This window comes from Bradyrhizobium sp. T-12, assembly GCF_058314695.1.
On the sequence record NZ_CM177756.1, the window covers coordinates 5060823 to 5514169 of the forward strand.

The 453347-nt window shown below is 63.4% G+C and carries 425 protein-coding genes and 5 pseudogenes (2 of these 430 cut by a window edge); 204 read left to right on the forward strand and 226 right to left on the reverse strand.

What is annotated here, in order from left to right:
• On the forward strand, positions 1 to 1109 hold the 3' portion of the coding sequence (locus AC0WRY_RS24190; protein WP_491121304.1) for a caspase family protein. 694 nt of this gene lie to the left of the window's left edge; only the last 1109 of its 1803 coding nucleotides appear in the window; the start codon falls outside the window, past its left edge; the stop codon is at positions 1107 to 1109.
• 110 nt (positions 1110 to 1219) lie between these two features.
• On the opposite strand, the gene AC0WRY_RS24195 is transcribed toward AC0WRY_RS24190, so the two are convergent.
• The 4 genes from AC0WRY_RS24195 to thiD all read right to left on the reverse strand — a co-directional run bounded on the left by AC0WRY_RS24195 (position 1220) and on the right by thiD (position 5282).
• Positions 1220 to 2203, reverse strand: a complete 984-nt coding sequence (locus AC0WRY_RS24195) for a threonine/serine dehydratase family protein (protein ID WP_259214336.1) — start codon at positions 2201 to 2203, stop codon at positions 1220 to 1222.
• Positions 2204 to 2266: 63 nt separating this feature from the next.
• On the reverse strand, positions 2267 to 3310 hold the full coding sequence (locus tag AC0WRY_RS24200; protein ID WP_313754660.1) for a glycosyltransferase family 4 protein: 1044 nt from the start codon (positions 3308 to 3310) through the stop codon (positions 2267 to 2269).
• A 13-nt stretch (positions 3311 to 3323) separates the two neighbouring features.
• Positions 3324 to 4136, reverse strand: a complete 813-nt coding sequence (locus AC0WRY_RS24205) for a UDP-2,3-diacylglucosamine diphosphatase (RefSeq protein WP_194403304.1) — start codon at positions 4134 to 4136, stop codon at positions 3324 to 3326.
• Between the two features lie 345 nt (positions 4137 to 4481).
• The gene (gene thiD, locus AC0WRY_RS24210; RefSeq protein ID WP_259214345.1) at positions 4482 to 5282 is read right to left on the reverse strand and encodes a bifunctional hydroxymethylpyrimidine kinase/phosphomethylpyrimidine kinase; all 801 of its coding nucleotides are present in this window, start codon (positions 5280 to 5282) and stop codon (positions 4482 to 4484) included.
• Positions 5283 to 5609: 327 nt separating this feature from the next.
• Between thiD and AC0WRY_RS24215 the strand changes: the two genes are divergently transcribed.
• Positions 5610 to 7553 (forward strand): PAS domain S-box protein, encoded by a 1944-nt coding sequence (locus AC0WRY_RS24215; RefSeq protein ID WP_491121308.1) that lies wholly within the window; start codon positions 5610 to 5612, stop codon positions 7551 to 7553.
• Between the two features lie 96 nt (positions 7554 to 7649).
• Entirely contained in the window at positions 7650 to 7895 is a 246-nt protein-coding gene (locus tag AC0WRY_RS24220) for an Lrp/AsnC ligand binding domain-containing protein (RefSeq protein WP_018317369.1), read from the forward strand.
• Positions 7896 to 7904: 9 nt separating this feature from the next.
• On the opposite strand, the gene AC0WRY_RS24225 is transcribed toward AC0WRY_RS24220, so the two are convergent.
• A complete protein-coding gene (locus AC0WRY_RS24225) occupies positions 7905 to 8843 on the reverse strand; it encodes a c-type cytochrome (RefSeq protein ID WP_491121311.1) in 939 nt (312 codons plus the stop codon).
• Between the two features lie 154 nt (positions 8844 to 8997).
• Between AC0WRY_RS24225 and AC0WRY_RS24230 the strand changes: the two genes are divergently transcribed.
• Positions 8998 to 9414, forward strand: coding sequence for a CHRD domain-containing protein (locus AC0WRY_RS24230; protein WP_259214353.1), 417 nt, complete (start codon positions 8998 to 9000; stop codon positions 9412 to 9414).
• Positions 9415 to 9487: 73 nt separating this feature from the next.
• On the opposite strand, the gene AC0WRY_RS24235 is transcribed toward AC0WRY_RS24230, so the two are convergent.
• The 11 genes from AC0WRY_RS24235 to AC0WRY_RS24285 form a co-directional block, all read right to left on the reverse strand.
• Complete coding sequence (locus tag AC0WRY_RS24235) at positions 9488 to 10771, reverse strand: cystathionine gamma-synthase family protein (RefSeq protein WP_211419786.1); 1284 nt, start codon at positions 10769 to 10771, stop codon at positions 9488 to 9490.
• Positions 10772 to 11070: 299 nt separating this feature from the next.
• Entirely contained in the window at positions 11071 to 11517 is a 447-nt protein-coding gene (locus tag AC0WRY_RS24240) for a c-type cytochrome (RefSeq protein WP_285807102.1), read from the reverse strand.
• A 148-nt stretch (positions 11518 to 11665) separates the two neighbouring features.
• Positions 11666 to 13975: a xanthine dehydrogenase family protein molybdopterin-binding subunit gene (locus AC0WRY_RS24245; protein ID WP_491121315.1), complete on the reverse strand. Its 2310-nt coding sequence runs from the start codon at positions 13973 to 13975 to the stop codon at positions 11666 to 11668.
• A 210-nt stretch (positions 13976 to 14185) separates the two neighbouring features.
• Positions 14186 to 14485 carry a putative quinol monooxygenase gene (locus AC0WRY_RS24250; RefSeq protein ID WP_313754654.1) on the reverse strand — a complete coding sequence of 100 codons (300 nt, stop codon included), beginning with the start codon at positions 14483 to 14485 and terminating at the stop codon, positions 14186 to 14188.
• Positions 14486 to 14648: 163 nt separating this feature from the next.
• Entirely contained in the window at positions 14649 to 15173 is a 525-nt protein-coding gene (locus AC0WRY_RS24255) for a GNAT family N-acetyltransferase (RefSeq protein WP_491121317.1), read from the reverse strand.
• A gap of 52 nt (positions 15174 to 15225) precedes the next feature.
• Positions 15226 to 15498, reverse strand: coding sequence for a YjiS-like domain-containing protein (locus tag AC0WRY_RS24260; RefSeq protein ID WP_491121319.1), 273 nt, complete (start codon positions 15496 to 15498; stop codon positions 15226 to 15228).
• A 257-nt stretch (positions 15499 to 15755) separates the two neighbouring features.
• On the reverse strand, positions 15756 to 17282 hold the full coding sequence (gene murJ, locus AC0WRY_RS24265; RefSeq protein WP_491121321.1) for a murein biosynthesis integral membrane protein MurJ: 1527 nt from the start codon (positions 17280 to 17282) through the stop codon (positions 15756 to 15758).
• Between the two features lie 185 nt (positions 17283 to 17467).
• Complete coding sequence (locus tag AC0WRY_RS24270) at positions 17468 to 18619, reverse strand: DegT/DnrJ/EryC1/StrS family aminotransferase (RefSeq protein WP_491121323.1); 1152 nt, start codon at positions 18617 to 18619, stop codon at positions 17468 to 17470.
• 51 nt (positions 18620 to 18670) lie between these two features.
• Positions 18671 to 19675, reverse strand: coding sequence for a Gfo/Idh/MocA family protein (locus tag AC0WRY_RS24275; RefSeq protein WP_194403316.1), 1005 nt, complete (start codon positions 19673 to 19675; stop codon positions 18671 to 18673).
• Positions 19676 to 19856: 181 nt separating this feature from the next.
• Positions 19857 to 21269, reverse strand: coding sequence for a mannose-1-phosphate guanylyltransferase/mannose-6-phosphate isomerase (locus AC0WRY_RS24280; protein WP_491121325.1), 1413 nt, complete (start codon positions 21267 to 21269; stop codon positions 19857 to 19859).
• A 7-nt stretch (positions 21270 to 21276) separates the two neighbouring features.
• Positions 21277 to 22266 carry an NAD-dependent epimerase gene (locus AC0WRY_RS24285; protein ID WP_194403318.1) on the reverse strand — a complete coding sequence of 330 codons (990 nt, stop codon included), beginning with the start codon at positions 22264 to 22266 and terminating at the stop codon, positions 21277 to 21279.
• Between the two features lie 226 nt (positions 22267 to 22492).
• Here AC0WRY_RS24285 and AC0WRY_RS24290 point away from each other — a divergent pair, with 226 nt between their 5' ends.
• A complete protein-coding gene (locus AC0WRY_RS24290) occupies positions 22493 to 23452 on the forward strand; it encodes a lysylphosphatidylglycerol synthase transmembrane domain-containing protein (RefSeq protein ID WP_194403319.1) in 960 nt (319 codons plus the stop codon).
• A gap of 23 nt (positions 23453 to 23475) precedes the next feature.
• Positions 23476 to 24474, forward strand: a complete 999-nt coding sequence (locus AC0WRY_RS24295) for an MraY family glycosyltransferase (protein ID WP_285807110.1) — start codon at positions 23476 to 23478, stop codon at positions 24472 to 24474.
• Here the strand turns inward: AC0WRY_RS24295 and AC0WRY_RS24300 are convergent.
• Genes AC0WRY_RS24300 through rfaD form a run of 6 tightly spaced genes read right to left on the reverse strand, consistent with a single transcriptional unit; the run spans position 24471 to position 32385 of the window.
• On the reverse strand, positions 24471 to 25409 hold the full coding sequence (locus AC0WRY_RS24300; protein WP_285807111.1) for an NAD-dependent epimerase/dehydratase family protein: 939 nt from the start codon (positions 25407 to 25409) through the stop codon (positions 24471 to 24473). The two genes, AC0WRY_RS24295 and AC0WRY_RS24300, sit on opposite strands and share 4 nt — an antisense overlap.
• A complete protein-coding gene (locus AC0WRY_RS24305; protein WP_285807112.1) occupies positions 25406 to 26626 on the reverse strand; it encodes a glycosyltransferase family 4 protein in 1221 nt (406 codons plus the stop codon). Before AC0WRY_RS24305 ends, AC0WRY_RS24300 begins: the two co-directional genes overlap by 4 nt.
• A gap of 2 nt (positions 26627 to 26628) precedes the next feature.
• Complete coding sequence (locus tag AC0WRY_RS24310) at positions 26629 to 28542, reverse strand: SDR family NAD(P)-dependent oxidoreductase (RefSeq protein WP_491121329.1); 1914 nt, start codon at positions 28540 to 28542, stop codon at positions 26629 to 26631.
• 59 nt (positions 28543 to 28601) lie between these two features.
• Entirely contained in the window at positions 28602 to 29912 is a 1311-nt protein-coding gene (locus tag AC0WRY_RS24315) for an O-antigen ligase family protein (protein ID WP_491121331.1), read from the reverse strand.
• On the reverse strand, positions 29909 to 31393 hold the full coding sequence (gene rfaE1 / locus AC0WRY_RS24320) for a D-glycero-beta-D-manno-heptose-7-phosphate kinase (protein WP_491121333.1): 1485 nt from the start codon (positions 31391 to 31393) through the stop codon (positions 29909 to 29911). The genes AC0WRY_RS24315 and rfaE1 overlap by 4 nt, the downstream gene beginning before the upstream one ends.
• Before the next feature lie 11 nt (positions 31394 to 31404).
• On the reverse strand, positions 31405 to 32385 hold the full coding sequence (rfaD, locus tag AC0WRY_RS24325; protein WP_285807115.1) for an ADP-glyceromanno-heptose 6-epimerase: 981 nt from the start codon (positions 32383 to 32385) through the stop codon (positions 31405 to 31407).
• 156 nt (positions 32386 to 32541) lie between these two features.
• Between rfaD and waaF the strand changes: the two genes are divergently transcribed.
• Positions 32542 to 33612 (forward strand): lipopolysaccharide heptosyltransferase II, encoded by a 1071-nt coding sequence (gene waaF / locus AC0WRY_RS24330; RefSeq protein WP_491121335.1) that lies wholly within the window; start codon positions 32542 to 32544, stop codon positions 33610 to 33612.
• A 45-nt stretch (positions 33613 to 33657) separates the two neighbouring features.
• Here waaF and AC0WRY_RS24335 read toward each other — a convergent pair whose 3' ends face one another.
• The 3 genes from AC0WRY_RS24335 to AC0WRY_RS24345 all read right to left on the reverse strand — a co-directional run bounded on the left by AC0WRY_RS24335 (position 33658) and on the right by AC0WRY_RS24345 (position 35554).
• Positions 33658 to 34041: a helix-turn-helix domain-containing protein gene (locus AC0WRY_RS24335; protein WP_310473294.1), complete on the reverse strand. Its 384-nt coding sequence runs from the start codon at positions 34039 to 34041 to the stop codon at positions 33658 to 33660.
• On the reverse strand, positions 34041 to 34337 hold the full coding sequence (locus AC0WRY_RS24340; protein ID WP_194408391.1) for a type II toxin-antitoxin system HigB family toxin: 297 nt from the start codon (positions 34335 to 34337) through the stop codon (positions 34041 to 34043). The genes AC0WRY_RS24335 and AC0WRY_RS24340 overlap by 1 nt, the downstream gene beginning before the upstream one ends.
• Before the next feature lie 179 nt (positions 34338 to 34516).
• Positions 34517 to 35554 (reverse strand): glycosyltransferase family 4 protein, encoded by a 1038-nt coding sequence (locus AC0WRY_RS24345; protein ID WP_491121337.1) that lies wholly within the window; start codon positions 35552 to 35554, stop codon positions 34517 to 34519.
• Positions 35555 to 35680: 126 nt separating this feature from the next.
• Here AC0WRY_RS24345 and galE point away from each other — a divergent pair, with 126 nt between their 5' ends.
• From galE to AC0WRY_RS24360, 3 genes are all read left to right on the forward strand, one after another.
• Positions 35681 to 36694, forward strand: coding sequence for a UDP-glucose 4-epimerase GalE (gene galE / locus AC0WRY_RS24350; protein ID WP_259214385.1), 1014 nt, complete (start codon positions 35681 to 35683; stop codon positions 36692 to 36694).
• A gap of 118 nt (positions 36695 to 36812) precedes the next feature.
• Positions 36813 to 38615, forward strand: coding sequence for an ABC transporter ATP-binding protein (locus AC0WRY_RS24355; RefSeq protein WP_491121340.1), 1803 nt, complete (start codon positions 36813 to 36815; stop codon positions 38613 to 38615).
• A gap of 36 nt (positions 38616 to 38651) precedes the next feature.
• Positions 38652 to 39353, forward strand: coding sequence for a fumarylacetoacetate hydrolase family protein (locus AC0WRY_RS24360; protein WP_028137558.1), 702 nt, complete (start codon positions 38652 to 38654; stop codon positions 39351 to 39353).
• A 116-nt stretch (positions 39354 to 39469) separates the two neighbouring features.
• Here the strand turns inward: AC0WRY_RS24360 and AC0WRY_RS24365 are convergent, their stop codons facing one another.
• Complete coding sequence (locus AC0WRY_RS24365; RefSeq protein WP_491123498.1) at positions 39470 to 39928, reverse strand: YybH family protein; 459 nt, start codon at positions 39926 to 39928, stop codon at positions 39470 to 39472.
• Positions 39929 to 40091: 163 nt separating this feature from the next.
• Here AC0WRY_RS24365 and AC0WRY_RS24370 point away from each other — a divergent pair, with 163 nt between their 5' ends.
• Positions 40092 to 40634 carry a Spy/CpxP family protein refolding chaperone gene (locus tag AC0WRY_RS24370; protein ID WP_491121342.1) on the forward strand — a complete coding sequence of 181 codons (543 nt, stop codon included), beginning with the start codon at positions 40092 to 40094 and terminating at the stop codon, positions 40632 to 40634.
• Positions 40635 to 40741: 107 nt separating this feature from the next.
• On the opposite strand, the gene AC0WRY_RS24375 is transcribed toward AC0WRY_RS24370, so the two are convergent.
• The 3 genes from AC0WRY_RS24375 to AC0WRY_RS24385 form a co-directional block, all read right to left on the reverse strand.
• Positions 40742 to 41671 (reverse strand): aspartyl/asparaginyl beta-hydroxylase domain-containing protein, encoded by a 930-nt coding sequence (locus tag AC0WRY_RS24375; RefSeq protein ID WP_491121344.1) that lies wholly within the window; start codon positions 41669 to 41671, stop codon positions 40742 to 40744.
• Between the two features lie 137 nt (positions 41672 to 41808).
• On the reverse strand, positions 41809 to 41964 hold the full coding sequence (locus tag AC0WRY_RS24380; protein ID WP_194403332.1) for a hypothetical protein: 156 nt from the start codon (positions 41962 to 41964) through the stop codon (positions 41809 to 41811).
• A gap of 89 nt (positions 41965 to 42053) precedes the next feature.
• Positions 42054 to 43511 (reverse strand): flavin-containing monooxygenase, encoded by a 1458-nt coding sequence (locus AC0WRY_RS24385; protein WP_491121346.1) that lies wholly within the window; start codon positions 43509 to 43511, stop codon positions 42054 to 42056.
• Positions 43512 to 43672: 161 nt separating this feature from the next.
• Between AC0WRY_RS24385 and AC0WRY_RS24390 the strand changes: the two genes are divergently transcribed.
• On the forward strand, positions 43673 to 44521 hold the full coding sequence (locus tag AC0WRY_RS24390) for a hypothetical protein (RefSeq protein WP_491121348.1): 849 nt from the start codon (positions 43673 to 43675) through the stop codon (positions 44519 to 44521).
• Between the two features lie 104 nt (positions 44522 to 44625).
• Here AC0WRY_RS24390 and ahcY read toward each other — a convergent pair whose 3' ends face one another.
• The 3 genes from ahcY to AC0WRY_RS24405 all read right to left on the reverse strand — a co-directional run bounded on the left by ahcY (position 44626) and on the right by AC0WRY_RS24405 (position 48735).
• Positions 44626 to 46047, reverse strand: coding sequence for an adenosylhomocysteinase (gene ahcY, locus AC0WRY_RS24395; protein WP_211419808.1), 1422 nt, complete (start codon positions 46045 to 46047; stop codon positions 44626 to 44628).
• A 74-nt stretch (positions 46048 to 46121) separates the two neighbouring features.
• The gene (gene metK / locus AC0WRY_RS24400) at positions 46122 to 47318 is read right to left on the reverse strand and encodes a methionine adenosyltransferase (protein ID WP_097664730.1); all 1197 of its coding nucleotides are present in this window, start codon (positions 47316 to 47318) and stop codon (positions 46122 to 46124) included.
• Between the two features lie 61 nt (positions 47319 to 47379).
• On the reverse strand, positions 47380 to 48735 hold the full coding sequence (locus tag AC0WRY_RS24405; RefSeq protein WP_194403337.1) for a hypothetical protein: 1356 nt from the start codon (positions 48733 to 48735) through the stop codon (positions 47380 to 47382).
• Between the two features lie 172 nt (positions 48736 to 48907).
• Between AC0WRY_RS24405 and AC0WRY_RS24410 the strand changes: the two genes are divergently transcribed.
• Positions 48908 to 50626 (forward strand): caspase family protein, encoded by a 1719-nt coding sequence (locus tag AC0WRY_RS24410; protein WP_491121351.1) that lies wholly within the window; start codon positions 48908 to 48910, stop codon positions 50624 to 50626.
• A gap of 208 nt (positions 50627 to 50834) precedes the next feature.
• On the opposite strand, the gene AC0WRY_RS24415 is transcribed toward AC0WRY_RS24410, so the two are convergent.
• The 6 genes from AC0WRY_RS24415 to AC0WRY_RS24440 all read right to left on the reverse strand — a co-directional run bounded on the left by AC0WRY_RS24415 (position 50835) and on the right by AC0WRY_RS24440 (position 56708).
• Complete coding sequence (locus AC0WRY_RS24415; RefSeq protein ID WP_211419811.1) at positions 50835 to 51953, reverse strand: cobalamin-independent methionine synthase II family protein; 1119 nt, start codon at positions 51951 to 51953, stop codon at positions 50835 to 50837.
• A gap of 24 nt (positions 51954 to 51977) precedes the next feature.
• Positions 51978 to 52694 (reverse strand): ABC transporter ATP-binding protein, encoded by a 717-nt coding sequence (locus AC0WRY_RS24420; RefSeq protein ID WP_194403340.1) that lies wholly within the window; start codon positions 52692 to 52694, stop codon positions 51978 to 51980.
• Complete coding sequence (locus AC0WRY_RS24425) at positions 52687 to 53442, reverse strand: ABC transporter ATP-binding protein (protein WP_128918270.1); 756 nt, start codon at positions 53440 to 53442, stop codon at positions 52687 to 52689. The genes AC0WRY_RS24420 and AC0WRY_RS24425 overlap by 8 nt, the downstream gene beginning before the upstream one ends.
• Entirely contained in the window at positions 53439 to 54467 is a 1029-nt protein-coding gene (locus tag AC0WRY_RS24430) for a branched-chain amino acid ABC transporter permease (RefSeq protein WP_211419812.1), read from the reverse strand. The genes AC0WRY_RS24425 and AC0WRY_RS24430 overlap by 4 nt, the downstream gene beginning before the upstream one ends.
• Before the next feature lie 8 nt (positions 54468 to 54475).
• Entirely contained in the window at positions 54476 to 55345 is an 870-nt protein-coding gene (locus AC0WRY_RS24435; RefSeq protein WP_028143352.1) for a branched-chain amino acid ABC transporter permease, read from the reverse strand.
• Between the two features lie 184 nt (positions 55346 to 55529).
• Positions 55530 to 56708, reverse strand: coding sequence for an ABC transporter substrate-binding protein (locus AC0WRY_RS24440; RefSeq protein ID WP_491121355.1), 1179 nt, complete (start codon positions 56706 to 56708; stop codon positions 55530 to 55532).
• A gap of 578 nt (positions 56709 to 57286) precedes the next feature.
• On the opposite strand from AC0WRY_RS24440, the gene AC0WRY_RS24445 reads away from it, so the two are divergent.
• Positions 57287 to 57577 (forward strand): hypothetical protein, encoded by a 291-nt coding sequence (locus AC0WRY_RS24445; protein ID WP_211419814.1) that lies wholly within the window; start codon positions 57287 to 57289, stop codon positions 57575 to 57577.
• Positions 57578 to 57640: 63 nt separating this feature from the next.
• Here AC0WRY_RS24445 and purU read toward each other — a convergent pair whose 3' ends face one another.
• Positions 57641 to 58504 (reverse strand): formyltetrahydrofolate deformylase, encoded by an 864-nt coding sequence (gene purU / locus AC0WRY_RS24450; protein ID WP_491121357.1) that lies wholly within the window; start codon positions 58502 to 58504, stop codon positions 57641 to 57643.
• A 152-nt stretch (positions 58505 to 58656) separates the two neighbouring features.
• On the opposite strand from purU, the gene AC0WRY_RS24455 reads away from it, so the two are divergent.
• Positions 58657 to 59496 (forward strand): uroporphyrinogen-III synthase, encoded by an 840-nt coding sequence (locus tag AC0WRY_RS24455; protein WP_491121359.1) that lies wholly within the window; start codon positions 58657 to 58659, stop codon positions 59494 to 59496.
• Between the two features lie 12 nt (positions 59497 to 59508).
• On the opposite strand, the gene AC0WRY_RS24460 is transcribed toward AC0WRY_RS24455, so the two are convergent.
• Positions 59509 to 62712 carry a CHAT domain-containing tetratricopeptide repeat protein gene (locus AC0WRY_RS24460; RefSeq protein WP_491121361.1) on the reverse strand — a complete coding sequence of 1068 codons (3204 nt, stop codon included), beginning with the start codon at positions 62710 to 62712 and terminating at the stop codon, positions 59509 to 59511.
• Between the two features lie 295 nt (positions 62713 to 63007).
• Between AC0WRY_RS24460 and AC0WRY_RS24465 the strand changes: the two genes are divergently transcribed.
• Positions 63008 to 64270 carry an MFS transporter gene (locus AC0WRY_RS24465; RefSeq protein WP_211419818.1) on the forward strand — a complete coding sequence of 421 codons (1263 nt, stop codon included), beginning with the start codon at positions 63008 to 63010 and terminating at the stop codon, positions 64268 to 64270.
• A 6-nt stretch (positions 64271 to 64276) separates the two neighbouring features.
• Here AC0WRY_RS24465 and AC0WRY_RS24470 read toward each other — a convergent pair whose 3' ends face one another.
• A complete protein-coding gene (locus AC0WRY_RS24470) occupies positions 64277 to 64951 on the reverse strand; it encodes a Crp/Fnr family transcriptional regulator (protein ID WP_194403349.1) in 675 nt (224 codons plus the stop codon).
• 335 nt (positions 64952 to 65286) lie between these two features.
• Between AC0WRY_RS24470 and AC0WRY_RS24475 the strand changes: the two genes are divergently transcribed.
• The 6 genes from AC0WRY_RS24475 (at position 65287) to AC0WRY_RS24500 (ending at position 72517) form a co-directional block, all read left to right on the forward strand.
• Entirely contained in the window at positions 65287 to 66108 is an 822-nt protein-coding gene (locus AC0WRY_RS24475) for an ABC transporter ATP-binding protein (protein ID WP_491121364.1), read from the forward strand.
• The gene (locus AC0WRY_RS24480; protein ID WP_491121366.1) at positions 66105 to 68036 is read left to right on the forward strand and encodes a long-chain fatty acid--CoA ligase; all 1932 of its coding nucleotides are present in this window, start codon (positions 66105 to 66107) and stop codon (positions 68034 to 68036) included. The genes AC0WRY_RS24475 and AC0WRY_RS24480 overlap by 4 nt, the downstream gene beginning before the upstream one ends.
• A gap of 220 nt (positions 68037 to 68256) precedes the next feature.
• Complete coding sequence (locus AC0WRY_RS24485; protein ID WP_194403352.1) at positions 68257 to 69150, forward strand: branched-chain amino acid ABC transporter permease; 894 nt, start codon at positions 68257 to 68259, stop codon at positions 69148 to 69150.
• Positions 69151 to 69153: 3 nt separating this feature from the next.
• On the forward strand, positions 69154 to 70227 hold the full coding sequence (locus tag AC0WRY_RS24490) for a branched-chain amino acid ABC transporter permease (RefSeq protein WP_491121368.1): 1074 nt from the start codon (positions 69154 to 69156) through the stop codon (positions 70225 to 70227).
• Positions 70228 to 70268: 41 nt separating this feature from the next.
• Entirely contained in the window at positions 70269 to 71552 is a 1284-nt protein-coding gene (locus tag AC0WRY_RS24495; protein WP_194403354.1) for an ABC transporter substrate-binding protein, read from the forward strand.
• Positions 71553 to 71677: 125 nt separating this feature from the next.
• Positions 71678 to 72517 carry an ABC transporter ATP-binding protein gene (locus AC0WRY_RS24500; protein ID WP_194403355.1) on the forward strand — a complete coding sequence of 280 codons (840 nt, stop codon included), beginning with the start codon at positions 71678 to 71680 and terminating at the stop codon, positions 72515 to 72517.
• Here AC0WRY_RS24500 and AC0WRY_RS24505 read toward each other — a convergent pair.
• Positions 72514 to 73668 (reverse strand): AGE family epimerase/isomerase, encoded by a 1155-nt coding sequence (locus tag AC0WRY_RS24505; RefSeq protein WP_285807132.1) that lies wholly within the window; start codon positions 73666 to 73668, stop codon positions 72514 to 72516. The genes AC0WRY_RS24500 and AC0WRY_RS24505 overlap by 4 nt on opposite strands.
• Before the next feature lie 86 nt (positions 73669 to 73754).
• Between AC0WRY_RS24505 and AC0WRY_RS24510 the strand changes: the two genes are divergently transcribed.
• Complete coding sequence (locus AC0WRY_RS24510) at positions 73755 to 74978, forward strand: phenylacetate--CoA ligase family protein (RefSeq protein ID WP_491121371.1); 1224 nt, start codon at positions 73755 to 73757, stop codon at positions 74976 to 74978.
• Positions 74979 to 75203: 225 nt separating this feature from the next.
• Here AC0WRY_RS24510 and AC0WRY_RS24515 read toward each other — a convergent pair whose 3' ends face one another.
• Positions 75204 to 75818 (reverse strand): hypothetical protein, encoded by a 615-nt coding sequence (locus AC0WRY_RS24515; protein WP_491121373.1) that lies wholly within the window; start codon positions 75816 to 75818, stop codon positions 75204 to 75206.
• Between the two features lie 2 nt (positions 75819 to 75820).
• The gene (locus AC0WRY_RS24520; protein WP_491121375.1) at positions 75821 to 76402 is read right to left on the reverse strand and encodes a hypothetical protein; all 582 of its coding nucleotides are present in this window, start codon (positions 76400 to 76402) and stop codon (positions 75821 to 75823) included.
• A 536-nt stretch (positions 76403 to 76938) separates the two neighbouring features.
• Between AC0WRY_RS24520 and AC0WRY_RS24525 the strand changes: the two genes are divergently transcribed.
• The 4 genes from AC0WRY_RS24525 to AC0WRY_RS24540 all read left to right on the forward strand — a co-directional run bounded on the left by AC0WRY_RS24525 (position 76939) and on the right by AC0WRY_RS24540 (position 80702).
• Complete coding sequence (locus tag AC0WRY_RS24525) at positions 76939 to 77253, forward strand: hypothetical protein (protein ID WP_194403360.1); 315 nt, start codon at positions 76939 to 76941, stop codon at positions 77251 to 77253.
• Positions 77254 to 77797: 544 nt separating this feature from the next.
• Positions 77798 to 78628 (forward strand): YqaJ viral recombinase family protein, encoded by an 831-nt coding sequence (locus tag AC0WRY_RS24530; RefSeq protein ID WP_194403361.1) that lies wholly within the window; start codon positions 77798 to 77800, stop codon positions 78626 to 78628.
• On the forward strand, positions 78612 to 79817 hold the full coding sequence (locus AC0WRY_RS24535) for an ERF family protein (RefSeq protein WP_491121378.1): 1206 nt from the start codon (positions 78612 to 78614) through the stop codon (positions 79815 to 79817). The genes AC0WRY_RS24530 and AC0WRY_RS24535 overlap by 17 nt, the downstream gene beginning before the upstream one ends.
• 678 nt (positions 79818 to 80495) lie before the next feature.
• Complete coding sequence (locus AC0WRY_RS24540; protein ID WP_194403363.1) at positions 80496 to 80702, forward strand: hypothetical protein; 207 nt, start codon at positions 80496 to 80498, stop codon at positions 80700 to 80702.
• Positions 80703 to 81947: 1245 nt separating this feature from the next.
• Here AC0WRY_RS24540 and AC0WRY_RS24545 read toward each other — a convergent pair.
• Both AC0WRY_RS24545 and AC0WRY_RS24550 read right to left on the reverse strand, forming a co-directional pair.
• Positions 81948 to 82514, reverse strand: a complete 567-nt coding sequence (locus AC0WRY_RS24545; protein ID WP_491121381.1) for a D-glycero-alpha-D-manno-heptose-1,7-bisphosphate 7-phosphatase — start codon at positions 82512 to 82514, stop codon at positions 81948 to 81950.
• A 464-nt stretch (positions 82515 to 82978) separates the two neighbouring features.
• Positions 82979 to 83355 (reverse strand): annotated as a pseudogene (locus AC0WRY_RS24550) (transposase); the annotation flags it as partial.
• Positions 83356 to 83556: 201 nt separating this feature from the next.
• Here AC0WRY_RS24550 and AC0WRY_RS24555 point away from each other — a divergent pair.
• Positions 83557 to 84743 (forward strand): IS3 family transposase gene (locus tag AC0WRY_RS24555; RefSeq protein ID WP_491121383.1). Its coding sequence is split into 2 segments (ribosomal slippage): positions 83557 to 83809 and positions 83809 to 84743, totalling 1188 coding nucleotides; the frame shifts between segments, so codons are not numbered across the junction.
• Positions 84744 to 86116: 1373 nt separating this feature from the next.
• Here AC0WRY_RS24555 and AC0WRY_RS24560 read toward each other — a convergent pair.
• Positions 86117 to 88048: an SDR family NAD(P)-dependent oxidoreductase gene (locus AC0WRY_RS24560; RefSeq protein WP_491123499.1), complete on the reverse strand. Its 1932-nt coding sequence runs from the start codon at positions 88046 to 88048 to the stop codon at positions 86117 to 86119.
• Between the two features lie 410 nt (positions 88049 to 88458).
• On the opposite strand from AC0WRY_RS24560, the gene AC0WRY_RS24565 reads away from it, so the two are divergent.
• A complete protein-coding gene (locus AC0WRY_RS24565) occupies positions 88459 to 88536 on the forward strand; it encodes a hypothetical protein (protein WP_491123500.1) in 78 nt (25 codons plus the stop codon).
• Positions 88537 to 89432: 896 nt separating this feature from the next.
• Here the strand turns inward: AC0WRY_RS24565 and AC0WRY_RS24570 are convergent.
• The 6 genes from AC0WRY_RS24570 to AC0WRY_RS24595 are packed head-to-tail and all read right to left on the reverse strand — an operon-like array spanning position 89433 to position 94745.
• Entirely contained in the window at positions 89433 to 90170 is a 738-nt protein-coding gene (locus AC0WRY_RS24570; RefSeq protein WP_491121385.1) for a sugar transferase, read from the reverse strand.
• Between the two features lie 29 nt (positions 90171 to 90199).
• The gene (locus AC0WRY_RS24575; protein ID WP_491121387.1) at positions 90200 to 91117 is read right to left on the reverse strand and encodes a transketolase family protein; all 918 of its coding nucleotides are present in this window, start codon (positions 91115 to 91117) and stop codon (positions 90200 to 90202) included.
• The gene (locus AC0WRY_RS24580; RefSeq protein ID WP_491121389.1) at positions 91114 to 91971 is read right to left on the reverse strand and encodes a transketolase; all 858 of its coding nucleotides are present in this window, start codon (positions 91969 to 91971) and stop codon (positions 91114 to 91116) included. The genes AC0WRY_RS24575 and AC0WRY_RS24580 overlap by 4 nt, the downstream gene beginning before the upstream one ends.
• A 46-nt stretch (positions 91972 to 92017) precedes the next feature.
• Positions 92018 to 92779, reverse strand: a complete 762-nt coding sequence (locus AC0WRY_RS24585; RefSeq protein ID WP_491121391.1) for a TylF/MycF/NovP-related O-methyltransferase — start codon at positions 92777 to 92779, stop codon at positions 92018 to 92020.
• 28 nt (positions 92780 to 92807) lie between these two features.
• The gene (locus AC0WRY_RS24590; RefSeq protein WP_491121393.1) at positions 92808 to 93932 is read right to left on the reverse strand and encodes a DegT/DnrJ/EryC1/StrS family aminotransferase; all 1125 of its coding nucleotides are present in this window, start codon (positions 93930 to 93932) and stop codon (positions 92808 to 92810) included.
• Positions 93933 to 93965: 33 nt separating this feature from the next.
• Complete coding sequence (locus AC0WRY_RS24595) at positions 93966 to 94745, reverse strand: class I SAM-dependent methyltransferase (RefSeq protein WP_491121395.1); 780 nt, start codon at positions 94743 to 94745, stop codon at positions 93966 to 93968.
• Positions 94746 to 94969: 224 nt separating this feature from the next.
• Here AC0WRY_RS24595 and AC0WRY_RS24600 point away from each other — a divergent pair, with 224 nt between their 5' ends.
• Together AC0WRY_RS24600 and AC0WRY_RS24605 are read left to right on the forward strand one after the other, a co-directional pair.
• Positions 94970 to 96157 carry a hypothetical protein gene (locus tag AC0WRY_RS24600; RefSeq protein ID WP_491121397.1) on the forward strand — a complete coding sequence of 396 codons (1188 nt, stop codon included), beginning with the start codon at positions 94970 to 94972 and terminating at the stop codon, positions 96155 to 96157.
• A gap of 347 nt (positions 96158 to 96504) precedes the next feature.
• Positions 96505 to 97956, forward strand: a complete 1452-nt coding sequence (locus tag AC0WRY_RS24605; RefSeq protein WP_491121399.1) for an O-antigen ligase family protein — start codon at positions 96505 to 96507, stop codon at positions 97954 to 97956.
• 54 nt (positions 97957 to 98010) lie between these two features.
• Here AC0WRY_RS24605 and AC0WRY_RS24610 read toward each other — a convergent pair whose 3' ends face one another.
• The 5 genes from AC0WRY_RS24610 to wecB all read right to left on the reverse strand — a co-directional run bounded on the left by AC0WRY_RS24610 (position 98011) and on the right by wecB (position 104089).
• Complete coding sequence (locus AC0WRY_RS24610; protein WP_491121401.1) at positions 98011 to 98580, reverse strand: acyltransferase; 570 nt, start codon at positions 98578 to 98580, stop codon at positions 98011 to 98013.
• A gap of 1 nt (position 98581) precedes the next feature.
• A complete protein-coding gene (locus AC0WRY_RS24615) occupies positions 98582 to 99643 on the reverse strand; it encodes a Gfo/Idh/MocA family protein (RefSeq protein ID WP_491121403.1) in 1062 nt (353 codons plus the stop codon).
• A gap of 2 nt (positions 99644 to 99645) precedes the next feature.
• The gene (locus AC0WRY_RS24620; RefSeq protein ID WP_491121405.1) at positions 99646 to 100950 is read right to left on the reverse strand and encodes a nucleotide sugar dehydrogenase; all 1305 of its coding nucleotides are present in this window, start codon (positions 100948 to 100950) and stop codon (positions 99646 to 99648) included.
• Positions 100951 to 101160: 210 nt separating this feature from the next.
• Positions 101161 to 102414: a glycosyltransferase family 4 protein gene (locus tag AC0WRY_RS24625; protein WP_491121407.1), complete on the reverse strand. Its 1254-nt coding sequence runs from the start codon at positions 102412 to 102414 to the stop codon at positions 101161 to 101163.
• Between the two features lie 616 nt (positions 102415 to 103030).
• Positions 103031 to 104089, reverse strand: coding sequence for a non-hydrolyzing UDP-N-acetylglucosamine 2-epimerase (gene wecB / locus AC0WRY_RS24630; RefSeq protein WP_491121409.1), 1059 nt, complete (start codon positions 104087 to 104089; stop codon positions 103031 to 103033).
• Positions 104090 to 104491: 402 nt separating this feature from the next.
• Here wecB and AC0WRY_RS24635 point away from each other — a divergent pair, with 402 nt between their 5' ends.
• On the forward strand, positions 104492 to 106090 hold the full coding sequence (locus tag AC0WRY_RS24635) for a hypothetical protein (protein ID WP_491121411.1): 1599 nt from the start codon (positions 104492 to 104494) through the stop codon (positions 106088 to 106090).
• Positions 106087 to 107313 (forward strand): DegT/DnrJ/EryC1/StrS family aminotransferase, encoded by a 1227-nt coding sequence (locus AC0WRY_RS24640; protein ID WP_491121413.1) that lies wholly within the window; start codon positions 106087 to 106089, stop codon positions 107311 to 107313. The genes AC0WRY_RS24635 and AC0WRY_RS24640 overlap by 4 nt, the downstream gene beginning before the upstream one ends.
• Here the strand turns inward: AC0WRY_RS24640 and AC0WRY_RS24645 are convergent.
• On the reverse strand, positions 107300 to 107998 hold the full coding sequence (locus AC0WRY_RS24645) for a lysylphosphatidylglycerol synthase domain-containing protein (RefSeq protein ID WP_491121415.1): 699 nt from the start codon (positions 107996 to 107998) through the stop codon (positions 107300 to 107302). The two genes, AC0WRY_RS24640 and AC0WRY_RS24645, sit on opposite strands and share 14 nt — an antisense overlap.
• A 1075-nt stretch (positions 107999 to 109073) precedes the next feature.
• Here AC0WRY_RS24645 and AC0WRY_RS24650 point away from each other — a divergent pair.
• From AC0WRY_RS24650 to AC0WRY_RS24675, 6 genes are all read left to right on the forward strand, one after another.
• Entirely contained in the window at positions 109074 to 109988 is a 915-nt protein-coding gene (locus AC0WRY_RS24650; protein ID WP_491121417.1) for a polysaccharide deacetylase family protein, read from the forward strand.
• Positions 109989 to 110177: 189 nt separating this feature from the next.
• Positions 110178 to 111263: a glycosyltransferase family 2 protein gene (locus AC0WRY_RS24655; protein WP_491121419.1), complete on the forward strand. Its 1086-nt coding sequence runs from the start codon at positions 110178 to 110180 to the stop codon at positions 111261 to 111263.
• A 56-nt stretch (positions 111264 to 111319) separates the two neighbouring features.
• A complete protein-coding gene (gene asnB / locus AC0WRY_RS24660; RefSeq protein ID WP_491121421.1) occupies positions 111320 to 113149 on the forward strand; it encodes an asparagine synthase (glutamine-hydrolyzing) in 1830 nt (609 codons plus the stop codon).
• Between the two features lie 425 nt (positions 113150 to 113574).
• Positions 113575 to 114761 (forward strand): IS3 family transposase gene (locus AC0WRY_RS24665; RefSeq protein ID WP_491121423.1). Its coding sequence is split into 2 segments (ribosomal slippage): positions 113575 to 113827 and positions 113827 to 114761, totalling 1188 coding nucleotides; the frame shifts between segments, so codons are not numbered across the junction.
• A gap of 197 nt (positions 114762 to 114958) precedes the next feature.
• Positions 114959 to 115744 carry a class I SAM-dependent methyltransferase gene (locus AC0WRY_RS24670; protein WP_491121425.1) on the forward strand — a complete coding sequence of 262 codons (786 nt, stop codon included), beginning with the start codon at positions 114959 to 114961 and terminating at the stop codon, positions 115742 to 115744.
• A gap of 180 nt (positions 115745 to 115924) precedes the next feature.
• Positions 115925 to 116974, forward strand: coding sequence for a GNAT family N-acetyltransferase (locus tag AC0WRY_RS24675; RefSeq protein WP_491121427.1), 1050 nt, complete (start codon positions 115925 to 115927; stop codon positions 116972 to 116974).
• Positions 116975 to 117021: 47 nt separating this feature from the next.
• Here AC0WRY_RS24675 and AC0WRY_RS24680 read toward each other — a convergent pair whose 3' ends face one another.
• The 3 genes from AC0WRY_RS24680 to AC0WRY_RS24690 form a co-directional block, all read right to left on the reverse strand.
• Entirely contained in the window at positions 117022 to 117819 is a 798-nt protein-coding gene (locus AC0WRY_RS24680) for a formyltransferase family protein (protein WP_491121429.1), read from the reverse strand.
• Positions 117816 to 119894 carry a hypothetical protein gene (locus AC0WRY_RS24685; RefSeq protein WP_491121431.1) on the reverse strand — a complete coding sequence of 693 codons (2079 nt, stop codon included), beginning with the start codon at positions 119892 to 119894 and terminating at the stop codon, positions 117816 to 117818. The genes AC0WRY_RS24680 and AC0WRY_RS24685 overlap by 4 nt, the downstream gene beginning before the upstream one ends.
• Positions 119895 to 120133: 239 nt before the next feature.
• A complete protein-coding gene (locus AC0WRY_RS24690; protein ID WP_491121433.1) occupies positions 120134 to 120370 on the reverse strand; it encodes a hypothetical protein in 237 nt (78 codons plus the stop codon).
• 253 nt (positions 120371 to 120623) lie between these two features.
• Between AC0WRY_RS24690 and AC0WRY_RS24695 the strand changes: the two genes are divergently transcribed.
• Positions 120624 to 121862 carry an O-antigen ligase family protein gene (locus AC0WRY_RS24695; RefSeq protein WP_491121435.1) on the forward strand — a complete coding sequence of 413 codons (1239 nt, stop codon included), beginning with the start codon at positions 120624 to 120626 and terminating at the stop codon, positions 121860 to 121862.
• A 104-nt stretch (positions 121863 to 121966) separates the two neighbouring features.
• Here the strand turns inward: AC0WRY_RS24695 and tnpC are convergent.
• The 3 genes and pseudogenes from tnpC to tnpA all read right to left on the reverse strand — a co-directional run bounded on the left by tnpC (position 121967) and on the right by tnpA (position 124343).
• Positions 121967 to 123436, reverse strand: a pseudogene (gene tnpC / locus AC0WRY_RS24700) (IS66 family transposase).
• A 122-nt stretch (positions 123437 to 123558) separates the two neighbouring features.
• Positions 123559 to 123915, reverse strand: coding sequence for an IS66 family insertion sequence element accessory protein TnpB (gene tnpB, locus AC0WRY_RS24705; RefSeq protein ID WP_028141379.1), 357 nt, complete (start codon positions 123913 to 123915; stop codon positions 123559 to 123561).
• The gene (gene tnpA / locus AC0WRY_RS24710) at positions 123912 to 124343 is read right to left on the reverse strand and encodes an IS66-like element accessory protein TnpA (RefSeq protein ID WP_049824163.1); all 432 of its coding nucleotides are present in this window, start codon (positions 124341 to 124343) and stop codon (positions 123912 to 123914) included. The genes tnpB and tnpA overlap by 4 nt, the downstream gene beginning before the upstream one ends.
• 571 nt (positions 124344 to 124914) lie before the next feature.
• On the opposite strand from tnpA, the gene AC0WRY_RS24715 reads away from it, so the two are divergent.
• Together AC0WRY_RS24715 and AC0WRY_RS24720 are read left to right on the forward strand one after the other, a co-directional pair.
• Positions 124915 to 126063, forward strand: coding sequence for a DegT/DnrJ/EryC1/StrS family aminotransferase (locus AC0WRY_RS24715; RefSeq protein WP_491121438.1), 1149 nt, complete (start codon positions 124915 to 124917; stop codon positions 126061 to 126063).
• A gap of 240 nt (positions 126064 to 126303) precedes the next feature.
• Positions 126304 to 126780 carry an arsenate reductase/protein-tyrosine-phosphatase family protein gene (locus tag AC0WRY_RS24720; RefSeq protein WP_491121440.1) on the forward strand — a complete coding sequence of 159 codons (477 nt, stop codon included), beginning with the start codon at positions 126304 to 126306 and terminating at the stop codon, positions 126778 to 126780.
• 318 nt (positions 126781 to 127098) lie between these two features.
• Here AC0WRY_RS24720 and AC0WRY_RS24725 read toward each other — a convergent pair whose 3' ends face one another.
• Positions 127099 to 129510: an FG-GAP-like repeat-containing protein gene (locus AC0WRY_RS24725; protein WP_491121442.1), complete on the reverse strand. Its 2412-nt coding sequence runs from the start codon at positions 129508 to 129510 to the stop codon at positions 127099 to 127101.
• Positions 129511 to 129706: 196 nt separating this feature from the next.
• Between AC0WRY_RS24725 and AC0WRY_RS24730 the strand changes: the two genes are divergently transcribed.
• The 3 genes from AC0WRY_RS24730 (at position 129707) to AC0WRY_RS24740 (ending at position 131973) form a co-directional block, all read left to right on the forward strand.
• Positions 129707 to 130009, forward strand: a complete 303-nt coding sequence (locus AC0WRY_RS24730) for a hypothetical protein (protein WP_491121444.1) — start codon at positions 129707 to 129709, stop codon at positions 130007 to 130009.
• A 119-nt stretch (positions 130010 to 130128) separates the two neighbouring features.
• Positions 130129 to 131322, forward strand: a complete 1194-nt coding sequence (locus AC0WRY_RS24735) for a CaiB/BaiF CoA transferase family protein (RefSeq protein ID WP_491121446.1) — start codon at positions 130129 to 130131, stop codon at positions 131320 to 131322.
• Positions 131323 to 131487: 165 nt separating this feature from the next.
• The gene (locus AC0WRY_RS24740; RefSeq protein WP_491121448.1) at positions 131488 to 131973 is read left to right on the forward strand and encodes a hypothetical protein; all 486 of its coding nucleotides are present in this window, start codon (positions 131488 to 131490) and stop codon (positions 131971 to 131973) included.
• 823 nt (positions 131974 to 132796) lie between these two features.
• Here AC0WRY_RS24740 and AC0WRY_RS24745 read toward each other — a convergent pair.
• From AC0WRY_RS24745 to AC0WRY_RS24760, 4 genes are all read right to left on the reverse strand, one after another.
• The gene (locus AC0WRY_RS24745; RefSeq protein WP_491121450.1) at positions 132797 to 133666 is read right to left on the reverse strand and encodes an outer membrane protein; all 870 of its coding nucleotides are present in this window, start codon (positions 133664 to 133666) and stop codon (positions 132797 to 132799) included.
• 151 nt (positions 133667 to 133817) lie between these two features.
• Positions 133818 to 135344: a tripartite tricarboxylate transporter permease gene (locus AC0WRY_RS24750; RefSeq protein WP_491121452.1), complete on the reverse strand. Its 1527-nt coding sequence runs from the start codon at positions 135342 to 135344 to the stop codon at positions 133818 to 133820.
• Positions 135345 to 135356: 12 nt separating this feature from the next.
• On the reverse strand, positions 135357 to 135899 hold the full coding sequence (locus AC0WRY_RS24755; protein ID WP_491121454.1) for a tripartite tricarboxylate transporter TctB family protein: 543 nt from the start codon (positions 135897 to 135899) through the stop codon (positions 135357 to 135359).
• Positions 135900 to 136067: 168 nt separating this feature from the next.
• Positions 136068 to 137042 carry a Bug family tripartite tricarboxylate transporter substrate binding protein gene (locus AC0WRY_RS24760; RefSeq protein ID WP_194403420.1) on the reverse strand — a complete coding sequence of 325 codons (975 nt, stop codon included), beginning with the start codon at positions 137040 to 137042 and terminating at the stop codon, positions 136068 to 136070.
• A gap of 317 nt (positions 137043 to 137359) precedes the next feature.
• Between AC0WRY_RS24760 and AC0WRY_RS24765 the strand changes: the two genes are divergently transcribed.
• Both AC0WRY_RS24765 and AC0WRY_RS24770 read left to right on the forward strand, forming a co-directional pair.
• Positions 137360 to 137713: a hypothetical protein gene (locus AC0WRY_RS24765; RefSeq protein WP_194403421.1), complete on the forward strand. Its 354-nt coding sequence runs from the start codon at positions 137360 to 137362 to the stop codon at positions 137711 to 137713.
• Positions 137714 to 137967: 254 nt separating this feature from the next.
• Positions 137968 to 138387, forward strand: a complete 420-nt coding sequence (locus tag AC0WRY_RS24770; RefSeq protein WP_194403422.1) for a hypothetical protein — start codon at positions 137968 to 137970, stop codon at positions 138385 to 138387.
• Positions 138388 to 138849: 462 nt separating this feature from the next.
• Here AC0WRY_RS24770 and AC0WRY_RS24775 read toward each other — a convergent pair whose 3' ends face one another.
• The 4 genes from AC0WRY_RS24775 to AC0WRY_RS24790 all read right to left on the reverse strand — a co-directional run bounded on the left by AC0WRY_RS24775 (position 138850) and on the right by AC0WRY_RS24790 (position 143651).
• Positions 138850 to 139647 carry an enoyl-CoA hydratase/isomerase family protein gene (locus tag AC0WRY_RS24775; RefSeq protein ID WP_491121457.1) on the reverse strand — a complete coding sequence of 266 codons (798 nt, stop codon included), beginning with the start codon at positions 139645 to 139647 and terminating at the stop codon, positions 138850 to 138852.
• A 24-nt stretch (positions 139648 to 139671) separates the two neighbouring features.
• A complete protein-coding gene (locus tag AC0WRY_RS24780) occupies positions 139672 to 140871 on the reverse strand; it encodes a pyridoxal-phosphate-dependent aminotransferase family protein (protein ID WP_194403424.1) in 1200 nt (399 codons plus the stop codon).
• Between the two features lie 240 nt (positions 140872 to 141111).
• The gene (locus tag AC0WRY_RS24785) at positions 141112 to 142395 is read right to left on the reverse strand and encodes an MFS transporter (protein WP_491121459.1); all 1284 of its coding nucleotides are present in this window, start codon (positions 142393 to 142395) and stop codon (positions 141112 to 141114) included.
• A 53-nt stretch (positions 142396 to 142448) separates the two neighbouring features.
• Entirely contained in the window at positions 142449 to 143651 is a 1203-nt protein-coding gene (locus tag AC0WRY_RS24790; protein WP_491121461.1) for a pyridoxal-phosphate-dependent aminotransferase family protein, read from the reverse strand.
• A gap of 133 nt (positions 143652 to 143784) precedes the next feature.
• Between AC0WRY_RS24790 and AC0WRY_RS24795 the strand changes: the two genes are divergently transcribed.
• From AC0WRY_RS24795 to AC0WRY_RS24805, 3 genes are all read left to right on the forward strand, one after another.
• A complete protein-coding gene (locus AC0WRY_RS24795) occupies positions 143785 to 144534 on the forward strand; it encodes a GntR family transcriptional regulator (protein ID WP_491121463.1) in 750 nt (249 codons plus the stop codon).
• Between the two features lie 103 nt (positions 144535 to 144637).
• Positions 144638 to 147613: an FAD-binding and (Fe-S)-binding domain-containing protein gene (locus tag AC0WRY_RS24800; RefSeq protein WP_491121465.1), complete on the forward strand. Its 2976-nt coding sequence runs from the start codon at positions 144638 to 144640 to the stop codon at positions 147611 to 147613.
• On the forward strand, positions 147606 to 148034 hold the full coding sequence (locus tag AC0WRY_RS24805) for a GlcG/HbpS family heme-binding protein (protein ID WP_491121467.1): 429 nt from the start codon (positions 147606 to 147608) through the stop codon (positions 148032 to 148034). Before AC0WRY_RS24800 ends, AC0WRY_RS24805 begins: the two co-directional genes overlap by 8 nt.
• Before the next feature lie 77 nt (positions 148035 to 148111).
• Here AC0WRY_RS24805 and AC0WRY_RS24810 read toward each other — a convergent pair whose 3' ends face one another.
• Complete coding sequence (locus AC0WRY_RS24810) at positions 148112 to 148894, reverse strand: enoyl-CoA hydratase/isomerase family protein (RefSeq protein ID WP_491121469.1); 783 nt, start codon at positions 148892 to 148894, stop codon at positions 148112 to 148114.
• Positions 148895 to 149062: 168 nt separating this feature from the next.
• On the opposite strand from AC0WRY_RS24810, the gene AC0WRY_RS24815 reads away from it, so the two are divergent.
• A complete protein-coding gene (locus tag AC0WRY_RS24815) occupies positions 149063 to 150457 on the forward strand; it encodes a caspase family protein (RefSeq protein WP_491121471.1) in 1395 nt (464 codons plus the stop codon).
• On the opposite strand, the gene AC0WRY_RS24820 is transcribed toward AC0WRY_RS24815, so the two are convergent.
• A complete protein-coding gene (locus tag AC0WRY_RS24820; protein ID WP_491121473.1) occupies positions 150454 to 152544 on the reverse strand; it encodes a molybdopterin oxidoreductase family protein in 2091 nt (696 codons plus the stop codon). The two genes, AC0WRY_RS24815 and AC0WRY_RS24820, sit on opposite strands and share 4 nt — an antisense overlap.
• 234 nt (positions 152545 to 152778) lie before the next feature.
• Here AC0WRY_RS24820 and AC0WRY_RS24825 point away from each other — a divergent pair, with 234 nt between their 5' ends.
• The 4 genes from AC0WRY_RS24825 to AC0WRY_RS24840 are packed head-to-tail and all read left to right on the forward strand — an operon-like array spanning position 152779 to position 157063.
• Positions 152779 to 153753, forward strand: coding sequence for a tripartite tricarboxylate transporter substrate binding protein (locus tag AC0WRY_RS24825; protein ID WP_194403432.1), 975 nt, complete (start codon positions 152779 to 152781; stop codon positions 153751 to 153753).
• A gap of 15 nt (positions 153754 to 153768) precedes the next feature.
• Complete coding sequence (locus AC0WRY_RS24830) at positions 153769 to 154239, forward strand: (2Fe-2S)-binding protein (protein ID WP_194403433.1); 471 nt, start codon at positions 153769 to 153771, stop codon at positions 154237 to 154239.
• Between the two features lie 2 nt (positions 154240 to 154241).
• Positions 154242 to 156368 carry a xanthine dehydrogenase family protein molybdopterin-binding subunit gene (locus AC0WRY_RS24835; RefSeq protein WP_491123501.1) on the forward strand — a complete coding sequence of 709 codons (2127 nt, stop codon included), beginning with the start codon at positions 154242 to 154244 and terminating at the stop codon, positions 156366 to 156368.
• Entirely contained in the window at positions 156365 to 157063 is a 699-nt protein-coding gene (locus tag AC0WRY_RS24840) for a molybdate ABC transporter substrate-binding protein (protein WP_194403434.1), read from the forward strand. Before AC0WRY_RS24835 ends, AC0WRY_RS24840 begins: the two co-directional genes overlap by 4 nt.
• 8 nt (positions 157064 to 157071) lie before the next feature.
• On the opposite strand, the gene AC0WRY_RS24845 is transcribed toward AC0WRY_RS24840, so the two are convergent.
• The 4 genes from AC0WRY_RS24845 to AC0WRY_RS24860 form a co-directional block, all read right to left on the reverse strand.
• Positions 157072 to 157878, reverse strand: a complete 807-nt coding sequence (locus AC0WRY_RS24845) for an SDR family NAD(P)-dependent oxidoreductase (RefSeq protein ID WP_194403435.1) — start codon at positions 157876 to 157878, stop codon at positions 157072 to 157074.
• A gap of 22 nt (positions 157879 to 157900) precedes the next feature.
• The gene (locus AC0WRY_RS24850; protein ID WP_194403436.1) at positions 157901 to 159193 is read right to left on the reverse strand and encodes a TRAP transporter large permease; all 1293 of its coding nucleotides are present in this window, start codon (positions 159191 to 159193) and stop codon (positions 157901 to 157903) included.
• Positions 159184 to 159735: a TRAP transporter small permease gene (locus tag AC0WRY_RS24855; protein ID WP_194403437.1), complete on the reverse strand. Its 552-nt coding sequence runs from the start codon at positions 159733 to 159735 to the stop codon at positions 159184 to 159186. The genes AC0WRY_RS24850 and AC0WRY_RS24855 overlap by 10 nt, the downstream gene beginning before the upstream one ends.
• A gap of 66 nt (positions 159736 to 159801) precedes the next feature.
• A complete protein-coding gene (locus AC0WRY_RS24860) occupies positions 159802 to 160773 on the reverse strand; it encodes a TRAP transporter substrate-binding protein (protein ID WP_194403438.1) in 972 nt (323 codons plus the stop codon).
• Positions 160774 to 161067: 294 nt separating this feature from the next.
• Between AC0WRY_RS24860 and AC0WRY_RS24865 the strand changes: the two genes are divergently transcribed.
• Entirely contained in the window at positions 161068 to 161850 is a 783-nt protein-coding gene (locus AC0WRY_RS24865; protein WP_194403439.1) for a cyclase family protein, read from the forward strand.
• Between the two features lie 4 nt (positions 161851 to 161854).
• Here AC0WRY_RS24865 and AC0WRY_RS24870 read toward each other — a convergent pair whose 3' ends face one another.
• The 3 genes from AC0WRY_RS24870 to AC0WRY_RS24880 all read right to left on the reverse strand — a co-directional run bounded on the left by AC0WRY_RS24870 (position 161855) and on the right by AC0WRY_RS24880 (position 163796).
• On the reverse strand, positions 161855 to 162583 hold the full coding sequence (locus AC0WRY_RS24870) for a Crp/Fnr family transcriptional regulator (protein ID WP_194403440.1): 729 nt from the start codon (positions 162581 to 162583) through the stop codon (positions 161855 to 161857).
• A 279-nt stretch (positions 162584 to 162862) separates the two neighbouring features.
• Positions 162863 to 162988: a hypothetical protein gene (locus AC0WRY_RS24875; RefSeq protein ID WP_256438852.1), complete on the reverse strand. Its 126-nt coding sequence runs from the start codon at positions 162986 to 162988 to the stop codon at positions 162863 to 162865.
• Between the two features lie 94 nt (positions 162989 to 163082).
• Positions 163083 to 163796, reverse strand: coding sequence for a helix-turn-helix domain-containing protein (locus AC0WRY_RS24880; RefSeq protein ID WP_194403441.1), 714 nt, complete (start codon positions 163794 to 163796; stop codon positions 163083 to 163085).
• 154 nt (positions 163797 to 163950) lie between these two features.
• On the opposite strand from AC0WRY_RS24880, the gene AC0WRY_RS24885 reads away from it, so the two are divergent.
• The gene (locus AC0WRY_RS24885; RefSeq protein WP_194403442.1) at positions 163951 to 164268 is read left to right on the forward strand and encodes a c-type cytochrome; all 318 of its coding nucleotides are present in this window, start codon (positions 163951 to 163953) and stop codon (positions 164266 to 164268) included.
• Between the two features lie 6 nt (positions 164269 to 164274).
• Here AC0WRY_RS24885 and AC0WRY_RS24890 read toward each other — a convergent pair whose 3' ends face one another.
• The 3 genes from AC0WRY_RS24890 to AC0WRY_RS24900 are packed head-to-tail and all read right to left on the reverse strand — an operon-like array spanning position 164275 to position 167288.
• A complete protein-coding gene (locus AC0WRY_RS24890) occupies positions 164275 to 165378 on the reverse strand; it encodes an ABC-type transport auxiliary lipoprotein family protein (protein WP_194403443.1) in 1104 nt (367 codons plus the stop codon).
• Between the two features lie 3 nt (positions 165379 to 165381).
• Entirely contained in the window at positions 165382 to 166149 is a 768-nt protein-coding gene (locus AC0WRY_RS24895; protein WP_194403444.1) for an ABC transporter ATP-binding protein, read from the reverse strand.
• A 2-nt stretch (positions 166150 to 166151) separates the two neighbouring features.
• The gene (locus AC0WRY_RS24900; RefSeq protein ID WP_194403445.1) at positions 166152 to 167288 is read right to left on the reverse strand and encodes an ABC transporter permease; all 1137 of its coding nucleotides are present in this window, start codon (positions 167286 to 167288) and stop codon (positions 166152 to 166154) included.
• A gap of 175 nt (positions 167289 to 167463) precedes the next feature.
• Between AC0WRY_RS24900 and AC0WRY_RS24905 the strand changes: the two genes are divergently transcribed.
• Positions 167464 to 167739 carry a hypothetical protein gene (locus AC0WRY_RS24905; protein ID WP_194403446.1) on the forward strand — a complete coding sequence of 92 codons (276 nt, stop codon included), beginning with the start codon at positions 167464 to 167466 and terminating at the stop codon, positions 167737 to 167739.
• Positions 167740 to 168240 (forward strand): phage holin family protein, encoded by a 501-nt coding sequence (locus AC0WRY_RS24910; protein WP_491121483.1) that lies wholly within the window; start codon positions 167740 to 167742, stop codon positions 168238 to 168240.
• 10 nt (positions 168241 to 168250) lie between these two features.
• On the opposite strand, the gene AC0WRY_RS24915 is transcribed toward AC0WRY_RS24910, so the two are convergent.
• Together AC0WRY_RS24915 and AC0WRY_RS24920 are read right to left on the reverse strand one after the other, a co-directional pair.
• Positions 168251 to 170944: a bifunctional acetate--CoA ligase family protein/GNAT family N-acetyltransferase gene (locus tag AC0WRY_RS24915; protein ID WP_491121485.1), complete on the reverse strand. Its 2694-nt coding sequence runs from the start codon at positions 170942 to 170944 to the stop codon at positions 168251 to 168253.
• A 61-nt stretch (positions 170945 to 171005) separates the two neighbouring features.
• Positions 171006 to 171845 (reverse strand): universal stress protein, encoded by an 840-nt coding sequence (locus tag AC0WRY_RS24920; RefSeq protein ID WP_491121488.1) that lies wholly within the window; start codon positions 171843 to 171845, stop codon positions 171006 to 171008.
• Between the two features lie 176 nt (positions 171846 to 172021).
• Between AC0WRY_RS24920 and AC0WRY_RS24925 the strand changes: the two genes are divergently transcribed.
• The 3 genes from AC0WRY_RS24925 to AC0WRY_RS24935 are packed head-to-tail and all read left to right on the forward strand — an operon-like array spanning position 172022 to position 175549.
• Positions 172022 to 173005: a zinc-dependent alcohol dehydrogenase family protein gene (locus AC0WRY_RS24925; protein WP_491123502.1), complete on the forward strand. Its 984-nt coding sequence runs from the start codon at positions 172022 to 172024 to the stop codon at positions 173003 to 173005.
• A 24-nt stretch (positions 173006 to 173029) separates the two neighbouring features.
• A complete protein-coding gene (locus AC0WRY_RS24930) occupies positions 173030 to 174562 on the forward strand; it encodes a bifunctional aminoglycoside phosphotransferase/ATP-binding protein (protein ID WP_491121490.1) in 1533 nt (510 codons plus the stop codon).
• Positions 174563 to 174577: 15 nt separating this feature from the next.
• The gene (locus tag AC0WRY_RS24935; protein ID WP_491121492.1) at positions 174578 to 175549 is read left to right on the forward strand and encodes a CHAD domain-containing protein; all 972 of its coding nucleotides are present in this window, start codon (positions 174578 to 174580) and stop codon (positions 175547 to 175549) included.
• Here the strand turns inward: AC0WRY_RS24935 and AC0WRY_RS24940 are convergent.
• Positions 175546 to 177399, reverse strand: coding sequence for a PHA/PHB synthase family protein (locus AC0WRY_RS24940; protein ID WP_491121494.1), 1854 nt, complete (start codon positions 177397 to 177399; stop codon positions 175546 to 175548). The genes AC0WRY_RS24935 and AC0WRY_RS24940 overlap by 4 nt on opposite strands.
• A gap of 209 nt (positions 177400 to 177608) precedes the next feature.
• Here AC0WRY_RS24940 and AC0WRY_RS24945 point away from each other — a divergent pair, with 209 nt between their 5' ends.
• Complete coding sequence (locus AC0WRY_RS24945) at positions 177609 to 178337, forward strand: CBS domain-containing protein (RefSeq protein ID WP_491121496.1); 729 nt, start codon at positions 177609 to 177611, stop codon at positions 178335 to 178337.
• A 37-nt stretch (positions 178338 to 178374) separates the two neighbouring features.
• Here AC0WRY_RS24945 and AC0WRY_RS24950 read toward each other — a convergent pair whose 3' ends face one another.
• From AC0WRY_RS24950 to AC0WRY_RS24960, 3 genes are all read right to left on the reverse strand, one after another.
• Positions 178375 to 178833 carry a RidA family protein gene (locus tag AC0WRY_RS24950; protein ID WP_376717306.1) on the reverse strand — a complete coding sequence of 153 codons (459 nt, stop codon included), beginning with the start codon at positions 178831 to 178833 and terminating at the stop codon, positions 178375 to 178377.
• A 19-nt stretch (positions 178834 to 178852) separates the two neighbouring features.
• Positions 178853 to 180544, reverse strand: a complete 1692-nt coding sequence (locus AC0WRY_RS24955; protein ID WP_491121498.1) for a benzoate-CoA ligase family protein — start codon at positions 180542 to 180544, stop codon at positions 178853 to 178855.
• 146 nt (positions 180545 to 180690) lie between these two features.
• Positions 180691 to 181209, reverse strand: a complete 519-nt coding sequence (locus AC0WRY_RS24960) for a MarR family winged helix-turn-helix transcriptional regulator (RefSeq protein ID WP_194403457.1) — start codon at positions 181207 to 181209, stop codon at positions 180691 to 180693.
• Positions 181210 to 181466: 257 nt separating this feature from the next.
• On the opposite strand from AC0WRY_RS24960, the gene AC0WRY_RS24965 reads away from it, so the two are divergent.
• Together AC0WRY_RS24965 and AC0WRY_RS24970 are read left to right on the forward strand one after the other, a co-directional pair.
• A complete protein-coding gene (locus tag AC0WRY_RS24965; RefSeq protein ID WP_194403458.1) occupies positions 181467 to 182636 on the forward strand; it encodes an ABC transporter substrate-binding protein in 1170 nt (389 codons plus the stop codon).
• A gap of 29 nt (positions 182637 to 182665) precedes the next feature.
• Complete coding sequence (locus AC0WRY_RS24970) at positions 182666 to 183124, forward strand: cupin domain-containing protein (RefSeq protein ID WP_194403459.1); 459 nt, start codon at positions 182666 to 182668, stop codon at positions 183122 to 183124.
• 11 nt (positions 183125 to 183135) lie between these two features.
• On the opposite strand, the gene AC0WRY_RS24975 is transcribed toward AC0WRY_RS24970, so the two are convergent.
• The 4 genes from AC0WRY_RS24975 to AC0WRY_RS24990 form a co-directional block, all read right to left on the reverse strand.
• Positions 183136 to 184386 (reverse strand): flavin-dependent oxidoreductase, encoded by a 1251-nt coding sequence (locus AC0WRY_RS24975; RefSeq protein WP_483070749.1) that lies wholly within the window; start codon positions 184384 to 184386, stop codon positions 183136 to 183138.
• 51 nt (positions 184387 to 184437) lie between these two features.
• Positions 184438 to 186789 carry a bifunctional salicylyl-CoA 5-hydroxylase/oxidoreductase gene (locus AC0WRY_RS24980; RefSeq protein ID WP_491121502.1) on the reverse strand — a complete coding sequence of 784 codons (2352 nt, stop codon included), beginning with the start codon at positions 186787 to 186789 and terminating at the stop codon, positions 184438 to 184440.
• Positions 186790 to 186887: 98 nt separating this feature from the next.
• Positions 186888 to 187724, reverse strand: a complete 837-nt coding sequence (locus AC0WRY_RS24985) for an enoyl-CoA hydratase family protein (protein WP_212069349.1) — start codon at positions 187722 to 187724, stop codon at positions 186888 to 186890.
• Positions 187725 to 187752: 28 nt separating this feature from the next.
• Entirely contained in the window at positions 187753 to 188514 is a 762-nt protein-coding gene (locus AC0WRY_RS24990; RefSeq protein ID WP_491121504.1) for an SDR family NAD(P)-dependent oxidoreductase, read from the reverse strand.
• A gap of 193 nt (positions 188515 to 188707) precedes the next feature.
• On the opposite strand from AC0WRY_RS24990, the gene AC0WRY_RS24995 reads away from it, so the two are divergent.
• From AC0WRY_RS24995 to AC0WRY_RS25015, 5 genes are read left to right on the forward strand one after another with little or no spacing between them, the layout of a single operon-like run.
• Complete coding sequence (locus tag AC0WRY_RS24995) at positions 188708 to 189523, forward strand: alpha/beta fold hydrolase (RefSeq protein ID WP_194403464.1); 816 nt, start codon at positions 188708 to 188710, stop codon at positions 189521 to 189523.
• Positions 189524 to 189535: 12 nt separating this feature from the next.
• Positions 189536 to 190825, forward strand: coding sequence for an acyl-CoA dehydrogenase family protein (locus AC0WRY_RS25000; RefSeq protein ID WP_491121507.1), 1290 nt, complete (start codon positions 189536 to 189538; stop codon positions 190823 to 190825).
• Positions 190826 to 190827: 2 nt separating this feature from the next.
• On the forward strand, positions 190828 to 192354 hold the full coding sequence (locus AC0WRY_RS25005; protein WP_194403466.1) for a class I adenylate-forming enzyme family protein: 1527 nt from the start codon (positions 190828 to 190830) through the stop codon (positions 192352 to 192354).
• On the forward strand, positions 192351 to 193439 hold the full coding sequence (locus AC0WRY_RS25010) for an NAD/NADP-dependent octopine/nopaline dehydrogenase family protein (protein ID WP_194403467.1): 1089 nt from the start codon (positions 192351 to 192353) through the stop codon (positions 193437 to 193439). Before AC0WRY_RS25005 ends, AC0WRY_RS25010 begins: the two co-directional genes overlap by 4 nt.
• Before the next feature lie 3 nt (positions 193440 to 193442).
• Positions 193443 to 194435 (forward strand): 3-hydroxybutyryl-CoA dehydrogenase, encoded by a 993-nt coding sequence (locus AC0WRY_RS25015; RefSeq protein WP_194403468.1) that lies wholly within the window; start codon positions 193443 to 193445, stop codon positions 194433 to 194435.
• Here AC0WRY_RS25015 and AC0WRY_RS25020 read toward each other — a convergent pair.
• The 6 genes from AC0WRY_RS25020 to AC0WRY_RS25045 all read right to left on the reverse strand — a co-directional run bounded on the left by AC0WRY_RS25020 (position 194432) and on the right by AC0WRY_RS25045 (position 200718).
• A complete protein-coding gene (locus AC0WRY_RS25020) occupies positions 194432 to 195478 on the reverse strand; it encodes a 2,5-dihydroxypyridine 5,6-dioxygenase NicX family protein (RefSeq protein ID WP_194403469.1) in 1047 nt (348 codons plus the stop codon). The genes AC0WRY_RS25015 and AC0WRY_RS25020 overlap by 4 nt on opposite strands.
• A gap of 35 nt (positions 195479 to 195513) precedes the next feature.
• Complete coding sequence (locus AC0WRY_RS25025) at positions 195514 to 196278, reverse strand: ABC transporter permease (protein ID WP_194403470.1); 765 nt, start codon at positions 196276 to 196278, stop codon at positions 195514 to 195516.
• Positions 196278 to 197063 (reverse strand): ABC transporter permease, encoded by a 786-nt coding sequence (locus AC0WRY_RS25030; protein ID WP_194403471.1) that lies wholly within the window; start codon positions 197061 to 197063, stop codon positions 196278 to 196280. The genes AC0WRY_RS25025 and AC0WRY_RS25030 overlap by 1 nt, the downstream gene beginning before the upstream one ends.
• The gene (locus AC0WRY_RS25035; RefSeq protein ID WP_194403472.1) at positions 197060 to 197905 is read right to left on the reverse strand and encodes an ABC transporter ATP-binding protein; all 846 of its coding nucleotides are present in this window, start codon (positions 197903 to 197905) and stop codon (positions 197060 to 197062) included. Before AC0WRY_RS25035 ends, AC0WRY_RS25030 begins: the two co-directional genes overlap by 4 nt.
• A gap of 82 nt (positions 197906 to 197987) precedes the next feature.
• Positions 197988 to 199682, reverse strand: a complete 1695-nt coding sequence (gene ilvD / locus AC0WRY_RS25040; RefSeq protein ID WP_194408398.1) for a dihydroxy-acid dehydratase — start codon at positions 199680 to 199682, stop codon at positions 197988 to 197990.
• A 52-nt stretch (positions 199683 to 199734) separates the two neighbouring features.
• Positions 199735 to 200718, reverse strand: a complete 984-nt coding sequence (locus AC0WRY_RS25045; protein ID WP_194403473.1) for an ABC transporter substrate-binding protein — start codon at positions 200716 to 200718, stop codon at positions 199735 to 199737.
• Between the two features lie 166 nt (positions 200719 to 200884).
• Between AC0WRY_RS25045 and AC0WRY_RS25050 the strand changes: the two genes are divergently transcribed.
• Complete coding sequence (locus tag AC0WRY_RS25050) at positions 200885 to 201793, forward strand: NAD(P)-dependent oxidoreductase (protein WP_194408399.1); 909 nt, start codon at positions 200885 to 200887, stop codon at positions 201791 to 201793.
• Between the two features lie 25 nt (positions 201794 to 201818).
• Here AC0WRY_RS25050 and AC0WRY_RS25055 read toward each other — a convergent pair whose 3' ends face one another.
• The 8 genes from AC0WRY_RS25055 to AC0WRY_RS25090 form a co-directional block, all read right to left on the reverse strand.
• Positions 201819 to 202382: a flavin reductase family protein gene (locus tag AC0WRY_RS25055; RefSeq protein ID WP_194403474.1), complete on the reverse strand. Its 564-nt coding sequence runs from the start codon at positions 202380 to 202382 to the stop codon at positions 201819 to 201821.
• Positions 202383 to 202391: 9 nt separating this feature from the next.
• On the reverse strand, positions 202392 to 203597 hold the full coding sequence (locus tag AC0WRY_RS25060) for an acyl-CoA dehydrogenase family protein (RefSeq protein ID WP_371746143.1): 1206 nt from the start codon (positions 203595 to 203597) through the stop codon (positions 202392 to 202394).
• 141 nt (positions 203598 to 203738) lie between these two features.
• Positions 203739 to 205004 (reverse strand): CaiB/BaiF CoA transferase family protein, encoded by a 1266-nt coding sequence (locus AC0WRY_RS25065; RefSeq protein WP_194403476.1) that lies wholly within the window; start codon positions 205002 to 205004, stop codon positions 203739 to 203741.
• A 240-nt stretch (positions 205005 to 205244) separates the two neighbouring features.
• Entirely contained in the window at positions 205245 to 205673 is a 429-nt protein-coding gene (locus tag AC0WRY_RS25070) for a GNAT family N-acetyltransferase (protein WP_194403477.1), read from the reverse strand.
• 64 nt (positions 205674 to 205737) lie between these two features.
• Positions 205738 to 206037: a hypothetical protein gene (locus AC0WRY_RS25075; RefSeq protein ID WP_194403478.1), complete on the reverse strand. Its 300-nt coding sequence runs from the start codon at positions 206035 to 206037 to the stop codon at positions 205738 to 205740.
• On the reverse strand, positions 206034 to 206417 hold the full coding sequence (locus AC0WRY_RS25080; protein WP_246776323.1) for a phage terminase large subunit: 384 nt from the start codon (positions 206415 to 206417) through the stop codon (positions 206034 to 206036). Before AC0WRY_RS25080 ends, AC0WRY_RS25075 begins: the two co-directional genes overlap by 4 nt.
• 18 nt (positions 206418 to 206435) lie before the next feature.
• Complete coding sequence (locus tag AC0WRY_RS25085; protein WP_194403479.1) at positions 206436 to 207062, reverse strand: M23 family metallopeptidase; 627 nt, start codon at positions 207060 to 207062, stop codon at positions 206436 to 206438.
• A gap of 468 nt (positions 207063 to 207530) precedes the next feature.
• Complete coding sequence (locus tag AC0WRY_RS25090; RefSeq protein ID WP_194403480.1) at positions 207531 to 207863, reverse strand: hypothetical protein; 333 nt, start codon at positions 207861 to 207863, stop codon at positions 207531 to 207533.
• Positions 207864 to 208323: 460 nt separating this feature from the next.
• Here AC0WRY_RS25090 and AC0WRY_RS25095 point away from each other — a divergent pair, with 460 nt between their 5' ends.
• The 3 genes from AC0WRY_RS25095 (at position 208324) to AC0WRY_RS25105 (ending at position 210722) form a co-directional block, all read left to right on the forward strand.
• Positions 208324 to 208542, forward strand: coding sequence for a hypothetical protein (locus AC0WRY_RS25095; protein WP_194403481.1), 219 nt, complete (start codon positions 208324 to 208326; stop codon positions 208540 to 208542).
• A 63-nt stretch (positions 208543 to 208605) separates the two neighbouring features.
• A complete protein-coding gene (locus tag AC0WRY_RS25100; protein WP_194403482.1) occupies positions 208606 to 208950 on the forward strand; it encodes a response regulator in 345 nt (114 codons plus the stop codon).
• A gap of 227 nt (positions 208951 to 209177) precedes the next feature.
• Positions 209178 to 210722: an FAD-dependent monooxygenase gene (locus AC0WRY_RS25105; RefSeq protein WP_194403483.1), complete on the forward strand. Its 1545-nt coding sequence runs from the start codon at positions 209178 to 209180 to the stop codon at positions 210720 to 210722.
• 135 nt (positions 210723 to 210857) lie between these two features.
• Here the strand turns inward: AC0WRY_RS25105 and AC0WRY_RS25110 are convergent, their stop codons facing one another.
• The 4 genes from AC0WRY_RS25110 to AC0WRY_RS25125 all read right to left on the reverse strand — a co-directional run bounded on the left by AC0WRY_RS25110 (position 210858) and on the right by AC0WRY_RS25125 (position 215333).
• Positions 210858 to 212483, reverse strand: a complete 1626-nt coding sequence (locus AC0WRY_RS25110) for a hypothetical protein (RefSeq protein ID WP_194403484.1) — start codon at positions 212481 to 212483, stop codon at positions 210858 to 210860.
• A gap of 382 nt (positions 212484 to 212865) precedes the next feature.
• Complete coding sequence (locus AC0WRY_RS25115; protein WP_194403485.1) at positions 212866 to 213510, reverse strand: imm11 family protein; 645 nt, start codon at positions 213508 to 213510, stop codon at positions 212866 to 212868.
• Positions 213511 to 213873: 363 nt separating this feature from the next.
• On the reverse strand, positions 213874 to 214500 hold the full coding sequence (locus AC0WRY_RS25120; RefSeq protein ID WP_194403486.1) for an imm11 family protein: 627 nt from the start codon (positions 214498 to 214500) through the stop codon (positions 213874 to 213876).
• A 59-nt stretch (positions 214501 to 214559) separates the two neighbouring features.
• On the reverse strand, positions 214560 to 215333 hold the full coding sequence (locus AC0WRY_RS25125; RefSeq protein ID WP_194403487.1) for a DUF4261 domain-containing protein: 774 nt from the start codon (positions 215331 to 215333) through the stop codon (positions 214560 to 214562).
• Positions 215334 to 215789: 456 nt separating this feature from the next.
• Here AC0WRY_RS25125 and AC0WRY_RS25130 point away from each other — a divergent pair, with 456 nt between their 5' ends.
• A complete protein-coding gene (locus AC0WRY_RS25130) occupies positions 215790 to 216035 on the forward strand; it encodes a hypothetical protein (protein ID WP_194403488.1) in 246 nt (81 codons plus the stop codon).
• Positions 216036 to 216149: 114 nt separating this feature from the next.
• Here AC0WRY_RS25130 and AC0WRY_RS25135 read toward each other — a convergent pair whose 3' ends face one another.
• Positions 216150 to 216398, reverse strand: coding sequence for a hypothetical protein (locus AC0WRY_RS25135; protein WP_194403489.1), 249 nt, complete (start codon positions 216396 to 216398; stop codon positions 216150 to 216152).
• A 411-nt stretch (positions 216399 to 216809) separates the two neighbouring features.
• On the opposite strand from AC0WRY_RS25135, the gene AC0WRY_RS25140 reads away from it, so the two are divergent.
• Together AC0WRY_RS25140 and AC0WRY_RS25145 are read left to right on the forward strand one after the other, a co-directional pair.
• Complete coding sequence (locus AC0WRY_RS25140) at positions 216810 to 217010, forward strand: hypothetical protein (RefSeq protein ID WP_194403490.1); 201 nt, start codon at positions 216810 to 216812, stop codon at positions 217008 to 217010.
• On the forward strand, positions 217007 to 217234 hold the full coding sequence (locus AC0WRY_RS25145) for a hypothetical protein (RefSeq protein WP_194403491.1): 228 nt from the start codon (positions 217007 to 217009) through the stop codon (positions 217232 to 217234). Before AC0WRY_RS25140 ends, AC0WRY_RS25145 begins: the two co-directional genes overlap by 4 nt.
• Here AC0WRY_RS25145 and AC0WRY_RS25150 read toward each other — a convergent pair.
• Both AC0WRY_RS25150 and AC0WRY_RS25155 read right to left on the reverse strand, forming a co-directional pair.
• On the reverse strand, positions 217228 to 217497 hold the full coding sequence (locus tag AC0WRY_RS25150; protein WP_194403492.1) for a DUF6894 family protein: 270 nt from the start codon (positions 217495 to 217497) through the stop codon (positions 217228 to 217230). The genes AC0WRY_RS25145 and AC0WRY_RS25150 overlap by 7 nt on opposite strands.
• Positions 217498 to 217611: 114 nt before the next feature.
• Positions 217612 to 217860 carry a hypothetical protein gene (locus tag AC0WRY_RS25155; protein WP_063202881.1) on the reverse strand — a complete coding sequence of 83 codons (249 nt, stop codon included), beginning with the start codon at positions 217858 to 217860 and terminating at the stop codon, positions 217612 to 217614.
• A gap of 357 nt (positions 217861 to 218217) precedes the next feature.
• Between AC0WRY_RS25155 and AC0WRY_RS25160 the strand changes: the two genes are divergently transcribed.
• On the forward strand, positions 218218 to 218988 hold the full coding sequence (locus AC0WRY_RS25160) for an EAL domain-containing protein (RefSeq protein ID WP_194403493.1): 771 nt from the start codon (positions 218218 to 218220) through the stop codon (positions 218986 to 218988).
• A gap of 202 nt (positions 218989 to 219190) precedes the next feature.
• Here the strand turns inward: AC0WRY_RS25160 and AC0WRY_RS25165 are convergent, their stop codons facing one another.
• Entirely contained in the window at positions 219191 to 219418 is a 228-nt protein-coding gene (locus AC0WRY_RS25165; RefSeq protein WP_194403494.1) for a hypothetical protein, read from the reverse strand.
• A 131-nt stretch (positions 219419 to 219549) separates the two neighbouring features.
• Here AC0WRY_RS25165 and AC0WRY_RS25170 point away from each other — a divergent pair, with 131 nt between their 5' ends.
• Positions 219550 to 219741, forward strand: a complete 192-nt coding sequence (locus AC0WRY_RS25170) for a hypothetical protein (protein ID WP_194403495.1) — start codon at positions 219550 to 219552, stop codon at positions 219739 to 219741.
• A 12-nt stretch (positions 219742 to 219753) separates the two neighbouring features.
• Here the strand turns inward: AC0WRY_RS25170 and AC0WRY_RS25175 are convergent, their stop codons facing one another.
• Positions 219754 to 219945 (reverse strand): SANT/Myb-like DNA-binding domain-containing protein, encoded by a 192-nt coding sequence (locus tag AC0WRY_RS25175; RefSeq protein WP_194403496.1) that lies wholly within the window; start codon positions 219943 to 219945, stop codon positions 219754 to 219756.
• 260 nt (positions 219946 to 220205) lie between these two features.
• On the opposite strand from AC0WRY_RS25175, the gene AC0WRY_RS25180 reads away from it, so the two are divergent.
• The 3 genes from AC0WRY_RS25180 to AC0WRY_RS25190 all read left to right on the forward strand — a co-directional run bounded on the left by AC0WRY_RS25180 (position 220206) and on the right by AC0WRY_RS25190 (position 221590).
• Positions 220206 to 220526, forward strand: a complete 321-nt coding sequence (locus tag AC0WRY_RS25180; protein WP_194403497.1) for a hypothetical protein — start codon at positions 220206 to 220208, stop codon at positions 220524 to 220526.
• A gap of 26 nt (positions 220527 to 220552) precedes the next feature.
• Positions 220553 to 221179 (forward strand): hypothetical protein, encoded by a 627-nt coding sequence (locus AC0WRY_RS25185; protein ID WP_194403498.1) that lies wholly within the window; start codon positions 220553 to 220555, stop codon positions 221177 to 221179.
• A gap of 225 nt (positions 221180 to 221404) precedes the next feature.
• Positions 221405 to 221590: a hypothetical protein gene (locus AC0WRY_RS25190; RefSeq protein ID WP_194403499.1), complete on the forward strand. Its 186-nt coding sequence runs from the start codon at positions 221405 to 221407 to the stop codon at positions 221588 to 221590.
• A 130-nt stretch (positions 221591 to 221720) separates the two neighbouring features.
• Here AC0WRY_RS25190 and AC0WRY_RS25195 read toward each other — a convergent pair whose 3' ends face one another.
• Positions 221721 to 223175 carry an HWE histidine kinase domain-containing protein gene (locus AC0WRY_RS25195; protein WP_194403500.1) on the reverse strand — a complete coding sequence of 485 codons (1455 nt, stop codon included), beginning with the start codon at positions 223173 to 223175 and terminating at the stop codon, positions 221721 to 221723.
• A 244-nt stretch (positions 223176 to 223419) separates the two neighbouring features.
• Here AC0WRY_RS25195 and AC0WRY_RS25200 point away from each other — a divergent pair, with 244 nt between their 5' ends.
• A complete protein-coding gene (locus AC0WRY_RS25200; RefSeq protein WP_194403501.1) occupies positions 223420 to 224706 on the forward strand; it encodes an NRAMP family divalent metal transporter in 1287 nt (428 codons plus the stop codon).
• Between the two features lie 177 nt (positions 224707 to 224883).
• A pseudogene (locus AC0WRY_RS25205) lies at positions 224884 to 225567 on the forward strand (enolase C-terminal domain-like protein); the annotation flags it as partial.
• Between the two features lie 28 nt (positions 225568 to 225595).
• On the opposite strand, the gene AC0WRY_RS25210 reads toward AC0WRY_RS25205, so the two are convergent.
• Positions 225596 to 225880, reverse strand: a complete 285-nt coding sequence (locus tag AC0WRY_RS25210) for a hypothetical protein (protein WP_194403502.1) — start codon at positions 225878 to 225880, stop codon at positions 225596 to 225598.
• 140 nt (positions 225881 to 226020) lie between these two features.
• A complete protein-coding gene (locus AC0WRY_RS25215; protein ID WP_194408400.1) occupies positions 226021 to 229278 on the reverse strand; it encodes a LuxR C-terminal-related transcriptional regulator in 3258 nt (1085 codons plus the stop codon).
• A gap of 104 nt (positions 229279 to 229382) precedes the next feature.
• Here AC0WRY_RS25215 and AC0WRY_RS25220 point away from each other — a divergent pair, with 104 nt between their 5' ends.
• Positions 229383 to 229727 carry a nuclear transport factor 2 family protein gene (locus AC0WRY_RS25220; protein WP_491121525.1) on the forward strand — a complete coding sequence of 115 codons (345 nt, stop codon included), beginning with the start codon at positions 229383 to 229385 and terminating at the stop codon, positions 229725 to 229727.
• Positions 229728 to 229766: 39 nt separating this feature from the next.
• Here the strand turns inward: AC0WRY_RS25220 and AC0WRY_RS25225 are convergent, their stop codons facing one another.
• From AC0WRY_RS25225 to rocF, 6 genes are all read right to left on the reverse strand, one after another.
• Positions 229767 to 229889, reverse strand: a complete 123-nt coding sequence (locus tag AC0WRY_RS25225; protein ID WP_256438853.1) for a hypothetical protein — start codon at positions 229887 to 229889, stop codon at positions 229767 to 229769.
• Between the two features lie 5 nt (positions 229890 to 229894).
• Positions 229895 to 230101: an FHA domain-containing protein gene (locus tag AC0WRY_RS25230; protein ID WP_246776326.1), complete on the reverse strand. Its 207-nt coding sequence runs from the start codon at positions 230099 to 230101 to the stop codon at positions 229895 to 229897.
• A 180-nt stretch (positions 230102 to 230281) separates the two neighbouring features.
• The gene (locus tag AC0WRY_RS25235) at positions 230282 to 230620 is read right to left on the reverse strand and encodes a hypothetical protein (protein WP_194403504.1); all 339 of its coding nucleotides are present in this window, start codon (positions 230618 to 230620) and stop codon (positions 230282 to 230284) included.
• A gap of 255 nt (positions 230621 to 230875) precedes the next feature.
• Complete coding sequence (locus tag AC0WRY_RS25240) at positions 230876 to 231193, reverse strand: PilZ domain-containing protein (protein WP_194403505.1); 318 nt, start codon at positions 231191 to 231193, stop codon at positions 230876 to 230878.
• 188 nt (positions 231194 to 231381) lie between these two features.
• Positions 231382 to 231774: a response regulator gene (locus tag AC0WRY_RS25245; RefSeq protein ID WP_194403506.1), complete on the reverse strand. Its 393-nt coding sequence runs from the start codon at positions 231772 to 231774 to the stop codon at positions 231382 to 231384.
• A 428-nt stretch (positions 231775 to 232202) separates the two neighbouring features.
• Positions 232203 to 233180, reverse strand: a complete 978-nt coding sequence (gene rocF / locus AC0WRY_RS25250; RefSeq protein WP_194403507.1) for an arginase — start codon at positions 233178 to 233180, stop codon at positions 232203 to 232205.
• 252 nt (positions 233181 to 233432) lie between these two features.
• Here rocF and AC0WRY_RS25255 point away from each other — a divergent pair, with 252 nt between their 5' ends.
• Positions 233433 to 233693 carry a hypothetical protein gene (locus AC0WRY_RS25255; protein ID WP_194403508.1) on the forward strand — a complete coding sequence of 87 codons (261 nt, stop codon included), beginning with the start codon at positions 233433 to 233435 and terminating at the stop codon, positions 233691 to 233693.
• Positions 233694 to 233777: 84 nt separating this feature from the next.
• Here AC0WRY_RS25255 and AC0WRY_RS25260 read toward each other — a convergent pair whose 3' ends face one another.
• From AC0WRY_RS25260 to AC0WRY_RS25285, 6 genes are all read right to left on the reverse strand, one after another.
• Positions 233778 to 233978 (reverse strand): hypothetical protein, encoded by a 201-nt coding sequence (locus tag AC0WRY_RS25260; RefSeq protein WP_194403509.1) that lies wholly within the window; start codon positions 233976 to 233978, stop codon positions 233778 to 233780.
• Positions 233975 to 234418 (reverse strand): hypothetical protein, encoded by a 444-nt coding sequence (locus tag AC0WRY_RS25265; protein ID WP_371746146.1) that lies wholly within the window; start codon positions 234416 to 234418, stop codon positions 233975 to 233977. The genes AC0WRY_RS25260 and AC0WRY_RS25265 overlap by 4 nt, the downstream gene beginning before the upstream one ends.
• Before the next feature lie 160 nt (positions 234419 to 234578).
• Positions 234579 to 234923 (reverse strand): response regulator, encoded by a 345-nt coding sequence (locus AC0WRY_RS25270; protein WP_491121530.1) that lies wholly within the window; start codon positions 234921 to 234923, stop codon positions 234579 to 234581.
• 552 nt (positions 234924 to 235475) lie between these two features.
• On the reverse strand, positions 235476 to 235835 hold the full coding sequence (locus AC0WRY_RS25275; RefSeq protein ID WP_194403511.1) for a hypothetical protein: 360 nt from the start codon (positions 235833 to 235835) through the stop codon (positions 235476 to 235478).
• 164 nt (positions 235836 to 235999) lie between these two features.
• Positions 236000 to 236224: a DUF6894 family protein gene (locus tag AC0WRY_RS25280; protein WP_194403512.1), complete on the reverse strand. Its 225-nt coding sequence runs from the start codon at positions 236222 to 236224 to the stop codon at positions 236000 to 236002.
• Positions 236225 to 236479: 255 nt separating this feature from the next.
• Complete coding sequence (locus AC0WRY_RS25285; RefSeq protein ID WP_194403513.1) at positions 236480 to 236668, reverse strand: DUF3606 domain-containing protein; 189 nt, start codon at positions 236666 to 236668, stop codon at positions 236480 to 236482.
• Positions 236669 to 236802: 134 nt separating this feature from the next.
• Between AC0WRY_RS25285 and ligD the strand changes: the two genes are divergently transcribed.
• The 4 genes from ligD (at position 236803) to AC0WRY_RS25305 (ending at position 240745) form a co-directional block, all read left to right on the forward strand.
• On the forward strand, positions 236803 to 237726 hold the full coding sequence (ligD, locus tag AC0WRY_RS25290; protein WP_194403514.1) for a non-homologous end-joining DNA ligase: 924 nt from the start codon (positions 236803 to 236805) through the stop codon (positions 237724 to 237726).
• Between the two features lie 528 nt (positions 237727 to 238254).
• Entirely contained in the window at positions 238255 to 238668 is a 414-nt protein-coding gene (locus tag AC0WRY_RS25295; protein ID WP_194403515.1) for a hypothetical protein, read from the forward strand.
• Positions 238669 to 238683: 15 nt separating this feature from the next.
• Positions 238684 to 239349 (forward strand): SOS response-associated peptidase, encoded by a 666-nt coding sequence (locus AC0WRY_RS25300; protein ID WP_194403516.1) that lies wholly within the window; start codon positions 238684 to 238686, stop codon positions 239347 to 239349.
• 313 nt (positions 239350 to 239662) lie between these two features.
• Entirely contained in the window at positions 239663 to 240745 is a 1083-nt protein-coding gene (locus AC0WRY_RS25305) for a hypothetical protein (RefSeq protein ID WP_194403517.1), read from the forward strand.
• A gap of 133 nt (positions 240746 to 240878) precedes the next feature.
• On the opposite strand, the gene AC0WRY_RS25310 is transcribed toward AC0WRY_RS25305, so the two are convergent.
• Together AC0WRY_RS25310 and AC0WRY_RS25315 are read right to left on the reverse strand one after the other, a co-directional pair.
• A complete protein-coding gene (locus AC0WRY_RS25310) occupies positions 240879 to 243623 on the reverse strand; it encodes an EAL domain-containing protein (protein ID WP_194403518.1) in 2745 nt (914 codons plus the stop codon).
• Positions 243624 to 243681: 58 nt separating this feature from the next.
• A complete protein-coding gene (locus AC0WRY_RS25315; RefSeq protein WP_491121535.1) occupies positions 243682 to 244998 on the reverse strand; it encodes a FecR domain-containing protein in 1317 nt (438 codons plus the stop codon).
• Between the two features lie 130 nt (positions 244999 to 245128).
• Between AC0WRY_RS25315 and AC0WRY_RS25320 the strand changes: the two genes are divergently transcribed.
• From AC0WRY_RS25320 to AC0WRY_RS25330, 3 genes are all read left to right on the forward strand, one after another.
• Entirely contained in the window at positions 245129 to 246925 is a 1797-nt protein-coding gene (locus tag AC0WRY_RS25320; protein WP_491121537.1) for a ShlB/FhaC/HecB family hemolysin secretion/activation protein, read from the forward strand.
• A gap of 153 nt (positions 246926 to 247078) precedes the next feature.
• A complete protein-coding gene (locus AC0WRY_RS25325) occupies positions 247079 to 247909 on the forward strand; it encodes an alpha/beta fold hydrolase (protein WP_194403521.1) in 831 nt (276 codons plus the stop codon).
• A 290-nt stretch (positions 247910 to 248199) separates the two neighbouring features.
• Positions 248200 to 248517, forward strand: a complete 318-nt coding sequence (locus tag AC0WRY_RS25330) for a c-type cytochrome (RefSeq protein ID WP_194403522.1) — start codon at positions 248200 to 248202, stop codon at positions 248515 to 248517.
• Between the two features lie 176 nt (positions 248518 to 248693).
• Here AC0WRY_RS25330 and AC0WRY_RS25335 read toward each other — a convergent pair whose 3' ends face one another.
• Both AC0WRY_RS25335 and AC0WRY_RS25340 read right to left on the reverse strand, forming a co-directional pair.
• The gene (locus AC0WRY_RS25335; protein ID WP_094972645.1) at positions 248694 to 249035 is read right to left on the reverse strand and encodes a phasin; all 342 of its coding nucleotides are present in this window, start codon (positions 249033 to 249035) and stop codon (positions 248694 to 248696) included.
• Between the two features lie 141 nt (positions 249036 to 249176).
• Entirely contained in the window at positions 249177 to 249362 is a 186-nt protein-coding gene (locus AC0WRY_RS25340; RefSeq protein WP_194403523.1) for a hypothetical protein, read from the reverse strand.
• Between the two features lie 641 nt (positions 249363 to 250003).
• Here AC0WRY_RS25340 and AC0WRY_RS25345 point away from each other — a divergent pair.
• The gene (locus AC0WRY_RS25345) at positions 250004 to 250360 is read left to right on the forward strand and encodes a hypothetical protein (RefSeq protein ID WP_194403524.1); all 357 of its coding nucleotides are present in this window, start codon (positions 250004 to 250006) and stop codon (positions 250358 to 250360) included.
• A gap of 46 nt (positions 250361 to 250406) precedes the next feature.
• On the opposite strand, the gene AC0WRY_RS25350 is transcribed toward AC0WRY_RS25345, so the two are convergent.
• Both AC0WRY_RS25350 and AC0WRY_RS25355 read right to left on the reverse strand, forming a co-directional pair.
• Positions 250407 to 250982 (reverse strand): hypothetical protein, encoded by a 576-nt coding sequence (locus tag AC0WRY_RS25350; RefSeq protein ID WP_194403525.1) that lies wholly within the window; start codon positions 250980 to 250982, stop codon positions 250407 to 250409.
• A gap of 48 nt (positions 250983 to 251030) precedes the next feature.
• The gene (locus AC0WRY_RS25355) at positions 251031 to 251561 is read right to left on the reverse strand and encodes a GcrA family cell cycle regulator (RefSeq protein WP_194403526.1); all 531 of its coding nucleotides are present in this window, start codon (positions 251559 to 251561) and stop codon (positions 251031 to 251033) included.
• Between the two features lie 166 nt (positions 251562 to 251727).
• Here AC0WRY_RS25355 and AC0WRY_RS25360 point away from each other — a divergent pair, with 166 nt between their 5' ends.
• Entirely contained in the window at positions 251728 to 252336 is a 609-nt protein-coding gene (locus AC0WRY_RS25360; RefSeq protein WP_194403527.1) for a S24 family peptidase, read from the forward strand.
• Positions 252337 to 252436: 100 nt separating this feature from the next.
• The gene (locus tag AC0WRY_RS25365; protein ID WP_194403528.1) at positions 252437 to 252712 is read left to right on the forward strand and encodes a hypothetical protein; all 276 of its coding nucleotides are present in this window, start codon (positions 252437 to 252439) and stop codon (positions 252710 to 252712) included.
• Between the two features lie 38 nt (positions 252713 to 252750).
• On the opposite strand, the gene AC0WRY_RS25370 is transcribed toward AC0WRY_RS25365, so the two are convergent.
• On the reverse strand, positions 252751 to 253725 hold the full coding sequence (locus AC0WRY_RS25370) for a quinone oxidoreductase family protein (RefSeq protein WP_491121543.1): 975 nt from the start codon (positions 253723 to 253725) through the stop codon (positions 252751 to 252753).
• Between the two features lie 226 nt (positions 253726 to 253951).
• On the opposite strand from AC0WRY_RS25370, the gene AC0WRY_RS25375 reads away from it, so the two are divergent.
• The 3 genes from AC0WRY_RS25375 to AC0WRY_RS25385 all read left to right on the forward strand — a co-directional run bounded on the left by AC0WRY_RS25375 (position 253952) and on the right by AC0WRY_RS25385 (position 256627).
• The gene (locus AC0WRY_RS25375; RefSeq protein ID WP_194403530.1) at positions 253952 to 254152 is read left to right on the forward strand and encodes a hypothetical protein; all 201 of its coding nucleotides are present in this window, start codon (positions 253952 to 253954) and stop codon (positions 254150 to 254152) included.
• A gap of 145 nt (positions 254153 to 254297) precedes the next feature.
• Positions 254298 to 255245 (forward strand): AAA family ATPase, encoded by a 948-nt coding sequence (locus tag AC0WRY_RS25380; protein ID WP_027562443.1) that lies wholly within the window; start codon positions 254298 to 254300, stop codon positions 255243 to 255245.
• A 5-nt stretch (positions 255246 to 255250) separates the two neighbouring features.
• Positions 255251 to 256627: a vWA domain-containing protein gene (locus AC0WRY_RS25385; protein WP_194403531.1), complete on the forward strand. Its 1377-nt coding sequence runs from the start codon at positions 255251 to 255253 to the stop codon at positions 256625 to 256627.
• 19 nt (positions 256628 to 256646) lie between these two features.
• On the opposite strand, the gene AC0WRY_RS25390 is transcribed toward AC0WRY_RS25385, so the two are convergent.
• Positions 256647 to 256829, reverse strand: a complete 183-nt coding sequence (locus tag AC0WRY_RS25390; protein WP_194403532.1) for a hypothetical protein — start codon at positions 256827 to 256829, stop codon at positions 256647 to 256649.
• A gap of 349 nt (positions 256830 to 257178) precedes the next feature.
• On the opposite strand from AC0WRY_RS25390, the gene AC0WRY_RS25395 reads away from it, so the two are divergent.
• Positions 257179 to 257400, forward strand: coding sequence for a hypothetical protein (locus tag AC0WRY_RS25395; RefSeq protein ID WP_194403533.1), 222 nt, complete (start codon positions 257179 to 257181; stop codon positions 257398 to 257400).
• Between the two features lie 53 nt (positions 257401 to 257453).
• On the opposite strand, the gene AC0WRY_RS25400 is transcribed toward AC0WRY_RS25395, so the two are convergent.
• Entirely contained in the window at positions 257454 to 258827 is a 1374-nt protein-coding gene (locus AC0WRY_RS25400; RefSeq protein WP_194408402.1) for a hypothetical protein, read from the reverse strand.
• Positions 258828 to 259004: 177 nt separating this feature from the next.
• Between AC0WRY_RS25400 and AC0WRY_RS25405 the strand changes: the two genes are divergently transcribed.
• Entirely contained in the window at positions 259005 to 259487 is a 483-nt protein-coding gene (locus AC0WRY_RS25405; protein ID WP_491121548.1) for a nucleoside deaminase, read from the forward strand.
• Between the two features lie 155 nt (positions 259488 to 259642).
• Here the strand turns inward: AC0WRY_RS25405 and AC0WRY_RS25410 are convergent, their stop codons facing one another.
• Positions 259643 to 260746 (reverse strand): hypothetical protein, encoded by a 1104-nt coding sequence (locus AC0WRY_RS25410; protein WP_194403535.1) that lies wholly within the window; start codon positions 260744 to 260746, stop codon positions 259643 to 259645.
• 529 nt (positions 260747 to 261275) lie between these two features.
• Here AC0WRY_RS25410 and AC0WRY_RS25415 point away from each other — a divergent pair.
• The 4 genes from AC0WRY_RS25415 (at position 261276) to AC0WRY_RS25430 (ending at position 265995) form a co-directional block, all read left to right on the forward strand.
• A complete protein-coding gene (locus tag AC0WRY_RS25415) occupies positions 261276 to 262862 on the forward strand; it encodes an ABC transporter ATP-binding protein (RefSeq protein WP_371746149.1) in 1587 nt (528 codons plus the stop codon).
• Positions 262849 to 263937 (forward strand): ABC transporter permease, encoded by a 1089-nt coding sequence (locus tag AC0WRY_RS25420; protein WP_194403537.1) that lies wholly within the window; start codon positions 262849 to 262851, stop codon positions 263935 to 263937. The genes AC0WRY_RS25415 and AC0WRY_RS25420 overlap by 14 nt, the downstream gene beginning before the upstream one ends.
• Entirely contained in the window at positions 263924 to 264841 is a 918-nt protein-coding gene (locus AC0WRY_RS25425) for an ABC transporter permease (protein ID WP_194403538.1), read from the forward strand. The genes AC0WRY_RS25420 and AC0WRY_RS25425 overlap by 14 nt, the downstream gene beginning before the upstream one ends.
• Positions 264842 to 264918: 77 nt before the next feature.
• The gene (locus tag AC0WRY_RS25430) at positions 264919 to 265995 is read left to right on the forward strand and encodes a BMP family ABC transporter substrate-binding protein (RefSeq protein WP_194408403.1); all 1077 of its coding nucleotides are present in this window, start codon (positions 264919 to 264921) and stop codon (positions 265993 to 265995) included.
• A gap of 106 nt (positions 265996 to 266101) precedes the next feature.
• On the opposite strand, the gene AC0WRY_RS25435 is transcribed toward AC0WRY_RS25430, so the two are convergent.
• On the reverse strand, positions 266102 to 267451 hold the full coding sequence (locus tag AC0WRY_RS25435; protein ID WP_491121552.1) for an 8-oxoguanine deaminase: 1350 nt from the start codon (positions 267449 to 267451) through the stop codon (positions 266102 to 266104).
• Positions 267452 to 267629: 178 nt separating this feature from the next.
• Between AC0WRY_RS25435 and AC0WRY_RS25440 the strand changes: the two genes are divergently transcribed.
• From AC0WRY_RS25440 to AC0WRY_RS25450, 3 genes and pseudogenes are all read left to right on the forward strand, one after another.
• Complete coding sequence (locus AC0WRY_RS25440) at positions 267630 to 268454, forward strand: FAD binding domain-containing protein (protein ID WP_194408404.1); 825 nt, start codon at positions 267630 to 267632, stop codon at positions 268452 to 268454.
• The gene (locus AC0WRY_RS25445; RefSeq protein ID WP_194403540.1) at positions 268451 to 271174 is read left to right on the forward strand and encodes a molybdopterin-dependent oxidoreductase; all 2724 of its coding nucleotides are present in this window, start codon (positions 268451 to 268453) and stop codon (positions 271172 to 271174) included. The genes AC0WRY_RS25440 and AC0WRY_RS25445 overlap by 4 nt, the downstream gene beginning before the upstream one ends.
• A 22-nt stretch (positions 271175 to 271196) precedes the next feature.
• A pseudogene (locus AC0WRY_RS25450) lies at positions 271197 to 272595 on the forward strand (nucleobase:cation symporter-2 family protein).
• Here the strand turns inward: AC0WRY_RS25450 and uraD are convergent.
• From uraD to AC0WRY_RS25475, 5 genes are all read right to left on the reverse strand, one after another.
• Complete coding sequence (uraD, locus tag AC0WRY_RS25455) at positions 272592 to 273479, reverse strand: 2-oxo-4-hydroxy-4-carboxy-5-ureidoimidazoline decarboxylase (protein ID WP_491121554.1); 888 nt, start codon at positions 273477 to 273479, stop codon at positions 272592 to 272594. The pseudogene AC0WRY_RS25450 and the gene uraD overlap by 4 nt on opposite strands.
• Before the next feature lie 2 nt (positions 273480 to 273481).
• Complete coding sequence (gene puuE, locus AC0WRY_RS25460; RefSeq protein ID WP_194403542.1) at positions 273482 to 274417, reverse strand: allantoinase PuuE; 936 nt, start codon at positions 274415 to 274417, stop codon at positions 273482 to 273484.
• 1 nt (position 274418) lies between these two features.
• Positions 274419 to 274832, reverse strand: a complete 414-nt coding sequence (locus AC0WRY_RS25465; protein WP_194403543.1) for a DUF3830 family protein — start codon at positions 274830 to 274832, stop codon at positions 274419 to 274421.
• A gap of 88 nt (positions 274833 to 274920) precedes the next feature.
• Positions 274921 to 275196 carry a hypothetical protein gene (locus tag AC0WRY_RS25470; RefSeq protein ID WP_194403544.1) on the reverse strand — a complete coding sequence of 92 codons (276 nt, stop codon included), beginning with the start codon at positions 275194 to 275196 and terminating at the stop codon, positions 274921 to 274923.
• 1262 nt (positions 275197 to 276458) lie between these two features.
• Positions 276459 to 276866, reverse strand: coding sequence for a hypothetical protein (locus tag AC0WRY_RS25475; RefSeq protein ID WP_194403545.1), 408 nt, complete (start codon positions 276864 to 276866; stop codon positions 276459 to 276461).
• A gap of 291 nt (positions 276867 to 277157) precedes the next feature.
• Between AC0WRY_RS25475 and AC0WRY_RS25480 the strand changes: the two genes are divergently transcribed.
• Positions 277158 to 277415: a DUF2798 domain-containing protein gene (locus AC0WRY_RS25480; protein WP_194403546.1), complete on the forward strand. Its 258-nt coding sequence runs from the start codon at positions 277158 to 277160 to the stop codon at positions 277413 to 277415.
• Between the two features lie 54 nt (positions 277416 to 277469).
• Here the strand turns inward: AC0WRY_RS25480 and AC0WRY_RS25485 are convergent, their stop codons facing one another.
• The 3 genes from AC0WRY_RS25485 to AC0WRY_RS25495 form a co-directional block, all read right to left on the reverse strand.
• Positions 277470 to 279257: a chloride channel protein gene (locus AC0WRY_RS25485; protein ID WP_194403547.1), complete on the reverse strand. Its 1788-nt coding sequence runs from the start codon at positions 279255 to 279257 to the stop codon at positions 277470 to 277472.
• Between the two features lie 12 nt (positions 279258 to 279269).
• Positions 279270 to 279923, reverse strand: a complete 654-nt coding sequence (locus AC0WRY_RS25490) for an L-fuculose-phosphate aldolase (RefSeq protein WP_194403548.1) — start codon at positions 279921 to 279923, stop codon at positions 279270 to 279272.
• A gap of 156 nt (positions 279924 to 280079) precedes the next feature.
• On the reverse strand, positions 280080 to 280706 hold the full coding sequence (locus AC0WRY_RS25495) for a MarC family protein (RefSeq protein WP_491121558.1): 627 nt from the start codon (positions 280704 to 280706) through the stop codon (positions 280080 to 280082).
• 87 nt (positions 280707 to 280793) lie between these two features.
• Between AC0WRY_RS25495 and AC0WRY_RS25500 the strand changes: the two genes are divergently transcribed.
• The 5 genes from AC0WRY_RS25500 to AC0WRY_RS25520 all read left to right on the forward strand — a co-directional run bounded on the left by AC0WRY_RS25500 (position 280794) and on the right by AC0WRY_RS25520 (position 284789).
• Positions 280794 to 281000, forward strand: a complete 207-nt coding sequence (locus AC0WRY_RS25500) for a hypothetical protein (protein WP_091966675.1) — start codon at positions 280794 to 280796, stop codon at positions 280998 to 281000.
• Positions 281001 to 281112: 112 nt separating this feature from the next.
• The gene (locus AC0WRY_RS25505) at positions 281113 to 281676 is read left to right on the forward strand and encodes a YciE/YciF ferroxidase family protein (RefSeq protein ID WP_194403550.1); all 564 of its coding nucleotides are present in this window, start codon (positions 281113 to 281115) and stop codon (positions 281674 to 281676) included.
• Between the two features lie 178 nt (positions 281677 to 281854).
• Entirely contained in the window at positions 281855 to 282238 is a 384-nt protein-coding gene (locus AC0WRY_RS25510) for an Hsp20/alpha crystallin family protein (RefSeq protein WP_194403551.1), read from the forward strand.
• 8 nt (positions 282239 to 282246) lie between these two features.
• The gene (gene lon, locus AC0WRY_RS25515) at positions 282247 to 284628 is read left to right on the forward strand and encodes an endopeptidase La (protein WP_194403552.1); all 2382 of its coding nucleotides are present in this window, start codon (positions 282247 to 282249) and stop codon (positions 284626 to 284628) included.
• A 5-nt stretch (positions 284629 to 284633) separates the two neighbouring features.
• Positions 284634 to 284789 carry a hypothetical protein gene (locus AC0WRY_RS25520; RefSeq protein WP_194403553.1) on the forward strand — a complete coding sequence of 52 codons (156 nt, stop codon included), beginning with the start codon at positions 284634 to 284636 and terminating at the stop codon, positions 284787 to 284789.
• Positions 284790 to 284861: 72 nt separating this feature from the next.
• On the opposite strand, the gene AC0WRY_RS25525 is transcribed toward AC0WRY_RS25520, so the two are convergent.
• The 8 genes from AC0WRY_RS25525 to AC0WRY_RS25560 form a co-directional block, all read right to left on the reverse strand.
• Positions 284862 to 285164, reverse strand: coding sequence for an HU family DNA-binding protein (locus AC0WRY_RS25525; protein ID WP_094891268.1), 303 nt, complete (start codon positions 285162 to 285164; stop codon positions 284862 to 284864).
• 280 nt (positions 285165 to 285444) lie between these two features.
• Entirely contained in the window at positions 285445 to 286677 is a 1233-nt protein-coding gene (locus AC0WRY_RS25530; RefSeq protein ID WP_194403554.1) for an acetyl-CoA C-acetyltransferase, read from the reverse strand.
• A 246-nt stretch (positions 286678 to 286923) separates the two neighbouring features.
• Complete coding sequence (locus AC0WRY_RS25535; protein WP_194403555.1) at positions 286924 to 288381, reverse strand: GH1 family beta-glucosidase; 1458 nt, start codon at positions 288379 to 288381, stop codon at positions 286924 to 286926.
• A 151-nt stretch (positions 288382 to 288532) separates the two neighbouring features.
• A complete protein-coding gene (locus AC0WRY_RS25540) occupies positions 288533 to 288943 on the reverse strand; it encodes a hypothetical protein (protein WP_194403556.1) in 411 nt (136 codons plus the stop codon).
• Positions 288944 to 289003: 60 nt separating this feature from the next.
• Positions 289004 to 289171, reverse strand: a complete 168-nt coding sequence (locus tag AC0WRY_RS25545; protein ID WP_164937874.1) for a hypothetical protein — start codon at positions 289169 to 289171, stop codon at positions 289004 to 289006.
• 149 nt (positions 289172 to 289320) lie between these two features.
• Positions 289321 to 289656: a hypothetical protein gene (locus AC0WRY_RS25550; protein WP_371746150.1), complete on the reverse strand. Its 336-nt coding sequence runs from the start codon at positions 289654 to 289656 to the stop codon at positions 289321 to 289323.
• 96 nt (positions 289657 to 289752) lie between these two features.
• A complete protein-coding gene (locus tag AC0WRY_RS25555) occupies positions 289753 to 292215 on the reverse strand; it encodes a TonB-dependent receptor (protein WP_194403557.1) in 2463 nt (820 codons plus the stop codon).
• 163 nt (positions 292216 to 292378) lie between these two features.
• On the reverse strand, positions 292379 to 293737 hold the full coding sequence (locus AC0WRY_RS25560) for a histidine kinase (RefSeq protein ID WP_194403558.1): 1359 nt from the start codon (positions 293735 to 293737) through the stop codon (positions 292379 to 292381).
• A gap of 216 nt (positions 293738 to 293953) precedes the next feature.
• Between AC0WRY_RS25560 and AC0WRY_RS25565 the strand changes: the two genes are divergently transcribed.
• Positions 293954 to 294574, forward strand: coding sequence for a response regulator (locus tag AC0WRY_RS25565; RefSeq protein WP_018320706.1), 621 nt, complete (start codon positions 293954 to 293956; stop codon positions 294572 to 294574).
• Positions 294575 to 294642: 68 nt separating this feature from the next.
• A complete protein-coding gene (fghA, locus tag AC0WRY_RS25570; protein WP_194403559.1) occupies positions 294643 to 295488 on the forward strand; it encodes an S-formylglutathione hydrolase in 846 nt (281 codons plus the stop codon).
• Between the two features lie 191 nt (positions 295489 to 295679).
• Here fghA and AC0WRY_RS25575 read toward each other — a convergent pair whose 3' ends face one another.
• Complete coding sequence (locus tag AC0WRY_RS25575) at positions 295680 to 296183, reverse strand: DUF3280 domain-containing protein (RefSeq protein WP_246776327.1); 504 nt, start codon at positions 296181 to 296183, stop codon at positions 295680 to 295682.
• Positions 296184 to 296312: 129 nt separating this feature from the next.
• Here AC0WRY_RS25575 and AC0WRY_RS25580 point away from each other — a divergent pair, with 129 nt between their 5' ends.
• The 6 genes from AC0WRY_RS25580 to AC0WRY_RS25605 all read left to right on the forward strand — a co-directional run bounded on the left by AC0WRY_RS25580 (position 296313) and on the right by AC0WRY_RS25605 (position 301153).
• Positions 296313 to 297494 carry an ABC transporter substrate-binding protein gene (locus AC0WRY_RS25580; protein ID WP_194403561.1) on the forward strand — a complete coding sequence of 394 codons (1182 nt, stop codon included), beginning with the start codon at positions 296313 to 296315 and terminating at the stop codon, positions 297492 to 297494.
• Positions 297495 to 297502: 8 nt separating this feature from the next.
• Entirely contained in the window at positions 297503 to 298471 is a 969-nt protein-coding gene (locus tag AC0WRY_RS25585; RefSeq protein ID WP_194408406.1) for a YVTN family beta-propeller repeat protein, read from the forward strand.
• Positions 298468 to 299274 (forward strand): ABC transporter ATP-binding protein, encoded by an 807-nt coding sequence (locus tag AC0WRY_RS25590; protein WP_194403562.1) that lies wholly within the window; start codon positions 298468 to 298470, stop codon positions 299272 to 299274. Before AC0WRY_RS25585 ends, AC0WRY_RS25590 begins: the two co-directional genes overlap by 4 nt.
• On the forward strand, positions 299271 to 300119 hold the full coding sequence (locus AC0WRY_RS25595) for an ABC transporter permease (protein ID WP_194403563.1): 849 nt from the start codon (positions 299271 to 299273) through the stop codon (positions 300117 to 300119). The genes AC0WRY_RS25590 and AC0WRY_RS25595 overlap by 4 nt, the downstream gene beginning before the upstream one ends.
• Complete coding sequence (locus AC0WRY_RS25600) at positions 300116 to 300724, forward strand: hypothetical protein (RefSeq protein WP_194403564.1); 609 nt, start codon at positions 300116 to 300118, stop codon at positions 300722 to 300724. Before AC0WRY_RS25595 ends, AC0WRY_RS25600 begins: the two co-directional genes overlap by 4 nt.
• A gap of 129 nt (positions 300725 to 300853) precedes the next feature.
• Entirely contained in the window at positions 300854 to 301153 is a 300-nt protein-coding gene (locus tag AC0WRY_RS25605; protein ID WP_194403565.1) for a copper-binding protein, read from the forward strand.
• Positions 301154 to 301366: 213 nt separating this feature from the next.
• Here the strand turns inward: AC0WRY_RS25605 and AC0WRY_RS25610 are convergent, their stop codons facing one another.
• Together AC0WRY_RS25610 and AC0WRY_RS25615 are read right to left on the reverse strand one after the other, a co-directional pair.
• Positions 301367 to 301924, reverse strand: coding sequence for a PQQ-dependent catabolism-associated CXXCW motif protein (locus AC0WRY_RS25610; RefSeq protein WP_194403566.1), 558 nt, complete (start codon positions 301922 to 301924; stop codon positions 301367 to 301369).
• Positions 301921 to 302802, reverse strand: a complete 882-nt coding sequence (locus AC0WRY_RS25615; RefSeq protein ID WP_194403567.1) for a substrate-binding domain-containing protein — start codon at positions 302800 to 302802, stop codon at positions 301921 to 301923. The genes AC0WRY_RS25610 and AC0WRY_RS25615 overlap by 4 nt, the downstream gene beginning before the upstream one ends.
• Before the next feature lie 142 nt (positions 302803 to 302944).
• Between AC0WRY_RS25615 and AC0WRY_RS25620 the strand changes: the two genes are divergently transcribed.
• Together AC0WRY_RS25620 and AC0WRY_RS25625 are read left to right on the forward strand one after the other, a co-directional pair.
• Complete coding sequence (locus AC0WRY_RS25620; RefSeq protein ID WP_194403568.1) at positions 302945 to 303871, forward strand: quinoprotein relay system zinc metallohydrolase 2; 927 nt, start codon at positions 302945 to 302947, stop codon at positions 303869 to 303871.
• A gap of 76 nt (positions 303872 to 303947) precedes the next feature.
• Positions 303948 to 304766: a quinoprotein dehydrogenase-associated SoxYZ-like carrier gene (locus AC0WRY_RS25625; protein ID WP_194403569.1), complete on the forward strand. Its 819-nt coding sequence runs from the start codon at positions 303948 to 303950 to the stop codon at positions 304764 to 304766.
• A gap of 166 nt (positions 304767 to 304932) precedes the next feature.
• Here AC0WRY_RS25625 and AC0WRY_RS25630 read toward each other — a convergent pair whose 3' ends face one another.
• Positions 304933 to 305292, reverse strand: a complete 360-nt coding sequence (locus tag AC0WRY_RS25630) for a hypothetical protein (RefSeq protein ID WP_194403570.1) — start codon at positions 305290 to 305292, stop codon at positions 304933 to 304935.
• An 87-nt stretch (positions 305293 to 305379) separates the two neighbouring features.
• Here AC0WRY_RS25630 and AC0WRY_RS25635 point away from each other — a divergent pair, with 87 nt between their 5' ends.
• The 4 genes from AC0WRY_RS25635 to AC0WRY_RS25650 are packed head-to-tail and all read left to right on the forward strand — an operon-like array spanning position 305380 to position 308216.
• Positions 305380 to 306378, forward strand: a complete 999-nt coding sequence (locus AC0WRY_RS25635) for an ABC transporter substrate-binding protein (RefSeq protein ID WP_194403571.1) — start codon at positions 305380 to 305382, stop codon at positions 306376 to 306378.
• A gap of 1 nt (position 306379) precedes the next feature.
• On the forward strand, positions 306380 to 307117 hold the full coding sequence (locus tag AC0WRY_RS25640; RefSeq protein ID WP_194403572.1) for an ABC transporter permease: 738 nt from the start codon (positions 306380 to 306382) through the stop codon (positions 307115 to 307117).
• On the forward strand, positions 307107 to 307817 hold the full coding sequence (locus AC0WRY_RS25645; protein ID WP_194403573.1) for an ABC transporter ATP-binding protein: 711 nt from the start codon (positions 307107 to 307109) through the stop codon (positions 307815 to 307817). The genes AC0WRY_RS25640 and AC0WRY_RS25645 overlap by 11 nt, the downstream gene beginning before the upstream one ends.
• 45 nt (positions 307818 to 307862) lie before the next feature.
• A complete protein-coding gene (locus tag AC0WRY_RS25650) occupies positions 307863 to 308216 on the forward strand; it encodes a hypothetical protein (protein ID WP_194403574.1) in 354 nt (117 codons plus the stop codon).
• 9 nt (positions 308217 to 308225) lie between these two features.
• Here AC0WRY_RS25650 and AC0WRY_RS25655 read toward each other — a convergent pair whose 3' ends face one another.
• The 5 genes from AC0WRY_RS25655 to lanM form a co-directional block, all read right to left on the reverse strand.
• Positions 308226 to 308435, reverse strand: a complete 210-nt coding sequence (locus AC0WRY_RS25655) for a hypothetical protein (RefSeq protein ID WP_194403575.1) — start codon at positions 308433 to 308435, stop codon at positions 308226 to 308228.
• A 146-nt stretch (positions 308436 to 308581) separates the two neighbouring features.
• A complete protein-coding gene (locus tag AC0WRY_RS25660) occupies positions 308582 to 309487 on the reverse strand; it encodes a DUF6662 family protein (protein WP_194403576.1) in 906 nt (301 codons plus the stop codon).
• Between the two features lie 24 nt (positions 309488 to 309511).
• Positions 309512 to 309592, reverse strand: a complete 81-nt coding sequence (gene pqqA, locus AC0WRY_RS25665) for a pyrroloquinoline quinone precursor peptide PqqA (RefSeq protein ID WP_008562446.1) — start codon at positions 309590 to 309592, stop codon at positions 309512 to 309514.
• A 227-nt stretch (positions 309593 to 309819) separates the two neighbouring features.
• Positions 309820 to 310158, reverse strand: coding sequence for a hypothetical protein (locus tag AC0WRY_RS25670; RefSeq protein WP_194403577.1), 339 nt, complete (start codon positions 310156 to 310158; stop codon positions 309820 to 309822).
• Between the two features lie 140 nt (positions 310159 to 310298).
• Positions 310299 to 310691: a lanmodulin LanM gene (gene lanM, locus AC0WRY_RS25675; RefSeq protein WP_194403578.1), complete on the reverse strand. Its 393-nt coding sequence runs from the start codon at positions 310689 to 310691 to the stop codon at positions 310299 to 310301.
• A 343-nt stretch (positions 310692 to 311034) separates the two neighbouring features.
• On the opposite strand from lanM, the gene AC0WRY_RS25680 reads away from it, so the two are divergent.
• The 5 genes from AC0WRY_RS25680 to AC0WRY_RS25700 all read left to right on the forward strand — a co-directional run bounded on the left by AC0WRY_RS25680 (position 311035) and on the right by AC0WRY_RS25700 (position 315739).
• Entirely contained in the window at positions 311035 to 312699 is a 1665-nt protein-coding gene (locus AC0WRY_RS25680) for a methanol/ethanol family PQQ-dependent dehydrogenase (RefSeq protein ID WP_194403579.1), read from the forward strand.
• A gap of 11 nt (positions 312700 to 312710) precedes the next feature.
• Entirely contained in the window at positions 312711 to 313067 is a 357-nt protein-coding gene (locus tag AC0WRY_RS25685; protein ID WP_194408407.1) for a c-type cytochrome, read from the forward strand.
• A complete protein-coding gene (locus tag AC0WRY_RS25690) occupies positions 313064 to 313996 on the forward strand; it encodes a substrate-binding periplasmic protein (protein ID WP_194403580.1) in 933 nt (310 codons plus the stop codon). The genes AC0WRY_RS25685 and AC0WRY_RS25690 overlap by 4 nt, the downstream gene beginning before the upstream one ends.
• A gap of 191 nt (positions 313997 to 314187) precedes the next feature.
• Positions 314188 to 315177, forward strand: a complete 990-nt coding sequence (locus AC0WRY_RS25695; RefSeq protein WP_194403581.1) for a Bug family tripartite tricarboxylate transporter substrate binding protein — start codon at positions 314188 to 314190, stop codon at positions 315175 to 315177.
• A gap of 136 nt (positions 315178 to 315313) precedes the next feature.
• Entirely contained in the window at positions 315314 to 315739 is a 426-nt protein-coding gene (locus AC0WRY_RS25700) for a hypothetical protein (RefSeq protein ID WP_194408408.1), read from the forward strand.
• Between the two features lie 53 nt (positions 315740 to 315792).
• Here the strand turns inward: AC0WRY_RS25700 and AC0WRY_RS25705 are convergent, their stop codons facing one another.
• Positions 315793 to 316761 carry a helix-turn-helix domain-containing protein gene (locus AC0WRY_RS25705; RefSeq protein WP_194403582.1) on the reverse strand — a complete coding sequence of 323 codons (969 nt, stop codon included), beginning with the start codon at positions 316759 to 316761 and terminating at the stop codon, positions 315793 to 315795.
• Between the two features lie 512 nt (positions 316762 to 317273).
• Between AC0WRY_RS25705 and xoxF5 the strand changes: the two genes are divergently transcribed.
• The 7 genes from xoxF5 (at position 317274) to AC0WRY_RS25740 (ending at position 325182) form a co-directional block, all read left to right on the forward strand.
• Complete coding sequence (gene xoxF5 / locus AC0WRY_RS25710) at positions 317274 to 319079, forward strand: lanthanide-dependent methanol dehydrogenase XoxF5 (protein WP_194408409.1); 1806 nt, start codon at positions 317274 to 317276, stop codon at positions 319077 to 319079.
• 80 nt (positions 319080 to 319159) lie between these two features.
• Positions 319160 to 319681 (forward strand): c-type cytochrome, methanol metabolism-related, encoded by a 522-nt coding sequence (locus AC0WRY_RS25715; RefSeq protein ID WP_371746153.1) that lies wholly within the window; start codon positions 319160 to 319162, stop codon positions 319679 to 319681.
• A gap of 60 nt (positions 319682 to 319741) precedes the next feature.
• Positions 319742 to 320851: an S-(hydroxymethyl)glutathione dehydrogenase/class III alcohol dehydrogenase gene (locus AC0WRY_RS25720; RefSeq protein WP_194403583.1), complete on the forward strand. Its 1110-nt coding sequence runs from the start codon at positions 319742 to 319744 to the stop codon at positions 320849 to 320851.
• A 32-nt stretch (positions 320852 to 320883) separates the two neighbouring features.
• A complete protein-coding gene (gfa, locus tag AC0WRY_RS25725; protein ID WP_194403584.1) occupies positions 320884 to 321447 on the forward strand; it encodes an S-(hydroxymethyl)glutathione synthase in 564 nt (187 codons plus the stop codon).
• Between the two features lie 638 nt (positions 321448 to 322085).
• Positions 322086 to 322538: a (2Fe-2S)-binding protein gene (locus tag AC0WRY_RS25730; RefSeq protein WP_194408411.1), complete on the forward strand. Its 453-nt coding sequence runs from the start codon at positions 322086 to 322088 to the stop codon at positions 322536 to 322538.
• 1 nt (position 322539) lies between these two features.
• Positions 322540 to 324852 (forward strand): xanthine dehydrogenase family protein molybdopterin-binding subunit, encoded by a 2313-nt coding sequence (locus AC0WRY_RS25735; protein WP_491121576.1) that lies wholly within the window; start codon positions 322540 to 322542, stop codon positions 324850 to 324852.
• 72 nt (positions 324853 to 324924) lie between these two features.
• Positions 324925 to 325182, forward strand: a complete 258-nt coding sequence (locus AC0WRY_RS25740) for a hypothetical protein (protein ID WP_194403586.1) — start codon at positions 324925 to 324927, stop codon at positions 325180 to 325182.
• Between the two features lie 186 nt (positions 325183 to 325368).
• Here the strand turns inward: AC0WRY_RS25740 and AC0WRY_RS25745 are convergent, their stop codons facing one another.
• The 4 genes from AC0WRY_RS25745 to AC0WRY_RS25760 all read right to left on the reverse strand — a co-directional run bounded on the left by AC0WRY_RS25745 (position 325369) and on the right by AC0WRY_RS25760 (position 329702).
• Positions 325369 to 327108, reverse strand: coding sequence for a methanol/ethanol family PQQ-dependent dehydrogenase (locus AC0WRY_RS25745; RefSeq protein ID WP_194403587.1), 1740 nt, complete (start codon positions 327106 to 327108; stop codon positions 325369 to 325371).
• A 118-nt stretch (positions 327109 to 327226) separates the two neighbouring features.
• Positions 327227 to 327880, reverse strand: a complete 654-nt coding sequence (locus tag AC0WRY_RS25750) for a QcrA and Rieske domain-containing protein (protein ID WP_194403588.1) — start codon at positions 327878 to 327880, stop codon at positions 327227 to 327229.
• Positions 327881 to 328143: 263 nt separating this feature from the next.
• Positions 328144 to 328608: a group III truncated hemoglobin gene (locus AC0WRY_RS25755; RefSeq protein WP_194403589.1), complete on the reverse strand. Its 465-nt coding sequence runs from the start codon at positions 328606 to 328608 to the stop codon at positions 328144 to 328146.
• Positions 328609 to 328850: 242 nt separating this feature from the next.
• A complete protein-coding gene (locus AC0WRY_RS25760) occupies positions 328851 to 329702 on the reverse strand; it encodes a 3-hydroxybutyryl-CoA dehydrogenase (RefSeq protein ID WP_194403590.1) in 852 nt (283 codons plus the stop codon).
• A 395-nt stretch (positions 329703 to 330097) separates the two neighbouring features.
• On the opposite strand from AC0WRY_RS25760, the gene pstS reads away from it, so the two are divergent.
• A complete protein-coding gene (gene pstS / locus AC0WRY_RS25765; protein ID WP_194403591.1) occupies positions 330098 to 331156 on the forward strand; it encodes a phosphate ABC transporter substrate-binding protein PstS in 1059 nt (352 codons plus the stop codon).
• Between the two features lie 212 nt (positions 331157 to 331368).
• On the forward strand, positions 331369 to 332067 hold the full coding sequence (locus AC0WRY_RS25770) for an ABC transporter permease (protein ID WP_194403592.1): 699 nt from the start codon (positions 331369 to 331371) through the stop codon (positions 332065 to 332067).
• Here the strand turns inward: AC0WRY_RS25770 and AC0WRY_RS25775 are convergent.
• On the reverse strand, positions 332041 to 332850 hold the full coding sequence (locus AC0WRY_RS25775; RefSeq protein WP_194403593.1) for an ABC transporter substrate-binding protein: 810 nt from the start codon (positions 332848 to 332850) through the stop codon (positions 332041 to 332043). The two genes, AC0WRY_RS25770 and AC0WRY_RS25775, sit on opposite strands and share 27 nt — an antisense overlap.
• Before the next feature lie 161 nt (positions 332851 to 333011).
• Between AC0WRY_RS25775 and AC0WRY_RS25780 the strand changes: the two genes are divergently transcribed.
• The 5 genes from AC0WRY_RS25780 (at position 333012) to AC0WRY_RS25800 (ending at position 338968) form a co-directional block, all read left to right on the forward strand.
• Positions 333012 to 333296, forward strand: a complete 285-nt coding sequence (locus AC0WRY_RS25780; protein WP_194403594.1) for a hypothetical protein — start codon at positions 333012 to 333014, stop codon at positions 333294 to 333296.
• Between the two features lie 693 nt (positions 333297 to 333989).
• Positions 333990 to 335258 (forward strand): ribonuclease E domain-containing protein, encoded by a 1269-nt coding sequence (locus AC0WRY_RS25785; protein ID WP_194403595.1) that lies wholly within the window; start codon positions 333990 to 333992, stop codon positions 335256 to 335258.
• A gap of 63 nt (positions 335259 to 335321) precedes the next feature.
• A complete protein-coding gene (locus AC0WRY_RS25790) occupies positions 335322 to 335606 on the forward strand; it encodes a TonB-dependent receptor plug domain-containing protein (RefSeq protein ID WP_194403596.1) in 285 nt (94 codons plus the stop codon).
• A 167-nt stretch (positions 335607 to 335773) separates the two neighbouring features.
• Complete coding sequence (blaBJP, locus tag AC0WRY_RS25795) at positions 335774 to 336658, forward strand: BJP family subclass B3 metallo-beta-lactamase (protein WP_194403597.1); 885 nt, start codon at positions 335774 to 335776, stop codon at positions 336656 to 336658.
• A gap of 300 nt (positions 336659 to 336958) precedes the next feature.
• On the forward strand, positions 336959 to 338968 hold the full coding sequence (locus AC0WRY_RS25800) for a putative bifunctional diguanylate cyclase/phosphodiesterase (RefSeq protein WP_491121582.1): 2010 nt from the start codon (positions 336959 to 336961) through the stop codon (positions 338966 to 338968).
• Between the two features lie 95 nt (positions 338969 to 339063).
• Here the strand turns inward: AC0WRY_RS25800 and AC0WRY_RS25805 are convergent, their stop codons facing one another.
• Genes AC0WRY_RS25805 through AC0WRY_RS25840 form a run of 8 tightly spaced genes read right to left on the reverse strand, consistent with a single transcriptional unit; the run spans position 339064 to position 347434 of the window.
• Positions 339064 to 339783 carry an ABC transporter ATP-binding protein gene (locus AC0WRY_RS25805; RefSeq protein WP_194403599.1) on the reverse strand — a complete coding sequence of 240 codons (720 nt, stop codon included), beginning with the start codon at positions 339781 to 339783 and terminating at the stop codon, positions 339064 to 339066.
• A complete protein-coding gene (locus tag AC0WRY_RS25810; RefSeq protein ID WP_194403600.1) occupies positions 339776 to 340531 on the reverse strand; it encodes an ABC transporter ATP-binding protein in 756 nt (251 codons plus the stop codon). The genes AC0WRY_RS25805 and AC0WRY_RS25810 overlap by 8 nt, the downstream gene beginning before the upstream one ends.
• Positions 340528 to 341526 (reverse strand): branched-chain amino acid ABC transporter permease, encoded by a 999-nt coding sequence (locus tag AC0WRY_RS25815; protein WP_194403601.1) that lies wholly within the window; start codon positions 341524 to 341526, stop codon positions 340528 to 340530. Before AC0WRY_RS25815 ends, AC0WRY_RS25810 begins: the two co-directional genes overlap by 4 nt.
• A complete protein-coding gene (locus AC0WRY_RS25820; RefSeq protein WP_194403602.1) occupies positions 341523 to 342398 on the reverse strand; it encodes a branched-chain amino acid ABC transporter permease in 876 nt (291 codons plus the stop codon). Before AC0WRY_RS25820 ends, AC0WRY_RS25815 begins: the two co-directional genes overlap by 4 nt.
• 10 nt (positions 342399 to 342408) lie before the next feature.
• The gene (locus tag AC0WRY_RS25825) at positions 342409 to 343650 is read right to left on the reverse strand and encodes an ABC transporter substrate-binding protein (RefSeq protein ID WP_194403603.1); all 1242 of its coding nucleotides are present in this window, start codon (positions 343648 to 343650) and stop codon (positions 342409 to 342411) included.
• Between the two features lie 33 nt (positions 343651 to 343683).
• Positions 343684 to 346056: a xanthine dehydrogenase family protein molybdopterin-binding subunit gene (locus AC0WRY_RS25830; protein WP_194403604.1), complete on the reverse strand. Its 2373-nt coding sequence runs from the start codon at positions 346054 to 346056 to the stop codon at positions 343684 to 343686.
• Positions 346053 to 346577 carry a (2Fe-2S)-binding protein gene (locus AC0WRY_RS25835; protein ID WP_194403605.1) on the reverse strand — a complete coding sequence of 175 codons (525 nt, stop codon included), beginning with the start codon at positions 346575 to 346577 and terminating at the stop codon, positions 346053 to 346055. Before AC0WRY_RS25835 ends, AC0WRY_RS25830 begins: the two co-directional genes overlap by 4 nt.
• The gene (locus AC0WRY_RS25840) at positions 346574 to 347434 is read right to left on the reverse strand and encodes an FAD binding domain-containing protein (RefSeq protein WP_194403606.1); all 861 of its coding nucleotides are present in this window, start codon (positions 347432 to 347434) and stop codon (positions 346574 to 346576) included. Before AC0WRY_RS25840 ends, AC0WRY_RS25835 begins: the two co-directional genes overlap by 4 nt.
• A gap of 254 nt (positions 347435 to 347688) precedes the next feature.
• On the opposite strand from AC0WRY_RS25840, the gene AC0WRY_RS25845 reads away from it, so the two are divergent.
• Positions 347689 to 348309 (forward strand): TetR/AcrR family transcriptional regulator, encoded by a 621-nt coding sequence (locus AC0WRY_RS25845; protein WP_194403607.1) that lies wholly within the window; start codon positions 347689 to 347691, stop codon positions 348307 to 348309.
• Here the strand turns inward: AC0WRY_RS25845 and hutU are convergent, their stop codons facing one another.
• The 3 genes from hutU to hutI are packed head-to-tail and all read right to left on the reverse strand — an operon-like array spanning position 348310 to position 352760.
• Positions 348310 to 349980, reverse strand: a complete 1671-nt coding sequence (gene hutU / locus AC0WRY_RS25850; protein ID WP_194403608.1) for a urocanate hydratase — start codon at positions 349978 to 349980, stop codon at positions 348310 to 348312. It abuts the gene before it with no gap.
• A 9-nt stretch (positions 349981 to 349989) separates the two neighbouring features.
• Positions 349990 to 351549: a histidine ammonia-lyase gene (hutH, locus tag AC0WRY_RS25855; RefSeq protein WP_194403609.1), complete on the reverse strand. Its 1560-nt coding sequence runs from the start codon at positions 351547 to 351549 to the stop codon at positions 349990 to 349992.
• Complete coding sequence (gene hutI, locus AC0WRY_RS25860; RefSeq protein WP_194403610.1) at positions 351546 to 352760, reverse strand: imidazolonepropionase; 1215 nt, start codon at positions 352758 to 352760, stop codon at positions 351546 to 351548. The genes hutH and hutI overlap by 4 nt, the downstream gene beginning before the upstream one ends.
• 103 nt (positions 352761 to 352863) lie before the next feature.
• On the opposite strand from hutI, the gene AC0WRY_RS25865 reads away from it, so the two are divergent.
• The 6 genes from AC0WRY_RS25865 to AC0WRY_RS25890 all read left to right on the forward strand — a co-directional run bounded on the left by AC0WRY_RS25865 (position 352864) and on the right by AC0WRY_RS25890 (position 358829).
• On the forward strand, positions 352864 to 354222 hold the full coding sequence (locus tag AC0WRY_RS25865) for a formimidoylglutamate deiminase (protein ID WP_194403611.1): 1359 nt from the start codon (positions 352864 to 352866) through the stop codon (positions 354220 to 354222).
• Entirely contained in the window at positions 354219 to 354947 is a 729-nt protein-coding gene (gene hutC / locus AC0WRY_RS25870) for a histidine utilization transcriptional repressor HutC (protein ID WP_194403612.1), read from the forward strand. The genes AC0WRY_RS25865 and hutC overlap by 4 nt, the downstream gene beginning before the upstream one ends.
• Positions 354948 to 355031: 84 nt before the next feature.
• On the forward strand, positions 355032 to 355976 hold the full coding sequence (locus AC0WRY_RS25875; protein WP_194403613.1) for an ABC transporter substrate-binding protein: 945 nt from the start codon (positions 355032 to 355034) through the stop codon (positions 355974 to 355976).
• A 72-nt stretch (positions 355977 to 356048) separates the two neighbouring features.
• On the forward strand, positions 356049 to 356822 hold the full coding sequence (locus AC0WRY_RS25880; RefSeq protein ID WP_063202669.1) for an ABC transporter permease: 774 nt from the start codon (positions 356049 to 356051) through the stop codon (positions 356820 to 356822).
• A complete protein-coding gene (locus tag AC0WRY_RS25885; RefSeq protein ID WP_194403614.1) occupies positions 356819 to 357604 on the forward strand; it encodes an ABC transporter ATP-binding protein in 786 nt (261 codons plus the stop codon). Before AC0WRY_RS25880 ends, AC0WRY_RS25885 begins: the two co-directional genes overlap by 4 nt.
• On the forward strand, positions 357597 to 358829 hold the full coding sequence (locus tag AC0WRY_RS25890) for a Zn-dependent hydrolase (protein WP_194403615.1): 1233 nt from the start codon (positions 357597 to 357599) through the stop codon (positions 358827 to 358829). Before AC0WRY_RS25885 ends, AC0WRY_RS25890 begins: the two co-directional genes overlap by 8 nt.
• Before the next feature lie 60 nt (positions 358830 to 358889).
• On the opposite strand, the gene bamA is transcribed toward AC0WRY_RS25890, so the two are convergent.
• Positions 358890 to 361367 (reverse strand): outer membrane protein assembly factor BamA, encoded by a 2478-nt coding sequence (gene bamA, locus AC0WRY_RS25895; protein ID WP_491123503.1) that lies wholly within the window; start codon positions 361365 to 361367, stop codon positions 358890 to 358892.
• A gap of 335 nt (positions 361368 to 361702) precedes the next feature.
• Between bamA and AC0WRY_RS25900 the strand changes: the two genes are divergently transcribed.
• The 8 genes from AC0WRY_RS25900 (at position 361703) to AC0WRY_RS25935 (ending at position 374206) form a co-directional block, all read left to right on the forward strand.
• On the forward strand, positions 361703 to 362068 hold the full coding sequence (locus AC0WRY_RS25900; RefSeq protein WP_194403617.1) for a hypothetical protein: 366 nt from the start codon (positions 361703 to 361705) through the stop codon (positions 362066 to 362068).
• Between the two features lie 1039 nt (positions 362069 to 363107).
• A complete protein-coding gene (locus AC0WRY_RS25905) occupies positions 363108 to 364667 on the forward strand; it encodes an efflux transporter outer membrane subunit (RefSeq protein WP_194403618.1) in 1560 nt (519 codons plus the stop codon).
• On the forward strand, positions 364664 to 365896 hold the full coding sequence (locus AC0WRY_RS25910; protein WP_194403619.1) for an efflux RND transporter periplasmic adaptor subunit: 1233 nt from the start codon (positions 364664 to 364666) through the stop codon (positions 365894 to 365896). The genes AC0WRY_RS25905 and AC0WRY_RS25910 overlap by 4 nt, the downstream gene beginning before the upstream one ends.
• Before the next feature lies 1 nt (position 365897).
• Complete coding sequence (locus AC0WRY_RS25915) at positions 365898 to 367859, forward strand: MacB family efflux pump subunit (protein ID WP_194403620.1); 1962 nt, start codon at positions 365898 to 365900, stop codon at positions 367857 to 367859.
• Between the two features lie 89 nt (positions 367860 to 367948).
• Complete coding sequence (locus AC0WRY_RS25920; protein WP_194403621.1) at positions 367949 to 368662, forward strand: response regulator; 714 nt, start codon at positions 367949 to 367951, stop codon at positions 368660 to 368662.
• Positions 368659 to 369990 carry an ATP-binding protein gene (locus AC0WRY_RS25925; RefSeq protein WP_491121594.1) on the forward strand — a complete coding sequence of 444 codons (1332 nt, stop codon included), beginning with the start codon at positions 368659 to 368661 and terminating at the stop codon, positions 369988 to 369990. Before AC0WRY_RS25920 ends, AC0WRY_RS25925 begins: the two co-directional genes overlap by 4 nt.
• 59 nt (positions 369991 to 370049) lie before the next feature.
• Positions 370050 to 371204: an MFS transporter gene (locus tag AC0WRY_RS25930; RefSeq protein ID WP_194403623.1), complete on the forward strand. Its 1155-nt coding sequence runs from the start codon at positions 370050 to 370052 to the stop codon at positions 371202 to 371204.
• 155 nt (positions 371205 to 371359) lie between these two features.
• Positions 371360 to 374206, forward strand: coding sequence for an ATP-binding protein (locus AC0WRY_RS25935; protein WP_194403624.1), 2847 nt, complete (start codon positions 371360 to 371362; stop codon positions 374204 to 374206).
• 77 nt (positions 374207 to 374283) lie between these two features.
• Here the strand turns inward: AC0WRY_RS25935 and msrA are convergent, their stop codons facing one another.
• Positions 374284 to 374799, reverse strand: coding sequence for a peptide-methionine (S)-S-oxide reductase MsrA (msrA, locus tag AC0WRY_RS25940; RefSeq protein WP_194403625.1), 516 nt, complete (start codon positions 374797 to 374799; stop codon positions 374284 to 374286).
• A 358-nt stretch (positions 374800 to 375157) separates the two neighbouring features.
• Between msrA and AC0WRY_RS25945 the strand changes: the two genes are divergently transcribed.
• Complete coding sequence (locus AC0WRY_RS25945; protein ID WP_194403626.1) at positions 375158 to 375865, forward strand: hypothetical protein; 708 nt, start codon at positions 375158 to 375160, stop codon at positions 375863 to 375865.
• Positions 375866 to 376104: 239 nt separating this feature from the next.
• A pseudogene (locus tag AC0WRY_RS25950) lies at positions 376105 to 376596 on the forward strand (helix-turn-helix domain-containing protein); the annotation flags it as partial.
• On the opposite strand, the gene AC0WRY_RS25955 reads toward AC0WRY_RS25950, so the two are convergent.
• Complete coding sequence (locus tag AC0WRY_RS25955; RefSeq protein WP_194403627.1) at positions 376524 to 378845, reverse strand: molybdopterin guanine dinucleotide-containing S/N-oxide reductase; 2322 nt, start codon at positions 378843 to 378845, stop codon at positions 376524 to 376526. The pseudogene AC0WRY_RS25950 and the gene AC0WRY_RS25955 sit on opposite strands and share 73 nt — an antisense overlap.
• 201 nt (positions 378846 to 379046) lie before the next feature.
• Between AC0WRY_RS25955 and AC0WRY_RS25960 the strand changes: the two genes are divergently transcribed.
• Positions 379047 to 379397: a RidA family protein gene (locus AC0WRY_RS25960; RefSeq protein WP_194403628.1), complete on the forward strand. Its 351-nt coding sequence runs from the start codon at positions 379047 to 379049 to the stop codon at positions 379395 to 379397.
• A gap of 49 nt (positions 379398 to 379446) precedes the next feature.
• On the opposite strand, the gene AC0WRY_RS25965 is transcribed toward AC0WRY_RS25960, so the two are convergent.
• Positions 379447 to 379629, reverse strand: coding sequence for a hypothetical protein (locus tag AC0WRY_RS25965; RefSeq protein WP_211416624.1), 183 nt, complete (start codon positions 379627 to 379629; stop codon positions 379447 to 379449).
• Positions 379630 to 379756: 127 nt separating this feature from the next.
• Positions 379757 to 379951, reverse strand: coding sequence for a hypothetical protein (locus AC0WRY_RS25970; protein ID WP_194403629.1), 195 nt, complete (start codon positions 379949 to 379951; stop codon positions 379757 to 379759).
• 87 nt (positions 379952 to 380038) lie between these two features.
• Here AC0WRY_RS25970 and AC0WRY_RS25975 point away from each other — a divergent pair, with 87 nt between their 5' ends.
• Positions 380039 to 380554: a YciE/YciF ferroxidase family protein gene (locus AC0WRY_RS25975; RefSeq protein ID WP_194403630.1), complete on the forward strand. Its 516-nt coding sequence runs from the start codon at positions 380039 to 380041 to the stop codon at positions 380552 to 380554.
• Between the two features lie 56 nt (positions 380555 to 380610).
• Here the strand turns inward: AC0WRY_RS25975 and AC0WRY_RS25980 are convergent, their stop codons facing one another.
• The gene (locus AC0WRY_RS25980) at positions 380611 to 381468 is read right to left on the reverse strand and encodes an SDR family oxidoreductase (RefSeq protein WP_491121598.1); all 858 of its coding nucleotides are present in this window, start codon (positions 381466 to 381468) and stop codon (positions 380611 to 380613) included.
• Between the two features lie 265 nt (positions 381469 to 381733).
• Between AC0WRY_RS25980 and AC0WRY_RS25985 the strand changes: the two genes are divergently transcribed.
• The 20 genes from AC0WRY_RS25985 to AC0WRY_RS26080 all read left to right on the forward strand — a co-directional run bounded on the left by AC0WRY_RS25985 (position 381734) and on the right by AC0WRY_RS26080 (position 403947).
• A complete protein-coding gene (locus AC0WRY_RS25985) occupies positions 381734 to 382984 on the forward strand; it encodes an ABC transporter substrate-binding protein (RefSeq protein ID WP_194403632.1) in 1251 nt (416 codons plus the stop codon).
• Between the two features lie 127 nt (positions 382985 to 383111).
• Complete coding sequence (locus AC0WRY_RS25990; protein ID WP_194403633.1) at positions 383112 to 383939, forward strand: helix-turn-helix transcriptional regulator; 828 nt, start codon at positions 383112 to 383114, stop codon at positions 383937 to 383939.
• A gap of 345 nt (positions 383940 to 384284) precedes the next feature.
• On the forward strand, positions 384285 to 385295 hold the full coding sequence (locus tag AC0WRY_RS25995; RefSeq protein ID WP_194403634.1) for a branched-chain amino acid ABC transporter permease: 1011 nt from the start codon (positions 384285 to 384287) through the stop codon (positions 385293 to 385295).
• A 1-nt stretch (position 385296) separates the two neighbouring features.
• Complete coding sequence (locus AC0WRY_RS26000; RefSeq protein WP_194403635.1) at positions 385297 to 386379, forward strand: branched-chain amino acid ABC transporter permease; 1083 nt, start codon at positions 385297 to 385299, stop codon at positions 386377 to 386379.
• Entirely contained in the window at positions 386372 to 387154 is a 783-nt protein-coding gene (locus AC0WRY_RS26005; protein WP_063202625.1) for an ABC transporter ATP-binding protein, read from the forward strand. Before AC0WRY_RS26000 ends, AC0WRY_RS26005 begins: the two co-directional genes overlap by 8 nt.
• Complete coding sequence (locus AC0WRY_RS26010; protein ID WP_194403636.1) at positions 387147 to 389357, forward strand: ABC transporter permease; 2211 nt, start codon at positions 387147 to 387149, stop codon at positions 389355 to 389357. Before AC0WRY_RS26005 ends, AC0WRY_RS26010 begins: the two co-directional genes overlap by 8 nt.
• Positions 389358 to 389360: 3 nt before the next feature.
• Complete coding sequence (locus AC0WRY_RS26015) at positions 389361 to 390194, forward strand: phosphoenolpyruvate hydrolase family protein (RefSeq protein ID WP_194403637.1); 834 nt, start codon at positions 389361 to 389363, stop codon at positions 390192 to 390194.
• Positions 390195 to 390221: 27 nt separating this feature from the next.
• Positions 390222 to 393131, forward strand: coding sequence for a flotillin family protein (locus AC0WRY_RS26020; protein WP_194403638.1), 2910 nt, complete (start codon positions 390222 to 390224; stop codon positions 393129 to 393131).
• Between the two features lie 9 nt (positions 393132 to 393140).
• Positions 393141 to 393578 carry an SRPBCC family protein gene (locus AC0WRY_RS26025; RefSeq protein WP_194403639.1) on the forward strand — a complete coding sequence of 146 codons (438 nt, stop codon included), beginning with the start codon at positions 393141 to 393143 and terminating at the stop codon, positions 393576 to 393578.
• Positions 393579 to 393580: 2 nt separating this feature from the next.
• Positions 393581 to 394024 carry an SRPBCC family protein gene (locus tag AC0WRY_RS26030; protein ID WP_194403640.1) on the forward strand — a complete coding sequence of 148 codons (444 nt, stop codon included), beginning with the start codon at positions 393581 to 393583 and terminating at the stop codon, positions 394022 to 394024.
• Entirely contained in the window at positions 394025 to 394843 is an 819-nt protein-coding gene (locus tag AC0WRY_RS26035) for an FAD binding domain-containing protein (protein WP_194403641.1), read from the forward strand.
• 3 nt (positions 394844 to 394846) lie between these two features.
• The gene (locus AC0WRY_RS26040; RefSeq protein ID WP_194403642.1) at positions 394847 to 395323 is read left to right on the forward strand and encodes a (2Fe-2S)-binding protein; all 477 of its coding nucleotides are present in this window, start codon (positions 394847 to 394849) and stop codon (positions 395321 to 395323) included.
• Positions 395324 to 395331: 8 nt separating this feature from the next.
• Complete coding sequence (locus AC0WRY_RS26045) at positions 395332 to 396927, forward strand: xanthine dehydrogenase family protein molybdopterin-binding subunit (protein WP_194403643.1); 1596 nt, start codon at positions 395332 to 395334, stop codon at positions 396925 to 396927.
• A 1-nt stretch (position 396928) separates the two neighbouring features.
• Positions 396929 to 397951: a xanthine dehydrogenase family protein molybdopterin-binding subunit gene (locus tag AC0WRY_RS26050; protein WP_011086158.1), complete on the forward strand. Its 1023-nt coding sequence runs from the start codon at positions 396929 to 396931 to the stop codon at positions 397949 to 397951.
• A 10-nt stretch (positions 397952 to 397961) separates the two neighbouring features.
• Positions 397962 to 398843: an AAA family ATPase gene (locus AC0WRY_RS26055; protein ID WP_194403644.1), complete on the forward strand. Its 882-nt coding sequence runs from the start codon at positions 397962 to 397964 to the stop codon at positions 398841 to 398843.
• Positions 398840 to 399961, forward strand: a complete 1122-nt coding sequence (locus AC0WRY_RS26060; protein WP_194403645.1) for a vWA domain-containing protein — start codon at positions 398840 to 398842, stop codon at positions 399959 to 399961. Before AC0WRY_RS26055 ends, AC0WRY_RS26060 begins: the two co-directional genes overlap by 4 nt.
• Positions 399958 to 400842, forward strand: coding sequence for an amidohydrolase family protein (locus tag AC0WRY_RS26065; RefSeq protein ID WP_491121609.1), 885 nt, complete (start codon positions 399958 to 399960; stop codon positions 400840 to 400842). The genes AC0WRY_RS26060 and AC0WRY_RS26065 overlap by 4 nt, the downstream gene beginning before the upstream one ends.
• A 31-nt stretch (positions 400843 to 400873) precedes the next feature.
• Complete coding sequence (locus AC0WRY_RS26070; RefSeq protein ID WP_018318076.1) at positions 400874 to 401722, forward strand: N-acyl homoserine lactonase family protein; 849 nt, start codon at positions 400874 to 400876, stop codon at positions 401720 to 401722.
• Positions 401723 to 401742: 20 nt separating this feature from the next.
• Positions 401743 to 403317: an isochorismatase family protein gene (locus AC0WRY_RS26075; protein ID WP_194403647.1), complete on the forward strand. Its 1575-nt coding sequence runs from the start codon at positions 401743 to 401745 to the stop codon at positions 403315 to 403317.
• A 3-nt stretch (positions 403318 to 403320) separates the two neighbouring features.
• Positions 403321 to 403947: an FMN-dependent NADH-azoreductase gene (locus tag AC0WRY_RS26080; RefSeq protein ID WP_194403648.1), complete on the forward strand. Its 627-nt coding sequence runs from the start codon at positions 403321 to 403323 to the stop codon at positions 403945 to 403947.
• Positions 403948 to 403970: 23 nt separating this feature from the next.
• Here AC0WRY_RS26080 and ubiV read toward each other — a convergent pair whose 3' ends face one another.
• The 3 genes from ubiV to ubiT are packed head-to-tail and all read right to left on the reverse strand — an operon-like array spanning position 403971 to position 406441.
• Positions 403971 to 404891 (reverse strand): ubiquinone anaerobic biosynthesis protein UbiV, encoded by a 921-nt coding sequence (gene ubiV, locus AC0WRY_RS26085; RefSeq protein ID WP_194403649.1) that lies wholly within the window; start codon positions 404889 to 404891, stop codon positions 403971 to 403973.
• A 27-nt stretch (positions 404892 to 404918) separates the two neighbouring features.
• Positions 404919 to 405896, reverse strand: coding sequence for a ubiquinone anaerobic biosynthesis protein UbiU (gene ubiU / locus AC0WRY_RS26090; RefSeq protein ID WP_194408412.1), 978 nt, complete (start codon positions 405894 to 405896; stop codon positions 404919 to 404921).
• On the reverse strand, positions 405896 to 406441 hold the full coding sequence (gene ubiT, locus AC0WRY_RS26095; RefSeq protein WP_194403650.1) for a ubiquinone anaerobic biosynthesis accessory factor UbiT: 546 nt from the start codon (positions 406439 to 406441) through the stop codon (positions 405896 to 405898). Before ubiT ends, ubiU begins: the two co-directional genes overlap by 1 nt.
• 100 nt (positions 406442 to 406541) lie before the next feature.
• Here ubiT and AC0WRY_RS26100 point away from each other — a divergent pair, with 100 nt between their 5' ends.
• A complete protein-coding gene (locus tag AC0WRY_RS26100; RefSeq protein ID WP_194403651.1) occupies positions 406542 to 408068 on the forward strand; it encodes a UbiD family decarboxylase in 1527 nt (508 codons plus the stop codon).
• Positions 408065 to 408661 carry a UbiX family flavin prenyltransferase gene (locus AC0WRY_RS26105; RefSeq protein ID WP_194403652.1) on the forward strand — a complete coding sequence of 199 codons (597 nt, stop codon included), beginning with the start codon at positions 408065 to 408067 and terminating at the stop codon, positions 408659 to 408661. Before AC0WRY_RS26100 ends, AC0WRY_RS26105 begins: the two co-directional genes overlap by 4 nt.
• A gap of 22 nt (positions 408662 to 408683) precedes the next feature.
• On the opposite strand, the gene AC0WRY_RS26110 is transcribed toward AC0WRY_RS26105, so the two are convergent.
• The 3 genes from AC0WRY_RS26110 to AC0WRY_RS26120 are packed head-to-tail and all read right to left on the reverse strand — an operon-like array spanning position 408684 to position 410872.
• Positions 408684 to 409007, reverse strand: a complete 324-nt coding sequence (locus tag AC0WRY_RS26110) for a metal-sulfur cluster assembly factor (protein WP_194403653.1) — start codon at positions 409005 to 409007, stop codon at positions 408684 to 408686.
• Positions 409004 to 409513, reverse strand: a complete 510-nt coding sequence (locus tag AC0WRY_RS26115; protein ID WP_194403654.1) for a DUF2249 domain-containing protein — start codon at positions 409511 to 409513, stop codon at positions 409004 to 409006. The genes AC0WRY_RS26110 and AC0WRY_RS26115 overlap by 4 nt, the downstream gene beginning before the upstream one ends.
• 12 nt (positions 409514 to 409525) lie before the next feature.
• A complete protein-coding gene (locus AC0WRY_RS26120; protein ID WP_194403655.1) occupies positions 409526 to 410872 on the reverse strand; it encodes a hypothetical protein in 1347 nt (448 codons plus the stop codon).
• 405 nt (positions 410873 to 411277) lie between these two features.
• Between AC0WRY_RS26120 and AC0WRY_RS26125 the strand changes: the two genes are divergently transcribed.
• Together AC0WRY_RS26125 and mgtA are read left to right on the forward strand one after the other, a co-directional pair.
• Positions 411278 to 411763: a hypothetical protein gene (locus AC0WRY_RS26125; protein WP_194403656.1), complete on the forward strand. Its 486-nt coding sequence runs from the start codon at positions 411278 to 411280 to the stop codon at positions 411761 to 411763.
• A gap of 157 nt (positions 411764 to 411920) precedes the next feature.
• Positions 411921 to 414473, forward strand: coding sequence for a magnesium-translocating P-type ATPase (gene mgtA / locus AC0WRY_RS26130; protein ID WP_194403657.1), 2553 nt, complete (start codon positions 411921 to 411923; stop codon positions 414471 to 414473).
• A gap of 3 nt (positions 414474 to 414476) precedes the next feature.
• Here the strand turns inward: mgtA and AC0WRY_RS26135 are convergent, their stop codons facing one another.
• The 7 genes from AC0WRY_RS26135 to AC0WRY_RS26165 all read right to left on the reverse strand — a co-directional run bounded on the left by AC0WRY_RS26135 (position 414477) and on the right by AC0WRY_RS26165 (position 420868).
• Positions 414477 to 414695, reverse strand: coding sequence for a DUF6894 family protein (locus AC0WRY_RS26135; protein ID WP_194403658.1), 219 nt, complete (start codon positions 414693 to 414695; stop codon positions 414477 to 414479).
• 306 nt (positions 414696 to 415001) lie between these two features.
• Positions 415002 to 416051: a LacI family DNA-binding transcriptional regulator gene (locus tag AC0WRY_RS26140; RefSeq protein WP_194403659.1), complete on the reverse strand. Its 1050-nt coding sequence runs from the start codon at positions 416049 to 416051 to the stop codon at positions 415002 to 415004.
• Positions 416048 to 416692 (reverse strand): ThuA domain-containing protein, encoded by a 645-nt coding sequence (locus AC0WRY_RS26145; RefSeq protein WP_194403660.1) that lies wholly within the window; start codon positions 416690 to 416692, stop codon positions 416048 to 416050. Before AC0WRY_RS26145 ends, AC0WRY_RS26140 begins: the two co-directional genes overlap by 4 nt.
• Positions 416693 to 416702: 10 nt before the next feature.
• Positions 416703 to 417800, reverse strand: a complete 1098-nt coding sequence (locus AC0WRY_RS26150) for a Gfo/Idh/MocA family protein (RefSeq protein WP_194403661.1) — start codon at positions 417798 to 417800, stop codon at positions 416703 to 416705.
• Positions 417801 to 417823: 23 nt separating this feature from the next.
• Positions 417824 to 418672, reverse strand: a complete 849-nt coding sequence (locus tag AC0WRY_RS26155) for a carbohydrate ABC transporter permease (RefSeq protein WP_194403662.1) — start codon at positions 418670 to 418672, stop codon at positions 417824 to 417826.
• A complete protein-coding gene (locus tag AC0WRY_RS26160; protein WP_194403663.1) occupies positions 418665 to 419606 on the reverse strand; it encodes a carbohydrate ABC transporter permease in 942 nt (313 codons plus the stop codon). Before AC0WRY_RS26160 ends, AC0WRY_RS26155 begins: the two co-directional genes overlap by 8 nt.
• A gap of 2 nt (positions 419607 to 419608) precedes the next feature.
• On the reverse strand, positions 419609 to 420868 hold the full coding sequence (locus AC0WRY_RS26165; RefSeq protein ID WP_194403664.1) for an extracellular solute-binding protein: 1260 nt from the start codon (positions 420866 to 420868) through the stop codon (positions 419609 to 419611).
• Between the two features lie 164 nt (positions 420869 to 421032).
• Here AC0WRY_RS26165 and AC0WRY_RS26170 point away from each other — a divergent pair, with 164 nt between their 5' ends.
• Entirely contained in the window at positions 421033 to 421791 is a 759-nt protein-coding gene (locus AC0WRY_RS26170) for an SDR family NAD(P)-dependent oxidoreductase (protein ID WP_194403665.1), read from the forward strand.
• A 79-nt stretch (positions 421792 to 421870) separates the two neighbouring features.
• Here the strand turns inward: AC0WRY_RS26170 and aroQ are convergent, their stop codons facing one another.
• Genes aroQ through AC0WRY_RS26225 form a run of 11 tightly spaced genes read right to left on the reverse strand, consistent with a single transcriptional unit; the run spans position 421871 to position 430162 of the window.
• Positions 421871 to 422320 (reverse strand): type II 3-dehydroquinate dehydratase, encoded by a 450-nt coding sequence (aroQ, locus tag AC0WRY_RS26175; protein ID WP_194403666.1) that lies wholly within the window; start codon positions 422318 to 422320, stop codon positions 421871 to 421873.
• A 13-nt stretch (positions 422321 to 422333) separates the two neighbouring features.
• Complete coding sequence (locus AC0WRY_RS26180; RefSeq protein ID WP_194403667.1) at positions 422334 to 423080, reverse strand: amino acid ABC transporter ATP-binding protein; 747 nt, start codon at positions 423078 to 423080, stop codon at positions 422334 to 422336.
• Between the two features lie 59 nt (positions 423081 to 423139).
• Complete coding sequence (locus AC0WRY_RS26185) at positions 423140 to 423967, reverse strand: transporter substrate-binding domain-containing protein (RefSeq protein ID WP_194403668.1); 828 nt, start codon at positions 423965 to 423967, stop codon at positions 423140 to 423142.
• A 48-nt stretch (positions 423968 to 424015) separates the two neighbouring features.
• Positions 424016 to 424672, reverse strand: coding sequence for an amino acid ABC transporter permease (locus AC0WRY_RS26190; protein WP_194403669.1), 657 nt, complete (start codon positions 424670 to 424672; stop codon positions 424016 to 424018).
• A 10-nt stretch (positions 424673 to 424682) separates the two neighbouring features.
• Positions 424683 to 425351, reverse strand: a complete 669-nt coding sequence (locus AC0WRY_RS26195) for an amino acid ABC transporter permease (RefSeq protein WP_194403670.1) — start codon at positions 425349 to 425351, stop codon at positions 424683 to 424685.
• A 52-nt stretch (positions 425352 to 425403) separates the two neighbouring features.
• Positions 425404 to 426258: a shikimate dehydrogenase gene (locus AC0WRY_RS26200; RefSeq protein ID WP_194403671.1), complete on the reverse strand. Its 855-nt coding sequence runs from the start codon at positions 426256 to 426258 to the stop codon at positions 425404 to 425406.
• A gap of 15 nt (positions 426259 to 426273) precedes the next feature.
• Positions 426274 to 427101 (reverse strand): shikimate dehydrogenase, encoded by an 828-nt coding sequence (aroE, locus tag AC0WRY_RS26205; protein WP_194403672.1) that lies wholly within the window; start codon positions 427099 to 427101, stop codon positions 426274 to 426276.
• A gap of 3 nt (positions 427102 to 427104) precedes the next feature.
• Complete coding sequence (locus AC0WRY_RS26210; protein ID WP_194403673.1) at positions 427105 to 428346, reverse strand: CaiB/BaiF CoA transferase family protein; 1242 nt, start codon at positions 428344 to 428346, stop codon at positions 427105 to 427107.
• Positions 428343 to 428813, reverse strand: coding sequence for a MaoC family dehydratase (locus AC0WRY_RS26215; protein ID WP_194403674.1), 471 nt, complete (start codon positions 428811 to 428813; stop codon positions 428343 to 428345). The genes AC0WRY_RS26210 and AC0WRY_RS26215 overlap by 4 nt, the downstream gene beginning before the upstream one ends.
• Before the next feature lie 13 nt (positions 428814 to 428826).
• Positions 428827 to 429213, reverse strand: a complete 387-nt coding sequence (locus tag AC0WRY_RS26220; protein WP_194403675.1) for a VOC family protein — start codon at positions 429211 to 429213, stop codon at positions 428827 to 428829.
• A 4-nt stretch (positions 429214 to 429217) separates the two neighbouring features.
• Positions 429218 to 430162 (reverse strand): ketopantoate reductase family protein, encoded by a 945-nt coding sequence (locus tag AC0WRY_RS26225; RefSeq protein ID WP_194403676.1) that lies wholly within the window; start codon positions 430160 to 430162, stop codon positions 429218 to 429220.
• 102 nt (positions 430163 to 430264) lie between these two features.
• Between AC0WRY_RS26225 and AC0WRY_RS26230 the strand changes: the two genes are divergently transcribed.
• Positions 430265 to 431245 (forward strand): LysR family transcriptional regulator, encoded by a 981-nt coding sequence (locus tag AC0WRY_RS26230; protein WP_194403677.1) that lies wholly within the window; start codon positions 430265 to 430267, stop codon positions 431243 to 431245.
• A gap of 79 nt (positions 431246 to 431324) precedes the next feature.
• On the opposite strand, the gene AC0WRY_RS26235 is transcribed toward AC0WRY_RS26230, so the two are convergent.
• On the reverse strand, positions 431325 to 432149 hold the full coding sequence (locus tag AC0WRY_RS26235) for a YiiX/YebB-like N1pC/P60 family cysteine hydrolase (RefSeq protein WP_491121623.1): 825 nt from the start codon (positions 432147 to 432149) through the stop codon (positions 431325 to 431327).
• A 407-nt stretch (positions 432150 to 432556) separates the two neighbouring features.
• Here AC0WRY_RS26235 and AC0WRY_RS26240 point away from each other — a divergent pair, with 407 nt between their 5' ends.
• Together AC0WRY_RS26240 and AC0WRY_RS26245 are read left to right on the forward strand one after the other, a co-directional pair.
• On the forward strand, positions 432557 to 432835 hold the full coding sequence (locus AC0WRY_RS26240) for a hypothetical protein (protein ID WP_194403679.1): 279 nt from the start codon (positions 432557 to 432559) through the stop codon (positions 432833 to 432835).
• A gap of 21 nt (positions 432836 to 432856) precedes the next feature.
• Positions 432857 to 433777, forward strand: a complete 921-nt coding sequence (locus AC0WRY_RS26245) for a catalase (protein WP_194403680.1) — start codon at positions 432857 to 432859, stop codon at positions 433775 to 433777.
• An 8-nt stretch (positions 433778 to 433785) separates the two neighbouring features.
• On the opposite strand, the gene AC0WRY_RS26250 is transcribed toward AC0WRY_RS26245, so the two are convergent.
• On the reverse strand, positions 433786 to 434718 hold the full coding sequence (locus tag AC0WRY_RS26250) for an AraC family transcriptional regulator (protein ID WP_194408413.1): 933 nt from the start codon (positions 434716 to 434718) through the stop codon (positions 433786 to 433788).
• 435 nt (positions 434719 to 435153) lie between these two features.
• Here AC0WRY_RS26250 and AC0WRY_RS26255 point away from each other — a divergent pair, with 435 nt between their 5' ends.
• The 9 genes from AC0WRY_RS26255 (at position 435154) to AC0WRY_RS26295 (ending at position 445645) form a co-directional block, all read left to right on the forward strand.
• A complete protein-coding gene (locus AC0WRY_RS26255) occupies positions 435154 to 436098 on the forward strand; it encodes a helix-turn-helix domain-containing protein (RefSeq protein WP_194403681.1) in 945 nt (314 codons plus the stop codon).
• 51 nt (positions 436099 to 436149) lie between these two features.
• Positions 436150 to 437094 carry a helix-turn-helix domain-containing protein gene (locus AC0WRY_RS26260; protein ID WP_194403682.1) on the forward strand — a complete coding sequence of 315 codons (945 nt, stop codon included), beginning with the start codon at positions 436150 to 436152 and terminating at the stop codon, positions 437092 to 437094.
• A 527-nt stretch (positions 437095 to 437621) separates the two neighbouring features.
• Positions 437622 to 438839, forward strand: a complete 1218-nt coding sequence (locus tag AC0WRY_RS26265) for an NAD(P)/FAD-dependent oxidoreductase (protein WP_194403683.1) — start codon at positions 437622 to 437624, stop codon at positions 438837 to 438839.
• A 90-nt stretch (positions 438840 to 438929) separates the two neighbouring features.
• Complete coding sequence (locus AC0WRY_RS26270; protein WP_194403684.1) at positions 438930 to 439841, forward strand: MBL fold metallo-hydrolase; 912 nt, start codon at positions 438930 to 438932, stop codon at positions 439839 to 439841.
• A 118-nt stretch (positions 439842 to 439959) separates the two neighbouring features.
• Positions 439960 to 440748 (forward strand): acetoacetate decarboxylase, encoded by a 789-nt coding sequence (locus AC0WRY_RS26275; RefSeq protein ID WP_194403685.1) that lies wholly within the window; start codon positions 439960 to 439962, stop codon positions 440746 to 440748.
• Between the two features lie 32 nt (positions 440749 to 440780).
• Positions 440781 to 441959 (forward strand): DUF3734 domain-containing protein, encoded by a 1179-nt coding sequence (locus tag AC0WRY_RS26280; protein ID WP_491121628.1) that lies wholly within the window; start codon positions 440781 to 440783, stop codon positions 441957 to 441959.
• Between the two features lie 34 nt (positions 441960 to 441993).
• Entirely contained in the window at positions 441994 to 443145 is a 1152-nt protein-coding gene (locus tag AC0WRY_RS26285) for an HlyD family secretion protein (protein ID WP_491121630.1), read from the forward strand.
• A gap of 21 nt (positions 443146 to 443166) precedes the next feature.
• Positions 443167 to 444783: an MDR family MFS transporter gene (locus AC0WRY_RS26290; protein WP_491121632.1), complete on the forward strand. Its 1617-nt coding sequence runs from the start codon at positions 443167 to 443169 to the stop codon at positions 444781 to 444783.
• A gap of 79 nt (positions 444784 to 444862) precedes the next feature.
• Positions 444863 to 445645, forward strand: coding sequence for a 3-hydroxybutyrate dehydrogenase (locus AC0WRY_RS26295; RefSeq protein ID WP_194408414.1), 783 nt, complete (start codon positions 444863 to 444865; stop codon positions 445643 to 445645).
• A 344-nt stretch (positions 445646 to 445989) separates the two neighbouring features.
• On the opposite strand, the gene AC0WRY_RS26300 is transcribed toward AC0WRY_RS26295, so the two are convergent.
• From AC0WRY_RS26300 to AC0WRY_RS26330, 7 genes are all read right to left on the reverse strand, one after another.
• Entirely contained in the window at positions 445990 to 446181 is a 192-nt protein-coding gene (locus tag AC0WRY_RS26300) for a hypothetical protein (RefSeq protein ID WP_194403689.1), read from the reverse strand.
• Positions 446182 to 446309: 128 nt separating this feature from the next.
• The gene (locus AC0WRY_RS26305) at positions 446310 to 448541 is read right to left on the reverse strand and encodes an alpha,alpha-trehalose-phosphate synthase (UDP-forming) (RefSeq protein WP_194403690.1); all 2232 of its coding nucleotides are present in this window, start codon (positions 448539 to 448541) and stop codon (positions 446310 to 446312) included.
• A 503-nt stretch (positions 448542 to 449044) separates the two neighbouring features.
• Positions 449045 to 449320 carry a DUF5985 family protein gene (locus AC0WRY_RS26310; protein WP_491121635.1) on the reverse strand — a complete coding sequence of 92 codons (276 nt, stop codon included), beginning with the start codon at positions 449318 to 449320 and terminating at the stop codon, positions 449045 to 449047.
• A complete protein-coding gene (locus AC0WRY_RS26315) occupies positions 449320 to 449577 on the reverse strand; it encodes a DUF5985 family protein (protein ID WP_194403692.1) in 258 nt (85 codons plus the stop codon). The genes AC0WRY_RS26310 and AC0WRY_RS26315 overlap by 1 nt, the downstream gene beginning before the upstream one ends.
• A 2-nt stretch (positions 449578 to 449579) precedes the next feature.
• Positions 449580 to 449954, reverse strand: coding sequence for an SMC-Scp complex subunit ScpB (locus AC0WRY_RS26320; RefSeq protein WP_194403693.1), 375 nt, complete (start codon positions 449952 to 449954; stop codon positions 449580 to 449582).
• A gap of 166 nt (positions 449955 to 450120) precedes the next feature.
• Entirely contained in the window at positions 450121 to 450627 is a 507-nt protein-coding gene (locus tag AC0WRY_RS26325) for a PRC-barrel domain-containing protein (protein ID WP_246776330.1), read from the reverse strand.
• A 384-nt stretch (positions 450628 to 451011) separates the two neighbouring features.
• The gene (locus AC0WRY_RS26330) at positions 451012 to 451809 is read right to left on the reverse strand and encodes a Crp/Fnr family transcriptional regulator (RefSeq protein WP_194403694.1); all 798 of its coding nucleotides are present in this window, start codon (positions 451807 to 451809) and stop codon (positions 451012 to 451014) included.
• A 136-nt stretch (positions 451810 to 451945) separates the two neighbouring features.
• On the opposite strand from AC0WRY_RS26330, the gene AC0WRY_RS26335 reads away from it, so the two are divergent.
• On the forward strand, positions 451946 to 453347 hold the 5' portion of the coding sequence (locus tag AC0WRY_RS26335; protein WP_194403695.1) for a sensor histidine kinase. The gene runs 692 nt beyond the window's last position; the window shows 1402 of its 2094 coding nt (coding positions 1-1402); its start codon is at positions 451946 to 451948; the stop codon falls past the right edge of the window.

Here is a 453347-nt window from a genome sequence, read left to right on the forward strand (position 1 = left end):
CGATCGAGCAGCTGTTCAAGCGCGTCCGCCTGCAGGTGAACCAGACCACGAGCGGCGCGCAGATCCCGTGGGAGAGCTCCTCGCTCACCTCGGACTTCACCTTCTTCGGTGACACCGTGGTTGCCGCCAACCGCGCGCCGGTCAAAGCGCCCGTCGTGCAGATGGCCGCCAACCTGCCGAGCCGCTCGACGCGCCAGGCCTATGACTACGTCGTGTCCGAGGGCCGGCCGGAATATTATCAGGAGTTCATCCAGATGTATCCGCACGACCCGCTGTGCGACCACGTCCGCTGGCTGCTCAACAACATCCTGCTCTCGCAGGCCTGGCATAAGGCGGTGCTCGTGAACTCGCCGCTCGGCTACAAGAGCTTCTACGACAGCTACGGCAACAGCCCCTATGCGCAGATGGCGCTGAAGCTGCAGGTGCAGCCGAAGCAGATCCCCCTGATGCAGGCGACCAAGTTCCTGGCTCCGCAGAACATTGCCCCGACCTTCAAGATCGGCAATCTCGGCCAGCCCAAATACATGCCGCTGCAGCAGGGTAATGGTGGTGGCCAGAGCAATGGCAACCTGCCCATCGTGCAGAAGCCGGTCGATGGAAATGTCATCGGCAAGCCCGGCAATGGCGGCCAGATCGTCAACCTGCCGGCGGGCAACAACAACCAGCCGAACCAGCAGAACGGCACGCCGACGCAGACCCCGGGCAAGATCGTCACCATGCCTGCGCCGACCAACACGCCCAACAATGGCGGTACCGGCAAAATCGTCACCTTGCCTGCGACCAACAACAAGCCGGACGTCGGCAACGTCAACGGCAACATCAACGGCAAGCCCGGCAAGATCGTGAGCATGCCGGTGAATGTCGGCAAGGGCGGCACGAATGTCGAGACCAAGCCGGTCGTTCAGACCCAGAACAACCCGATCCGCGTCAACAACGGTGTGAAGATCAACAACACTCCGGTGAACAAGGTGCAGGTGCAGAACAACAACCGCCCGCAGTTCAATGCGACCAACCGCATGGTCAACAACGGTGGCAACAATTTCCGCCAGTCAATGAACCAGGCCCCGAGCATGGGCGGCGGCAACAACCACCGCGGTTTCATGCGCTGATCGCCGCAGGCGAGACGACAAAGGGGCAGAGCGCAAGCTCTGCCCCTTCTTCGTGTCGGCTCTTGGAGGTCGTCATTCCGGGTTCGCGCTCACGCGCCCCGGAATGACGACTAAGCCACCAGCTCGGCAAACAGATCCGCGTCGACATTGCCGCCCGAGAGCACGATGACGACGTTCTTGCCGGCGACGTCGAGGCGGCCGGCGAGCAGTGCGGCAAGACCGACGGCGCCGCCGGGCTCGACCACCAGCTTCAGCTCGCGATAGGCGAACGCGACGGCAGCGCCGACTTCCTTGTCCGACGCCGTGACGCCACGCGCGAGCAGCTTGCTGTTGATCGCAAAGGTCATCTCGCCGGGGATCAGCGCCATCAGCGCATCGCAAATGGTGCGCCCTGCGGGGCCATGCGGCTCGCGATGGCCTGCGGTCAGCGAAATGCCGTGATCGTCGAACGCCTCGGGCTCGGCCACCACGATCTCGGCTTGGGGATAGCGCGCCTTCACGGCCGTCGCGACGCCCGCGATCAGGCCGCCGCCGGAGGCCGGCGCCACCACGATGTCAGGGCTGAGGCCGAGAGCCGCCATGTCCTCGGCGATCTCGCGGCCGGCAGTGCCCTGCCCTGCGATCACGAAGGGATCGTCATAAGGCCTGACCAGCGTCGCGCCGCGCTTCTCGGCGATGCCGCGCGAGATCGCCTCGCGGTCGTCCTTGTCGCGATCATAGAGCACGACTTCGGCGCCGTAGGACTTGGTGCGCTCGCGCTTGGACAGCGGCGCATCCGCGGGCATCACGATGGTCGCCTGCATGTCGAGGATTTTTGCCGCCGCCGCCACGCCCTGGGCGTGGTTGCCGGAGGAGAACGCGACGACACCGCCGGCGCGCTTGTCCTGCGGGATCGAGAACACCTTGTTGAAGGCGCCGCGGAACTTGAAGGAGCCGGTGCGCTGGAGCATCTCCGGCTTCAAAAACACTTTCGCACCAACGCGCTCGTTGAGCACCGGAAAGGACAGCAGCGGGGTGCGGATGGCGTAAGGCGCGATCACACGCGCGGCGGCATCGATGTCGGCAGGGCCGATCGGGAGAAGCTGTTCGGTCATGGCTGACCTTATCGCGGCCATCGAGCCGCGGGCAAGACACCTCCGCGCGAGGAAATCTTCCCCTTAGGCGACGAAACGCGGCTGTTCCGCACCGTTCCGGCCCGGCAGCACAGCCCCTACCGCCCGGATACTGTCGACAAAGGCCCTCGCCGAGGCTTCCCAGGTGTAATTGGCGGCGAATTCGACACAGTCCTGCCGGGAGACATCGAGCGCCGCGAAGCAGGCGCTGCGCAGGTCGTGATCGAGCGCGCCGACCGGAGCGTCGCCGATCACGTCGCGGGGTCCCTTCACCGGGAAGGCTGCGACCGGCAGGCCGCTCGCCAGCGCCTCCAGCAGGACCAGGCCGAACGTGTCGGTCTTGCTCGGGAAGACGAACACATCGGCGGCCGCATAGATCTCCGCCAGGGCCTCGCCGTGCTTCTCGCCGAGGAAGATCGCATCGGGATAGGCCTCTTCCAGCGCGGCGCGGGCCGGGCCGTCGCCGACGATCACCTTGGTGCCGGGCAGATCGAGCTCGAGGAACGCTTCGAGATTCTTCTCCACCGCGACGCGGCCGACCGACAGGAACACCGGTGCCGGCAGGCAGAGGTCGATGGCGCGCGGATGGAACACATGGGTGTCGACGCCGCGGGGCCACAGCACGACATTATCGAAGCCGCGCTCGGTCAGCTCGCGGGCGAGCGCCGGCGTTGCCGCCATCACGGCGCGGCTGGGGGCATGGAAACGGCGCAGCGCGCGCCAGATCAGCGAGCCCGGCACCGGCACGCGGGCGCGGACATATTCGGGAAAGCGGGTGTGGAAGCTGGTCGTGAACGGCAGCCTGCGCTGGCGGCAATAGCGGCGGACCATCAGGCCGATCGGCCCCTCCGTCGCAATGTGGATGCTGTCCGGCCGCGCCTCCTCGATCAGCTTTGCAATCCGTGCCGGGCGCGGCATGGCCAGCCGCACGTCGCGATAGCTCGGCATCGCAAAGGTGCGGAACGATTGCGGCGTCAGGAACGTGAACTGGACGCCGAGCGCCTCCGCGGCGTCAGCGAGTTTGGTCAGCGTCCGAACCACACCATTGACTTGCGGGTGCCAGGCGTCGGTCGCGACCAGGATGCGCATCAGGCGACCTCTGTCATGCAGCTCTGGCTGCAACCTGGGGGACGTCTGCCGGCTTCTGCAGATGATCCGCCCAAGTGATGATCTCGAAATGACCGTCGTCATGCTCGACGAGCGCCGTGCAGCTCTCGACCCAGTCGCCGCAATTCATGTAGCGAATGCCGCCCTCGTCGCGGATCACGGCGTAGTGGATGTGGCCGCAGATCACGCCGTCGGCATCGTGACGCCGCGCCTCGGCGGCGAGCGCCTGCTCGAACGCGCCGATATAATTCACCGCGTTCTTGACCTTCTGCTTGGCCCATTGCGACAGCGACCAATAGGGCACCTTGAACAGGCGGCGGAAGAAGTTGACGAAGCGATTCATCTGGATCGCGAAATCGTAGGCCTTGTCGCCGAGATGGGCGAGCCATCGCGCGTTCTGCACCACGAGATCGAAGATGTCGCCGTGGATGACGAGGTAGCGCTTGCCGTCGGCGCCGGTGTGGACGGTGTTCTCGACCACGTCGATGCCGCCGAAATGCGTGCCGTAATAATTGCGCAGGAACTCGTCGTGATTGCCGGGGATGTAGATGACCTTGGCGCCCTTGCGCGCCTTGCGCAAAAGCTTCTGGACGAGGTCGTTGTGGGATTGCGGCCAGTGCCAGCTCGATTTCAGCGCCCAGCCGTCGACGATGTCACCGACCAGATAGATCGTGTCGGCATCGTGGTAGCGCAGGAAGTCGAGCAGAAGATCGGCTTGAGAACCGCGGGCTCCGAGATGAACGTCGGAGATGAACAACGTGCGAAAGCGCCGCTCCGGGCTCTCGTCACTCACATCGTAACTTCCCATGCGCCAGCCTGTAACAATGTCCCGTGACAGGGGGATGACCGATTGAACTTTTGAGGCACCTTCAGATACGAATCACGCCTTGCCTCGCCCTCCCCGCGAATATCAGTCGCATGCGACAATCAGGCGACATGGCGCCGCAGGGGGACTCAGAGATCAGATTGCCGTTGGAAGCCCCTAGTTAAGTGCGCTCCCTCCCCGCTTGCGGGAGAGGGTGTTTCCCCTAGTGGGATTTACCAAGAGGAGGGAGCTCTCACCCGCGGCGGAGCCTGTCATCGGGGCGCGCCTTCGGCGCGACCCGTTGGGCGCGACCTCTCCCGCAACCGGGAGAGGTTCAGCAAGCCCACCTCAGTAGAATCCGTGGAAATGATGGACCGGCCCATGGCCGTGGCCGACGCTGAAGCGGTCGGCGGCGGCGATCGCGGCGCTGATCCAGGTCTTGGCGTTGCGGACGGCGGTTTCCAGATCCTCGCCCTTGGCAAGCCCCGCCGCGACCGCCGAGGATAGCGAGCAGCCGGTGCCATGGGTGTTGCGGGTGGCGACGCGCGGTGCGGCGAGCGCGATCGTTGCTTCGCCCCTGACGAGATAGTCGATGCTCTCGGCGCCCTCGCCGTGCCCGCCCTTGATCAGGACCGCACGGCAGCCGAGCGCCAGCAGGCGCCGTCCCTGGCTTTCGATCTCCGCTTCGCTTGCCGCGACCGGCTCGTCGAGCAGGGCCGCGGCTTCCGGCAGGTTTGGCGTGATCACCGACGCCAACGGCATCAGTTTCGTGCGCAGCGCATCGACGGCTTCCGCGGCGAGCAGCCGGTCCCCTGACGTCGCGACCATCACGGGATCGAGCACGACATGCCCCGGCGACCAGCGCGACAGCGCGGCCGCGATCGCATCGATGCTGGCGGCCTGGGCCACCATGCCGATCTTCACCGCGCCGACGTCGAGATCAGAGAACACCGCATCGATCTGCTCGGTGACGAACGCCGCCGGCACGGCGTGGATGCCGGTGACGCCGCGCGTGTTTTGCGCGGTCAAGGCCGTGATGACAGACGCGCCGTAGACGCCGAGCGCGGCAAAGGTCTTCAGGTCAGCCTGGATCCCGGCGCCGCCGCCCGAGTCGGAACCCGCGATGGTGAGTGCGACCGGGGTCGTCATCGCCGGACACATTTGCTGGATGGTGACACCGCCATGGCCTGTCCTAGCGCGACCGTGGAACACCGGCAAGCGCCGGCCGCGGCCGGCCGTGATTCGCGGCGCGCCGGCGGGTATGGGGGCCTCGGCGCCGCAATCGTGCGGCATGGAAATGCGCCCGCGGCGAACCCTTGGTATAGTCTCGAACTGCTTCGCCGATGCGTGAGACGTCAATGGTGGAACTGTCCGGCGACACCGATGTCGCGGGTCGCCCTGGCCCGCAAGCCGTCCGGAACGGAATCTTTGGGTGGAACGATGTGGGCCTTTTTTGAACGTCTCCTCGACTCGTCCATGCTTTCGCCGCACGGCATCTGCCTGTTGTGGGAACCCGAGCTGATCTGGCTTCACGTCGTGGCCGACGCCTGCATCGCCGCCGCCTATTTTTCGATTCCCTTTGCCCTGGCCATTCTGGTCACCAAGCGGCGCGACCTCAAATTCGGCTGGGTCTACTGGGCTTTTGCGATCTTCATCATGGCGTGCGGCCTGACCCATGTGCTGTCGATCTACACGCTGTGGGTCCCGATCTACGGCATCGAGGGCATCGTCAAGGCGGCGACCGCGGTGGCATCCGTGGTCACGGCGGGCGCGCTGTGGCCGCTGCTGCCGAAGATCCTGACGATCCCCTCGCCGTTCGAGCTGCGCCAGGTCCAGGCCGCGCTCGAGGAGGAGGAGATCAAGAGCCGCGACGCCACGCTGCTGCTCCAGCAGGTCAGCGACGCGCAGCGTGCGATGCGCGAGAGCGTGACGCGCCTCACCGCCATCGTCGAGACCGCGGTCGACGGCGTCATCCTGTTCGACGCGCAGGACCGTGTCCTGCTGTTCAATCCGGCCTGCGAGCGCTTGTTCGGGTACTCCGCCGACGAGGTGATGGGCCGGAACGTCACGATGCTGATGCCCGAGGCCGGCGCTGCGCCCGACGGCCAGGCGAGGCAATTCGCGACCGCCGGCGAAGCCACCGGCCTGCGCAAGGACGGATCGACCTTCCCGATGGACGTGTCGGTCGGCCAGGCGCGGCAGGACGGCGAATTGATCTTCGTCGGCATCGTCCACGATTTGACCGCGCGCAAACTGACCGAGCGGCAGCTGCAGCAGGCGCAGAAGATGGAGACGGTCGGCCAGCTCTCCGGCGGCATCGCTCACGACTTCAACAATCTCCTGACCGTCATCATCGGCAACGCCGAGCATCTGAGCGAGCAGCTCAAGGCGAGGCCCGACCTGCGGCGCTTTGCCGACGACATCTCCCAGTCGGGCGAGCGCGGTGCCGAGCTGACGCAGCGCCTGCTTGCGTTCAGCCGCCGCCAGCTGCTGCAGCCCCAGACGATCGACTGCCGTGGCCTGCTCGAATCCATGTTCAAGCTGCTCAAGCGCACCTTGCGCGAAGACATCGAGATCAAGACGGCCTCCCGGCCCGGCACGATCCTGGCCTTCGCAGATCGCGCCCAGCTCGAATCCGCCGTGCTGAACCTTGCGCTCAACGCGCAGGATGCGATGCCGGCCGGCGGTCACCTGACCCTGAGCACGGAGTTGACTGCGCTCGACGACGACTATCGCACCGCTCACCCCGAAGTCGCATCCGGGGCCTATGCGTTGATCTCGATCAGCGACGACGGCGAAGGCATGACGCCGGAGGTCACCCAGCGCGCCTTCGAGCCGTTCTTCACGACCAAGGAGGTCGGCAAGGGCTCCGGTCTCGGCCTCAGCATGGTCTATGGCTTCGCCAAGCAATCGGGCGGCCATGTCTCGATCTACAGCGAGAAAGGCCTTGGGACGACGGTCCGGATCTACCTGCCGCGCGCGGACACCGGTCAATCACAGACCGACCTGTCCGACGGCGAGGACGCGGCGCCGCGCGGATACGAGACCATCCTGATCGCAGAGGACGATCCGTTCGTCCGCTCCTCCGTCATTCGCAGGGTGGAGGCGCTCGGATATCGCGTCGTCGCCGCGGTCAACGGCAAGGAGGCGTTGCAGCAGCTGCGCACCGACCCCAGCATCGACATGCTGTTCACCGACATCGTGATGCCCGGCGGCATGAGCGGCTGGGAGCTCGCCGATCAGGCGCGGCGGATTCGCCCCTCGCTGCCGGTCCTGTTCACCTCGGGCTACGCGCTGGAGACCCTGGTCGAGCAAGGCCGCGCGCATGCGCAGGCCATCGTGCTGACCAAGCCCTATCGCAAGGTCGAGCTCGCCCAGCGGCTCAGGGACGCCTTCGCCGCGGCGGCCGTGGCCTCTTAAAGCTTCGGGCCGGCATCTGGCGGCCGGCAAGTCCGCTTGCTAAACCATGCCGGTTTTGGCCTATTAGCCGCCAGATACGCTTTCGGAGTGCCCGCGATGGTTCCTTTTTTCGTCCAGATCAAATGCAAGCTCGGCCAGTCCTACACGGTGGCCAATGCGCTTGCCGAAGCCGAGATCGCCTCCGAGATCTACTCCACGGCCGGCCAATACGACCTTCTCGTGAAGTTCTACGTCGACAAGGACACCGACATCGGCCATTTCGTCAACGAGAAGGTGCAGGTGCTGCCGGGCATCCAGGACACCCTCACCATCATCACCTTCAAGGCGTTTGGCGCCAGCTAGGGCGCGCAGTTAGCCGGCGTCCTTGCCGGCTTCCTTGCGCTTCGGCCGCGGCGGGCCCTCCACAGGCGGCAGCGATTTGAGATAGTCCGCCATCGCCGCAATGTCTTCCTCGGGCAATTGCGAGGTGTTCTTGATCACGCGCGTCATCGCGCCGCCGACGCTGTCGCCGTCGGGCAATTCGCCGTTCTTGAGGAAATAGGCGATATCTTTCACGCTCCACTCGCCGAGGCGCTTCTGGGTGATGTTGGGCACCCAGCCCTCGCCTTCCGGATTGGGCCCGCCGGCAAAGCGCTGGCCCGCGATGATGCCGCCCAGCGCGTTGCGCGGGCTGTGGCATTCGGCGCAATGGCCAAAGCTGTTGACGAGATAGGCGCCGCGATTGAATTGCGGTGACTTGCCGGCGTCGGCGATGAGCGGCTTGTCGTCCAGGAACAGGAATTTCCAGATGCCGACATTGCGCCGGATGTTGAACGGAAAACGCATGTCATGATCGCGCACCTTGCCGGTCACGGGCGGCAGCGTCTTCAGATAGGCAAAGAGATCGAGCACGTCCTCGCGCCTGGCGTGTTGGTAGGAGGTGTAGGGAAAGGCGGGAAAATAGTGCTGCCCGCCCGGCGAGACGCCGTGCATCACCGCGTTGACGAAGTCGGTGTCCGTCCATTTGCCGATGCCGTCGTTCAGATCGGGCGAGATGTTCGGCGCGTAGAACGTTCCGAACGGCGACTTGATCGCGACGCCGCCGCCGAGCCTGCCACGATCGGGCTGGTCCGGCGTCGCATGGCAGGACGCGCAGCCCCCGGCGTTGAACATCACCTCGCCATTGGCAAGGTTTGCCGCATGGGCCGGCGCATGGCCCGCGGCCGCCACCTTTGGCGCGCTGAGCCACCAATAGACCCCCGCGGCAATGACCGCGGCGAGCAGGCCTGCGAGAATTGTTCGTTGCAACATGCCCATCCATTCACTCGTCGCGGCAACTTATGACCGATGTCGTCGCGGCTCCAACCACGAAGAATTTAGCCCGCCCTGGCCGGAAACGGGAATAAACTGAAATGCCGGCTGTTGGAAGTTTGGCAGCCCGAATGGGTTCAGCAGGGAGAGTGTCATGAACAAGACCGTCATTGCCGCCTTAGCGCTCGGTGCCATCAGCTTCGCCGGCCCGGCCAGCGCCGAAAAGCTCAAAGCAACGCTCGACGGCAAGTCCGAGGTGCCGGCAACCACCAGCAGCGGCACCGGAACAGCGGACCTGAACTATGATGCCGCCAGCAAGAAGCTGTCCTGGACCGTCACCTATTCTGGCCTCTCCGGCCCCGCCACCGCCGCCCATTTCCACGGACCTGCCGAGGCCGGCAAGAACGCCGGCGTGGCGATCGCGATTCCGAATGCGACCGCCAGCCCCGTGAAGGGCGAAGCGACGCTCACCGACGCGCAGGCTGCCGATCTGCTCGGCGGCAAGCTCTACGTCAACATCCACACCGCGGCGAATCCCGGTGGCGAGATCCGCGGTCAGGTGACGAAGTAAGCCTCAAGGTTGCTTCGTTGCACGAAGGCCGGGCGCAGGAGGGGGCGCCCGGCCTTTTCGATTCCGTTGCACTCTAGGCCGCGTTCAGCGCCTGCGCGAGATCGGCGATCAGGTCCGAGGGGTTCTCGATGCCGATCGACAGCCGGATCGTGGAATCCAGCACGCCGATCTTGCGGCGGATGTCGGCGGGAACGCCGGAATGCGTCATCGTCGCGGGCAGGCTCGCGAGCGACTCGGTGCCGCCGAGGCTCACCGCCAGCTTGAGGATCTGCAGCGCGTTGAGGAATTTCACGGCGGCCTCCTTGCCGCCGACGATGTCGAACGAGAAGGTCGACCCCGCACCCAGGCATTGCCGCGCGAACACCCGCCCGGCCGGCGAGGATTCCTCGTGGTGGCCGAGGTAGTGGACCTTGGCGACCTTGGGATGATCGCGCAGATAATCCGCCACGAGCCGCGCATTGTCGTTGGCCTTCTCCATGCGCAGGCTCAGCGTCTCGAGCGAGCGGTTGATCATCCAGCAGGAATGTGGATCGAGCTGGGTGCCGATGGCGCCGCGCAGCGCCTTGATGCCTTTCATGATCGCCTTCGAGCCCATCGCGGCCCCCGCGATCAGGTCGGAGTGACCGCCGACATATTTGGTCAGCGAATACAGCGACAGGTCCGCGCCGTGCTCGATCGGCCGCTGAAACACCGGCCCGAGCAGCGTGTTGTCGCAGGCGATGATCGGCGTGTGTCCCTGCGCCTTTCCGATGGCATCGGCGATGCGGCGGATCATGGCGACATCGACCAGGCCGTTGGTCGGGTTGGCTGGGGTCTCGATCAGGATCATCGAGACGCGGCCCTTGGCCATCGCCTCTTCCGAGGCCTGCTTGACGGTGGCTTCGTCAATCCCGTCGGCGAAGCCGACGGCGCCGATCGACAGACGCGCCAGTGTGTTGGTCAGCAGCGTTTCGGTCCCGCCATAGAGCGGCTGCGAGTGCAGGATGACGTCGCCGGGGCGGACGAAAGCCAGGATCGTGGTCGAGATCGCCGCCATGCCGGACGAGAACAGCGCGCAGCTCTCGGTGCGCTCGTAGATCGAGAGCCTGTCCTCGACGATCTCGCTGTTGGGATGATTGAAGCGCGAATAGACCAGCCCCGCGCCCATGCCTTCCGGCGGCTCGCGCCGGCCGGCGACGAAGTCGAAAAAGTCCTGCCCGTCATCGGCCGTCTTGAATACGAAGGTGGAGGTCAGGAACACCGGCGGCTTGATGGCGCCTTCCGACAGCTGCGGATCATAGCCGTAGGTCAGCATCAGCGTTTCAGGGTGCAGCATGTGATTGCCGATGTGCGTCTTCGACGGAAACGGTTTGACCATGGCCTGACTCGCTTTGATTGAGATCCTCGCCGCGCGCTGGAACTCCTGATGTCATGAGGCAGTCGAAAAAGACGAGCCGACTCACATCAACGCCACGGCCGCTGCTGCAAACATAACCGCTCGGACGGCGATCCGTCAGACCTTGCAAACGGAAAAAGGGCGGCTGCTTTCGCAACCGCCCTTCATCATTCAAATTGAATCTGTAGCCCGGATGGGCGAAGCGACATCCGGGACAGACTATGAGCTTGGCTGGAAGCCCCGGATATCGCCTCGCCCATCCGGTCTACGAAAGTACCGCCTCAGCTGTTCTTCACGCGGTAAGTCTCGTGGCAGCCGCCACATTCCTTGCCGATGGCAGGCATGTTCGCCTTGAGCGAGTCCAGATCCTTGATCTTGCCCTTGGCCTCGCCGACGACCTTGGCGAAGCTTGCGATCTTCGCGTCGAAGCCGGCCTTGTCCTCCCAGACCTTCGGCGAGGTCGAGTAGTCGCCGTCGAGCTTGGCGCCTTTGGCGCTGGCCGGAAACAGGGTCGGCAGCTTCTTGGCGGTATCCTCGAACTGCGCCAGCGCGCTGTCCACCGTGGCCTGGTCGTAAGGCTTCTCGCCCTTGACCATCGCCGACATCGCGCCGGCATTCTTGCCGTTGCCCTTCATGAGCATCTGAGCTTCCTTGGCGGAATCCTGTTGCGCCCAGACGGCACCCATCCCGAGCAGCAGCGCGCCCCCGACAACCAACATTCGCTTCATTCGCAAAATCCCTTTCCCTGATGCAGGATCGTGCCGACCCCTGAATGGGCCAACACCGATTGGCAGATTTCATTCCAGCCGGAGTGCGACGATAAATCGTCGCACTCCGGCTGATGGGTTAAGCAAACGCGCGCGCGTCTGCCTGGTATTACAGGCTGTGACGGCGATGGTGTTCGCTGATCGCGATCCATACCCGCTCCGGGGTCGCCGGCATGTCGATGTGGTCGATCTTGTATTCGCGCCAGAGCCCATCGACGATGGCGTTGACGACGGCCGGACAGGAGCCGATCGCGCCGGCTTCGCCCGCCCCCTTCACGCCCATCGGATTGGTCTTGCAGGGGACGTTGGCCGTCTCGAACACGAAGGCGGGACCATCCGCCGCCCGGGGCAGCGCGTAGTCCATGTAGGTCGCGGTGATGAGCTGGCCGTCGGTTGCGCCATAGACCACCTGCTCCATCAGGGCCTGGCCGATGCCCTGCATGGCTCCGCCATGGACCTGGCCGGCCAGCAGCAGCGGATTGAGCGTCTTGCCGAAATCATCGACGATCACGTAGTTGACGATTTTGATGATGCCGGTGGCCGGATCGATCTCGACCTCCGCGACATGGGTGCCGTTGGGATAGGTGCCGTCGGCACTGGCAAAGGTCGCGCTGCCGTTCAGCTTCGAGGGATCGACGCCGGGCCGCTTGGCGAGATCGGCGAACGAGATCGAACGGTCGGTGCCGGCGATGCGCACCACGCCTTCGGAAATCTCGAGGTCGCCGGCGCCCGCCTCCAGCGCCTGCGCCGCGATCTCCTTGAGCTTTTGCCCAAGCTCCCGCGTCGCACGCTCGACGCTGACGCCGCCGGAGGGGATCGAGGCCGAGCCGCCGGTGCCGAGGCCGGTGGCAATCTCGTCGGTGTCGCCCTGGCGGACGTGGACCCGTTCCGGCGCGACGCCGAACTGCTCGGCGACGATCTGGGCATAGGCGGTCTGGTGGCCCTGCCCGCTCGACTGCGTGCCGATCAGCACGGTGACGTCGCCGTTGGGATCGAGGCGGACATTGGCCGTCTCCTCACCCATCACGCCGCAAATCTCGACATAGCTCGCAAGCCCAATGCCGCGGATCAAGCCGCCCTTCTTGGCCGCCTTGGCGCGCTTTGGAAATTCCTTCCACTCGGCGATCTCCATCGCGCGCTTGAGATGCGCGGCGAAGTCGCCGGAATCATAGACCTTGCCCGTGGCCGTCTTGTACGGCAGTGCCTTCGGCGGGATGAAATTCTTGCGGCGGATGGCATCCGGCGTCATGTCGAGTTTGCGCGCGCAGGCATCGACGAGGCGCTCGATGACATAGGCCGCCTCGGGCCGGCCTGCGCCGCGATAGGCGTCCACCGGCACGCTGTGGGTGAAGATGGTGCGCACCCGGCAATGGAAGGCCTGGATGTCGTAGAGCCCCGGCAGCATGCCGGCACCACCGTGCGGAATGTAGGGCCCGAAGGTCGACAGATACGCGCCCATGTCGCCCATGAGGTCGCAATCCATCGCGAGGAACTTGCCGTCCTCGGCCAGCGCCATCTTGGCGGTGGTGACGTTGTCGCGGCCCTGCGCGTCGCCCACGAAATGCTCGGTGCGGTCTGCCGCCCATTTCACCGTCTTCTTGAGCTTCTTGGCCGCAACCGCCATCAGGGCGTATTCGCGATACGGAAACAATTTCGTGCCGAAGCCGCCGCCGACGTCGGGGCAGATCACCCGCATCTTGTCGGTGGGGATGTTGAGCACGTTCTGGCACAGGATGTCGCGCAGGCGATGGCTGCCCTGGCTGCCGATCGTCAGCGTCAGATGGTCGCGCTTGGAATCGTATTCACAGACCGCGGCGCGCGTCTCCATGAAGCTCGCGACCACGCGCGGATTGACGATGGAGATTTCGGCGACCGCATGCGCCTTGGCGAAGGCAGCTTCGGTCGCCGCCTTGTCGCCGATCGAGACGTCGAACAGCACGTTACCGGCCTTGTCGGGCCAGACTTGGGGTGCGCCCTTCTTCACGGCGTTGACGACACCGGTGACCGCCGGCAGCGGCGACCATTTGACCTCGATCGCCTCGATCGCGTCGCGGGCCTGGTCGATGGTCTCGGCGACCACGAAGGCGATGGAATCGCCGACATGGCGAACCTCGTCCTTGGCGAGGATCGGGTAAGGCGGGCCGGTGAACGGATCGGTCTCGAGATTGAACAGGCACGGCAGATTGCCGAGATCGGCGACGTCATCCGCGGTCAAAATCAGCGCAACGCCGGGCATGCCGCGGGCACGGCTTGCATCGATGGTGTATTTGGCATGCGCGTGCGGCGAGCGCAGCATCAGGCAGCGCAGCGCGGCCTGCGGCGCGTAATCGTCGGTATAGCGGCCCTTGCCGCGGATGAGCGCGTCATCCTCCTTGCGCAGCACGCTTTGGCCAACGCCGAACTTGATGGGAGCCGCCATTTTATCTTCCCGTTCTCATGGTTGTTTTGCGGGCATATTGCCGTGGAAAAACCGGCAAGGCAAATGGGTTTAGGTGGGCTTGATCGCAGGCCGAGATCGATGTCCTCACCTCTCGCGGATCGCGAGGCCTCGCCTGGCGTGCTACCCGGGTCCGCACATATGGGATGCTGCGCCGATAACGATATCGTGTCGCGTCCCAATCTGCGCGCTTCAAAGCCCGGCCATCCTAGCAGCCTCGTAGATCTCGATGGTCGTCGCCTCCGACACGAGCGACTGCAGCGCACGGACAAAGTCGCGCGAGGCCGGAACCGCGAAGTGCGCACGCAGCGCCGCGCGATCGGCCCACTGCTCGACGAATACGAACTTGAGGGGATTCTCGCAATCGACATGCACCGCATGCGAGATGCAACCGGGCTCGGCGCGCGAGCGTTGGACGTGTTCCAGGCTTAGTCTCCGGACCTCATCGATCGAGTCCAGCCTTGCGATTGCGCTGCCGGTCACCAGGATCATGTCACCTTCCCCCTCCGCTCAGTGGAATGTCCCATGGACTCGGTCGGGGAGTCCAGCCGAGCGGCAGGGACCACGACAGACGCTTTCGAGGCGACGGTCTCGACGCCGAGACACGCATTGCGCCGCCGTACCAGGATTCCCGATGGGCCAAACCAGGCCGGCGCTATTGGCTGAACGTCCTGACCATGAGGTATTTGTCATACGTGACGTCGCTTACACGGACGGCTCGGGGATCCGTACCGTATACTCCGAACCCGTTGCGCTTGTAGGTCTTGATCGCAGCGGTCGCTTCGAGCAGGACCTCGAGATGCACCTGTTCGACACATGCCTCGGCATGAGCAAGAAGCTCTTTGATGAGCCGATCGCCGACGCCTCGACCTCGGCCGCCCTCCCTCACGTAAACCGTGAAGATGTGGCCCCTGTGCCGCGATCGCCGATCTGGCGACACGTAGAAGCCTGCTATCCCGATCAGATTTCCGCGCTCAAAAGCGCCAAGGATCACTCCACTCAGCCAACGTCGATAGGCCGCGAGCGTCGCCTCGCCGCCCTCGTCCTCTTCACGAGAGCCAAAGGTTTGAGGGTGTGTCCGAAGCGCCTCCGCGCGAATGTCGTGAAAGTGGTCGAGATCATCGACCGTCAATCGTCGGATGTCCACGTCCGCAGGGGCACGCGCAGCATGCGATGCCATGGTCACCTCCTCTTCTTTGTCGACAGCGAAGGTCGCCGGGGGTTGGTGGTCGTCACATCCCACCACGGCCCCACAGGGTCCTCGCATTGTCTCTCAACCTGTCGATGGCGCGTTCAGGCGCGAGGCTATCGATCTCACCGCGCGTCAGGCCGATATCCATCAGCTCCCTGTCGCCGAGATCGTGCAAGGCGACCTGGGCGCGCGGCCGCCCCTCCTGAAACGCAAGCCAATATCGCCTGAGCAAGCTCAGGACGATGGAAAGATCGAAGCGAAGTCTCGCGGCGTCGGGCTCCGAGGCTGTGATGTTCGTCTGTTGGGGTGGCATCGGATGCTCCTGCTGTTGAGCCGGCAGGGAGCGTGGCCATAAAAAAGGCCCCGTCCGATGCCGGCGGGGCCTGGTGGAAAAGATGTCGTCGAATTCCTAGCGCACGACTCCTCCCACGGCCCAGCCGAAGCGGGTCATGTGGTTGCGGTTGACGATGCGCGAGCGTTTGGTCATGCACCGCACATATCACGGCGATCGCACCAAATCAAGAGATGTGCAGATGCTGTTTGCATCCTGGAGGCGAGCGCACTGCTCGCCTAGCCGCGCACCAGCGACACCAGCCAGCTGCGGCCGAACAGCGCAAGGATCGCGAGCGCATAGACGATGGTGCCGCCGGCGGCGAGCAACACCAGCGTCACCTCGTCACGGAAATGCATCGAGCCTAACGAGGGACCGCTGAAGCGCGCGATCAGCCAGAACGCCATCGCGAGGATGATGCCAATCAGCAGGAATTTGCCGAGCGACATCAGCCAGGCTCGGTCCAGCACGAGGAAACCGCGCTGCACGGCGAAGAACAGCACCAGCAACAGATTGGTCCAGACGCCGACGGCGGTGGCGAGCGCAAGGCCGATCTGGGCGAGCGATCCCATCAAGGCGACTTTGAGGGCAACGTTGACGGCGATGCCGGTCAGGGATGCCCGCACCGGCGTCGCGGTGTCCTTGCGCGCATAGAAGGTCGCGACCGCGCTACGGATCAGCACGAAGGGGATCAGGCCGATCGCATAAGCCGCGAGCGTGCCGCCCGCGGCGACCGCATCGGCCTTGGAGAATGCGCCGCGGGCGAACAGCGCGCGCATGATCTCGTCAGGCACGGTAAGGAAGGCCGCGACGAACGGGATCGAGAACAGCAGCGTGAAATCGAAGGCGCGGCGCTGCGCCTTCATCGCGCCGTCGAGGTCGTTGGCCGTGATCCGCCGCGACATCTCCGGCAGCAGCACGGTGCCGATGGCGATGCCGATCACGCCGATCGGAAGCTGGTTGAGCCGGTCGGCATAGTACAGCGCCGACAGCGCGCCCGCGGGCAGGAAAGTCGCGATGATGGTGTCGGCGAACAGCGCGACCTGGGTGCCCATGGAGCCCAGTGTCGCAGGTCCCAGCGCTTTGAAAAAGCCGCGGACGTCTTCGTCGAGCTTCAATGGCGCAAAGCGCGGCAGGCCGCCATGACGGGCGAGATCGCCGGCAAGCAGGAAATATTGCAGGAAGCCCGAGATCAGGACGCCCCAGGCGGCGGCGTGGCCTGCGGTCGGAAACCAGACCGCAACCGCCAGCGTCATCATCATCGCGACGTTGAGGAAGATCGACGCCGCCGCTGCGCTGGCAAAGCGCTGCATCACGTTGAGCATGCCGCCATAGAGCGTCACCAGCGTGATCAGGAGCAGATAGGGAAAGGTGATCCGGGTCAGTTCGATCGCGAGCCTGCGCTGCTCGGCGTCCTCGGAAAAGCCTGGCGCCAGGATGCTCATGGCCTGCGGCATGAACAGCCAGGCGACGAGCAGCAGCACCACCTGCGAGGCCAGCAGCAACGTAAAGATACGGTCGGCGAACAAATGTGCCGCCGCCTCCCCCTTCTCGCCATGGACATGGGCATAGGCCGGCACCCAGGCGGCGTTGAAGGCGCCCTCGGCGAAGATCGCGCGGAAATGATTGGGCAGCCGCAGCGCCACGAAGAAGGCATCGGCCACCGGGCCGGCGCCGAGGATCGCCGCGAGCATGATGTCGCGGGCAAATCCCGTCAGCCGCGAGAGCAGCGTGTAACCACCGACCGTGAAGATGCGTCCGAGCATGCGTCTGTTTTAGAGCATGGCGCGATTAGGTCTAGGTGGAAGCGGCCACAGAAGTCGATTGCAGCGACGATGCCCGTTGCTGTGCCCTCTCCCCTTGTGGGAGAGGGCAGCGCCGAGGGTAGACGCAAGCTCAATCGCCGCTACGCGGCGATCCACCCTCTCCCACAAGGGGAGAGGGAAAGAAATCAGCCCGCCAGCGCGCCGCGCACGGCGGCGATCACGCGTTCCTGGTCGGCTTCGGTCAGATAGGCGTGCATCGGCAGGCTGATGACGTCTTGCGACAGGCTCTCGCAACCCGGAAGGCCGCCCTCGGCGACCGGATACTGCTTGTAGGCGGTCTGCTGGTGCATCGACTTGCCGTAATAGATCGCGGTCGGCACGCCCTGGGCCTTCAGCGCGGCAGCGAAGCCGTCGCGGTCGGTACCTTTGGGCAGGCGGATCGTGTACTGCGCCCAGACCGAGGTGTTGCCGGGCGCGAGGCGCGGCACGGTGACGACGTTGGAGAGGCCACGCGCGTAGCGCTCCGCAACCTTGTTGCGGGCGGCGATCTCGTCGTCGAAGATCTTCAGCTTCTCGATCAGGACCGCGGCCTGCATGGTGTCGAGCCGGCCGGTCAGGCCGAGGCGGACGTTGTCGTATTTGTCGACGCCCTGCCCGTGCACGCGGATGCTGCGCAGGGTCGCGGCGAGCTCGTCGTCATCGGTGAAGATCGCGCCGCCGTCGCCGAAGCAGCCGAGCGGCTTGGCCGGGAAGAAGCTGGTCGCGGTGGCGAGGCCGAAGGTGCCGAGCTTGCGGCCCTTGTAGCTGGCGCCAAAGCCTTGCGCTGCGTCATCGAGCACGAACAGGCCCTCGGCCCTGGCGATCTCGGCGATGGCGTCGTGATCGGCGGGCTGGCCGAACAGGTCGACCGGAATCACCGCCACCGGCTTGAGCCCGGCCTTGCGCGCGGTCGCGATGCCGCGCTTGAGCGATTCCGGGCTCATGTTGAAGGTGGTCTCGTCGACATCGACGTAGACGGGCGTAGCCCCAGTCCGCGCTACCGGCGAGGCCGTTGCGATGAAGGTGAAGGACGGACACAGCACGGCATCGCCGGGCCCGACATTCTTCGCCATCATCACCATCAGAATGGCGTCGGTGCCGCTGGCGCAGCCGATCACGTGCTTGGCGCCGCTATAGGCTGCGAGCTGCTTCTCGAGCTCGAACACCTCAGGGCCGTTGACGAACTGGCAATGGTCCATCACGCGCTTGACGGCCTCATCGAGCGAGGCGCCGAGCCGGCGGCGCTGCGAGGCAACGTCGATGAAGGGAATGGGTTCGGAACGCAGATGCTGGTTCATTGTCTGGTTCTTGGCGCCTTGCTGGTGTTGAGCAGTCGACATGGAAAGGGATCAGCCGGCGACGCGGCGCGGCCCCTTGAGGGCGGACGATTTGGCCGCGGGCCGCGACGGCGTCTCCAGGCACTGGGTCGCGATCTCGAGGCTGGCGACACCCTCGTCCCCGGTGACCGCCGGCGTCTCGCCGTTACGCACCGCCTTGAGGAACGCGATCAGCTCGGCGCGCAGGGGCTCGTCATGGCCGACCGGCAGATGCCGCATCGAATAGCTGCCGTCAGGCTTGAAGCCGAAGCATTCGGTGACCTGGCGCGTCAGGAGATCGCCCATCACGTATTTGCCGCGGGTCGCGACCGTGACGCTGCGCGCCTTGAACGGCGTCAGCCAGTTGGTGTTGATGTGGGCGAGCACGCCGCTCTCGGTGCGGAACTGCAAGAGCGCGATGTCCTCGCGCTCGGCAACCGCGCTCGACAATTGCGGCTGCACCTCGACGATATCGGATTCGGTGAACCAGCGGATCAGATCGATGTCGTGCACGGCAAGGTCGATGACGACGCCGACATTGGACATGCGCGGCGGGAACGGACCGACGCGGGTGATGGCGATGGAGAGAATGTCCTCGCCCGCGATCGCCTGCTTGACGGCGGCCACGGCCGGATTGAAGCGCTCGACATGACCGACCATCAGCGTCACGCCGGCCTTCTGCGCGGCGGTGACGATCTCGCGGCCCTCTTGGACGGTGGAGGCGATCGGCTTCTCGACCAGGACATGGATGTTCTTGGCGATGCAGGCGAGCGCGACCTCGTGATGCAGATGGGTCGGCGCAGCGATGGTGACGGCGTCGACGCCGGCCGCGAACAATTCGTCGAGCGTCTCGAAGCTCGGGCAATTGGCAAGTTCCGTCGCGCGGCTGCGATGCGCCGGCGAAGGATCGACGACGCCGACGAGGCTGACGCCGGGCAGTCCGCTGAGCACGCGCGCATGGTTGCTGCCCATCACGCCCGCGCCAATGACGCCGACGCGCAAGCCGGCCTTGGCCGGTGCAGATCCTTTGGAACTCATCTGAGCAAACCCCGATTCAACGCAAATCCCCGGCGCGCTTCTAGCACGGACGCCACATTTGTGGCGAATGCCGCCCTCGCGGCCCGGACACGATTTGATTCAAAAAGTTACACGTTCCCCGGGCCTTAGGCCGAAAAATGTCGCCTGTTTGGCCCGGGTCTCGTGATTCGGAGTTTGCTGGTTACGACCTTTGGTAGTCGTCTTCAATCCGGATGATGTCGTCTTCCCCGAGATAGGAGCCGGTCTGGACCTCGATCAGTTCCAGCATGATTTTACCGGGGTTCTCCATGCGGTGGACGGCGCCCATCGGGATGTAGATCGACTCGTTCTCGTGCACCATCTTCACGGTGTCGTCGACCGTCACCTGCGCGGTGCCGCGGACCACGATCCAGTGCTCGGCCCGATGATGGTGCTTCTGCAGCGACAGCCGCCCGCCCGGCTTCACCACGATGCGCTTGACCTGGTGGCGCTCGCCATTGTCGACGGACTGGTAGCTGCCCCAGGGACGATGCACCTTGAGATGCTCCTCGGTGACCTTCGGCGCGACCGCCTTCAGCTTGGTGACGAGACGCTTCAGGCCGTTGGCATCCTTCTGGCGCGAGACCAGAACCGCATCCGCGGTTGCGACCACGACGAGATCATCGACGCCTTCGAGCGCGACCAGCGCCTGGTCGGTCGTGACGTTGCAGTTGCGGGAATCCTCGAACACCGCGGCACCGTGCGCCGCATTGCCCTGCGCGTCCTTCGCGGACAATTCCCACACCGCATGCCAGGAGCCGACGTCCGACCAGCCGCACGACACCGGCACCACAGCGGCGCGCGAAGTCTTCTCCATCACGGCATAGTCGATCGAGATCGCCTTCGCCGCGCCGAACGCCTCGGGCTCCAGCGTGACGAAGCCGAGATCGCGGCCGGCATTGTTGACCGCGTTGCTGACCGCCTCGACGCTTGCCGCATCGACCTTGCGATATTCGTCGAGCAGCACACTCGCCGGGAACATGAAGTTGCCGCTATTCCAGAGATAGCCCGAATTGACGTAGTCGGAGGCCTTCACCGCGTCCGGCTTCTCGACGAAGCGCGCGACCGCATGCACCTCGCCGGAGATCACCTCGCCAGGATTGATGTAGCCATATTCGGTCGCCGGCCGCTCCGGCTTGACGCCGAAGGTGACGATGCGTCCGGTGCTCGCGGCGGTAAGCCCCTCGCGGCAGGCGGCAACGAAAGCGGCATTGTCCTGCACCACGTGATCGGCGGCGAGCGCGAGCACGATGGCCTCACTGGCGCGGTTCTGCGCGAACACCGCGCCGGCTGCGATCGCCGGCCCTGAATCCCGCCGCATCGGCTCGAGGATCACGTCGGCCTCGACGCCGATCTCGGCGAGCTGCTCCAGCACCATGAAGCGATAGGACGCGTTGGTGATGACGATCGGCCGGTCGAACAGGGAGGGATCGGAGACGCGCAGCAGCGTGTCCTGGAAGGTCGAGCGCGTGCCGAACAGGGGAAGGAACTGCTTGGGCCGCACCTCGCGCGACGCCGGCCACAGCCGCGTGCCGGCACCGCCGCACATGATCAGGGGGATTATGCGTTTGTCCATCGTCATCTCAAACCTTGAAGTAGTCCCGATACCAGGTGACAAAATTATGGACCCCATGCTCGATCGGCGTTGACGGTGCAAAGCCGGTGTCGCGCATCAAGTCCTCGACATCCGCGAACGTTTCCAGCACATCTCCCGGCTGCATCGGCAGCAATTCTTTGATCGCCGTCCGGCCCAGCTCCCGCTCCAGAAGACCGACGACGTGCATCAGTTCCTCCGGATGGTGATTGCCGACATTGTAGAGCTTAAACGGCGCATTTGCGGCAGAAGGATCGTCCGAGGGCACAAGATCGATCAGCTTGGATACGACACGCGTCACATCATCAATATAGGTGAAGTCCCGGCGCATCTGCCCATGGTTGAAGAGCCGGATCGGCTTGCCGGCCATGATGGCGTTCACGAACAGAAACATGGCCATGTCGGGCCGTCCCCATGGCCCGTAGATGGTAAAGAAGCGCAAGCCCGTGACCGGCAGGCGATAGAGATGGCTATAGGACTGCGCCATCACCTCGTTCGCCTTCTTGGTCGCGGCGTAGAAGCTGACGGGATGATCGGTACGGTCCGCAACCGCAAATGGCATTTTTGTGTTGGCGCCGTAAACGGAGGATGACGAGGCGTAGACGAGATGGCGACAGCCGTTATTGCGGCAGCCCTCGAGCACGTTGAGAAAGCCGACGAGGTTGGAATCGGCGTAGGCGTGCGGCTGCTCGATCGAGTAGCGCACGCCGGCCTGCGCCGCGAGATGCACCACCTCCGTGAAACGATGCTGCGCAAACAGCCTCGCGATCGTCTCGCGGTCGGCAAGATCGGCCTCGACGAAGGAGAAACCGGAGTCGTTCTGCAACAGCGCCAGGCGGGCCCGCTTCAGTGCCGGATCGTAATAGGGGTTGAGATTGTCGAGCCCGACGACGGTGCGGCCTTCGCCCAGGAGCTGCCGGGCGACGTGAAAACCGATGAAACCAGCCGCGCCGGTAACCAAAATCGCCTGATCTGTCATCCTGTTCCCTGGGGATCCAAGCCGGCCCTGTTTAGCCGCCACCTCGATCGGCTCGCAATAGGCCCGCCGCGCGTCATGAGGACTCCTCTCAGCGTCCTTAACGAGGGTCAGCATCCTTAACGATGGCTATTGCAAGATCGGCGCCAAAACCATACCAAAGCGGCCGAATTCGGCGCCTCGCGTCGGGTTGCCTCAAATCTTCGCAAACCCTGTACATGCGGGCGAGATGCGCCGAATCCTGCTTTCTGCGGCCAAAATCCTGATTTCCGCGGCGCTGCTCTATCTGGCGCTGCGCAAGGTCGATCTGTCCGAACTGTTTTCGCGCTTCACCGTGAGCAGCCTGTTCTGGATCGGCGTGGCGATCGCGGTCACATTCCTTCAGATCTTCGTCGGCGTGCTGCGCTGGCGCGAGATCAGTGCCGTCTGCGGCGCGCCGCTCGAGCTCGGCCGCGCCATGCGCTACAACGTGATCGGCTCGTTCTTCAACCAGACCCTGCCGTCGGCGATCGGCGGCGACGCGGTCCGGCTGTGGCTCGTGGCACGCGCCGGGGCCGGCTGGCGTGCAGCCACCTACTCGATCTTCGTCGACCGCGCGATCGGCCTGATCGCGCTCGCGGTTCTCATCGTCGCGAGCCTGCCCTGGAGCTACACCCTCATCACCGATCCGCACGGACGCTCGGCGCTGCTGCTCGTCGATCTGCTGGCGCTCGCCGGCGGCGTCGGCTTCCTGATCTTCGGTGCGCTGAAATGGCGCTGGCTGAAGACCTGGTGGGCCACGCACCATCTTCACGCCTGCGCGGTGATCGCCAACCGCGTGATCTTCAGCCGCAGCCGCGGGCCGATCATCGCGATCCTGTCGATCCTCGTTCACGTCCTCGCCGTCGTCATCGCCTGGTGCGTGGTGCAGTCGATCGCGGCCCCGGTTCGCTTCAGCGATGTCTTCATGCTCGTGCCGCCGGTGATGCTGATCACGATGATGCCGATCTCGATCGCCGGCTGGGGCGTGCGCGAGGCCACGATGGGCCTGGCATTCGGCTTCGCGGGACTCGCCGCCAATGAGGGCGTCAACGTCTCGCTGCTGTACGGCGCCGTGTTCTTCATCGTCGGCGCGTTCGGCGGCCTGGTCTGGATCCTCAGCGCGGAAAAGGCCGCGCAGGGGGCCACTCCGATCGGGGTGCCGGAGTGACGACGCATGCTTGCGATCCCGTGATGACGATCGGCCTTGTGCTGCTTGCGCTCGCTGCGGCTGCGTTGCTTTCTGCCTTCATCACTTGGCGAAGTATGCCGCTGCTGCAGCGATATTCGCTGGCCCGTCCTAACCATCGCTCCTCGCATCGGATTCCGACACCGCAGGGCGCTGGTATTGCGGTTATCGCTGCAACCCTGGTGGTGGCGTCGTCATTGGCCGCCTGGATGAATACCGCCATTCCGGCAGTGTTGATCGGCTCTACAGTGCTGATTGCACTAGTTGGCCTTGCTGACGATATCAAATCATTGCCGGTGCTGCTCCGGCTTACACTACAGGCGGCAGCCGTCGGAGCTGTCGTATTATCCGCCCCCGAAACCGCTCGGATCGTGCCGTCGCTGCCATTTTCGCTGGAGCGCAGCCTAATCCTGCTTGCCGGCGTGTGGTTCGTAAATCTCATCAACTTCATGGACGGGCTCGACCTGATTACGGTCGCGGAGGTAGTGCCTGTTACCGCGTCCCTTATGATGCTTGGATGGCTTGGCGAGCTGTCTTGGCCAGCTGCGCTAGTCGCCGCAGCGCTGTGCGGGGCGACCCTCGGCTTCGCGCCCTTCAATCGGCCGGTCGCCAAAGTATTTCTTGGAGACGTCGGAAGCCTACCAATTGGTCTGCTGCTCGGCTGGTGTTTGCTGGAACTCGCCTGGCATCGCCAGCCAGCCGCAGCACTGCTGCTGCCTGCCTACTACCTCGTTGACGCTACCGTCACGCTATTTCGACGCATTGCACGTCGCGAACAGTTCTGGACAGCGCACCGCACACATTTTTATCAGCGCGCCACCGACAACGGCTTTACAGTGCCACGGGTGATCGGCGAGGTGTTTGCGCTCAACCTCCTGCTCGCGCTGCTCGCTATAGTGACGGTCCGCAGTACGCTGTTGGCGACTACGGCACTGGCATTGCTGGCTGGAGCGATCGCGATCGGCGTCGTCATCTGGCGCTTCTCTCGGCCTCGCAAGTTCTAACATGCGAGCGCCAGCCGAAGGCCCTCGTCAAGAGACACTTGTGGCTGCCAACCAATACCGAGCGCCTTGGATACGTCGAGCTCGAATGAGCCGATTAGACTATCATGTGCATCCAATCGACCGAAGATATTGAGCAAGAAATTCAACAGCTGCGGCTGCATATAGAACAACCGGGGGCGCTTGCCGGACGCTCCGGCCAAGCGCTGGATCAGTTCGGGCGTCGAGACCTGCTCCTGGTCCGCCAATAGGAAAACCTCGAAATTGCTGGTCGAGCGGGGATCAGCCAATCTCCAAACGATGAAGGAGGCGAGGTTCTGCACCGCGAGAAAGGCCCGCCGATTACGGATCCCGGCGAGCGGCAACGGCAATCCAATCTTTACTGCGCGCGTTAGCAGAGCGAAATTGCCTTTAGCTCCCTCACCATAGATCAGCGGCGGCCTGACCACCGTGATCTTCATTTCGCTGCCGCTCGACAGCCTCCGAAGACCAGATTCAGCCTCTGCCTTAGACATACCGTAGAGACCACTTGGCTTCAGCATGTCATCCTCGCTGAACGGCGGCCGGCCCGCGTTGCAGCGACCATGAACGAGAGCTGTGCTCACGAAGATAAACTGGCGCACGCCGGCCGCCGCCGCGCAACGCGCCAAATGCAGGGTGCCGGCCGTGTTGACGCTGCGATAGAGTCCTTCAGCGTGCTCCTCGTGCTTGTGATGCACGCGCGCGGCAAGATGCACGACGGCATCGACACCCTCGAGCGCGCCCGTCCAATCGGTCTCCGGGCCGATCGTTTCGATCACGACCTCGTCGCCGGTCCCCTCGGGGCTGCGCACCGCGCGGCGAACCGACCATCCCGCGCGCGTGAGCGCGGGCACGACATGACGGCCGACGAAACCGTTCGCCCCCGTCACAAGCACCACTGGTTTCCGCTCGCTCATCCTTGCTCCGCCAGAACAGGGTTGCGCAACAATTCGCCGATCACGCCGGCATAGGCGTTCATCGCGACGGTCCGGTCGAACTGTGCGGCCGCCTTCACCGCGCGTCCCGCCATGGCGTCGGCGTCGGAACGGGACGCCACACGGATCGCGTCCGCCAAAAGATCGGCGCGGCCGGGCTTCACCACCCAGCCGAGTCCGTTCTCCACCACCGTCAGCGCGGCCTCGGCCTCCGGCTCGGAGACCAGCGCCACGGGACGGCCAACCGCCAGCAGATTGTAGAACCGGCTCGGCACCGACACCCCCGCAACGTCCTTCCGGTACGGAATGATCCAGAGATTGGCCGCCGCCAGGAACGCCTCGAGCTCGGCATCCTCGACCCGCGCCACGAAGGTGACATTGGCGAGCTTCGCCTCGGCCTGCAACTGCTTCAGCCGGTCGAAGCCGATGCCCCAGCCCGAGAGCAGAAAATGGATCTCCGGCTGATCCTTCAAGAGGCGCGCCGCCTCGAACACAATCTCGGGATCATGAGTGAAGCCGAGATTGCCCGACAGGCCGACAACGAAGCCCGCCGACAGCGTCTTGCGGAACGGATTTTCCGGTGTGATCGGACGGGCACCGGGCACCAGCGTCGCCCAGTTCGGGATGAAGCGGATCTTGTTCCGCGTCATTCCGGAATAGCTGAGGAGCGGCCGCTCCGCATCGCGACCGATGGTGATGACCGCATTGAGCGCGCGGAACATCAGGCCGTTGGCGGCCCGCATCATCCGCGTCACGAACGAGCCGGGCTTCAGCAGGCCCGCCATCACCAGCACGTCGGGAAAGAGGTCATGCATGATCAGCGCCGAGCGCGCGCCCTTGAGCCTGGCCGCTGCCGCCACCGCGTAGGGCAGCATGAACGGCGCGGTGACCGTGAGCACGACGTCCCCTCGCCTCAGCTGCCGCGTCAATGCGAAGAACGTGCGCGCCGCGAACATGAGCTCGGACATCGCGCGCCGCACTAGTGCCGCCTTGCCGGCCAAGCGGTTCTTGATGGCGACGACGCGCGGCATGCCGGGACCGGTCTGCGAGGCCGGCAACGCGCCCGGCCAGCCCGAGAGCACGAGGACCTCGTGCTCGGCGGCGAGACGGCAGGCGATCTCGGCCATGATCGCCGCCGTCGTGCTGGTATCCGGCGGATAATGCTGGCTCGCGACGACGATCTTGCCGGAAGGCTGCATGGTCAGGCCGCGGTCGACCCGAATTCCGGCACCGCATCTTTCAGGATGGTCCTGATGGTGGCACGGTCCTCGCGCGCGACGGCCTGCTCCAGCGCGGTGATCCATTTGCGCAGCGTCTGCATCGGCGGCTCGTTCGGCTGCGCGGCCATGATGCCGGCAACGCCGATCTCGCGGGTCGGCTCCTCGGAGGCGAACAGGATCTCGTGCAGCCGTTCACCCGGCCGCATGCCCGTGAACACGATCTCGATGTCATAGCCGGGCTGCAGGCCCGAGAGACGGATCATGCGCTCGGCGAGATCGACGATCTTCACCGGCTGACCCATGTTGAGCACATAGACCGCAACGTCGGGACGCTGCGTGCCGAGCGCGTGCGTGGCCGCGGTGATGACGAGATCGCAGGCCTCGCGGATGGTCATGAAGTAGCGGACCATGTCGGGATGCGTCACCGTCACGGGGCCGCCGGCCTCGATCTGGGCCTTGAACTTCGGCACCACCGAGCCGTTCGACGCCAGCACGTTGCCGAACCGGACCGAGATCAATCGCATCGGTGGCCTGGCACCGCCGCTGGCCGCTGCGATGTCGTGATCGAGCGCCTGACAGTACATCTCGGCGAAACGCTTGGTCAGGCCGAGCATCGACACCGGCTCGATCGCCTTGTCGGTCGAGATCATCACCATGGCTTCGGCGCCGGCACTGTGCGCGGCATCGGCGACATTGATCGAGCCGAAGATGTTGGTCTTGACGCCCTCGCTCCAGTCGCGCTCGAGGATCGGCACATGCTTGAGCGCGGCGGCATGGAACACGATATCGGGCTTGAACTCCGCCATCAGGCGCATGATGCGATCGCGATCCCGAATGTCGGCGATCCGCCCCTCGACCTCGGCACCCGCACCCCGGGCGGCGAGCGCTTCCGTGATCGCGTAGAGCGCCGGCTCCGAGTTTTCGATGATCAGGAGCCGCGCGGCGCCGAAGGCGACGACGCGCTCGCAGATCTCCGAACCGATCGAGCCGCCGCCGCCGGTGACGATCACCGCCTTGCCGTTGATCAGGGCCTCCAGGCGGGCATAGTCGATCGTCTCGCTCGGCCGCAGCAGGAGATCCTCGACCGCGACGGCCGTGAGCCGTGGCGTGTCGCCGCTCTCCAGCGAAGGCATCCGGTTGACGATCACGCCCAGCTTGCGCGCCCGCATCAGGATCGATTCCGGATGCGCCTCCGGCTCGAACGCCGACGGCGTCATCACGAGGCGCGCGATCGGCTTGTTGCGCTTGGCGAAGTCCGCAATGACGTCCTCGATATCGTCGATGCCGCCCAGCACCGGCAGGTTGCGGATGAACTGGCCGCGGTCCGAAAGCGACGGCGACAAGACGCCGACCGGCCAGATGCGCTTGATCGCCCCGCTCTCGATGCCGCGCAGCAGCACCTCCGCATCCGCGGCGCGGCCGATCAGCAGCGTCGGCGCGGCCTCATCGGTCCGCGCATGACGCCGCACCCGCGTATAGCGGAAATAGCGATAGGCCATGCGCAGCGCGCTGAGGAAGGAGATCTCCAGGAACCAGTAGAGGACGATCGTCACCTTGCCGAGGAAGAAGGCGCCGCGAACGTTGGGGGCAACAAAGATGTAGTCGAGGACGAGCAGGGCAACCGTCAGCACGGTCGCAGCGCGAATGATATTCAGCGCGTCGGGCAGCGAGATGAAGCGCCATTTCGTCGTGGTCAGGTTCAAGACGAAGAACACGACCACGCTGAAGGCCAGAAAATAGGGCAGGATCTGGAACAGCAGCGGCAAACGGTCGAAGAAGCCGTCGCCCCCTTCGAATCGCACGTAAAAGGCGGCGAAGAGCGCTGCCGTGGTCGCCAGCAAATCGTGGAGTGCGATCAGGAAATTGCGCAAAGTGAGATGCGAAAGACGCGTCATCCGCCGACCGATGAAAACCCAGTTAGATGCAACCTGCTTGCGCTGATAGCCTATCTGGATCAGACTTGCCAGCCGCGCGGCCGGTCAGGAACCGCTTCCCCCATCTTCGCCTCGCCCCATTCGGCCCGGATCACCATGCCGCCGGCAACGCCGACGCCGATGACGTACATCCAGCCCTCGTGGAAGTCGAACAGATGGGAGTTGAACAGCGAGGTGAAGACGTTCTGCACCACGACCAGGAGCCCGATCCAGTTGGCAAGTCCGTCGCCGCGAAATAACATCAGGTGCAGGATCCAGATCGCATAGAGAACGGCGACGCCGATCACGCCCCATTGCACGGCAACGTTGAGCGTCTGGTTGTGCGGATTGCCGATCACCTCGGCCGAGGCTTTGTTCTGGCCGCCCGGCGCAGCGGCCCTTTCGAACAGGCCGCGCGTCGAGCCCGTGCCGTGCCCGGCGATCGGCGCCTCCGCAAAGAAGCCGAGCGATTTCCGCCAGAATTCGAGCCGCAGGCCCGCCGAGGTGGCCTCGCCCTTCTCGACATAGCGCGTATAGTCGCTGGCAAAGGTGTCAGCAGTCCTGCGCAATTGCGGCGAGGTCTGCCAGGCGATGGCGGCGCCGGCGAGCACGACCGCGGAGATGACGACGATGCTGCGCCATTTGAGGTGGAGCAGCGCGAACACGCCGAACATGATCGGAACGGTGACGAGCGCGGTGCGCGACACGACCACGAAGACCATGTTGACGAAGAAGCTCAGCGCCAACGCGGTCAATAGCCCCGCGAGCAGGTAGCGCCTTTCACGCAACAGCATCACGACCGGATAGGCCAGCGCGACGGCGCAAAGCGCGAATTCCTGGCTCTGGTCGATGTAGTTCTTGACGAAGATGCCGCGTTCGGGCGGATCGGTCTTGAGCGCGAGGTCCGGGTAGAAGGCGACCAGCCAGGACATCACCGACAACAAGGCGCAGGACACCAGGAAGGCGATGAAGATCCAGTGGGCGCGCGGCGACCGCTCGAAATGATAGAGCAGGACCGGCAGCACGAGCAGCTTGATGGTCGGATTGACGGCATAGAAGCGTGCGCCCCAGGTCGCGTCCGACCAGAGTGTCCCTACCAGCGCGAGCAACACCAGCGCGATCGGGGCCGCGCAGATCGGACGCTTCAAGGATTGCAGGAACGCGCGGACGTCGAGGAACGGCACCATGCAGACCAGCATCAGCGCGTTGAATATCCCCGCAAGCGAGGTCGACCAGGGCAGCGAGGCCGCGGTCAGGACCGCGAATATATCGACGGTCTCGCGCCAGGCGGCCGGGCTGCGCAGACGGCGAAGCAGCATTTCGCCGGTCGTCTCGCGTGCGAGCACCGTCACTTGCCCCCTCCCCGGGCGCGGTGGACCAGCGCCGTCGTGCTGAAGCCCTGGAGGATGTCGACCAGCACGACCACCCCGCCCGCTTCCTCGACGACCTCGTGGCCGACCACCTGTTCGCGGGTGTAGTCGCCGCCCTTCACCAGCACGCCGGGCTTGATGCGCTTGATCAGGTCGATCGGGGTGTCCTCTTCGAAGACGACGATGAGATCGACGGCCTCCAACGCCGCGAGCACCTCGGCACGCGCGCGCTCGTCCTGGACCGGCCGCTCGGCGCCCTTGAGCCGCCGCACCGAGGCGTCGCTGTTGAGGCCCACGATCAGGCGATCGCAGGCGGCGCGCGCCGCGGTCAGCACCTTGACGTGGCCGGGATGCAGGATGTCGAAACAGCCATTGGTGAAGCCGACGCGCTGGCCCTGCCTCTTCCATTCGGCGAGCTGGGCGTCGAGCGTATCAAGCTCGAGCACGATCTTTTCCTCGGCCGCGAGGCTGGCATGCGGCAGGATCTTTCGGCGCAGCTCGGCCGCACTCACGCTGGCAGTGCCCTGCTTGCCGACGGCGACCGCGGCCGCGGCGTTGGCGATGCGCAACGCCGTGTCCCAGTCCGCGCCGGCCGCAAGCGACACCGCGAGCGCGGCGGCGACGGTGTCACCGGCACCGGAGACGTCGCGCACCTTCACCGGTAATGCCGGGACGTGAACGGCCTCGCCGCTCCGCGGCACCAGCGTCATGCCGTGCTCGCCCTGGGTGACCAGGATCGCCTCGCAATCGGCTAGCCGCATCACGTCCTCGCTGGCATCGACGATGCTCTGCGGGGTATCGGCGCGACTGCGGGTCGCCTCCGAAAATTCCTTGCGGTTGGGCGTGAGCATCGTGGCGCCGCGATAGATCGCCCAGTTCAGGCTCTTGGGATCGACGATCACGGGCTTGCCAAGCTTTCGCGCGGCGTCGATGGTGTGGCGAATGACGCGCGCCGTCAGCACGCCCTTGGCGTAGTCCGACAGCAGCACGAGGTCGGCGCGCGCGATTCCCGGCAGGATCGCCTCGATCAGCTTCGTCTCGATCTCATCGGATACAGGCGCCGCCTGTTCCCAATCCGCACGCAGCATGTGCGTGGAAAAATGCTCGGAGACGAAGCGGACTTTTCGCGTGGTCGGGCGCGAGGGATCGCACACCAGCACGCTTTCGATTGCAGCGAGCTCGTCCAGCGCCGTCTTGAGCCGTGCACCGGCATCGTCCTCGCCGACGAGGCCGACGAAAATGCAGTGCGCGCCGAGAGAAGCGACGTTGCGCGCAACGTTGCCGGCGCCGCCGATATGGATCTCGCTGCGCTGGGCCGTGATGACGGGCGTCGGCGCTTCCGGCGAAATCCGCGAGACCTCGCCATAGACGAACTCGTCCAGCATGATGTCGCCGATGCACAGCACCGTGCGGCCTGAGATGGCTTGCGCGAGGGCGTCGAAATCGAGAATGGGCGTCGGCATGGCGTTGGGCCTCAGCGGAAGCGGTCCGGCCGGTCGAGGTAATCCCCGACATAGGCCTTCACCGCGTCCTCGAGCGTCGTGAAGCCGCCGTTATAGCCGGCGCGGTGGAGCCGATCGACCTCGCTCTGGGTAAAATACTGATAGGCCCCGCGGATCTGCTCGGGCATGTCGATATATTCGATGTTGGGCTTGGTGCCGAGCGCCGCATAGGCAGCCAGCATCAGGTCCCTGAAGCTGCGCGCCTTGCCGGTTCCGACGTTGAAGAGGCCGGACACCGACGGCGTCGCGAGCAGCCACATGACGACGCGCACGACGTCATCGACATAGATGAAATCGCGGCGCTGATCGCCGTCGGCGATGCCCTCGCGATGCGACTTGAACAATTGCACGACGCGGCCGGCCTTGACGTCGTCGAAGCGGCGCGCCAGCACGCTCATCATCGAGCCCTTGTGGTATTCGTTGGGGCCGAACACGTTGAAGAATTTCAGGCCGACACATTGCGGCGGCAGCGGATCGCTGTTCGCACCGCGCGCGGCAACCGCAAGATCGAACATGTGCTTGCTCCAGCCGTAGAGATTCATCGGCCGAAGCTTCTTCAATGCGGGGATCGAGGCGTCGTCGTCAAAACCCGTCTCGCCCTCGCCATAAGTCGCCGCCGAGGAGGCGTAGATGAACGGCACCGCGTTCGCTGCGCACCAGTCGAGGAGGCGCATCGACAAGCGGAAATTGGTCTCGAACACGAGGTCGCCGTCGGTCGCGGTGGTCGCGGAAATCGCCCCGAGATGGATCACGGCATCGAGCTTGCGACCCTTCAGCCAGTCCATCAGCTCGGCCGGCGGGACGATATCCACAAGCTGGCGCTTGGCGAGGTTCCGCCACTTGCCATCGCCGCCCAGCAGATCGCAAACCACGACGTCGCTGCGGCCCGAATCATTGAGCGCGGCCACGACATTCGACCCGATAAAACCGGCCCCGCCGGTCACCAGCAACATTCCGAAATCCCTGCCCGATTATTTGCGGCCCAGTCCTGCCGTAGCGCATGAGCCGCCAAAGTGTAAGCGCTTTTGGGATTGAGCGGTTTGCCCGCTTTACGTGCCGGCCGGGAGCGGCTACCGAACCGCCAAAATCATTGCGGCCTCATTTAACGAATGAATCAAAATTCACAACTTAGTGGAGATGCGGACCGGAGCGACACCCGCCCGATTCTGATCATTCCCTATATGTGGATCGGCGATTTCGTCCGGAATCACACAGTCGTACGGGTCCTGAAGCAGCGCTGGCCGAACCGGCCGGTCGATCTCCTCACCACGTCGCTGTGCGCCCCCTTGGTCGATTACATGCCCGGCGTGCGCGAGGGGATCGTCTGGGACCTGCCGCGCGGCCGCCTCGCCGTGGGCCGGCAGCTGGCCTTGGCCAAGCTCCTGCGCGAGCGGAACTACGGTACCGCCCTGGTGCTGCCGCGCACCTGGAAGGCTGCCATCGCGCCTGCCCTGGCCGGTATTCCTGAACGGGTCGGCTTCGTCGGCGAGTTCCGGTTTGGCCTGCTTAACCGCTGGCGCTGGGGCGAAAAGAAACTGCCCCGTTTCATCGACAAGAACGCCGCCCTGGCCCAGCCCGACGGGGCCCCCCTGCCCCCGGAATGGCCGGTGCCTCAATTGCGGGTCTCCCCCGAGGAGATCGTCCGCTGGCGGCAGGCCAACGGTCTCAGCGCCGCAGCCGCGGTGGCGCTCGCCCCTGGCTCGGTAGGGGCCTCAAAACGCTGGACCTACTATCCGGAAGCCGCCCGGCTCCTGGTCGAGCGCGGGCTGGAGGTCTGGGTGGTCGGCGGCCCCGGGGAAAAGGCCCTCGCCCAGGAGATCGTCGCGGCCGGCGGCCCGGGCGTGCGGGACCTCACCGGCAACGACTTGCGCAACGGCGTGCTGGCCATGGCGGCCGCAGGCGTCGCCATCTCCAACGATTCCGGCCTGATGCACATCGCGGCCGCGCTCGGCACGCCCACCATGGGCATTTTCGGCCCGACCAGCCCCTATCTCTGGGCCCCCCTCAACGGCCTCGCCGCGACCGTGGTGCAGGACAAGGAAGCGCTGTCCTGCCAGCCCTGCCAGAGCACGATCTGCAAGATGAACGACCACAGATGCATGCGGAATATCGCAGCGAGCGAGGTGGTGGCGATTGCGCAGCGGGTGCTGGGCGAGGCTGGGGCGAAGGCGGAGAACTGAGCGCCGCTGGCGAACGCGATCCGCATCGCCGCTACGCCAGCACGATCAAGCATGTGCACGCGACAGCTCATATTGAGCCGTCAAAGCGCCAATGGGAATGCTCCATTCCTTGCTGATCGTCCGGATCATATCCAGCGTCAGTGGACGGATGCGATTCAAGACTTCGGACGCCCGATTGCGTCCGATCAGAGCCGCCAATTCTGTCTGCGAGCGCCCCATGGATTCAATTGCGAAATGGAGAACGTCGATGGGATCGCCCCGGGTGGTCGCGAAGTGATTATCCTCGTACGCCTTGATGAGTGAGGACAAAACTTCGAAGCGATCACCGTCAGGCGTGCCGGGAGCGGGCTCGGCCTCGAAATAGCGGGATACTTCACCGATAGCCCAATCGTAATCTTGTTCGTTGCGAAGCGGCCTTACGTCCATCATCACACGGTCTCCGCGTCTATTCCGTCGTACTCTGCATGCGTGCCGACAAACTTGATGAGAGCTGTTTTGAACTTGTAGGAGAAGTGAACCACAAGGCGATACTTGTTGCCGCCAATGTCGAAGACGGCTCTGTTGTCGCCAACAAAGTCGATGTTGTTTCCAAACGCTCTCTTCAGGTCTGCGGGGCCGCTCCAGTCACCCTTCGAAACGATTTCGTACCAGGTGCCCAAGGGAGTTTCCGCTTGGGGGTATCGCTCCCAAAAGACCTTGAGCGCCCTTCGAGCTATTACGTTCATAGCCATAGCATGTTCCCAATTCGGGATCAACGCAAAATTCCCAAAACGGGAACAAAACTCTGGCGCCAACGACATAAATCCGCAGGTCAGTGCTGTTGCCAACCCATTGATTTACTTATGGCCGCCTACTGTGCATGGGGTTGTTTTCACAGTTTTAGTTTGCGGATGAGGGCGGCAGGTCAGAGCAGCGGCCGATAGACCTCCCCGATCCGAGCCGCTTCCGCATCAAGGCTGAACTTTGCAAGCACCCTCGCCCGCCCCCGCTCGCCCATCACGGTGGCCGCAGCAACGTCGCGCATCAGCGGCTCCAATGCCGCCGCCAATGCATCGGCATCGCCTGTCGGGATCAGCACGCCGCTTATCCCATCCTCGACCACGAGTTCGGCCGCGCCGGCGCGCGCGGCGACGAGCGCGCTGCCGGCCGCCATCGCCTCGATCAGTGTCAGGCCAAAACCTTCGTTGCGCGAGGTGAAAGCGTAGATCGTCAGCCGCTGATACCAGCGCTGCACATCTTCGATCGGCAGCTCGCCGGTGATGACGATGCGCGATTGCAGACCGGCGGCCTCGATCCGCTTTTTCAGATCGTTGGCAAAGGGCATCTGCTCCGCCGTGACCTGACCGACGATGACGGCGGTGAAATCCGGATGGCGCGGCAACAGGCGGCACATCGCATCGACGAACAGATCGGTGCCCTTCTGCGCACGCACGCGGCCGAAGCAGCCGACGGCGTAGCGGCCCGGCAGCGCGGCTTCCGCGAAGGCCGCCGCGCGATCGACCGGCGGCGCGTAGACGTCGGTGTCGACGCCGTGCGGGATCACCGTCGCCTTCACCTTCAGGAACGAAGCCGAGAGATCCGACGTCGCGATGATCGCGTCCATGCGCCGGATCAGCCAGCGCGTGATCCAGCTATGATGCCGCTGCGCCGCCGAGGTGAACACGAGCTTCAGCGGCCAGCCGAGCGCGCGCAGCACGACGCCCGCGATCATCTCGTTGTTGCGCCGTGCGTGCCAGATCAATGGCTGCTTGCGGCGCCATAGCTTGAGAAAATCGGCAACGCCGAGGCGCGCGATGCCCGTTGGCGCATCGGAGCCGAACCAGGCGGCGCGATACAATTTCGCCAGCCGCGGCGCCACCATCCGGTTGGTCGCGGTGACGCCGGAATAGCGCCTGTGCAGATTTGGCACGATCACTTCGAGATCGCCGGGGGAATTGGCCACGTCACGCTCCGTTTCGTACGCCCCCTATACGCAACATTAAGCATAGTGACCAGTTCGGCCGCCCCGATACCCCCTCTTCACCACGCAGACGTTAGCTTGCAGCGTTGATCGAAGACGGGTGAGATCATGACTGTGCTAGTCACCGGCGGCGCCGGCTACATCGGAAGTCACACGGTCCTCGCGCTGGCGGAAGCCGGCGAAGACGTCGTCGTGATCGACGATCTCTCGACCGGATTTTCCGCGTACCTGCCTGAGGGCGTACCGCTGTTCATTGGCGATGCAGGCGACGAGAACCTGCTCGAAGGCGTGATCGCCCAGCACAACATCGAAAGCATCATCCATTTCGCCGGCTCCGTCGTCGTGCCGGATTCGATGCGCGACCCGCTCGGCTATTACCGCAACAACTTCATGACCGCGCGCAACCTGCTCAACGTCGCGGTCAAGCGCGGCATCAATCGCTTCATCTTCTCCTCGACCGCCGCCGTCTATGGCAATCCGGACCAGGTCCCGGTGCCCGAGCACGCGCCGACGCGGCCGCTGTCGCCTTACGGCTCCTCGAAGCTGATGACCGAGATCATGCTGCACGACGTCGCCGCCGCCTACGGCATGCAGTACGTGACCTTGCGCTATTTCAACGTCGCCGGCGCCGATCCGCACGCCCGCATCGGGCTGGCCACCGTCGGCGCGACGCATCTGCTCAAGATCGCGGTGGAAGCCGCCACCGGCCAGCGCGCCAAGATCGACGTGTTCGGCACCGACTATCCGACGCCCGACGGCAGTTGCATCCGCGACTTCATCCACGTCACGGACCTCTCGCAGGCGCATCGCTCGGCCCTTGCGTATTTGCGCAATGGCGGCGCCTCGACGACGCTGAATTGCGGCTATGGCCGCGGCTATTCGGTGCTGGAGACCATCGACGCCGTGCGTCGGGTGTCGGGCCGCAGCTTCGCCGTGCAATACGCGCCGCGCCGCCCCGGGGACATCATGACCATGGTCGCCGACACCAGCCGCATCCGTGGCCTGCTGGACTGGAAGCCGCAATACGAGGACCTCGAGACCATCGCGGCCCACGCGCTGGCCTGGGAGGACAAGCTGTTCCACGAGCGCCATGGCGAGCTTCGCCACGCCGCCTCGGCCTAGAATCATCCCCAGCGCAAGCCCTTAATTGGGCTTGAAAAACCCCGCTTGAGCGGGCACAGAGGCCCATCGATCCCTGACGCGCGGGCAGGCTTTGTCCTGCGCCGTCAATGGACACCGGATGGCCCAGTTTCCAAAGAAAATCACCGACGATCCCTATGCGGCGATGGCCCTCGTGCGCCGCCTGGCCACGGAACAGGGGATCGTCTACTGGCGGCGCTACCTCGTTGCCTTCGCGCTGATGGCGGCGGCCGCGGGCGCGACTGCGGGCGCGACCTACGTGCTCGGCCAGGTCATCAACCAGGCCTATGTCGACAAGAACATCCCGGGCATCGCGATGTTCTCCGGGATCACGGTGCTGCTGCTCTTCATCAAGGGCGTGGCGACCTACGGCCACATGGTGATCCTGACCAAGATCTCGAACGCCATCCTCGCCACCAACCAGCGCCAGCTGTTCGCAAAACTGATGCGCGAGAGCGTCGGCTTCTTCTCCGAGCGCCATTCCTCCGAATTCCTGGCGCGGCTGACCGCCGGCGCCAAGTCGATCACCGACGTGCTCAACATGCTGGTCAACGCCATCGGGCGCGACCTGTTGATGCTGCTCGCCATGATCGGCGTGATGGTGTGGCAGGACCCCGTGATGTCGTTCATCGGTCTCGTCGTGGTGCCGCCGGCGATGCTGGTGCTGCGCAAGCTCGTCAAGCGCATCAAGGGCCTCGCCTTCAACCAGTTCACCGGCACCGCCGACATCATGGAGACGATGCAGGAGTCGCTGCAGGGCATCCGCACCGTGAAGGCGTTCACGCTGGAAGAGACCATGCAGAAGCGCATCGACGAGAACATCGCGATCGTCGAGCGCAATGCCAACAAGATGGCGCGCGTCGCCAACCGCTCCAATCCGTTGATGGAGATGCTCGGCGGCTTCGCGGTCGCCGGCTGCCTGATGTACGGCGGCTACAGCGTGGTCGCGCTCAACGCCACGCCCGGCGCGTTCTTCTCCTTCATGACCGCCTTCCTGATGGCGACCGAGCCGGCCAAGCGGCTGGCGCGGCTCAACATCGATTTGAACAGCCAGCTCGTCGGCGCGCGCATGCTGCTCGAGATCGTCGATAGCCCGGCGAGCGAGCATTCCGACGACGACAAGCCGCCGCTGAAGCTCTCCGAGGCGCGGATCGAGCTGCGCGACGTCAGCTTCGCCTACCGCAGCGGCGAGACCGTGCTCAACCGCATGAGCTTCGTGGCCGAGCCCGGCAAGGTCACGGCGCTGGTCGGGCCGTCCGGCGGCGGCAAGTCGACCGTGCTGGCATTGCTCTTGCGCTTCCACGAGGTGACGCAGGGCGACATCGTGATCGACGGCCAATCGATCGGCGCGGTCTCGCGCAAGTCGCTGCGGTCGCAGACCGCTTATGTCGGCCAGGACGTTTATCTGTTCCGCGACACCATCCGCAACAACATCGCCTTCGGCAAGCCGGGCGCGAGCGAGGACGAGATCATCGAGGCGGCGAAGGCGGCCTGCGCGCATGATTTCATCATGGGCTTCCCGCTCGGCTACGACACGCCGGTCGGCGAGCACGGCACGCAACTGTCCGGCGGCCAGCGCCAGCGCATTGCGGTTGCGCGTGCACTGATCAAGAACGCGCCGATCATCCTCCTGGACGAAGCCACCGCCGCGCTCGATTCGGAGTCTGAGCGGCAGGTGCAGGAGGCGATCGAGCATCTCTGCCAGAACCGCACCACCATCGTGATCGCGCACCGCCTGCACACCATCATGCACGCAGACAGGATCCTGGTGGTCGAGGGCGGCGAGATCGTCGAGCAGGGCCGGCACGAAGAGCTGCTCCGCCGCGGCGGCCGCTATGCCTCGTTCTTCCGCCTGCAACACCACGATTCCGGCGCCCTGGCGCCGATCAGCGCAACCGCATAGAGTTCGTTCCACCTCAAGAGCAGCGAGACCCGCTTCATGAACGCCGCCTCCTACGTCATCCCGCTTCCGCCCCAGGCTTCGCTTCCCGTCGTCGGGGAAAGCGGCCGTTATCCCGTGCGCCGCATCTGGTGCGTCGGCCGCAACTATCTCGAGCACATCCGCGAGATGGGCAATGACGAGCGCGCCCCGCCGTTCTTCTTCGCCAAGCACGCCGACATGCTGGTGCCCGACGGCGCCACGATTCCCTATCCGCCGCTGACCAAGGATCTGCATCACGAGGTCGAGCTGATCGTCGCGATGAAGAGCGGCGGCCTCAACATCCCAGCCGACAAGGCGCTCGATCACGTCTACGGCTACGCGGTCGGCATCGACCTCACCCGCCGCGACCTCCAGATCGCCTCGCGCAAGAAGGAGCGCCCGTGGGAGATCGGCAAGTCGTTCGACGGCTCCGCCCCGTGCTCCGCGATCCAGCCGGCCTCCAAGATCGGCCATCCCGCCAAGGGCAAGATCTGGCTCACGGTCAACGGCAAGGAAGCCCAGAAGGGCGACCTCACCGAGCTGATCTGGAACGTGCCAGAGATCATCTGGCAGCTCTCGCAGCAGGTGAAGCTTGCCGCCGGCGACATCATCATGACCGGCACCCCGGCCGGCGTGTCCCAGCTCCAGCCCGGCGACAAGCTCGAATGCGGCGTCGACGGCGTCGGCACGCTGAAGGTCAGCATCGGCCAGCCCGAGTAATCTCGGAGCGTAGGGCGGATTAGCGATAGCGTAATCCGCCACCCTCGCGGCCATCGGTAACGCCGATTGCTGTTCGACTGTAAGGCGGATTACGCTGCGCTAATCCGTCTTACACGCTACCAGGCCTTCACCGGCCGGTTGGCATAGCTTGCCTGCGGCACACCGCGGTTGAGCGACATGTGCGAATGCACGCACAGCCAACTATCGCCCTCTCTTGAAAACACCATCGTCGCCCGGCCCGGGCGCGGAAATGGGTTGCCATCGGGATGATAGCCCGTGCTTGTCCACGGCGCGATCACCGTGGCCATCGTGCCGTCGGGCGATGCCAGGATCGAGGTCTGGTCGAGCACGAAACGGAAGTCGGCCGTCTTCGGCCAGACATTGTCCCATTGCGTCGAGACCCATTGATCGAGGCCGGGGATGACATCGTTGTGCGTGCCGAAGGCCAGCACGTCCGGATGAAAAAGCGGCCGCGCCGAGGCGTAGTCGACCTCGCGGACATAGCCGGCGAAGGTCTCAAGCCAGGCGCGGAAGAATTGCACGATCTCGGTATTCGCGGTCGGCAAGGAGGCCATCACCTGCTCCACATTCGACAACTCAATCACGGCAATCTTTGTTGCCATGAGCCGGGCCATCCAGCAAGATTTAGCTCCGGGATCACTCGATCGCGATAGGGGTAACTCGCAGCCGGCTCTGATGCTTCGACATCGGCTGGCTCGATTTGATGGAGCCAGAGTCATGAACCGCCTCCTTCTGCTTGCTGCCGCTCTCCTCCTCACCGGCAGCGCAGCCAGCGCACAGTCCAGCCAACCCTATGCCGGTCTGGAAGGGCGCTCCATCAAGACGCTGTCGCAGCAGCAGATCGACGATCTTCGCGCCGGACGTGGCATGGGCCTGGCTCTTGCCGCGGAGCTTAATGGATATCCCGGTCCCAGCCACGTGCTCGAGCTCGGCGATCGCCTCGCCTTGACCGCCGATCAACGCGCCGAGGTCCGGCGGTTGTTCGATGCCATGAAACAGGAAACCGTTCTGCTGGGTAACAAGCTCGTCGAACAAGAAAGAGCGCTGGAAGACCTTTTCGCCTCCCGTGCGATCACATCGGAAACGCTCAAGACGAGCATCGGAGCCATTGCCGAAACGCAAGGGCAGCTCCGCGAGAGCCACCTCAAATATCATTTGTCGACCGCTGCCTTGCTCGATCAGAGCCAGATGCAGCGATATGCAGAGTTACGGGGCTATCAGCGTCCCGACAGCCACGCAGGGCACAAGCACCATCATTAGACAATGCCGATCGAGATCAGGCGATCACGGCAAGATAGGCAAAGAACTCCATATCGGCACGATGCAAGGGCGAACCAAGCTATGCTGATCCGCCCTCCTGCAGCGCTTCAATTCAGTGCCGAATATACGATGAGGCCGAGGATCAGCGCCGTCAGCGAGTATTTCAGCGTGTAGTAGACGTTGCGGTTCCACTCCTTGACCTTGCGGCTCGCAAGATGGATCTCGTAGAGCTTGCCGAACACCTTGTTGAGCACGCCGACATTCTCACCCTCGACGTTCTGGGTCGCCGACGCCTTGACGATGTGATGGCTGACCCAGCGGTTGATCGCGGTCATGAAGCCGAACTTCATCGGGCGCTCGACGTCGCAGAACAGGATGATGCGATTGACGTCGGTCGCATTCTCGGCGCTGTGGATGAAGGTCTCGTCGAACATGAAGGCCTCGCCGTCGCGCCAGACGCATTCGACGCCGTCGACCAGGATGCGGCACTTGTTCGAGTTCGGCGTGACCAGGCCAAGGTGATAGCGCAGCGAGCCGGCGAAGGGATCGCGGTGCGCGCCGAGCTTGCCGCCCGGCGGCAGCATCGCGAACATCGCGCCATGCACGCTCGGGATCGACTTGAGCAGCTCCACCGTCTTCGGGCACAGCGTGTTCGCCGAGGGCAGGAAGTCATCGTACCATTTCAGGTAAAACCGCTTCCAGCCGCTCTTGAAGAACGAGTAGAAGCCCCAGTCGTTATTCTTGGCGGCGGCGCGAATGAAACCCTCGTCGAACAGGCGCACGGCCTCGTCGCGGATGGTCTCCCAATTCTCGCTCAGCGGCTTCAGCTCCGGAAACTGCTCGACCGAGATCACCGGCTTGTTCGGCACCGCCGAGCCCGCATACATCAGCACATTGTAGGGTGCCAGATAGGTCGAGTGATCGCCGAGCTGGCGCGCAAAGCGCAGCCGCTGCCTGCCGCGGAAGTGGACGTAAATCGTCGAGGCCGCCAGCACATAAAGAATGACGAGTTGCGGCGCAAAAAGCTGTTTCAACATTTCCCCGTTCCCCAGTGAACCCAGCCGGGGACGTCATCTACTCCGGCCGAACGGGCGCGACAAGATGCTCACCGTTGGGTTGCGTTCACACTGGAGAGAGCGGACGAAGGAACCTGGCGCCGGCCGATCGAGCCAAATCAGGTCCGGGACAGCGCCTGGAGGCCCTTGAAGGTCAGGCGCTTGGGGTCGGTGACGCCAGCCTGATAGAGACGGCGGATGAAGGCGACGACGGCGTCGCGGTCGCAATCGGTCAGCGCGACGACGGCGTCGACTGCGATTCTCTGGGCTTCCATTGGGCTTACCTCGGCCTTGCGAGTAACCCCGGCCGAGACAGGCTAGGACTGATCCGTAAATCCGGCGTTAACCGTCCGGGTCACAACCGTCAGGAGTATCGCATCACGCCATCGTCGATGCGGCCGAAGCGCAAGGTGACGATGTCGAGCGCGTAGTTCTGATACAGCCGCCACGGCTGCTTGGAGCCCTGCTTCGGCATCTTGGCCACCGAGCGCTGCACATAGCCCGAGGTGAAATCGAGCGAAGGCTGCGCGGTGATGGCGGGGTCGTCATTGTGCGGCATGCACTGGCGGAAATTGTGCCGGTCCATGTAGTTGATGAGACGGCAGACATATTCGCAGGTGAGATCGCATTTCAGCGTCCAGGACGCGTTGGTGTAGCCGAAGGCCGAGGCCATGTTCGGCACGTCGGCATACATCATGCCCTTGTAGGTCAACGTCTTGGCGAAATCGACGACCCGGCCGTCGACACTGACCTCGAGGCCGCCGACGACCTGGAGCACCAGCCCGGTCGCGGTCACGATGATGTCGGCCGCAAGCTCGCTTCCGTCCTTCAGGCGGATGCCGTCGTGTGTGAACGTGTCGATCTCGTTGGTCACGACGCTGGCGCGCTGCTCGCGGATCGCCTTGAACAGGTCGCCATCGGGCACGAGGCACAGCCGCTGGTCCCAGGGATTGTAGCGCGGCGTGAAATGGGTCGCGACATCGTAATCGGGGCCGAGCGCCATCCGCACCCCGCCGAGGATCAGGTTCTTCACCTTGTCCGGCCGTCGCCGGCTGAGCTGGAAGAAGAACATCCCCCACATCACGTTGCGCCAGCGGATCAAATGATAGGCCAGCCGCGCCGGCAGATTGCGGCGCAATTTGTTGGCGACGGGATCCTGCGCCGGCCGCGACACCACATAGGTCGGCGAGCGCTGCAGCATGGTGACCTGTGCGGCCTTCTTGGCGAGCTCCGGCACCAGCGTCACCGCGGTGGCGCCCGAGCCGATCACGACGACGCGTTTTCCGGCATAGTCGATGTCCTCGGTCCATTTCTGCGGGTGCACGATGCGGCCCGCGAAATCACTGGCGCCCTTGAACTCCGGCGTGTAGCCCGCCTCGTATTTGTAATAGCCCGAGCACATGAAGAGAAAATTGCAGGTGAAGCGCACCAGCTCGCTCGCGCCCTCGCCCGTGATGCGCTCGGCTTCCACCGTCCAGCGCGCGTCTGGCGTCGACCACGACGCGCGCTTGACGCGATGGCGCAAGCGGATGTGCTTGTCGATGCCGTTCTCGGTCGCGGTCTCGCGCACATAGTTCAGGATCTGCGGCCCGTCCGCGATCGCCTTCGGATCGGTCCACGGCTTGAAGGAATAGCCGAGCGTGAACATGTCGCTGTCGGAGCGGATGCCGGGATAGCGGAAGAGGTCCCAGGTGCCGCCGATGCAGTCGCGGCCCTCCAGAATGACGTAGCTTTTGCCCGGGCATTTGGTCTGGAGATGATAGCCCGCGCCGATGCCGGACAGGCCGGCACCGACGATCAGCACGTCGAAATGGTTTGCCATGACGTTTCTCCTCGACGGCGCCGATAGCACATCAGATGACATAATAGCGCAGCCACGCAAGGGAGGGCAGTGTTGACGGTCCCGTAGCGCCGACTACTATAGGTGGTCTTTTTGCCTACGCACAGTCTTTGATTTTCAGTCATAATCTGTTGGGGGGCTTCATGTTTGGCAGCAACGTGTTGGATATCGCGATTGGCCTGATTTTCACTTTTCTGACCGTCAGCCTGATCGCCAGTACGGTCACGGAGGCACTGTCCTCGGCCATGTCCTGGCGGGCGAACACACTGTTCGAAGGCGTCAAGAAACTCTTGAACGATCAGAACTTCACTGGGCTGGCAGTGGACATCTACAACCACGGCCTGGTGAACAGTCTTTCGAGTGGCACTGCAACCGCTGGCACCAGTCCGCCGATCAAGCCGTCCTACATCGATCCGAAGCTGTTTGCGTCCGCCCTGACCGACGTGGTCAACCTCAACCCCGCCCAGACGCTCACCGAGCTGAAAGCGAGCATAAGCACGGTTCAGGATCAGCAACTGAAGGACGTTCTCAACGGAATCGTCGACCGCACGAACGGCAATTTCAGTCAGGTTCGCGATGAGATCGCCTCCTGGTTCGATCAAAGCATGGAGCGGGTCTCGGGCTCGTACAAGCGCAAGACACAACTATGGTCGCTCATCATCGCTTTCGTTGTCGCGGTCGCGTTGAATATCGACACGGTCAAGATTGCCGCGACGCTCTGGGATCAGCCGATGTTGCTCAAGGGTATTTCGCCTCAGCCTGGCGCGACTGCGCAACAGGCACTTGCGCAATTGGAACAGCTCAAGCTGCCTTTCGGCTGGAGCAACGGCGCCCTTGGCAATTTCTTCACGGGCCTGAACTGGGCCTTCGTCATCCCGGGATGGCTCATCAGCGCGATGGCCGCGCTGTTCGGCGCGCCATTCTGGTTCGATACGCTGCAAAAATTCGTGCAATTGCGTGGCACCGGGCCCGACCAAAAGAAGCAATCTTGACCGGCTTGCCGCCTGCGGGCCCCGCATAGAGCAATGGCCGGGCTTGCGCCCGGCCATTGTCGATTCGACGATTTCAGTCTCGTCAGCGTTCAGGACGCTGCGTCTCAGTAGCGGTAATGATCCGACTTGTACGGGCCTTCCTGCTTGACGCCGATGTAGTCGGCCTGGTCCTTGCGGAGCTCGGTGAGCTTGACGCCGATCTTGGCGAGGTGCAGGCGGGCGACCTTCTCGTCGAGGGTCTTGGGCAGCACGTAGACTTCCTTCTTGTACTTGCCGTCCTTGTTGTTGGCGAACAGCTCGATCTGCGCCAGCGTCTGGTTGGTGAACGACGCCGACATCACGAAGGACGGATGGCCCATCGCGTTGCCGAGGTTCACGAGGCGGCCTTCCGACAGCATGATGATGCGGTGCTTGTCGGGGAATTCGATCTCGTCGACCTGCGGCTTGATGTTGGTCCACTTCAGGTTACGCAGACCCGCGATCTGGATCTCGTTGTCGAAGTGGCCGATGTTGCAGACGATGGCACGATCCTTCATCGCGCGCATGTGCTCGATGGTGATAATGTCCTTGTTGCCGGTCGCGGTGACGAAGATGTCGGCGCGGGGCGCGGCGTCTTCCATGGTCACGACCTCGTAGCCTTCCATCGCCGCCTGCAGCGCGCAGATCGGATCGACTTCCGACACCATCACGCGGCAACCGGCCTGGCGCAGCGATGCGGCCGAGCCCTTGCCGACGTCGCCGAAGCCGGCGACCATCGCGACCTTGCCCGACATCATCACGTCGGTGCCGCGGCGGATGCCGTCGACCAGCGATTCACGGCAGCCATAGAGGTTGTCGAACTTCGACTTGGTGACGCTGTCGTTGACGTTGATCGCCGGCCACAGCAGCGTGCCCGCCTTCTGCATGTCGTAGAGACGGTGCACGCCCGTCGTGGTCTCTTCGGACACACCCTTGATGCTCTCGGCAATCGCGGCGAAGTAGCCCTTCGGCTTCTCCTTGAGCTGCTTCTTCAGCAGCGCGAAGAAGACTTCCTCTTCTTCCGAACCGGGCTTGTCGAGGAAGGCGGTATCGCCCTTCTCGGCGCGCAGACCGAGATGGACGTACATGGTGGCATCGCCGCCGTCATCGAGGATCATGTTCGGGTGACCGCCGCCGTGCCAGTCGAACAGCTTTGCGGTGTAGTCCCAGTATTCGGTCAGCGTCTCGCCCTTGACGGCGAAGACTGGAATGCCGGCGGCCGCGATCGCGGCGGCAGCATGGTCCTGCGTCGAATAGATATTGCAGGAGACCCAGCGAATGTCGGCGCCGAGCGCGGCCAGCGTCTCGATCAGCACGCCGGTCTGGATCGTCATGTGCAGCGAGCCGGCGATGCGGGCGCCCTTCAGCGGCTGCTTCGGGCCGTACTCCTCGCGGGTGGCCATCAGGCCGGGCATCTCGGTCTCGGCCAGCGAGAGCTCCTTGCGGCCGAAATCGGCGAGCGAAATGTCCTTGACGATGTAATCGGTGAAGCCGGGCTTCGCGTTCATAGGGGGTTCCTGTCTGTTTGGCTCGTCATTCCGGGCTCGCCGCCGTCGCGGCGCCCCGGAATGACGCAAGTGACTTAGAGCGCGCGCTTGAGCTGCTCGACGAGGTCGGTCTTCTCCCAGGAGAAGCCGCCCTCATTGTCGGGCGTGCGGCCGAAATGGCCATAGGCCGAGGTGCGCGCGTAGATCGGACGATTGAGGTCGAGATGGGTGCGGATGCCGCGGGGCGTCAGATCCATCGCCTGCGCCGCGGCCTTCTCGAGCTGCTCCTCCGGCACCTTACCGGTGCCGTGGGTGTCGATGTAGATCGACAGCGGACGCGCCACGCCGATGGCGTAGGCGAGCTGCAGCGTGCAGCGGTCGGCAAGACCGGCCGCGACGATGTTCTTGGCGACGTAGCGCGCTGCATAAGCCGCCGAGCGGTCGACCTTGGTCGGATCCTTGCCGGAGAACGCGCCGCCGCCATGCGGGGCCGCGCCACCATAGGTGTCGACGATGATCTTGCGGCCGGTCAGGCCGGAATCGCCGTCGGGACCGCCGATGAAGAACTTGCCGGTCGGGTTGATGTGCCAGATCGTCTTCGGCGTGATCCAGTCCTTCGGCAGCGCCTCGCGCACATAGGGCTCGACGATGTCGCGGATCTGCTTGGACGAGATGTCCTCGACCAGATGCTGGTGCGAGACCACGATCTCGCGCACGCCGACCGGCTTGCCGTTCTCGTACTGCACGGTGACCTGGCTCTTGGAGTCCGGTCCGAGCACCTTCTCCTTACCGGAGTGGCGCGCTTCGGAGATCAGGCGGAGGATCTTGTGGGCGTAGAAGATCGGCGCCGGCATCAGATCGGGCGTCTCGTTGGTGGCGTAACCGAACATGATGCCCTGGTCGCCCGCGCCCTCTTCCTTGACCTCGCCCGGCTGCAGCGCATCGACGCCCTGGGCGATGTCGGCCGACTGCGGATGCAGCAGGATCTCGATGTCGCAGGTCTTCCAGTGGAAGCCTTCCTGCTCATAGCCGATGTCCTTGATCGCGCCGCGGACGACGCCCTCGATCTGCTCGTTGGTCACCGACTTCGGACCGCGGGTCTCACCCGCGATCACCACCTTGTTGGTGGTCGCGAGCGTCTCGCAGGCGGCGCGGATCTGCCAGGGGTCGATGCCGGCCTTCGGCCCTTCGCGGTAGAACAGATCGACGATCTCGTCGGAAATGCGGTCGCAGACCTTGTCCGGATGACCCTCGGACACGGACTCGCTGGTAAAGAGATAGGACGCGCGCATCAGTAACCCCTTGTTCCGCCGCTAAGCCGGCGGGCGTTTGCGATGTTTACCTGTGGAGATGTCAATCACGCCGGCGCGAGATGACGTAGGATTCGTCGAGAAACCAGAGCCCATTGTACTTTCGCAGCACGTCCCTGGCGGCATCCAGAGTGCGGCCGTTTTGAGTCATTTCCGTCAACCGGTCGTCCTCAATCTGAGCGACATACACCGCCGCATTCCACGCTGCAAAGGCCGTCGAGGTTCCGATCGTCCCGGTCACCTCGTTGGGCAGCGCTTCCATATCATACCTGAAGATCGAGCGGTTATCCGCATATGCATTAAAATTTAAGTCGCGGCCCACCGATCCCAGTTCATACTTAACGGCGCGCAATAGCTCATGACGGCTCACCGCGAAAGGATTTTCTCCGGGCCAGATCGCCTGGATCATTTCCATGCCTGGATCCTGGCCATGGGAGTGGATCCCGATCAGCCGCCCGCCCGGCCGCAGCGCCCGCGCCAGCGGTGCGATGATCCGCTTGGCCCGGAAGTTGACCGAGGACAAAGCGCGGTAGGGCTGGGACGCGATGACGAGGTCGAAATTGGCTTCGGTCTGGCCGGGCCGAGGAATGGTCGAATCCAGCAGGAACCTGTGATCCTCGCGATACAGCACCAGAACGACGGGCCGCTCGTAAAGCGGCATGGCGGTGCGCGGGCTGATCGCGGCGCGCCAGTTCTGCTCCAGGAAGGGCCGGAGCTCAGCGATCTGCTGCTCGAACTCGCCCGACGAGGCGCCCCGCAGCGGGACCTCGTGCCAGACGGTCGCTGCCGCCGCCGCGGGCGATGCCGGCGTGAGCCAGGGCGCTTCCGAGTAGAACATGTTGGTGAAGACGAACACCGACGCCGGATGCTCGAAAATGCGGTCCGGCACCTTCTCCAGCGTCAGGCGCAGGTCCTCGAGGCTGAGCTCCTTGCCGGCGACGTAGAACGGCATGTGAGGATAGCGCTGGTGCGTTGCGCGCAGCACCCGCGCCAGCACCGTGCCGTCGCCGACGCCGGCGTCGAAGATGCGCAGCGCGGGAGGGCGCGGATGGATCGAGGCGAGCTCCAGCGCCACCCGGTCCGCGACCACCCGTTTCTCGCTGCAGGTGTGGACGAACAGCAGGTATTTCTGCCGGTTCTCGAAAAAGCGGAAATTGCCGCGCGGATCCCGCTTTTCCGGCGGCACCTGAAGCCCCCGCGGCGGCGGCAGGCCACCGGTCGTCGATGCCGCGATATAGGCCTGGATCCGCTCCAGCGTGTCGATGGTGATGCGCTTGCCCTCGCGCAGGCGATGCACCAGCTTGCCATCGTTCACCGCGCGCCGGCCGAACGTCGATTCCGCCATGTCCGCCGTGCGGCAGAACTCCGTGATCTGGCTCAGGATTTCGTCGTTCTTCATGGATGGGATGCGGTGGGCAGACGGAGTGGGACGCATTCCCTAGCAAAATCTGCCCACCGAGGGAATAGGGCATCTGGGCTTCTCCCGCCCTGTTCGCGCCGCCGCGGGCGGATGAACCCCGCCGGCCCGCCGGGCAACAAACAGGCGCTTCTCCTCTGACGGAGCCATCGCCATGCGCCGCCTGCTCGTCGCGCTCACTCTGCTCACAGCATTCCTGTGGTCCGCGCCCGCGGGCGCGCAGGCACGCAACCAGCTTGGGCCGCTCTGCACCACCGACACGACGCCGGCCGACAAGATGATCGATGCCTGCAACAAGATCATCGCGTTGAAGGTGTTTCGGGGCGAGCAGCTTGCGACGATCCATTTCTGGCGCGCGGTCGGCTGGAACAAGAAGGGCGACTATTCCAAGGTCATCACGGACGCCACCGAAGCGATCCGGCTCCATCCGAGCCAGGCGGCCTACAATCTCAGGGGGTCGGCCTATTACGACAAGGGCGACTACGAGATCGCGATCAGCGATTTCGACGACGCGCTGAAGCTCGGACCGCCCAGCGGCACCATCTTCCACAATCGCGGCAACGCCTGGCGTGGCAAGCACGACTACGCCAAGGCCATTGCCGACTACGACATGGCGATCAAGGCCGATCCGAAATCGGCGTTCTCGTTCCAGAACCGCGGCATCTCGAAGCAGGCACTCGGCGATCTCGACGGTGCGCTCGCCGACATCAACCAGGCGATCCGGCTTGATCCGTCGCTGCCGCAGCCGCTGATCAACCGCACCGCGATCTGGCGCGCCAAGGGCGATCTCGATCGCGCCATCGCCGATGGCAGCGAGGCGATCCGGCTCGCCAGGGACAAGTTGCCGGCCAACATCATGACGCCGCCGAACAGCGTGCTGATCTCAGGCTACACACACCGCGCGCTGGCCTATGAAGCCAAGGGTGACTACGCCCGCGCGCGCGACGACTACAACGCGACACTGGCGATCGTGGCGTCCGACGCCGGCAGCAAGGCCAACCAGGCCACTGCCAAGGTGCGGCTGTCGCTGGTGACGGACGCGAGCGCCCCGATCCCGCGCGATGCGCCCTCACCGACGCCGCAACCGGCGATGACTCCTGCCGCGCAGCAGACCGGCGCGGCACCGGCCGCCTCGCCCACTCCGGCCATTCGCGGCGCCCGCATGGCGCTGATCATCGGCAACGGCGCCTATGCGCATGTCAAGGCGCTGCCCAATCCAGCCAACGACGCGCGCGCCGTCGCCAGAAGCCTGCGCGACATCGGTTTCACCGTGTCGGAGGGTATCGATCTGGACCGTGCCGCGATGCAGAAGATGACGCGCGACTTCCTGCGCGAGGCGGCCCGGGCGCAGGTCGCGGTGGTCTATTATGCCGGCCATGGCGTGCAGGTCGACGGCCGCAACTATCTCATTCCCGTCGACGTCGCGCTCAAGCCGGGCACGGCCATGACGGACGCGATGATCGACATGGACACGATCATGGCCGGCCTCGACGACCAGGTGCGCACCAACATCCTGATCTTCGATGCCTGCCGCAACAATCCGATGGCGCAGCAGGTGGCAAGCGCCGGCACCAATCGCGGCATCGAAGGCGCCTCGGGCCTCGCAGCTCCGACCAGCCTCGGTAGCGGCGCGACATTGGGAGCCGGCACGCTGATCGCCTTCGCGACCGCGCCGGGCCAGGTCGCGCTCGACGGCGAAGGCGCCAACTCGCCGTTCTCCGCCGCGTTGTCCCGCCATATCGGCACGCCAGGGCTGGAGGTACAGCAGATGCTGACGCGGGTGCGAGCGGAGGTGGTCTCGTCCACGAAGAACAAGCAGGTGCCGTGGTCGAACTCGTCGCTGCTGGGCGAGGTGTATCTGGCGGAGAAGTGAGGGCGGGCTTTTGCGTCGTGACGTCCAGGATCGCGGAGCTATCAGCCACCTGCCCGGTGTCGTCGCCCGACTTTGATCGGGCGATCCAGGACTCCGTGACGGCCGCGCCTTATCGAGCGGCCGCGGCGTACTGGATTCCCCGCCTTCGCGGGGAACGACAGTGAGTGTGTGGAGAGGCCTCGCCTCTACGCAAGCGACAATGCGAGGCTTACTGGCCCCACACTTCCTTGGCGATCTCGACCGCGAGGCTGAGCTTGGCCCACTGCTCTTCCTCGGAGAGGATGTTGCCCTCCTCGGTCGAGGCGAACCCGCATTGCGGAGAGAGCGCGAGCTGCTCCAGCGGCGCGAACTTGGCGGCTTCCTCGAGGCGGCGCTTGATGTCGTCCTTCTTCTCGAGCTCGCCGAACTTCGAGGTGATGACGCCGACCACGACGACCTTGTTGCCCTTGGGCAGGAAGCGCAGCGGCTCGAAGCCGCCGGCGCGATCGCTGTCATATTCCAGGAAGTAGCCATCGTAATTGGTGCCGGCGAGCATGGTTTCGGCCACCGGCTCGTAGCCGCCCGAGGAAATCCAGGTCGAACGGAAATTGCCGCGACACACATGCGTCGTCACCACCATGTCGGCGGGCTTCTCGGCCAGCGCGTAGTTGATGATGCGTGCATAGATCTGCTGCAGGCCGTCCGGATTGTCGCCGCGCTCGCGCGCCTTCTGCAATTCCTCCTGCGAGCAGAGGTATGCCCACACGGTGTCGTCGAACTGCAGATAACGACAGCCAGCGTCGTAGAACGCCTTGACGGCTTTGCGATAAGTCTTGCCGAGATCCTCGTAGAAGGCCTCGAGATCGGGATAGACGTCCTTGGAGATCGACTTGCGGCCGCCGCGGAAGTGCAGCACCGCGGGCGACGGGATCGTCATCTTGGCGGTGACGTGGGCCTGATCGGCGACCTTCTTCAGGAAGCGGAAGTGGTCGAGCATCGGGTGATCGGCGGGGAAGTCGAGCTTGTCGATCACGCGCACCGCATCGTGACGGGTCTGCACGCCCGCGAACTGGATGCCGGCGTCAGGATGGAACAGCTCGCATCCCGTGAGCTTGGCCAGGAAGTCGAAATGCCACCAGGAGCGGCGGAATTCGCCGTCGGTCGCGAGCTTCAAGCCAACCGAGGCCTGCTTGTGCACGACCTTCTCGATCTCCATGTCCTCGATCTTGCGCAGATCGTCAGCCGAGATCTCGCCCTTCTCGAGCCGGCTGCGGGCTTCCTTGATCTTGGCCGGACGCAGGAGGCTGCCGACCTCGTCGGCGCGGAAGGGGGCTTTGGTTCGCTGCATGTCTTACTCCCTGGACATTTTAGTTTAGTGGGCCGCCGCCCCGGCGACGCCGAGATGGCGTTCCAGGACCGAAGGGTCGGCCTTCAGCGCGGCGCTCGGAGCGTCGTGGACGATCGTTCCGCGCTCCAATATCACAACGCGGTCGGCGAGCCCCAGAATCTTTTGTGCATTCTGCTCGACGATGATCGAACAGATGCCGCCCGCCCGGGTGATGGTCCCGATCGCCTTCAAGAGCTCCTCGACGATGATCGGGGCAAGGCCTTCGGTCGGCTCGTCAAGCAGCAGCACTTTCGGGTTCAAGGTCAGCGCGCGGCCGATCGCCAGCATCTGCTGCTCGCCGCCGGAGAGCTGGTTGCCAAAATTGCTCCGCCGCTCCTTCAGCCGCGGGAACATCTCGTAGACCCTCTCGACCGTCCAGGGGCCAGGCTGCGCCACCGCGGTCATGTTCTCCTCGACCGTGAGGGAACGAAAGATATTGCGCTCCTGCGGCACCCAGCCGATGCCGGCGCGCGCGCGCTGGTCGGGCCGCAGGCTCGTGACGTCGGTGCCGGCGAGCGCGACCGAGCCGGAGAAGCGGCGCGTGACGCCAACGATGGAGTTGATCAGCGTGGTCTTGCCGGTGCCGTTGCGGCCGAGCAGCGCCAGCACCTGCCCCTCGGCGAGCCGCAAGGACATGTTGGGCAGCACCACCGCCTCGCCATACCCGGCGCGCAATGCCTCGATCGCGAGCAGGTCAGACATTGACCGCCTCCTCGCCGAGATAGACCGCCTTGACCTGCGGATCGCGCGCGACCTGCTCGGGCGGGCCTTCGGTCAGCAGCGCGCCAGAGACCAGCACCGAGATGCGGTCGGCGAAGGAGAAGACGAGGTCCATGTCGTGCTCGATCAAGAGCACGGTGACGTCGCGCGGCAGCGCGCCGACCACGGCGAGAATATCGTGACGCTCGCTCTCGGGCACGCCGGCAGCGGGCTCGTCGAGCAACAACACGCGGGGCTTGGCCGCAATCGCGACCGCGATCTCGAGCAGGCGCTGCTTGCCGTATGGCAACGTCACCGTCTGCTCGTTCATGACGTCGAGCAAGTGGAAGCGCGAGAGCAGATCGGCGATCTCGCCATTGACGTCGCTGCGCGTCCCCATCCGCCGCCACCAGTCGCCGCCATGGCCGAGACGCTCGGAAACGGCAAGGCCGATGGTTTCGAGCGGGGTCAGGTCGGGATAGAGCTGGTTGATCTGGAAGGTGCGCGACAGGCCGCGCAGCACGCGCTTGTGGACGGGCAGATCGGTGATGTCCTGGCCTTCGAGCAGGATGCGCCCCGAGTTCGGCTTGAGTACGCCGGTGAGCTGGTTGATCACCGTGGTCTTGCCGGCGCCGTTCGGACCGATCAGCGCGTGGCGGGCACCCTGCTCGATCCTCAAGGACAGATCGCGAGTGACGCGCAGGCCGCCGAACTGCTTTTCGAGATTTTGGGTTTCGAGCGCGATGGTCATGAATCGCTCTCCGGCACGGCAACGACCGCTTTACGTCCCGCAACCTGCCTGATGACCAGGTTGGGCACGTACAGCACCCAACGATGCAGGCGCTGGCGGCCGATCAACACGATCAGAACCAGCACGAGGCCGATCCAGAACTGCCAATATTGCGGGGTGATGGTGGAGAACAATTCCTGGAGCATGCGGAAGATCACCGCGCCGATCAGCCCGCCATAAAGATAGCCGGTGCCGCCGATGACGAGCACCAGCATCAGGTCCGCCGAACGTTCGAAGGCGAAGACGTCGAGCGAGGCGATCGCCGTGGTCTGGGTGAACAGCGCGCCCGCAATGCCGGCATAGAAGGCCGCCAGCGTGTAGATGGCGATCAGGCGGCGGTTGACGGGGATACCTATCGCCGCTGCCCGCAGCGGATTATTCTTGATCGCGCGCAGAGACAGGCCGAACGGCGAATGCACGACGCGGCGGGCGAACAGGAACAACAGGAACAGGACAGCCAGCGAATAGAAGAAGCCAGCCTTGCCGAACATGTCGAACGGAATCTGGCCGAAGATCGGCTGCATCTCGATGCCCTGCAGGCCGTCGGTGCCACCGGTGATGTTGGAGAAGCGTTCGGCGAGTGCTTCCAGCAGCAACGCGATGCCGAGTGTCACCATCAGGCGCGTCAGGTCGACGCCGCGGATCACAAGGAAGCTGGTGGCAAAGCCGAGCACCATTGCGGCAAGGCCGGCGACGATCAACGCGAGCACGGGCTCGTTGATGATCCCGTGCAGCGCGAGAAGCCCCGCCGCATAGGCACCGACGCCGAAGAAGGCGGCGTGGCCGAGCGAGACGATGCCGGCATAGCCGAGGATGAGATCGAGCGACATCGCGAACAACGCGAGCCGCAGGATGTCGGTCATGATCAGATAGCGCGTGGGAAAGACGAAGCCACAGGCCAGCACGATCAGCCAGAAGGCGGCTTCTCCGTAAGTCCAGCGTGCCTGGCGCTGGGCGTGATATCCGACGTCGGAAGCAGCGCTCATCGGCAAACTCAACGCGCGGCCGTGCGGCCGAACAGGCCGTTCGGGCGCCAGATCAGGATCACGATCATCATGGTGTAGATCACGAAGGGGCCCATCTTCGGCACGTAATATTTGCCGGCGACGTCGCCAATGCCGAGCAGCAGCGAGGCCAGGAACGGGCCTGTTATCGAGGAGGAGCCGCCGACGGTCACCACGATCAGGAAGTAGATCATGAACTTCAACGGGAAATACGGGTCGAGGCCAAGGATCTCGGCACTCAGCGCACCGCCGAGACCGGCGAGTCCGCAGCCAAAGGCAAAGGTGAAGGCGAACACCTGCGGCACGTTGATGCCGAGGCCGCTCGCGGCGCGCGGATCATCGACCGCGGCGCGCAACCGGCTGCCGAAGCGCGTCTTGGCCAGCACCATCTGCAGAGCGATGGTGAGCAGGCCGCAGATCACGATGATCATCAGGCGGTAGCGGCCGATGCCGACGCCGAACAGGTCGAACTGGCCCTGCAGCGCTGCCGGCAGGTTGATGAAGACGCGCGATGATCCCTGGATGTAGTCGACGGCGGCGACCGACATGAACGTAAGACCGATGGTGAACAGCACCTGGTCGAGATGGCTGCGCGTATAGAGGTGGCGGTAGAGCGTGCGCTCGAGCGCGATGCCGATTGCCGCCGACGAGACGAAGGCGAGCGGCAGCGCGGCGAAGAACGGCCAGCCCATCCGGTTGACGAGCACCATGCAGACATAGCCGCCGGCCATGGCGAAGGCGCCGTGCGCGAGGTTGACGAAGTTCATCAAGCCGAGCGTAACCGCAAGCCCGCAAGCGAGCACGAACAGCAGCATGCCGTAGGCAACGCCATCGAACAGGTTGGTGAGGATGGAGGTCATCGTGTCAGCTTGGAGTTACTCGTCTCGTCATGGCCGGGCTTGTCCCGGCCATCCACGTTCTTGTCTGGCCGTTCTCTTCTTGGGCTTTGCGTGGATGCCCGGAACAAGCCCGGGCACGACGCTGGAGTGGGGCGAAATCCCGGATGCGCGCGAAGCGCGCTCCGGGACGACGCGCTTTCGCGCGTCACTTCTTGGTCTTGCCGAGATCCTTGACCGCCTCGAAGGTCGCGAACTCGACGTTGTAAAGTTCGCCGTCAACCTTCTCGACCTTGCGGATGTAGATGTTCTGCACGATGTCGCGGGTCTCGGGGTCGATCGAGATCGGGCCGCGCGGGCTCTCCCACTTCTGGCCCTTCATGGCTTCGACCAGCTTGGTGCCGTCGGTGTCGCCATTCGTCTTCTTCAGCGCTTCGTAGATCAGGTGGATGCCGTCGTAGCCGCTCACCGCCATGAAGCCCGGACGATTGCCGAACGCCTTCTTGTAGGCTGCGACGAAATCCTTGTTCATCTGCGAGGGGTGCGCCGCGGAGTAGAGATGTGCGGTGACCGTGCCGAGCACGGCGTCGCCCATGTTGTTGAGCAGGTCGTCGTCGGTGACGTCGCCCGGCCCGATCACCTTGATGCCGGCCTTGTCGAGGCCACGCTCGGCATACTGCTTCATGAAGTTGCCGCCCTGGCCGGCCGGCACGAACACGAAGATCGCATCGGGCTTGGCGTCCTTCATGCGCTGCAGGAACGGCGCGAAGTCGGGATTGGCGAGCGGCGTCTTGACTTCTTCGACGACCTCGCCGCCACCCGCGGTGAAGTTATGCTTGAAGAAATTGAGCGCGTCATTGCCCGGCGCATAGTCCGAGGTCAGCGTCGCAACCTTCTTGATGCCGTTCTTCACGGCCCAGTCGCCGATGATGGTCGAGGACTGCGCCAGCGTGAAGCTGGTGCGCACGATATAGGGCGAGCGCTCGGTGATGATCGAGGTGCCGGCCGCCATCACGACTTCCGGGATCTTGGCCTGCGTTGCCAGCGGCGCGGCCGCGAGCGCGGCCGGCGTCACGCCGAAGCCGGCGATGAAGTTGACCTTGTCGTTGACGATCAGCTCCTGCGCCGCGGTCTTGGTCTTGTCCGGAATCGCAGCGTCATCCTTGAGGATGATCTCGATCTTCTTGCCGGCGACGGTGTCGCCCTTCTGCTGCATGTAGAGCTTGATCGCGTTCTCGATCTGCTTGCCGGTCGAGGCCTGGCCGCCTGTCATCGGCAGGATCAGACCGACCTTGACGGTGTCCTCGGCCTTGGCCGGCGCGACGGCCGCGAAGCTTGCGATGGCGGCCGCTGCTGCGGCGCGCGAAAAGATCTTGCGTTCGAACATCAAATGTCCCTCCCCTTCATTCCTGCGTTCTTGTGAGCCGGACCGAGTGCCCGGTCCTTGCCGCTCTTTACTTACGGACAAGCCATGCCGTGCGGCCACATGGCGTCCTCTGCAACCCCGTTGTCAATCGGACGTTGGGCGACCATTCGGCGCAAGCCGCGTGATCCCGCTCTCGACGTCGGCGGGAGAGATTTGTACGATTGTACAAAGAAGATGGTCCTGTCAACAAAAAAGCCCCTGACCGGGTGGCGATGGCTCGTTGACGCGCCACTCTAAGGAGGCCGCACGATGCAGTGGATGGAGGATTCCGCCTCTCACTTGCAGAATCTGGACATCTCACGACTGCGCGGTGAGGCCCCTCGTTACGCTGCCCCCAAACCACTAAACGTAAGCACGTAATGTATACCGTATCAGCTGAAACGCGGGCTTCAAGGTCAAAATTTGCGTATTATAATACCTATCATGTATACATTCTCGCCTACCGCTGAATAGGCCAATTTTACTGGTTGAGAGCTATGGTTTGCCGCTGACGCCATCCGGCGCTCAGCATCCAGGCCCGATCGGGCACGACCCAAAAGATGTCCATGCGCACCCGTCCGCTTTCGATCGCTGCAGTCGCCCTGCTCGCTTCCACCCTTGCAGGCTGCGGCACGGTCAACGAGAGGCTCTCCGCCGGCATGGGCGACTCCATCCCGCAATGGGCCGGCGGCCTGCCGGCTGATGCGCCGCCGCGACCGGGGACGCCGCAATACGAAGCCTACATGAAGGAGCGCGAACGCAAGCGGCTGCTGCCGGCAGCGGACCGCGAGAAGGAAGAGCAGGCGCAGAAGGGCGCGGCAGCGACGACGTCGGCTGGCGCGGTGCGTTAAGGAGCGAATGGCGAATAGGGAGTGGCGAAATGGCCATCCCTTCTACTCGCCACTCACTATTCGCTAATCCACGAACACCACGGTCTTGCGGCCGTTGAGGATGACGCGATCGTCGAGATGGTAGCGGATCGCGCGGGCGAGCACGCGGCGCTCGATGTCGCGGCCCTTGCGGACGAGATCTTCCGGCGTGTCGCGATGACTGATGCGTTCGACGTCCTGGTCGATGATCGGGCCCTCGTCGAGATCGCGCGTGACGTAATGGGCCGTGGCGCCGATCAGCTTGACGCCGCGCTCATGGGCCTGGTGATACGGCTTTGCGCCCTTGAAGCCCGGCAGGAACGAGTGGTGGATGTTGATGCAGCGCCCCGAAAGCTTCGCCGACAGATCGTCCGACAGGATCTGCATGTAGCGGGCGAGCACGACGAGATCGGTGCCGGTCTTGGCGACGAGATCGAGGACCTGCGCCTCCTGCTCGCGCTTGGTTTCCTTGGTGACCGACAAATGGTGAAACGGGATGCCGCCGAAATCGAGCCCGGCATAGACCTCGCGCGGATGGTTGGACACGATCGCAGTCGGAACCATCGGCAATTCGCCGGTGCGCCAGCGATAGAGGATGTCGACCAGGCAGTGGTCGGACTTCGACACCAGCAGCATCACCTTGCGATGCGCGGCCCGGTCGCGCATCTGCCATTCCATGCCGAAACGCTCGGCGATCGCCGCAAAGCCGGTCTGCAGCGCCGACAGTTCCACGGCGAGATCGGCCGCGGTGAACACGACGCGCATGAAGAACTTCTTGGTCTCGATGTCGTCGAACTGCTGGGCGTCAAGAATGTTCTGTCCGTTGTGGGCGAGGAACGTCGACACCGCCGAGACAATGCCGGGCCGATCCGGGCAGGACAAGGTCAGAACATATTGATGATCGGGCATGTTGATGGACGGGCTTGGCTCTTGATGAAGGATTGTGCAGCGGAACGATCCGCGAGTTGCGCCCTGCTCTAGCACCGACCCCGCCCTTGCGCCAATCCCAACCGTGGAGTCAGGATGAACGGACGATTGCGAATGACCACCGGAGAATCCCCATGGCCGACCGTTTGAACGGCACCCGCATCCTGATCCTGGAAACGCGCGAAGAGGCGCAGTTTTCCAAGCTGCTGGCCGAGCAAGGCGCCGAGGTCGTGCAATGCCCGATGTTCACCATCCACGATGCGCCGGACCCGGCCCCGGTCGAGGCCTGGATCCGCCGCGCCATCGAGAAGCCGCTTGACGACCTCGTGCTGATGACCGGCGAAGGCCTGCGGCGGATCATGAAGCTTGCCCGCGCCCGCGGGCTCGATTCCGCGCTCGTTGCGGCGCTCGCCAAGACCCGGAAATTCACGCGGGGCCCAAAGCCCGGCAAGGCACTGCGCGAGGTCGGTCTGGAGGCGCAGCAGACCACGGAGAAACCGACCACCGACGGCGTGATCGAGATGCTGGGCAAGCTGGCCCTCAGTGGACGGCGTCTCGGCCTGCAGCTCTATCCGGACAAGGACCACAGCACGCTGACCGGCGCGATCGCCGCGCAAGGCGCCGCGATCGATACGGTGCTGCCGTATGTCTACGATTCCAGCGCAGCCGATACCAACATCGTCGCCGCCGTCGACGACATGGCCGAGGGGCGGATCGATGCGCTCGCGCTCACCAATCTCGGCCAGGTCCGCCGCCTGATCGAGGCGGCAAAGGCGCATGGCAGCGAGGCCAAGCTGCGCGCCGGTCTCGAACGGACGCTGATCGCGTCGGTCGGCCCGGCGGTGTCGGGCGAGCTCGCCGCTCACGGCCTGCGCACCGACGTTTCGCCGGCGGAAGACGCCTATTTCATGCGTCCGCTGATCTCGGCGATGGCCACGGCGCTGGCAGAGCGCAAGCCGGCTCCGACGCGCTGATCCATCGGGCCGCTACATCGAGGTATTGCCCACCAGCACGAACGGTGCCCAGATGCCGGGCTGCGCATTCGCGCCACCCCTCGCAATCAAGACGAAGATCGAGCGGCGCAGCGCCTCGGCGCGGCCGATGTCGGGATGGGCGTTGAGCGCATCGATCGTGCCGGTGGTGATGACAACCGCGGCATCGGAGTTGACCGCCCAGTGCGAGACCAGCAGCGCACGCGTGCCCGCATAGAAGAAGGCTCGCGCGAGCCCGGAGAAGGCCTCGGAATTGGCAGCCTGGCCGCCGGCGGTGTTGCACGCCGACAGGATCACCCAGTCGGCATCGAGCCTGAGGCCCGAAATCTCCGACGAGGAGAGATAGCCGTCATCGGCTTGCGTCGCGGTCGCCGGCGGGCTCAGGATCAACCCGGGCTCGATCGAGCCGCGCACCTGCCCCGCCAGCGCGCCATGCGTCGCAAAATGCAGGATGCGGTATTTCGCGAGATCGCCGCTCTGGCTGAGCGTCTTCATCCTCGTCTCGGATGCATCATTGGCGAGCACGACATCGCCTTTGACCGGCGCGAAGCTGTCGGCCACGGCGCATAATTCGACCGCGGTTTCCGGCAGCGGCATCTGGCGCCGGAGCTGCGCAATGTCCGCCGTGGCACCCGACAGCGCGTCGACGGCGCGCAGGCTCCGTTGTGCGACCTTGGTAGCCTGCGTCGGGATGACGGCGCAGCTCTGGATCTGGCGCGCCAGCCTGGCGCGCGAGATCGAAAGCTCGCTGCGGCCATCGCCGTCCAGCGTGGGATTGCCGACGCCGAGGAACGGTTTCGATGCCGTGCTCCTGCGGGCGACCTGGCGCAGGGCCTTGAGGCTCGAGACGGACGGCAAGACCGTGGTCGCAAATCGCTTGACCAGCCAGGAGGCCTTCGCGAGGTCTCCACCCGTCACGGGCTTGTCCGTCAGCAGGACCTGGAAAGGCAGCGCCGCCAGTGGGCCCGACGGCACCAGGATCAGCTCCTTGCCGTCGATGTCGCGCGCAACCGGACCAAGCAGGGCCTGGTAAAGCGCAAAGGCGCGCTCCTGATCGAACGGCAGCGGCTCGTCTGCGCCCAATGGAGCATTGCGGCCGAGCTTCTGCGGGCATGTGGATGCCTTGTCCAGCCATGCCTCCGCGTCGAGACCACAGCGCAGCGCGCCGACGGTCTCCTTGAGCTGGCTCTCGCCGAGATCGGCGGCATGCCAGCGCACATCCGAGCGCGTCACGGTCCAGACGAACGTCGCGCGCGAGGTCGTCGCAAACAGCAGCACCGCCTCATTGGGACGAAGCTGCCTCTGGACGTCCTCGATCGCGATCGGCGTCCTGGTCACCAGCGCCGCATAATCCGGAAACTGCGCGGCGATTGTACGATCCAACTCCCGAATCTGATCCGCGAGGGCTGAGGCCCGGGCACGAAGCGCCTGTTCTGCGGCCGCATCGCGGGCGACATTGGCTTGCGAGATCGCCGCCACCAGCAGCTTGTCGGTTGCCGCCGCCTGCGTGCCGAGGTCCTGCCGCTCCCGGACGCGGGCCGCCAGATCATTGCGCCCATCGGCAATGCGGGCCGACATCGCGGTAATCGCGCGCGCGGCCTGCTCGTCACCGATCCACTGCGCCGCCTCGAACGCCTGCGATCGCAAGGCGCTCCTCTGCTCGTCACTGGCGGCGCGCGCGAGATTGTAGGCGGCGGTGATCAATCCCGGATATGGATTGGTGTCTTCACGGGCCTTGAGGTCGCTGCGGCCCTCTTCGCCGAACTCCGCGACGCGGCGAGCGCTCTGGATCGCCACCGCCCGCGCAAATGCGGCGCGCGCCTGCGGCCAGTCCTGCAAATCGAGAAAATGGGCGCCGAGATTGGCCAAGCTAGAGGCGACGTCCGGATGCGTCTCGCCGAGCGCGTGCAGTCGGATATCCAGCGCGCGTTTCAGGAGCGGCTCGGCCTCCTGCGCCCGGCCGGTGCTGTCCAGGATGACGGCGAGATTGTTCAGGCTGTTCGCGACCAGCGGGTGAGAGGCGCCGAGGGCGGCTTCGCGCAGCGCAAGCGAGCGGCGCGCGAACGGCTCGGCCTCGGCGTACCGATCACCGTCGGCCAGCAAGGTCACCAGATTGTCGAGAGCGATGGCAACGTCGAGATGCCCGGGACCGAGCGCCTTCTCGCGTATGGCGAGCGATTTGCGCAAGATCTGCTCGGCCTCCTGCTTGCGATTGAGATGGGCCCAGGCCTCGGCAAGATTGTTCAGAGCCGTCGCAGCGTTCGGATGCGCCGCTCCGAAAGCCTTTTCCTGAATGGCGAGCGCCCGCGTCAGCAGCCCCTCGGCCTCGGCGTCCCGGCCTTCTCGCGAAAACACCAAAGCGAGATTGTTGAGGCTCGCCGCGACGTCGGAATGATCGGGCCCGAGCGTCTTTTCCCTGATGGCCAGGGCCCGCCGGGCCAATTGCTCGGCGTCCTGAAGCCGGCCCTGCGCACGCCGGAGCTCGCCGAGATTGCTCAGCGTCGCGGTCAGATAGATGCTGTCCGCGCCGTGCTGCTTCTCCTGAAGCGCGAGCGCTTCGGCGAAACTCGCTTCGGCCTGCTGCAACCGGCCTTGCGCGCGATTGACCTCCGCGATGTTGTTCAGCGTCACCGGGATCATGATGTCAGCCTGCCCCGAAGTCTTCCTGAAGACCACGAGCGCGCGACTGAACATGTCGAGCGCCTCGGTCTCCTTCATCTGACGGTGACGGAGATTGCCGAGTTGCATGCGCGCAAGGGCCGTCGTGAGATGGTCGGAGCCCAGCACGCTCTCGTTGATGGCGATGGCGCGTGACATATCCCGCTCGGCCTCGCTCAGCCGGTTCAGGCCGAGCTCGATCTGGCCGAGCGTGCCGAGCACGGCGGCGACGTCTGGATGATTGGGCCCGAGGCTCTTCTCGCGAATCGCAAGAGCCCGCCGCAGCACGGCTTCAGCCTCCGTCGTCTCGCCTTGCGCCTGGAGCGACTGACCCAGCACCACCAGCGTGGTTGCCGTCAGCGGCGACTGCCGGCCCGCGCTCTTCTCGGCCTCACCGACGAGCTTTCGCGCAAGCCCCACCGCCTCGCCGTAGCGGCCCTCCTTCGCCAGCGACGTAATGCGCTGCATCAACGCCAGCATGTCCTGCGGACCCGCCCGGCAGGGCGACACGACCATGCCCACGAGAAGCAAGAAACCCAACAGCCGCGCAGTCAAACCATGCCGAAATACCAACATGCCGCAATTGCTCCGTCCGCCCGCCCACCGTCTCCTAGGGCCACAGCAAAATGAAAACTGTGTGACCTCGCCGGCAGATCGAGGGCCGCAACAACGGGCCTGCAGCCGGGCCGACAGTGTCGCTGGCGCACGGCGAATCGCCCGTTGTCGTCGAGCATGACGCCATGCGGCAGCTTCAATTGACATGAACGCCGCCAGCGCTACGCTTGCAAAGAACAATAACAAGGCAGGGAATCGCCGTGATACGAGCCATCGCGCCTTGAGCACAGCCGCACGACCTTCCGCGCTGGCGCCATTCCGCATCCGCAACTATCGCTTTCAGTGGCCGTCCGATCTGCTGACCTCCTGGGCGTTCGAGGTGGAGACGCTGGTGCTCGGCTGGTACATTTTGGTCGAGACCGGCTCGGTGCTGCTGCTCACCGTGCTTGCTTCGCTCCAGTTCGTCGGGACGTTGGTCGCGCCGGTGTTCGGCATGATCGGCGATCGCATGGGCCATCGCGATCTCCTGGTCGTGATGCGTCTTGCTTATACGGTGCTGTCGTCGACCATCATGGTTCTGGCGCTGACCGGTCATCTGTCGCCGCTGAGTGTCATGATCATCGTCGCGATCATGGGCCTGATTCGTCCCTCCGATCTCGGCGTCCGGGGCGCGCTGCTCGCCGAGATCATGCCGGCCGAGCAATTGGTGGGCGCCATCAGCGTGGCGCGCACCACGCAGGACAGCGCTCGCATCGCAGGCGCGTTGACCGGCGCCGGCTTGTTCGCCGTCCTCGGCATCGGCCTCGTCTATGTGGCGATCGCCTGCCTCTACTTCGTGGCCGCGCTTCTCATGCTCTGCCTGACCCGTCCCAAGAGGACCGTCATCACGAGCGATCTTCCGGCAAACAGCCATGCGGTGTCGCGACTATTGGGCGACCTCAAGGAAGGCATCGTCTACGCCTGGAATGGCCCGGGAATGCGTGCGGCGCTGTGCGTCGCCTTCCTGGCCAATCTCACCGCATTTCCCTTCACTGGCGGACTGTTGCCCTACATCGCCCGCGAGATCTTTCACACCGACCAGACCGGCCTTGGTTACCTCTCGGCGAGCTTCGCCGTTGGCTCGCTGATCGGCTCCATCACGCTCAGCCTCGTCAGCGGAGTGCGCATTGCCCGGCTTCTGATCGGCGCGACACTGGCCTGGTACGCAATGCTGCTGGTGTTCGTCGAAATCAGGACCATGCCGGTGGCGATGGCCTGCCTCGTACTCGCCGGTATCGCGCAGAGCATGTCGATGATCTCGGCCGCCGTGATCCTGATGCGGACGGCCAGCGCGCATCTGCGCGGCCGTGTGATGGGCGTGCGCATGATGGTGATCTACGGCCTGCCGATCGGATTGCTCGCGGCCGGCAGCCTGATCGACGTCATCGGCTATTCCGCGACCGGTTCACTCTATGCCGCCGCGGGCTTCATCGCGATGCTGGCGATCGCGATCCGCTGGCGCGCCGATCTGTGGCCGGTGCACGCGCCCGCCAATGCGCGATGAATCGCCTTAGTCCCCGTATCCGCGCAGCCGCTCGACATCGAGGATGGTGACGCCGCCATATTCGAGCCGCAGCAGACCTTCCTTCTCCAGCCGGTTCAGCGCGCGGTTGGCGTTCTGGCGGGACATGCCGGAGAGCGCGCCGATCTCCTCCTGGGTGATCTCCAGATGGGCGGTCGATTCCGGATAGAGGATCGGGTTGAACAGCGAGGCGATGCTGCGGGCAAGGCGTGCGGTGGCATCCAGCGTGCGGTTGACCTCGAGCATGCCGATGAACTGGCCGAGCCGTTCGTTGAGCTGGCGCACCAGAAAGCGGTTGAAGCCGACGCTGTTCTCGAACAGCCACATGAAGGCGCTGCGTTCCATCAACGCGACGCGGCTGTCGCGCAGCGCGACCACGTCATAGCGGCGCGGCTCGTTCTTCAGCACGCTGCCTTCGCCGAACCAGGCCCCTGCCGTCAGCCCGGCGAGGCTGGTCTCCTTGCCGTCCCGCGAGACCCCGCCCATGCGGGCAAGGCCGCCCACCATGCCGGCCCAATAGGCAAAGATATCGCCGCGCATGAACACGGTCTCGCCGGTGCCGTAGGACCGCTCCGTGATTCCGGCACGCGCGACCTCGATCTCCGCTTGCGTGAGCTCGCGCGACCACGCGGCGACGCGCTTCAGATGATCTTCTGAAATCATGATCTCGCGGCCAGCCGCACCGTTTCGTCACTCCACCTTCTGTTGCATTGCAACATGATTATTGCGACCGCCATCCGACGAAAGATGAAGGCCGCGGCCGCCCGGCAAACTTTGTCGCAGAATTGTCAGCCGGGAGACATTTCAAAATAGCGCTTTCCCCTATTGAGGACCACCTCGGGAGATGCGGCTTTCGATCCCAGCGGGAACGAGAGTGGCGCGGCTCCGGTCGAGACCATCTGCTGCATGGCCTCACCGGCACCACCGTACTAGGATCGCCCGACGGAACGGACGAAGAGCGCCGCTAAAAAGCGCCATCACCGGGAGGGTTTCGTTTGGTGGCTACCAGTCTCGAAGTGCGCGGCGTGTCCTTGCGATTCGGCGGCGTCCGTGCGCTGACCGATGTCAGTTTCGCCATCAAGGACGGCGAGCTGTTCTCGATCATCGGGCCCAACGGCGCCGGCAAGACCTCGATCGTGAACTGTATTTCCGGTCGCTACAAGCCGACCGAAGGCCAGCTCTTCTATGGGGATCGCGACATCTCCGGCCTGACGCCGAATGCGCGGGCCTCGCTCGGGATCGGCCGCACCTTCCAGAATCTGGCGCTGTTCCACCACATGAGCGTGCTCGACAACATCATGGTCGGCCGCCATCACCTCCTCAAGAACAACTTCCTCACGGGCTCGCTGTACTGGCTCACCGGCGCGCGCAAGGAGGAGCTCGAGCACCGCCGCAAGGTCGAGGAGATCATCGACTTCCTCGATCTGCAGTCGGTGCGGAAGGCGCAAGCCGGCACCCTCTCCTACGGCCTGCGCAAGCGCGTGGAGCTCGCCCGCGCCATGGCGCTGGAGCCGCGCCTCATCCTCCTCGACGAGCCGATGGCCGGCATGAATTTCGAGGAGAAGGAGGACATGGCCCGCTACATCGTCGATCTCAACGAGGAGTTCGGGATGACGGTGGTGATGATCGAGCACGACATGGGCGTGGTGATGGACATCTCCCACCGCGTCATGGTGCTGGATTTCGGCAAGAAGATCGCCGAGGGCGACCCGGCGGCGGTGCTCGCCGATCCCCACGTCAGGCGCGCTTATCTCGGCGAAGAAGACGAGGTGCTGGTCGATCCCGACGACGAGCCCGCAGCTCCGGAGTGCGCGGCATGATGGATTACGCGGGCCGCGTCGCCCAGGCCGACACCTATCCGAAGATGCTCCGGCTCAACGCCAAGGAGCACGGCAACGAGATCGCATTGCGCGAGAAGGATCTCGGGCTCTGGCGGTTGTTCACCTGGAACGACTATCAGGCCCGCGTCCGCGACTTCGCGCTCGGTCTCGTCGAAATGGGCCTTGGCCGCGGCGACGTCGTCGGCATCATCGGCGACAACCGGCCGGACTGGGTCGCGGCGGAAGTGGCGACGCACGCCATCGGCGGCCTCAGCCTCGGGCTTTATCGCGACGTGCTCGACGAGGAGGCCTCCTATCTCCTCAACTATGGCGAGGCGCAGCTGGTCTTCGCCGAGGACGAGGAGCAGGTCGACAAGCTGCTCACCCTCGCCGAACGCGCGCCGAAGCTGAGGCACATCATCTACTCCGATCCGCGCGGCATGCGGAAATACGACGATCCCCGGTTGATGTCGGCGGAGACATTTGCCGAGCTCGGCCGCGCCCGTGCGGCGCGCGAGCCGGAGCTTTACGACAGACTGGTCGATGCCACCAAGGGCGAGGACGTCGCGATCCTCTGCACCACGTCGGGCACCACGTCCCATCCCAAGCTCGCGATGCTCGCCGCCGGCCGCGTGCTCGGTCACTGCGCGACCTACCTCGCCTTCGATCCCAAGGGCCCGGACGACGAATACGTCTCGGTGCTGCCGCTGCCGTGGATCATGGAGCAGGTCTACGTGCTCGGCAAAGGCCTGCTCTGCCGGATGAAGATCAACTTCGTCGAAGAGCCCGAAACGATGATGAACGACCTGCGCGAGATCGCGCCGACATTCGTGCTTTTTGCGCCCAGGGTCTGGGAATCCATCGCCGCCGACGTCCGGGCCAAGGTGATGGACGCCACGCCTCTCAAGCAGCGCCTGTTCGACGTTGGGATGAAATCGGGCCTTGCCGCGCTCGAACAGGGCGAGCGTTCGGGCCTTGCCGACGCGATCCTGTTCCGCGCGCTGCGCGATCGCCTCGGCTTCACCCGCCTGCGCTCGGCCGCGACCGGCGGCGCGGCGCTCGGCCCCGAGACCTTCAAGTTCTTCCAGGCCATGGGCGTGCCGCTGCGTACGCTGTACGGCCAGACCGAGCTGCTTGGAGCCTACACGCTGCATCCCGAGGGCAAGGTCGATCCTGACACGACCGGCGTGCCGATGGCCGGCAATGTCGAGATCCGCATCGACAATCCCGACGTCCACGGCGTCGGCGAGATCGTGGTGCGGCATCCCAACATGTTCCTCGGCTATTACAAGAATCCCGAGGCCAGCGTCGCCGACATCAGGGACGGCTGGATGTTGTCGGGCGATGCCGGCTATTTCAACGCCAACCAGCAGCTCGTCGTCATCGACCGCATCAAGGATCTCGCCGAGACCTCGCGCGGCGAGCGCTTCTCGCCGCAATTCATCGAGAACAAGCTGAAATTCTCGCCCTATATCGCCGAAGCCGTGGTGCTGGGCGCCGGCCGCGACGCGCTGGCGGCGATGATCTGCATTCGCTACTCCATCATCTCGAAATGGGCGGAGAAGAACCGCCTTTCCTTCACCACCTACAGCGACCTCGCCTCGCGGCCCGAGGTCTATGCGCTGCTTCGCAAGGAGGTCGAGACCGTCAATGCCACGCTGCCGCCCGCGCAGCGCATCTCGCGCTTCCTCTTGCTCTACAAGGAGCTCGATGCCGACGACGGCGAGCTCACCCGCACGCGAAAGGTGCGCCGCAGCGTCATCAACGAGAAATACGCCGGGATCATCGACGCCATCTACCGCGGCGATGCCGACATCCCCGTCGACACCGTGATCCGCTTCCAGGACGGCACCACCCAGCGGGTGCGCACCACGCTGCGCGTGGTGGATCTGGGGATGCACGGGCATATGGCGGAGGCGGCGGAGTGAAGCACCTTCCGACCAAGTGCACGATGCCGGCCGATGCGCCCTCTCCCCTTGTGGGAGAGGGCTTCTCCGCAGCCAATTACACCCTCGGTCGGGTGAGGGGTTCTCTCTCCGCACCGTCACCGCCGAGACAACCCCTCACCCGTCTTCGCTTCGCGAAGCCACCCTCTCCCACAGGGGGACAGGGCAAGAGCGCGCCGGACTCGTCATCGAGCATCATCACATGAACACCGCCTTCCTCATCCAGCTCCTGGTCAACGGCCTCGTGGTCGGCACGCTCTACGGCGTGGTCGCGATGTCGTTCGTGCTGATCTACAAGGCGACCCAGGTCGTCAACTTCGCGCAAGGCGAGCTGCTGCTGGTCGGGGCCTGGGTGTGCTGGGCGCTGCTTGCGAAATACCAGGTGCCGTTCTGGATCGGCATGCCGATGACGCTGGTGTTTATGTTCGTGTTCGGCATCGCGGTCCAGGTGCTCATCCTGCGGCCGATGATCGGCGAGCCCATCATTTCCGTCATCATGGTGACGATCGGCCTCTCCACCGTGCTGCAGGCGACGCTGAAATGGATGTTCGGCGTCAATCCGCAGCCGTTCCCGCGCGTATTCGAGAGCCAGTCGGTCAGCCTGTTGGGCTTACAGATCCAGACCGTCTACGTCATGAGCCTCGTGGTGTCGGTCGCCATGATGGTCGGCATGGCCTGGTTCTTCCGTGCGTCCAAATACGGTCTTGCGATGCGCGCCACCGCGTTCAACCAGCAGGTCGCGCAATCGCTCGGCATTTCCGTCAAGAGCGTGTTCGCGATGGCCTGGGCGATCTCGGCGACGGTCTCGGCGGTCGCGGGCGTCGTCGTCGCAGTCGTGAACGGCGTGTCGTCGGGCCTTGCCGCCTATGGCATCAAGGTGTTTCCGGCGGCAATCCTCGGCGGGCTCGACTCCGTCGGCGGCGCCGTGCTCGGCGGCATCATCATCGGCCTGCTCGAGAACGTCGCGCAATATGTCGACAGCGAGTATCTGCACTGGGGCAATCTCTACGAGATCGCGCCGTTCTACGTCCTCATCATCGTGCTGATGATCAAGCCCTACGGGCTGTTCGGCACCCACGACATCGAGCGGATCTGACCCATGGCCGGCCCTGCCCTCATTCCTGCTGGTGACTTCCGCACCTCCTACGCGGCGGACACCACGATCTTCCCGACCACCACCAGCCGCAACTTCGCCATCGCGGGCGTAGCGCTGCTGTGCCTCGCGCCGCAATTCTTCAGCGGCTACTGGCTGAGCATCCTGATCCAGATCGGCATCTTCTCGATCGCCGCGCTCGGCCTCAATATCCTCGTCGGCTTCACCGGCCAGATCTCGATCGGGCACGCCGCGTTCTTCCTGCTCGGCGCTTTCACCTCGGCCTACATCTCCAACACTGCGCCGATCCCCGTATTCTTCGCGATCCCGCTCGCGGGCGTCGTCACCGCGCTGGTCGGCCTGATCTTCGGCATCCCGGCGGCGCGGCTGAAGGGGCTGTACCTCGTCATCGCAACGCTGGCCGCGCAATACATCCTGCTCGACTTCTTCTCCCGCGCCGAGTGGTTCACGGGCGGCTCGGTGCCGGCGAGCGCCAACCCGTTCTCGATCTTCGGCTACACGCTGCGCGGCGATAAGCAATATTTCTATGTCGTGCTGGCCTATGTGGTTGCGAGCTACATCCTCGTCACAAACCTGATGCGCACGCGTGACGGCCGCGCGCTGGTGGCGATCCGTGACCATTATCTCTCCGCCGAGATCATGGGCATCAACCTGACGAAGTACCGCACGCTGTCGTTCGGGCTCGCCGCCTTCTTCGCCGGCATCGCCGGCGCGCTCTACGCGCACTACCAGCTCGTGGTGTCGCAGGAAGGTTTCGGCATCGAGCGCTCGATCCTGTTCCTGGCCATGATCATCATCGGCGGCACCGGCTCCGTCATGGGCACGCTGATGGGCACCGCCTTCGTGGTGCTGCTGCCGGAATCCATGGAATTCATCAGCCTGTATTTGAAGGGCGGCGCGATCGACAAGGCGCTGTCGCTCAACACCAACATCACCTTCCTGCGCGAGATCGCGATCGGGGTGATCATCATCGCGTTCCTGATGTTCGAGCCTGACGGACTCGCGCATCGCTGGCGACAGGTCAAGGCGTACTGGAAACTCTACCCGTTCTCGCATTGAGCGCGGGCAACTTCACTTAAACAATAAACAGGAGGAAACCCATGACGATGAAGTCCCTTTTGAGCACCGCATCGCTCGCGCTCGCGATCGCCGCATTTTCGGCCGGCGCGCAGGCGCAGATCGCGATCGGACACCTCGCCGACTATTCCGGCGGCACCTCCGACGTCGGCACGCCCTACGGCCAGGCCGTCGCCGACACCTTCGCCTGGGTCAACAAGAACGGCGGCGTCGGCGGCAAGCAGCTCAACGTCGACACCAACGACTATGGCTACCAGGTGCCGCGCGCAATCGCACTCTACAAGAAGTGGTCCGCGCCGGACAGCAAGGTCGCCGCGATCATGGGCTGGGGCACCGCCGATACCGAGGCGCTGACCGGCTTCCTCGCCCAGGACAAGATCCCCGACATGTCCGGCTCCTATGCCGCAGCACTCACCGATCCCGAAGGCGTCAGCGGCAAGGCCAAGCCCGCGCCCTACAATTTCTTCTATGGCCCGAGCTATTCGGACTCGCTGCGCGCCATGATGATGTGGGCGGCGGAGGACTGGAAGGCCAAGGGCAAGGGCGGCAAGCCGAAATTCGTGCACATGGGCGCCAACCACCCCTATCCGAACGCGCCGAAGGCGGCCGGCGAAGCCATGGCGCAAGAGCTCGGCTTCGAGGTGCTGCCGCCGCTGGTGTTCGCGCTCACACCGGGTGACTACAGCGCGCAATGCCTGAGCCTGAAATCCTCCGGCGCCAACTACGCCTATCTCGGCAACACCGCGGCTTCCAACATCTCCGTCCTGAAGGCCTGCAAGACGGCCGGCGTCGACATCCAGTTTCTCGGCAATGTCTGGGGTATGGATGAGAACGCTGCCAAGACGGCCGGCGATGCCGCCAACGGCGTGATCTTCCCCTTGCGCACGGCGGTGAGCTGGGGCGGCGATGCGCCCGGCATGAAGACGGTCATGGAAATCTCGAAGATGTCCGACGCCAGCGGCAAGGTCTATCGTCCCGTCCACTACATCGCGGCCGTCTGCTCCGCGCTGTACATGAAGGAGGCGATCGACTGGGCCGCCAAGAATGGCGGCGCCACCGGCGACAACGTCGCCAAGGGCTTCTACCAGAAGAAGGATTGGGTGCCGGCCGGGATGGACGGCGTCTGCAATCCCTCGACCTGGACCGACAAGGACCATCGCGGCACGCTGAAGGTCGATCTCTATCGCACCAAGATCTCGGGCGCGACCGACGGCGACCTCAACGACCTCATGGCCAAGGGCACGATCAAGCTCGAGAAGGTCAAGACCGTCGAGCTGCCGCGCAAGCCGGAGCTGCTGGGCTGGTGAGCGCAAACTCGGACGTCATGGCCGGGCTTGTCCCGGCCATCCACGCCTGACCTCACGGCACGAAGTACGTGGATGCCCGGGACAAGCCCGGGCATGACGACCGTAGCAATCTGGTAGACACACCAATGACCGACACCCTCGACGCATCCCGCACCAAGCCCGCCGCAGTGCCGCCCGCCGCCCTCCTCGCCGTGCGCAACATCGAGGTCGTCTATGACGACGTCATCCTGGTGCTGCGCGGCCTCAGCCTCGACGTTCCCAAGGGCGCGATCGTGGCGCTGCTGGGCGCCAACGGCGCCGGCAAGTCGACGACGCTGAAGGCGATCTCCGGGCTGCTCAAGACCGAGGACGGCGAGGTCACCCGAGGAGAGATCCTGTTCGAAAACGAGCGCATCAACGGCATCGACCCCGACAAGATCGTCCGCCGCGGCATCTTCCAGGTGATGGAGGGCCGACGCATCGTCGCCGACATGACGTCGCTGGAGAACCTCAAGCTCGGCGCCTTCACCCGCAGGGACCGCGAGGTCGATTCCGATCTCGACATGGTCTTCAACTATTTCCCACGCCTGAAGGAGCGCACCGGCCTCGCCGGCTATCTCTCCGGCGGCGAGCAGCAGATGCTCGCGATCGGCCGTGCGCTGATGGCGCGCCCGAAAATGATCCTGATGGACGAGCCCTCGATGGGTCTGTCGCCGCTGCTGGTGAAAGAGGTGTTCTCGATCATCCAGAAGATCAACCGCGACCTCGGCGTCACCATCCTCCTCGTGGAGCAGAACGCACGCGCCGCGCTGTCAGTGGCAAGCCACGGCTACATCATGGAGCAGGGCAAGGTCGTGCTCGACGGCACCGCCGACGAATTGCGCGATAACGAGGACGTCAAGGAATTCTATCTCGGCGGCGCCGGCGACCAGCGCAAGAGCTTCAAGAACCTCAAGAGCTTCAAGCGGCGCAAGCGCTGGCTTTAACCCTCGAGCACCTGCTCCGCTTCCGTGACCGCGCAGAGAACATGATAGAACGACGACGCAGGAATGGTGTCGATCAGCGATTTGCCGTCGCGGTCGAACTGGTCGTACCAGCCGCCCCTCACGGGATGGCTGAGATAATGCCGTTCGAGCCGCACCAGCGCCGCGCGCGCTTCATCCGCCGCGCCGGCCTCGCCGGATTCGGCCTGCGCGATCCAGGCTTTCGCGATCTCGGTCTGCGGCCACAGCCGGCGCGTGCTGCGGCGAATGTTGCCGATATCGTCCCCCTCGTCGATCATGCAACCCGTGGCCTCGTCGCGATAGCGCATCGCGGTCGCGAGGAGCTCGGCGCGCCGCTGCCCGGTCGGGCAGCCCGTGATGCGTTCGAATCCCTTCAGCAGCCAGACCCATTCGGCCTGGTGGCCCGGCTCGACGCTGACCGGCTCGATCTTCGACCAGTCCTCCTCGAAATACTCCGTCAGGATGCGCTTCTGCTTGTCGTAGAGATTGGCCAGGAACAACGCGAAGAATTCGCCGGCTCGGTTCTGGAACGACAGATCGTGGGTCGCGTCGAAACAAGCGATCATCGCCTCGAACAGATGCATATGCGAGTTCTGCCGTCGCGGCAACGAGACCGGAAGGCCTTCGTGCACGCCGCCATGCGGCGAACGGAGATGGCCGTCGAGGAAAGCGAGCAGCGCGTCGATCTCGGCTCGAACCTGCGCGTCCCGGTCGAGCGCGTAGACGGTCGCGAGAGCAAACAGGATGAAAGCGTGATCATAGGCGTCGCGCCGGCCGTCCAGCACCGTCCCCTCCGGCGTCAGCCGGTGCACGAAGCCCGGCCGGCCGTCGGGCGCTTTGGCTTTGGCCAGCAGATGTTCCAGTCCCTTCAGCGCGATGGCGCGCCCCTCGGGATACCAGCCCAGCTGCGCCGCCTTGGCGTAGCAATAGATCTGGCGGGCCTGCACGAACACGCGCCGCGGCGCAGCCGCATCCGCGATACCGTCCGGGTGCAGCCGGTCGATGAAGCCGCCCGTGGCCCGATCCCAGCCGACCGTCGACCACAGCGGCAGCGCCTCGTCGATCATGCGGCCCTTCAGGCGCACGACGACATCCGCAGCCTCATCCGCCGCAATGCTTCCCTTGTCCGCCATCGGGTCCTCTCTCGGCCTCACCAATGGCGGTCTGATACCCATGCCGGTGGCGGCGCGCAACGGATGCCAACACGGAAAGAACAACCATGACCGCCCATTACGACGCCCGCGAGACGCGCGAGCCGGCAGCCCGCGAGGCCGATCTGTTCTCCCGCCTGCCAGAGGTCCTGCGAGCCGCGATGGCCGCCCCGGCTTACGCCGAGCGGCTGAGAGGTCTTGATCCCGCCGCCGTGACCTCCAGAGCGGCTCTGGCGGCCCTGCCGGTGTTGCGCAAGTCGGAACTGCCCGCCCTGCACAAGGCCTCTGCGCCCTTCGGGGGCTTCGTGACGGCCGCCCCCGGCTCATTCGCCCGCCTCTTCACCTCGCCCGGCCCGATCTTCGAGCCGGAGGGGCGGCAGGCCGACCCCTGGCGCGGCGCGAGAGCCCTGTTCGCGGCCGGGTTCCGGCCCGATGACATCGTCCTCAACACCTTCAGTTACCATCTCACCCCCGGCGGCTTCATCTTCGACGCATCGGCGCGTGCGCTCGGCTGCGCCGTGATTCCCGCAGGCCCCGGCAATACCGAGCAGCAGTTCGAGCTGATCGAGGCCTACCGCCCGGTTGGCTACAGCGGCACGCCGGACTTTCTGAAGATCTTGCTCGATGCCGCAGAGAGTTCGGGCCGCGACGTCTCCTCGATCAAGCGGGCGCTGGTTTCGGGTGCCGCGTTCCCGCCCTCGCTCCAGGCTGAGATCAAGGCGCGCGGCATCGACGCCTACCAGGCCTTTGGCACCGCCGATCTCGGCCTCATTGCGTTCGAGACCGGGGCGCGCGAGGGCATGGTCGTGAACGAGGACCTGATCATGGAGATCGTCAAGCCCGGCACCGGGGATCCCGTGGCGCCCGGCGACGTCGGCGAGATCGTGGTGACCTCGCTCGACCCGCATCATCCCTGGATCCGCCTTGCGCTCGGCGACCTCACCGCCGCTCTGCCAGGCCCAAGCCGATGCGGGCGCACCAATATGCGCATCAAGGGCTGGATGGGCCGGGCCGACCAGACCACCAAGGTCAAGGGCATGTTCGTCCGTCCCGAGCAGGTCGCCGAGATCGGCAAGCGTCATTCCGCGCTTGGAAGACTGCGCCTCGTCGTCACACGACAGGGCGAGACCGACGCGATGACATTGCGAGCGGAAACGGCGAGCGCGAGCGAAGCGCTGCGCGAAGAGATCGCCGGCACCTTGCGCGCCGTGACGAAGCTCGGTGGCGCCGTCGAACTGGTCGGCCCCGGCGCGCTGCCGAATGACGGCAAGGTGATCGCGGACGAGCGCTAAACTCACTCGCAAGATCGTCGACAAGTCACCCGCGACTCTAAACAAAGGTGGCAACACCTTTTGCGACATCCCATAACAGCAACACGCCCGGCAATCTTTCTTTGTCGGGACGACGTCCTCAACCACGATGGGGCGACGTCTTGGCGGCAACAGGCCGAGGCCACGTTCTTACCACGTTGAAATCCTAAGGAAAAATTGGCTTCGTTCTGCAGAGAGCAAACTATCTCAATCTTTAGTTGCATAATTCAAATCATTCGCCTCATCTATTCTTGCTGAGGGTAGCGTTGCTCTCGCTTTCAGTTGAAGCAAGGATCGGAGGGCGCGATTGCGTTGGCCGATCGCTCGAGCCTCATAGCGGTCGAGGGTCAAGAGCTCCGGCAGGGCCCGCCGCACCGCCTCAGCAGTGCGCTCTTCGACGGACAGCATAGTTTCAGATAGGTCATCGGGCGCCACGAGAGGAGGCCAGGTGCTGACGCGCACGGCGACCTCGCAGAAGCGCAGCTCGTGTTTCCAAGAGGCGGGACCCGGGGGGTCGGCCGATCCCAATGCTAGCTCGTGCTGGATCAGTGCCGTTTTGACGCGGCGGACGCGAGCAAGATCGAACGTGGCGATCGCCACCTCGCGGGCAAGTTCGCGCACAAGGCGCTCCGTGCTTGCGCCTGCGATTTGCTGGGCGAGCTTGTCGACCAGTTTGGCCTGCAATGCAGTCACTTGGAAGGATGCGCACAGGCCATGGCGCAAGGCGTTCTTGGCGGCGCGCTTCTTGCCGGCGGCCGAGCGCGGCCCAGTACTCTGACAAGCGTTGCGCCGATTGGCTTCGATTTGACTTTGGCTCGCCATGATCATCCCACGTGCTGACGCGCATCAAGCGGCGCGAGCGCAGGTTGCTCCACCGCAGCCCGGACCTGAGCAGCAAACGCCTCGCGATAGCTCGAAATCGCGCCAAATGCGCGGTGCAGACGTGCCTGCTGCGCTGACATCATCCTGTCGAGCCTCTCGAGCTGATCGGCCTGGCTGCTGATCGCGGCGGCTTCGATGACACCCTCATCAAGTTGAAACGCGGCGAGCCGCTTTGCTACCTCTTGCCGCGCCTCCGGCTTGGTAAACCAGTCGCGTTCGAGCGCGGTACGCGCTTCGCACTCGGCGGCATCCTCGGGTGGGCCCAGAACACGGTCCAAAATCTCGGCAATTGCAGGCCCAAAGGCAAGGTTGATGACGTGGTCTCTGCATCGTCGCAGCCGCATCATCTCCCAAACGCACGCCGCAACGTCGGCGAGAAAGATCTTCTCGACGATGTTCTTGGGCTGTATCTCGCGCGCCAATTCGCGTTGCAGGCAGGCGAAGGCTTCTTTGGATTCGGTGATGAGCAGTGAACCCTCCGAAATCGAAGGGTCGAATTGCTTGCTATGATATCGCGGGACCATGGAATGCTCCGAGCCGATCGGCCGAGATGGCAATAACTTGCCCTCACCTCCGCTCGGCCGTGGAGCTGAAGGCGCACGCGGTTGGTGGCGGGTGATTCTGCACCAGCCAGATAAATATGAGCTTTTTGGAAAGTCGAAGTCCTGCGATCCGCCCGAACTTCGTTGCCTCGGATCCCGAGACGCTGCGCGCGACGTCGTCGCTGCGCTTCAACTATGACTCAACTGCCGGCCCATTTCAACAAGGTTCGCAGAGCGCGCTCGTCTCAGAATCCTGTAGCGTCTACTGATTCCATTTGAAAAAAACTGTCGTTTCGATACCTTGCTGCGCGCTCTTGCTGAATGAGCGGCCGCGCGGGCGATGTCCGTGAGCGGTGATCCGGCGACGCCGACCATCCCTGAAGCCGCTTCAAACCATTGTTTCGGTCGAACGGCAGCGGGCCCTTCTCGCCATCGCGATGCGACATGCGAGGACAATCATCTGCAGGCCTTCACCCTTATCACGCACGCCTGTGCAGGCGTGCCATTGGAGACGAAGCATGACAACGGAAAATGATTTTAAGTTAGAGGCTCGCGAAATCCTGAGTACGACACGACTGATTCGCAGGGGATCTCAGAGCGAGCGGGTCTCGCTGTTCGGCGCGATCCTGCTGGCGCAAGCTGACAGGGCCTTGCAGGGCAATGATCGCGCCGCCCGGGTCGTGCTAGAGATAGGTGTGTATTGCGACGTGTTTGACAGTCGCCAGAAAGATCAGGGGTTCGACCTGACAAAACTCGAGGCGGACGAGCTCCCGGCTTTTGAGCGGATGATCGCAAAACTTCGCGTTGGCGTTCCCCAGCAAGAAGAAGCCTAAAGGTTCACGTCGCTCTTGACGGTCAGACAACACGCCGTCTTTTTTAGAGGCGAGGCGGCGTGCTGCGGCGCCTGTTCGAACTTGATCTGCGGACTATCGAGACGCCATCGCTCATTGCTACCGCTAAACGTTCATAACCAGACTGGCTCCCAGCATAGCCATATTTAGCGCTCGGCTGGCCTTCGTTTAGATCTTCGCTTGTTCAGGCTTCTCGGGTTTAGGTTTGCGAAGACGAACGCCGGGGCCTCCGCCGTTTGCATCGATGAACTCGACGCCGGCTGCCTCTAAGGCCCCGCGTATCGCGAGGTTATTCGCCGCAGTCATGGAAGTCTCATTATTCATCAATTCAGCACGGCGAATGGTGGTTAGGCCTACTGAGGAGGCTCGGGCCAAATCCTCCGCACTCCAGCGGATTAGGGCTCGTCCGGCACGCAATTGCGCACTGGTTAGCGGGTTATGACTTGACTTTTTCATTCCAAATGGTATTTTTCATTCCATCGATTGCAAAAAACTACACCTGCTGGGGTGAGGGAGGTTAGTAAGCATGGATTCGAGAATTTTTGCAAAAGCTGACCACGATCGCCGCTCGTTTATCGGTGGCTCTGACGCTAGGATTATCATGGGCGATGATGATCTCGCCCTGCTGCGGCTCTGGAAAGAAAAGCGCGGCGAAGTTGCCCCCGATGATCTATCAAAAAATCTCCTGGTCCAACTGGGCACAGCAACCGAACAACTAAACCAGCATTGGTACGAGATAAATACCGGCCAAGCTATCATCGATGCGCAGCGGCGAGTATTTCACCCCATTCATCGGTGGATGGCCGCAACACCTGACGGCCGCGTCGAGCAGACGGGGGCGGTCTTCGAATCAAAATTCATGCTGCCTTGGAATTTTTCCGAGGAAGCCGCAGCCGAAAAGCACATGGCACAGCTGCAACACAACATGTGGGTTGTCGCTGCCCGCTCCTCGGTCCTCTCCATCATCACCGGCGGCGGCCAGTGGGTTGAAATCAAGATCCACGCCGACCCGCTCTATCAACATCTCCTGCTCACCGCCGAGAAGAAATTCTGGCGCTGCGTTCAGAGCGGCGAGCCACCTGTCCTCTTCAATATCGAAACGCCGCGCCCGCGCCTGGAAGCGATCAGGGTCGTCGACATGTCGACGTCCAATCAATGGGCCGAACTTGCGGCGACGTACCTTCGAACCCGGAACGCGCATGGCGAGCATGAGGCGGCGAAGGCGGATCTGAAGAAGCTGATGCCGGAGGACGCCAAGGAGGCGACGGGCCACGGCGTCAAAGCCAAGCGTTCCAAGTCTGGCGCAATCAGCTTCGAGGCCCAGGTGACGGAGGTCTCGGATGCACCAATCCAGTGAGCGAATTGGAACCATCGCAGCCGCCCTCGCCCGCGCCCAGGCGGAACTGGTGAACCCTGAGAAGACCCTCACCGCCGTCATCCGATCACCATTCCCGCGCGAGGACGATCGGACCTTCCGCTACGCATCCCTCGCGTCCGGCCTCGACATCGTCCGCAAGACGTTGAGCCAGCAGGAGATCGCCACCATCCAGACCACCCGGATTGAGCCGGTCACAAGTCAGATCCATCTCACCACCCTGCTCGCCCATGCCTCCGGCGAATGGATCTCCTCGGACCTACCGGTGTGCGCCGCCAAAGAGGTTGAAGCGCCGCACCGAATGGGGGCGGCCCTCACCTACGCCCGCCGGTATGCCCTCTTTGCCCTGGTTGGGATCGCCGGGGAGGACGATTTGGACGCGCCTGATGTCGTTATAGGGCCTCCAGCTGCAACCGAGCCGTCGAGCGCGCTAGGACCGAAGGGAAGGCCTCCGAAGGGGGTCCTGAACCGCCATCCAGTCTTACCCCCTGAACACTCCGCCGCGCTACTGGACCGGCTCTTGGGCGAGCTCGCGCGCCAGGAGGGTGGCGGCGGACTACTTGCCTGGACCAAGGCCACGCTCGCCCTCAAAAACACTCTTGTGGAGGCCGACGCACACATTCTCGAGGCCGCCTTCCAGAAGAAGTTCGAGCAGGCCGCCCTTCCCGAACTCAGTATACCTAAACAAGACACGGCGTCGCCGACCGAACAGTCGACCGCAAGTTCTAGGCGCTCAGACCGCGCATCGGCAGTCGGCGAGCCTCCCAAACCGCCCATCGCGGACCCACCAGGCGACCTAGCCTTTCCAAAGGAGCCGCCGCGAAAGCGCAGCAAGGAGCATCTGGTGTTCGTCCGCAGCCAACCTTGCCTGATCTGCAAGGAGAGCCCCGCTGACGCCCATCATCTGAAGTTTGCCCAACCCCGAACGCTCGGGCGCAAGGTCGGCGACGAGTTCACCGTCCCGCTTTGCCGGTGTCATCATCAGGCCCTGCATCAGCACGGCGACGAAAGAGGCTGGTGGGCAAACATGCGCATCTCTCCCCTCTTGATTGCGAAAGAATTGTGGGAGGCAAGCCCGGTCAATGGGACAAGCGAAGCGAGCCTGGTCAAATTACCGCTTCGCGAGGAAACCGCGCCACATGTTGGCCGTTCCGTGAGCCCCGAAACGTGAGTGGTCACTTCCATCTCCAAGGACTCCAGACGCCCCTCCTCGACCAATAGGGGTGGCATGCCAACGGCCTCCCGCTAGGCGAGTGATCTCGAGCTACTCGCGTCGAGTGCGGGCAACGCAATATGTTCGCATGTCAACCGATCGGCAGCAGTACTCGATTCAAAATCAGGCCGCCGTCATCGCAGCCTAGGCTCACGTCCACAATCTTACGCTAGTGCGAACGGATGAGGGCGAAAGCGGGTTGCTCCTCAAGAACAGGATGGGGCTTCTCCAATTGCTTGAGGATGTCGACCATCCCTGAGTCCGAGAAGATCACCGCGCGGATTTTTGAGCGCATCGCTAAACTGGAATTTGATGTCGCTGCACATTACGTCCCAAGGTCGAAACCTCGTTCTCGGCGAGCGATCCATCAACTAGAGACCTTGAGGCTGGCTTAGAAACGAGCAGTTTGCGCCCATTCACGCTGCCGATCCTCTCGGATAAACTAGCGGCGCGACCATAAATCCGATCGCAATCTCAGTTAACTCCCGCCTGCTCTTGGGCCGGCGGGTCTTTCTTTGAACCTTAGCTCAGTCTATCTGGCGTTCGGCGCCTTAACCAAATTTTAAGATCTATTGTGCGGCGGCGTCCCTTTTGGCTAGAAAGGATGAAGCGTCAAGTCAGTTGCGTTAGAGGCTCATGATTACGTACAAACAGTATCATATCCAGCGAGTTGAGCACGGCCATAAGCGCTGGACTGCTCGTATCACGAGGGCGGATGGCCAGAACATCCGCACCATCCTGCCGGCTTCTGAGCATCCCTATCTGGACACGAAGCCTGCCGCGTCGGCCGAGGAAGCTGAACAGCTCGCGAAAGAAGGCATCGACTTCGGCGGGGTAGTTTGAGCGGCCCCTCGGCTGCTCGCGTTAGCACTTAGACGTGAGAGCTCCGTACGGCGGCTGGAGGCGGTCGCTTTCTCGTGAGTCGCACGCCTTTGATTTTCGGCGCCCCGCATATGGCGAGTGCCTCGATTGGATAATCTCCTCCAGCATCTTTTCTGAGGCTCAAACGAAATGCCGCGCCTTCCCAGCCACGCAAGCGCCGCGGAGCAAACTGCTGACAGCAAGGCGGTCAAGAACCAGGACCGTCCACGAGCGGCGCTGATCGAACGCAGATATAAGAAGGCTCCAAGAAGCTTCCCATAGTTTCTTTGGAATTCTCCGTTAAGCTTGGCTACTTCCGGCAGATCGGACAAAGCCCTGCATTCGTCGGTCATCGGCTGGGCTCCATTTTCGACTGGACCAGCACCTTATAAACCAGTGTTTTGCCCGACGAAGCAATCGCAATTTCGGTTTTTTCGATGCGCTCGCCGTGACACTAAGTTGGCGCCGCCGGGCGCCAACCGGAAATGGCAGATCGAAAGAGCCTACTTACCTATCTCAGACGTGAATCGGGCCAGCGAGGGATCTCATCGGTCGGTCGAGATCGACGCAGAAACGGCCGCAACATCGCATATAGCACAAATAGGCCCGCGGTGAGCGCTAATGCCAGCAACGGAAAAATGTAGTTCATGCAGCCTCCAGGACTTCGAACAGATATTAGCAGTCCTGCAAATACCGTCTAATCGAACGATGTTTCCCGCTTACTGGCAGACCCATCTGCTTCCCCTTCGATCTCTGACCCTGCTTAAGGTCCCGATCCGTTGTCTCGCTTCACGCGTTTGATGCCTCGCCGCTGCCGCGACAGGGCAGATTTCTCATAGCGTTCCAAGCTCGACAGAAACTTCATATGCTTGTTCAGCGTTTTCAATCACGGCCAAGATCAGACCTAGCTTGATAGCTCGCAACCGTTCCTGTCGATTCCTGGCTTTGACGAGATCTTGAAGCGCGATCTCCATTGCCGCGCCTCTAAATTCCTCAGCAAAAACTGCATCGAGCCTTGCAGAACTAGAACTATCGGAGCCGTCCCAATATGACAAGCCATGCCGAAATGCATTACGGCTCGAAATGATTTTCCCATTGCTCGTCCGCGGGCCAGTACTGTTCGTCGCGTTTGCGCGATTGGCTTCGAATTGTCGTTTTGACGGCAGCTTGCCTCCTTGATTTCAGAGCCAGCAATCGAGCGATTTCTTGGTCGCAAAGACCCCAGCCTCACACTTCCGTTCTACCGGCGCGAGGATGAGATCGCGATTGATCTGGAGGACGGGACCGATCCACCAACAATGGGGCAATGAACGTATGGAGGTTCGATCGATCAAACAAATAGGCCGCTATTCCGGCCGCCTGGGCTGCAGCAAGGTCGGTCTGCTTATCTCCGATCATGAAGCTAGCATCGATATCCACTGCATACCGTTCAAGCAGTGCTCTAATCATCCCGGGCTGCGGCTTACGACAGTGGCAGAGCGCACGATAGCGCTCAATTTGGCCGTCGGGATGGTGGGGGCAGAACTCAAACGCATCGATATGCGCACCCACGATAGCAAGTTCACGCGACATCCATTCGTGCAGATTGCGAACATGGCGCTCCTCATAAAACCCCCTCGCGATTCCTGACTGGTTCGTCACGACAAACGCAAAATAACCGGCGTCGTTGACTGCCTTTACCGCCTGTTGGGCTCCTCTTACCCACCGGATCTTGTCCGGATCAAAAGCATAGCCATCGTCCTCGTTGAGGACGCCATCGCGATCAAAAAATACTGCCGGACGTACCAAGCTCATCAGCCCGCGCTGGAGGGGTTATCGCCGATCTTCCGACAATCCCAGCTTCATTTCAACACGTCGGGAGGTTGGACAGGAGTCATGCCTGCGCCGGACGGCCCTCGGGCGTAGATTGGCTTCGTTTTGTCGCTTTGATGATGATCAGCCTCCTCGTCGTCCTTACCAAAGCGGTGAGAACAAGAGCCAATTGACCTGCCATAACCAGCAAGAATGTTGCTGCAGATAGGACTGGCATTCCCATTCGATTGGAGCGTTACTGAGTCGGCCGGGCGCGATGGCAGCGCCGGTATCTCGCCTCGCGGAAGCGGGGCTTCGGGCAGTGCGGCATGAGACGCCGCTCGTTCTTGCGTAGGAGATACCGGTGACGCTTCAAACGAATGGCGCAGACGCGCCGACCCATATCATCCAACCCGAGCGACCGTCGCCATTTTATCGGCGGCTCAGACGCCCGCATCATCATGGGAGCCGCTCATGCCCATCGCCTGCACCAGATCTCCACTGAGCGGGTCGAAACGCCGTGCACGTAGACCTCCTGGACCACGGCGGTGAGCGCCTTCTCGGCCATGCGGCGCGGCTCCAGGAAGCCCGGAAAGTAGGAGCCCTTGCGCAGCTTGGGGATGCGAAGCTCGACCGCGCCGGCGCGGGTCTCCCAGACCCGGTCGCGATAGCCGTTCCTTTGGGCCAAACGCTTGGGGTTCTTCTCGCCGTAGGCCGTCCCGGTCTGGCTTTCGACCTCTAGTTCCATCAGCCGCTGGGCGGCAAAGCCGATCATCTCGCGCAATAGATCAGCATCAGGGCTCTTCTCCACGAGGGTGCGAAGGTTCATCATTTCGTCGGTCATCGGTGGTTCCTCGAATCAGGTTGGTGTCAGCAACCCGCCCCTACCGACGAATCCTCGATGACCACCGCAAAGCCGCCCACCCGCTCCGGCGCTGTTTGGGGGCGCGCGTGCAGGCGGCTTTGCTCTATCGAGCTACACTGACCTGCCACTGAGTATTTCCTCCAGAAGGAGTTAGAGTCCGGCCTGACGAAGGACGGACAAATGAAGCGAGCAAGGTTCACGGAAGAGCAGATTATCGCGGTGTTGAAGGAGCATGAGGCCGGGGCGAAGACGGCCGACCTGGCTCGCAAGCACGGGATCTCCGAAGCGACAATCTACAACTGGAAGGCCAAATTCGGCGGCATGGATGTCTCCGAGGCGAAGCGGCTTCGGGCATTGGAGGAGGAGAACGCGAAGCTGAAGAAGCTTCTCGCCGAGCAGATGCTCGATGCGGCCGCGCTTCGCGAGCTCCTTTCAAAAAAATGGTAGGGCCCGCCGCCAAGCGCGCTGCGGTCGCGCATCTGCAGGCTGTCATGAGCCTGTCGGAACGGCGGGCCTGCTCGATCGTGGGCGCAGATCGGAAGATGATCCGCTATCGCTCCAGCCGTCCTCCGGACGCGACTCTCCGTGGCCGACTGCGTGACCTCGCCAACGAGCGGCGACGTTTTGGCTACCGCCGGCTGTTTGTCTTGCTGCGCCGGGAGGGCGAGCCGTCGGGGATCAATCGGATCTACCGGCTTTATCGTGAGGAAGGGCTCACCGTCCGCAAGCGGCGGGCTCGCCGCAAGGCTGTGGGGACCCGTGCCCCGATCCTGGTCGAGGCGAGGCCCAACGCGCGCTGGTCACTGGATTTCGTCCACGACCAGTTCGCCAACGGCCGGCGCTTCCGCATCCTCAACATTGTCGACGACGTCACCAAGGATTGTCTGGGCGCCATTCCGGACACATCGATCTCGGGGCGGCGCGTGGCCCGCGAACTGACGGCGATCGTCGAGCGACGCGGCAAGCCAGGAATGATCGTGTCCGACCATGGCACCGAGTTCACCTGCAACGCCATGCTCGCCTGGTGCAAGGACACAGCCATCGACTGGCACTTCATCGCACCGGGAAAGCCGATGCAGAACGGCTTCGTCGAGAGTTTCAACGGCCGGATGCGCGACGAACTGCTCAACGAGACCCTGTTCTTCGATCTCGACGACGCCCGCGCCAAGATCGCCAACTGGGTTGCCGACTACAATCTCCAGCGGCCTCACTCGTCGCTGAAATACCTCACCCCCGCGGCCTATACCGCTCACCTCACCGCAACGGACGATCGGCTACGCAACCCCGACAAGCTTCGCCGATCGTCCGTTGCTCCACCCGCGCCACTTGGCGTACAAGACCCCGAGGCTCTAACCGCCGCCGGATGAAAGTTCAGTGGGTCAACACCAGCACTGGGGACACGACCGAGCTACAATCGAGCGACCACTCGACACCACCGGTTCGATGGCCTGGCGCTTGTACTCCTCAGTAAACGACCGACGCTGATGTTCCATTCGACACCTCCGGGCCCAACGAGGCTACTACAGGTGTCCACTCATTCGGAGGAGGTTCACATCTTGATGAACGAAGTTCCGGGACAGGCAGCGAGCGCCAACGAAACGCCCGTCCACCCCGACAACCGCGAGGACGATTTCGTCGTTGACCTAATGATCAGGCAAATGGAGAAACACCATCGCCGATCTCAGCGGCGACGCGCTTACAAATCAATTATGTCGCTTGGACCGTTACGCACGCGAGACCCCAGCTAGAACTGCGCGAGTACCTCGGCGTAAATCCCCAGAATTGCTACAGTGAAGTAGACGTAAACACTCCAGTTCATCAATTTGCGGCGCATGAGTTAGCTCCTTCAAATCAGTGGCAAGGTGACCTGAGATGGTTGAGAATTGACTAACCCTGCGGACAGCTCGCCATACTGTCCGGGGCACCTTCCCCGCACTAAGCAGCGGCCCGCGACGGGTTCCACGGCCCAAGGCGTTGATAATCTGCCAAATACTAAGGAGCTGATGGGCTGATGGGGCATGGATACGAGACAAGCTTCGGGACAGGCAGCGGGGGGAGAGCGAAACGAGCCGCGACGATGAACTGGTCGTTGACCTAGTGATCTGGCAGATGGAGAGGCAGGATCGTTCATCTCATCGCACGATCGAGATGCCTGATCCGCAGAATCCGCGCTAGCTAGTTTTTCCTCGCCGACGTGTGCGGTAACGTACAAGACCGCCGACAGCACGGGTCTTGCACTCTCCTCGTAAGCGCCCAGAATTGTTCGGGTCGATACCGAAGGCAAACGCAACATGACGGCAGAGAAATCAGCGTGTTAGCCGAAAAACCGAAAGGCGCCGAACAGCAGCCACGAGCCAGCCCATCGAAAACAGACGAAATCTGAGACGGGTTCGATCCGCGCGATCCTGGGTACAATTGCATACCGGATTGTGCTCGTGGCAGATGCACGCCAGCGACCCGTCGTCATTAAGGACCACCATGCCACCCACTATACCGGAGTGAGAACCTCAAAGGATATACCAAGTCTCAAGTTACTATCCAGAAGGGATCTACAGGTCAATGTCCGCCGTTGCCAAATTGAGTTCGTACAACACGGTTGCCGATAGGAACTGACGGAACCGCATATCGTCTTAAGGATAGACTTAGTCGCAGATCCGGACAAGATCGACGCCTACTACGCCGCGGAATCTATTAAGACGATGTACACAAGGAACAGGGTGCCAAATTTGGTCGCCTAAGATCACGCCTGGGCCCCGCCAGGCGCGGCGCCAAGTGCAAATTCTGGAACGGCCTGTTCGAGGAGCTCTCTGATCGCTGGCTCGTCATCCCGCTGAATTGCTTGCTCAAGCCCTGCAATCCATCGTTTCATTGCGAACATGTTCGGCCGGTTAGGCTCGGCTGCCATTATTCCGGGAATACCGATCTCGATAGTGGGTTCTTCAGAGGCAAACAAGATCTCGTTCAACCGTTCGCCGGGTCGCACGCCTGTGAACACAATTTCGATGTCGCTACCTGGCTCAAGTCCAGAGAGCCGGACCATGCGTTCGGCTAAGTCGACAATTTTTACAGGCTGGCCCATGTTCAATACATAAATGGATATCTTAGAGTGTTCTGTCGCAACCGCGTGCGTTGCAGCGGTAATGACGAGATCACACGCTTCCCGAATGGTCATGAAGTATCTGACCATCTCCGGATGAGTAACCGTGACCGGGCCGCCAGCAGCTATTTGGGCCTTAAATTTCGGCACTACCGAACCGTTCGAGCCTAGGACATTCCCAAACCTGACCGAGATCAGCCTAGTAGTCCTTTTTGCGGATGCTGCCTTCGACATCAAGTCTTGATCGAGTGCCTGACAATACATCTCTGCAAACCGCTTTGTTAGACCGAGCATCGAAACAGGTTCGATTGCCTTGTCCGTCGAGACCATAACGACAGCCTTTGCGCCAGCGGCGACCGCGGCATCAGCCACATTAATGGAACCAAATATATTTGTCTTGACCCCTTCGCTGCAGTCTCGCTCAAGGATAGGTACATGCTTCAACGCGGCAGCATGAAACACCAGATCGGGCTTAAAGGCGGTCATGAGCCGCATGATGTGTTCGCGATCTCGCACATCAGCGATACGCGCCTCAACCAGTGCCCTGCTACGCAGAGCAGCGAGCGTTTCAGAGATCGCATAAAGCGCTGGCTCGGAGTTTTCGACGATTAATAGTCGCCTTGCACCGAACGTAGCAACGCGCTCGCAAAGCTCCGCCCCGATCGATCCCCCACCTCCCGTAACCACAACGTCCTTGCCGCTCACGGCCGCGGAAAGTTGAGAGTAATCGATCTTCGCGGTAGGCCGAAGCAGGAGGTCTTCGATTCGAACGCTAGCAAGCCTGGGTACAGTTCCGCTTTCAATTGAGGGCAGCCGGTTGACGATCAATCCGAGGCGCCGCGCTCGCATGACGATCGATTCGGGTTGCGACTCCGCGTCAAGCGCTGAAGGAGTCATGATGATGCGACCAATAGACTTCTTGCGTTTCGCGAAGTCAGCTACAATGTCTTCGAGATCGTCTGTGTCTCCTAGCACCGGAAGACTACGGACCAACTGCCCTTGATCCGCACGGGACGGCGAGAGAATGCCGGTGGGCCAAATTCCCTTTATGGCTCCATTCTCGATCCCGCGTAAGATAACCTCCGCATCAGCGGCTCGGCCCACCAGGAGCGTTGGAGTTGCTTCGCCAATTCTGGCGTGGCGACGAACCCGAGTGTAGCGAAAATAGCGGTACCCCCCCCGTAGCAAACTGAGACAAAAGATCTCGAGAAACCAATAAAGGACAAGAGTTACCTTGCCTATGAAGTACCCCCCGAGGACATTAGGGGCCACGAGTATGTAGTCGAGCACGAGAAGCGCCAGCGTGAGAATTGTAGATACTTGAATGATCCTGATCTCATCCGGCAACGAAAAGAAGCGCCACTTCGTCGTGGTCAGTTGAAACGCAAAGCAAACGGCGGCAGTCAGAGCCAAGAAATAAGGAAGAATATAAGTCAGCAGCGGCAGACTTAGATAAAAGTCGCTACCGCCTTCGACACGCAGGTAAAACGCACCAAATAGCGCAGCCGCCGTCGCAAGCAGATCGTGGACCGCGATCAAAAGGTTACGCCGAGTGAGTTGAGATATTCGGGGCATAAGCGAGCTAGTCCAACGAAAGACACAGGAGAGACAGTTTTGCATTACGTGGCGACTTCCGGCACGCCTTTTGCCATAATTTTGCGCAGTGCGCAAAGCTATCGGGGCTCAGATGCAGATCACGGGTATGGTCCACGGGGCGATGCTGAGGACCGCCGTTGTGGCGCTAGCAGAGGACGCTTTCGGTGATCCCCCCATTGCTTCGGCGTACGGGCATGGCTTGCAACCGGCCGCCCCTATGTGCGCCGCGACATGAACTCGCTGGCCTATTTATTCAGAAATCCTCTAAGCGAGTTCGCATGGCGGCAACCTCTATTTGTTCCGCGGCGAAGCGGTAAGCAGATCAATATCCTGTAGCACGATGGATTGGGGATGTCCTTTATGCCAAACGGCTGGAGCTCGGTACTTTCCTGTGGCCGTCGTCGGCTGATGGTGTCGTGACAATCACCCCAGCCCAGCTCGGCTACCTGCTGGATGGCATCGGCTGACGGCTGCCGCAACGCACCTAGCGACCGCGGCCAGCCGGCCGGCCGATCGCTGGATCGAAAGGACAGCGCCCGGCCTGATGTAATTCTCTGGCCGGCCGTGCGCGCGAATTCTCCTTCCCACGATGTGACCGCGCTGCAGGCGATGCTGCGCCGAGCGAGCGGCCCAGTTGACCGCGGGGCGGAAGGTCAGGGGGACATTGCTGACCGAGAAGCTTCCGTCCACGATCAAGAAGCTGCGGCATTCCCAGTTCGGACAGTCCCCCCACCGAGGCGGGTTGTTGGACCAGTTGGAGCTACAGCCGCCAACCTGGAGGAGAGGGCGGCCAAAACTGAGACCAAAGCGCAGATGGTAGTCGAGAAGATTGCGGTGCCGTCGCGCGAGCGTCCGCCAGCGCTGCCTGAATATCTGCGGGAGCGCGTCTTCCGATACCTAAACCTACCTGATTGCGCAAAATTGGCGAAGGACGTGACCGACACACTAGAGCTCGTTCAACGCCAGTAGATGTGATCCAGCACCTGCGCGAGAAGCTGGTCTGCCAAGACTGCGAAGCGGTCGCGCCAGACGCAAGTTCTTTGGATTGGTACGGCTCACCAAGGCGCCAATCGCGGCCGAGGATCAAGCGCATCGATATCCTGTTCACCATGAAGCACGAGATAAACGAACTTACTGAGGAGGAGCGTCCGCGCATATGCTACTAGCGTGGCCGCCCTCTGATCGTCGAACTGCAGGATGCTTGCGAACAGCGCGCCAAGTTCTCCAGAAACAACGGCAAAGGCGCCGTTCAGCGCGGAACAACCGGCATTACAGTCTCTGAGCCGGCCAACATCGGCAAAGTACCAACGGGTAACACACAGGCGGCGCGCCGAACGCAACCGAATGCGCTGTCTAAAAGGGACTAGAGACTTTGAACGACGTTCGTCATACCCGGCGGCGGAAACGCTGGCAGCGCCTTGTCCCGGCGCGAAACGTCAATCAGCTCTGGATCCGCGCCGTTTCTCGCGAGAATGCGATTGACGCCCTCAAGCGCCGCCGGCTTGTTAAGGATTGCCACGACGGTCAGAAAGATCAGTTGTAGGTTCAATACGATACTGCGCTTCTCAACGTAGAACAGACCAAGACGACTTTTCCACGGACGAATAATCTGCTCGTAAAGCAAGTCAGGATCCGTAGAGCCCCGCAAAATTTCACCTTCATCGGAGAATACGATCGAAGCGAGATCGGTGATGCCGGGTCGCACGGTCAATAGCCTTTTCTCCTCCGAGCTGTAACTACCAACGGCCTGGAGAACGTTCGGACGCGGGCCAACGAGGCTCATGTCTCCCTTCAGCACGTTCCAAAGCTGCGTGATTTCGTCAAGCTTGTAGCGTCGGATCAAATGCCCGACACGCGTGATCCGCATGTCAGTATTGGAGGTTGAAGCAACGCCGGTGCGATCAGCATTCTTGACCATCGAACGCAGCTTGACCATTTCGAACGGCCGCTCGCCGCGTCCGGCACGTTTAGCTACATAAAACGGCGAAGAGCCATCTTGCCACCAGACAGCGATCATCGCCGCGAGAATGATAGGCGAAAAGACGATCAGGCCGATCAGAGACAGGCCGATGTCGAGTGCGCGCATCGAGACGGAATACATGACCTCCAACCGGCCGCTTTAGCCGTCCCCTAACTCGTCAGCTCGCGAACCGCCGCGCAGATCGCCGATGCATCGACTCCGTAATAATTGCGCAGGAACCGCTGATCGCCGACGATCGCAGAATATACGCCGGCAAGACCGAGACGTCTAAATTTGACGCCGATGCCCATCTCAACGCAGACTTCGGCGACCGCGCCTCCCAATCCCCCGCTGACTTGATTCTCCTCAACAGTGACAATCGCCCCCGTTGTTGCTGCGGCATCGCGAATTTCTTCGATGTCAACGGGCGTCAGCGTATGCATGCTGACCACCCGCGCAGAGATGTTCCGCTTCAACAATTGGTCAGCTGCGGCCAACACATCGGCGACGATACCCCCACAGCCGATTATAGTAACGTCTCGCCCCTCACGCAGCCGTCGCGCCTTCCCAAGCTGGTACGGAATACCCAAACCCGAGGTATCGATCGGAACCTGCTTCTCGATTCTGAGATAGCCTACGCCCGCCGTCGCAGCGAGCGCGTGCACAGCATGGCGGGTCTCGAACCGATCGCAAGGCGCAACCACGGTCACCCCAGGAAGCGCACGCATGATCGAGATATCCTCGGTCGCGTGGTGTGACATGCCAAGATTGCCGTACGTAAAGCCACCGCCACTGCATACGACATTCACATTAGCACCATGATAACTGGCATCGTTCCGGATTTGCTCAAGGCAGCGGAGCGTTGAGAAGTTCCCGATGGAATAGGCGAATATCTTCCAACCATCCAGCGCAAGTCCGGTGCTGATGCCGATCATGTTCTGCTCGGCAACTCCGACGTTGAGAAAACGGCTAGGAAACTGTTCGATGTACTTGTTGAAGATGCCAAAGCCGAGATCGGCGGTCACAAGCATGACGCGCTCATCCTCTCCGGCAAGTTCGGTCAACGTGTCGACGAAACCGTCCCTCATGATCGCGGCCGCGCCTTCTCAAGCTCTGCCACCGCAGCAGCATACTCGTCAGCCTGCGGGGTACGATAATGCCACAGCACCGAATTTTCCATGAAGCTTACGCCACGCCCCTTGGTGGTATGGGCGATTAGGAGACTCGGCTTGCCAGTTTCGAATGGCACGCGGGATAGACGACGCGCGAGCGCCGGGTGATTGTGCCCGTCGATCTCCTCGACCGCCCAGTTGAAGGCCACTAGCTTTTCCTTCAGCGGCTCGAGCCGCAGCGTATCGTCGACGGAGCACAGACTCTGGAGCTTATTATAGTCAACAATAGCAACAAGATTGTCGAGCCGGTGATGCGCGGCGAACAGGAACGCCTCCCAGTTCGAGCCTTCATCGCATTCGCCATCGCTCATTAGAACGAAGGCACGATGCGAAGCCTTGCGCTTCTTTGCGCTCAGCGCCATTCCGGTCGCAACCGACAGCCCGTGCCCGAGCGAACCGGTCGAGAGTTCTATTCCCGGAATGCCTTTGTGGGAGATGTGGCCCGATAAAAGGGAACCGTTGATGCAGTATTTCTTCAGCTCTTCGGTCGAAAAGAACTGCATCTCGGCAAGTGCAGCGTAGAGAGCGCAACCTGCGTGCCCTTTGCTCAGCACAAAGCGGTCGCGTGCAGGGTCACATGGATTGAGCGGATCGACGGACAGAATGGAATCGTACAGCACCGCAACGATATCGGAAATCGAAAAAATTGAGCCGATATGAGATGTCTTGGCGCGATTAACCATATCGACGGCATGACGGCGAATTCGCCACGCAAGCTCGGCCGAGGATTCCCAGCGATTAGCCTGTTCGAGATGTGTGGTAGCAATCATGGTCCGAAGGTCCTAAGTATCTCGACGCCGAGCATAGAGAGCTGATCTAGTCTATCACCGCGTAGGCAATATAGGGATCGAAGAAAAGCCGCCGCAACTGCAGCTTCTGGCGCTGACAGAATTCAACCATGGCCAGCGTCTCACCTGGCCACAGTGGATTGTCCAGTTCGTCGAACGCTATGATGGCCCCCTTGGGCATTCGTGGAACAAAACTTTCCAGCGCCACCTTGGTCCCTTCATATAGATCGAAGTCGAGGAACAGCAGCGATACCACAAGGTGCGGATGCTCGTTGACGAACTGCGGGATGGTTTTGGCGCCATCGCCCTTGATCAGCTTTACCTTTGGGATGTGTCCGATGAAGCGCGTGGAATCGTGAATCGCACTGAGTTGCATGATTTCGTCGTAGCTGTCGGCGGCGAGATCGCCCGCCTTCACATGTTTGCTGGCATCCGCGACATCCTTCGAGTCGAGATCGGGAAATCCGCCGAAAGTATCGAAGCCGTAGATTCTGCGCGTCAGATTAACCGGCTCAATGATGGCCGAAAGCTTGGCCCAGGTCATGATTCCGAACCCCTGATGCACGCCGCATTCGATAATCGAACCCTTGACCTCGACGACTTGCTTGAAAATCTCGTAAAGTGCGAGGAAGCGAGTCAGGTTCTGCCGCCGGACGTACTTCGGGAAGTTCTCGATCTTCTTTTCCCACGGCAGCGCATTGGCTTCGAACAACAGCTTGTTGCCCGCAGCCTCGTGCTGCTCCGCCTCGGTACGAAAGCCGCCGGCCACCGCGGGCTCGTTGTGAGTCATATTAAGCTCTCGAATACAGGATCAGCGCTCAGGCGTTCTCACGGCGATAGAAGTCTGCGATGGCGCCGCTAACATATGCCACGGCCTCGTCATCCACTGACACATTCATGGGCAAAAGCAAATACCGCTGTGTCATGCGCTCAGTGTACGGTACATTGCCCCTGAGCCCCAGCTTCTCGAACTGATGAATGGTATAGCCGCCCCACTGGATGATCGTGCCGACGCCCCGGTCTTGAAGATAAGCCTTAAGTTCGTCGCGATCTTCCGCCTCGATCTCGTAGTTCTGGAAGATGTCATAATGGTCCGGCTCGGAATCAGGAGGCGGCGGCAGCCTGAGTTTCTCGATATTCTTGAGACGCTCGTGATATTGCCGTGCAATCGAGCGGCGGCGTTCGACTTCCTTGTCGTAGTAGCGGAATTTGACGTTGAGAAGAGCAGCCTGAATGTTGTCGAGCCGTGAATTATAGCCCCAGGCTTCGACTTTGCCGGATTTTCCGCGACCATGATCGCGCAGCATACGGGCGTTGCCGGCGATGGAATCGTCATCGGTGATGATGGCACCGCCGTCTCCGAAGCAGCCGAGCGTCTTCGACGGGTAGAACGAAAAAGCCCCCACTGCGCCGAACCGGCCGGCCTGTTTACCGCGGAATTTCGCACCCAAGGCCTGGCAACTGTCCTCGATAATCTTGAGGCCATGTTTCGCCCCGACTTCGCAAATCGCGTCCATGTTGGCCACGCGACCATTTAGCTGGACCGGCATGATGGCGCTAGTCCGGCTCGTGATCGCCTTCTCTGCGGAGGCCGCATCCATCAGGTGATCCGGGCCGCAGTCGACGAGAACAGGTACCGCACCCGCGTGATGTGCCGCGGCCGCGCTTGCCACGAATGTATGCGACGGCACCAGAACTTCATCGCCCGGCCGGACCCCGGCGGACCTAAGCCCGATCAAGAGGGCCATCGTTCCGTCGGCGACTCCGATCGCATGCTTCGCGCCGGTATAATCGGCGAGCGTCGTCTCGAAGTCGTCCAGATCTTTCTGCATAATGAAGGCGCCGCGTCCGCTCGCATTACGAAATGCCTCGACGAACTCCGCCTCATACAGACGGAACAGCGCCGGATAGTCAAAAAACGGTATCTTCTTCATTTGTTTCATTTGTGCTCCATGCCGAGGCACACTCCTAAACATTCAATGACGCTGGGCTGCGCAGTAGACCACCCTGTGTCGCCGGTCGGGAACGCCAGCCGGAATTGGCACCGCCCACTTATAATCGATCATCCCTTCGCTGATCTCGATCGGCATGCGCACAAGGGAGCCGAACACGATCCGCTTCAAGAACTTCTTCCCGTTCATCGTCTTCGGCATCAAATTCAAGCCCACAACCGCTCTCTTCACTGGAACCAGCGCCCTCTGCCATAGAGGCGCGGCTTCATAAGTCCAGTAGCCGAAAAAAGTTGTCGTAAACGCGTCCGGATCGAACAAGCGGCCGAGCTCCTGTACGCCATGATAGGTGTGCGAATAGGGGCTCGGATTGAAATCCGGCATGTCCTTATTAGAATTCGTCACCAGGACATATCCGCCTGGGCGAAGCACGCGGCGGCATTCAGCAACGAACGCAGAAGGGTCGGACAAATAGTACAGCGCTTCGAAAATAATGATCACGTCCAGCGAACCGTCCCCGAAGGGCAACGCCTGTGCATCGATCACTTGGGTCGGAACCCGGCTGCCATAATGGGCATTCACCCGTGCCACCAATGTGGGATTGATATCGCCAGCATAGATAGCTCGGGCCCGCTGCGCCAAGTAGCCCAGCCCGAAACCGCTACCGCAAGCGACCTCCAATACATCCTTCCCCTCGCAATATGGCGCCGCCCAATAGTAACGATGACAAGCGCTCGCAACCTGCTGCCGAGTCACCTCATCGCCAGCAAGCTCGGTGATCGTGGTGAAGTCCGTGGCCGCTTGCATACAAGTATCAAATCGCCTGCAGTTTCAATGCATTACAACATGCCCGGGAACGCTCGTCAACGCCCGCGCGTCTTTAAAGCAAGGCTCCCCAATTTGACAAGCCCGATTTTTGGCGATTTCAAGTGTCCGCGAGCATGATAGGACTGTCGCCGTCGAGTCTTCACATCGATCGGCGACTCGAGCATCGGTCACGCGAGGACAGCGATGGAATCAGAACGCGCAACATGACGCTACGCACACTCGCCGGCTATCTACATGGCGCGTTCTGGAAAATTCTCGCGCTTGTGGCGAAGGCGGCTTTTGTCCTGGTCATTGTTCCGCGTCTTGCGGAAGGCGTTTTTGGCGGTTACAGCCTCGTCTCCACGGTGGCGATGCTGGCGGCGGTCGGATTGTCACTCGGCGCGTCCGATGCGCTTCCGGTCTTCGCCCGCGGCCGCAAGGCAATCGAACAGAGCCTCGCTCCGATCTTTCATCTTGTTTCGATCGTCGCCGGCATCTGTCTTGCGGCCAACTTAGTGCTCGGCGGCTTGGTCCCGATCGCCGCCGCCGTGACGGCCGCCAATCTCAGCTATCTAATCCTGTCAGGCGTCCTGCGTTCGAGCCGACCGCATTACTATGAACTGCTGACAAATTTGCCGACTCCGCTTTTCGTCGGACTTTGCGTCGTCCTTAGATCTCCCGATCTCGAACACCTCCTTCTGCTGTTTGCACTGGCCAATCTAGTCGTCGTGGTCGGCATCGGCGCCTGGAGCGGCCTGCTGTTCCCGAGCAGCCGCAGACAACGAATCTACTCAACGGCGATCGCACGTCGTCTCCTGACGACCGGCAACATCAAGAGCCTGTCCACGATCCTGCTGCTCGTCGATTTCCGAGCCCTGATCTTGGTGCCGAGCATCCTGTTTGCGACCGTGCCCGCTGATACGCTCGCCATGGCCCTCACGTTGGCGGAGGCCGCCTGGCAGCTTGGCATGGTGGTCGTAAACCGAAGCTATTCGCGCTACTGTGCCGGGCTCGGAACCCTCGCGGATTCTATCAAGACCGCGACCATGCTCCTGATCGGTTTTGCCCTACTTGCATTCGCCTTCATCTGGCTCCCTATTCCGTTCACTATCCGCCGCTTCGACTGGAAACTGATCGGCTGGGCGCTGCTGTTCTTTGCAGCCATGATCGCTCTGTTGGAACTGCGCTACTTTTTCTGGTCGCGTGGACGGTACGACTATCAGATTATCTTGTCGCAGCTCGGCATCATCGCCGTCCAGACGCTAATCATCGCGATCCTGCCAGAAGGCCTTTGGCTTCCGGTGTCGGCGATCGTATTGCTCATGGGAACCATTTTGCTGCTGGCGATACTTTTTCGAACACGGAAAGGCCTGTCGGTCAGCACGCGATCGATCCAGACTACAGATCGTTAGCTGGTCGCCTGCAAATCTTCAAACGCAGCGGGACAACGGCCGGTGCTCTTGCGCGTCAGCAGAACGCGCCCAGCCGCGCTGAACATTTGACGAAGCAACTGCGGACAACCGGGCACGTTGCACATGCTCCTGATCTAAACACGGGCTCTACGCCCTGTCGGCAGACGAACGTCGAATCATCCCAGATATCTTGGCCTCGTCCAATGCAGCGCCACCCACTCAGCAAGGAGGATCCAAGCCTCGGAAGAAAGAGATTACACGCCAAAAAAGCCTCCTTCCTTGACCTCGCTATCCGTTCCATGCAAGTGACGCATGATAGCGGCTCGATCAAGTGAAACAGGACTCTAATGGCTTTCACAGCCCGGTTTTTCCGATTTCAGGATTTTGTCCTTCGGCGAGATATCCTCGGAGCTGCTTGTTTCGCGATCGCAGCTATATCAGGGAAGCTCGCGGCAACCAAGCTTCTCGGCAGCATACTTCCGCCCTCGCTACTTGAAATAAGATTATGGACAACGATTGCCGCTGCCGGACTTCTTCTGCCTTTCGCTCCCTCGATACGCTGGAACCGCTTTAATACATATCTGTTTGGCAGCATCCTTATCCTAGTGGTTTATGTCGTATTGCGCGCGCCGTTCGGTGCAACGGACCTCACTGCTTCGAAGGTTGCCGATCTGATCTATCTCATAACTTTTTGCTATCTGATGCTCATCGTTGCGTCCGATGCGGGCAGACTTATTGTTTGCGGCGCAACAGTGTTACTTGCGGCAGGGACTCTTTTTATCCTTGCGCTTACAGGCATCGCTACGAACCCGGAGTTGAACGGGGCCGGTTGGGCGGCCATTGGTGGACCTTTGACGTTTTACCGGCTTGAGTTCCTAGGTTTCAGCTGCACTTTGTGGATGCTGTTGCGCAACAAATCCCCTGCTGTAATCGGAATTATTCTACTGGGCATTTTCCTGTTCGCAACGCTGGCGTCCCTATCAAAAGCTGCTTATGGAGCAGCTACAATTGTTCTTTTAGTTCTCGCTGCAGGACTGATCGCGCAGCGAAACTGGCCGACCCTTGGAACTTTGGTAGTAGCGGCACTTGTCGCACTGGCAGGTTGGCACAGCTTTCTCTCAAGCAACTTTTACGTACGGGCCAAAAGTGCCTTTTCATCTCAGCAAGCTGAACCGACCGAACCAGATGTCGTAGAAATCCAAAAGCGCTATCAATTAGTTCTTCCCGCGGACTCTCCGCCAACAGCGCCAGGGACGGAGCCTGATAGGTATCGATTGAACAAAAATAACTTTCTTGCGCCCGGCTTCAGCTTCTCGACCGAGTTTCGTTGGTGCGTATTGGATGCTCCGGTGGGAACTGAAAAAGCAACGGTGACCTGTCATGAAAAGACGATGATTGACAAAACCCAGCGGATGTTTTTTCTATTTAAAGCGCTAGAAAACCCTACCCTATTCGGTCATGGGATTGCGAATTTCCGGGTCCTCGCCCTCAATCCAGGCGCCGGCTATCAGCTCGAGCAATACACTTATCCACATAATGTGGTTGTTGAACTGCTGTACGAGGCGGGAATTATCGGTCTTGGTCTTCTTATCGTCGCGCTGATTTGTTCGGTTGCAGTTTTTTTTCGTTTTTTCGGCTGCGACCCCGCTTCACTTGCCGTTGGAGGCTTTGCGCTTTTTATTTTCATATCAGCCTTGGCGGGCGGAGATTTCTACGACTTTCGACTGTTCTGGTTAGCTGCGCTTATAGCGAGCACACCGATTGGGGCAAACTTGGAAATGTCTCGATCGCAAAGCTAGATGAGCAACGACTGCTGTCACAGTTTGAGTCGACCAAACTCGCCGCTAGCTGGGTCACGACCGAAATGTGCAGGAAACGCGATCGACATCATAATGACGGCCGCACGAAGAGCATGTGATAAGGCCAAGGCTTTTGGGCAGTTGAACGCCGCACAAGCACATCCAGCCGATACGTCGTGCGGGCACCCCTGCCATAAGGGCAAAGGGGGGCACATCCCGATTTACGACCGCGCCGGCAGCTATGAAGGCATTTTCACCAATTGTCGAGCCACAGATGATGGTGCAATTAGCTCCGAGTGTCGCCCCCTTTCGTACCAACGTTTCACGATACTCGTTTTTGCGAGCAATTGCTGAACGCGGGTTATAGACATTGGTGAAGACCATGCTCGGTCCGCAAAACACATTATCCTCAAGGCGCACCGCATCATAGACTGCAACGTTGTTCTGGATTTTTACGTTGTTACCAATAACAACGTCGTTCCCGACAAATACGTTCTGTCCAAATGAGCAGTTACGCCCAATGCGGGCTTTACCGCAAATGTGTACCCAGTGCCAGACGCGCGAACCGTCGCCGATCTCGGCACCGTCGTCGACAATCGCTGAGGAATGGATGGTCACAGTCACGTCAGTACTCCAAGGGTAAGCAAACGCGCTTGCCGTCACGAGCCGAACGATATGCTGCGATCAATACTTCAAGTGACTTCAGACCGTCACGACCATCTGTCGCTGGCACCGCCGCGCCACGCAAAACCTCAATCACGTTGTCATAGTACAGCGGATGGCCGAATCCATAGACTGACGTAGTCTCGTAGCTCGCTGACTTGATTCTCTGGTCATCAACATGCGGTTCTGAGAATTCCCAATGCTGAATCTCATTGACTGCCACACCGCCGATCCGCGCGGTCCCCTTCTCGCCAAGGACGGTGATGCTGCCCTCAAAATTCTTCGGGTAGGCCAACATAGTCACGTTCATCGAACCTAGTGCACCCGAGCGCCAACGAACGGCGATTACACCGGTATCCTCGACCTCAATATTGCGAGCCAGCGTCGCTGTGTAGGCTTGGAGACTCTCGATAGGACCGATCAACCATTCTAGCAGATCGACATAGTGGCTGGCCTGATTCATCATTGCGCCACCGTCGAATTCCCAGGTGCCTCGCCACGCGGCGCTGTCGTAATAGTCCTGCGGTCGGGTCCAGAACACATTGATGTTGACCATGTAGATGCGACCGAAACGGCCGTTCTCCACTGCTCGTTTTAAAAGCTGAAGGGTCGCGTTCCTGCGGTTTTGCTTCACGACGAAAAGGCGAACGCCGACCTCGTCACAAGCCTTAACCATCCGCAATCCGTCGGCCCACCTTGTAGCCATGGGCTTTTCGGTCATGACATGACGGCCGGATGCCGCAACTTTGATAGCCTGGTCAGCATGCAAGCCGCTCGGTGTCGTCAGCACCACGACATCGGCATCTGTTTTCGCAAGCATGCTAATAAGGCTACTGTACGGTTCTGCTCCGGTCGTTGCGGCGGCGGCGTCAAGCGCCTTGACGTCGATGTCGCATACGCTGACCAATTCCGCACGGTTGTGGTGCTGCCTTATGGCTGCGAAATGATTTTGCGCGATCCTTCCACAACCTACGAGCGCGAATTTGATCTTGCGATCGGTAATGCCGACTGGATATTCGAGCATGATCAAGCCTTGACAATGTGAGCGGCGCCATCACGATACTTGCCCCGGCAATCAACCAGCAATGCGGCATGTGCCTTGATAAGATCGTAGTCAAATTTATCGTGGTCGGTTGCGAGCAGAACGCAATCAAACTCCTTCAAGGATCCGGCCGACAGCGCAACGCTCGACAATGCAAAGCTGTGGTGCCGCATCTTGGGAAACACCGGGATATGCGGATCACTGTAAGCCACTTCGGCGCCAAGATCGCGCAGCTTCTCCATTAAAAAAACAGAGGGCGACTCGCGCATGTCGTCGACATTTTTCTTGTAGGCGATGCCGAGAACGAGAATTTTGCTACCGTTGATCGATCTCTTTATCGCATTCAGCCCGTCCGCGACCTTCGCCACGACATAATCTGGCATCGACGAATTGATCTCGCCTGCGAGCTCGATGAAACGCGTATGCATTCCGTACTCTCGCGCCTTCCAGGTCAGATAGAACGGGTCGATCGGAATGCAGTGGCCGCCTATTCCAGGACCTGGATAATATGGCACAAAACCGAACGGCTTGGTTGCGGCGGCTCGGATTACCTCGTGAATGTCGATTCTCATGCGGTCGGCCACCATCTTCATTTCATTGACGAGACCGATGTTAACAGAGCGATGAATGTTCTCGAGCAGCTTCGTGAGTTCAGCGGCGCGCGTTGAACTGACTGGAACGACCTCATCGATGACGTTACCGTAGAGCGCTAGACCGACTTCGAGGCAATCTAGCGTATGACCACCGCAGACCTTTGGGATAGTTTGGGTGGAAAAGTTCGGATTGCCGGGATCTTCTCTTTCCGGAGAAAACACGAGGAAGACGTCCTCACCAACCGTGAGTCCATTTGACTCAATGCGGGGCTTCAGCTCTTCATCAGTCGTGCCCGGATAAGTAGTGCTTTCGAGCGAAATAACCATGTTCTTGTGTAGATGCGGAACAAGCGACACCATCGTATCTAGGACAAAGCTCAAATCCGGCTCGCGATATCGATTGAGCGGCGTTGGCACACAGAGAATCAGCGCATCAACATCCGAGGCACGCGAGAAAAGCGTCGTCGGCTCGAAAAGCTCTGCGACGGATGCTTTAATTTTCGCCGCCGGAATGTGTTCGATATAGGACTCGCCGCGTACAAGGGCCTCAACCTTACCTAGATCAATGTCAAACCCCACGACGTGGTAGCCAACCTCACAATATCTTAATGCGAGCGGCAATCCAACGTAGCCGAGTCCAACAATGCCGATCACCGCACGTTTTGACCTGAGCTTATCGATCAAATCCAACTTCATGATTTCCCCGGCGCATCAACAAACCCTCGTCAAGGCGTTGAAATACAACAACTATCACTACATGGCAAGTGGCGTCAGGCGGTGCCGTGCATACGCCCCAAAGCGAACCGGCAACGAATTTTAGTCAGAAATTGCGATCTAGACTGATGGCTTCGTCCACCTTCTATACACTCGTGTCCGGCCTGCGCGCCGATTGACAATTTCAGCTCGTCACCTCGTTGGTCTGCTCGAAAGCTCAGAAAGGTATTCGATCATATCGCCGTAAACCCGCTCGGCAGAAAAATGCGACTGGAAAAGTCGTGAGGCGTTGGCGCCAGCACGTTTCTGCAAATGATGATCGTTCATCAAACGTCTCACAATTCGTTCCAGACCATCAGCGTCATTGTTTTGATAGGTCCATCCGCATTGGTTGACCTCAAGAAGTTCGCGCAGTGCGCCCGGTAAGCTGGAAATTACAGGCAAGCCCGCCGAAAAATATTCCAGCGGCTTGTTTGGTAGGCTGAGGGTGAAACTTTCTTCTGCGTGATAGGGCGCGAGTCCCGCCTGCGACATTCGCGTGAGTTTCCAGATTTCCGTGGATCCAATCCAACCCGGCAGAACAATGTTTGGGAGAGCCTGCGACAGGTGCCGCAATTGATCGAAAAAATCACCGCTACCGCAGATTACGAACTGCACCGGTTCATCGCGCATACGCCTCGCCACCTCAACAATGGGCTCAAACTCAAACTGTCGGCCGATGTTTCCCGTGAAAACGACTCGGAAGACCCCCGATTCAACAACACCTCGGTCGCGCCAAAATTGTATAGCGTCACTGATTGCCTTCTCCGTCGGCCGACGTGTGGGATATCCCATCGGGAAAACGCGATCATGCGAGTTACGCGCTCGTTCCGCGCGCCGAACGCCCCAATTGACAAACCCTTCGCTGATTCCAACGACAGCGCTGGCGCCCCTGAAAGCCTGCTTCGTCATCAAAAAATACGGAAAAAGCATCGCGCGAACCAGCGAGGCGGTGCGCCGAGGGGCTAGATGAAGAAAAATATCAGGCCAAAGGTCGCGGACGTCAAGTACGACAGGGACACCTACGCGCCGGCCATAGCGAACCGCCTCGAGACTCAATTCAATGGTCGGAAAGGCACACAGAATGATATCTGGTTTGGTTTCTCGCGCCGCTTGCCGAGCGAACTTCCGCCCAAGAATCCAGTGGTCCATCAGACGACGAAGCGAGATGTTGCGGTTGTATGCAAGACCTCGGAGCAATTTCAACCGCAAGCCAGGCTGAACCTCGACTACCCGGTCATAATCGGCGACATGACTTTTCTTCATATGAAGAAAGGTCGAGGTCCACCAAGTGACATCATGCCCGCTTTCAGCAAGCATCTTAGAGAGAATGCCGGCGCGAAGAAGCCGCTCTTGTCCTTCTTCAATTGGCAATGGCTCACCGACGGTGATGATCCAGACTTTCATGCAAAATCATTTCTTCCACGTCAGTCAAATAGTGAAGTGTTCATGAACGGATAACTCATTGTTCCGGCGTTTCCAACCGGGCAAACCTGCGCGCGGACATCAGATGCTCTTTTCCGGTTGCGGCCATCCGAACTCTGGTTAGACCCAATCCGTGGGGTATTGTGCCGGCAGAGGCGCTACTGCCGTGGTCGGAAATATCCTAACTGGAAAGCGGAATCGGCGCCATTGTATTGAGACAAAACCTGATTTGTCTTTGGTGACGGTATCAGGCACCCATCTGTTTGCACCAACTCGTTCGTCAAAATGCGAAAAGGATGATGCACGACCAGTGAGACTTTGGCCCAGGGTGGCGATTCCAGAGTATTTTCGAGCCTGACCGACAGTACGATTCGTACCTTTCCGAAGCGAGCAGCCCCCCGACGAACTGATATCGCTGAGGGGCAAAGAGATTCGACACCTGCTCAATGCTGCGCACGCCACATTAGCGCCGACATTTTCTATCGCGACTACTCGCGGATCACGAATCGCGCATGAACCGTAGCCAGCAAATGCGTTGCGCGTGTGGATGCGCGAGGACCGATTGCAGATCGTCGGCTCGGAAACGCCTAATTTCGTTCTAGACAACGCGCGCTAACGCGCTAGCGATCGTCTCGGCCGCGTCGCCCATCCCGAAGATGTTGGAAGGCAGTGCGGGTGGCGCGCCCTCACGCAATCCCGCCGCGATCTTAGCTGCATCGGCCCCCACAAGGCGATTGAATCCGCCTTCGATCAGTTCAACCCATTCGGTCTCATCCCGGAGCGTCAAGCAGGGTACGCCGTGGAAGTAAGCCTCCTTCTGAACCCCACCGCTGTCCGTCGCAATCATTCTAGCATTGTGCTCCAGCCATTGCATATCAAGGTAGCCTAACGGCTCGATGACCCGAATGCCGGGGTTGAGGCGGAGACCGACTTCCGTCAGTCTCTTTTGTGTGCGGGGATGAAGCGGCAGAACCACAGAACTCTCGCATTGATTCAGCCCATCCACGATGCTTTTCAAACGCACATGATCATCGGTATTTTCCTTCCGATGAACCGTCACCAGGACATACTCCTTCGATCTCAGTGCGAGCTCATCCAAAATGCGCGACCGCCGAGCAGCAACTTCCGAAAATAGTCTGACCGCATCAAACATGACGTCACCCGCAAAGTGGACTTTGGCGTCATCGACGCCCTCATGCGCCAAATTGTAGACAGCCGTCTGCGACGGGGCGAACAGAACTGTCGAAACATGATCGGTGACGACCCGATTGATCTCTTCCGGCATCCTGCGATTGAACGATCGCAATCCGGCCTCCACGTGCGCAACGGGAATACAAAGTTTCGCCGCAGCCAGCGCACCGGCGAGCGTCGAGTCAGTATCGCCGTAGACCAATACGAGCCCAGGCTTTTCAACCTGGATCACCTTTTCCACGGCCTCCAAAGCGCGACCTGTATTTTCTCCGTGAGAGCCGCCGCCGATCCCCAAATTGTACCTGGGAGCAGGAATTTCCAGTTCTTGAAAAAACACGTCCGACATGTTGCTGTCGAAATGCTGTCCAGTATGAACGATGATTTCCTCGAGCTCCGGTCGGTTAGCGAACGCACGGCTCACCATCGCAGCCTTTACGAACTGCGGCCTCGCACCAACGATAGTCATTATTCTTCTAGACACCCTGCACCCGATCCGTGGCAATGCATGTAGGGCCAAACCGGGATCGGAACCTCCAAATCAAGGGTACCGAATTCACGGGCGCACTGGCATACCTAATGTATATCATGCCCTCTGGGAAACTCAATTGCCCCTCTTGGCGTGACCGTAACTCAGGACGAAGCGAACCGCCCCCCTTAGGAACCAACCTCTGGATTTCTCCGGTTGGCCTGGTAGACACGGATTTGACAATGCAATAGCTGTTTCTACGGCGAATTGTGTGCTGCCGATGCTCGTCCTGTGAGTCAATGCGCTCGGGCGAGAGCCGACTGCAGAACTTCGCTTTTGGGTTGCGCAGGACAAGATATCTGCCCTTCTTGCAACATTAACAATCCTTCCGTATCGATGACAATGTTGGAAACCCCACTGCCGCAGACATCGGGAAACGGTTCGATCTCTGTGCGAGACGCGTATACGCGTGAAGTCAACGCCGTCCTGCCGCGGGTCCTCGCACTGTTCGACGTCGATGGCATTAGCGCAACCCGCGGCTTCGGTGACCGGCTTTACTGGTCCTGGAAGCTAATCGACTACGCAAACGCGACGCCACAAGGCATGGTTCACGGCCTCGCCTTGCTTGCGGCGTCAAACAGGCTTCCTTGGAAAATCGATCGAGCTTCAATCATCGCACGCATCGATACGGCTATCGAAGCAGCCGGCAAACAATGCGCCAGCGATGGCAGTCTTGTCGAAGCTTTCCCTAATGAGAAGTCATTCTGTGTAACGGCATTGGTCGCTTTCGACATCCTGTGCGCGACCGACGCGCTTGAGCACCATATCGACACGGCCACCCAGGCAAAGTGGCGCGGCATTGTCGCTCCCATGATCGCCTTTCTCATGAAATGCGACGAAAGTCACGCCATCATCTCTAATCATCTCGCAACCGCCGCGGCGGCACTGTCGAGATGGGCAGAGTTGGGCGATGCCGCGGCAGCGCGTCGGACATCCGAGATCGTCGCCACTATCTTGCGGCACCAGTCCGGCGAAGGCTGGTTCATGGAGTACGATGGAGCAGATCCGGGATACGAGACGCTGGGGTTGAGCTATCTCGCCGACATCCATCAGCGCCGGCCCAGCGCAGAACTTGATTCTGCCATCGGACGCTCGTTGCAATTCCTTGCCTACGCTGCCCATCCAGATGGTTCGTTTGGCGGATTCTACGGTAGCAGGAATACGCGTTTTATTTATCCTGCAGGGCTAGAAATCCTTTCCAGCAGTTTCCCGGCCGCAGGGGCGCTGGCGGATTTTGCACTTAACAGCATCGAAACCCGGGCCGTGCCGGTGTTGTCGACAATGGATGACTCCAACCTAGCACCGATGTTTAATGCCTACTGCCGCGCGCTATGTGCACCGACCGCAACGATATCCCAATCGTCCGCCACGCTTCCATGGCGCTGCAAGAATTACTGGCGAAAGACGTTTCCTGATTCCGGCTTGATTATCGACAACGGCCCGGAGCACTACACTGTAGTGTCAACGATGAAGGGGGGCCTCGTCTATCATTTTCGAAAAGACAAAGCGGCAAGATCTCTTGTCGATACCGGCGTCGCAGCCGAAATCGGGGGTCGGGTGTTCACGACGCAGGCAGCTGACCGCTCTAACAATGTTGATCTGATAGGGGACAAGCTGGTGATACAGAGCAGCTTCGTTGCTGCAATCTCGGAACAGCAGACACCGTTCAAGATGATCGTGCTGAGATTGCTGTGCCTGAGCCTGTTTCGTAGCCGGGCACTCCTTGAGATCGTCAAGCGAATGCTGGTGCGTCGCTTGATCACGGGAAAAAAAGCCGCGCCGCTGCGCAACCGCCGAACGATCAGCCTGGGGTCCGAGTTGTCTATCGACGATGATATTTCAGGGACCGTCAGCTTTAAGCGCATCTCAGCTTCCCAGCCATTTAGGGCAATACACATGGCAAGCAGTGGTTACTGGCAAATCGGGGACGATACGAAGTGATCCCACGCTTCAGACCCACTCTTGGTGCGGCCGAACTTGGCGCAATCTTCCGACGCGGCTCTGAGAATGATCTCGCAACTTTCGAAGCGGATTTTGCCCGGACAGTGAGACAGAACTTTGCGGTTGCATTTCCTTATGGCCGAACTGGCCTTCTGCTGCTTCTCAAAGCTTTGGGGCTGCGAAATTCAACGGTCATCTGCCCTGCCTACACCTGCGTTGTCGTGCCGCATGCCATCGTTCTCAGCGGCAACAAGCCGATCTTTGTCGATGCCGGCTTTGATGCCAACATGAACTTGGAGCGCGCGGAAGCTGCAATAAGACCGGATACAACTGCCATGATCGCAACTTCGATTTTCGGGAACCCGGTCGACCTCGACAGACTTGCGGAGATTCAGCACCGGCATCCGCGCCTTCTCATCATTCAGGATTGCGCGCATTCGTTCATCGCGGAATGGAATGGAAAGCCGGTCCACACCGCGGGTCAGGCAGCCCTGTTTGCGCTGAATGCTAGCAAGATGATGACCTCCATCTTCGGCGGCATGGTCACGACCGATGACGCCAAGCTCGCCGCTCGACTTGTCGCGGAGCGCGATCGTTCGATCAGGGCCCCCGGTGCCCCGAAGGCGGTGGCCCGCGCACTCTACTTGATGACGCTTTATGCGGCATTTCTGCCGCCAGTCTTCAGCCTGACGGAGTGGCTGTGGCGAAGCGGATTACTGAACCGCTTCACGCGCTATTACGATGAAAGCGTGATTGACATGCCCGACGACTATCTGATCGGCATGACGTCTGTGGAGGCGCGCGTTGGCTCCATACAGTCGAGTCGCCTAGAAAGCTTCATCGAATGCCGCCGCAAGCACGCTGCGTTCTATCGTGAACGCCTTGCGGATATGCCCGCCTTAAATTGGATCGATGCGCCGGTAGGCTCAAGTTTCTCCCATATCGCAGCCCGCGTCGCCAACAAGCAGAGAGTCATAAGCAAGGCACTTGCTCGCGGCGTTCAACTCGGCGAGATCATCGAGTATTCCGTACCTGAGATGGGCTCTTACCGCGCGAACTGTGCCGATCAAGGACCATTTCCGGTATCAAGCGCACTGTCGCGCGAGATCATCAATCTGCCGGTGTCGGGACGGTTCGATCGCTCTTTAGCGGAAAAGGTCGTTCGCGACTTGCGCGCCATTCTTGTAGATGAACCGGCAATCGTCGCGCTCACCCGCCGTTGAGCCGGCCACCATTAGCCGAGGTTTCGCGAATATAGGCGATCGCCTTGCCGGCGAACGATTTTAAACCGATCTTTTCCCTTGCTAGCACGCATACTCCGATCGAGGTTGATAGAGCTTGCGATGCGATCCGCATACCAATGGACAGCGCCGGCGCCTCGCCGACGGAAAATCCGCAATATTTCAATGCCACCACAACAGTTACCTCGAATGTACCGGCGCTGGCGGGTGCGATGCTGAGGGTTAGGCCAACGGTACTCGCCATGAAGACAATGAGACCTTGGGTCAAGCTAATAGGCCGATCGGCTGCCAACACGAGGAACGCATACGTCGTCAGGAACGAAAAGAACCATGCTGAGATGCCCAACGCCAAAGCGGGAAACAGCATTCGCGGCAAGAGATTTTCCCGACATTGATCTAAGAGCCGCATTATCGCAACTTTGATCTTTTCAAACGGTAGAAGCTGGATAAGTCCGCGCACCCATTCAGGCTTGGCGAGGGCCATGAGTGTCGATCCACACACGGAGAGCAGCAGCAACGCGACGGACAGCCGCACACCTTCAAACGACCCGCTGCCCGCCTGGTAAGCCGTAAGCACGATTGCGATGGCAACAATAACGACATCAGCTAATCGTTCGACGACAACCGCCGCAAAAGCATCCGCCGCGGGGATCTTGTCACGCTCCATCAAATAGAGAGGTTTGATAAATTCTGATATCCGCCCCGTACAAACAACTGGAACGCCGCGGCCAGGCACTTAGCTTTAAAGACATGAATCGCGCTAACGTTCCGGCAAGTAACAACAAGCGCCAAGCAATGAAGACGGCAGAAAGCGCGCTCAACGGTTGAACCACGACGACTGCAACCATGAGCTTCAGATTAATGTATGCGGCTGCTCCAGAGATCACAAATGCTGCTGTGAACAGAAATGCTACAACGGCGACAAGTATCACACACGCTTAGACGGTTGCATCATCTGCTGAGCGGTCCATTGCTGATAGTCGGATTCATGACCCGCCCGACCCACTTACCGCGCCTGGTGCCTCAGGGGCGCTCGAGCAGGCCGACACCAGCTTTTCGACTGAGATCAGTTGGTTTGGAGGCGGGATCAACCGGCTCATGAACCTCGGATCGTCTTTGGCAAGCCGCTCTTACGCCGACATGTGCTGCCTGTCGACCAGTTGTCGTGCAGATAAAAACAGTAGGCCAGCAGCAATTTTAGCTATAGACGACCGTTTCTCTGGGATGCAACTAGCCTTAAGCTGGAGATTCTTGGGCCGGAAACGAAACGATCTGGCCGTCAGCGCGGCCTTTCACGATTACACTCGCTAGGGGACGAGCACACCCGTATGAATTCAGGACCGGCAATAGCTGTGCCAGCCAGCAATCCTTCTGGCCCTGCCGGCGCGCGCGACTGGATCATCGCATGTGGCCAGCGCTACTGGCCCGGTGCTAAGGGCGCCGCTCAACTTGCAGCCCTCCCGCAACCCTCTGTGCGATGGACGGCGACGCGAAACTGCCAGTTCGTCGAGCTCCCGCCCTGGGCTGCCCAGGCAGCTCCCAATGGGGCTTCAGGGTTGCTTGTGGACCGGTCTGCGATCTCTGAGGGTACTGGCTCCGCGTTTGAACGCTGCAACTGGTTTGCGGCAGCATTTTTCTTCTTATCGGGAGCACAGGAAGGATTCGATTCTCAAACCTCGTACAGCGGATCCACAGGGGTTGGCGATCCCAGGCTGTTCGAGCGCGCATGGGTCAATCGACACATGCTTATTCTTCGCAAGCTCGCGGCGCGGCACGCTGCCCGGCCTGAGGAGGAACTATTCGGTCCGCTGCCGGCATTCGAGATCGATCTCACCCACGACGTCGATGCCGTCCGCAAGACCCCCGAGATCAGACTGAAGCAATCTGCATTTATCGGCTTTAACGCTGCCCGGCGGGCACTATCGGGGGACTGGCGCGGGGCCGGGACGACGGCGATCCACGCGACCCGCTTTCTTGCGACGACGCCCTCTTATCGCATGATCGAGCGCATGCGCCACATGGAAATGGACGCTGGCGTACGCAGCACGTTTCACGTCTACGGCGGCCCGCCCGGGCTGCGAAGACGTTCGCCCATGCGCATGCTGCTCGATCCGGCTTACGACGCCACGGCTCCGGAGTTGCGCGAAGAATGGCGCAAACTGCTGGACGGAGGCTGGCATATCGGCGTCCATCCTTCGTTTCACAGTTCTGAAGACTCCGACACCATCCGGCGGGAAAAGCTCAAAGTCGCAGAAGCTTGCGGGCTCACGGTGACCCGTTGCCGCCAGCACTGGCTGAGATTTTCCTGGAAGCGTACGTGGCGCGCGCAATCCGACGCCGGTCTGGCCCTCGACACAACCCTTGGCTTCAACGACAGGCCCGCCTTCAGGAACGGCGCGGCCCTTCGCTTTCACCCTTGGAATATGGCGGTGGGCGCCCCGCTGTCGATCGTTGCGTTACCGATGATAGCTATGGACTCTCACTTCTACGATTATCAGACCATCGACGCTGTTGAGCGGCGACATGCCATCCGTTACTGGATCGATGAGATGCGCGCAGTTGGTGGTGCAGGCAGCCTCAACTGGCACCCGCACACCCTGTCCGACGACTACGGCTGGGAAGGGGGTTTTCGCGATTTGTTGGAGCTAATTGCTTGACTTCAGCAGGGTTTTCAGCATTGCAGCGAGCGCCGTGAACGGGTATCAACGACTTCATATTGCATTTTCGGCTCGTCCCGCGCGGCCGTCAGCGGTACTTCTACCGGACCCGCCCGCCTGAATCGAAATTGAGCGCCAATCAGGCACCCGCACGCCTATATGGCGAACCGGCCTTCGATACGAGATCGCATGATGAATTCTATCGCACCTAGCAACGTCGAGTTAAGCCTGATCATTCCAGCCTACAACGAATCTGCGATCATCCTGCGAAACGTCGAAGAAGTTGAAAGGTGGATGGAAAGCCATCTCCCGGACACCGCCTATGAACTTATCGTTGTGGATGACGGCTCCACCGATACAATGGGACAGCTGCTCGACGAACGTGCCAAAACCGATCCGATCCTCCGGTGTCTTCGTCACAACGGAAACCGGGGCCGCGGCCGCGCCATACGCACCGGCTTCGAGGCTAGCCACGGACGCTATACCATCTGCCTCGATGCAGATCTGTCCTACGCGCCGGAACACATTGCACGCCTGCTGGAGCCCCTGCGTCGGGGACAGGCAGACATTACACTGGCCTCTGCCTATCACTCCGAAGGAAGCGTCAGCAATGTCCCCGCCTCACGGGCGCTGTTGTCTCGCTGGGGCAACCGTGTTCTCAGCGCCGGTCTCAGGGGAAAATACCAGACCGTGACCTGCGTGGTGCGCGGATTCACCCGTGAGGTACTCGATCAGCTCGAACTCATCAACGACGGCAAGGACCTGCATCTAGAGATCATTCAGAAGGCCGAGCTTTTTGGCCTTCGTGTCGTCGAGATTCCCGCCGATTTGAAGTGGCGCGATCGAGACCGAGGCCGCAAGCGCAAGACGCGCCTACTGGATTACATCCCTTTCATCTCCATGTCCGGAACGATCGCCTCGCATCTTTCTTACAATTATGTACTGCGACCGGGCGCGATCCTAAACATTCCGATGCTGAGCCTTGCCTTTACGACTGTCGTCGGGCTTTTGCTGCTGACATATTCATTCATCTACAGCGTTATCTTTTCGCCCGGTGTATTCGATATGGCGAAGATATATCACGCGCTTCGGCAAACTTTGATCGACGGCCAGCTGACCGTTTCGCTGACCGTCAGTTCACTTGTCCTCTCGATGGTCTTCATCGCGTTTTACTTCGCCTCTCAGCAAAACAAGCGGAACTATGAAGAGCTCTATACGCTTTTGAATCGTATGAACGCTCGCCTAAAGGATATCGAAGCAAAGAAGGACCGTTGATGTGTGGCATTTGTGGATGTGTCGGCGCGAATAACAACAAGCACCGCGTGAGGGCAATGCTCGAGCGCCTCGCGCATCGCGGGCCCGATGATGAAGGACTCTGGCAAAGCGACCTCGTGGCACTAGGTCACAAGCGACTCGCGATCGTCGATCTGTCGAAAGACGGGCACCAACCCATGAGCACTCAGGACGGCACGCTGACAGCGGTTGTGAATGGAGAAATCTACAACTATAACGACCTACGCGCATCGCTGGAATCGCAGGGTGCGCGCTTCCAATCTCGGAGTGACAGCGAAGTTGTTCTACATGCCTACCGAGCCGACGGAGTTGCGTCCTTTAGCAGGCTCAACGGAATGTTTGCTTATGGCCTCTGGGACACTGCCGCGAAAAAGCTGTTCGTCGTTCGCGACCGGCTGGGCATCAAGCCCGTCTACTACTGGCATGACAGCGCAAGCGGCGCGTTCCATTTCGCCTCCGAAATCAAGGCCATTCTCGCTGCATCTGGCCGTTCTCGCTGGAGCATCGATGCCCAGGGGCTCGGTCAATATCTGACTTATCAGAACACTATTGGCGATTGCACACTGTTCGCTGGAATTAAAATGGTCCCCCCCGGCCAATATCTCGAATACAGTGACGGGAAAATCCGGGTCGAACCCTACTGGCGGCCGGAGCTGCTACAAACGGGGATAACAGATTTCCCAAATGCCGTTGGTGCATTCCAATTGGCCTTCACACGCGCGGTCGATCGGCACTTAATGAGTGACGTGCCGGTCGCGTGCTATCTCAGTTCCGGTTTCGACAGCTCAATGGTGAGCGCGGAAGCTACTCGACATTTGAGTCAACCACCGCTTGCGTTTACCGGACGATTTCTGGATGGTCCTTGGTATGACGAGTCTGCCGGAGCAGATGAGGTCGCAAAGCATGTCGGCATTCCGCTCAGTAAGATTGATATTTCGGCGAACGATTTCGCAACGCACTTCGATGACGTGATCCTCGCGCTCGACGAACCGCGCATGGGAATCGGCGCATTCTCACAGTTCATGGTTGCCAAGGAAGCATCGCGCGACCGCAAGGTCATTCTTACCGGCCACGGCGGCGATGAACTTTTCTCCGGCTACCCAATCTTTAAACTTGCCAAGATAATGGATACAGGCCTACGTGGCTCTTCGCTGCGTTCCCTACGTCTATCAGAACTGCCGCACCTCGCTTATTTCGGGATAAAGCAGATGCAGCGCCGGTCGGACGGGGGCGTTCTACCCGTGCTGTTCAATGAGCGCGAACAATCACGTATTCTCGGGACATCAGCGGCCGCCGCTGTCGCGTCGTCTCGTAAAGCGCCGTGGCTCGACGAAATCACCGAGTCTGCATTGTCGATATATCAACGCATTCTGCTGACCTATCTTCGTGTGTATCTGCCTGGCCTGCTTGTTGTAGAGGACAAGATATCGATGGCGCATGCACTTGAAGCGCGCACGCCGTTTCTCGACCATGAGATGGTCGCCTTATCGCTAAGCATATCTGAAACGGCGAAGCTGCACGGAGGTGTACTCAAGGCCATCATCAAGCAGGCGGCACGATCCGTGCTGCCGATGGCAATTTTCAAAATGCCAAAACGCGGTTTTCCAACGCCGCTCTCCGTATGGCTTCGCGGGCCACTCTCTGGATGGCTGCGCACCCGGCTGTGCGGACCCGAGTCGCGGCTGGCACGCATTTTCGCAGAAGACTATGCGGAACAGGCCGTTGAGTCTTATCTGAGATCCTGGCGGCGCCATATTCGACCGCTTGATGAGATTGCCACCCACCGAATGTGGATGCTGTTGTGTCTGGAAAGCTGGCTGCGGCAGACCGAAAAGCACTACGGGGTTAGCCTTTCAATCGAGGGCTAAACCTCCATTCGGCAACAACAGGCCTTCTTCCCTCGTGAGTGTTTCCGCCCCAGAATGCAAGGTGGTAAAGAAGCACGTGGTTCAATTGGATTTCTAGAACATCCCCTCACCATACGTCCCGGCCCCCCTCTCGCTTTTCTTTGGCGTGTTCTATCTGGTCCGATCACGATCTGGCAGCTCGCCGATTGAGGTGGCGATGCTATCGAGATCGACGCGGCCCCCAATGACGGCTGCAGCAAGCAACTGGGCGGAACCCTCCCTGGCTGCGGTTTTTAGGGCCTCCACCGCAACAAGGCGCAATGAGGCTGCAGCTAACTGTTCGAAAAGACCGATGTAGTGGGTCGAAGCCTTCCTTCCAACCTGTGACCTGCCACTGAGTATTTCCTCCAGAAGGAGTAGAGTTCGGCCTGACGAAGGACGGACAAATGAAGCGAGCAAGGTTCACGGAAGAGCAGATTATCGCGGTGTTGAAGGAGCATGAGGCCGGGGCGAAGACGGCCGACCTGGCTCGCAAGCACGGGATCTCCGAAGCGACAATCTACAACTGGAAGGCCAAATTCGGCGGCATGGATGTCTCCGAGGCGAAGCGGCTTCGGGCATTGGAGGAGGAGAACGCGAAGCTGAAGAAGCTTCTCGCCGAGCAGATGCTCGATGCGGCCGCGCTTCGCGAGCTCCTTTCAAAAAAATGGTAGGGCCCGCCGCCAAGCGCGCTGCGGTCGCGCATCTGCAGGCTGTCATGAGCCTGTCGGAACGGCGGGCCTGCTCGATCGTGGGCGCAGATCGGAAGATGATCCGCTATCGCTCCAGCCGTCCTCCGGACGCGACTCTCCGTGGCCGACTGCGTGACCTCGCCAACGAGCGGCGACGTTTTGGCTACCGCCGGCTGTTTGTCTTGCTGCGCCGGGAGGGCGAGCCGTCGGGGATCAATCGGATCTACCGGCTTTATCGTGAGGAAGGGCTCACCGTCCGCAAGCGGCGGGCTCGCCGCAAGGCTGTGGGGACCCGTGCCCCGATCCTGGTCGAGGCGAGGCCCAACGCGCGCTGGTCACTGGATTTCGTCCACGACCAGTTCGCCAACGGCCGGCGCTTCCGCATCCTCAACATTGTCGACGACGTCACCAAGGATTGTCTGGGCGCCATTCCGGACACATCGATCTCGGGGCGGCGCGTGGCCCGCGAACTGACGGCGATCGTCGAGCGACGCGGCAAGCCAGGAATGATCGTGTCCGACCATGGCACCGAGTTCACCTGCAACGCCATGCTCGCCTGGTGCAAGGACACAGCCATCGACTGGCACTTCATCGCACCGGGAAAGCCGATGCAGAACGGCTTCGTCGAGAGTTTCAACGGCCGGATGCGCGACGAACTGCTCAACGAGACCCTGTTCTTCGATCTCGACGACGCCCGCGCCAAGATCGCCAACTGGGTTGCCGACTACAATCTCCAGCGGCCTCACTCGTCGCTGAAATACCTCACCCCCGCGGCCTATGCCGCTCACCTCACCGCAACGGACGATCGGCTACGCAACCCCGACCAGCTTCGCCGATCGTCCGTTGCTCCACCCGCGCCACTTGGCGTACAAGACCCCGAGGCTCTAACCGCCGCCGGATGAAAGTTCAGTGGCAGGTCACCTGAGGCGAACGTCGGCATCACGTTAACTGCCTGCGCGAGTTCAATCCGCAATCCGTCTGACATGACGGATATTTACCAGCGGGGTAGTGGCTACGGGACGCGGCGCTCCAAGGCGTCGGGCATAAGCCCGGCACCGAGTAGTGGAATAGTGCTTCAGGGTTGTGCTAGCATTTACCTATGTCGAACACATCTCCTCAGACCTACCGCGCGTTTGCTCGCCAGTTGCCGTACTGGATTGGGTCACGCCTATTTGGCGACCGCGAGCGATTTGGAAGGGTTATTGACCCGGCAAACCCTATGTGGATTGATTGGCAAAAGCAGAGTGTCGAGTTCTATGGAGCAACCCAAAGAACGGGCGTCGGTATCGTGGTCAACCGCGCTGGGTATGAAATCATGCGCGACGTCGATCTCACTGGAAAACGAGTACTTGAAATCGGTCCCGCCGCGCTCGAGCACATGGTTTTTTGGAACGGAAAGCCCGCGCACTTTACCGGCGTTGACGTGAACAGCAGCTATCTCGAAATGGCGAGTGAACGACTTGAGGCAAAGAATATTCCATTCGCCTCTCAGCTTGTTGATAAGACGGCATCGCTGCCTTTCACGGACAATAGCTTCGATGTAATCCTGTCCTTCTCTTCCCTCGAACATATCCAACCAATTGAGCCGTACTTACTTGAATTACGGCGTGTCCTGCGGCCGGGCGGCATCGTCGCTGGCTCAATCCCGTGCGAAGGTGGCCTAGCTTGGGGGCTTGGCAGATTCCTGACATCAAGACGTTGGCTACAAAAGAACACAACGATCAATCCAGATTTCGTAATCTGTTGGGAGCACCCCAATTTTGCAGATGAGATTCTGAACGCATTGTCAAAAACTTTTGCGATCGAGCATATCACGTTCTGGCCGCTGCTCGTCCCGCTAGTTGACGTTAATTTGATAGCCAAGTTCCTGGGGCGGAAGGTCTAAAAAACCCATAACTCTGCTGATGCCAGCGCATCCACGTGGGGCTGGAGAATGCTAGCGTCAAACGGTTAACTCAACGTCGATAGCGGGTACTCGATTGGGAAGTATCTCAGCTCGTCGCCCCCTTCGAGATTGTGCAAGAGTAGATCTATGTCGATGCCTCAGCAAACTGGCGATGCTCGAATGGTCGACACGAAAGCGATGACAGAAGCCACCATTTCTCCACTGAATGAGAGTATTTCGGCTCGGGCTACGCTATTCCTCGAGCCTGATCTTATTGATGTTTTAGCAAGTGTTTATCGCTGTATGCCTCAAAAGCTGGGGGTCACATTTGCCGGCCAATCCGTTTCGGCGTTTCACGTCAAACGGCCGGGCACCGATCGAATATGCTTTGCACCATTCAACTTTCAACCCGTGCTTCGCGATCTTGCGCCTGAAATCGCGCGCGCCATCGTCGCCATGGCAAAAGGCACAAATTTGAAGTCGACGGCGCGCATCAAGCTCCATCATGCACTGCCGGATAGGACTGTCAATGAACTAGGTCTGGAGGTCGCATCAAATAGCGTTGAGACTTTATTGGCTCTTGGGCCGGACGCCGAGGCCACGATCGCGGCGTTACCGAAGAAGCAGCGTTGGAAGCTAAAGACGGCACGAGCTGATGCCGCAAAAGCTGGAGTGAGTGTCAGACGATTCACTGACGAGGCGACCTTGCAACATTTTTACGACATAATGTTGCGAGCCTATCGCGATAAGCACCACATGCTGCCCCAACCTTATGCTTTGCTTTGCAAGCTCCTGACATTAAGAAATGGCAAGCGGAGTTGCGAGGGCTATATCGCGGAGCGCAGCTGTAATGGCGAAGTTCTTGGTGGAATCTTTGTAGAGAAGGATGAAGTCCAGTGGAGTTACGCTTGGGCAGCGAACGCTCCAGATCTGAACATCGAGTCACTTGGATTGGGTACTCTTCTTGTAGGTCAGGCAATTTGCGATGCCGCCGACGCGGGAATATCGCTGTTCAGTTTTGGTGTCTCACCTCTTTCTCACCATATGCTCAGAAAATTCAAACGAAACTGGGGAGCCGAAGAGCATCTCGTATATGAATATTTCTGGAACGAAAAACCCCATCTGTCAGACCTTCATGCCAACTTCAACCTCGCCAAAAAGGTCCTTTCGATATCACCATTGTCGGTAATCCGAGCTGCATCTTCTATCGCCGTGAGATGGCTCGTCTGACTAAAGCCCCAGCTCACAACTGGTGGGGTTGCGGCTATTGGCTTTAGTCAATGTCTTCGCCATTGCGCGCGCTTGAGATTGAACACCGCACGCAACCAGGTCGATAGACCAGGATAAGGATAGTAGCAGGAAGTCAGATTGTTAAACGTGGTTGGCGCGACAGGAAATACCCCACCATTGGCAATGCTGATAGCGAGGGCGGCGCCAGCACGCTGGGAGGCGACAAATGTATCCTCAACCCCGAGGTTCATAGCTACAGGATCAATAGCAGCGTAAGCGATGACTGGTCCGGTGTCGATGCCAGCATCCACGTAGTGGACCGTCGCTCCCACAAGATCAAAGCGTCCCTCGCTGATCGCCCAGACGTTCCCGGCGCCACGATAGCGTGGATTGATCCCTGGATGCACGTTTATGATGGGCCGGCCAATCGCTCTCAATTGCGCAGCTGAAAGGACGGAGCAAAGATTGAGGATGATCAATCGTGCATCAATCTCGGTCACGAAGCGAGAAAATTCAGGACTGTTGCAAGTCGACACGATTAGATCCGGAGTAACTTTGGCTGTCGACTGACGCAGTCGGATACGGTGAACAAGCGCCTGCATTAAGCGGGCGGCAAGTGCGTCGATGACGCTAAACCAGCCACGGCTGCGAGCTCGGCGCTTGATGAACTGCAATAGTCGCGCCTCGTTAGGCGGCCGCTCTTCTACGATAAATAGGCCACCATGGGGAAAATGCTGCGCATAAAACGCAGCGATCTCGCGTGCGACGGAGGATGCACCTGACAAAAGGACGATTGGTGGACTGACCTGCGAAAAACTAGCCGGGTCGACGCTAGGCAATGTCATTGAGTCGCTCCCGCTGATTGAACTGCTGCAATGACAAAGTGACTATTTCTAAATACTACCGGAAGCGGCGGATCCCCCTTAAGCCGAGCTGCTTGAAACACAAAATAAGAAATTCCGAACGCTTGCGCCAACCGCTCAAGATCTGATCGGTCCATCGCGTAGAACCTTTCTTCGGCATCATTTGTGATGCGGTCTAGTAAGGGCGCCATTCTACGGCTTGTCGGATCATAGATGTAGTCTGGATTCGAAAGGCCTAACGCGCGGTAGCGTCGAAAGCCCTCCTCCAAAATCGCTTCCTGCGAGTTGTATAGAACGCTGACCAACAGCCATTCGCGAGGCGTCCCGAACGATGGTCGATGCGACTTATCACGCCAGAAATAAGAGAACGTCGGATCAACCATAAAGATCGATTTCTCAGGAGTATGCGCTCGGGCCCAAAGTTGCGCCTCAAGCGCACCGTCCGCGAGTGCGAGCGTTGCTTTGTCGCGGAGAGTGTCAAATTTCGGCGCATTGATCAACGCCATCACCATCACCGGAAACAGCGCGGTCAGGGTCTGAAATGCGGGCCTCCAGCCCGTCCGTTCTTTAGAATCGAGAACGAACGAAAGACCGGTAACAAGCGCGGCCAGCCCAAGTAAAGGTCGGTTCAGTCCTGTATATTCGGAGCTCAACGGATCAGGTATCAAGCCCATCAATGAATAAAAGATGAGCAGCGCAACGATCAAAGCCATTAAAGCGATCGCAGTTCGCAAGCCAAATCCGACATCGCGTGAACGCCAGGCAAGATAGGCGCCACATCCAATTCGAAGACCAACCGGCAATGGCGCAAATCCGTTTTCGAAGAAGAACGGAAAAAAAAGAAGGTAGGCTGAGAGGAAGCGCTCGACAGCGTTACCCTTGCGGATGTCTCGAACAAGTTCTGGGATAACCACCAACCCCCCGATGAGTAGAACGGTCGTGTCAGCGCGGTGTAAAGCCACCTTGATCAGCGGCGGCCATGAGACTGTCTCCGCAATCACCAAACCAGCGCAACAAACCGCCGACAGCAGGATTGCACCCAAAGCAAGCTTGGGACGTACAGAATCAGGCAAAATCCGTGAGTCAAAGGACCACGCTATCAAGCTCAACGTGCTAAGCAATGGAAGGAGTTTGTACCAGAACAATTCCCAATAAAAACCGTTGTAAGACGGAAACCAGTGATAGTTCTGCGCGCGATTGAGTGCGATAAATGTCTTGGCGTCGACCGCCCCCCCGGTAATCGTTGCGTGGCTGGCAATGTAGAAAAACCAAGACCCGCACCCGATTGCTACAATAAGAAATGAGACCAATACTTGTGTCGTCCACTTAAGATCATTTTTCTGATATTCGAAGAAGAACGCCCCGACAAAAATGAGACCGCCGAATATCGCACTGATGGGATGAATCATAAATTCAAGAACAAGAAAGCCCGCGGCTGCGATATAGTTCCGACGGACTGTCTCTGCGACGACGATCAAGAAACAGGCATGAGCAAACGCGTAGACCCAGCCGAAATATGGAAACTGTATCTGCGCCATATCCGGCGTCAAGAAGCTGCTGCCAGCATACGAAATCGCGACTATCGCCGCAACCGGCCATCCGCTAATTGGCAACAGGCGTCGCACGGCGTAAACCACAGATCCAGCAAATAGCGCGATCTCTAGAAAAATCATGCCCCCCCATACGGTCGTAACACTGACTCCCGCACGATCGAACAAGGGATACACGTGATATACGATTGAATTCAGTAGCGTGAGTATGCCGCTCGGAAAGCCGCCTGCGAGCATATCAGGATGATTGGCTGCAAGAGCTAACTGCTCCGGAGTATAGCCTGACCAGGCTGCTAGGGCGTCTAGATGGCGCGATCGGAAGTAACCGAGAGTGACGACGTACACAGCGACGGCGATCCCGGCCAATAATTTCCGACGCGACTCGTGCATCCCCCCAGTATCGCGCATCAAAATGCTTTCTCCTAGCCATCCACTATTCTTGGGGCGTTTAATACCCCCAATACGTGTCCCGGCGCCAATCTTTTCAGGAATGTCAGCGAAGAACAATGCTTGCCATATCTTTGATCTGCTCCGGAATATTAGATTTGGCTCCACTAAATCTGAACACCCCGACAAGTGGAGGTTTCTGCCTGAGTGCTGGCAACATTCGCCCGGGGCTTGGGTGGACGATGAGCAGACGCTCGCGCCGGAACCACGCACCGGCTTTCAAGACGAAGGTGGCTAGCCGCTGTCAGGGCAACCGAACGCGCTCGGCGCCGCCGAGTGCTCGGCCCAACGGACAAATGCTACGGCGATGACAGCCGTCGCGTGAGATCCCAGCAGGCAAAATCGGCTGGAGAACGTTTTTCCAGGCGAACGCTCACCAAGGCGAGATTACTGAGCGCAAGGCCATGAGCCACCTTGAGCACGATCTGCGGATCACCTGGCAGGCAGAAGCTTTGAATACCAGCCGTGGCAGAGTCTCTTACCTGCCAGGTCCGGTGTTGCCGACGACCTCGCTGCCATGCGACGCCTTTACGCATGCGTCTGGAGCTTCCTTTCGGCGGTTCGAGGGCCTGCCCTCTGCCGAGGGTTGCAGGATCGGCGGCCGGCATGTCAAAATACCAAGGCGGAAAATGGGAAGCGAGGCACGCTGCCGCCGTCCGCGCGCCACCAAGGCCCGAGCCCGACCATGTATCTATTTTCAGTACCTCGATATTTCGGGCTCGTCACAGAGGAGCGACGCGTTTGAATCGACTTACGCGCGGTTGGAGCTGCGCTTTTTGGTGCTCCCGAATGGCTGATTACTTTGCAGTGTCGATGGCGGCTTCCCTGCCCTGGTCGACGACTATCTTTGGTATCTTCACGACGCTTTGGTTGTTCACGCTCGCAACGGCGTTTGATATGTCGCAGTTCCGGAAGCAACTCCAACATCCTGCGTGCTGGTTGCCAATCGCATTGTTCGGTCTTGCGGTAATCGGAATGGTGTGGGCCGACGCTTCGTGGGGGGCGCGGGTTCATGCCACGGCATCGATGACGAAGCTGTTGGCTATTCCGCTGCTCATTTATCAGTTTGGACGTTCGGAACGCGGAATAAAGCTATTCCTCGCCTTTCTTGCATCTTGTACGGTTCTGCTTGTGCTGTCTTGGCTCAACTGGCTCGATCCACGAACCATCCTGTTCTCGGATCGAACGGTGGGAGTTCCCGTCAAGAACTGGATCACGCAGGGTGTCGAATTCACGCTGTGCATTTTCGGCGCTGCTGCACTCGCAGTGAGGATGTGGAGAGATCATAGGCCTTACATCGCAGCGGGCTTTCTCGCCTTGGCGCTCGCGTTTTTGCTCAACTTGGCGTTTGTCGCCTCATCGAGAACCTCGCTAGTTTCGCTGCCCATCCTGCTCTTTATCTCGACCCACAGGTATCTCGATTGGCGGCGCAAGCTCTTTCTCTATCTGGCTATGATCGCCGTAGCCGTACTCGCTTGGTGCTTCGCTTCCAATCTGCGATTCCGCATCGAAAGTCTCCAGCGACAGTATACCTCGACCAGTAGTCAACCGACATCCGTGAGAATCCGTCTCTTGTATTGGTCGAAGGCGCTCGAGTTCATCCGCAGCGCCCCGTTGGCCGGTCATGGCACGGGCTCGATACGAGGTCTGTTCGAGCGCGATGCCATAGGAAAGCCCGTGGTGGACGAACAGATCGTCGCCAATCCGCACAACCAGACTCTTTATTTTGGCATCGAGTGGGGCTTGATCGGAGTCATTTTGCTTTATGCGATGTGGATCAACCATTTTATGATGTTTGCGGAAATGCGCTGGGTTTCCTGGATTGGAATGATAGTGGTCAGCCAGAACATCTTCGACTCCCTCTTTAATTCACACCTATCAGACTATGTAGAAGGCTGGATTTACGTAATGGGCGTCGGTGTCGCGGCCGGTCTGACATCGAGGTTTCGCAACTCGGCTGTCATTTCAATTGAGCGATCTCAATTCCCGTGCCGGTCCGGAATTCCGGCCCGGTTATTAAACTCATAGAAACTCACCAGAACGAGTCGCGACACTGGTTGCACGTGCCGGAACTCGCCGAACGTGAGCCCTTTTCTCTTCACTGGCCCCAATTTCAGTCGTAAGCGTCGTTCTTAGGCCACAGCTTTGAGGGCTTGAGCGCGGTAGGCCCAAGGCAATAGCTGGTCGATGTCGCGGTTGGGATGACCGCTGACGATCCTGGTCAAGACGTCCGTGAGATAGGCGAGCGGATCGACGTCGTTGATCTTGCAGGTCTCGACCAAGGTTGCGACGATGGCCCAATGTTCGGCGCCCCCGTCGGATCCGGCAAACAGCGCATTCTTCCGACTGAGCTTGATGCCACGGATTGATCGCTCGACCGTGTTGTTGTCGAGTTCGATGCGGCCGTCATCGATAAAGCGCGTTAAGCCTTGCCAGCGCGAGAGGGCGTAGCGGATGGCCTCGGCGAGCTTGATCTTCTGGCTGATGAGAGCCAGCTTGGCGCGCAGCCATACCTCGAAGGCATCGGCCAGTGGTCGGCTCTTCTGCTGCCGCACGAGGCGCCGCTCCTCCGCACTGCGGCCGCGGATCTCCTTCTGATCGCATAGAATGCGGCGATGTGCTTCAGCGCCTCACTCGCGATCGGAGCGGGGCCGGCTGTCGCGAGTTCGTAGAAGTTGCGCCGCATGTGCACCCAACAGAAGGCGAGCTCGACCCCGCCACGTTCGGCAAGCTTTGGGTAGGCGTTGTAGCCATCGACCTGCAGGACGCCCTTGAAGCCAGCAAGATGGCTGAACAGCCGCTCGGCTTTTCGATCGGGTGCATAGACATAGGCGATGCCGGGCGGATCTAGGCCGCTCCAGGGCCGGTCGTCGGCGGCATAGGCCCAGAGCTGGCCGGTCTTGGTGCGCCCTCGACCGGGATCGAGCACCGGCACCGTGGTCTCGTCGGCGAACAGCTTCGACCTTGCTCTAAGTACCGTGAGAAGGCGCTCGTGCAGCGGGCGCAGATGGAAGGCGGCATGCCCAACCCAGTCCGCCAGCGTTGATCGATCGAGATGGATGCCCTGACGGGCGTAGATCTGGGCTTGCCGGTAGAGCGGCAGATGATCGGCATATTTGGACACCAGAACCTGGGCGACGGTTGCCTCCGTGGGCAGGCCCCCCTCGATCAACCGGGCCGGAGCCTCGGCCTGCAGGACGCCATCTCCGCAGCCTCGGCAGGCGTATTTGGGACGTCGGGTGACGACAACGCGGAACTGCCGGCACAATGTCCAGCCGCTCGGTCTTGTCTTCGCCGAGCAGTTCGCCCTGGCAGCAGGGGCAGGTCTTGTCGTCGATGTCGACAACGACCTCGATCCGCGGCAGATGCGCCGGCAGTGCTCCGCGATTGACGCGCCGCTTGCGTGCGCGCTCCACTCGGCCTTCAGGGGTTGTCTCGTCCTGACCGGCCTCGGCAGAGGCTGCGACCTGTTGGACGTCCTCGAGGCCCAGCAGCATCTGCTCCTCGGGGAGCGTCTCGGCCTTCCGGCCAAAGCGGTGGCGTTGCAGCTCCTTGATAATCTGACGCAGCCGTTCGCTCTCGTGACGCGCTGCCAGCAGCATCGCCTTGAGCGTCTCAGGATCATCAGGAAGGTTATCGCTCACTGGCAAATCAGAGCATATTCGTGCCCGCCTGACGACGCGCTCGATGCCCCTGATTCACTTCGCCGCAGCGCGACCCACAATTATCCGGCTTGCGTCGGGACGATCGTCTCCCGTGCCGCGTGGACACGCCGCCAATCAAGCCCTTCGAGCAGCGCCGACAATTCCGCCGCCGACAAACGCATCACGCCATCCTCGATCTTCGGCCAGCGGAAGACGCCTTCCTCGAGCCGCTTGGCGAACAGGCACAAACCGGTACCATCCCAGAAGATTAGCTTGATCCGATCCGCGCGCTTGGCACGGAACACATAGACCCCACCCGAGAACGGATCGGCCTGCATGTGCTCGCGCACCAACATAGCAAGCCCCTCCATTCCCTTGCGGAAGTCGACCGGCTTGGTTGCCACCATCACCCGAACAGTTCCGGACGGGCCGATCACCGGCTTGCCTTCAGCGCATGGACGATGGCCGCAATCATCGCCACATCCGCGCCTCGGCCCACCCGGATAGTGACACCTTCGGCTTCGATCTCGATGCCTCCGGCATCTGGCTTGGCCTTGCGTCGCGCTGTCTTGCGCTCATGGCCAACAGCCGCGACTGGGGTCATGGCGTCTACCACCGCCGGTACAAACGGCGGATCGTCAGGCATCGGCGTCGGCAACCGACGTGCTTGCCGGCGCCAGGTGAACACTTGTTGTGGGCTCAGCCCGTGTCGCCGGGCAATCTCGGAAACGACCGCGCCTGGTACCAGCGTCTCCTCGACGATCCGGGCCTTGTCGTCCTTGGAGAACCAACGACGGCGTCCCGTCTCCGTGATCACTTCCAGCCGGCGCGCCGTCACGTCCGACTTAAGCGTATGGTCAAGCATAGACACAAGCCGATCCCTTCAAAGAGATCGTGAAACTCGCTTATCCCATGTGCCGCGAGAAGGTGGGAGCGAAACGACGCTTACTTTCAGTCCCAATGGATGGCTGCAACATTGGACGGCGTCATCAAGAGGACGGGACCTGTCTTCGACGCCAAACAAATGCTGCGGTGGTCGATCTCGCGGAAGCTGCGCCCGCAAGTGTATGGCAAGTTGCAAACGCAATGCTGGTGGCTAATTGCAGTCTATCATCTAAAGGTGGGTAAGTGGCTTGATCTCCAGTCGAAGGGCGTAAGTGGCTACGGCGGTCGAGCAGGGGCACCCGGTTCCCTGTCCCGCCTAGCCTCACAATCCCGTAACTCTTTGAATCTAAATGTGTTTGGATTAGTTGCTCCTCCATGCGCCACTTTGACGACGTACTACGAGAACGCACGCCCCGAATCTTTGTAGGAATGAGCCAGTCGATTTTCGGGGTTCTTATGCGATCTGGTGCTTGGAAGCTGCTTCGAGTTTCATTATGCCATCGGCACAAGCGACCCGCGCCGCAGTGTCGGCTGATTGTTCGAGGGATTGAATGAACCAGTATACACCAGCTCAGGCTATTCCGTTTATTGACGTTCTCGAACAGCGCCATCGCCTCGGCAAACGCATCGATGACGCGATTGCGCGCGTATTGACGCATTGCCAGTTTATCAACGGACCGGAAGTCGCTCGTCTCGAGGCCGATCTTGCAGCCTTCACCGGAGCCAGGCATGTAGTGGCTTGCGCCAGCGGAACGGACGCACTTTTGATGGTACTGCTGGCAAAAAAAGTTGCCCGAGGCGATGCCGTGATCTGTCCGACATTTACGTTCTGCGCAACCGGGGAAGTCGTGGCGCTGCTCGGTGCAACACCGATCTTCGTCGATGTTGATGAAACCACATTCAATATTGACATTGCTTCGTTGAAGAGCGGCATCGCCGTCGCGAAGAAGCAGGGTCTCAAGCCCAAGGCAATCATTCCCGTGGACTTGTTCGGCCAGCCTGCCGACCATGATGCAATTGCGGAAATTGCCACCGCAGAAGGCATGTTTATTCTCGATGACGCCGCTCAAAGCTTTGGCGCGACCTACAAGGGACGGCCACTGGGCACTTTTGGTCTAGCGACGGCGACGAGTTTCTTCCCGGCCAAGCCGCTGGGGTGTTACGGCGACGGTGGCGCGATTTTCACCGACGACGACGATCTGGCGAACACGTTGCGGAGCGTGCGCGTGCACGGCCAGGGCTCGGACAAATACGATAACGTGCGGCTGGGACTGACGGGCCGTATCGATACCATACAGGCAGCGATCCTGATCGAGAAGCTCAAGATATTCCCGGACGAGATTGTGTCACGCAACGCCATTGCCAAGCGATATAACGAGCGGCTTGGAAACGTCGCGATCGTGCCGCAGGTTGCGCCAGACGGCACGTCAGTCTGGGCACAATACACGCTGCGTCTGCCGAATGGCGGCCGCGAAGCGTTTGCCGCGACACTGAAGGCACAGGGCATTCCGACCACGATCTACTATCCGAGATCGCTGCACCAGCAAACGGCTTACCGGAATTTTCCCGTGGCGTCGGGCGGACTTCAGGTCAGCGAGAAGCTCTCGAACGAAGTCATCAGCTTGCCGATGCACGCGTATCTGGATGAGTCGACCCAAGACCGAATCATCAAGGCTGTGCGTGCTGCGCTCCCGAACTGATTCGTCACTTGCGCGCGAGGCGGATCGTGTCGAAGAAGGATGCTCGGACACGTTCACCGTCTTCGGATACACGGGGCTGACGGGCCTTGCTCGCGGCGATCCTTGGCGCCGGACGGTCGCCGATACATTCTTCGTGGCGCGGCGGCTGGCAATCACTCCGATCTTCGAGCTGACGCAGCGTTCCCCTATCTGGTTCAAATCACGTGATTGCGAAGCCTATCAGGTTTTTAGGGTGTACCGATGAAGCGATACGTCCTCTTTTTATGTACGGGCAACTACTATCGAAGCCGCTTTGCGGAAGAGCTGTTCAACCACCGCGCCAAACTCGGCGGCTCGGACTGGGTCGCCGTGTCGCGTGGCTTGGCACTTGAACGAGGCTCCTTGAATGTCGGTGCCATGTCTTCGCATGCATGCGACGCGCTCAGGCACCGCGGCATCGTCCCTTTGGGTGGGAACCGCCTGCCGAAAGCATGTAGGGTCGCCGACCTCAACTGCGCGGATCTGGTTGTCGCAATGGATGAGACCGAGCATCGCGAACTACTTTACGTAAGGTTTTCGGGTTGGGAGCTCCGCGTTACTTACTGGAAGATCCACGATGTGGATATCACCGACCCAGCGGATGCCCTCGCATCTATCGATCTGGAAATTGAGCGCCTTATCAATCGACTCCACGGTGGATTTGCCTCATTCACGTCGGCTGTGGTACCTTCAAAGTGACATCGGCATCGCTGGAGCCGCGCTGCATTCTTGCAATCTTCATGGCAGTATCGCCGCGCTCGCAAGGGCGATTGATATACCTTATTTCAGAAGTAGCTGCGCTGCCCGGCCATCGGTTACCAATCTGCGCTGCGGTCTCCGGGATGCTATGGGCCCACGCTCCGTGGCGAAACCGGTTGACGATGGAAGCACAAAAGCCAGCACGGTTCCATTGGAGCGGCCCTTCTAGATATCGCAGCACGACCTAAGCAGGGGCGCTGCCAAACACAAACCTTACTGACTGCCCCCGTCGCTTGCGTCTCAACGTTTGAAACATGATCATTTGAGAAAAAAACCGTCGCTCGCTGCATGATGATAGTCGTTATTGTCACTGGAGTAGCGATCCATCGAATCAAGTCGGCCATCTGAATTGATAGCTATTATGGCCTGTGGACCATCATGGGCGACTTGGATCGAGCCCTTGTATGAAGCTGACAGCGCGGCAAGTTCAGCGGACGGAACATAATCGAGAGACGGAGTTCCCCAATTTACCCAAGGGGCGAAGCTCGAGCCCGTGGAAATTGCCGCATATGGGGTACCATTGTAAATTTGAACTAGATCGGCTTTTCCATCGCCATTCACGTCTGCGAATCTATCGCTAAAGGTGGCGCCACTGGCCCAGTCTTTCCAAGGGCCGAACTTCACGCCGTCTGAGACCGCTACCACCTCCCGGCCGTTATAGAACTGTACTAAGTCAGCCTTACCATCGCCGTTGACATCGACAAGCTTGTCAGCAGAGGTTGCCCCGCTGGCCCAGTCATGCCAAGAACCGAATTTTGTGCCATCCGATAGCGCGATTACCTCTCGCCCGGCGTAAAACTGCACGACGTCTGCCTTACCGTCACCATTGACGTCGGCAAATTTGTCAAATTCGGTCGCCCCGCTAACCCAACTCCCCCAAGAGGCAAACTTCGTGCCGTCCGATAGCGCGACAGACTCTTTACCATTGTAGAACTGCAAAAGATCCGCTTTTCCATCGCCGTTGACGTCAACAAATTTGTCCGCCGCGGTTGCGCCGCTAGTCCACCCCTGCCAAGAGCCAAATCTGCCGCCATCTGACAACGCGACGACCTCACGGCCACCATAGAACTGCACGAGGTCCATCTTACCGTCCCCGTTAACGTCCACTAACTTATCCGCCGCAGTCGCCCCTGTGGCCCAGTCCGTCCAGGGACCGAACTTGCTACCGTCAGACAAAGCAACAACTTCTCGGCCATTGTAGAATTGTATGAGGTCGGCCTTTCCGTCTCCGTTGACGTCAGTCCAGATGTCCGACGGTGTAAGGCCAATTCCCCATGAACTTTCGGCTGAAAAAGCCAACCCTGTCGATAGTGCTGTGAAGCCAGTTTGGCCAACAAGGTGAAGAAGGTCGGCTTTATTGTCGCCGTTAAAGTCGGAAAGAAATGTGTTACCCGGGTCGAATGAAGCTACATGAGGGGAAACGGCGCCGTCAGCGAACAGAAAATTCTCCAAACCCTTCACCGTATCGGTTCCGTCAGGTGAACCGGAACGCTGGTCGACTATAGTGAAGGTCTGCGTCGTTGAATTGTAGGAGATGGCGTAATTGGCCTCGTTGCCCGAATAGACTGCCGTGTCGGTGCCCGAGCCGCCATCGATGGTGTCGTTGCCCGCCCCGCCGGTGATCGTGTCATTTCCGCCGCCGCCCTTCAGTACGTTGGCAACGGCGTTGCCTAGGATCGTGTCGTTGCCCGACCCTCCGGTGGCGTTGTCGATGTACGAGCGGGCGTCGCCGTTGTAGAGATAGGCGTTGTAGACGTTCCCCGCCGCGTAATGGCCATCGCCCAGATTGGCCAGTTGTACGGAGGAGAATACCGACGAGGCGCCGGGATTGAGATTGATGCTCAGGTTCGTCGTGTAGTTCGACAGGTCGTAGGTATCGACGCCGCCGCCATCCCATACCGTCTCGTAGATGCGGTTGGCCGAGCCGCCGACGCCGCCGCCCGGCGCGAGTTGCCCGACACCGTTGATGAACTCCTGCCCGGTGGTCGGATTCCAAGTGTAGACCGTGGCGCCGCTCTGAGTATTGAAGTTCGCGCCGTACATCGTCTGCAGCGCGAGGATATCATTGGCCATATAGGTCTGCGAATATCCGTACGCTTCGTTGGTGTAGCCGGACGTGGTCGAAGCGCCGACATAGCTGCGATAGCTCATAATGGTGTATTCGCTGTCGTCATGCGCGCTCGGCACCGCGACGTTCGCGGGGCCGCCGGTCTCCTGGCTGTGCTTGAGGCCAACGGCATGGCCGAGCTCGTGCAGCGCCGTGGTGAAGTAATAGTTGCCGAGTTTGGCCTGCGAGTAATTGTACTGGGTCCCAAACCAGATATCGCCACCGGACGCATAGTTGCCGGGATAGTAAGCGTAGGAGGTCGGGTTGGCCGCCGGCGACTGCGCGATCATGATGTCGGCGCCGTTCGTGCCCGCGTACTGGATATTGGCGTTGGTGTAGCCGTTGATCAAGCCGATCGCGTAGGTGATCCCCGCCTGCATCTGTGTCGGCGCCGAAGCGAAGCCTGACGTGGTCGGCTCGCTGTCGCCGCCCGTGTACGAGCTGGCATAGTCGCTAGACGAATCCGGGAAGCTATAGGTGATCGTGCCCGACCATTTGTAACCCGACAGCAAGCCGTCGATATCGGCATTGTTGGTCTTGCTAACTGTGACCGCGGTAGCCAATGGGCGAACTCCGAATCAGCGAGCCCCGTCCTATTCGAGGCGTTAACAGATGATTGTAGCTAGAGAGCTGAACGTTTGGTTTAAATGGGGCAAGACCATCAAGGGTCTAGCCATAATGCGCCGTTTGCCTTCAATTCCGTAGTCATACGGGATGCGAGTAAAGGGTTTCGTTGCCGGAACAAATTTGGAGAGTCTCATGAAACCAGGCTCACTCCTGGCCGGCCTGTCTGGCGCCCTGATCGCGCTTTCCGGACTGCCCCATCAACCCTTCGGAGAACTGCCTGTCATGGTGGAGAAGGCCAAGGCGGACGACAGCGGCAAGGCGGCGCGCGCGCCCTCCATGCCGATGGCCCGCGATCCTGCCGTTGCGGTAGCAGAGGAATACGAAGCCGCCCGCCGGAAGGGAACGCGGGAGGCCCTCGAGCTCTTCATTGCACGCCACAGTGATGATCCCCTGGCCGAGCAGGCGCGAGCCGAATTGAAGCGCCTGTCGCGCTGATCGGGCAGGCACCGCATCAGGCATGGCATTTCGGCAGGCGCGATCGGCGTCGGGCCGGCTTGCCGCGTGACCTTTCGGCACTATGGTAGGCCCCGCAATCTGTCCCGGAGCCTTTCACGATGCCCTTTCCGCATGCCTCGGAAGCCCTGTCGCGCTTCACCGTGCTCGATCTGACCCGCGTCCGCTCCGGGCCGACCTGCGTGCGGCAACTGGCGGACTGGGGGGCGAATGTCGTCAAGATCGACGCGCTGACCGAGGACGCCGGTGGCGAGCAGCCGGGCGGCCCCCGGCGAGGTTCCGACTTTCAGAATTTGCATCGCAACAAGCGGGCCATGTCGCTGAACCTGAAGGACGAGCGCGGGCTCGCCGTGTTCAAGCGCCTCGCCGCCAAGGCCGATGTCGTGGTCGAGAATTTCCGGCCCGACGTGAAGAAGAAGCTCGGCATCGATTACGAGAGTCTCGCCGCAATCAACCCACGCATCGTCTATGGCAGCATCTCCGGCTTCGGCCAGGATGGCCCCTATCACAAGCGGCCCGGCTTCGATCAGATCGCGCAAGGCATGGGGGGCCTGATGTCGATCACGGGGGCGCCGGGCGAAGGCCCGATGCGGGTCGGCATTCCCGTCGCCGACCTGACAGCCGGCCTGTTCTGCGCCATAGGCATCCTCACCGCGCTGCTCGAGCGAGAGGTGTCGGGCAAGGGCCAGTGGGTGCAGACGTCACTGCTTCAGGCACAGATCTTCATGCTCGACTTCCAGGCCGCGCGCTGGCTGATGGAGAAGGAGGTCGCCAAGCAGGCCGGCAACAACCATCCGACCAGCATCCCGACCGGCGTTTTCAGGACTTCGGACGGCTATATCAACATCGCCACCACCGGTGGGCGGATCTGGGAGCGCTGCGCGCAGGCGATCGGCGCGCCGGAGCTCTATGCCCATCCCGACTATGCGACGGCCCCTGCCCGTTCCAAGAACCGCGACGCGCTCAACGCCGAGATAGAGAAGCGCACCGTGACGAAGTCGACCGACACCTGGGTCCGTGAGCTCAACGAGGCCGGCGTGCCCTGCGGGCCGATCTATGCCATCGACCAGATGTTCGAGGACGCCCAGGTCAAGCATCTCGGCATCGCCCAGGACGTGCCGAACGAGGAGGGCCGCCATATCTGTCTGGTCGGCCAGCCCGTGACGCTGTCACGCACGCCGAGCAAAATGGTGGCGCGGCCGCCGGAATTCGGCGAGCAGACCGATGAAGTGCTGAAAGAGTTCGGCTTCGGCGCCGACGAGATCGGCGAGTTACGAGACGCCAAGGTGGTCTGAGCTCAAGACGTCTTACAAAGTTCCCAAATTGGCGCCCATCCATTCCATGACGTAGAACGATGTCTCGTGGTCAGACTGCGGCCACCTCAGAGACCTTGATATGGTCAGAGTAATCACTGCATTGTTCCTCCGTGCCAATCACCTCTGCTACAGTTCGGTATTCCGATGATTTTGAGTACGCATGCAATCGTCGGTGGAGCCATTGCCAGTTTGCTCCCAATGCATCCCGTAGCGGCTGCGCTCGCGGGCTTCGCAAGCCATTTTGCAATTGATGCGATCCCGCACTGGGACTATCCGCTTCGCTCAATAAGCCTTGGCAGAGGCGCCAGCAATCGCCGCCTGTCCTTCAGCAGCGCGACGCTGACGGATTTTTCAATCATCGGCTTTGATGCGTCTAGTGGACTCGGCCTTGCGCTTTGGATGTTTGCAACCGATGGATCATTTTGGGCAATTGCGATCGGCGCCTTCACCGCGATGCTGCCAGACGCGTTGCAATTCGTTCACACCCTTTACCCGCGTGGCTTACTTCACGCACTCCAACGCTTTCATTGGTGGATACACTCTCAGCGTGCGTTGACGGGATTATTTGGCGTGGGTTCGCAACTCGCATTTGCCGGAACGATTGCTGCACTTGCGAGAAGCTTCCATTGAATGCGGGGTCCCTCAGTCCTAAGCAAACAGCTTTTCATTGGTTGAGAGGCATACATAACAGCCGCCTTAGTCCGCCGACCCTTGGGGCAACTCTTGGGGAATGGCCGAGCCGACGGACTTTCGGGCGGAACTGGGAAGTTGCGCCGCCCAATGCTATTAAACCAAGGTCATATGTCAAACAGCGATATTTTCGGTGAAGAAGCGACAACTAGATCGGGATAGTTTCTGGTGCATCCCAAGAGCTGATCACAAGAGCAAACGTCGGAATAGCGGCAGAAATTGACCGCCTGCTGGCATCCCGATAGCCTCGCCCAAATGCTACTTTCCAGTCGGAACAACGGCAGCATGGACTGTCAAAATATTTCGTATACGGCCTGCCCGGTGTGTCGGTCCGTCTACCGACGTTCCATACGAGCCTATGGAACGGCAGAGACAGGGTACTTCCGATGCAACAAGTGCAGCGAGATCATCGCGCAGTGGCATACGCGCTATGTACCAGTCTACACCAAATGTGACCAAGCAACCGCGCCGTCGACGGTGTCCCTCCGGCCTGCTCGCAACACAAAGCTCGAGTTTGCCGAGATCATAGCTGGCGAGATATGGGAACCGAGACACGAGAGGTACGCCAAAGCCCGGTTGAACACTCTCCGCTAAGGACCACGCGCTGACAGCGCGACCGAAGTGGCGCGCGTCAGCGGCGCTGGAAATGATCGCAAACCCTGGGGCGCTCAGGGCCCACAGCAAGTCATTAGCTTGCCCTTGGTCAGAGGCGACAATGCCCGACCGGATTGCCGGGCATTAATGACAGTTCGCGCTGGCCGGCTCAGTATCTCGCAACGACGGGCGTTGGCGTGAACGCATAGTTGAAGCCGGCACGCAGCACGTGATCGTGGAAGCTGACATCCGCCTGGTTGGCGGTTCCCACGAAGTAAGTCTTGCTGCCGAAATCCATGTAGAGGTATTCGAGTTTGGCCGACCAATTCCGGGTGAACTTGCGTTCGACACCTGCGCCAACGGTCCAGCCCAGTCGCGTATCAGTGCTACTCACCCCCGGCCCGATCGGAAAGTTGAACGCACCGAGTGGAGTTGTGCCACCAAGACCCGGTCCGAAGACCTGGATACCAAGGGTGGTCGCGGACGAATATTTGAACTCGCCGATAGCGAGACCGCCGGTCACATACCAGAGCGTCTGCGGATCCGATAAGCCGCCGACGCGCCCGCGGAACGTTGCGAACCACTGCAAGTCGTAAGAGAGATTCCCGTTCAATGTTGCAATTGAATTGAAATCCGTACCGCCGGGGATGCCGACGATGTTCGAACCGTAACGCGCGCTCGTCGTCGTTACCGTCCGTGACGACCGCTCGCCTGTTGCCTGAATGTCGCCCTCGAGGCCGACGACCCATTTCGGATCGACCTGCCAGTTGTACCCCAGTTGACCGCCGGCCAGCCAACCATCGACGTTCTGGCCAAACGCACCGAATTGCGTGGCCGGGAATGGCAGTGCGATCGGCGCGATAGTTGTGTCCGCGCGGCCCCAGCTGTATCCGGCGTTCAATCCGGCATAGAAGCCTGTCCAGCTCCAGACCGGATCGACGACCGGCGGCGCTTTCACATACGGCTTAGCCGCCAGATCGGCAGCCATCGCGTTCGTCGCGAGCAGCGAGAGCGCCGCTGTCACCACAATCAGCTTCATGAATTCCCCCTGCGACAAAAATAAAAATTTGGCCGCAGCGTAACCCCGAATGTAAAGCCGGGCTGTCGCAGGGCGGCAACATCTGGAAACAATCACAAGGCGTCAGCGCCCGGACTACAGCGACACGATAAACATAAGACGCTGATTTCATTCAATTTTTTATTGTGCCGCGGTTGTGCGCCACCCCAGTCCAACCGAGACGGCCGAGCAAACCGTCGATCACGGGCCAGAACAGCAGCACGATCGCCAGGGTCGTGATCGAGCCGACCAGGCCGTTCGACCAGAACACCTTCAGCGTCCCGCCGGAGCCGATCATCGACAGGCGGAAGGCATCCTCGGCGCGGTTGCCGAGCACGAGCGCGAGGGTGAACGGCGCCAGGGGAATGCCGATCTTCTTGAAGACGTAGCCGACGATACCGAAGCCGAGCATCAGCCAGATGTCGAACATCGCGTTCTGGATCGCGTAGGCGCCGATCGCGCAGGACACCACGATCATCGGCGCCACGGCGGCGAACGGCACGCGCAGGATCGAGGCGAAGATCGGCACCGTCGTCAGCACCAGCACGAGGCCGACGACGTTGCCGAGATACATCGAGGCGATCAGGCCCCAGACGAAGTCCTTGTGCTCGACGAACAGCAGCGGCCCCGGGTTGAGCCCCCACACCATCAGCCCGCCGAGCAGGATCGCCGCGGTGCCCGAGCCTGGAATGCCGAGCGCCAGCATCGGCAACAGCGCGGAGGTCCCGGAGGCATGCGCCGCCGTCTCCGGCGCGAACACGCCCTCGATGCGGCCCTTGCCGAAGCTCTCGGGATCCTTGGCGAAACGTTTTGCCAAATTGTAGCCCATGAAGGAGGCCGCGATCGCGCCGCCCGGGGTGATGCCGAGCCAGCAGCCGATGAAGGAGGAGCGCAGCAGCGTCACCCAGTATTTCGGCAGGTCCTTCCAGACGCTGAGCACGACGCGCAGCGAAATGCTCGCCGCATGCCCGCGCAGCGCCAGCCGCTCCTCCATCGTCAGCAGGATCTCGCTGATGCCGAACAGGCCGATGACGGCGACCAGGAAGTTGATGCCGCGAAGCAGCTCCGGCGAGCCGAAGGTCATGCGCAGATTGCCCGACACGGTATCCATGCCGATGCCGGCGAGCAGCAGCCCCAGCGACATCGAGATGACCGTCTTGTGCTTGGCCTCGCGTCCCAATCCGACAAAGGAGCAGAAGGTGAGCAGATACACCGCGAAGAACTCGGGCGGGCCGAATTTCAACGCGAAGGACGAGATCATCGGCGCAAGGAAGGTGATCAGCAGCACCGCGACCAGCGAGCCGATGAAGGAGGAGGTGAACGCCGCGGTCAGCGCCTCCGCCGCCCTGCCCTGCTGCGCCATCGGATAGCCGTCGAACGTGGTCGCGACGGACCAGGCTTCGCCGGGAATGTTGAACAGGATCGAGGTGATCGCACCGCCGAACAGCGCGCCCCAATAGATGCAGGACAGCATCACGATCGCCGAGGTCGGATCCATCGTGAAGGTGAGCGGCAACAGGATCGCGACGCCGTTGGGGCCGCCGAGGCCCGGCAGGACGCCGACGAAGATGCCGAGCACCAGCCCGACCATCATCAGCAGGACCGTCTTCCACGTCAGCAGGACGGCAAAACCGTGAAGCAGGAGACCAAAAGCTTCCATCGCGAATTCCGCCTAGCGGCCGAGGGCCGCTTCGAGCGGCCCTTTCGGCATGATGACGTCGAAGGCGATGTCGAAGGTGACGAACATGATCGCCGTGAAGAAGAAGGCTGTGAGCAGCGACTTCCACAGCGCGATCTTGCCGACGAAGCGCATGAAGCCCGCGATCAGGAGGAAGCTCGCGACATAGAGGCCAAGGAACTGCGTCAGCAGGCAGAACAGCAGCGTCGGCACGAACACCGCCAGCACGCGGCGGCCTTGCGCGCGCGTGACGAAACTTCCGGACGAGGCACGCCGCGCCAGCAGCGCGACGACGAGGCCATAGAGGCTGCCGCCCCCGAGGATGACCGAGAGATAGAACGGGAAATAGCCGGGCTCGGGCCCGGTCGCATCCCAGGACGCGCCGGTGCGCCAATTGTCGGTGCCGAGCGTGACGGCCAGCGCGAGCAGCAGGAGACAGACGACGATCTCGACCGTGCCGGAGGACACGACCGAGGGCGAGTCGTCTTCAGGCGCGGTCGGATCGTCGACGACGATTTCTAGATCGGTTTGGGACATGAGCTCTGGTGCACGTCTGGGAATTGTTAACCTCTCCCCATTCTTACGGGGAGAGGTCGGCGCGAAGCGCCGGGTGAGGGGCTCTCTCCACGGCTAGACTCCTGGAGAGAACCCCTCACCCCGTGCCCTCTCCCCGTAAGAACGGGAAGAGGGAGAAGAGAGAGCCAGCTACTTCGCGACGAACCCGGCTTCGGTCATCAGCGACTTGTTCTGCGCGTCATCCTCCTCGAGGAACTGCACCATGTCCTTGCCGGTGAGGAAGATCGGCTTCAGCGCCTGCTTCTCCATGTATTCCTTGTACTCCGCGGTCTGCGTCACCTTGTGGAAGAGATCGACGTAGAACGCCTGCTGCTCGGCCGTGACCTTGCCGGGCAGGAACATCGCGCGCAGCATCAGATATTGCACGTCGACGCCCTCCTCCTTGCAGGTCGGGATGTCGGCCCAGGACTGGGTCTCGGTCACCTTGGTGGTGTAGGAGATGCGCTCCTTGTCGAACACGCAGAGCGGACGCACCTGGCCCGCGCGCCAGACTTCGAGATTTTCGGATGGGTTGTTGACGTTGGCCTCGGTGTGGTTACCGACCAGCTGGGTCGCGGCCTCGCCGCCGGACTTGTAGGGCAGATAGGAGAACTTCGCGCCGGTCTTCTGCTCGAGGAACACGGTCAGCACGTGGTCCTCGCGCTTGGAGCCGGTGCCGCCCATCTTGAACGGCGCGCTCGCGGCCTTCGCCGCCGCGACGAACTCCTTCACCGTCTTGGGCCCCGCGCTGTTGTCCCACAGCACGAACTGGTCGAGCGCGACCACCGAAACCGGGGTCAGCTCACGCCAGTTGAACGGGATCTTCGCCGACAGCGGCAGCATGTAGATCAGCGAATAGGCGATCAGCACCTTGTTCGGATCGCCCTCGCTGGACTTCATGTACATCAGCGCTTCCGCACCCGAGGCGCCGCCCTTGAGCGAGACGACGACCGGCTGCTTCATCAGATTGTTCTTCTGGATCGCGGCTTGCATCATCCGCGCCATCTGGTCCGAGGCGCCGCCCGCGCCGGCCGCCACCACGATCTCGACCGGCTTTGCCGGCTCCCAGCCGGCAAAGGCCGGCGTGCCGCACAGCGCGGCCGTCAGTGCCAGCGCGGCCTTCATTCCATGTCCCACGAGCGTGCTCCCCAAGTTCTTGCCTATGTTCTTGTTCGGATTGGAAATTCTGAAGATGAATTCAGAGCCATTGTGCGGGCGAATACGATTGAGTTCAAGCCGTCCGACGTCATCCCCTTTATGACTTTGGAATGAGACCAGGCCGCGGAACGAGACAAAGTTGCATAGTCAGGTTAGAAGCCACGGGCCTGGTGAGCCCGGAGAGCAAGACCAGGGGCCTTGATCGGATTCAGAAATGCCCCAGTCCCAGGCGCTTCGGTAAGTCGGCTTCATGATGAGTCGGAGAAGTTGAGAGTTGCGAATTGATGCCGCGCCTGCTCTACATCAACGAAAAATTTGGCCATGACGCGACGATCATCCTCGAGAGCGGCGACGCCTGTTGGGTCTCCGTCGGCAAGAGGGGCGTCTTGGTGCGTTCGCACGGGCACAGCTTTTGGGGCGGCCTATTGGGAAGCCTGTTCGGCCCGAAGCTTTATCAGGAACGGAATATCTACCAGGCCCTGAATGTTGCCCAAGCTCTCGCGGCGAAGTTTCGGCCGGTTCCACAAATTAAGTGCAAGGACATGATGCTGAGAGCATTCTGCACGGCGGCCTGGCAGTGCTCTTCACCCGAGTTGGTTAAAGCTGTATTGAATGATCCGGCGTTGCTTGCGGCGTAACTTGCTGCGCTTGCCGGACTCATTTTGCTTCCATTTCGCCTTGCTATTTTCTGAGTCAACCATATTCCTGAAATATGAATACGCGTAAAAAAGTCATTTTGGACCACGTCCACGAGCGGCGGAGAACGCGTTGGAAGGTGCAATGGGGAGTTCCTGCCCGAGCTGCTGGGGGAACTGCAAGGGCAGCCGCGCTATCAGGTGACGAGCGACGGGAGATTGCGCGGAAGGCCGCCGAGGCCCGTTGGGCGAGACATTTGCCACAGGCAACTCATCAAGGCGTCCTTCGATCTGGGGACATCGAAATCGAAGTTGCTATCCTTGAAGACGGACAGCGTGTGATTACTCAAAGCGGCTTCATGGTGGGTCTTGGTCGCATTCGTCCGCCTAAAGGACGTCGATATTACAAGAGCGGCGCCAGTCTTCCTGCTTTTTTGACAGTGCAGAATCTAGTCCCCTTTATTGGCGAAGATCTTGTTACGGCAGCCCATCAGATCGAGTTCCGCACAAAATCGGGCGTCAAGGCGTTCGGGTACACGCCACAATTCCTCTCAGAGGTCTGTAGTATCTTTGCGCGCGCCCAACATGCTGGAGTCCTGAAGGCCGATCAGCACAAGATTGCCAACCGCGCCCAAACTATCGCCGAGCAGCTGGAACACTCATCCACTTGCGTCTGATAGATGAAGCGACAAGTTACCAAGAATGTCGCGAGACACAGACGCGGCGCAATCCTTATCGGTGTGAGGAATGAATATTAGGCTCCTCCACGTGTTCGTTTAGCGATATCAAGCTAGGAGCCGGCTTATCAGCGCCGAGCCAGAGGATGATTGGGCGAGCTGGAAAGGCGAGGTATTCGCTGCGGTTTAGGGACTACGCATGAGCTTCCTTCAGGGTGCCCTGCTTGTCTTAATGCTGATCGGCGCTGGTCCAACCGTGTTCGCCAAGGGCGTGCCGGAGGATCCAAAACCTCAATCGCAATGCCTTGTGAATGCCTCTGAATTGCCCCCGGGAACGCCAAAGGTCATGTGCCCAACTCGCAGCTCGCCGGGAAGCTTTTGCGCCTGCCCCAGATTCACGAAGGACGGCAAGGCAGACGGATACTTCGTTGGGACGGCAAGATAGCCACCCGTCCGGTCGGGCTACTTGCCCTTCCAGACGGGTGCGCGCTTGTTGAGGAAGGCGTCCATGCCCTCGCGGAAATCGTCGCTCATATAGGCCTTGAGGATCAGGTCCTCGCCCTCTTCGCGCGACAGCGTGCGGCGGATGCGGCGCACGGCTTCCTTGGTCGCTTCCAGCGTGAGCGGGGCATGGCTCGCCACGAGCTTCGCGGTCTCGTCGGCGCGGCGCTGCAGGGTCTCGACATCAGGGACGATCTCGTTGAGCAGGCCGAGCGACAGGGCCTCCTGCGCCTCGACCAGGCGCGCCTTGAAAATCAGATCCTTGGTGCGGGCAGGCCCGACCAGCGCGACGACACGGCTGATGTTCGACATCGACAGGCAGTTGCCGAGCGTGCGCGCGATCGGAAAGCCCATCCGCGTCGTCTCGGTGCCCATGCGCAAGTCGCAGCAGGCTGCGATCCCGGCGCCGCCGCCGGTGCAGGCCCCGGCGATGGCCGCAATCACGGGCACGCGACACTGCTCGAGCGTGCCGAGCACGCGGTCGATGCGCGCCTCGTAGTCGAGTGCGTCCTGTGCGGTCTTGAACGCACGGAACTGGGAAATGTCGGTGCCGGAGGCGAACGCCTTGTCGCCGGCCCCGGTCAGGATCAGCGCCTTGATCGAACGGTCGGCGTTGATCTCAAGGCAGATCTCCGCCATGCGGTCATACATGGCGAAGGTCATGGCGTTGCGCGCCTGGGGGCGGTTGAAGGTGATCCGCGCGATGCCGTCCGTGACGGAGTAGAGCAGGTCTTCGTTCGTCGTCGTCGGTGCGTTCATCGCGCGCTCACTTTCAAGGTTAGTTCAGGCCACCTGAGCCTTGGTCATCGGGACCACGTCGCGTCCCTTCAGGACGTCCATGGCCGCCAGCACGCCGCCGCTCCGGTGCGGAATTTTTGCAAGATCGAGGCCCATCTCGACACCGGCGAGCGTCCCCATCAGCATCAGATCGTTGAAATGGCCGATATGGCCGATGCGGAACACCTTGCCCTTGACCTTGTTCAGGCCGGTGCCGAGCGACATGTCGAAGGCTTCCAGCACGACCTTGCGGAACGCGTCGGCGTCGTGTCCATCCGGCACGCGCACGCCGGTCAGCGCCGGCGAGTGCGCAGCGGGATCGGAGCACTGCGTCTCCAGGCCCCAGACCTTGACCGCGGCGCGCGTGGCGGCGCTGTGGCGCTTGTGGCGGGACCAGACATTCTCCAACCCCTCCTCTTCCAGCATCTTGACCGCTTCGCGCAGGCCGTAGAGCAGGTTGGTCGCGGGCGTGTAGGGGAAGGTGCCGAGCTTGTTGAAGGTGATGACTTCCTGCCAGTCCCAGTAGGAGCGCATGCCGGGATTGGCCTTGGCGACGGCGAGCGCCTTTTCCGAGACGGCGTTGAAACCGAGGCCCGGCGGCAACATCAGGCCCTTCTGCGAGCCGGCGACCGAGACGTCGATGCCCCAGGCATCGTGTTCGTATTCCATCGAACCGAGGCCGGAGATGGTGTCGACCATCAGCAGCGCCGGATGCTTGACGCGGTCGAGCAGCTTGCGCACCTCCAGCGGCGGCGTCACGCAGCCGGTCGAGGTCTCGTTGTGGACGACGCAGACCGCCTTGATCGCATGCTGCTTGTCGGCGGTCAGGCGCTTTTCGATCTCGGCGAGGTCGGCGCCATGGCGCCAGTCACTCGGGATGAAATCGACGTCGAGCTTGAACTTGTCGGCAATGCCGCGCCACAGCACGGCGAACTGGCCGGTCTCGCACATCAAGAGCTTGTCGCCGGGCGAGAACACATTGACCATCGCCGCTTCCCAGGCGCCGGTGCCGGACGAGGGGAAGATGATCACGGGCTGCTTGGTCCGGAACACGCGCTGCATCGCGGCAAGGACGGCGAAACCGAGCTCAGCGAACTCCGGACCGCGATGGTCCAGCGTCGGCATGTCCATCGCCCGCAATACCCGGTCGGGCACATTGGTCGGTCCTGGAATCTGTAGGAAATGCCTTCCAGTATGCACGGTCATCGGCGTCCTTCCCGGTTGTGCCTTGATCTTGATGGCCGCCGAATAGCACCATTTGACCGGCTTGTCCCCTCTCCTAAAGACCCCTTCCATGCATAAGCGATGGACCTCCGCCGCCCCCGTCGCAGGGCGTATGACATCACGGATTTTGGACACCGAAGCCTGCTACTCCCGTCGTGGCCGGGCTTGTCCCGGCCATTTGCCCGGGACAAGCCCGGGCATGAATGAAAGTCGTAAAGCGCCCTACTCCGCGGCCACCATCTTATTGGACGGCCCCCTCCCCGCGGCCTCCGCAAACGGGCGCTCCGGATGCATCAGGAAAGCGGAGAAGCCCCCGAGCAGCAGCAAGCCCATCGACATCAGGAACGGCAGATACCAGTTGCCCGTCACGTCGATCACGAAACCGGCGACCAGCGGCGACACGATGGCGGCGAAGGCCGAGCCGGTGTTCATGATTCCCGAGGCGGTCCCGGAATATTTCGGGGCGATGTCCATCGGGATCGACCACATCGGGCCGATCACCAGCTCGGCGCAGAAAAAGCCGGCTGACAGGCACAGCGCCACCACGGTGATGTCGTGGACGTACAGGATCGGCAGCAGCGACAAGAGCGCGCCCGTAAATCCCGCAACCGTGACGCTCAATCGCGCCAAGCGGACATTGCCGGTGCGCTCGAGGATCTTGTCCGAGAGCACGCCGCCGACGCTGTCGCCGACCACGCCGGCGAAGAAGACGCCCGAGGCGAACAGCGCCGAGTTCTTGATGTCGAGATTGTAGTTGTTCTTGAAGAACAGCGGCAGCCAGTTCAGGTACAGCCACAGGCACCAGCCGTAGCAGAAATAGGTCAGCGTCACCGGCCACATGCGGCCAAAGAGCGGTCCCCAGGGTACGCGCGGCCGTTCGCCGGTCGGGCGCGGCGGCAGCGCCGCGAGCTCCGCCTCGGTGATCGAGGCATGCTCCTTCGGCTCGTTGCGGAAGTACCAGACCCAGATGACGCCCCAGACGAGGCTGACGAGGCCGAGCACCACGAAGGCGCCGCGCCAGGTCAGCCACACGATCAGCAGCGCCACCACCGGCGGCGTCACCGCATTGCCGAGCCGGGCGAAGGAATGCGTGAGCCCTTGCGCAAAGCCGCGGCGGCTCGCCGGCGTCCAGTATTGCATCGCGCGCGTCGCGGTCGGGAAGGTCGCGCCCTCGCCGAAGCCGAGCGCGAAGCGGGCAATGAACAGCGCGACGAGGCCGTGCACGAAGCCGGTCATGATAGTGGCGACCGCCCAGACCATGCCGCACCAGAACAGCGTCTTGCGCGGCCCGAAACGATCGCCGACCCAGCCGCCGATCACCTGGAACAGCAGATAGGGATAGGCAAAGGCGGAGAAGACGAGGCCGAGCTGCGTGTTCGAGAGGCCGAGCTCCTTCTGGATCTCGCTCGCGGCGGTGCCGATGTTGACCCGGTCGACATAGGTGATGAAGTACATCGCGCAGAGCATCGCCAGCACGACATGCGTGGCCTTGAACCGAACTCCCATCTCGCCCTCCCTGATCGCTTTTTTGTGATTTCCAGCCGCGCGTCCGGCGCGGCCTAAGTGCCCACCACTTTCAGATGAGGCGATGCATTGCCCTGCGGGCGCTGCTCCAGAAGCTTCATCGCGACATCGACACCGCCGGAGCGATGCGGCACGCCCGCGACCGACAGGCCCATCTCGATGCCGGTGAGCGCGCCGAGCAGCGTCAGCGCGTTGCATTCGCCGAGATGGCCTATGCGGAAGACTTTTCCGGCCACCTTCGACAGGCCGGAGCCGAGCGACATGTTGTAATTGTCGAGCACCACCTTCCGGAACTGGTCGGCGTCGTGGCCGGGCGGCATCAGCACGGCGGTGAGCACCGGCGAGAATTCCGACGGCTCCTGGCAGAGCACCTCGAGGCCCCAATGATTGACGGTAGCGCGGGTCGCGGCGGCAAGCCGCTGATGCCGCGCAAACACGTTGTCGAGACCCTCCTCGAGCAGCATCGCGATCGCCTCGCGCAGGCCGTAGAGCAGATTGGTTGCGGGCGTGTAGGGGAAGAAGCCTTTTGCGTTGGGCTTGAGCATCTCCTCCCAGTCGAAATAGGAGCGCGGCATCTTGTTGCTCTTCGCCGCAGCAAGCGCCTTCTGCGAGATCGCATTGAAGCCGAGGCCGGGCGGCAGCATGAAACCCTTCTGCGAGCAGCTGACGCTGACATCGACCTTCCACTCGTCGTGGCGGTAGTCGACCGAGCCGAGCGAGGAGATGGTGTCGACCATCAAGAGCGCCGGATGGCCTGTGCGGTCGATCGCGGCACGGATGTCGGCGATGCGGCTGGTCGCGCCGGTCGAGGTCTCGTTGTGCACGACCATGACGGCCTTGATCGCCTGCGCAGTGTCCTCGGTGAGCCTTGCCTCGATCAATGCGGGATCGGCGCCGCGGCGCCAGTCGCCGGGGACGAAGTCGACCTCGATGCCGAAGCGACCCGCCATCTGGCGCCACAGCGTCGCGAAATGGCCGGTCTCGACCATCAGCACCTTGTCGCCCGGCGACAGCGTGTTGACGATCGCGGCCTCCCAGGCGCCGGTGCCCGAGGAGGGGAAGATCACGACCGGCCCTTTGGTCTGGAAGATCTTCTGGCTGCCTTCGAGGACCGTGCGGCCGAGCTCGCCGAACTCCGCGCTGCGGTGGTCGATGACCGGCATGTCCATGGCGCGCAGGACGCGCTCCGGGACCGGGCTCGGGCCCGGAATCTGAAGGAAATGGCGTCCCTGATGCATGAAAATCTCCCTGGCGGCGGATCTTGGCCGGCTCTGGAGACTATTTTGCATTCATTTTTTGTCTTTTCAATCGAAATTTGGTATTCGATTGTGGACGTCGACGCGACCAAACGAGCAAACTATTGTGCTGCAAATGAAATCCACGATTCCCGACACCGGGGTTCCGATCGCCCCACCCGCCGCAAACGGCGGTGACCGCCAGGAAAACCGTCCCGAGGCCTCGCTCCATGGCGAGATCCTGCTGCGGCTGCGCGACTACGTGGTCGAGGGCAATATCCCGGAAGGAGCCCGCGTTCCCGAGCGGCAACTCTGCGAGATGCTCGGCATCTCCCGCACGCCGCTGCGCGAGGCACTGAAAGTGCTCGCCGCCGAGGGCCTGATCGAGCTCTTGCCGAACCGCGGCGCACGGGTGCGCCAGCTCAGCCAGCGCGACATCGAGGAGCTGTTCGACGTCATGGCAGGACTGGAGAGCCTTGCCGGACGGCTCGCCTGCGAGGCCATTACGGATGCGGAAATCGTTGCGATCGAGCAATTGCATTACGAGATGTACGGCCACTACCTGCACCGCGACATGCACGGCTATTTCCAGACCAACCAGCGCATCCACGAGAGCATCGTCGCGGCCGCGCGCAACGAGACGCTGAAGACCGCCTACACCAACTTCGCGGGGAGAATTCGCCGCGTCCGCTACTCCGCCAATTTTGCCCGCAAGCGGCAGCGCTGGGCGGAGGCGATGCGCGAGCACGAGGCCATCCTCGATGCGCTGCGCCGCCGCGCCGCCAGCGAGCTCAGCGACATCCTGTTCCAGCACCTGCGCAACAAGCGGACGGCCGCGATCGAGCATCTGACCGAGCCCCCAGAGGATGCGCCGACGGCGCCTTAAGGGTAGCCGGCTTGCTCATTTTGAATTCATAATATAATCGATCCGGTAGGATAATGAATATCTCAGCAAGGCTGAGCCTCGCTGGATCAGTCCGGGATCAGGTATGACAAACGCCTCCTCGCTCGAACGGCGCCTGCGGTCGGAATTGACCGGCGACGTCCTGTTCGACCCCTTCAGCCGCGGCCGCTACGCCACAGACGCCTCGTTCTACCAGATCGTGCCTTCGGGCGTGGTGGTGCCCAGGACCATGGAGGAGGCCCTGCGGGCGCTGGCGATTGCCCGCGACGCGGGGCTGAAGGTCACCCCGCGCGGCGGCGGCACCTCGCAATGCGGCCAGACCGTCAATGACGGGCTCGTGGTCGATCTCTCAAAACACCTCAACCGCATCCTGTCGCTCGACGTCGAGGGCTGCACCTGCGTGGTGGAGCCCGGCATCGTGCTCGACGACCTCAACCGGCAACTGAAAAAGCACGGCCTGTGGTTTCCGGTCGACGTCTCCACGGCTTCCCGCGCCACCATCGGCGGCATGGCCGGCAACAATTCCTGCGGCGGCCGCTCGCTTCGCTACGGCACCATGCGCGACAACACGCTGTCGATGGAAGCCTCGCTCGCCGACGGCACGCTGAGCCGTTTTGGCGAGGTCTCGCGCGACCTCTCCGATCTCGATGCGAGCGACAGCGCACGCGCCCTGTTCCGCGACATGCTCGATCTCGGGTCCCGCGAGGCCGAAGAGATCGCGACGCGCTTTCCGAAGGTGCAGCGCCGGGTCGGCGGCTACAATCTCGATGCGCTCACGCCGCGCAACGCGCGCAACAACATGGCGCATCTCCTGGTCGGCTCCGAGGGCACCCTCGCCTTCACCACCAAGGTCGAGCTGAAGCTGTGGCCCGTGATCCGCAACAAGGCGCTCGGCGTCTGCCATTTCGGCAGTTTCTACGAGGCGATGGACGCGGCCCAGCATCTGGTCAAGCTGAAGCCGATCGCGGTCGAGCTGGTCGACCGCACCATGATCGCGCTCGGCCGCGACATCGCGATGTTCAAGCCGATCATCAACGCCGCGATCAAGGGCGATCCGGACGCCGTGCTCGTCGTGGAATTCGCCGAGGAGAACCAGGCCGACAATCTGGCGCGCCTGAAGCAGCTCGGCGAATTGATGGACGATCTCGGCTTCGGCTGGACCAACGACACGCGCAAATGGGGCGGCGTGGTCGAGATCACCGAGCCCGCGCTGCAGAGCGGCATCGCCGATTTCCGCGCTGCCGGCCTCAACGTCATGATGTCGATGAAGCAGGAGGGCAAGCCGGTCTCCTTCGTCGAGGACTGCGCGGTGCCGCTGCCGCATCTGGCCGACTACACGCAGCGCCTGAACGAGGTGTTTGCCAAGCACGGCACCAGCGGCACCATGTATGCGCACGCCTCCGAGGGTTGCCTGCATGTGCGGCCCGTGCTGAATTTGAAGCTGGAGAGGGACGTCAAGGCGATGCGCGCCATCGCCGAGGAGGCCTTCGCGCTGGTGCGCGAATACAAGGGCTCGCATTCCGGCGAGCATGGCGACGGCCTGGTGCGCTCCGAATTCCATGAGACGATGTTCGGCGAGCGCCTCGTCGCCGACTTCAGGGAAGTGAAGCAGCGCTTCGACCCCGACGGCGTGCTCAATCCCGGCAAGATCGTCGATGCGCCCAAAATGGACGACCGCTCGCTGTTCCGCTTCAAGCCGGACTATCGCGTCGGTGAGTTGAAGACAAAACTCGACTGGTCTGCCTATCCCGGCGCCGGCGGCGGTTTCCAGGGCGCGGTCGAGATGTGCAACAACAATGGCGCCTGCCGCAAGCTCGAGGGCGGCGTGATGTGTCCGTCCTACCGCGCCACGCGCAACGAGAAGGACGTCACGCGAGGTCGTGCCAACAGCTTGCGGCTCGCGATCTCCGGCCAGCTCGGGCCCGATGCGCTGTCTTCCGACGAGATGATGGAGACGCTGAAGCTCTGCGTCTCCTGCAAGGCCTGCCGCCATGAATGCCCGACCGGCGTCGACATGGCCAAGATGAAGATCGAAGTGCTCGCCGCGCGCGCGGCCTCTCACGGACTGACGCTGCGCGACCGCCTGGTGGGCTATATCCCGCGCTATGCCGGCCTCGCCTCGCGCCTCGCGCCGCTGGCGAATTTGCGCAACCGCAGCCCGCTGCTGCGAAAGCTGTTCGAACGCTTTGCCGGCATCAGCGCGCGCCGGGCACTCCCCGCCTTCCGCAGCGACGTGTTCGTGCCGCCGGCGGACGCGGTCGGGCCGGAGAACGGACGCGAGGTCGTGCTGTTCGCCGACACGTTCAATCGCATCTACGAGCGCGAGAACCTCGACGCGGCGCTGCGCGTGCTCGCGGCCGGCGGCTATCGCGTTCACATGCCGAAGTCGGCCAAGGGCAGCCGCCCGCTGTGCTGCGGCCGCACCTTCCTGTCCGCAGGGCTCGTCGATGAAGCCAGGTCCGAGCTCGACCGGCTCGTCGCCGCTTTCGCGCCCTTTGCCGCCCGCGGCGTGCCGATCGTCGGTCTCGAGCCGAGCTGCCTCTTGACGCTGCGTGACGAGCTCGCCTCGCTGCGTAGGGATGATGACGCCAAGGCGGTCGGCGCGCATGCGCTGACCTTCGAGGAATTTCTGGTGCGCGAGGCCGGGGCCGGCCGGCTGCAACTGCCGCTCGGCAGCGTCGCTGACAAGGCCGTGGTGCACGGCCATTGCCATCAAAAATCCTTCGGCGCCTTCAAACCGGTCGAACAGGTGCTGCGCCTCGTCCCCGGCCTCGAGGTCGAGACCATCGAGTCCAGCTGCTGCGGCATGGCCGGCGCCTTCGGTTATGGCGCCGACACCTATGATGCCTCGATCGAGATGGCCGAACTGTCGCTGCTGCCCGCCGTACGGCGCGCAGGCGAGAATACGCTGGTCGTCGCCGACGGCACCTCCTGCCGCCACCAGATCCACGACGGCACGGGGCGCGAGGCGCTCCACGTCGCGCGCGTGCTGGCGATGAGCCTCGAGCGCGCCGAACCCAATTCCACCTCAACCGCTGCAAAGGAACCCAGCCATGGCTGACCTCACCCTCGACACCGCCCGCAAGATCCTCGACGCCGCCCTCGCGAAGGCCGGCGAACTCAAGCTGAAGCCGCTGGTCGTCACCATCCTGGACGCGCGCGGCGTGCTCAAGCTCGCCGCGGCGCAGGACGGCACCAGCCTGATGCGTGCCGAGATCGCCCACGGCAAGGCCTACGGCGCGCTCGCCATGGGCATGGGCTCACGCGCGCTGTACCAGCGGGCGCAGGAGCAGGCCTATTTCATCGACGCCGTGAACACGATTGCCAAAGGCGCCTTGGTGCCGGTGCCCGGCGGCGTGCTGATCATGGACGGCGCGACGCTCCTTGGCGCCGTCGGCGTCTCCGGCGACACCTCCGACAATGACGAGGCCTGCGCGGTGGCGGGTATCCAGGCGGCGGGGCTGAAGGCGAACGCGGGCTGAGCTGCTGTCCCGGCTCTGCAGCGCATCGCCGAAGAGGCGCTGCACTGCGTCCGGGACACGAGAGCGGTCCCTGCCCCTCACCGTCCCGTCCAGACCGGCTTCCGCTTCTCGCTGAACGCCTTCAGGCCTTCCTTGGCGTCCTCGGTCATCGCGAGCAGCGCGATCTGGCTTTCGGTGTAGGCGATGCTCTCGTCGAATGACATCGAGGCGATGGCGCGCATGGCGTATTTGCCGCGGCGGATCGCGGTCGGCGATTTGTCGACGATACGACCGATCAGCCAGTCGACCTTGGCATCGAGCTCGGCCGTGGGCACGACGTAGTTGAGGAGACCGGCAGCCTGCGCCGCCTTGGCGTCGAACGGCTCGCCGGTGAGCGCCCATTCGTTGACGAGGCGCGGCGGTGCGATCGACTGCAGCAGGCTCAGCACCTGCATCGGGAACACGCCGACCTTGACCTCCGGCAGGCCGAACACGACGTGATCGGCCGCAACCGCCATGTCGGTCATGCAGAGCAGGCCCATGCCGCCGGCCATGCAAACCCCGCCGACCCGCGCGATCGCGGGCTTGGTGGCGTTCTGTGACAAACGTAACAGATCGGCATAGTCGACATTTGGTTTGGAATGGTCCATCGCGAAAGCGGCGCCGGAATTCTGCAGATCGGCGCCCGCGCAGAACGCCCTGTCGCCCGCGCCCGTCAGCACGATGACGCGGACGTCCTTGTCGTCATGCGCGTCGCGATAGCCCTTGGTGATGCCGGCGATGACCTCGCCATTCAATGCGTTGCGTTTTTCCGGCCGGTTGATGGTGATCCAGAACGCCGGCCCGCGCTTCTCGGTGACGATTGCCGTGGTGTCGGTCATGGTCCGCTCGCTTCCTTGCCTTCCGTTTTGCAGCCATTTGCGGCAGGACGGGCGGCGCGCGCAAGGGCAATCTGCAACGCTGTGTCACCATAGCGTGTGGGCGCAAATTCGCTTGGCGATTGAATTACGGGTGACGGCCGCTATCCTGACTGGAGATTTTGATCACCAATGAGCCATTTCATGCGCGCCGCGATGATGTTGTTGCTGGCAGGACTGCTCGCATCGGGCGCGGGCTCCGCAAGCCGCGCCGCTGATGCCGCGAAACTCGCGCTGGTGATCGGCAATGCGAAATATCCCGACAACGAGTTCGTGCTGAACGACGTCGCCAACGACGCCCAGGACGTCGCCGAAGAATTGAAGCGCGAGGGCTTCGTCGTCGACCGGCAGAGCAATCTCACCGGCGATACCATGCGGCAGGTGCTGGATCGCTTCTATGCCCGCATCGAACGCGACGCAGTGGCGCTGGTCTTCTTCGACGGCTTTGCCATCCAATCCAACCGGCAGACCTATTTGCTCCCCGTCGACGCGCAGCTCTGGACCGAGCCTGACGTGGCGCGCGACGGCTTCAGCCTCGATGCCATGCTCGCCGAGATGAACACGCGCGGCGCCGCGATCAAGATCGCGCTGATCGACGCCTCGCGCCGCAACCCGTTCGAGCGGCGCTTCCGCCGTTATTCGGCGGGCCTTGCGCCGGCCATCGCGCCGAGCAATTCGCTCGTGCTCTACTCCGCGGCGCTCGGCGCGGTCGCGGCCAGCGGCAAGACCGATCACGGCCTGTTCGTCGCCGAGTTGCTTCGCGAGATGCGCGCGCCGAACATCAGCGCCGAGCAGGCCCTGACCAACACCAAGAACGGCGTGGTCGCCGCGACCAAGCGGGAACAGGTGCCCTGGCTGTCGTCCTCGCTGACCACGGAATTCTCGTTCGCAGGTTCGGTGCCCCGGCCGTCCGACAACAAGGCCGATCCGACCGCGACGAAGCCCGAGCCTCAGAAACCTGAGCCGCAGAAGCCGGTCTGCGAAGCGCCCCAGGCAGAGCCTCCCCCGAGCGCCGACGATCTCGCCAGGGATCCGGTCATCGCCGATCTCGGTCGCAAGATCGCGGCGAACGCAAATGACATCGTCTCGCGCTACAAGCGCGGCCAGGTCTATGCGATCAAGCGCGCCTATGCGCTCGCCACGCAGGATTTCGACCTTGTGATCCGCAGGAATCCCGGAGATGCCGAGGCGCTCAACAATCGCTGCTGGACGCGCGCTGCAACCGGCGACCTGCAGGGCGCGCTCGGCGACTGCAATCTGGCGCTGCAGATCAATCCCGGATTGAGCGATGCGCTCGACAGCCGCGGGCTCGTCAACCTCAAGCTCGGCCGGACCAACGAGGCGATCAAGGACTACACCGACGCGATCCAGCGCAACCCGCGCTCGTCATCGTCGCTGTTCGGCCGGGGCATCGCCGCCCGCAAGAGCGGCGGTGACGGCGCCACCGATCTCGCCCAAGCGAAGTCCATGAACCCGAACATTGCGAAGGAGTTCGCAGGCTACGGCGTCACGGAGTGCGTGCCCTAAACCGTCCTGGCCTTCCTGATCCAGACCTTGTTGTCATGGAATGCGGCCCCGCCGATCGGCGCGACGGTTTCGGCTCCCGTCAGCATGTTGATGCCGCGGCCGCCGATATGGTTCTTGTTGGGGTGAACGGACTCCGCGATCAGCACGCCGCGCCGCACGCCGTCGAACAGCGTCGCGATCAGCGTGGTTTCGCCGCGGGTGTTGCCCAGCGTCACCGCATCGCCATCGGCAATGTCGAGCGCGGCGGCATCCAGGGGATGGATCATCACGCTCGCCTTGCCTTCGCGTTCCTGCGAGGACGGCGTCTCGTTGAAGGTGGTGTTGAGGAAGCTGCGCGAGGGGCTGGTCGCGAGCCGGAACGGGTGAGCCTGATCAATTTGCTCGATCACCGCCCAATGATCCGGCAAGGACGGCATCTTTTCGACATCGCCCATCGTCACGCCGAACGGCGGATGCGCCCAATCGGCCCTGAAATGGAATTTCCCGTCGACATGGGCGAAGCCGTCGAGATAGTGGGATGTGCGGAAGTCCGGTTGCAGGTCGCGCCAGATGTCGGCTTCGAGGCCGCCGATGTCGCCGTGATTGCTCAGCTTCAACGTCGCATCGATCAATTCGCGCGGCGTCATCTCGAAACCCGGGTGCTTTGCGCCAAGCCGCGGCGCGAGCCCCTGCAGGACCTCGTGGTTGGAACGGCATTCGCCGGGCGCATCGATCAGCTTCGGCCCGACCGAGATGTGCTGGTGGCCACCGCCGTAATAGAGGTCGTCATGTTCCATGAACATGGTCGCGGGCAGCACGATGTCGGCCATCTCGGCCGTCTCGGTCATGAACTGCTCGTGCACGGCGACGAACAGATCCTCGCGCGCAAAGCCCTGCCGCACCAGCGCCTGCTCCGGCGCCACCGTCATCGGATTAGTGTTCTGGATCAGCATCGCCTTGACCGGCCCCTTGCCGTGCAAGGCCTCGGCATCGCCGGTGAGGATACGGCCGATCTTCGACTGGTCGAGCGCGCGAATGCCCGGGTCGATGGCGTCGTGGCCCTCGATGATGGATTCGTTGAAATGCCACAGCGCGTAATTGTTGAAGAAGGCGCCGCCGCCTTCATATTGCCAGGCGCCCGTCACCGCGGGAATGCAATTGGCCGCGTGCATCTGGGTGGCACCATTGCGGCTGCGCGTAAAACCGTAGCCAAAGCGGAAGAAGGTGCGCTTGGTCTCGCCCACCGCTTTCGCGAAGGCTTCGATCTCCGCCACCGGCACGCCGCAAATCGCGGACGCCCATTCCGGTGTGCGCGTCTTCAGATGCGCCTCGAGCTCGGCAGGGCAGTCGGTGTATTTGTCCATATAGGCGCGGTCGGCATGGCCGTCGCGGAACAGGACATGCATGACGCCGCAGGCAAACGCGCCGTCGGTGCCGGGCCGCAGGATGATCTTGATGTCAGCCTGCTTCATGGTGTCGTTGTCGTAGATGTCGACCGCCGCGATTCTGGCGCCGCGCTCCTTGCGCGCACGGGAGGCGTGCGTCATCACGTTGACCTGGGTGTTGACGGGATTGGTGCCCCAGATCACGACGAGATCGGACTGCGCCATCTCGCGCGGATCGGCGCCGGCGATCTTGCCGGTGCCAATGGCGAAGCCGATGCGCGCAACGTTGGCACAGATGGTCTGATAGAAGCGCGAATATCTCTTTACGTGCGTGAGGCGGTTGAGCCCGTCGCGCATCACAAGACCCATCGTGCCGGCGTAGTAATAGGGCCAGATCGATTCCGCGCCGAACTCGCGCTCGGCCGCGTTGAAGCGATGCCCGATCTCGTCCAGCGCCTCGTCCCAGGAAATCCGCGCGAACTGCCCGGAGCCCTTCGGACCCGTGCGGCGCATCGGGTACGTCACCCGCTCGGGGTGATGGATGCGCTCGGCATAGCGCGCGACCTTGGCGCAAACGACGCCGGCCGTGTAGGTCTGCTTTTTCGAACCGCGGACACGGCCGATGCTGCGGCTCTCGACCACCTCGACATCGAGGGCACAGGCCGACGGGCAATCGTGCGGACAGGTCGAATGGCGGATTTCGATTTTGGCGTGCTGGTTCATGACCCAATTCGTAACACCAAAATACCGGCCAGCCGAGGGCATTTATCCGGCAGCGCCCATGCGATTTGCTCAAGCCGCACGGGCCGGCAGTTCCTGCTGCGACCGCGAAAAGCGGCGCAGCCACACCGAAAGCCGCCGGATATTCCCCTCCCGATTGGCCCTGTAAGGCGTCGACAGTTCGCATTCCCCGCCGCTAGAGTGCCGGGCAACAAGAACGACATCAGGGAGGTGGGCATGGTTGCCCGAAGCTTCATGCTGGCGTTGGCTGCCGGCCTGCTCGCCGTCGTCCCGACTGCCCCCTCATTCGCCCAGGATTATCCCACCCGCGCGGTCCGGATCGTCGTGCCATTCGGTGCCGGCGGGCCGGCTGACGTCGCGGCTCGGCTGATCGGCAATGTGCTGCAGGAGAGCTTCGGCCAGCCCTTCGTGGTCGAGAACCGCACGGGCGCCGGCGGCGTCATCGGCACGATCGAGGCGGCGAAGTCGCCGGCCGACGGCTACACGCTGCTGATGATGTCCAACACCCAGACCGCCAATGAATCGCTGCTGACGCCGGACAAGCGCAAATACGAATTGATGCGCGACCTCGCGCCGATCGCGCCGGTGAACTATTCCGATCTCGTCATCGTGGTGAACCCGCAAGTTCCGGCAAAGACGCTGGCCGAGTTCATCGCACTCGCCAAGGCGCAACCGGGCAAGCTGAACTACGCCTCCTCCGGGCAGGGCACGCCCTACCATATGGCCGGCGAGCTGTTCAAAGCCATGGCCGGCATCGACGTCGTCCATGTGCCCTATCGCAACAGCGGTGAGGCCCGCAGCGGCGTGATCGGCGGACAGGTTCAGATGATGATCGACGCGGTGCCGGCGATGGCGCCGAACGTCGCCGAGAACCAGGTGCGCGCGCTCGCCACCACGGGCAAGCAACGCTCGGCCGTGCTGCCGAATGTGCCGACCGCGATCGAAGCGGGCGTTCCCGGCTATGAGGCGACGATCTGGCTCGGCCTGATGGCACCGGCGGGCACGCCGAAGCCCATCATCGACAAGGTCAATGCAGCCGTTGCCGCGATGGTGAAGCGGCCGGACATCGTAAAGCTCTGGACGGAACAAGGCGCCGTGCCCATGTCGATGACACCCGAGCAGTTCGACAAATTCCTGCGCGGCGACATCGAGAAATGGGCCGACGTGGTCAAGAAATTCGACAAGTCCTGAGGCCTCAGAGCGATCATGCCGACCATTCAATTCCGCCTCAACGGTGCGGCGACGGCCGTCGATGCCGACCCCGATCAGACTCTGCTCGATGTGCTGCGCAGCCGGCTCGGCCTCACCAGTGCGCATTTCGGCTGCGGCGCTGGCGAGTGTGGCGCCTGTTACGTGATGGTCGGCGATCGCGCGATGGCCTCCTGCGACATGCCGTTGTGGTCGGTCGCGGACAAGGATGTCGTCACGGTAGAGGGCCTCGGCACGGCAGAGCAACCACAGCCGCTGCAGCGCGCCTTCATCTCCGAACAGGCAATGCAGTGCGGCTATTGCGTATCCGGAATTCTGATCAGCGCGGCTGCGCTCCTGAAACGCAATCCGTCCCCGACGGAGGCCGAGGTCAGAGCCGCACTAGATCGCAATCTGTGCCGGTGCGGATCGCACAACCGCATGGTCCGCGCCGTGCTGCGTGCGGCGGCGGAGATGGCGGCGTCATGAGCATGCCATCTCCTGCCCCGAAACTGCCGGTCAGCCTCGCGGCCAATCCAAAATTATCGTCATGGGTGCGATTCACCGATGACGGCCGTGTGGCGATCTCGCCCGGCAAGGTCGAGATCGGTCAAGGCATCGTCACGGCGCTGGCGCAGATCGCGGCGGACGAGCTCGACGTCGATATCGGCAGGATCGAGATGATCCGCGCCTCGACGACAAGCAGCCCGAATGAAGGCGTCACCTCGGGCAGTCTATCAATCCAGCAATCCGGCCGCGCGCTCCGCCATATCTGCGCCGAGGTGCGCCAGCGCTTCCTTCGCGCGGCATCCGAACGTCTCGGCGTGGAGGCGTCGCAGCTCGATGTCGATGACGGCACCATCTCGGGACCGGGCAACGTCAGAACAAGCTATTGGGAACTGGCTGGCGATGTCTCGCTCGACCACAACGCCACCGCCGACTCGACAGCGAAGAGCATTGCCAAGCGCGTTGTCGCCGGGCATTCGGTCCAGCGCATCGACATTCCCGACAAGGTGTTCGCGCGGCCGCGCTTCATCCACGACCTCGCACTGCCGGGACTGGCGCACGGTCGCGTGCTGCGGCCGGAGATGTCGGGCGTCAAATTGGCCGCACTCGACGAGACCGCTGTGCGCGCGATCCCCGGCCGCGTTGCGATCGTCCGTGACGGCGGCTTTGCCGGCGTGGTCGCCGACACCGAGGCGGCGGCGGAAACGGCGCTCAAGGCCTTGCGCAAGGGCGCGAAATGGTCCGCGGGCGAGCCGCTGCCCGATGAAGACGATCTCGCGGGCTTCCTGAGGAGCCAGCCGGTCGAGACCACCGTCATCGACAGCAGGGGGGTGGAATCGGCCCGCAAGCCCGCCCAGATGCTCCGCCGGCAATATACCCGCCCTTACATCGCACATGCTTCGATCGCGCCCTCCTGTGCCGTGGCGCAATGGGACGGTGACCGCGTCCATGTCTGGACGCACAGCCAGGGTGTCTATCTGCTCCGCGCCGACCTCGCGATCGTGCTCAAGCTGCCGGCCGAGAGCATCATCGTCGAACACATGGAGGGCGCCGGCTGTTACGGACACAACGCCGCCGATGACGTCGCGCTCGATGCCGTGTTGCTGGCGAAAGCGGCCGATGGCCGCCCGGTGCGGGTGCAGTGGTCGCGCCACGACGAGATGTCCCACGCGCCGTTTGGTGCGGCGATGGCCATCGAGGTCGAGGCCGATCTCGACGCCGACAGCGAGATCTCTGGCTGGCGCCATGATATCTGGAGCAACGGCCATGCGGCGCGGCCAGGACGCGCGGCGCAGCCGGCACTGCTTGCGGCGAGCGAGATCACAAATCCCTACCCGCGCATGATCTCGACCAACCCGCCGGCGGCCAATGGCGGCGGCGCCGACCGCAACTCCGTTCCGCTCTATGATTTTCCCGGCTGGACGATCACCAGCCACCGGCTGCTGACCATGCCGGTGCGGACCTCGGCGCTGCGGACGCTGGGCGGACAAGGCAACGTCTTCGCCATCGAGTCCCTGCTCGACGAGATCGCCGCCTTGCGCAGCGAAGATCCGATCGCTTTTCGCTTGCGGCATCTGCGCGACGAACGGGCGCGCGATGTCATCAGCGCCGCGGCGCGCCGTGCCGGTTGGAAGCCGCAAAAACGACCCGGCATTGGTCACGGCGTCGGCTTTGCCCGCTACAAGAACATAGGTGCCTATTGCGCGGCGATTGCCGAGATCGAGGGCGCCGACAACATCCGCGTGAAGCGGCTGACGCTTGCCGTCGATGTCGGCGAGGCCGTCAATCCAGACGGCGTCATCAACCAGATCGAGGGGGGCGCAATCCAGGCCACCAGCTGGGTTTTGAAGGAGCGCGTCCGGTTCGACCGGACCCGCATCACCTCGACCTCCTGGACGGACTATCCGATCCTGACCTTCAGCGAAGTCCCGGCGGTGGACGTCGAGGTGATTCAGCGGCCGGAGATCGAGCCGGTCGGCGCCGGCGAAGCCGCGCACGGCCCGGTGACGGCGGCAATCGCCAATGCAGTTTACGATTGTCTCGGCGTGCGCGTGCGCGACCTGCCGATCACGCGCGACAGGATCATTGCAGCCATGGAGCGTGCATCTTGACGACACTGACCATCCTGAGCGGCGGCGCGGCGCAAGGCCTGGTGCGCGGCCTCGCCGAGGCCTTCAAGGCGCAGACCGGGTTCGGCATCGACGGCGAGTTCGGTGCGGTCGGCATCATGGCCGACAAGCTGCGCGCGGGAACGGCTGCCGATCTCGTAATCCTGACACAGGCTCTCCTTGCGAAACTTGCCGAGGAGAAGCTCGTTGTCCCCTCCTCGATCACGGATGTCGGCCGGGTCGAGACCGCCCTGGCAGTCCGCAGCCGCGATCCCAAGGTGACGGTAAGGACCGAAGCCGATTTGCGAGACGTGTTGCGCAGTGCCGACGCGATCTACGTCCCAGACACCAAGGCCTCGACCGCAGGGCAGCACGTTGCAAAAGTGCTGGACCGTTTGGGCATCGCCTATGAGGTCGCCTCGCGCCTCAAGATCTTTCCGAACGGCGCGACGGCGATGCGGGAACTAGCGAATTCGACTGCGTCGCGGCCGATTGGCTGCACACAGGCGACCGAGATCATCGCGACCGACGGCCTCGTGCTCTCGGGATCGCTGCCGCCGGGATCCGAGCTCGTGACGATGTACACCGCCGGCGTGGCCACGCGGGCCGCACATCCGACGGAGGCCGCCGCGCTGATCGCGCTGCTGACTGGCGCAGATCACAGAGAGCTGCGCCAGAGTGCGGGCTTCGTCGGCTAGACGGCCGCCTATTTGTGCAACTGGGTGAGACCGGTCGGCGGACCGTCGACGGCGGTCCAGCCGCCGTCCACGAACAGCGTGCTGCCGCTGACATAGCTCGCGGCGTCCGAAGCGAGATAGGCGACCGCGGTCGCGACCTCGTCGGCGCTGCTCCAGCGGTTGAACACGGTGTGGCCGGCATAGAGATTGTAGATGTCGGGCCGCTGCTTGAACGGACCGGTCAGCGCGGTCTCGGCGATGCTCGGCGCGATGGCGTTGACGCGGACGCCGGCATGGCCGACCTCGGAGGCGAAGCCCTTCACCAGGAGGCCGATCGCCGCTTTGGTCGAGCCGTAGACGCCGAGGCCCGGCTCGATGGTCACGGCGCGCACCGAGGAGCAGGCAATGATGCTGCCGCCCTTCTGCGCCACCATGATGCGGCCGAAGGCCTGGAAGAAGAAGACGGTGCCCTTGACGTTGAGGCTCAGGACGCGATCGAGATCCTCCTCGGTGTAGTCGAGGATGGTCTTGCGGATGTTGAGGCCGGGCGTCGTCACGGCGATGTCGAGCCGTGAAAACTTCTGCATCACCGTCTTGGCGAGCGCGTTGACGTCCGCGACGCTCGCGGCGTCGCAGCTCGCGGCTTCGGCCCAGCCGCCCTTGTCGCGAATGCCGGCGGCGGTTGCCTCTGCGGCGTCAAGCGCGCGATCGGCGCAGACGACACGGGCCCCGAGCCCGGCCAGCGCCTCAGCCGACGATTTGCCGATGCCTGATGCGGCGCCGAGCACCACGGCCGTCTTGCCGGTGAGATCGAAGAGCTTGCGATAGTCCGTCACTGATAGCTTCTCCCTGTAGCTGCTAGCCCTTGTAGCCCATCAGCAGGCGCGGCAGCCACAGCGAGAATGCGGGGACATAGGTCACAAACATCAGAGCTGCGATCAGCGCAGCGTAGAACGGCAGGATGGTGCGCATCACCGCGCCCACCGAGATGCCGCCGATGGCGCAGCCCACGAACTGCGTGGTTCCGACCGGGGGCGTGTTCAGCCCGAGGGCGCAGTTGATCAGCATCAGCATGCCGAACTGCACCGGATCCATGCCCGCCTTCATCGCGATCGGCAGGAAGATCGGCGTGCAGATCAGGATGGTCGCGGCCATGTCCATGAAGGTGCCGAGCACGAACAGGATGACGTTGATCAGCAGGAAGATGATCCAGGGCTGCGAGGACACCTTGCTCATCAGGTCGCCGGCAAAGTCGGCAACTTCATAGAGCCCCATCAGATACTGGAACATGGTGGAGACGCCGATCAGCAACAGCACCACGCCCGTCGTCTTCACAGCTTTGGCGGCGGCGCGCAGGAAGTTCGGCAGCGTCATGGTGCGATAGATGAAGAACGTCAGCAGGATGGTGTAGGTCACCGCCACGGCTGCGGATTCCGTCGCCGTGAAGACGCCCGACAGGATGCCCGCCAGGATGATGCCGACGATCAGCAGGCCCGGCAGCGCGGCCGCGAAGGAGCGGAACACTTCGGCCCAGCCGGGGAATTTGCCGGCGGGATAACCGCGCTTCACCGCGACCGCATAGGCGGCGGCCAGCATGCAAACCATCAGCACGAGCGCCGGCAAGAGGCCTGCGGCGATCAGCGCGCCGATCGAGACCTTGCCGCCGGCGGCCAGGGCATAAATGATCATGTTGTGACTGGTCGGCATCAAGGCCCCGACCAGCGAGGCATGGGTGGTGACGTTGACGGCGTAGTCGGTGTCGAACCCTTCCTTTTTCATCATGGGGATCATCACCGCGCCCATCGCCGACACGTCCGCCACGGGCGAGCCGGAGACGCCGCCGAACAGCGTGCAGGCGACCACGTTCGACATGCCGAGCCCGCCGCGGATGTGCCCGACGAGATTCTTGGCGAGCTGCACGATCTTGTCGGCGACGCCGCCATGCAGCATCAGCTCACCGCTGAAGACGAAGAACGGGATGGCCAGGAACGAGAAGATGTTCATCCCCGACATCATCTGCTGGAAGATGACGGCGACCGGCAGGCCCTCGTAGAGGATGGTGCAGATCGCCGAGAGGCCGATCGCGAAGGCGACGGGGACGCCGAGGATCAGGAAGCCGAAGAAGGTGGCGCCGAGGATGATCAGTTCCATGAGGGGACGACCTCTTCGCCGCGCAGGAGAGCAATGATGTGTTCGATGGAGAAGGAGACGATCAGGACGCCGGAGGCGATCAGCGGCACGTAGCGGATCACCTCAGGCAGTCCAAGATTGGGGATTTTTACGGTGCCGACCGACGCGCCGAGGATCCAGCCATTATAGGCCATCGCAATGCCGAACATGGCGACCAGCACGTGGATCACGATCTCGATCTTCTCGCGCGCATGATCCGGGAGCATCACCAGCAGACTGTCCATGCCGATGTGTCCGGCATCGCGCACGCCGACGGCGGCGCCGATCAACGTGACATAGAGGATCAGCACCAGCGCAAGGTTCTCGGTCCAGGTCGGGCTGGAATTGAGCACATAACGCCCGAACACCTGATAGAAAACGATGGTGACGATGACGAGCAGTCCCGTCACGGACAGATACATGCCGAGGCGCGCGACAGGTGCATTGATCCGTGACAGCAAGCCGGTCGACGGGCGTGCGGTGACCGCGTCATGCTCGTGATCTGCGACGTGTGGGTCCGTCATCCCGCGTCTCCCCTTGCGAGGGTCCGGCGTCACCCTCACGGCGACGCCGGACCCGCCCCGATGTTCTTACTTGGTGTCCTGGATACGCTTGACGAGGCCCTGCAGCTTCTCGTCGCCGGCGAACTTCTGGTACACCGGCTTCATCGCATCGACGAACTCCTGCTTGTTGGCGATCGTCACGACCTGAACGCCGGCCGCTTCGACGGTCTTGCGGGAGGCCTGCTCACGCTCGTCCCAGAGCTTGCGCATGACGGGCACGGATTCCTTGGCCGCCTTGCGGACCATGGCCTGGTCCTCCTTGCTCAGAGTGTCCCAGACCTTCTTCGACATCACGAGAACCTCGGGCGCGAGGGAGTGCTCCGTGATGTTGTAGAACTTGGCCGCCTCGAAATGGCGGGAGGACTCGTAGGACGGCCAGTTGTTCTCGGCCGCATCGACGAGGCCGGTCTTCAGCGCGGTATAGACCTCGCCATACGGCATCGGCGTCGGGTTGGCCCCCAGGCTCTGGATCATGCCGACCCACAAATCGGATTGCTGGACGCGAATCTTCAGGCCCTTGAGGTCGGCGAGCGATTTGACGGGTGCCTTGACGGTGTAGATGGACCGGGCGCCGCTGTCGTAATAGGCGAGCCCGACCAGGCCCGCGGGCTCCATGGCGGCCAGGATCTCATCGCCGATCGGCCCATCGAGCACGGTGCGCATGTGCTGGGTGTCGCGGAACACGAAGGGCAGGCACAGGGCGATGGTCTCGGGCACGAAATTGTTGAGCGGCGATGCGTTGATCCGCATCATGTCGAGCGCACCGATCTTGAGCTGCTCGATCGTGTCCTTCTCGGAGCCGAGGGCGCCGTTGGGAAACACCTTCACGCCGAGCTTGCCGCCGCTCGCCGTCGCGAGCTGCTTGCCCATGAACTTGACGGCTTCGACCGTCGGATAATCGGCGGGGTGGATGTCGGCGGAGCGGAAATCGCGCGCGGTCGCCAGGGGCGCTGAGACCGCCAGTGCGACGGCTGTGATGATACCGGTGAGTGTCTTCATCTGGGCTTCCTCCGGGGTTGATTATGTCGTTGTCGGCAAGTGCTGCGAGCCGCCTTGGGTCGCTCCACCTCAGACGTGAAGTCAAGCGCCAATGTCGTCCCTAGGGCGGGCGGCATTCTCTGTCCAAGCCAAATCCGGCATCGATCGATGCAACACTTGCATCGATCAATTTCCGACGCAATTCGCATTATGGCGGGATGGCTGGCCGGCCGGCGTCGCCGGCACGTGACTTGACGGGTGCAATCGAGGCCCCGCAAGATGGCCGAAACAGCGGATCATCGCGAAGGAATGCCCATGCCGCGGAAGCTGATCGATATCTCGGTGCCGCTCAGAAACGACGTGACGGCCGATCCGCCAGGCAACCATCCGACCATCCAGTATATCGATCACCAGCAGGGCCTGCCCCGCATGCTGCAGTTCTTCGACGGACTGAAAGCCCAGGATCTGCCGGACGGCCAGGGCTGGGCCGTCGAGCAGGTCTCGCTGTCGACCCACAACGGCACGCATCTCGATGCGCCCTGGCACTTCCACCCGACCATGAACCGCGGCGAACGGTCATGGACGATCGACGAGGTCCCGCTGGAATGGTGCTTTCAGCCGGGCGTGAAGCTCGACTTCCGGCATCTGCCCGACGGCTATGTGGCGAGCGCCGACGACGTCGAGAAGGAGCTGAAGCGGATCGGGCACAAGCTGTCGCCGCTCGAGATCGTCGTCGTCAACACCAGCGCCGGCGCGAAATTCGGCAAGGCAGAATACGTCAATTCCGGCTGCGGCATGGGCTATGAAGCCACCATGTACCTGCTCGAACGCGGCGTGCGGCTGACCGGCACCGACGGCTGGAGCTGGGACGCGCCGTTCGTGTACACCGCGAAGAGATATGCCGAGACGAAGGATGCCGGCCTGATCTGGGAAGGCCACAAGGCGGGACGGCACATCGGCTATTGCCATCTCGAGAAGCTGCACAATCTCGACCAACTGCCCTCGACCGGATTCACGGTCTCATGCTTTCCGGTGAAGATCGAACGCGCCTCGGCGGGCTGGACCCGCGCGGTCGCCATCGTCGACGATCAGCTCTGAGGCATCACTCGCCGACGAGGCCGCTCTCGGCGAGTTCACGCAGCGCATCGGTGTCCAGCACGACGATGGCGCCGTGCTCGAGACGAACCCAGTTGCGGCCGGCCCAGGCGCGCAATTGCTTGTTGATGCTCTCCCGCGTCATCCCCACCATCTCGCTGATCTCCTGCTGCGTGATGGCGAGCGTGCCGCTGCCGGAATCGAACTTGCGCTCCTCGGTGAGACCGAGCAGCGCGCTCGCCAGCCGGCCCGGCAGATTCTGGAGGATCACCTGCTCGACCTGCTGGCTGGTCCAGCGCAGACGCGCGCAGAGCAGTTCGATGAACTTCATCGCCAGCGCCGGCTGGCTCTTCACGAACGGCAGGAAGTCCCGGCGATCGATGATGTAGAGCTCGCAATTGGTGTTGGCGGTGGCGTCGGCCGACCTGGGAGCGCCGTCGAGCACCGCGATCTCGCCAAAGATCTCTCCGGGACCGATCAGATTGAGAATGGCGTTCCGGCCATCCGGCGACGAGGAGGAGATCTTCACGGTCCCCGAGATCACTGCGAACAGATTGTTGCCGGGATCGCCCTTGGCGGCGATCGTCGCACCGCGCCTCACGCTGGCGTGCTTGGCGTAGCGGCAGAGCTGATCGAGCGCCTCCGGCTCCAGATCCGCGAAGATCGGGTGCTTGCGCAGGACCGATAGTTTGTTGCCCGCCGACTGTCGGGGGTCGCCGGTCTTGTCCTGAGGCACGCCACTGGGCTCCTAAGACTGCGAGGCACTGAGGTTCCTGCGTAGTCAACGTTATCAGGCTTTTCAACCGGAAAGCACGCGCGCGATTTAAGGCAAATGCCGCGAAAAAGCCGCGGTCGAGCTGGGGCCCGCATCCGAAGGATGCGCCGATGCGTTTTGATCGCTGCAGAGTTGCAGGCAGCGCAGCCGCGCTTGCGTTAACACGCTGGCGAGCAGCCGGGCCGGCCGGACGCGCCTCGGCCTGTTGGCAGGTCTGAGCGGACTACGAGTTCGGGAGCTTCAGTGCTTGGAATCCGGGTCGAGCCGGCCGGAGCTGGTTTGTTGGTCTGCCCAAGCCAGAGCTGCGGCGAATGCGACGAAGATCGCGACGACGACAATGGTCACCAGCAACGCATCAGCGGGCATCTTGCTCCTCCCAGAGTGTTCGGGGCATTATTTGCTGCAGCCGGCCGACGTCATTGATCGAGATCAAAAATGGCGGGACATCCCGGACGGACCGTCAAGCTGCGGCCAGCGCCTCGGCGCGCGCGGGATCGAGCAGGCTGATGCCGCCATGAATGATCTCGATCACGCCGTGGCGCTCCAGCTTCGTGAAGGTGCGACTGACGGTTTCGATGGTCAGGCCGAGATAGTCGGCGATGTCCTGACGGCTCATCGGAAGCGGAACCGTGTCGGACAGGCCCCTGCGCGCGACCAGCCGGTCGCGCCAGCCGAGCAGGAAGGTTGCGACCTTCTCGTCGGCCGAGCGGCGGCCGAGCAACACCATATGGTCGCGTGCCTGGCTCAGCTCGCGAATGGCCAGCTCGTTGATTCGCCTCAGCAGGAGCGGCCGGTCTTCGATGAAACGGCCGAAAGGCGCTTTGGCGAACTGGCACACGGTCACCACGCCGATCGCATCGGCGGAAAAATTGTGCCGGCCGGATATGTTCATCCCCAGGAAATCGCCGGGCAAGGCGAAGCCGACGATCTGCCGCCGGCCGTCGGGCAGCAGCTTGTACAGCCGCATGACGCCCTCGAGGACGTTGTAGAACGAGGTCGTGATGTCCTCCTCGGAAAACACGGTCTCGCCCGCGTCAAAATGAACGCGGCGTCCGAGATGCTCGAACTCCCTGAGCTCGGCTGCATCCAGCGACGAACAAACCGCCGCTCCGCGCACGGCGCAATCGGCGCAGAAATGCCCGTTCGGCTCAATCGTGACCACGGAAGGCTTCATCCACCGCTCCCAGCGTCGGTCCAGCTCCGCCCCCCCGGCAGAGTCCACCACGCGGCGGCATTTTACTGCACTGCGCCAAAGCCAATTGACTCAGATCAAATTTGGGTGGCATCCCCGTCTTATTCTGCTTCCAGAGTTCGACGGGATTTCTTCCATGCTGCAAGGCGCTTTGCGTCACGGCCTGATTGGGCTGCTTCTGATGACACCTGCGCTGGCGGCCCCGACCGCCGAACAGCGCGGCAAGGCCTTTGCAAGGGCCAATTGCGCGCGCTGCCACGCCATCGACCGCGCCTCGCGCAGCCCGCTCGAGGGCGCGCCCCCGTTGCGCACCCTGCATCGGCGTTACCCGATCGAGAGCCTCGGTGAGGCGCTGGCCGAAGGGATCTACACCGGTCACGCCGACATGCCGGCCTTCGAGCTCAGCCCGGACCAGATCCACGACCTTCTGTCCTACCTGAAGACGCTGGAATAGACGGCGTCACACCGCCTGCACGGTCCAGCCGATCAGCTCCTTGGCGATGCGGGCAAAGGCCGCATCGAAGGCGGCGACCGCAGCGGCCGGCTCGACCTTGTCGAGCTTCTCGCTGGTCTCGACCAGGCGCGAGGCAACCACCTTGCCGTTCTTGTCGACGATCCGCGCCGACAGTCCGATCTCGACCTTCGCCTCGCCCTCCGTGACGATGCGAAAGCGCCGGATGTCGATCAGAAGCTGATAATCCGCCTGACCGAAGTCGGTCGTGCGTAGCGGGGCGTGGGCGATGTCGTAATTCTCAAAACTGTCGATCAGCCGCGCCTGCACCAATTTCGGAATGCTGTCGGCCCAGAGGAAGTCCGCAAAGCCCGGCCTGTCCCCGACGGGCGCGAACAGCATGCGCTGGGTCTGCAGCATTGCGACCGCGCTCGGCTCGGGGATGGCCAGCGACGCGGAGAGCGTCTTGCCGGCCGGCCCAAGGCTTGGCGGCGTGTGGAGGTCGTAGGTGACTTTCTGCGCGGGAGCGCCGCCCCCGGTCATCTTCTCGAGGCCCGCCAGAATGCCGTCGATCTTGCCGGTGTTGCGCGCGAGCCCGTCGGAGAACGTCTTGAGATTGGCGATGGTGTCCTTCAGCGGGCCGGAATTATCCTCGAGCACCGTATCGACCCGCCGCAGCGCATCCCGCGCCGCCTGAGTCATGCTCTGGCCGGCGCCGGCCTCCGCGATCAGGGTCAGCGGCTCGCCGGATTTGGCGACGATCACGCCGCCCTCCAACGTCACCACCGGCACGCCGGTGAGGCCCTGGAATTCGAGGCCGACCTTGGTGTCGGAACGGACCGGCGTGGTGGTCGCAACCGAGATCGTCGCATTGACGAAGCGCGGGTTATCGGCCGCGAGCCCGAGCTGGGTCACCTCACCGACGCGGATGCCGTTGAACAGCACGCCGGCGCCGACCAGGAGGCCTGGGACCGGCCCCTGGAATTGCACATGGTAGTTCGTGCGCGGGCCGATGCCGCCGGTGTTGTTCAGCCAGTAGACGAAGCCAAACACCGCAAGGATCGCGGCCAGCACGAAGCCGCCGATCAGCACGTAGGGAGCGCGGGTTTCCATGTCTCATCTCATCTCGTGTTGCAGCATCTGCGAGCGCTTGCCGTGGAAATAAGCGCGCACCCAGGGATGCTCGGATTGCAGCAATTCGCGCATCGGGCCGATCGCCACGATCTTGCCGTCGGCCAGCGCGGCGACGCGGTCGCAGACCGTGGTCAGGCTCGCCAGATCGTGCGTCACCATGAACACGGTCAGCCCCAGGGTCTTTTGCAGCGTCTTGATCAGAGCATCGAAATCGCCTGCGGCGATCGGATCGAGGCCGGAGGTCGGCTCGTCCAGGAACAGGATCGGCGGATCGAGCGCGAGCGCACGCGCCAGCGCCACGCGCTTGGTCATGCCGCCGGACAGTTCCGCCGGATATTTGTCCGCGTCCTGGGCGCGCAAGCCGACCATTTCGAGCTTGGCGATCGCGATCTCGTCCATCAGCTCCTGCGACAGGACGAGGTTTTCGCGCAAGGGAAACTGGACGTTCTGGCGGACCGTCAGCGAGGAGAACAGCGCACCCTGCTGGAACAGGATGCCCCAAATCGTGGCTGCGCCTCGACCGTGACCGCCGGTGGGTTGTCCCATGACTTCGATGGTCCCGCCCCGGCGCGGAATCAGGCCGATGATGGTTCGCATCAGGACCGACTTGCCGCCACCGGACGCCCCCACCAGCCCGAGGATCTCGCCGCGGCGGACGTCGAGCGACAGATGGTCGAGCACGGTCTGGCGGCCGAAGCCGACCACGAGGTCGCGGACGCGGATCGCGAACTGGTCTTGCGATGCGTCCATCATCACATTCCGATCGAAGCGAAGAAGATCGCGAACAGGCCGTCGAGCACGATCACCAGGAAGATCGACTTCACCACCGACGTCGTGGTCTGCCGCCCGAGCGACTCCGCGCTGCCCTTGACGCGCAATCCCTCGCTGCAGGCCACGATCCCGATCACCAGCGCCATGAACGGCGCCTTCAGGATGCCCACCTCGAAATGAGTGACGGAGATGGCCTCGTGCAGCCGCGCGATGTAGATCGCCGGGCCCATGTCGCCATAGAACTGCGCGACGAGGCCACCGCCATAGAGCGCGGCGATCGATCCGATGAAGGTGAGGATGGGCAGCGCGATGACCAGGGCCGCAACGCGCGGCAGGATCAGGACCTCGACGGGATCGAGCCCCATGGTCGAGAGCGCATCGATCTCCTCGCGCATCTTCATCGAGCCGAGCTCGGCGGTGTACGCGCTTCCCGACCGGCCGGCGACCATGATGGCGACGATCAGCACGCCGAGCTCACGGAGAACCAGGATGCCGACCATGTCGACGGTGTAGGACTCGGCGCCGAATCTGCGGAAATGGAAGAAGCCCTGCTGCGCGATGATGGCACCGATCAGGAAGGTGATCAACGCCACGATGGGGATCGCCTGCCACCCGATGCGGTAGAGCTGATAGACCAGCGACGTCAGCCGCAACGAACCCGGCCGACGCAGCACGCCGATGACGGCCATGAACAACGCGCCGAGCATCTGGAGGAAGATCGTGACGTCTTCGCGCGCACTGAGCGTGGACTTGCCGAGATCCCCGAGCCTCGCCACGACCGGATTGGGCGCAGCCGTCGGGGCCGGCGTCTGGCGGTTGACCTGCCGCACCTCGTCCATCAGCCCGCTGAACTGATCGGCGACGCCCACGAATTCGGCCGATCGCCCTGACGATGCGGCCCTGCGCGACAATTTCTCCAAGACCCAGGCGCCGAGCGTATCGAGCGCACTGACGCCCGACATGTCCAGGGTGACGACGCGCGATCGATCGACGTCCACTCCGACCGAGTGGGACAAGGTCTCGAGCGTCACCACATTCGCGGCGGTCCAGGGCCCTTCGGGGCGCAAGTTCAGCACGTCGCCGGACGGCGTCGCGAGCAACAGCGGTTCGTGGTTCACACTTCCACCTCATCGGGACAATTGGTCCGCAATTCAGACCGCATTTCTAGGCCAGCATATGGCGGCCGGCTTGACTTGTCTCAAGAGCAGAGCAGCACTGCCGATTGACGCAAATCAAGCGCGAAGGCGCGGGCGGGTCCTAGGCTCGCTTTCGTTCAATGGGGATATCAGGTCCATGTTCGACAGTGACAGGATGAGTGAAGAACTGCACGCATTGAAGGTCGACGTCACGCGCTTGCTGAGCACCGCCGGCGAAGAGATGTTCGAGAGCTCGAAAGATCGCGCCGAGGCACTCGCCGATCAGATCAGGGCCGCGCTGACCGAGCTTGGAGAGACCGTCGACGAAGAGCAGGAGCAGCTTCAGAGCCTCATTGCGGACCGTCCGATCACGTCGCTCGCCTCGGCCTTCGCGCTCGGCGTGGTCGTCGGCTTCATGCTGAGGAGACACTAGGTGAATACCGAGAATGTGGTCAAACATTTGCGCGCGCTGTGGCGCACGGACAGGATCATCGCGGACATCAGGCTTCGCCATCTGCTGGTCGGCCTCGGCCTGCGCGCCTTTGCGGCCCTGATCGCGGCATTCGGGCTCCTGATGCTGGAGCTGTCGGCCTATTTCGCGCTGGTCCAGATCTGGAGTGCGATTGCCGCGGCGGCCATCCTCGGCGCCGTCAATTTTGCCATCGCGGCCGCTCTCTTCCTGATCGCCGGCCGCGCTCCGTCAGGCCGTGACATCGAGCTCGCCAGCGAGATCCACGACGCCTCCATCGAAGCCCTTCAGCTTGAGGCGCGCGCGCTCCAGGCCCAGGTGTCCGGCGCGGTGCATCATCCGCTCAGCACGATCGTGCCGGTGCTGGTGCCACTGATCGCGATCATCGTGAAGAATTTGCGGTCGACGGCCAAGTCTTCGGCCAAGTCCTCCGCCGCGGCGAGTCCGGGCGAAGCCCGCTCCTGAAGGGGCGCGCTCAGAGCTTCAGCTTGACGTCGCAGATGTCAGGCTCAGCCGGATCCGGCTTGACCTCGAAGCCGAGATTTCGGCACATTTCGAGCATCACGGTGTTCTCCTGGAGCACGTCGCCCGAAATAACCTTCAACCCTTCCGACTTGGCGTAGGTGATGATGAGCTGCATCAGCGCCCAACCGAGCCCCCTGCCCTTGAGATCGGACCGCAGCAGGATCGCGTACTCCCCGCTCTCGTAGATCGAATCCGAGTGCAGCCGGACCACGCCGACCATCTCGCCGGTGGCCTCGTCGAATGCAATGAAGGCCATCGCGCGCGCATAGTCGAGCTGGGTCAGGCGCGCGATGAACTCGTGGGTGAACTCCTTCATCGGCGCGAAGAACCGCAGGCGAAGGTCGTGTGGCGTGACGTGACGCAGGAATTCATGGATGGTCGGCTCGTCCTCGGGACGCATGGGCCGCACGAAGATGCGCCAGTCGTCCTTGAGCTTGAGGCGGCGCTCCCATTGCGAGGGATAGGCACGAACCGCGAAATTGGCCGGGCCGGAGCCGACAAACTTCCGTTGCGGCGGGCCGACCGCGACGCGGGCATCGACCGCGGTCACGCCGGTCTCGTCCGCCAGCAGCGGGTTGATGTCGAACTCGTGGATTTCGGGAATGTCGGCGGCCATCTGCGCCAGCTTGACCAGCACCAGGCCCACAGCGTCCTCCTTGACCGCCGGCACGTCACGATAGGCCTTCAGCAACCGCGACACGCGCGTACGGTCGATCAAATCGCGGGCGAGCTGCAAATCCAGCGGCGGCAGCGCAAGCGCCTTGTCGTTGATGATCTCTACCGCCGTGCCGCCACGGCCGAACACCACGACGGTGCCGAAAGTGGGATCGTCGGCGAGACCCAGGATCAGCTCGCGCGCCTTCGCCTTGACGACCATGGCCTGGACGATGACGCCGCCGATGCGGGCCTCAGGCCGCAGCTTTCTTGCCCGGGCGAGAATATCGGAGGTGGCCGCACGCACGGCCTCCGGCGTCGTCAGATTGAGCACGACGCCGCCGACATCGGATTTGTGGACGATGTCGCGCGACATGATCTTCAAGACGACGGTCCCGCCCTGTCCGAAGATGTCCTTCGCATAGGTCACCGCCTGCTCGACATCGGCTGCCGCATAGGTCGGCACCATCGCGATGTCATAGGCTTCGAGCAGATGCTTGATCTCGACCGGCTCGAGCCATTGGCGGCCATCCGCGATCGCGGCAGTGACGATCTGCCTCGCCCCTCGCGCGTCCGGAACGAATGTGTCGGGCATCGCGGGGGGGACCTGACTCAGCTCCTCGACCACCTCGCGGTGCCGGACCAGATGCATGAAGCCGCGCACCGCGTCGTCCTCGGTCGGATAATTCGGCATTCCGGCACCGGACAGCGCCTGAATGATGCCCTGATCGGCCCCGACCCAGGACGCCAGCACCGGCTTCGCCCATCGGCGGTGCTGTTCGCGATACTTGGCGACGAGCTCCGTCACGGTGGTGGCGATCTCGGCTGCCGAGGCGATCGCCGTTTGCACGTTGAGGACCAGGACCGCGTCATTGTCGCGATCAGCCAGCAGCACCTCCAGCGCCGCCGCGTAGCGCGAGGCGTCGGCGTCGCCGACGATGTCGACGGGATTCGCACGGGACCAGGTCGGCGGCAGAGCCGCATCGAGCTTCTTGCGCGCCTCCGCCGAGATGGTCGCCGGAATCCCGCCGAGCTCGACCAGTCGGTCGACGGCGAGCACGCCGATGCCGCCACCATTGGTCAGGATGGCGAGGCGCTTTCCGGTCGGCGATTCGACGCGGCCGAGTGTCTCGGCGCAATCGAACAGCTCCCGCAGATCGGAGACCCGCAGCACGCCGGCGCGGCGGAACGCCGCGTCATAGACGGCGTCGGCGCCGGCAAGCGCGCCGGTATGCGTGGCAGCCGCCTTCGCACCCTGCGCCATGCGGCCGGACTTCACCACGACGACGGGCTTCACGCGCGCGGCGGCGCGTGCCGCCGACATGAACTTGCGCGCGTCCTTGATGGACTCGATGTAGAGCAGGATCGCGCGTGTCTTGTGATCCATCGCGAAATAGTCGAGCAGATCGGCAATATCGACGTCCATCTGATCGCCGATCGAGACGATGCCGGAGAAGCCGACGCCACGCTGCGCCGCCCAGTCGACCATGCCGGCAGCGATCGCGCCCGACTGCGAGATCAGCGCGAGGCTGCCCGCCCCCGGCATATGCGCTGCAAAGCTGGCATTCAGGCTGACGCCGGGCATCATGATGCCAAGACAATTCGGTCCAATCAGCCGCATGCCGTATTTGTGGGCCGCCGTGACGGCAGCCTCGTGCAGAGATCCCGGTCCGTGGCCGAGCCCGGCCGAAACGATCAAGGCGCCCGCCGAGCCGCGACGCCCGGCCTGGTCGATGATGCCGGGAATCTCACGCGCAGGCGCGGTGACGACCACGAGCTCGGGCACGAAGTCCAACCGGTCCAGACTTTTCACGGCCGCGATGCCGCCGATTTCGGCATGACGCGGATTGACGAGGCCGAACCGCCCCTTGAATTGGGCCTTGTGGATATTCTCCAGAACGGCGCGTCCCACGGAGACCGGACGGGCGCTCGCGCCGACGAGTGCGACTGAACGCGGCGCCAGCAGATTGCTCAGACGATAGGTTGACATGAAAGCAAATGCGCCCGGTCAGCGACGGTTGGTTGACGATCAGGCCGGAAAAATAGTGAGCCTAGTGCGAGATCATAACCCAGCACGGTGGCTCGCCAATGACGGTCTTTGTCACACCGCCCCAGACGACCTCGTTCAGGCGCGAATGATGATAGGCGCCCATCACGATCGCATCCATCCCGTGGGAATTCACCCAGTTCCCCAGGACCTTGCCGATCGAGCTGCCGCGGCCTTTCGCCGTTTCGAACGAGGCGTGAACGCCGTGTTCCCTCAGATGATCGACCAGAGCGGTTCCGGATTGCACGATCGCGTCGGTCTTGTCATCCGCCACGGTCACCACGCGGACAAAGGCCGCCGCCTGCAGAACCGGCAGCGCGTCGCCGACCGCTCGCGCTGCACGCGCAGAGTGATCCCAGGCGATCATGACGTTCTCGAATTTGGACCGAAGGTTGCCTGCGAGATGTTCCGGACAGAGCAGAAGCGGCCGGCCGGATCCGAACAGGAAGGCTTCGACAATGCTCTCCGTTCGACTATCGTGCGGCTTCACGGGAAGCAGCGTAAGATCGTTGAAACGGGCATACTCGGCGAGGACCGCCGCGATCTGGTCCGCCGGCACCTTGCCCGCTCGGCTCTGGGCGCGAATGTTGGCGCTGGATGTCGCATTGGTGAATGCGTTGAGGAGCTGCTGCATGTCGCTCGGCTCGCGCGAGCTGGCGGCCTCCGCGGCCTCGTGATCGCTGAGCAGCATCACCTTCGGCCGCTCGTACACCTCTTCCTCGAGCGCGAGCGCGGTGATCCTGGCGCCGAGATCGGCGGCAACAGTCACGCATTTCTCGATCGCAACCAGGGCCGGCCCACGCGGCTGACCGATAAGCGGCAGAAAGACGTCCTTGATGGGCATCGGGATTCTCCTTGGCCGCCACAATAGGCCGGCTTTGGTCGAGACGCTTGATCCTGGTCAAGCCAAAGGAACCCGGTTCGGTCGGTCGGGAACAGGCGTTGACCGACGTCAAGGACTGGCCACTCGGCTATTCTATGGATAGTTCGATGGGAGCGCGGTTCACCCTGGAGAGACCGATGCGTGCGATGGTGTTGCCGGCCCCACAAACGCGCCTCCAGATGGAGGAGCGGCCTGACCCGATCCCCGGCGAAGGGCAGCTCCGCGTGAAGATCAGCGCCTGCGGGGTATGCCGCACCGATCTTCACCTCATCGACGCCGAGCTGCCCGACATTCGCTATCCGATCGTGCCCGGTCACGAGATTGTCGGTCGGGTCGATCTCGTGGGCCCGAATGTCACAACGCATACGCCCGGTGACCGCGTCGGCATCCCCTGGCTCGGCTTCACCTGCGGACATTGTCGCTTCTGCAGGGAGGGCAAGGAAAACTTGTGTGACGCACCAGAGTTCACCGGCTACACGCGCGACGGCGGCTACGCGACCCACGCCATTGCCGAGGCACGCTACGCCTTCCCGCTCGGTGAAGACGGCAACGACGTGGAGATTGCGCCCCTGCTATGCGCGGGGCTGATCGGCTGGCGCTCACTGGTGCTGGCCGGCTCAGCCGAACGGCTCGGCCTCTATGGTTTCGGCGCGGCCGGCCACATCATTGCGCAAGTCGCGCGCTGGCAGGGACGATCCGTCCATGCGTTCACGCGACGCGGTGACGTCGCTGCGCAAGATCTTGCGCGCCGTCTCGGCGCCGTTTGGGCAGGGGCATCAGACGAAGTGCCTGACGAGCCGCTGGACGCCGCCATCATCTACGCACCATCAGGCGAGCTCGTTCCGGCTGCGCTGCGCGCCGTGCGCAAAGGCGGTCGCGTCGTATGCGCCGGTATCCACATGACCGACATTCCAAGCTTTCCGTACGATCTGCTCTGGCAGGAGCGGCAACTGGTCTCGGTCGCCAATCTCACCCGGCAGGACGGCCTCGATTTTCTCAAGATCGCTCCGCAAGCCGGCGTGCGCACCGAGACGACGGCATTTCCGCTTCATCAGGCCAATGAGGTTCTGACCATGCTGAGAGCCGGTCAGATTCTCGGCGCGGCCGTGCTGACGCCCTGACGGTGCTTTCGGATGCCTGACTCCATGACAGACGAAATGGCGGCCCAGGAGCGGATCTTCCGGACGCTGACCGGCCATCCAGGCGTGACGCGGATCGACACGCACGCAGCCTCGGTGTTCCTCGACGGGACGCGCGCGTTGAAGATCAAGCGCGCCGTCCGGTTTCCCTTCCTCGATTACTCGACGCTCGAGAAGCGCAAGGCGGCATGCGAGGAGGAGATCAGGATCAACCGGCCACTGGCGCCGCAGATCTATCATCGCGTCCTGGCGATCACGGAGGAGCCGGGCGGATCGGTGCAGGTCGGCGGCCCCGGCCGGCCGATCGAGTATGCGGTGGAGATGTCGCGCTTCGACGAGAGCCGGACGCTGGATCATCTGGCGACGGCCGGCCCGCTGGATGCCAAGCTCGCCTCGGCTGCTGCCGACGCGATCGTGGCTTCCCATGGCGCGGCGACTTGCGCCGACGGCGAAGCATGGATCTCGTCCATTCCCGCCTTGATCGACGGCAACAGCCACGGCCTGCAGGCCGGCGGCCATTTCAACGCGGGAGACATCGACAAGCTCAGCCAGGCTTCGCACGAGGCCTTTTTGCGCCTCCGTCCCCTGCTCAAAGAGCGCGGCCGCCAGGGTTTCGTGCGGCGCTGTCATGGCGACCTGCATCTGGCGAACATCGTGCTGATCGACGAACTGCCCGTGCTGTTCGACGCCATCGAGTTCGACGCGCAGATGGCGACCGTGGACGTGCTCTACGATCTCGCATTTACGCTGATGGACCTGTTGCACCACGATCAGCCACGGGCGGCCAACATCGTCCTGAACCGCTATCTCGCCGCGACGCCCGCCGACAATCTCGACGCGCTCTCGGCCCTGCCGCTGTTCACGTCCATCCGCGCGGCGATCCGCGCCCAGGTCGCCCTGGCGCGGCTGAGGCCGCCGCATACCGATGACGCCGGCATTCTCGACCAGGCACGGCGCTATTTTGATCTTGCCAGGATGCTGATACATCCTGCTGCGCCGCGCCTGATTGCGGTGGCCGGATTGTCAGGCACCGGCAAGACGGTCTTGGCGCAAGCGCTTGCGCCCCTCGTCGCGCCGCCGCCAGGAGCCGTCGTGCTGCGCAGCGACCTCGTCCGCAAGCAGATGTTCGGGGTCGAGGACACCCACCGCCTGCCGCCGTCGGCCTACACGCCGGAGCATGCGGCACGCGTCTATGACACGCTGGTGCAGCTCGGCCGGCGGGTGCTGGCGCAAGGCCATTCGGCTGTTATCGACGGCGTGTTTGCCCGCGAGGACGAACGGGACGCGATCGCCGCACTGGCGCGCGAGCGCAACGTGCCGCTGCACGGCCTGTTTCTGGTCGCAGACCTCGCGACCCGGCAGATGCGGATCGGAAGCCGGCGGGGCGACGCATCCGATGCCACGCAAGAGGTTGCCGCGCAGCAGGAGCACTATAATATCGGCCATATCGGTTGGGCGATCATCGATGCATCCGGGACACCAGAGCAGACGCTTCAGACCTGCCGGGACGCGATCGCTGAAGCAAACAGGGCAATCTGATTGGTGCGGGCAAAGATGGCACGACCTAGCACGTCCGCGACGACCGCTCGCATCACGCCCGCGACACGTCGGAATGTTCTGCCCGGCCGCCTCAGCCCCGGCATGGCTTGCGATACGGCGTTCCGGATCATCGCGCGCCGCCACCTCGCTTCCGTGCTCGCCCAGCATGACGGCACTTGCCGCGGCGATCCCGACGCGCTGCATCAGATCCGGATCGCGCTGACGCATCTGCGCACCGCCATCCGCTTCTTCTCGCCGATGGTCGACGACGCCCTGCGGCCACATGTCTGGGCCGAGCTGAAATGGCTGAACGGCCAGCTCGGCATGGTCCGGGACCTCGATGTGGCGATCGAGCGGGTCATCGCCGAAAGCGACGGTGAGCTTTCAGAGGTCGCCGAGCTGCAGCACTGGGACGAAAAGCGCGCCGAGAGCCACCGCCAGCTGGCGCGCGCATTGCAATCCGCGCGCTATCGCCGCCTTGTCGAGCAGACCTCCGCCTGGATCGAGAGCGGGCCCTGGTCGACCCGGCGCAGCAAGGAAGCCATCCGATTACGCCGCTGCACGCTCGCCGAACATGCGACGGAGCGGCTGACCGCGTGGGAGACGACGCTGCTCAAGAAGGCGCGCAAGCTCCGCAAGCTCGACGTCGAGAAACGCCACAAGCTGCGGCTCCTGAATAAGCGGATGACCTATTCGGTCGAGTCGCTGCAGGACCTGTTCGCCAATGAGGCGCCGGCCAAGCAAAAGTCCATCCTCAAGCAATTGCGCAAGGCACAGCGCTCGCTCGGACAATTGAACGACGATGCACGTGGACAAGCGCTGGCGGCATCGCTGAACGGCGCCGGCCTCGAGTCCGGCGATCGTTTCCTCGACCGCAAGCGGGAGAAGAAGCTGTTGCGGAAGGCCTCAACGGCCTATCGCAAACTCGACAAGACCAAGCCATTCCGCTCCTCGGACCTCGCGCCGAATTCCGAGCCGGAGACTTAGGTGTGGACGTAGTCCCCCGGCGCATCGGGTAGTTCCGCGGCGTCTCCAACTCCGATCTGCGGCGGGTCGCAGGGCGCGCCGGAGCGCACCGCCAGCCATTCGGCCCATTCCGGCCACCACGATCCTTCAACGCGCGGAGCCAGCTTCAGCCACTCGTCCGCACCGACATAAGGCGCATCGGCAGCCTTGGTCAGCACCTGATAGAAGTGGCCGGGCTCATCGGGAGGCGCGACGACACCGGCATTGTGGCCGCCGCTGGTCAACAGGAACGTCACGTCGGCATCGACCTGATAGTGGATCTTGTAGACGGATCGCCACGGCGCCACGTGATCGGCGAGCGTGCCGACTACGAACATCGGCGCGTGAATATCGGACAGCGAAACGCTCCGGCCGCCGACGTGATAACGCCCCTCAGCCAGATCATTGCCGAGGAACAGCTTTCGCAGATATTCCGAATGCATGCGATACGGTAATCGCGTGGCGTCCGCGTTCCAGGCCATCAAATCGTTCAATGGCGCGCCATCGCCCATCAGATAATCGTGCGACAGCCGCGACCAGATCAATTCGTTGGAGCGCAGCAGCTGGAAGGCCCCGGCCATCTGCGTCGTGTCGAGATAGCCGCGCTGCCACATCATGTCTTCGAGAAAGGCGACCTGGCTCTCATTAATGAACAGCGTCAGCTCTCCGGCCTCGGTGAAGTCGGTCTGGGCCGCAAGAAGAGTGACCGTGCCGAGGCGATGATCACCATCGCGCGCCATCGCGGCGGCGGCGATCGACAGTAACGTACCGCCCAGACAATAGCCGAGCGCATGGGTCTTCCGACCCGGCATGATCTTACCCATCACGTCCAGCGCCGCCATGACGCCCAGCCTGCGATAATCGTCGAAGGCGAGATTCCGATCCCTCGCATCCGGATTGCGCCAGGAGATCGCGAATACAGTGAAGCCTTGACTGGTCAGATATTTGACCAGCGAGTTCTGCGGCGAGAGATCGAGAATGTAGTACTTCATGATCCAGGCCGGCACGATCAGGATCGGTTCGGGCCGGACCTGCGCAGTGGTCGGAGAGTACTGAATCAGCTCGATCAGCGCATTGCGATAGACCACCTTGCCGGGTGAAGCCGCCACCGTCTTGCCGACCACGAACTGCCCGTCATCCGCCAATCTCGAGCCGGTGAGCAGGCGCATCAGATCGCTGCACCAGTTCTGCCAGCCGAAGACGAAATTCTCCCCGCCGCTCTGGAACGCCTTCTCCAGCACCTTCGGATTGGTCGTCGCGAAATTCGAGGGCGCCAACATATCGAGCATCTGACGCATCGAAAACTCGACGATGGCTTCATTGGCATGCGACACGCCGCGCACGCCCGTCGTGGCATCGTGCCACCACCGCTCGGTGAGCAAGAACCCCTGCGCGAGCAGATTGAACGGCGCGGTCTCCCATTGCGGTCCGCTGAAGCGGCGATCCCGTCCCTGCGGCTGGATCACCGACCAAGGCTTCTGCTCCGGCGATGCCGCGTGCGCGGCGGCTTCTGCCAGCCGGCCGGCATCGCGAAGGATGTTGCGGGAAATCTCCATCTGGCGCTGCGGCGCAGCAGCGAGGTGCGTGCTCCAGTCGAGCCAGGCGAGCGACAGGGCCAGCGGCGAAATGCCGCCCGTGAACCGCGCCAGCACCGCGTGAAAGGCGCGGTCGAGCGGATATGGCTCCGACGCAGGCAAAGGATCGGCGGCAGCCGGGATTTCCACATGCTTTTCCGAACTCGCCGTCGAGGCTTCGGGACCAGCAGCGGGATTGACGGGAAGAGCCTGCACAACCGGCTCTTCGGTCCGTGGAAATATCTGCATGACGCTCATGGCTCAATGTTCCCGAAGGGTTCTGTTCGACGTCGGCGGCAGGATATGGCGAGGCCTCCCATACGCGTTGAGCTGCATCAAATCCCGGCGGGGATCACAATTGCTTCATCGGAGCGGGCGGGCTCCTCCCATTGACCTGAGTCAAGCCGCAGCCCGACGCCGGAGCTAGTTTTCGCCCATCGAAGTTCGACAAGCCAGCGGAGTTGTCCATGCGCGCCCACCAGATCATGACCCGGTCGGTCATCTCGGTTACCCCTGACACCAGCATCGTCGAGGCGGCGAATATCATGCTGAAGCGGCATGTCAGCGGCCTCACGGTGGTCGACGAGACCGGCAAGCTGGTCGGTGTCGTCTCTGAAGGCGATTTCATCCGCCGCAGTGAGATCGGCACCGGGCGCAAGCGCGGACGCTGGTTGCGATTCATCCTGGGTCCGGGCAAATCCGCCAGCGATTTCGTCCATGAGCACGGCCGCAAGGTCTCGGAAGTGATGACCGACACGCCCGTCACCATCACGGAGGATACGGCGCTTGCGGAGATCGTCGACCTCATGGAGCGCAACAACGTCAAGCGGCTGCCGGTGGTGCGCGGCGACAAGGTCGTCGGCATCGTCTCGCGCGCCAATCTGCTGCAGGCGGTGGCGGGGCTGGCCCGCGATGTGCCGGATCCGACAGCGGACGACGATCACATCCGCAGCCGCATCATCGAGACCATGGAGAAGAACGAGTGGTGCCCGTTCGGGCTGAACGTGATCGTCCGCGACGGTATCGTTCACCTCAGCGGCGTCATCACCGAAGAGCGCACGCGGCAGGCCGCGATGGTCGCCGCGGAGAACGTCGACGGCGTGAAGAAGGTGCACGACCATCTGTGCTGGGTCGACACCATGTCGGGCATCTATCTGAACTCGCCCGAGGATGACGAGCTCGCCAAGGCAAGCTGACAAGGCAAGCTGACAAGACGCGCTGAGCCAGCGCGCCTCATCCCGGAATGACGGCGGTGGCCTCGATCTCGACGCGCGCCGCCTTCTCCACGAGGCGCACCACCTGGACCAGCGCCATCGCTGGGTAATGTGCGCCGAGGATGGCACGGTAGATCTTGCCGAGCTCCTTCAGGTTGGACAGGTACTCGTCCATGTCGACGACGTACCAGGTCAGCCGCACGAGGTGCTCGGGCCGGGCACCAGCCTCATTCAGGATCGCGGCGATGTTGCTCAAGGTCTGATGAACCTGCGCGACAAAGCCGTCGGCGAGACACTCTTCAGCATCCCAGCCGATTACCCCGCCGGTGACGACGATGCGCCCTTCGGCGGCCATGCCATTGGCATAGCCCTTCGGCATCGGCCAGCCCGACGGCTGGAGCACCTGGACCCGCGCAGGGGTTTCATCCTCAGCCGCTGTCGGCAGTACCGCGAGTTGCGGGCCTTTCGGCGTCGTCACGGACAATTCTCCATCCTTCTCATTCCGCCGCGACGCCCGAGGACGTGGCGGCGGCCTGCGCCAGTTGCCGCAGGGCAAAGCGCTTCAATTTTCCGGTCTCGGTCTTCGGCAGTTGCGCGACGAACTCGATGGCGCGCGGATATTTATACGGCGCGATCTGGCGTTTGACATGCTCCTGCAGCTCGGCCACGAGCTGTGCATCGGGTGTCACGCCGGACGCCGCGACGACATAGGCCTTCACGATCATGCCGCGCGCCTCGTCCGGGGCGCCGACCACACCGCATTCGGCGACCGCCGGATGCGTGAGCAAGGCCGCCTCGACGTCGGTGCCCGCGATATTGTAGCCGGCCGACACGATCATGTCGTCGGAGCGCGACTGGTACCAGAAATAGCCGTCGCTATCCATCAGATAGGTATCGCCGGTGATGTTCCAGCCATTCTGGACATATTTGCGCTGGCGCTCGTCAGCGAGATAGCGGCAGCCGGTCGGCCCGCGCACCGCGAGCTTGCCCATCGTGCCCGGCGGCACGTCGCGGCCGTCGTCGTCCACGATCTTGGCCTCATAGCCCGGAACGGGCTTGCCCGTCGCACCCGGACGAATTTCATCTTCTGTCGCGCTGATGAAGATGTGCAGGAGCTCGGTCGAGCCGATGCCGTCCATCAACTTGATGCCGGTGGCCTTGAGCCAGGCGTCGAAGGTCGGCTTTGGCAACGTCTCGCCGGCGGAGACGCATTTGCGCAGCGAAGAGATGTCGCGGCCGGCGAGCTTGCCGATCATGGCGCGATACGCCGTGGGCGCGGTGAAACAGACGGTGGTCTTGTATTGCTCGATCGCCGTCAAAATGTCGTCCGGCGTCGTCTTCTCCAGCACGACAAAGGAGGCGCCGATGTGCATCGGAAACAGCACGCCGCCGAAGCCGAAGGTGAAGGCAAGCGGCGCCGAACCGACGAAGCGGTCTTTCTGCTCGGCCCGCAATATGTTGCGCGCATAGCCGTCGCAGACCGCGAGCATGTCGCGATGGAAATGCATGGTGCCCTTGGGATCGCCCGTCGTGCCGGACGTGAAGGCGATCAGGCAGACGTCATCAGAGGCGGTATCGGCAGCCTTGAACTCCGCGCTCGCATCGGCAATGAGCGCCTCGAGCGAGTCCGCCGCGCCATTGCCCCAATAGACAACCCGCTTCAGCTTAGGCGCCGCAGCTTTCGCTCTCTCCATCTCCTCGGCAAGCTTGCCGTCGCACAGTGCGAGCGAGATCTCCGCTTTCTGGATCGGGTACGACAGCTCCTTGGCGCGGAGCAGCGGCATGGTCGCCACCACGATGCCGCCGGCCTTGATCACTGCGAGATAGGTCGCAACCATCATCGGATTGTTGGCGGAGCGCAGCAGCACGCGGCCGCCGGTGACGAGACCAAGCTTGCCGACGAGCACATTGGCGATGCGATTCACCAGAGCTTGCAGCTCGCGATAGGTATAGCTGACGGAGGGGCTGATGACGCAGGGCGCATCGCCAAGACCCTGCTCGACCCAGCGGTCGAGGAAGTAGCTCACGCAATTCAATCGTGGTGGATAGTTCAGCTCCGGCCGCGTGAAGATGAATTCGGGCCACAGCTCGCGCGGCGGCAGATGCTGCTGCGCAAACTTATCGACATGGGCCGTCGCGGCGTTGCCGTCATGGGAGCCCGTCACTTGAACCTTGGCGGCGTTGGCCATCGCACGCTCCTTTCAGCATGGATTGCACCCGGCAGCACGATCTGGAAAACATTTTAGGCTTAAAACAATTTGGCGCAATAGCGGATTTTGGGCATCCGGTGCTTTTTCCTGCGGCAAAAGGGATTGGGCGGCCAGCCGGCCCGCCCTTACGGCCGGCGGCGCGCGGCCGATTTCTGCGCCGACGCCTTGGTTTTGGCGAGCAGCCGCATCAATTCGCGCACGTCCTTCGGCGTGAGGTCGGCGAACAGATCGGCGATCCAGGTCTCGTGCTCCGCAGCCATGCGGCGGAACTCGGCGCGACCGAGTTTCGTGAGGCGGATCACCTGGACACGGCGGTCGGTTTCCGAGGTACGACGATCGAGATGCCCGGATTCCACAAGGCGCTCGACGAGCCCGGTGACGTTACCGTTCGACACCATCATGCGCTTGGAGACATCGGACAGGGTCATGCCGTCGGGCGCCTTGTCGAGCTGCGCCATCAGATCGAAACGCGGCAGCGTGACGTCGAACCGCTGCCGCAGACGGCCGCGAACCTCGCCCTCGATCAATGTCGTGCAGGTCAGAAGGCGCAACCACAGCCGAAGCTCATCGGCGTGGTCTTCCGGCGTTTCGACGGCCTTGGTCTCGGAATCGAGCATCTCGGTGCAGTCACTCTCGGCGGGCATTGGCGCCGGCACGGATTCCCAACGTTTTGAGCTTCAAATAAATCGGAGCCGGCCGCAAGTCCAAAGCTGCAACAATCGACCGCATACGAATTTCTTTAGGCTTCAAGTAATTGGCGCGCCGCTTGCATGCGGCAGTTGGCGTGGCGCACCACGCAAGGTGCGCCGCTTCGGTTTGCTTGCCGCGGACGCCGTCATCAGACTAAGCTTGGATAAGACCAAGCTACAGCATTGGGCGTAAGCGTATTGGGGGAGAGACCATGAAGACGCAATTGACCTTGGCAGGACTGGCGCTGCTGCTCGGACTCGATCCCGCTCTCGCCCAGGAGAAGATCAAGCTGGGTGTGGTGGTGACCCTGTCGGGACCTGCCGCCGCACTGGGTCAGCAAGTTCGCGACGGCTTTGCACTTGCGGTGAAGGATCTCGGCAGCAAGATGGGCGGCCGCGATGTCGAGGTTGTCGTGGTCGACGATGAGCTCAAGCCGGATGCGGCCGTAACGAAGATCAAGGGGCTTCTGGAGCGCGACAAGGTCGACTTCGTGGTCGGCCCGATCTTCTCCAACATCCTGCAGGCGATCCACCGGCCCATCACGGAATCGAAGACCTTTCTGATCAGCCCCAACGCGGGCCCGTCGACCTTTGCCGGCAAGGACTGTAACCCGTTCTTCTATGTGACCTCGTACCAGAACGATCAGGTGCACGAGATCCTCGGCAAGGTCGCGCAGGATCGCGGCTACAAGCGGATGTACCTGATGGTGCCGAACTATCAGGCCGGCAAGGATTCGGTAGCGGGCTTCAAGCTCGACTACAAGGGCGAGATCGTCGAAGAATCCTACATGCCGCTGAACACGCTGGACTTCCAGCCGGAGTTGTCCAAGATCTCCTCGCAGAAGCCCGATGCGTTGTTCACCTTCATGCCGGGCGGCCTCGGCGTCAATCTCGTCAAGCAATACCGGCAGGCCGGCCTCGCCGACAGCATTCCGGTGCTCTCGGCCTTCACGGTGGATGAATCGACCCTGCCGGCGCAGCAGGATGCGGCCGTCGGCATGTTCGGTGGCGCAAACTGGGCGCCCAACCTCGACAATCCCCAGAACAAGAAGTTCGTCGCCGCCTACGAGGCCGCTTACAACATCGTGCCCGGCACCTACGCCTTCCAGGCCTACGATGCTGCGATGCTGATCGACAGTGCGGTCAAGGCCGTGAAGGGCGACCTCTCGAACAAGGATGCCGTGGGAGCCGCACTGAAGAAGGCGGATTTCACCTCGCTGCGCGGTGCCTTCAAGTTCAACACCAACGGCTATCCGATCCAGGACTTTTACCTGACCAAGGTCGCCAAGCGTCCGGACGGCAAGTTCCAGACGGAGATCGTGCAGAAGGTCTTCGAGAATTACGGCGACCGTTACGCCAAGGACTGCAAGGCTGCGAACTGAGCCGAGCGTCGCGTTAAGGGAGGACTTCAATGAGCAGCGAAATCACCGGCATCACGCGGGCCAATGAGGGCATTCAGGGGATTTCCTGGAACATCCTCGGCCAGACCTACGTGCCGAAGAGCAAGACCGAGCATAGTTTCTCATGGCATGCGACCTTGCCGCCCGGCACGTTCGTGCCGCCGCACATCCATCCCGACCAGGATGAGTATCTCTATATGCTGGAGGGCAAGCTCGATTTCGTGCTGGGCAATTCGGAGGCGCAGGCGACCGCCGGCGACCTGATCCGGCTCGGCATGGGCGTGCCGCACGGCATCTTCAACAAGTCGGAGCAGACCGCAAAAGTGCTGTTCTGGGTCTCACCGACCAAAAAACTGTTCGACCTGTTCTGGGGCCTTCACAACATGAAGGAGCAGAAGCCGGAGGACGTGGTGGCAATGGCGGCCGAGTTCAACATCCACTTCCTGCCGCCGCCTCCCGGCGCCGGCTAGCGGCGCGCGCCTCAGGCGCGCACCGCCGCGAGCCCCGGCACGGTGGCGAAGCCTGCCTTGGTGGCATAGCCACGCACGATGGCCTCGCGCTGGGAGTAGCTCAGCACGTTGTCGACGTTGTCGAAGCCATCAGGCGCGAGCTGCTCGACGGCGTCGATGACGCCCTCGGGGCCGCCGCGCCGGTTGGAACGCACGATATCGGCCGTCATCGGCAGGCGCTTCTTCTCGTATTCGAGCAACGCCTGGCGCGGATGCTCGGCGCGCACCAGCGCGTCGGCAAGGCAGCGCGCGTCGAGGATCGCCTGCGAGGCGCCATTGGAGCCGACCGGATACATGGGATGCGCGGCGTCCCCCAGCAGCGTCACGCGTCCGGACGACCAGTACGGCAAGGGATCGCGGTCGCAGGTCGGATATTCGTAGAATTCAGGCGTCGCCGAGATCAGGCTCTTCACGTCGATGTAAGGCACCGAGAAGCGCGCGACGTGCGGCATCAGCTCTTCGCGTCGGCCAGGACGCGACCAGTCCTCTTTCCGAGGTGGCGGCACATTGCCCTCGCCTACCTTCACCAGCACGGCCCAATTGGTGAGGCGGCTCGCCGGGCTCGATCCTTCCGCAATCGGATAGATCACCACCTTGGCGTTGAGGCCGCCGGCCACGATCATCGATTTGCCGGTGAGGAATAGCGGCCAGTCGCGCGCGCCACGCCACAGCATCAGGCCGTTCCAGCACGGCGGGCCTTCGTTCGGGAACAACGTGTCGCGGACGCGGGAATGGATGCCGTCGGCGCCGATCAGGATGTCGCCGCGGGCGGTGTGGACGTGCGCGCCGGCACGATCGAAGAAGTAAGCGGTGACGCCGCCCTCGTCCTGCGTGAAGGCGCCGAGCCGGCAGCCGGTGTGAATGGCGTCCGCTCCAAGCCGCTCCTCGACGGCACGATGGATGACGCTCTGAAGACGGCCACGATGGATCGAGAATTGCGGCACGTCGTGGCCGGCGTCGATGCCGCGGGCTTCGCGCCAGACCTCCTGGCCGTGGCGATTGAGATAATAGAGCTGATCCGTACGGATCGCGACGTCGTCGAGCTTCTGAAGCAAGCCCAATCCGGCGAGCTCCCGCATGGCATGCGGCAGCGTGTTGATGCCGACCCCGAGCTCCCGAATGGTGTCGGCTTGCTCGAAGATCTCACAGTCGAGGCCGCGCGAGCGCAGCATCAATGCCGTGGTGAGACCACCAATGCCGCCACCGACGATAATCGCCTTCATCGCCCTTACTCCACTCGAAACACAGGCAATGGGTTAACGTCGCACGGGCAGTCACTCCGCCGCAAGCGGCTTTGTCGCCTCCGCCTTGAGCTCGGCCCGGGTCTTGGGCTTAGCCTTAATTCGCAGCTCGTCCAGGTCCTGCCGGTCGCGCACGCTGTTACGGAAAACCTGATCCTTTCCGGGCAAATATTGCGGCGGGCAGAACGCGTTCTCTGCCCCGTACCAGGCCGCAGCTTTCATGGTGAAGAACGGATCGACCAGATGCGGCCGGCCGAGCGCGACGAGGTCGGCTCGGCCTGCGGCCAGGATGGTGTTGGCCTGGTCCGCTGTCGTGATGTTGCCGACGCACATCGTGGCCACGCGCGCCTCGTTGCGGACCTGATCCGAAAACGGCGTCTGAAACATGCGGCCGTAGACCGGCTGCGCATCCCGCACGGTCTGGCCGGTCGAGACGTCGACGAGATCGACACCCGCCTCGGCAAAGGCGCGCGCGATGGCAACGGCGTCGTCGCCATTGATGCCACCTTCCGCCCAATCGGTCGCGGAGATACGCACCGACATCGGCTTGTGCGATGGCCAGACCGCGCGGAGCGCTTCGAAGATCTCAAGCGGGAACCGCAGACGGTTTTCGAGCGAGCCGCCGTACGCGTCGGTCCGGGTGTTCGTCAGTGGCGAAATGAAGCTCGCGAGCAGATAGCCGTGGGCGCAGTGCAGCTCCAGCATGTCAAAGCCGCAGCGCTCGCCGCGCTCGGCCGCCGAGACGAAGGCGTCCCTCACCGCGTTCATGCCGGCACGGTCGAGCTCGCGCGGCACTCGGCTGTCGGGGAAATAGGGCAGCGGGGAAGCCGAGACCACGTCCCAACCGCCTTCGTCCAGCGGACGATCCATGCCGTCCCACATCAGCTTGGTCGCACCCTTGCGGCCGGCGTGGCCGAGTTGCAGGCAGATCTTGGCAGCCGAATTGCCGTGGACGAAATCCACGATGCGCCGCCAGGCGGTCTCCTGCTCGTCGTTCCACAGGCCCGCGCAGCCGGGCGTGATGCGGGCCTCCCGGCTGACACAGGTCATCTCCGTGAAGATCAGGCCGGCACCGCCGATCGCACGCGAGCCGTAGTGCACGAGGTGAAAATCGGTCGGCACGCCCTCTTTGGCCGAATACATGCACATCGGCGACATCACGGCGCGATTGGCGATCTCCATCTCACGCAGCCGGAACGGCTGGAACAGCGGCACCGTCGGCTTTTGGGTATCGACATCGAAGCCGCTGTCGCGGACCTGCTTTGCAAAGGACTTTTCGACTTCGGCCACGAAATCCGGCGCGCGAAGCTTGAGATTATCGTAGGTGATCGCCTTCGAGCGCGTCATCACGCCGAAGGCAAACTGCACGGGATCGAAATCCCAGAAGCGGTCGACATGCTCGAACCAGACCAGGGAGACGTCGGCGGCGTGCTGGGTCTTCTCGACCTCCTCGCGGCGGCCGTGCTCGTAGACATCGAGCGCCGCCTTGATGCTGGGAGCCTTCTCCATCGCTTCCGCCAAGGCGATGGCGTCTTCCATCGCGAGCTTGGTGCCGGAGCCGATCGAAAAATGCGCGCTCGCCTTGGCATCGCCGAGCAGCACCATATTGTCCTTGACCCAGCGCTTGCTGCGGATCATCGGGAAATTGCGCCACATCGAGCGATTGGTGAGCAGCTTGTGCCCATCGAGGAACCAGCCGAAAATCTCGGCCATGCGCGCGGCGGACTGGGTCTCGTCCAGCCCGGTCAGGCCGGCCCGCTCGAAGGTCTCAGGATCGGTCTCAAAAATCCAGGTCGAGTGTCCGACCTCATATTGATAGGCGTGGGCGATGAACGGGCCCCACTCGGTCTCCTGGAAGATGAAGGTGAAGGCGTCGAGCGGTCTGGTCGAGCCCATCCAGGCAAACTTGTTGGAGCGGACGTCGACCTCCGGCTGGAAATGATCGAGGTATTTCTCGCGAAACCGGCTGTTGATGCCGTCGGCGATCAGGACGAGATCGGCATCGGCGAAGCGGGATTCGTCGTCGACGTCCGCCTCGAAGTGCAGGGCGACGCCGAGCTCGCGGGCTCGGTCCTGCAAGATCAGAAGCAGCTTGCGCCGCGAGCAGCCGCAAAAGCCGTTGCCGCCGACCCGGTGCACGGTGCCGCGGAAATGCACGGCGATATCGTCCCAGTACGCGAACTCCTGGGTGATGCGGCGATAGCTCGGCAGATCGTGCTTTTCGAAATTGTCCAGCGTGGCATCGGAGAACACCACGCCGAAGCCGAACGTGTCGTCGGCCCGGTTGCGCTCATACACGGTGATGTCGGCGCCAGGGCGCTGCTTTTTCAGCAGGATCGCAGCGTAGAGACCCGCAGGTCCACCACCGATGATCGCGACTTTCATGGGAGCCTCGCCAATTCAACCGGCCACGAAAACTATTTTAAGCCTAAAATAATTTCGCGCAAGTCCCCGTTGCAGGCGAGGCCAGATGAAAAGCCGGCTTAATCGCCCCTGAAGACCGGCTTGACCTTGTTGGCGAAGGCCTCGAAGGCGCGCTCGAAATCGGCCGTAGTCATGCACAGGGCCTGGGCAACAGCCTCCGCTTCGATCGCCTCCTCCACCGACATCGCCCATTCCATGGCCAGCATCCGCTTGGTCATGGTGTTGGCGAAGGTCGGCCCTTCCGCGATCTGCTTGGCCAGCAGCTGCGCCTGGGGCAGCATCTGCTCGGGGGTGACGATACGGCTGAAAAAGCCCCAGCGCTCGCCCTCCTCCGCGGTCATGAAGCGGCCGGTGTAGAGCAGCTCGGAGGCGCGGGACTGTCCGATGATCCGCGGCAGGATCGCACAGGCGCCCATGTCGCAACCGGCCAAGCCGACCTTGTTGAACAGGAACGCGACCTTGGCGCCGCTCGCCACGAGGCGCATGTCCGAGGCCATGGCCACGATCGCCCCGGCGCCGGCACAGATGCCCTCGACGGCGGCCACGATCGGCTGCGGGCAGGCCCGCATCGCCTTGACGAGGTCGCCGGTCATGCGCGTGAAAGCGGTCAGCCCCTTGGTATCCATCTTCACCAGCGGGCCGATGATCTCGAATACATCCCCGCCGGACGAGAAATTACCACCGGCGCCGGTGACGACGATGGACTTGACCTCGTCGTCAAACGCGCAGGCGCGGAAGAAATCGGTCAATTCCCGATAGCTCTCGAACGTCAGCGGATTCTTTCGTTCGGGCCGATTGAGCGTGACCGTCGCAACGCCGTCGACCACGGCCAAAAGGAAGTGCTGCGGCGAGTAATCCGCGAGCGGCACGGTGACGGGATTGGCTGGTCTGCTCATGCGATCTCCTCAGGTGTTTGTTCGCGCGCTAGATTTCGCCGCCTGCAACTGCGATCGCCTGCCCGGTGATCGCGCCGGCGCCCTTGCCGCACAGCCAAAGCACGGCGTCCGCCACCTCTTGAGGCGCGATCAGCCGTCCTTGCGGATTGTGCTTGGCAAGCTCGGCGATCGCCTGTTCGCGGCTCCGTCCCGTCTTCTTCATGATGTTGTCGATGCTGCCGGCGACGAGATCCGTGTCGGTGAACCCTGGGCACACCGCATTCACGGTCACGTTGCTGCCCGCCAGCTCGAGGGCAAGTGAACGAACCAGACCAACGGCTGCGTGCTTGGCCGCCGTGTACGCGCTGACATAGGCATAGCCTTTGAGCCCCGCCGTCGACGCAATCACGACGATGCGGCCATAGGGACGATCCTTCATCCCCGGCAGCACGCCGTGGATGGCATGAACCACGCCCATGAAATTGATGTCCATCATGCGTGCGAACAGGGCGCCGTCCGATTTCGCGAATGGCGCAGATTCAGCGCTGCCGGCATTGGCGATCAGGATATCGATCGGCTTGCGCGCATGGGCCTCGGCGATGGCGGCTTGCAGGGTGGCCTCGTTCGCGACGTCGGCGGCAGCCGCAAAATGCGCAGCGCCTGCATTGACGGCGTCGTTGAGGACCGCGGCGTTCCGGCCGACGATCGTCACGGTGGCGCCGGCGCCGACGAGAGCCGCCGCGATCGCGCGGCCGATGCCGCGACCGCCACCGGTCACCAGCGCGTGCGGCGAGTGCGGCAATCCGGACATGCGCGGGCTCCCTCGGATCCTGGTGATCGTTCCTCCGATATATTTTAACCTTCAAATTTTTGCAATGAATGCCGCCTTCCGCTCGCGAATGCCACGACACGAAGGCGGCCCGAAAATTGCTTTAAGTATAAAATTATCGCTTCCCATCCCCGAAAGGCCTGTTAGCATCGGAGCCTAAGCAAAAGGATGTCGCGTGTCGCAGCCTGTGCCGATGATAACAAAGGACGGAGGTTTCGCCTATGAAGCCGCCGGCGACCCGGGCGCCATCCCTCTGATCTTCCTGCATGGCATCGGCGGCGCGGCACGCGCCTGGCGACGGCAGCTTGCCACCTTCGGCAGCCGCTTCCGCGCAATCGCATGGGACATGCCGGGCTATGGCGGATCGGCGCCGCTGGCCAGCGTCAGCATCACTGCCCTGGCGGAGGCGCTCCAACAATTCATCGAGCAACTCGGTGCAACCAGACCCATTCTGGTCGGCCATTCCATCGGCGGCATGATCGTCCAGAAATGGCTGGCGCAATCCCCGAAATTGGCACGCGCGGTTGTGCTGGCGCAGACCAGCCCCGCTTTCGGCAAGGCCGATGGCGACTGGCAGAAATCGTTCATCGCAGCGCGGCTCGGCCCGCTCGACCGCGGCGAGACGATGACCTCGCTGGCGCCGTCGCTGGTGAAGGAACTCGTCGGCGATGATCCGGATCCCCGAGGGATGGAGCTTGCGCGCGAGTGCATGGCAAGCGTGCCGGAGGCAAGCTATCGCGCCATGATGCTCGCTCTTATAGGCTTTGACGAGCGCGGCGCGCTGAAGGATATCTCGGTTCCGACATTGTTGCTGTCAGGATCCAGAGACAACAACGCGCCCGCGCCGATGATGGCAAAGACGGCGACCTACATCCCGGGGGCCGAATATGTCGAGCTCGCCGGCGTCGGCCATCTCGCCAATCTCGAGCGTCCTGATGCCTTCGACGAGGCACTCGGCCGCTTCCTGAATTCCGTCACGACCAAAGCGTAAGGTGACTGCGCGATGACCATGCAAGTCAGCAAGACGATCGGCACGACCGGCAAGGTCGCGCTGGACGCCCCGATCTTCGATCCCGTGGCTTTCCGCCTCAGCGACGAGCAGGCCGGCATCATTGCCCGCGCAAGAGAGATCGGGCCGACCGTGTTTGCCGACCGCGCCGCCACCTACGATCGCGAGGCAATCTTTCCGTCAGAGAACTATCGCGATTTGCACCGCGTCGGCCTGCTCGGCATTGCCGTTCCCAAGAAGCATGGCGGACTCGGCGCAAACTACCAGACTTACGCGCTCGCAGCCGCCGAGATCGGCCGCTATTGCGGCGCGACTGCACTGACCTGGAACATGCACGTCTGCTCGACCCTCTGGTCGGGCCCACTCGCTGACGATCTCGACATGGATGCGGACACTCGCGCCGAGCACGAACGACGGCGCGCGATCCATTACAAGCGCATCGTCGAGGATGGAGCGATCTATTCGCAGCCTTTCTCGGAAGGCGGCGCGGCGGCTGCGGGCGGCGTCGCGTTCGGCACCGAAGCGAGGCCAGTCGCGGGCGGCTGGATCGTCAACGGCAAGAAGATTTTTGCGTCTCTCTCGGGCCACGCCGACTATTACGGCGTGCTCTGCACCGAGATCGAGGAAGGTGAGAAGGCGTCTCGCCGCAACACGCTTTACCTCGCGATATCGGCCAAATCGGAAGGCGTCTCGGTTGTCGGCGACTGGGACCCGCTCGGCATGCGCGGAACGGTGTCGCGCACACTGCTGTTCAAGGATGTGTTCGTCTCGGAGGATTCCGCGCTGATGCCGCGCGGCGTCTACTTCCAGGCCGCGATGCGCTGGCCGCACATGTTTCTGACTCTGTCGCCAACCTATATGGGCCTGGCGCAAGCCGCCTATGATTTCACCGTGCGCTATCTGCGCGGCGAGGTGCCGGGCATGCCGCCGGTCAAGCGCCGGATGTATCCGACCAAGCAGATCGCGGTCGCGCAGATGCAGATCAAGCTCGAGCAGATCAAGGCGATCTGGTTCCAGGCCGTCACCGAGGCCTGCGCCAATCCGAGCAAGGAACAGGTGTTGCGGGCCTATGCCGCACAATACTCGGTGATGGAGGGCGCCAATGAGCTCGCCGCGCTCGCGATCCGAACCTGCGGCGGCCAGGCCATGCTCCGCTCGCTGCCGCTGGAGCGGATCTATCGCGACAGCCGTTGCGGCTCGCTGATGCTGCCCTGGACCGCCGAGCTCTGCCTCGACCGGATCGGGCGCGAGGCGCTGTACGAGGCCGGCGAGACGGACGACTGACGGTGGATCTCTGCAGTCTGATCGATCGCAACGCGGCGTTCTCGCCAGGCAAGACGGCCATTGTCTTCGAGGGCGAACGGCTGAGCTATGCGGCGTTCGCCGCGCGCATCGAGCGGACCGCAACGGCGTTGAAGCAGGAACTCGGCGTCGGCCGCGGCGACCGCGTCGCCATCCTCAGCCTGAACCGGCCGGATTATCTGGTTCTGCTTTATGCCTGCGCACGGCTGGGGGCGATGCTGGTGCCGCTGAACTGGCGGCTCGCCGTCGCTGAGCAGCTCTTCATTCTCACCGACGCGAGCGCCAAGGTGCTGGTGCTCGAACAGGCATTTGCAAGCGTCCTTTCCGAGCTCGCACCGGGGACGTCCGTTGTCGGCCTCGACTTTGCGCCGCCTCGCGGCATGACGTTTGAAGGTCTGCTGACGCGCAGTGACGGCACCAGCCGAAACCCGCACACGGATCTCTCATGTCCCCTGCTGATCGTCTACACATCGGGGACGACTGGACGGCCGAAGGGCGCGGTGCTGCGCCAGGAGGCGCTGTTCTGGAACGGCGTCATGAGCCAGCACATGCACAACATGACGTCGGACGATCATGTGCTGACCGTGCTGCCGTTCTTCCACGTCGGCGGTCTCAACATCCAAACCACGCCCGCGCTGCAGCTGGGCGCGACCGTTACGGTGCACGCGCGCTTCACGCCGGATACCGCGCTTGCGACCATAGAACAAGAGCGGCCGACGCTCACCGTAATGGTGCCTGCCATCATCCAGGCGGTGAGCGAGCATCCGGCCTGGACAGCCACTGATCTTTCATCGCTCAAGGCCGTCGCCACCGGGTCGACCATCGTCCCACCACACCTGATCGAGCGCTTCGTCGCTCGAGATGTCCCAGTGCTCCAGGTCTACGGATCGACGGAGACCTGCCCGATCGCCATCTACACGCGGCTCGGCGGCGATCTGTCGCGGCCGGGATCGACCGGCCTCGCCGGCCTGTGCTGCGAAGCCAGGGTGGTCGATCATTCCGGCAGCGAAGTACCCGCGGGCACACCGGGCGAGATCGCGGTGCGTGGCCCCAACGTGTTCTTCGAATATTGGGGCAATGAGACCGCCACGCGCGACGCATTGCACGACGGCTGGTATCGCACCGGCGATATCGGCCTGTGCGATGCCGACGGCCATTTCTGGGTGCGCGACCGCAAGAAGAACATGATCATTTCGGGCGGAGAAAACGTCTACCCGGCCGAGGTCGAGCGCGTCCTGCTCGAACACCCCGATGTCAGCGAATGCGCCGTGATCGGACGGCCCGATCCGCGCTGGGACGAGGTCCCCGTTGCTTATGTGATCCGCAAATCCGGCTGCCGGCTCGACGCGGATGAGCTCAGAACGCACGTCCAGGCGCAGCTCGCCCGTTACAAGGTGCCGCGCGACATCGTTTTCGTCACCGACCTGCCGCGGACGGCGCTGGGCAAGGTCCAGCATTTCCTGCTGAAGCAACTCGATGCGCAGTCACGCGCGCAAGGAGAAGCATCTTGAAGATCGCAGTTCTGGGTGGGGGGAACGGCTCCTTCGCGGCCGCAGGCGATTTTGCGCTGTCCGGGCATGAGGTGCGGCTTTGGCGCCGCGATGCCGCACAGGTCGCGGCACATCGTTCGGCCGGCTCGGGCATCCTGGTGAAGGATCACAACGGCCGCCACGACGTGAAACTCGCGCTGGTCACGAACGATATGGCCGAGGCCGTCGACGGCACCGAGCTGATCGTGTGTCCGGCTCCTGCCTTCGCGCAAGCGGATATCGCTCACCTGCTCGCCCCGCATCTGCGGGATGGTCAGGTCGTCTTCTTGCCGCCGGCGACATTCGGCTCGATGATCTTCGCCCAGGCGGCGCGGGATGCGGGCAACCATGCAAAGGCAAGCTTTGCCGAAACCGGTACCCTGCCCTGGCTGACGCGCAAGCACGGACCGTTCGAGGTCGCCATCACCATCCGCGCCAAGCGGCTGCCGGTCGGCGTGTTCCCGCTCGACCAGGCGCCGCACGCGCTCGAAGTGATCGGGCGGGCTTTCCCCGATGCGATCGAGCCGTGCGGAGACGCATTGTCCGGCGCACTGATGAATGCCGGCCCGATCATCCATCCGCCGCTGATCGTGATGAACGTCGGCCCGATCGAGCATTTCGAGCGCTGGGACATCCACAAGGAAGGCACGCAAGCGGCGATCCGGCGGGTCACGGACGCGCTCGACGCCGAACGGATCGCCGTTCGCGAAGCGCTCGGCTATGGCGCGCCGCATTTTCCGCTCGCTCATCATTACGCCAGGGAGGGCGAGATCTGGATGTACGGCCGCGGCTCGCACGACCGGCTGACCGATTCCGGCGATTGGCGCGAACGGATCGTGTTGACCGAGCACCGCTATATGCGGGAGGATTTGCGTCTTGGGTTGTCGCTGCTGGTGTCCGTCGCCGGCCTGGCTGGCGTGGCCACCCCATTGGCCAAGGCGTTTTTATCGATCGGCGGCGCAGTCTGCGGCGAGGATTTTGCGCGAGGTGGCCGGACCCTCGAGACGCTGGGGCTCGACAATCTCGGCAAAGCTGAATTGCAGACGCTGCTTCGCAATGGCTTCTGACCGATGACCCATCGCGCCAATATTGCTTGTCTCGGCGCTGGCCGCATGGGCCGCGGCATCGCCGTCGCGTTCGCCTATGCCGGTCACAGGATCACGATGATCGACGTCAAGGCTCGCTCCACGGAGGACTTTGCCAAGCTGGAAGCAGACGCGCTCGGCGAGGTCAGGAAGACATTCGCCAGCCTGTCGAAGCTGGGGCTGCTGACCGACGCAGATGTCGATCCGCTGATCGCGCGCGTGACGGTGGTGCCAGCGAGCGAGAGCGGCGCAGCATTGGCAGAAGCCGGCATGATCTTCGAAGGGGTTCCTGAGGTCGTCGAGCTCAAGCGCGAAGTGCTGGGGGCGGCTTCGAAGCAGGTCAGCCCTGACGCCATCATCGCATCGACGACGTCGACCATCCTCGTCGACGATCTCTCCGGCGCGATCGTGAACCCCCGCCGCTTCCTCAACGTGCACTGGCTCAATCCGGCCTATCTGATCCCGCTTGTCGAGATTTCGCCCGGGAATGCCACCGATCCCGCCATCGTCGACGAGGTCAAGGCTCTGCTCGAAGGCATCGGCAAGGTGCCGGTGGTCTGCGCCGCGACGCCCGGCTTCATCGTTCCGCGCATCCAGGCGCTGGCGATGAACGAGGCCGCACGCATGGTCGAGGAAGGTGTCGCCAGCGCGGAGGAGATCGACAAGGCGATCCGCTACGGCTTCGGCTTCCGCTACGCCGTGCTCGGCCTGCTCGAATTCATCGACTGGGGCGGCGGCGACATCCTCTATTACGCAAGCCGCTATCTCGAAGGCGCACTCGGTAGCGACCGCTATCGCGCGCCGGACGTCATTTCACGCAACATGCATGAGGGACGGATCGGCCTGCGCACGGGCGCAGGCTTTCTCGATTATTCCGGGATGGACGTCGATGCCTACCGCGTCAAGCGGCTCCAGGCCATGGTCGACCTGCTCCGCCACTTCGAGCTGGCCCGCCCGCCGGTGCTTGACCGCAACTAGCCGAAAATATCCTGGAGCACGCCCTCCCGGACCACGGCAACGCCATCGAGCTCGATCGTCGTTCCCATCATCGGCAGATCGAAATGCCCCGCCGTGTAGCGGCCGGCGAATTCGTTGGCGCCGGTCGAGAACAGGAAATTGCCGGAGACTGCACGGATCTCCGTCCCGTTGGTGTCGCGCTGGTCGTACATCGACAGCGCTTCGTAGCGCGCGCCAGGGTTCATGCCGAAGCCGACATGCGACACGGCATAGGCCTCGCGGTCGCCCCAGGCGGCAAGGTAGGCGCGCATCATCGCGGCATCCGTCCCCTCGCCTTCCAGCTCGACGACATAGTCGTCCTTCAACGTCATCTTCACTGCCGACGCCAGATAGCGCTTGAACGTGAGATTGATGTCGCCTGGCGCCATCACCAGCGTGCCGTTGATGGTCCCACTCTTGGGAAAGCTGACGACAATGCCTCCAGGCCAATGCGCCAGCGTGCCGGGCTTGTCGGTCCAGCCCCATACGCCGACGGTGGAGGCACCGACCATATCGACGTCGAGCGCCGTGCCGGCCTTCGAGGTCACGCGCATCCGCTTGGTCCCACGCAGCATCTTCGCCGCGGCCCGAACGCGCTTCTCCAGCGCGGAATCCGGCACCATCCGCTCCAGCGCCTCGGGATGCTCGTTGGAGATCACCAGGATGCGCGCGCCGGCCTTGAGGATCTCCGGCGTCTCCACCGCGTGCATCAAGCCTTCGATGGTGCAATCCACCACGAAGCCCGCCTGTTGCAGCGCACTGATGACCGGACCGAGCTTCTGGATCGCCTCGCTGGCGCCGGTGGAACGAACCGGGACGATATTCCGGTTACGCGGCGTCGGCATCACCACATGAAACGGCCGCGCGCCCATGCGCAGCAGTGCGAGCTCCGCCAAGTGCACATTCAGCGCACGCGACTGGGTCTCTGAGAGAATTGCAGCGGTATCGCCAGCCTTGACGGCGCATCGTTCGAAAATCTCGCAGAATGCGTCGATCCATTTTGCCTCGATGCGATCTGCCAGCATGGCTCACTCCCGGTCTTGTTTCTTTTTCGGTCGGATCACGCTTCTGGGAAGCCGCGCAAGAGGTACGACCGCAGCGCGCCCAGCAGGGCGTTCAGGATCAATCCCAACAGCGAGATCGTGATCAGCGGCACGAACATGTCGACGGCCTGAAAGGTTCGGGCCGCAGTCACGAGCGCGTGTCCCAATCCGTCCGTCGACGTGATCATCTCGGCCAAGAACACCACGATGCACGAAATGACAAGTCCGATCCGGCATCCGGTCAGGATCGATGGCATCGCTGCCGGCAGTACGACCTTGAACAGGATTTCGGTGCGCCGCGTCCCCGCCGCCATGGCCGACCAGATCAATTTCTGCTCGACGGTCGACGCACCGTAATAGGTCGAAAGCAGAATGGGAAAGAGCGCGTCCGCGGTCACCAAGCTTATCTTCGACCCATGGCCAAATCCGAGCAAGAGCAGGAGCGCCGGATAGAGCGCGACCTTGGGCAATGGGGCCAGGACGCGTACGATCGGCCGGACCACGGCATTGATCGCGGGACTGGCGGCGGCCGCAATGCCGAGACTGACGCCGAGCACGACCGCGATCGCAAAGCCGGCAAACAGCCGAATGAGGGTTGCCACAATCTCCTGTTGGAACGTCCACGTCGCGAGCTGCTGGAGCAACCGGTTGAAGACGAAGCCCGGCGGCGGCAACAAGACCGCCGGCGCAAAGCCGAATGACACCAACCCTTGCCAAAGGGCGACGATCAGGACGATCGGGGCGATTCCAAGGAGGATGTTCGGGGACAAAAAGCGTGCCATTACGAGAAGCTCAGCGGCAAGTCGAACTGAGGCTCGGACCAACGCACAAGCCGGGCCCGAACCTTCTCGAAAATCGCATCGAAACAAATGCCCATTGCGCCTACGATGATGATCATCGCGAATACGGTGTCGTATTGACCCATGTCGAGCGCATTGAACAAGATGTTGCCGGCGCCGGACTGACGGGCGATCATCTCGCTGGTGATCATCGTGATCAGCGCCAGCACAAGTCCCGTACGGCAGCCGGTGAGGATCTCCGGCAGCGCCGCGGGCAGCACGATCCGCACCAGGCGCTGCGCCGGTGACAGCCCCATCGCGGCACCTGACCACAGCATCTTCTCTTCGACCGCCTTGGCGCCCTCAAAACTGTGATAGATCACGGGAAGGCTGACGCCGAGAAAGATCACCAATGTCTTGGTGATGTCACCGACGCCCAGCCACAGCATGATGATCGGCATCAAGGCGGCCTTCGGCACGGGGTAAATCACCATCAGGAGCGGATTGAAGAAGGCAGCAACGCTTCGGCTGCGTCCCATCAACAGGCCCAGCGGAATCGAAACCAGCACGGCCACGCCAAATCCGAACGCCATGCGGCGAAGCGAAGCCAGGATGTTGATCAGGGATTCCCTGTCACCGAGAATATCCGGAATGGCCCGGATCGCCTCGATGGCCGTCGGAAAACTGTCGTTCTTCAGCGCGAGCGAGGCCACCTGCCACACCGCGAGCAGCCCGATGCAGGCCAGCACCGGAGCGGCGCGTCTGGTGAAAGCGGCCGGCGACATCATGAGGCAGGCCCGATTTCATCGCTTTCATCGAACATGCGCTCGATATCGACGACATATTTCTGATAGCGCGGGTCGAGCAACAGCTCGCTGCGGCGGCGCGGCCGCGGCAGATCGATGTCGATGACCTCGCGGATGCGGCCGGGAGATTTCGACATCATCACGACCTTGTCGGACAGGAAGACTGCTTCGTCGACCGAATGGGTAACGAACAGCACCGTCTTGCGGTCGCGTTCCCAGATGTTGAGAAGGTCGTTCTGCAGGCGCGTCCTTGTGTGCGCGTCAAGCGCTCCGAACGGCTCATCCATCAGCAGGACTTCGGGATGATAGGCAAGCGTCCGCGCCAACGCCACGCGCTGCTTCATGCCGCCTGACAGCTCCTTCGGATAGAAGTTTTCGTAACCCTTGAGGCCGACCATCTCGATCAACGCCCGGCTCTGTGCCTCAGCCTCGGTGGCGCGAACGCCCTGCTGGCGCGGGCCATACATGACGTTGCCAAGCACTGTCTTCCAGGGAAACAGCGCAAACTCCTGGAACACCGGGCCACGATCCGGACCGGGGCCTGTGATCGCCTGTCCCTTCATCTTCGCCGCGCCGCGGGTCGGGCTGACAAAGCCGCCGACGATATAAAGCAGGGTCGACTTGCCGCAGCCCGACGGACCAAGGATGGAGACGAAAGCGCCCTCCTCAATCGTCAGCGAGATATCCGAAAGCGCAACGTGGTCTTTGCGCGCCGAGGTCTGAAAGACCTGCGAGACGCAGTCGATCTCGATGATTGCAGATGCCGGCCTTTCCGATGTCACCGGACTCACCCGTTCGCTTGATCTCGCCAGCACTGCCGTCATTCCGTCGCTCGCCTTACCGTGAGACACGAGCTTAGCAAGAAACCTGCCAGACCGGCGGCCGTTTTCGCACCCGTGCGGCGCGTCATTCGAACCACGGCCATTCTGCGGGACCTTCGTGCGTCACGGCTCCGCCTGGCGCCTGCCCAACCAGCCGCGCATATTTTGCAAGAGCGCCTGCGCGGTGACGCGGCGGACGCTGCTTCCAGTCGCGTCGCCGTGCGGCGAGTTCCTGCTCATCGAGCAGGACATCCATCCGCCGGTTTGCGGCATCGATCCGGATCCTGTCCCCATCACGAACGAGCGCCAGCGGCCCGCCGACAAAGGCTTCGGGAGCCACGTAGCCGATGCACATGCCACGGGTGGCGCCGGAGAATCGGCCATCAGTGATCAGCGCCACCTTTTCGCCCATGCCCTGCCCGTAGATCAGCGCGGTGACGCCGAGCATCTCACGCATGCCGGGACCGCCGACCGGTCCCTCGTTGCGGATCACGAGAACCTCACCCGCCGCGTATGTGCGATCGCGAACCGCTTTGACGCAGGTTTCCTCATCCTCGAACACGCGCGCCACGCCTTCGAAGAGCTGGCTGTTCAGGCCGGCAACCTTGATCACTGCGCCGTCCGGGCAGAGATTACCCTTCAGCACTGCCACGCCGCCATCGGGCATGATCGGGGCACGGGACGCGTAAACCACCTCGCCGTCCGGCGCGTTCGCCGCGCCGTATTCTTCGGCGAGCGTACGCCCTGTGATGGTGATGCAGCTGCCATCGATGTGTCCGCTCTGGATCAGTTCGCGGATCACCACGGCGGCGCCGCCGATGTCATAGACATCCTTTGCCGTGTATTTGCCTCCGGGGCGCAGGTTTCCGATCAGCGGCGTCCTGGCAAAGACCTCCCCAACGTCATCGATGGTGAAGGCAATACCGGCCTCGTTCGCGATCGCAGGCAGATGCAGCGCGGCGTTGGTCGAGCCGCCCGTCGCCGCGACGATCGCCGCGCCATTCTCGAGCGACTTCCGCGTCACGATGTCACGCGGCAAAGGCCCGCCGCGCTCCAGCATCTGCATGATGAGGCGCCCCGCCCGCCGCGAGATCTGCGCACGCTCGGCATAGACGCCCGGCACCATCGAGACGTTGGGAATGGTCAGCCCCATCGCTTCCGAGACCATGCCCATGGTGTTCGCGGTGAACTGGCCGGCGCACGCGCCGACCGTGGGCAGGCAGGCCCGCTCGATCCGCTCGAGCGTGGCGCCGTCGATCTCGCCGGTCATGAAACTGCCGACGGCTTCATAGGAGTCGAGCACCGTCAGCGTACGCCCATCCACGCGCCCCGGCAGCGCGCTGCCGCCGTAGATGAAGATGGACGGCACGTTGCAGCGAACCATGCCCATCATCACGCCGGGAAGCGTCTTGTCGCATCCGCCGTATCCGATCAGCGCATCATAGGCCAGACCATGGACGACAGCTTCGATGGAGTCGGCGATCAGTTCGCGCGAAAACAGCGAGAACTTCATGCCCTCGTGGTTCATGCTGATGCCGTCAGAGACCGACACGGTCGAGAACTCGCGCGGCGTGCCACCGGCTTCCTCGATGCCGGTTTTGGCTGCAGCCACCTGGAAGTCGTGGGTCATATTGCAGGGCGTCTGCTCGCCCTTCATGCTGACGACACCAACCATCGGCTTGGCAATCGCAGCGTCGTCGAGACCCATGGCGCGCATGAAGGCCCGATGCGGCGCCCGGTCGAGGCCGTCTGTCGTCACCCGTGATCGCAACTTCTTCATGCGCGCAACTTCTTCGTGCCTCACGACCTTCTTATTCGGATGGTTCGCCCGCCTACTCCAGCGGAGCGACGATCGTCGGATGCTTGAACTGCGCGACATCCAATTTCGGCAGCATTCCGGTCTCCGCGTAGATATCCAGCATCTTCTGGATCGCTGGGAAATTCGGCGCCGCGCCTGGATCACGCCCGAAATCGTTGTCCTTGAGCAGGTACGTCTCGAGCACGGGAATAGGCGCCTTCAGCACTTCATTGACGACCTTGAGGGTCTCTTCGCGGTTCGCCAGTGCCTTCTTCATGCCCGAGGTGATATCGCGGACATAGGCCTTGACCACCTCAGGGTTCTTGTCGACGAAATCGGCGCGGCAGGCTTCCAGGATGTGCACGATGTTCGGCATGGCCTCCGACAGTGAGAACAGCTTCCTCGTGCCGCCCTTCGCTTCCGCGCGTGCGGCAAACGGCTGATTCATGTTGACCGCATCGACGCGGCCCTGTCGCAGCGCATCTTCGGAGACCGCGAAACCGACCTCGACCAGCTTGATGTCCTTGGCGGGATCGACGCCATTCCGCTTCAGGAGCAGATTGAACGGACCTTGCGTGCCGCCGCCGATCACGGAAATGCCGACCGTCTTGCCCTTGAGGTCGGCGATTGTCTTGATGGGCGAGTCATCCTTGACGGCCCAATAGACCGAGAAACCACCGGGCTTCTCGAACACGTGCTGCGCGACGATGTAGGCTTTGAGATTGCCGCCCACCACACCGTTGGACAGCGACAGTGGCGCCTGCGTCGCGCAGTCCAGCGCGCCGGCGGCCAGAGCCTGCGTCATCGGCGCGGTGCCCTGGAATTGGGTCCATTCGATGTTGTAGGCCTTGCCGAGATTGGGAAATTCGGCCGGGCGGCGCATCATCCAGTACTTGGATTCCTCGGCCGGAATCGTCCAGCCGACGCGGATCGTCTGCTGCGCCCATAATGGGCTTACCCCCGCACTCACGGCGGCCGCTGTCCCCAAAGCCAGGATCCACTTCGAAACGGTTCGCATCGTGCCCACTCCGCTGCTCCGGCGCCGACGGGCGCCACCCAACCCGATCGCCTCAAATGTTTCATGGTTCAAACATTCAGGCAAGCCATGCGAACCAAGCGGTTTTGCCGTCCGATGCGCCATGTATGGTAAGGCGGCGTCGCACTGCGACAGAGGGAGGCAACCTATGGCTGATGCGAGCAAGGCAAACCCGCAAGGCGCCGAGAGACTCGGCTATCTCGGCCTGGGGCTGATGGGAACGCCGATGGCCCGGCGCCTGCTCGGGGCCGGTTATCAGGTGACCGTCTGGAACCGCTCGGAGGGCAAGGTGGCGCCGCTCCTCGAAGCCGACGCCAAGCGCGCAGTCACACCTCGCGATCTCCTGGTGAACTCCGATATCGTCTTCATGTGCGTGACGGACGCAGCCGCGGTTGAGGAGGTGATCTTCGGACCGGAAGGGCTGGCAGCGGCGCCCGGCGCCGGCAAGCTCGTCGTTGACTTTTCATCGATACACCCCGACGCGGCACGCGATCTCGCCAAGCGCCTGAAAGACGCCAATGGCGCCGGCTGGATCGATGCACCGGTGTCCGGCGGGACGAAGGGTGCCGAGGAAGGCTCGCTTGCGATCATGGCCGGCGGACAGGCGGACGATATCGAGCGGGTACGCCCTTATGTGCTCGCCATGGCGCGCAGGCTCACCCACATGGGCCCGACCGGCGCCGGCCAGACCACCAAGCTGTGCAATCAGGTGATCGTTGGTTGCGCGATGGCCGTGCTGGCGGAGGCCACGCGCTTCGCCGTCAACGCCGGGATTGATGCCAATCGCCTGCCCGAAGCGCTTGCCGGCGGCTTTGCGGACTCCATTCCGCTGCAGCTCTTCGTGCCGCGGATGGTTCAAGGCATTCACTCGCCACCGCTGGGGCACATTGCCACGATGCTCAAGGATCTCGATACGGTCGCCGACGTGGCACAGGCGACGTCGACGCCGGTGCCGATGGCTTCGCTTGCGGGACAGCTTTTCCGGCTGGCCAAGGCCGCGCGCGGCGCGGAAGCGGACGCGCTGGAGATTTACAAGCTTTCAGGAACAGACCGCTAAGCAGTCGAGCGCGACCCGACGCACGCTAGGGTAACTTCTTGCGCTCGTCGTCCGCGAGAAATCTTCCGAACGCCCCCCGCGCGAAGAGCAGCGGCTCCGTCGTGTTATAGGTATAGGCCTCGACCGCACCGAGAAAGATCACGTGGTCGCCGCCATAATAGCGGTTCACGGAGCGGCATTGAAAGTTGGCGACGCTCTCGGCAAGCACCGGCGCGTTGCCGAGCCCCGGCGTCCAGTCTACACCGGTAAACTTGTCGTCCGAGGATTTGGCGAACTTGCTCGCGAGAGCCTGCTGCGAAGCGCCAAGCACGTTGACGGTGAAATGGCTGGCGTTCTGAAAAATGGTGAGGCTCGATGAATAGACGACGAGGCTCCACAGCACCAGCGGAGGATTGAGCGAAACGGAAGCGAACGAATTGCAGGTCAGGCCGTAGGGCTTGCCGTCGGGCGCCGCGGCGGTGATGATCGTTACGCCCGTTGCATAGGTTCCCAGCGCGTTGCGAAAGTCGCGCGGATCGATCGACGAGCTGTCGCTCGCGAACTCATTGGCGGGATCGGGGCTGGCCGGCTGCCTCGGCAGATCATTCATCAGCCGGCCTCACAGCGTGAGATTCTCGGACGGCAGGCCCAGCGCCACGCGTCCATAATTGGTCCCGGCCGCATCGAAATTGAAGGCGAGATGCGAGTTGATCGCGTGAGCATCGCGGAATTGCCGCTGCAACACGCCGGTCGTGAACAGGCCGCGCGCGCCACTCGCGGCAAACAGCATCGAGACCGCGTCCGTACACAAGTTCACTGAAAAAGATCCGTCACGTCGATATCGGGTCTTGGTCGCCATGTCGGGCGTGTGCCCGCGCCGCGCGTCCTCCATAGCATCGAGGCACGCCGACCGCATGATCAGGCGCGCGGCGTCGATCTTCGCCGAGGCCTCCGCGATCTTGATCTGGGTGCTCTGAAAGTCACTCAATTTGGCACGGTTGTAGGTTGAAATACGATGACGTGCGACTTCGGTATAATCGTCGAGGCATGCCTGCGCGTTTCCCAGTGCGACACCGGAGAGGACGTACGGGAACAGCGAGAAGACAGGGAGCGCATAGAGCGGATTTGGATTGATCTTGCTTCCCGGTGTCGGGCCACCGGCGAGATCGCCGACAGCGACCGTCATATGGTCCGCCACAAATGCGTCCCTTACCTCCACGTCGCAAGATCCGGTCCCCCGCAGTCCCGCGACATTCCAGGTGTCCAACACGGTGTAGTCGCCTTTGGGCAACAGGAAGATGCGATACTCGATGCCATCCGCCTCGTCGTCAGAGTAGACCACGCTCGCAAGCATGTTCCATTCACACGAGGCAACGCCGGAGGAGAAGGGCCAGCTGCCGCGCAGCTGGTATCCGCCCTCGACTTTCGTCGCGCGTCCGGCGGGAAAAATGAACGAGGATGCGATCAGCACGTCCGGATCACGGCTCCAGACCAGCTCCTGCGCCTTCTGCTCGAACATGCCGAGCATCCAGTGATGGCTCGCCAGATTTGCGAGATTCCAGGCGACCGACGCATCCGCTTGTCCGAGCAACTCGGCACAGTCGACGAGTGCGACATAATCGAGCTCGGCCCCCCCGATCCGTGCAGGTTGGAGCATTCGAAACAATCCGGCATCGTGGAGATCACGTTCGGTCTCCGGCGGGAGGTGCCGCAGCTCCTCCGTCCGCGCAGCCCGCTCGCGTAGTCGCGGCACGAGAGCCCGAGCCTTCGCAATCATGTCCTCATGGGCGCGTTCGCCGGCTTCCGCCCCGGTGGGCTGACCCATGCTCGGCTTTCGACCAGGCGCCATTCGTGTCCCTCACTTTACGTATTTATGCGGCCACCCCTTCGTCAAATCAAGCCAATGCGGCCAGGCATCGGTCCGCAAGCCGCGGAGCTTCGTGCTATAGGGACTAACCGCGCGGGCCTAGCCCGTCGAAGGCTTGCTCGCGCCAAAGACTGCCTTCCGCGTGAATTCCGTGATCCGACGCTCGTCATAACCGAGAATATTACGCAAGACGTCCTCGGTATGCTCGCCCAGCAGCGGGGCCGCGACGGGATCGACTGCACCGGTCAGGCTCATGGTGATCGGCGGCTCGATGTTGGGCACCCATTCCGCCGTCGGATGCGCAATCCGGTTCAAGCGCTGGCGCTCGCGAGCCTCGGGGGCGTTGAACCCCTCTTCGACCGTCCGGAGATAGCCGACCGGAATATTGGCCTGCTTCATCTTCGCCATCCAGTTCTCGAGAGTATCGCTGGCAAAGACCTCCGCGATGGCCGCGCGCAACAGCTCCTTGTTCTCGGACCGGGCCTTGCGCGTTGCAAACTGCGGCTCGGAGATGAGATCTGGACGGTTGAACACCTCGACCACGAGCCGGCGATAGAGCCTGTCGTTGGCGCAAGCCATGTAGAGTGGCCCGTCAGAGGCTTCATAAACGCCGACGGTCGGAGACCCACTCGGCGAATTGCCGAACCGGCCGGGGTTTTCGCCGTTGATGAGATAGGCCATACCGTAGAAGCCAGTCATCCCCATTGCGATATCGAATAGAGCGACTTCGACATGTTGCCCGCGGCCGAGCCGGTCCCGCGCGAGCAGCGCCAACAGGATGGCGTTACAGGCAGACATTCCCGTCGCCATGTCCACGATGGGCGGGCCGGTTCGAACCGCCGGGCCGTCGGCAAATCCGTTGAGCGACATGAAGCCGCTCTCCGCCTGCGTGATGGGATCGAATCCAGGGCGCGAGGCAAACGGTCCAGAGCGCCCGTAGGCGGAGATCGAGCAATAGACCAGCCTTGGATTGAGTGATGCGACGGCCCCATAGTCGAGCCCGAACTTCTTCATGACCCCGCTTGAGAAATTCTCGACGACCACGTCCGCCTTGCGGATCAGATCCAACGCGATCTCGCGGGCTTCCGGCACGGAAAGGTCGAGCGCGATGCCGCGCTTGTTGCGGTTCAGGCTGAGATAGGCGGCGCTCTCCCCGCCGATCTCGGCGTGCTCATAGGCGCGCGTGTCGTCGCCGCCGTCGGGATTCTCGATCTTGATGACATGCGCGCCAAAATCGGCGAGCGTCTGCGTGCAGGCCGGCCCGGCAACGACACGGGTGAAATCGACGACCAGGAGACCATCGAGCGCAGTCGGCCCTCCCATCCCTCGCGAAGAACGTTCCGGCAATTGAGGCTTGGTGGGCATCGATCGCGCTCCTTACATCGGCTTATTGCCGCCGAATTTCCTGTAAGAGCAAACTTAAAGCCCGGCGCCGCCGACTTCGCAAGTGCCTCGCTCCCTTCATCCGAACGCAAAAACGGCCCGGCAGCGGTCAAGCTGCCGGGCCGTTAGACATTTTCGAGCGTACGAAGGCTTGGCGTGTTTCGCAGCCATTCCGGTTCGAGAGAGCCGCGTTCCGCATGACGGGAAACCCGGTCCAATCGTTCAGCGCAGCCACTTTCGCCAATAAAGCGTATGCGACCAGGCCCAGGGCGCCTCGGGCTCGTAAAGCCGATACCCTGCGTGCATGAAATTGTTGGCAGACACCGGATTGTCCGTCGTATCGGAGACGATGCTGTCCCATCCAAGGCGTCGCGCTCGCACTTCGATCGCCCGCATCAGCCTGAGTTGGAGTCCCCGTCCCCAGTGCCGCTGCAAGACTCCGACCCGGCAGAAATACCCGCTATTGCGCGCATGCGTGGACGGTACGACGCCAGCGAAGGCGACTGCATCATCATCGTGGTAGGCGATCCACCACGCCCCCGAGTCGAACTGCGGCATGACGGCCCCATCGAAGAATGTCAGCCGGTGCAAATCGCCGAGGGTTTCGGCAGTCTCGTCATCGTCCGCGTCGACGATCCGAATTCTGTACATGGGGATAGCCTATTGGCAGGGGCCATTGCGGGTGCGCGACCTGCGACTCCATGGCGATCAAGGCTCACTTGCCCAGCACGACTTTGACGCCGAGCCAGACAGCCCCCATCAAACCGGTGGCGATGACCGTGATCACAGCCTTGAAAGTGTAACTCTGCGCCTGTTCAACGCTCTTTCGCCAGCGCCGCAGGTGCTGGAAATCGGCTCTGAGTTCTTTCCGGTCATCGTCTTCGATCCCGAATGAGGCCAGGACTGATGCCACCGCCTTCAATACGATCGCGTCGACACTCTCCTGCTGAACCTTTTGCTGCTCGGCCAGTGTCTGCGCGACAATCACCCGAATCTCTTCGTCCAGAATCTTCACCGCTTGATGATCCTCGCGACATTCTCGAAGCCGCGCTTGGCGAAGTAGAAGGAGACGACCAGATTGGCCTGAAGTCCGCGGAAGATGATGAGCCCGTCGCCGGGCGTCTCGATCTTGTCGCTGAACAGCTTGAAGCCGTGGCCGAGCCTCAGGCTCGCGATCTTGCCCTCGATCAGACGCTTGGACGATTGAGCCAGCGTGCGCTGTGCCTCGCGAATGCAGACCGCGAGCGTGCCGCGCTCGGCCTGGCAGGTCTCGACCAGGAGTTCGCCGAAGAAATGCGATTTCCCCGAGCCGCGTCCGCCATAAACGCCCTTGTAGCGCGCAGGTTTCAGCAGCGGCTCGAAGATCTTCGCCGTTGGAATTTTCAGGATGGACAATGGCTACGCTCGCTCGCCCTAGGGCAGGCCGGTGCGCCTGCGCCACATCGCGGACCAGTCTTCGCGGTCGGGGGTTTCAGATTGTCCTTGCCGGGTTTGGCTCAGGTCAGGAGAGATCGGGTTTTCAGAGAATGGCGGCCAAAGCCCGAAGAGCCCTCCGAGCTGTTTCTGCGCGGCTGGTGGGAGCGTGGATGCGGGGCCGACGTTCGAAATCTTCGGCGGCTTTGTGTCGAACCCGGATCGGTTCGGGGTTGCTGCAGGCATTCTCGTCAAGACCCGCACATCTTCGGGGCGGGTCCCCGGCACCATATGCGCGTTTTGCAGATAACGCTGATACTCCGGGATGTAAGCCGGCGCAGGAATTGGATCGAACGGTCCCAGCGCATCAGCAAACGCGCCAGGGTCAAGAACATTGCCTGCGGGATCCTTGATTTGATAATGGACGTGGTGCTGCCCCCGATTGCCCTTCTTATCAAAAAGACCGGTGTTACCCATCGCGCCAATCACCTGACCCGCCGCAACTACATCGCCCACCTTAACGTGCCGCGCGTTGGTATGGAGTATCTGGTGCCGCAAGCCGCTATTGTCCCTGATCGAGATCGCCCCCCACTGATCGTCACCGGCGCGCTCAACGACACCATTCACGGGAGACCGCAATTCCGGATGGTTCGTGTTCAGACGAGCCTTTTGACCTGAGGCTGCATTGTCGCAGCGACCTTAACCCTTGTGGCGCGCAGGTTTCAGCAGCGGCTCGAGGAAACTTAGCTGTTGGAAGCACGCACACGATGGACGCGGCGGTTGCGAGATAATTGATCGTAGGGATCGCCTCGAGCAATGACTCAGTGTCCATGACCGGCCTCCCCGGACTGATTGCTCCCGCGCTTGGCTGATGCAATCAACGGCCCTGCCGACGCCGATCTCTCATCTGTCAAATCGCCGGGATCGCGTCGCCGGCCGGGGTTGCAGTGACCGCGGCTCTCCTTCGTCCACATTGGCCCCTCCGCAAAGTCGGACAGCCCAGCCTGAATCACGAACAATTCCGACGATTCAAGGTCGCGATTGTGCAGAATTCGATGAAAGACGCCATGACGACCTGGTGAGGTTCTGTCGTTCTCACCCTCGTTCTCCTCCGCCGGGTGCGTCGTCCGGGCGCACGATGATGCGCTCGACCCGGTGGATCGTTTCGACGGCGCCGTCTTCGCCGCCCTCGATCGGCTGGGCGGCCTTGCCCCAGCCGCGATCGAGGAGCGCGTTGGCCGCCGAGAGGCGCACGGCGGGCGTGGCGTCATCGCTGCGCATGATGCCGACGAGCACCTTCAGCGCCGTCCTCGTGTGCCCCCGCGCCAGCGCGCGAATGTCGGCCGGCGTGCGCGCCCTGGACCTTGGCTTCGTCGCCGGTGGGGGAGACGGCTCGCCGGCGGGCCCGTGTTCGACGTCTTCGCTCATGACACCATCTCCCACAGCACGATGGTAACGAGACCCGCGAGCGCGAGCGAGATCAGATAGGCAGTCATCATCCCTCCATGCGAAGAAAATGCGCGGCAGATCGCGCCAGGCGAAGCGCGATCGTTTCGGGCGCGAACCCTATCTCCGTGTCTTCCGGAGACCGCAGCGGCGCGGGCCATCGGCCCCTGCGCCACGGGCCGGCACGTTCGCGCGTGCACGGCCAGCAATGGTTCGGACGGCGGCGCGCCGATCGGCGCTCCATGAACATGACGTCGAGTGCGTGGCCGGATGCGCGGCCACCGTCCGATTTCTGGAATCGAGACGAAAAAACCCGCAGCGGATGATGTCCGCGCGGGTCAATCAAACTCGTCTCGATGATGTCATGATGCCGGTGTTTTGCCCGACGTGTCAAACGAACTTACCGGCGCGGCCAAAGTTAGCCCGTCAGGAGGATCAGCCGATGACATCCAAGGCGACATCACCGCAAACCTCGCGCAACAGGGCAGGTGCCGGCCCGCGCAGCGATAACAAGCCGCGCCTCGACAAGGCGCGCGATCTGCAGGAGGCGATCATCGAAGACGCCGGCGAGCCTGCGGACAGCGGCCGCGACCTCGTGCACGGCGACGGCGGCACCATCGAGCTTCCTACCAAGCCCGGCGATTTGTCGAAGGACGACTAGGCCAGCAGGAACTTCCCCTGCGACACACGCGTTGTTCCCCCGTCAGAAGGAACGTCTTGTGCGATGACCCACACCGTCCTGGTTGTAGACGACGATCCCGCCGTGCTCGACGTGGTCGTCGACATGCTGGAAGAGCTCGGCTGCGAGGTGATCAGCGCCGACAGCGGCGCGGACGCGCTCGACCGTCTCCGGCAAAACCAGAAAATCTCCATTCTCATCACCGACATCAACATGCCCGGCATGGACGGTCATGAGCTGGCCGAGCTCGCGCGACGCCGCAAGCCGGAGCTGAAGATCCTGCAACTCTCCGGCCGCGAGCCGCGGCGCGGCGGCCTGCCGATGATCAGAAAACCGTTCTCGTTCGAGGAACTCGCCGACGTCATGCAGCGAACCACCGGCATCTGCTGAAGCTCGGCCGGCAAAACAAAACCCGCCACGGATCGCTCCGCGCGGGCTGAACCAAACTCTTTTCGATGATGCCAATATGCCGGTGTTTTGCCCGACGTGTCAACGAAGGCATAGCGGAAGAGAAAGCCCCTCCTCCCAACTCGATATGTGGTGCGCAACGGGCTTGCTTCAAGCCCCCGACCCTGCCGTAGAACCCGCGACCCAACACCAGGTCGAGGGGTCACGACATGCCTTCACAGCTTCCCATCTCCCGTTCGCGAGGCCGTACGCAACCAGGCCGTACCGGGAACCCGGCAACGCCCGAGCACGAAATCGTCATCGCGGGCGGTGGCCCGACCGGGCTGATGCTGGCCGCCGAGCTCGCGCTTGCCGGTATCGATGTCGCCATCGTCGAGCGGCGCCCCGATCAGGCGATCGTCGAGACGCGCGCCGGCGGCCTGCACGCCCGCACCATCGAGATGCTCGATCAGCGCGGCATCGCGGACCGCTTCCTGCGCGAAGGCGAGATTCTCCAGCTCGCCGGCTTTGCCTGGACCCGGCTCGACATCAGCGATCTCCCGACGCGGCATCCTTACGGGCTCAAGCTGCGGCAGGCCCGCATCGAGCGCATCCTGGCCGATTGGGCCGAAGAGCTCGCCGTCCGCTTCTATCGTGAACGCGAGGTCACGGGCTTCGTGGAAAGCGAGGCCGGAATCGACGTGACGCTGTCCGGCGGCGCGCGCTTACGCGCAAAATATCTGGTCGGCTGCGATGGCGGCCGCAGCCTGGTGCGCAAGGCGGCCGGCATCGACTTCCCCGGCTTCGATCCGACGCTCAGCAACCTCATGGCCGAGGTCGAGATGAGCGAGGCGCCGGCATTGGGCCTGCGTCACGACGCACTCGGCTTTCACGGCCTCAGCACGGCCGAAAGCGGCCGCGTGCTGGTCGTCGTCACCGAAGCGACGCTCGATCGCACCGGCCAGCCCACCTTGCGCGATCTCGGCGAGGCGCTAATTGCCGTCTACGGCACCGACTTCGGTGTGCACAATCCGGCGTGGATCTCCCGCTTCACCGACGCGGCGCGGCAGGCGGCATGCTATCGCAAGGGCCGCGTGCTGCTCGCCGGCGATGCCGCGCATATCCATCACTCCGTCGGCGGACAGGGCCTCAACCTCGGTGTGCAGGACGCCGTCAATCTCGGCTGGAAGCTGGCGCAGAGGGTCAAGGGCGTCGCGCACGCCGACCTGCTCGACAGCTACCATGCCGAGCGCCATCCGGTGGCCGCGCGCGTGCTGAAGAACACCATGGCGCAGATCACCCTGCTCCGCCGCGGCGACGACGGCCGCAAGGCCGCGCGCGAGGCGATCACCGAGCTGCTCGCCATGGACGAGCCGCGCCGGCGTTTTGGCGCGATGATGAGCGGGCTCGACATCGCCTACGATCTCGGCGAAGGCCACAAGCTGCTCGGCCGGCGCATGCCCGATCTCGACCTGACGGTCGACGGCGGCAAGCGAAGACTGTTCACGCTGCTGCACGGCGCGCGCGGCGTGCTGCTCAATTTCGGCAAGGGCGGCGACATCGATGCGGCGGCGTGGGCGGATCGCGTCGATGTCGTCGATGCTGACTACGACGGCGGGTGGGAGCTGCCGGCGATCCGGCGGGTCACTGCGCCGAGTGTTGTGCTGGTGCGGCCCGACGGGCACGTGGCTTGGGTGGGGGATCAGACTGAGCACGGACTCGCCGATGCGTTGAGGCGGTGGTTTGGGCTAGGTGTTGCGCAATGCAGGAAGTGACGCCGCTCCAAATAAAGAAGCCCGCGGTTTTCCCGCGGGCTCAATCCAAACTTTTCGATGATGCCATCGTGCCAGTGTTTTGCCCGACGCGTCAAACGGGCGACCTCTAACGCATGCTCGCCATCACGGTCGGCTTCACTCAGGATGAATGAATGGCCGTATCCAGCGCGAGAACCACTCTTCAGCGTCATTGCGCGGATTGCCAGTGCCCTCCACTCCGAAGATCGGGGGCGGAATGAGGTAGCTTGGCTCATCCACAAACGCGCCAATCGGCTTGCCTGCCGGCGGCTGATTGCCGTCAGCGGTGGGCGCGGTCCAACTGCCAAACCGCTCATTGAATTCGGTGGAAGGCAGATACGGGACCGGCGCACCGCCCGACGTGAACACGCTGCCCGCGTTCGATGCGTTGAAACGGGCTAGACGCCGGATTTCCTCGGGCGGGACTGATCCCGCGCTGGGTGTAGGTGCGGTTTCAGACGGACCTTCGGTCGGCTCGGTGCCACTTGGCGTGCTGGTCCAATTGCCAAAGCGATCCGCGAAAGAATTAGCGTGTGCCTCGGAAACGAGGGGGGAAGCTCTGCGAAGTTGCGACCCGGACGTTGATGAGCTCAAATAGCCGCCACCGTGATCCGTTTCTTTGAGGCCGCTGGCCAAGGTGTCTGACGCAGTCGCGCTTTTTGAGAGCACTCCTTCGCCAGAAGCAGCGGCGCCAAACTTCGCATCCGAGCTGCTGTCCTGCGCGTTGGCAATGCGCGAGAGCGTCAAGAAGCCCCCAAGGGTCAGCAGCCAGGGGGGAATTAGGGGAGCCGCTAAGCCGGCCGCCGCAGCTCCGGCCAACAAAGGCATAGGATTCTGCCCCACAAATGAGCCGCCGGCCAAAGGATTTTCATAGAACGGCAGCCACGCTCCAGACGCCGGATCGGATCGGAGGACCAAAGGATCTTCCGGGGCCGCTGCCGTCGGAGGCAGTTGATCGAATTGTTGCTCGTCTCGACCCGGCATCGGGTAAGGCGGCAATTGGCCTGTGAAGCGCGGATCACTCGGTGTAAACCCCTCTGGCTGATTAAGCCACCAGAGAGAAGGAGGGATGAAGGGTGGCGGTGAAGGGACGTCGGCTGGGCTGGTCGGAGTCGTCGGCGGGATGTGAAAAGTATCATCGACGGGTGCAAACTTGGAGTAAGGCGTTCCGCCCAGATGTCTGTTACCGGACGTGATACTGACGCTTGGATCACTCTCAATTGCCTGGCGCAGCAGTTCTTCTCTTCGCGGATCACCTAGTATTGCAGACCATACCAGTTGATGGTCCTGTCCGGTCTTAAGACCCCTTTGTTCACTATCTCTGATGCTTTGATGCAGATCCGGATAGCGCTCGAGATAGGTCTCGTTGCCCTTGATGACCTTGTCGATACGCTTCTTAACCTCTTCGGTTGTCATTCCACTGGGCAAGTTCGTGTAGAGATCACCATTGCCAAAACCTACGCGCATCGCATCCATGAGCGTTCTTATCTTCATCGCTCGAATGTGCGGTTCGGGAGTTTCGGCGATTCGATCCAAGACGCACTTGATGGCACCGTAGTAAAGGGGGGTGTGCCCACCCGGATGCGGCGAGATGCCCATTCTCGCGGCCAGTTCATATGCCACTGGCAGATAGATTTCATTTGCGGGGGAGTAGACTCCCAATGCTTGTATATCGATGTCGCGAAACGCACGATGATTGACAAATAATCTCGGAATCATGTGGTGAAGAGCAAGAATTGACATATCGCCCCGATGCTCGAGTGGTTCTTGCGTGAGTTGAGTTGGGATTGAGTTTCGCGAGAGCTCACCAAATCTCGGACGCAGCTCAGCCACTGCATGCGAGGCATGCAGCCGCTAACCGGGCTCGCAGGTCCGCCCGCGGTGTCACGGGGCAGATCAGAGATTGGGAGGAGTCTCGGAGTAGTTCGATGTTCAGGCGCGCTTCGATGACGTCTGGAGAGGATCGCCACGGCGGGCTAACGCCTGGAGCATCGCTGCCCCGTCGACGAGGAGCGACACCGATCGTCAGACTTCAGGCGGAACTGCGTCTAACTCACACTTGGCAAGCGTATCCACGACGAACGCGGATTAGTGACTCGGCCAATCCGTGATCGGTAGAGCATCCTCAAACTCTTCGGGACGCGATCAGAGGGAGATAGGACACTTCTTCGAACAACATGCCCCTGAGGCCTGCTGCCTTCCAGGCATTTTTCATCGCTTGGTCAAATATGACACATTGTCTGGCGTACGCCATTCGAAACGCGTGCGCATCGCCAACCAGCTCGTCCTTGAAAACGAGTTCAACATCTCCGAAAAAATCATAGTACTTTTGACCGAAGTCTCGGTAGATCGGATCGTCGCAAATCCCGATGGTCAACCGCGATCGCTCCTCATCCAGCGCGTCGAGAGAGCGACGCACGTCGCAGAACCAGTAGCGAGGTCCGTCCCAGACCCCGTTTGGAACATGCACGTCGCAGACAACAAAGGAAAATGCCTCGGGATCCACGGCCTCAAACACGATCTTAGCACGGTCAGAGATAAGCCAGAACGAATACCAGAGTTCACAATCTCGAGGCCGACGACGTCGCGGGTTGAATGTGACGCGTGGCGTCGGCCCCGCGAAATCCGACAAGTGCCCCGGCTCTAGCGATTGGGGGTCGTTCGTAATTTGGAAATCACAGGGGTTGCCGGTTCGATAGAAGTCCATTCTGTAGAATTTACGCTTCTGCAACGAGGAGCGTTTGTTCTGCTTCGGCTGTCCATTGCTCATCTTAATATGCTGCCAGTTTTTGGGTCTCAGTGAAAATGAGTCCCTCAGTTCTTTCCGAACGGCAACTCCGGCCCACTACCACACGAACTCGCCACCTCTTTGCGTCATAGCGGCGCTTTCGCGTCTCTCGCTGGTTCACCAGACGTACATTGCCCTCAAATCATTAGACGCGATTGACCTGCGTCGTTGTGATGACGCCATGCAGAGTGCCGGCCACAAAAATAAAGCCCGCAGCGCGCCGCGAGCATCATTCAAATAGATCTCAATGATGCCACTCTGCCGGTGTTTTGCCCGACGTGTCAACGAGCAATTGCCTTAACTGGATTTTGCGCGAATGACTTCAAGATCGGCGACCGAAGCGCATCAGCTCAATACTCCGTCGTATCGGTGAATCCAATGCCCCTGACGCCCGCCTCCTTGCACGCATCCTTCAGCACTTGGTTCGCATACGACCATGGGATAGAAAAGAAGCCTGAAGATATGAGCCTCCCCAACACTATCCTCTTTGAAAATGAGGCTGCTTCTTCTTCTCAGATTGTAAACCTTGCGACCGGGCGTCGGATACTCGATCTCAAGAACCGACTTTTCTTCATCGACGGCATCGAGAACCCTGATGACATCACAAAGCCAGTAGGTCGGCGCCGCACGGCCATCCTGGTACCGGGTCTCGCATCTGACGAAACGAACTCCTTCTGAATCCAATGTCTCGAGAAGGCTCTTCATCCGGTCGGAAACAAGCCGATAGTCGTGAAACAGCTCCCAATCCGCGGGAGCACGGTCGAGAGACCTGTCGATGACAAGCCGCGGAGTTTCAGGGAAAGGCATGAAGCCCCGCTCCTGCGGCGGAATGAGCACCTGGCGTCCGCCTGTGAGAGCTGCGAGATTTTCCATCTTCCACCCCGGCGCCGTGTGGAACCCGCCAATGCCGGCGACATGGAACTTTCGATCCTTTGCCTTGACCCGGCGCTTCTTTGGTGGAGAACCAACCATCAATCTTCTCGTTTACGAAAGTCTGTCGTACGCCGGCGCAGTGTGCCGATGCTGCTCATCTACACGGAAGCATCGGTACAGTAAAACACCGGCAGCCCGCCAAACGCATCGGAATTCGTGTAACGAACCTGGATGCGCTCGTTTGCAGTTGCCCCGATCGTGTCGCCATCCTTCACCACGCTGCCATGCTCGATCAGATACGCGGACAGCCCGGCGACCTTGTCAAACAACGCCGAAAGCGTGAGCTTGGCCGTCACGAACTCGATCTCACGATCGACGAACGCGGACAGGCCCATCGTGACCGCGCCGATCTTCGCTCCTGACCGGAACGGAAGAATGTCGACCCACAGCCTGAAGGGATAGTCGGGATAAGGCGCGAATGCATCGCGGGAGGTTTCGAGCCAGAGTTCGGCGGGCCGCGCGACCCGGCCGGCCCATACCACGCCGCAAGCTTCCGGCATCGCCGCAATCAACGCGCCGATGACCGCCGTCGTGCCGCGCGCGGCAACCAGCGGCTGCTCACCTTTTCCGAGCATCGATACGATCAGATGGCCGCGATGCCGGGCCGCCACCGCCTTGCTCTCCGGCCAGGTCGTGGCCGCGCGCGCCCACAGGCCCTGGTCGTGCGGAATGGGTGCCGGCATCGACATGACCGCGACAAGCGCGTTGCCGCAGCGAATGAGCGGAGAGTTTGCCTGAGCCTGCGCAGCTCCGTCTCCCAAGGTCTCGGTCGTCAATTCCGGATGTCGGGCGCGAAGGACCTTGGTGACCGCAGACATGTCCGGTGTCGCCGGATCGTCCAACAAGATGAAAGAAAGAAGCGAGCTACTCATTCAACTGCCCCGCAAGAAATCATCTGGATTGCAACCGATACTTCGGCGCATCGCCCAGAGGTTGAAAGTACACGACTTAGAACAAAAAGGGAACATTGTCAATCGATGTTCGCTCTGGAGACTTTTGGCGTAGGACCGGGACCAAAGAACACGGGGCCCCCCGGCGCGGGCATCGCCCGGCATCGCCTTCCGACCGTCGAACAGCCTCCTCCCTTGTCCTGCCTGCGAGAAACGTATCGGATGAGGGCTGCTTCAACAGCGCGCGCGCCTCGCGCTCGAACTTTCGCATGTATTTCCATGCTCATTCACGAGTCGACGTTCTCACGCGTGGAGAAAGTGATCGCTGGCGGCTTCAAGATGGAACGTCGTTTCAGCGGATGTGATGGGCAGCACATATTTCAGACGTGCGGCACGCCATTGTCTCTGTGCGATTACCCAGGCACAAGGAAATACGCCATGACCGTCTCCCGCGCGGCTCTCTTCGCCATCGTCGGAATCAGTTCGTTCGTTGCCTCCATCCAGATGTCTCACGCTGGCGGCCTCGGACTCGATTGGCTCTCGAACAAACCTTACGTCGAGTGTCTCAAGCAAGCACGGATGCTCGCTGATGTGAGCAGCGTCATGAAAGGACCGGCCTACCGGGAGGCGAGCTATGAGCGAGGCCGTCACCAGTGCAACCGACAATACTACGGTCACGAATAGGCCTGCAGCTGCCGGTACGGGATCTGCCAGCGGCTCGAGCGTTCCTTGAAAATATCATCGAAGTCGTGCCGCTCGTTGCGGCACGACTTCGGTCTCCATCGACGAAGATTGTCGTCAGGGCTGGCGGGTCGCGCCCGGTGCTCCCGGTATCTGGCCGCCAAACTTGGACGAGCCCGTGCCACTCACGCTGGTCGGGCCGGCGGCCGTGCCGTTCGGATCACTGCGGGCGGCCGAGCGTCCGGGTCCGGGCATCATGTTCATCGACCTGGACCAGCCATGATGATGATGCCGCTTTGGCGTGTGGGCCGAGGCATAGGACGAGGCGGCTAACAAAATCGCTAGCCCGAGTGCTGCTGCTTTCATCAACGTATCCTCCCCCGAGGAAAACTTTACCTCCCCGCGCGTGTTCCTTTTCGCCCCAGCTTGCTCTCAACTTTCTTCCGGCCGCTGCCGACCTTCTCAAGAAGCCTATCGGATGCCGGCTCCGTCGACAGCTCCCGCTTCGCGCTCGAGCCGGCGCATGTATTTCCTTGTGCGCATGGCCCGCAAGGCAACGGCTGATACACCGGAATCCCGCCCCGCACTCAAATTGAGTAAGTCGCTCAACAGGCTCAGACTTCGCCTCGAAATTTAATTTGCGCACGTATCAAAAGATACAGACTCTCCGCCGCAGCAGGACTAGGCTTCATCCATCACCGCAAGGCCCGTGGCACGAGACCGGTGATGAGAACGCCAATCGCGCTCCCGCCTTCTATCCCGCGAGGAGAGTACGCCATGCTGAAACGGCGTCGTTTCAAACAAATCAAGACACTCAACGAACGACTGGCCGACGAGGCCATCCGCTGCCGCGAAGAGGCGCGCGCGCTGTCGCCGGGGCGCCGCCGCGAGATGCTGCTGCGCCGGGCGCGGCAGGACGAGGCCGCCATGCAGATCGACGCCTGGCTTCGCTCGCCCGGCCTGAGGGCGCCGACATGAGCCAGCAATATCGCGCTTATCTCGTCGGCGAGAACGGCGTCTTCCGCTCGGCGGAAGCCTTCGAGGCCGCGTCCGACGAGACCGCCCTCGCCTTCGCGCGGCAGTTCACGCGGCACGGCAAGGTCGAGGTCTGGCAGCTCGGGCGCAAGATCGCCGTGCTCGAGTCCGGGCAATCCTGGCCGTTGCCGCCGCAGCCATCGCGGCCGACGCTGACGCGTCAATGATCGCCGGATGGCGTTCGTGCGTTGAACGTCTCGATCGCGAAGCTGAATGTCACCTGCATGACGGGCCCGCCGGCGTCGCGAACGTCGATCGCCATCCTCCGCCGTCCGCCGGTCGCCGGTGCGGAAATGATGGCGTCGCGCGCCATGTCTCCGACCGACTTGGCGGCCTCGGCCTGGACCGCGCGCATGTTGGACAGCTCCAGCCCCTCTTCGTCGAGCGCGGCACCGTGCTCGTCGGTCAAGTCGAAGTAATATCGCGCCATATGCGTATTCCTTTGTCCGTAAGAGGCCCGGGAGGGGACAAAGGTTGCAAGCCCATCGAAAATCTATTGGAGCCAGGGAGTTCCGGGAACTGACTGCGCCTCCCGGCGCAGCTCTTACTCTTCCGCGAGCTTGCACGCGATATAGGCGTCCACCGTCTCGGCGAAGGAGCGCTGCACGCCGACCGCCACATCATGCTGGTCGAGCGCGTCGCGCTGGAGCACGCGCAATCCGCGGCCGCGACAGCTCACGGGCGCCGTGTTCAGATATTGATCGATGGCGCCCTTGGCGAGCGGGATGGCCTTGGGATCGCCCCTGGCGATCAGGAGCCTGAGCAGGCTCTGGCATTCGGCCAAACCTGGCATGGATCTAAGCCTCTCACCCTTGCCGCGATTTCGGCTTCGGCCGCTTCACCGGCTGGGTGTGGGTGCCGAACAGCGCCAGCAAGAACGCGACTTCTTCCTTCGAACCGATCTGGATCATGATTGTCTCTCCTGTTCGCTCCGTTGGTCGGGCCGCGGGCGCCCGCAGTTCAGGACAATCGGGTTTCAGCACTGTTTCAGGCGTGTTTCGTCGCGGGCTGACGGCGTGGCCGGCCTGCTTGTGTCCACAATTGAACATGGGAAACGCCCTTGACGCCGCCCTCGTCGCGCTTCGCTATTCCTTAACGCCCGCGCCATAAATTCCCACGCAGGTGATGGGCCTGCGGGGAGTTTTGAGAGATGGCCGTGAAGTGCGCCGGATGTGCCGACGGGACGGAGTTGCCGTTCGAATTCAAGATGGCGTTCCAGCCGATCGTGGACGTCAGCGAGAACAGGATCTGGGGCTATGAGGCGCTGGTGCGCGGCCCGAACGGCGAGAGCGCGCACAGCGTGCTCAGCCAGCTCACCGACAACCAGCTCTACCGCTTCGACCAGGCCGCTCGCGTCATGGCGATCGAAACCGCCGGCCGGCTGTTTGCCGATCCGCATACGCGGCTCTCGATCAACTTCATGCCGAACGCCGTGTACGAGCCGCGCGCCTGCATCCAGAAATCGCTGGAAGCCGCGCGCCGCGCGAATTTTCCGGCCTCCAATCTGATGTTCGAGTTCACCGAGAACGAGCGGATGAGCGATCCGGCGCATGTCGAGAACATCGTGCGCGCCTACAAGGCGCTCGGCTTCTGGACCGCGCTGGACGATTTCGGCGCCGGCTATGCCGGCCTCGGCCTGCTCGCCCGCCTGCAGCCGAACCTGATCAAGATCGACATGGAGCTGCTCCGCGACATCCATCTCAGCCGGCCCAAGCAGGTCATCGTCGCAGGCCTCGCGCAGATCGCGCGCGAGCTCGACATCACGGTCCTGGCCGAGGGCGTCGAGAACGAGGCCGAGCTCACCATCCTGCGCGCCGCCGGCATCGCGCTGTTTCAAGGCTATCATTTCGCGAGGCCCGGCCTCATGTCACTGCCGACGGTGCGCGGCTTCGAGCGGATCGACGTGTCGCTCGCGGGGTGAGCTGGATCCGGCTTTTCCGGATTGTCCCGGTCAGCGACACAAGACGTCAAAAGCCCGCGCGGATCGCTCCACGCGGGCTTTTGCTTGCTGCTTGCGCAGCAGGTTTCGTCTCAGTGCATGTGGCCGATCAGATAGACGCCGCCGCCCAGAACGATGACGGCCGGCACGGCCCAAAGCAGAAGTACGGGCATCGCTTGTCTCCTTAGTTCGACGTGCAGACCTTGACGGTCTTCATGCCGGCCTCGGCTTCAGACCTGGTCTTGTACACGGTATCGCCGCTGACAACCGTCGTCTCGGTGGTGGTCGGCTTCGACTCCGTGATCGTGCACTTCTTGGTCTTGACGTCCTGCACCACGTAGAACGATTGCGCGAACGCAGGCGCGGCAAATGACGTCAGCACGGCAGCGGCAATGATGGTCTTGATGTTCATCGTGTCCTCCTCCAGTGGCCCGGTGATCCGGGATCCGTCTTCTTCAAACTTCAAATATTGCCACTTGTTCCCGGTTATCGTTCGAACCAACGGCCGGGGCTCGCGTTGACGCGGCGACCCTGGAGGCTGCGATGCTGGATCTGAGACTTGTGACGACGGCGCTGGCGATGCTGATGGCCCTGATGACCGTGGCGCTGGCCGAGCCCGCCAAGGACCAGGTGCGGCCTGTGGCTCAAGCCGCCGAGGCGCGTCCGATCCGCGTCATCCTTCCCGCCCCCTGGGAGCCCGCCACGACGCAAGCCGAGGCAACACCTGCGAAGTGAGTACGGCGCAGCTCATGTGCCGCGCTTCGCGGTGATTGTGCGCAGCGCGATGCCGTGCTGCCAGGCCCGCACCCGCACAGCCGCTTCGCTCCGGTTCAGCGCGAGGGCGATCTCGTCGGGCCGCCTTCCCGCTTCAGCCATGGCTTTCAACCGCTCATGCTCTTCCGCTGTCCACCTCTTCAACAATGGATAGCGTGATTGCATGGTTGGAGCTGCCTCGCGCGTCATGAAAGCGAGACAATCGGCCGCCAAAGGCGAAGTTCCTACGCGGTGCGCCGGCTGACGGCCTGCCGGCCGAAGGCCGAGCGCGCAAACGGGATATCGCGGCAATCGTTCCTCGCGTCCTCATCGGGCGCGCGCGATCGCAGCAAGATCATGCTGCGGCACTCGGCAAGCTTTTATCGCAGCAACCAATTCGAATCTCATGTGTTGTCGCCGGCACATTCACCGCCGGAGAATAAAAAATGAGACGTCTTACCTTACTAGCCGCAACCCTGCTGATGCTCGGAGCCGTGCCCGCAGGCGCGCAATCCCAACCCGCGCAAAGCGGGCCGGGCAACAACGCCGTCAACAGCTCGGACCACAACAACTCGAACAAGCCGGTCGAGGGCCGCAACAGCTTCACTGAGGGACAGGCGAAGTCGCGGATCGAGGGCGCCGGATATTCCAACGTGTCCGGACTGCACAAGGACGACCAGGGCGTCTGGCGCGGCAAGGCCGACAAGGCCGGCAGCAAGACCGACGTCAGCCTGGACTTCCAGGGCAACGTGAACCCCGCCAAGTAAGGACGACCAAGTAAGGAATCATGCACATGACAACCACCATTTCCCGCCTTTACGACACCTATGCCGACGCCGAGCGCGCCGTGACCCGGCTCGAGGGAGCCGGCGTGCCGCACTCCGACATCAGCATCGTCGCCAACAATTCCGACAATTGGTACGGCTCACGCTCCGGCAAGGTCGATCGTGACCGCGACGGCGTGGACGATCGCGCCGAAGGCGCCGGCACGGGTGCCGGCATCGGCGCCGGCCTCGGCGGCGCGGCAGGCCTGCTCGCCGGCCTCGGCCTGCTCGCCATTCCCGGCCTCGGTCCGGTCGTGGCCGCAGGATGGCTCGCCGCGACTGCAGCCGGCGCAGCCGCCGGTGCGGCAACGGGTGGAATCGTCGGCGCCCTGACGGAGGCCGGCGTCTCCAAGGAAGACGCCTCGCGCTATGCCGAGGGCGTTCGCCGCGGCGGCACGCTGGTGTCCGCGCGCGTGCCCGACCAGGACCGCGCCCGCCTCGATGCACTGCTCCACGAGAGGTCCGTGAACCTGCAGGACCGCAGCGCGGCCTGGCAGAAGTCCGGCTGGACCGACTTCGACGCGGCGAGCCCGCCGCTCTCTCCGGAGGACGTCGGCCGGGAGCGCGAGCTCTACGGCACGGGCGTGCGGCGATAAGCTCCCGTCAAATCCTTCGACGACAAAGGCCCCGCGGTGCGGGGCCTTTTTTCGCGCGAGCACGATGCACCCTGTCGCGTCGGGGAAAAACAGGCATTTAGTGCCAAATTTAACAAAATCCGGCGCATCGGATTTGGCGGAATGAAAGCTGTTCGCGCCATGCTGGAGCAGGTCGCTTGCTCTCCTTGCACGGACCCGACCGGGAGAGCTTCGGAGAGATCGCCCATGTACTTCGTCGCCGCTGCATTGCTGGTGCTGTCGGGACTGTTCTATTCGGCGAGCCATCACGAGCTCGGACAATTCGGCTCCGACGTTTGCAGATATGGCGGCGCCTTCTGCGACAATCCCGTGCTGCTCTTCACCGGCGCCGCGCTGGCCGCCGCCTGGGGGATGTTCGTCAGCATCAAGTAGGCGGGCTCGCGCGATCCGGCGCAGCTGCGGCGGGGGAGCCGTCGCGGCCTCTGGCGATCATCGACTTATACCATTGTGTCGCCCGACGGTCAACCGGTTTTCGACCAATCCGAATATGGATTCGGATTTTTCACACGGGGTCGCCGGCCTCCCATTGCGGCGGACCGGATCCCTCGCCGCTCGTCGCGAGGGCAGCCGAGATCAGGCAGCGAACGCCGGCGGGCTCGAACTCCAGGCGGAAGCGTCCGGCGAGATCCCGGCTCGCCAGCGCGATGAGGCGGCTGCCGAATCCCCGGCGGCTCGGCGGACCCACGGGCGGGCCGCCGCTCTCACGCCAGCTCAGATCGACCTGGCCGTCCCGCGCGTCCCAGCTGATATCGACCCGGCCTTCGGGACGGGACAGCGCGCCGTATTTCGCGGCGTTGGTCGCGAGCTCGTGCAACGCCAGCGAGAGCGCCAGGGCCTGGGCCGGCAAAACCACCAGCGAGGGACCATCGCGGACGATCTGACCCGACGGGAACGGCGCGACGGCGCGGGCCACGAGATCGGTGAGATCGGCGCCCGACCAGGCGCGCGCGGTCAGCAGATCATGGGCGCCCGACAGCGCGAGCAAACGCGCATTGACGATGCTGCGCGCCGCCTCGACGTCGCCCGCACTGCGCAGCGTCTGATTGACGATCGACTGCACCGTGGCCAGCGTGTTCTTGACGCGGTGATTGAGCTCGTTGGTGAGCAGCCGCTGCAGCTCTTCGGCCTGCTTCAGCTCATTGAGATCGCGGCTCGCGCCGGCGATCGCAACCGGCTTGCGCGCGGCGCCCTCGCCTTCGAACTCGACCAGGCCCCAGGCGCTCAGCCAGCGCCAGCTGCCGTCGCACTGCTTCACCCGGTACTCGACGTCGTAGCGGCCGTCGCCCGCGGGATCGAGCGCCTTGGCGACGCGCGCCCACATCAGCTCCATGTCGTCAGGATGGAATTTGGCCTCGACGCCGTCCTTGTCGTGCAGAAACCGCGCCTCGGTCAGCCCGTAGAGCGCCTGGGCATTGGCATCATAGATGCAGATGTTGTCCGCCAGCGTGTAGCGCCACGTTCCCATTCTGGAGGCGATCATGGCGAGGTCGAAAGTGCGCTGCTGCCGCTCGAGCGCAAGCCGCATGTCGTGCTCGTGGGTGACGTCCAGGAAACAATTGATGCCGCCGACGATCTCGCCGTCCTCGTCGCGCAGAGGCGCGACGTTGACGCGCGCCACCCACCGCCTGCCATCGGGATTGAGAACGACCGCCTCGACGCCTTCGAAGCTTTGGCCGGTCCGCACGGCCTGCGCCATCGGCGTCTCCTCGGGCGGGACGAAATCGCCGTCCAGGGTCTCGACGCGGAATGAACCGCAAAACTTCTGCGCGACGTCGCCGAGCTTGGGCGCCCGGCCCCAAAGCTGGACGGCGCGGTGATTGACGCGAACGATCCGTCCCTCGACGTCGCAGGCATAGACGCCGATCGGGAGCGCATCGAGAATCGCCTGGTCCAGTGTCAGGAACGAAGCGAACAGCGTCGGTGTCGGTGCCGGGAGCTGAAAGTTCAGGAGGGACATAAGGCAAGGTAACGGGAAACCGCACAGGCGGCAACGCAATCGGCCGCCGCTTTATTTCGATTGGAGCGCGGAACCTTCGCGCGCTTGCGGCGTTGCGCGCGCCTTCCAAGCCCTGAGCGCGACGTCACCACGTCTTGGATGAGCGGTTAGCTTTATCAGAAGTCCCACCCTACGGGCGCGCTTGGAACCATCGTTCCGTCCCTTGCATTTGCTGAAGGTGCCCCCGATCGAGGTCTCCCCTTCCATGAGCGACGACGCCCTCACCCCGACGAAATCCGCGCCGACGCTGCTGCAACGGCTGGGACCGGGCCTGGTCACGGGAGCCGCCGACGACGATCCGTCGGGCATCGCCACCTATTCGCAGGCCGGCGCGCAATTCGGCTACGGGCTGCTGTGGACCGTGTTTCTCACCACGCCGTTCATGATCGCGATCCAGCTCGTCAGCGCGCAGATCGGCCGCGTCACCGGCAAGGGTCTCGCCGCCAACGTCATGAAGGTCGCGCCGCGCTGGGCGGTGCTGGGCCTCGTCGCCATGCTGGTTGCCGCCAACACCTTCAACATCGCCGCCGACATCGCCGCGATGGCCGAAGCGCTCTCGCTCGTCATCGGCGGGCTCAACCACGAGCACGCGCTGATCTTCGCGGCGGGCTCCACCATTCTGCAGGTCTTCCTGCCCTATCGCCGCTATTCGCCGGTGCTGAAGTTCCTCACCTTGGCGCTGTTCGCCTACGTCGCGACCGCCTTCACCGTGAAGATCCCGTGGAGCACGGCGCTGCTCGCCGCGGTGTGGCCCAAGGCCAATGTCAGTGCCGATTATCTGATGATGGTGGTGGCCGTGCTCGGCACCACGATCAGCCCGTATCTGTTCTTCTGGCAGGCCTCGCAGGAGGTCGAGGAGATGAACCAGGGCAAGCGCGACAAGCCGCTCCGCGAGCTCAAGCGCGGCGGCACGCACGAGCTCGACCGCATCAAGACCGACACCTTGTCCGGCATGCTGCTGTCCAACGGCATCGCTTTCTTCATCATCCTGACCACGGCCTCCGTGCTGCATGCCAACGGCGTCACCAAGATCAGTTCGGCAACCGAGGCGGCCGAAGCGCTGCGGCCGCTCGCCGGGGACTTCACCTTCGCGCTGTTCGCGACCGGCATCATCGGCACGGGACTGCTCGCGATCCCGGTGCTGGCGGGCTCGGCGGCTTATGGCGTCGCGGAGATCTTCGGCTGGCGCGCCACGCTGGAGGCCAAGCCGGACGAGGCGGCCGGCTTCTACACCATCATCGCCGCGGCAACCATCATCGGCTTCGGCCTCGGCTTCACAGGAATAGACTCCATCCACATGCTGGTGTGGAGCGCGGTGCTCAACGGCATCGTCGCCGTCCCCATCATGGCGATGATGATGCTGATCGTCTCGAGCCGCTCGATTATGGGCCGCTTCCGCGCCCGGTCGTGGCTGATCTGGCTGGGTTGGCTCGGCACCGCGCTGATGGCGCTGGCCGTCCTCGCCTTGCTCGGCTCGTCGGTGATGGAGTGAGCTAGACCGGCGACAGCGCCGCCGAGATCTGCGAGGCGATGATGAGGGCCGCGAACACGGCCGGCACGCTCATGAGCCGCAAGAACTGATCGATCGAAAGCATCGCTGTCCCCCAAGGACGAGAAACGTCTTCGCCCGCCGCGCTAGCGCTCCCCTTGCGCGACGTGCTGATCGGCCGGCTGGCGTCCCGGCTTCGGCTCACCCTTCGCGCCCGAGATCAACGTCGACCGCAAGATCCTGCGCGACCTGCATATGCATCTGGAAGCGATCCGCGACGGCGCGGGCCCCGACGTCGAGATCCTCTTGGATTGCAATTTCAACGCCAAGACCGAAGGCTACCTGAAGATCCTGCGCACCATTGCCGATATCGACATGTTCTGGGTCGAGATCGACAGCTTCAATCCCGAAGCCCTCGGCTATATCCGCAGGCAGAGCCCGCATCCGATCTCATCCTGCGAGACGCTGCTGTCCTTGCGCGAATTCCTGCCCTATTTCCACGCCCAGGCCATGGACGTCGCGATCATCGACACGCCCTGGAACGGCGTCTGGCAATCGATGAAGATCGCGGGCGCCGCGGAAGCCTTCGAGGTCAACGTCGCCCCGCACAATTTCTACGGCCATCTCTGCTCGATGACGAACGCGCATTTCTGCGCCGCCGTGCCGAACCTGCGCATCATGGAGATCGACATCGATCGTCTCGCCTGGGACCGCGAGCTCTTCACCCATGAGCCGGAGATCGAGAACGGCTATCTCGTGGTGCCTGATAGGCACGGCTGGGGCACCGAACCGAACGAGGAGGCCTTGCGCGCTCACCCGCCGAAGACCAGCGGCGGGCTTTTGAATTACGGTCGCAAGAGCTGACAGGAGCTGAGGAGACGCGCCGACGGGATTACGGCGTCACGGGATTGACGACCGGGGAGGTCTTGGGCCCCGGCCGCGCCGGCTCGATGGGCGATTTCGGAGTGGTCGGGAGCACCTTGGCGCCCGCCGCCCGCGCTGCTTCGCCCGTGGTCGCATACATCGCAACATGGGCCGGCTGGGTCTTGGCGCGATTCCAGGGACCGTGGTCGACAATCAGCATGGCCGCAATCGTCACGCCTGCCACGATCAGCGCGATCACACCGGGATGGCGGAGGGCGTGGGACATGGAGTAGGCGAAACGACGGCTTTTCATCACAAGATCCGCTGTTGTTCTCTCGCAGGTTAATTCAAAGGCGCCCCTCCGGGTTCCAGCTTCCATCAGGCAGGTTCCAACCGGATTGCGTGAATGCGGTCCGCATCGCGCTCCTGCCCGGGCAATGAGAGCGCCCCGTTTCAAATCAGCCAGTCGTGGGCCGTTTGTCCAATGCCGTGATGCGGACCATTCGCGCCGTGATCGGCCGCGTGCTCGTCCAGCGCGACGGGGACGATTTCGGCGAGCATCTGGGGCGCGTCTGTCTCGCCGGGCATCGCTTGCGCAGCGCTAGGGTCTTTGAATTCGACGGCCGGGGCGAGCGCGGAAGGAGCTGCCCCGCTATCGAAGCGAAACACGTGATCAGCGCCGCCGAACCCGGACGCCGCTTTTGCCGGCGGACCCGCTTCTGATGCATTTGCCCCGGAATGGGCAGCGTGCTGCGACGTGTCGTGGCCCGCGTTGCCGTGACTTGCGGCGCTGTCATTCGAAGTTGAATGGCCCGAATTGCCGTGGTCGGCGGCGCCCGGCTCTACCGCTGCCGGCGAACTGTGCGAAGCCCCGGAAGGATGCTCCTTGTCATGGCCGACGCCGTGGTCCGGCTTGGGCTTGGCTTCGGCCATCTCGGCCTCCGCCGCCTTGGCAGGCCCGGGCTTCCCATCGTGCTGCGCGTGACCATGCTCGGTGTCGCCGGCCTTTGGCTGGCTCTCGCCTGCTTCCACTGCTTTGGCCGAGTGGCCCGAATTGCCGTGGTCGGCGCCGCCGGCGTCTGGCTTTTTCGCTGCTTCGGGCGGACTCTCCGCAGCCTGGGAAGGATGCGCCTTGTCGTGGCCGACGCCGTGGTCCGGCTTCGGCTTGGCCTCGGCCATTTCCGTGTTCGCGGCCTTGGCAGGCCCGGGCTTCCCCTCGTGCGGCGCGTGACCATGCTCGGTGTTGCCGGCATTTAGGCCACTCTCGCCTGCTTCCGCTGCTTTGGCCGAGTGGCCCGAATTGCCGTGGTCGGCGCCGCCGGGGTCTGCCTTTTTCGCTTGCCCTGGCGGACTGTCCGGAGCCTGGGAATGGTGCTCACTGTTGTGGTCAGCGTCGTTACCGGGTTTGGACTCCGTCTCGGCCTCGCCCGCTCCCTGTCCTTGGTTTGAAGCGTGCTCGGAATTGCCATGGCTGACGCCATCAGCCGTCGAGAGGCCAGGCGGGCCAATCTCGTTCTGCGCGATCCATGAAGCGCCATTGTTCGGACTGGCCGGACCGCTCTTTGAGCCAAGATTCTCGGTTGCCGGAGATGTCGCGCCATGATCGGGCGGGGCTGATGACCCGTAGGCCGACATACCGGACGCACCGGCACCCTCCTCCGTCGTATCCGCCGAATCGCGCGCGAAGGTGCCCGACTTTGCCGACGTCCCGGAGCCAGTCCGAATGTTTGCGAACTGGAAGCTCAAGCCATCATCGGCCGAAGCGCTCCAAACGCCGGCGGTCCCCGGCGAACTCTCGCTCGCGCGGCCGCTGCTCGCACTCACATCAGTCTCATCGATTGCGGCCACCGATATCAGCGCGTGTTCGAGCTGCTCCAGGGTCACCGCGACAGCTGCGCCATCCGAGTTGTGAACGGCATCCGCATGCGCGACGGATACAATTCCCTGCAGATGGACTTCCAGCAGGCCGCGATCCCCGACATCGAGCACCCGATCGGTCGGATTCACATAGACGATCGTTTGATTGGTTGCGGGATCGTAGATCCACGCAAGGGTATGTGGCGGGATCGATTTGACCGCGGCCGTCAGATGCAGACAAGCGAGCGCCCCGAAGGCCGCAAGATTGATCCTGTTCGGCCCTGACGCGGAATCCAGGACGGGATCGGAAGAGCCGGATTTGGAATCGATCGCGCTGCGATGAACGACGTTCTCGACATTGCCACCCGTCAATTGGTCGAGGTCATCTCCGCGGGGACCGGAAACGGGACCAGGATCCAGCGCGCCGTCAATTTTCGGGCCGCTGTCGCTCGCGGCGTTCGGGCCAACCTGCCCGCGAACGTCTTGTTGCGGGACGTCTCCGGTCGCAAAGCCGGCAGCCCGGCCCAAATCATGCGGAAGGATATCCGATGCCGAGTTCGCTGCGTGCAAGTTCGCTGCGTGATTGGCGCCGCCATGCGTTATCGCGGCGAGCTTGGTCGTCGCAGTCTCGCCGATGCCGGCCAGCAAGCTGTCGATCGAAGCCGGATCCAGCTCACGCGCCTGCGCTCCGTGCTGAGAATCGCTCAGTTCGTAGATCAATGCCGCGGCGAGAGCCGCGAAGGTGCCATAGCCTGCGGGCATCGACGCCGGATGGAAGGCAGACCGCGGAAGATGATCTTCTGCGTCGGGATCACTTCCGGCTGGCGTGCTGTTCGCTCCCCGTGGCAAAAGCGCAGCAAGGCCTGGCGTGCCCGATCCGACAGAACCGCCCTCTTTCCACACCTTCGAGCCCAAGAGTTGTTCAACGGCGCGCAGCGCTTCCACTGCCACCGTCGGCGTCGCGGCCTGGCTTGCCTTGGCCAGCAAGTCCCTCTCGGTGAGAGCAGGCGCATCCCCGGATTTCGAGATGACGAGATGCGCAAGGATGGCTTTTTTCCAGACCTCATGGCCGGCGTGTTCGTCGCTCTGACCGTGGCCCTCGTCATGCGCAAAATCGTCGTTCGCTTCGGAGGCCTTGAGCTCGTCCAAAATGGCGAACGCCAGAAAGGCCAGAGCGAGCGCGGCGAAGCCGGAGGTGCGTTGCAACCAAGAGATGGTCGCAAGCACCGTTCGGTTGGTGATCTCGAGCTTCTGGAAGATGTTGTGCAGATGGACTTTGACCGTTCCCTGGGACACGTCGAGCCGGCGCGCGATCTCCTTGTTCGACATCCCTTCCGAGACCAGCCGGACGATCTGACGTTCCCGGGGCGTCAATAGCTCCAGCATCTTCTCGATTCTGCCGGGGCCATCAGCCTCCGTGCCGGTGGGCGCGAGATCAGCCTGCTCGAGCGACAATCCGCTCCTGGCCATCAGCCGCAGCGACCGCAGCATGGCGCCGGGAGCGGCATATTTCGAAATTGCGCTGCAGGCGCCGGCGGCGATCGCTGCGGTCAGATCTTGATTGTCGGATTCGGTAAAGAACACCAGGCGGGTAGAAAACTTCTCGGCTTTCGCGATCGCGAGGATGTCGGCTGCTGTCAGGTCCGGCAGGGTATCGGCGATCAGGGCCACGTCGGGCGACAAGTTCCTGATGGCTTCGAGGCAGCTTGCCCCGTCGCCGATCGACGCGACGACATCGAAATCCCTCTGTGTCCCGAGGACCGACTTCAGTCCCTGCAGAACGATCGGTTGCCTATCGACGAGCACAAGCCGGATCGGCTTAGAGATCCCTTGCCTTGCGGACGCGTCCAACATCGACTTTGCCTCGGCCCGGTCCTCTATGTCCTTCGGCATATGGCCGTGGCCGGGTCGGATAATAAAATAAGTTCAATCGATTTAGTTCCCAAGACAAATTTTGGATGGCAGCAGTGACCCCTTACTCCTTTGACCCCATGGCCGTTGCGGTGGACTGGCTAGACGCCTATCGCGCCGGCGATGTCGATGCGATCCTGGACCTTCATGCCGACGATGCCGTGGTGCATTGCGGCTGCAGCGGCGTCCGGACGGTTACCGGCCGCGCAGCCCTTCGCGCCTATTGGACCGATCATCTCCGAAAATATCCGGCGGGCACGCTGGACGACCTCAATCCTTCGGACGAGAGAACCGTGATCTCCTACGCCACCAGCGCGGGTGTGATGAGCACAGCCTTGGCGTTTGACACCTCCGGCAGGATCAAGGTCGTGGACTGTCGTCCCTTGCCCTAGCGTGGGGCGCAATCGGACCGGCAATCTGTGCTGCGTCCACTAATTCTCGAAGATGACGCGCAAGGCGCTCACGATCACCGCCGCGATGAGGCAGGAGATCGCGAGCAGCGTCCAGATCGGCCTTGTGCTTCCACCGGCCAGGCGCGCGACGAGCAGTTTCATGCTCGTCAACATTCCTCGCCCGGAAGCCGGTTGAGGTAGGCTATGCCAAGGCTGGCGAGTTCTTCGGCATCGCTCTCGCACTCTTCCTTTCTCCTGAGCAAATGGCGTTCCAGCAGGCATCGTCGGTTGTCGAACAAATCGACATCGGGATGCCGTGCCCGGTACACCGTCCAGGCGGTCTCGGTAGCGTTCTTCAAGACGGCGTCGTCCACGGTGCTTGCTCTCCAGGGCAACTGATCCATCGCTGCCAACTCAAGGCGTCCCGGAAGTTTCCAGTTTTTCCCGGTTGTCTTTAGTCGAACGGATTGACATCACCACAGGTCAGCGCTTCGCATCCCGGATGCAGCCGCGCTCCATGAGCGCGGCCTTGTTCGATGAAGCGCGGCGTTTCGCTAAGGTCGCGGTGCCGGCTGCGATGGCGCGGCAGGTTGCTGCGACGGCGCGGCGGGCGGCTTGGGCGGCTCCGCCGGCGCAACGGAATCGCCCCCGCCGTGCGGCACACAGGTGCCGACGTTGCTCAGCAATCTCTTCGCCTCGAGGTCGCGGGCCTTCTTATAGTCGCTACGCCGGTCTATTCTCGCCGCGGCTAAACGGTCCCAGGCATCGAACGCATCAGAGTAATGCTGTCGCATCTGCGCTTCGGCCGACAGGCAATCGGCGAACTTGTCGAAGACGAGATCGGTATTGACCGGCGCGACGCCGCCCACCAGGACCACAAGCATCCATTTCATGGTGTCCGCCTATATCGCGCCTGCGCTCCGGAACGATGACGCGTCGGCAAGGTCCGGCCGCGTCGCCGCCCGGTCTCGGGAAAAAGAGGCCCCAGCTCGCTGGAATGTGGGGGCATCGGAGCTGGGGCCATTCGGGGTCGCCCTTGGGGAAGGGCACCGGGAAAACTTGGCAATTGCAGGAAGGTTCCAGTCCGATTTTGGGCGCGAGAACTCACTGCTCCATCTAAGGCACACAGAGGGGTGGGAACACTTATCTCAAGCCACCAAGGTTTCGCCGCGTCGTGCGCGCTTTGCTGCCCGCCCTCTATTGATGAATTGGACGCCGACAAACTCGCCGTTAACCCAGGAGAGTTCGCAGTGTCGATAGGCGAGCCCGGTTGCTGACAGCACCAGGAAGAATTCTTTTTGACCGATGTCCGTAATCGAGCCGTCGATCACGAGCTTCGCGCTGGTTTCGGATACGTCGTGGATCTTGCAGGGACGTTGCCACGTGCCGTCGATGGCCATGAGGCGCGCCTCTATGGGGCGCTCGAAGGTAACGCGCTTCCCGTCCTGTTCTTGTGCTTCACTCATAAACGACCTGTAGACCGCAGGAGCAAACCAGAAGCTAAGCGCAGGACCTTGACGGTTGGTGAAAGGGCCAAGCTGATGCTGCAAATCAGAAGTTGCTGTGCAGCGCACACTGCACCTTCAAGCTGACGGAATGGGATCGTTGGGTTCGATCGTGGGCTGGTCCGCCAGAAACACCTCACCTCGGCGCATTACTCTTGGGGCGGAGGCACCTGGTTGAGCAGGTTCGATATGGCCGTAACAACCTGCGCCGGCGCAAATGGCTTGTTCAGGAGAATGCTGTTCGGCACGCCGTGAGAGGGCCACTCGTTGGCTGCGGCGCCTGTCATGTAGACCACGGGCATCTCCGGATTGAGCTCTCGGGAGATCTTTGCGACGTCCCAGCCCGTCAGCTTGCCCTTCAAATGGATGTCGGTCAGCAGCGCTCGGTATTTTGCAGGGTCCTCTTTGAGGAGCGTGATTGCTTCCTCACCTGAGGCGACAACCTCGGCCTCAAATCCACCTTCCTCAAGGGCACCGGCAACCAGGTCCTGGATCAGGAGATCGTCCTCGACCACCAGAGTAAGCAATGAAGCGTTCTGCACTTTCTCCACTCCGGCTGCATCATTGCAGCGAGTGCTAAGTTCACAAGTGAACAAAAGTTCCGCTGGAAGAAGATGCGTCGTGCCCTGTCATTGGCGTGGAGGAGGATCAAACCGATCAATCTTACGGTCGCGGTGCCACAGCTCCACGCTGTGACCATCAACAAGTTGCTGGGCACGATGACGAGCAGTCTCCTCGTCTTCGCAAACCAGGTCGATACGGCCAGTCACGTGGCCCTCTTCATCGATGATGTAAGCTCGGAATTCCAACATCCGCCGGAACGGCCTTGCCACTTTTTCCCGACATATTGTAGGGCGGTTCAAAGTTGCGAGTCCAGTCTCCCGGTCTGACAGCCAGTGCCGAGGGAACTAAACGCCGTACTCATTCAGTCCGACGGCCTTGCGTTCTTCTAACGCTGCCACCCACCGCTTCACTCGCCCGGCGCGATCGCGTTGCTCGGCGTCGTTCGGTCGACGATCTGCTGGCCGAACAGACTGCCGATCAGCTCGACGGCCGTGCGCGCCGTCCGGCCGCGCTCATCCAGGAAGGGATTGAGCTCGACGATGTCGACCGACCCGACTACGCCGGAATCGTGCAGCAGCTCCATGATCAGGTGGGCCTCGCGATAGGTCGCGCCACCCGGTACCGTGGTGCCGACACCCGGCGCCACGCACGGATCGAGGAAGTCGACGTCGAAGCTGACGTGCAGCACGCCGTTGCTGGCCTTGACCCGTTCGATGACGCGCCGGATCAACACGGCGACGCCGAACTCGTCGATCTGGCGCATGTCGACCACCCTGATCCGGCGCGCGCGCATCAGCTCCTTTTCGAGCTTGTCGATCGAACGTGCGCCGAACAGATCGAGCCTGTCCGGCTGGATCGAGGCGCGCGGATCGTCGCCGAGCAGGCCGTCGAGGCCGGGTTCGCCGCACAGGAACGCGGCCGACATGCCGTGCATGTTCGCGGTAACAGTCGTCTCCGGCGTGTTGTAATCGGCATGGGCATCGAGCCAGAGCACGAACAGCTCCCTTCCACGTTCCTGCCAATGACGCGCCATGGCGTTGACCGATCCCATGGACAGCGTGTGATCGCCGCCGAGAAAGATCGGAAGCGCGCCCGTCTTCGCGATCTCATGGCCCTTGCGACTGAGGGCGCGTGTCCAGCGCTGGATCTCGCGGTAGTGATTGGCTCTTTCCGGAGGCCTGTCGGCGAGGTCCCGGATCTCGCCTGCAGAAACATCGCCGTAGTCGACGACCTCGAAATCCAGGCTTTCGAGCAGTGTCGCAAGGCCTGCGGTTCGCAGCGCCGCGGGGCCCATCAAGGTGCCACGCTGCGATGCCCCCATGTCGATGGGGGCGCCCAGCAAAGCGATGCGCCTGGCTCGATCCGTCATGGTCCGATCGGTCACGGCGGCCTCCTCAAGTCACAAGATGAAGCGAGCCTAACAGAGATTCGCACCCGTCGTTTCACGGGGGCGCTTCGCTTCGGGGAGGAACAAAAGCCCCCGCGCTGCATTGCTCATCCAAGGCCGGCACCCGCCGTTACATGACGGCGCCTGTCGCGGATAGCCAAAGGTCGCCAGACCCGCTGTTCAAAACAAGCGCTCGCGCGGATAGCCAAAGGTGCCGGCCTCCGCCATCAAGGTTTGGAGGTCGCGCAGGTGAGCACGGAGATACCGCAGTCCACGTCCCAACCCGGCATGGCCGAGCGCGCCATCGATACGGCGGCGGACGTCTCCCGCACGATCGGTGAAGTCGCGGGAGGCCTGCATGCGACCGTCGATCGCCTCACCTCTACGATCGAGGAATCGCGCAAGCCGGGCGGAGCGCTTGCGACGGTCGCAGCGGTCACGCGCGAGGCGCCGCTCGCCAGCCTGTTCGTCGCATTTCTCTTTGGCGTCGCGGTCGCGCGGCGGCGATAGCTGTTCCCGCGAACGCACCCTCGGCGAGCGTCCAAACGCCTCATTAATACGGAAGCCCGCGGCATCCCCGCGGGCTTTCCCAGTTCAAGTGTTGGATACCCGACGTAGTATCCGGATGTTGCGTCGCTCATCGCTTTCCGGTGAGACCGCTTTAAGCGGCGGGTCCAGCACCGCCGGGGGTCTCTCCGGCTTGTACGCAAGCGCCTCCATGATCCATTTCGGCCATTCCGGTTCTGGGTTCGGCGCAACACGCGGTTGAAGCAGCTTCTGAAGGATGTCGCTCATGCCTGCTCCTGTGAATTCAGCCAACTCTCTTCATAGGCCGCTTCGGAATCGCATATCCCGCCAAGGCTCCCGAGAACGCTGATCGGCACGCGCTGCCCGGTCTCCTCGATCTGCGCTTCCATGATCACGTTGTCGCGGGGACGAACGATAACCCGCTCGATGCGGTGAACAAACTCGACGGGCTTCCCGTCTTCGCCGGACACCGGCTGCAGCGCCTTGCCCCAGCCGCGATCGAAAATGAGGCTCGCCGCGGCGACGCGGGCATGGGCCGGCGCTTCCTTGTCACGCATGACCTGCACGAGAGTTCGCATGGCAAGGGCGGTATGCGTCCGTGCCAAGGACTTGATTTCGGTCAGCGTGCGTTGCTTTACCGCTCGCCGAGCGGCGGCCCTCGCGAGCGCGTTCTGGGACAAAAGGTTGATATTCACTGGGTCAGTCATCTGGAAAATTCCTTTCAAAACACTTATGTCGTTTTGGGATCGAGACGCAAAAAACCCGCGGCGGAATTTCCGGCGCGGGCTCAAAACAAAACTCGTCTCGATGATGCTATTCTGTCGGTGTTTTGCCCGACGTGTCAATCACAAGAATGACGAATCGGTGTCAGCCCAAGAGCAATTTCAAACAGCGCTCAAGCTCTTCAAGCGGAAATGGCTTTCGTAGAACAAGACTGTTTTTGAAATTCTCAGGCAAACCCTTCGATCCATACCCGGTAGCGAATGCGAATGGAACGCCTCTGCTTTGCAGAGCTTCTGCAATCGGTCCGGAGCTATCGGCGCCAAGCTGCACGTCCAGGATGGCGGCGTGGATGTCTGGTGCACCCGCGAGCTGCAAACCGCCTGCCAGATCGCCGGCCTCCCCAACTAAAGAATGGCCAAGCTCGGCTAGGATGTCCGCAATCATCATGCGGATGAGCGTTTCGTCTTCAATTAGGAGCACCGAAGCCACATCGACTCCTCATTTGCGTCCCTCCTTGTCAGAACTGCCACGACTGCGCACCGCAGCGTTCGCAACGAAACATGTGGATTGTTTCGCCGGTCGTTCAATTTAGCATCGGAGTCAAAAGCTTGGGAAGGTACCGCATCGCCGGCGCTGCGACACAACTCAGAGATTTCTTATCCATTGTCTCCCGCCGCATCCCGGGAGCCTGCACGACGTTTCAATTGTGGAACAAATGATTTTGACCTGAGTTCTCGTCAAGCTTGGTCATAGAAAATTGTGCAATGCAGAGAGGACGAATGTGCGCAGTTCGTCGTCGCGTAAAGCAAGTTAAGTCCTTTAGAGAACGTCTTATCGAGGAGGCCGCGAAGTTCAGGGCAGCGGCTGAGGAGCTGCCGCCTGGCACCCAACGCGAGCTTCTCATGAGGCGCGTTCATCAATCGGAAAGAGCGTTGGAAATTTCTGATTTGCTGGCCAAGCCGAAAAGCTCGCCTCCAGTACTTGACCATGCCCGCGGGGCAACTAACGCAGCTTCGCATCTTACGCCGTCAGTCCCAGTATTTAAGCCGCGCCGAGTAGAGGAAGGGCTAGCTGAAGTCCAAATGACCGCGTCGCGTTTGCTTCGACGAACGCCTGCAAAGCCGGAGTGATCTCGGCGTTTCGGGCGAGAGCCTCTGCCAGCTCGTCTGCAATCTCGCTGGTCGCGTCGCGCGCGTGGCCCTCGATCGCATTGAAAATCACGATCCGCACCGGATAGGCGTACTGGCCGGAAAGCAGATCGCGAATGATGGTCTCGCGGTCGGTGTCCTGTTCATCGGTCTCGCGCCAGGAGCAGCCGGCACGTGCGCCAAAATCTTCGAGCACCAAATAGATGTCGCGGTCGAGGCGATTGGTTGGGACGATCGAGGGCGATGAACGCATACGCTTACTCCGAAACTGCGCGTTGGCGGAGAGACGGCCCCGGCGTCGCAGGGGATGGGGGGTATGGCCGGGGCCGCTCCGCCAACTCGGCGGCGAGCCGGCAGCAACTCAATTCCGCTGCAAATGCTACAGTTCCTGAGTTGCGGAGATTCTTGTTGGCGCAATCAGACCAATCTGAACCTGTCTAAAGGAGCTTCGTGGACACGCTCGCCATCCGCATCGGTGACTAGCACCTTGTAGCCTTTGCCTCTCAGCTCGGGCCGCACTACTGATAACTCCTGCGCAAGGCGGTCCGCGACTTCAATGGCCATCGACTCGTCTTCGAGCAATTGTCCGCCCTGATCAGCAACGGTTGTGCTATCGATCAAATCGAAATGGTAGCGAGGCATAGGACCGGCCTGAGGCTTCAATCGTTCATAGAAAGATAAGCTAGGAATCTGGTACTTAGGAATCTCGCAACAAGGCGAGGTGATTCGATGCTGGGAATGATCTTGATCATGGCCCTCGTCGGGACGGTGTTGATCGGAGGCACCGTGATTATCTTCGAGTGGCGAGCACTGGTCGGATATTGGCACCTCAAGGCCAAACGCTGACACTCCGCTCGGTCAGCGTCCGCCTGCAAACCTTCAGCCTAAAGGCGAAGCTCAGCGCCCCTTCAGCTTCCGCTCTACTTTCTTCCGGCTGCCGCCGACCTTCTTAACCGCCTTCTTCACGGCGGATGCCGAGCGGCCCGTCTTCTTTGCCTCGTAGCTGACTTCATACTTCTGTCCGCCCGCGACGCGCGCGCGGTCCTGCTTGCGACCGCGAGCGGTCTGCTTCTTTGCTTTAGCCATAGTGCACCTCCATGCACTGCGAAAACGACAGAGGATTCAGTTGGTTCCTAAAACCTCTCCGCAGCGGCGACGCGCCCGGAACGAATCGGCGCAGAAAGATTCGAATCAAAGAGTTTGTTGCGTGGAGTTGTTAGGTGGCGTCTCAGCGTCAGCGGAAGTCCCCGGCGATCGGCGTCAAGGCGCCGTTGCCGCGCTTTATCGAACCGGCCTTGGCTTCCTCCGTCGAGAGGGTGCCGTCCGGGGAGCGGTGGATTCACGAAATCAAGTTCGACGGTTATCGCGTCCAGCTTCACTTGGCCAACGAGGCGGTCACCATCTACACCCGGCGCGGCCACGATTGGACCAAGCGTTTCAAGAAAGTCGCCGATGACGCTTGGCACATCAAGGCGGGCTCGGCTGTCATCGACGGCGAAGTCGTCGTCCCCGCCGCCGACGGCACGACCGATTTCTCGGTCCTGCAAAACGAGCTCAAGGGCAGGTCGACCAAGATCGTGTTGGTCGCGTTCGACCTGCTGTACCTGAACGGTCGCGACATCCGCAGCCTGCCATTGGTTCAGCGCAAGGCCGAGCTGAAGAAGATCATTTCAGGCACCGACGTACAATTCAGCGAAAGCTTCGAGCTGGACGGGCGCGAGATGTTCGCCCATGCCTGCAAGGTCGGGCTTGAAGGCGTGGTCTCCAAGGTTCGTGACAGTGCTTACAACAGCAGCCGCGGCAACAATTGGGTCAAGACGACCTGCCGGCAGCGCGAGACCCTGACCATCGCGGGCTTCGCGCTCGACGAAGGCAAATGGGACGGCATCTATCTCGGCCGCCGCAAGGGCGATGACCTCGTCTACGCGGGCAAGGTTGACCACGGGTTCGACAAGACGTCAGCCGCCGAATTGCAGAAGCGCCTGGAGCCGCTGCGCCGCAGAACGCAGCCTTACGCAAAGCGTATCGCGCACAAGGGCATCTGGGTCGAACCGAAGCTGTTGGCCGAGGTCGAGTACCGCGCCAAGTCCGCCGAGGGTAAGGTGCGGCATCCATTCTTCAAGGGATTGCGGGAGGACCTTTGATGCAGCATTGCGCGCAATGCGACGATCAGCGCTGGGTTTGCGAGAATCATCCGGACAGGCCCGCGTTCGGGCCGCGCGCCTGCGAGTGCGGGGCAGGAATGCCTTGCCTCGTCTGCAATCGAGCGGACGCGTCCAACCCGCCAGCCATGCCGCCTGGCTATCGACCCGATCCTTTGGATGAGGACCTTGGAGATGACTGAGAGGCACGCCGCCCTAGTCGCGGGGATGCGGGTTTTCTGCGCCAGTAATTGCGACACCAATGTCGCAACGGACGTCTGGGATCTCGGATGCGGGGCCGGCGAAATCCGCTGCCTCGAATGCGGGGGCGACGGCAACTGGGGAAAGTTCGCACCAGAGATTGTCGGACCAGATTGCGCTTGCGCTGATTGCAAAGGGACAGGTCGACAGTTGGTGAGCATCTGACGATCTTCTTTTCCACAGCCACGATGGGCAGTGGCTGGCCGCCCTGCCCGCCTACTAGGAATCGATAATTTGCCAACGCAGTTGGCTCATGGCCTTGATGATCGGATGTCCACGAAGTCGCGCCAATACCTCTTCGGCACTCAGATCAAGATGTCGGCCGAGCGGGCGAGGGACGCGCGCAAAGAGGCCGATAAGCTGGCCTGCGAGGCGTGGAATTACCGCATGCTCGGCTACAAAGGTCCAGCGCAACCATCGCCGACGATTGGCGATGCGATCAATGGAGGATATCCCTACCTTGAGGTCCGCTGCCTTGGCTGCGACACCAATCAGACTGTCGCGCTGGACATCATTCGACGTGTGAAGACGACCCCGATCCATGAACTCGAACGCTACATGCGCTGCAAGGACTGTACGCAATTGCGAGGTTACGCGTACAAGCGCAGTACGCTTGTAGCGCTGAGGCCGACAAAGATTTCGGCCAGTGACCCGCCCTCGATCTGGTGGCCGGGCGAGCGATAAGGCAAAATCTGCTTCATGTGCAATCTCTATTCGATCACGACAAATCAGGCCGCCATTGCCGACCTCTTCCGCATCGTCCGGCGCTACGAAGGCAACCTGCCGCCAATGCCGGGCGTGTTTCCGGATTACCCTGCCCCGGTCATTCGCGACGCGGGTGGCGAGCGCGAGCTGGTCATGATGCGCTGGGGCATGCCGCCGCCCCCGCGAACCGGCGGCCCGCCGGTGACGAACATCCGCAACACCGCCTCGCCGCACTGGCGTGCCTGGCTCAAGCCGGAGCACCGGTGCCTCGTGCCCGTCAACAGCTTTGCCGAGTACGCGCCCGAGCCGAACCCGGAGACGAAGAAGAAGGACGTGGTGTGGTTCGCGCTTGCGGAGGCACGCCCGCTGTTTGCATTCGCCGGCATCTGGACGACGTTCAACGGCGATCGCGGCACGAAGTCGAAGCCTGTGCCGGGGCCGCATCAGGTGTATGGGTTTCTCACAACAAGCCCAAACTCTATCGTCGAGCCAATTCATCCGAAAGCGATGCCGGTGATCCTGACTTCGCCCGAGGAGTGGGACCTGTGGTTGCGTGCGCCGTGGGACGAAGCAAAATCCTTGCAGCGTCCGCTCCCTGATAACGAACTAAAGATTGTCGTCCGTGGGAGTAACAAGGAAGACACCCGAGGGCAATCCTAGACTCATAAATCCGCTATGTCCGCTGATCTCTCGGTAGCGGCGCGAAAGCGGACATTTGCGTGTGGTCTGGGAAGGGCCAACAGCAGACCTTCCTGTCAGTGGGTCGATCATGGTTTCTTAACCTAAACGAGTCTTCCGCTGGCCATAAGAAGGTATCAATCTCCGCGTGCGATAGCATTTGCTGGCCCCCAAATTTGTCCCATCGGAACCTCATCTTTTGCGCAAATTCATAACAGTAATTGCTGGTCTCCTGATACTCGCCGCTGGGATGACTACGGCGCTGCCTAAGGTGCTATCGGTCCTGCGAAAGCCGTTGTCGCAGACCTACGTCAAGGACAACGGCTACTTCTACCGGCTGAAGGCAAACTTCGAGATAAAGGAAACCGGAGAACGGCTTACATTCGACTACGTCGTGGCTTGCAATCTCAGGATAACGCGATCCCGATCTGCAGGATTGTCAGACGACTCCAGCATCCACCCGAGGGCGATGGTCATGGCAACACGCGATGGCCACGCTGTAATGATCCGGACCTTGCACCTTTGCAGCGGCTCAACCACCGAAAACGGAATGGTTCCGCCGGATGTACTACCGCTGGCGGTCTGGTTCGATGATGTCGGCGATCTATCTGCGGGAGTGGGTTATCTCTCGGAGGATGCGTATGACAATCCGCTCAGCCGGCTAAAATTTTTCGGGGCGCGGATCGAGCAGGCGACCCGGGAAGACTGGGAAACGTGGCGAGAGAAATCAGCGACGCAGTATGTGCAGAGGGGAGTATTGCCTGGCCCTTGGGGCTATGACTTTCCTAATCAAGCGCCGCCAGAACTCGGCCAATATATTTCGAGCTGCTGGACTTACGTTCGGCTCAAACTGCCCGAAGAACTGCGCGTCAAGCTTCGCGAACTGTGGCCGCAAGACAGACCACGGTACTGGACGATGCCAACGGAAACGGAGCGGTCAACGCTAGGCGAGATTGTTTGGACATACAGCCGTGAGCGCTCGTCAAGCGGCGATGTCCACAGCGGACAGCCACTGCGCAGCGGACAGATCGTGCAGATCCCACCGCACGTTCCTAGTTCTTGGCCATCTGAGATGTATCCACTAATGTGGCGCGGCCTCACATCAGTCTTTCCAATGAGGAAATCCGCACTCGGCAACGATAGCGATTTCATTCTTAATCTCGAATATCGGGATGGAGCTACGAACGGTTTCGGCGCCTGCCAGGATGCACGTGCCGATCTGGAATACAGGATCCCGGCATCATCAGCCGCACCGGTCTTTGAAGTCGACGGCATGGTCGTCAAGCAACTCGATCGGAAAATACCTGTACTATCTATTCCCCAATATGTTGCGGAGCGCGACGAAGCTGTGTTCTTCTGGAGATGGCAGAATTTCTAGAACGTTCAATCAGACTTTGTCCGCTACGGGTCAAAAGCAGCGGTACGGAAGGCGCAGTGCAGCGTCCGGCTCTCCGCCAACAACCGACATTGTGACGACCTCAGCGATGCTCGGTTAACGCCCAAGCAGCCGCTCAGGCCGCGCTGACAGAATCGAGCTCCGCCGCCAGCAGGAACTGCTTTTCGAACGCCCCAGCAGGCATCGGGCGTCCGAAGAAATAGCCCTGCCCTTCCTCACATCCCATGCTGACCAGGAAGTCGGCGGTTGCGCGGTCTTCGATGCCTTCAGCCACGACCGTGAGGCCGAGCTGCTTGCTGAGCCCGATGGTCGAGCCGACGATCGCGGCATCGTCGGAATTGGCGAGCAGGCCGAACACGAACGACCGGTCGATCTTGAGGCCGTCGAGCGGAAACTTCTTCAGATAGCTCAGGCTCGCATAACCGGTGCCGAAATCGTCGAACAGGACGCGGACACCCAATTGCTGGATCCGCTTGAACATGTCGAGCACGCGACTTTCGTCATTGAGCAGAATGTCTTCGGTGACCTCGATCTCGAGCAATGACGGCGTCAGCCCCGTGGCCTCGAGCAATGCCTGAACCGAATGGGCGAGATCGCCGGAATGAAGCTGCGAGGGCGAGAGGTTGATCGCGACACGCACGCCGTTACCCGACAGCTCCCAGTCACGCGCCTGACGGCACGCGGTCACCATCACCCAGTTCGCGATCCGCTCCGAGAGTGCCGAGGTGTTGACCACTGGCATGAACTCTCCAGGAGAGACATAGCCGCGCACCGGATGCCGCCAACGGATGAGCGCTTCGGCGCCGACAAGGCTGCCGTCGATCAGGCGAACCTGGGGCTGGTAGAACAGCTCGAACTCACCGCGATCCGCGGCGAGCGCCAGCTCGCTCTCCAGCGTCAGCCGGTTCTCCAGCTCCTGCCTGATCGCAGCCTCGAACAGCACATGGCCGCCCCGCCGCGTCGCCTTGGCACGGCTGAGCGCGAGATGGCCATTGCTCAGGAGATCGTCGGCCTTGTGTCCGCCTTCAGGATAGACGGCAACTCCGATGCTGATCCTGACGCGGTGCTGCCGCGTGCCCGTCGCAAGCGGCGTTTCGAACGCGTGTGCAATCCGCTCGGCGAACGCCGCGATCGGTTCACCAGCCTCCGCGCAATCGAGCGCGATGGCGAATTCGTCGCCGCCGAGCCGGGCAACGACCGCCTTGCCATCGACTTCGATCCGGAGACGCTCGGCGACGGCCCGCAACACGAGGTCACCGGCCGAATGCCCAAGCATGTCGTTGATTCGCTGGAAGCCGTCGAGCCCGATCACGAGCAAGGCAACCTCATGAGGCTCTCGCTCCGCATCCGCAATCATGCCGGCCAATCCGGCATGCAGCGTGTTGCGGTTGGCAAGACCGGTCAGCGCGTCATATTCGGCGAAATATTTGACGCGTTCGGCCTCGCGCTTGCGGACCGAGATATCGCGCAGGATCGCACCGTATTGAAAGCCATCCGTTCCCTGCCAACCCGAGAAGCTCGCCTCGACGGGAAAGGTTTCACCAGACTTGCGCCGGCCCTCGAACTCGACGACGACCGCTCCGCCCGGAACGAGCAGCGCCTGGCGCGCGGCGTCGTGCATGGAGGGTCCCGTGTTGCCGTCCGCCGGCACGGCGCAAAGCGTTTCGAACGGGCGGCCGATCATCTCGGCCGGCGTGTAGCCAAAGATCGCGCTCGCGCCGGGATTCCAGACGGTGATCCGGTGATCCTCGTCGGTGCAGACGAGACCGTCGCCGAGCGACATCGCGATGCGGTGAAAGCGGCTCTCGGCAATGCGGCCGAGCAGACCGCGGAAATCGATTTCGTCCAGCGCAATTGCAGTCAGGTAGGCGACGATCGCGATGTGGAACAGCGACGTGTCGATGACGAGGGGCCATCTCGCCTGGACGAGAACTGCGGCCGATCCCATGGCTGCCCCGGAAGCGACGAGCGCTGCAACGCGAATTCCCGGCCCGAAGCGGCGCCACGAATACATCATCAGCAGGGAGATCAATCCCAGCGCGATTATCATCCCGATATCGGACGTCCAGCGCAACATCCGGCCCTGCAGGATCGATTCCGCGGCCAGCGCCTGGAGCACCGGCCCCGAGACGATCTTGCCGTTGGGAACGCTGAAGCGGTCACCGAGCTCGAGCGCGGTGGCGCCGACGATGACCTTCTTGCCTTTCAGCTTATCGAGAGCCACGGGATCGCCGCGCAGCACGTCGACGTAAGAGATGGTTGGAATGGAGGCTGCACGGATGCTGAAATCGATCAGGAAGGGCGGCCGCCGGTTGGCATCCTGCCCGGCCAGCACGACGGCCATCGAGGGCATCAGGGTATCGCCGATCTTCTCGCCGACCGGATAGCGGCGCACCAGTCCGTCGGATTCGACTGCGACGTTCACCATCGCGGGCCAGGACTGGTTGCTGAACGGCTTCAGGGGGCGATTGACGTGGGCCGGGCCACCGTTCGGCGTCGGCTGCTTGAAGGACGGCAGAATGGTCGAGCCGCCGGCATCGCGAAGCGCCTTGACGAAAGCCTCGTCGGACGCCGGGTCCGATGGCGAACTGAAGTCGACATCGAAGGCGATGTCGCTCGCGCCCGCAGCTTCGAGCCGGCGCAGCAGGTCTGCGTGAAGCCGGCGCGGCCAGGGCCACACGCCGATCTGATCGATGGAGGGTGCGTCGATGGCGACCACCACGACCTTGCCGCTGGCCTCACGTGATTGCCAGGCGAACCGTAGATCGGTCAGCGCGTTGCGAAGCGCACCATGCCATCCCGTGGACAGCACGATCGCAAGCGCGATCATGACGAGAATATGCGGCCGATAGCGTTTCACCCGATCCACCCCACGCCCCGCTTCTGCAGGTGCGCCCCTCATCCCCTAGTAAATGTCCTCAATGTCGGCCGTGGGCGACGCCATGGCCATTGCTGCCGTTGCCGCCGCCATTGCCGTTGCCATTGCCGTTGTTGCCCCTGCCGTTGCCGGTGGCGCCATTGTTGCCGTTGCCGTTGCCGTTATTTCCGTTGTTGCCGCCGTTGCCGTTGTTACCGTTGTTGCCGTTGTTGCCGTTGTTGCCGCTGTTGCCGTTGTTGCCGTTGTTGCCGTTGTTGCCGTTGTTGCCGTTGTTGCCGTTGTTGCCGTTGTTGCCGTTGCCACCGCCATTTCCGTTGTTGGCGCCGGGGCTGTCGCTCGATGCGCCGGCTGTTGCTGCAGCGATGGCCGCGGCTGCATTCGACGCGCTGTTGCCGGCCCCCGCGCCTCCGCTGTTGGACGCGCCCGTGCCGGCCTTGCTGTCGTTCCAGACCGTCTCGGTTCCGGCGTTGGCGTTCGCCCTGCGCACCTGACCGGGAGCATCGACGCCATGGGCGAGCCCACGCGTCACCTTGTGGACGTTCAGCTTGACCTCGCCGAGCGAGCTCGAAATCCGCACGACGCCGGCTTTGGCACCATGATGTCCCGCCGCCTGATGCGTCTGCTTCGAAGCAGCGGCTGCCTTGGTCCCCTTGTCGATCGGACCGAGCGCATGGATTGCACGGCCGTTCGCGGCATTGCGCGGCGCGGTCAGGCCCGACTTCGGGACCGGAATGCGCTCGATCGAGGGAGCGCGCGGCTTGCCGTGCTCGATCGGGTTGAACGTTCCTGGACCGCTCAGGCTGATCCCGGCCTTGCCATGCTCGAAAACCGTGGCCGCCTGATCTGGCATGACCTGGGCGATCTGCCCCGTCCTGAAGTCGGCGACCTCGACCTGGCCGCGGAGCACGCCGACCTTGGTGCTGCCGGCACCCACGGTGACGCTGAACTTCGTTCCCTTGACCACGGCGGCGAGATAGGGCGTCTCGACCTCGAAGTGCTTGACGTTGCGCTTCTCGACTTCGAGCAGGATCTGCCCCGCCTGCTGGATGATCGTGGTCGAGAGCCCCTCCTTCTTCTCGGCGGGCAAGCCGACCACCGAGTTGGGAGAGATCAGAATCGTTTCCTCGCCGCGGACGAGCAGCACCCGGCCATTGCGGCCGGTGCGGATGGTATTGCCCGGCTTGAGCGTCTCGTCCTGGTTCAGCGAGATCTGTTGCGCGCCGTCGGCAGCGACCCATACCTCACCACTGGCCTTGCTGATCGACCAGACGCCATCCTCCGCAGCGAACGCGCCGGAAGCCGTTCCAAGCGCCAGCGCCGCCACGAAGGCACACCGCATTCCAACTCTGCCGAGCATGACGATCCTCAGTCCGCGTTACAGCCAGGCGTGAGGGGTATCCGAAATCACTCAAGATAGAATTAGCGGGAAGCGACCAGCCAAGCGGCCGGATTAACCAATCATTGACCATAAAAAACTATGAAAAATCATGCGCCTAATGATCCCTTACCGTCGCAGGGCAACATCTCCGTCGAACTACGGGGAAAGCTTCGCTGGGTGCATTGGAAAGCGGCATCTGGCCACCGCGCTGACCCTGTTGGTGCCAATCCTCGCCGGAGTTTCGCCGGCGTTGGCACAACAGGCGAACCAGCCTGGCTTCGATCCGCGCCAGCCCGAGAAATACTTTGAAAACCAAACCGAACGGGAAACGCTGAACCGCCCGCCGGTCAGCCTGCCGACGGTTGGCCAGCCCAACACCGGCGGCGATACCAGGCCGCAATTCGTCCTGCGCGGCGTGCACGTCGGCGGTGCCCACGCCGTCTCCCACGATCGCATTGCCGCAGTCTATCAACCCTATCTCGGCAAGAACGTCTCGCAGGCGGATCTCGCCGGGATCGCCGGCGCGATCAGCGATCTCTACCGCGCCGACGGCTTCCATCTGAGCCGGGCGATCGTGCCGCCGCAGGACATTGCCGACGGCCGGGTCCGGATCCAGGTGATCGAAGGTGCCATCGTGCAGGTCGAGCTGAAAGGCGACGGCGCCGACCAGTTCGGCGTCAGGCCGATGCTCGGGCCGGTTCTCGCCGAGCAGCCGTCGCGCCTCCCGACACTCGAGCGCCAGCTCTTCCTCATCAATGGCAGGCCGGGCGTTCGGATCACCGACAGCGCGCTGGAAGAGATCGGCAGCGGGTCCGGCCGCTTCCGTCTCACCGTCCATTTGAAGACCTGGCACGTCTTCTCCTCGTTCGGCCTGGACAATCTCGGATCGTCCTCTGTGGGCCCCTGGCAGACCTACGCCACTGGCGCGTTCAACTCCTACCTCACGCCCGGAGACACGCTGGCCGTCAACCTGTCGACGATTGCCAACGATCCTCGCGAGCTCGGCTTTGCGCGGCTGTCCTATGACGCGCCTGTCGGCGTCGACGGCATACGCCTCGGCGCTTCCGCTCTGTACAGCGCGGTCCGACCGGGCGATGCCCGTCGCCTCGACAGCGACATCACGACGACCGAGGCCTTCGAGCTGCGGGCCAGCATCATTCCGCTGCAATCACAATCTTCTACGCTCACGCTGACTGCGGCGACGACCTTCAGCAATGTGTCCGAGCACGACCTCTACGGCTCCTGGTACAACGACCACATCAGGACCGCGAGCCTGACCGCCGACTACAGACTGCAGGATCACTTCGGCGGCACCAATTTCGCGACGCTGACCTACCGCCAGGGCCTCGACGTCTTCGGTGCCTCGCATTTCGGCGACGATCTGCTGTCGCGCGACGGCGCCTCCTCGAACTTCTCGGTGCTGAACCTCTGGTTCACGCGCTACCAGACACTCAACGACGCCTGGTCGCTCAAGCTGGCGGCGGCGAGCCAGACGGCATCGCGGCCGCTGTTCACCTCGCAGCAATTCTATCTCGGCGGCGCGGCCTTCGGCCGGGGTTATGGCGCAGCCGAGATCAGCGGCGACAACGGCCTTGCCGGCTCGCTCGAACTGCGCTTCGACCAGAAGCTCAATTTCCGCTACTGGACCGGCTATCAGCTCTATGCCTTTGGCGACGCCGGGGCCGTCTGGAACGACGGCTACCGTTTGAGCGACGGCCTGTCGCTGACATCGGCCGGAGCCGGTGTACGCTTCTTCCTGCCAGACGATTTCCAGGCCGATCTCGGCGTGGCCGTGCCGTTGAGCTATCGGGCGCCGGACAACGAGCGCCGCAGCCCCCGCTTCCTGTTCACGCTGTCGAGCGCATTCCGGCTCTGCCCCGAACGCGGCAGGTCGGGCTGTCTCTAGCCACCCGGTCGTTTGCGCACGTCGCCCCGGCATACGGCTAGTGCAGCCTTGCTCACAGAGTTGCCTAAATTTAATCCCGTAACCTGATCACGGTCGCTCGATCCGGGAGTTCCCAATGACCATGTTCAGCGGAACGTGATTTGAGACCAAGCCATGAAGAAGGTGTTTGCAATCCTGGCGTTTCTCTGCGTCCTCGGCGTCGGGGAATATCTCCTGGTCAGCCGGTTCGCGATCCGCCATGAGACGTTGGCGCTGTTCGACGCCTCGCGGCAGCGGCCGATTTCGGTCGACCTGGCGGTACGGCGCGATTACGAGACCAAGGCCAATCTCGGCCTCTGGAAACTCCCGCTCGCCGTCATCAGTAACGGCAATACCGTCAAGGCCACCGAATATTCCTTTCTCGCCAATGTGCTTGCCGCGCGCGGCTATCTGGTCGCCAGCATCCAGCAGGACCTGCCCAGCGACCCGCCGCTGACGACCCATGTCGGCCAGCAATATGTCGGCCGGCGCGACGTCTATATCCGCTGCGAGGCCAACATTCTCTTCGTGCTGGATAAACTGAAGAGGCAGCAGGAGAACGTCGATTACGACCACATTACCCTCGTCGGCCACTCCAACGGCGGCGATGTCTCCATGTATGTCGCCCATCAGCACCCGGAGCTGGTGTCGAAAGTGATCACGCTCGACAATCTCAGGGTTCCTTTCGTGGTCAGTGACGGCATGAAGATCCTGTCGTTCCGGTCGAAGGACCCGCATTTCGTGACCGATCCAGGCGTGCTGCCGACGCCGGAGGAGGCCAAGGCGCGCGGCATCGACATCGTCCACACCGGCGCGCAGCACACGGAAATGAGCGATCGTGGCCCGAACTCGGTCAAGGAGAAGATCCAGGAGACGCTCGACCGCTTCCTGCGCGACAGCGCCAGCAGCGCGCTCGCGCCGGCCGATACGAAAAGCCCGATGATCATGAATCCGGGCGACTATTAGCCGGGAACGCTTTGCGGCAGATCAAGGCGGCTCCGAGGCGGCGGGATAGAAGACCCCCATGGCCTCGGAGAGACACGTGTCGCATTCTATCGAAAGTCTTGAGACGAAAGGCCTCGATGCAAGAAGCCTAGGCCTGCCCGCGGCGAGAATGCCGGCATTCGTACGGCATCTCTATCGCTCGGTCCGCAAGCTGCTGCGGTCGATCATCGCCCGCATTGATCTCTCACAATTTCCGGGATCGTGCTGCGGATAGGCACGGCGGACGCCAACGAATGCATGAAGGTTACCCTATGCACCAGCATTTGAGACGAATCTGCCTGCTGCTTGCCGTAACCTCCAGCGTCGGCACATCGTCTGCGCTCGCAGCCGATGCCAATCACGGTGCCGACCTCGCCAAGCGCTGGTGCGCAAGCTGCCATGTCGTCGCGAACGGCCAAACCCAGGCGAGCGCCGACGTCCCCTCCTTTGTCTCTGTCGCGCGCAAGGCAGACTTCAGCCCGGAGAGGCTTGCCTTCTTCCTGCTCGATCCGCACCCGAAGATGCCGAATTTCCCCTTGAGCCGCACCGAAGCGGGCGACATCGCGGCCTACATCGCATCGCTGCGCTAGCACGACATCGGCCACACATAGAAATCCCTGCCGGAGGACCGACAGGGACCAGTAGAAGGGACGCCGGACGGCAAACAAGGCCATCCGTAGTCCGCATGGACCTGCCCCAGCATCGCAAATGCGGATCGCGGCCACGCAAGTCCAATTTGCGGGTACGCCGTGGACAGGCGCGATAATCAGGACTTGCCCTTGCCCGGTTGCATGAGACTGCCGGTCATCTGGCGCATGTGATCTCCAGCACTGGTGAACTGGCTGCGCAGGAAATCGGATTGGATTCGCATCGCCTCCTGAAGGTCGGTGGCATGAACCAGCTTGCGCGCATGCTCAAACGCCGACTTCATGTTCTGCTCGGTGAAAACCAGGGCCTGCTTCGACACCTCCGTCCCCGCGCCTGGAACGGACGACATCGACTTGGTGGCCGCTTCGAAAAACATGCCGAATGCTTTTTCCGCCTGGTCAATCGTCTTCTCGGCCAGGTCGCGCAGTTCGGCCGGAACTTCGAGCTTCGGTTCGATCATGGTCGCACTCCTCCCGCTTTCCCTACTGAATACCACACTTGCTGGACCGCCTTCCAGCGGTCAGCCGCGGGGAAAACCTCGCCGGCGGTCCGGCTACGGCGGGAGGCGAAGAGACAGCATCAGGCCGGCGCGCGGCCGGGCTCAGGACAAGGGGTGTTCGGGAAGGGCTTCTTCGGTGGCGAGATCTTCGACCAGCTTGATGACCTCGAAACGCTGTCGCGGCGCGAGCTTCAGGAACGCGCGGAGCAGGCGCAGACTTTCGACCGTGCCGCTTGTGGGCGCGCCGAGCTTGAGCTGCAATTCAGCCGCGAAACCGAGGTTCTTCATCTCGCACCTATGACAAGCATCGGCTTTCGCAATCCGCCCAAGAACCGAACGCCGCAACAAGACGCCACAACAGGACCTATGGCGACGAACTCTCGGCCGGGTGGCCCCGGCCGGCTGGCACGCTGAACGACATGTCCAACAACCGGCTCAACCATTTGGTTGCAACTATGCCAAGGAACAACCCGTCCGGCAAGTCCAACAATGGGTGTAGTGATGCTTCGTCTGCATCGCACCACGGCAATTCCGGATAACAGGAATATCGACCGCCGTCACCCACCTGCGTCAAGAAGCTGCATAAATCACGCATACTGCCCGGACCGCTGTCAATTGGCACAACGTTTCTGCTTGTTTCCGACATGAACGGACATTGGTTGCGCATGACTTCTTCTGGAGCATACACGCATTTGTTGAGTCCGGCCCCGGCGGTTGTAACAGCGACGAAATCAAGATCGATCTCGCAAGCTGATCTCCAGCGTCCCGATCTGTGCGCGGTCGTCGCTCGTCGGCCCGGATATGTGCTGCCCATGAACCATTGTCCATGAGCGAGCGACCAAGCCGTTGCGACACGGCCACGCAGACACCGGGCGCCATGGCTGAAGACTCTTCGATTCGGGCGCGCGTCAGCACCAAAGGACGACGGCATGCTTTCTCGCTGCGATCTCATCAAGGGCGCCGCGGTCGCGCTTTTCACCCTCTCGATACAAGGCGCATGGGCCCAGGAGACCAAGATGAACCTGTTCAAGATCATCACCATCAAGGACGAAATCGTCGTCGGATTATCGGCGGAGGAACTTAAGGGGCTCGGCGGCAATGATGCGAGCGCGGTTGCGCACGCGCTCGCGCAGAAGGGCGATCTCACGGTCTGGCAATACAACGTGCATCGCGGCCCGAACGGCGAATTGCAGCAGGCGCCGACCGCCAAGATCGGGCTTCTGGCCAACGCCTCGCTCCGCGTCGAACCGTACGCGACGCCTTACCAGATCGTGCCGCATCCATAAGCAGCCGACTGGCACGCCGGCAGCCGAGGCCGCCGGCGTGACGTCTTCAACTGCGCCGCTGCGCCCGTTGTGCCCCCGTTTCCGTCGCAAAGCCGTAGATCAGCGCCAGCCGGTCCAGACATTCGCGAAAACGCCGCGAAAAATAATCGTTCCAGCGCTGGGTTCGGACGGCGCGACGCGCGCCGATCTGGTCCATGGTCAGGCCCAGCACCAGCACGTCATGCACCAGCGCGGCGCCGTCGGTGCCGAGTTCGCGCTCGATCCGGTTCAACCGCAGCACCGCTTGGCGCTGGCTGTCGGTGACAGGCTCGCGCGTACGCGCGCCATCGACATATTCCCTCGTCGGATCCACCGCCTGAGGCCCCCGCTCCGCCCGCTCCCAATCGTTCTGGAAGGCTCGCCCACCGCGGTATTGCGCTTCGTCGATCTGATGATGTGCGTGCAGCCGCCCCAAGGGATCACCACGGATCGACCGGATGGCCAGGATCTTCTCGCCGGAATCGAGCGCCAACGGATTGTCGACCTCGACCTCCGCCACTTCGGCGTTGAACGGGACATCACGGGATCGCCGGTCGTAGATCTGAGCCAATTTGTAGGACTTGTTGCGTTGGGCACGCGCCACTCGGATACTCCTTTGCGAAATTGACGACTGAACTGGGTGGCACGAAGGTCAGGCCGCAGAGACCAGCCTCAGCACGACGGGACCGGGGGCATGGGCGGACGCGGCACCAGAGCGACGCGTCAGGCGCGCATGCGGCGCGCAATAGCTGGAGCCCGGCCGGCAGGGATGACCGCAAAAGGCGATCTCCTCCCCGTCCTTGTCGCCGCCATAGGGATAGCGGCAGTCAACGGGCTCGAGTTCGACCAGCTGGATCAGGCGCGGCTGAACGCCGACGCAGCGCAACTTGATAGGCGCCGCCGGCTTCATTGCGGACTTCGGCGGCAAATTCAGGTTCGGCAACACCGCGCGGCGCGGCGAAACCGGAGCCTCACCCGGCAAATACGGCGCGACCGAAGGACTAGAAATCCATTCCGGTACGACGAGCCCCAGCCGCTTGGCGCGGCCGATCACCGCATTGCGTGTGTAAGCCGTTCCAAACCTTGCGTTAATCTGTCTGCCGATCTCCGCATAAGACATGCCCATGCGAATATAGTCGCGAAGCGCGCCGGAATGCTCCGACGGCCAATGGCCCGGTTCCATATTGCTGTCCTGTGATCAGCCTCCTCTCATCGAACGACCAGGAGGCGAAACACACATTCCGGTATTCCGAAGATCAAGTCAAGCAATAATTCTGATATTCATAATTGCATCAATTCCGAATTTCGGATTACAAGAGGCAAGACGGTGCGCAATCGAGGGAATCATCATGTTGGACGTTGCAATGATCGAGCGGGGCCTAGAGAAGACGGGCAAGAGCAAGGGCGGCCTGGCGGCGGCCATGGGCGTGCGGCCCGGCGCGGTCTCGGAGATCCTCGGCGGCGAACGTCTGGTGAAGGCTTCGGAGATCATTCCGATCATGGAATATCTCGAGCTCAATCTCGCGCCGATCATGGGCCGGGTCGGTGCCGGCGCCGTGATCGAGCCGGATTACGAGCAGGTTCCGCCGGAGGGGCTTGGCGACATAGCGCTGCCCTTCCCGATCATGGAAGAGACCGTCGCATTCGAGATCGTCGGCGATTCGATGCTGCCCAAATACGAGAGCGGTGACGTGATCGTGGTCTACAAGGACCAGCGTCACCCGCTGTCGAGCTTCTACGGCGAGGAGGCCGTGGTCCGCCTCAAGACCGGCGAGCGTTATTTGAAGACCATCGAGCGGGGAAAAAGTCCGTCAGTCGTCAATCTCACCAGCTTCAATGCCAAGCCGATCGTCGGCGTCAAGCTGGAGTGGGTGGGGGAGATCTGCCTGTCGATGCCCAAAGGGCAGCTCGAGCGGCTCCGCGCCAAGTCGGCACGCCCCCGCAAGAAGAGCAGGTGACGTCGATTTCCGTTATTCGGAAATTCCTGTTGACTAGATTCCGGTTTTCAGAAATACTCTGCCCGCGATCCCGGTGACGGGACGCGGCAGGGCCGTTTACATGCAGTATTTCGTCGTGATGATCGACTACGGACGACGCGGCCGCGAGGCCGTCGTCGATCCCGAGATCACCAGACGGGAGGTCGTCTCCCGCATCGCCTCGGGTGAATACCAGAACGTCTCGTTCATCCACGAGATCGCGGAAAATATCGTCGAAGACGTCACCGAGGCCATCCTGAGCGAGGCCGCCCTGCCCCAGATCCCGCCCGAAGATATCGACCTGCAGGCAACCCGCCTCGATCACATACGGGACCTGCGCAAGCACGAACGGACGTGACGCAGGGCGCGATCGCCTGCGCCACGTCCGGCCGGACATTACACCGTCAGCACGGTCGATCCCGTGGTCTTGCGCGCGGCGAGATCGGCATGCGCCTTGGCGGCGTCCTTCAGCGGATAGGTCTGGTGCACCTCGATCTTGACCGCACCGGACTTGACGACGTCGAACAGCTCGCCTGCCATCGCAACGAGGTTTTCACGCTTGGCGGCGTAGGTGAACAGCGTCGGGCGGGTGACGTAGAGCGAGCCCTTCTGAGCCAGCAGGCCGAGATTGAGCGGCTCGACCGCGCCGGAGGACTGACCGAACAGAGCGGCGACTCCGAGTGGCGCGAGGCAGTCCAGCGATTTCAGGAACGTGTCCTTGCCGACGGAATCATAGACCACCGGGACCTTTTTGCCGCCCGTGATCTCGTCGACCCGCTTCACGAAATCCTCGCGGGTGTAGATGATGACGTGATCGCAGCCATGCGCCTTGGCAAGCTTGGCCTTCTCGTCGTTGCTGACGGTGCCGATCACGGTCGCGCCGAGGTGCTTGGCCCACTGGCTCAGGATCAGGCCGACGCCGCCGGCTGCCGCATGCAGCAGGATGGTGTCACCGGCCTTCACCCGATAGGTCTGCCGGATCAGATATTGCGTGGTGAGCCCTTTGAGCATCATCGCCGCAGCGGTCTTGTCGTCGACGCCATCAGGCACCTTCAGCAAACGGTCCGCAGGGATCAGCCGCGCCTCGGAATAGGCCCCGATCGGCGAGGCGCCGTAGGCGACGCGATCGCCGGGCTTCAGATCAGTGACACCGGGTCCGACCTCCTCGACGATTCCGGCCGCCTCGCTGCCGAGCCCGCTCGGCAGTTGCGCCGGGTACAGGCCCGATCGGTTGTAGATGTCGACGAAGTTGAGGCCGACCGCGGTGTGGCGGATGCGCGCCTCGCCCGGCCCCGGCTTGCCGACGCTGACCTCCTCCCAGACCAGGACTTCCGGACCGCCGGTCTCGTGAAAACGAATGGCATGCGTCATGGGCGTTGCTCCCTTATCGTTGGGGTGAGGATCCGAAAAAACCGGATTGGCCGCAGAAATAGGCATTCGGTCTGCCCGTTACAGTACAGTGACGTAACAAGAATGTCACAGCGAGCGACAAACCTCCGCCGTTCCAGCTCCGTTCGAAAGAGTTGATGACGCGCCTGAGGCGACCGGCAGTAGCTTCTGCGCGGGTTTGGTGGGTCGCATGCGAAGGAAAGCCGAGATGCCAGCTTATGTACAGCATCATCAGGACGTCGAAATCGCGCCCGTGAATTGTCCCACCTGCATGGGTTTCCTGCCGATGTATGTGCGCGAGGTCGAGCCGCATTGGAGCCTTGCCAAGATCGACTTTGTCTATGAATGCGCCGATTGCGGCGCCGAGGTCAGACAGACCATCCGCAAGCCGGAAGTGCTGCGGCACTGATCGCGAGCGGCGAACCGCTCAACTATTTGCGTTCAGCGGAAAAAACGCCGCTCATGCGGGTCTGATGTCTCCCAAACGAGGCTTGTTCTTTGCCGGGAACGCAGGCAGAACAAGCCCCAAGCAAGACCTTTGGGAGCGCCCTTTCGTGGCTGATCAGAAGGCCTCGACCTCGATCGAGGCAGTGGAGAGCGGCCTCGCCGCGCAGGGCTATATCGCGAGCCGGCAGATCGCGACCGCCGTCTATTTGTCGCAGCAGATCGAGAAGCCGATCCTGGTCGAGGGCCCCGCGGGCGTCGGCAAGACCGAGCTCGCCAAGGCGATCGCCGCCTGGCGCGGCATGAAGATGATCCGCCTGCAATGCTACGAAGGCCTCGACGAGGCCAAGGCGCTGTACGAGTGGAAATACGCCAAGCAGCTTCTCTACACGCAGATCCTCAAGGACAAGCTCGGCGAAGTCCTGGGCGGTGCGCAGACGCTGCATGCCGCGCTCGACCAGCTCCACGATTTTGGCGACGTGTTCTTCTCCAAGGAATTCGTCGAGCCGCGTCCCCTGCTCCAGGCGCTGGAGCAGCCGGGCGGCTGCGTGCTCCTGATCGACGAGATCGACAAGTCGGACGCGGAATTCGAATCGCTGCTGCTGGAGATCCTGTCCGACTTCCAGGTCACGATCCCCGAGCTCGGCACCGTCTCGGCCATCACGCCGCCGACCGTCATCCTCACCTCCAACAGCGAGCGCGATCTCGGTGACGCCCTGAAGCGGCGCTGCCTGCATCTGCATATCGGCTTCCCCGAGCAACGGCTCGAGGAGCGCATCGTCGAAAGCCGCGTGCCCGGCATCTCGCAGGCCCTGCGCCGGCAGATGGTCGGCTTCATCCACGAGATCCGCTCGCTGGATCTGAAGAAGCTACCTTCTGTCAGCGAGACCATCGACTGGGCGCGCGTCCTGGTGCTGCTGCAGGCCACGGAGCTCGACACCGATATCGTCAAGGACACCCTCAACGTGCTCCTGAAATACGAAGCCGACATCGAGGCCGCATCGCCGCAGGTGACGACCTTCATCGCCAAGGCGGCACGGTCCAACGTCTTCGGTTGACGCCGATGCGCGAGAACCTCCATCGTTTCTTTCGGGCGGCGCGGGGCGTCGGCGTCCACGTTTCGCCTGCCGAAAGCATCGATGCGATGCGCGCAGTCGCGCAAGTCGGCATCTCCGACCGTGCCGTGCTGCGCGACGCTCTGCTTCTGACGCTCGCCAAATCGCAGGACGAGAAGCTCGCGCTCGGCGACTGTTTTGACCTCTTCTTCAGCCAGCCTGAGCCGCGGCAGGATCAGCCCGAGACGCCCGACGACGGCGCGTCGCAGGACGCAGATCAGTCGCCCTCCTCCAGCTCGGCCAGCGAGCCGGGCGAAGGTCAATCTCCCGAGGATTTGGGTCCGCTTGCGCAGATGCTGCTGTCGCAGGACCGCAATGCGCTCGCAGCCGCCATCGCCAGCGCCTCCGGTACGGCCTCCCTGTCCGACATCCGCTACTCCACTCAGCGCGGCATCTTCTCCAGCCGCATCCTCGACGCCATGGGCCTGCAGCGCCTGCGCGACGATCTCGACGAGCTGACCGCGACCAATCCGGCGCTGGCCGAGCGACTGCGTACCGCCCTCGACGCCCTGCGCGAGGCGGTGCGCGATACGGTCTCGCAGGGGCTTGCGCTCTATGCCCGCGAGGAGGCCGAAAACCTCCGCAACGAGATCCTGCGCAACGCGCCGCTTGCCCGCATCGAGCGGCGCCAGATCGCCGAGATGCGCGCCCTCATCCGCCAGATCGCGCGCCGCCTGCGCGAGCGCTATTCCAAGCCGCGCAAGCGACAGCGCCGCGGCCATCTCGATGTCCGCCGCACGTTGCGCCGTAACGCAGCCTGGGGCGGCGTGCCCTTCCTCACGGCGTGGAAGCGCAAGCACCGCGACCGGCCGAAGATCGTAGCGCTCTGCGACGTCTCCGGCTCGGTCGCGCAAGTGTCCGATTTCTTCCTGCTTCTGATCCACTCCTTGCACGAAGTGGTCGACGACGTCCGCTCCTTCGCCTTCTCCTCGCATCTGATCGAGGTCAGCGACATCCTGGAGGCGAAAGCGCCGGAAGAGGCGATGGCCGAGATCATGTCCAAGGTCGGCTTCGGCTCGTCGGACTACGGCTCGTCGCTGGTCGATTTCGAGAAGGATTTCATGAGCGCGCTGACGCCGCGCACGACGGTGATCGTGCTCGGCGACGCCCGCAGCAACAATCTCGATCCGCGCGCCGACATCCTGCGCCGCATCTCAGAGCGCTCGAAGCGGCTGGTCTGGCTCAATCCCGAAGGACGGCTTGCCTGGGGCTTCGGCGATTCCGAGATGCCACGCTATGCGACCTTCTGTACCGTCGTGCGCCAGTGCGCCACCGCGCAACAGCTCGAGCGCGCCGTGTCGGATATCGTGGCAACCTATCAGTAGCTCTCGCTCGCGACCAATCTCAGTTTCGCACAAGCTCCGCCTGGCCGACGTTGCACTCCCGGAAGTGATAAGCAATCTCGTCGAGCGCGCGCTGCTCCCATTCCTCGGCTTGCGCGAGCCAGAACAGCCGGCGATCAAGATCGAATGCCGCACGCTCCCGGCACAGGGTTTCCTGACTGCGAATTTCAACGAGCCTGTTCATGCACTCCACTCCTGCCACGTGAAGTCATTCCCCGCGAATCAAAATAGCAGAATCCCGGATCGCCCGCTTCATGATTTCTGGGCATGTCCCGACACATAATGGGACAGCGATACTTTCCGTGCACTGCGGTAGCTCGCAGCGCAACATCAACTGCGGATCATCAATTAGTGATCGAACCACGGGGACGATATTCGCGATCAGACGATCTACTTCTCGTGTCGCAACGAAGTGCGGCAATTCGTGAAGAGACGTTCTAAACAGCCCACCGAATTCCCGACTCATTGTCGTCGCATGGTCTTCATGCAGCGCCGGTAACAGAGGCGCGAACGGCACGATCTCTTGAGGCAACATGAGCAATGATTTCGATTTCGAACTTGCACCGGACCAGTGGGAAGCGCTGCGTACACTTCGTAACCCGCTGTCGAACCGTCGCCTCTCGAAGTCCTATCTCGTCGAAGGCCTCGTCGAGCTCGGCCTCGTCGCCATCAACGACGGCGTACCTGCGATAACGCCGGCCGGGCGCAAAGTGCTCGTGCGCGGATCGTGCCGGTTGCTGGATCTCGTGGCGTGAGCCGTTCGCGCTGATCCTCAGCGACCTTCCCTGCCGGCATATCGCCGCGCAGGTCAGTCGCTCCACTGCAGGAGCGGCGATCCATACGCCCTCCTCCAGACCGACAGGAAACGCGGAAACCAGGAGTGAGCCACCGCGCCCTTATAGGCCCAGGTGCGATACTTCAGACCTTGCTCGGAGATCAGCTCCTGATATCCGCCGTGCAGCTCGGTCGCGGTCCGAATGTCCTTCAATATTCCCTGAGCGCACGAACGATAGGTGTCGCTCCCCGAAAACTCACCATAGTCCAACATGCGATCCGCAAATTCGACGTTGAACGTCGGCCAGGAAGAACGTCCCTGGTAAGCAGGCGCCGCAATCTTGTGGATCATCTTGTTCCGCGGATTATCGGCAGACACCAGGAAGTGGAACGTGCTGGGGATGCGAAAGCGCGGCTCGGCGATGATCAGATCCGCCGTGGCCGCGAACAGCTTTCGCTCGCTCGCATCGTTCAGATCCCAGAAGCCGCGATGCACGCTGACAAAATCCAGCGCGACCGAAGACGCCGGCGAACTCGCCGGACCGTCCAGAGAATGCCTGATGTATCCGTCTCTGCCGAACAGACGGAGCAGGTCCTTCTTGTACTGCGCGAGATCGCGCCCGAGCAGCCTCTTCAGCTCGTTCTCGTCGACGATGCCGAGCTGCACGCTCCACACGAAGGTCGTGTGGACGCAGGCATTGGTCACGAAGCGCCGGCGCTCGGCGCGGGTATCCGTTGCGGCGGAGCGAGGGCGATGGGTATCACACAGCAAAGAGGAGGTGCCGTCATGGCCGAACGGCTCGAGCTCGCTTGCGAGCTTGAGGATCGCGCGCTTGAGGTCACCGCCATATTCGGCCAGCAGCAGGCGGCCGGCATGCGCACATTGCGACATCGCCAAATAGGACGACGTCCTCTGATCGGCCGAGATCATCTGCTGCAGGCCGGCCAGAATGCCGAGCAGCGTATCCGACGGACGCGAGAAGTAATTCACACCGAGGTATCGACCGCGTCCGGCCGGGACGATGGTCGTCGTGATGACGTCGGCGCGAACCGCCTCCAGCAACAAACGGATGCTCCTGTCGAGCAGCCGGGCTCGCCGCACGGCATCCTGCGCATCCATGATGGTTTCGGGGTCGAGGACGTCAGGATAGAACCAGGCGAAGTCACGGGGATAGTAAGCGGATGCGTGTGGTGCGCCCGTGACGAGGAAGGCCTCGGTGACCGAAAATGCGCTGTCCATCGAGTGCCGGTACAGGTCCTCGATGGCCGACAACGAATGAGGCGATTTTCTCAGGAATCGATCCCCCAAAAAATTGACCGCCTGGAGGGCATTGGCGACAAACGTCGCAGCCGTGCCTTGGTAAAATCGGTTTCTGCGTTCTGAGGGCAACGGGATATCGCTATTCATATGCGACCGGGGGTCACTCCGATGGTGCGGCCACCATCCAGAGCATGGCTGATTCGTATTTCGCCCAGATGACCGCCGGCCTCCGGTTCCACGGTGAATTGGTGTATGAAGCACGACCAGCGACGCCGATTTTGCCGTGATCGGCGGGCACGGAGCGACACTCACCGAGGAGGTTCGATGGCCGGTGTATCCGAACGCGACGAACACTTTCTGCGTCTCTCCTTCGCTGTCGCCCGCCGCGCTCTCACCCATGGCAATCATCCCTTCGGCTGTATCGTCGTCGCGGGCGGCAAGGTGCTGATCGAGGCCGAGAACGGCTACATGCCGGATCACGACGGCACCGCGCATGCCGAACGTCTCGCGGCCACCCAGGCCTGCCGCACGCTCAGCCGCGAGGTGCTGGCGACAGCGACGCTCTATTCCTCGGCGGAGCCCTGCGCGATGTGCGCCGGCGCGACCTACTGGGCCGGCATCGGCCGCGTCGTCTATGGCCTCAGCGAGCATCGCCTGCGCGGCGTCACCGGCAACCATCCGGAGAATCCGACCCTCGATCTGCCGTGCCGCGAGGTCTTTGCCAGCGGCCAGCGGCCGACCGAGGTCGTAGGCCCGGCGCTCGAGGACGAAGCCGAAGCGCTGCACGACGGCGTGTGGACGAAGTAGGCACGAGCTCAGATCTGTCGGGTGGGTTAGCAAAGCGACTGCGCGAAGCGCAGTCCGCTGGCGTAACCCGCCACGCTTCCACGTTCGCCGAACGAAGTTGGTGGATTACGCCTGCGGCTAATCCACCCTACTTTCTTTCCGCAAACCTCAACCGATCAGAACTTCACGGAGATCCCGGAATAGAGCGAGGATTCGGTGCAGGACCCGGTGCTCACGGTCCGGCCACCGACGGCCGTGGTACAGCCGACGGCAAGATTGTGATCGAGACCGAACTTGTTCTGCCAGTAGCGGTAAGCCACCCAGACGTCCACGAAGTGGGAGTACTTGTCGCCCCAGGCCGCCTTCGAGGCATCGAAGGTCAAGCGGATCGGCTCCGAATTCAGCTCGACAGCCGTGTTGTAGACACCGTTCGCCGGGCTGTAGGGAAGCGGTTCGGTGTCGGTGCCTTTCTTGCCGTACCAGCCTGCGCGGCCGCTGATCGAGAAATATTGCATGTTCGGCGGCAGGAAGCCGAGATCCATGTAGTAGTTGATCTCGACGGCCCAGGTCGGCTTGAACGAGGTATTGCCGTCCGCGATGCAGGTCACGCCGGGAACGTCCGGACCGAACAGTCCGCACTGGCTGAACGCGTTGTGATTGGCGAACTCCCAATACACCAGCGGCGCGACGTTGAGGTACCCCTTGTAGGGCAGATCAAACGCAAACTGCAGACCGCCGACGACGTCGCGCTTGGCGGCGCCGAAATACCTGTTCTCGGTGTTGGCATCCATGCCGACCTCGAACGAGATATTGTGCAGCGGTCCCGCGGTGAAGGCTTTCGTGTTGAACAGCTCATTCCAGCCTAATGTCGAGCGGAACAGGCCGTAGATCTCGGTCGCACCGGCGCACGATGCCGGCGCGCCGAAGATCGTGCCCGCATTGGTGCAGGGCCCGGCCGGGTCATTGTGATCGGACTTGTACATCGAGATGGTGAAGAAGTTCGTGCCGTACGCCCAGGCGTCAAAATGGGTGAACGAGTAGACCTGCTTGGTGGTCTTGCTGTCGATCGACCCATCGGGCCGGAACGACCACGCACCGGGCTGAGAGGCATTGAAGATATACGAGAACGTGACGCGATTATCGATCACCAGGAAGAACGGAAGGTCCTGCGCTTTCTTGGCAGCCTTGACCGGCAAATCCGCTGCCCGAGCTAAGCCACCGGTGGCCAGCGTAGCAAGTGACAGCGCCGCTGCTGCCACTGCCTTGAAGCGAAACGACATCCTGAATACCCCCAAGTTTGGACACGTCAATGAACGCCCTTGGGTGCGACACTTGCGCCGATCTCCCGGAGTGAGAAGCCTCAACTTTTTCCAAGGCATGCCGCTTGTTTCGGCAAGCGGCCGCGCTCCGTCCTGGAAATCAAAAAGGCTTTGCGCGGCATCTCGCCGAGGCATGCGGCCGGGCGAAGCCGGCTATTGCCGGACATTCCCGTTTGATTTCCCTCTTCTTTTATGTCGAGCGAATGTTGCGGTGCGCGATGGTCAGGGAGCCGATGCTGCATCGATCCGCAGGGCATGAGCGTAATGGCGCGATCTTGCTCACTGCGACGTCAAGTCTGCCTAGCCGGTTCCGATTTGGCTTGAACCGTCACAAATCTGCAACAGCGCGCGCGTGAGCCGCGCTCGCGGGGCGATGACAAGGGCGTTCGAGCACCGCCACCCGATCCCTGCCAAAGCGTTGAGCAAGGGATGACGCATTTTCACACCTTACGCCGGCGTTCAAACTGGCCCAGTATCGAGACACTTCACCATGCAAGCGCATCAGCGAATGTTGGATTCGACACCTGACGGCCTGAATTCCGGCGAGTCCCCGCTGCTGCGGACGATCGGGCTCACCAAACGGTATGGCGATTTCCTTGCCAACGATTCCATCGACATCGATATCTGGCCCGGCGAAATCCACGCGCTCCTCGGTGAAAATGGAGCAGGCAAGTCGACGCTGGTCAAAGCGATCTACGGGCTGATCCAGCCGAGTGCCGGCCAGATTCTCTGGCAGGGCCAACGTATCGTGCTGTCCGGCCCCTCGGAAGCACGCGACCGAGGCATCGGCATGGTATTTCAGCACTTCTCGCTGTTCGACAATCTTACGGTCGCCGAGAACGTTGCGCTCGGCCTCGACGGACAAGAATCCTTCGGGGGCATGTCGGCGCGGCTGGAGCAGGTGTCGAAAACCTATGGTCTGCCGCTCGATCCCAAGCGCGAGGTCTGGCAATTGTCGGTCGGCGAGCGCCAGCGAATCGAGATCGTCCGCGCGCTGATGCAGGATCCGAAATTCCTGATCCTGGACGAGCCCACCGCAGTCCTGACGCCGCAGGAATCCGATCAGCTTTTCATCGTGCTGGAACGCCTCAGATCCGAAGGCCGCGCCATCCTCTACATCAGCCACAAGCTCGAGGAGGTGAAGCGGCTCTGCGATACCGCAACGATCCTGCGCGGCGGCAGGAAGGTCGAGACCTGCGATCCCCGGCGCGAGACCGCAGCTTCGCTCGCCCGCATGATGGTCGGCGGCGAGATCAAGGAAGTGAAGGCTCGCGCCGACCGACAGACGACGGTGCCGCGCCTGGTGGTCAACGATCTCTCGCTGGCGCCAACCGAGGCGCATGGCGTGCGTCTCGAGCACATCTCGTTCGAACTGAAGGGCGGCGAGATCCTTGGCATCGCCGGCGTCGCCGGCAACGGCCAGGACGAATTGTTCGCCGCGCTGTCTGGTGAGCGGCGGTCGAAGGATCCGGGCACCGTGGTGATCGAAGGCATTGCCGCCGGCCATCTCTCCATCACGGAGCGGCGCAAGCTGGGTGCGGCATTCGTCCCGGAAGAGCGGCTCGGCCATGGCACGGCGCCCCGCATGAAGCTCTCGGAGAACGCGCTGCTGACCGGTTACGCCGCAAGCGGCATGGTCCGTCGCGGCTTCATCAACGCGGCCGCCGCGCTGAGGATCGTCGACCGTACGACCGAAACCTTCGACGTACGCAAGGCCAAGCGCGACCCCGAAGCAGCGTCCCTCTCCGGCGGCAATTTGCAAAAGTTCATCGTGGGACGCGAGATCCTGCGCAACCCCGCGGTGCTGGTCGTGAGCCAGCCGACCTGGGGCGTCGATGCCGGCGCCGCTGCCGTAATTCGCCAGGCGCTGCTCGATCTCGCAGGCGCGGGCGCCGCCGTGCTCGTGACCAGCCAGGATCTGGACGAACTCGGCGAGATCGCCGACCGTATCGCCGTGATGTTCCACGGCAGGTTATCGGCGCCGCTCGCCGCCAGCGAGGCGACGCGCGAAAAGCTCGGCCTTCTCATGGGCGGCAGCAGCCTGGAGCCGAAGGAGGCCGCGCATGTTGGTGCTTGAGAAGCGCGCCGAGCGCTCCGGCACGATCGCGCTGGTCTCGCCGCTGATCGCGGTCGGCCTCACGATCGTGACCATGATCATCCTGTTCGCGATCCTCGGCAAGAATCCGCTGCTCGCCTTGCACGCCTATTTCATCGCACCCCTCACCGACGGCTACTCGCTCCAGGAGATCGCGGTGAAGGCGACGCCACTGGTGATGATCGCGATCGGGCTGTCCCTCTGCTATCTCGCCAATGCCTGGAACATCGGCGCCGAAGGCCAATTCCTGATCGGCGCGGTCGCCGGAAGCTGGATCGCGGTGAGGACGCAAGGCACCGACGCCGGCGCCTGGGTGTTGCCGGCGATGCTCGTGCTTGCAGCTGCCGCGGGCGCGCTCTATGCGCTGATCCCGGCCATCTGCAAGGTAGCGTTCGGTGCCAGCGAGATCCTGACCAGCCTGATGCTGGTCTATGTCGCCGACCTCTTTCTCGACTATCTCGTGCGCGGACCCTGGCGCGATCCGCACGGCTTCAATTTCCCGACCACGGCCGAGTTCGACCCGGTGGCGACCGTCCCGCTGCTGATCGAGGGTGGCCGGCTGCATCTCGGCTCCATCATCGCGCTTCTAGTCGTGACGGCAGCCGCAATCCTGCTCGGACGAACCATCAAGGGCTTTGAGATCCGTGTCGTCGGCGCAGCCCCCCGCGCGGCGCGGTTCGGCGGCTTCAAGGCCGATCGGCTGATCATCCTGACTTTCGCGGTATCAGGCGCGCTCGCGGGCCTCGCCGGCATCATCGAGGTTGCAGGTCCCGTCGGCCATCTCCAGCCCGGCATCTCCCCGGGCTACGGCTTTACGGCGATCATCGTTGCCTTCCTCGGCCGTCTGAATCCGCTTGGTATATTGATTGCAGGCCTTTTCCTTGCGTTGACTTTTATCGGCGGCGAGCAGGCGCAGATCACGATGAAGATCCCATTGGACGTCACCAAGGTATTTCAAGGCATTCTGCTGTTCTACGTGCTCGCCTGCGATTCCTTGATCCTCTATCGCTTCAAACTGGTCTTGCCGAACCGTCAGGTGGCCCGTGGAACTCGTTGAAGCCATCGTCCTGGCCGTGCTCGCCGCGTCGACGCCACTCCTGGTCGCCGCGACCGGAGAGCTCGTGACCGAGCGCGCCGGCGTGCTCAATCTCGGCGTCGAGGGCATGATGATCGTCGGCGCGGCCTGCGGCTTTGCGGGCGCCTGGCTCACGGGATCCATCTTCATTGGCGCGCTGCTCGGCATCGTCGCGGGCACGATGATGTCGCTGATCTTCGCATTGATGGCGCTCGGGCTCGCCGTCAACCAGGTTGCGACGGGTCTCGCGCTGACTATCCTCGGTGTCGGGCTGTCCGGACTGATCGGCGCCGGCTTTGTCGGCGAGCGCATCACGCCGGCAGCTCATCTCTCCATTCCGGGCCTCACCGATATCCCGCTGGTCGGCCGCGTGCTGTTCGGCGAGGACGCCTTCGTCTATGTCTCCATTGCACTCGTCGTCGGCGTCTGGTGGTTCCTGTACCGCACGCGCGCTGGACTGATCCTGCGCGCCTGCGGCGACAATCACGTCTCCGCGCATGCGCTCGGTTATCCCGTGCTGCGCATCCGCACCTTCGCCGTGATGTTCGGCGGCGCCTGCGCCGGCCTTGCCGGCGCCTATCTGCCGCTCGCCTATACACCGTTCTTCATCCCGGGCATGACCGCGGGCCGCGGCTGGATCGCGCTGGCGCTGGTGGTGTTCTCGTCCTGGCGGCCGGGCCGGCTCGTGGTCGGCGCCTATCTGTTCGGCGCCGTGACGATCCTCCAGTTGCATGCGCAGGGCTGGGGCGTCGGCATTCCCTCGCAATTCATGTCGGCGCTGCCTTATCTCGCGACCATCATCGTTCTGATTCTGCTCTCCCGCGCGCGCAGCGGCGGCTCGACGGCACCGGCCGCGCTCGGGACAGTGTTCGTTCCTGACCGCTGAATTTCATTTTCGCGACGGGCGCGATTGGGCGCGCTCGCTTGCGGATCGTGGTTACCCCTGATGTTTGGAGATCGATGATGAGGAAATCATGTCTTGCGCTGGCCGCTACGCTCCTGCTCGCCGGGAGCATCGGTGCAGCCTCCGCCGCCGACAAGCTGAAGGTCGGCTTCATCTATCTGGGCCCGATCGGAGATTTGGGGTGGACCTATCAGCACGATCTCGCGCGCCAGGCTCTGGTCAAGGAATTGGGCGACAAGATCGAGACCACCTATCTCGAGAATGTGCCCGAAGGTCCCGACGCCGAGCGCTCCATCGAGCAACTGGTCCGCGCCGGCAACAAGCTGATCTTCACGACGTCGTTCGGCTACATGGATCCGACGCTGAAGGTTGCCAAGAAATATCCGAACGTGCATTTCGAGCACGCCACCGGTTACAAGCGCAACCCGAACATGTCGACCTATTCGGCCAGATGGTATCAGGGCCGCTACATCCAGGGCCTGATCGCGGCCAAGATGTCGAAGTCGGGCGTGCTCGGCTATATCGGCTCGTTCCCGATTCCGGAGGTCGTCTCCGGCATCAACGCGACGATCCTGGCGGCGCAGACCATCAACCCGAACATCAAGGTCAAGATCATCTGGGCCAACACCTGGTTCGATCCCGGCAAGGAGGCCGACGCCGCAAAGGCATTGATCGACCAGGGCGCCGACATCATCATGCAGCACACGGATTCGCCCGCCGCCATGCAGATTGCCAGCGAACGCGGCAAGCTCGCCTTCGGTCAGGACTCCGAGATGATCAAGTTCGGGCCGAAGACCCAGCTCACCTCGATCCTCGACACCTGGGGCCCCTACTACATCGAGCGCGTCAAGGCCGAGCTTGCCGGCACCTGGAAGTCCGAGGACAGCTGGGGCGGCCTCGACAGCCACATGTTCGCGATGGCGCCCTACACCAACATGCCTGACGACGTGAAAAAAATGGCGGAGGATGCCCAGGCCGCGATCACCGCGGGCAAATTGCATCCATTCAAGTGCCCGATCATTGGGCAGGACGGCAGGCCGCTGGAGTGCAAGGGCGGCGATCACCTCGACGACGGCCAGATCCTCGGCATGAATTTCTACGTCAAGGGCATCGACGACAAGCTGCCGGGCAAGTAGCACGCTTCTTGCTTTGACTAAAACACCTGCTCCTCCCGGAGGAGGTTCGGAGGGGGTGGCCAGAAGCACCCGGCACTTGTGGTCGCCCCCTCTTTCAATTCTGTCCCTATCCTGCCTGCATGGCCCGCGCCGCGGAACTGTGGCGACGGATGAGATCGGGGACATCGAGGCCCGGAATCGCGCCATCGATCACGGCCCATTGTCCGGCGACCATCACCCGATCAGCCCGATGGGCTCCGCACAGCACCAGCGCGGCCAGGGGATCGCCATGGCCGGAGAAGCGCAATTCGTCGAGCTTGAACAGCGCGAGATCGGCCGCCTTGCCGACGGCGATCTCACCGAGCTCGGGCCGGCCGACGCAGGCCGCCGAGCCCGTGGTGGCCCAGCGTAGCGCATCCTTGTGGCTGACTTTCGTTACGCCATAGCGGGCCCGTTGCAGCAGGAACACGGCCCGCACCTCCTGCATCAGGTTCGATCCGTCGTTCGAGGCCGAGCCGTCCACGCCGATCCCGATCCCGACGCCGGCCTCCTCCATCTCGCAGACCGGACAGCAGCCGGACGCCAGCAACTGGTTGCTGCACGCGCAATGGCTGATGGTCGTCTTCGCCTTGCCGAGGCGATTCATCTCGTCCGCGTTGAAGTGGATGCCATGGGCGAGCCAGGTTCGAGCGTTGAGCCAGCCGCATTGTTCGAGATAGTCGAGCGGACGGCAGCCATACATCTGCTCGCAGAATTTGTTCTCGTCCTCGGTCTCGGCGAGATGGGTATGCAGGCGTACGTCGAGCTTACCCGCGAGATCGGCGGTGGCGCGCATCAAGGACGTCGTCACCGAGAACGGCGAGCACGGCGCCAGCGCGATCTGCACCATCGCATCCGGACCGCGCTGGTGGTGTTTTGCGACCACGCGCGCGCTGTCGGCGAGGATCGTGTCCTCGTCCTGCACCACGTTGTCGGGCGGCAGGCCGCCGTCGCGCTGCGACAGGTTCATCGAGCCGCGCGTCAGCAGGACGCGCACGCCGAGCCGCTTTGCCACAGCCACCTCGATGTCGACGGCATCCTCGAGTCCTGCCGGGAAAACGTAGTGGTGATCGGTCGTGGTGGTGCAGCCGGACAGCAGCAATTCCGACATCGCCACGGTGACGCCGAGCTCGAGCGACGCCGGCGTCAACCGCGCCCACACCGGATAGAGCGCCTGGAGCCAGGGGAAGAGCTCGCGGTCCATCGCCGCCGGCAGCGCCCGCGTCAGGGTCTGGTAGAAATGATGATGGGTGTTGATCAGGCCCGGCAGCACGACGTGTTCGCTCGCATCGAACACCCCGACATCGGCGGTCGCGGGTGTGCCGCCGGCCGGCACGAGCTCGACGATCCGGCCGCCCGTCACCACAATCCCACGCTCGGCACCGTCGGCGAGGATGGCCAGGGGATCCCTGATCCAGATCGGCCTTGCATCGCTCATGATCCCGCTTCTCCTCACATTCGCTGACGACGGGACCGCGAGGCGGAGGCGGGTCCAATCACGGTCTTGCTGCGACTTGGCATTACGACTTCTTCCTGCGACTTCTTCTTGCGACTTGGCTCCGGTCTTGCAAGACTTTCCGTTGGACGATTCACCCGACGCAAGCGTGGGCGCAGCCATGGATTTGAATACCATCACAGCGGTCGCCCATCCGCAAACGCGCGCACAGCTGCCGGTTTGGACGGCAGGAGATGCTTGGCTCGCGGGCGGCACCTGGCTGTTCTCTGAACCGCAAACCCACCTGACACGGCTGATCGATCTCACCGATCTGAAATGGCCGGCGCTGACGGTGACCGACAGCAATCTCAGCATCGCCGCGACCTGCACCGTCGCGCAGCTCGATGGTTTCGCCTGCCCGCCCGACTGGCTCGCAGCGCCGCTGATCGGCCAGTGCTGCCGGGCTTTTCTTGCCTCGTTCAAGATCTGGAAGACGGCGACCGTCGGCGGCAATCTCTGCATGTCGTTGCCGGCAGGGCCAATGATCTCGCTCACCGCGGCACTCGACGGCGTCTGCACCATCTGGAAGGCCGGTGGCGGTGAGCAGAAGATTCCGGTCGTCGGCTTTGTCACCGGCAACCAACGCAACCGCCTGACGCCTGGGGACCTGCTTCGCCAGATCGATATTCCGCTTGCCGCGTTGAAACGCCGCACGGCGTTTCGCCAGATCTCACTGGCGCCGGTCGGCCGCTCGGCCGCCCTCCTCATCGGCAGTCTCGATGCCGATGGCACACTGCTGCTGACAATCACCGCCTCGACGGTGCGGCCGATCCAGCTGTCCTTTCGCGACGCCCCGGACGCGACTGAGCTGCATGATGCGATTTCACATCAGATCACCGATGATCTGTACCACACCGACATCCACGGACAGCCGCTCTGGCGCAAGCACATGACAGTGCGGCTTGCCGAGGAGATCCGCTGCGAGCTCTTGGGAGCGACACCGTGAGCTTCGAGATCAACGGCAAGACATTTGCGCAGGCGCCGCGCGCCGGCCAATGCCTGCGCACGTTCCTGCGCGAGCTCGGCCATTTCGGCGTGAAAAAGGGCTGCGATGCCGGTGACTGCGGCGCCTGCACCGTGCTGCTCGACGGCGAGCCGGTGCACAGCTGCCTGATCCCGGCATTCCGCGCCGAGGGACGCCCCGTGACCACGATCGAAGGTCTTGGCGGCGACCACGGCCTGCATCCGATGCAGCAGGCCTTCCTCGATGCGCAGGGCTTTCAATGCGGCTTCTGCACCGCCGGTATGATCCTGACCTGCGCCTCGCTGAACCAGGCCCAGCGCACCGATCTCGGCGCGGCACTGAAGGGCAATATCTGCCGCTGCACCGGCTACCGCGCGATCGAGGATGCATTGCTTGGCAGGACCAATGTCGAGGCGAGCGTCGGGCCCGGCGCCGCCTTCAGCCGCAGCCTGCCGGCCCCGGCAGGCCCCGACATCGTCCGTGGTGCTGCGCGCTACACGTTCGACACAGCGATCGGCGGCCTGCTCCACGTCAAGCTGGTGCGGTCGCCTCATGCTCACGCCAGGATCGTCGCGATCGACAAATCGGAGGCACTGAAGGTTCCGGGCGTGCACGCGGTGCTCACGCACGACGACGCGCCACCGGTGCTGATCTCGACCGCGCGGCACGAGATGGATTGGATGGACCCCGAGGACACCCGCATCCTCGACGACGTCGTCCGCTTCATCGGACAGCGCGTTGCCGCAATCGTTGCCGAGACCGAAGCCGCCACCGAGGAGGCGTGCCGGCGACTGGAGGTCGACTACGAGATTCTGCCCGCGCTGATCGACCCCGAGCAGGCGATGGCGGCGGGCGCGCCGATCATTCACCCTGACCGCACCACCGCGAACCGCATCGCCGATCCCCAGCGTAACCTTGCGGCAGAGATTCATGGCGAGTTCGGCGATGTTGCCTCTGCGCTCGCCACATCGGCCGTTACCTATGAGGCAACGTTCCACAGTCATCGCGTGCAGCATGCAGCGCTGGAAACCCATGGCGGGCTCGCGTGGCTGGACGACGCAGGCGTGCTCAATGTCCGCACCTCGACGCAGGTGCCATTCCTGACCCGCCGCGCGCTGTCGGACATCTTCCAGCTTCCCATGGACAAGGTCCGCGTGTTCTGCGAGCGCGTCGGCGGTGGCTTTGGCGGCAAGCAGGAGATGTTCGTCGAGGATATTCTGGCGCTCGCCGCGCTGAAAACCGGACGGCCCGTGAAGCTGGAGTTCACCCGCGAGGAGCAGTTCATCGCGACCTCGACGCGGCACCCGATGCGGGTGCACATCAAGGCCGGCGCCGATGCCGACGGCAAGCTCACCGCGCTGCAGCTCGATTTGCTCTCCAACACCGGCGCTTACGGCAATCACGCCGGGCCCGTGATGTTCCACGCCCTGGCGGAGTCCATCGCCGTCTACAATTGTCCGAACAAGCGGGTCGATGGTTTTGCGGTCTACACCAATACGGTGCCGGCGGGAGCGTTTCGCGGCTATGGCCTGCCGCAATCGCAGATCGCGATCGAGGCTGCGATCGACGAGCTGGCAAAGCAGCTCGGCATCAGCCCCTACGAGATGCGCCGACGCAACATCGTCAGGCCCGGCGATCCCATGGTGTCGCCGCCGCCGTCCGAGTTTCACGACGTCGTCTACGGCTCCTACGGGCTCGATCAGTGCCTCGATCTCGTCGAGCGCGCCATGCAGGCCGATGGCGCGCAGCCCGACCTATCGCCGGAATGGCTGATCGGCAACGGTATCGCGCTGACCATGATCGACTCCGCGCCGCCGGCCGGCCATCTCGCCGACGCCATGATCACGCTCAACGAGTACGGCGGCTTCGACCTCACCGTCGGCACCGCCGAGTTTGGCAATGGCACCAGCACGGTGCATCGGCAGATCGCGGCGACCACGCTTGCGACCACCGTCGACAAAATCGGCCTACGCCAGTCCGACACCGCCCATGGCGGCCACGACACCGGCGCCTATGGCAGCGCGGGCACTTTCGTCGCCGGCAAGGCGACGCATGCGGCCTCCATGCAGCTCGCAACCGAGCTGAAGGCGGCCGCCGCCGGCGCCTGGCTGTGCGACGTCGGGACCTGTGTGCTCGAGAACAATGCCGTCGTCAGCGGCGTGAAGCGCATGTCCTTTGCGGAGCTGGCGGAGCTCGGCCGCGAGCGCGGACGCATGTTCGCGGGCAACGGCAATTCCGGCGGCACGCCGCGCTCGGTCGGCTTCAACGTGCAGGGTTTTCGCGTCGCCGTGAACCGGGGCACCGGCGAGCTCAGGATTCTCAGGAGCGTGCACGCCGCCGACGCGGGGGTCGTCGCCAATCCCATGCAGTGCCGCGGCCAGGTCGAAGGCGGCGTCGCCCAAGCGCTCGGCGCCGCACTCTACGAGGAGATGGTGATCGACGCGAACGGCCGCGTCATCAACGCGAAATTCCGCGACTACCATTTGCCCTCTTTCGCCGACGTGCCGCGCACCGAGGTGTTCTTCGCCGAGACATCCGACACCGTCGGTCCCTTGGGGGCGAAGTCGATGAGCGAGAGTCCGTACAATCCGGTCGCCGCCGCGCTCGGCAACGCCATTGCCGATGCCACCGGCATCCGCTTCACCGCGCCGCCGTTCAAGCCGGACCGGCTGTTTCCGGCGCTGCTCGACAAGTTTGGTTAGGAATGTTTCGGGGGATTCATCCATGACCAGCGAAGTCCATCCCGTCGACGAGGTCCTGCCGGTCCCACGCCTCTTGGCGCTCGGGCTCCAGCACGTGCTGGTGATGTATGCCGGTGCGATCGCGGTGCCGCTGATCGTCGGACGCGCCTTGAAGCTGCCGCCGGAGGATGTCGCCTTCCTGATCAGCGCCGATTTGTTCGCCTGCGGGCTCGCGACGCTGGTGCAATGCATCGGCTTCCCCGGCGTCGGCATTCGCCTGCCCGTGATGATGGGCGTGACATTCGCTTCGGTCGGTCCGATGCTGTCGATGGCGGCAGCGCCCGACATCGGCCTGCTCGGCATCTACGGCTCCGTCATCGCCGCAGGCCTGTTCGGCATCATCGTCGCACCGTTCGTCAGCCGGCTGCTGCCGCTTTTTCCTCCTGTCGTCACCGGCAGCATCATCCTGATCATCGGCATTTCCCTGATGCGCGTCGGCATCAACTGGGCCGGTGGCGGTCTGCCGACGCTCACCAGGACGGTCGACGGCGTGGCCGGCAGCTTTCCCAATCCGGCCTATGGACAGTTGCAGGGCCTCGGCATCTCGCTGTTCGTGCTGCTGTTCATTCTCGGCCTGATCAAATGGGGGGGCCGGCTTCCTCGCCAATGTCTCGGTGCTGCTCGGCATCATCGCCGGCACCGTGCTCGCGAGCATTCTGGGCGTGATGCATTTCGACAAGGTCACCGCCGCCCCATGGGGCGCGCTCATCGTCCCGTTCCGCTTCGGCATGCCGCAATTCCATCTGGTGCCCGTTATCACCATGTGCGTCGTCATGATCGTGGTGATGATCGAATCGCTCGGCATGTTCCTCGCGCTCGGCGACATCACCGGCAAGGCCGTCGGCCGCGAGGCGCTGAGCCGCGGCCTGCGTGCCGACGGTGTCGGCACGCTGCTCGGCGGCATCTTCAACACGTTCCCCTACACCTCGTTCTCGCAGAATGTCGGCCTCGTCTCGGTCACCGCCGTGCGCTCGCGCTGGGTGACCATCACCGGCGGCTGCATCATGCTGGTGCTCGGGCTGCTGCCGAAGCTCGCCGCACTGGTCGAGGCGGTGCCGCTGGTCGTGCTCGGCGGCGCAGGCCTCGTGATGTTCGGCATGGTGGCGGCCACAGGCGCGCGCATCCTCACCTCGGTCGATTTCCGCAACAACCGCTACAATCTCTTCATCGTTGCGATCTCGATCGGCTTCGGCCTGATCCCGCTCGCCGCCCCCGGCTTGTTCCGGAATTTGCCGCACGATCTCCAGCCGCTGCTGGAGTCCGGCATCCTGCTCTGCGCGATCGTCTCGGTGTTGCTGAATGCCTTCTTCAACGGCCTGAGCGGCGGCGCGGCCGCGGAGACGGACGCCGCGGCGATCGCCTCATCCGCGCAGCATGTTTAGCTGCCGCGATAGGTCGAATAGCTCCACGGCGTCACCAATAGCGGCACGTGATAGTGGCCTTCCGGCTCGCTGATCGCGAAGCGCAGCGGGATTTCGTCGAGGAAAGGCGGATCGGTGACCTGCACGTTGCGCTCGGCGTAATATCCGGCAATGCTGAATCTGAGCTCGTAGCGGCCGATCGGCAACGGGCGGCCGCCGATCAGCGGCCGATCGGTGCGGCCATCCGCATTGGTGACCGCGCGCGCGATGACGCGGCTCTCCCCCAGCGTTGCGAGTTCCACGAGCTCGACCGGAATGCCGGCCGCAGGCCTGCCGATGTGATTGTCCAGCACATGCGTCGACAACCGGCCATGCACCTTCAACCTGTCGTCGGCAATGACGAGCTGATCGAGCCGCAGTGCCGAGATGCGGCCGATCTCCTCGATCGCACGGCGCGTCTCGGTCTTGACGATGTTGCGCAGCCTGATCTCGAAATCGCGCAGCACAGAGTCCTTGGTGTGCCGGCGCACGCAGACGATATAGGGGAAGCCGAACTTGTCGCGGTAGGCGTTGTTGACGCGCTCGAACGCGGCATATTCGGCATCCGACAGCCGGTCGAGGCCGGCGCTGTTCTGCTCGTCGGTCGATTCCGCCGTGAGCCCTGCCGCGCGCTGGGTCTTGCTGGCGAGATCGGGATGCGCGCGGATCAGGGCCAGTTGCACCTCGGGCTCGGCGCTTTGGATCGCCCCCATCAGCGCCGTGTGCAACTGATTGGTGCCGGCGAATGGCCGCCTGTCGGCGAGCTGCTCAGCGATCCACGGCGAATATTCCACGACGTTGGCAAGCGCGGCGACAAAGTCGGCCTTGGTGGCGGCATTGAGATCGGACAGAGAGATTTGCGACATGATCAGCCGATCTCAAATGCGTCGGCGGCAAGATGCGCGTGCCTGGCGTGCCAGTGCTGCGCGATCTGTAATCGCGTCGGTACCCAGACACGCTCGTGCTTGCCGATATAGTCGAGGAAGCGGATCAAGCCCGCAGCGCGGCCGGGCCGGCCGGCGATGCGGCAGTGCAGGCCGACCGACATCATCTTCGGCGCGGTCTGCCCCTCGGCATAGAGCACGTCGAAGGCGTCCTTGAGGTAGGTAAAAAACTGCTCACCTTCGGCAAAGCCCTGCGGGTTGATGAACCGCATGTCGTTGGCGTCAAGCGTATAGGGAATGACGAGCTGCTTGCCGTTCGCGCCCTTGATCCAGTAGGGTAGATCGTCGGCGTAGGAGTCGCAGAGATAGAGGAAACCGCCCTCCTCCATCAACAGGCGGTTGGTGTTGATCGAGGAACGTCCGGTGTACCAGCCGAGCGGTCGCGTGCCGGTGGCTTCGGTATGGACGCGGATCGCCTCCGCGATCTCGGCGCGCTCCTGCGCCTCGGTCATGTCCTTGTGCTCGATCCATTTCAGGCTGTGGCTGGCGATGTCCCAACCCGCCTCGTTCATCGCAGCAACGATCTCGGGGTTGCGCTTCAGAGCAGTGGCGACGCCGAACACCGTGGTCGGCCAGTTGCGCTCGCCGAACATCCGCCACAGCCGCCAGAAGCCGGCGCGCGAGCCGTATTCGAACATCGATTCGATATTGGCGTGGCGCTGGCCGGGCCACGGCTGGGCGCCGAGCACGTCGGACAGGAACGCTTCCGAGGCGCGGTCGCCATGCAGGATGTTGTTCTCGCCGCCCTCCTCGAAATTGACGACGAACTGCACCGCGATGCGGGCATCATCGGGCCATTCCGGGTGCGGCGGGTTGCGGCCGTAGCCGAGGAGATCGCGCGGGTAATTGGTATCGGTCAAGTCAGACTTCCTCGAAGCGGATCGGCAGGGCGCCCTTCCACAGCACGCTCTTGCCCAGTGTTGCGAGATTCTCAAGGCCAGAGGTCAGCGTGATGAAATGGTTGCCGGCGAGCTGTCCCATCTTGCTCGCGAAACGCACGCCACCATAGGCCAGCAGGATCTCGGTCTCGCTGATGCCGCCGGGATAGAGGATGATATGGCCGGGCGCGGGATAGCTGGTGGGATTCTCGTAGCCGACGCCGAAATCGAGATCGCCGAGCGGCATCCACACGGCTTCGCCGCTCCAGCGCACGTGAATGATGTGGCTTTCGAACGGCAACGACTTGCGAAAGGCGGCGACCGTCTTGGGTGCCAGCTGCTCCTCGAAGCGGGCGTCGAAGCTGAATTCGCCGGCGCGGATAACGAGTTTGCTCATCGCGTCTCTCTGGCTCGGGCCGGGTGGCCCCCGGGAAACGCTCAAGCAAGAGCACTCCCGCCCGCTTCGCGCAAGTGGCCCGGTCGCATCACCTGCGGTCGTAGGACCAGCCGAAAATGCCGCTCCGCCTGACCTCCGGCTCGGCCGCTGCCTGCGCCGGCGTCTCCTTCAGTTCCGCCTGCGGCGGCGGTGCGGGCGGTGTCGGCAGGGTCTCGCATTTCATCGAATACACCAGCTTGCCATCCGCGGTCCGCCCGATCGGGGCACAGGGATCGGGATGCGCCGCATTGGTCTTCGGCGTCATCTTGACTTGCGCCGCCACCGGCGAGGCCAGCAGCAGCAGGACCAGCAGATATCTCGACATCGTTGTCGCCTGGAAGCTTAATTGATGCATTGAACCGGATTGCGGCCGGCAAGTCCATCGGCGCTAGTGGGCATGATTGCCGAATATTTGACCGGCGTGTGCCGGCGGGCTTCGCATCGGATGACAGGGGCGGAACGAAAGAGCAGGACGCAGCACGTCATCTCGTGTCCCGGCTCTGCAGCGCATCGCAAGGGCGCTGCGCTGCGTCCGGGGCACGCGAATGGAGTGTGAGGCACTCTCTCCACGTCATTGCGAGAAGCTCGCGACAAGATTGCCGAGCAATTTTGCGCTGATGCGACGAAGCAATCCAGAATCCCTCCGCGGATGGATTTCCGGATGCTTCGCTCCGCTCGCGATGACGGAGGATGACGCGACGGCATCGCTCTCCCCGCCCTACGAAATCCCCGTGCGTGGCACGCAGTTCAGATTGCAGACACACCTTCGCAGCCTCGCGGCTGATTTCGCCCGAGCTTTGCTTCATCTTCGCACCCTCAAATCCAAGAGGGCACAGGGAAGGCCGGGTGCCGACAGACACCCGCGGTCCGCTGCGCGAATTGCACGCGCACGCAGAAAACCGCACAGCAGCATACAGGTGGTGCCGATCACTCGGCCTTCCCTGCGCGGTGGTCGGACGGCTTATGCCGTGCTCTCCCGGGAGCCGAACTTTCCTTTGGCCTCCCTCGCCGTTCGAATTGACGATGCCGTCCACCCGGTTGGGCTCGCGCGCATCTTCGATCCGGCTTGACCGTAGCAACGACGGCCAGGACCACACGGTTTTGCCGTACGCACGGCCCGCCATGTCGCCGCAGTATTTCCAACCCCGTCGACGGAGCTGCGAAACTTACAGGCGAGACGAAGCCTAGCAGCGCCGTTCGTCTGCACGCGGCCGCGAGCTCACAGGGACTACCCGCCCTGCCCGCACCTCTCACGCCGACGCTGCCGCGTCCACCGCAAACCCGGCTCGCGATCAAGACGACCTCGAGATCGCCCCTCTTGGTGAGCCGGGATGGCCGACACATACGCCAAAACCGAATTTCGGTAAAGTGGAATGTTTTTAGCGAGACGGATTGACCGAGGGCGACACAGGCCAACCTCCCCCGCTCGGTCATCCCTCAAGGCCCGCCGAAGAGGCGAGCACATCCAGCGGCAGCGGCTCTGCCGTCACGCGGGGGTGACGGCGATGGAGTCGCTCATTGTCTCTCGGATTGCGCCGGGCGGCACTTCGCGCCGACCCGTTGGCTTCATCCGGACGAAACGACCGTCTAATATGGCTGGTAGCCGTAGCCCGGGTCGTAATAGAGACCGCCACCGCCGCCGTAATAGCCTGGGCCGCCGTAGTAACGGCGCGGGCCGTAATAGCGGTTCTCGTAATACTCCTGGCGCCGGCTCTCGGCGATGGCGCCTCCGATCACCCCCGCAGCAAGGCCCATGAAGGCGAGACCGGCGGCGTTCGGCCCGCGTCGATAATAATGGTGACGCCGGGCTGCGCTGAAATCGGTGACGTCGGAGGAAGCTTGGGCTGCCGCTGCAGCCTTTGCGGACACCGCCGGGGCCGACCCCTGGGACGCCGCGGCCGAGGGCGACGCAGAGGCTGCGAGCAGCGCCACGCCTGCGAGCGCGGCCAGGACCGTGTTGCGGCCGGCTGCGGATCTCTTCGGTCCATCACTCATCTTGATCTTCCTCTGTTCTGGCTCAAAAAATAGATAAGCAAACAGTATGTAACGCACAAACCACTGAAATGGTTTCCTGATCGCGGCAATCCGCCACGCTTTGAACGATTGTAAATCGAACGGTCGCATCCCAGCTTGCGCCCTCCAACCTGAGCGGATAATGAACAGCCGCGCCGTTTTTCGGTCGCCGTAAGCGTTTCACGTGAACCAACGCATCAACCGACGCCGTCGGGATCGATGCCATTTTATGGGTTCAACGTGACTGACGCGTCCTTTTCCAAGAGAAATCAGATGATTGTGGTTCGCAAACTGCCGGCGCGCTATGCGCCGATCGTGATGCCATTCGTGCTGTCCATCCTCATGACGGCCGTGGTGTCGGTCATTTCGACGCTTCGGAGCCTGGGAGCAACGCCGGCCTTCCTCGCGACCTGGCCGGGCGCCTGGGCGCTATCCTGGCTGGTCGCCTTTCCGACGCTGCTCGTGGTGCTACCGATGGTCCGGCGGATCGTGACGCTCCTTGTCGCGTCTCCGCCCCAACCAGGGCGGTAATGGCGTGGACGGCGGCGCATGGAGCCGCCCTCCCGCACCCATGGTTCTGTGATCCTACGACAGCGCGCCCAGCACGCCGCGCGTCGCCTTGTCGATCTCCTCGACATAGCGGCGGCGGGCGAAGTTTTCGGTGAGGAAGCCGACCACCTTGCGGCTGTCGGTGGAATCGACCACCGCCAGCATCTCGGCTTCGGCCTCGTCGAACACCGCCATCGCCGACTTCACGTTCATTTCCGGGATCAGCACGATGTCGATCAGACGGGCGAGCTCGATCACCTGGATCTCGTCGGCGATGGTGTCGAGGTCGTTGGAGAACAGATCGGGCAGCAGGACGAGACCGACATATTCGTCGGCATTGTTGACGATAACCACGCCCGGCCGCGAGCCCAGCACGAATTCGCGGCGGACGGCGGCGATCGTGGTCGTCGAGGGCACCTTGCCGACATCAGAGCGCATCAAGCGCTCCACGGTGAGATTGCGCAGCCAGCCGACGTCATTGGCGCTGCGGATGGTCTCGCCACGCAGATGCAGGCGCCAGGTCGAGAAGGAATGGCCGAACATGAAGCGGACGCAGATCGAGGTGACGATGCAGCCGGCCAGCACCACGGCGGTGACGTCGACGTTGCGGGTCATCTCGAGCACCAGGAACGACATGGTGAGCGGGCCGCCGACAATGGCGACGCCGAGCGTCGCCATGCCCGTCAGCATCGCGACCAGCGGATCGATCGCAAAGTTCGGACTGATCAGGAGCAGCACCGCGGCGAAGAACTTGCCGATCAGGCTGCCGACGAACAGCGATGCGAAAAACAGACCGCCGCGGAAGCCCGAGGCGAGCGAGATCAGGCAGGCCGTCACCTTCAAGGCGATGATCAGCGCGATCATGCCGATCGCCATCTCGTGAAAGAGATCGAGCACCATGGCGCCGTGGCCGGCCGCCAGCACCTGCGGCGTGATGATCGCGAATCCGCCGACGATGAGACCGCCGGTCACCGGTCGCAACCAGACCGGCATCCATTTGAACAGCCGCTCGAACATCGGCGAGGAGCGCATCACGGCGATGCCGACGCCGCTGGTGACCAGCGCGAGCCCGATCAGGGCCAGGTATTGCTCGACGCCGACGGCGCTGACCTTTGGGATCTCCAGCGAGTACGGCGCGCCGCCGAGCCATTGCGCGGTCAGCGCGCCGGCGAGCGAGGCGGCCAGGATCGGCGCGGCGCTGCCGACCGAATAGACGCCGACGATCAGCTCGCAGGCATAGAAGGCCCCGGTGATCGGCGCGCCGAACGCCGCCGCGATCGCCGCGGCAGCCCCGCAACCGACCATCAGGCGCAGATCGTTGCGGCGCAGATTAAAAAACTTGCCGAACAGCGAGGCGATCCCCGAGCCGATCTGGGTATAGCCCGCCTCGAGGCCGACCGAGGCGCCGCAGCCGTTGGAGATCAGCGTCTGGCTCGACACCACCACGCTGTCGCGCATCGACAGATTGCCGCCGCGCAGCGCATTCGCCTCGATCGGGTCGACCGCGCTCGAGATCTTCATGCGCCGCCGCGACCATTCCATGATGCCGAGCGCCAGCCCGCCAAGCGCAGGCGCGATCAGCGCCGCCCACGGACTCACATAGGCATTGGAGGAGAGGCGCACGTCGATGGGGATGCCGTAGATCACCACATGCGCGATCTGCGCGATCTCGGCCATCAGCGTCACGATCGCCCCGGCCAGCGTGCCGATCACCAGCGCCAGCGGGATCAGGTAGAACTCGTTGCTACGCAAGAGGGCGCGCAGCCGAACCATGGTCCGGTTCGTTCCCTTGCGATCGACGAGATGCCTGAGCCGCACGAACACTTTCTGCCTGCCCTACCCTTCCGACAGGCCGTAGCCGGCCATGCGCTGGCGGACCCGCTCGATCTCCTCGCTGGGGAGCAACGGCGGTTGCCCGACCTGGAGACAGCCGTGATATTGCCGCGCCAGCGTCTCGACCTCGACGGCGAGCCACATCGCCTTGTCCAATGTCTTGCCGATCGCGATCATGCCGTGATGGTCGAGCAGGCAGGCCAGCCGGCCCTCCAGCGCCCGCACCGCATGTTCGGACAATTCCGCGGTTCCAAACGTCGCATAGGGCGCGCAGCGGATGCTGTCGCCGCCGGCCGCCGCGATCATGTAGTGCACCGGCGGAATCTCCATGCCCATGATCGCCAGGATGGTGCAATAGGTCGGATGGGCGTGCACCACGGCGTTGACGTCGGGCCGCGACTTCAGGATGTCGCGGTGAAACCGCCATTCGCTCGACGGCTTCTGATCGGGCGCATGCGCGCCGTCCATGGTCATGAAGACGATCTGCTCGGGCGTCATGGCCTCATAGGGCACGCTGGTCGGCGTGACCAAGAGCCCGTCCACATGCCGGACGGAGATATTGCCGGAGGTGCCCTGGTTGATGCCGAGCGCATTCATGCGCCGGCAAGCGTCGATGATGGCCTGTCTCTTGGCGACCCCGTCCGTTGTCATCGACATCCCGATTCCTGACGATGGGCTTGTTAGACCGGAAGTACGTCAAAGCAACATGGCAGTGCAAGCGAAAGCGGCCCGGATCGGGTGCCGCCTCGGCGCCCTTCCGGCAAAATCACGAAATGGGCGGCAAAATCAACGGATTCACCTGACGTCGCAGCCCTATGACAGGCTGGCCCGGACGGCCGCAATCCCGTTGATCACGAACTGCACGGAATAGGCCGCGAGCAGCATGCCGAGAACGCGCGAGAGCACGGCATTTCCGGTGCGTCCGAGGGTCTTCGCGATCAGGTGAGCCGAGACGAAGCACAGCATGCAAAGCAGGCAGACCGACAGGACGACGGCGATGATGATCGCGAGCCTTGCCCCATAATCGGCGCTACCGGAAAGGAGCAGCGTGGTCGCGATCGCCCCGGGGCCGGCCATCATGGGGATGGCCAGGGGAAACACTGCGACATCGGAGGCGTGCTCCGCGGTTGCCTTGTCGGCCTCGCGGGCCTCGCGATGCGGTCGATCGCCGAAGATCATCTGGTAGGACACGCCGAACAGCAGCAGCCCGCCGGCGATCTGGAAGGCGGGGATGCCGATCCCGAGCTGGCGCAGCAGCCAGTTTCCGACCAGCGCGATCATCACCAGGATCGAGGCCGCGATCAGCGGCGCGCGCAACGCGATCGTGCGTTTGGCCGTGTCGGGCATGCTCCCGGTGGCCGCGATGAAGGCCGGCGCGAGGCCAACCGGATCGACAACCAGCCGCAGCGTCACGAAGGCGGACAGGGCGAAGTCGAGCATGGTCGGCGTGGTCCTTGGACGCAGGAACGATGGCGGCCGGGCTGACTTAGCCCAGCAAAGCCGCTTTGCAAATCACCGGAGACGACAATGAGCGACAGTGGAATCGGAATGCTCCTCGGCCAGCTCTCGGCCAACCTGCTTTGGCTCTGGTTCATCGGCGCGTTCGTGCTCGGCGGGGTCCTCGTCTATGGCGTGATGAAGGCCGGTCACCTCAAGCGCAGCGAGCGGGCGCAGCTCGATCGCAACACCGAGGCACGACAGCGCCAGGAAGATCCCTACAAGCGTCCGACCTGAGTGAGCGCCGCGCGCAATTCAGCCGTTTGGAACTTTCGTTCATGAAGCGGCTTTGATCGCCTGAGGATTGAGGAGGGCGAGGCCTTCCCGTGTCACCTCATGAGGAGGATGTATGGCTAAAGCAAAGAAACGCACGACGAAGAAGACCGCGGCGCGCCGACCGCGTCAGGCGCCGAAGATGCTCAGCGACCTGTTTCTGGAGACGCTGAAGGACATCTATTTCGCGGAGAACAAGATCATCAAGACGTTGCCGAAGATGGCCAAGGCCGCGCAATCGAAGGAGCTGGCCGCCGCATTCAACAAGCACCTGCGGGAGACCCAGGGCCAGGTCAAGCGGCTGGACCAGATCTTCAAGATGCTGGGCAAGCCGGCGCGCGGCAAGCCCTGCGAGGCCATCAACGGCATCACCGACGAGGGTGCCGAGATCATGAAGGACTTCAAGGGTGCCCCGGCGCTCGATGCGGGACTGCTCGCGGCCGCCCAGGCGGTCGAGCATTACGAGATCTCGCGCTATGGCACCTTGCGCACCTGGGCCGAGGAGCTCGGCATGCCGGACGCGGCAAGGCTGCTTCAGGCGACGCTGGACGAGGAAGAGGCGACCGATCACACGCTGACGGAGCTCGCCACGTCCGTGATCAACCTCGAAGCGGAAGAAGAGTATCGCGCGGCGGCCTGACGCGCGCCGCTGCCGATGACGAAACGCCGCGGCCTGTGCCGCGGCGTTTGCTCGTTGGGCCAGGGCCGCGGCGTTTGTTTTTCAATCGCACGACAGCGCATGGCACGTCAGCGCCGCCGCACTGGATTTCCCGGGAACCGGCCCCATATGCAGGCTTTCCCACCCCCTGAGCCCCAACATGCAACCAAAAAATCCCCTCGACTGGATGCTGTCCGAAGCCCTGGACTCGCTGACCCGCGCCGACCGGCTGCGCCAGCAGTTCGGCCGCCAGGAAGCCTGCTGGGAGCCGCCGATCGACGTGCTCGAGACCGAGCACGAGCTTCTGATCCTGATCGCGCTTCCCGGCGTCAATCCGGACAATGTCGAGACGGTCATCCATGACGGCGTGCTCGTCATCTCCGGCCAGCGCACCCTGCCCCCGGAGCTCCGCAACGCCCGCATCCACCGGCTCGAACTGCCGCAGGGGCGCTTCGAGCGCCGCATTGCATTGCCCCTCGGCCGCTACGCCATCAGCCGCTTCGTGATGGACGGCTGCGTCGCGCTGCGCCTTGCCAAATCCTGAGGTCGATCATGGCCACCGAACAGATGAACAACGAACAGACTGATAACGACGTGAAGATCCCCGACGACGCGCTGATCATCGTCCCCGTACGCGAGATGGTGCTGTTCCCCGGCGCCATCGCACCGATCACGATCGGCCGTGCCAAGTCCATCGCCGCCGCGCAGCAGGCGTTGCGCGAGCAGCGGCCGATCGGCATCGTCCTGCAACGCAGCCCCGAGACCGAGGCGCCCGGAGCGGACGATCTCTACCGGGTCGCGACCATCGCCAACATCGTGCGCTACATCACCGCGCCCGACGGCACGCACCACATCGTCTGCCAGGGTGTGCAGCGCGCGCGCCTGCTCGACTTCCTGCCGGGGACGCCGTTCCCGGTCGCGCGATTCCAGCAGATCCCCGAGCCGACCACGACCTCGCCGGAGATCGAGGCGCGCGCCCTGAACCTGCAGCGCCAGGCCATCGAGGCCATCGAGCTGCTGCCGCAGGCGCCGCCCGAGCTGGCCGCGATGTTCCAGGGCACCAGTGCGCCCGGCGCGCTGGCGGATCTGGCGACCTCGTTCATGGACATCAAGCCGCAGGACAAGCAGGAGGTCCTGGAAACCATCGACCTCGCTTTGCGCGTCGAGAAGGTGTCCAAGCACCTGGCCGAGCGGCTGGAGGTGCTGCGCATCTCCAACGAGATCGGCCAGAAGACCAAGGCATCCTTCGACGAGCGGCAGCGCGAGGCGATCCTGCGCGAGCAGATGGCGACCATTCAGCGGCAACTGGGTGAAGGCGACGGCAAGGCGGCCGAGGTCGCCGAGCTGACCTCTGCCATCGCCAAGGCCAACATGCCGCCCGAGGCCGACGCGCACGCCAGGAAGGAGCTGCGCCGCTACGAGCGCATGCCGGAGGCTGCCGGCGAGGCCGGCATGGTCCGCACCTATCTGGACTGGCTGATCGAGCTGCCCTGGGCGCTGCCCGCGGAGAAGCCGATCGACATCAAGGCGGCGCGCGCCATCCTGGATGCCGACCATTTCGGGCTGGAGAAGATCAAGAGCCGGATCATCGAATATCTGGCGGTGCGCAAGCTGGCCCCGCAGGGCAAGGCCCCGATCCTGTGCTTCGTCGGCCCGCCCGGCGTCGGCAAGACCTCGCTCGGCCAATCCATCGCACGCGCGATGGATCGCCCCTTCGTGCGCGTCAGCCTCGGCGGCGTGCATGACGAGGCCGAGATCCGCGGCCACCGGCGCACCTATATCGGTGCGCTGCCCGGCAACATCATCCAGGGCATCAAGAAGGCAGGCAGCCGCAACTGCGTCATGATGCTGGACGAGATCGACAAGATGGGCCGTGGCGTGCAGGGCGATCCCTCGGCTGCCATGCTGGAGGTGCTCGACCCCGAGCAGAACGGGACGTTCCGGGACAATTACCTGGGCGTGCCCTTCGACCTGTCGCGCGTGGTGTTCATCGCGACCGCCAACATGCTGGACCAGATCCCGGGTCCGCTGCTCGACCGCATGGAGCTGATCAGCCTCGCCGGTTACACCGAGGACGAGAAGCTGGAGATCGCGCGGCGCTATCTGGTGCGGCGGCAGCTGGAGGCCAACGGCCTTTCGGCCGAGCAGGCCGAGATCGAGCCGGAGGCGCTGAAGCTGGTGGTCAAGGGCTACACCCGCGAGGCCGGCGTGCGTAACCTCGAGCGCGAGATCGGCAAGCTGTTCCGGCATGCCGCGGTGCAGGTCGCCGAGGGCACGGCCGCGAAGGTCGTGATCACGGTGAAGGACATCGGCACGGTGCTCGGCCAGCCGCGCTTCGAAGGCGAGATCGCGCAGCGCACCAGCATTCCGGGCGTGGCCACCGGCCTTGCCTGGACGCCTGTTGGCGGCGACATCCTGTTCATCGAAGCGTCAAAGGTGCCCGGCAAGGGCGGCATGATCCTGACCGGCCAGCTCGGCGACGTCATGCGCGAGAGCGTGCAGGCGGCGATGACGCTGGTGAAGAGCAAAGCCTCGCAGCTCGGCATTGATCCGCAGGCGTTCGAGAAGAGCGACATCCACGTTCACGTTCCCGCGGGCGCGACCCCGAAGGACGGACCGAGCGCGGGGGTTGCGATGTTCACGGCGCTGACGTCCCTGCTCACCAATCGCACGGTGCGCAGCGACACCGCCATGACCGGCGAGATCTCGCTGCGCGGCCTGGTGCTGCCGGTCGGCGGCATCAAGGAGAAGGTGGTCGCAGCCGCGGCCGCCGGCCTGAAGCGGGTGATGCTGCCGGCGCGCAACAAGCGGGACTACGACGACATCCCGAAGAGCGCGCGGGACAACCTCGAATTCATCTGGCTGGAGCGCGTCGACGAAGCCATCGCGGCCGCGCTCGAGCCGGTCGAGGCAAAGGTCGAGGCGGCGGAGTGAATGCGATGAAGAAACTGCTCGAAGACGCGAAGCGATCTCGGAAAACGCAGCGGCTGCGCCAGCTGCTCGATCGTGCCGTTGACCGGGTGCGCGATGCGCTTGCAGGACCAGAACCGCGGCTTCAGCCGGTCCCGGTCCGGGTGAAGCGCCGCAAGGGTTGAGCCCTCCGTCTCAAGTCCTCGCGGCTGCCCCAACCAAAAGGCCCCCTTTTACCCAAGGGGGCCTTTGCGTCGTTAGCCCACGGCGTCCTTGGCCGCCTTGACCGGGCGGGCGCGGACGATCTTGCGGGCCGGCTTGGCCTTGAACATCATCTCTTCGCCCGTGAACGGGTTGGTGCCCTTGCGTGCCTTGGTCGCGGGCTTCTTGATGACGACGAACTTGGCGAAGCCCGGCACCAGGAACAGGCCGTTCTTCTTGAGCTCCTTGTGACCGACGTCGGTCAGCGTCTCCATGACGCTCTTGACGTCGCGCTTGGAAAGCTCGGTAGCGGTCGCGATCTTTTCGATCAGCTGCGATTTGGACATTTGGGTTGCCATCGTGTCTCCTCTGATTCGTGACGGCTGCATATTAGACCAACCGGCGAAGGCCTATAGCCTTCTGCACAGTTTTGTCGCGGTTTTACGGGCTTTTTTGGCCCTCTATGGCAAAAAACCCTGCATTTTAGCTGCTTCCAGAGCGGGAGAAGCCTCAGGCAGCGGATTTTGCCTTGTTTCAAAGGCCCGCACGACATCTTGCTAGAACTGATTCGCCACTTTCGACAAGCGACGACCGGCCTCTTTGTCAAAGGAGGCGCGTGTTTCACCCTAGAAAATAAGGCTAGACGCGCTCGATGATGATGGCGGGCGCCATGCCGCCGGCGGCGCACATGGTGACGAGACCGCGTTTGAGGTCGCGCCGTTCGAGCTCGTCGAGCACGGTGCCGATCAGGATCGAGCCGGTGGCACCGATGGGATGCCCGAGCGCGATCGAGCCGCCATTGACGTTGACCTTGGCGCGATCGAGCTTGAGGTCGCGGATGTATTTTTCCGCCACCACCGCGAACGCCTCGTTGATCTCGAACAGGTCGATGTCGTCGATGGAGAGGCCCGCCTTTGCCAGCACCTTGCGCGTCGCCGGCACCGGCGCGTTCAGCATCAGGGTCGGCGAGTCTCCCATGTTCGCCATCGCGACGACGCGGGCGCGGGCTTTGAGGCCATGCGCTTTGGCGTAAGCAGGTGAAGCCAGGAGGATGGCGGCGGCGCCGTCGACGACGCCGGAGGAATTGCCGGCGTGGTGCACGAAGTCGATGTTCAGGTCCGGATATTTCTGCAGGATCAGGCCGCGATAGGTCGTGCCCTTGTCGTCGAGCACGTAGTCGGCGACCGCGGGGAATGCCGGCTTCAGGCTGCTCAACCCCTCCATCGTGGTCTGCGGCCGCGGATATTCCTCATGGTCGAGCGCGAGGCTGCCGTCCTCCCGGTGAACGGGCACGAGGCTCTTCTTGAAATAGCCGTTCGTCATCGCGTGCGCGGCGCGCTTCTGGCTCTCCAGCCCGAGCGCGTCGACGTCCCGCCGGGTAATGCCTTCCAGCGTCGCGATCGCGTCCGCGCAGACGCCCTGATGCGACTGCGGATGCTTTGCCCGCAGACGCAGATTGCCGTTGTCCATCATCATCGGACCTGAGCCGCGGCGTCCTTCCATCGACATCATCTCGCAGCCGCCCGCGATGACGAGGTCTTCCGCGCCTGCCATGATCGAGGATGCCGCCATGTTGACGCTGGTGATGCCGCTTCCGCAAAAACGGTCCAGCGTCACGGCGCTGGCGCGCACGTCGTAGCCGGCATCGAGCGCCGACATCCGGCCGAGATCGCCGCCTTGCGTCGCGACCTGCGCGCTGCAGCCCCAGACAATGTCGTCGACGTCGGCCGTGTTGATGCCGGTGCGCTCCGCGAGCGCGCGCAGCACGGTTGCGCCGAGCTGCTGCGGATGGATGCCCGAAAGCGCTCCCTTGCCGGCCTTGCCGACGCCGCGCGGGGTGCGGCAGGCATCGATGATGAGTGCATCGGTCATGGGCGTTGTCCTCTTTGTTTTGAGCGTTGAGGACGGTTCTGAATAAGGGGAAGAGGAGAGTCAATGCGTGGGCGCCCACGCCCTCTCCCGCCCCTCACCCGGATTTTCCGCCGCACGAAAGCCTCCGCGACGTCATGGCCGGCTTGTCCCGGCCATCCACGTCTTGCTACGCGGCGCGAATAACGTGGATGTCCAGGGACAAGCCCGGGCATGACGACCTCTGGTGATTTTACGCGGGAGAAGACATCACGCCCCCGCCGCGTTCTTCGCGATCACGTTGCGATAGAAGCTGGCGCTGAGTTTCGGCGTGCGGACCTGGGTGTCGAAATTGACATGGTACAGCCCGAAACGCTTGTTCAGCCCGTAGACCCACTCGAAATTGTCCATCAGGCTCCAGAGGAAATAGCCGCGCACCGGCACGCCCTCGGCCGTGGCGCGCTGCAGCTGGGCGAGATAGTTGCGCAGGTACATGATGCGGTCGGTGTCGTAGATCTTGCCGTCCGGCGTGACGACGTCGTCGCCGGAGGCGCCGTTCTCGCTGATATAGATCGCATCCGTCTTCCAGATCTTTGCCGCCAGCTTCGGCACCCAATAGAGCGTCTCCGGCCCGACGCGCAGCCAGTCCGAATTCATGTGCGGGAACGATTTCGGGATCGGCAGCGGCATGAAGCCCGCGCCCTGATCGGAGGCCACCACGTAGTTCTGCGGCGCATAGATGTTGAGACCGAGGAAATCGACCGGCGAGGAGATGATCTTGAGTTCCGCGTCGGTGAATTTCGGCGCGTTGGCGCCGGCGAATTTCAGGAAGGCGTCGGTGTAGCGGCCAGTCATGATGACGTTGAGATAGCCGGCGTTCATCTCGCGCAGCGCGATCTCGGCGGCACGAACGTTCTCCGGCGTGTCGATCGCGGGCGCGCAGGCATCGATGTTCTCGGCCGGCCCGACCCTGGTGCCGCGCCGGCCGTGGGCGCGCACGGCCTGCACCGCGAGCCCGTGCGCCAGCGCGCTGTTGTGCCTGATCTGGTTGACCTCGGCTTGCGGCAGCCTCAAGCCCGGCGCGTCGATGCCGATGCCGTAGCCGAAATAGACGAAGCGCCCGCTCTCGTTCAACGTGAAGACGTTCTTGACGCGATCGGTCAGATGCTCGGCGACATAAGCCGCGTAGTCACCGAAGATCTTGCAGGTTTCCGTCGAGCGCCAGCCGCCGAAGCGATCCTGAAGCGATTGCGGCAGGTCCCAATGATAGAGCGTCAGCCACGGCTCGATGCCGTTCTTCAGGAGCTCGTCGACCAGCCTATTGTAGAAGTCGAGCCCCTTCGGGTTGGGCTTGCCGTCGCCATCCGGGAACAGCCGCGGCCAGGCCACCGAGAAGCGGTAAGCCTTGCAGCCCAGCGCCTTGATCAGCGCGATGTCCTCCTTGTAGCGGTGATAATGCTCATTGGCACGGTCGCCGGTGGTGCCGTCCTCGATCTTGCCGGGGATGCGCACGAACTTGTCCCAGATCGAGGCCCCTCGCCCGTCCTCGTCGACCGCGCCCTCGACCTGGTAGGACGAGGTCGCCGTACCCCAGACGAAGCCCGCCGGAAAGCCGGCGCGCGGCGGCGGCGCTGGCTTCGCCTTTGCCGCGTCGAGCGGACCGGTCAAGCCGGCTGCGGACAGCCCCGCGATTTTCGCGAACCTGCGACGCGAGACCTTGTCCGACATTGCTGCTTCTCCGCCTTCGAACTGTTGCGGGCGCACAATGGCGAGTCCGGGGCGGTTTGAGAAGCAAGGTTTGGGAAAAACCGGATGCAGAATTGCGCGGCCTGGCGCGCGACATATGGCTGCGGGCCGGCCGCCGCGCAGGCTTCACCGCTTAGCGCGAGCGCTTGGGCAACTTCGGCAGCTTGTCGGGATTGAACGCCGGGCGCTGCTCGGCTCGTTGTTCACCGGCCGGCGGCTTCTGTTCGGTGAGAATGAGCGTTCCCTGGAGAATCATTCCGGGCACTTGTTGTGCCGTCGCGGTGTAGGTCGCGATCTTGCCGGGGCAGTTTCCCTCGATGTCCAACGTGAGCTCGTCGTCCACGCCGAACACCGTTGCACGGCCGTTGGTATGGCGCTTCGTCGACACGGTGGCGGTGAAGCGATCTCCGTCGACGTGACACGAGCCATGATAGGTCATCAGGCTGTCGCGGCCCCAGATCTGTCCATCCGCGACATGGACGATCCCGGTACCCTGGTCGAGCGGCGTCTTGTACCACGCCGCGTATGTCCCGTCCTTCAGCATGGGAGCAGTCTCCCCTGGCATCCCTCCACGATAATCCGCATGATTAGCGCTAAGAAAGCGTTAATCGCGCGGCCCGTGCCAATCCGGCCTGTCCTTGCGCAGCTCGGCTTCAAGCTCCTCGACGATGCCGTGAAGCAGACACGCCGCAAGCGGATCCGTAACCTCCCGCTCCAACCGCCGGTAACGCGCGATCCGGCATTCCTGCTCTCTCAATTGGCGCTCTGTCATGACATCGGCCCTCCGACAAACTGACGCGGAGATCGCCGAGCAGTTTCGTTAAACTTTTCGGATCATTTGACATGGTTTCTGATTGGTGAAGACGACGACGTCCCGCTCTTTGCCGGTGCCGGGACCAGATCGTCCAAAGGACCGCGCCTCTAAGATGACAGACGAAGCCAGACGTCCTTGCTTGCCAGCGTGCCATTCGGCGTGGCGATCTCCATGTCCACGACGTGCAGTGAGCCGGGCTCGTCGCCATAGATGTACTTGAGGTGCCACATCAGACCGAGGTCCGGCGAAACGACGAAATCGTCCAATCCGTCGGTAATGTCTCGAACGGCATCGCGGTGGCTCGGGGACGCGGAAAACATCGCATCGATCAAGTCGGCGAGGGTCATACCCTCGACGAGCATGAGTCGCGCGATCTCATCGCCATAGACGCGCCGAAGCGCTGCAACGATCGAAGCGACGGCATCCGGATTCTTCAACGACACGGCAAAGCAAGCCTCCGAAACCATCATGCCGGAGGCGGAATATTCTGCCAAGCTCAGCGAGCGCCATCGCGGACACCAGGGGCGCGGCACCCGTACCTAGAACGTCACCCTCATCCCCGCGTAGAACGCCCGCGGCCGGGCCGGGCTCAGCGAGCGCGGGTCGGTGAATTCGGCGCCGCCATTGGTGAAGTTGGGCAAGGCCTCCCGGTCGAAGAACTGTCCATAGGTCGCGTAGCGTTTGTCGAAGACGTTGTCGACGCGGCCGTAGAGCTGGATGTTTTTCGCCACCTGGTAGGAGGTATGGAGATTGAACACGGTATAGGACGGCAGCTTGGCATATTGGTTGGACTCGTCGCCGACCAGATATTGGCTGGAGACGAACAGCGCGTTGCCGCCGACCTTCCAGACGTCGGTCACGGCGTAGTCGACGCCGACCTTGACCCGGTGGCGGGGGATGGCGGGAAGTTGGTTGCCGGGAACGACATGGATGTTGTCGTTACCGTCGGCAAACGGGCTTTCCGAGCCGAGCTCGAGCGGGTCAAGATAGCGCGCGTCGACGAAGGCGTAGCTCGCCTGGAACTGCAGCGTCGGCGATTTGATGTTGACTTCGGCCTCGAGGCCCTGCCGGCGGGTCCGGCCGACGTTTGAGAAATAGCCGAAGCCGGTTCGGCCGACGACGGGTACCGCCACGATGTCGTCGTAATTCGTCGCGCGGAAGCCGCCGATCTTCCAGCCGAGGGTGCCGATGTTCAACTCCTTGGTGCCGCGCAGGCCGGCTTCCACGGTCTTGGACACCACCTGCTTGAGCGGCGGGTCGGAGACCAGAAACGCCGCGATCAGGCAGGGGCGGGCTGGATCGGAGCAGCCGAGCTCGAGCGGCGTGGGCACGCGGTTGGCCTCGGAGTAACCGGCATAGGCGGTCAACTCCGGCGTGATCTTGTAGGTGCCGCCGATCACCGGATTGAAGCGAGTGAAGGTGTGATCGCCGTTGAGATCGGCTCCGAGCTGATCCTCCAGCGAAATCCGCGCAATGTTGAAACGGCCGCCGCCGGTGATGGCGAAGGCATTCGTAACGTTGAAGGTGTCCATCGCATAGAGGCCGTTATATTGATTGACGGTCCGCAGCGAGACGGGGCCGGCAACTGTCGTCGGCTGGCCGGTCGGCCCGAGGAAGAGGCCGCTCCCGTTGACGACATAGTTTTCCCCGATCGAACCGATCTCGGCGGTGGCGTTGTACCGCGTGACGCCTGCGTCATAGCTCGCGCCCATCACGAAGCGGTTGTCATGCCCGAACAGTTGATCGGTGTTGGTAGCCTGCCCTGACACGCCGATACTGGTCGAACGTATCGTGCTGCGGTCGATCTCGCCGAGGATCGTTCCCGGCGCAAAGGGATTGGCAAGCTGAACGCCGCCCGCGCCATTCGCGGGCGTGGCGTCATCGCCGAAGCAGAGCAATGCCGGATCGGCGCACTCCTGCGCGTCAGTCGGATTACCGTCGACCAGCTTCTGCTCGTACCTGCGCACATGCGCAGCGCCTTCGAGGGTCCAGGTCGGCGTCGCATCGGCCTTGCCGGTCAGATTGAGATAGCCGACGCGGTTGGATGTGGTCTGCGGGGTGGTGTAGGTCGCGCCCCAATATTTGTCGAGCAGCTCGGCCGGGACGGTGGCGCTGGCGCCGAAATCGTTCTTGGCGACGCCCATATTGGCGTGGAATTCGCTGTCGCCGGCCTTGTAGCCGACATCGCCGTAGAAGCGCCGCACGGTCGATTGCGAGAAATTGCGGAAGCCGTTGTCACGCAGGCCTTCGAGCGCGGCGTAGACGCCGTAGTTCTTGTCGACCTGCTTGCCCCATTGCGCCGAGCCCTGGATGCGCCCGAACGAGCCGCCCATCACGTCGATCTCGGCGCCCTGGTAAGTGAAGCCGTCCTTCATTTGCAGATTGATGGCGCCGCCTAGCGCGTTGAGGCCGAAGGCTGGATTGTTGGTCACCAGCGTCACCGATCTGATCGCAGCGGTCGGGATCAGATCCCAATTGACGGCATCCGAAAAGGCCTCGTTGATGCGCACGCCGTTCTGATACACCGCCAGGCCCTGCGGCGTGCCCGTCACGGGCGAGGCGACGAAGCCGCGGAATTCGACATCCGGCTGGAACGGATTGCCGGTGACCTCAGTGATGTTGACGCCGGCGATGTTGTCGCGCAGAGCATCGGTGATGTTCAGCGAACCGGTGCGCTTGATCTGGCTCGGATCGACGGCGTTGATCGCCGATGGGACCTTGTCGACATCGAGACCCCTCCCCGCACCCGGCGCGGTCGGGTAGACGTAGATGCGTGTGCGAGGGCTCGCGGACTGCGCCGCCCCGATGCGCGCGACCGTCCTGGTCGGCGCCGTGCGCCTCGCCACCGATGGCGGCGGCGCCGCCACTTCGACCGGCGGCAAGTTCTGGACGTTGGTCTCCTCGTCCGGCGCGGCCCCGGCGGGGCCCGCGAACACCAGCCCGGACACCAGACCGGTCGACACCATCAACACATGACGCTTGAACCGAAGAACCTTACCCATCCCCGCCTTCCCATCCGTGACCACCGGCTGTTTTGCTCTTCGCCGATTGGTCGGGACGAGTGTATTCGGCCGCAATGGGTGCGCCAGCCACAAAAGGTCGGGCAATATCCGCACCCGTTTTCCCGATGAAATCGGGAATTATTCCCGACCGCCTCAGGCGCGACTAGGCGGCCGCAGTCGGAACCAGCGCCTCCACCGTCAAGCCGCCGGCGCCGGAGACGACGTTGAGCGTGCCGCCGAGCGCCAGAATCCGCTCGCGCATGCCGACAAGGCCGAAGCCGAGCTTCTGGCCCGGCTCCATGCCGCGGCCATTGTCGCTGACCCGTACCCGGGCGCAGAAGCGGCCATCGTTCGCCATCTGCTCCGCCGGCTCGATGACGACATTGACCGAGGTCGCTCCGGCGTGGCGGAACACGTTGGTGAGCGCCTCCTGCACGATGCGGTAGATGGTGAGGTCGGCGGTCTCACCCGTCGCGCCCAGCGAGGGTGAGATCACGGTCTCGATCGCGACATCGGGATGCGATTCCCGCCACAGCCGCGACAGCGATTCGAGCGCCTGCCGCAGGCCCAGTTCAGCGAGACCGACGGGCCGGAGCCGCTCCAGCACGCGGCGATTGAACTGCTGCAGCGCGTTGATCTGCTCCAGCATGGCGCTGCCGTGTTTTCGCACAGCCTCGGTGCTCGGAACGCGTCCATCCGCCTGCTTCGCGAGCGCGCTGGCATGCGCGCGCAGCGAGAACAGATACGGCCCGAACTCGTCGTGCAGTTCGCGCGCGATCTCCTTGCGCTCGATGTCCTGGAGCGACACTGCGCGCTCGGCGAGCCGCCGCTTGTCCTCGACCGCCTCATGAAGCGTTGCGGCCAGGTGGTTGAGCTTGGTGCAGATCGCCGCGAGCTCCGGCGCGCCGCCCGGCGTGACACGGGCCTCGTAATGTCCGCCTTCGAGCTTCCCCATCGCCTCCGCCAACGACCGCAGCGGCGCCAGGGCCCGGCCGACTACGGTCATCATCAGAAAAAACAGCGCCAGCGCGATCGCGGAGCCGACCTCGAGCTGGGTGACGATGGCGTCCCAGATCTCGGCGATCTCGTCGTCGGGATGCGCGGTGATCAGGAGCGAGCCCGGCTTGCCATGGATCGAGACGGGCACGCTGACCGCGGTCTGCTCGGGATGAACCAGGCTGACGAACCAGGCCGGCGGCCCGCGCGTGTCATCATCGGCGTCTGTCCGCGGCGTGGTCAGTGGACGACCGGCTTCGTCCCGGAGCGCGATGCTGACATGGCGCAGACGGCTGAGATCGCGTGCGATCTGGTTCAGCCTGGCCTCCGGATCGGGCGCTTCGTTGAGATCGGCGACGATCATCTCGATGAACTCGCGCGCCAGGCGGATCACGCTCTGGTCCTCGGCCTGCACGCGGGGACCTGCTTCCGCGACCTGCCGGCCGATATTGACGGCGAGCCCCAGCGCCAACAGCAGCGCCAGCAACAGGTTGATGCGCCCGCGCAAGGATAGATTTTGCCACATTGGTGTCGCCCGTGCCTCGCGAAGCTCTGCCCGCCCCTGTCCGATGACGTTGACAGAGGCGAAGCGGCGGATATCTAATCGGAAGCGTACAGCAATCCCGCCCGGGTTGCATGAGGCGACCTCGGACACATCGCTCACGCGCCCGTCCCATGTCGGTATCATGCGGCGCAGAATGGGCAAATCTTGTCACGGGGAACGCTGTCGCGGGGAACGCCTATGCGCATTCTGATCGTCGATGATCATCCCATCGTCGCCTCCGGCTGCCGTGCCGTGCTGGCCGACGAGGGCGAGATCGAGATTCTGGAGGCCGCCGACGCCGAAGACGGTGAGTGCGTCTTCATCGTCGAGCGCCCGGACCTCTGCATCATCGACATCAATTTGCCGACCGTCTCCGGATTCGAGCTCGCGCGCCGCATCCTCGAGCGCGCGCCCGAGGCCCGCATCATCATGTTCAGCATGAACGACGATCCGGCCTTTGCCGCGCGGGCGATCGAATGCGGCGCGAAGGGCTACGTCTCCAAGACCGGCGATCCCGACGACCTCGTCGAGGCGATCCGCGCCGTCGGAGGCGGCGGCACGTACTTGCCGAGCGCGATCGCGCGCAGCATCGCCTTTGCAGGGCCGACGCTGGCGCAGAGCCCGCTGTCGAAGCTGAACGCGCGCGAGATGGAGATACTGCGGCTGCTCAGCGCGGGAAAAAGCCTGTCCGAGATCGCCTGGCTGGTGCAATCGTCGTACAAGACGGTCGCCAACACCTCGTCCATCATGCGCCAGAAGCTCGGAGTGAAGACCTCGGTCGAGCTGGTGCGGCTGGCGATCGACAGCGGTGTCGCCTGACGACGCCACAAATTTCGGTCACACAAGCGTTGCAATGTTGATGTGGTGAGATGCCACGGAGTGAAGGCATGACGATTCAGACTGTCTCGACCAACAAATCCTACGGCGGTGTGCAGGGTGTGTATCGCCATGCCAGCCAGGCGACCGGAACCGACATGGTATTCTCGGTCTATGTTCCGCCGCACGCCGCGGGCGCGAAGCTGCCCGTGGTCTGGTATCTCTCGGGGCTCACCTGCACCCATGCCAACGTCACCGAGAAGGGCGAATTCCGCAAAGCCTGCGCCGAGCTCGGCCTGATCTTCGTCGCGCCCGACACCTCACCGCGCGGCACCGACGTGCCGGGCGATGCCAACAACGCCTATGATTTCGGCCTCGGGGCCGGCTTCTATGTCGATGCGACGCAAGAGCCGTTCGCGCGCAATTATCGGATGTGGAGTTATGTCACGGACGAACTGCCCAAGCTGGTCGCGGGAAATTTTCCCGTCGACGCCAAGCGGCAGTCGGTCATGGGCCATTCGATGGGCGGTCACGGCGCGCTGACGGTGGCGCTGCGCAACCCGCATCGCTATCGCGCTGCGAGCGCGTTCGCGCCGATCGTGGCGCCCTCGCTTGTGCCTTGGGGCATCAAGGCGCTCACGGGCTATCTCGGACCAAACAAGGACGCATGGCGCAGCCACGACACGGTGGCGCTGATCGAGGACGGTGCGAAGTTTTCAAGCTTCCTGGTCGACGTCGGCGAGGCCGACAATTTCCTGAAGGAGCAGCTGAGGCCCGAACTGCTCGAAACCGCCTGCACCAAGGCGGGCATCCCGCTGACGCTGCGGCGTCAGGCGGGCTATGACCACAGCTATTACTTCATCTCGACCTTCATGGGCGATCACCTGCACTGGCATGCGGAGAAGCTGAAGGGCTGAGGGGGCCCTGGCTGCCCTTCCCTTCTCCCCTTGTGGAGAAGGTGGCGCGAAGCGCCGGATGAGGGGTATCTATTCGCAAATTCGGTAAGAGTTGGACTCGCGGAGAGAACCCCTCACCCGGCTTCGCTCCGCGAATGCACCCTCTCCCACAAGGGGCGAGGGTGCACCGCCGTCGCGGCGAGTAATTCCCCCTACTCCCGCTTTCCGTAATTCGGCGCCAGCAGCCTGTTGCGGATCAGATAGCTCATCGTGCGCGTCCAGGCTTCATCGGTGTTGCCGCGCATGTCGGCGCTCGCCGCCGTGATCATGGCGCCGGTCTTCACGTCGCGCAGATAGATGTTGAGGTTGATGATCAGGTTCGAGACCTTCTGCACCATGCCGGTGATCTCGAGGTCTGCCCCGAGCTGCCCGGCGAGCTTGAGATCGCAGCCGCCGCAGGCCTGTAAATTGGCGTGACGGGCCGCGTCCCTGACCGGCGCAATGTCCAGCACCTGGAACCTGCCGGACTCCGTCAATTCCCTACGCAGTTGCTCGCTGATGCGCAGGAGCCGCGCCTCTTCCGGCCTGGAGCCATAGAACTCCCCGGGCAGGCTGGTGTCGATCAGCTCGAAATCGAACACGGCCAGCTTCGGCGGATCGGCGCGCGCGACCGCAGGCGTCAACAGCAAAGCGGCGATCACCATCGATGCTCGCATGATCGTGATTCCAGTCCTCGTGCGCGCGGGGACGAAATGCGGGGTTGCATGCCCTGACAAATTGGTCATGCTTGAAGCAGAGACAATTCTCTACCGGCGGTCAAGCGGGAGAGAATACCTGGAGGAAACATGATCCGATGGTTGGCCGGTCTGATCGGCTTTGGCCTTGCTGCGACGAGCGCGCTCGCGGCGGAGCCTGCCCTGATCGGCGTCGGCTATCTCGGTGTCGCCGGCACCCGATCGACGCTGTCGCTGGTCGAACTTCCTGCGGAGAATGACGGCGTCGCCGGCGCGCGCCTCGCGATCGATGACAACAACACCACGGGTAAGTTTCTCAACCAGCGGTTCGCGCTGGAGGAGCGCCGCATCAAGGAGGGCGAGGACCCGGTGCAGGCGGCGACCGCGCTCGCCGAGAAGAACAGCTTCATCATCACCGACCTGCCGGCCGATGCGCTCCTGGAAGTCTCGGATGCCCTGCGCGACCGTGGCACGCTTCTGTTCAATGCGGGGGCGATCGACGAGCGGCTGCGCGAAGCCGATTGCCGTGCCAACGTCATCCACACCGCACCGACGCGCGCGATGCTGGCCGATGCGCTCGGGCAGTATCTGGTGTGGAAGAAGTGGTCGCGCTGGCTGCTGGTGGTCGGCTCGCACGACGAGGACAAACTGTTCGCGGACGCGCTCCGGCGCACCGCCACACGCTTTGGCGCCAAGATCGTGCAGGAGAAGACTTTCGAAGACAAAGGCGGCGCCCGCCGTACCGACAGCGGCGTGACGCTGATCCAGCGCCAGATGCCGGTGTTCACGCAAGGCGCGCCGGCCTATGACGTCTTGGTCGCGGCCGACGAGAGCGAGGTGTTCGGCGCCTACCTGCCCTATCGCACCTGGGATCCGCGGCCTGTCGCCGGCTCGGCCGGCCTCGTGCCGCGCAGTTGGGACGCTTCGCAGGACCAGTGGGGCGCGATCCAGATGCAGAACCGCTTCGTCAAGCTGAACTCGCGGCGCATGACGGCCCTCGACATGCAGGCCTGGACCGCGGTGCGCATGATCGGGGAAGCCACCTCGCGCACCAACTCGGGCGACGTCAAGAAGGTCTCGGACTTCATCAAGGGCCCGGACTTCTCGGTCGCGGCCTTCAAGGGCACGCGGCTCACCTTGCGCGACTGGAACCTGCAGCTGCGCCAGCCGATCCTCTTGGTCGACGGCCGCATGGTGGTGTCGGTCTCGCCGCAGGACGGATTTCTGCATCAGGTCTCCGAGCTCGACACGCTCGGCTATGACCGTCCGGAGAGCAAATGCAAGCTGAAGTGAGGACGCAAATGCTGCGCATGGGGCGTGTTGGGCTTCTCGCCGGACTGGCGCTCGCGGCAGCGCCCGCGCATGCCTTCATCGCTTATGTCTCGAATGAGAAGAGCAACACCGTCTCGGTGATCGACACCGACAGCTGGACCGTGACCAAGACCATCAAGGTCGGGCAGCGCCCGCGCGGCATCGATTTCACGCGCGACGGCAAGTTCGTGATGGTCGCGGTCGGCGACGACGACACCATCCAGGTGATCGATGCCAAGACGCAGAGCGTGGTAGACAGCCTGCCCTCAGGCCCAGATCCGGAATTGTTCGCCCAGGATGCCGCCGGCAAGATCCTCTATGTCGCCAACGAGAACGACAACACGGTGACGGTGATCGACCTCGAGAAGCGCTCCCGGCTCGGCGACATCCAGGTCGGCGTCGAGCCCGAAGGCATGACCATCAGCCCGGACGGCAAGACGCTGATCAATACGTCGGAAACGACCAATATGGCGCATTTCATCGACACCGCCTCGCGCCAGATCGTCGCCAACGTGCTGGTCGACGCCCGGCCGCGCTTTGCCGAGTTCAAGCACGACGCTTCCGAGGTGTGGGTGTCCTCCGAGATCGGCGGCACCGTCTCGATCATCGATCCCGGGAAGCACGCGGTGATCGGCAAGGTCACCTTCGAGATCCCGGGCTTGCGGAAAGAAGCGATCCAGCCGGTCGGCATCGGCATGACCAAGGACGACAAGACCGCCTTCGTCGCGCTCGGCCCGGCCAACCGCATCGCCGTGGTCGACGTCGCCTCGCGCAAGGTGACGAAATATCTGCTGGTGGGACAGCGGGTCTGGCACATGGCGTTCACCCCGGACGAAAAATATCTGCTGACCACCAACGGCGTCTCGAACGACGTCTCCGTCATCGACGTCGCCGCGCAAAAGGTGATCAAGACCATTCAAGTGGGCGAGCTGCCCTGGGGCATCACGATCGCGCCATGACCAGCCCAGCTCCGATTCCCGACCCAGGCGAGGTGCCGGGCCCCGATCCGGCCGCGGCGCCGGCGCTCTCGATCGACGGCGTCAGCCATGCCTATGGGCCGCGCCGGGCGTTGATCGACGTCTCCTTCAATGTGCAGCCGGCCAGCTTCACCGCCCTGCTCGGCCTCAACGGCGCCGGCAAGAGTACGCTGTTCTCGCTGATCACGCGCCTGTTCGGCATCCAGTCCGGCCGTGTCGGCATTTTCGGCCATGACATCAGCAAGAGCCCGGGCGAGGCGCTACGATTGTTGGGGGTCGTGTTCCAGCCGCGCACGCTCGATCTCGACCTGTCGCTGACGCAGAACCTGCTCTATCACGCCGCGCTCCACGGCATCAGCCGCCGCGAGGCCGCCGCGCGCAGCGCCGAGCTGCTCGGCCGCATCGGGCTTTCCGACCGCGCCGGCAGCAAGGTGCGCGACCTCTCGGGCGGGCAGATGCGGCGGCTGGAGATCGCCCGCGCACTGCTGCACCGGCCCCGGCTGTTGCTGCTCGACGAGCCGACCGTCGGTCTCGACGTCAAGGCGCGCGCCGACATCATCAGCCAGGTCCGCCAGCTCGTGACCGAGCAAGGCATCGGCGTGCTCTGGGCGACGCATCTGTTCGACGAGATCATGCCAAGCGACGACCTCGTGGTGCTGCACCAGGGCAAGGTGCTGGCGCAGGGACCGATGAGCCGCGTCATTACCGAAGCCGGCGCGCAGGACGTCAACACCGCCTTCATGCGCCTGACCGGCGCGCAAACCATGCCGGGAGGCGGCGCATGAGCAGCATCACGACGCGCGAGGTCCCGCGCGGCTTCTCATTTGCCGAGTACATGACGTGTCTCACCGGCATCGTCTGGCGCGAGGGGCTGCGCTTCCTGCATCAGCGCGAGCGGTTCGTCTCGGCGCTGGTGCGGCCACTGGTGTGGCTGTTCATCTTCGCTGCCGGCTTCCGCCAGGTGCTCGGCATCTCCATCATCCCGCCTTACGAGACCTACATCCTCTACGAGGTCTATATCGCGCCCGGGCTGATGGCGATGATCCAGCTCTTCAACGGCATGCAATCCTCGCTGTCGATGGTTTACGACCGCGAGATGGGCAACATGCGCACGCTGCTGGTGAGCCCACTGCCGCGCGGCTTCCTGCTGTTCTGCAAGCTGCTGGCGGGCACCGCAGTGTCGCTGCTCCAGGTCTATGCCTTCCTGCTGATCGCCTGGTTCTGGGACATCACCCCGCCATCCTCGGGCTATCTCACCGTGCTGCCGGCGCTGATCCTGTCCGGGCTGATGCTGGGCTCGCTCGGCATGCTGATCTCCTCCGGCATCAAGCAGCTGGAAAATTTCGCCGGCGTGATGAACTTCGTCATCTTCCCGATGTTCTTCGCCTCCTCCGCGCTCTACCCGCTGTGGCGGGTGCAGGAGGGCAGTCCCTATCTGTACTATCTCTGCGAGGTCAATCCGTTCACCCATGCGGTCGAGCTGATCCGTTTTGCACTCTACGGGCAGATCAACTGGATCTCGCTGGCGGTGGTAGCGGCTTGCACAATCGTCTTCATGATCGGCGCGATTTGGGCCTATGATCCCTCGCGCGGGCTGGCGCGACGGGGGCCTGCAGGAGGCGAAGGATGAAGGTTCTGGCGACGGCTGTCCTGGTGCTCGCGCTGTCGGGCACGGCGGTGCGCGCGGCCGATCCGCGCTACCCCAACTGGCCCTGCACGCAGGCCAAGGTGCCGGAGATCTCGCTTGCCGCCGTCTGGGCCGGTCCTGCGCTCGACGATGCCGAGACCAAATGGAAGAACGACACGAAAATCACCGCGCTGGTCGCCAAACTGTCGGCGCGCAAGACGCCGATCGACGAGGCTGAGAAATCGGTGAAGGACTTTCTGGCCGCCTCCTCCACCGACAAGGCCAGCAACGCAAAGCTGCTGTTCGCCGGCCTGTTCGATACGCTCAACGCCCAGCGTTCGCAGGTCATGAACGGGCTCGAACGCGTCAGCCGCAAGCAGCGCGAGGCCGCTGAGAAGATCCGCGAGGAGGCCATCCAGCTCCAGGCGCTGCAGGGCGCCACGCCGCGTGACGAAGCCAAGGTCGAGGCGCTCAGCAATGAGCTGATCTGGAAGACCCGCATTTTCGAGGACCGCAACAAGGTGGTGCGGTTCGTCTGCGAGGTTCCCACCACGATCGACCAGCGCCTGTTCGCGCTCGGTCGCGTGATCCAGCAGGAAATGGAATAGCGTCGGCCTTGCCGAGGCTGCCTCCGGGTTCCCGGAGCGGCCTGGTTAACCTTTGCCCTGCTATCTGCCGGAACCAAATCGATCTAGGATGGCTTGTCGAAGTGAACTCCAAAACGTCGGGAGGCCTCGATGGGAACCACGCGATTTATCTATGCGGGCGCTGCGGCCCTCAGCATGCTCGCAACCAGCGCGTTTGCTGACGACATGACCGGCATGGTCATGCGGATTGACCGGCTCAACGGCACGATCTCGATCCAGCAGACCCAGAAGGGCACGGTCGGCGCCAGCACCGGGAGTGCCGGTGCGCTGCAGGAGTACAAGACCAAGGACGCCGCGATGCTGGACGCCGTTCATGCCGGCGACAGGGTGAACTATTCTGCCACCGACAATAACGGCACCGGCACGCTGACGAAGTTGCAGAAGCAGTAAGTATTGGGCGTCCGCCTCGCCGCTTTTGTCCCGCCAGAATGCGTCTTTCTCCTTGTGCCCCGGACGCGGTGCAGCGCCCTTCAGCGTTGCACCGCAGAGCCGGGGCCCATGTCGCAGACGAACTCGCGGCGTCTGGGTCCGGCTCTGCGCCGCAACGCTCACGCGTTACGGCTTGTCCGGGACACGAATGCGTAGCGCGGCCAATCAAGTCGTTCACTGCTCCGGCCGCGGCTCCGGCTGCGCCTCTTCCGTCGGCAGCTTGGCGCGCTCCCAGCCGTCGGTGCCGTCGGAGTACCAGGCGATGTTGGAATAGCCATAGGCCAGCGCCCGCTTGGCGGCGTTCCAGGACATCCAGCAATCGGCAAGGCAATAGATCACGATCAGCGCGGCCTTGTCGCCGCCCGAAACACGCGCGAGCCCGCGCTGGAGATAATCATCCATGGCCGGCGGCAAGGAGCCGTAGCCGGTGTCAGGCAGCCAGATGCTGCCCGGAATGTTCCTTCGCGGCGCATCGCGCCACACCGTGCCTTCCGGAAGGTTCTTCGGCTTCGGCGGCCTCGGCAGCACGTCGATGAACGCACCACTCTTCGCGCGCCAGATCGTCTCGGCTTCCGCCGTGGTGAGCACGCGCGCGCCGGCCAGCGTCGCCGGCACCGGCGCGCGGTAATTGTCGGCGCGATACCCCTCGGGCTCGAACGGCTCCTGCTGCTGCGCGAACGACGGCGCCGCCAACGCGGCGACGACGAGCGCAGTGGCAAGAAGCCGTCTCATGGCGACTTCTTGGCCGTCTCCGCATTGAGCGGCCGATCGCTCTCGTCGAGCAGCGGGACGCCGAAGTCGATCAGTATCTTGTTGATCTCGCCCTGGTTCTCCTGGATCAGCTTGTTGAGCTGCCGCTTCCAGTTCTGGTCGGCGGGACGCACGCCCATGCCGATGCGATAGACCAGCTTCGGCCCCGTGGTTTCCTTCACCAGCGGCGTGACATGAAGCGAGCCGACTTTCCTCGCGTAGTAGCCGGCCATCGGTCCCCACAGCACGCCGGCGTCGATCTTGCCGGCGGCGAGGTCGTCGATCATGGCCTGCGCCGAATTGTCGTAGCGCGTGTCGATCATCAGCGGATAGGGCTTTGCATTGCTCATCAGCCCGGCAATGGCCATGTTGGTCGCGGGCGGCGTTCCGGCGACGATGCCGACATGCTTGCCCTTCAACTTCGGATCCTCGAGCGTGTCGACGTCCTCGAGCCCGCTGCCGGCCTTGGCGACCAGTGCATAGGTCGTGCGGTAATAGGGATTGGTGCCCTGCACGACGTCATCGCCCTGCGGAAAGCCCATGATGACGTCGCAGCGATGCGCGCCCAGCGTCATCCGCACGAAGCCGGTGGCCTGCGGGAAGAAGACATAGTCGAGCTTCTTCTTGAGCTTGTCGGCAAAGAATTCGGCGAGCTTGTTCTCGAACCCCTCGCCCTTTTCGTTCGAGAACGGCAGATTGCGCGGATCGGCACAGACGCGCAGCACGTTCGGGTCGACCAGTTCGAACGAGAGGTCGCCGCTGTCATTGGTCTGCGCCACGGCGACATCGCCGAGCGCGCAGGACGCAACCAGGACCCACATTGAAAATAACCAGCGACGATGTCGTCCGGCCTCCGTCATCGTGCTTCCTCCTCGTTTTGTTTGAATGCTATCCATGCAACGCATGACGCACCATGTCCTGCAGGAATTGTCTCGCCGAACTTTGCTGACTTCGTTTTTGTTGCAGTGCAATGCGGCCAATCCTTTGAACTGAGGCGGAAAAGTGTCTCGCATCGCTCGAGTGATCGCAGCCTTGTCCCTGCTGGGGATCGCAACGCTAGCACGGGCCGCGACGGCCGAATTGCCTGTGAGCGAAGTCGCAACCGGAATCTTCGTACACTCCGGGACCATCGCCCTGATGACCCGCGAGAACGAGGGCGACATCGCCAATGTCGGCTTCATCGTGGGCGACGATGCCGTGGCCGTCATCGACACCGGCGGCAGCTTGCGTGAAGGCGAGGCCCTGCTGGCCGCCGTGCGGGCCCGCACGCCCAAGCCGATCCGCTATGTCATCAACACCCATGGGCACCCCGACCATGTCTTCGGCAACGCGGCCTTTGTGGCCGGAGACACTGTTTTCGTCGGCCACAGCAAGCTGCCCCAGGCGCTCGCGACGCGCGGGCCCTATTATCTCGACAATTTTCGCCGCATCATGGGGAGCGAGCTGATCGATCCCGTGAAGATCATTGCTCCGACCCTCCTGGTTTCGGACACGATGACGCTTGATCTCGGATCGCGTCGCCTGTCCCTGCGCGCCTGGCGGACCGGGCACAGCGACAGCGACATGAGCGTATACGACGAGACGACCAAGACCCTGTTCGCGGGCGACCTCGTTTTTCTGCGCCACATTCCGGTCATGGACGGCAGCATCCGCGGCTGGCTCGACACATTGAAGGAATTGCAGACCATTCCGGCGCAACGCGTCGTTCCCGGTCACGGACCCGTGAGCGAGTGGCCTGCCGCGCTGACCGATGAACGGCGTTACCTGTCAACGCTGCTGTCCGACGTGCGCGTGCTGAATAAGAACGGCGAGCCGATCCGGGCCGCCGCCGACAAGGCTGCTGCCGAGGAACGGCCGCGCTGGGAGCTGTTCGGCGATTACAACGCCCGGAACGCAACTGCAGCATTCTCGGAAATTGAATGGGAGTAGCGGGCGCGCTAACATGTGCGGGAGATCAGCTTCGCTGACTCAGAGATCAGCTTCGCTGACTCAGAGGACCACAACCATGACCCGATGGACACGCCGCCTGCCCCTGATCGCCGCACTGCTCGGCATCGCCTTCGCCGTGCCCGCGCAGGCTGAAGAGGCCTACGATCCGTGGCCGGGTCTGGTGCAGGACATCTTCAACAGCCGGCCCATGAATGACGGCAGCGCCGTCATCGGCATCGAGATGCCCTATCGCGCGGAGGACGCGGCGATCGTGCCGGTGACCTTGCGCAGCAAGCTGTCGCCCGCAGACAGCCGCCGGATCCGTTCGATCACGCTCGTGATCGACCGTAACCCCGCGCCGATGGCCGCGAAGTTCGAGCTCGGGCCCGATGCCAATGTCACCGAGATCTCGACGCGCGTGCGCGTCAACAATTACACCGACGTCCACGCGGTGGCCGAGCTCAGCGATGGGCAGCTCTATGTCTCGAAGGTCTATGTGAAGGCTTCGGGCGGCTGCTCGGCGCCGGCAGGCAAGAACGCCGAGGAAGCGCAAAACCGACTCGGCCAGATGCGCTACCGGCAGTTCGCGCGCGAGGAGGCGCCGGCGAGCCGCATCCGCGAAGCGCAGATCATGATCGGCCATCCCAACAATTCCGGCCTGCAGATGGACCAGGTCACGCAGCTCTATATTCCCGCCTTCTTCGTCAACCAGCTGAAGCTAACGCAGGACGGTAGCCCCGTGCTATCGATGGAAGGCGGCATCTCGATCTCGGAAGATCCTAATCTGCGCTTCACCTACGTCTCCAACGGCGCCAAGCGTTTCCGCGCGGAAGCCAAGGACACGGAGGGACACGTCTTCCGCAACGAGTGGGATGTGGAGAAGCCGGGGACTTAGGTCGTGACGCCTGCTCTGATTCCCTCTCCCCTTGCGGGAGAGAGTGGATCGCCGCGCAGCGGCGAGACGGGTGCGGGCTATCTCTCCACACATGAGCTCGCGGAGAGATCCCCCTCATCCCGCGCTTCGCGCCACCTTCTCCCACAAGGCGAGAAGGAAGAAATCTTCAAAAACACCTCACTTCGGCTTCCGCCTGCGCGCGCCGCAAATCATTCACCGCCGTGTTCGCCTGCTCCGAGGTGCGGAACTGGACGCCGAGATTGCCGCGCACCTGCGACATGCTGAGCGCGGTCTCCGCGGTAACATAGCGCTCATAGGGGACGATCGAGGCCACCACGTCGATCGAGCAGGAGCATTGCTCGATCGACTGCCGGCTCTCGCCATTGGCCTTCATGCAGCCATAGACGTACTCCGCGCGCGCCGCCGTCGGATAATCGTTGGCTTCCTCGGCCCGCGCGACGCACGCGCTCGACGCCAGCACCGTCAATACGGCGACAATCGGTCGTAGCTGTCCGGCCAGTTTCATGCGCATCCTCCCGCGGGTTGCGAGCAAAGCTATGCTATGCGTATTGTCCTGAAAAGCACTCTGTCAGAGGAAACGGCTCACAAGGCGATGAGAGCACTTGGTGTGATATGGGCACTTGGTCGAACATTGGCGCTCGCGACGACGCTGATGCTGACACTGGCCGCACCCGGCCGCGCCGCGGAGACAATCCGCCTCGCGGTGCAGAAAACCGGGACATTCTCCTGGGAGCTGGCCGCGATCCGCGCGAGCGGGCTCGACAAGGAGGCGGATCTCGCGCTGGAGGTCACCGAGCTCGCGAGCACCGAGGCCGGCAAGATCGCGATGCGCGCGGGCAGCGCCGACATCATCCTGTCGGACTGGCTGTGGGTGTCGCGCGAACGGGCGCTCGGCGCCAAGCTCACCTTCTATCCCTACTCCAGTGCGCTCGGCGCCGTGATGGTGCCGGCATCGTCGCCGATCAAGACGCTTGCCGACTTGAAGGGCCGCAAGCTCGCCGTCGCGGGCGGAGCGATCGACAAGAGCTGGCTGCTGCTTCAGGCGCGCATGAAGCAGGACGGCATCGACCTGAAGTCGGAGGCGACCATCGCCTATGGCGCCCCGCCTTTGATCGCCGCCAAGGCACTCGACGGCGAGATGGAGGCGAGCCTGAACTTCTGGAATTTCTGTGCCCAGCTCGAAGCCAAGGGTTTCAGGCGCCTCGCCGGCATCGAAGAGATCCTGCCGAAGCTGGGCGCCAAGGGCGCCGTCTCCGCGGTCGGTTACGTCTTCGACGAAAGCTGGGCGGCAAGCCACAAGGACGCCGTGGCCCGCTTCATCGCCATGACCCGCAAGGCCAAGCAATTGCTGGTCACCTCGGATGCGGCCTGGGACAAGATCGCCCCGCTCACCGGCACCAACGATGTCACCTTGCTCAAGACCTATCGCGAGCGCTATCGCGACGGCATTCCGCGCCGGAGCATCGCTGAAGAGGAACAGGACGCGCGCGTGCTGTATCGCGTGCTGGCCGAGACCGGTGGCCGCGACCTCGTCGGCCCCGCCGCCGAGCTCGATCCCGGCACGTTCTATCACGCCGTGCCTGGAGACTGAGGTGCTGCGTCTTCTCTCGTTCGCCCTCTTCCTCGTGACTTGGTGGATTGCCGCGCTGTTCGTCGGAGGCGCGAAGCTGCCCTCCCCGCCGGCTGTGCTCGAGGTGATGATCGCGGAAGCATCAACCGGCGCGCTGTTCCTGCATCTCGGCGCCACGCTGGCGCGCGTCACGCTCGCCTTCGTGCTGGCGATGTCGCTCGGCAGCGCCATCGGCTACCTCATGGGACGAGTCAGGCTCGCCGACCGGCTCGGCGATCCCTGGCTGATCCTCCTGCTCAATTTGCCCGCGCTGGTCGTGATCGTGCTGGCCTATATCTGGGCCGGTCTCACCGAGGCCGCCGCGATCGCGGCGATCGCCATCAACAAGCTGCCGACCGCGGTCGTCACCTTGCGCGAGGGCACCCGCGCGCTCGACCGCTCGCTCGACGAGATGGCGAGCGTGTTCGCGATGCCGCGCTGGCGCGCGTTCCGGCATGTCGTGCTGCCGCAGCTTGCGCCCTATATCGCGGCCGCCGCCCGCTCCGGACTGTCGCTGGTGTGGAAGATCGTGCTGGTCGCCGAACTGCTCGGACGTCCGAACGGCGTCGGATTCGAGATCGGCGTCGCCTTTCAGCTGTTCGACACGCCGCGGCTGCTCGCCTATTCGCTGACATTCGCCGCGGTCGTGCTCGTGATCGAAACCTTGCTGGTGCAGCCGTTCGAAGCCCGCGCAACACGGTGGCGGCCCCGTGCGGCTTGAAGTCGACATCACAGGCAAGACATTCAGGAGTGCCGCGGGCGGGAGCCACGAGGTGCTCGCGCCGCTCAAATTCGCGCTTTGCCCCGGCGAGGTCGGCGTGCTCATCGGTCCCTCCGGTTGCGGCAAGAGCACGATGCTGCGCATCATCCTCGGTCTCGACAGCGAGTTCACCGGCCATGTCGCCCGTCCGCCGCAGGCGCGGATCGGCATGGTGTTCCAGGAGCCGCGGCTGTTGCCGTGGCGTTCGGTCGAGCAGAATGTGCGGCTGGCTGCTCCTGATGTGACCGAGGAGAAGCTGTCGGAGCTGTTCAGGTTTCTGGAGCTGGACGCGCATCGCAGCCACTTTCCCGGCGAGTTGTCGCTCGGTCTTGCCCGGCGCGTTGCGCTCGCCCGCGCCTTCGCCGTCGAACCCGATCTGCTGGTGCTCGACGAGCCCCTCGCCTCGCTCGACGACGCGCTCGCCGGCCGCCTGCGCGATGAGATCGCGACCCTGGTGGCGAGCCGCCCGATGATGACGCTGCTCGTCACCCACAGTCTCGACGATGCGATCCGGCTCGGCGACCGCCTGTTCTTTTTGTCGCCGCGGCCTGCGCGTATCGTGGAGGAAGTGCCGATCGCCATTCCACGCGCGATGCGCAGCGAAGCCGATCTGGTGAGGATCAGGGCCGAGCTGGCGGCCTTGCAGCTTGAAGCGAAATGAACACTCGTGGTCAACTGGATCAATTCGTCGAGGGAGGGCTCACCAATGCGGCGTAGGCTGATTGCGATCGGCATCCTCTTGGTCGCGGTGCCGGGCGCGGCACTGGCGCAGGCCAAGGGCAAGGGCATCAGGCTCTGGAACCTGACGACGGAGACGATCTCCGGCTTTCAGCTTTCACCCGCCGGCAAGACCGACTGGGGCCCGAACCAGTGCTTGAACGACAAGGACAAGGAGGTCGACCACGACGAGCGGCTGCGCATCAGCGGCGTCGAGCCCGGCCGCTACGACGCCAAGGTCGGCTATCCCAACGGTCGGCAATGCGTGGTCCGCGACATCGAGATCAGGGCGGACGCGGTGTTCTCGATTGCCGACAAGGATCTGAAGGACTGCACCAAGTAGCGCGGCGTCTCACGCCTTGTCGTTCGGATGCGGATATTCGCAGCGCCACCGCACCGCCTGCCACTTCGGATGCTCACCGACCCATTGCGCGATATAGGGCGGTGCGGCCATCGCGCATTGCCGCGGCGACCCACCGTAGTTGAACATCAGATGCTGCTCCTCGCAGGTCGCAGGCGAGAGGACCGCACACACGGTTACCACCAGGTCAATCGGGTTCATGCCGGGATCCTCTGGCAGGGGACGATGGAGATTTAGCACGAAAAGATACGCTCGACGGAGGGGGAAGTTTCAACTTGCCAGGGGAATGGGCGGGAACTGCAGGCGAAAGGCTCGGATCCCGCACCCCTTTGTGGGTGGGGAAGGACCTAAAAGTTCACCCCGAACACCATCCGGGCCTGGTGGCGCTCGAAATTGACGAGGTCGAGATTGCCGCTTGATCCGGCCGGGCGGCCCCAGGCCTGCATGCTCCAGCTCAAGGTCAGCCGTGAGCGCTCGGACAGCTGGACATAGGCGGTCGGGCCGACGAACAGGGCCTGGCCCGAGAGCTCGCCGAGTCCGATACCTTCATATTGCCGGAAGTAGCGCAGCTCCCCGCCGAGCAGCACGTTGGGCCGCACGCGCACCAGGCCGGCCAACGCCGCCCCGATCGTCGAGCTCTTCTCGGAAGTGCCCGCCACTTCGAAGCGCGCCCATTCCGGCTGATAGATCAAATTGAGGGCGCCGATGGCGAAGTTCGGAATGAGCTCGCGGTCGAAGGCCAGCGTGAACTCGGTGCCGTACATCCGCCCTTTTGCGCCGCTGGTCTCGTCGATGCGGTCGCCATGAAGCTCGGCGGCGACGGTGAGGCCGAACGGCGCGCGCTCGCGGTCGAGCAAACGATAACGCAGGTCGAGCGAAGCTCCCTGGAAGTTGAATTGGCGGCGGTCGTCGATATCGGGGACGCCGGTGATGTCGTGCAGGCTGGCGGTGGCTCCGACCTCGATGCGGAAGTTCGGCATCGGCACGATCTCGATCTCGACCTCCTTCTCCAGCGCGCGATAGGTCCCTGCGCCCTTGCCGAAGCGGCCCGTGGTCTGGGTCTGGAATTCGCGCTCGCCGGGATTGCCGACATCGGTGCCGATCATGAAGCCGAAGATGTGCTCGGTATCGAAACCCTCTTCGGCGCCGGCGCATGCGGGCAGAAGCGCGACCGTGCAGGCAGCAATGGTCCAGAAGCTGGTGGCTCTCGCGCGCATTCCCGACACTACCACGGCTTCAAAGGCGTTTGCCATCGAAGCCGCGGCAGGTCGTCAGTCTTACTTGCGCGAAGCGCAGGCGTACATGTTGATTTCCATGCCGACCGGCACTTCCACGATCTTCGGAGCTTTCCAAGCCATTCGGGGTCTCCCCAAGGTATTGAGCGCGACATCGCGCGGCGCAAAACCTAGGGCTGCGTCAGATGCAGTTCAAGCCTCGATTCGTCTGGCGAGCTCGTCTGTGTCGATTCTTCGCGGCTGCATTTCTCTCTCGGACAAGGCCAGTTCTCTCTTGGTCAAACACGACCTGCGAGACGCTGCCTGTGCGACGCACCGCGCGTCGAATCGACACCAACGGCACCGCGCCGTCAGCAACCCTTGTCGGCCATTGTTGTGCCGTTCGGCTTGGCACCTTCGGCTCGCTGAGCGGCCGTCGGCTGGCTCTGCATCTGTCGCTGCGAATCTTCGGACGACGCCGGCGTTTCGCCGCTCGCACGATTCATCGTGCTCGTCGGCGGATGCTGGCTGGAGTCGCCGGCTGAACCGGACGCGTGCGATTGCGCCGAGCCCACGGTGACCGGACCAGAACCGGCATCCTTGTCAGTGCTGGCGCTGCCCGTGTTGCACGGGCCGGCAATGGCAACGCCGGCGCTCAAGGTCAGGATCGCGCAGGCGGCAAGAACGGAACGTTTCGTGTTCATCTGCATCTCCTCTTCTCCCGCCGCGTTGCCCCGGCGCCGGGCAGGACATCGCGAAGAGAACAGGCCGAGCTGCCCGATGTTCCGAGTGTTGGAGCGGAAATGCTCGCAAAAAGCCACCCTCGTCACGTCTTTTCCGATTGCACCGCTCACCGCAACAATCGCAACAGCGCGCGGCCGGCGCGCGAATTCAGCTCCTTCGCATCCAGCGTTCCGTCCTTGTCGGGATTGGCCGCATTGAAACGCTGCTCGACCACGGACAGATATTCGTCGAGCGTCAGCGTGCCGTCGCGGTCGGGATCGGCGGCTGCGAGTTCTTTCGCCGAGAGACGTCCGCGCAATTCGCGCGCGTCGAGCGTGCCGTCATGATCCGGATCGAGCTTTGCGAACAATGCCGCTCCCGCCTTCTTCACCTCGGCAAGATCGAGCGTGCCGTCATTGTCGGTATCGAACAATTTGATCGCATTGCCGGAGGCCGACCACGCCGGGCCGGACAACAATGCAATCGTGAGCGCAAGTGCAACTGAGCGACGCGAAATCATCAAGACCTCCCAGACGAAGAGCCCTGGTTCGGGCGGGATAGAAACGACATAAGTCCACAAGAGGCCGCCGGTTCAAGTCCGAAATTGCAACTTGCGCGCGCGACAACCGGGGGAACCAGATCCTCGCCCCTCGACGATCCACGTCCGGAGCTGCCTCGCGGCGCGGAATTTTTTCAGCGTCTCCGCACAATTTGACGCGGCCGCGTCAGGTTTCCCTAAAGTGACCATCGCCGGCGTTCAAAGATATCGGCACGACACGTGCGACTTTCGTATTGACGCGTTTTGGTTTCCGACGGAGTGTTGCTCCCGCAGCGTCAAAAGGCGCGCATATTGGGAGGAACGGATGAAACGCTTTGCGATGGCCGCGAGCCTCGTCATGCTTGCATCGACTTGTGCAAGCGCACAGACCACCGAGCAGCTGGTCAAGGGCGCGACTGATACATCGAACGTTCTCAATTACGGGATGGGCTATAATCTGCAGCGCTTCTCGACCCTGAACCAGATCAACAAGGATAGCGTCAAGAACCTTGTCCCGGTCTGGAATTACTCCTTCAACGACGATCGCAGCGAGGAATCGCAGCCGCTGGTGTACCAGGGCGTGATCTACGTGACCTCGCACAATGCGACCATGGCGGTCGACGCCAAGACCGGCAAGCAGATCTGGAAAACCAAGGTCGAATATCCCGCCGAGACGCCGCGCATCGTCTGCTGCGGCATCATCAACCGCGGCGCGGCGCTGTATGACGGCAAGGTTTTCCGCACCACGCTCGATGCCAACGTGATCGCGCTCGACGCCAAGAACGGCAAGGAGCTGTGGCGGCAGAAGGCGGCCGACATCAAGGAAGGCTATTCGATGACGGTGGCTCCGCTGGTTGCCGACGGCGTCGTCATCACCGGCATCTCCGGCGCCGAGTTCGGCACACGCGGCTTCATCGACGGCTGGGATCCGGCAACAGGCAAGCATCTCTGGCGTACCCATTCGATCCCCTCGCCGGACGAGCCCGGCGGTGACACCTGGAAAGGCGACACCTGGAAGCTCGGCGGTGGCTCGACCTGGATCACGGGGTCTTACGACCCCGAGCTGAACACGGTGTATTGGGGCATCGGCAATCCCGGACCGTTCAATTCGGCGGTGCGTCCCGGCGACAATCTCTACACCTGCTCCGTGCTGGCGATGGATCCCAAGACCGGCAAGATCAAGTGGCACTACCAGTTCTCGCCGAACAATCCGTTCGACTATGACAGCGTGGCCGAGATGGTCCTCGCCGACATGAACGTCGAGGGCAAGCCGACCAAGGTGCTGATGGATGCCAACCGCAACGGCTTCTTCTACGTGCTCGACCGTACCAACGGCAAATTGCTCGCGGCCAACCCTTACGTGAAGGTGAACTGGGCGACCGGCGTCGACATGAAGACCGGCAAGCCGATCGAGACCGACGTTGCCAAGGATGCGCGCGAGGGCAAGAAGGTGACCGTCTACCCGTCCATCCTCGGCGGCAAGAACTGGGAGCCGATGTCGTTCAATCCGCAGACCGGATTGGCCTACGCCAACACCCTCAACTTCGGCGGCAAGTACAAGGCCGAGCCCGTCACCTTCAAGCAGGGTGAATGGTATCTCGGCATGGACCTGACCGATCCCTGGCAGTTCGACGACGGCCCGCGCGGTCATCTCAAGGCGATCGACCCCATGACCGGCAAGTCGAAATGGGAAGCGCCGAGCGACATTCCGCGCTTCTCGGGCGTGCTGTCGACCGCCGGCGGCGTCGTGTTCTCGGGCCAGCTGACCGGCGAGTTCGAGGCCTTCGACGCCGACACCGGCAAGAAGCTCTGGCAATTCCAGACCGGGTCCGGCATCGAGGGCCAGCCGGTGACCTGGCAGCAGGATGGCGTGCAATATGTCGCGGTGACATCAGGCTATGGCGGCGTCTACTCGCTGTTCTCCGGCGACGAGCGACTTGCCAAGGTGCCGCCCGGCGGCTCGCTGTGGGTCTTCGCGGTCAAGCAGTAATCCGCGGCATGATGCTGAGAGAAATGTCACACGAGACGGCGGCGGTCTTCGCCGCCGCCTTGGTGCTGACGGTCGCGCTTGCGGCGACCGTTCGCGCCTCCGACGAGCCGACCGGCAATCCCATGCAGGCGCAGATCGACCACGGCAAGTCGACCTATGCCGAGAAATGCTCGCACTGCCACGGCCCGAACCTGATGAACTCCGGCACCATCACGCCGGACCTGCGCGTCTTCCCCGACGACAAGACACGCTTCGTCACCACGGTGAAGAACGGCAAGAACAACAGGATGCCGCCCTGGGGCGACATTCTCAGCGACGACCAGATCGGCGACCTCTGGGCCTTCATCTCCAGCCGGAGGAAGCCATGAGGGGCTGGCGGGCTGCGTGGAGCGTCGCGGCGCTTCTTTCGGCGATGGCATCATCGGTCGCGCTCGCGGCCGACGATCCCCTGAGGATCTGTCTCGACGAGGACCGGCCGCCGCTCTCGGCGCACCACCGCGGCAAGCCGGACGCCGGCTTCGACGTGCTGCTGGCGCAGTCGGTGGCGGAGCGGCTCGGACGAACGCTGACGATCCAGTGGTTCGAGAGCAAGCTGGACGAGGATTCGAGCCCCCAGCTCGAGGCCAACGCATTGCTCTCGGACGGGCGCTGCTCGCTCGTCGGCGGCTACGCGCTGACGCAGGATTCGCTCGTCGTCCCCGGGATGAAGACGGCGCGCCTGCCCGACTTCGCCGGGGCCACGCGCGACGATCGGCGGCGCCGCGTCGCGCTCGGCGTGCTCGCGCCGAGCCTGCCTTACGTCTATTCGCCGATGACGGTGGTGCTGGGGCCGAAGGCAGGCGGCCGCAAGATCAGCGACATCGGCGATCTCGCCGGGCTTCGCCTGGTCATCGAAAGCGGCTCGCTCGGCGATGCCATCCTGATGACCTTCGACAAGGGGCGGCTGATCGACAGCATCACCCATCTCGTCCCCGGCCGCGACGATCTGCTCGGCACGCTCCAGCGCGGCGACCATGACGCGACGCTGATCGACCTCGCGCGCTTCGACGCCCATCGCGCCGCGCACCCCGATACGGCGCTTACCGCGTCCGGCTATTATTATCCGATCGGCGCCAATCGCGGCTATGTCGGGCTTGCCGGCGATGGCGCGCTGATCGAGGCCGTCAACAAGGCGCTGAGCGCCCTCGCGGCCGAAGGCAGGATCGCCGAATTCGGCAGGCAGGCCGGCCTCACCTATCTGCCGCCGCGCGAGCCCGCCATTCTGGGCGACGTCTGGACCAAGATCATCCAGCGGTGAGGCTCTCGTATCCCGGACGCGGTGCGGCGCGCCGTGCCGCGCGGCTGAAGGAGCGCTGCGCCGCGTCCGGTGCACGAACTCTGCTCCCGCATCTCAGACCGACGCCGTAGCGAATGCGCCAATCTGTCTCGCCTGACGCCGATGGCGGCGCCAGCCTGGTGCAGTACCCTGCCCGGAACCGGGAGAGAATCATGTCCAAGAAAATCGATCGCCGCCACTTCATCGCCGCCGGAGCCGGCGCCTTCGCGATGCCTTTCGTCTCGCGCAGCGCCTCGGCACAAGGCACTTGGCCGTCGCGGCAGATTCGCATGATTTGCAGCTATCCCGCCGGCGGGCAGACCGACCTGCTCGCGCGCGCCTACGGCGAATTCATCTCCAAGCAGGTCGGCAAGACCGTGGTCGTCGAGAACAAGCCCGGCGCGTCCGGCGCGATCGGCACGGCGGAGGTCGCCCGCGCCGAGCCCGACGGCCACACCATGCTGTGCTCGATCTCGACCACTTACATCATGAACCGCGTGGTGATGAAGAATCCCGGCTACGACATGGACAAGGACCTGACGCTCGTCAGCGTCATTCCCGGCGCCGGCCTGTTGCTGGTGGCCAATCCGAAGACTGGGGTCAAGACGCTGGAGGATTTCGTCGCCTTCGCGCGCAAGAGCGGCAAGGTGAACTTCGGCACCTACAGCGCGGGCTCGGCCCCGCACATGACGATCAACGAGCTCAACAAGCAGTACGGCCTCAACATCGAGCCGATCCATTACCGTGGCGAGGCGCCGATGTGGACCGGGATGCTCGAAGGCACGCTCGATGTCGCGATGGGAAGCTACACGGCGGCACAATCGGTCCTACAAAGCGACCGCGGCACAGTGTTCGCGGTGCATTCGAAGAAGGTCGACGCGATCCCCGCCGTCAAGACCCTCCCGGAGCAGGGCGCGACCTCGAAATTCTTCACCGTCAGCGGCTTTTCGGGTTGGGCCGTGCCCAAGGCAACGCCGCAAGCCGTCATCGACCGCCTGGCGGAGCTCTGCGTCGCGGCCAACAACGATCCGAAAGTGAAAGAGGTACTCGCCACCTTCGTGCTCGAGCCCGCCATCGGCTTCAAGGAGACCAACGAACTGTATCAGCGCGAACTGCCGGTCTGGATCGAGAGCGCGAAATCACTTGGCCTCGAACCGGCCTGAGCCCCGAGGCGCGCGCGCCGGCCGTCCTGCCGGGCCGGCTTCCGACCAAAGCCTAGTGCCGGAAGCGCAATTTCACGTTATGATTGTGCGCCACCGCCGCAAGCCCCCCCTGGGGCGGACAATTAGGGCCGATCGCATGACACCGGATGCAGTCGCCGTCGCCGTTATGGTCATACTGCTTTTTCCGATGGGCTATTTCACGCTGGCATCGCCCGCCTTCCTGCTGGTGAAGCTTGATATAAGGCCGGTCGCGCTGTTGCTGCGCGGCATGTTCAACGCCCATTTTCTGGTGATGCGCGTTGCCGGAATCGTCGCGACACTGGCTTTGCTGCTCGACGGCCGCCCGCTCGCCGCGATCGGCGTCGGCCTGCTTGCAGCTCTTGCGATCGGCGGGCGCCGCTGGTTCATGCAGCGGATGGACGAGCAGCTCAACGCCGGCGAAGCCGGCGATACCGATGCCGCGGGTCGGCTGCGGCGGCTGCATTGGAGTGGAATGCTCTGCAACGCCGTGTTGCTTGCCGCCCTGCTCGTCAGCATTCCCTACATTGCGGCATCGGCGTAACCGGCATTTGGTCGCCGGAGCGGCGTGATCACCGGGGCGACTCCGGCGCCCGCCTAATGCTCGCCCGAACTCGCGACGCCCTGCTGCGCCTTGTGGATCGAGGACGGCACCACGCCAAAGTATTTCCGGAACACCCGGCTGAAATGCGATGAGCTGGAGAAGCCCCAGGAGAACGCGACATCGGTGATGGTCTTGCCGGCGTGAGCCTCGAGCTCCTGGCGGCAGTTCTGCAAGCGCGCCTGCCAGATGTAGTCGCTCACCGTGGTGCCGCGTTCCGAGAACAACATGTGCAGATAGCGCTTGGAGCAGCCGAGCTCGGCGGAGATCTGGTCGATGCACAGATCCGGATCGCGCAGGTGCTCGCGGATGAAGAACTGCGCGCGCACATACATCGCTTCGGGCCCGACCCGGTCGAACATCGTGTCGGCTTCGCGCAGCGGCAGCAGCAGCAGGTCAATCAGCGAATCGGCGACGCCGACCGCGCTGTTCGCCGACAGCTTTGCCGCTTCGTCGAAGGTCGCATGGACGAAATCGTGGGCGATCCGCCCCGTGCCTGTCTTCGCCGACAGCTTGCATGCGGGCATCCGCTGCGATGGGAATCCACGGTCTCGCAGCAGCGCCTTTGGCACGATCACCACGTCGTGACGGGTGAAGGCCGGGCTGATGATCGAATGCGGGCAGGAGACGTCATAGGCGATGATGTCGCCGGGGTTGATCTCGATGTGGCGGCCTTCTTGTTCAAAATAGGACACGCCGTAGGTCTGGAAGTGAATCTTGATGTAGGGGTGCTCATTGGCCTTGGCGCGCGCCAGCGTGTGCGCGAGGCGATGCTGGCTCACCTCGATCTGGCAGAGCTTGAGGCGCGAGACGCTCGTGTAGTCGATACGACCTTCGAGCGACGAGGCCTCCAGCGGATCGACGTCGAAATGCCCACACAGGCTCGTCAGCCCGTCGATCCAGCTCTGGATCTGGCGCTTCGGCGTCATGCCGGTCGTCGAGAGCGTGTGAATGGTGTCGGACATTAATCCAGCCACTGGTTGATCCGGAGTTCGACGCGAATCGCGACCAGCGCTGCCGGAGCCCTCGGCCGTAATTGCGTGACGTTTACCTCGAATTTGAGCGGTCTTTTGGCACGAGCGCCATCGTTCCATTGCCACCCTTGAAAGTTAATCCTCCGCCTTAGTTGCAGCGCCGTCAAGGGGAACCTGAGCGTTGAGAGGGGCCGTGATGCCGCGCGGAAGCCGCTGAATTCGCTACTGCAAAATCAAATTCTTTTCCGCCGTGCGCTGTCGAGCAAACCGGCTTCTCTCTTGGGCAAGTTTCCCGGTGACGAAGTCGTTAGGGATTGCGGCAGGAACAACAAGAACGGGCCGCTCCTGCACGTGGACCCGTGGCTCTCATCAGGAGGAGGAAACAGCACAGCATCGTTTCTGGTCCCAATCGTGACCGCCCTGCACGAGCAGACGCCGGACGAGAAGCCCGGTGAATCGATATTGCTACGGAAACAATAAACGAGACCAACGGAGGAATGACTATGCGCAAGGTGCTACTGGCGACCTTTCTCGGCTCAGCGGCGGCGCTCGCCGTCGGGAGCGCCTCAGCCAATGATGAAGTGCTCAAGATGTCGCAGAACCCGAAAGACTGGGTGATGCCGACCGGCGATTACGCCAATACCCGTTATTCCAAGCTCAACCAGATCAACGCACAAAACGTAGGCAAGCTCCAGGTGGCCTGGACCTTCTCGACCGGCGTGCTGCGCGGCCACGAAGGCGGCCCGCTGATCATCGGCAACATGATGTACGTCCACACGCCCTTCCCGAACAAGGTCTACGCCATTGACCTTTCGCAGGAGAACAAGATCGTCTGGAAGTACGAGCCGAAGCAGGACCCGAACGTCATCCCGGTGATGTGCTGCGACACGGTTAACCGCGGTCTTGCCTACGGCGACGGCAAGATCTTCCTGCATCAGGCCGACACCACCCTCGTCGCGCTCGATGTCAAGACCGGTCAGGTCGCATGGACCGCCAAGAACGGCGATCCCAGCAAGGGCGAGACCGGCACCTCGGCCCCGATGGTCATCAAGGACAAGGTGATGATCGGCATCTCGGGCGGCGAGTTCGGCGTGCAGGCCCATATGTCGGCCTACGACATCAAGACCGGCAAGCTGGCCTGGCGCGGCTATTCGGAAGGACCGGACGACCAGATCCTGGTCGACGCGGAGAAGACCACCGCGCTCGGCAAGCCTGTCGGCAAGGATTCGAGCCTCAAGACCTGGCAAGGCGATCAGTGGAAGATCGGCGGCGGCGCGACCTGGGGCTGGATCTCCTACGATCCCGAGCTGAACCTGCTCTATTACGGCTCGGGCAACCCCTCGACCTGGAATCCGAAGCAGCGTCCCGGCGACAACAAATGGTCGATGACGATCTGGGCGCGCAACCCGGACACCGGCCAGGCCAAGTGGGTCTATCAAATGACGCCCCACGACGAGTGGGACTATGACGGCGTCAACGAGATGATCCTCTCGGATCAGTCGATCAACGGCCAGCCGCGCAAGTTGCTGACGCACTTCGATCGTAACGGCCTCGGCTATACGCTCGATCGCGCCACCGGTGAGCTGCTGGTCGCCGAAAAGTACGATCCGAAGGTGAACTGGACCTCCGGCGTCGACATGGACAAGAACTCGCCGACCTATGGTCGTCCGAAGGTGCTCGACGCAGCTTCGACCGACAAGGCGGGCGAGGACCACAACGTGAAGGGCATCTGCCCGGCCGCGCTCGGCACGAAGGACGAGCAGCCGGCAGCCTACTCGCCGGACACGCAGCTGTTCTACGTTCCGACCAACCACGTCTGCATGGACTACGAGCCGTTCAAGGTGAGCTACACCGCGGGCCAGCCCTATGTGGGGGCGACGCTCTCGATGTATCCGCCGCAGGGTGAAAGCCACATGGGCAATTTCATCGCCTGGGACGGCAAGACCGGCAAGATCGTCTGGTCGAACAAGGAGCAGTTCTCGGTCTGGTCGGGTGCGCTCGCAACCGCCGGCGGCGTGGTGTTCTACGGCACGCTCGAAGGCTATCTGAAGGCGGTCGACGCCAAGACCGGCAAGGAGCTCTACAAGTTCAAGACTCCCTCCGGCATCATCGGCAACGTCACCACCTATGAGAACGGCGGCAAGCAATACGTCGCAGTGCTCTCCGGCGTCGGCGGCTGGGCCGGCATCGGTCTGGCGGCCGGTCTGACCGATCCGACCGCAGGTCTCGGCGCAGTCGGTGGCTACGCAGCCCTCAGCAACTACACGGCACTCGGCGGCACGCTGACCGTGTTCTCGCTGCCGAACTAGGCCCATCATCATCGCTCCGGCGCGTGGATCAAGTCCACGCGCCGGCTCGTCTCCCCCGGGCTCCTTCGAGGATAAATCTCTTGCGTAAAATCTGCTCTGTCATTGCTGCGACGATCTTGGTTGCGTCCGGAGGAATTGCTGTCGCGGACGGTCCGGGCGACCCGACCGCCGTGAAGAAGGAAGACGACGGAAAGTGGCTCGATAAAGAGGGAACACCGACCTACAAGATTTCGGCGGACGGCACCGTGGACTGGTTCACCTATTCCGGATACCGCCGCTATCATTCCGACTGCCACGTCTGCCATGGCCCCGACGGCATGGGCTCCACCTACGCGCCAGCGCTCAAGGATTCCGTGAAGTCGATGAGTTATGGCGACTTCCTCGGCGTGGTCGCCTCCGGTCGCAAGAACGTCTCGACCGCGCAGGAGAACGTCATGCCGGCCTTCGGCGATAACCCGAACGTCGCCTGCTACATGGACGATCTGTACGTCTATCTGCGCGCCCGCTCCACTGAAGCGTGGGGCCGGCAGCGTCCCTCCAAGAAGGAGGAGAAGACAGAGGCCTACACCAAGGCGGAAGACGCCTGCATGGGCAAGAAGTGAACGCTACTGGGATTGCCGAGACGACCTCTTGGCGCCCGATGAGAATCTGAGGAGTTTACGATGAAGACACGTGCCGCCGTCGCTTTCGAGGCCAAGAAGCCGCTCGAGATCGTCGAGCTCGATCTGGAAGGTCCGAAGGCCGGCGAAGTCCTGGTCGAGATCAAGGCGACGGGCATCTGCCATACCGACGCCTATACGCTCGACGGCTTCGACAGCGAGGGAATCTTCCCGTCGATCCTGGGCCACGAGGGCGCGGGCATCATCCGCGAGATCGGCCCCGGCGTGAGCTCGGTGAAGCCGGGTGACCACGTCATCCCGCTCTACACGCCGGAATGCCGGCAGTGCAAAAGCTGCCTCAGCCGGAAGACCAATCTCTGTACCGCGATCCGCGCGACGCAGGGCAAGGGCGTGATGCCCGACGGCACCAGCCGCTTCTCCTACAAGGGCAAGCCGGTCTACCACTACATGGGCTGCTCGACCTTCTCGAACTTCACCGTGCTGCCGGAGATCGCGGTCGCCAAGATCCGCGAGGATGCTCCCTTCGACAAGAGCTGCTACATCGGCTGCGGCGTCACGACCGGCGTCGGCGCCGTCGTCAACACCGCGAAAGTCGAGCCCGGCTCCAACGTGGTCGTGTTCGGCCTCGGCGGCATCGGCCTCAACGTGATCCAGGGCGCCAAGATGGCCGGCGCCGACAAGATCATCGGCGTCGACATCAACGATGCCAAGGAGGATTGGGGCCGCAGGTTCGGAATGACCGAATTTGTCAATCCCAAGAAGGTCACCGGCGACATCGTCCAGCATCTCGTCGGCCTCACCGACGGCGGCGCCGACTACACCTTCGATTGCACCGGCAACACCACGGTGATGCGCCAGGCGCTGGAAGCCTGTCATCGCGGCTGGGGCACCTCGATCATCATCGGCGTTGCCGAGTCCGGCAAGGAGATCGCCACCCGCCCGTTCCAGCTCGTCACCGGGCGCAACTGGCGCGGCACCGCCTTCGGCGGCGCGCGCGGCCGCACCGACGTGCCGAAGATCGTCGACTGGTACATGAACGGAAAGATCCAGATCGATCCGATGATCACCCACGTGCTCAAGCTCGAGGAGATCAACAAGGGCTTTGACCTCATGCACGAGGGCAAATCCATCCGTTCAGTCGTCGTGTTCTAGCTCGAAACCGTCACCCCAAGGAGGATCGACCCATGACTGTTGCACTCCATCCCTCGATCGACAACGGCCTCAAACAGGGCAGCGGCAGCTTTGCCGGCGGCACGCTCGTCTGCAAATGCAGCGATCATCCGGTCAAGGTCGGCATCAAGGGCGACGTCGCCCACAATCATGCCTGTGGCTGCACCAAATGCTGGAAGCCGCAGGGCGCGAACTTCTCGGTCGTTGCCGTGGTCCCGCGCCAGAACGTCACCGTGCTCGAGAACGGCGACAAGCTCCAGATCGTCGATCCTTCCGCGGTGATCCAGCGCCACGCCTGCAAGGCCTGCGGCACCCACATGTACGGCCGGATCGAGAACAAGGGCCACCCGTTCTACGGTCTCGATTTCGTCCATCCCGAGCTGTTCCAGGAGCAGGGCTCGCAAGCGCCGCAATTCGCCGCCTTCGTCTCCTCCGTGATCGAATCCGGCGTGAAGCCGGAGCAGATGGCGGGCATTCGTTCGCGGCTGAAGGAAATCGGGCTCGAGCCCTATGATTGCCTGTCGCCGGCCCTGATGGATGCGATCGCGACCCATGTCGCCAAAGCCAAGGCCGCCTAGCAAGGCCCCCTGAGCTGGCCGGGCCATAGAGCTTCGGCCAGACCTCCCCGTGCTCGCTGGCGTCGACCTCCGCCAGCGAGCCGGATTGGTCCGCGCTTCAGGACCAATGCGGCGATGCCGCCTCTGCAACCGACGCGTCGACGAGGGTGATGAGCTCCCTCAGTCCTGGTCTCTGAATGACTGCGCAGCGCCGCCAACTTCCCTCTTGAAGTTCCGGCCCCTGCGTTTCTCCCTCCCTCGACTGAGGCATCCTGCTTCGTCCGTGCAGTCTTTCTGGCGGACGAAGCCTTTTTCATCGTAGCCCCATTTGCGAACGCGACTCCACGCAGCGCGCTGACGCGCCCTGCTTTTGACAAACCATCGATGCAGACTTTTCCCCGTGAGAACACTCGGCTGTGAACGCCGGGCAGGCGCGATCCCGTTACGATCGCGCCGTCACGATGCCGCGCGAATACAATCAATCAAGAACAAAGAACGGGAGGTATCGAACACATCCGATCATCGAGATTCGCCTTCCTGCCCGCTGCCGGGATCTGCCCGTGCAGGAGCGTGGGCCGGGATGCGACGCAACTGGCACTGCGCCGACAGGCGTCGGCGCGTTTTGAATTTGGCATGCTTATGAAGAGCGAGGGATGATCATGATCAAGGTGAAGATCAACGGCCAGGAACAGAGCTGGGACGGCGACCCGGATCTCCCGCTACTCTGGTTCCTGCGTGACGAGGCCGGGCTGACCGGCACCAAGTTCGGCTGCGGCCAGGCCCTGTGCGGCTCCTGCACCGTCATCGTCGACAAGGAGGCGGTGCGCTCCTGCATCACGTCGATCAACGACGTTGCCGGACGCGAGGTCACCACGATCGAGGGGCTGCATCCGAACGGCGACCATCCGGTGCAAAAGGCCTGGCGCCAGGTCAACGTGCCGCAATGCGGCTTCTGCCAGGCCGGCCAGATCATGCAGGCCGCGGCGCTTCTGATGGATAACCCCAAGCCCTCGCACGACCAGATCCGCCAGGCGATGTCCGGCAACATCTGCCGGTGCGGCTGCTACCAGCGCATCGAGAACGCGGTCCATCTCGCATCGACGGGAGTGTGACATGAATTTCATCGACAATCCCCGCAAGCTTCGCGGTTTCGAGAAGCACGTCAGGGTCGAGAAAGTCTCGCGCCGCAGCATCCTGAAGGGGCTCGGCGTCACCGGCGGCTTCGTGCTCGCCGCCCCCGTGATGTCGCGCCAGGCGCTGGCCTATGAAACCGGTGCCGGCAAGATGCCGCACGGCGTCGTGGTCGATCCGCGCGTTTTCGTCTCGGTCGCGCCTGATGGTATCGTCACCATCGTCGGGCACCGCTCGGAAATGGGCACCGGCGTGCGCACCAGCCTGCCGTTGATCGTGGCCGAGGAGATGGAAGCCGACTGGTCCAGGGTCAAGGTGCAGCAGGCCCATGGCGACGAAGTGAAGTTCGGCAACCAGGACACCGACGGCTCGCGCAGCACGCGTCACTATCTGATCCCGATGCGCCAGATCGGCGCCTCCGCCCGCACCATGCTGGAGCAGGCCGCGGCGAAGCGCTGGGGCGTGCCGGCGACCGAGGTCAAGGCCGTCAATCACGAGGTCGTCCACAGCGCCAGCGGCCGCAAGCTCGGTTTCGGCGAGCTCGCAACTGATGCCGCCAAGGAATCGGTGCCCGCACTCGAAGGCCTCAAGCTGAAGGACCCCAAGGATTTCCGCTACCTGACCAAAGGCCAGATCGGCATCGTCGATCTCCACGACATCACCACCGGCAAGGCGCGTTACGGCGCCGATGTGCGGCTGCCCGGCATGAAATATGCCGTGATCGCACGCCCGCCGGTGACCGGCGGCAAGCTCGTCTCGTTCGATCCGGACGCGGCACTCAAGGTCCCCGGCGTCGAGAAGGTGATGAAGGTTCAAGGCTGGCCGTGGCCGTCCAAGTTCCAGCCGCTCGGCGGCGTCGCCGTGATCGCGCGCAATACCGGCGCGGCGATCAAGGGCCGGGATGCACTGAAGCTGACCTGGGACGACGGCGCCAACGCCAAGTACGATTCGGCCGCCTACCGCAAGGAACTCGAGGAGGCGTCGCGCAAGCCGGGCCTCGTCGTGCGCAAGGAGGGCGATGCGGATGCCGCCCTGAAGAGCGCCGAGAAGGTGATCGTCGGCGAGTACTACATCCCGCATCTTGCCCATGTCAGCATGGAGCCGCCGGTGGCGGTCGCCGACGTCAAGGGCGACAAGGCCGAGATCTGGGCGCCGGTGCAGAGCCCCGGCGGCACCCGCGACGACGTCGCCAAGACGCTCGGCATTCCCGAGGGAAACGTCACCGTCAATGTCACCCTGCTCGGCGGCGGTTTCGGCCGCAAGTCGAAATGCGACTTTGCGCTCGAGGCTGCCCTGCTGTCGAAGGAGCTCGGCGCGCCGGTGAAGGTGCAATGGACGCGGGAGGACGACATTCGTAACGGCTTCCTGCATACGGTCTCGGCCGAGCGGATCGAGGCCGGCCTCGACAAGAACGGCAAGGTGATCGCATGGCGCCACCGCAGCGTGGCTCCCAGCATCGCCTCGACCTTCGCGGCCGGCACCGTGCACCAGGCGCCGTTCGAGGTCGGCATGGGCCTCGCGGACATGCCGTTCGAGATCGCCAACATCTCCTGCGAGAATCCGGAAGCCGCCGCGCATACCCGCATCGGCTGGTTCCGCTCGGTCTCCAACATCCCGCGCGCCTTCGCGGTGCAGTCGATGGTCGGCGAGATCGCGCAGGCGACGGGGCGCGACCAGAAAGACATGCTGCTCGAGCTGATCGGCTCGCCCCGCATCGTCAAGCCGAACGTGAAAGACCTCTGGAACTATGGCGAGCCCCAGGACAGCTACCCGATCGACACCGCGCGCCTGCGCAAGGTGGTCGAGCTGGTCGCCGAAAAGGGCGAATGGGGCCGGAAGCTGCCGAAGGGCCACGGCCTCGGCATCGCCGTGCACCGCAGCTTCGTCAGCTACATCGCGACCATCGTCGAGGTCGCCGTGGACGACAAGGGCAAGCTGTCGGTGCCGAGGGTCGACACCGCGATCGATTGCGGCACCTATGTCAATCCCGAACGCATTGCCTCGCAGATCGAGGGCGCCGCGATCATGGGGCTGAGCCTCGCCAAATACGGCGAGATCAGCTTCAAGGACGGCAAGGTGCAGCAGAAGAATTTTGACGACTTCCAGGTCGTCAGGATCGACGAGTCGCCTGCGGTGACCAACGTCTACATCGTGCCGCCCGGACCTGACATGCCGCCGAGCGGCGTCGGCGAGCCCGGCGTTCCGCCATTCGCGCCGGCGCTGATCAACGCGATCTTCGCGGCGACGGGAAAACGTATCCGCTCGCTTCCGATCGGCAAGCAATTGGAGGCGTAAGACGAAACAGAAGCGCGAGACGGAACACAAGCCGTCTCGCGCCGTTTCCATCGATCTGACAGGAGCAGATCGATGACCAACATCTCAAGGGCGCTCGCAGTCTCGCTGTCGGGCGCCTTTCTTGTGACGGCCTCCGGCGCATTCGCCCAAGGCAATACGACGCCGCCGACCACGGCCACGCGCCCCACCACGCCCGACCAGAACTCGCTGCCAAACGCCAACGCCCCGCCCGCCTCGACCACCCAGACCACCGGACAGCACAATCCCGATCCGAAGGTTCAGGAGATGAACCAGAAGGAAAAGGACAAGGTCGATCGTCAGGGAAAGTAGCTATCTGACGGCTCTGCATCAATGCGCCCTTCCCCTTGTGGGGGCAGCCAAGGCTTCGGCTGACATGAGGGGAGAAGGGAAGTCAGCGCGTTCGAGGCCGTCTATAAACTAGAATGCGGCGGACGCCGCCGTCCGCCGCATTCGCCACCCCCCTGCTGCTCCGCTATCTTCGATCCGCCCGCGGAGCTACTTCTTCAGTGCGAACACCCAGATGACCCCGCCTTGCGGCACATTGGCTTCGATGCCGATGTTGTTGGTCACCAGCGCGTCCTGGATGCGTTGCGCGTCCACGCCCCATCCCGATTGAATCGCGATGTATTGGGTGCCGTCGATCTCATAGGACACCGGCATGCCCATGATGCCGGAGTTGGTCTTCTGCTCCCAGAGGAGCTCGCCGGTCTTGGCGTTGAAGGCGCGGAAGTTGCGGTCGTTGGTGCCACCGACAAAGATGAGATCGCCCGCGGTCGCCGTCACCGAGCCGAACAGCTGCGATTTCGGGAAGTTGTGCTGCCACACCTTCTTGCCCGTCGCGGGATCCCAAGCCTGCAGCTCGCCGAAATGATCCGCGCCCGGCTTCGTCTTCAGGCCGATGTCCTCCGGCTTGGTGCCGAGCCAGAGCTCGCCCGGCTTGAGCGCGACCTTCTCGCCGGTGAACCCGCCGCAGAAGTTCTCGTTGGCAGGCACATAGACGAGACCGGTCTTCTGGCTGTAGGCCGCCGACGGCCAGTCCTTGCCGCCCCATAGCGACGGACAGAACTCGACGCGCTTGCCGATCACCGGCTTGTGCGCGGGGTCGACGATCGGCTTGCCGCTCTCGGGTTCGATGCCCTTCCAGACGTCGGTGGAGACGAACGGCCAGCCGGCGACATAGTTGATCTTGGTCGGTGTGCGCTCGAGCACCCAGAAGATTGCGTCGCGGCCCGGATGGACCAGGCTCTTGATGTTGCGGCCGTCGCGTTGCAGGTCAATCAGCATCGGCGCCTCGACCTCATCCCAGTCCCAGGAATCGTTCTGGTGATATTGGTGATGGGTCTTGATCTTGCCGGTATTGGGATCGAGCGCGAGCACCGAGGAGGTGTAGAGATTGTCGCCGGGATGGGTCTCGCCGGGCCATGGCGCGGCGTTGCCGACACCCCAATAGATCGTCTTGGTCTCCTTGTCGTAATTGCCGGTCATCCAGGCCGAACCGCCGCCGTTCTTCCAGTCGTCGCCCTGCCAGGTCTCATGGCCCGGCTCGCCTTCGCCCGGAATGGTGAAGGTCCGCCACAGCTCCTTGCCGTCCTTGGCATCATAGGCGGCGACATAGCCGCGCACGCCGAACTCGCCGCCGGAGCCGCCGACGATCACCTTGCCGTCGACGATCAACGGCATCAGGGTCATGTACTGGCCCTTCTTGTAGTCCTGCACCTTGGTGTCCCAGACCACCTTGCCGGTCTTGGCATCGAGCGCGACGACGTGGTCGTCCGTGGTGGCGAGGAAGAGCTTGTCCTCCCAGAGGCCGACGCCGCGGCTGGTCGGATGCAGCTGGAACAGATCGTCGGGGAGCTGCCGCTTGTAACGCCAGTATTCGTCGCCGGTCTTGGCATTCAGTGCGATGACCTGCCCCATCGGGGTCGCCACGAACATCACGCCGTTGTTGACGATCGGCGGCGCCTCGTGGCCTTCGACGACGCCGGTGGCAAAAGTCCAGACCGGCGTGAGGTTCTTCACGTTGGACGTGTTGATCTGCTCGAGCGGGCTGTAGCCATGGCCGTCATAGGTGCGCCGGTAGAGCATCCAGTTGCTCGGCTCCGGATTTTCCAGCCGCTGCGCCGTGACCGGCGAATAACTCTCGATCGGGCCAGCCATTGCGGCGGTCGAAACGAGGCAGGTGAAGGCGACGAAGCCGGACAGGTAGAATTGCTTCCTGGTCTTGGAAGTGTTCATGGACGTTCCCCTTTTTCATCCGTTTGAATTCTTGTGTTGAATTCTTGTCGTTCGTCCCGTCGTCCGCCGTCGGCGGATACGACCTCTCGTGACGCGGGCTCAGGGCCCGCACCGTCCGTCATCCTGGCTGCGCGCCACCTACCTTTCCGATGAAATTGCCGGCGACGGTGAGCGATCCGTCAGCGAGCGCGAGCGGCAGCGCCGCGAGCCGCCGCGGCGCCGGTCCGAACACGACCTGTGCGCCCGCACGAGGATCGTATTCGGAGTTGTGGCACATGCACTTGAACACCTCCTTGTCGCCGACATCGCTCTTCACCCAGGCGGTGACGGGACAGCCGGCATGCGCGCAGATCGCGGAATAGGCGATGATGCCGTCGACGGCGCGCGCGGCGGTCTTCTCGTCGAGCTCGGCGGGATCGAGCCGGATGATCAGGATCTCGTTGAGCCGGGAGGCGCTGCGCACCACCGATGTCTTGGGATCCTTTGGCCAGGCATGCACCGGCGGTCCGCCGGCCGGCAGGTCGGCCGCGGTGATCAGTTTTCCTTCCTTGTCGCCTTCGGAGAAGACGAGCACATCGCCCTTCTGGGGCCGCTCGTCGGAGCCGGGCGGATCCTCATCCGCGCGCGCCTGCGCGGAGCAACCGAGGCAGGCGGTGGCGACGAGCGCGCCGAGCAGCACGGTTCGCCGCGTCTGCTCACTGCATGCGTCAGCGTTTGGTTCCGTGGAGCTCTCGGACGATGAGGAGTCGGTCGTGAACGATGCGCGGGACATGTTCACAAGCAGGCGCTGGAACTCTGCCAAAAACAAGGCGAAGAATTGGCGCCGCAATGCATCAATATGGCTTTGCTCGTTTTGATTGAGCAAGGCTGAATGCAATCAAACGCGTTTTCGCGATTTCAACGTCACGTGGCGCGATCGGCATGATGATTTTGCAGATCAGACCGATGATGTCGGAATTGGTGCAGCGCGCTATTCGTCGCGCTGCGCAAACGCGACGCGATATGCTTGCACACTCTGCAGGCAGTCGGTCGGCGTCAGGACCTGAGCACATGACGCGGCGCGGCGATAGAACCGGCAACGGTTGCGGACGCCATCTCGAAGCTGTCGGCGATGCGGCGCGCCTTGTCGATGAACAATTCTGCTGCCGGCGGCGGACAGACCTCGCGCGCGGTCTGCTCGAACAGATCGAGCCAGCGATCGAAATGGCCAGCAACCAGGCTGAGCGGCAGATGCGCCCGCATCGGCGAGCCGTGATAGCGGCCGCTCATCAGCACGACCGAGGACCAGAAATCCCTGAGCTTGGCGAGATGTTCGTCCCAGTTCTGCACGGCGGCGAACACCGGCCCCAGCTCTGCATCCTCGCGCACGCGTCCGTAGAAGCGGGTGACCAGTTCCCCGATCATCTCCTCGGTGATCCCGGTGCGCTCGATCGCATCCTGGGTCAACAGGTTCCGCCGTGCGGCCGCCGCCTCGCGCTCGGCCTTCAGTCGATCCGACATATTTCTCTTCGCCCGTTTCGTCTTTCCCTCTCCCCCTGTGGGAGAGGGTGGCTCGCCGCATAGCGGCGAGACGGGTGAGGGGTATCTCTCCGCTTACGCCTCAAGCATTTGAGCCTGCGGAACCAACCCCTCATCCGGCGCTTCGCGCCACCTTCTCCCACAAGGGGGAGAAGGAAGGACACTCGCGTCTATGCTGAGACAATGCGCGACGCCCGTCTTTGTCGCAGCGCAAATTACCAAGATCAGGCGCCGTAGCTGTAAAAGCCCTGCCCGGTCTTGCGGCCGAGATGGCCGGCATCGACCATTTCCTTCAGCAGCGGCGCTGGCCGATATTTAGGATCGTTGAAGCCCTTGTAAAAGACCTCCATCACCGAAAGCATGGTGTCGAGCCCGACAAGATCGGCCAGAGCCAGCGGCCCGATCGGATGGTTGCAGCCGAGCTTCATGCCGGCGTCGATCTCTTCCGCGGTCGCAATCCCCTCCTGGAGCGCGAAGATTGCCTCGTTGATCATCGGGCACAGGATGCGGTTGACGGCGAAGCCCGGGCTGTTCTTGGCGGTGATCGCCACCTTGCCGACGCGCTGGGCGAAATCGAGGGCCTTGGCGTGAGTGTCGTCCGAGGTCTGCAGGCCGCGGATCAGTTCCAGCAGTGCCATCACCGGCACCGGGTTGAAGAAGTGCATGCCGATGAAGCGGTCGGGACGGTCGGTCGCGGCAGCAAGCTTGGTGATCGAGATCGACGAGGTGTTGGTCGCGACCAGCGTGCGCGGCGACAAGCTGGCGCAGAGGTCCTTCAGGATCTTGACCTTGAGCTCTTCGTTCTCGGTCGCGGCCTCGATGACCAGGTCGCAATCCGAAAGCTTCGCCCGGTCGGTTGTGCCGGTGATGCGCTTGAGCGTGGCATCGCGATCGGCTGCCGACATCTTCTCCTTCTTGACCAGGCGCTCGAGGCTGCCGCCAACGGTCGAAAGCCCGCGGTTCACGGCCGCATCGGAAATGTCGACCATCACGACTGAGAGCCCGGCCGCCGCGCAGATCTGCGCGATGCCGTTCCCCATGGTCCCTGCCCCGATGATGCCAACGGTCTGGATCATTGCCTCTTATCCTTCATCCTTGCGAGCGTGCCAGGCCGGCCCCGCCCATTGTTCCTGCACCAGGGTCTAGCACCGCCGCCAGGCGGCAGCGACCCGATCCTGCCCCTTCCTTAAAGCATCCATGGCGGGAATAAAGCGGCCTTTCGGCCGCGAACGGGCCCCGTTTGGGCGTTTGGCAGGCAGTTCGCCCCTGGATTTGCTCCGGCTCCGCCGGCGCCCACGACAAACGGCCGACGCCGGCGCGCTTCCGATCGCCATCGACCTACACCGATCGGACGATGCGACACTCGCGCGACGCGATGTAATTGATGCACCCAGCCCACCGCGAATGCCTCGCAATTCTCTTGTGACATAACCCACATCAGCCGCGGGGCTCGCCCGTTAGCATCGTGACCATGAAAAAACACATCAAGCTCCCCGTCATCCTCGCCGCTCTGCTCGTCGCAACGCAGGGCCTGGCAGCAGAGATCAAGGGCGCCGGTTCGACCTTCGTTTCGCCGGTGATGGCGAAATGGACCGACGCGTACATGGCGCAGACCGGAAACATCGTCAGCTATCAAGCGGTCGGCTCCGGCATCGGCCTCAACCTGATCAAGAAGGAAGCCGTCGATTTCGGCACCAGCGATATGCCACTCGAGCCGAAGGAGCTCGACAGGCTCGGACTGATGCAATTTCCGATCGTGATCGGAGGCGTCGTCCCGGTGGTCCATATTGACGGCATCAAGCCCGGCCAGCTCCGCTTCACCGGCCAGCTGCTCGCCGACATCTACCTTGGCAAGCTCAAATCCTGGAACGATCCGGCCATTGGCGCGATCAACCCTGATATCAGCCTGCCCAACGCGCCGATCACGGTAATTCACCGGGTCGACGGCTCCGGCACGACGTTCAACTGGTCGAACTATCTGTCGAAGGTCAGCCCGCAATGGAAGGCGAGCGTGGGTGAAGGCACCTCGGTCGAGTGGCCGCTTGGCCTCGGCGGTCGGGGCAATGACGGCGTCGCCTCACTCGTCAGCCTGGTCCCCGGCGCGATCGGCTATCTCGAATACACTTACGCGCTGCAACGGCTCGACCGGATTTCCTTCGGGCTCGTGCAGAATAGTGCCGGCAATTTCGTCGTGCCCGACGGCGCATCGTTCCAGGCCGCGGCCGCGAGTGCGGACTGGAAAGCGGAGACGGATTTCCATCTCGTGCTCACCAACGCGCCCGGTCAGGACGCCTACCCGATCACCGCGACGACCTTCGCGCTGATGCCGAAGGCGCCGAAATATCCGGAGCGCTCCGCAGCCGCCATCGACTTCGTCCGCTGGTCGCTCGAAATCGGCAAATCCCAGGCCGAGACGCTCAACTACGTCCCGCTCCCACGCACCCTGGTCGATCAGGTCGAACGCTACTGGCAGCAGAGCCTTAGAGTCACCCCGACGGTCTCGGCTTCGACGAGCGTCGTCAAGCGCTGAAGCCGAACGCGACCAGGCTAAATTCAGTTTTCAAACCGCTCCATGTGAGTATGTTGTGATCGGCCTGCCGGCGGGAAACCTTCCAAGCAGCAGGCGGAGCCACAAGGTGCTTTGCACCAGAATCCTCGCAGGGAATTTTTCGTGCATAGCCTTCGCAGTCCCGACCCCGACGCTCCCGAGGCACTCCCGCTGGCGCCGACGTCCCGACGCGGATGAACGACTTCGCCCGATCCATTGGCGCTGCGTTCACGCTGATCGGCGAAGCCGACGCCGAGCTGCTCGGCATCGTCGCATTGTCGGTTCGCGTCAGCCTGACCGCGGGCGTCATTGCCCTCATAATCGGCGCACCGATCGGGGCCTTGCTCGCGATCACCCGTTTCCGCGGGCGGCAGGTGATCATCGTGCTGACCAATGCGCTGCTCGGCCTTCCGCCGGTCGTGGTCGGGCTCGCGCTCTATCTTTTCCTGTCGCGGTCGGGCCCGCTCGGGGCGGCCGGACTGCTGTTCACGCCGGCCGCCATGATCATCGCGCAGACGCTGCTCGCCACGCCGATCGTGGTAGCGCTGGTGCACCGGCCCGCGAGCCTGCTGTGGGCGGAGTATGGCGACCTCGCACGGATCGACGGCCTGTCGGCCCTGCGCAGCATGGCGCTCCTGTTCGCGCTCGGCCGCACCTCGCTGCTGACGGCCTTTCTCGCGGCGTTCGGGCGCGCCATCGCGGAAGTCGGCGCCATCATCATCGTCGGCGGCAACATCCGCGGCTTCACCCGGACGATGACGACCGCGATTGCGCTGGAGACCAGCAAGGGCGACTTGCCGCTGGCGCTCGGACTCGGACTGATCCTGCTCGCGCTCAGCGTGGCGGTGTCGACAATCGCCTTCCTGCTAGTGGGACGCGTTGGGGAAAAATAGCTGCTCGCCCCCGACCTTGTAGCCGGCAATCGCATCATGCCCCTTCGACGAGACCAGCCAGTCGACGAAGGCCTGCCCGTCCTTCGCCTTCACGTTCGGGTGCTTTTCGGGATTCACCAGCATGACGCCGTATTGATTGAAAAGCCGCTTGTCCCCCTCGGTCAGGACGGCGAGCTCGCCGCGATTCTTGAACGACAGCCAGGTGCCGCGGTCCGACAACAGATAGGCGTTCGACGACGAGGCCATGTTCAGCGCCGGGCCCATGCCCTGGCCGATCTCGCGGTACCAGTTGTCCTTGCCCGCACCGAGATCAACCCCAGCCTCTTTCCACAACCTCAGCTCGGCCGCGTGCGTGCCGGACTTGTCGCCGCGCGAAATGAACGGCGCCTTCGCCGCCGCGATCTTGCGCAGCGCATCCGTGACGTCCTTGCCGCCGGCGATCTTGGCAGGATCGCTCTTTGGGCCGATGATGATGAAGTCGTTGTACATGACGTCGAAGCGCTTCACGCCCTGCCCTTCCGACATGAACTTGTCCTCGGCAGGCCTGTCATGGACGAACACGACATCGGCATCGCCGCGTCGGCCGACGTCCAGCGCCTGGCCGGTGCCGACGGCGACGACCTTCACGCCGATGCCTTCGGCCTTCGTGAACAGCGGCAGCAGATGGCCGAACAGCCCTGATTGTTCCGTCGAGGTGGTCGAAGCGACCGTGATGGTGCGATCCTGCGCGAACGCGATGGTGGACCAGAGCAGAAGCGCTCCGATGGCGATGATCTTCCTCATGCGGCATTCCCGGACAAACAATGACGGCTCTGAATAGCCCGTGGCGACGAAAACGGGAACCCCGACGTAAGGCCGTATGGAGTTGAGCGAGCGGCCACAAAGCGGCAGGAACGTCGCTGGCGCAGCCGGATTATCTGAGATGTAAAGTCAAGGAGAATCCAATGAAGAAGCTCATCTTGGCATCGGCATGCATCATGGCGTTGGCGACCGGTGGCGCCGTCGCGCAGACACAACCGGCTCCCGGCGCCTCCAGCCAGAGCGACGTCGGCCCCTCGTCGCGAGGCCCCGCCACCAAGGGCATGACGACCGGACGTTCGTCGAACATGCAGAACGAGGCCAGCGACAGCAAGGGTGCGCAGCAGCCATCGGCCGGCGGCACCAACACCAACAACATGGGCAGCCAGGCCGGCGGCAGCGCGGGCGCCGGCGGCGGTGCCGGCAAATAGTCGGAAGGTCGAGGATCCCGGGAGGGGACCGTCGTCCCCTCCCACGGACCGACGGGGGTCGATCAACGACCGGGACAATATCTCATTACGCGGCGGACGCCCTGCGACTCCGGTTCCTTCATCCAATCGATCTTCCAGGCCAGCCAAAGCTTGTCGTCGTCGACGACATAGGCAAACGTCGATGTCGAAAAGCCTCTGGGATTGCGAACCGTGACCTCACCGCAGACCACCTCGATCGCGCGGCCCTCGGGATCGGATGCAGGACTGGTCCAGGAGATGTGAATCTCCGCATTGGGCGGAATGAGGTGAGCGGCGATTTTCGCGTGAGATCGTCCGCGAGCACCGGCGCGCCCATGCTAGCGGCAAAGACCGCGGCAAGACAAATCTTGTGGATCACGTTCCCTCTCCTTCCGTTTCGGAAAGAGCGTGCCTGCTTCGGCGTAGTTGTACTGTGATTGCGGTCACGTTGGTTCGGCCAAACCGTGGCCCTTGCGACGATCGCCGCCTCGCCATGACGGCTGACACGTCACTCGCTGACTTACGCGACGAATGCGCGGATGTTCTGCAATTGATCTCACCTAGATTGACAGGGATGTGACGGCCGGGGCAGTTTTTCATATTGCTGGCGAATCAGCGATTGCCTCACGCCGAGTACCTCTTGGACAACTCCTAGTGCTTTCGAGACTGATATCGTTGCTGCGCCGCATCCCCGCGGTGAAATGGGCATTCACCCGGCTTCGGCCTGAGCCGCATAGCGGCAGCATCGACGTCACGCCGGTCGCCGCAGACGTCTCGCCCATCAACGCCGAAGCCGCTGTCGCCGAAGTCGTTGTCGCCGAAGACGTCGCGGAAGCCGCTTCGACTCAACTTGCCGAAATCAGCACGACTTCAGCGCACGACGAGGCCCGGGACGAGGCTCGCTCCACCCAGGATGATACCGCGATCTCCGTCATCGCGGAGAGCCCGCCGGCAGCACCAACCGACACCGTCGCCAGCGACAATGTCTCCCGGGAGATCCCGTCCGATATCGCGCCGGTCGTCGAGGAGGCTTCGGCCACCGAGATCGAAACTGCGGCCGAAGGCGCTCGCGAACCCGCGATCAGCCACGATCCTGTCGTTGAGACCCCGGCGAAAGTCGAGGCCGCCGACGTGGAGCCGGTCGCCGTCGAGGTTGTCGGCGAACCGGTAGACGCCGCCGAACTCGTGGTCGGCAGCGAGCCACCTCCCGCGCCCCCGACTGACGCCGAGCCCATTGTTGCAGAGGACGCACCGCCATCGTCCACCGATGTCGAGATCGCTCCGACTGACGTCCCTGCCCTCGTCGTCAGTGACAATCGCACCCCTGACGTCAGCGAGGATATTGAGCCAACCGCTGGCGCGCCGCGCGTTACGTCTGCCGCTGCCGAAGTTCTGGTCGAGCCTGCCTCCGAGAATGATTTCGACGGCGATCCCTTGCCGGACGACGCGGTGGCCATCGAGCCGGCAGCTGCGGATATTGCCGCGCCCGTCGCGGCGGTGGTCGTGGAGCGAGGTTCCACTGATGCGGCCAGCGTCGTCACGGACATCGCGCCGGTTCCGGCGCGCGTGTCGCCAGCTCCGGAAGTCCGCAGCCCGCCGAAAGTTCGCTCGAGACCCGCGGAGCCTGCCGATCGCGCCGCGCTGATCCGACAGCGCTGGGCGGAAAGCGGGATCAGGATGTGGAATCCTCGGCTTCACGGCACTGGCGAAGCCACCCTGAACATCCAGGGCAGCGTCGGGCTGCTGCCGCCCGCGGCCGGCGAAACCATGCAGCGCTACGACAAGCTAGAATTCAAGATGCTCGGCGGACAGATCGTCTGCGAGGGCGTCATCATCGAGGCCCCCGCCCAGGCGAGCAACCGAAGTTTCACCCAGCTCGCCGAGCCTGGGAAACTCGAGCGAGTCCGCGAACCGGCGCGGGAACGCCAGGCCGCTCTCGCCTGATCCTTTCGCCTGCAGCGACCGCCGCGACGTGCTAGGTTGACATCCCGACATGGGAGATCGCCTATGCGCACGAGCTCGTTGCTTCTGGTCGTGATCGCCGCCCTCTGTGTCTCGCAAGCCGCGGTTGCGGCGCCCGGCAGCCGGTCGCGCCACCCGCATGCGACGGCCCCCGCCACCGATCCGGCCGCGTCCTACAAGGCCGTCCGGCTGTCCTCCTCGCGCGGCGAGACGATCCTCAACACGCCCGGTCAGACCACTGTGCTGACGCGAGAAGTTCTCGACGACAAGAACGCGACGAGCCTTATGGACGCCATGCGCTCGACCGCCGGCGTGACGATCGGGCGCTAACGGTCCCGCGCGGCGTTCAGCCGACGCGCCGTTATTCCTGCAACACATCTGAAATTTTCCGCGCGCGAAGCAGTTGCCCGTAACGGCGGTCGCGACGTAACTTGCGCACCGGCCGGTGCCACATCCGTGCCTGATCAAAACGACAAGAACAATCCGGGAGACAAACTATGAAGAAGCTGACGGCCGCGCTGTGCGCACTGGCCTTGTTCGCAACGGGCGCGCAAGCGCAGACCCTCAAGGATTTCCTCGCCGCGGTCATGCAGAAGTGGACAGCGCCGTTCGAGCCGTTCCAGCTCATCGGCAACATCTACTATGTCGGGACCGAGGGTATCGCCGTCTACGTCATCAGGACATCGCAAGGCCTCATCCTGATGGACACCGCGATGCCCCAGTCCACCGGCACGATCAAGGACAGCATCACAAAGCTCGGCTTCAAGGTTGCCGACATCAAGATGATCCTGAACTCGCACGCGCATATCGATCACACCGGCGGTTTCGCCGAGCTCAAGAAGGAGACCGGCGCGCAGCTCGTGGCCGGCGAGCGCGACAAACCGCTGCTCGAAGGCGGCTACTATCCCGGCGACGAGAAAAACGAGGACCTCGCCTTCCCACCGGTGAAGGTCGACCGTGTCGTGAAGGAGGGCGACACCGTGACGCTCGGCGACACCACGCTGATTGCACATGCAACGCCCGGCCATTCGCCGGGCTGCACGAGCTGGGAGATGATCGTCAAGGACGCCGATCAGAGCCGCAAGGTGCTGTTCTTCTGCAGCGGCACGGTGGCACTGAACAGGCTGGTCGGCCAGCCGACCTATCCCGGCATCATCGAGGATTACCGCGCGACCTACGCCAAGGTGAAAGCGATGAAGGTCGACGTCCTGCTCGGGCCCCATCCTGAGGTCTATGGCATGCAGGCCAAGCGTGCGCAGATGAAGGACGGCGCGCCGAACCCGTTCGTCAAACCGGGCGAGCTCGCGACCTACGCGTCGGGCCTGTCGGAGGAGTTCGACAAGCAACTCGCCAAGCAGACCGCGGCGCTAGAAAAAAAGTAGCGACCATCGGACGCTGTCTTTCACCTCTCCCCATTGCATCGGGGAGAGGTGCGGCATGACGCTGCGCCGGCGCGCATGGTTAGTAGAACGTAGCCGAAGCTTTGCAGGACTTTGCGGTCGATGTGCCCGCTTGCGCGACAGCTTATCGTTAACGCGGCCTCACCAATGCACGCGACCGGAACCATTTTCGGTAGCGCGCAACCTGCGCTGGCCTTCGGCGCGAGATCGATCTAACGCGCCCTTTACCCCCGCCGTGCAAGATCGCCCGCGTTTTTCAGGGGATCCGGGGCTCGTATTTCAATGCCTGTTGCCGATTTGAAGTCTCATCTTGCCGCCGCAATCCGGTTGTTTCGCGTTCCCGCAGACAACCCGGACCTGATGCGGGCGCAGTTCGACGCCTTCTCCAAGCAAGTCCCGCTGCTCTACTTCATCCTCATGAGCAACACGATCGCCGTCGCCTACACCTATGTGAACGTGGCGCCGAACTGGCTGACGATGATCGTGCCGACCGTGTTGACCGTGCTCGCAGGCTTGCGGACCTATTGGTGGCTGCGCCAGCGTCACCTCGTACGCAGCGACGCCGACATCCTGCGCAATCTGCGCGCCACCAACTGGCTGACGCTGCCGATCGGCGCCGGCTTCACCGCCTGGTCCTTCGCGCTCTACCCTTACGGCGATCCGTTCGCCAAGAGCCAGGTCGCCTTCTACATGGCGGTCACCGTGATCGGCTGCATCTTCTCGCTGATGCATCTGCGCTCGGCGGCGTTGATCGTGACGCTGATCGTCGACATACCCTATGTGCTGTTCTTCTTCGCGACGGGCGAGCCGACGCTGAAGGCGATCGCCGTCAACAATCTCCTCGTTTCCGGCGCGATGGTGACGGTGCTGTTCATCTACTACCGCGATTTCGCCGATCTTGTCGCCAGCCGCAAATCGCTGCTTGCACAACAGGCCGCGACGCAGGCGCTCTCGGACGAGAACTTCCGCCTCGCCAATCTCGATTCCCTCACCGAGCTGCCGAACCGCCGCCGCTTCTTCGCCGAACTGTCGAGCGCCTTTGCCGACGCCGAGCGCAGGCACGTCCGCGTCGCGGTCGGAATCATCGACCTCGACGGCTTCAAGCCGATCAACGACAATTACGGCCACTCGGTCGGCGACCGGGTCCTGATCGAGGCCGGCCGGCGCATCCGCGAGGTTTGCGAGGGCTTTGGCCCGCAGCGGGTGGAATTCGCCCGGCTTGGCGGTGACGAGTTCGGCCTCGTTGTCTGCGGCGACCCCGAGGATGCGGACCTGACGCGGCTCGGCGAGCGCATCGGGAGTCAGGTCAAGCTGCCCTACCAGCTCGACACCGCCCATACCGGGCTGTCCTGCTCGATCGGTTTCGCAGTTTTCCCGGACTCCGCGACGACGTCGGAAGCGCTCTACGAATGTGCCGACTACGCGCTGTACCATGCCAAGCGTCATCAGCGGGGCCGCACCGTGACCTTCTCCAGCGAGCTCGAGGCCGAGATCCGCAGTCGCGGCGTGATCGAGAACCTGTTGCGCACCTCCGATTTCGGCGCCGAGATGGAGCTGGTCTTCCAGCCGATCGTCGATGCCATGAGCGAGCACACCTCGGGTTTCGAGACGCTGGCGCGCTGGCACAGCCCCCGCCTCGGTTGGGTCTCTCCCGCCGACTTCATTCCCGCGGCCGAGCGCATCGGCCTGATCCGCCCTTTGACCCAGGCGCTGCTGGCGCGCGCGATCGCCACGGCCAGGACCTGGCCCGACGACATCCGCCTGTCGTTCAACCTGTCCGCTCACGACGTCTGTGCCGCCGAGGGCATATTGCCGCTGATCTCGATCATCGAGAAAAGCGGTCTGTCGCCGCACCGGATTGACTTCGAGATCACCGAGACGGCCGTCACCTTCGATTTCGTTCGCGCGCAGCAGTCGATCGCAACGCTGAAGGCGATGGGCTGCGGCATTTCGCTGGACGATTTCGGCACCGGCTATTCGTCATTGAGCCACGTGCACCGGTTGCCGCTCGACAAGATCAAGGTCGACCGCAGCTTCGTCGCCGAGATCAACGAGAATCCGGTGAGCCACAAGATCATCAAATCGCTTGCGGGCCTCTGCGACGACATGGAGATCGCCTGCGTCGCCGAGGGCGTCGAGACCCGCGCCCAGCTCGACAGCCTGCGCCGGCTCGGCTGCGATTTCATCCAGGGCTACTATTTCGCAAAGCCCATGCCGGCCGATGCGATCGCCGACTATCTGGCGGATGAACGCCAGCGCCTCGACGGCGGCGGAGCCAAGGTCGTGGCCTGAAGCGCGACGAAATTTAGTCATCGCGCTTTAGTCTATTTTCTGCGCACGATCTTTCCGGCAAACCGCTTCGCACTTTTCGGGATCATGCTTTCGCATCACACCGCGCAGTAGCGTTCCTGGACGTCCTTGTCCGCGAGCAGCGCCGCAGCGCTGCTCTGGTGCACGACCTCGCCCTGGTCGATGATCACGGCCCGGTCGGCGAGCCGCAGCGCCCATTCGACGTTCTGCTCGACCAGCAGCAGGGTCTTGCCCTCGTCGCGCAGGCGGCGGAACAGCACGCCCATCTCCTCGACGAGCACGGGCATGATGCCCTCCGATGGCTCGTCCAGCAGGATCATCTTGGGCTTTGCGATCAGCGCCCGCGCGATCGCCAGCATCTGCTGCTCGCCGCCGGAGAGCGTGACGCCCTCCTGGTCGAGCCGCTCCTTCAGGCGCGGGAAGGTTTCGGCGATCTCGTCGATCGCGGCTCGTTCCTCGATATCGCTGCCGGCCGCGACGAGGCCGAGCCGGAGGTTCTCGCGTACGGTCAGCCCGGGAACGATGCGCCGCTCCTCGGGCACGTAAGCGAGGCCAAGGTGGAAGCGCTGATGGGCGCGCAGCGGCAGAACCTCCTTGCCGGCAAACCGCACGCGGCCCGTCGCCTTGGGCATCAGGCCCATCACGGCCCGCAAGGTCGTGGTCTTGCCGGCGCCATTGCGGCCGACCAGGGCGACCACCTCGCCCTCCTTCACATGCAGCGAGATGCCGTGCAGGACGTGGCTCGCGCCGTACCAGGCGTGCAGGTTCTCGATGTCGAGCAATGCGGTCTCAGCCATAGCCTTCACTCTGTCCGAGATAGACCCGGCGGACGTCCGGGTTGCTCCTGATTTCCTCCGGCGCGCCGTCCGCGAGCAGCCGGCCGTGATGCAGCACCACGACACGCTTGGACAGGCCCAGCACCATCTTCATCTTGTGTTCGACCAGCAGCACGGTGCGCTTGTCGGCGAGCCGCTCCAGCAGCGCGACCATATCCTTGGTCTCTTCCGGCCCCATGCCGGCGGTCGGCTCGTCCAGCAGCAGCAATTCCGGCTCCGAGACCAGCGCGATCGCGATCTCCAGGGCGCGCTGCTGGCCGTGCCCCAGGAATTTTGCCAGTTCGTTCCGCCTGCCGAGCAATCCGACCGCGGCGAGCGCAGCATCGGCACGCGCATGCAGCTCGGACAGCCGGGTGCGGTTGCGCCAGATGTCGTAACTCACGGTCAGCGCCTGCGCCGCGACCCGCACGTTCTCATGCACCGACAGGTCGGGAAAGATGTTCGTGATCTGGTAGGAGCGCGAGATGCCCTGGTGCACGAAGCGGTGCTGCGGCAGGCCGTTCAGCTCCCGGCCCCTGAAATGCAGCTTGCCGGACGTCGGCGTCAGCGCGCCGGAGAGGATGTTGAAGAACGTGCTCTTGCCGGCGCCGTTCGGCCCGATGATCGAGGTGAGCTGGCCGGCAGCGAACGACACGGTGATGCCTTCGAGCGCGACGAAACCGCCAAAGCGTTTGCCGATCCCTTCGGCGCGAAGCAGTTCACTGCTCATCGCCGCGCCTTTCCGATGCCGAGCACATCGAGCAGCGTGCCCCAGATGCCCTTGGGCAGGAACAGCACGAACAGCACGAAGATCGCGCCGACGAAGATCTGCCAATGCGGCGTCCACAGCGAGATGACATCCTCCAGGATCAGGAAGCTCGCCGCGCCGACGAAGGGTCCGAAGAAGCTGCGGGCACCGCCGAGCAGCACCATCATCACGATCATGCCGGAGGTCTGGTAATGCAGGATGTCCAGCGGCACGATCGACAGATGCAGCGCCAGCATGCAGCCGCCGAGCGAGGAGATCGCGCCCGACAGCATGAACACGACCAGCTTGCTGCGCTCGACGTCGTAGCCGCAGGCCCGCGCCCGCTGCTCGTTCTCGCGGATCGCCTCGATGACGGCGCCGAACGGCGAGTTCAGGATGCGCGACTGGACCCACATCGCCAAGCCTGCGAAGGCCATCAGCACGTAGTATTTGTTGACGGGATCGAGGAAGTTGACCTGCAGGCCGAACAGGTTGACGCGGTCGACCGTGAAGCCGCGCAGGCCGTTCTCGCCGCCGGTGAACGAGGCGGCCTGGAGCGCCACGTAATAGACGAGTTGAGCCAGCGCCAGCGTCACCATGGAGAAATAGATGCCGCGGGTGCGCGTCGAGACGATACCGATCAGGGCAGCAAGACAGGTGCTGAGCAGCACGGCGATCGGCACGGCCACAAACCAGGGCACGCCGTAGCGGCCGATCGCAATGCCGGTGAAGTAGGCCCCCGCGCCGAAGAACGCCGCCTGACCGAACGACAGCAGCCCGGTGTAGCCGAACAGCAGATTGTAGCCCATCACCACGACGCCGTAGATCAGGACGTTGACCGCCAGCGCCTTGGACGGCAGCAGCCACGGCAATACAGCCAGCACGGCGATCGAGAGCAGCACGCGGTGATCGAGAATCCGGTCGAGCCCGCTCGTGGCAGGCTTGGCGAGAACCTCGCCGCTCGAAGGGCGCGTCACGCCGTCCTCCCTCTCACGCCGAACAGCCCTTGCGGGCGGATCAGCAGCACCACAGCCATCAGCGCGAACATGACGATGGTCGCCATTTCCGGCGCGAACAGCGCCACCAGACTGATGGAAACGCCGACCATGAGCCCGGCCACCACCGCGCCGACGATCGAACCGAGGCCACCGATCACGGTGACGACGAAGGCCTCGGCGAGCACCAGCGACCCCATCTCCGGATTGACGCTGCGCATGGGCCCTGCGAGCACGCCACCCAGCGCGGCAAGGCCGACGCCGAGGCCGAAGATCGCGAGCCAGACCCGGCCGATGTCGACACCGAGCACCTGCATGATGGTGGGATCGCGCGCACCCGCACGCACGATCAGGCCGATCCGGGTCTTCTCCAGCGTCAGCCAGAGCGCCAGCAGCACCACAGCCACCAGCACGATGACGAACAGGCGGTAGCGCGGGAAGATGCCGACGCCGAGATCCAGCACGCCGATCAGCTGCGGCGGGGTCGGGAACGGAATGCCGTCGCTGCCGAACACGATGCGCACGCCCTCGACCAGGATGTAGCTGAGGCCGAAGGTGAGCAGCAGCGGATCGTCGATGGAACGTCCATAGAGCCTGCGGATCAGGACGAACTCGATCACCATGCCGAAGGCGCCGATCAAAATAGGCGCGAGCAGCAGGCCCCACCAGAAGCTGCCGGTGAGCGAGGCCAGATAGAGCCCTGCATAGGCCCCGATCATGAACAGCGCGCCATGAGCGAAATTCACCACCCCGAGCATGCCGAACACGATCGTGAGGCCGAGCGCAGTGATCACCAGGACCGCCCCAAGGGCGATCCCGGAGAGAAGCTGCATGATGATCAGCGACAGGTCCATCGTGCAGATATTAAGTGGCGTGGCCGAGCTCGCTGCAGGTCCGCAGCATGTCGTCGGAGCCGGCCTCGTTGGCGAGAATGGCGAACAGATCGTTCTCGCCAGCCATCGCCGACTTCTTCTTGGACTCCAGCACCAGCACCGACTGCACCGACTGATGGTCGCATTTGCGGTAATGCTGCGGGCCCTTGGTCAGATCGTATTGCAGCTTCTCCAGGGCATCGACGACCTTGTCGGTATCGGTGCCGCCGGCCGTCTGCATGGCGGCCAGCAGGGATCCGACACCGGAATAGCCGTAGGCGCCGTAATCGGTCGGGATCGCGCCGCCATTGGCGGCCTTGAACGCCGCGTTGAAGGCGGCCGCCGACTTGCTCTGCGCTTCCAAGCCCCAATAGTAATTGGCGCCGCCCACTACGCCCTCGAACACCTCGGGGCCGACCGCGAGGCGCTGGTTGTGCAGGATGACGGGCACGACGATCTTCATCTGCTGCTTCACGCCGAAATCCACGGCTTGCTTGATCGCGTTGGCCTGGTCGCGGCCGAAATTGGAGATGCACAGCACATCCGGCCGCATCGACATCAGGCGCGGCATGAACGTGGAGTAGTCGGCGGCGCCGAACGGATGCAGGATCTCGCCGACATTGTCAGCACCGATCGCCGCCTGCGCGCGCTTGAAGCCGCGCAGCATCTCATGGCCATAGGCATAGTCGGCAACGAGATGGGCAACCTTCATGCCCTTCTTCAGGGTCTGCCGCGCCACCGCTGCGGTCGTCATGTGCGGATTGAGCGCCTCATGGAAGGTGAATTTGCTGAAATCCTTGGCTTCGTTGATGGTGTCCGACTGGCTGATCGAGACGTAGATCACACCACGAGCGCGGGTGACCTCGTTGACCGCGAGCTGCACGGCGCTGGAGAGCGCGCCGACCACGGCATGGACCTTGTCCTTCTCGATCAGCTCCAGCGTGCGCGTCGCGGCCTCGCCGGCATTGAGCTTGTCGTCACGTACCAGGAGCTCGACCTTGCGGCCGCCGATGCCGCCCTTGTCGTTGACGAGCTTGACCGCGAGCTCGGCGCATTTGACCTGATCGCGCGCTTCCGCGGCGAACGGACCGGTCAGCGGCGTCGGAAAACCGATGCGGATCGTCTCGTCGGCCGCGCGGCCAATCCGGGGCATGGCGAGCAGGGCTGCGCTGGCCGAGAGGCCGGCGAGCGCGCTGCGGCGGGTTATCTTCGACGTCGAACCGGATTTGGGCATGATGTCCTCCAATGTCTTTTTCAATTGTCTCTTCTAGAAGCGCTTCAGGGCCTTCAGGACTTTTGCGGGCGTAATCGGGATCGAATTGATCGTGGCATCGAACGGCGCGAGCGCGTCGTTGACGGCGTTGAGCACGCAAGCGGACGCCGCCGCGGTGCCGGCCTCGCCGACGCCCTTGGCGCCGAGCTCGGTGTCGCCGGTCGGCGTCTCGACATGGGCGATGACGATGTCGGGCATCTCCATCGGCATCGGCACGAGGTAATCGGCGAGCGAGCCGTTGATAAGCTGACCGGTGTCGCTGTAGCGGCATTCCTCGAACAGCGCCGCACCAAGCCCCTGCACGATACCGCCGCGGAGCTGCTCGTCCACCAGCATCGGATTGATGACGCGGCCGCAATCCTCGACGATGAAATGCTTCAAGAGCTTGATGAAGCCGGTCTCGACATCGACCTCCAGCGAACAGCCCTGGATGCCGTTGGTGAAGGCAAAGGGATAGCCCTGCGGCGCGAAATGGTGGCTGACGGTGAGCTGCGCCTGCGTGCCTGGCGGCAGCGTGTCGGAGCGGAAATAGGCGATGCGCGCGATCTCGGCGATCGGCAGGCGCGGCTTGCGCGTCGCGGCATCCACGACCTCGCCGTCGGCGATGTCGAGCGCGGGCGGCTGTTCCTGCAGAATGAGCGCCGCAATCTCCAGGATGTTGCGCTTGAGGGCGCGCGTGGCCTGCAGCGCGGTCTCGCCGCCGATGCCGGCGCCGCGGCAGGCCCAGGTGGCGCCGCCATGCGGCGTGACCTCGGTGTCGCCGGTGATGACCTTGACGTGGTCCTGCGCGATACCGAGTTGGTCGGCCACGATCTGGCTGATGATAGCTTCAGTGCCCTGCCCCTGCTCGGTGACCGATATCATGCAACGAATTTCGCCGGAGGGCGTCAGGCTGAGAATCGCGCCATCCTGCGAGGAGATGCGCGCGCCGCCGACGCCGTAGAAGGCAGGACTCGGATTGGTGATCTCGACGAAGGCCGCAATGCCGATGCCGCGATAGACGCCGCGCTGGCGCAAGTCTGCCTGCTCGGCCCGCAAGCCGTCATAGTCCATGATCTCATACAGGCGCTTCAGGCAGGCCTGATGCGACAGCGCCTCGAAGCGGTAACCGGTCGGCGAGGTCTGCGGATAGGCATCGTCGGGGATGACGTTCTGCGCGCGGATGGCGAAGGGATCGAGGCCGACCTTCGCCGCCGCCATGTCCACCAGCCGTTCGGTGACGGCGCAGGCGATGGGATGGCCGACGGCACGGTACTGGCTGGTCTGCACCTTGTTCTGGAAGATCACCTCCAGCGTGGCGCGATAGTTCCTGAAGCGATAGGGCGCGCCGATCAGGCGGATCACCTGGTTGCCCTCGACCACGCTGGTGCGTGGATAGGTCGAGAACGCACCAATCGCAGTCATGTCAAGCACATCCATCGCCAGGATTTCACCCTTGGCATTCAGCGCCATGCGGGCGCGCACGCGATGGTCGCGGGCGTGGATATCGGAGACGAAGGACTCCATGCGATCGGCAACGTATTTCACGGGCCGGCCGAGCAGGATCGAGAGGCCGACCACCGCCATGTCTTCGTGATAGACATGCAGCTTCATCCCGAAGGAGCCGCCGATATCGGTCGCGATCACCCGGACGCGGGCCTCCGGAATGCCGTAATGGCGCGAATAGAGGTCCTGAAACTGATACGGGGTCTGCGTGGCGTGATGCACGGTGAGCGCGCCGGCGGCAGGATCGTAATCCGCGACGATCGCGCGCGGCTCGAGCGTCACCGCAGTGTGGCGGGCGAACGTGAATTCTTCTTCCACGACGTGTGCAGCATGCGCAAAGGCATCGTCCACAGTGCCGCTGTCGAGCTGACTTCGGAAGCAGGTGTTGTTGGCACTGCCGGGATTGACCAGTGGACCGCCCGCGATGCGCGCGCTGTCGATATCGACGACGACGGGGAGGTCTTCGTAATCGATCTCGATCAGCTCCAGCGCATCTTCGGCGATCGCCCGGCTCTCGGCGACGACTGCGACCACGGCCTGCCCCGCCCAGACCACGCGATCCAGCGGCAGCGGCCATTGCGGCGCGGAGGTCATGCCCTTGAAATGGTCGAGCGTTCCTGTCCACGGCGTGCAGAGCTTGGCGAGATCCTCGCCGGTGGCGACGAGGTGAACGCCTTCGACCCCGCGCGCCGGCTCAGTATTGATCGAGACGATTTTCGCATGCGCATGCGGGCTGCGCAGGAACGCGGCATGGAGCATGCGCGGCAGCTTGAGATCGCTGATATAGCGCCCCCGCCCGGCCAGCAAGCGCTTGGCGTTCGGGCGCGGCACCGAACGACCGATATAGGAATTCGGGCGATCGAGCGAGGTCAGCGCACTCATGTCGCCCCTCCGCCTTCGCTGCGCGCTTTGGCAACGGCATCGATGGCATCGACGATCGCCTCGTAGCCGGTGCAGCGACAGTAATTGCCCGACAGCGCGTCGCGGATCTCGTCACGGTTCGGCTGCGTCATCCGCGACAGCAGCTCCTGCGCGTTGACCAGCATGCCCGGCGTGCAGAAGCCGCATTGCAGTGCATTGCGGCGGTGGAATTCGGCCTGGAGGTCGGCGAGCACACCGCTCTCGGTGAGCCCCTCGATCGTGTTGATCGTCGTGCCATCGGCCTGTACCGCGTATATCAGGCAGGAATGCACGGCGCGGCCGTCGAGCTGCACCAGGCAGGCCCCGCAGGCGCCCATCTCGCAGCCGGCATGCGTGCCCGTCAGCTCGAGCTTGTCGCGCAGGCAATCGACCAGCGTGTCACGCGGCGCGACCTCGCAGGCGACCTTGCGGCCGTTGACGACGAAGCGCACCCGCACCGTCTCGTCGGCTTCGGTCAGCAGGCTATCGTCGAAGCCGCTCATGCGCCCGCCCCAAGACGTCCGAGCAGGCGGCCAAGCAAGACGCGGGCGAGATGCAGCCGCATCGCCGGTGGCACCTCGTCGCTCTCGGGCGGCGCGAGATCACCTTCGAGCGCGCCTTGCGCGGCGGCGATACGCTCGGCATCGAGACGCGCGCCGATCAAGGCGCGCTCCACCCCCTTCACCCGCGTCGGCGTATTGCCGACGGAGAAGAAAGAGATGCGGATGTCGTCGACGCGCTCGCCCGTGCACGTCGCCATGATCCCGCAGCCGACCAGCGCGTAGTCGCCGCGCCGCCGTGCCAGTTCGTCGAAGGCAAAGCGCTGGTCGGCCTTGAGCAGTGGGACGTAGATTGCAGTGATCAGTTCACCCGGCTCCAACGCCGTCTCGAACAGGTTGATGAAAAAATCGTCGGCCTTGACGCGCCGGCGGCCTGAGGGGCCGACGATCTCGATCTCGGCATCCAGCGCCAAGGTCATCGCGGGAAATTCGGACGCCGGATCCGCCAGCGCGACGCTGCCGCCGAAAGTGCCACGGTTGCGGATCGCGGGATGGGCGACGAACGGCGCCGCGGCATGCAAGAGCGGCGCAAACTCGGCGATCAACGGCTCGCTCAGCATCTCGCAATGGCGCGTCAGGGCGCCGATGCGCAAATGGCCGCCTTCGCGCCTGACGCCGCGCAGCTCGTCGATGTGGGTGATGTCGATCAGGAGCCGCGGCGCCTGCAGCCGCAGCGACAGCGCCGGCACGAGGCTCTGGCCGCCGGCAATGAAACGCGCATCGTCCCCGGCGCGCGCATGAGCGCCCAGCGCCTGGTCGATCGTCGCCGCACGAAAATAGCTGAAAGCCCTCGCCTTCACTGCCGTTTCCCCGAGATCCACCGGCTCATCAGCCGGGATGCCAGATTTGTAACCATCTGGTCTCAAAATCCTGACATGCCTCCTGAGGCCGGTCAACAGGAAATGACCATTTGGTCACAAAAGCGGCTTGGGCTATGAAGGCTCGAGACGTGCGATTCAGCGACGAGATGGCCCGAAAACTGCAGAAAACTTCGAGGCGACCGGTTCGCAAGCGAACCGAGACAGGTAGCAAGTCCGCGCCAAAGCGTCGCAACATGCGCGCGGCCGACCGCGAGCGCGCAATCGTGGAGGAAGCGATCCGCTTCTTCGCCGAGCGTGGCTTCGAAGGGCAGACCCGCGAGTTGGCCAAGCGCATGGGCATCACGCACTCGGCGATCTATCGCCACTTCCCCAGCAAGGAGGCGCTGATCGAGCGCGTCTACCAGGAGGTCTATCTCAGCCGCTGGTCGCCCGAATGGGGGTCGATGATCCGCGACCGCTCGCAATCGCTGGAAGGGCGGCTGACGCGCTTCTATCTCGACTATGTCGAGCGCGTGTTCGAGTACAATTGGGTGCGGATATTCGTGTTCTCCGGCATGAAGTCGTTCGGTATCACCGGCCGCTATCTCGATATCGTCCGCCGTGAGATCATCGAGCCGGCGGCAGCCGAGCTGCGCCATGAGCTGAAGCTGCCCGACGCAAAGGCGCACTCATTGAGTGAGCGCGAGACCGAGCTGTTCTGGGGCCTGCACGGCCGCATCTTCTATCTCGCCATCCGCAAGTTCATCTACGAAACACCGATCCCGCCCGATCTCGACGCCATCGTCCGTGACGCCGTCCAGACCTTCATGGACGGCGCGAAGACGACGATGCCGAAGCTGCTGGTGAGCGGCTAGCTACTGCGCAAGGCTCGGCAGATCGAGCCCCTTGTCGCGGGCGCAGTCGATCGCGATGTCGTAACCGGCATCCGCATGACGCATGACGCCGCTGGCGGGATCGTTCCAGAGCACGCGCTCGATGCGCTTCGCAGCCTCGGGCGTACCGTCGGCAACGATCACCATGCCGGCATGCTGGGAATAGCCGATGCCGACGCCGCCGCCGTGATGCAGCGAGACCCAGGTCGCGCCGCTCGCGCAATTGAGCAGCGCGTTGAGCAGCGGCCAGTCCGACACCGCGTCCGATCCGTCCTTCATCGCCTCGGTCTCGCGGTTGGGGCTTGCGACCGAACCGCTATCGAGATGATCGCGGCCGATCACGATGGGCGCCTTCAGCTCACCGCGCGCCACCATCTCGTTGAAGGCGAGGCCGAGGCGATGACGATCGCCGAGGCCGACCCAGCAGATCCGCGCGGGCAGGCCCTGGAACTTGATGCGCTCCTTGGCCATGTCGAGCCAGTTGTGCAGATGCTTGTCGTCCGGCATCAGCTCCTTGACCTTGGCGTCGGTCTTGAAGATGTCATCGGGATCACCTGACAGCGCGGCCCAGCGGAATGGCCCGACACCACGGCAGAACAGGGGACGGATATAGGCGGGCACGAAGCCGGGGAAATCGAAGGCGTTCTTCAGGCCCATGTCCTGCGCCATCTGGCGAATGTTGTTGCCGTAGTCGAGCGTCGGGATGCCCTGCGCGTGAAAATCCAGCATCGCCTGCACATGCTCGACCATCGACATCTTCGAGGCGCGCTCGACCGCTTTCGGATCAGATGCGCGCTTGGCTTCCCACTCGGCGAGCGTCCAGCCCTTCGGCAAGTAGCCGTTGATCGGATCATGCGCGCTGGTCTGGTCGGTGACGATGTCGGGCTTGACGCCGCGGCGCACCAGCTCCGGGAAAATCTCGGCGGCGTTGCCGAGCAGGCCGACCGAGACGGCCTTCTTCGTCTTCGCGGCCTCCGCCATGATCGCGAGCGCCTCGTCGAGCGTTGCGGCCTGGCGGTCGAGATAGCCGGTGCGCAGGCGCATCTCGATGCGGCTCGGCTGGCATTCGACTGCGAGCATCGAAGCCCCCGCCATGGTCGCCGCAAGCGGCTGCGCGCCGCCCATGCCACCGAGGCCTGCGGTCAGAATCCATTTGCCGGCGAGGCTGCCGCCATAATGGCGCCGCCCAACCTCGACGAAGGTCTCATAGGTGCCCTGCACGATGCCCTGGCTGCCGATATAGATCCAGGAGCCCGCCGTCATCTGGCCGAACATCATCAGGCCCTGGCGATCGAGCTCGTTGAAATGATCGAGCGTCGCCCAGTGCGGCACGATGTTGGAGTTCGCGATCAGCACGCGCGGCGCATCGGCATGGGTGCGGAACACGCCGACCGGCTTGCCGGACTGCACCAGCAGCGTCTGGTCGGCTTCGAGTTTGCGCAAGGCCGCAACGATCCGGTCAAAGCTCTCCCAATCGCGCGCGGCGCGGCCGATGCCGCCATAGACCACGAGCTCGCTCGGGCGCTCGGCAACATCAGGATCGAGATTGTTCATCAGCATGCGCAAAGGCGCTTCCGTCAGCCAGCTCTTGGCGCTGATGTCGCTGCCGCGAGGGGCGCGGATGGTGCGGTCGTTGTCCAGTCGGCGGTTCATGCGGACCTCTCAATCAAGTCTCGGAAACGGATCGGATGGCAGCGCTGTGAGTGCGGCCGCCGGCAGCGCGTCGGCTTCGACCAGTGCGGCGGCCCTGGCGAGATCGCCGGCCATGTAACGGTCGGCGCCGAGTGCAGGCACCTGCTCGCGCAATGCGGCGATGACGGCAATGAGCGGCGCGCTGGTCGCATGCGGCGCGCGGAGCGTAATGCCTTGGGCGGCGACCAGCAGCTCGATGCCGAGGATGGCGGCGAGATTGTCGGCCATGTCGGAAAGGCGCCGCGCGGCGTGCGCCGCCATCGAGACGTGATCTTCCTGGTTGGCGCTGGTCGGCGTCGAGTCGATCGAGCAGGCGAGCGCCCGCTGCTTGTTCTCGGCATAGAGCGCGGCGGCCGTCACCTCGGCGATCATGAAGCCGGAATTGATGCCGGGATCGGGAGTGAGGAACGGCGGCAGGCCGAAATTGAGTGCGGGATCGACCAGCGTCGCAATGCGCCGCTCGCTAATCGCGCCGATCTCGGATAGCGCCAGCGCAATCGCATCGGCGGCAAACGCCACCGGCTCGGCGTGGAAATTGCCGCCGGAGACGATCTCGCCGGTCTCGACCAGCACCAACGGATTGTCGGTGACCGCGTTGGCCTCGACGATCAGCGTGCGGGCAGCCTGCGTGATCAGATCGAGCGCCGCGCCCGCGACCTGCGGCTGGCAGCGCAGGCAATAAGGATCCTGCACGCGCTCGTCGCCATCGAGATGCGACAGGCGGATGTCGCTGCCGTCCAGCAACGCCGTAAGCGTCGCCGCCGCGGCGATCTGACCGGCATGGCCGCGCAGCGCCTGAATTTCAGGACGGAATGGCGCCGTCGAGGCCATCGCCGCATCGACCGACAATGCACCGGTGACGAGCGCGGCACGCGCGAGGCCAAAGGCGCGCAGCACGCCTGATATCGCATAGGCCGTCGAGAACTGCGTGCCGTTGATCAGTGCGAGGCCTTCCTTGGGGCCGAGCGTCAGCGGCACGAGGCCGGCCGCGGCGAGCGCCTCGCGGCCGGATACAATCTTGCCGTCAACGATCGCCTGCCCCTCGCCGATCATCACCGCAGTCATATGCGCAAGCGGCGCGAGATCGCCGGAGGCCCCGACCGAGCCCTGCTGCGGCACCAGCGGATACACGCCTTGCGCCAACATGCCCTGCAACTGCTCGATCACCGCGCGGCGCACGCCGGAGGCGCCGCGTCCGAGCGAGACGATCTTCAATGCCATCATCAGGCGGACGATCGGCTGCGGCGTCACAGGGCCGACGCCGCAACAATGCGACACGATCAGGTTGCGTTGAAGCAGCGCGGTCTGGTCGGGTGGGATGCGCTTCGAAGCGAGCTTCCCGAACCCGGTGTTGATGCCGTAGACCGGAGCATCGGCTTGCGCAGCCTTCGCGACAATCGCCGCGGCTGCGTCCACGCGCGGCCAGAACGAGGAATGGAGGACGACAGGCGCACCTGCAAGCACACGCGCGAGATCGTCGAGGCTGACCGTTCCCGGCTTGACGACGATCGCTGCGCCCTGCTCCATCACTGGCCCCTCCACACCCGCCGATGCAGCGGATTGAAGCCGATGCGGTAGACCAGTTCAGCGGGCCGTTCGATGTCCCAGATCGCGAGATCGCACCATTTGCCGGCTTCCAGCGTACCGGTCTCGTTCAGCACGCCGAGCGCCCGCGCGCCTTCACGGGTCACGCCGGCAAGGCACTCGGCCACATTCATCCTGAACAGCGTCGCGCCCATGTTCATGGTGAGCAGCAGCGAGGTCAGCGGCGAGCTGCCGGGATTGCAGTCGGTGGCGAGCGCCATGTGCACGCCATGCCTTCGGAAGGCCTCGACCGGCGGCTTCTGCGTCTCGCGAATGAAGTAGAACGCGCCGGGCAGCAGCACGGCCACAGTACCGGCCTTCGCCATCGCGGCAGCGCCGGCTTCGTCGGTATGCTCCAAGTGATCGGCCGACAGCGCCGAGAATCTTGCGGCGAGCGCGGCACCGCCGAGGTTCGAGAGCTGGTCGGCATGCAGCTTGACCGGCAGCCCAAGCCGTCTCGCCGTCTCGAATACAAGCGCCGTCTGTTCCGCCGAGAACGCGATGCCCTCCATGAACGCGTCGACGGCATCGGCAAGGCCGGCCTTCGCGACCGCAGGCAGCATCTCTTTACAGACGAGAGCGATGTAGCGCTCCTTGTCGCCATCAGCCTCCAGCGGCAGGGCGTGGGCTCCGAGAAACGACGTGCGGATTGCAACCGGCCGCTGACGACCGATGCTCCGCGCGGCTGACAGCTGCCGCATCTCTGTCTCGGTATCCAGGCCATAGCCGGACTTGATCTCGACGGTGGTGGCGCCCTCGCCGATCAGTGCATCGAGCCGCGGCAGCGCGCTGGCGACGAGTTCGGCCTCGCTTGCCTTGCGTGTCGCGGCCACCGTCGAGACGATGCCGCCGCCGGCGCGTGCGATCTCCTCGTAGCTTGCACCCTTGAGCCGCAGCTCGAATTCGTGCGCGCGGTTGCCGCCATAGACCAGATGGGTGTGGCAGTCGACGAGCCCCGGCGTGATCCAGCGCCCCTGGCAATCGATCCGCTCGACGGCGTCCGCATCCGCCGGGAAATCTGCTTCTGCTCCGGCGTAAACGATACGGCCGCCGCGTGCAGCGATCACACCCTGCTCGATCTCGCCGAGATCAGGACGATCCGCCCGCATCGTGGCGAGGCGGGCATTGTGCCAGATCCGGTCGAAGCGCTCTGCCATGCAACGGTCCCTTCGCGGATGTCCCTGCGCCCTGGGATGCTTGACTTATATGTCTAGACATATAATCGTAAGGCGGTTCTGTCCAGCCGGCGTGTCATCAATCATGTCCCGACTGCATTTCGCCTCCGCGCTCCTGCCCTCGGGCTGGGCCAATGACGTGCAGGTGGTGATCACCGCCGGCGCGATCGCGGAGGTGACTGCGGGCGTACAGCCTGCCGCCGGCGACGAGCGCCACGCCATCGCGCTTCCGGGACTTGCGAGCCTGCACAGCCACGCCTTCCAGCGCGGCATGGCGGGCCTCGCCGAGCTGCGCGGGGACAGCAACGATACGTTCTGGACCTGGCGCGAGACGATGTACCGCTTCGCGCTGGCGATGACGCCGGACGATGTCGCCGCCGTCGCCACCCTGCTTTATGTCGAGATGCTGGAGCAGGGTTTTACCCGCGTCGGCGAATTCCATTATCTGCATCACGATCGCGACGGCTCGCACTATTCCGATATCGCCGAGATGGCCGCGCGCATCGCGCAGGCGGCTGAGGCGTCCGGCATTGCGCTGACGCTGCTGCCGAGTTTCTACGCGCACGGCTCCTTCGGCGGCGCCGCGCCGCATGCCGGCCAGCGGCGCTTCATCTGCTCGGTCGATCAGTTCGCCGCGCTGATGACGGCCTCGCGCAAGGCGATCAGCACATTGCCCGGCGCGAATATCGGCATCGCGCCGCACAGCCTGCGCGCGGTGACGCCGGACGAGCTTGCGGCAATCATTCCGCTGGCGGAAGGCGGGCCGGTGCATATTCATGCCGCCGAGCAGGTCAGGGAAGTCGAGGATTGCCTGGCCTGGTCGGAACGACGCCCGGTGCAATGGCTGCTGGAGCACGCGCCGGTCGACCCGCGCTGGTGCCTCATTCACGCAACCCACATGACGGAAGCGGAAGTCGGCGCATTCGGCAAGGCCGGCGCGGTCGCCGGCCTCTGCCCCATCACCGAGGCGAGCCTCGGTGATGGCATCTTTCCCGCACGTGAATTTCTCGCGGCCGGCGGCGCGTTCGGTGTCGGCACCGATTCCAACGTATTGGTCGGCGTCGCCGACGAATTGCGCCAGCTCGAATACGGCCAGCGGCTCAAGCACCGCGAGCGCAACGTGCTCTCCGCGGGCGCAGGCCGCTCGACCGGACGCACGCTGTACGATCACGCGCTCGCGGGCGGCGCACAGGCGCTGGCGCAGGAGACAGTCGGGCTCACACCTGGCGCACGTGCCGACATCGTCACGCTCGACGCAGCGCATCCCTCGCTGGCGGGGCGTCGGGGCGATGCCGCCATCGACGGCTGGATCTTTGCCGCGGGCAGCGGCGCGATCGATTGCGTCTGGGCCGGCGGCCGCAAGGTAGTCAAGGGCGGTCAGCATGGATTGCGCCAGGCCGCACGTGAGCGCTTCAACGCGGCGGTACGGAGGCTCGTTGCATGAGCCTCGTCACCGATGCCGCCGACAAGCCGACACTCTACAAGCGCATTCGCGCCGATATCGAGCAGCGCATCCTCACCGGCGAATGGCCGCCCGGGCATCGCATTCCCTTCGAGCACGAGCTGGTCGCGCGTTACGGCTGCTCGCGCATGACGGTGAACAAGGCGCTGTCCGAGCTGGCGCAGGCCGATCTGATCGAGCGGCGGCGCCGCGCCGGCTCCTTCGTGCGCCGGCCGCAGCATCAGTCCGCCGTTCTGCAGATTACCGACATCCGCGCCGAGATCACCGCGCTCGGACGCGCTTACGGTTATGAGCTGATCCACCGCAAGCTGCGCACCGCCACCTCCGCCGACCGTGACCGGCTCGGTGTCAAAAAGGCCGGCAAGGTGGTCGCGATCACGTGCCGGCACAGCGCCGACAACGTGCCGTTCGCCGTCGAGGACAGGCTGATCGATCTGTCGTCCGTACCTGATGCCGCGACCGCGGACTTCTCCCGCGAGCCGCCCGGCTCGTGGCTGCTTCATCACGTCCCATGGACGGAGGCCGAGCACACGATCAGCGCCATCGTCGCGGACGATCACACGGCGGGCGCACTCGCGATCGCCGTCGGCGCGCCCTGTCTCGTGATCGACCGTTACACCTGGCGCAGCGCGCGCACGATCACCGCCGTGCGCCTGCTCTATCCCGGTGACTCTCACCGCCTTGTCGCGCGATTCAAGGGAGGCTGAGTGGCTATGTCGGCACAAATCGTGCAACGCTTCATGAAGAGACCAACAGGACGTCAATCCATCGATCGGCAGAGGACGACAATCATGCGTAGTTCGACGATATTCGCGACAATCATTGCTCTTGCGGCCGCCACTCCCGTGCTCGCCGACGACGTCAAGGTCGGTGTCGGCATCTCCGGATGGACCGGGTTTGCGCCGCTGACGCTGGCGAAGGAGGCGGGCATCTTCAAGAAGAACGGCCTCGACGTCACAATCAAGAAGATTCCGCAGAAGGATCGCCATCTCGCCGTCGCCTCCGGCGACATCCAGTGCGCGGCGACGACGGTCGAAACCTGGATTTCCTGGAACGCCAACGGCGTTGCGACCAAGCAGATCTTCCAGCTCGACAAGAGCTTCGGCGCCGACGGCATGGCCGTGCGCAACGACGTCGCCGCGATCAAGGACCTCAAGGGCAAGACCGTCGCCGCCTCCGCGCCGGGCACCTCGCCGTATTTCGCGCTGGCCTGGATGCTCAAGAAGAACGGCCTTACCGTGAAGGACGTCACCGTCGTCAACCTGGAGCCGGCCGCGGCCGCGCAGGCCTTCGTCTCCGGCCAGAACGATGCCGCCATGACCTATGAGCCCTATCTGTCGACGGTGCGCGCCGCGCCGGACAAAGGCAAGATCATCGCGACCACGCTGGACTATCCGATGGTGATGGACACCTTCGGCTGCACGCCGAGATTCCTGACCGAGAACCCGAAAGCCGCGAAGGCCCTTGCCGACAGCTATTTCGAGGCGCTCGACATGATCGCCAAGGACCAGGCCAAGGCCTATGAGATCATGGGCGCCGACGTGAAGCAGACCGGCGAGCAGTTCGCCAACTCGGCGAAATATCTGCGCTGGCAGGACAAGGCCGCCAACCAGAAGTTCTTCGCCGGCGACTTCCTGACCTTCAACAAGGAGGCCGCCGAGCTGCTGCTCGAGATCGGCATCATCAAGGCCGCGCCGAAGGTCGAGGACCTCTTCGACGCCAGCTTCATCAAGTAAGTCACCCAGGAGCTGCCGGCCTCGTCTCACGGCGGGGCCGGCAATTTCGTTCACTGCCCGGATAGATCGTCGATGCGTCCCCTGGACCCTGTTACATCGAAGCAGCGCTTGGCTTACGGCCTTGCGTTCTTCGTCGTGTTCGTTGCCTTGTGGTCGTGGGCCACCTTCGGCGGCCATGTGTCGAAAGTGTTCCTCGCCAACCCGCTCACCATGGTGCAGGAGGGCGTCGACCTGATCACCAAGCAGGGCTTCCTGTACGACATCGGCATGACGATCTGGCGCGTTGTCGGCGGATTTGTGCTCGCCGCGATCATCGCGGTCCCGCTCGGACTGCTGATGGGCGCCTACAAGCCGGTCGAAGCGTTCCTCGAGCCGTTCGTCTCTTTCGCCCGCTATCTGCCCGCCTCCGCCTTCATTCCGCTTCTGATCCTGTGGGCCGGGATCGGCGAATTGCAAAAACTGCTCGTCATCTTCATCGGCTCGGTGTTCCAGGTCATTTTGATGGTCGCGGTGACCGTCGGCGCCACGCGGCGCGACCTGGTCGAGGCCGCCTATACGCTCGGCGCCAGCGACCGCGGCATCATCCGCCGGGTGCTGCTGCCCTCCTCCGCGCCCGAGATCGCGGAGATCCTGCGGCTGGTGCTGGGTTGGGCCTGGACCTATGTTATCGTCGCCGAGCTGATCGGCTCGTCCTCGGGCATCGGTCACATGATCACCGACAGCCAGGCGCTGCTCAACACGGGCCAGATCATCTTCGGCATCATCGTGATCGGGCTGATCGGCCTGCTCTCGGACTTCATGTTCAAGGCCTTCAACGCCTGGTTGTTTCCGTGGAGGCTCGCATGACGATCCTCAAGGTCGAGCAGGTCTCGCGCACCTTCCCGGCGCGCCACGGCAACGCGCCGACCAAGGCGCTGGAGCCGACCGACCTCATCATCGGCAACAACGACTTCGTCACCATCCTCGGCCCCTCCGGCTGCGGCAAGTCCACGCTGCTGCGGATCGTCGCCGGCCTCGACCGCCCGACCAACGGGCGCGTCACGCTCGACGGACGCGAAGTGACGGGCCCCGGCGCCGATCGCGGCATGGTGTTCCAGTCCTACACGCTGTTTCCCTGGCTCACCGTGCGCGAGAACATCGCCTTCGGCCTGCGCGAGCGCGGCGTGTCCGAGGCGGAGCGCAACAGAATCGCGGACGCCTTCATCCGCCAGGTCGGATTGTCCGGCTTCGAGAATCATTGGCCGAAGCAGCTCTCCGGCGGCATGCAGCAGCGCACCGCGATCGCGCGCGCGCTCGCCAACGATCCGAAAATCCTGCTGCTCGACGAGCCGTTCGGCGCGCTCGACAACCAGACCCGCGCCTTGATGCAGGAGATGCTGCTGGCCATCTGGGAGCGCGACCAGAAGACCGTGCTGTTCGTGACTCACGACATCGAGGAGGCAATCTTCCTCGGCAGCCGCGTCATCGTCATGAGCGCGCGCCCAGGCCGCATCAAGGCCGAGATTACCGTGGACCTGCCGCATCCGCGCTCCTACAAGATCAAGACTACGCCCGAGTTCGTCCAGCTCAAGGAACGGCTGGTCGAGGAGATCCGCACTGAGGCGCTGAAGGTTGCCGAACATGCCTGACACCATGCCGCGCGCCGATGGAAAGCGCGTTCTCGCCGATCTCAGTGCGCTGCGCGCCATCGGCGCCTACAAGACCGGCGTGCACAAGCCGACCTTTTCCGAACCGCACAGGCTTTCGCTGGACTGGCTCGTACGCAAGCTGCCCGATGCCGGTCTCTCCGCTTCGATCGACGGCATCGGCAATGTCTTCGGCACGAGCACGAAGGTCGGGCCCAAGCTGCTGGCTGGATCGCACCTGGAGAGCCAGAACTACGCCGGCTGGCTCGATGGCCCGCTCGGCGTCGTCTATGCGCTCGAAGCCGCCCGCGTGCTCAACGCCGACCCCTCGCTGAAAGGCGCGGTCGAGGTCGCGGCGTGGTGCGACGAGGAGGGACATTTCGGTCATTTCCTCGGCTCGCGCTCCTATGTCGGGCAGGTGACTGAAGCCGACATCGACGCGGCGCGCGACCGCACCAGCGGCCGGACCATGCGCGATGCGCTCGCCGAGATGGGCCTTGCGGGCCGGCCGCGCCTCGGCGCCGAGCCGGGCCGCCACGTCGGATATCTCGAAGCACATATCGAGCAGGGCGACACGCTCGAAAGCGGCAGGCTCGCGATCGGTGTCGTGACCTCCATCGTCGGCATCTGGCAATACCAGATCAATTTCGCCGGCGAGCAGAACCATGCCGGCACCACGCGCATGGCCGTGCGCAAGGATGCAGGGCTGGCGCTCGCCAAATTCTGCGTCGCGATCGACGAGCGTTTTCCGGCCGCCTGCGGCCCGCGCACGGTCTGGACCACCGGGCGCATCACGCTCGACCCGGGCGCGCCGAGCATCATTCCGGGCGGCGCCGAAATGCTGTTCCAGATCCGCGACGACGATCCTTCGGTCATTGCCCGGCTGGAGCAGCTGCTGCGGGCCATGGCGAATGATGCCAGCGCGAACGGTCCCTGCACCGTCACCGTCGAAAAGCTGCGCACCGGCGCGCCTGCCATGATGAATCCAGGCTTTCAGGATGCGATCGAAGCCGCAAGCCGGGCGCTGGCCGGTGGGCGATCCATTCGCATGCCCAGCGGGGCCGGCCACGATGCGCAGATGCTGGCGACCGTCATGCCCGCCGCGATGCTGTTCGTGCCGTCGATCGGCGGCATCAGCCATCACTGGACCGAGAACACCGCCGATGCCGATATCGTCACCGGCGCGGAGGTCTTCGTCGATGCCTGCCGGCGGATCCTCGGGGGCTAACGCCCCTTTTCTTGAGCATGATCTTTCGGAAAACCGCTGCACACTTTTCCGGATCATGCTCTAGAACGACGTCCCCCCGCCGAACCTGAACTCCTGGACGACGTCGTATTTGCCCTTCGTGATCGGAACCGCATAGTCGAAGCGGAGCGGCCCGAACGGCGAGGCCCAGATCAGGCCGACGCCGACCGACGATCGCACCGTGCTGCCGTCGTCATATTGCAATCCGCAGGTCGGGCACGCCTTGGTGTTGACTTCGCCGGTGGCCGACCACGACGTCGGCCCCTGATAGCCCCACAGCGAGCCGGCATCGGCGTAGACCGCGCCCTTGAGGCCTACTTCCTTGGGAAGGAACCAGAACGGCATCTGCAGCTCCGCCGACGCGCCCCAATATTTCGTGCCGCCGAGCGCATCGCCGCTGGAGCCGTAGTTGTAGTAGGTGATGTCGCGCGGCCCGATGCCATTCGAGGCGAAGCCGCGCACCAGGCTCGGCCCCATCTGGAAGTGATCCAGCATGCGCAGATCCTGGTTGCCGAGCTTGCTGAGCAGGCCGCCCTGGAGGTGGATCACGCTGACGATCTCGGAGACGAGCGGCGCGTAGTATTTGGTGTCCAGCACGGTCTTCAGATAGGTGACGTCGCCGCCGACTCCGGCGAAGTCCTGCCGGAAATCGACCAGCAACCCGTCCGTCGGGTTCTTGGTGTTGTCGAGCGTGTTGTAGTTCAGCGTGTAGCCGAGCGCCGAGGTCCAGGTCGCGCCGTTCGCCAGCTCCTTTCGAACCGGCAGACTCGACTCGCCGTCGCCGTAGCAGCCATAGCCATAGACTCCCGAGCTCGTGGAATTGGTCGGGTCCGCACCGCCCAGGACGTTCTGGATATAGGCTGGCGTCGGATTATAGGCCAGCGAGGCGTTCGACGCGTTGTTGTTGCAATTGTTGTAGGCGCTGGCGAGCGTGATGCTCTGCTGGTAGAGCGAATAGCGAAGCTGGAGCGAGAGGTCCTCCCGCAAGGCAAGGCCGATGCGCGGGGAGAAGCCCAGCGTGGTCACGCCGTAGCTCGTATAGCTGTTCGACTTCTGCTCCTTCCAATAGGTGTCGAATCCGAGCGCCATCCGGTAGCCGAGCAGATAAGGCTCGACGAAGGACAACGATACGCCGCGTGAATACTGGCCGTAGCTGACCGATGCCTTGGCATAGAGCCCACGCCCGAGCAGGTTGCGCTCGGAGATCGAGACTTCCGCCAGCGCGCCGTCGGTGGTGGAGTAACCGCCCGAGATCGAGAAGTCGCCGGTCGATTTCTCTTCCATGTCGACGATCAGAATGACGCGATCGCTGGAGGAGCCGGGCTCGGTCGTGATCTTCACGCTCTTGAAGTAGTCGAGGTTCTTCAGGCGCCGTTCGGCACGGTCGACCAGGGTGCGGTTGTAGGCATCGCCCTCGGAGATGTCGAACTCGCGGCGGATCACATAGTCGCGGGTGCGGGTGTTGCCGCGCAGGTTGATGCGCTCGATATAGGTGCGCGGGCCCTCGTCGATGGTGAACACCACGGAGACGGTGTGCGCCTCGAAATTGCGGTCGCCGCCGGGACGGACCACGGCAAAGGCATAGCCGCGGCGCGAGGCCTCGATCTGCATCTCTTCGGTCGATTTCTCGACCAACTCGACGTTGTAGAGCGAGCCTGCGCTGACGCGCGAATAGGTGCGAAGCGAGCCCGTGTCGAAATTGGGAATACTGGAGCGGAAGTCGACGGAGCCGATGCGATATTGAGCGCCTTCCTCGATCTTGAAGGTCACCAGAAAGCCCTTCTTCTCCGGATCGTATTCGGTGAGCGCGGCGACGACCTGGACGTCGGCGTAACCGTTCTTAAGATAGAAGCGGCGGATCAGATCGCGGTCGGCCTCGACGCGATCGGGATCGTAGATGTCGTTGTTGCCGAGGAAGCTGAGCAGGTTTCTCTCGTGCGTCTTGATGATGTCGCGCAGGCGCGAGGCCGAGAACGCGCTGTTGCCGACGAAGTCGACCGACTTGACCGAGGTCTTGGCACCCTCCTCGACCGTGAAGATGAGGTCGACGCGGTTGTTCGGCTGTTCGATGATCTCGGGCGTGACGCGGACATCGTAACGGCCGGAGCGCCGGTAGATTTCGGCGATGCGCAGCGTGTCGGACTGCACCAGCGCCCGCGAGAATGATCCGCGCGGCTTGGACTGGATCTCCCCCGAGAGCTGCTCGTCCTTGATCTTCTTGTTGCCCTCGAATGCGATACGGCCGATCACGGCGTTTTCGACCACCGACACCACGATGCGACCGCCGGCCTGATTGACCTTCACGTCCTGGAACAGGCCGGTCGCGATCAGCGCCTTGAGCCCGTCATCGACGGCGGATTGATCGAGATGCCCGCCCGGGCCGGGCTTGAAATAGGAGCGGACCGTCTCGGCCTCCACGCGGCGATTGCCTTCGACGACGATCGACTGCATCGCCTGCGCCGCCACCGGCCGCGGCAACAGCACAAGCGTGAGTGAACCTGCAATCGATACAGCACTCATCGCCACGACGATCAGCCCGGCCCGCAAAAACGACATTCCACACCTCAACGATACCTCGCCTGCTCTGAAACGAGACGGCTGTGGCCGCGGTGTGGCCTGGAGATTGCTGCATTGTTTCCGGTCGTTGAATTTGATTGGTCGATCGGACGCGTGAGCAGCGCGACCGCAATGACCGCGCGCATTGTGGGCGCCGACCGAGCCGCCTCGAAGCGGCCGCGCGGTCGCCTTGCCCATGCAGTGGCCCAGCAACATCGCGCAACGCCGGGATTCTTTACAGGCTCTTAAGTCGGTGCGAGAGGCGGCCGCGTCAGGAAATTCGCACAGGATGTTGTCCGATGAACGCGCATGTAACGACCCGAGCAGTGCTGGCCGCCCTCCTCGCCTCGACCCTCATCGCTCATCCCGCCACCGCCGGCAAGCGCGAGCCGCGAGCGGCCCGGGACGCGGTTTACGAGTACGGCCCGCGCGGCCCCAATCGTTCCTACCAATCCGATCCGCGCACGCGCATCTATGTCAGCAAGCGATCGTGGCTCGACGGCGGGACCGAGGTACTCCCCGGCGAGCGCAAGTTTACCGACTATGCCTTTCCGCCCGGCGCCTCCTTCGCACGCAGTAACAACAATCGGCCGCTCGACCGACAGCCGCTGAGCCCCGACTCCGATCTGGGCGGATTTGCGCGGCGAATTCCGATTTCGTGGTGAAAGGTGTCCCGATAAAAGCGCAAGGCGCTTGAGCGTTGCCGCGCAGGGCCGGGACCCACGAAGCAGAGCGTACCATCGCCGGCCTCCGTCGCTCGCTCAAATCGCAGACATGCCCTCCCGATCTCGCGGTGGATTTCACCCGAGCCTTGCTTCGTCTTTCGTCCCTCTTGAGCCAAGAGGATGCAGGGAAGACCGGGTGCCGACAGACACCCGCGGTCCGCTGCGCGAAATGCACGCGCACGCAGAAAACCGCACAGCAGCATACAGGTGGTGCCGATCACTCGGCCTTCCCTGCGCGATGGTCGGACGGCTTATGCCGCGCTCTCCCGGGAGCCGAACTTTCTTCTGGCCTCCCTCGCCGTTCGAATTGACGATGCCCTCCACCCGGTTGGGCTCGCGCGCATCTTCGAACGGGCTTGACCGTAGCAACGACGGCCAGGACCACACGGTTTTGCCGTACGCACGGCCCGCCATTTCGCCGCAGTATTTCCAACCCCGTCGACGGAGCTACGAAACTTACAGGCGAGACGAAGCCTAGCAGCGCCGCTCGTCTGCACGCGGCCGCGGGCTCACAGGGACACCCCGCCCTGCCCGCACCTCTCATGCCGACGCTGCCGCGTCCACCGCAAGCCGGCTCGCGATCAAGACGACCTCGAGATCGCCCCTCCTGGATGAGCCGGGATGGCCGACACATACGCCAAAACCGAATTTCGGTAAAGTGGAATATTTTTGCGCGAGCGGATTGACAGGGGGCCGACACAGGCGCGGACGCGTAGCCCGGATGGAGCGCCAGCGCAATCCGCGACGGGGCCGAACACTGGCGAGCGGCCTCGGAATGCGCCTTCGCTCCACCCGGGCCACGGGCTATGGGACGTCAGCCGTTCGGCCGCGCCGAGACGTCTGGCAATACCTGTTTACATTCAGCAACATTCCGGCTGCCGAAAGGCCACGATCGGCCGGCTAGTGGCGGTCGCCCTCGCTCCCCCCAGAGGACCGCAAATCTCCCCCGGACCGAGGTCCATGGATTTCAGCCGATTTGATGCCGCCATACGTGTTCGTCGCAAGTCCCCTGCCATTTGCCAATGAGGCTCCTCTTCCAAAGCCCGCGCCGTTGCGCAGCCCCAGCTCGCGCGCCGGATTGGCCTGCGCCGCGCTGTTGCTGGGCGCGACATTGGCCGGCTGCGCTGTCGGCCCGGATTACGCTGGCCCGCCCCGACTCGCCTTGCCCTCGCACTGGAGCGCCGGCACCGCCCCGCACCGGGACACCGGCAAGCTCGATCGCTGGTGGCTGCGCTTGCGCGATCCCCTGCTCAACCGGCTGATCGAACAGGCCGTCGAAGCCAATCCCGACGTTGCGAAGGCAAAAGCCGTCGTGCGCGAGGCGCGCGCTACGCTGCAACAGACGGCGGCAGGCCTGTTTCCGTCCGTGAGCGGCTCGGCGTCGGTGACCGACAACAAGACCAGCGGGACCTCCGCCTCGGCCGTCGCCGACACAGCGCCCTACACGCTGCACCAGGGAAGCTTCGATTCGAGCTGGGAGCTCGACCTGTTCGGCGGCACGCAACGGAGCATCGAAGCGGCGGTGGGCGGGCAGCAATCGGCGGAGGAGGATCTGCGCAACAGCCTCGTCACGCTGATCGGCGACGTCGCCGCTTACTACGTCGAGGCGCGTGGCTACCAGGCGCGGATCGCGCTGGCGCGGCAAACATCGGTCTCTCAGCGCGACACCGAAAAGCTGACCCGCAGTAAATACGAGGCCGGCAGCGGCAACGCTGTCGATCTCGCCAAGGCCACCGCGCAAGCCGCGAGCACGGAAGCTAACGTCCCGACCTATCAGGCGGCGCTTGCGGCCGACATTCATCGGCTGGGAATCCTGCTCGGGCGACCGCCTGACGGCGTCGCCTCGTTGATGGCCCGGTCCGCGCCCGTGCCGGCGCCGCGCATGCCCCTGCCCACCGGGCTGCCCGCCGATCTCCTGATGAGCCGCCCCGATCTCGCCAGCGCGGAGCACAAGCTGGCGCAGGCGACCGCCAGGATCGGCCAGGCCGAGGCCGACCGCTATCCCGCGGTGTCGCTGACCGGCTCGGTCGGCACCTCCGCGATACGCGCCGGCGATCTCGCCAAATATTCAAGCCTGAGCTGGTCGGTCGGGCCCTCGATCACCGTGCCGGTGTTCGACGCAGGCAAGCGCCTGGCCACCGTCAGGATTGCGGAGGCGCAACGCGATCAGGCGTTCGCCACGTTCCATTCGACCCTGCTCACCGCACTCGAGGACGTCGAGAACGCCCTGGTCTCGCTGTCGCGCGAACGCGTCCGTGCCACCAAGCTGTCGGAAGCGGCCAGGAACTACCGCGAAGCCGCACGGCTGTCGCGATCGCTGTTCGAGAGCGGCAGCGCCAGCTTCATCGACGTGCTGGACGCCGAGCGTTCGCTCTATTCCGCCGAGGATTCGCTGATCCAGAGCAAGGTGTCGGCGGCCAAATACTACATTGCACTGGCAAAGGCGCTCGGCGGCGGCTGGTCCGATCCGGTCGGCGTGTCGAGGCCGATCATCGTCGACACCAACACGGGACCTCACTTGCGAGAGGCGCAGAAGTGATCGAGATCATCACCGCCAAACGCCTGAAGATCGGCGCGGCGATCGTTGCCGTCGTAACTGCCGGCGTGGTCGCAGCCACGCGCGTTCCGGGAACGTCGAGCAAGGCGCAGTCCTACATCACCGCGCCGGTCACCGTCAGCGATCTGCGCGAGGAGGTGCTAGCGAGCGGCACGCTGAAGCCGGCGCGCCTCACCGCTGTCGGCGCACAAGTGTCGGGACGGATCACCGCCCTCAACGTCCGCGTCGGCGACACCGTCAAGGCCGGCGACGTCATCGCCCAGATCGACCCCGTCACCAAGCAGAACGATCTGCGCAGCTCCGAGGCGTCGCTGAAGAACTACCGAGCGCAGAAGGTCGAGAAGGAGGCTGCGCTGGTTCTGGCCGAGGCGAACCTCGCGCGCCAGCAGGCGACGTTGGCGCAACGCGCCACCTCCCGCAGCGATTTCGACAGCGCCGATTCTACCGTGCGGCAGACCCGCGCCCAGATCGCCGCGCTCGAAGCCCTGATCGTGGGGGCTGAAGCCAGCGTCGAGACCGCGCGCGTCAACCTCGACTACACACGCATCACCGCGCCGATCGACGGCACGGTGCTTGCCACCGTGGTGCAGGAAGGACAGACGGTCAACGCGGTCCAGTCCGCGCCCACCATCGTCGTGCTCGGCCAGCTCGAGACGATGACCGTGCGCGCGGAGATTTCCGAGGCCGACATCGTCAAGGTCAAGCCGGGGCAATCGCTCTACTTCACCATCCTCGGCGACCAGGACCATCGCTACGAGGCCAAGCTGGAGCAGATCGAGCCGGCGCCCGAATCGATCAAGAGCGACGCCAGCTTCTCCTCGACCACCACGTCGGGTTCGAGCACGAGTTCGAGTTCATCGAGTTCCACCAGCACCGCCATCTACTACATCGGCGTTTTCAACGTCCCCAACAACGAGCTCTCGCTGCGGACCTACATGACCGCCGAGGTGCACATCATCACCGGCGAGGCCAAGCGCGTGAAGGTCATCCCTGCGCTCGCGCTGATCCGGAAATCCGACGGCCGCAGTACCGTCCGCACCCTCAATACGAGGGGTGACGTCAGCGAGCGCGAGGTCAAGACCGGACTCAACGATCGCACGACGGTCGAGATCAGGTCCGGCCTCGACGAAGGCGAGCGGGTCGTCACCGGAGAGGCCAACGAGCAGACCGCATCGCGCAGCGTGTCGGGCGGCCCGCCCGGAGGTCTCTGACATGGCCGATCCGATCATCGCAATCGAGAACGTTCGGCGGGAGTTCGCGACCGGCGACGTCAGCGTGGTCGCGCTCGACGATATCTCGCTGAGCATCCGGCCCGGCGAGCTGGTGGCGATCGTCGGCTCGTCCGGATCGGGCAAATCGACGCTGCTCAATATCCTCGGCTGCCTCGATCGCCCCACCTCCGGCACCTACCGCGTTGCCGGCCAGAACGCCTCCGAGCTCGACGCCGATGCGCTGGCGGCGCTGCGCCGCGAGCATTTCGGCTTCATCTTCCAGCGCTATCATCTGCTCGGCGACCTCTCTGCCGGCGAGAATGTCGAGATCCCCGCGATCTATGCCGGGATGAAGGCCCGCGACCGCCGTGCGCGAGCCGAGCAGCTCCTCGCAAGACTCGGCGTCAACGACCGGCGAGGCCATCGCCCGAACCAGCTCTCGGGCGGACAGCAACAGCGCGTCTCGATCGCTCGGGCGCTGATCAACGACGCCGAGGTCATCCTGGCGGACGAGCCCACCGGCGCGCTCGACCGGCGCAGCGGCGAGGAGGTCCTGAAGATCCTGGAGGAGCTGCGCCGCGAGGGGAGGACGATCATCATCGTCACCCACGATGCCGATGTCGCCGCACGGGCCGAGCGCGTCATCGAGCTGCGGGACGGCAAGATCGTCTCCGATCGCCGCGCCGGAACAACGGACACCCCGGAGCGGCCCGTCACGGTAGCGCGGACGCCGTGGGGCAACGGCCCGGGCTGGTCCGCCGCGTTGCGGCGCCTGCGCGAGGCCTCGCGGATGGCGCTGGTTGCGATGGCCGCGCACCGGCTTCGCGCCTTCCTCACCATGCTCGGCATCATCATCGGCATCGCCGCGGTGTCGTCCGTGGTCGCACTCGGCAACGCATCACAGCGCAAGGTGCTGTCCGACATTTCGAACCTCGGCACCAACACGATCGAGGTGTTTCCAGGCAAGGATTTCGGCGACGCGCGGGCGAGCAAGATCAAGACGCTGGTGCTGGACGACGCCCGCGCGCTCGACCGGCAGGCCTTCATTGCGGGGGTCACGCCGACGGTTTCGACCAGCACCACGGTGCGGTATCGCGGCAACGAGTCCAACGTGCTGGTGAACGGCGTCGGCGAGAGCTATTTCAAGGTCAAAGGTGCCAAGCTCGCGAAGGGCCGTTTGTTCGACACCGAGGCGACCCGCAACATCGAGCGGCAGGCCGTCATCGACGACAATACCCGCAAGACGTTCTTCGCCGACGACCAGACCGCAGGCGTCGGCCGCGTGATCTGGCTCGGCAAGGTGCCGTGCCGCATCGTCGGCGTGATCGCCCAGCAGCAGGGCGGATTCGGCTCGAACCAGAACCTGTCGGTCTACCTGCCCTACACCACCGTGCAGGCCCAGTTCACGGGCGATCGTTCGCTGCGCAGCATTCTGCTGCGGATCAGCGACGATATCTCGACCAATCTGGCGCAGGACGCGGTGACGACGCTGCTGACGCAGCGGCACAACACCAGGGATTTCGTCATCCTCAACACCGACGACATCCGCCGCACCATCACCAGCACGACGCAGACGCTGGCGTTCCTGGTGGCGGCGATCGCGGTGATCTCGCTGGTCGTGGGCGGCATTGGCGTCATGAACATCATGCTGGTCTCCGTCTCGGAGCGGATCGGCGAGATCGGCGTGCGCATGGCGGTCGGCGCCAGGCGTAGCGACATCCTCCAGCAATTCCTGGTGGAGGCGACCCTGATTTCGTCCATCGGCGGCATCGCCGGCATCGTCGTCGCGGTGCTGCTCGGGCTCGCCGTCAACGTTGCCGTGCCGGGCTTCCAGGTCAGCTATTCGACGTTCTCGATCGGCGCAGCGTTCCTGACCTCGACCGGGATCGGGGTCGCCTTCGGCTTCTTCCCCGCCCGCCGCGCCGCGTTCCTCGACCCCGTGGTGGCGCTGAGCCGCGACTGACCCTAGGATTGCCCATGACCGCAGTGCTTCGGACGGGAGATCCGTCTGCAAATCGACCAACGACCGGCGCCCCCGATGCGATTTCAATCATGACCAGCGGCAGCCCGAACATCCTGATCGTGGAGGACGACAAGCCGACCCGCGAACTCATCTCGCGCTATCTGCGCGATCACGACTTCTCGGTCGACGCGGTCGCGAACGGCAAGGAGATGGACCGCCATCTCTCCCACGACCGGGTCGACCTGATCGTGCTCGACCTGATGCTGCCCGGCGAGGACGGCCTGAGCCTCTGCCGCCGCCTGCGGATGGACTCCACGACGCCGGTCATCATCCTCACCGCGAGGGGCGAGGATCTCGACCGGATCCTCGGCCTGGAAATGGGCGCCGACGACTATCTAGCAAAGCCGTTCAACCCGCGCGAGCTTCTCGCCAGGATCAACGCGGTGCTGCGCCGGCGATCGAGCGGCCTCGCCGCCGGCTCCGCCCCTGCCCGTCTCAAGTTCCAGGGCTGGACCATCGATCTCCGCTTGCGCGAGTTGCGCGACCCGCAAGGCGCGCAGGTGCCGCTGACCAGTGCCGAGTTCGATCTGCTGCAGGCCTTCTGCGAGCGGGCAGGACGCGTTCTCACCCGCGACAATTTGCTGAGCATGACGCGCGGCCGTCCCGGCGGAAGCTTCGGCCGCAGCATCGACGTGCTGGTCAGCCGGCTGCGCCGCAAGCTCGACCGCACGGAAGGCTCATCCATGATCAAGACCGTCCGCATCGGCGGCTACGTCTTCACGCCGCTGGTGGAGGAAGCATGAGCCGCGCCGCCGATATCGTCGCGCTGTTCAGCTTCAGGCGGATCAGCGGGCAGATCGCCGCCTTGATCCTGGGATCGCTGATCCTGATCCACGTCCTGATTGCCGGGTATTTTCTCCTCAACCAGCCGAAACTGCTGGCGGAAACGCCGCTGGAGCAGATCGAGCTGATCGTGCGGATCATCGCCAACACGCCGAAAGCCGAGCGCGCGCTCGTCCTCGACAGCGTCAGCCGAACCTTTCCAGCGCTCAAGCTCCAATTGCGAGACGGCGGCTCGGCCTCCACCACGCCGCAGTCGATGCGAACGTCCCTGACCATTCCTTCCGCACTCGGAGTCAAGGCCGAGCTCGTTCGCGGCAGCGGCGCGGAGGACGAGCGCGTCTGGTTCCACCTTCCGGGCGACGACCTGCTCGAAGCCGCGATCGGATCGCCCAAGATGCCGGCCTTCGTGAGCGGTCTCTGGACCTCGACGCTGCTGTTCCTGGTGGCGAGCCTGACGCTGCTCGGCGTCTGGGCCGGTCGCGCACTCTCCTCGCCCCTGTCGGCCTTCGCGCGCGCGGCGGAGGACTTTTGCCTGAGCCGGTCCTCCGCGCCGCTGCCCGAAAACGGCCCGGAGGAGATCAGGTCCGCGGCGAGAGCGCTCAACCGGATGCGTGATCGCATCGCCACGCTGATGAACGACAGAACCCGCATGCTGGCGGCCATCAGCCATGATCTACGCACGCCGATCACGCGTCTGCGGCTGCGTTCGGAATATATCGAGGATCCGGCACAACGCACGCAGACCGTGCGCGACCTCGACCAGATGCAGTCGATGCTGGAATCGGTGCTGTCGCTCCTGCGCAGCGAGAGCCCGGTCAAGCCGACGCTGGTGGACGTCGCGGCGCTGCTTCAAATGGTTTGCGAGCAGTTTTCGGATTCCGGATTTGCCGTGACCTATTCCGGCCCGAACAGGGCCGCCTTCGTCCTGCGGCCCGACGAAATCACCCGCGCGGTCACCAACCTCGTCGAGAATGCAACGCGCTTCGGAACCCAAATCGACGTCGCGCTGACGACGGTCGGGGACCGGCTCGTCATCGACGTCTCCGACGACGGGCCCGGCATTCCCGACAAGAGCAAGGCGGCGATGCTGGAGCCCTTTGTGCGCGGAGAGGAAGCCCGCACCATGGACGAGGCGGCCGGATTCGGTCTCGGCCTCTCGATCGCGCAGGCGATCGTGACGGCGCATGACGGAACGCTCGAACTGCTCGACAACGCGCCGAAGGGCCTGCGCGTCCGCCTGCAGCTTTCGCGGGCTGCCCACGACGATGCGGAAGCGCCGCGGACATAAAGCTGCGGCATTTGTCGGGCTTGTCGGTCATCCCGCCTCTGCTTCCCCCTGGAGTTCCCATGTCCTCTGCCGACCGGCCGGCGACGCGCCTTGCGACACGGCTTGCCTTCCTCGTCGCGGGCTTCGGCATCGCATGCTGGGCGCCGCTGGTGCCGTTCGCGAAGACGCGGCTCGGCGTCGACGACGGCGTGCTCGGACTGCTGCTGCTCAGCCTCGGCATCGGCTCTGTCGTCGCGATGCTGCTCACGGGAATCGTGAGCGCGCGCTACGGCAGCAGGCCGATCATCCTGGCGGGCGGGTTCGGCCTGGCGCTGGTACTGCCTTTGCTCGCGGTCGCGAGCTCGCCCGCGACGCTGGCCCTGGCCCTGTTCGCATTCGGCGCGGCGCTCGGCTCGATCGACGTCGCCATGAACATCCACGCCGTGGAGGTTGAGCGCGCCGCGGCGCGCCCGCTGATGTCAGGCTTCCACGCGCTGTTCAGCATCGGGGGCTTTGCCGGATCCGCGCTGATGACGGCCCTGCTGTCGCTGCAATTCGGCACGCTCGCCTGCACGCTGATCTGCTCAGCCCTGATGCTGATCGCGATGGTCGTGACCTGGCCGCGCCTGCTGCGCAACGCGCAGGCGCAGGACGGCCCGCTGTTCGTGCTGCCGCACGGATCGGTGCTGCTGCTCGCGCTGCTCGGCGCCATCACCTTCCTGGTCGAGGGCGCGATGCTCGATTGGGGCGCGCTACTCGTGATCGGCGCGGGCCTCGTCACCGAGGCGCAGGGCGGAGCCGGCTACATCGTGTTCTCGATCGCGATGACGATGGGGCGGCTCGGCGGCGACGCCATCGTTGCGCGCATCGGGGACCGCGCGACATTGCTGTGGGGCAGCCTGATCGCGATCGCGGGCTTCGTGGTCCTGCTGACCGCGCCGGTTGCGGCGGTCGCGATCACCGGCTTCCTGCTGATCGGGTTCGGCGCATCGAACCTCGTACCGGTGCTCTTCCGCCGGGCGGCCCGGCAAACGGTGATGCCGACCGGCCTTGCGGTCGCCGCGATCACGACCGCGGGCTATGCAGGAATCCTGATCGGCCCTGCCGGCGTCGGCTTCGTCGCGCATTTGGGCGGATTGCCGATGGCGTTCTGGCTGCTGGCTGCGCTGATGGGTCTCGTCACGCTGACGGCGCGCATCGTCACGGCGGATTCGCACCAGACCGCCGCGAGCTAACCCCTTCCATCTCAAGCATGATTCACGGGCCGCAGCCGACCCAAGCCATCCACGCAGGTCTGTCAGCCATGCGGCTTTCGGCCAGTTTACTGGACGCCTCGTTCTGCTAGACCACAATAAAATACCTTTTGACTCCCTCGCGGGGGCAATGGCACGTGCCAGCTGATAGTAACCAAGACTCGGTCGTTTCATTCGGGCCATTTCGGCTGTTTCCAAAATCCCGACTCCTGGAGAAGGAGGGAGAGCCGCTTCACGTCGGCGGCCGTGCGCTCGATATCCTGATCCTGTTGGCCGAGCGTCCCGGGGAAGTCATCGACAAGAGAGAGCTGGTCAAGCGCATCTGGGCCGATGTGAATGTCGACGAGGGTAGTCTGCGCTTCCATGTCGCAGCGCTGCGCAAGGTGCTCGGCGACACCGGCAAGTCGGCCCGCTATGTCCTCAACGTGCCGGGGCGCGGCTATTGCTTTGTTGCGCCGTCCACTCAAGCGGCGCCGGAGGTCGTCGCGCCTGTCGCCGCCGACATCAGTCCGCCCCGCTCGTTGCCCGCTCCGCTCGCGAAGATGATCGGCCGCGAGGCGATCGTCGAGAAGATCTCGAACGGCCTGACGCTGCATCGCTTCATGACCGTGGTCGGCCCGGGCGGCATCGGCAAGACCGTCGTTGCCGTCGCGGTCGGGCATCGACGCGCGGCGGATTTCGGCGGGCGCATCTTCTTCGTCGATTTCGGTCCACTGCGCGACGCCGGCCATGTCACGACCACCATCGCCTCCGTGCTCGGGCTGACGGTCAGCTCGGAAGATCCGACGCCGGCGATCCTGACATTCCTGAAGAGCGGACCGACCTTGCTGATCGTCGACGGTTGCGAGCATGTGCTGGACACGCTGGCGCCGATCGTGGAGCGCATCGTTCGCGAGGCGCCGCAGCTTCGCGTTCTCGCAACCAGCCGCGAGTCGTTCCGAAGCGAGGGCGAGCGGATCTTCCGGCTGTTTCCGCTGGATTGTCCGCCCGAGCGCGAGGATCTCGACGTCGCCGAGGTTCTCGCCTATCCCGCCGCTCAGCTCTTCGTCGAGCGCATCGCGCAGAGCTCCGGGCCGTTCCAGCTCAGCGCCGAAGAGGCGCCGCTCGTCGCGAACATCTGCCGGCGCCTCGACGGCATTGCCCTGGCGATCGAACTCGCGGCGGGCCGTGTCGATGCGTATGGCATCGCCGGCACGGCCTCTCTGCTCGACAGCCGCTTTTCGCTGCAATGGCGGGGACGACGCACGGCGGTCCCGCGGCACCAGACGCTCGCGGCCGCCCTCGACTGGAGCTATGACCTGCTGCCGCCGGCGGAAAGCGCCATCTTGCGACGATTGTCGGTGTTCGCCGGGCCGTTCGCGCCGGAGGCCGCCGCCGCGGTCGCGTCCGGCGACGGCCTCGGCACCTCGGAGACGCTGGAGGCGATCGACAGCCTGGTCGCCAAATCGCTGATCTCGCCATCCGGCTCGCGAGCGCTGCGTTATCGCCTGCTCGACACCACGCGCACCTACGCACTCGGCAAGCTGCGCGAGCTCGGTGAAGTCGGGCAGTTCGCGCGGCGCCATGCCGAGCATTTCCGCGATGTCTTCGAGCGCGCGGGGGCCGATACCGCGACGCCGCTGCCGGAATGGCAGAGCGCCCATGGTGGGGAGCTGGACAATCTGCGCGCCGCGCTGGACTGGGCCTTCGGGCCCGACGGCGATGCCAAGCTCGGCATTGCGCTGACGGCGACCGCGGTGCCCCTGTGGGTGCGCCTTTCGCTGTTCGCCGAATGCCGCGAGCGCTGCAGGACGGCACTGGCGGCGCTGGGCGAGGACCGCGGCAACGATCGCGTCCGTATGCAACTGCTGTCCGCGCTCGGCTGGTCGCTGATGTATGGCGAGGGCCGCGCGCGCGAAGCGCGCCCGATCCTCGAGACGACGCTCGAAATCGCCGAGCGCCTCGACGACAAGGATTTCCGGCTGCGCGCGCTCTGGGGCTTGTGCATCGACCAGTTCAACAACGGGCAGTTCGGCAAGGCCCGTGCGCTCGCCGACCGTTTTGCGAACGCGGCTGCAAACTCGCCCGACACCACCGATCTCATGCTGGGCGACCGCCTGATGGCCGTCGCGCTGCATTATCTCGGCGACCAGAACGAGGCGCGCCAGCGGATCGACCGGGTCAACGCCTCGCTGCATGTGCTGGTAGCCAAGCCGAAAATCTTTCCGCTCGATCTCAGGATATCGACGCAATATTTTCGCGCCCGCATCCTCTGGCTGCAGGGCTTCGCCGATCAGGCCCAGGCGCTCGCGGCTGAGAACATCTGGGAAGGCCGGGCCAACGGCCATGCGCTGACCTTCTGCAGCGTGCTGGGCCAGGCGGCCTGCCCGATCGCGTTCTGGTCCGGCGATTTCGATGCCGCGGAGCGCCACGGCACCGAGCTGCTCGAGCACACCGAACGCCACGCCATCCGGCTGTGGAGCCTGTGGGCCCGGGCCTTCAACGCCGCGGTCATGGCCAGGCGCGGCGACATCGCGACCGGCCTGCCGCTTTTGCGCGAAGAGCTCAATCGCGCCGGCGATGCACGCTTCCTGCCGCGCTTTCTCCCGCTGCTCGGCGAGCTCGCCGCATGTTGCCTGGAGGCCGGCGAGGTCAACCGTGGCCTCGAGATGATCGAGGACGCCCTCGCCCGTTGCAACGACCGGCAGGAGCTCTGGCATCTGCCGGAGCTGATCCGCATCAAGGCAGAGCTGATGCTCGCAAGCGCGCGGCACTCAGGGAACGCCGAGGCGCGCTTTCGCGAAGCGATCGACATTGCCGAGCAGCAGGGCGCGCGCTTCTGGCAGCTGCGCGCTGCAACCGGTCTCGCGCGGCTCTTGATGGACGCAGGCCGCGGCCCGGAGGCTCATGCGGCTCTCGGTAAGGCCTGTGACGGGTTTAGCGAGGGCAAGGAGATCGCCGACCTGCGCGCGGCCCGCGCGTTGATGAGACAACTCAGGAACTGACGCCGCTTACCTCTCCCGCTTGCGGGAGAGGGAGTGCACTTCCGGCGCGTTAGCGATCAGTCTTCGTCGTTCGCGTTTCACTCTCCCACCGCGGCCGCGCGGCGCGGCAGCTTCCAGCCGGGCCTAATGAAGTGGCAGGTGTAGCCGTCCGGATAACGTTCGAGATAGTCCTGATGCTCCGGCTCGGCCTCCCAGAATTCGCGAGCGGGCGCGAGCTCGGTCACCACCTTGCCCGGCCAGAGGCGTGAGGCCTCGACGTCGGCGATGGTGTCTTCGGCGATCTTCTTCTGCTCATCGCTCGTGTAGAAGATCGCCGAGCGATAGCTGGTGCCGAGATCATTGCCCTGGCGATTGAGCGTGGTGGGATCGTGGATCTGGAAGAAGAATTCCAGCATGGTCCGGAAACTGGTTCTTGCGGGATCGAACATGATCTCGATCGCCTCGGCGTGGCCTTCGTGGTTGCGATAGGTCGCGTTCTTCACCTGTCCGCCGGTGTAGCCGACGCGGGTGGAGATCACGCCCGGCTGCTTGCGGATGAGGTCCTGCATGCCCCAGAAGCACCCTCCGGCCAAAACTGCGCGTTCCGTCGTCATGTGATGTGCTCCCGGTTCACCAGGCGGCCCGCCCTTCAACCTGCCGCGACGCACGCGAGCACAGGGCGGGAGCCCGACATTGTCTTTGATGTCCGTTCGCTACCAAAGCCCGGACGGCCTCAGTGTTCCCGATCCGCACGGGATCGGCAACGTGCGCGAGGTGCCAGCCAGATCAATTTTGCGTCGGCCGCGGATTTCGCAAATCGTCCTCCCATTCGCCCTGAATTGAGAGCATCTTCAACGAGATAACGTCGCAGCTCCGCTCGCAAGTCCTAACAACTTCTAACACGCCAAGCCGCAGACGCCCCGCCATGGTGCGGACACTGCAGGGTGGATATGGCGGGACATATGGCGGGACATGGCGCTTCTTGACGATGTGATCGATGCCAGCGGCGGAATGGCCCGCTGGAATAGCTTGAACCGATTCACGCTCCACCTTTCGATGGGCGGAACGCTGTTCTCGAACGCCGGACACGCCCGGGAATTCAAGGACGTGACTGCGGAAGGCTCGACCCGGACACAATCGCTCCGCTTCACCGGCATCACCGGGGGCGAACGCTCCGGCTCCTTTCAACCCGACGCGATCACCATCGAGAACCTGGATGGCGAGGTCCTGCAGTCCTGGAGCAACCCCGGCCTTGCATTCGCCGAGGTCGGCCCGCCCGCGCTTGCGGATGAACTCTATCTCGTCTTCTTCTGCGGTGTCGCGATCTGGAGTTATCTGACGACGCCGTTCCTGCTTGCGCACCCCGATGTCGTCATCGAGGAGCTGTCGCCCTGGCAGGAAAGCGCCGAGACCTGGCGCCGGCTGCGCGCGCAATTTCCGGCGCACCTGACCATGCTGGCGTCCGAGCAGATCCTTTATTTCGACGAGAGCGCCCTGCAGCGGCGCATGGATCACGATCTTTTCGGGATGAAGATCGCACATTCCTCCTGGGCCCATGACAGCTTCGGCGGCATCGTGGTTCCGACGCTTCGACGCATTCAGACCCTGCGGCCGGACGGAACCGTGATCGCCAAGCCCGTGCTGATGGACGTCGAAATCTTCGATGCCGTGTTCGAATGATGGGTTGGATGGATGCGCGAGCACAGGAGTCACTGCGGCGGGCTGTCGCACCAGGACGCACAAGATCTAACAGAACCTCATCACCCCTAACGGGAGTCCTGGCTGGTTCACCTCTATCCTTCGAGGATGGAAAGCATTGGTTGCGCGCTGCCGGGGGTCGCAAGCAATTGCAACGCAGGAAAGGACGAGCGATGTCGGACAATCTGCAGGCGGCACATGCTGACGGCCCGGCCGGCCCACGGATGGAATCGCCGCGCGTCAGGGTCAATGCCTTGCCGAAATGGCGGCTGCGGCGCGTCGAGCATTACATCGCTGAACATTTCGGCCGCTGCATCAGTCTGTCCGAGCTCGCCAATGTCGCGGGCCTGTCCAGAATGCATTTTGCGGCACAATTTCGCACCGCGACCGGCTACCGTCCCCGCGAATATCTGCTGCATCGCCGGACCGACCATGCGAAGACATTGCTCGCCACCACCGAGCGGCCTTTGGCGGAGATCGCGCTCGCCGTCGGCTTCAGCACGCAGGCGCATTTTTCGACCGTCTTCAAGCGCATCAGCGGCGAGTCTCCGGCGCGCTGGCGTCTCGCCAACAAGGGCAAACGGATCGCGGTCGAAGCGCGCCGTCCTTCCCCGGAGAGCAACTGGGTCGCTGGTGCTCCCTACGCCGGATCGAACGCGCGGATCGGCGGCAGATTGCCGGTGAACTTCTCCACTTCGACCGTCGTCAGCTGACCGGTGCAGCCCTGCGCCAGGGATGAGGTGCCGACGTCGCGGGTGAGCACGTTGGGATTGCCGTGAACGCAGAGTGGCGCCTCGTCTTCGGGATCCATCGGATCGTACCAGGCGCCGGTCGGAAGCTGCACGACGCCGGCCGCGATGCCGTCGGTGACGTGGACCGCGGCAAGGCAGGCGCCGCGCGCGTTGAACAGGCGGATGATGTCGCCGTCCTTGATGCCGCGCGCGTCCGCATCGACCGGGTTCATGCGCGCGACCTCACGGCCGCGATGCTTCGAGCTAAGCGAATGGCCGCCGAAATCGAGCTGGCTGTGCAGGCGCGTCGCCGGCTGGTTGGCGACGAGGAAGCACGGCGCGCCGGGCTTCGGCATGTCGGTCTTCTCCAGCCAGAGCGGATGTCCCGGACAATCCGCATCGCCGTGGCCCGCGATCTTGGCCGAGAAGATCTCGATGCGGCCACTCGGCGTCGGCAGCGCGTGATTGACGGGATCTTCGCGGAAGCGGCGCAGCCGGCCGCCGTCGTCGGGCTGCTGCGGCACGATGAGGCTGCCGCGCGCCCAGAATTCGTCGAAGCTCGGCGCTTCCAGCCCGCGCTTGGCGAGCGAGGCGCGGGTCGGCTGGTAGAGATGCTCCAGCCATTGCCGCGACGTGCGTCCCTCGGTGAAGGGCTCGCGTGCCCCCAGGCGCTCGGCGAGATCGGCGAAGATATCGTAATCGTCGCGCGCCAGCCCGAACGGCTCGGCGATCCGGTGCATGGCGACCATGAGGGGATCATTGGTGGAATAGCCGATGTCCTCGCGCTCCAGCGTCATCGTCGCGGGCAGCACGATGTCGGCGTGCCGCGCCGTGGCGGTCCAGGCCAGCTCGTGCACGACGAACGTATCGAGCTGCGCAAACGCCTTGCGCAGGCGGTTGATGTCCTGGTGGTGATGGAAGGGGTTGCCGCCAGCCCAATAAACGAGGCGGATATCCGGATAGGTGCGGGTCTCGCCATTGTAGCGATAGGTGGTCCCGGGATTAAGCAGCATGTCGGCGATGCGCGCCACCGGAATGAAATCGGCAACGCCGTTGCGGCCCTGCCCCAGCGTCGGCCCCGGCACGTCGTTGACGCGGCGGCCGTAATAGCCGATCGCGCCGAGCGAATAGGCGTAGCCGCCGCCGGCAACGCCGATCTGGCCGAGGGCTGCCGCCAGCACCATGCCCATCCACACCGGCTGCTCGCCATGCTCGGCGCGCTGCAGCGAATGCGAGACGGTGACCAGCGCGCGCTTGCCGGCGGCGCGGCGCGCCAGATTGCGGATGGTCGCGGCATCGACGCCCGTGATCGCGGCGGCCCAGTCGGCGTGCTTGGGCTGGCCTTCGGTTTCGCCCATGAGATAGCGCAGGAAGACCGGCCAGCCTTCGGTGTAGCGATCGAGGAAGGCCTGGTCGTGCAGACCTTCGCTGACCAGCGTGTGGACGATGCCGAGCATCAGCGCCGTGTCGGTGCCGGGTACGCAGGTCATCCATTCGGCGCCGGCTTCAACGGGAAGATCCTCGCGCAGCGGGCTGACCAGCACAAACTCGCAGCCGCGCTTGCGCGCCGCCGCCATGGCGCCGCGCTCGACATGCTTGCTGATGGAGCCGCCGGCCACCATGGAGTTCTTCAGCGCCATGCCGCCGAAGGCCAGCACGATCTCGGTCTCGGCCGCGATCTGCTCCCAGGTGACGTTGCGCTTGGTGATGTCCTCATAGCCCGCCAGAATCTGCGGCAGCAGCACAGAGGACGCCCCCGAAGAGTAAGAGTTGACCGACCGCACGTAGCCGCCCATCGCGATGTTGAGGAAGCGATGCACCTGGCTCTGGGCGTGATGGAAGCGGCCGGCGCTCGACCAGCCATAGGAGCCGCCGAACACCGCGCCGGGACCGCGCGTATCGCGGATGCGGCCGAGCTCGTCGCCGAGCAGGTCGAGAGCCTTCTCCCAGCTCACCGGGACGAACTCGTCGCGACCGCGGCGATCGTCGGGGCCCGGCCCGCGCTCGAGCCAGCCGCGCCGGATGGCCGGCTGGGCGATGCGCGCCTGGTGGCGGAGCGCACCGGGGAAATTGTCGATGATGCCGTTCGGATCGGGATCGCCCGCATAGGCCCTGACCTCGAGACCATCAGCGCCCTGACGCGCGGAAAACACGCCCCAATGCGAGGTGTGCGGCTTGAAGCCATCCGAGAGGTCCAGACCCGGGTCGGGGAAGCCAATCGTATCGTCCATCGCGTGTTCCTTGTTCCGGCACGTGGCGCCAGTATACCGATCCAGCCCGGGATGTCGCCGAGATCAGCGCTGACGGAAACGCCGGGCTGTCGTGCGCGAAGATGGGATGTGACCATCGCCGGATCAGGCGGCGCCGATTCGCGGACAACGCGCCGGAAATGTGCGATATGTCGCTCCTCTCACAGCGACAACCGACACCTCATGATCAAGCGCGATTTGCCGGACGTAGCGGAGATCCACGCAGTGGTCGAGCACAATGGTGTGCTTTACATCGGAGGCATCGTCCCGGAGGACACCAACCTCGACATGTCGGGACAGGCTAAGGACGTGCTCACCCAATTGACGCAGCTCTTAAAGGATCTCGGGTCCGATCCACACAGCGTCTTGCAGGTGACGATCTACATGACAGATCTGAAGGAGAAGGCAGAGTTCAACGCGGTCTGGAAGGCGGACTTCGCGGAAGTTGATCTGCCGGCTCGCGCCACAATCGGCGTGGCCGATCTCGGTCCGGGCGTCAAGCTCGAGATGACCGTGATCGCCGCCATGCCATAGCGGCCCATAGCGGCGCCCACCAACACCCGGCCTCGGGGGCGCGCCGGCATCATCCACGAGCGCAGCAATCGACCAGCAACTGCCAGATCCGCTGTGCTTCACTTCTCTGGTGCCCCTCCGGCACCTTCTCGGAGTTGGACTGGCCAAATGCGGCGATGGCGTGCGCCTGGCGCGGCACGATCCATCGTTCCGAGATCGGGTCGTACCATTTTCCGATGTTCACCTCAGTCACGGCGATCAACTCACAGATTCGATCAACGGTTAGCGATGCGCCTGCCGCGGCTTCATTCGAGCCATTTGGCGACGCGCCACCTCAGTTTACCAATCATGAGCTGGCGCGTTCGTTCCGATTGCCTGCATCATCCCGGCCGGGCCGGATGAAGCGTGCGCGGATGCCGCTCGTGCAGCAGCCGGGCGAGCTCCTCGCGCTCGGTCTCGCGTCCCTTCATGGCGGTCTCGAACAGCGCCTCCTGGATGTCGCGAGGCATGTCGCCCCACACGTCCATCGCTGCGCGCCCGAGCAAGCCCGCAAGATGATCACTGCCATTGTTCATTCGGCCCTCCTCGTCTGCACACGGAAATGGAACAGCTAGGGCCGGCTAGCGTTCCAGTGTCATCATTGTGAAAAGGAGGCGTCTTTTATGGGATTCTTCACCAAGGACATCAAAACGATGGAAGACCTGCTGCTGCACGGGCTGCAGGACATCTATTACGCGGAGCAGCAGATCCTGAAGGCGCTGCCCAAGATGATCGACAAGGCGACCAACAGGGATCTCGCCGCCGGGCTGAAAGCTCATCTGGACGAAACCAACAAGCAGGTCGAGCGGCTCAACAAGGTTTTCGCCAAGCTCGGCAAGGAGCCGAGCGGCACGCAGTGCCCGGCCATCGACGGCCTGATCGAGGAAGCCGACGCGACCGCCGGCGAGATCGAGGACAAGGCCGTGCTCGATGCCGCGATCGTCGCCAACGCGCAGGCCGTGGAGCACTACGAGATGTGCCGCTACGGCACACTGATCGCCTGGGCGGAAGAGCTCGGCCACGACGACATCGTGCGCTTCCTCACCACCAATCTGAACGAGGAGAAGGCGGCCAACACCAAGCTGAACACGGTGGCACTCCGCAAGGGCGTCAACGCCAAGGCGTCCAACGCCGCCTGATCGAGATTCGCCGATTGCGAGATGGCGGCCCGGCTTGCCGCGCCGCCACCTGCTCCTCAGATGAACGGTTTCCCGCCGGTGACGGCCAGCGTGGCTCCCGACGTGTAGCTCGAGAGCGGATCGGCCAGCATGACATAGGCGGTCGCAAGCTCGGCCGGCTGGCCGGCGCGCTGCATCGGGACCTGCTTGCCGAAATTCTTGACCCTTTCCTCCGACATGGTCGAGGGGATCAGCGGCGTCCAGATTGGACCCGGGGCCACGGCGTTGACCCGAATGCCCTTCTCGGCCAGCATCTGGGCAAGTCCGCCCGTGAAATTCTGGATGGCGCCCTTGGTCGTGGCGTAGGCCAGCAGCGTCGGGTTCGGCATGTCCGAGTTCACCGACGCCGTGTTGATGATCGCAGCGCCCGGCCGCATGTGCGGCACGGCGGCCTTGGTCAGATAGAACATGGCGTGGATGTTGGTCGCGAACGTCAGCTGCCACTCCTCGTCGCTGATATCCCCGATGTCCTTGAACGTGGCCTGATGCGCCGCATTGTTGACGAGGATATCGATGCCGCCGAGCTCCTCCACGGCGCGGCGCACGATGGAGCGGCAGTGCTCGGGCTCAGAGATGTCGCCGGGGATCAGGACGACCTTGCGTCCTTCCCGCTCCACCAGCGCCTTGACCTCGGCCGCGTCCTCGTCCTCGTTCAGATAGGAGATGACGATGTCGGCGCCTTCGCGGGCGTAGGCGATTGCCACGGCACGACCGATGCCGCTGTCGCCGCCGGTGATGAGCGCCGTCTTCCCGGCCAGACGTCCTGAGCCTCGATAGCTCTCCTCGCCGTGATCGGGACGTGGCTTCATCGCACGCGTCGAACCGGGCATCGGCTGCTGCTGCGACGGATAAGGCGGTCTTGGATAGTCGGTCATGAAGCGGCTCCAGCAATGTGCTCCGCTAACAGGGGCCTGCCGGAAGCGTTCCTGTGACCGCACTGCTGCAGCGCGGAACCATTTGCGCCGCAGCATTCGAAAATGAGACTGCCCGTCAAGCCGGGCTAGGCCCTCACGCATGCACTGCGGGCGACTTCGGTTAGCTTCCTTTCAAAGCCGCGGACCTTCGAGAGCCAGCCTTCGAAAGTCACGGGGCGCCGCACCGCCCGGTGCGGCAATAATCGACGACACAGGGAGGAGCACAATGTCGAAATGCAGCATAGGACTGCTCGCGCTGAGCAGCCTGTTTCTTTCAAGCGCGGCGATCGCCCAGGAGAAGATCAAGGTGGGCGTGACCGCGACCCTCGAAGGCACCTACACGGTGCTCGGCGAGGACGGCATGCGCGGCCACCAGACCGCGCTCAACGTGTTGGGCAAGAAGATCGGCGACAAGGAGCTCGAATTCATCGTCGCCTCGACCGACGCGACGCCGGACTCCGCCGTGCGCGCCGTGCGAAAATTGATCGAGCAGGACAAGGTGCAAATCCTGCTGTCGCCGCTTTCCGGCGACGAGGGCATTGCGGTGAAGAACTTCGCCAAGACCCATCCGGAGCTGACCTTCATCAACGCCGCATCGGGCGCGCAGGAAACGACCTATGTCGACCCTGCCCCGAACTTCTTCCGTTACAACATGGATGGCGCACAGTGGCAGGTCGGCCTCGGCAAATACGCCTATGACGAGAAGAAATATCGCAAGATCGCAACCGTCGGCGAGGACTATTCCTTCATCTACACCCAGGTGTTCGGCCTCGTGCTCGAGTTCTGCGGCGCCGGCGGACAGGTCACCAACCGGCAATGGGTGCCGCTCGGCACCAAGGATTTCGCTTCGGTGATCGCCGCGCTGCCCGACGACGTCGATGCGATCTATCTCGGCCTCGGCGGCGCGGACGCCGTCAACTTCCTCAACCAGTATCAGCAGGCCGGCGGCAAGGCGCATCTGATGGGCGGCTCCATCATGATCGACCAGACCATCCTGTCGTCCAAGGGCAATGCCAAAAACGCCCTGATCGGCACCATCGCGGCGAGCGGCCAGGCCGACACCTGGGAGGATCCGGGCTGGCAGAAATTCGTGAAGGCCTATCAGGACGCCTTCCCGCCCAACAAACGCTTCCCCAGCCCGTCCCTGCTGGCCACCAATTATTACGGCTCGACGATGGCGCTGATCCTGGCCCTGCGTGAGGTCAACGGCGATCTCAGCAACAATCAGTCGAAGTTCAAGGCTGCGCTGGCGAAGATCGAGATCGACGCGCCGAACGGCAAGATCAAGCTCGATTCCAACCGCCAGGCGATCGGCACCAACTTCGTCACCGAGGTCGTGGATGACGGCAAGGGCGCGCTGTTCAGCAAGGTCGTGAAGGTGATCCCGAACGTGAACCAGACGCTTGGCTACGATCCGGCCGTGTTCTCCAAGATCGGACTGCCGAGCCGCACCGTGCCGGAATGTAAGAAATACTGACGCATCACGACTGCCACCACGCAAGATGGGGGAGCGACTTGCTGACGCGGTCGCTCTCCGCTCTTGCAATCTCGGCGGCGTTGTTGAACGCTAGCCGAAAAGACAAGAACATTCGGGAGGGGAAGGCATGAGCCGTGCGCTCGCCGTCTTCCACGGCCGGTTCGGTCGGGCGACGGTTTATCAGTTGAACCGCCCTTTCAATATCCACGCCCATCGTGAAGGTCATCTGATCTTCCATGTCGGCGGCATGCCCGCATGCATCGACGTTTGCGAGGGGCACCATGATCTCGACGAGACGTCCGTCGTCGCGGTCAATCCGTGGGAACCGCACAATTTCCTGCCCGCCGACATGGACGGCGGCGCGATCTTCTTCGTGCTCTATGTCAATGCCGAATGGTTTGCGCCCGATGCCTCCGGCACCCACCGGCTGCGCTTCGGCCGCACCCAGTTCAAGCGCACGCCGGCCCTCGACAAGCATATCAGGCGGACCGCCGCGCTCGTTTGCGGCGCACCATCGCTCTCCAGCCTGGATTCCGAGCTGCGGCGGCTGATCGACATCTGTTACGACGAAAGCTGGCAGCAGGCCGAGATCGCGCGCGATCCGCGCGCAAATGGATCCGTCACCGATTTCCGCGTGCGCAAATGCATCAAGATGATGTCGGAGAGCCCCGGCGCCGAGATCGAGCTCGACACCATCGCGCGGGAATCCGGCCTGTCGCGGCCGCACTTCTACCGCTTGTTCCGCGTCCAGACCGGCGTGACGCCGAACCTCTATCTCAACACGCTGATCATGGAACAGGCGCTCGAAGCGCTGGTGGCAAGCGAGACACCGATCGCCGATATCGGCTTCGATCTCGGCTTCTCCTCGCAGAGCGGCTTCACCCGTTTCTTCGCCGCCAATGTCGGGATGGCCCCGACCGACTACCGCCGCGCGGCCAAGATCTTGCGCGCCTGATATCCACGCGAAAAGATACTCACGATCAAACGTTCCCCTCCGAGCCTCGCTAGGATGCCGGCAACGCGATCCCGAAAGAGGATCGCGAGTCCAGGGAGGACGTGCGTCCATGGCGAGGTGTGCAGCCGCTGCGAGGCTGTCTGACCTGCATTCAGAGGACGGCGCGGAGCGCTACGGCCTGACTGCTGCCTCTCCCCGCTTGCGGGGAAAGGGTTGGGGTGAGGCGGAGCTTCCGCGCGGACTGCGGCAGTTCGACAGGTGGAGCGCCCCCCTCACCCGGATTGCGCTCGCGCGCAATCCGACCTCTCCGCGCAAGCGGGGCGAGGTCAAGACAGGGGGCTCGTCATGAGCCGCTTTGTCGAACGCCATCCGGCCTGGGCGCTGATCGTGATCATCGCGATTGCCGTCGCGCTCTGGCTGATCTTCGCGGTCTGGCCGCCGGGCCTCGAAGAGGCCGTCGGCCGCAAGCGCGTCTTCCTCAATGCCGTCTTCAACGGCATCACGCTCGGCGGACTCTACTTCCTCGTCGCCAGCGGCTTCACGCTGATCTTCGGCCTGATGCGCAACGTCAACCTGGCGCACGGCTCGCTCTATCTGTTCGGCGGCTATATCGGCTACGCCATCAGCTCGGCGACCGGATCCTGGGTCCTCAGCTTCATCGTTGCCTTCATCCTCACCGCCGTGGTCGGCGTGCTGCTCCAGGTGATCGTGTTCCGCCGGATGGAGGGACAGGATCTCAGGCAGACCATGGTGACGATCGGCCTGTCGATCGTGTTCGCCGACCTCATGCTGTGGGCCTGCGGCGGTGACTTCTACCAGATCCAGACGCCGAACTGGCTGATCGGCCCCATCGAGCTGCCGCTGATCACCGCGGTCAAATCCTCGGGCGAGCCGGTGTATCTCAGATACCCCATGGTGCGGCTGGTGATCTTCGCGGCATCCGTGATCATCGGTGTTGCGATGTGGCTCGCGCTTAATCGCACCCGCATCGGCATGATCATCCGCGCCGGCGTCGACGACCGCGATATCCTCGCCGCGACCGGTGTCCGGATCCAGCTCGTCTTCGTAGCCGTGTTCGCGTTCGGCGCGGGGCTGGCGGGCATCGCCGGCGTCGTCGGCGGCACCTTCCAGTCGTTGTCGCCCGGCGAGGACATCCGCTTCCTGCTTGCGTCCCTGGTGGTCGTGATCGTCGGCGGCATGGGCTCGATCCCGGGCGCCGCGCTCGGCGCGCTGATCATCGGCCTCGCCGAGCAGCTCGGCTCGGTCTACATCCCGACCTATGCCATCGTCGTGACCTTCCTGATCATGGTGCTGGTGCTGGCGATCCGGCCGCAAGGCCTGTTGGCGAGGCGCTGACATGTCGCTCACCCACGATGCCCGCATTGCCGGTCGCCCCGCCACCATGGCGCAACGCGCGGCGCGGACATGGCCAGAGTTCAGCAATCCCGCCGCCTGGATCGTCGCGCTCATTCTCGTCATCATGCCGCTGATCGCCAACGGCTTCTTCCTGATCGAGATCTTCGCCTCCACCTTGATTCTCGGGACCATGGCGCTGAGCCTGATGTTCCTTGCCGGCTATGGCGGCATGGTCAGCCTGATGCAGCTCACCATCGCGGGCTTCTCGGCCTACATGGTCGCGGTGTTCGGCGTCAGCGGAAACGCCAATATCAGCCTGGGCTGGCCGTGGTGGCTCGCGGTCCCCATGGCGCTGGCGCTCGCGACCGCCTTCGGCACGCTCGGCGGCGCGCTCGCGGTACGCACCGAAGGCATCTACACCATCATGATCACGCTGGCGATCGGAGCTGCCTTCTACTATTTCACCAACCAGAACTGGGCGATCTTCAACGGCCACACCGGCATCAACAACGTGGCCACGCCGCGCTTCTGGGGCGTGAACTGGCGCGCCGACATTCCCTTCTATTACATCGTGCTCGCGGTCGCCGCGCTCTGCTACTTCGCGGTCGAGTATCTCTCGCGCGCACCCTTCGGCCTTGCGCTGCAGGGCGTGCGCGACAATCCGCGCCGCATGGCGGCGCTCGGCTTCAACGTCAATGCGCACCGCGTCGCGGCCTATGCCTTCGCCTCTTTCGTGGCCGCACTCGCCGGCGTGCTCCAGGTCTGGAACTATCGCCAGATCTCGCCGGGCTCGGTCAGCGTCGGAGCCTGCATCGACGTGCTGATCATCGCCGTCGTCGGCGGCATCACGCGCCCGATCGGTCCCTTCATCGGCGCGCTGATCTTCGTGCTGCTGCGCACGTTCGCGCTCGACGTTCTGATCAAGCTCGGGCTTGACGGCAACCGGTTCCGGCTGCTGATCGGGCTCGGCTTCCTCGCCATCGTGTTCTGGTCCTCGGACGGCGTCATCGGCCTGTGGCAGCGCTGGCGCCAGAGCCAGCGGCCGCCTGCAGATCGACCGGGCGGAGGACGCGGTCATGGATAGCGTCGCGCAGCGCCTCTCGGCCGTCGGCGCCGGCGCCGCGCTGGAGCTGCGCGGCGTGACGCGGCTGTTCGGCGCACTGGCGGCGTTGACCGACATCACCATCACCGTGCGTCCCGGCGAGCGGCGCGCCGTGCTCGGCTCCAACGGTGCCGGCAAGACCACGCTGTTCAATTGCATCACAGGCGATTTCCCGCCCTCCTCCGGCACAATCCGTTTCTTCGGCGAGGACGTCACGCACTTCCCGCCCTACGAACGCATCCGCCGCGGGCTGCGCCGGACCTACCAGATCTCGGCGCTGTTCCCCGGCCTCACCGTGCAGGACAATGTCTATCTCGCCTGCCGTGGCGTCTCGCGCGGGCGCTTCTCGTTCCTGCGGCCGGGGCAGAACGACGCCTTGATGCATGCGGCCGACAACCTCGTGCAGGCCGTGCATCTGTCCGCAGTGAAGGACCAGCGCGTGGCCGAGCTAGCGCACGGCCAGCAGCGCCAGCTCGAGATTGCGCTCGCGCTCGCCGGTGCCCCGCGCTTCGTGCTGTTCGACGAGCCGGCCGCCGGCCTGTCGCCGACCGAACGGGCCGAGCTGATCGAGATCCTGACCTCGCTGCCGGCGCATATCGGCTACATCATCATCGAGCACGACATGGACGTGGCGCTCCGCGTCGTCGAGAGCGTCACGATGATGCACAACGGCCGCATCTTCAAGGAGGGCCTGCCGGAAGAGATTCAATCCGACCCCGAAGTGCAGGAGCTTTATCTCGGAGGCGGCCATGAATGAGCCCCGCCGCTCCGCCGCCGCGCTCGAGGTCCGCGGCCTCGACGTCTATTACGGCCATTCGCACGCGCTGCAAGGCGTCGACCTCACGCTGGAGAGCGGCGTGTTCTCCGTCGTCGGCCGCAACGGCATGGGCAAGACCACGCTGTGCAAGGCGATCATGGGGCTGGTGAGCGTGAGCGGCGGCTCGATCCGTGTTCGCGGTGAGGACGTCACGCGGCGGCCGTCGGCCCAGATCGCCCGGCTCGGTGTCGGCTATGTGCCGCAGGGCCGCCGGCTCTGGCGCTCGCTCAGCGTCGACGAGCATCTGCAGCTCGCCGGCGGAATGCGCTCGGGCCCCTGGACCGTCGAACGCATCTACGACACCTTCCCGCGCCTTGCCGAACGCAAGGGTCACGGCGGCGGCCAGCTCTCCGGCGGCGAGCAGCAGATGCTGGCGATCTCGCGCGCGCTGCTCACCAATCCGCATCTGCTCATCATGGACGAGCCGACCGAGGGGCTCGCGCCCGTCATCGTCGCGCAGGTCGAGGAGATGCTGCTGCGGCTTGGCGAGGACGGCGACATGTCCGTGCTCGTGATCGAGCAGAACATCGGCGTCGCCACCGCGATCTCGCGCAACGTCGCGATCATGGTCAACGGCCGCATCAACCGCATCATCGAGTCCGCCCGGCTCGCGGCCGACCGCGAGCTGCAGCAGCGCCTGCTCGGCGTCGGGCTTCACGCCGAGCTCGAGCCGGACCTCGACGTCGCCGCGTCCGGCACCGAAGCCAAACCGGCGCCCGCTCCGCGCCGCGACGGGCCGATCCGCATCTACATCTCCAACCCGACGCTGCCGACGCGGTGGTCGCAGCCGGTGCCGATCGCCCGCATCGAGGCGGCGGCGCGCACGCTCTCGACCCAGGTCGCGCGGCTCGACGAGACCGCGCGGCGCAAGCGCGAGCCCGTAGCGGCGCAGACAGCCGGCCCGCCTGTCGTACTGGTCGTCGGCACGCTCGACACCAAGGGCGTGGAGCTGCGCTTCCTCCGCGACATCATCGCCGAAAGCGGCCTGCGCACGCGCCTCGTCGACGTCTCGACCAGCGGCAGGCATTCCAGCTGCGATGTTTCCGCGCAGGAGATCGCCCTGAACCACGGCCGCGGCGGCTCCGCCGTGTTCGGCCCGGATCGCGGCGCTGCCGTGACGGCGATGGCCGACGCGTTCGCCAATTGGCTGCGGCGCCAGGGCAACGTCGCCGGCGTGATCTCGGCCGGCGGCTCGGGCGCGGCCTCGCTGGTTGCCCCGGGCATGCGCGCGCTCCCCATCGGCGTGCCCAAGCTGATCATCTCCTCCGTCGCGTCCGGCGACGTCGGCCCCTATGTCGGCCCCGCCGATATCACGATGATGTATTCCGTCACCGACGTGCAGGGGCTGAACTCGATCTCGCGCGCGGTGCTGGCCAACGGCGCCAACGCGATCGCCGGCATGGTCAAGGCACGGCTCGATGCGCGCACGTCGACCGCCCGCGAGGCCGGTGGCTTGCCCTCGGTCGGCATCACCATGTTCGGCGTGACGACGCCGGCGGTGCAGAAGATCGCCGCCGAGTTGCGCGAGGATTTTGAGTGCCTGGTCTTCCATGCCACCGGCGTCGGCGGCCGTTCCATGGAGAAGCTCGTCGAGTCCGGCCAGCTTGCCGGCATCATCGACCTCACCACGACCGAGATCTGCGATCTCCTGATGGGCGGCGTGTTTCCGGCGACGGAGGACCGCTTTGGCGCGATCATCCGCAGCCGGCTGCCTTACGTCGGCTCGGTCGGTGCGCTCGACATGGTCAATTTCGGCGCGCCCGACACCATTCCCGAGCGCTACCGCGGCCGCAAATTCCACGTCCACAATCCGCAGGCGACGTTGATGCGGACAAGCGTCGAAGAGAACGAGCGCATGGGCCGCTGGATCGCCGAGCGGCTCAACCAGATGGACGGCCCCGTGCGCTTCTTCCTGCCCGAGGGGGGCGTCTCCGCGCTCGATGCGCGCGGCCAGCCGTTCTGGGATCCGGACGCCGACGCCGCGCTGTTCCGCACGCTCGAGCGCGATGTGCGGCAGACCGGCAACCGCCAGCTCATCCGCACGCCTAAGAACATCAACGATCCCGAGTTTGCCGCCACTGTCGTCAGCGCGTTCCGAACCCTGTTCGGCCGCACCGGCGCACGGCGGAGACTAGCGAGGTGACCGATGGCCCGGTTTGAACGCGCTGCCCTTCTGAAACGGTTTCGCGACATGGCGCGTCGCGGCGAGCCGATCGTCGGCGGTGGCGCCGGCACGGGGCTCTCCGCGAAATGCGAAGAGGCCGGCGGCGTCGATCTCATCGTGATCTACAATTCCGGCCGTTATCGCATGGCCGGCCGCGGCTCGCTCGCGGGCCTGATGGCATATGGCGATGCCAACGCCATCGTGGTCGAGATGGCGAGCGAAGTGCTGCCCGTGGTCACCCGGACGCCGGTGCTCGCGGGCGTCAACGGCACCGATCCGTTCCGCGACATGGACGTGTTCCTCGACCAGTTGAAAGCGCTCGGATTTGCCGGCGTCCAGAACTTTCCGACCGTCGGCCTGATCGACGGCACCTTCCGTGCCAATCTCGAAGAGACCGGCATGTCCTATGCCCTCGAGATCGACATGATCGCGAAGGCGCATGACAAGGACATGCTGACGACGCCCTATGTGTTCAGCGAGAAGGAGGCCGCCGCGATGGCGATCGCCGGCGCCGACATCGTCGTCTGTCACATGGGGCTGACGACCGGCGGCACGATCGGCGCGCAGACCGCATTGAAGCTCGAGGACTGTCCGGCACAGATCGACACCTGGGCCTCCGCCGCGCTCAGCGTCAATCCTGACATCCTGGTGCTGGCGCATGGCGGCCCGATCGCGGATCCCGCGGATGCCGATTTCATCATGAAGAACACCCGCCATTGCCACGGCTTCTACGGCGCGTCCTCGATGGAGCGGCTGCCCGTGGAACGGGCGCTGACGGAGCAGGTACGTCAATTCAAGGCGATCGGCGCGCGATAACGCCGGAAGGGTTCGAGGGAGGAAAAGATGTCGGGGATGTTGGTCGGTGAATTGATCCTCTGGCTGATCGTCGCGATCGTCGTGATCGTGGTCGGCGTCTATATCGTGAACTGGCTCTACCACCGTTCCTCCAAGGAGACCTCGTTCGTCCGGACCGGTTTCCTCGGCGAACGCGTGGTGATCAACGGCGGCGCGTTCGTGCTGCCCTTCATCCACGATTACACACCCGTCAACATGAACGTGCTGCCGATGGGCATCGTCCGCTCCCGGCAGGACGCCGTGATCACCCGTGACCGCATGCGCGTCGACATCGAGGCCGACTTCTATGTCCGCGTGCAGCCAACCCGGGAAGCGGTCTCGATCGCCGCGGCCACGCTCGGCCGCCGCACCCTGGAGCCCGGGCAGTTGCACGCGCTGCTCGCCGGCAAGTTCATCTCCGCGATCCGCTCGGTTGCTTCCGAAATGACCATGGAAGAGATGCACGAGCGGCGCGGCGACTACGTCGCGCGGGTCAAGACCGAAGCGGCCGAGGCCCTCGCCCAGAACGGCCTCGAGCTGGAATCCGTCGCCATCACCGATCTCGACCAGACCGACCTCGAATTCTTCAACCCGTCGAACCGGTTCGACGCCGAAGGCCTGACCCAGCTGATGCAGGACATCGAGGCCAGGCGGAAGCTGCGCAACGACATCGAGCAGGACTCGATGATCAAGATCCGCACCCGCAATCTGGAGGCCGAGCGGCAGGCCCTCGAGATCGAGCGCGAGAGCGAAACCGCGCGGCTGGAGCAGGAGCGCGACATCGAGATGCGCCGCGCCCTGCAGCGCACGGAAGTCGCCCGTGAACGCGCACTGCGCGAGACCGAGGCCGAACAGGCCCAGATCTCCGCCCGCGAGACCATCGAGCGCGCCCGCATCGCCAATGACCAGGCCATCGCCGAGGCCCGCATCGCCTCCGAGCGGGAGACCCGCCAGAAGGAGATCGAGCGGACGCGGACCATCGAGGAGAAGGAGCTGCTGGCACGGGAGGAGATCGAGAAGACCAGGATCGCCAACCAGCGTTCGATCGACACCACGCGGATTGCGTCGGAGCGCGAGGTGCGCCAGCGCGAGATCGAGCGCATGCGCACGATCGAGGAAGCCGAGATCGCGGCCCGCGAAGCCATCGAGAAGGCGCGAATCCAGCAGGACCGCGTCGTGACCGACGCCCGTATCGCCAACGAGGAGGAGACGCGGCGCCGCGAGATCGAGCGCACGCGCGCCGTCGAGGAAGCCGAGATCGCCGCCCGCGAGGCCACCGAGAAGGCCCGCATCGCCCAGACGCTGATCGTCAATGTCGAGCGCATCTCCTCGGACGAGCGCACCCGCGCGCTGGAGATCCAGCAGGTGCGCACCATCCAGGAGGCCGAGATCGAGGCCCAGCGCGCCGTGGAAGCCGCCCGCATCGCCCGTGAGCGGACGCTCGCCGCCGAGCGCATCGCCGCCGAGCAAAGCACGCGGCAGCTTGAGATTGAGCGCAACCAGGCGCTGGACGTCGCCGGCATTACCGCCCGCGAGACCACCGAGGCCAGCCGCATCGCCCAGGAGGAGCGCGTGCGCTCGCTGGAGATCGCCCGCAACCGCGCCGTCGAGGAGGCCGATATCGCCTCCCGCGAGGCGATCGAGGCGGCCCGCATCGCCCAGGAGAAGGCGGTTGCGGCCGAACGCATCCAGGCCGAGCGCGACACCCGCGCGCTGGAAATCGAGCGCACCGGCGTCCTCGAGGCGGCCGAACTGAAGCGGCGCGACGCCATCGAGCGCCAGCGTATTACCGTCGATCTGGCGCTGGAGGCCGAGCGCATCAACTCTTCCAAGAAGCGCGAGGTGCTCAACATCGAGCAGAAGAAGGCGATCGAGATTGCCGACGAGGACCGCGTCATCGCGCTATCGACCAAGAAGTCCGAGCGGATCGATGCCGACCGCCAGGTCCGGCAGGCCGAGATCGTCGCGCGCAAGGAGGTCGAGACCACGGACGTCTCGCGCGAGCAGGCGCTGGAAGCGGCCCGCATCGAGCGCCGCCGCGCCATCGAGCAGCTCGAGGTCGCCCGCGTGCAATCCCTGCAGGAGGCCGAGATCGCCTCCCGCGAGGAGGTCGAGCGCGCCCGCATCGCATCCGACCGGGGCCTGGATGAAGCCCGCGTCGGCCGCGAGCGCGAGCTGCGCAAGCTCGAGGTCAATCGTGAGAAGGAGGTCGAGACCGTCCTGATGGAGAAGGCGATCGCCATCCATCTCAAATCTCTGGAAGAGTCTGCCGCCAAGGCGTCGGCCGAGGAAGCGCGGATGCGCGCGACCGAAGCAACCGAACGCGTCATCACGGCGCGCGAGAGCGAGATCGCCAAGCGGCGCAGGACCGTAGAGGTGATGCTCGCCGAGAAGCAGGCCGAAGAGACCCGCATCGCAGCCGAGGCCGAGCGGGTGCGCGCCGCCGTCGAGGCCGAGGCGCAGCGGATGCTCAACGAGGCCGAGAACGTACTGACCGACCAGGCGCGCTACTCGCTGTTCCGCAGAAAGCTGCTCGACCGGATCGAGGGTATCGTGCGCGAGAGCGTCAAGCCGATGGAGAAGATCGAGGGCATCCGCATCCTCCAGGTCGACGGCCTCAACGGCAACGGGAATGGCGGCAATGGCGGCCGCAGCGCCACCGACGAGGTGATCGATTCCGCCTTGCGCTACCGCGTCCAGGCGCCGCTGATCGATTCCATCCTGGCGGATATCGGCGTCGAGGGCGGCAGCCTTGCCAAGATGCCGGGCCTGATCCGCGAAGCCCGCGACATGCAGGGCATCAAGGAGTCCGCGCGCAAGAGCGGCGGAGGTGGCGGCGGTGACAAGCCGGCGGCCACGCCGCCTGCGGCCGAGGGTGGCGAACCGCCGGCCGAGCGCGGGCCGAGGAAGAAGAGCTGAGGTCGCACCATGGCTCGCGTCTACGTCTCCACCGTCGTCAACGCCCGCAACGACCGCGTCTGGGCGCGGGTGCGCGATTTCAACGGCCTGCCGAACTGGCATCCGGCGATCGCCGAAAGCCGCATCGAGGGCGGCGAGCCCTCGGACAAGATCGGGTGTGTGCGCGATTTCCGCCTGCGCAACGGCGACCGCATTCGCGAGAAGCTGCTCGGCCTCTCCGACTATGACATGTTCTGCACCTATTCGATCCTGGACTCTCCGATGGGCGTCGAGAACTACGTCGCAACCCTGCGGCTGACGCCGGTCACCGACGGCGACCAGACTTTCGTGGAATGGACCGCGGAATTTGACTGCGCGCCGGAACGGGAGACGGAGCTCGTGAGCAATATCGGCGGCGGCGTGTTCCAGGGCGGGTTCGACGCACTCAAGCGCGTGTTTGGAGGCTAGCCGTGCCGCACATCGTCAAGAGCACGATCCTGGATACGCCGACCAACGCGGTGTGGAGCGTGCTGCGCGATTTCAACGGGCATGACCGCTGGCATCCGGCGGTCGCGACCTCCTCAATCGAACGCGCGCAATCCTCCGACAAGATCGGTTGCGTCAGGCGATTCAAGCTGAACGACGGCTCCGAGCTGCGCGAGCAACTGCTGGCGCTGTCGGACCTGGAACAATCCTTCAGCTATTGCCTGCTCGATACGCCGGTCCCGATGTTCAACTACGTCGCCCATGTCCGCCTGCTGCCGGTCACGGATGGTGACCGCACCTTCTGGCATTGGGAGTCCCGCTTCACCACGAAGCCCGAGGACAAGGACCGCATCACCCACATGGTCGCCGAAGACATCTATCAGGCGGGCTTCGAGGCGATCCGCCGGCATCTGAAGGAGGCCGCATAGATGGCCGTGACAGTGAAGACTTTTACGAGCGCCAGCGAAGCCGCGGGCGCGCTGTCCTCGGACCGCAGCGCGCGCTATCTCGGCGGAGGCACGCTGGTGATGCGCGCGCTGAACGAGGGCGATGTATCGGTCTCGACAATCGTCCGCGCGCAGGATCAAGCTCTCACCCGGATCGATGCTTCTGGCCCCCGCATCACGCTCGGTGCCGGCGCCACCTTTGCGCGCCTTCTCGCCGAACGCGACCTCGCCTTCCTGCACGCCCCCGCCCGCTCGATCGGCGGTCCGGCCGTGCGCAACATGGGCACGATCGGCGGCAATCTGTTTGCGCCCAGTCCCTATGGCGACTTCACCGTCGCGCTGCTGGCGCTCGATGCGACCGTCGCCGTCGCCGGCGGCTTCGGCGCACGCGATGTCCCGATCGAAGAGTTCTTGCAGGCGCGCGACCGGCAGAGCGGGACGTTGGTGCTGTCGGTGTCCTGCACTCGGCCGGCCAGCGCCGAAGCCTTCCGCTATCGCAAGATCGCGCGCATCAAGCCGAAGGGCGGCTCGGTCATCACGCTGGCCGCGCATCTGCCGATCAGCGGCGGCCGGATCGCGGGCGCCCGGATCGCGCTGGGATCGATGGCGCCGACCCAGATCCGCGCCCGCGCCGCCGAGCGTGCGCTGGAGGGCCGCTCGCTGGATACGGCGACCATCGCGGCGGCTGCGTCCGCGGCGAGCGAGGTAACATCGCCATTCGACAACGCGCTCGGCAGCGCCTGGTATCGCCGCGAGATCGTCGGCGTGCATCTGCGGCGCCTGCTGTCGGGACAGGAATAGAGCATGGCCAAGATCCCCCTGCAATTTCGCCACAACGGCCGCGACGTCGCGATCTTCGTCGACGGCGGCACCAATCTGCTGGTCGCGCTGCGCGAGCTGATCGGCGACATGACGCCGAAATTCGGCTGCGGCCAGGGCGGCTGCGGCACGTGCAGCGTGCTGGTCGACGGCGAGCTCCACCTCTCCTGCCTGACGCTCGCCGAGAAGGTCGCAGGCCGGTCGGTCGAGACGCTCGACGGCATGAAGCAGGGCCCGAACCTGCATCCGCTGCAACGCGCCTTTGCCGACAATTTTGCTGCCCAATGCGGCTATTGCACACCGGGGATGCTGATGGCCGCCAAGGCGCTGCTCGACCGCAATCCGTCGCCCAGCCGCGACGAGGTGATCGAGGCCATCTCCGGCAACATCTGCCGCTGCACCGGCTACGAGCCGATCATCAATGCCATCCTCGCCGCCGCCGGCGGCCGGGTCAGCGCCTGAGGTCAACCATGCTGGAACTGCGCAAGGACATCTTCGCCGACGAGCGCGACGACAACCTCAAGGAAATCGGCAAGGGCACCCAGCGTCAGGACATGCTCGGCCATGTCACGGGCACGTCGAGCTACTTCAACGACCACAAGCTGCAGGGCATGCTGCACCTGAAGGTCGTGCGCTCGACACAGGCCCACGCACGGCTGCGCCGTATCGACACCACCGAGGCCGAGCGGTCGGCCGGCGTGCGTCGCATCATCCGCGGCACCGACGTGCCGGTCAATCTCAACACGCTTCTGAGCCTGATCAATTTCGGCAAGGACGACGAGCCGTCATTGGCGGTCGACAAGGTCCGCTACAAGGGCGAACCGATCCTCGCCATCGTTGCCGACAGCGAGCGTGAGGCGTTCGAGGCCATCGCGAAGGTCAAGGTCGACTATGAACCGCTGCCGGCCGTGTTCGACGTCGAGGATGCGCTCAAGCCCGGCGCGCCCGTGGTCAACGAGACCTATCCGAAGAACGCCTTTATCTACCACGACGTCTACGACCACCAGCGCCTGCGCTTCGGCGATGCCGACGCGGCGCTCGCGGGCGCGGACCACGTGCTGGAACAGCGCTACCAGATGTCGCCGATCGAGCACGCGCCGACCGAGACCAACGGCGCCATCGCTGCGCCTGACACCAACGGCCGCTACGTCGTCTATACCTCGACGCAGGCGCTGTTCTTCTCGGTCGACACTTGCGCCAAGATTTTGGACGTGCCGTCCAACACCTTCCACTTCATCGGCGGCACCGTCGGCGGCGGCTTCGGCGGCAAGGTGGACACCCTGACTGAGCCGCTCGCCATCCTCGGCGCCATGCTGACCGGGCGTCCCGTCCGCTACGTGTTCGGGCGCGAGGAGGAGATGCAATATGGCCCGCCGCGCGGCGCCGAACGCATCTTCATCAAGGACGGCGTGATGCGCGACGGCCGCATCGTCGCCCGCAAGATCCGGGCCTATTTCGACAGCGGTGCCTATACAAGGCTGTCCAGCTACGCCGCGGTGAAATGCGCCGCGCATCTGCCGGGCCCCTACACCATCCCGAACGTCTATGGCGACGTCTACTGCGTCTTCACCAACCGCACGCCTGCAACCGCCATGCGCGGCTTCGGCGTCACGGCGATGGACTTTGCCATCGAGTGCCAGATGGACAAGCTCGCGAACCTCGTCGGCATGGACCCGATGGAGTTTCGCATCCTCAACGCCTATCGCGACGGCGACATGAAAGCGCACCGGCGCGAGGCCAAGAACACCGCGCTGATCGAATGCGTCCAGGTCGCGGCCGAAAAGGCCAAATGGCCGATCCGTGACGAGTTCAGGCGCGCATCCTCGCGCAAGGACGGCGGCGGCAGCCGCGCAGCAATCCCGCCGACGCCGACGGATTCTTCGCGCGCGAGGCCGACGGCGCCGGTCCAGCAGCGCACCAGCTACGACCGGCTGCCGCCAACCGTCACGCGAGAACCGCCGAGCGATCCGCCCCCGCCGGCGCCGCCGCCTCCCCCGCCGCGCCCGGCCGCGCCATCGCACGGCGCGACGCGGTTCTCGTCCGTGTTCGGCACCAGGAGACGCTGAGATGACCAGGCATCGCGGACGCGGCATGGCGTCGATCAACTATCCCATCGGCATGAATCTCGGCGGCGATCCGAGCCAGGCGCTGGTGCATTCCAATCCCAGCGGCAAGTTCACGGTGGCGCTGTCGTCGATCGACCTCGGCCAGGGCATGAAATCGGTGACGCGGCAGATCTGCGCCGAGACGCTCGGCGTGCCCGTCGAGGACGTCTATGTCGACACCGCCGATTCCGACACCGGCCCGCACTGCATGGGCTCGTTTGCCTCGCGCGGCACCCACCGCGTCGGCAACGCCGTGATGGCCGCCGCCCGCGAGGCGCGCGGCGTGATGATGGAGGCAGCGGCCGAGGAGCTGGAGGTCAACGCGGCCGATCTCGAAACCGACGGTCGCGGCAACATCCACGTCAAGGGCGCGCCGCACCGTTCGATCTCGACCAAGGACGTCGCGATCGCCGCGCAGTTCAAGCAGGGCAAGACGATCTCGGGACGCGGCATCTTTCTCGTTCCGCTCTCCAACGTCGATCCGGAGACCGGCGAAATGTCGCCGGCGACCTGTTACGCACATGCCTGCCTCGTCGCCGAGGTCGAGGTCGACGACGAGACCGGCGAGGTCGCGATGGTGCGCATGGATTCCGCCTATGAACTCGGCCGCGCGCTCAACCCGCGCCTGGTCGAGCAGCAGCTGGTCGGCGGCGCCTGGATGGGCGTCAGCCACGCGCTCTACGAGACCCCGGAGCCCTATTATCCCGATCCCGTGCATGGGCCGCGCGACTTCGTCGAATATCTGATGCCCGGCCCCGGCGACATCTGCCCGCATGACATCGCCGTGCTCGAGCGTCCGGCGCCCGATGGTCCCTTCGGGGCCAAGGGGCCCGGTGAGATGTGCGCCAACCCGGTGCTGCCGGCCGTTGCGAACGCGATCTTCAACGCCGTCGGCGTCCGCATCGACGACCTCCCGATCACGCCCGAAAAGGTGTTGCGCGCGATCAAGAGCCAGGGCGGCGCGCGGCCGCAGGCGAGACGCTAGAGGATCGGCCGTGGCGGTTCGCAGCAACATCGTCGGCATCGACAGCCCGGAGGCGCTGGAGAAAGCGCTGCGAGCGGCCTATTACCTCGCCGACGAGGGCCTTGCGACATCAGCCTATCTAGGCCTCGCCCTCGGCAAGCCGCTGCTGCTGGAAGGCGCGCCGGGCGTCGGCAAGACGGAAGCCGCCAAGGCGATCGCCGCAGTGCTCGGCCGCCGCCTGATCCGCCTGCAATGCTACGAGGGCATCGACGCCTCTGCCGCGCTCTATGAGTGGAACTATCCGCGCCAGATGCTGGCGATCCGCCAGGCCGGCGACGAGAGCATCGATATCTATGGCGAGACCTTCCTGATCGAGCGTCCCATGCTGGCCGCGCTGCGCGCGCCCGATTCCACCGTGCTCCTGATCGACGAGATCGACCGGGCCGACCAGGAGTTCGAGGCCTTCCTGCTCGAATTCCTCTCCGACTTCCAAATCTCCATTCCGGAGCGCGGCACGGTGCGCGCGGCCGAACGCCCGGTGGTCGTGCTGACGTCGAACCGGACGCGCGATCTGCACGAAGCGCTGCGCCGCCGCTGCGTCTATCACTGGATCGACTATCCGACCGCGGAGCGCGAGGCGCGGATCATCATGATGCGCGCCTCCAGCGTCGCCGAGGCCACCGCCCGCGCCGTCGTCGCAGCCGTGGAGAAGCTGCGGCGCGAGCCCCTCAGCAAGGCGCCCGGCATCGCCGAGGCGGTCGACTGGGCGGAGGCCGCGACGCTCCTCAACAAGGGCGGCGCTCGTTGGCCCGATGCGTTCAAGCGGTCGATCGGCGTGGCGCTGAAGGACGAGGAGGATCTGCATTTCATTTCGCCGCGGCTCGATGCCATGCTGGCGGAGGCGACCGCATGAGCACCGAACCGCAGCTGCCGCGCGCCGCCCGCATCTTCGTCGCCTTTGTCCCGCTGCTGCGGGCGAACGGCTTTGCCGTGGCGCCGGAGCAGACCACGACGTTCCTGGCCGCCGTCGAGCTGCTCGGCCCGCGCACCATCGAGCACGTCAGGCAAGCCGCCCTGGCGACGCTGGCTCCGCCACCCGAGCGCCGCGCGACCTTCGACCGGCTGTTCGATCTGCATTTCCGCGGCAGCGAGGCCATTGCGCGCGACGACGAGGGGGAGGACGACGAGACGGTCCGGCTTCAGGAAGAGGGCCGCGGCGACGAGGAGCCGCTGCTGTCCGATGATGCCAGCGAGTCCGGCCTGACTGCAACCCGTACCGAGGCGCTGGTCGAGCGCCGCTTTGGCCCGGCCGCTGGCACAGACGCCCTGCGCCGCCTGGCGCGGGAGGCGCCACGACGCCTGCCCCGGCGGCGCGGCCATCGCCGCATGCGCGCGCGGCGCGGGCCGTTTGCCGATCTGCGCCGTACTTTACGCGACTCTGTCCGCAGCGACGGCGAGATCTTGCGGCTCGGTCACATGAAGCGGCGGCAGCGCCCACGCAAGATGCTGCTGCTGATCGACGTCTCCGGCTCGATGAAAAGCCGCACCGAGGAGAACATGAAGCTGGCGCATGCGCTGGTGCAGGCGTCGCCCAATGTCGAGGTGTTCACCTTCGGCACGCGGCTGACGCGCGTCACCCGCCCGTTGCGGCTGAAGCGTCGCGAGCAGGCGATGAACGCCGCCGCGCATCTGGTCAGCGACTGGGACGGCGGCACCCGCATTGGCGACGCGCTCCAGGCTTTCCTCGCGGTGCCCCGCTTCGGCGGCTATGCCCGCGGCGCCGCTGTCGTGATCGTCTCGGACGGGCTGGAGCGCGGCGAACCCGATGCGCTGCGCGATGCGGTCGCAAAGCTGTCGCGGCGGGCCTGGCGCCTGAGCTGGCTGACGCCCCTGGCGACAAGCCCCGGCTTCCGCCCGCAGACCGAGGCGCTGATCGCCATCGAGCGCTTCGTCGATGACCTCGAAGAGGGCGGTTCGAGCGCGTCGATCGTCGCGCATATTCTGGCGCTGGGACGAAGGAGAGCCGCGTGACCGATATTGTCGACGGCCATCATCACATCTGGCGGCAGGCCGACCTGCCCTGGCTGATCGGCCCGATGCAACCGCGCATCTTCGGACCTTACGAGCCGATCCGGCGCGATTATCCGATTGCCGAATATCTCGACGACCTCAAAGGCACCGGCGTCACCCGATCGGTCTATGTCCAGACCAACTGGGCCAACGACCGCTTTGAGGACGAGGCCGCCTGGGGGCAACAGACCGCGGACGAACACGGCTGGCCGCACGCGATCGTCGCCTATGCCAATTTTGCCGTGGAGGACGTTCGCCCGCAGCTCGACCGCCTGAATCGCTACTCGCTGGTGCGCGGCGTGCGCATGCAGCTGCACTGGCACGAGAACCCGCTCTACCGCTTTGCAGCCCGCGCGGACCTCTGTGCCGATCCGATGATCCAACGCAACGTCGAGCGCCTCGCCGACTATGGCTGGAGTTTCGACCTTCAGGTCTTCACGCCGCAGATGCCGGACGCCGCGGCGCTCGCCGAAGCCTGCCCCGGGGTGACCTTCATCCTCCAGCACGCCGGGATGCTCGAAGACCTCTCGCCCGCGGGACGCGCGGCCTGGCGTGCCGGCATGGCCCGGCTCGCGGCCTGTCCCAACGTGGTCTCCAAGCTTTCCGGGCTCGGCACCTTCATCCATCGCAATGATCCCGCGCACATCGCCGCCGTGCTCGCAGACACCGTCGCGATCTTCGGCGCCGAGCGCTGCCTGTTCGGCTCCAACTTTCCGATCGAGAAATTGTGGACCAGCTATCGCGATCTCGTTGAGGCTTTTCGCGCCGCCGCCGCGCCGTTCAGCGCCGAGCAGCAGGACGCCATCTTCAGGACGACCGCAACGCGCGTCTACCGGCTTTGACAGACAAGAAACAGATCAGGGAGGGCAACGAATGGCGCTGGAGATCAAGATCCTGGACTACGGCGATATCGAGCTGGAATCGAGCTTTCTGGTGCTCGGCCGCGACTGCGGCCGCACCCGCCGCGTCCTCACCCTCGGCTTTTTGATCCTTGGCGGGAAATATCCCGTCGTGGTCGACACCGGCTACCGCTCCAACCAGATCATGGAGACGCTGGGCATGCGCGGGCTGCAGTACCACGAGAACATGATCGAGAACCAGCTCGCGCGCCACGGCGTGCGCATGGGCGACGTCCGCTTCGTCTGCCATACCCATCTGCACATCGACCATGCCGGCAAGGACGATCTGTTTCCGATGAACACGACCGTGGTGCTCAACCGCAAGGAGCTCGAATATTCGGTGTCCGGCCTGATGCATCCGCAATATCCGGCGCCCGACATCAAGCATTTGATCGATCGGCTGCACACCAAGAGCGCGCTGCGCTTCCTCGACCTCGAGATCACCGGCCCGATCGAGCTGATGCCCGGCGTCTATTGCGACGCCGCCAACGCGCATACGGAGGGCTCGATGAACGTCATCGTCGAGACCGCCGATGGCATCGCCACCATCTGCGGCGACGTGATCTACGACTTCAATGACCAGATCGTGACGCCGTTCAACGAGATCCACGATTGGGAGCCGCGCACGACGGGCAATCACGGCACCAGCAAGCGTGCGGAGAAGGCCTCGATCAAGAAGCTGCTGAGCAATTCGCGCTATCTGCTGCCGGTGCACGACCGTCCCGCCAAGATCGAAGGCGGCAACGTCGTCGGACGCCTGCACGACCAGGTCCCCGGCCCGATCGTGCAATCGCTGCCGGCACGCAACTGGTTCCCGGCGTAACGCGACTCGAGGATCGACCGATGACCCACGTCACCTTGCGAAGCGAATTCGAGGCGCTGATCGACCCCTATGCCCCGGTCGCGCAGGTCGGCACGGGTTTCGACTTCACGGAAGGGCCGATCTGGCATCCGGTCGATCACTATTTGCTATTTTCGGACATGCCCGGCGACGTGCGCCGGCGCTGGGATGCGCGGCGCGGCGTCGCCGAGGTCAAGCGCCCCTCGAACAAATGCAACGGCATGACCTACGATGCCGAGCTCAACCTCATCGTCTGCGAGCACGCGACATCATCGCTGATCCGCGAACGGCCGGACGGGCGGCGCGAAGTGCTGGCGTCGCATTTTGGGGGGCAGGAGCTGAACAGTCCGAACGACGTCTGCGTGCACTCGTCCGGCGCGATCTATTTCTCGGACCCCTGGTACGGCCGGATGCCGGTCTATGGTGTCGAGCGGCCGCGCCAGCTCGGCTTCCAGGGCGTCTATCGCGTCGTCCCCGGCAGCGAGCCGAAGCTCGTCGTCGAGCGAAACCTGTTCGACCAGCCGAACGGGCTGTGCTTCTCGCCCGACGAGAAGCTGCTCTATGTCAACGACACCGTGCAGGCGCTGATCCGCGTCTTCGACGTCAGTGCCGACGGCTCGCTCTCGAATGTCCGGGTGTTCGCAAGCGGCATCAAGTCCGAGCTGGAGCCGGGCCTGCCGGACGGCATGAAGTGCGACCAGCATGGCAATGTCTGGGTCACCGCGCCCGGAGGCGTCTGGGTCTATTCGCCGCGCGGCGAGCTGCTCGGCAAGGTGCGCGTGGCCGAGTTGGTCGCCAACCTCGCCTGGGGCGGGCCGGATTTCCGCACGCTGTACCTGACCTCGACCCATTCGGTCTATGCGATCCCGACCAAGGTCGGCCCGCGGCACGAGCCCTATATGAGCGGGCGGCGAAGCGGCGGCGGCGCGACCGCAAGCGCCGCGCCGCAGGCGCCCATCCTCGCCGACGGCGAGATGCGGCTCGATCCCCAGCGCTGCGCCATGATCATCCAGGACCTGCAGAACGACGTCATCATGGACGGAGGCGCCTTCGCCGAATCAGGCGCGCCCGGCCACGCCAAGCAGCAGCATGTCGTCGAGAATGTCCGCCGCCTTGCGGAGACGGCTCGCGCGCGAGGTGTCGCCATCATCCATGTCTGGTTCGTCGTCGAGCCAGGCGCGCCCGGCGTGACGCTGAATGCGCCGCTGTTCGAAGGGCTGGTCGACAGCAAGGCGATGGTGCGCGGAAGCTGGGGTGCTGCGCCCGTCTCCGGTCTCGAGCCGCGGCCCGGCGACTTCGTCGTCGAGAAGATGCGCATGAGCGCGTGGGAGGGCACGCGGCTGGAGACGATCCTGAAGGCCACCGGGCGCGACATGATCATCAACACCGGCGCCTGGACCAACATGTCGGTGGAGCACACCGCCCGCACCGGGGCCGACAAAGGCTACTTCATGATCGTGCCGGAGGATTGCTGCTCGACCATGAATGCGGACTGGCACGCCGCCTCGATCAACTTCGCCATGCAGAACGTCGCCATCGTCACCCGGGCGGATGCCGTCATCCGGGCGTTGGGATGATCCGTGGCCAAGCTCCTGCATCTGTCCTGCTCGCCCCGCGCCGACTCCATCTCGAGCGCCGGCGCGCGCGTCTTCCTTGACGGCTTCCGTCAGGCCCGGCCGGACTGGGACATCGATGTCGTCGACCTCTGGCGGGAGCGGATGCCGGAATTCGCAGGTCCCATCGTCGAGGCCAAATATGCACGGATGAACGGACAGGCCTTCAACGACGCGGAGCGTGACAGCTTTGCCGAGGCCGAGCGAATGGCGACCCGCTTCGCGCTCGCCGATCGCGTGCTGATCTCGACGCCGATGTGGAATTTCGGCATCCCCTACAAGCTCAAGCAATGGTTCGACATCGTAGTCCAGCCCGGGCTGACCTTTCGCTTCGACCCATCGCAGGGCTATCTCCCGTTGCTGAAGGACCGGCCGACGCTGGTGATTCTCGCCAGCGGCAGCGACTTCGCCACCGGCATGAATCGCGGCCGCATCGACATGGCAACGCCCTATTTGCGGGACATCCTGCGCTTCATCGGCATCGACAATGTCCGTTTCGTGGCGATCGGGCCAACCACCGGACCGCAGCAGCCGATCGAGGCTGCGCGGGACAGAGCGCACCGACGTCTGGCCGCAATGGCCACGAGCTTCTGATGCACCGGCATCGCTCTGTCCTCTTACGCCGCCGAGCCCTGAGCACCGCCTGATCGGGCTTGACGATAGAGGTGTCCTGGCTCGGCCCACAGGAACCCATTCGAGAACGGCACACCGGGATAGGCCGCCGCAAGGCGGCGATTGCCGCCATCGACATCGTCGCGGCCGTCGAGCACGTCGCGAAAGGTCCTGGCGATCTCGACCATGTCGCAATCCTGCGGCGACAGGCGCAACGAGCGAACGTTGCTCTCGCGCAGGAGGCCGGCCTCGCCCAGCAGATTGGCGCAGCTGTGAGACAGGGTCTGCACGCCGTTGACGGTGAGGAAATCCTGCTGCTCCAGCGTGTTCAGCAGCAGACCATCCGGATCCTTCTCGCAGACGAAGCGACAATTGTCCTTGGCGAGCTTGTGGAGGCGCGCGTGATAGCAGCGCGCGGAGATGGCGAGCGGCACCCTGCCGAACGCGAACACCTCCGTCGTGACATCAGGGACGGCCTTCGCGATCGCCGCGATCGAAGCCAGCGGCAATTCCGGCGGCAGGCAGATGCGCCTGGCCCCGTGCGCGGCGTGAAAGGCCGCGCTGGCTTCGTTGTAGATGTTGACGAAGGGCCCGATGGCGTGCGCCCGGCCCGCCAGCGCCCTGAGACAGGTCAGATCATTCACCTCGACCAGTGCGCCTTCGGCCGAAGCGAGCTCTTCGGTCTGGCGGCGCTCGCGCCGCAGCGAGACCAGGATCAGCGAGCCGAGCAGCACCTCTTTGCCAGCGCTTTGCAGCCGTTCGACCACGGCCGGGATGTGGTCTGCAAAGAACGGCGATCGCTTCGAGCAGACGATCTCGCCGACTGAGACGACATCGACAGGCGCTTCGTCGGCGATACGGAAATAGAAGTCGCGCCAGCGTTCAGGCGCCCAATTGTACAGAACTGGACCGAGGCTGAGTTGCATCTTCCGGACCTCACATAGTCGAAACGATTAGCGCCAGGTCTTGCGATAGGCGCCGAGCGTGGAGGCCTGCCCTTCGGTGAACGGCTTCAGGCTTGCGATGTCGGCCTCGCTCCCGCTTTCCAGCGCCGCGAGCGCGTGACGGAAATGGCGCACCACGCTTTCGACATAGGCGCGGCCGCGCTGACGGCCCTCGATCTTGAGCGCGGTGACGCCGGCATCGCGCAAACCCCGAAGCAAGGTCGTGGCGTCCAGGCTGACGGGATCCTCAAAGATGTAACCGGCGCCCTGCGCGGTCGAGAAGCGGCCCTTGCACAGCGTCGGATAGCCCGCGGGCTCGCTCACGGCGAACCGGTTGATGGTGAAGCCGCCCAAGCTCGACTTCGTCCCGTCCGCAGTCTGTTCGTAGGTCACATGGCTCGGCGGCGAGCAGACGCCCTGCATGTTCGGCGACTTTCCGGTCGCATAGGACGACAGCGAGCAGCGCCCCTCCGCCATCACGCAGAGCCCGCCGAACACGAAGACCTCGGTCTCGCAGGCAGACTCGCGGGTGATCTCGGCAATCTCGGGCACGCTCAGGACACGCGGCAGCACGACGCGCCGCGCCCCGAAATTTTCGGCGTAGAAGGCGATGGCATCCGGGTTCGCGGCGGCGGCCTGAACCGAGACGTGCAGACGCTGGTTCGGATGGCGACGCGCGGTGTAATCCATCAAGCCGATGTCGGCGAGGATCAGCGCGTCGGCTCCGGCGCTCACCGCATCGTCCACCGCGCGATGCCAGATGTCGACGGCGGAAGCGCGCGGGAAGGTGTTGATGGCCACCAGGACCCGCGCGCCGCGACCATGCGCCAGCGCGATGCTCTTGCGCATCTCGTCGCGGCTGAAATTCAATCCCGGAAAGTTGCGCGCATTCGTCTCGTCGGCGAAGCCGCAATAGATCGCGTCGGCGCCGGCATCGATGGCGCTCTTCAGCGCGGCCGGCGTTCCGGCGGGACAGATCAGTTCCATCATCTCGATGTCTCGCCTTGGCCGGATGAGCCGATCACGCGGCCACGGGCGGTCGCGAAAGCGCGCCTCGCCGGCGCGCCCAGCGGACCAAACAACGAGGACACTTCCGTAGCGAGATCGAGCTGGGCGTCGTCGATCGCATTGCGCAACGCCAGCACCGCCTCGACATCGCCCTCGACGACGAGCTCGCGCGAGAACATCAGGGCATCGCCATCGACCTTGCCTTCGAGCAAGGCCAGGAGATTGGCGAGCGAGGCGGAGATCCGCGCGTTCAGGCCTTTCGGCAGCTCGCGCACGACGGACAGGCGCGGCGGCCTCGCCTCGACCACGAAGGCAAAGGGCAGATCGATCGGCTTGATCCCGAACCGCGCGCGCGCGTGATCGCCGAGCCGGTCGAACATTGCAGGATTGCGCCGGTGGATCCGCTGCAGGACGCCGCCGAGAACGAGCTGCAACGGCAGCAGAGGTAGCGGGCGCATGGCAATTGCGACGAGCGGCGGAATCGTCGGCAATTGGCCGGGCGATGCGGCGGACGGATCATTCATGGCCCCACATCTGGACGGATTGCACGCCGCTGTATTTGAGCGGGAACAATGAAGACCGAAAACAACACGGCTAGCTGTGATTTTTTGGGAGCTTGTCCAGTTGCAACGTGATGTGCCGCGCTTTCGCGACTTGTCCGACTTCCTGCGCTTCATCGAAAGCCGGGGGCAGTTGCGACGCATTCGCGAGAAGGTCTCCGTCGTCCACGAGATCACGGAAATCCACCGGCGTGTGCTTGGGGCACACGGACCGGCATTATTGTTCGAGCAGCCGGTCAGGGCCGATGGCCGCCCCTCGGAGATGCCGCTCCTCACCAATCTGTTCGGGACGGTCGAGCGGATCGCATGGGGCATGGGAATCGCGCCCGACCGTCTCGAAGAGCTTGGCGCGCTGATGGCCGAGCTCCGCACCCCGCGGCCGCCGAACAGCATCAGGGATGTCTTCGACAAGCTTCCGCTCGCCCGCGCCGCGCTGGCGACGCGTCCGCGCACGCGCGCAGGCGCGCCGGTGCAGGATTGCGTCACGATGGGGCCCGACATCGATCTCGCGCGATTGCCGGTCCAGATCTGCTGGCCCGGCGAGCCGGCGCCGCTGATCACCTGGCCGCTCGTGATCACCGTGCCGCCGGAATCCGCGACGGCCGACCAGGAGGAGAATGTCGGCGTCTACCGCATGCAGGTGCTCGGCCGCGACCGCGCCATCATCCGCTGGCTCGCGCATCGCGGCGGCGCCCGGCATCACCAGCAATGGAAGGCGATCGGGCGCGACATGCCGGTCGCGATCGTCATCGGAGCCGATCCCGCCACCATCCTGGCGGCGGTGCTGCCGCTTCCCGAGACGATGTCGGAGCTGCGCTTCGCCGGCATCTTGCGTGGCGAGCGGCCCGACCTCGCGCCATGCCTCACCGTCCCGCTCGCGATCCCGGCCGAAGCCGAGATCGTCATCGAGGGCTTCGTCTCCGCGACCGAAACCGCGCCCGAGGGTCCGTATGGCGATCACACCGGGTACTATAATTCCGTCGAGGAATTCCCTGTGATGCGCGTGACGGCGATCACCACCCGTCGGCAGCCCGTCTACCTCTCGACCTTCACGGGCCGGCCGCCGGACGAGCCGTCACGGATCGGCGAGGCGCTCAATCGCCTGTTCGTTCCGCTGATCCGTCAGCAATTCCCTGAGGTGACCGATTGCTGGCTGCCGCCGGAGGCCTGCTCCTACCGGATCGCGGTCGCGGCGATCAAGAAGCGCTATCCCGGACAAGCGCGGCGGCTGATGCTGGGCCTGTGGTCGATGCTGCCGCAGTTCAGCTACACAAAGCTCCTGATCGTGGTCGACGACGATATCGACGTCCGCGATTGGCAGGCCGTAATGTGGGCCGTCTCGACGCGCAGCGATGCCTCGCGCGACCTCGTGACCCTCACCGACACGCCGATCGACTATCTCGACTTTGCCTCGCCGAAATCGGGGCTCGGCGGCAAGCTCGGCATCGACGCCACCACCAAGATCCCACCGGAGACGGATCGCGAATGGGGCGTTCCGCTGGCCATGGATCCTACCGTGGTCGCGCGCGTCGATGCGATGTGGGCTACACTCGGCCTGTCCACCACGGCGCGCGCCCCGGCCCTCTCATGAGCGTGCGGCAAGGCATCATCGTCGGCATCAGCGGCGCCTCGGGCGCCGCGATCGGCATGCGCATCGTCGAATTGCTGGCCGACAATCCGGATTATGCGGTGCATCTCGTGGTCTCGCCCGCGGCCGAGCGAACCTTGAACGAAGAAGTGGGCAGCGATGCGCTGGCGCGGCTGCGCGCGCTCGCCTTCCGCGACCATTCTCATTCGGACATCGGCGCCGCGATCGCCAGCGGCTCTTATCCAATCGCGGGCATGATCGTGGCGCCGTGCTCGATCCGTACGCTCTCGGCGATCGCCTGGGGGCAGCTCGACAACCTCCTGACCCGCGCGGCCGACGTGCAGCTCAAGGAACGGCGCCGGCTGGTGTTGCTGGTCCGCGAGAGCCCGCTGCATCTCGGCCATTTGCGCAGCATGCTGCAGGCGACCGAGATCGGCGCGATCATTGCCCCGCCGATGCCGGCCTTCTATCTAAAACCACAGTCGCTGGACGAGGTGATCGACCAGATCGCCGCACGGGCGATCAACCTGCTCGACCTCGCGAAGCTGCGCGCACCCGCAAAGATCTGGTCCGGCCCCGGCTCCAAAGGCGAGTAGCCGGCGCAGTCGCCTCGCCAGCTCAATTCACCTCGGCAAAGCCGAGCGACGACCTGACGCCCGGCGAGATCATCGAGGGTTGCCAGGGCGGCTCGAACGTCATGGTGACATCGACCGAGTCCACACCCGGAACGAGGCGTGCGCTGCTCGCGACCCCGTCCTTGAGAAAGGACGCGGCGGGACAGCCGCGTGTCGTCGCCGTCATGGTGATGTGCGCGGCGCCGTCGTCGACCTGGACATCATAGATGAAGCCGAGGTCGACGATGTTGTGCCCGAGCTCCGGATCGATCACGACCTTCAGCGCCTGCTTTATCCTGGCGACGAGATCCTCATCATTGAAGGTCATGCCTGCACCCTCACCGTCAGTTGATAGAAATCCTTTTGCGGCGTGAAGCCGCCGCGCCATTGATGGCCGCGCTTCTCCAGCTCCCGAAACAGGAAGACCGGTTCGCGACTGAGCAGGGCGTGGAGCGTCTGGCCCGGCGCGAGTTGCTCCAGGGCAGCCAGAATGCGCACCATCGGCTCCGGCGGATCGAGGTCGCGGTTGTCGAGATGAACCGCCGGCTCCGGCCAATCGTCGTCGCTCGCGGCAGCGGAGGCCGGTTCAGCGATTCCGACCGAGCCATCGTCCGGCATGAAGCGGATCTCCCATTCGCCGCCTTCCAGCTCGGCCTCGCGATGAGCAAAGCCCTTGCTCGCCATGACGTCGAACAGAGGAACCGGCTTGAAGGGAGCATAGAGCCGCAGCCCCTCTCCGGGTTCGAGCCGTTCGAGCGCGGCCATGATGATCGAGAATGGCTCGCCGCCTGCGCGCAAGATCGGCCGGACATCGACGTCGACGAATGCGGTCATGGCAATCTCCTTTCAGTTCCGTGAGACCAGAAGATGAGGCATGGCGGCTCCCGTCGGCAGGCGCAGCGGCTCCGCCACGTCCGCAAGCCGCCGGGCCCTGATGAACTCCTCGCTCAGGCCGAGCGTCGCAAGCATCACCACCGCGACGGCGATGCGGAAGCCGAGTGCCGTGTCGAACAGGAGCATCAACGTCGCCGCCCAGCTTCCGGCAAAGAACAGCACAAACCATTTCAACGCGCGGCGCTCGGCAACGAGATCCTGGACGCGCGGCGTCGGCACTCTGCCCATCACCGGGCCGTAGGTCTCGAGCCAGGTCAGGAACGGCACGATCTTGTAGAGATTGGCGAGCACGAGGCCGGTGAGCCAGCCGAACGCGACGAGAAAGACCAGCGCTCCGACATGGGATGAGAAGGCGCCGGTCGCAAGAAGCGTGGCGCCCAGCATTGCGGCGGCGGCGAGACTCGCCAGCGCAACAAGGCTCATGCCCGTGTTGAGCTCGAGCGCACGACGTTTGCGGGTCCTGTACAGGCTGAGCACGTCGCGACCGTAGGCGGCCAGCGACAGCAGCGCCGCCGCTCCTGCAAGCAGAAGCGCCAAATTCAGCCCGGTCATGCGCCAGAGCGCAAGCACGCCGCCGACAAGTCCGACAGCCAGCGCGGCGATGCCGGCAAGCCAGGCCAGCCGGCCGAGCCGCGCATCGCCGTCGGGCGCGAGCATGAACATCGCAAGCAGGCGATAGCTGACGCCCATGGCCGTGAATGTTAGCCATCCGCCAAGCCCCGCAATCGCGTGGATCGGAACGCCGGACACCAGCAGGTCCGGCCATTGCGCGCCGATGGCGGTTCCGGACAGCACCAGCGAGAACAGGCCGCCGAATGTCGCCGTGACACAGATGCAGGCAAGCCCACCCGCGACGAACCGCGCCGGTCCGGGCAAGGGTCGGGCCGACCACAGCGTCATGCCGAGATTGGCAACGACCAGAGCGAAACCTGCGATCAGCAGGCCCGCGCCAACGGGGAGCAGCCAGGGCGGCCCGTTGAAGCGCCCGCCCAGAGCCAGAAAGCCTGCGAGCAGGACCGTCAGCCCCAGCGTCAACAGCGCGAGAGCCGGCAGCGTCCAGCGCTCCGCATAGAGCGGCCTTGCGACCAGCACCGGCACGAATTGGAACAGCGCGCCACACAGGACGGTGCTCAACCAGCCGATGCTGACCATGTGAACGACGACGAGCGTATCCGGGCCGCCGATGTCGTGGTTCGGAAAACCGAATCCGATGACGATCAGCGCCTCTGCAAGCAGCAGCCATGCGATCGCGACCGCGAAGTAACTGATGACCCATTTACAAAGGCTGGTTCCGATCACGAATTGCTTCCCATCGTCCGCGCACGAAATCCCAGTGTCGGCACTCGAGAACGGTAAGCGGCTGCAGTCGCGGCCACTTTGTCGAGGCGCAAACTGCGATGCCATTCACGACAATGGGAAATCGCATTTGAACATTCAGCAGAAGTTGTCATGCCCGGGCTTGTCCCGCCTGCGCGGCCGAAGCCGCTTCGGCGCGGCGAGGGCCCGGGCACCCACGTTCTTTGTGCTGCGTGGCAAGGCGTGGACGCCCGGGACAAGCCCGGTCATGACGCCGTGGGCACTGGCGCCCTTTCGCGACAAACCCAGGGCGCGATACCCCGGGCAGCGCGGAAGGATTGATTCAGCGCAAGAGCGCTGCCCGCCGCGCTGATATTCAAGACGTTCAAGTCAGCAGGGAATGGTCGGATGACGCTGAAGAATTGGTGCGCGGTTCTCGCGATTTCAGTTGGCGCGATCACATCCGCGATTGCTCAATCCGACTTTCCGCCCTCCGCGAGCGCGAAACAAGAAGCGCCTCGCCTCGTCGAGGTCATGAGCATGGCGCAGCTTGAGCATCTCAAGCTGTGGTATGCAGGCAAGGCGAAGAACTGGGACCTGGCCGCGTATGAGTTGCGGCAGCTGACGAATAGCTTGGCCGAAGCAGCCATTTTCTACCCGGCGGTGCCCGTCAGCAACGTGACCACGATGAAGGAGCCGCTGCTGTCGATCGCCGACGCGATCGCGGCGGGCGACGATCGCAAGTTCGCCGCTTCCATGCGCGTGCTGACCGACGGCTGTAATGCTTGTCACGGCTCGATGGGCCGCGGCTTCATTGCCATCGCCGTTCCGACCGGCGGGCAACCGCCCGCCAATCAGATATTTCCGCCGTCGGGAAACAGCCGCAAGCATTGATGCGGCCAGCCCGCTCGCGATGATCGTTGCTCTTGGTGTCTGCCTCGTGACGGCGTGAGCATGCCGGCCGGGGGCTGGATTGCGTTGCATCAATCCGGAAATCGAGCAGCCCCGTACCCTGGTTTCGCCCAAATGTCAGCGACCGCCGAGCCCATCCATGATCGAACGATTTAGCCCGGCCAAGCCCTTGGCTGCAACGTTCTGGCAAATGCCGAAGGACGAGCTCTATCGCGCGCTCGGCTCCGGCCCGGACGGCCTGTCACGCATCGAAGCCGACCGACGGCTGGCGATCGTCGGCGCAAACCGCGTCGACGCCTCCCAAGGCCGGTCGGCCCTGCGCAAGCTCGGCCAGCGTCTCTGGAATCCGCTGGTTGCCATGCTGCTGGCGGCGGCGCTCGTATCCGGGCTGAGCGGCGATATCGGCAGCTTTGCCATCATCGCAACCGTGCTGTCCCTGTCCATCACGCTCGATATCGTCCAGGAGCATCGCGCCGAGCTCACGGCCGAGACGTTGCGGGAATCGGTGGCCATCCAGGCTGACGTTGTCAGGGACGGCAAGGATGCCACGATTTCGGTGACGGCTCTCGTCCCGGGGGATGTCGTGAAGCTCCGTATCGGCGATTTGATACCGGCCGACGGCATCGTTCTCGAGGCGCAGGATCTGCAGGTCAATGAAGCCCTGATGACAGGCGAGCCGTTCCCGGCGTTCAAGACGGACGGCGCCTGCTCTGCTTCATTGCCGGCGGACGCCACGAACGCCCTGTTCGCGGGAACCAGTACCGTCGGCGGAAGCGGCAAGATGTTGGTCGTGACGACGGGAGGCCGGACGCGCTTTGGCGCGATCGCCTCGGCAATGGCCGCCAACGCACCACCCACGGCTCTCGAGCAAGGGGTCCGCAGGCTCGGACTTCTGATCCTTCGGCTGACACTCTTCCTCACTCTCTTCGTGCTGATGGCTCATCTCGTCGCGCAACGTAACGCAATGGAGTCCTTCCTCTTCGCCGTCGCGCTCGCCGTCGGCTTGACGCCCGAACTGCTGCCGATGGTGATGACGGTGACCCTCGCCCGCGGCGCGCTGCGCATGGCGAAGCGAAAGGTCATCGTCAAGCGGTTGTCCGCGATCCACGATCTGGGGGCGATGGACACGCTTTGTGTCGACAAGACCGGCACGCTCACGGAAGCCAGGATCACCCTGGCGGCGCATATCGAGCCGCAGGGGCGATCCAGCGACCGCGTTCTGAGCCTCGCCCGCCTGAACAGCACGTTCCAGGCCGGCGTGAGAAGCCCGCTCGATGACGCGATCCTGTCCGCGAGCCGCGATGATCGCGACGGCTGGGTTCGGCTTTCGGAAGTCCCGTTCGACTTCGAGCGGCGCTGCCTGTCCGTTCTGGTCGGACGCAACGGCGAACAGACGCTGATCGCCAAAGGGGCGCCGGAATCCATCCTGTCGCGCTGCGTTGCCGTGGAAATCGATGGTCTGGCTCATCCGCTCGACGCCGCCTGGCAACAGAAGATGGCCGACATCCAGGCGCGTTATGCCGGCGACGGCTTCCGGCTCCTTGCCGTCGCCATCAAATCCATTCCGGCCGGCCAGCAGACCATTGCCGTCGGCGACGAGACCCATCTGACCCTGATCGGCTTTTGTGCCTTCGCCGACCCGCCGAAGCAGGATGCAGCCACGGCAATCGATGCGCTCAGCTTGCTCGGCGTGACCATCAAGATCATTTCGGGTGACCATGGCGCCGTGGTCGCGCACGTCGCGCGATCGGTTGGCCTCAGAGCGGACCGGATCATGACCGGCGCCGAGATCTCCGAGCTCACCGATGCCGCGCTGGTTGCCCGGGTCGATGACATCGACCTTTTTGCCCGGATCGACCCCGATCAGAAACGGCGGATCATCGCCGCGCTCCGGCACCGCAATCACGTCGTCGGTTTCATGGGGGACGGCGTCAATGACGCCCCCGCGCTTCACGCCGCCCATGTCGGCATATCCGTCACGGGCGCGACCGAGGTCGCCCGCGCGGCCGCCGACATGATCTTGCTGGCGCCCGACCTTTCCGTGCTCGCGGCCGGCGTGCGCGAAGGGCGCAGGACGTTTGCCAACATCCTGAAATATGTCCGGATGGGAACGAGCTCGAATTTCGGCAACATGCTGTCGATGGCGCTCGCCTCGATCATCCTTCCCTTCCTGCCGTTGCTGCCGCTGCAGATCCTCTTGAACAATCTGATCTACGATCTCTCCGAAATCGGCATCCCCTTCGATGACGTCGACCCTGAAGACGTTGCCGGGCCCGAATCCTGGGACATGGCAAGCATCCTCCGCTTCACCATCATCATGGGAATGGTGTCGTCCCTGTTCGACGCGATCACCTTCGCCGTTCTCCTCAAGCTGTTCGATGCGGATGCGCCGATGTTTCAAACCGGATGGTTCCTGGAATCGATCACGACCCAGATCCTGGTGATCTTCGTGATCCGGTCTCGCAAACTGCCGTGGCGCGCGAACCGCCCGCACAACATCCTGATCGCGACATCTCTCGGCGCCCTGCTTGCCGGCGTGGCGCTTGCGCTTGGCCCGTGGGGAGGCGCATTCGGCTTTACCGGGCTTTCCACAGGACTAATGGCGACGATCATCGCCATTGCCATGGCCTATCTGATCTCGGCGAACATCGCCAAACGGCTGGCAATCGCAGTTCCACAACACCTGAGATAAAAGTCAGGTCGCGTCCGGATAGATCTGCTCACGGTGGACTTCCCGACCGCTCTCATCGATGACGACGATCCGGAGGTCGGGGTGGCCTTTGGGCTTATTCCTGCGCACCTTGTCGGCCAGGCTCTTGCTGTGCACGATGGCGGCGCCATCGCTCACAAGCTCCAATCCGGACCTGTCGCGAACAGGGACCCCATCCTTCATATCGAAATAGTATGTGGGCATGAACTCATTCCCGCGTTTCACGCGGCTCGGTTGACGTTATCATCCCAGAGGCGAAGCTGCCGAGGCGGAATGCAACGTGGCACCCCCTGGGAACCGCATTCTAATGAACCAGCCGGGTCAAAATCTTGAGCCGGATCAAAAGCGGGAACTTTCAGCAAGGGCCCCGCTTCAAGCCCGTCCTACGCGGTATCATGGCAGCGACTTCCCGCTGTCGCATGTCCATCTGGCGGAGAAGGTTTTTCCCCTCCACCGCCGCCGCGGTAACATTCAACAGTCAGCGTACCGGAGTGCCCGCGATGCGCGACGTTACGGCAGATTGTCCCTCAGGAAAATGTCGATGCGGATGCGTTCCTGGTCGGGGCTGATGGGCTCGCCCGAACAGTGCGCGAGCAGGATGCGCGCCGCAGACCGTGCCTCGTGCCCAGGATCCTGGTTGATGATGGCATCGAGCGTGCCGCGGACCAGGAATCGCCGCGTGTGCTGAGTGAGCTCGTGAGTGATCCAGACCACCTCGCGTGCGCGGCCGGAGGCCTCGAGCGCGTCGGCGATGCCGCGGTTTCCGGCGCCACAGCAGTAGATGCCGCGAAGGTCGGCATGGTGCGCGAGCAGCGCGGCAGTGAGCTCCCGCGTCCGCTCGCTGTCGTCGCGGCCTTCGATGACCGGGAGCGCGACCAGGCTTGGATATTCGCTGGACAGGATCTGGTGGAAGCCGAACTGCCGCTCGGTATGATCGCGCAGCGACAACGATCCCGCGATCACGGCGACCGTGCCCTCGCGCCCGGCCAAGAAACGTCCCATCAGCGTTGCAGCAGTCCGCCCCGCAGCCGGGTTGTCGATACCGACATAATGCAGGCGGCGCGAACTCGGCGCGTCCGACACCAGCGTGACCACGGCGACCCCGCGCGCGGTGAGCTCGTCGATGGCGGCGCGCACCCTGGGATGGTCCAGCGCGATGACGGCGACGCCCTGATAGGCCGGCGACAGGTCTTCGAGCGCGCCTGCCAGCACATCCGGATCGAACACGTCGACATGAAGGATATCGATGAAGCCGCGTTGGCCGGCGAGCCACTCCGCTGTGCGCTGGACCTGCTCGGTCAGATTAGTCATGAAGCTGTTGCTGCCGGTCGGCAGCACGAAGGCGAAGCGAAAACTCTGCCCGCGCGCCAGCCGGGCGGCCGCTACGTCCGCGCGGTAGCCGAGCTTGGCGACGGCGGCCTCGACACGCGCAACGGTCTTGGCGCGGACGCCCTCGCGCCGGTTGACGACGCGATCGACGGTCGCAAGCGAAACGCCCGCCGCACGCGCGACGTCCTCCAGCGTGGCGCGAACGGCTGGCTGCATCGCGCTAGCCGTCATTCGCGCGCCGCCCACAGCATGCCGCGCGTCATCAACGTCCGGATCTCGGGCACGTCGAGCTCGTAAGCACGGTGGCCGAGCGAGGAATAGAACACCCTGCCCGCACCGTAACGCTTCTTCCAGACCACCGGCATCACCACGCCGTCGATCCAGGGCGCGTGCTCGCCGGTGAAGGTGGTCGTCGCCAGGACCTCGTTGGCGGGGTCAACATGCATGTAATATTGCTCGGAACGATGCTCGAAACTCTTCAGGCCCTTCATGATGGGGTCGTCCGGCTTCGTCAAGTCGACCTTGTAGTCGATGATGTTGCCGGGATGCGCCACCCACTGTCCGCCGCACAGGAACTGGTAGTCCACGGAATCGCGGAACGCATCGCACATGCCGCCATGGTGACCGGCAAGCCCGACGCCGCCACGCACCGCCGCACAGAGATTGAGCGCGTCCGCCTTCTCGATCTTCGACATCGTGTAGATCGGGATGATGAGCGACAGATCATGGATCGCGGGATCGCCGAATGCCTCTGTCGTGGTCTCGATCCGGACCTCGAAACCCTCCGCCTTCAGCCAGCCGCGGATCATCGAGGCGCACAAATCGGGATCGTGTCCTGGCCAACCGCCCCACACAATCAATGCCTTGCGCATGGTCATTTCCTCAGTCGATCTGTCCGGTTTCACGTCCGGCCGGCAGCATCGCCGGCCGCTCGACGCGGCTCTCGATCTTGACACGCCGCCCTTCGTCGGCGGAGGTCTGGAACGCCTCCATCACCTCCAGCACGTGGAAAGCCAGCGCGCCGCTGGCGCGATGCGGGCGGTTGTTCAGGATCGCGGAGGCCATGTCGGCGACGCCGATGGAGCGGAACTCGCCCTCGACATGGCCGTGCGTCAGCGGCACCGTCTCGAATTCGCCGCCGGTCTTCGCAACCTGCACCTCGCCGCCGAAGCGGTTCGGGTCCGGCACCAGCATGCTGCCCTTGTCGCCATAGATGTCGATCGGCGCGTGCCGGTGCTTCGGCACGTCGAAGCTCATGGTGATCGAGACCACCGCCCCGCTTTCGAATTCGAGCGTGCCCGCGACGTGGGTCGACACCTCGACCGGGATCAAGGTGCCGTTCATCGGCTGGCTCGTGACCAGACGCTCCGATCGCGGGCGCGCGGTCGAGCCCATCACGCTCGCGACCGGCCCCAGGAGCTGCACGAGATCGGTGATGTAATACGGGCCCATGTCGAACATCGGCCCGCCGCCGCGCAAGTAGTAGAAGCCGGGCGCCGGATGCCAGCGCTCATGGCCGGGACATCCGAAGAAGGCGCTGCCGGCGACCGGGGTGCCGATCGCGCCGTCGTCGATCAGCTTGCGCGCAGTCTGGTGCCCGCCGCCGAGGAACGTGTCGGGCGCGCAGCCGACGCGAAGGCTTTTCTGCGCGGCAAGATCCATCACCTTGCGGGCCTCCGCGACGTTGATACCAAGCGGCTTCTCGGAATGAACGTGCTTGCCGGCGTTCAGCACAGCCAAGCTGACATCGGTGTGGGCCAGCGGCACGGTGAGATTGACGACGATCTCGACGTCGTCGCGCTTGAGCAGCTGATCGACCCGCATCGCCGGCAGCCCGAAGGCCGCGCCCTGCCGCTCCGCCACGTCGCTGCGCATGTCGGCGAGCGCCCTCACCTCCATGACCGGGAAGCGCTGCGCTGCCTTGAGGTAGGCGGTGCTGATCACACCGCAGCCGATGATTCCGACGCCGACTTTTCTCATTGTGCTCTCCGTGAAGTCCCCGCTCATCCCTTGACGGCGCCTGCCGTGAGGCCGGCGACGATGTGCTTCTGTGCCAGCAGGAACAGAATGATCGTCGGCAGGATGGTGAGCGTGATGAAGGCCAGGATCAGGTGCCATTCGGACGAATACTCGCCCTGGTAAATCATGATGCCGAGCGGCCAGGGGTAGAGCGCGTCGGTGTTGAGCATCACCAGTGGCAGCAGATAGGCGTTCCAGCTGTTGACGAAGGTGATGGTGCCGACGGTCGCCAGGATCGGCCGCGACAACGGCAATGTCACGTAGCGGAAGAATTTGATGTAGCTGCAGCCGTCGACCAGCGCGGCCTCGAGCAGCTCATAGGGAATATCCCTGAAGAAGCGCCGCAGCAGCAGCACGCTCATGGCAAGGCTGAAGGCGACCTGCGGCAGCGCGACGCCGAAATAGGTATCGAGCAATCCGAGATCGCGTACCTTGATGAACAGCGGCAGCACGGCCGTTGCGGCCGGAAACAGCAGGCCCAGCGTCAAATAGCTCAGCAGCATCGAGCTGCCGAAGAATCTCACGTGGGCGAAGGTGAACGCCGCCATCGAGGCGACGATCAAGGTCAAGGTCACGGTGAGGGTCGAGATGATCAGCGAGTTGCGCAGCAGCTGCCAGTAGCGGGCCGAGAACAGGATGTCGGCATAGTTCTGCCATTCCCAGTGCGTCGGCCAGCCGAACGGATTGACGCGCAACTCGCCGAGCGATTTGAAGCCGCCGAGCAGGGTCGCGAGCAACGGCACCAGCACGAAGACGGCAACAACGGCGAGGAACGCCGCCTTGAACAGCACGGCCGGATCGAACGGCGCGCGGGTGGTCTCGGCCCTACTCATCGCGCATGAACCATCGCTTGTAGGTGAAGGCAAAGGTCACGCAAATCACGAACAGGATGACGCCGATGGCGCTGCCGTAGCCGACCCGCATCCGCGAAATGCCGTTGTTGTAGAGGAAGCTGACCATCGTGTTGGAGGAATCCGCCGGTCCTCCGCGCGTCAGCGGCATCACGAGATCGAACAGCTGCAATGAGCCGACGATCGCGAAGAACACGGAGAGCCGGATCGTCGGATAAAGCAGGGGGATGACGACATGGCGCAGCGCCTGCGTTCGCGTTGCGCCGTCGATCCGGGCCGCCTCGACCAGGCTCTTGTCGAGGCCTTGGAGTGCCGCGATGAACAACATCATGTGGAAGCCGAAATATTTCCACACGATCACGATCAGCACCGCCAGCATCGCGGTGTCGGTCGAGGCGAGCAGATGCGGCGGCTCGGCGCCGAAGCTGCGCCAGATCGAGGCGACGAGGCCGTAGTCGCCGTCATAGACGAAGGAGAAGATCAGCCCGGTCGCGATCTCGGCGAGGATATAGGGCATGAAGAACAGCATGCGCAGCGCCACGGCTCCGCGAAAGCGTTCCGCGAGCATCAGGGCCAGCGTCAGCGCGAGCGGCAGCTGGATCGCGAGCGAGACCGCGATGATCAGCCCATTGTTGCGCAGCGCGAGCCAGAAGGCGCGCGTCTCCAGCACGAAACGGTAATTGTCCAGGCCGATCCAGTTGGTGGGTTTGCCGAACCCGTTCCAGTTGAACGCCGAGTACCAGGCGGCCTCGCCGATCGGCAAGACCACGAACAGCGTGAACAGCAGCAGCGCCGGCGGCAGGAACAGGATGAGGACCGTGAAGCGGCCGTCCCAGCTCGGGCCGCGGACCGCAAGCGGCGAGAACGACGGCTTCGCAACGCCCATCGCCGGCACGCTTGCGATGCGTCGTTCCACCGTCAGTTACCCTGCTTCCATGCCGCTTCGATCGCTTTCGCGGCGTCCTGCGGGCTCATGCTGCCACCGGCGATCTCCGCGGTGACGTCGTTGACGACGCGGCCGACCGAGGGGCCGAGACTCTGGTCATAGAAGTTCTGGTGGTAGTTCGACTTCGCGAGATTGGCCGCGATCAGCTTCATGAAGGAATTGTTGAGGCCGGCGTCCGCGCCCTGCACCACCGGGATGATGAAGTTGCCCGCCGCAAGCCGCGTCTGCACGTCCTTCGAGACGAAGTATTTCAGGAAATCGACCGCCTCCTTCGGCGAGCCCTTGGTGATCAGCCAGCCGGTGATGCCGCCAAGCGTATCCGTCGGCGCACCCTTGCCGCCCGATACGACCGGAAAATCGAACCAGCAGATCTTGTCTTCGGACAGACCCGTCTTGTCGGCGGCGAGCGCGCGCTGCAGATGATAGACGGTGGAAATCGCCAGGGTCATCGCCGCCTTGCCGTCGCCGAAATAGCCGACGGCCTGTGGGTTCTTGAAGCCGAGGAAGCCGTTCTGGAACGGCTGGAGATCGACCAGCTGCTTGAACAGCTCGCCCGATTTCTGGAAGGTCTCGCCGGCGAAGCCGCCGTTCTCGCCCTTCAACGCCGCATCGAATGCCGGCTTGCCGCCGATGCGCACCGCAAGATGGGTCCAGTAGAAATGCAGCGGCCATTTGTCCGCGCCGCCGACCACGATCGGCGTGACGCCGGCCGCCTTGAGTGTCTTCACCGCGGCGAGCAGATCGTCCCAGCTCTTGATGGCGGCGGGATCGACCTTGGCCTTGGCCATCAGCTCCTTGTTGCAGAGGAAGCCGACCTGCGACAACGCGGTGGGCAGGCCATAAACGCGGCCATTGCTCGTGAACGCAGCGAGTGCAGCCGAGGTGAGGCTGTCGCTATAGCCCTTCACTTGGTCGGTGATGTCATCGAGCACGCCGGCCTCGATCTGCGTCTTCAGCACACCGCCGGCCCAGCTGTAGATGATGTTCGGCCGGTCCTTGGATTGCAGGATGGTCGGCAGCTTGGCCTTGTAGGCCTCGTTCTCGAGGAACTGCATCTCGACCTTCACGCCGGGATGCGACGCTTCATAGGCGCGCGCAACTTCCTCCCAGAGCTTCACCTGGACGGGGTTGGCTTCGATGTGGAGCCATTTGACGGTCGTATCGGCTGCAGCGATTTGGGCGCCAAGCAGGCATGCGGCAGCGGCGAGTCCCAGCTTCCCGAGCAGTCTCATCACATCCTCCCAGCCGATCTTATTCTTTGACTGCAATCCTGCCTTCAATTTTTGAGGTACGCAACTAAAATTCTGACCTATGCACCTCACGGGCGGACTGGCTAAGGTCTGGTCAAGAGTCGGGACGGCCCACCGCGCCACCCGCAAATGACTGGGAGGTGCCCTTGGCCGCCATCTATTCCGACCTCGCCGGCAAGGTCGTGCTCGTCACCGGAGGTGCGGCGGGCATTGGCGCTGCGATCGTGCGGCGCTTCGCGGAGCAGAAATCCAAGGTCGTGTTCTTCGACATCAAGATCGACGAGGGCCAGCACCTGGCGCGCGAGCTGTCCGATCAGGGACTGTCGGCGCATTTCCAACATGTCGACCTCACCGACATCCCCGCGCTGCGCGCCGGCGTCGTGGAGGCACGCAAGGCGCACGGCGCGATCAACATCCTGATCAACAACGCCGCGCATGATGAACGGCACAAGACCGAGGAGATGACGCCCGAATATTGGGACGACCGCATCGCGGTGAACCTGAAGCACCAGTTCTTCGCGTCGCAAGCCGTGCTGCCGGACATGAAGGCCGCCAATGGCGGCGCCATCGTCAATTTCGGCTCGGTATCGTGGATTGCAGGCCAGGGCGGCATGGCCGCCTACACCGCCAGCAAATCAGGCGTGATCGGATTGACGCGCTCGCTGGCCCGCGATTACGGCCCCTACAATATCCGCGTCAACGCGATCGCGCCGGGCTGGATCATGACCGAGCGGCAGCTCGAGAAATGGATGACACCGGCGGGCGAGATCGAGCTGCAGCAGCGGCAGTGCCTGAAGCGCCGGCTGGTGCCGGACGAGGTCGCGAAGGTCACCGTCTTCCTCGCCTCGGACGAAGCTTCCGCCTGCACTGCCCAGCACTACATCGTCGATGGCGGCTGGGTGTGAGATGCTTTGAGAATGGTGGGCGCACAAAAGCTGTCGACTTTCAGCGAAACCGCCAACTCTCGTGCCGCCGGCGCCGATGCTATTCCTTGTTCTCGTCAAGCAGCCTGGCCACACGACGCAAGCCGAGCAGATAACCCTGGGTGCCGAAGCCTGCGATGACCCCATCAGCCCGTTTGGAGACGAACGAATGATGGCGGAATTCCTCGCGCTTGTGCACGTTGGAAATGTGCACCTCGATCACGGTCCCCTCGAACGTGTTCAGGGCATCCAGGATGGCGACCGACGTATGGGTGAAAGCCGCAGGATTCATCACGATGCCGGCAGCCGTCTCGCGCGCCTCGTGAATCCAGTCGATCAGCTCGTATTCCCTGTTGGATTGATGAAAGCGAATTTCCAGGCCAAGCTCCCTGGCCAGCGCCCGGCAATCCCGCTCCACGTCCGCAAGCGTCTCGTGACCATAGATGTGGGGCTGACGCTTGCCGAGCAGATTGAGATTTGGCCCGTTCAGGACGTAGACGAGACGACTCATACAACAACTCCGTTCAGTGATGGGCGAGGATTTCGCCAAGAAACTGCCTGGTGCGGGCATGCTGTGGATTGTGGAAGAAAGCGTCAGGCGCGTCTTCTTCGATGATCTGACCTTCAGCCATGAAGATCACACGGTCGGCAACCTGGCGGGCAAAGCCCATCTCGTGGGTGACGCAAATCATGGTCATGCCGTCGTTGGCGAGGCCGATCATCGTGTCGAGCACCTCCTTGACCATTTCGGGATCGAGAGCCGAGGTCGGCTCGTCAAACAACATTACTTTCGGTTGCATGCAGAGCGCACGCGCAATCGCGACACGCTGTTGCTGGCCGCCGGAAAGCTGAGCCGGATATTTCTCGGCCTGGTCACCGATACGGACGCGCTCGAGGTATTTTCGCGCGGTTGCTTCGGCCTCCGTCTTGCTGATGCGGCGCGCGCGAATGGGCGCGAGCGTGCAGTTCTGCAAGACCGTCATATGCGGGAAAAGATTGAAGCTCTGAAAGACCATGCCGACGTCCTGGCGTACGACATCGATGGCCCTGATGCTGTCGTCCAGCCGATGACCGTTCACCACGATGCTGCCCTGCTGGATCGGCTCGAGGCGGTTGATGCAGCGGATCAGCGTCGACTTTCCCGAGCCGGACGGACCACAGAGCACGATCTTTTGGCCCTTGCGCACGGTGAGATCAACGTCGCGTAAAGCCTGGTACCCGCCGTACCACTTCTGCACGCCCTTCATTTCGATCAGGTTCTGGTCTTGCATGCCGGCCTCCGCTCTCGGGCGGCGGCCAACGCGGATCGCGCGTCGGCCGCTCGCAATGGCTATTGGACGGTGAAGGGAACGCCGGGGACGGAGTCCGGAAAGACCGGGACCGGGACCTTCATCCATTTGGCGTAGAAGGCGGCCAGTTTTCCGTTCGACTTGATCTCGTCGATGAACTTGTTGGCCGTCTCATTCCACTCCTTCTCGCCCAGGCGCGTGCAGGCGCCGTTGTACAGAGCGGTGAAGTGCAGCTTGGGTTCGAAACCAAGTTCGGGCTTTGCGGCGTTCAGACGCTGCGGATAGAACAGGTTCGCACCGACGGCCTGGACCTGGCCGGAGAGCAGCGCCTGGATGGTGGCCGCGTCATCGTCGAATCTGCGGATTTCGGTTCCGGACGGCGCGTTGTTGGTCACCTGGGTGTCCTGCGTGGAGGACCTCGGAACGCCAATGACGTACTTGCCCATGTCGCCATTGCCGGTGATCGGCGTCGCCTGGGCGGCGACGAGCGTGATCTCATTGGCGACATACGGCTTGGAATATTGCACCGCCTTCGCGCGCTCGGGCAGCATGGCCATGGTTGCGAACAGAATGTCGACGCGGCCTGTGGTCAGAGCCGGAATGCGATTGGCCACCGCCAGCGGGACGAACTCGGCCTTGACGCCGAGATATTCAGCGAAGGCGCGCCCCATGTCGGCATCGATGCCATCCTGCTTTCCCGAGCTGTCGACATAGCCCCAGGGCGGATTATCCCCCTGAATGCCGATGACGACGACGCCCTTCTTCTTCACGTCTTGCAGTGTCCCCGCCTGCGATTTGCCGGCGATGGCGAGAGCCGCCAATGCCAATAGCGCGAGCTTGAGCTGGCGACGATTGGATGAAAACAACATGAGTATCTCCTCCTGGTGATGGCTATTTGTAGAGTAAGTGCGCCGCTATTATCTTTGACTGGTCAGGGCGAGCCTGGCCTCCATCCGACCGCCCCACCACGAGAGTGGCCAGCAGAGGACGAAGTACATCGCGCCGACCACGCCGAAGACCAGCAACGGCTGGAAGGTCTGGTTCGACACGATTTGACCGGCGCGGGCGAGCTCGATGAAGCCGACGATGGCGGCGAGCGAGGTGCCCTTGATGAGCTGCACGAGATAGCCGATGGTCGCCGGCAGCGAGATGCGGATCGCCTGCGGTAGCACGATGTCGCGCATGCGGGACGAATAGTGCAGTCCCAGCGCCATCGCCGCTTCGGTCTGGCCGCGCGGCACGGCCTGTATCGCGCCGCGCCAGATCTCGCCAAGGAAGGCCGAGGCATTCACGGTGAAACCGATTGCCACCGCGACGAACGCATCGAGCTTCAGCCCGGTCAGCGCCAATCCGTAATACACGACGAAAAGCTGCAGCAGCAGCGGGGTGCCCTGGAATATCCCGATGTAGATGCGGGTGCCCCATTCCACGCCCCTGTGGCCACAGGTGCGCAGCAACGCGACGGCGAGCCCCGCCGTACAGCCGCCCGCAAACGCGACCAGCGTGAGCAGCACCGTCCATTGCAACCCACGCAGCAGGAAGCCGAACTCGGGAAGACCAAAATGCGGTGTCATGCTGGCTCCCTCAGCGTGTCGGATATGAGAAGAAGCGGTGAGAGACGACCGCAAAGCCCAGCATCAGCAGCCAGGAGATCGCGAGATAGAGGAAGGTGACGGAGAAATAGACCTCGAAGCTGCGGAAGGTGTCGCTCTCGATGCGCTGTGCAACCGACGTCAGTTCGTAGGCGGACACAGCCGAACAGATCGACGATGTCAGTGTCAGCATGATGAACTGGCCCGTCAGCGAGGGGTAGATCGCGCGAAGCGCGGGCTTGAGCACGATGAAACGGAACACCTGCCCTTTGTGCAATCCGAGCGCGTAACCGGCCTCCACCTGCCCCTTGTGAATGGACTGTACCCCGCCGCGGATGATCTCGATGGCGTAGGCGCCGCCATTGATGCCGAGCGCGATAATGGCGGTCGCTGTCGGATTGAGCTTCAGTCCAATGAGCGGCAGGGCGAAGAACAGGAAGAAGATCTGCACCAGGAAAGGTGTATTGCGCACGACCTCGACGAAGCCGATCATGAGACCACGCAACCACGCCGCCTTCGAATCGCGTGCCGCGACGCCTCCGACGCCGATTAGCATCGCCAGCGTCATTCCGGCGAACGCCAGGCTCAACGTACCCACGCAACCCCACAGCAGTGCGGGCATTGCATGCCAAACCACCGAGAAATCGAGCGTGTAGCCCATCCTTACGTTTCCTCTCGGGCGTTGTACGTGCCGCTCACCCATCGGCCGGGTGTCACCCTCCCAGGGACGCGAAAGTCGCGAAGAAGACGTCTGGATCGGGTGAGATGCCGGTGAACAGGCGAAATGCTTCGGTGCCCTGGAAGATCGCCATGCCACCGCCATCGACGGTGCGGCAGCCGAAGGCACGCGCCGCACGCAGCAAGGATGTTTCCAGCGGGAAATAGACGATCTCGGCGACCCACAGATCGGGACGCAGCAGGGCCGTCGGCAGCGGTGTGCCCGGATACTTGTCCATGCCGATCGGCGTCGCGTTGACAATTCCGTCAGCGGCGGCCACGGCGGCTGCAACATCCTGGCCGGCCCTCAAGCGCCCTTCTGCAAATCGGGGGGACAAGCCCTCGACCACGCCCTGCGCCTTGGCAAAGTCGACGTCGATGATGGTCAGCTCCTGCACGCCGAGCTTCATCAGCGCGAAGGCCACGGCCGCGCCCGCACCGCCCGCGCCGAACTGGACGACACGGCCGAGCGGCGCACCTTGCATGTTGCGGCGAAAATTCTCGGCAAACCCGAACCAGTCCGTGTTGTGGCCGGTCATCCGACTATTCCGGATGACCACGGTATTCACCGCGCCGAGCGCCTCTGCATCCGGCGAGAGCGCGTCCAGCAGCGGGAGAATCGCCTGCTTGCAGGGATGGGTTACGTTCAAACCATCGTAGCCCATGCGCTTTGCGGCCGTGAGCAATTCGGGCAAGGCTTCGATGCCGAGCTTCAGCTCGGTCAGGTCGATCGTCTTGTAGAGATACCGGATTCCAGCGGCATCAGCGGCCGCTTCATGCATGGGCGGCGTGCGCGACGCCGCGATGCCGCTGCCGATCAGGCCGACGAGAAAGTTGGACTTCGGATACATGTTCGGCATCGCCCGTCAGCTCAATGGGACAGTCAATTCGGCGATCACCTGAGCCGTGCCCGGTCGAACGCCGCGCCACCAGGAAAACGCTTCCGCTGCCTGCTCGACCAGCATGCCGACGCCGTCGGCGAGCTTGGCGACGCCTTCCGCGCGAGCCGCCTGCAGAAAGGGAGTCAATCCTTTGCCGTAGGCAAGTTCATATGCCAGTTCCGCGCCGCGCAAGACATTGCGTGGAAGCGGCGGCATTTGACCCCGCAGGCTGGCCGATGTCGCGTTGACCACGACGTCATACCCCTCGGCGAGATCGGCCAGCTCGGTGTAGCCGCTGACCATCAGGGGACCACAGCCGGCAAACTCCTCGGCCAATGCCACTGCTTTCGCCAGCGTTCGATTGACCAGAACCAGCTCGGACGGCTCTTCGCGCAGGAACGGCAGCAGCGCACCACGTGCCGCCCCGCCGGCGCCGAGCATCAGGACGCGGCGGCCCTTCATCTTCACATCGAGATTGACGGTGATGTCGCGCACAAGGCCGACACCATCGAAGTTCTCGGCAATGATCCGATCGCCTTCGAACTTCATGCAGTTTGCGGCGCCTGCGCGTGTGGCGCTCTCGGAATGCTCGTTTGCGTAGGCGAAGGCATCGAGCTTGAACGGGGCGGTGATGTTCAGCCCCTTGGCACCCTCGGCGCGGAATTGATCGACCCGTTCGCTGAAGCCATTGAGGGGGCCCTCGATCGCCTCATAGACGAGGTCCTGGCCCGTCATCTTGGCGAACGCGCCATGGATGAGAGGTGATTTGCTGAAGCCGATCGGATTGCCGATCACCGCATAACGATCGCTCATGGCTTACTCCCGCACTGCGGCTTCGTTGTAGAGCACGCCATCGCGCACCATCGCATCGACGGCTTCGGCCGACAGTCCCAGCGAGGCGGCAATGCGGCGGTTATCCTGGCCAAGCAGAGGTGCTGGAGTGCGCACCGTGGTGTCGCAATCGGAGAATCGGAACGGCAGGTTCGGCAGGGTGACCTTGCCGAGCACCGGATGCTCCTGCTCGACCAGCATGCCGCGCGCGTGGATCTGCGGATCCTTCACGACCTCCTCGATAGTCTGCACGGGAGCGGACGGAACACCCGCCTCCTCGAGTGCGGCGAGACAGGCATCGCGAGAAGGCTGCGACAGCGTCCAGTTGCGCACGATATCCATCGCTTCGGCATAATGGGCGTTGCGCGCGGCAGGCTTGGCAAAGCGCTCGTCGGAGGCCAACGTGTCCCCCCCGATCAGGCTCGCCAATCGTCGCCACGCATCATCGACCTGGGCGGCGATGACAAGATTGCCGTCTTTGGCTGGGAAAACGCCGTAGACAGTCGAGTCCGGTTGTCCGCTGCCGGTCTGCTTCGGCAGGTCCGTACCGCCGGAGAGGAAGTAGCGCTGAACCGCATAGTCGTGCATCGAGACCATGCAGTCGTACAGCGCCAGATCGATATGCTGGCCGCGCCCGGACGACACGCGGCCGACCAGCGCTGCATTGATGGCCGCAACGCCATGAATGCCGGTGTACATGTCTGCCAACGGCATCCGTAGCAGCGGTGGCGCTTCGCCGGGGGCTCCTAATTGCGCCAGCGCGCCCGACATCGCCTCTGCGATCAGGCCGAAACCCGGACGGTCGGCATAGGGACCGGTGTGGCCATAGGCGGAGACCGAGCAATAGACCAGCCTGGGATTCCGCGCCGACAGCGTTTTGTAGCCGAGCCCGAGGCGTTCGAGCGCACCGGGGCGATAGTTCTCGATGAAGACATCGGCCGTGTCTACCAGCTTCATCATCATGTCGAGGCCGCGCTTGTCGCGCAGATCGATGCAAAGGCCCTGCTTGCCCATGTTCTGCTGCAGGAAGTAGCCGGATTGGCCGCCCTTAAAATAGCCGTGGGCGCGGCCTGCATCGCCTTGCTTCGGACGCTCCACCTTGATGACGTCAGCGCCCATCGCGGCAAGACAACGGCCCATGGACGGGCCTGCGAGGAAATGGCTGTAGTCGATGACGCGAATGCCTTTGAGTGGCAGATCTTGGAGCGGCAGATCTTGCGCGGTCATGCTGGCTCTCCTGCAGCGCGGGTCTTCGGGCGCATCGGAATCATCAGCCGATGCTCACCGAGCTGCACCACTTCGCCGCGCTGGTTGATCAACTCCGACGGCAGCACCACGATGCCCCACCCTTCCCGCTTCGTGGCGCGCATTGCACCGATGCGGAACTTCACATGCACGGTGTCGCCGAGCTTGATCGGCAGCTTGAAATCCCACGTCCAGCCCAGCGACATTCCCGGAAGGAAGCGATAATCGGCACGGGTCTTCAAACCGTCGGCGAGCGACAGACCAAACAGCCCGTGCGCGACGCGCGTGCCGAAGGGCGTGGTCTTGGCGTAGTCCTCGTCGACGTGCACAGGCGTGAAATCACCCGTTAGTTCGGCATAGGCGTTCACCATCGCTTCGGTGACCGTCACCGCGGGGGTGACGCACTCGTCACCGACCTTGGCATCGTCCCAGTAGCGCACATCGGTCATGTCGCGTCTTCCTCTAGGCACGGGGATTGATCGCCAAAGCGGCTTCCACGGCACCAGCGCTCGCTTGCAAGATCTCGACGTTCAACCCGCCCGGCAACGCGAGCCAGTTCGGCCCGGCCGGCAACGCCTTGGCGCCCCAGGCGGCGGCACGGGCGAGCACGCCTTCGTAATCGTCGACCATGATGCCGAGATGGGCGAGACGACCCTCCGGTCCGGCAAAATGCGGATCCTCGATGAGTTGCACGCTTCCGAGCACCCATACCTGACGTGGGCACGCACCGCCGGCGAGTTGCTCGTCGCGAACGGCAAGACCGAGCACCTCACGGAAGAAGTCGACGTGACGATCAACGTCCGGCACGCGGATCGCGACGTGCTCGACATAGGCGCGCGGCAACGACATCGTCTCAGGCCTTTCCCGGATAATTGCTGCGGGCGTATTCGAGCCCTTTGACCAACGCGACGAGGGTCGCGTTGACGGGGGTCGGCACGTTGTGCTTGGCGCCCCAACGCACGACGGAGCCGTGAATGTAATCAACTTCGGTCGGGTTGCCGGACTGCAGGCTCTGCAGCATCGACGTCTTGAACTCGGGCGGCAGTCCAGCGGACGCCATCGTCCAGGCGCGGCGCGGATCGGCGATTGAGATCTTCACACCGGCAGCCTGTGCGACCGCGATGCCCTCCGAGATTGCGGCCAGCGCGCAATCTTCCAGGATCGCCAGTGAATAGAGACCGCCATAGGTCAGCCCGGTAACGGTGGTAATTCCTCCTCCGGCGACGTTGATGAACAACTTGTCCCACATCGTGCCCAGGATGTTGTCGCTGAGCTGCGTGAGAATGCCCGCACGATTGAACGTCTCTGAAATTCGCCGCGCGCGGTCCGTCAGGCGGCCATCAAGTTCGCCGATGATGGTTTCCTTGCCGATGACCCCGGAGCGAACATGGCCTGGGCCAAGCAGCACGCCACCAACGTAGGTCTTGCCGGCCATGACCCGGTCACGACCAACTTCCTCCGCAAGGATGTCCTCGTGACCGAGACCGTTTTGAAGCGACATCACGACCGTCTGCGGTCCGATGATCGGCGTCGCCGCTCGGATCGCATCGCGCGTATGGTAGGATTTGACGAGGACAATGACGAGGTCCGCGACGCTGCCGACCTCCGTCGCGGAGGCGCAGGCGGAGACCTTCACGACGCTCTCGGCGTCACCTTCGAGAATCCGCAAACCACCGGCATTGATCGCGTCGACATGAGCCTGGAACGGATCAATCAGCCAGACCTCGGCTCCACCGCGCGCCAACGTGCCGCCGATGGTCGAACCGAGGGCTCCCGCTCCGATAAAGCAGATCCTCATCCGAACGCTTCTCCCTCGCCCGTTTTGGCGTTGGAAGCGTGCTAGCAGGCGGCCCGGTATTTGGATATTCTATGATCCTTATAACCATTATTTTCGATCGCAATGAAGCACCGGGACCCCTCCAAGACGAGCCTGCTGGAGCCGCGCCTGCTCCGGCTCTTTGACGCATTGTTCTCCACGGGCAGTGTCACCAAAGCAGCCGAGAAGCTCGGTCAAAGCCAACCGACCATTTCGATTGGGCTGGCGCGCCTGCGAAAGGAACTGGACGATCCGCTCTTCATCAGGTCAGCGGAGGGAATGCTACCGACTCCGCGCGCCGAGGCCCTGATCGGCACGGCCAGACAGGCCCTGGAGATGCTGCGTCGCCTGGCGGAGCTTCGCCCGGAGTTCGATCCGGCGACTGCAAAGCGCCGCTTCGTCATCTGCATGACGGATGCGAGCCACATCACGCTGCTGCCCGCCATTCTCGGCTACGTCCGCCGAGTTGCGCCGGGCATCCGCATCGAGGCGGCGCAGATCGGCGGCGATACTCCGCGGATGCTGCAGTCTGGCGAGGCCGATCTGGCGCTCGGCTACATCTCGGACCTCGATGCCGGGCACTTCCAACAGGTGCTGTTTCCGCAGGATTGGGTCTGCCTGGCGAACGCAAACCATGCCCGGATCCGCGACCGCATCACCGCAAGGGATTTCAGGCGTGAGGCCCACGTCCTCATTCGCTCCGGCACTGGACATCTCTTGCTCGGGGACGCGCTACGGGAGCAGCGCATGGTCCTTGACGTTGCGCTCGAACTCCCGGGCTTTCTGGGGTTGCCCGCAATCGTCGGGACAACTGACCTGATCGCCACCCTTCCAAGACACATTGGCGAGACGTTGGCTCATTATTACGGACTGCGCGTGCTCGATTGCCCGCTGGCGATCGCCGGCTTTACGGTGAAGCAATATTGGCACGCCCGCTTCCATCACGACCCGGCAAACCAATGGTTGCGTGACGTCTGCGGCGAGCTGTTTCAACAGCAGGAGGTGCGGGGTCTCTATCGTTCCGGCCGGCCCAAGAAACGAAGGCCACGCGATTTGACGTCGTAGTCCCGAATGGAGCGGAAGGAAGAAAGCCTCCCGCCTCGGATCGTGGAATTCCGCGTTTTCCGCCCGGATATTCCGCATGTCATAAGTCAAGAGGGAAATGTGGGCGCATGCCACTTGCGCGATCGCGCCTCTCCATCTCTGGAGCGAGTGTGCGCTGTGGAGTGCGACCCCGGGCGGTCCAATGCATGTCCTTATAGTTGAAGCCGCGCGCGAGCGTGGGCTTCACCACCATGAAGTAAGGCGAAATATCGAAGTCGCGCGGCGCGTAGAGTGATGAGTGACGAGGCTCGGCGATTTCCCGCCGCGCAGTCTGGCTATCGATGTGCGTGATGGTGGGGAGGATCGGATAACGCACGGCTTCGAAGGCTTGCGCAATCAGCGAAGAATAGATGATGCGGCTCGCATCGCCCGAGCCAAGCGCGATCGTTCGGCGGCGACAACGCTGCGCCATTGGCCATGGGAACAGATGCCGCATCAGGTCGATGACGTTCTTGAAATCGTAGCCGAGGCCAATGCGTTCGGAAGCGTAGCGGCAGACCTTCTCGCAGTCCGCTCCGCTCAGGCCCACCGGCCGGCAGATGCGGGTTTGGCAATGCAGATATTTCGACAGCGGCGCCGACACGACACCTTCGTCTATGTTGGCTTCGATCAGGACATGAGGCTCACCGTCCGTTGCGGAACCCGCTATCGGCCCGACGTATAGCGCCGAGTGTGACCAGGCCGATTGAGTGAGATACTTGATGCCGCTGGAAATGCGACCCTTGCCCTCGACCAGCAAAACGTCACCTGGTCGAAGAGTGTCGCGCAAGGCCGTCGAATCGTTCGGCGGCAACGGCTCACCGCGGTTGGCCTGCTTCTGAAGCCGCGCAATCAATCGTCCAACGCTGTCGATCATCCAGCCCATCGCTCGTCTCCTCTTTTTGGAGTGGGCACTGTGATGGTCTAGCGAATCGAATCCGGAGCTGCGCCAGAGCGATTGTCGTACCCATAGAGCGATTGCTCTTACCGAACGCGCGGGCGCCAATCGGCTGGGGGTCCATCGGTCAGCTTACCAAGCGCCGCAGCGAAGGCTGTTTGGGAAGCATATGGTCTGCAGCAAGCCGCAAGCGTTTCCGGCCGCCCTTGACCTGGCAATAGCACGGCTAGGTCGATCGCAGTGCCATGACATTCGCCTGTTCGGCCGCAGGCCAATCGCGACACCGCACAACTGCCAGCAATCGCTCTGCAATTGGATCAATCGCTCTGGGGCGGCGCCGCGCCACCCCCCTACCATGACCGTATCGACGTCAACGGTAGATGGAAGGACACGTGATGATCTGGAAGAATCTCGTCAACCAATCTGCGACCCTTGCATCGCGGCCGAAAGTCCTCTCCACCACCTTCATGTGCGCCCTTTCAGCGACGGTGCGCTTGGCTTCGACCGGAGATGAAGGAGCAAGGATTGCGGCGCAACCGGTTCACACACGAGATTCCATGGTCTCGATCATGACCAAAGACAGCGTTCCGATCTTTTGCATGGGCTGGAGGCCAAAGCCCGCCCAGCCGCTTGTGTTTCAAAGCCCGAATGCCTGCCGCGCCTGGCCGCTTTAGCAAGACGCCGGAGGTATCGTCATGATCCGGGTCCCAACCGGCGCTGCCACGCCCGCGACGATCGTCGACACGCTGAAAGCGTCGGCCGGTGTCTCGCCAAAGACACGCGCCAGCTTCGCCAGAGGCCGCTGTGTCCGCGGCACCTTTATCCCGTCAGACAGAGCGGAAGAAGTTACGAAGTCGCAGAGTTTCACGGCCGCATCACGCGTGCTGGCGCGCTTCTCGCTGGACGGCGGCAATCCCCGCTTGCCGAACACTGATAATTTCGTGCTGCGCGGGTTCAGCTTCAGGCTAGGAGATACGGAGCATCGTTCCGACATTCTCACACAGAGCGCGCCCGTTCACTATGCGAGGACCCCGGCGCAGATGTTGGCGTATCTGAAGGCGCGCGTTCCCGGGTCCGGCCAACGACCCGATCCGGAAAAAGTCGAGGCGTTCTCCGCCGCCTATCCTGAGACTTCGCATCAGGCAAGCTATGTGGCTGCCCATCCGCTTCCCGCAAGCGTTGCCGATACCACCTACTGGGCCGTCCACGCCTTTCCCGCGACAAATCGGTATGGCGAGACTCAATTCATCAAATTCAAGGTCGTCCCGGTCGGCAGCCAAGGTGCTGCACCGACCGAAGGCGCGGCCAGGACGGAGCCTGAAGAGTTCCTGCACGACGATTTGGAAAGCCGGATCGCGGCACGCGGTATCCGGTTCAGCCTGATGGCGGTGCTCGGCCGCCTCGGAGACCCCATATTGGATGTCACGATCCGATGGCCGGACGAGGACCGCCGGGAGACGGTGCGCCTCGGAACAATCGTGATCACTGCAATCGAAAAGCGCGATGCATACGTCTTCGATCCGGCAGTCCTCGCCGAAGGCATCGGGCATCCGCCCGACGAGATCTTTGCGGCCCGCCGCGCCGCCTACACGATCTCACGAGCCAGGCGCCGCTGATCGAAGGATCAGCTTCCGCTCTCCCTGGTGCCCTGCGCCTCGCGGCGCCATGCCGCGGGGCTGGTGCCGACCTGCGCCGAAAACACCTTTGTAAAATGGCTTTGATTGGCAAAGCCGGCCGATACCGCAACTTCCGACAATGGCAGGTCCCGTACGATGGTCATCAACTGCTTGGCCGCCTCCACGCGCTGGCGCAGCAGCCATTGGTGCGGCGGCAGGCCGGTCGAGATTCGAAACGCGCGCGAAAAATGACCGACCGAGAGGCCAAACTCGGCCGCGATCTGTTGCAGTGAAAGTGTCCCGCCGAGGTCGGAGTCGAGCTTTTCGCAGGCACGCTTCACTTGCCACGGGGCAAGGCCGCCGCGAGCGGGCCCGGTCGTGCTCTGCAACCCGCCATAGGCCTGGGCAATGTGCGCGGTGAACGCCAGCATCATTTGATCGATGAAAAGCTGGTTGACCTCGGCCGGTCGGCTGAGCCCTTGCAGCAGCAATGTCCCGATATGACGCATGATCTCGTCGTCATGGCCGAAGCCGAACTGGCAGGCGAGGTCGCCAACAGGCGGTGTGCCGGATTCCCTGGCGATGCGGTCGAGCGCTGAACGCGGAAGATAGAAGTGGAGGGAATGAAATGGTTTGTCGATGATGAAACCCGGATCGCGCCTGAGATCGTACAGATATGTCGTACCGGCCCTGACATCCGCCTTCCCGACGGACTTGCCGTTTTCCCAGAGCTCGCAGTCCGGGTAATCGTGAAGCTTCAGACTGACAAAATAGGCCTCATCGGCCACGGAGCCGGAACGACCCGGTATCGGGTTATCAACCTGGGTTTCGGTGACCGCGAGTTCGATGCCGCGCAGTGAACGCGTGATCAGCGAGGGCGGTGCATCCCTCAGGTGCAACTGCTGCCTGACCCTCTGTCCGAAGGTGCTCGCATGCATCATGTGTTTGGACCATTCGTGGAGGTCGATCGGGCCGTTCGACGCACCGCCGACACTCCGTTCCGGCGCGCAGTATCCGGTATCCGGGTGCGGAGGTCTAGGGTCACGGCGGCGGTAAACGCAATTGTGAGGACTGGCTACCATCATGGTTACAAAGCGATTTTTCGAAGTGATTTCAATGCCCACCGCGCCTGGTTGCGATGCTCGCCCCTCGTCAATCAGACCACGGCAGCCGATCAAAAATGGCCGCCAGCGCGCTTTGAGCAGAATCAGACAAGACGCGGTTGCTTTGGGAAAGACCACGTAGTTCTACGCGCCTAGAACGCACCCCGACAAACTCGCGGCGCCTAGCGGCACGATACCGCGGAAGGAAGCAGAGGCTTCACGCAGGCAGGCCACTCCGGCGCGAGTGCAATTCCCTCAAGCAAGCGCATCGCCATGAGCAAGCCGATCGATCCCTCCACAAGCCTGTCCGATGCAACCACAGCACATCGGGACAAGTCGCCAAACGCCGACCGGCATGCCGCTGATGTGGAAATGGCGCGCGTCCTCAACACCGAACCGGTCCGCATGGCATTGGATCCCTCCGGTGCTGCGATCGCCCATTGGAAACATGACCCATTGCACGACGTCGTCGAGCCCATGAGCGACCACGTCATCATGGCTTACAATGGCACGGTGCAGCACGTGGAGCGCCGATCGGGAAGATCGGTCGCGAAGGGAACGTTCCGTCCCGGGGCTGTGATCGTCATTCCGGAAGGATCGAGCTCCCGGTGGGATATCCCAAAACCCGTGGATGTGGTTCAGCTCTATCTTCCGACCGCGACGCTCGAGCGGGTTGCCCGTGAAACCAACACTGCCGCAGCGGTCGATCTCCTCGAACGAACGGGGCATCCCGATCCCGTTACATCCCGATTGCTGTTGAGCGCGGCCGATGGGCTGGAGGGCAACAGCGCACTCGACACGCTGTTCAGACATCAACTCATAGACCTCCTCGCCACGCGTCTGCTGGCTGTGCACACCGCCTCGCCAACCACCTTCGAGCCGGCCACGGGCGGGCTTTCGCCAAAGGTCCTGCTTCGCGCCATCGAACGCTTGCGCTCCGACAGCGATTCCGACGTCTCGCTTGCGGCTCTCGCTTCGGACGCCGGCCTGTCGCGCTCGCACTTCTGCCGCGCGTTCAAGGAAAGTACCGGGCTCTCCCCTCATGCCTGGCTGCGGCAATACCGCCTTGAGCAGGCCATGAACATGCTGCGCGACACCGACACATCGATCGTGTCGGTCGCGGCCGAGCTTGGCTATGCCTCGCAGACCGCATTCGCGGCCGCCTTCAGGCGCTTGACCGGCAAAACCCCGAGCGATTGGCGACGAGGCGTGCAGTAGCGGCGACTGCTTGCGGATGACGAGTAGCATTCCAAACGCGAGAACGGCTCGATGAAGAGACCGGTCGACAACGATCCCCTGGAGGCCCTGCTGGCCGCACCCGGCCGCGAGGCTCCACCGGACACCCAGCAGCGCGCTGCCGAAGCGGAGATGGCGCGCGTCTTGAAGACTGCACCGCTGCAGGTGGCGTCAGACCCCTCCAATGGAGCCATCGCCCATTGGAAGCATGGGGCCCTGCACGACGTGGTCGAGCCTATGCGTGACCACGTCATCATGACCTACCCCACCGGCGTTCAGCGTCTGGAGCGGCGCACCGGGAGATCGGCTGTGACCGGGACGGCGCGTTCGGGAGTTGTGACGATCATTCCGGCTGGTTCAAGCGCCAGATGGGATATTCCCGGTGTTGTCGATGTCATCCAGCTCTACCTTCCACACATGACGCTCGAACGCGTGGCTCGCGAGGCCGGCGCTTCCGCTCCCGGCGATCTTCTGGAACGGACGGGACATCCCGATTCCATCACATCCGGATTGCTGATGAGTGCCGCGGATGTGCTGGAGGGCAACGCGACCCTGGATGCCCTGTTCAGACACCAGCTGACAGATCTCCTGACCACACGTCTGTTGGCTGCGCATACTGGCGAGTTGGTCACGTTCGAACCGATTATGGGTGGGCTGTCCCCACATGCTCTGCGCCGCGCGATCGAACGCCTGCGCTCGGGCAGCGATGCCGACGTTTCGCTCGCTGCGCTGGCATCGGACGCCGGCCTGTCGCGCTTCCATTTCTGCCGCGCCTTCAAGGAAAGCACCGGGCTCTCGCCGCACGCCTGGCTGCGCCAGCAGCGGCTCGAGCGAGCCATGAACATGTTGCGCGATACCGATACGTCGATCGAGGTGGTGGCCGCAGAACTCGGTTACGCATCGCAGACCGCATTTACGGCGGCGTTCAAGAAGCTGACCGGCGAGACGCCGAGCCAATGGCGCCGTCGCATGCGTTAACAGCAATCTCTCTGCAACCGCGTCAATCGCGCTGGCGCGGCCGCAGCTCCGATCCCGTAGATTTGCGGCATGAACATCGACAACGGACGGAGACAAGCAATGGCCTGGAAGCACTGTGTCGCCCTCCTTGCAATTGTGCCGCGACGCCGGGTCATCGCAACCGCGCTGGTGTACGGACTGTCACTCAGCGTCCGCTTTACCTCGGCAACGGGGGAGGAAGTCGAAATTCCGATCCCGTCGACAACGTCGATCATGAGCAGAGCCGGGGTCTCCATCTTCCACGATGACTGGCCCTTGAGGCCCAGCGAGTCGATCGCCTTTCAATTTCGCCGGCCAGCGGTTTCCCGTGGCTGTCACGCAGCGTGCGAGCGTCCTTCCATGACAACGCCGGGCTGCACCGCGCCTTAGGCGCTCGACCAATCCATTTCACGCCTTCGCGTCATCGCCGATCGCGACAAGCCATTCCGGATGCGGGAGCGGCAACGGTGACGCGCGAGTCCGAGAAGTCAAACCAGAGGAGTAGACACATGCGATTAGTCATCATCGGCGCCGGCTTCGCCGGCATGTACGCCGCACTTTCCGCCGCCCGCCTGCGCGACATCCAGGGCGTCTCACCCGAAGAGCTCGAGATCGCGCTGGTCGCACCCGAGCCCACGCTCGTGGTTCGCCCGCGACTCTATGAACCGAAGCCCGAGACCCTGACGGCGCCCCTTACGGATGTCCTCAAGGCTGTCGACGTTGTCTATGTGCAAGGCAGCGCGGAGACGATCGACACCAAGTCTCGCACCGTGGAAATCGTCGGCGCCAAAGGTGCGAAGAGGAGCCTTTCCTATGATCGGCTTGTCGTGGCCACCGGCAGCCGGCTGTTCCGTCCGGACATTCCGGGCCTCGCCGAACATGGCTTCAGCGTCGACAATCTCAATGATGCGATGACCCTCGACCGGCACCTGCACAGCCTGGCCGATCGGCCGGCGGTAAACGGGCGCGACACCGTCGTCGTTGCCGGCGGCGGATTCACCGGAATCGAGGCGGCGACGGAATTGCCGGCGCGGCTTCGCGCGATCTTCGGCAAGAACGCCAAGCCGCGCGTCATCATCGTCGACCGCAACAGCGCGATCGCTTCCGCCATGGGCGAAGGTCCCCGCCCCGTTATCGAGGACGCCCTGCACAAGCGCGGCGTGGAGACCAGGCTCGGCGCCGGCGTCGCCTCGCTCGACCAATCGGGCGTCACGTTGACGTCAGGCGAACACATTGAGGCCGAGACCGTGATTTGGGCCGGCGGCATTCGCGCGGCTCCGTTGACCGCACAGGTCCCCGCCGAGCGCGACAATTCCGGCCGGCTCCTCGTCGACCGTGATTTGCGCGTGCCGTCGGTACCCGGCGTGTTCGCCACCGGCGACGCCGCCCGCGCCGCCTGCGATGATGAGGGCAATTACGCATTGATGTCGTGCCAGCACGCCACGCGAATGGGCGCCTTTGCCGGCCATAACGCCGCTGCCGAGCTGCTCGGCGTTCCGACCAAGCGCTACCACCAGGAGAAATACGTCACCTGCCTCGACCTCGGCGAAGCCGACGCGGTGTTCACCCGCGGCTGGGAGCGCGAGGTGACGATGGTCGGCGACACCGCCAAGAAGACCAAGCAGGAGATCAACACCGTCTGGATATATCCGCCGAAGGCCGAGCGCGCTGCCGCTCTTGCCTCGGCCGATCCGGAGCGTGTCGGCGATGTCAGCGGCTTCTTCTAGAAGCTCACGCGAAGCGGGCCGCGCTCCGCGCCGGCGGCGCGGCCTGCCCGAACAAGACCACCAGCAGCAACCATGTAACAGGAGAGAAATATGAACCTGCACGACCCCTCGTACACCGGCAACAAGGTGCCCGATGAATTGGTCCCGTCGCGTTACGCACTGCGGATCGGCGAGATCGACGTGATGGTGGTCAGCGACGGCGTGCTGACGCTGCCGGGCGCGATGTTGGCTCACAACGCAGCACCCGCCATCCGCGCGGCCTGGCTGAAAGACAATTTCCTGCCACCGGACGCCTTCGATTGGGCGCTCAACGTGGTCGTGGTGCGCAGCGGCGGCCGGACGATCCTGATCGACGCCGGGATGGGTGCGGAGTTTCCCCTTCCTCGGGCCGGACAATTGATCCATCGGCTGGAGGCCGCCGGCATCGATCTCGCCTCCGTGACCGACGTGGTGCTTACCCACATGCACATGGACCACGTTGGCGGGCTGCTCGTCGAAGGCGTGAAGGAGCAACTGCGCCCGGACCTGCAGATCCACGTGGCGGCCGCCGAGGTCAAGTTCTGGGAATCGCCCGATTTCTCCCGCGTCTCGATGCCGGACGGCTTCCCGGATGCGCTTCGGGCGACGGCCAAACGGTTCGCGAAAGAGTACCGTAGCCAGCTTCGGCTCTTCGAGGATGAGCACGAAGTGGCGCCGGGCGTGGTCATTCACCGCACCGGCGGTCACACGCCCGGGCACAGCATCGTCCGCCTGGCGTCCGGCGGCGACCGGCTGACGTTCGCCGGCGACCTCGTGTTTGCCGTCGGGTTCGAACACCCCGACTGGCACAACGGCTTCGAACACTACCCCGAGGAAGCGGCCCGCGCACGCACCAGCCTTTTGCGCGAGCTGGCGGAAACCGGCGGGTTGCTGGTGGCCACGCATATGCCGTTCCCATCCGTCGGCCATGTGGCCGTGGCCGGCGACGCCTTTCGTTGGGTGCCTGCGTTCTGGGACTACTGATCGCTTGTCGGGTTAGTGCCGGCAGGCACGCCCGGTCAGCGCTTCATCCGATACGGGCCGCGTTTCCCGCGCCGAAGCGCGGCCCGCGCAACCACACCCCTCCTGGAGCTCGACCTCGATGAAACACGAGACCCTGCGCGCGAGCGCGTTTGCGATGCCGCTGACGAACCCGGCCTTTCCGCCTGGCCCGTATCGCTTCGTCAATCGCGAGTATTTCATCATTCAGTACCGAACCGATCCCGAGGCGTTGCGCCGGATCGTGCCGGAACCGCTCGAATTGACCGAGCCGGTGGTGAATTACGAATTCATCCGCATGCCCGACTCCACCGGCTTCGGCGACTACACCGAAAGCGGTCAAGTGATTCCGGTATCTTTCCGGGGCGAGACCGGCAGCTTCACGCACCAGATGTTTCTCAACGATCATCCGCCGATTGCCGGCGGGCGCGAACTCTGGGGCTTTCCGAAGAAGCTTGCGCAGCCGGAACTCGCCGTCGAGACCGATACGTTGGTCGGGACCTTGAACTACGGTTCGGTCCGGGTTGCCACCGGCACCATGGGCTACAAGCACCGCACGCTCGACACAGCGCTCGAAGCCCGAAAACTCGCAGGCCCCAACTTCCTGCTCAAGATCATCCCTCACGTCGACGGCACGGCGCGCATCTGCGAACTGGTGCGCTACCACCTCGAAGACATCAACGTGAAGGGCGCGTGGACCGGGCCAGCCGCGCTGGATCTCTATTCGCATGCGCTGGCTCCCGTCGCCGAGCTGCCGGTTCTCCAGGTGTTGTCCGCCAAGCACATCGTTGCCGACCTGACGCTTGGGCTCGGCAACGTGATCCACGACTACCTCGCCCCTGGCGCTGCCGTGCGTGGACCAAGGGTTCTGATCGAAGCGAATGCCGGCTGATCGGATCGACCATCATGCAAGGAGTTCTGGCAATGCTGAACGTGATTCGCGAACGGACCAACCCAACGCCACAACAGCAAGGCAACGCGCTGCCCTACGATGTCGTCGCCCTCGTGCTGCAAGGCGGCGGTGCGCTCGGCGCCTATCAGGCGGGAGTCTATGAGGGCCTGCACGAGGCCGGCATCCGGCCGAACTGGCTGGCCGGCATTTCGATCGGCGCGCTCAACGCCGCGATCATCGCGGGCTCGCCTGAAGGCGAGCGGGTACAGCGGCTGCGTGAATTCTGGGAGACCATCTGCGCCTTTTCGATCGAGTGGCCCGCCGGCGAAGGGCTCGCCAATGCACTGCCGTTTGCGTTCGACATCAGCTCGGTGCGCAACGCGCTGGCGGCGACCCGGGCCCTGGTGCAGGGCCAGCCCGGCTTCTTCAAGCCGCGTTTCCCGCCGCCACTCTGGTCCCCGTTCCCGGGCGATGCAGCGACAAGCTTTTACGACACGGCGCCGTTGCAGCAGACGCTGGAGCGACTGGTCGACTTTGACCGCCTGAACTCGGGCGAAATGCGAGTCAGCGTCGGCGCGGTCAACGTCCGCACCGGCAACTTGGCCTATTTCGACACCGCCGAGCGCCGGCTCGGAGCCAAGCATTTCATGGCTTCCGGCGCCCTGCCGCCCGGATTCCCCGCCGTCGAAATCGACGGCGAGCACTATTGGGACGGCGGCGTCGTGTCCAACACGCCCCTCTCCCGCGTGCTGTCCGGCGAGCCGCGCGACACGCTGACGTTCCAGATCGATCTCTGGTCGGCCAGGGGCCGTGTTCCCCATGACATGATGGAAGTGTCGAGCCGCCAAAAGGACATTCAATATTCCAGCCGCACGCGCGCCATCACCGACCACATGACGCGGATGCAGACAATGCGTCAGGCGCTGCAGCGGACGATGGAGAAATTGCCGGCAAGCGCAAAGGACGATCCGGAAATCCGCGCCATTGCCGACCTGGCTCGCCATCGCTCCTACAACATCATCCACCTGATCTACCAGTCCAAGATCTACGAAGGCCACTCCAGGGACTACGAGTTCGGGTTGAGCGCGATGCGCACGCATTGGCAGAGCGGGTTGGATGACATCCGCCGCACGCTGGCAGAGCCACGACGCCTCGACCGGCCGCCCCCTGAACTAGGCATGGTCACCCACGACGTCCATCGCCGCGACTGAGCTTCAACGCATCCTGCAGATTTGGGAGAACGCCGTGTCCACACTTGCCTATGCCGATGAGCAAAAAGCCAAAACCAGCCTTCGTCCCTCACGGCAGGCGATTAAGCGTGCGGCCCTGGTGCTGGCGGCGGCGCTTGGCGTCGCTGCGGCCACCACGTTCGGCCACTACTACTTCACCACCGGCCGCTATCTGGAAACAACCGACGATGCCTATGTCAAAGCCGACTCCACGATCGTCGCGCCGAAGGTTTCGGGCTACATCGGCGAAGTCCTCGTTGCCGACAACGAGCCGGTCAAGGCCGGGCAGTTGCTGGCGCGAATCGACGATCGCGACTTCAGGGCCGCACTCGATCAGGCTCACGCCGATGTCGCCGCGGCAAAGGCCGCGGTGCGCAACCTCAATGCGCAGATCGAATTGCAGGAGCCGGTCATCCAGCAACAGGCTGCCCTGGTCGAAGCCAGCGAGGCCGGGCTGAAGTTCGCGCGGGAAGAACAGGCCCGCTACGACGGCCTGATGAAGTCCGGTTCCGGCACCATTCAACGCGCGCAGCAGACCGACGCGGCGCTGCGCGAAAAGTCCGCCCAGTTGGCCGACGAAAGATCGGCATTGATCGCCGCCAACAAGCGGATCGAGGTGCTCGCCACCGAACGCGCCAAGGCGGCGGCCCAGCTCGACCGCGCCCGCGCCGTCGAGCAACAGGCGGCGCTCAACCTGTCCTATACGCAGATCACCGCGCCCGTAGAGGGTACGGTCGGTGCGCGCTCGTTACGTGTGGGCCAGTTCGTGCAAGCCGGCACGCAGTTGATGGCGGTGGTTCCGCTCGATGCCGTGTACGTCATCGCCAATTTCAAGGAGACCCAGCTCACCCATGTGCGAAACGGTCAGCCGGTCGAACTGACCATCGACGGTTTCCACGACATCAGGCTGCGAGGCCGTGTCGACAGCCTCTCGCCGGCCAGCGGCCTCGAATTCGCGTTGCTGCCGCCCGACAACGCCACCGGCAACTTCACCAAGATCGTGCAGCGCGTGCCGGTCAAGATCGTGCTCGACGATCACGATCTGAAAGGCCTGCTGCGTCCGGGCATGTCGGCTGAACCGACGATCAACACCAAGTCGGCGGCCGTTGCCGCGCGTGAAGCGAAAAAGCGCCTCGCCTCGCGCGGCACGAACGCCACGGCTGAATGAATCCGGGTCCTGGAGAGTGTCATGAGCACGCTGCAAACCGCTGCCGATGCAAACGCCGCCGGTGAAGGCCGGACAACGGCGGCGCCGGCGGATCCCGCCGTAACCGCAAAGACCTGGATCGCGGTGGGCGGCGCGACACTCGGCGCCTTCATGGCGGTGCTCAACATCCAGATCGTCAATGCCTCACTCGCCGACATCCAGGGCGCGATCGGCGCCGGAACCGACGACGGCGGCTGGATTTCGACCTCGTATCTGATCGCCGAGATCGTGGTAATCCCGCTCTCCGGCTGGCTGGCCCAGGTGTTCTCGATCCGGGTGTATCTTCTCACCAACGCGATCCTGTTCCTGCTGTTCTCGGCGGCCTGCGCATTGGCCCAAAACCTGCCGCAGATGATCGTATTACGCGCGGTGCAGGGCTTTACCGGCGGCGTGCTGATCCCGATGGCATTCACGCTCATCATCACGCTGTTGCCGAAGGCGAAGCAGCCGATCGGACTCGCGCTGTTTGCGATCTTCGCGACGTTCGCTCCCGCAATCGGGCCAACGATCGGCGGCTATCTCACCGAGAACTGGGGCTGGGAGTATATTTTCTACGTCAACCTGGTACCCGGCACCGTAATGATTGCGATGCTGTGGTTCTCACTCGAGCCCGCCTCGATGAATCTGTCGCTGCTTGGCAAAGGCGACTGGCCGGGCATCGTTACGATGGCAATCGGCCTGTCCGCGCTGCAGACGGTTCTGGAGCAAGGCAACAAGGACGACTGGTTCGGTTCACCCTTCATCGTCAAAATGTCGGTTATCGCCGCGGTCGCGCTGTCCGCCTTCCTGTGGATCGAACTGACGGCAAGGAAGCCGTTGCTAAATCTGCGGCTGCTGGCTCGCCGCAATTTCGGCTTCGGCATCCTTGCCAACTTCCTGCTCGGTATCGCGTTGTACGGCTCGGTGTTCATCCTGCCGGTCTATCTGTCGCGTATCCAGGGCTACAATGCCGAACAGATCGGCATGGTGCTGGCGTGGACCGGACTGCCGCAATTGCTGTTCATCCCGCTGGTGCCGCAACTGATGCGGCGTTTCGATGCCCGGATCATCATCGGCATCGGCTTCGCGCTGTTCGCCGCCTCCAATTTCATGAACGTCCACATGACCAATGATTACGCCACCGACCAGTTGTTCTGGCCCAATGTCGTTCGTGCGGTCGGTCAGGCCTTCGTGTTCGCACCGCTGTCGGCCGTCGCTACGGCAGGCATCGAGGCCGAGAACGCCGGCTCGGCCTCCGGCTTGTTCAACATGATGCGCAACCTCGGCGGCGCCGTCGGCATCGCACTGTTGCAGACGTTGCTGACCAAGCGCGAACACTATCACTCCAACGTGCTGATGCAGTCTGTCTCGATGCTGGAACAGGCGACGCAGGCGAGGGTCGAGAAGCTGACGCAGTATTTCATCAGCCACGGCGTGATCGACCGCAGCGATGCTGCGCACCGGGCCTATGTCGCGATCGGCAGGATCGTGCAGAAGCAGGCGTTCATCCTCGCCTTCAGCGACATGTTCTTCCTGCTCGGCGCCGCGCTGATCGTGGCACTCGCGGCCTCCATGTTGCTGAAAAAGCCCGGCCAGCTCGATACCGGCGGCGCCCACTGACCATCCGTTCAACCCGCACCCCAGGAGTACGACCATGAACCCACGCACGAATCTCGACCAGGCGTCGAAAGAACTTCCGATGTTGATGGGCAAGGTGGCAATCGTCACCGGCTCGACCAGCGGCATAGGGCTCGGAATTGCGCGAGAACTCGCGCGGCTCGGCGCCGACCTTGTCTTGAACGGGTTCGGCGAGCCAGGCGAGATCGAGGCGATCCGCGACAGAATCGAGAAAGACCACGGCGTGCGCGCCGTCTACGACGGTGCCGACATGTCGAAAGCGGACGCCGTGCGCAGACTCATTTCCGCGACGATCGAGAAATTCGGTCGTCTCGACATCCTGGTGAGCAATGCCGGCATCCAGTTCACTGCCCCGGTCGATGAGTTCCCGGCTGCCAAGTGGGATGCAATCCTCGACATCAACCTGTCGGCCGCGTTCCACGGCATTGCGGCAGCGGTGCCTCAGATGAAAAAGCAGGGCTGGGGACGGATTATCAACATTGCCTCCACCCACGGACTTGTCGCTTCAACACACAAGGCCGCCTATGTCGCAGCCAAGCACGGACTGGTCGGCCTGACCAAAGTCGTCGGCCTGGAGACGGCAGGAAGCGGCGTCACCTGCAATGCGGTCTGCCCCGGCTGGGTGCGCACGCCTCTGGTCGAGAAGCAGATCAGCGACATGGCCACGCAACGCGGCATCAGTCAAACGCAAGCCGTCGAAGAACTGCTGTCCGAGAAACAACCGTCACTCGACTTTGCCTCGCCGGAGCAACTTGGAGGCACGGTGGCCTTCCTGTGCTCGCCGGCAGCAGACCAGATTACGGGAACAACGATCGCCGTCGATGGCGGCTGGACCGCGCAATAGCCGGGAGTCGAGCCATCCGGCAGACAGTCGATATCGGAGCAGCCCACGGGTGATGGAGCAGAGCTGTCGCGTCTGGAGGCGCGGCTGCCGCTGTTGCTCAGCATGATCGCTGGAACGATCGACTCCACCGATCTCCCTTGCCGGGAGACTTGAACGGCCGCGTTCAAGTCTCTAGCGGCGGTCGCGCAATGCCTGCCGTGCGCCGAGCTCAGGACCAAAGCCCCTCACACGAGTTGTCGCCAGATTCTCTTTGATCTCCGGTGCACACGTCGTGCAACGCCACTCCCCGCTCGAGCATGGCTCGGAGACGGGCGTCTGCTCCGATCCAGCTGATGCTCGGGAGCTCATCCGGCGAGCAGTCCCGAAATGAGGGCTGCTGCGCCGAGACCGAGAAACGACAGGACCACCGGAGGATACAGGACAAGTGCGGCATCGAAACGTAGGAACTTCGGATGTTCGCCGGCGCGGTTCGGCAGCCCAATGAAGATCAGGACGCCTGCAGCTGCGATCATGGCAGCTCCGATCAACGTATTCATGTTAGCTCCTCGTCCGACCAGCAAGTGACCTGTGGATCACCAGCGTGCGCGCAAGCAGCGCGTGGTGGAAGGGAGGATCGGTACGATACAGTACTGTGTTCTTGAAAAATCGGGATTTTCAGAGCCGATCAGATCGGCTTGGGACTGAGACGAGCCTTGGCGGCCAGCCCAAGAACCCGCTCCCGGGTACGACTTCGGGCAGCGTCGACCAGCATCGCGCCCGCCCAACGGTAGACGTTATGCTCCTTCACTTGCTGCCGCATGAGCTTCATGCGCTCGGCCTGTTCCTGAATTGGCATCGTCAGCGCAATCTCAATCGCTGATGCCATTTCTTCCGTGTCATAAGGATTGACGATGAGCGCTTCGGATAGTTCTCGCGACGCACCGGTGAAGCTCGACAAGATCAGGACACCGGCATTGTCCTCCCGCGAGCTGACGAACTCCTTCGCCACCAGGTTCATTCCATCATGCAGGCTGCTGACGACGCAGGCATCGGCTGCCCTGAACAAGCGGAAGACCTCCGCTGGCTCGTAATGCCGCGCGATCAGGTGAATTACGGGCTGGCGACCGGAGTGCCTCCCATTTATTTCGGCGGCGAGCGCCTCGGCTTCGGCTTGGAGCTTCGAATACGAGCTGAGCTTGCTGCGTGTCGGGGCTGCGACCTGAACGAATAGCAGCCGATCTCTCCAGGTTGGATTTCGTGAAAGTAGCGCGTCGACGGCGCGCATGCGATCGAGAATGCCCTTGGTGTAATCGAAACGTTCGACACCGACGATCAGCCGCGTTCCGTCCGCGAGTCCGAATTGGGCGACCACATCGGATCGGCAATGCGCCGGAGGCGGCAGCTTTTCCAGCTCCTTCGGCGGCCATTCGATGGAGATCGGATAGGCGCGTACCCTTGTTTCATGTCCCCCTAAGCTGACCGTCTGCACTTCGCGATCGATCCTGCTTTCTACGAAACGATCGACGCCCTCGATGAAATTGTTGCAGTGGAACTGGGTATGGAATCCGATAATCGTGCTGCCGAGCATGCCTTCGATGATCTCCGCCTTCCAAGGGCATATGCCGAAGGTCTCTGCATTCGGCCAGGGGATGTGCCAGAAGGTGATGATCGTCGCCTTCGGCAATCGCTCACGGATCATTCTCGGAGCAAGCGCGAAGTGATAATCCTGGACCAGCACGACGGGATCCTCGGTACGCGCCTCGGTGACGACGGCGTCGGCAAAGCGCTGGTTGATCTGCCGATACATCTGCCAATCGGTCAACCTGAATGTCGGCCGCACGAAAACGATGTGGCACAACGGCCAGAGCCCTTCATTGGCAAATCCGTAATAGTAGCCGTCCTGCTCCTCCTCGGAGATCCAGATGCGCCGGAGCGTGTAGGCCGGAGCAGCCTCGGGCACCCGGATTCTATCATTCTCGTCGACCGCTTCCCGATCGGCGCTGCCGCTGCCGTGAGCGATCCACGTGCCGCCGCAGGCACGCATGATTGGCTCCAGGGCCGAGACCAATCCGCTCGCCGGCCGCTGCACCACCCTTCCCGCTTCCGACGCGTTGTGGATGTAGGGCTCCCGATTGGACACGACGAGAACTTCGGCCCCCGGCAGAACGCCGTGCAGCACCTCTTGAAGCGATTTTGGCGTCCACTCGATCTGGCTCGTAAGCGCGACCTGGTCGGCGCTGCGCAACAACTTGTGAATCTCGCGATCGATAGACCCGCCGCTCAACTCAAGCGACTCTCCCTGGGCACCTCGGCGCACGTCGTCGACCGCGCGTCGCAAGGCGTCCATCCATCCTCTCATGATCAGGACGGCGAAAATGATCGTGCCCACTGTGAGGACCAGAACGACGCTTGCAAGCGCGGCCAGAAGATATGACAGCACTTGGCTTGATCTCGCCGCGGCGAAGCTGAGGTCGGTCAGGATGACGAGATAGGAGCGGCCACGGCCGCTTTGAACCGGGAAAGCAGCGACGAGAATCCGCCGCCCCCCGCTGGTTATGCTGGTGAAACTTTCGCTTTCGGACTTCGCCGACTTCTCGCACGAAAAGTTGGCCGGCATCTCTGGCGTCGGCGCGATCAACGACCCTTCCGGATCGCAAAATCCAACCGCGAGAATCTTCTTGTCGAGCGCGACCCTCTTGAAGAGGTCTGCGAGGCGGTCCCAAGCTCGGTCCTCGACATCTCGGCCAAGCAGCGGCCCAATGGCGTTGAAGACCAACTTGGATCTGGCCTCGACATCGCTCCGCGACCATTGCTGTACGATTCCACCGGTAAACGGAGAAATCCCGAACGCAACGATTGCGGCTACCGCCAAGCCGAAAACGCCATAGCGGAAGAACTGCTTATAGGATATCGGCATCACTCGGCTTTACCCGGCCATCCCTGGAGAATTATCCAGGAACCGGAGCGATCGCAGCTCGCGGGGCGCATTTGAGCAGGCATCTTCGACAAGCAGCGCCGCGCAAACAGCCGCCAGGCCCGGATGGCCCTCAGCTCGGATTAACGAGCTGCTTGGCCGGCTCAATGCCACCGCGCTCAGCGTTGCAGCTGAGGCAAACCGCACGTGCCACTTGTGCTCCCCGGATAGCCAGTCGTTCATGCCGATGCGGCGTCCTTTGCTCGCAAGACGAGCAGTACGCCTGCGGAAACACGTTCAGTGTCGTTCGACTCGATGTGCTGATCATGGACTCCCCCTGTTCAATATCCTTTCACGGCCGCCGTCGAGCAAGCAGCGACAGGGCGGATCGACGTTTCATGGTACGCAACTGTACCAATTCGCTCGACGGCCGCGGATTGCGAGCAGCGATAGGCCTGACGTCGGCCGCCCATTGGAGCAGGAGACCAGCAATAGGGATGCGAGCCTCATTTCCGCTTCTTCGGAAGGGCGTTCTTTCCGGCGATGGAGAGCGCGATCAGGCCGAACGTGATCAGCCGCGGAATGAAGAACACCGGCTCGCTCGCATTCGTCACTTGCACCACCGCCAGGACAAATCTCGCAACGGCGTCGATCGCAAAAGCCGCGGCGAAGAACAGAAAAAGGGCGTCCCCCGACTTACGCCAAAACTTCAGGAAATGCACGCTCGCCAGAAACGACGCGAACGCCGTCGCTCCCGACAGGACGGGATTCAGATGATCCATCACTCCGCCTCCCACACCATGCCGATGAGCAGGACCGTCATCGCAAGGAGCCCGATCGATAGACGCAGGGCAGAAAGATCGATTTGAGGAAATATGATCTTATCCATCCAGAGAGCGGCATTTTCCAGGGTCAGTCCCGCAAAGCAGATTGCGCTCCATAGGAGCAGTTTCGACCTGCTACCGAAATACGCTCGAGCGAGCAGCCAAGCACAGAAGCCGCTCGTGATTGCGCAGAGGCTGTAAATCACCGCGGCCATCACTAGTCCTTTCGAATCCTGAAGGCGTCGGAGAATTCCTGGATGCGGCGCGGCTTGCTGTGAATGATGTGAGTGATTGGGATCAAGTGCCGCGAATAAGCTTTCGCCAGACTATCAACCACTGGCCGCAGTTCGGCTTGGGGCGCGAAGGAGTACATTCCTGCGTCGCACTCCAGAAAGCCGTCTCGCTTGAGGGACGCCAAAGCATCGGCCACCTCCGCCCTGCCAGCGTAAAGGCGCGCAGCGAGAGCTTCCAGCAGCCAACGCTCACCGGTCCGCTTATGGAGAAATAGAAGAGCCTCTAGCTGCGCCACGGAATGTATGTAGCGGCGCACCAGCTCCTTTACCTCTTCCGGCAACTCTTGATCAGACATCATCGACCTCAGCCAGCGCCGCGCAAGCTGATCGATTCAAACTGCAAGTTCAAGACTGCTTTTACCTGCGGCAAGCCAGGACTCTATCGAACGGGAAGACAGCCCAAAGGCGGCGTCATCTTCGATGACACCGCCTCGATGATCGGCGATGAAGTCGATCGAAAACGCCTCAGTACTTGAATTCAGGCATTTTCTTCAGCTGATCCTTGTTGGCATTCAGTACGATATGGTCCGGATACCAGTTGTCGCTTCGCTTAGCCGACGTCGATGTGCTTCCCGTCGTGCTCGTCGAGGCACTGCCAGTCTTTCCGGCGCCGTCGTTGGACGCCGTCTTCATCGGCTCCTTGGCGAATTTCAGTTGATCAAAGGCAACGGCAACGTTGTGCTCGCCCATTCCCAGGAAGCCTCCCACCCCGATCACGACATTTGCAACCCGACCGCTGGAGTCGAGGATCAGATCGTTGATGTCGCCGATCTTCTCGTTGCTATTGTTGTAAACGTTCACGCCAACCAGCTTTGATGCACGCCATTCGCCCTCCTTGTGTATCGATGCGGTCGGGGAAGTCGTTGCGTGGATATTTGGCGCTGTGGCTGTCCCGCCATTCTGGGGCGCCTGTGCCGAGGCAGGGGCGGCAAGCAACATCGCGGATGCAATAATGCAGAGTGGTTTCTTCACGACGATTTCTCCTTGTGTTGTTGGATCATCGTCAACTCGTCCCCTGGTCGGAAGTTTCGTCTGGCCTGACGCGCGGTACGCTCCCGCACAATTGTCCGACCAACCTAAGGCGACTCCGCATCTTCTGACGCAGCATTGCGCGTGTCACGGATGGGTTGCATATGATGTATTCGACCATCGCTATGATGTCGTCCCTGGTACGATTGCAGCAGGGGTTCTCGTAAGCTGCAAGAAGCCTTTGAGCCTCCTCCAAGGCCGCTACCATGACCTCGGCGTCGGATCTGATTTTGATTTCCTGCGATGACATATCAGCCTCTACGACCGCCCGTTGCTCCAAATACATCAGGTCTCATTCGCCGCCGCGACTCGATCGGCGACACGAGCTCACGAATATGCCGTGCGGAGAGCCGGTACCGCGGCGGAACGGTTGTGCGCCGATAGAATGATCCCCTGACAATCGCAGGACATTGCCTTCAGCTTGGTCTCGTCCGCGACAACGATCCCTGCCCTCCGGCATCTGATCACGCCTTCGCGCGCCAGATATCCGAGAGCAACCGTAACTCCGGCGCGCCTGACTGCGAGAGCATTCGCGATGTAGCTGTGCGTGAAAGGCACCTCGCGAGACCCGAGCCTGTCGCTGGCGACCAGCAGCCAGCGTGCGAGTCGTTGATGCAGCGTGTGCCTGGAATTGCAGGCCGACAATTGCGAACTGTGGATCAAGATCGCCTGCACATAACCCAGAAGCAGCTTTTCGAGCTCGACGTCCCGCTTGATCAGCGAGATCAGTTGCTCGGACCTGATACGCAGCGCTTGCCCCGGCAGTCGCACGCTGCATCGGTGCGGCGAGACGTGCATGCCGAGGACGAGGGGTACGCCGACAAAATCCTTCATGCCGAGGGTATGGATCTCCACAGGCAAGCAGTCGCCAGCCCGGGTTGTAACGGAACATCCACCCGACTCGATGAAGTAGCCGTAACGCAGCGGCGTGCCACGATCGTAGAGAACTTGCCCCCTGTTAAGAGGCACCGTCTCGCAGCTATCGAGCAAGCGACACCGCGACGACGTCGACAACCGTGATACGAGTTCGTTGCGACCAGGATCGCGCAAAGCTGCGTCGCTGCAAGGCTGCTTCACGTTGAGGTCGCTATTGATCGACAGCGGCAGCGAGGACGAATGTTCCATGTCAAGCTCAATTCTAGACCGCAACAATGATTACCTGTAGCATGCGACGGAACGCTCCATCCTGGGAGTCGGGGTGACCATTGGTACTGTCGGGAAAAACCTGACTTGAGCGAAAACACTGAGGAAGAGCCGAAACGTGGCCGTTTCGCCGTCTCATTTGAAGCCTAGCGGCCTGGAAACACCGGCCTCGAGCGCCCGGCGTGCGGCGCGCCGTCCTCTGATCCTCGTGTTTATTGCCGCTGCGATGCCTCTGGCGCTTTTTGCAGGATGGGTCGTTTTCCTGAATGCCCAGCAGCAACGCAGAGGGTCTCAGACCGCCGCCGTGGAGACTCTTGATAACGTCGTAAACCGGCTTGCTTCGGAGATCAGTCTCCAGCTCGAGATCGCCGAAACCCTCGCGGCTTCCGCGACGCTCGACACGCCGGACCTCGATGCGTTCTATCGGGAAGCCACGCGCGTTAACGAAGCACGACTCCTTTGGCAGACCATTCAGCTGGTCGATCCCAATGGAAATCAAGTGCTGGACGTCAGCCGGCCGCTCGGAGACGGGATGCGCGCCACTGCCGACCGCGAAAATTTCGAACAAATCCTCAGGACAAGGAAGCCGGCCATCGGCGGCATCGGGCCACGAGGTCCTGTCACCGGCAAGCGTGTGGTCGCCGTGAGGGCTCCGGTCGAGCGCGATGGACAGTTGAAGTTCGTGCTCACGGTGGCCCTCGTCCCCGATGCAATCAGCCAGATCTTGAAGAGCGCAGGCGCCCCGGCAGGTTGGGTGGGCTTCGTCGTTGATGCCAAGGGCAACATCGTCGCCCGGACCTTCGGCGAGCAGTCCGAGCTCGGACAATCCGCCAGCGACACCGTACGTCAGGCGATCGCCTCTGCGCCCGAAGGAAGCTATGTCAAGACCACCTCTGCCGGCGACCAAGTGGATTCGATCTATAAAGTCATTCCAGGCACCAGCGGATGGTCCGTCCACTTTGGAATACCGACGCAAGAGCTCAACGGGCCGGTTCAGCGCTCGGCGCTCTTTCTTGCCGGCGGAGGAATCCTGAGCTTCGTTCTGGCGCTCACTCTGGCTTGGTACACAATTCGCGACATTTCCTTGCGTCGGCGCGAACAGGAGGCTCAGGCGGCACTGGCGCTCAGTGCCAGCGAGGAGCGACGCAGATTGACGATCGATGCGGCCGACCTCGGCGTCTTCAGCTGGGACTTTGCCACCAGAGAAGCGCTGGTATCGCCCCGCGCTCGGGAAATGCTCCAGATCGAGGGTTCGCGCTCCGACGGCGACATGAGCCTCCCGATCGACAGGATGCTGAGCAGCATTGATCCCGCCGATCAACAGCAGTTTGAGTCATCGCTGCTCAGTTGCCGTTCGGGCAACGTCGCAATTGCTGATTTCCGTACTGCCTCCCCTAACAGCAGATGGTTGCGGGCCAGCGGCCGCCTATCTCGTCTGGATGACCGGAACCTGGACGTTGTTTACGGCGTCATTTTGGATATTGATGAGACCAAACGAGCCGAGCTGGAACGGCAGCAGT

Excerpts from the sequence above, each read along its gene's own strand:
- AC0WRY_RS25120 (WP_194403486.1), bottom strand. The coding sequence starts at position 214,500 with ATGGTTGGTTCTCCACCAAAGAAGCGCCGGGTCAAGGCAAAGGATCGA.
- AC0WRY_RS24755 (WP_491121454.1), bottom strand. The coding sequence starts at position 135,899 with ATGTCCCAAACCGATCTAGAAATCGTCGTCGACGATCCGACCGCGCCT.
- AC0WRY_RS25325 (WP_194403521.1), top strand. The coding sequence starts at position 247,079 with ATGAAGAAGGTGTTTGCAATCCTGGCGTTTCTCTGCGTCCTCGGCGTC.
- AC0WRY_RS26200 (WP_194403671.1), bottom strand. The coding sequence starts at position 426,258 with ATGTATCCGAAGTCCAACTTTCTCGTCGGCCTGATCGGCAGCGGCATC.
- AC0WRY_RS25430 (WP_194408403.1), top strand. The coding sequence starts at position 264,919 with ATGAGGAAATCATGTCTTGCGCTGGCCGCTACGCTCCTGCTCGCCGGG.
- ubiT (WP_194403650.1), bottom strand. The coding sequence starts at position 406,441 with ATGAATGATCCGTCCGCCGCATCGCCCGGCCAATTGCCGACGATTCCG.
- AC0WRY_RS25600 (WP_194403564.1), top strand. The coding sequence starts at position 300,116 with ATGAAGGTTCTGGCGACGGCTGTCCTGGTGCTCGCGCTGTCGGGCACG.
- AC0WRY_RS24810 (WP_491121469.1), bottom strand. The coding sequence starts at position 148,894 with ATGACCGACACCACGGCAATCGTCACCGAGAAGCGCGGGCCGGCGTTC.
- AC0WRY_RS24805 (WP_491121467.1), top strand. The coding sequence starts at position 147,606 with ATGGCTGACCTCACCCTCGACACCGCCCGCAAGATCCTCGACGCCGCC.
- AC0WRY_RS26185 (WP_194403668.1), bottom strand. The coding sequence starts at position 423,967 with ATGTTGTTTTCATCCAATCGTCGCCAGCTCAAGCTCGCGCTATTGGCA.
- AC0WRY_RS25880 (WP_063202669.1), top strand. The coding sequence starts at position 356,049 with ATGCGTCCCCTGGACCCTGTTACATCGAAGCAGCGCTTGGCTTACGGC.
- AC0WRY_RS24415 (WP_211419811.1), bottom strand. The coding sequence starts at position 51,953 with ATGCAGCGAACCAAAGCCCCCTTCCGCGCCGACGAGGTCGGCAGCCTC.
- AC0WRY_RS25405 (WP_491121548.1), top strand. The coding sequence starts at position 259,005 with ATGGCCGGTGTATCCGAACGCGACGAACACTTTCTGCGTCTCTCCTTC.
- AC0WRY_RS25530 (WP_194403554.1), bottom strand. The coding sequence starts at position 286,677 with ATGACCGATGCACTCATCATCGATGCCTGCCGCACCCCGCGCGGCGTC.
- AC0WRY_RS25930 (WP_194403623.1), top strand. The coding sequence starts at position 370,050 with ATGTCCTCTGCCGACCGGCCGGCGACGCGCCTTGCGACACGGCTTGCC.
- AC0WRY_RS25540 (WP_194403556.1), bottom strand. The coding sequence starts at position 288,943 with ATGCTGAAGGACGGGACATACGCGGCGTGGTACAAGACGCCGCTCGAC.
- AC0WRY_RS24885 (WP_194403442.1), top strand. The coding sequence starts at position 163,951 with ATGCTGCAAGGCGCTTTGCGTCACGGCCTGATTGGGCTGCTTCTGATG.
- AC0WRY_RS25510 (WP_194403551.1), top strand. The coding sequence starts at position 281,855 with ATGCAACCAAAAAATCCCCTCGACTGGATGCTGTCCGAAGCCCTGGAC.
- thiD (WP_259214345.1), bottom strand. The coding sequence starts at position 5,282 with ATGACGACCCCGGTCGCACTCACCATCGCGGGTTCCGACTCGGGCGGC.
- AC0WRY_RS25225 (WP_256438853.1), bottom strand. The coding sequence starts at position 229,889 with ATGAAACTGCTCGTCGCGCGCCTGGCCGGTGGAAGCACAAGGCCGATC.
- AC0WRY_RS25690 (WP_194403580.1), top strand. The coding sequence starts at position 313,064 with ATGAGGGGCTGGCGGGCTGCGTGGAGCGTCGCGGCGCTTCTTTCGGCG.
- AC0WRY_RS25655 (WP_194403575.1), bottom strand. The coding sequence starts at position 308,435 with ATGAACCCGATTGACCTGGTGGTAACCGTGTGTGCGGTCCTCTCGCCT.
- AC0WRY_RS24495 (WP_194403354.1), top strand. The coding sequence starts at position 70,269 with ATGACGATGAAGTCCCTTTTGAGCACCGCATCGCTCGCGCTCGCGATC.
- AC0WRY_RS25800 (WP_491121582.1), top strand. The coding sequence starts at position 336,959 with ATGCCTGTTGCCGATTTGAAGTCTCATCTTGCCGCCGCAATCCGGTTG.
- AC0WRY_RS25960 (WP_194403628.1), top strand. The coding sequence starts at position 379,047 with ATGATCAAGCGCGATTTGCCGGACGTAGCGGAGATCCACGCAGTGGTC.
- AC0WRY_RS24645 (WP_491121415.1), bottom strand. The coding sequence starts at position 107,998 with ATGGAGCGTGACAAGATCCCCGCGGCGGATGCTTTTGCGGCGGTTGTC.
- AC0WRY_RS25210 (WP_194403502.1), bottom strand. The coding sequence starts at position 225,880 with ATGAAAAGCCGTCGTTTCGCCTACTCCATGTCCCACGCCCTCCGCCAT.
- AC0WRY_RS26025 (WP_194403639.1), top strand. The coding sequence starts at position 393,141 with ATGGCTCGCGTCTACGTCTCCACCGTCGTCAACGCCCGCAACGACCGC.
- AC0WRY_RS24390 (WP_491121348.1), top strand. The coding sequence starts at position 43,673 with ATGTTTGGCAGCAACGTGTTGGATATCGCGATTGGCCTGATTTTCACT.
- AC0WRY_RS24775 (WP_491121457.1), bottom strand. The coding sequence starts at position 139,647 with ATGAACGCACCGACGACGACGAACGAAGACCTGCTCTACTCCGTCACG.
- AC0WRY_RS24720 (WP_491121440.1), top strand. The coding sequence starts at position 126,304 with ATGAAGCGATACGTCCTCTTTTTATGTACGGGCAACTACTATCGAAGC.
- AC0WRY_RS25145 (WP_194403491.1), top strand. The coding sequence starts at position 217,007 with ATGAGCCAGCAATATCGCGCTTATCTCGTCGGCGAGAACGGCGTCTTC.
- AC0WRY_RS25200 (WP_194403501.1), top strand. The coding sequence starts at position 223,420 with ATGAGCGACGACGCCCTCACCCCGACGAAATCCGCGCCGACGCTGCTG.
- gfa (WP_194403584.1), top strand. The coding sequence starts at position 320,884 with ATGACTGTTGCACTCCATCCCTCGATCGACAACGGCCTCAAACAGGGC.
- aroE (WP_194403672.1), bottom strand. The coding sequence starts at position 427,101 with ATGAGCGATCGTTATGCGGTGATCGGCAATCCGATCGGCTTCAGCAAA.
- AC0WRY_RS25610 (WP_194403566.1), bottom strand. The coding sequence starts at position 301,924 with ATGAGACGGCTTCTTGCCACTGCGCTCGTCGTCGCCGCGTTGGCGGCG.
- AC0WRY_RS25090 (WP_194403480.1), bottom strand. The coding sequence starts at position 207,863 with ATGAGCGAAGACGTCGAACACGGGCCCGCCGGCGAGCCGTCTCCCCCA.
- AC0WRY_RS24875 (WP_256438852.1), bottom strand. The coding sequence starts at position 162,988 with ATGCCCGCTGATGCGTTGCTGGTGACCATTGTCGTCGTCGCGATCTTC.
- AC0WRY_RS25680 (WP_194403579.1), top strand. The coding sequence starts at position 311,035 with ATGAAACGCTTTGCGATGGCCGCGAGCCTCGTCATGCTTGCATCGACT.
- ubiU (WP_194408412.1), bottom strand. The coding sequence starts at position 405,896 with ATGGAACTGATCTGTCCCGCCGGAACGCCGGCCGCGCTGAAGAGCGCC.
- AC0WRY_RS25755 (WP_194403589.1), bottom strand. The coding sequence starts at position 328,608 with ATGTCGGATCGACTGAAGGCCGAGCGCGAGGCGGCGGCCGCACGGCGG.
- AC0WRY_RS24485 (WP_194403352.1), top strand. The coding sequence starts at position 68,257 with ATGAACACCGCCTTCCTCATCCAGCTCCTGGTCAACGGCCTCGTGGTC.
- AC0WRY_RS24990 (WP_491121504.1), bottom strand. The coding sequence starts at position 188,514 with ATGTCCGGATTGCCGCACTCGCCGCACGCGCTGGTGACCGGTGGCGGT.
- mgtA (WP_194403657.1), top strand. The coding sequence starts at position 411,921 with ATGATCGAACGATTTAGCCCGGCCAAGCCCTTGGCTGCAACGTTCTGG.
- AC0WRY_RS25650 (WP_194403574.1), top strand. The coding sequence starts at position 307,863 with ATGCGGCGTAGGCTGATTGCGATCGGCATCCTCTTGGTCGCGGTGCCG.
- AC0WRY_RS24260 (WP_491121319.1), bottom strand. The coding sequence starts at position 15,498 with ATGCCACCCCAACAGACGAACATCACAGCCTCGGAGCCCGACGCCGCG.
- AC0WRY_RS25315 (WP_491121535.1), bottom strand. The coding sequence starts at position 244,998 with ATGCTCGGCAGAGTTGGAATGCGGTGTGCCTTCGTGGCGGCGCTGGCG.
- AC0WRY_RS25025 (WP_194403470.1), bottom strand. The coding sequence starts at position 196,278 with ATGGCACGCTTTTTGTCCCCGAACATCCTCCTTGGAATCGCCCCGATC.
- AC0WRY_RS26225 (WP_194403676.1), bottom strand. The coding sequence starts at position 430,162 with ATGAGGATCTGCTTTATCGGAGCGGGAGCCCTCGGTTCGACCATCGGC.
- AC0WRY_RS24470 (WP_194403349.1), bottom strand. The coding sequence starts at position 64,951 with ATGATTTCAGAAGATCATCTGAAGCGCGTCGCCGCGTGGTCGCGCGAG.
- AC0WRY_RS24790 (WP_491121461.1), bottom strand. The coding sequence starts at position 143,651 with ATGCATCAGGGACGCCATTTCCTTCAGATTCCGGGCCCGAGCCCGGTC.
- AC0WRY_RS25660 (WP_194403576.1), bottom strand. The coding sequence starts at position 309,487 with ATGGCAAACGCCTTTGAAGCCGTGGTAGTGTCGGGAATGCGCGCGAGA.
- AC0WRY_RS24410 (WP_491121351.1), top strand. The coding sequence starts at position 48,908 with ATGCGCCGCCTGCTCGTCGCGCTCACTCTGCTCACAGCATTCCTGTGG.
- AC0WRY_RS24525 (WP_194403360.1), top strand. The coding sequence starts at position 76,939 with ATGACAACGGAAAATGATTTTAAGTTAGAGGCTCGCGAAATCCTGAGT.
- AC0WRY_RS24815 (WP_491121471.1), top strand. The coding sequence starts at position 149,063 with ATGAGCCATTTCATGCGCGCCGCGATGATGTTGTTGCTGGCAGGACTG.
- AC0WRY_RS24615 (WP_491121403.1), bottom strand. The coding sequence starts at position 99,643 with ATGCTCGAATATCCAGTCGGCATTACCGATCGCAAGATCAAATTCGCG.
- AC0WRY_RS24820 (WP_491121473.1), bottom strand. The coding sequence starts at position 152,544 with ATGAACCAGCACGCCAAAATCGAAATCCGCCATTCGACCTGTCCGCAC.
- AC0WRY_RS25995 (WP_194403634.1), top strand. The coding sequence starts at position 384,285 with ATGAGCCGCTTTGTCGAACGCCATCCGGCCTGGGCGCTGATCGTGATC.
- AC0WRY_RS25260 (WP_194403509.1), bottom strand. The coding sequence starts at position 233,978 with ATGAGCGACATCCTTCAGAAGCTGCTTCAACCGCGTGTTGCGCCGAAC.
- AC0WRY_RS24985 (WP_212069349.1), bottom strand. The coding sequence starts at position 187,724 with ATGAGCAGACCAGCCAATCCCGTCACCGTGCCGCTCGCGGATTACTCG.
- AC0WRY_RS26265 (WP_194403683.1), top strand. The coding sequence starts at position 437,622 with ATGCGATTAGTCATCATCGGCGCCGGCTTCGCCGGCATGTACGCCGCA.
- AC0WRY_RS25480 (WP_194403546.1), top strand. The coding sequence starts at position 277,158 with ATGATTGTGGTTCGCAAACTGCCGGCGCGCTATGCGCCGATCGTGATG.
- AC0WRY_RS25265 (WP_371746146.1), bottom strand. The coding sequence starts at position 234,418 with ATGACTGACCCAGTGAATATCAACCTTTTGTCCCAGAACGCGCTCGCG.
- AC0WRY_RS26070 (WP_018318076.1), top strand. The coding sequence starts at position 400,874 with ATGGCGCTGGAGATCAAGATCCTGGACTACGGCGATATCGAGCTGGAA.
- AC0WRY_RS24855 (WP_194403437.1), bottom strand. The coding sequence starts at position 159,735 with ATGACGGACCCACACGTCGCAGATCACGAGCATGACGCGGTCACCGCA.
- AC0WRY_RS25240 (WP_194403505.1), bottom strand. The coding sequence starts at position 231,193 with ATGAGTGAAGCACAAGAACAGGACGGGAAGCGCGTTACCTTCGAGCGC.
- AC0WRY_RS24675 (WP_491121427.1), top strand. The coding sequence starts at position 115,925 with ATGGTCGACACGAAAGCGATGACAGAAGCCACCATTTCTCCACTGAAT.
- AC0WRY_RS26105 (WP_194403652.1), top strand. The coding sequence starts at position 408,065 with ATGAGCGTGCGGCAAGGCATCATCGTCGGCATCAGCGGCGCCTCGGGC.
- AC0WRY_RS25695 (WP_194403581.1), top strand. The coding sequence starts at position 314,188 with ATGTCCAAGAAAATCGATCGCCGCCACTTCATCGCCGCCGGAGCCGGC.
- pqqA (WP_008562446.1), bottom strand. The coding sequence starts at position 309,592 with ATGGCTTGGAAAGCTCCGAAGATCGTGGAAGTGCCGGTCGGCATGGAA.
- AC0WRY_RS25320 (WP_491121537.1), top strand. The coding sequence starts at position 245,129 with ATGCGCCTAATGATCCCTTACCGTCGCAGGGCAACATCTCCGTCGAAC.
- pstS (WP_194403591.1), top strand. The coding sequence starts at position 330,098 with ATGAAAAAACACATCAAGCTCCCCGTCATCCTCGCCGCTCTGCTCGTC.
- AC0WRY_RS26125 (WP_194403656.1), top strand. The coding sequence starts at position 411,278 with ATGACGCTGAAGAATTGGTGCGCGGTTCTCGCGATTTCAGTTGGCGCG.
- AC0WRY_RS24920 (WP_491121488.1), bottom strand. The coding sequence starts at position 171,845 with ATGCCCATCAAGGACGTCTTTCTGCCGCTTATCGGTCAGCCGCGTGGG.
- AC0WRY_RS25060 (WP_371746143.1), bottom strand. The coding sequence starts at position 203,597 with ATGGGTCAGCCCACCGGGGCGGAAGCCGGCGAACGCGCCCATGAGGAC.
- hutU (WP_194403608.1), bottom strand. The coding sequence starts at position 349,980 with ATGAACCGCCGACTGGACAACGACCGCACCATCCGCGCCCCTCGCGGC.
- AC0WRY_RS25975 (WP_194403630.1), top strand. The coding sequence starts at position 380,039 with ATGGGATTCTTCACCAAGGACATCAAAACGATGGAAGACCTGCTGCTG.
- AC0WRY_RS25410 (WP_194403535.1), bottom strand. The coding sequence starts at position 260,746 with ATGTCGTTTCGCTTCAAGGCAGTGGCAGCAGCGGCGCTGTCACTTGCT.
- murJ (WP_491121321.1), bottom strand. The coding sequence starts at position 17,282 with ATGCTCGGACGCATCTTCACGGTCGGTGGTTACACGCTGCTCTCGCGG.
- AC0WRY_RS25495 (WP_491121558.1), bottom strand. The coding sequence starts at position 280,706 with ATGCTCGACTTCGCCCTGTCCGCCTTCGTGACGCTGCGGCTGGTTGTC.
- AC0WRY_RS26195 (WP_194403670.1), bottom strand. The coding sequence starts at position 425,351 with ATGGGCTACACGCTCGATTTCTCGGTGGTTTGGCATGCAATGCCCGCA.
- AC0WRY_RS25395 (WP_194403533.1), top strand. The coding sequence starts at position 257,179 with ATGAGCAATGATTTCGATTTCGAACTTGCACCGGACCAGTGGGAAGCG.
- AC0WRY_RS25175 (WP_194403496.1), bottom strand. The coding sequence starts at position 219,945 with ATGCAATCACGCTATCCATTGTTGAAGAGGTGGACAGCGGAAGAGCAT.
- AC0WRY_RS25330 (WP_194403522.1), top strand. The coding sequence starts at position 248,200 with ATGCACCAGCATTTGAGACGAATCTGCCTGCTGCTTGCCGTAACCTCC.
- AC0WRY_RS26320 (WP_194403693.1), bottom strand. The coding sequence starts at position 449,954 with ATGATGTCTGATCAAGAGTTGCCGGAAGAGGTAAAGGAGCTGGTGCGC.
- AC0WRY_RS25100 (WP_194403482.1), top strand. The coding sequence starts at position 208,606 with ATGACCCACACCGTCCTGGTTGTAGACGACGATCCCGCCGTGCTCGAC.
- AC0WRY_RS25830 (WP_194403604.1), bottom strand. The coding sequence starts at position 346,056 with ATGAGTGCGCTGACCTCGCTCGATCGCCCGAATTCCTATATCGGTCGT.
- AC0WRY_RS24305 (WP_285807112.1), bottom strand. The coding sequence starts at position 26,626 with ATGCAGCCTTCCGGCAAGATCGTCGTCGCGAGCCAGCATTATCCGCCG.
- AC0WRY_RS25705 (WP_194403582.1), bottom strand. The coding sequence starts at position 316,761 with ATGTCCGACACCATTCACACGCTCTCGACGACCGGCATGACGCCGAAG.
- AC0WRY_RS26035 (WP_194403641.1), top strand. The coding sequence starts at position 394,025 with ATGGCCGTGACAGTGAAGACTTTTACGAGCGCCAGCGAAGCCGCGGGC.
- AC0WRY_RS26230 (WP_194403677.1), top strand. The coding sequence starts at position 430,265 with ATGAAGCACCGGGACCCCTCCAAGACGAGCCTGCTGGAGCCGCGCCTG.
- AC0WRY_RS25635 (WP_194403571.1), top strand. The coding sequence starts at position 305,380 with ATGAGAGCACTTGGTGTGATATGGGCACTTGGTCGAACATTGGCGCTC.
- AC0WRY_RS25385 (WP_194403531.1), top strand. The coding sequence starts at position 255,251 with ATGCGCGAGAACCTCCATCGTTTCTTTCGGGCGGCGCGGGGCGTCGGC.
- AC0WRY_RS26115 (WP_194403654.1), bottom strand. The coding sequence starts at position 409,513 with ATGACCGCATTCGTCGACGTCGATGTCCGGCCGATCTTGCGCGCAGGC.
- AC0WRY_RS25475 (WP_194403545.1), bottom strand. The coding sequence starts at position 276,866 with ATGAGTGATGGACCGAAGAGATCCGCAGCCGGCCGCAACACGGTCCTG.
- AC0WRY_RS24745 (WP_491121450.1), bottom strand. The coding sequence starts at position 133,666 with ATGAAGCTGATTGTGGTGACAGCGGCGCTCTCGCTGCTCGCGACGAAC.
- AC0WRY_RS24760 (WP_194403420.1), bottom strand. The coding sequence starts at position 137,042 with ATGAAGGCCGCGCTGGCACTGACGGCCGCGCTGTGCGGCACGCCGGCC.
- AC0WRY_RS25180 (WP_194403497.1), top strand. The coding sequence starts at position 220,206 with ATGAGACGTCTTACCTTACTAGCCGCAACCCTGCTGATGCTCGGAGCC.
- AC0WRY_RS24625 (WP_491121407.1), bottom strand. The coding sequence starts at position 102,414 with ATGAAAGTCTGGATCATCACCGTCGGTGAGCCATTGCCAATTGAAGAA.
- AC0WRY_RS24800 (WP_491121465.1), top strand. The coding sequence starts at position 144,638 with ATGACAAACGCCTCCTCGCTCGAACGGCGCCTGCGGTCGGAATTGACC.
- AC0WRY_RS25985 (WP_194403632.1), top strand. The coding sequence starts at position 381,734 with ATGTCGAAATGCAGCATAGGACTGCTCGCGCTGAGCAGCCTGTTTCTT.
- AC0WRY_RS25050 (WP_194408399.1), top strand. The coding sequence starts at position 200,885 with ATGGCTGATGCGAGCAAGGCAAACCCGCAAGGCGCCGAGAGACTCGGC.
- AC0WRY_RS24295 (WP_285807110.1), top strand. The coding sequence starts at position 23,476 with ATGACGATCGGCCTTGTGCTGCTTGCGCTCGCTGCGGCTGCGTTGCTT.
- AC0WRY_RS25920 (WP_194403621.1), top strand. The coding sequence starts at position 367,949 with ATGACCAGCGGCAGCCCGAACATCCTGATCGTGGAGGACGACAAGCCG.
- AC0WRY_RS25360 (WP_194403527.1), top strand. The coding sequence starts at position 251,728 with ATGTTGGACGTTGCAATGATCGAGCGGGGCCTAGAGAAGACGGGCAAG.
- AC0WRY_RS24830 (WP_194403433.1), top strand. The coding sequence starts at position 153,769 with ATGCCGACCATTCAATTCCGCCTCAACGGTGCGGCGACGGCCGTCGAT.
- AC0WRY_RS24250 (WP_313754654.1), bottom strand. The coding sequence starts at position 14,485 with ATGATCCTGGTGACCGGCAGCGCAATCGCAAGGCTGGACTCGATCGAT.
- AC0WRY_RS25295 (WP_194403515.1), top strand. The coding sequence starts at position 238,255 with ATGTCCACGAAGTCGCGCCAATACCTCTTCGGCACTCAGATCAAGATG.
- AC0WRY_RS25345 (WP_194403524.1), top strand. The coding sequence starts at position 250,004 with ATGCTTTCTCGCTGCGATCTCATCAAGGGCGCCGCGGTCGCGCTTTTC.
- AC0WRY_RS25055 (WP_194403474.1), bottom strand. The coding sequence starts at position 202,382 with ATGAATGATCTGCCGAGGCAGCCGGCCAGCCCCGATCCCGCCAATGAG.
- AC0WRY_RS24960 (WP_194403457.1), bottom strand. The coding sequence starts at position 181,209 with ATGCCCGCCGAGAGTGACTGCACCGAGATGCTCGATTCCGAGACCAAG.
- AC0WRY_RS25760 (WP_194403590.1), bottom strand. The coding sequence starts at position 329,702 with ATGATCCAGACCGTTGGCATCATCGGGGCAGGGACCATGGGGAACGGC.
- AC0WRY_RS24200 (WP_313754660.1), bottom strand. The coding sequence starts at position 3,310 with ATGCGCATCCTGGTCGCGACCGACGCCTGGCACCCGCAAGTCAATGGT.
- AC0WRY_RS26145 (WP_194403660.1), bottom strand. The coding sequence starts at position 416,692 with ATGCGCAAGGCATTGATTGTGTGGGGCGGTTGGCCAGGACACGATCCC.
- AC0WRY_RS24230 (WP_259214353.1), top strand. The coding sequence starts at position 8,998 with ATGAACAAGACCGTCATTGCCGCCTTAGCGCTCGGTGCCATCAGCTTC.
- AC0WRY_RS25355 (WP_194403526.1), bottom strand. The coding sequence starts at position 251,561 with ATGGAACCGGGCCATTGGCCGTCGGAGCATTCCGGCGCGCTTCGCGAC.
- AC0WRY_RS25470 (WP_194403544.1), bottom strand. The coding sequence starts at position 275,196 with ATGTCGAGATATCTGCTGGTCCTGCTGCTGCTGGCCTCGCCGGTGGCG.
- AC0WRY_RS26215 (WP_194403674.1), bottom strand. The coding sequence starts at position 428,813 with ATGACCGATGTGCGCTACTGGGACGATGCCAAGGTCGGTGACGAGTGC.
- AC0WRY_RS25750 (WP_194403588.1), bottom strand. The coding sequence starts at position 327,880 with ATGTCCCGCGCATCGTTCACGACCGACTCCTCATCGTCCGAGAGCTCC.
- AC0WRY_RS24430 (WP_211419812.1), bottom strand. The coding sequence starts at position 54,467 with ATGAGCGCTGCTTCCGACGTCGGATATCACGCCCAGCGCCAGGCACGC.
- AC0WRY_RS24765 (WP_194403421.1), top strand. The coding sequence starts at position 137,360 with ATGCCGCGCCTGCTCTACATCAACGAAAAATTTGGCCATGACGCGACG.
- AC0WRY_RS24825 (WP_194403432.1), top strand. The coding sequence starts at position 152,779 with ATGGTTGCCCGAAGCTTCATGCTGGCGTTGGCTGCCGGCCTGCTCGCC.
- AC0WRY_RS24285 (WP_194403318.1), bottom strand. The coding sequence starts at position 22,266 with ATGACAGATCAGGCGATTTTGGTTACCGGCGCGGCTGGTTTCATCGGT.
- AC0WRY_RS25770 (WP_194403592.1), top strand. The coding sequence starts at position 331,369 with ATGAACGACTTCGCCCGATCCATTGGCGCTGCGTTCACGCTGATCGGC.
- AC0WRY_RS25970 (WP_194403629.1), bottom strand. The coding sequence starts at position 379,951 with ATGAACAATGGCAGTGATCATCTTGCGGGCTTGCTCGGGCGCGCAGCG.
- AC0WRY_RS25440 (WP_194408404.1), top strand. The coding sequence starts at position 267,630 with ATGGATTTGAATACCATCACAGCGGTCGCCCATCCGCAAACGCGCGCA.
- asnB (WP_491121421.1), top strand. The coding sequence starts at position 111,320 with ATGCTCGAGCGCCTCGCGCATCGCGGGCCCGATGATGAAGGACTCTGG.
- AC0WRY_RS24835 (WP_491123501.1), top strand. The coding sequence starts at position 154,242 with ATGCCATCTCCTGCCCCGAAACTGCCGGTCAGCCTCGCGGCCAATCCA.
- AC0WRY_RS26000 (WP_194403635.1), top strand. The coding sequence starts at position 385,297 with ATGTCGCTCACCCACGATGCCCGCATTGCCGGTCGCCCCGCCACCATG.
- AC0WRY_RS24695 (WP_491121435.1), top strand. The coding sequence starts at position 120,624 with ATGGCTGATTACTTTGCAGTGTCGATGGCGGCTTCCCTGCCCTGGTCG.
- AC0WRY_RS25805 (WP_194403599.1), bottom strand. The coding sequence starts at position 339,783 with ATGGCTGAGACCGCATTGCTCGACATCGAGAACCTGCACGCCTGGTAC.
- AC0WRY_RS24445 (WP_211419814.1), top strand. The coding sequence starts at position 57,287 with ATGTCCATGCGCACCCGTCCGCTTTCGATCGCTGCAGTCGCCCTGCTC.
- AC0WRY_RS26255 (WP_194403681.1), top strand. The coding sequence starts at position 435,154 with ATGAGCAAGCCGATCGATCCCTCCACAAGCCTGTCCGATGCAACCACA.
- AC0WRY_RS24510 (WP_491121371.1), top strand. The coding sequence starts at position 73,755 with ATGACCGCCCATTACGACGCCCGCGAGACGCGCGAGCCGGCAGCCCGC.
- AC0WRY_RS25465 (WP_194403543.1), bottom strand. The coding sequence starts at position 274,832 with ATGAGCAAACTCGTTATCCGCGCCGGCGAATTCAGCTTCGACGCCCGC.
- AC0WRY_RS24935 (WP_491121492.1), top strand. The coding sequence starts at position 174,578 with ATGGCACGACCTAGCACGTCCGCGACGACCGCTCGCATCACGCCCGCG.
- AC0WRY_RS25165 (WP_194403494.1), bottom strand. The coding sequence starts at position 219,418 with ATGAACATCAAGACCATCATTGCCGCTGCCGTGCTGACGTCATTTGCC.
- AC0WRY_RS26110 (WP_194403653.1), bottom strand. The coding sequence starts at position 409,007 with ATGACCTTCAATGATGAGGATCTCGTCGCCAGGATAAAGCAGGCGCTG.
- AC0WRY_RS24240 (WP_285807102.1), bottom strand. The coding sequence starts at position 11,517 with ATGAAGCGAATGTTGGTTGTCGGGGGCGCGCTGCTGCTCGGGATGGGT.
- AC0WRY_RS24365 (WP_491123498.1), bottom strand. The coding sequence starts at position 39,928 with ATGGCCTCCTTGCCGACCGCGAATACCGAGATCGTGCAATTCTTCCGC.
- AC0WRY_RS24425 (WP_128918270.1), bottom strand. The coding sequence starts at position 53,442 with ATGACCATCGCGCTCGAAACCCAAAATCTCGAAAAGCAGTTCGGCGGC.
- AC0WRY_RS24220 (WP_018317369.1), top strand. The coding sequence starts at position 7,650 with ATGGTTCCTTTTTTCGTCCAGATCAAATGCAAGCTCGGCCAGTCCTAC.
- AC0WRY_RS24785 (WP_491121459.1), bottom strand. The coding sequence starts at position 142,395 with ATGGGAGTTCGGTTCAAGGCCACGCATGTCGTGCTGGCGATGCTCTGC.
- AC0WRY_RS26135 (WP_194403658.1), bottom strand. The coding sequence starts at position 414,695 with ATGCCCACATACTATTTCGATATGAAGGATGGGGTCCCTGTTCGCGAC.
- AC0WRY_RS24655 (WP_491121419.1), top strand. The coding sequence starts at position 110,178 with ATGATGAATTCTATCGCACCTAGCAACGTCGAGTTAAGCCTGATCATT.
- AC0WRY_RS24650 (WP_491121417.1), top strand. The coding sequence starts at position 109,074 with ATGCTTATTCTTCGCAAGCTCGCGGCGCGGCACGCTGCCCGGCCTGAG.
- AC0WRY_RS25615 (WP_194403567.1), bottom strand. The coding sequence starts at position 302,802 with ATGACGGAGGCCGGACGACATCGTCGCTGGTTATTTTCAATGTGGGTC.
- AC0WRY_RS26180 (WP_194403667.1), bottom strand. The coding sequence starts at position 423,080 with ATGCAAGACCAGAACCTGATCGAAATGAAGGGCGTGCAGAAGTGGTAC.
- AC0WRY_RS25280 (WP_194403512.1), bottom strand. The coding sequence starts at position 236,224 with ATGCCTCGCTACCATTTCGATTTGATCGATAGCACAACCGTTGCTGAT.
- uraD (WP_491121554.1), bottom strand. The coding sequence starts at position 273,479 with ATGTCGCAAATCTCTCTGTCCGATCTCAATGCCGCCACCAAGGCCGAC.
- AC0WRY_RS24380 (WP_194403332.1), bottom strand. The coding sequence starts at position 41,964 with ATGGAAGCCCAGAGAATCGCAGTCGACGCCGTCGTCGCGCTGACCGAT.
- AC0WRY_RS25545 (WP_164937874.1), bottom strand. The coding sequence starts at position 289,171 with ATGACAGAGCGCCAATTGAGAGAGCAGGAATGCCGGATCGCGCGTTAC.
- AC0WRY_RS25190 (WP_194403499.1), top strand. The coding sequence starts at position 221,405 with ATGTACTTCGTCGCCGCTGCATTGCTGGTGCTGTCGGGACTGTTCTAT.
- lanM (WP_194403578.1), bottom strand. The coding sequence starts at position 310,691 with ATGATTTCGCGTCGCTCAGTTGCACTTGCGCTCACGATTGCATTGTTG.
- ubiV (WP_194403649.1), bottom strand. The coding sequence starts at position 404,891 with ATGCAACTCAGCCTCGGTCCAGTTCTGTACAATTGGGCGCCTGAACGC.
- AC0WRY_RS26330 (WP_194403694.1), bottom strand. The coding sequence starts at position 451,809 with ATGGAACATTCGTCCTCGCTGCCGCTGTCGATCAATAGCGACCTCAAC.
- AC0WRY_RS25140 (WP_194403490.1), top strand. The coding sequence starts at position 216,810 with ATGCTGAAACGGCGTCGTTTCAAACAAATCAAGACACTCAACGAACGA.
- AC0WRY_RS25505 (WP_194403550.1), top strand. The coding sequence starts at position 281,113 with ATGGCTAAAGCAAAGAAACGCACGACGAAGAAGACCGCGGCGCGCCGA.
- AC0WRY_RS26045 (WP_194403643.1), top strand. The coding sequence starts at position 395,332 with ATGCTGGAACTGCGCAAGGACATCTTCGCCGACGAGCGCGACGACAAC.
- AC0WRY_RS25015 (WP_194403468.1), top strand. The coding sequence starts at position 193,443 with ATGACCCATCGCGCCAATATTGCTTGTCTCGGCGCTGGCCGCATGGGC.
- AC0WRY_RS25415 (WP_371746149.1), top strand. The coding sequence starts at position 261,276 with ATGCAAGCGCATCAGCGAATGTTGGATTCGACACCTGACGGCCTGAAT.
- AC0WRY_RS24715 (WP_491121438.1), top strand. The coding sequence starts at position 124,915 with ATGAACCAGTATACACCAGCTCAGGCTATTCCGTTTATTGACGTTCTC.
- AC0WRY_RS24955 (WP_491121498.1), bottom strand. The coding sequence starts at position 180,544 with ATGGCCAACGCCGCCAAGGTTCAAGTGACGGGCTCCCATGACGGCAAC.
- AC0WRY_RS25745 (WP_194403587.1), bottom strand. The coding sequence starts at position 327,108 with ATGAACACTTCCAAGACCAGGAAGCAATTCTACCTGTCCGGCTTCGTC.
- AC0WRY_RS24925 (WP_491123502.1), top strand. The coding sequence starts at position 172,022 with ATGCGTGCGATGGTGTTGCCGGCCCCACAAACGCGCCTCCAGATGGAG.
- AC0WRY_RS25095 (WP_194403481.1), top strand. The coding sequence starts at position 208,324 with ATGACATCCAAGGCGACATCACCGCAAACCTCGCGCAACAGGGCAGGT.
- hutC (WP_194403612.1), top strand. The coding sequence starts at position 354,219 with ATGAGCCTCGTCACCGATGCCGCCGACAAGCCGACACTCTACAAGCGC.
- AC0WRY_RS24970 (WP_194403459.1), top strand. The coding sequence starts at position 182,666 with ATGAGCAGCGAAATCACCGGCATCACGCGGGCCAATGAGGGCATTCAG.
- AC0WRY_RS25520 (WP_194403553.1), top strand. The coding sequence starts at position 284,634 with ATGAAGAAACTGCTCGAAGACGCGAAGCGATCTCGGAAAACGCAGCGG.
- AC0WRY_RS24570 (WP_491121385.1), bottom strand. The coding sequence starts at position 90,170 with ATGTATTCCGTCTCGATGCGCGCACTCGACATCGGCCTGTCTCTGATC.
- AC0WRY_RS24545 (WP_491121381.1), bottom strand. The coding sequence starts at position 82,514 with ATGAGCTTGGTACGTCCGGCAGTATTTTTTGATCGCGATGGCGTCCTC.
- lon (WP_194403552.1), top strand. The coding sequence starts at position 282,247 with ATGGCCACCGAACAGATGAACAACGAACAGACTGATAACGACGTGAAG.
- AC0WRY_RS25115 (WP_194403485.1), bottom strand. The coding sequence starts at position 213,510 with ATGAGCAATGGACAGCCGAAGCAGAACAAACGCTCCTCGTTGCAGAAG.
- AC0WRY_RS24965 (WP_194403458.1), top strand. The coding sequence starts at position 181,467 with ATGAAGACGCAATTGACCTTGGCAGGACTGGCGCTGCTGCTCGGACTC.
- AC0WRY_RS26140 (WP_194403659.1), bottom strand. The coding sequence starts at position 416,051 with ATGACGGCTAGCGCGATGCAGCCAGCCGTTCGCGCCACGCTGGAGGAC.
- AC0WRY_RS26040 (WP_194403642.1), top strand. The coding sequence starts at position 394,847 with ATGGCCAAGATCCCCCTGCAATTTCGCCACAACGGCCGCGACGTCGCG.
- AC0WRY_RS25285 (WP_194403513.1), bottom strand. The coding sequence starts at position 236,668 with ATGGCTAAAGCAAAGAAGCAGACCGCTCGCGGTCGCAAGCAGGACCGC.
- AC0WRY_RS25560 (WP_194403558.1), bottom strand. The coding sequence starts at position 293,737 with ATGTGGCAAAATCTATCCTTGCGCGGGCGCATCAACCTGTTGCTGGCG.
- AC0WRY_RS24275 (WP_194403316.1), bottom strand. The coding sequence starts at position 19,675 with ATGAGTTCCAAAGGATCTGCACCGGCCAAGGCCGGCTTGCGCGTCGGC.
- AC0WRY_RS24385 (WP_491121346.1), bottom strand. The coding sequence starts at position 43,511 with ATGGCAAACCATTTCGACGTGCTGATCGTCGGTGCCGGCCTGTCCGGC.
- AC0WRY_RS25130 (WP_194403488.1), top strand. The coding sequence starts at position 215,790 with ATGACCGTCTCCCGCGCGGCTCTCTTCGCCATCGTCGGAATCAGTTCG.
- AC0WRY_RS26240 (WP_194403679.1), top strand. The coding sequence starts at position 432,557 with ATGATCTGGAAGAATCTCGTCAACCAATCTGCGACCCTTGCATCGCGG.
- AC0WRY_RS25875 (WP_194403613.1), top strand. The coding sequence starts at position 355,032 with ATGCGTAGTTCGACGATATTCGCGACAATCATTGCTCTTGCGGCCGCC.
- AC0WRY_RS26235 (WP_491121623.1), bottom strand. The coding sequence starts at position 432,149 with ATGGGCTGGATGATCGACAGCGTTGGACGATTGATTGCGCGGCTTCAG.
- AC0WRY_RS25700 (WP_194408408.1), top strand. The coding sequence starts at position 315,314 with ATGACACCGGATGCAGTCGCCGTCGCCGTTATGGTCATACTGCTTTTT.
- AC0WRY_RS26075 (WP_194403647.1), top strand. The coding sequence starts at position 401,743 with ATGACCCACGTCACCTTGCGAAGCGAATTCGAGGCGCTGATCGACCCC.
- AC0WRY_RS25135 (WP_194403489.1), bottom strand. The coding sequence starts at position 216,398 with ATGAAAGCAGCAGCACTCGGGCTAGCGATTTTGTTAGCCGCCTCGTCC.
- AC0WRY_RS24280 (WP_491121325.1), bottom strand. The coding sequence starts at position 21,269 with ATGGACAAACGCATAATCCCCCTGATCATGTGCGGCGGTGCCGGCACG.
- AC0WRY_RS25820 (WP_194403602.1), bottom strand. The coding sequence starts at position 342,398 with ATGGACCTGTCGCTGATCATCATGCAGCTTCTCTCCGGGATCGCCCTT.
- AC0WRY_RS25065 (WP_194403476.1), bottom strand. The coding sequence starts at position 205,004 with ATGCCCACCAAGCCTCAATTGCCGGAACGTTCTTCGCGAGGGATGGGA.
- AC0WRY_RS24865 (WP_194403439.1), top strand. The coding sequence starts at position 161,068 with ATGCCGCGGAAGCTGATCGATATCTCGGTGCCGCTCAGAAACGACGTG.
- rfaE1 (WP_491121333.1), bottom strand. The coding sequence starts at position 31,393 with ATGCCGACGCCCATTCTCGATTTCGACGCCCTCGCGCAAGCCATCTCA.
- AC0WRY_RS25740 (WP_194403586.1), top strand. The coding sequence starts at position 324,925 with ATGACCAACATCTCAAGGGCGCTCGCAGTCTCGCTGTCGGGCGCCTTT.
- AC0WRY_RS26300 (WP_194403689.1), bottom strand. The coding sequence starts at position 446,181 with ATGAATACGTTGATCGGAGCTGCCATGATCGCAGCTGCAGGCGTCCTG.
- AC0WRY_RS25500 (WP_091966675.1), top strand. The coding sequence starts at position 280,794 with ATGAGCGACAGTGGAATCGGAATGCTCCTCGGCCAGCTCTCGGCCAAC.
- AC0WRY_RS24440 (WP_491121355.1), bottom strand. The coding sequence starts at position 56,708 with ATGTTCGAACGCAAGATCTTTTCGCGCGCCGCAGCAGCGGCCGCCATC.
- AC0WRY_RS24595 (WP_491121395.1), bottom strand. The coding sequence starts at position 94,745 with ATGCAAGCGGCCACGGACTTCACCACGATCACCGAGCTTGCTGGCGAT.
- AC0WRY_RS26150 (WP_194403661.1), bottom strand. The coding sequence starts at position 417,800 with ATGAGAAAAGTCGGCGTCGGAATCATCGGCTGCGGTGTGATCAGCACC.
- AC0WRY_RS24520 (WP_491121375.1), bottom strand. The coding sequence starts at position 76,402 with ATGGTCCCGCGATATCATAGCAAGCAATTCGACCCTTCGATTTCGGAG.
- AC0WRY_RS24310 (WP_491121329.1), bottom strand. The coding sequence starts at position 28,542 with ATGACGCGTCTTTCGCATCTCACTTTGCGCAATTTCCTGATCGCACTC.
- AC0WRY_RS26295 (WP_194408414.1), top strand. The coding sequence starts at position 444,863 with ATGTTGATGGGCAAGGTGGCAATCGTCACCGGCTCGACCAGCGGCATA.
- AC0WRY_RS25030 (WP_194403471.1), bottom strand. The coding sequence starts at position 197,063 with ATGATGTCGCCGGCCGCTTTCACCAGACGCGCCGCTCCGGTGCTGGCC.
- AC0WRY_RS25605 (WP_194403565.1), top strand. The coding sequence starts at position 300,854 with ATGGGAACCACGCGATTTATCTATGCGGGCGCTGCGGCCCTCAGCATG.
- ahcY (WP_211419808.1), bottom strand. The coding sequence starts at position 46,047 with ATGAACGCGAAGCCCGGCTTCACCGATTACATCGTCAAGGACATTTCG.
- AC0WRY_RS24635 (WP_491121411.1), top strand. The coding sequence starts at position 104,492 with ATGTTGGAAACCCCACTGCCGCAGACATCGGGAAACGGTTCGATCTCT.
- AC0WRY_RS24605 (WP_491121399.1), top strand. The coding sequence starts at position 96,505 with ATGGCTTTCACAGCCCGGTTTTTCCGATTTCAGGATTTTGTCCTTCGG.
- AC0WRY_RS25845 (WP_194403607.1), top strand. The coding sequence starts at position 347,689 with ATGCGCGCGGCCGACCGCGAGCGCGCAATCGTGGAGGAAGCGATCCGC.
- AC0WRY_RS25565 (WP_018320706.1), top strand. The coding sequence starts at position 293,954 with ATGCGCATTCTGATCGTCGATGATCATCCCATCGTCGCCTCCGGCTGC.
- AC0WRY_RS25825 (WP_194403603.1), bottom strand. The coding sequence starts at position 343,650 with ATGCCCAAATCCGGTTCGACGTCGAAGATAACCCGCCGCAGCGCGCTC.
- AC0WRY_RS26220 (WP_194403675.1), bottom strand. The coding sequence starts at position 429,213 with ATGTCGTTGCCGCGCGCCTATGTCGAGCACGTCGCGATCCGCGTGCCG.
- AC0WRY_RS25150 (WP_194403492.1), bottom strand. The coding sequence starts at position 217,497 with ATGGCGCGATATTACTTCGACTTGACCGACGAGCACGGTGCCGCGCTC.
- AC0WRY_RS24370 (WP_491121342.1), top strand. The coding sequence starts at position 40,092 with ATGAACCGCCTCCTTCTGCTTGCTGCCGCTCTCCTCCTCACCGGCAGC.
- AC0WRY_RS25020 (WP_194403469.1), bottom strand. The coding sequence starts at position 195,478 with ATGCTGGCAGATCGCATCGAGGCAAAATGGATCGACGCATTCTGCGAG.
- rfaD (WP_285807115.1), bottom strand. The coding sequence starts at position 32,385 with ATGTTGCTGGTGACCGGCGGGGCCGGTTTTATCGGGTCGAATGTCGTG.
- AC0WRY_RS26245 (WP_194403680.1), top strand. The coding sequence starts at position 432,857 with ATGATCCGGGTCCCAACCGGCGCTGCCACGCCCGCGACGATCGTCGAC.
- AC0WRY_RS24435 (WP_028143352.1), bottom strand. The coding sequence starts at position 55,345 with ATGACCTCCATCCTCACCAACCTGTTCGATGGCGTTGCCTACGGCATG.
- AC0WRY_RS24500 (WP_194403355.1), top strand. The coding sequence starts at position 71,678 with ATGACCGACACCCTCGACGCATCCCGCACCAAGCCCGCCGCAGTGCCG.
- AC0WRY_RS24860 (WP_194403438.1), bottom strand. The coding sequence starts at position 160,773 with ATGAAGACACTCACCGGTATCATCACAGCCGTCGCACTGGCGGTCTCA.
- AC0WRY_RS24490 (WP_491121368.1), top strand. The coding sequence starts at position 69,154 with ATGGCCGGCCCTGCCCTCATTCCTGCTGGTGACTTCCGCACCTCCTAC.
- AC0WRY_RS26280 (WP_491121628.1), top strand. The coding sequence starts at position 440,781 with ATGCTGAACGTGATTCGCGAACGGACCAACCCAACGCCACAACAGCAA.
- ilvD (WP_194408398.1), bottom strand. The coding sequence starts at position 199,682 with ATGAAGAAGTTGCGATCACGGGTGACGACAGACGGCCTCGACCGGGCG.
- AC0WRY_RS24690 (WP_491121433.1), bottom strand. The coding sequence starts at position 120,370 with ATGCGTAAAGGCGTCGCATGGCAGCGAGGTCGTCGGCAACACCGGACC.
- AC0WRY_RS24195 (WP_259214336.1), bottom strand. The coding sequence starts at position 2,203 with ATGACCGAACAGCTTCTCCCGATCGGCCCTGCCGACATCGATGCCGCC.
- aroQ (WP_194403666.1), bottom strand. The coding sequence starts at position 422,320 with ATGAGTCGTCTCGTCTACGTCCTGAACGGGCCAAATCTCAATCTGCTC.
- AC0WRY_RS25525 (WP_094891268.1), bottom strand. The coding sequence starts at position 285,164 with ATGGCAACCCAAATGTCCAAATCGCAGCTGATCGAAAAGATCGCGACC.
- AC0WRY_RS24360 (WP_028137558.1), top strand. The coding sequence starts at position 38,652 with ATGAACGCCGCCTCCTACGTCATCCCGCTTCCGCCCCAGGCTTCGCTT.
- AC0WRY_RS26005 (WP_063202625.1), top strand. The coding sequence starts at position 386,372 with ATGGATAGCGTCGCGCAGCGCCTCTCGGCCGTCGGCGCCGGCGCCGCG.
- AC0WRY_RS25220 (WP_491121525.1), top strand. The coding sequence starts at position 229,383 with ATGGCAGCAGTGACCCCTTACTCCTTTGACCCCATGGCCGTTGCGGTG.
- AC0WRY_RS24290 (WP_194403319.1), top strand. The coding sequence starts at position 22,493 with ATGCGCCGAATCCTGCTTTCTGCGGCCAAAATCCTGATTTCCGCGGCG.
- AC0WRY_RS24895 (WP_194403444.1), bottom strand. The coding sequence starts at position 166,149 with ATGGACGCATCGCAAGACCAGTTCGCGATCCGCGTCCGCGACCTCGTG.
- AC0WRY_RS24235 (WP_211419786.1), bottom strand. The coding sequence starts at position 10,771 with ATGGTCAAACCGTTTCCGTCGAAGACGCACATCGGCAATCACATGCTG.
- AC0WRY_RS24620 (WP_491121405.1), bottom strand. The coding sequence starts at position 100,950 with ATGAAGTTGGATTTGATCGATAAGCTCAGGTCAAAACGTGCGGTGATC.
- AC0WRY_RS24505 (WP_285807132.1), bottom strand. The coding sequence starts at position 73,668 with ATGGCGGACAAGGGAAGCATTGCGGCGGATGAGGCTGCGGATGTCGTC.
- AC0WRY_RS26190 (WP_194403669.1), bottom strand. The coding sequence starts at position 424,672 with ATGACACCGCATTTTGGTCTTCCCGAGTTCGGCTTCCTGCTGCGTGGG.
- AC0WRY_RS24340 (WP_194408391.1), bottom strand. The coding sequence starts at position 34,337 with ATGAACGTAATAGCTCGAAGGGCGCTCAAGGTCTTTTGGGAGCGATAC.
- AC0WRY_RS25070 (WP_194403477.1), bottom strand. The coding sequence starts at position 205,673 with ATGTACAGAATTCGGATCGTCGACGCGGACGATGACGAGACTGCCGAA.
- AC0WRY_RS25365 (WP_194403528.1), top strand. The coding sequence starts at position 252,437 with ATGCAGTATTTCGTCGTGATGATCGACTACGGACGACGCGGCCGCGAG.
- AC0WRY_RS25865 (WP_194403611.1), top strand. The coding sequence starts at position 352,864 with ATGTCCCGACTGCATTTCGCCTCCGCGCTCCTGCCCTCGGGCTGGGCC.
- AC0WRY_RS25775 (WP_194403593.1), bottom strand. The coding sequence starts at position 332,850 with ATGAGGAAGATCATCGCCATCGGAGCGCTTCTGCTCTGGTCCACCATC.
- AC0WRY_RS25235 (WP_194403504.1), bottom strand. The coding sequence starts at position 230,620 with ATGAAATGGATGCTTGTGGTCCTGGTGGGCGGCGTCGCGCCGGTCAAT.
- AC0WRY_RS25575 (WP_246776327.1), bottom strand. The coding sequence starts at position 296,183 with ATGCGAGCATCGATGGTGATCGCCGCTTTGCTGTTGACGCCTGCGGTC.
- AC0WRY_RS24905 (WP_194403446.1), top strand. The coding sequence starts at position 167,464 with ATGTTCGACAGTGACAGGATGAGTGAAGAACTGCACGCATTGAAGGTC.
- AC0WRY_RS24780 (WP_194403424.1), bottom strand. The coding sequence starts at position 140,871 with ATGACCGTGCATACTGGAAGGCATTTCCTACAGATTCCAGGACCGACC.
- AC0WRY_RS25810 (WP_194403600.1), bottom strand. The coding sequence starts at position 340,531 with ATGAGCAGTGAACTGCTTCGCGCCGAAGGGATCGGCAAACGCTTTGGC.
- AC0WRY_RS25790 (WP_194403596.1), top strand. The coding sequence starts at position 335,322 with ATGCGCACGAGCTCGTTGCTTCTGGTCGTGATCGCCGCCCTCTGTGTC.
- AC0WRY_RS26155 (WP_194403662.1), bottom strand. The coding sequence starts at position 418,672 with ATGAGTAGGGCCGAGACCACCCGCGCGCCGTTCGATCCGGCCGTGCTG.
- galE (WP_259214385.1), top strand. The coding sequence starts at position 35,681 with ATGACTGTGCTAGTCACCGGCGGCGCCGGCTACATCGGAAGTCACACG.
- AC0WRY_RS24255 (WP_491121317.1), bottom strand. The coding sequence starts at position 15,173 with ATGGCATCGCATGCTGCGCGTGCCCCTGCGGACGTGGACATCCGACGA.
- fghA (WP_194403559.1), top strand. The coding sequence starts at position 294,643 with ATGACGATTCAGACTGTCTCGACCAACAAATCCTACGGCGGTGTGCAG.
- AC0WRY_RS26050 (WP_011086158.1), top strand. The coding sequence starts at position 396,929 with ATGACCAGGCATCGCGGACGCGGCATGGCGTCGATCAACTATCCCATC.
- AC0WRY_RS25375 (WP_194403530.1), top strand. The coding sequence starts at position 253,952 with ATGCCAGCTTATGTACAGCATCATCAGGACGTCGAAATCGCGCCCGTG.
- AC0WRY_RS26270 (WP_194403684.1), top strand. The coding sequence starts at position 438,930 with ATGAACCTGCACGACCCCTCGTACACCGGCAACAAGGTGCCCGATGAA.
- AC0WRY_RS25490 (WP_194403548.1), bottom strand. The coding sequence starts at position 279,923 with ATGTCGATGACAACGGACGGGGTCGCCAAGAGACAGGCCATCATCGAC.
- AC0WRY_RS24750 (WP_491121452.1), bottom strand. The coding sequence starts at position 135,344 with ATGGAAGCTTTTGGTCTCCTGCTTCACGGTTTTGCCGTCCTGCTGACG.
- msrA (WP_194403625.1), bottom strand. The coding sequence starts at position 374,799 with ATGACGACGGAACGCGCAGTTTTGGCCGGAGGGTGCTTCTGGGGCATG.
- AC0WRY_RS25155 (WP_063202881.1), bottom strand. The coding sequence starts at position 217,860 with ATGCCAGGTTTGGCCGAATGCCAGAGCCTGCTCAGGCTCCTGATCGCC.
- AC0WRY_RS25980 (WP_491121598.1), bottom strand. The coding sequence starts at position 381,468 with ATGACCGACTATCCAAGACCGCCTTATCCGTCGCAGCAGCAGCCGATG.
- AC0WRY_RS25170 (WP_194403495.1), top strand. The coding sequence starts at position 219,550 with ATGCTGGATCTGAGACTTGTGACGACGGCGCTGGCGATGCTGATGGCC.
- metK (WP_097664730.1), bottom strand. The coding sequence starts at position 47,318 with ATGCGCGCGTCCTATCTCTTTACCAGCGAGTCCGTGTCCGAGGGTCAT.
- AC0WRY_RS24245 (WP_491121315.1), bottom strand. The coding sequence starts at position 13,975 with ATGGCGGCTCCCATCAAGTTCGGCGTTGGCCAAAGCGTGCTGCGCAAG.
- AC0WRY_RS25000 (WP_491121507.1), top strand. The coding sequence starts at position 189,536 with ATGACCATGCAAGTCAGCAAGACGATCGGCACGACCGGCAAGGTCGCG.
- waaF (WP_491121335.1), top strand. The coding sequence starts at position 32,542 with ATGAATCAAAATTCACAACTTAGTGGAGATGCGGACCGGAGCGACACC.
- AC0WRY_RS24980 (WP_491121502.1), bottom strand. The coding sequence starts at position 186,789 with ATGAAAGTCGCGATCATCGGTGGTGGACCTGCGGGTCTCTACGCTGCG.
- AC0WRY_RS25630 (WP_194403570.1), bottom strand. The coding sequence starts at position 305,292 with ATGAAACTGGCCGGACAGCTACGACCGATTGTCGCCGTATTGACGGTG.
- AC0WRY_RS25835 (WP_194403605.1), bottom strand. The coding sequence starts at position 346,577 with ATGAGCGGCTTCGACGATAGCCTGCTGACCGAAGCCGACGAGACGGTG.
- AC0WRY_RS26210 (WP_194403673.1), bottom strand. The coding sequence starts at position 428,346 with ATGACCGCGCAAGATCTGCCGCTCCAAGATCTGCCACTCAAAGGCATT.
- AC0WRY_RS24880 (WP_194403441.1), bottom strand. The coding sequence starts at position 163,796 with ATGAAGCCTTCCGTGGTCACGATTGAGCCGAACGGGCATTTCTGCGCC.
- AC0WRY_RS24915 (WP_491121485.1), bottom strand. The coding sequence starts at position 170,944 with ATGTCAACCTATCGTCTGAGCAATCTGCTGGCGCCGCGTTCAGTCGCA.
- AC0WRY_RS26305 (WP_194403690.1), bottom strand. The coding sequence starts at position 448,541 with ATGCCGATATCCTATAAGCAGTTCTTCCGCTATGGCGTTTTCGGCTTG.
- AC0WRY_RS26250 (WP_194408413.1), bottom strand. The coding sequence starts at position 434,718 with ATGATGCATGCGAGCACCTTCGGACAGAGGGTCAGGCAGCAGTTGCAC.
- AC0WRY_RS24420 (WP_194403340.1), bottom strand. The coding sequence starts at position 52,694 with ATGTCTGACCTGCTCGCGATCGAGGCATTGCGCGCCGGGTATGGCGAG.
- AC0WRY_RS25780 (WP_194403594.1), top strand. The coding sequence starts at position 333,012 with ATGAAGAAGCTCATCTTGGCATCGGCATGCATCATGGCGTTGGCGACC.
- AC0WRY_RS25885 (WP_194403614.1), top strand. The coding sequence starts at position 356,819 with ATGACGATCCTCAAGGTCGAGCAGGTCTCGCGCACCTTCCCGGCGCGC.
- AC0WRY_RS24560 (WP_491123499.1), bottom strand. The coding sequence starts at position 88,048 with ATGCCCCGAATATCTCAACTCACTCGGCGTAACCTTTTGATCGCGGTC.
- tnpA (WP_049824163.1), bottom strand. The coding sequence starts at position 124,343 with ATGCTTGACCATACGCTTAAGTCGGACGTGACGGCGCGCCGGCTGGAA.
- AC0WRY_RS25420 (WP_194403537.1), top strand. The coding sequence starts at position 262,849 with ATGTTGGTGCTTGAGAAGCGCGCCGAGCGCTCCGGCACGATCGCGCTG.
- AC0WRY_RS25595 (WP_194403563.1), top strand. The coding sequence starts at position 299,271 with ATGAGCAGCATCACGACGCGCGAGGTCCCGCGCGGCTTCTCATTTGCC.
- AC0WRY_RS25435 (WP_491121552.1), bottom strand. The coding sequence starts at position 267,451 with ATGAGCGATGCAAGGCCGATCTGGATCAGGGATCCCCTGGCCATCCTC.
- AC0WRY_RS24680 (WP_491121429.1), bottom strand. The coding sequence starts at position 117,819 with ATGACATTGCCTAGCGTCGACCCGGCTAGTTTTTCGCAGGTCAGTCCA.
- blaBJP (WP_194403597.1), top strand. The coding sequence starts at position 335,774 with ATGAAGAAGCTGACGGCCGCGCTGTGCGCACTGGCCTTGTTCGCAACG.
- AC0WRY_RS24585 (WP_491121391.1), bottom strand. The coding sequence starts at position 92,779 with ATGACTCACAACGAGCCCGCGGTGGCCGGCGGCTTTCGTACCGAGGCG.
- AC0WRY_RS24375 (WP_491121344.1), bottom strand. The coding sequence starts at position 41,671 with ATGTTGAAACAGCTTTTTGCGCCGCAACTCGTCATTCTTTATGTGCTG.
- AC0WRY_RS24730 (WP_491121444.1), top strand. The coding sequence starts at position 129,707 with ATGAAACCAGGCTCACTCCTGGCCGGCCTGTCTGGCGCCCTGATCGCG.
- AC0WRY_RS25215 (WP_194408400.1), bottom strand. The coding sequence starts at position 229,278 with ATGTTGGACGCGTCCGCAAGGCAAGGGATCTCTAAGCCGATCCGGCTT.
- AC0WRY_RS25915 (WP_194403620.1), top strand. The coding sequence starts at position 365,898 with ATGGCCGATCCGATCATCGCAATCGAGAACGTTCGGCGGGAGTTCGCG.
- AC0WRY_RS24580 (WP_491121389.1), bottom strand. The coding sequence starts at position 91,971 with ATGATTGCTACCACACATCTCGAACAGGCTAATCGCTGGGAATCCTCG.
- AC0WRY_RS24600 (WP_491121397.1), top strand. The coding sequence starts at position 94,970 with ATGACGCTACGCACACTCGCCGGCTATCTACATGGCGCGTTCTGGAAA.
- AC0WRY_RS26060 (WP_194403645.1), top strand. The coding sequence starts at position 398,840 with ATGAGCACCGAACCGCAGCTGCCGCGCGCCGCCCGCATCTTCGTCGCC.
- AC0WRY_RS24405 (WP_194403337.1), bottom strand. The coding sequence starts at position 48,735 with ATGAAGAACGACGAAATCCTGAGCCAGATCACGGAGTTCTGCCGCACG.
- AC0WRY_RS24515 (WP_491121373.1), bottom strand. The coding sequence starts at position 75,818 with ATGGCGAGCCAAAGTCAAATCGAAGCCAATCGGCGCAACGCTTGTCAG.
- AC0WRY_RS25340 (WP_194403523.1), bottom strand. The coding sequence starts at position 249,362 with ATGAAGAACCTCGGTTTCGCGGCTGAATTGCAGCTCAAGCTCGGCGCG.
- AC0WRY_RS24735 (WP_491121446.1), top strand. The coding sequence starts at position 130,129 with ATGCCCTTTCCGCATGCCTCGGAAGCCCTGTCGCGCTTCACCGTGCTC.
- AC0WRY_RS25730 (WP_194408411.1), top strand. The coding sequence starts at position 322,086 with ATGATCAAGGTGAAGATCAACGGCCAGGAACAGAGCTGGGACGGCGAC.
- AC0WRY_RS26260 (WP_194403682.1), top strand. The coding sequence starts at position 436,150 with ATGAAGAGACCGGTCGACAACGATCCCCTGGAGGCCCTGCTGGCCGCA.
- AC0WRY_RS26165 (WP_194403664.1), bottom strand. The coding sequence starts at position 420,868 with ATGAGACTGCTCGGGAAGCTGGGACTCGCCGCTGCCGCATGCCTGCTT.
- AC0WRY_RS26275 (WP_194403685.1), top strand. The coding sequence starts at position 439,960 with ATGAAACACGAGACCCTGCGCGCGAGCGCGTTTGCGATGCCGCTGACG.
- AC0WRY_RS25580 (WP_194403561.1), top strand. The coding sequence starts at position 296,313 with ATGATCCGATGGTTGGCCGGTCTGATCGGCTTTGGCCTTGCTGCGACG.
- AC0WRY_RS25370 (WP_491121543.1), bottom strand. The coding sequence starts at position 253,725 with ATGACGCATGCCATTCGTTTTCACGAGACCGGCGGTCCGGAAGTCCTG.
- AC0WRY_RS26010 (WP_194403636.1), top strand. The coding sequence starts at position 387,147 with ATGAATGAGCCCCGCCGCTCCGCCGCCGCGCTCGAGGTCCGCGGCCTC.
- AC0WRY_RS26310 (WP_491121635.1), bottom strand. The coding sequence starts at position 449,320 with ATGGATCATCTGAATCCCGTCCTGTCGGGAGCGACGGCGTTCGCGTCG.
- AC0WRY_RS25905 (WP_194403618.1), top strand. The coding sequence starts at position 363,108 with ATGCCGCCATACGTGTTCGTCGCAAGTCCCCTGCCATTTGCCAATGAG.
- AC0WRY_RS25185 (WP_194403498.1), top strand. The coding sequence starts at position 220,553 with ATGACAACCACCATTTCCCGCCTTTACGACACCTATGCCGACGCCGAG.
- AC0WRY_RS25110 (WP_194403484.1), bottom strand. The coding sequence starts at position 212,483 with ATGTCAATTCTTGCTCTTCACCACATGATTCCGAGATTATTTGTCAAT.
- AC0WRY_RS25990 (WP_194403633.1), top strand. The coding sequence starts at position 383,112 with ATGAGCCGTGCGCTCGCCGTCTTCCACGGCCGGTTCGGTCGGGCGACG.
- AC0WRY_RS25390 (WP_194403532.1), bottom strand. The coding sequence starts at position 256,829 with ATGAACAGGCTCGTTGAAATTCGCAGTCAGGAAACCCTGTGCCGGGAG.
- AC0WRY_RS25925 (WP_491121594.1), top strand. The coding sequence starts at position 368,659 with ATGAGCCGCGCCGCCGATATCGTCGCGCTGTTCAGCTTCAGGCGGATC.
- AC0WRY_RS24480 (WP_491121366.1), top strand. The coding sequence starts at position 66,105 with ATGATGGATTACGCGGGCCGCGTCGCCCAGGCCGACACCTATCCGAAG.
- AC0WRY_RS24670 (WP_491121425.1), top strand. The coding sequence starts at position 114,959 with ATGTCGAACACATCTCCTCAGACCTACCGCGCGTTTGCTCGCCAGTTG.
- AC0WRY_RS24335 (WP_310473294.1), bottom strand. The coding sequence starts at position 34,041 with ATGATGGACGTAAGGCCGCTTCGCAACGAACAAGATTACGATTGGGCT.
- wecB (WP_491121409.1), bottom strand. The coding sequence starts at position 104,089 with ATGACTATCGTTGGTGCGAGGCCGCAGTTCGTAAAGGCTGCGATGGTG.
- AC0WRY_RS25275 (WP_194403511.1), bottom strand. The coding sequence starts at position 235,835 with ATGCGTTCATCGCCCTCGATCGTCCCAACCAATCGCCTCGACCGCGAC.
- AC0WRY_RS25945 (WP_194403626.1), top strand. The coding sequence starts at position 375,158 with ATGGCGCTTCTTGACGATGTGATCGATGCCAGCGGCGGAATGGCCCGC.
- AC0WRY_RS25035 (WP_194403472.1), bottom strand. The coding sequence starts at position 197,905 with ATGACGGCAGTGCTGGCGAGATCAAGCGAACGGGTGAGTCCGGTGACA.
- AC0WRY_RS25105 (WP_194403483.1), top strand. The coding sequence starts at position 209,178 with ATGCCTTCACAGCTTCCCATCTCCCGTTCGCGAGGCCGTACGCAACCA.
- AC0WRY_RS24540 (WP_194403363.1), top strand. The coding sequence starts at position 80,496 with ATGATTACGTACAAACAGTATCATATCCAGCGAGTTGAGCACGGCCAT.
- AC0WRY_RS24940 (WP_491121494.1), bottom strand. The coding sequence starts at position 177,399 with ATGAGCGTCATGCAGATATTTCCACGGACCGAAGAGCCGGTTGTGCAG.
- AC0WRY_RS25685 (WP_194408407.1), top strand. The coding sequence starts at position 312,711 with ATGCTGAGAGAAATGTCACACGAGACGGCGGCGGTCTTCGCCGCCGCC.
- AC0WRY_RS24590 (WP_491121393.1), bottom strand. The coding sequence starts at position 93,932 with ATGAAACAAATGAAGAAGATACCGTTTTTTGACTATCCGGCGCTGTTC.
- AC0WRY_RS25735 (WP_491121576.1), top strand. The coding sequence starts at position 322,540 with ATGAATTTCATCGACAATCCCCGCAAGCTTCGCGGTTTCGAGAAGCAC.
- AC0WRY_RS24575 (WP_491121387.1), bottom strand. The coding sequence starts at position 91,117 with ATGAGGGACGGTTTCGTCGACACGTTGACCGAACTTGCCGGAGAGGAT.
- AC0WRY_RS25890 (WP_194403615.1), top strand. The coding sequence starts at position 357,597 with ATGCCTGACACCATGCCGCGCGCCGATGGAAAGCGCGTTCTCGCCGAT.
- AC0WRY_RS24535 (WP_491121378.1), top strand. The coding sequence starts at position 78,612 with ATGCACCAATCCAGTGAGCGAATTGGAACCATCGCAGCCGCCCTCGCC.
- AC0WRY_RS25300 (WP_194403516.1), top strand. The coding sequence starts at position 238,684 with ATGTGCAATCTCTATTCGATCACGACAAATCAGGCCGCCATTGCCGAC.
- AC0WRY_RS25160 (WP_194403493.1), top strand. The coding sequence starts at position 218,218 with ATGGCCGTGAAGTGCGCCGGATGTGCCGACGGGACGGAGTTGCCGTTC.
- AC0WRY_RS25955 (WP_194403627.1), bottom strand. The coding sequence starts at position 378,845 with ATGGACGATACGATTGGCTTCCCCGACCCGGGTCTGGACCTCTCGGAT.
- AC0WRY_RS25900 (WP_194403617.1), top strand. The coding sequence starts at position 361,703 with ATGAACGCGCATGTAACGACCCGAGCAGTGCTGGCCGCCCTCCTCGCC.
- AC0WRY_RS25195 (WP_194403500.1), bottom strand. The coding sequence starts at position 223,175 with ATGTCCCTCCTGAACTTTCAGCTCCCGGCACCGACACCGACGCTGTTC.
- AC0WRY_RS24225 (WP_491121311.1), bottom strand. The coding sequence starts at position 8,843 with ATGTTGCAACGAACAATTCTCGCAGGCCTGCTCGCCGCGGTCATTGCC.
- AC0WRY_RS24850 (WP_194403436.1), bottom strand. The coding sequence starts at position 159,193 with ATGGAACTGATCATCCTCGGCGCCACCTTCTTCGGCTTCCTGATCCTC.
- AC0WRY_RS26315 (WP_194403692.1), bottom strand. The coding sequence starts at position 449,577 with ATGGCCGCGGTGATTTACAGCCTCTGCGCAATCACGAGCGGCTTCTGT.
- AC0WRY_RS24975 (WP_483070749.1), bottom strand. The coding sequence starts at position 184,386 with ATGAAGGCGATTATCGTCGGTGGCGGCATTGGTGGTCTCACCACGGCA.
- AC0WRY_RS25335 (WP_094972645.1), bottom strand. The coding sequence starts at position 249,035 with ATGATCGAACCGAAGCTCGAAGTTCCGGCCGAACTGCGCGACCTGGCC.
- AC0WRY_RS24890 (WP_194403443.1), bottom strand. The coding sequence starts at position 165,378 with ATGGAAACCCGCGCTCCCTACGTGCTGATCGGCGGCTTCGTGCTGGCC.
- hutI (WP_194403610.1), bottom strand. The coding sequence starts at position 352,760 with ATGGCAGAGCGCTTCGACCGGATCTGGCACAATGCCCGCCTCGCCACG.
- AC0WRY_RS25045 (WP_194403473.1), bottom strand. The coding sequence starts at position 200,718 with ATGCGAACCGTTTCGAAGTGGATCCTGGCTTTGGGGACAGCGGCCGCC.
- AC0WRY_RS24795 (WP_491121463.1), top strand. The coding sequence starts at position 143,785 with ATGAAATCCACGATTCCCGACACCGGGGTTCCGATCGCCCCACCCGCC.
- AC0WRY_RS24530 (WP_194403361.1), top strand. The coding sequence starts at position 77,798 with ATGGATTCGAGAATTTTTGCAAAAGCTGACCACGATCGCCGCTCGTTT.
- AC0WRY_RS24300 (WP_285807111.1), bottom strand. The coding sequence starts at position 25,409 with ATGAGCGAGCGGAAACCAGTGGTGCTTGTGACGGGGGCGAACGGTTTC.
- AC0WRY_RS24270 (WP_491121323.1), bottom strand. The coding sequence starts at position 18,619 with ATGAACCAGCATCTGCGTTCCGAACCCATTCCCTTCATCGACGTTGCC.
- purU (WP_491121357.1), bottom strand. The coding sequence starts at position 58,504 with ATGCCCGATCATCAATATGTTCTGACCTTGTCCTGCCCGGATCGGCCC.
- AC0WRY_RS26020 (WP_194403638.1), top strand. The coding sequence starts at position 390,222 with ATGTCGGGGATGTTGGTCGGTGAATTGATCCTCTGGCTGATCGTCGCG.
- AC0WRY_RS24215 (WP_491121308.1), top strand. The coding sequence starts at position 5,610 with ATGCTTTCGCCGCACGGCATCTGCCTGTTGTGGGAACCCGAGCTGATC.
- AC0WRY_RS26290 (WP_491121632.1), top strand. The coding sequence starts at position 443,167 with ATGAGCACGCTGCAAACCGCTGCCGATGCAAACGCCGCCGGTGAAGGC.
- AC0WRY_RS25625 (WP_194403569.1), top strand. The coding sequence starts at position 303,948 with ATGACCCGATGGACACGCCGCCTGCCCCTGATCGCCGCACTGCTCGGC.
- AC0WRY_RS25590 (WP_194403562.1), top strand. The coding sequence starts at position 298,468 with ATGACCAGCCCAGCTCCGATTCCCGACCCAGGCGAGGTGCCGGGCCCC.
- bamA (WP_491123503.1), bottom strand. The coding sequence starts at position 361,367 with ATGAGTGCTGTATCGATTGCAGGTTCACTCACGCTTGTGCTGTTGCCG.
- AC0WRY_RS25125 (WP_194403487.1), bottom strand. The coding sequence starts at position 215,333 with ATGAGTAGCTCGCTTCTTTCTTTCATCTTGTTGGACGATCCGGCGACA.
- AC0WRY_RS24930 (WP_491121490.1), top strand. The coding sequence starts at position 173,030 with ATGACAGACGAAATGGCGGCCCAGGAGCGGATCTTCCGGACGCTGACC.
- AC0WRY_RS26015 (WP_194403637.1), top strand. The coding sequence starts at position 389,361 with ATGGCCCGGTTTGAACGCGCTGCCCTTCTGAAACGGTTTCGCGACATG.
- AC0WRY_RS25670 (WP_194403577.1), bottom strand. The coding sequence starts at position 310,158 with ATGCAGATGAACACGAAACGTTCCGTTCTTGCCGCCTGCGCGATCCTG.
- AC0WRY_RS25720 (WP_194403583.1), top strand. The coding sequence starts at position 319,742 with ATGAAGACACGTGCCGCCGTCGCTTTCGAGGCCAAGAAGCCGCTCGAG.
- AC0WRY_RS25555 (WP_194403557.1), bottom strand. The coding sequence starts at position 292,215 with ATGGGTAAGGTTCTTCGGTTCAAGCGTCATGTGTTGATGGTGTCGACC.
- AC0WRY_RS24355 (WP_491121340.1), top strand. The coding sequence starts at position 36,813 with ATGGCCCAGTTTCCAAAGAAAATCACCGACGATCCCTATGCGGCGATG.
- AC0WRY_RS25535 (WP_194403555.1), bottom strand. The coding sequence starts at position 288,381 with ATGTCGGACAAGGTCTCGCGTCGCAGGTTCGCGAAAATCGCGGGGCTG.
- AC0WRY_RS25400 (WP_194408402.1), bottom strand. The coding sequence starts at position 258,827 with ATGAATAGCGATATCCCGTTGCCCTCAGAACGCAGAAACCGATTTTAC.
- AC0WRY_RS24205 (WP_194403304.1), bottom strand. The coding sequence starts at position 4,136 with ATGGGAAGTTACGATGTGAGTGACGAGAGCCCGGAGCGGCGCTTTCGC.
- xoxF5 (WP_194408409.1), top strand. The coding sequence starts at position 317,274 with ATGCGCAAGGTGCTACTGGCGACCTTTCTCGGCTCAGCGGCGGCGCTC.
- AC0WRY_RS24740 (WP_491121448.1), top strand. The coding sequence starts at position 131,488 with ATGATTTTGAGTACGCATGCAATCGTCGGTGGAGCCATTGCCAGTTTG.
- AC0WRY_RS24945 (WP_491121496.1), top strand. The coding sequence starts at position 177,609 with ATGCGCGCCCACCAGATCATGACCCGGTCGGTCATCTCGGTTACCCCT.
- AC0WRY_RS25585 (WP_194408406.1), top strand. The coding sequence starts at position 297,503 with ATGCTGCGCATGGGGCGTGTTGGGCTTCTCGCCGGACTGGCGCTCGCG.
- AC0WRY_RS24455 (WP_491121359.1), top strand. The coding sequence starts at position 58,657 with ATGGCCGACCGTTTGAACGGCACCCGCATCCTGATCCTGGAAACGCGC.